Annotated in this window: 433 protein-coding genes, 8 tRNA genes, 3 pseudogenes and 1 riboswitch (2 of these 445 running past the window's edge); of the genes and pseudogenes, 262 read left to right on the top strand and 182 right to left on the bottom strand. The window is 60.6% G+C overall.

Annotation, left to right across the window (positions count from 1 at the left end):
* The 6 genes from ACQUSW_RS08340 to ACQUSW_RS08315 form a co-directional block, all read right to left on the bottom strand.
* Window positions 1-83: the beginning of a peptidylprolyl isomerase gene (locus ACQUSW_RS08340; RefSeq protein WP_428931824.1), read on the bottom strand. 670 nt of this gene lie to the left of the window's left edge; only the first 83 of its 753 coding nucleotides appear in the window; its start codon is at window positions 81-83; its stop codon lies off the left edge, out of view.
* On the bottom strand, window positions 80-3,928 hold the full coding sequence (locus tag ACQUSW_RS08335) for a right-handed parallel beta-helix repeat-containing protein (protein ID WP_428931823.1): 3,849 nt from the start codon (window positions 3,926-3,928) through the stop codon (window positions 80-82). The genes ACQUSW_RS08340 and ACQUSW_RS08335 overlap by 4 nt, the downstream gene beginning before the upstream one ends.
* Complete coding sequence (locus ACQUSW_RS08330) at window positions 3,915-5,156, bottom strand: family 20 glycosylhydrolase (protein ID WP_428931822.1); 1,242 nt, start codon at window positions 5,154-5,156, stop codon at window positions 3,915-3,917. Before ACQUSW_RS08330 ends, ACQUSW_RS08335 begins: the two co-directional genes overlap by 14 nt.
* Window positions 5,156-6,076, bottom strand: coding sequence for a carbohydrate ABC transporter permease (locus ACQUSW_RS08325; RefSeq protein WP_428931821.1), 921 nt, complete (start codon window positions 6,074-6,076; stop codon window positions 5,156-5,158). The genes ACQUSW_RS08330 and ACQUSW_RS08325 overlap by 1 nt, the downstream gene beginning before the upstream one ends.
* A complete protein-coding gene (locus ACQUSW_RS08320; RefSeq protein WP_428931820.1) occupies window positions 6,076-6,990 on the bottom strand; it encodes a carbohydrate ABC transporter permease in 915 nt (304 codons plus the stop codon). The genes ACQUSW_RS08325 and ACQUSW_RS08320 overlap by 1 nt, the downstream gene beginning before the upstream one ends.
* Window positions 6,991-7,073: 83 nt before the next feature.
* Complete coding sequence (locus ACQUSW_RS08315) at window positions 7,074-8,357, bottom strand: extracellular solute-binding protein (protein WP_428931819.1); 1,284 nt, start codon at window positions 8,355-8,357, stop codon at window positions 7,074-7,076.
* A 213-nt stretch (window positions 8,358-8,570) separates the two neighbouring features.
* On the opposite strand from ACQUSW_RS08315, the gene ACQUSW_RS08310 reads away from it, so the two are divergent.
* The gene (locus ACQUSW_RS08310; protein ID WP_428931818.1) at window positions 8,571-9,725 is read left to right on the top strand and encodes an ROK family transcriptional regulator; all 1,155 of its coding nucleotides are present in this window, start codon (window positions 8,571-8,573) and stop codon (window positions 9,723-9,725) included.
* Between the two features lie 527 nt (window positions 9,726-10,252).
* On the opposite strand, the gene ACQUSW_RS08305 is transcribed toward ACQUSW_RS08310, so the two are convergent.
* The 5 genes from ACQUSW_RS08305 to ACQUSW_RS08285 all read right to left on the bottom strand — a co-directional run bounded on the left by ACQUSW_RS08305 (window position 10,253) and on the right by ACQUSW_RS08285 (window position 19,409).
* Window positions 10,253-10,981 (bottom strand): VIT1/CCC1 transporter family protein, encoded by a 729-nt coding sequence (locus ACQUSW_RS08305; protein WP_054682433.1) that lies wholly within the window; start codon window positions 10,979-10,981, stop codon window positions 10,253-10,255.
* Window positions 10,982-10,986: 5 nt separating this feature from the next.
* Window positions 10,987-12,945 carry a heavy metal translocating P-type ATPase gene (locus ACQUSW_RS08300; protein WP_428931817.1) on the bottom strand — a complete coding sequence of 653 codons (1,959 nt, stop codon included), beginning with the start codon at window positions 12,943-12,945 and terminating at the stop codon, window positions 10,987-10,989.
* A gap of 72 nt (window positions 12,946-13,017) precedes the next feature.
* Window positions 13,018-14,232 (bottom strand): chromate efflux transporter, encoded by a 1,215-nt coding sequence (gene chrA / locus ACQUSW_RS08295; protein WP_428931816.1) that lies wholly within the window; start codon window positions 14,230-14,232, stop codon window positions 13,018-13,020.
* Between the two features lie 192 nt (window positions 14,233-14,424).
* Window positions 14,425-17,889 carry a MobF family relaxase gene (gene mobF, locus ACQUSW_RS08290; RefSeq protein ID WP_428931891.1) on the bottom strand — a complete coding sequence of 1,155 codons (3,465 nt, stop codon included), beginning with the start codon at window positions 17,887-17,889 and terminating at the stop codon, window positions 14,425-14,427.
* 140 nt (window positions 17,890-18,029) lie between these two features.
* Window positions 18,030-19,409 (bottom strand): aminotransferase-like domain-containing protein, encoded by a 1,380-nt coding sequence (locus ACQUSW_RS08285; protein WP_428931815.1) that lies wholly within the window; start codon window positions 19,407-19,409, stop codon window positions 18,030-18,032.
* A 99-nt stretch (window positions 19,410-19,508) separates the two neighbouring features.
* On the opposite strand from ACQUSW_RS08285, the gene ACQUSW_RS08280 reads away from it, so the two are divergent.
* From ACQUSW_RS08280 to ACQUSW_RS08270, 3 genes are all read left to right on the top strand, one after another.
* Window positions 19,509-20,735 carry a benzoate/H(+) symporter BenE family transporter gene (locus tag ACQUSW_RS08280; protein WP_428931814.1) on the top strand — a complete coding sequence of 409 codons (1,227 nt, stop codon included), beginning with the start codon at window positions 19,509-19,511 and terminating at the stop codon, window positions 20,733-20,735.
* Window positions 20,736-20,835: 100 nt separating this feature from the next.
* A complete protein-coding gene (locus ACQUSW_RS08275) occupies window positions 20,836-21,300 on the top strand; it encodes a GNAT family N-acetyltransferase (RefSeq protein WP_428931813.1) in 465 nt (154 codons plus the stop codon).
* A gap of 164 nt (window positions 21,301-21,464) precedes the next feature.
* Window positions 21,465-22,355, top strand: coding sequence for a helix-turn-helix transcriptional regulator (locus ACQUSW_RS08270; protein ID WP_428931812.1), 891 nt, complete (start codon window positions 21,465-21,467; stop codon window positions 22,353-22,355).
* A gap of 39 nt (window positions 22,356-22,394) precedes the next feature.
* Here the strand turns inward: ACQUSW_RS08270 and ACQUSW_RS08265 are convergent, their stop codons facing one another.
* Window positions 22,395-23,090, bottom strand: a complete 696-nt coding sequence (locus ACQUSW_RS08265) for a hypothetical protein (protein WP_428931811.1) — start codon at window positions 23,088-23,090, stop codon at window positions 22,395-22,397.
* A gap of 421 nt (window positions 23,091-23,511) precedes the next feature.
* On the opposite strand from ACQUSW_RS08265, the pseudogene ACQUSW_RS08260 reads away from it, so the two are divergent.
* Window positions 23,512-24,564 (top strand): annotated as a pseudogene (locus ACQUSW_RS08260) (recombinase family protein); the annotation flags it as partial.
* Window positions 24,565-25,168: 604 nt separating this feature from the next.
* Here the strand turns inward: ACQUSW_RS08260 and ACQUSW_RS08255 are convergent.
* From ACQUSW_RS08255 to dnaA, 12 genes are all read right to left on the bottom strand, one after another.
* Window positions 25,169-25,241, bottom strand: a tRNA-Ala gene (locus ACQUSW_RS08255).
* Between the two features lie 42 nt (window positions 25,242-25,283).
* Window positions 25,284-25,357: transfer RNA gene (locus ACQUSW_RS08250), tRNA-Ile, on the bottom strand.
* A gap of 104 nt (window positions 25,358-25,461) precedes the next feature.
* Window positions 25,462-26,322 (bottom strand): DUF4097 family beta strand repeat-containing protein, encoded by an 861-nt coding sequence (locus tag ACQUSW_RS08245; protein ID WP_428931810.1) that lies wholly within the window; start codon window positions 26,320-26,322, stop codon window positions 25,462-25,464.
* Window positions 26,319-27,008: a response regulator transcription factor gene (locus ACQUSW_RS08240; protein ID WP_428931809.1), complete on the bottom strand. Its 690-nt coding sequence runs from the start codon at window positions 27,006-27,008 to the stop codon at window positions 26,319-26,321. Before ACQUSW_RS08240 ends, ACQUSW_RS08245 begins: the two co-directional genes overlap by 4 nt.
* Window positions 26,996-28,279, bottom strand: coding sequence for a sensor histidine kinase (locus ACQUSW_RS08235; protein WP_428931808.1), 1,284 nt, complete (start codon window positions 28,277-28,279; stop codon window positions 26,996-26,998). Before ACQUSW_RS08235 ends, ACQUSW_RS08240 begins: the two co-directional genes overlap by 13 nt.
* A 166-nt stretch (window positions 28,280-28,445) precedes the next feature.
* The gene (locus ACQUSW_RS08230) at window positions 28,446-28,850 is read right to left on the bottom strand and encodes a DUF3566 domain-containing protein (protein ID WP_428931807.1); all 405 of its coding nucleotides are present in this window, start codon (window positions 28,848-28,850) and stop codon (window positions 28,446-28,448) included.
* On the bottom strand, window positions 28,847-31,375 hold the full coding sequence (gene gyrA / locus ACQUSW_RS08225; RefSeq protein ID WP_428931806.1) for a DNA gyrase subunit A: 2,529 nt from the start codon (window positions 31,373-31,375) through the stop codon (window positions 28,847-28,849). Before gyrA ends, ACQUSW_RS08230 begins: the two co-directional genes overlap by 4 nt.
* A gap of 48 nt (window positions 31,376-31,423) precedes the next feature.
* The gene (gyrB, locus tag ACQUSW_RS08220) at window positions 31,424-33,475 is read right to left on the bottom strand and encodes a DNA topoisomerase (ATP-hydrolyzing) subunit B (RefSeq protein ID WP_428931805.1); all 2,052 of its coding nucleotides are present in this window, start codon (window positions 33,473-33,475) and stop codon (window positions 31,424-31,426) included.
* A 118-nt stretch (window positions 33,476-33,593) separates the two neighbouring features.
* Window positions 33,594-34,076, bottom strand: a complete 483-nt coding sequence (locus ACQUSW_RS08215; protein WP_428931804.1) for a DciA family protein — start codon at window positions 34,074-34,076, stop codon at window positions 33,594-33,596.
* On the bottom strand, window positions 34,069-35,226 hold the full coding sequence (gene recF / locus ACQUSW_RS08210) for a DNA replication/repair protein RecF (RefSeq protein ID WP_428931803.1): 1,158 nt from the start codon (window positions 35,224-35,226) through the stop codon (window positions 34,069-34,071). The genes ACQUSW_RS08215 and recF overlap by 8 nt, the downstream gene beginning before the upstream one ends.
* Before the next feature lie 56 nt (window positions 35,227-35,282).
* A complete protein-coding gene (gene dnaN, locus ACQUSW_RS08205) occupies window positions 35,283-36,422 on the bottom strand; it encodes a DNA polymerase III subunit beta (RefSeq protein ID WP_428931802.1) in 1,140 nt (379 codons plus the stop codon).
* A gap of 466 nt (window positions 36,423-36,888) precedes the next feature.
* Complete coding sequence (dnaA, locus tag ACQUSW_RS08200; protein WP_428931801.1) at window positions 36,889-38,286, bottom strand: chromosomal replication initiator protein DnaA; 1,398 nt, start codon at window positions 38,284-38,286, stop codon at window positions 36,889-36,891.
* A gap of 305 nt (window positions 38,287-38,591) precedes the next feature.
* On the opposite strand from dnaA, the gene rpmH reads away from it, so the two are divergent.
* The 8 genes from rpmH (at window position 38,592) to ACQUSW_RS08160 (ending at window position 43,759) form a co-directional block, all read left to right on the top strand.
* A complete protein-coding gene (gene rpmH, locus ACQUSW_RS08195) occupies window positions 38,592-38,729 on the top strand; it encodes a 50S ribosomal protein L34 (protein WP_428931800.1) in 138 nt (45 codons plus the stop codon).
* Between the two features lie 5 nt (window positions 38,730-38,734).
* The gene (rnpA, locus tag ACQUSW_RS08190; RefSeq protein WP_428931799.1) at window positions 38,735-39,070 is read left to right on the top strand and encodes a ribonuclease P protein component; all 336 of its coding nucleotides are present in this window, start codon (window positions 38,735-38,737) and stop codon (window positions 39,068-39,070) included.
* Window positions 39,067-39,417 carry a membrane protein insertion efficiency factor YidD gene (gene yidD, locus ACQUSW_RS08185; RefSeq protein ID WP_428931798.1) on the top strand — a complete coding sequence of 117 codons (351 nt, stop codon included), beginning with the start codon at window positions 39,067-39,069 and terminating at the stop codon, window positions 39,415-39,417. The genes rnpA and yidD overlap by 4 nt, the downstream gene beginning before the upstream one ends.
* 3 nt (window positions 39,418-39,420) lie before the next feature.
* Entirely contained in the window at window positions 39,421-40,491 is a 1,071-nt protein-coding gene (yidC, locus tag ACQUSW_RS08180) for a membrane protein insertase YidC (RefSeq protein ID WP_428931797.1), read from the top strand.
* Entirely contained in the window at window positions 40,488-40,976 is a 489-nt protein-coding gene (locus ACQUSW_RS08175; RefSeq protein ID WP_428931796.1) for a Jag family protein, read from the top strand. The genes yidC and ACQUSW_RS08175 overlap by 4 nt, the downstream gene beginning before the upstream one ends.
* Window positions 40,977-40,991: 15 nt before the next feature.
* Window positions 40,992-41,624 (top strand): 16S rRNA (guanine(527)-N(7))-methyltransferase RsmG, encoded by a 633-nt coding sequence (gene rsmG, locus ACQUSW_RS08170; RefSeq protein ID WP_428931795.1) that lies wholly within the window; start codon window positions 40,992-40,994, stop codon window positions 41,622-41,624.
* A 216-nt stretch (window positions 41,625-41,840) separates the two neighbouring features.
* Entirely contained in the window at window positions 41,841-42,782 is a 942-nt protein-coding gene (locus ACQUSW_RS08165; RefSeq protein ID WP_428931794.1) for a ParA family protein, read from the top strand.
* Complete coding sequence (locus ACQUSW_RS08160; RefSeq protein ID WP_428931793.1) at window positions 42,782-43,759, top strand: ParB/RepB/Spo0J family partition protein; 978 nt, start codon at window positions 42,782-42,784, stop codon at window positions 43,757-43,759. The genes ACQUSW_RS08165 and ACQUSW_RS08160 overlap by 1 nt, the downstream gene beginning before the upstream one ends.
* A gap of 60 nt (window positions 43,760-43,819) precedes the next feature.
* On the opposite strand, the gene ACQUSW_RS08155 is transcribed toward ACQUSW_RS08160, so the two are convergent.
* The 6 genes from ACQUSW_RS08155 to ACQUSW_RS08130 form a co-directional block, all read right to left on the bottom strand.
* On the bottom strand, window positions 43,820-44,152 hold the full coding sequence (locus ACQUSW_RS08155) for a tryptophan synthase subunit alpha (protein ID WP_428931792.1): 333 nt from the start codon (window positions 44,150-44,152) through the stop codon (window positions 43,820-43,822).
* Between the two features lie 1,626 nt (window positions 44,153-45,778).
* Window positions 45,779-46,102: a thioredoxin gene (gene trxA, locus ACQUSW_RS08150; RefSeq protein WP_428931791.1), complete on the bottom strand. Its 324-nt coding sequence runs from the start codon at window positions 46,100-46,102 to the stop codon at window positions 45,779-45,781.
* Between the two features lie 84 nt (window positions 46,103-46,186).
* Window positions 46,187-47,140: a thioredoxin-disulfide reductase gene (gene trxB / locus ACQUSW_RS08145; RefSeq protein WP_428931790.1), complete on the bottom strand. Its 954-nt coding sequence runs from the start codon at window positions 47,138-47,140 to the stop codon at window positions 46,187-46,189.
* 91 nt (window positions 47,141-47,231) lie between these two features.
* Window positions 47,232-47,891: a YigZ family protein gene (locus ACQUSW_RS08140; protein ID WP_428931789.1), complete on the bottom strand. Its 660-nt coding sequence runs from the start codon at window positions 47,889-47,891 to the stop codon at window positions 47,232-47,234.
* Between the two features lie 41 nt (window positions 47,892-47,932).
* Window positions 47,933-49,549 carry a murein biosynthesis integral membrane protein MurJ gene (gene murJ / locus ACQUSW_RS08135; RefSeq protein ID WP_428931788.1) on the bottom strand — a complete coding sequence of 539 codons (1,617 nt, stop codon included), beginning with the start codon at window positions 49,547-49,549 and terminating at the stop codon, window positions 47,933-47,935.
* Window positions 49,546-51,699: a DUF6049 family protein gene (locus ACQUSW_RS08130; protein ID WP_428931787.1), complete on the bottom strand. Its 2,154-nt coding sequence runs from the start codon at window positions 51,697-51,699 to the stop codon at window positions 49,546-49,548. Before ACQUSW_RS08130 ends, murJ begins: the two co-directional genes overlap by 4 nt.
* A 100-nt stretch (window positions 51,700-51,799) precedes the next feature.
* Between ACQUSW_RS08130 and ACQUSW_RS08125 the strand changes: the two genes are divergently transcribed.
* The gene (locus tag ACQUSW_RS08125; protein WP_428931786.1) at window positions 51,800-53,329 is read left to right on the top strand and encodes a DUF7059 domain-containing protein; all 1,530 of its coding nucleotides are present in this window, start codon (window positions 51,800-51,802) and stop codon (window positions 53,327-53,329) included.
* A 28-nt stretch (window positions 53,330-53,357) separates the two neighbouring features.
* Window positions 53,358-54,413: an LLM class flavin-dependent oxidoreductase gene (locus ACQUSW_RS08120; RefSeq protein ID WP_428931785.1), complete on the top strand. Its 1,056-nt coding sequence runs from the start codon at window positions 53,358-53,360 to the stop codon at window positions 54,411-54,413.
* A 528-nt stretch (window positions 54,414-54,941) separates the two neighbouring features.
* Here ACQUSW_RS08120 and ACQUSW_RS08115 read toward each other — a convergent pair.
* Window positions 54,942-55,925, bottom strand: a complete 984-nt coding sequence (locus ACQUSW_RS08115) for an ROK family protein (RefSeq protein ID WP_428931784.1) — start codon at window positions 55,923-55,925, stop codon at window positions 54,942-54,944.
* 182 nt (window positions 55,926-56,107) lie between these two features.
* Between ACQUSW_RS08115 and ACQUSW_RS08110 the strand changes: the two genes are divergently transcribed.
* On the top strand, window positions 56,108-56,704 hold the full coding sequence (locus ACQUSW_RS08110; RefSeq protein WP_428931783.1) for a PadR family transcriptional regulator: 597 nt from the start codon (window positions 56,108-56,110) through the stop codon (window positions 56,702-56,704).
* 39 nt (window positions 56,705-56,743) lie between these two features.
* Window positions 56,744-58,210, top strand: coding sequence for a sulfatase family protein (locus tag ACQUSW_RS08105; protein WP_428931782.1), 1,467 nt, complete (start codon window positions 56,744-56,746; stop codon window positions 58,208-58,210).
* Here ACQUSW_RS08105 and ACQUSW_RS08100 read toward each other — a convergent pair.
* Window positions 58,205-58,699 (bottom strand): ASCH domain-containing protein, encoded by a 495-nt coding sequence (locus ACQUSW_RS08100; protein ID WP_428931781.1) that lies wholly within the window; start codon window positions 58,697-58,699, stop codon window positions 58,205-58,207. The genes ACQUSW_RS08105 and ACQUSW_RS08100 overlap by 6 nt on opposite strands.
* A 62-nt stretch (window positions 58,700-58,761) precedes the next feature.
* Here ACQUSW_RS08100 and ACQUSW_RS08095 point away from each other — a divergent pair, with 62 nt between their 5' ends.
* Window positions 58,762-60,222 (top strand): CCA tRNA nucleotidyltransferase, encoded by a 1,461-nt coding sequence (locus tag ACQUSW_RS08095; RefSeq protein ID WP_428931780.1) that lies wholly within the window; start codon window positions 58,762-58,764, stop codon window positions 60,220-60,222.
* Window positions 60,223-60,316: 94 nt separating this feature from the next.
* Window positions 60,317-61,027 carry a GntR family transcriptional regulator gene (locus tag ACQUSW_RS08090; protein WP_428931779.1) on the top strand — a complete coding sequence of 237 codons (711 nt, stop codon included), beginning with the start codon at window positions 60,317-60,319 and terminating at the stop codon, window positions 61,025-61,027.
* Here ACQUSW_RS08090 and ACQUSW_RS08085 read toward each other — a convergent pair.
* Complete coding sequence (locus tag ACQUSW_RS08085; protein ID WP_428931890.1) at window positions 61,024-61,929, bottom strand: LysR substrate-binding domain-containing protein; 906 nt, start codon at window positions 61,927-61,929, stop codon at window positions 61,024-61,026. The genes ACQUSW_RS08090 and ACQUSW_RS08085 overlap by 4 nt on opposite strands.
* 143 nt (window positions 61,930-62,072) lie before the next feature.
* Between ACQUSW_RS08085 and ACQUSW_RS08080 the strand changes: the two genes are divergently transcribed.
* On the top strand, window positions 62,073-62,606 hold the full coding sequence (locus ACQUSW_RS08080; RefSeq protein WP_428931778.1) for a hypothetical protein: 534 nt from the start codon (window positions 62,073-62,075) through the stop codon (window positions 62,604-62,606).
* 36 nt (window positions 62,607-62,642) lie between these two features.
* On the opposite strand, the gene ACQUSW_RS08075 is transcribed toward ACQUSW_RS08080, so the two are convergent.
* Window positions 62,643-63,206: a TlpA family protein disulfide reductase gene (locus ACQUSW_RS08075; protein ID WP_428931777.1), complete on the bottom strand. Its 564-nt coding sequence runs from the start codon at window positions 63,204-63,206 to the stop codon at window positions 62,643-62,645.
* Window positions 63,207-63,935: 729 nt separating this feature from the next.
* Complete coding sequence (locus ACQUSW_RS08070; protein ID WP_428931776.1) at window positions 63,936-66,377, bottom strand: immune inhibitor A domain-containing protein; 2,442 nt, start codon at window positions 66,375-66,377, stop codon at window positions 63,936-63,938.
* A gap of 565 nt (window positions 66,378-66,942) precedes the next feature.
* Here ACQUSW_RS08070 and ACQUSW_RS08065 point away from each other — a divergent pair.
* The 4 genes from ACQUSW_RS08065 (at window position 66,943) to ACQUSW_RS08050 (ending at window position 72,470) form a co-directional block, all read left to right on the top strand.
* Entirely contained in the window at window positions 66,943-68,583 is a 1,641-nt protein-coding gene (locus ACQUSW_RS08065; RefSeq protein WP_428931775.1) for an ABC transporter substrate-binding protein, read from the top strand.
* An 80-nt stretch (window positions 68,584-68,663) separates the two neighbouring features.
* Window positions 68,664-69,737: an ABC transporter permease gene (locus ACQUSW_RS08060; protein ID WP_428931774.1), complete on the top strand. Its 1,074-nt coding sequence runs from the start codon at window positions 68,664-68,666 to the stop codon at window positions 69,735-69,737.
* A 49-nt stretch (window positions 69,738-69,786) separates the two neighbouring features.
* Window positions 69,787-70,734: an ABC transporter permease gene (locus ACQUSW_RS08055; protein ID WP_428931889.1), complete on the top strand. Its 948-nt coding sequence runs from the start codon at window positions 69,787-69,789 to the stop codon at window positions 70,732-70,734.
* Window positions 70,731-72,470 carry a dipeptide ABC transporter ATP-binding protein gene (locus ACQUSW_RS08050; RefSeq protein ID WP_428931773.1) on the top strand — a complete coding sequence of 580 codons (1,740 nt, stop codon included), beginning with the start codon at window positions 70,731-70,733 and terminating at the stop codon, window positions 72,468-72,470. The genes ACQUSW_RS08055 and ACQUSW_RS08050 overlap by 4 nt, the downstream gene beginning before the upstream one ends.
* A gap of 28 nt (window positions 72,471-72,498) precedes the next feature.
* Here ACQUSW_RS08050 and ACQUSW_RS08045 read toward each other — a convergent pair whose 3' ends face one another.
* Genes ACQUSW_RS08045 through ACQUSW_RS08035 form a run of 3 tightly spaced genes read right to left on the bottom strand, consistent with a single transcriptional unit; the run spans window position 72,499 to window position 75,017 of the window.
* Window positions 72,499-73,611 carry a hypothetical protein gene (locus tag ACQUSW_RS08045; RefSeq protein WP_428931772.1) on the bottom strand — a complete coding sequence of 371 codons (1,113 nt, stop codon included), beginning with the start codon at window positions 73,609-73,611 and terminating at the stop codon, window positions 72,499-72,501.
* A gap of 55 nt (window positions 73,612-73,666) precedes the next feature.
* Window positions 73,667-74,866, bottom strand: coding sequence for a hypothetical protein (locus ACQUSW_RS08040; protein WP_428931771.1), 1,200 nt, complete (start codon window positions 74,864-74,866; stop codon window positions 73,667-73,669).
* Window positions 74,838-75,017, bottom strand: a complete 180-nt coding sequence (locus ACQUSW_RS08035; protein ID WP_428931770.1) for a hypothetical protein — start codon at window positions 75,015-75,017, stop codon at window positions 74,838-74,840. Before ACQUSW_RS08035 ends, ACQUSW_RS08040 begins: the two co-directional genes overlap by 29 nt.
* Before the next feature lie 95 nt (window positions 75,018-75,112).
* Between ACQUSW_RS08035 and rpsF the strand changes: the two genes are divergently transcribed.
* From rpsF to fgd, 8 genes are all read left to right on the top strand, one after another.
* Window positions 75,113-75,484: a 30S ribosomal protein S6 gene (gene rpsF, locus ACQUSW_RS08030; protein ID WP_428931769.1), complete on the top strand. Its 372-nt coding sequence runs from the start codon at window positions 75,113-75,115 to the stop codon at window positions 75,482-75,484.
* A 4-nt stretch (window positions 75,485-75,488) separates the two neighbouring features.
* Window positions 75,489-75,986, top strand: a complete 498-nt coding sequence (locus ACQUSW_RS08025) for a single-stranded DNA-binding protein (protein ID WP_428931768.1) — start codon at window positions 75,489-75,491, stop codon at window positions 75,984-75,986.
* A gap of 45 nt (window positions 75,987-76,031) precedes the next feature.
* Window positions 76,032-76,286, top strand: a complete 255-nt coding sequence (gene rpsR / locus ACQUSW_RS08020) for a 30S ribosomal protein S18 (RefSeq protein WP_428931767.1) — start codon at window positions 76,032-76,034, stop codon at window positions 76,284-76,286.
* Between the two features lie 9 nt (window positions 76,287-76,295).
* On the top strand, window positions 76,296-76,748 hold the full coding sequence (gene rplI, locus ACQUSW_RS08015) for a 50S ribosomal protein L9 (RefSeq protein WP_428931766.1): 453 nt from the start codon (window positions 76,296-76,298) through the stop codon (window positions 76,746-76,748).
* 121 nt (window positions 76,749-76,869) lie between these two features.
* Window positions 76,870-77,598 (top strand): GntR family transcriptional regulator, encoded by a 729-nt coding sequence (locus ACQUSW_RS08010; RefSeq protein WP_428931765.1) that lies wholly within the window; start codon window positions 76,870-76,872, stop codon window positions 77,596-77,598.
* Between the two features lie 280 nt (window positions 77,599-77,878).
* Window positions 77,879-78,871, top strand: a complete 993-nt coding sequence (locus tag ACQUSW_RS08005; RefSeq protein ID WP_428931764.1) for a TIGR03557 family F420-dependent LLM class oxidoreductase — start codon at window positions 77,879-77,881, stop codon at window positions 78,869-78,871.
* Window positions 78,868-79,719 carry a coenzyme F420-0:L-glutamate ligase gene (gene cofE / locus ACQUSW_RS08000; protein WP_428931763.1) on the top strand — a complete coding sequence of 284 codons (852 nt, stop codon included), beginning with the start codon at window positions 78,868-78,870 and terminating at the stop codon, window positions 79,717-79,719. The genes ACQUSW_RS08005 and cofE overlap by 4 nt, the downstream gene beginning before the upstream one ends.
* Before the next feature lie 2 nt (window positions 79,720-79,721).
* Window positions 79,722-80,735, top strand: a complete 1,014-nt coding sequence (fgd, locus tag ACQUSW_RS07995; protein ID WP_428931762.1) for a glucose-6-phosphate dehydrogenase (coenzyme-F420) — start codon at window positions 79,722-79,724, stop codon at window positions 80,733-80,735.
* 121 nt (window positions 80,736-80,856) lie between these two features.
* On the opposite strand, the gene ACQUSW_RS07990 is transcribed toward fgd, so the two are convergent.
* Genes ACQUSW_RS07990 through ACQUSW_RS07980 form a run of 3 tightly spaced genes read right to left on the bottom strand, consistent with a single transcriptional unit; the run spans window position 80,857 to window position 83,752 of the window.
* Entirely contained in the window at window positions 80,857-81,648 is a 792-nt protein-coding gene (locus tag ACQUSW_RS07990) for an ABC transporter ATP-binding protein (RefSeq protein WP_428931761.1), read from the bottom strand.
* Window positions 81,645-82,727 carry an iron chelate uptake ABC transporter family permease subunit gene (locus ACQUSW_RS07985; protein WP_428931760.1) on the bottom strand — a complete coding sequence of 361 codons (1,083 nt, stop codon included), beginning with the start codon at window positions 82,725-82,727 and terminating at the stop codon, window positions 81,645-81,647. Before ACQUSW_RS07985 ends, ACQUSW_RS07990 begins: the two co-directional genes overlap by 4 nt.
* On the bottom strand, window positions 82,724-83,752 hold the full coding sequence (locus ACQUSW_RS07980) for a putative F420-0 ABC transporter substrate-binding protein (protein WP_428931759.1): 1,029 nt from the start codon (window positions 83,750-83,752) through the stop codon (window positions 82,724-82,726). The genes ACQUSW_RS07985 and ACQUSW_RS07980 overlap by 4 nt, the downstream gene beginning before the upstream one ends.
* A 219-nt stretch (window positions 83,753-83,971) precedes the next feature.
* On the opposite strand from ACQUSW_RS07980, the gene ACQUSW_RS07975 reads away from it, so the two are divergent.
* From ACQUSW_RS07975 to dnaB, 20 genes are all read left to right on the top strand, one after another.
* A complete protein-coding gene (locus tag ACQUSW_RS07975; protein WP_428931758.1) occupies window positions 83,972-84,922 on the top strand; it encodes an alpha/beta hydrolase in 951 nt (316 codons plus the stop codon).
* A gap of 2 nt (window positions 84,923-84,924) precedes the next feature.
* On the top strand, window positions 84,925-86,328 hold the full coding sequence (locus tag ACQUSW_RS07970; RefSeq protein ID WP_428931888.1) for a dihydroorotase: 1,404 nt from the start codon (window positions 84,925-84,927) through the stop codon (window positions 86,326-86,328).
* A 3-nt stretch (window positions 86,329-86,331) separates the two neighbouring features.
* Window positions 86,332-87,306, top strand: coding sequence for an LLM class flavin-dependent oxidoreductase (locus ACQUSW_RS07965; protein WP_428931757.1), 975 nt, complete (start codon window positions 86,332-86,334; stop codon window positions 87,304-87,306).
* Between the two features lie 80 nt (window positions 87,307-87,386).
* Window positions 87,387-88,871 (top strand): aldehyde dehydrogenase family protein, encoded by a 1,485-nt coding sequence (locus tag ACQUSW_RS07960; RefSeq protein ID WP_428931756.1) that lies wholly within the window; start codon window positions 87,387-87,389, stop codon window positions 88,869-88,871.
* Window positions 88,868-90,574: a thiamine pyrophosphate-binding protein gene (locus tag ACQUSW_RS07955; RefSeq protein WP_428931755.1), complete on the top strand. Its 1,707-nt coding sequence runs from the start codon at window positions 88,868-88,870 to the stop codon at window positions 90,572-90,574. The genes ACQUSW_RS07960 and ACQUSW_RS07955 overlap by 4 nt, the downstream gene beginning before the upstream one ends.
* A 6-nt stretch (window positions 90,575-90,580) precedes the next feature.
* Complete coding sequence (locus ACQUSW_RS07950) at window positions 90,581-91,474, top strand: alpha/beta fold hydrolase (RefSeq protein ID WP_428931754.1); 894 nt, start codon at window positions 90,581-90,583, stop codon at window positions 91,472-91,474.
* Window positions 91,475-91,597: 123 nt separating this feature from the next.
* The gene (locus tag ACQUSW_RS07945; protein WP_428931753.1) at window positions 91,598-92,410 is read left to right on the top strand and encodes an ABC transporter ATP-binding protein; all 813 of its coding nucleotides are present in this window, start codon (window positions 91,598-91,600) and stop codon (window positions 92,408-92,410) included.
* A gap of 48 nt (window positions 92,411-92,458) precedes the next feature.
* A complete protein-coding gene (locus tag ACQUSW_RS07940; RefSeq protein ID WP_428931752.1) occupies window positions 92,459-93,478 on the top strand; it encodes an ABC transporter substrate-binding protein in 1,020 nt (339 codons plus the stop codon).
* 2 nt (window positions 93,479-93,480) lie between these two features.
* The gene (locus ACQUSW_RS07935) at window positions 93,481-94,365 is read left to right on the top strand and encodes an ABC transporter permease (RefSeq protein WP_428931751.1); all 885 of its coding nucleotides are present in this window, start codon (window positions 93,481-93,483) and stop codon (window positions 94,363-94,365) included.
* Window positions 94,352-95,104 (top strand): ABC transporter permease, encoded by a 753-nt coding sequence (locus tag ACQUSW_RS07930; protein ID WP_428931750.1) that lies wholly within the window; start codon window positions 94,352-94,354, stop codon window positions 95,102-95,104. Before ACQUSW_RS07935 ends, ACQUSW_RS07930 begins: the two co-directional genes overlap by 14 nt.
* Window positions 95,105-95,272: 168 nt before the next feature.
* A complete protein-coding gene (locus tag ACQUSW_RS07925) occupies window positions 95,273-96,106 on the top strand; it encodes an ABC transporter ATP-binding protein (protein ID WP_428931749.1) in 834 nt (277 codons plus the stop codon).
* The gene (locus tag ACQUSW_RS07920; protein WP_428931748.1) at window positions 96,103-96,933 is read left to right on the top strand and encodes an ABC transporter permease; all 831 of its coding nucleotides are present in this window, start codon (window positions 96,103-96,105) and stop codon (window positions 96,931-96,933) included. Before ACQUSW_RS07925 ends, ACQUSW_RS07920 begins: the two co-directional genes overlap by 4 nt.
* Window positions 96,930-97,763, top strand: a complete 834-nt coding sequence (locus ACQUSW_RS07915; protein WP_428931747.1) for an ABC transporter permease — start codon at window positions 96,930-96,932, stop codon at window positions 97,761-97,763. Before ACQUSW_RS07920 ends, ACQUSW_RS07915 begins: the two co-directional genes overlap by 4 nt.
* Window positions 97,764-97,810: 47 nt before the next feature.
* Window positions 97,811-98,833 carry an ABC transporter substrate-binding protein gene (locus ACQUSW_RS07910; RefSeq protein ID WP_428931746.1) on the top strand — a complete coding sequence of 341 codons (1,023 nt, stop codon included), beginning with the start codon at window positions 97,811-97,813 and terminating at the stop codon, window positions 98,831-98,833.
* Window positions 98,834-98,886: 53 nt separating this feature from the next.
* Window positions 98,887-99,894 carry an alcohol dehydrogenase catalytic domain-containing protein gene (locus ACQUSW_RS07905; RefSeq protein ID WP_428931745.1) on the top strand — a complete coding sequence of 336 codons (1,008 nt, stop codon included), beginning with the start codon at window positions 98,887-98,889 and terminating at the stop codon, window positions 99,892-99,894.
* Window positions 99,881-101,083 (top strand): CaiB/BaiF CoA transferase family protein, encoded by a 1,203-nt coding sequence (locus ACQUSW_RS07900; RefSeq protein WP_428931744.1) that lies wholly within the window; start codon window positions 99,881-99,883, stop codon window positions 101,081-101,083. Before ACQUSW_RS07905 ends, ACQUSW_RS07900 begins: the two co-directional genes overlap by 14 nt.
* The gene (locus ACQUSW_RS07895) at window positions 101,080-101,943 is read left to right on the top strand and encodes an amidohydrolase family protein (RefSeq protein ID WP_428931743.1); all 864 of its coding nucleotides are present in this window, start codon (window positions 101,080-101,082) and stop codon (window positions 101,941-101,943) included. Before ACQUSW_RS07900 ends, ACQUSW_RS07895 begins: the two co-directional genes overlap by 4 nt.
* A 20-nt stretch (window positions 101,944-101,963) precedes the next feature.
* Complete coding sequence (locus tag ACQUSW_RS07890) at window positions 101,964-102,806, top strand: DODA-type extradiol aromatic ring-opening family dioxygenase (RefSeq protein WP_428931742.1); 843 nt, start codon at window positions 101,964-101,966, stop codon at window positions 102,804-102,806.
* Window positions 102,803-103,150 (top strand): hypothetical protein, encoded by a 348-nt coding sequence (locus ACQUSW_RS07885; protein ID WP_428931741.1) that lies wholly within the window; start codon window positions 102,803-102,805, stop codon window positions 103,148-103,150. The genes ACQUSW_RS07890 and ACQUSW_RS07885 overlap by 4 nt, the downstream gene beginning before the upstream one ends.
* Before the next feature lie 584 nt (window positions 103,151-103,734).
* Window positions 103,735-105,111 carry a replicative DNA helicase gene (gene dnaB / locus ACQUSW_RS07880; RefSeq protein ID WP_428931740.1) on the top strand — a complete coding sequence of 459 codons (1,377 nt, stop codon included), beginning with the start codon at window positions 103,735-103,737 and terminating at the stop codon, window positions 105,109-105,111.
* 37 nt (window positions 105,112-105,148) lie between these two features.
* On the opposite strand, the gene manD is transcribed toward dnaB, so the two are convergent.
* The 4 genes from manD to ACQUSW_RS07860 are packed head-to-tail and all read right to left on the bottom strand — an operon-like array spanning window position 105,149 to window position 111,461.
* Window positions 105,149-106,387: a D-mannonate dehydratase ManD gene (manD, locus tag ACQUSW_RS07875; RefSeq protein ID WP_428931739.1), complete on the bottom strand. Its 1,239-nt coding sequence runs from the start codon at window positions 106,385-106,387 to the stop codon at window positions 105,149-105,151.
* A 39-nt stretch (window positions 106,388-106,426) separates the two neighbouring features.
* Entirely contained in the window at window positions 106,427-107,827 is a 1,401-nt protein-coding gene (locus ACQUSW_RS07870; RefSeq protein WP_428931738.1) for a mannitol dehydrogenase family protein, read from the bottom strand.
* Window positions 107,824-109,221 (bottom strand): glucuronate isomerase, encoded by a 1,398-nt coding sequence (gene uxaC, locus ACQUSW_RS07865; RefSeq protein WP_428931737.1) that lies wholly within the window; start codon window positions 109,219-109,221, stop codon window positions 107,824-107,826. The genes ACQUSW_RS07870 and uxaC overlap by 4 nt, the downstream gene beginning before the upstream one ends.
* Window positions 109,218-111,461 (bottom strand): glycoside hydrolase family 2 protein, encoded by a 2,244-nt coding sequence (locus ACQUSW_RS07860; RefSeq protein ID WP_428931736.1) that lies wholly within the window; start codon window positions 111,459-111,461, stop codon window positions 109,218-109,220. Before ACQUSW_RS07860 ends, uxaC begins: the two co-directional genes overlap by 4 nt.
* Window positions 111,462-111,606: 145 nt before the next feature.
* Here ACQUSW_RS07860 and ACQUSW_RS07855 point away from each other — a divergent pair, with 145 nt between their 5' ends.
* The gene (locus ACQUSW_RS07855) at window positions 111,607-112,815 is read left to right on the top strand and encodes a helix-turn-helix domain-containing protein (RefSeq protein WP_428931735.1); all 1,209 of its coding nucleotides are present in this window, start codon (window positions 111,607-111,609) and stop codon (window positions 112,813-112,815) included.
* A 66-nt stretch (window positions 112,816-112,881) separates the two neighbouring features.
* Here the strand turns inward: ACQUSW_RS07855 and ACQUSW_RS07850 are convergent, their stop codons facing one another.
* The 7 genes from ACQUSW_RS07850 to ACQUSW_RS07820 all read right to left on the bottom strand — a co-directional run bounded on the left by ACQUSW_RS07850 (window position 112,882) and on the right by ACQUSW_RS07820 (window position 122,340).
* Window positions 112,882-114,375: an MFS transporter gene (locus tag ACQUSW_RS07850; protein WP_428931734.1), complete on the bottom strand. Its 1,494-nt coding sequence runs from the start codon at window positions 114,373-114,375 to the stop codon at window positions 112,882-112,884.
* Between the two features lie 184 nt (window positions 114,376-114,559).
* A complete protein-coding gene (locus tag ACQUSW_RS07845) occupies window positions 114,560-115,426 on the bottom strand; it encodes a sugar phosphate isomerase/epimerase family protein (RefSeq protein ID WP_428931733.1) in 867 nt (288 codons plus the stop codon).
* A gap of 5 nt (window positions 115,427-115,431) precedes the next feature.
* Complete coding sequence (locus tag ACQUSW_RS07840) at window positions 115,432-116,265, bottom strand: SDR family NAD(P)-dependent oxidoreductase (RefSeq protein ID WP_428931732.1); 834 nt, start codon at window positions 116,263-116,265, stop codon at window positions 115,432-115,434.
* A 46-nt stretch (window positions 116,266-116,311) separates the two neighbouring features.
* The gene (locus tag ACQUSW_RS07835) at window positions 116,312-117,109 is read right to left on the bottom strand and encodes an SDR family NAD(P)-dependent oxidoreductase (protein ID WP_428931731.1); all 798 of its coding nucleotides are present in this window, start codon (window positions 117,107-117,109) and stop codon (window positions 116,312-116,314) included.
* A 5-nt stretch (window positions 117,110-117,114) separates the two neighbouring features.
* The gene (locus ACQUSW_RS07830; RefSeq protein ID WP_428931730.1) at window positions 117,115-118,338 is read right to left on the bottom strand and encodes a glycoside hydrolase family 1 protein; all 1,224 of its coding nucleotides are present in this window, start codon (window positions 118,336-118,338) and stop codon (window positions 117,115-117,117) included.
* A gap of 28 nt (window positions 118,339-118,366) precedes the next feature.
* On the bottom strand, window positions 118,367-121,027 hold the full coding sequence (locus ACQUSW_RS07825) for an alpha-L-rhamnosidase (protein WP_428931729.1): 2,661 nt from the start codon (window positions 121,025-121,027) through the stop codon (window positions 118,367-118,369).
* Between the two features lie 17 nt (window positions 121,028-121,044).
* Complete coding sequence (locus ACQUSW_RS07820; RefSeq protein WP_428931728.1) at window positions 121,045-122,340, bottom strand: MFS transporter; 1,296 nt, start codon at window positions 122,338-122,340, stop codon at window positions 121,045-121,047.
* 170 nt (window positions 122,341-122,510) lie between these two features.
* Between ACQUSW_RS07820 and ACQUSW_RS07815 the strand changes: the two genes are divergently transcribed.
* Window positions 122,511-123,161, top strand: a complete 651-nt coding sequence (locus ACQUSW_RS07815; protein WP_428931727.1) for a TetR/AcrR family transcriptional regulator — start codon at window positions 122,511-122,513, stop codon at window positions 123,159-123,161.
* Complete coding sequence (locus ACQUSW_RS07810; protein ID WP_428931726.1) at window positions 123,158-123,820, top strand: alpha-ketoglutarate-dependent dioxygenase AlkB; 663 nt, start codon at window positions 123,158-123,160, stop codon at window positions 123,818-123,820. Before ACQUSW_RS07815 ends, ACQUSW_RS07810 begins: the two co-directional genes overlap by 4 nt.
* A gap of 61 nt (window positions 123,821-123,881) precedes the next feature.
* On the opposite strand, the gene ACQUSW_RS07805 is transcribed toward ACQUSW_RS07810, so the two are convergent.
* From ACQUSW_RS07805 to ACQUSW_RS07790, 4 genes are all read right to left on the bottom strand, one after another.
* Window positions 123,882-124,265, bottom strand: coding sequence for a cupredoxin domain-containing protein (locus ACQUSW_RS07805; RefSeq protein WP_428931725.1), 384 nt, complete (start codon window positions 124,263-124,265; stop codon window positions 123,882-123,884).
* A 2-nt stretch (window positions 124,266-124,267) separates the two neighbouring features.
* Window positions 124,268-124,927, bottom strand: a complete 660-nt coding sequence (locus ACQUSW_RS07800) for a histidine phosphatase family protein (protein WP_428931724.1) — start codon at window positions 124,925-124,927, stop codon at window positions 124,268-124,270.
* A gap of 216 nt (window positions 124,928-125,143) precedes the next feature.
* On the bottom strand, window positions 125,144-125,350 hold the full coding sequence (locus ACQUSW_RS07795; RefSeq protein WP_428931723.1) for a DUF6440 family protein: 207 nt from the start codon (window positions 125,348-125,350) through the stop codon (window positions 125,144-125,146).
* 171 nt (window positions 125,351-125,521) lie between these two features.
* Complete coding sequence (locus ACQUSW_RS07790) at window positions 125,522-126,277, bottom strand: FadR/GntR family transcriptional regulator (RefSeq protein WP_428931722.1); 756 nt, start codon at window positions 126,275-126,277, stop codon at window positions 125,522-125,524.
* A 147-nt stretch (window positions 126,278-126,424) separates the two neighbouring features.
* Here ACQUSW_RS07790 and ACQUSW_RS07785 point away from each other — a divergent pair, with 147 nt between their 5' ends.
* The 8 genes from ACQUSW_RS07785 to ACQUSW_RS07750 are packed head-to-tail and all read left to right on the top strand — an operon-like array spanning window position 126,425 to window position 135,185.
* Window positions 126,425-127,525 (top strand): substrate-binding domain-containing protein, encoded by a 1,101-nt coding sequence (locus ACQUSW_RS07785; protein ID WP_428931721.1) that lies wholly within the window; start codon window positions 126,425-126,427, stop codon window positions 127,523-127,525.
* A 28-nt stretch (window positions 127,526-127,553) separates the two neighbouring features.
* Window positions 127,554-129,011, top strand: coding sequence for a sugar ABC transporter ATP-binding protein (locus ACQUSW_RS07780; RefSeq protein ID WP_428931720.1), 1,458 nt, complete (start codon window positions 127,554-127,556; stop codon window positions 129,009-129,011).
* Window positions 129,008-129,988 (top strand): ABC transporter permease, encoded by a 981-nt coding sequence (locus ACQUSW_RS07775; protein ID WP_428931719.1) that lies wholly within the window; start codon window positions 129,008-129,010, stop codon window positions 129,986-129,988. Before ACQUSW_RS07780 ends, ACQUSW_RS07775 begins: the two co-directional genes overlap by 4 nt.
* Window positions 129,985-131,013, top strand: a complete 1,029-nt coding sequence (locus ACQUSW_RS07770; protein ID WP_428931718.1) for an ABC transporter permease — start codon at window positions 129,985-129,987, stop codon at window positions 131,011-131,013. The genes ACQUSW_RS07775 and ACQUSW_RS07770 overlap by 4 nt, the downstream gene beginning before the upstream one ends.
* The gene (locus ACQUSW_RS07765; RefSeq protein WP_428931717.1) at window positions 131,010-131,804 is read left to right on the top strand and encodes a sugar phosphate isomerase/epimerase family protein; all 795 of its coding nucleotides are present in this window, start codon (window positions 131,010-131,012) and stop codon (window positions 131,802-131,804) included. The genes ACQUSW_RS07770 and ACQUSW_RS07765 overlap by 4 nt, the downstream gene beginning before the upstream one ends.
* Window positions 131,801-132,655 (top strand): phosphogluconate dehydrogenase C-terminal domain-containing protein, encoded by an 855-nt coding sequence (locus ACQUSW_RS07760; protein WP_428931716.1) that lies wholly within the window; start codon window positions 131,801-131,803, stop codon window positions 132,653-132,655. Before ACQUSW_RS07765 ends, ACQUSW_RS07760 begins: the two co-directional genes overlap by 4 nt.
* A 2-nt stretch (window positions 132,656-132,657) precedes the next feature.
* Complete coding sequence (locus ACQUSW_RS07755) at window positions 132,658-133,413, top strand: SDR family NAD(P)-dependent oxidoreductase (protein ID WP_428931715.1); 756 nt, start codon at window positions 132,658-132,660, stop codon at window positions 133,411-133,413.
* 32 nt (window positions 133,414-133,445) lie between these two features.
* Window positions 133,446-135,185, top strand: coding sequence for a D-apionate lactonase family protein (locus tag ACQUSW_RS07750; protein WP_428931714.1), 1,740 nt, complete (start codon window positions 133,446-133,448; stop codon window positions 135,183-135,185).
* A gap of 5 nt (window positions 135,186-135,190) precedes the next feature.
* Here ACQUSW_RS07750 and ACQUSW_RS07745 read toward each other — a convergent pair whose 3' ends face one another.
* From ACQUSW_RS07745 to ACQUSW_RS07730, 4 genes are read right to left on the bottom strand one after another with little or no spacing between them, the layout of a single operon-like run.
* Window positions 135,191-136,111 carry a DUF7916 family protein gene (locus ACQUSW_RS07745; protein WP_428931713.1) on the bottom strand — a complete coding sequence of 307 codons (921 nt, stop codon included), beginning with the start codon at window positions 136,109-136,111 and terminating at the stop codon, window positions 135,191-135,193.
* Complete coding sequence (locus tag ACQUSW_RS07740) at window positions 136,108-137,016, bottom strand: metallophosphoesterase family protein (protein WP_428931712.1); 909 nt, start codon at window positions 137,014-137,016, stop codon at window positions 136,108-136,110. Before ACQUSW_RS07740 ends, ACQUSW_RS07745 begins: the two co-directional genes overlap by 4 nt.
* Window positions 137,017-137,053: 37 nt before the next feature.
* Complete coding sequence (locus ACQUSW_RS07735) at window positions 137,054-138,319, bottom strand: extracellular solute-binding protein (RefSeq protein WP_428931711.1); 1,266 nt, start codon at window positions 138,317-138,319, stop codon at window positions 137,054-137,056.
* 24 nt (window positions 138,320-138,343) lie between these two features.
* Window positions 138,344-140,197, bottom strand: a complete 1,854-nt coding sequence (locus ACQUSW_RS07730; RefSeq protein ID WP_428931710.1) for an ABC transporter permease — start codon at window positions 140,195-140,197, stop codon at window positions 138,344-138,346.
* Between the two features lie 114 nt (window positions 140,198-140,311).
* On the opposite strand from ACQUSW_RS07730, the gene ACQUSW_RS07725 reads away from it, so the two are divergent.
* On the top strand, window positions 140,312-141,088 hold the full coding sequence (locus ACQUSW_RS07725; protein WP_428931709.1) for a GntR family transcriptional regulator: 777 nt from the start codon (window positions 140,312-140,314) through the stop codon (window positions 141,086-141,088).
* Window positions 141,089-141,162: 74 nt separating this feature from the next.
* On the opposite strand, the gene ACQUSW_RS07720 is transcribed toward ACQUSW_RS07725, so the two are convergent.
* Together ACQUSW_RS07720 and ACQUSW_RS07715 are read right to left on the bottom strand one after the other, a co-directional pair.
* Window positions 141,163-141,867, bottom strand: coding sequence for a hypothetical protein (locus ACQUSW_RS07720; protein WP_428931708.1), 705 nt, complete (start codon window positions 141,865-141,867; stop codon window positions 141,163-141,165).
* 317 nt (window positions 141,868-142,184) lie between these two features.
* Window positions 142,185-143,825 (bottom strand): hypothetical protein, encoded by a 1,641-nt coding sequence (locus ACQUSW_RS07715; protein ID WP_428931707.1) that lies wholly within the window; start codon window positions 143,823-143,825, stop codon window positions 142,185-142,187.
* 92 nt (window positions 143,826-143,917) lie between these two features.
* Here ACQUSW_RS07715 and ACQUSW_RS07710 point away from each other — a divergent pair, with 92 nt between their 5' ends.
* The gene (locus ACQUSW_RS07710) at window positions 143,918-144,625 is read left to right on the top strand and encodes an MgtC/SapB family protein (RefSeq protein WP_428931706.1); all 708 of its coding nucleotides are present in this window, start codon (window positions 143,918-143,920) and stop codon (window positions 144,623-144,625) included.
* Between the two features lie 11 nt (window positions 144,626-144,636).
* On the opposite strand, the gene ACQUSW_RS07705 is transcribed toward ACQUSW_RS07710, so the two are convergent.
* Both ACQUSW_RS07705 and ACQUSW_RS07700 read right to left on the bottom strand, forming a co-directional pair.
* Window positions 144,637-145,659 carry a LacI family DNA-binding transcriptional regulator gene (locus ACQUSW_RS07705; protein ID WP_428931705.1) on the bottom strand — a complete coding sequence of 341 codons (1,023 nt, stop codon included), beginning with the start codon at window positions 145,657-145,659 and terminating at the stop codon, window positions 144,637-144,639.
* Window positions 145,660-145,729: 70 nt separating this feature from the next.
* Window positions 145,730-148,588 (bottom strand): family 78 glycoside hydrolase catalytic domain, encoded by a 2,859-nt coding sequence (locus ACQUSW_RS07700; RefSeq protein WP_428931704.1) that lies wholly within the window; start codon window positions 148,586-148,588, stop codon window positions 145,730-145,732.
* A 193-nt stretch (window positions 148,589-148,781) separates the two neighbouring features.
* Between ACQUSW_RS07700 and ACQUSW_RS07695 the strand changes: the two genes are divergently transcribed.
* A complete protein-coding gene (locus ACQUSW_RS07695) occupies window positions 148,782-149,651 on the top strand; it encodes a sugar phosphate isomerase/epimerase family protein (RefSeq protein ID WP_428931703.1) in 870 nt (289 codons plus the stop codon).
* Here ACQUSW_RS07695 and ACQUSW_RS07690 read toward each other — a convergent pair.
* The 7 genes from ACQUSW_RS07690 to ACQUSW_RS07660 all read right to left on the bottom strand — a co-directional run bounded on the left by ACQUSW_RS07690 (window position 149,648) and on the right by ACQUSW_RS07660 (window position 160,491).
* Entirely contained in the window at window positions 149,648-152,479 is a 2,832-nt protein-coding gene (locus tag ACQUSW_RS07690) for an FAD-binding and (Fe-S)-binding domain-containing protein (RefSeq protein WP_428931702.1), read from the bottom strand. The genes ACQUSW_RS07695 and ACQUSW_RS07690 overlap by 4 nt on opposite strands.
* Window positions 152,476-153,627, bottom strand: coding sequence for a GDSL-type esterase/lipase family protein (locus ACQUSW_RS07685; protein WP_428931701.1), 1,152 nt, complete (start codon window positions 153,625-153,627; stop codon window positions 152,476-152,478). Before ACQUSW_RS07685 ends, ACQUSW_RS07690 begins: the two co-directional genes overlap by 4 nt.
* Entirely contained in the window at window positions 153,624-155,123 is a 1,500-nt protein-coding gene (locus ACQUSW_RS07680) for an alpha-L-fucosidase (protein WP_428931700.1), read from the bottom strand. The genes ACQUSW_RS07685 and ACQUSW_RS07680 overlap by 4 nt, the downstream gene beginning before the upstream one ends.
* On the bottom strand, window positions 155,116-157,269 hold the full coding sequence (locus ACQUSW_RS07675; protein WP_428931699.1) for a beta-galactosidase: 2,154 nt from the start codon (window positions 157,267-157,269) through the stop codon (window positions 155,116-155,118). Before ACQUSW_RS07675 ends, ACQUSW_RS07680 begins: the two co-directional genes overlap by 8 nt.
* A 2-nt stretch (window positions 157,270-157,271) precedes the next feature.
* Window positions 157,272-158,189, bottom strand: a complete 918-nt coding sequence (locus ACQUSW_RS07670; protein WP_428931698.1) for a carbohydrate ABC transporter permease — start codon at window positions 158,187-158,189, stop codon at window positions 157,272-157,274.
* 3 nt (window positions 158,190-158,192) lie between these two features.
* Window positions 158,193-159,074, bottom strand: coding sequence for a carbohydrate ABC transporter permease (locus ACQUSW_RS07665; protein ID WP_428931697.1), 882 nt, complete (start codon window positions 159,072-159,074; stop codon window positions 158,193-158,195).
* 91 nt (window positions 159,075-159,165) lie between these two features.
* On the bottom strand, window positions 159,166-160,491 hold the full coding sequence (locus ACQUSW_RS07660; RefSeq protein WP_428931696.1) for an ABC transporter substrate-binding protein: 1,326 nt from the start codon (window positions 160,489-160,491) through the stop codon (window positions 159,166-159,168).
* A 209-nt stretch (window positions 160,492-160,700) separates the two neighbouring features.
* Here ACQUSW_RS07660 and ACQUSW_RS07655 point away from each other — a divergent pair, with 209 nt between their 5' ends.
* Entirely contained in the window at window positions 160,701-161,726 is a 1,026-nt protein-coding gene (locus ACQUSW_RS07655; protein ID WP_428931695.1) for a LacI family DNA-binding transcriptional regulator, read from the top strand.
* A 76-nt stretch (window positions 161,727-161,802) separates the two neighbouring features.
* Window positions 161,803-162,777: a sugar-binding transcriptional regulator gene (locus ACQUSW_RS07650; protein ID WP_428931694.1), complete on the top strand. Its 975-nt coding sequence runs from the start codon at window positions 161,803-161,805 to the stop codon at window positions 162,775-162,777.
* 30 nt (window positions 162,778-162,807) lie between these two features.
* Here the strand turns inward: ACQUSW_RS07650 and ACQUSW_RS07645 are convergent, their stop codons facing one another.
* Window positions 162,808-163,476, bottom strand: a complete 669-nt coding sequence (locus tag ACQUSW_RS07645) for an aspartate/glutamate racemase family protein (protein ID WP_428931693.1) — start codon at window positions 163,474-163,476, stop codon at window positions 162,808-162,810.
* Window positions 163,477-163,651: 175 nt separating this feature from the next.
* Between ACQUSW_RS07645 and ACQUSW_RS07640 the strand changes: the two genes are divergently transcribed.
* Genes ACQUSW_RS07640 through ACQUSW_RS07630 form a run of 3 tightly spaced genes read left to right on the top strand, consistent with a single transcriptional unit; the run spans window position 163,652 to window position 168,160 of the window.
* Window positions 163,652-165,640 (top strand): glycoside hydrolase family 127 protein, encoded by a 1,989-nt coding sequence (locus tag ACQUSW_RS07640; RefSeq protein WP_428931692.1) that lies wholly within the window; start codon window positions 163,652-163,654, stop codon window positions 165,638-165,640.
* Window positions 165,640-166,896, top strand: a complete 1,257-nt coding sequence (locus tag ACQUSW_RS07635) for a RuBisCO large subunit C-terminal-like domain-containing protein (RefSeq protein WP_428931691.1) — start codon at window positions 165,640-165,642, stop codon at window positions 166,894-166,896. Before ACQUSW_RS07640 ends, ACQUSW_RS07635 begins: the two co-directional genes overlap by 1 nt.
* Window positions 166,889-168,160 carry a four-carbon acid sugar kinase family protein gene (locus ACQUSW_RS07630; RefSeq protein WP_428931690.1) on the top strand — a complete coding sequence of 424 codons (1,272 nt, stop codon included), beginning with the start codon at window positions 166,889-166,891 and terminating at the stop codon, window positions 168,158-168,160. Before ACQUSW_RS07635 ends, ACQUSW_RS07630 begins: the two co-directional genes overlap by 8 nt.
* A gap of 77 nt (window positions 168,161-168,237) precedes the next feature.
* On the opposite strand, the gene ACQUSW_RS07625 is transcribed toward ACQUSW_RS07630, so the two are convergent.
* Window positions 168,238-171,303, bottom strand: a complete 3,066-nt coding sequence (locus tag ACQUSW_RS07625) for a glycoside hydrolase family 2 TIM barrel-domain containing protein (protein ID WP_428931689.1) — start codon at window positions 171,301-171,303, stop codon at window positions 168,238-168,240.
* Window positions 171,300-172,280, bottom strand: a complete 981-nt coding sequence (locus tag ACQUSW_RS07620) for an aldo/keto reductase (protein ID WP_428931688.1) — start codon at window positions 172,278-172,280, stop codon at window positions 171,300-171,302. The genes ACQUSW_RS07625 and ACQUSW_RS07620 overlap by 4 nt, the downstream gene beginning before the upstream one ends.
* 183 nt (window positions 172,281-172,463) lie before the next feature.
* Here ACQUSW_RS07620 and rhaI point away from each other — a divergent pair, with 183 nt between their 5' ends.
* Window positions 172,464-173,630 (top strand): L-rhamnose isomerase, encoded by a 1,167-nt coding sequence (gene rhaI, locus ACQUSW_RS07615; RefSeq protein WP_428931687.1) that lies wholly within the window; start codon window positions 172,464-172,466, stop codon window positions 173,628-173,630.
* Between the two features lie 481 nt (window positions 173,631-174,111).
* Here the strand turns inward: rhaI and ACQUSW_RS07610 are convergent, their stop codons facing one another.
* The 8 genes from ACQUSW_RS07610 to ACQUSW_RS07575 all read right to left on the bottom strand — a co-directional run bounded on the left by ACQUSW_RS07610 (window position 174,112) and on the right by ACQUSW_RS07575 (window position 182,365).
* Complete coding sequence (locus ACQUSW_RS07610) at window positions 174,112-174,879, bottom strand: class II aldolase/adducin family protein (protein ID WP_428931686.1); 768 nt, start codon at window positions 174,877-174,879, stop codon at window positions 174,112-174,114.
* On the bottom strand, window positions 174,876-176,297 hold the full coding sequence (locus ACQUSW_RS07605; protein ID WP_428931685.1) for a rhamnulokinase: 1,422 nt from the start codon (window positions 176,295-176,297) through the stop codon (window positions 174,876-174,878). Before ACQUSW_RS07605 ends, ACQUSW_RS07610 begins: the two co-directional genes overlap by 4 nt.
* Before the next feature lie 21 nt (window positions 176,298-176,318).
* Complete coding sequence (locus ACQUSW_RS07600; RefSeq protein ID WP_428931684.1) at window positions 176,319-177,068, bottom strand: glutamine amidotransferase; 750 nt, start codon at window positions 177,066-177,068, stop codon at window positions 176,319-176,321.
* Between the two features lie 28 nt (window positions 177,069-177,096).
* Window positions 177,097-177,660: an RpiB/LacA/LacB family sugar-phosphate isomerase gene (locus ACQUSW_RS07595; protein WP_428931683.1), complete on the bottom strand. Its 564-nt coding sequence runs from the start codon at window positions 177,658-177,660 to the stop codon at window positions 177,097-177,099.
* On the bottom strand, window positions 177,660-178,691 hold the full coding sequence (locus ACQUSW_RS07590) for an ABC transporter permease (RefSeq protein WP_428931682.1): 1,032 nt from the start codon (window positions 178,689-178,691) through the stop codon (window positions 177,660-177,662). Before ACQUSW_RS07590 ends, ACQUSW_RS07595 begins: the two co-directional genes overlap by 1 nt.
* Window positions 178,692-178,704: 13 nt before the next feature.
* Complete coding sequence (locus tag ACQUSW_RS07585) at window positions 178,705-179,715, bottom strand: ABC transporter permease (protein ID WP_428931681.1); 1,011 nt, start codon at window positions 179,713-179,715, stop codon at window positions 178,705-178,707.
* A 1-nt stretch (window position 179,716) separates the two neighbouring features.
* A complete protein-coding gene (locus tag ACQUSW_RS07580) occupies window positions 179,717-181,231 on the bottom strand; it encodes a sugar ABC transporter ATP-binding protein (protein WP_428931680.1) in 1,515 nt (504 codons plus the stop codon).
* 81 nt (window positions 181,232-181,312) lie between these two features.
* Window positions 181,313-182,365, bottom strand: a complete 1,053-nt coding sequence (locus ACQUSW_RS07575) for an autoinducer 2 ABC transporter substrate-binding protein (protein WP_428931679.1) — start codon at window positions 182,363-182,365, stop codon at window positions 181,313-181,315.
* Between the two features lie 184 nt (window positions 182,366-182,549).
* Here ACQUSW_RS07575 and ACQUSW_RS07570 point away from each other — a divergent pair, with 184 nt between their 5' ends.
* The 9 genes from ACQUSW_RS07570 to ACQUSW_RS07530 all read left to right on the top strand — a co-directional run bounded on the left by ACQUSW_RS07570 (window position 182,550) and on the right by ACQUSW_RS07530 (window position 191,785).
* The gene (locus ACQUSW_RS07570) at window positions 182,550-183,608 is read left to right on the top strand and encodes a LacI family DNA-binding transcriptional regulator (RefSeq protein ID WP_428931678.1); all 1,059 of its coding nucleotides are present in this window, start codon (window positions 182,550-182,552) and stop codon (window positions 183,606-183,608) included.
* A gap of 353 nt (window positions 183,609-183,961) precedes the next feature.
* The gene (locus ACQUSW_RS07565; protein ID WP_428931677.1) at window positions 183,962-184,726 is read left to right on the top strand and encodes a DeoR/GlpR family DNA-binding transcription regulator; all 765 of its coding nucleotides are present in this window, start codon (window positions 183,962-183,964) and stop codon (window positions 184,724-184,726) included.
* Window positions 184,727-184,816: 90 nt separating this feature from the next.
* Window positions 184,817-186,907: a bifunctional aldolase/short-chain dehydrogenase gene (locus ACQUSW_RS07560; RefSeq protein WP_428931676.1), complete on the top strand. Its 2,091-nt coding sequence runs from the start codon at window positions 184,817-184,819 to the stop codon at window positions 186,905-186,907.
* 41 nt (window positions 186,908-186,948) lie between these two features.
* Window positions 186,949-188,385, top strand: coding sequence for a rhamnulokinase (locus tag ACQUSW_RS07555; RefSeq protein WP_428931675.1), 1,437 nt, complete (start codon window positions 186,949-186,951; stop codon window positions 188,383-188,385).
* A 166-nt stretch (window positions 188,386-188,551) separates the two neighbouring features.
* Window positions 188,552-190,036: an MATE family efflux transporter gene (locus ACQUSW_RS07550; protein WP_428931674.1), complete on the top strand. Its 1,485-nt coding sequence runs from the start codon at window positions 188,552-188,554 to the stop codon at window positions 190,034-190,036.
* Between the two features lie 54 nt (window positions 190,037-190,090).
* Window positions 190,091-190,342 carry a toxin HicA gene (locus ACQUSW_RS07545; protein ID WP_428931673.1) on the top strand — a complete coding sequence of 84 codons (252 nt, stop codon included), beginning with the start codon at window positions 190,091-190,093 and terminating at the stop codon, window positions 190,340-190,342.
* Window positions 190,339-190,668 (top strand): type II toxin-antitoxin system HicB family antitoxin, encoded by a 330-nt coding sequence (locus ACQUSW_RS07540; protein ID WP_428931672.1) that lies wholly within the window; start codon window positions 190,339-190,341, stop codon window positions 190,666-190,668. Before ACQUSW_RS07545 ends, ACQUSW_RS07540 begins: the two co-directional genes overlap by 4 nt.
* A gap of 56 nt (window positions 190,669-190,724) precedes the next feature.
* The gene (locus tag ACQUSW_RS07535) at window positions 190,725-191,426 is read left to right on the top strand and encodes an acyl-CoA synthetase (RefSeq protein WP_428931671.1); all 702 of its coding nucleotides are present in this window, start codon (window positions 190,725-190,727) and stop codon (window positions 191,424-191,426) included.
* Entirely contained in the window at window positions 191,423-191,785 is a 363-nt protein-coding gene (locus ACQUSW_RS07530) for a hypothetical protein (RefSeq protein WP_428931670.1), read from the top strand. Before ACQUSW_RS07535 ends, ACQUSW_RS07530 begins: the two co-directional genes overlap by 4 nt.
* 75 nt (window positions 191,786-191,860) lie before the next feature.
* On the opposite strand, the gene purB is transcribed toward ACQUSW_RS07530, so the two are convergent.
* On the bottom strand, window positions 191,861-193,246 hold the full coding sequence (gene purB / locus ACQUSW_RS07525) for an adenylosuccinate lyase (protein WP_428931887.1): 1,386 nt from the start codon (window positions 193,244-193,246) through the stop codon (window positions 191,861-191,863).
* A 28-nt stretch (window positions 193,247-193,274) separates the two neighbouring features.
* Window positions 193,275-193,778, bottom strand: coding sequence for a low molecular weight protein-tyrosine-phosphatase (locus ACQUSW_RS07520; RefSeq protein ID WP_428931886.1), 504 nt, complete (start codon window positions 193,776-193,778; stop codon window positions 193,275-193,277).
* 123 nt (window positions 193,779-193,901) lie between these two features.
* Here ACQUSW_RS07520 and ACQUSW_RS07515 point away from each other — a divergent pair, with 123 nt between their 5' ends.
* The gene (locus tag ACQUSW_RS07515; protein WP_428931669.1) at window positions 193,902-194,165 is read left to right on the top strand and encodes a hypothetical protein; all 264 of its coding nucleotides are present in this window, start codon (window positions 193,902-193,904) and stop codon (window positions 194,163-194,165) included.
* Complete coding sequence (locus tag ACQUSW_RS07510) at window positions 194,162-195,448, top strand: hypothetical protein (protein ID WP_428931668.1); 1,287 nt, start codon at window positions 194,162-194,164, stop codon at window positions 195,446-195,448. The genes ACQUSW_RS07515 and ACQUSW_RS07510 overlap by 4 nt, the downstream gene beginning before the upstream one ends.
* Window positions 195,449-195,462: 14 nt before the next feature.
* Here the strand turns inward: ACQUSW_RS07510 and ACQUSW_RS07505 are convergent, their stop codons facing one another.
* Window positions 195,463-195,867: a phage holin family protein gene (locus ACQUSW_RS07505; protein ID WP_428931667.1), complete on the bottom strand. Its 405-nt coding sequence runs from the start codon at window positions 195,865-195,867 to the stop codon at window positions 195,463-195,465.
* A 73-nt stretch (window positions 195,868-195,940) separates the two neighbouring features.
* On the opposite strand from ACQUSW_RS07505, the gene ACQUSW_RS07500 reads away from it, so the two are divergent.
* The 15 genes from ACQUSW_RS07500 (at window position 195,941) to ACQUSW_RS07430 (ending at window position 209,974) form a co-directional block, all read left to right on the top strand.
* Window positions 195,941-197,011 (top strand): histidinol-phosphate transaminase, encoded by a 1,071-nt coding sequence (locus ACQUSW_RS07500; RefSeq protein ID WP_428931666.1) that lies wholly within the window; start codon window positions 195,941-195,943, stop codon window positions 197,009-197,011.
* A 43-nt stretch (window positions 197,012-197,054) separates the two neighbouring features.
* Window positions 197,055-198,182 (top strand): pyruvate dehydrogenase (acetyl-transferring) E1 component subunit alpha, encoded by a 1,128-nt coding sequence (pdhA, locus tag ACQUSW_RS07495; protein ID WP_428931665.1) that lies wholly within the window; start codon window positions 197,055-197,057, stop codon window positions 198,180-198,182.
* Window positions 198,179-199,159 carry an alpha-ketoacid dehydrogenase subunit beta gene (locus ACQUSW_RS07490; RefSeq protein ID WP_428931664.1) on the top strand — a complete coding sequence of 327 codons (981 nt, stop codon included), beginning with the start codon at window positions 198,179-198,181 and terminating at the stop codon, window positions 199,157-199,159. Before pdhA ends, ACQUSW_RS07490 begins: the two co-directional genes overlap by 4 nt.
* Before the next feature lie 31 nt (window positions 199,160-199,190).
* On the top strand, window positions 199,191-200,546 hold the full coding sequence (locus tag ACQUSW_RS07485) for a dihydrolipoamide acetyltransferase family protein (protein ID WP_428931663.1): 1,356 nt from the start codon (window positions 199,191-199,193) through the stop codon (window positions 200,544-200,546).
* Between the two features lie 58 nt (window positions 200,547-200,604).
* Entirely contained in the window at window positions 200,605-201,498 is an 894-nt protein-coding gene (locus ACQUSW_RS07480) for a metal ABC transporter solute-binding protein, Zn/Mn family (RefSeq protein WP_428931662.1), read from the top strand.
* Window positions 201,495-202,346: a metal ABC transporter ATP-binding protein gene (locus ACQUSW_RS07475; protein ID WP_428931661.1), complete on the top strand. Its 852-nt coding sequence runs from the start codon at window positions 201,495-201,497 to the stop codon at window positions 202,344-202,346. The genes ACQUSW_RS07480 and ACQUSW_RS07475 overlap by 4 nt, the downstream gene beginning before the upstream one ends.
* Complete coding sequence (locus ACQUSW_RS07470; RefSeq protein WP_428931660.1) at window positions 202,343-203,248, top strand: metal ABC transporter permease; 906 nt, start codon at window positions 202,343-202,345, stop codon at window positions 203,246-203,248. Before ACQUSW_RS07475 ends, ACQUSW_RS07470 begins: the two co-directional genes overlap by 4 nt.
* A gap of 9 nt (window positions 203,249-203,257) precedes the next feature.
* Window positions 203,258-203,665, top strand: coding sequence for a Fur family transcriptional regulator (locus ACQUSW_RS07465; protein ID WP_428931659.1), 408 nt, complete (start codon window positions 203,258-203,260; stop codon window positions 203,663-203,665).
* 24 nt (window positions 203,666-203,689) lie between these two features.
* The gene (locus ACQUSW_RS07460; protein ID WP_428931658.1) at window positions 203,690-205,375 is read left to right on the top strand and encodes a hypothetical protein; all 1,686 of its coding nucleotides are present in this window, start codon (window positions 203,690-203,692) and stop codon (window positions 205,373-205,375) included.
* Window positions 205,372-206,076 (top strand): DNA-3-methyladenine glycosylase, encoded by a 705-nt coding sequence (locus ACQUSW_RS07455; protein ID WP_428931657.1) that lies wholly within the window; start codon window positions 205,372-205,374, stop codon window positions 206,074-206,076. Before ACQUSW_RS07460 ends, ACQUSW_RS07455 begins: the two co-directional genes overlap by 4 nt.
* 386 nt (window positions 206,077-206,462) lie before the next feature.
* Window positions 206,463-206,699, top strand: a complete 237-nt coding sequence (gene rpmB, locus ACQUSW_RS07450) for a 50S ribosomal protein L28 (RefSeq protein WP_428931656.1) — start codon at window positions 206,463-206,465, stop codon at window positions 206,697-206,699.
* Entirely contained in the window at window positions 206,699-206,869 is a 171-nt protein-coding gene (gene rpmG / locus ACQUSW_RS07445) for a 50S ribosomal protein L33 (RefSeq protein ID WP_428931655.1), read from the top strand. Before rpmB ends, rpmG begins: the two co-directional genes overlap by 1 nt.
* 2 nt (window positions 206,870-206,871) lie before the next feature.
* Window positions 206,872-207,177: a 30S ribosomal protein S14 gene (gene rpsN / locus ACQUSW_RS07440; protein ID WP_428931654.1), complete on the top strand. Its 306-nt coding sequence runs from the start codon at window positions 206,872-206,874 to the stop codon at window positions 207,175-207,177.
* Between the two features lie 328 nt (window positions 207,178-207,505).
* Window positions 207,506-207,793: an HU family DNA-binding protein gene (locus ACQUSW_RS07435; protein ID WP_428931653.1), complete on the top strand. Its 288-nt coding sequence runs from the start codon at window positions 207,506-207,508 to the stop codon at window positions 207,791-207,793.
* A 117-nt stretch (window positions 207,794-207,910) separates the two neighbouring features.
* Complete coding sequence (locus tag ACQUSW_RS07430) at window positions 207,911-209,974, top strand: bifunctional copper resistance protein CopD/cytochrome c oxidase assembly protein (protein WP_428931652.1); 2,064 nt, start codon at window positions 207,911-207,913, stop codon at window positions 209,972-209,974.
* 62 nt (window positions 209,975-210,036) lie between these two features.
* On the opposite strand, the gene ACQUSW_RS07425 is transcribed toward ACQUSW_RS07430, so the two are convergent.
* Window positions 210,037-211,107: a hypothetical protein gene (locus tag ACQUSW_RS07425; RefSeq protein WP_428931651.1), complete on the bottom strand. Its 1,071-nt coding sequence runs from the start codon at window positions 211,105-211,107 to the stop codon at window positions 210,037-210,039.
* A 106-nt stretch (window positions 211,108-211,213) separates the two neighbouring features.
* On the opposite strand from ACQUSW_RS07425, the gene ACQUSW_RS07420 reads away from it, so the two are divergent.
* Window positions 211,214-212,608 carry an ATP-dependent DNA helicase gene (locus ACQUSW_RS07420; protein WP_428931650.1) on the top strand — a complete coding sequence of 465 codons (1,395 nt, stop codon included), beginning with the start codon at window positions 211,214-211,216 and terminating at the stop codon, window positions 212,606-212,608.
* Here ACQUSW_RS07420 and ACQUSW_RS07415 read toward each other — a convergent pair.
* Both ACQUSW_RS07415 and ACQUSW_RS07410 read right to left on the bottom strand, forming a co-directional pair.
* Window positions 212,588-213,235, bottom strand: a complete 648-nt coding sequence (locus ACQUSW_RS07415; protein ID WP_428931649.1) for a biliverdin-producing heme oxygenase — start codon at window positions 213,233-213,235, stop codon at window positions 212,588-212,590. The genes ACQUSW_RS07420 and ACQUSW_RS07415 overlap by 21 nt on opposite strands.
* A 66-nt stretch (window positions 213,236-213,301) precedes the next feature.
* The gene (locus tag ACQUSW_RS07410) at window positions 213,302-213,607 is read right to left on the bottom strand and encodes a DUF2470 domain-containing protein (protein ID WP_428931648.1); all 306 of its coding nucleotides are present in this window, start codon (window positions 213,605-213,607) and stop codon (window positions 213,302-213,304) included.
* Window positions 213,608-213,728: 121 nt separating this feature from the next.
* On the opposite strand from ACQUSW_RS07410, the gene ACQUSW_RS07405 reads away from it, so the two are divergent.
* Together ACQUSW_RS07405 and ACQUSW_RS07400 are read left to right on the top strand one after the other, a co-directional pair.
* Window positions 213,729-215,063 carry a serine hydrolase domain-containing protein gene (locus ACQUSW_RS07405; RefSeq protein ID WP_428931647.1) on the top strand — a complete coding sequence of 445 codons (1,335 nt, stop codon included), beginning with the start codon at window positions 213,729-213,731 and terminating at the stop codon, window positions 215,061-215,063.
* Between the two features lie 32 nt (window positions 215,064-215,095).
* Window positions 215,096-215,995, top strand: coding sequence for a bile acid:sodium symporter family protein (locus ACQUSW_RS07400; protein WP_428931646.1), 900 nt, complete (start codon window positions 215,096-215,098; stop codon window positions 215,993-215,995).
* Here ACQUSW_RS07400 and ACQUSW_RS07395 read toward each other — a convergent pair.
* The 9 genes and pseudogenes from ACQUSW_RS07395 to ACQUSW_RS07355 all read right to left on the bottom strand — a co-directional run.
* A complete protein-coding gene (locus ACQUSW_RS07395) occupies window positions 215,992-216,774 on the bottom strand; it encodes a hypothetical protein (RefSeq protein WP_428931645.1) in 783 nt (260 codons plus the stop codon). The genes ACQUSW_RS07400 and ACQUSW_RS07395 overlap by 4 nt on opposite strands.
* Window positions 216,775-216,957: 183 nt before the next feature.
* Window positions 216,958-217,575, bottom strand: coding sequence for a hypothetical protein (locus ACQUSW_RS07390; RefSeq protein ID WP_428931644.1), 618 nt, complete (start codon window positions 217,573-217,575; stop codon window positions 216,958-216,960).
* Complete coding sequence (locus tag ACQUSW_RS07385; RefSeq protein WP_428931643.1) at window positions 217,572-219,056, bottom strand: GMC oxidoreductase; 1,485 nt, start codon at window positions 219,054-219,056, stop codon at window positions 217,572-217,574. The genes ACQUSW_RS07390 and ACQUSW_RS07385 overlap by 4 nt, the downstream gene beginning before the upstream one ends.
* A gap of 82 nt (window positions 219,057-219,138) precedes the next feature.
* The gene (locus ACQUSW_RS07380) at window positions 219,139-219,642 is read right to left on the bottom strand and encodes a hypothetical protein (protein WP_428931642.1); all 504 of its coding nucleotides are present in this window, start codon (window positions 219,640-219,642) and stop codon (window positions 219,139-219,141) included.
* A gap of 476 nt (window positions 219,643-220,118) precedes the next feature.
* Window positions 220,119-220,510 (bottom strand): annotated as a pseudogene (locus ACQUSW_RS07375) (transposase); the annotation flags it as partial.
* Window positions 220,511-220,595: 85 nt separating this feature from the next.
* Window positions 220,596-220,781: a hypothetical protein gene (locus ACQUSW_RS07370; protein ID WP_428931641.1), complete on the bottom strand. Its 186-nt coding sequence runs from the start codon at window positions 220,779-220,781 to the stop codon at window positions 220,596-220,598.
* Between the two features lie 23 nt (window positions 220,782-220,804).
* Window positions 220,805-221,599 carry a GAF domain-containing protein gene (locus ACQUSW_RS07365; RefSeq protein ID WP_428931640.1) on the bottom strand — a complete coding sequence of 265 codons (795 nt, stop codon included), beginning with the start codon at window positions 221,597-221,599 and terminating at the stop codon, window positions 220,805-220,807.
* 9 nt (window positions 221,600-221,608) lie between these two features.
* Complete coding sequence (locus ACQUSW_RS07360) at window positions 221,609-221,779, bottom strand: helix-turn-helix domain-containing protein (protein ID WP_428931885.1); 171 nt, start codon at window positions 221,777-221,779, stop codon at window positions 221,609-221,611.
* A pseudogene (locus tag ACQUSW_RS07355) lies at window positions 221,765-222,112 on the bottom strand (recombinase family protein); the annotation flags it as partial. The pseudogene ACQUSW_RS07355 and the gene ACQUSW_RS07360, both read right to left, overlap by 15 nt.
* Before the next feature lie 272 nt (window positions 222,113-222,384).
* Here ACQUSW_RS07355 and ACQUSW_RS07350 point away from each other — a divergent pair.
* Entirely contained in the window at window positions 222,385-222,654 is a 270-nt protein-coding gene (locus tag ACQUSW_RS07350; RefSeq protein ID WP_428931639.1) for a hypothetical protein, read from the top strand.
* 136 nt (window positions 222,655-222,790) lie between these two features.
* On the opposite strand, the gene ACQUSW_RS07345 is transcribed toward ACQUSW_RS07350, so the two are convergent.
* Window positions 222,791-222,861 (bottom strand) — tRNA-Gly (locus ACQUSW_RS07345).
* 58 nt (window positions 222,862-222,919) lie between these two features.
* On the opposite strand from ACQUSW_RS07345, the gene dcd reads away from it, so the two are divergent.
* Window positions 222,920-223,525, top strand: coding sequence for a dCTP deaminase (dcd, locus tag ACQUSW_RS07340; protein WP_428931638.1), 606 nt, complete (start codon window positions 222,920-222,922; stop codon window positions 223,523-223,525).
* Between the two features lie 87 nt (window positions 223,526-223,612).
* Here the strand turns inward: dcd and ACQUSW_RS07335 are convergent, their stop codons facing one another.
* The 6 genes from ACQUSW_RS07335 to ACQUSW_RS07310 all read right to left on the bottom strand — a co-directional run bounded on the left by ACQUSW_RS07335 (window position 223,613) and on the right by ACQUSW_RS07310 (window position 230,608).
* Entirely contained in the window at window positions 223,613-225,040 is a 1,428-nt protein-coding gene (locus ACQUSW_RS07335) for an MFS transporter (RefSeq protein ID WP_428931884.1), read from the bottom strand.
* A 206-nt stretch (window positions 225,041-225,246) separates the two neighbouring features.
* A complete protein-coding gene (locus ACQUSW_RS07330; protein WP_428931637.1) occupies window positions 225,247-227,463 on the bottom strand; it encodes a vWA domain-containing protein in 2,217 nt (738 codons plus the stop codon).
* A gap of 94 nt (window positions 227,464-227,557) precedes the next feature.
* A complete protein-coding gene (locus ACQUSW_RS07325; protein WP_428931636.1) occupies window positions 227,558-228,100 on the bottom strand; it encodes a hypothetical protein in 543 nt (180 codons plus the stop codon).
* A 151-nt stretch (window positions 228,101-228,251) separates the two neighbouring features.
* A complete protein-coding gene (locus ACQUSW_RS07320; protein WP_428931635.1) occupies window positions 228,252-229,208 on the bottom strand; it encodes an NAD(P)/FAD-dependent oxidoreductase in 957 nt (318 codons plus the stop codon).
* 65 nt (window positions 229,209-229,273) lie between these two features.
* Complete coding sequence (locus ACQUSW_RS07315) at window positions 229,274-229,966, bottom strand: hypothetical protein (protein WP_428931634.1); 693 nt, start codon at window positions 229,964-229,966, stop codon at window positions 229,274-229,276.
* Between the two features lie 84 nt (window positions 229,967-230,050).
* On the bottom strand, window positions 230,051-230,608 hold the full coding sequence (locus ACQUSW_RS07310; protein WP_428931633.1) for a hypothetical protein: 558 nt from the start codon (window positions 230,606-230,608) through the stop codon (window positions 230,051-230,053).
* Between the two features lie 84 nt (window positions 230,609-230,692).
* Here ACQUSW_RS07310 and ACQUSW_RS07305 point away from each other — a divergent pair, with 84 nt between their 5' ends.
* From ACQUSW_RS07305 to ACQUSW_RS07290, 4 genes are all read left to right on the top strand, one after another.
* Window positions 230,693-231,259: a MarR family winged helix-turn-helix transcriptional regulator gene (locus tag ACQUSW_RS07305; protein ID WP_428931632.1), complete on the top strand. Its 567-nt coding sequence runs from the start codon at window positions 230,693-230,695 to the stop codon at window positions 231,257-231,259.
* A gap of 113 nt (window positions 231,260-231,372) precedes the next feature.
* A complete protein-coding gene (locus ACQUSW_RS07300) occupies window positions 231,373-231,834 on the top strand; it encodes a DUF3817 domain-containing protein (protein ID WP_428931883.1) in 462 nt (153 codons plus the stop codon).
* A gap of 152 nt (window positions 231,835-231,986) precedes the next feature.
* Window positions 231,987-232,973 (top strand): Gfo/Idh/MocA family protein, encoded by a 987-nt coding sequence (locus ACQUSW_RS07295; protein WP_428931631.1) that lies wholly within the window; start codon window positions 231,987-231,989, stop codon window positions 232,971-232,973.
* Window positions 232,970-234,013, top strand: coding sequence for a Gfo/Idh/MocA family protein (locus ACQUSW_RS07290; RefSeq protein WP_428931630.1), 1,044 nt, complete (start codon window positions 232,970-232,972; stop codon window positions 234,011-234,013). Before ACQUSW_RS07295 ends, ACQUSW_RS07290 begins: the two co-directional genes overlap by 4 nt.
* Here the strand turns inward: ACQUSW_RS07290 and ACQUSW_RS07285 are convergent.
* The 7 genes from ACQUSW_RS07285 to ACQUSW_RS07255 form a co-directional block, all read right to left on the bottom strand.
* Window positions 233,985-234,659: an alpha/beta fold hydrolase gene (locus ACQUSW_RS07285; RefSeq protein WP_428931629.1), complete on the bottom strand. Its 675-nt coding sequence runs from the start codon at window positions 234,657-234,659 to the stop codon at window positions 233,985-233,987. The two genes, ACQUSW_RS07290 and ACQUSW_RS07285, sit on opposite strands and share 29 nt — an antisense overlap.
* A gap of 85 nt (window positions 234,660-234,744) precedes the next feature.
* Complete coding sequence (locus tag ACQUSW_RS07280) at window positions 234,745-237,330, bottom strand: alpha-mannosidase (RefSeq protein WP_428931628.1); 2,586 nt, start codon at window positions 237,328-237,330, stop codon at window positions 234,745-234,747.
* Window positions 237,327-237,905, bottom strand: coding sequence for a D-sedoheptulose-7-phosphate isomerase (locus ACQUSW_RS07275; protein WP_428931627.1), 579 nt, complete (start codon window positions 237,903-237,905; stop codon window positions 237,327-237,329). The genes ACQUSW_RS07280 and ACQUSW_RS07275 overlap by 4 nt, the downstream gene beginning before the upstream one ends.
* Window positions 237,898-238,863, bottom strand: coding sequence for an ROK family protein (locus tag ACQUSW_RS07270; RefSeq protein ID WP_428931626.1), 966 nt, complete (start codon window positions 238,861-238,863; stop codon window positions 237,898-237,900). The genes ACQUSW_RS07275 and ACQUSW_RS07270 overlap by 8 nt, the downstream gene beginning before the upstream one ends.
* Window positions 238,864-238,966: 103 nt before the next feature.
* Window positions 238,967-240,001 (bottom strand): LacI family DNA-binding transcriptional regulator, encoded by a 1,035-nt coding sequence (locus tag ACQUSW_RS07265; protein ID WP_428931625.1) that lies wholly within the window; start codon window positions 239,999-240,001, stop codon window positions 238,967-238,969.
* Entirely contained in the window at window positions 239,998-241,842 is a 1,845-nt protein-coding gene (locus tag ACQUSW_RS07260; protein ID WP_428931624.1) for an MBL fold metallo-hydrolase, read from the bottom strand. Before ACQUSW_RS07260 ends, ACQUSW_RS07265 begins: the two co-directional genes overlap by 4 nt.
* Window positions 241,839-243,623 (bottom strand): hypothetical protein, encoded by a 1,785-nt coding sequence (locus tag ACQUSW_RS07255; RefSeq protein ID WP_428931623.1) that lies wholly within the window; start codon window positions 243,621-243,623, stop codon window positions 241,839-241,841. Before ACQUSW_RS07255 ends, ACQUSW_RS07260 begins: the two co-directional genes overlap by 4 nt.
* A 30-nt stretch (window positions 243,624-243,653) precedes the next feature.
* On the opposite strand from ACQUSW_RS07255, the gene ACQUSW_RS07250 reads away from it, so the two are divergent.
* A complete protein-coding gene (locus tag ACQUSW_RS07250; protein WP_428931622.1) occupies window positions 243,654-245,273 on the top strand; it encodes a beta-N-acetylglucosaminidase domain-containing protein in 1,620 nt (539 codons plus the stop codon).
* Here ACQUSW_RS07250 and ACQUSW_RS07245 read toward each other — a convergent pair.
* The 3 genes from ACQUSW_RS07245 to ACQUSW_RS07235 are packed head-to-tail and all read right to left on the bottom strand — an operon-like array spanning window position 245,226 to window position 248,198.
* Window positions 245,226-245,891, bottom strand: coding sequence for a hypothetical protein (locus ACQUSW_RS07245; protein WP_428931621.1), 666 nt, complete (start codon window positions 245,889-245,891; stop codon window positions 245,226-245,228). The two genes, ACQUSW_RS07250 and ACQUSW_RS07245, sit on opposite strands and share 48 nt — an antisense overlap.
* Window positions 245,891-246,754 (bottom strand): hypothetical protein, encoded by an 864-nt coding sequence (locus tag ACQUSW_RS07240; protein ID WP_428931620.1) that lies wholly within the window; start codon window positions 246,752-246,754, stop codon window positions 245,891-245,893. Before ACQUSW_RS07240 ends, ACQUSW_RS07245 begins: the two co-directional genes overlap by 1 nt.
* Window positions 246,741-248,198: an FGGY family carbohydrate kinase gene (locus tag ACQUSW_RS07235; RefSeq protein WP_428931619.1), complete on the bottom strand. Its 1,458-nt coding sequence runs from the start codon at window positions 248,196-248,198 to the stop codon at window positions 246,741-246,743. Before ACQUSW_RS07235 ends, ACQUSW_RS07240 begins: the two co-directional genes overlap by 14 nt.
* Window positions 248,199-248,270: 72 nt before the next feature.
* On the opposite strand from ACQUSW_RS07235, the gene ACQUSW_RS07230 reads away from it, so the two are divergent.
* The 3 genes from ACQUSW_RS07230 to ACQUSW_RS07220 are packed head-to-tail and all read left to right on the top strand — an operon-like array spanning window position 248,271 to window position 250,905.
* Window positions 248,271-249,029 (top strand): DeoR/GlpR family DNA-binding transcription regulator, encoded by a 759-nt coding sequence (locus ACQUSW_RS07230; RefSeq protein WP_428931618.1) that lies wholly within the window; start codon window positions 248,271-248,273, stop codon window positions 249,027-249,029.
* Entirely contained in the window at window positions 249,026-250,312 is a 1,287-nt protein-coding gene (gene otnK / locus ACQUSW_RS07225; protein ID WP_428931617.1) for a 3-oxo-tetronate kinase, read from the top strand. The genes ACQUSW_RS07230 and otnK overlap by 4 nt, the downstream gene beginning before the upstream one ends.
* Window positions 250,309-250,905, top strand: a complete 597-nt coding sequence (locus ACQUSW_RS07220; RefSeq protein WP_428931616.1) for a class II aldolase/adducin family protein — start codon at window positions 250,309-250,311, stop codon at window positions 250,903-250,905. The genes otnK and ACQUSW_RS07220 overlap by 4 nt, the downstream gene beginning before the upstream one ends.
* A gap of 22 nt (window positions 250,906-250,927) precedes the next feature.
* Here ACQUSW_RS07220 and ACQUSW_RS07215 read toward each other — a convergent pair whose 3' ends face one another.
* Window positions 250,928-252,475: an FAD-dependent oxidoreductase gene (locus ACQUSW_RS07215; protein WP_428931615.1), complete on the bottom strand. Its 1,548-nt coding sequence runs from the start codon at window positions 252,473-252,475 to the stop codon at window positions 250,928-250,930.
* A 227-nt stretch (window positions 252,476-252,702) separates the two neighbouring features.
* Between ACQUSW_RS07215 and ACQUSW_RS07210 the strand changes: the two genes are divergently transcribed.
* The 8 genes from ACQUSW_RS07210 to ACQUSW_RS07175 all read left to right on the top strand — a co-directional run bounded on the left by ACQUSW_RS07210 (window position 252,703) and on the right by ACQUSW_RS07175 (window position 262,856).
* Window positions 252,703-253,689: a carbohydrate ABC transporter permease gene (locus ACQUSW_RS07210; protein WP_428931614.1), complete on the top strand. Its 987-nt coding sequence runs from the start codon at window positions 252,703-252,705 to the stop codon at window positions 253,687-253,689.
* Window positions 253,689-254,642, top strand: a complete 954-nt coding sequence (locus tag ACQUSW_RS07205) for a carbohydrate ABC transporter permease (RefSeq protein ID WP_428931613.1) — start codon at window positions 253,689-253,691, stop codon at window positions 254,640-254,642. Before ACQUSW_RS07210 ends, ACQUSW_RS07205 begins: the two co-directional genes overlap by 1 nt.
* A gap of 182 nt (window positions 254,643-254,824) precedes the next feature.
* Window positions 254,825-256,192, top strand: coding sequence for an extracellular solute-binding protein (locus ACQUSW_RS07200; RefSeq protein ID WP_428931612.1), 1,368 nt, complete (start codon window positions 254,825-254,827; stop codon window positions 256,190-256,192).
* An 87-nt stretch (window positions 256,193-256,279) separates the two neighbouring features.
* On the top strand, window positions 256,280-258,745 hold the full coding sequence (locus ACQUSW_RS07195) for a glycoside hydrolase family 38 N-terminal domain-containing protein (RefSeq protein ID WP_428931611.1): 2,466 nt from the start codon (window positions 256,280-256,282) through the stop codon (window positions 258,743-258,745).
* Between the two features lie 116 nt (window positions 258,746-258,861).
* Window positions 258,862-260,724: a molecular chaperone DnaK gene (gene dnaK, locus ACQUSW_RS07190; RefSeq protein ID WP_428931610.1), complete on the top strand. Its 1,863-nt coding sequence runs from the start codon at window positions 258,862-258,864 to the stop codon at window positions 260,722-260,724.
* Between the two features lie 2 nt (window positions 260,725-260,726).
* A complete protein-coding gene (locus ACQUSW_RS07185; protein WP_428931609.1) occupies window positions 260,727-261,362 on the top strand; it encodes a nucleotide exchange factor GrpE in 636 nt (211 codons plus the stop codon).
* A 14-nt stretch (window positions 261,363-261,376) separates the two neighbouring features.
* Window positions 261,377-262,366 carry a DnaJ C-terminal domain-containing protein gene (locus ACQUSW_RS07180; RefSeq protein ID WP_428931608.1) on the top strand — a complete coding sequence of 330 codons (990 nt, stop codon included), beginning with the start codon at window positions 261,377-261,379 and terminating at the stop codon, window positions 262,364-262,366.
* A gap of 49 nt (window positions 262,367-262,415) precedes the next feature.
* Entirely contained in the window at window positions 262,416-262,856 is a 441-nt protein-coding gene (locus tag ACQUSW_RS07175) for a heat shock protein transcriptional repressor HspR (RefSeq protein ID WP_428931882.1), read from the top strand.
* 6 nt (window positions 262,857-262,862) lie between these two features.
* Here ACQUSW_RS07175 and mgtE read toward each other — a convergent pair whose 3' ends face one another.
* Entirely contained in the window at window positions 262,863-264,212 is a 1,350-nt protein-coding gene (gene mgtE, locus ACQUSW_RS07170) for a magnesium transporter (protein ID WP_428931607.1), read from the bottom strand.
* A gap of 521 nt (window positions 264,213-264,733) precedes the next feature.
* On the opposite strand from mgtE, the gene ACQUSW_RS07165 reads away from it, so the two are divergent.
* The 3 genes from ACQUSW_RS07165 (at window position 264,734) to ACQUSW_RS07155 (ending at window position 270,060) form a co-directional block, all read left to right on the top strand.
* Window positions 264,734-267,229, top strand: coding sequence for a GH116 family glycosyl-hydrolase (locus tag ACQUSW_RS07165; protein WP_428931606.1), 2,496 nt, complete (start codon window positions 264,734-264,736; stop codon window positions 267,227-267,229).
* A gap of 102 nt (window positions 267,230-267,331) precedes the next feature.
* A complete protein-coding gene (locus tag ACQUSW_RS07160; RefSeq protein ID WP_428931605.1) occupies window positions 267,332-268,312 on the top strand; it encodes a LacI family DNA-binding transcriptional regulator in 981 nt (326 codons plus the stop codon).
* Window positions 268,313-268,428: 116 nt separating this feature from the next.
* Window positions 268,429-270,060: a fucose isomerase gene (locus ACQUSW_RS07155; protein WP_428931604.1), complete on the top strand. Its 1,632-nt coding sequence runs from the start codon at window positions 268,429-268,431 to the stop codon at window positions 270,058-270,060.
* On the opposite strand, the gene ACQUSW_RS07150 is transcribed toward ACQUSW_RS07155, so the two are convergent.
* The gene (locus tag ACQUSW_RS07150; protein WP_428931603.1) at window positions 270,057-270,647 is read right to left on the bottom strand and encodes a hypothetical protein; all 591 of its coding nucleotides are present in this window, start codon (window positions 270,645-270,647) and stop codon (window positions 270,057-270,059) included. The genes ACQUSW_RS07155 and ACQUSW_RS07150 overlap by 4 nt on opposite strands.
* Before the next feature lie 131 nt (window positions 270,648-270,778).
* Between ACQUSW_RS07150 and ACQUSW_RS07145 the strand changes: the two genes are divergently transcribed.
* On the top strand, window positions 270,779-271,987 hold the full coding sequence (locus ACQUSW_RS07145; RefSeq protein ID WP_428931602.1) for a glycosyltransferase: 1,209 nt from the start codon (window positions 270,779-270,781) through the stop codon (window positions 271,985-271,987).
* A gap of 2 nt (window positions 271,988-271,989) precedes the next feature.
* Entirely contained in the window at window positions 271,990-273,189 is a 1,200-nt protein-coding gene (locus tag ACQUSW_RS07140) for a glycosyltransferase family 4 protein (RefSeq protein ID WP_428931601.1), read from the top strand.
* Between the two features lie 56 nt (window positions 273,190-273,245).
* Here the strand turns inward: ACQUSW_RS07140 and ACQUSW_RS07135 are convergent, their stop codons facing one another.
* Window positions 273,246-273,953, bottom strand: a complete 708-nt coding sequence (locus ACQUSW_RS07135; protein ID WP_428931600.1) for an NRDE family protein — start codon at window positions 273,951-273,953, stop codon at window positions 273,246-273,248.
* 72 nt (window positions 273,954-274,025) lie between these two features.
* On the opposite strand from ACQUSW_RS07135, the gene coaBC reads away from it, so the two are divergent.
* Entirely contained in the window at window positions 274,026-275,363 is a 1,338-nt protein-coding gene (gene coaBC, locus ACQUSW_RS07130; RefSeq protein WP_428931599.1) for a bifunctional phosphopantothenoylcysteine decarboxylase/phosphopantothenate--cysteine ligase CoaBC, read from the top strand.
* 8 nt (window positions 275,364-275,371) lie between these two features.
* On the opposite strand, the gene ACQUSW_RS07125 is transcribed toward coaBC, so the two are convergent.
* A complete protein-coding gene (locus ACQUSW_RS07125; protein ID WP_428931598.1) occupies window positions 275,372-275,800 on the bottom strand; it encodes a hypothetical protein in 429 nt (142 codons plus the stop codon).
* A gap of 118 nt (window positions 275,801-275,918) precedes the next feature.
* Between ACQUSW_RS07125 and ACQUSW_RS07120 the strand changes: the two genes are divergently transcribed.
* Both ACQUSW_RS07120 and ACQUSW_RS07115 read left to right on the top strand, forming a co-directional pair.
* On the top strand, window positions 275,919-278,102 hold the full coding sequence (locus ACQUSW_RS07120; protein ID WP_428931597.1) for an ATP-dependent Clp protease ATP-binding subunit: 2,184 nt from the start codon (window positions 275,919-275,921) through the stop codon (window positions 278,100-278,102).
* Window positions 278,103-278,177: 75 nt separating this feature from the next.
* Entirely contained in the window at window positions 278,178-279,965 is a 1,788-nt protein-coding gene (locus ACQUSW_RS07115; protein ID WP_428931596.1) for a glycoside hydrolase family 15 protein, read from the top strand.
* A 3-nt stretch (window positions 279,966-279,968) separates the two neighbouring features.
* On the opposite strand, the gene ACQUSW_RS07110 is transcribed toward ACQUSW_RS07115, so the two are convergent.
* The 8 genes from ACQUSW_RS07110 to ACQUSW_RS07075 form a co-directional block, all read right to left on the bottom strand.
* A complete protein-coding gene (locus ACQUSW_RS07110; protein WP_428931595.1) occupies window positions 279,969-280,556 on the bottom strand; it encodes a nitroreductase family protein in 588 nt (195 codons plus the stop codon).
* A gap of 145 nt (window positions 280,557-280,701) precedes the next feature.
* Window positions 280,702-281,796, bottom strand: coding sequence for an ABC transporter permease (locus ACQUSW_RS07105; protein WP_428931594.1), 1,095 nt, complete (start codon window positions 281,794-281,796; stop codon window positions 280,702-280,704).
* Window positions 281,793-282,686, bottom strand: a complete 894-nt coding sequence (locus tag ACQUSW_RS07100; protein WP_428931593.1) for an ABC transporter ATP-binding protein — start codon at window positions 282,684-282,686, stop codon at window positions 281,793-281,795. Before ACQUSW_RS07100 ends, ACQUSW_RS07105 begins: the two co-directional genes overlap by 4 nt.
* A 77-nt stretch (window positions 282,687-282,763) precedes the next feature.
* Window positions 282,764-283,483 carry a response regulator gene (locus tag ACQUSW_RS07095; RefSeq protein ID WP_428931592.1) on the bottom strand — a complete coding sequence of 240 codons (720 nt, stop codon included), beginning with the start codon at window positions 283,481-283,483 and terminating at the stop codon, window positions 282,764-282,766.
* Complete coding sequence (locus ACQUSW_RS07090; protein ID WP_428931591.1) at window positions 283,480-284,742, bottom strand: sensor histidine kinase; 1,263 nt, start codon at window positions 284,740-284,742, stop codon at window positions 283,480-283,482. Before ACQUSW_RS07090 ends, ACQUSW_RS07095 begins: the two co-directional genes overlap by 4 nt.
* A 79-nt stretch (window positions 284,743-284,821) precedes the next feature.
* Window positions 284,822-285,655 (bottom strand): Cof-type HAD-IIB family hydrolase, encoded by an 834-nt coding sequence (locus ACQUSW_RS07085; protein ID WP_428931590.1) that lies wholly within the window; start codon window positions 285,653-285,655, stop codon window positions 284,822-284,824.
* Between the two features lie 13 nt (window positions 285,656-285,668).
* Window positions 285,669-286,529 (bottom strand): exodeoxyribonuclease III, encoded by an 861-nt coding sequence (locus ACQUSW_RS07080; RefSeq protein WP_428931589.1) that lies wholly within the window; start codon window positions 286,527-286,529, stop codon window positions 285,669-285,671.
* A 20-nt stretch (window positions 286,530-286,549) separates the two neighbouring features.
* Window positions 286,550-287,086 carry a YbhB/YbcL family Raf kinase inhibitor-like protein gene (locus ACQUSW_RS07075; RefSeq protein WP_428931588.1) on the bottom strand — a complete coding sequence of 179 codons (537 nt, stop codon included), beginning with the start codon at window positions 287,084-287,086 and terminating at the stop codon, window positions 286,550-286,552.
* Window positions 287,087-287,252: 166 nt separating this feature from the next.
* Here ACQUSW_RS07075 and ACQUSW_RS07070 point away from each other — a divergent pair, with 166 nt between their 5' ends.
* The 7 genes from ACQUSW_RS07070 (at window position 287,253) to ACQUSW_RS07040 (ending at window position 293,913) form a co-directional block, all read left to right on the top strand.
* Complete coding sequence (locus tag ACQUSW_RS07070; protein ID WP_428931587.1) at window positions 287,253-287,855, top strand: hypothetical protein; 603 nt, start codon at window positions 287,253-287,255, stop codon at window positions 287,853-287,855.
* A gap of 70 nt (window positions 287,856-287,925) precedes the next feature.
* Window positions 287,926-288,501: an orotate phosphoribosyltransferase gene (pyrE, locus tag ACQUSW_RS07065; RefSeq protein WP_428931586.1), complete on the top strand. Its 576-nt coding sequence runs from the start codon at window positions 287,926-287,928 to the stop codon at window positions 288,499-288,501.
* A gap of 95 nt (window positions 288,502-288,596) precedes the next feature.
* Window positions 288,597-289,628 (top strand): LacI family DNA-binding transcriptional regulator, encoded by a 1,032-nt coding sequence (locus ACQUSW_RS07060; RefSeq protein WP_428931585.1) that lies wholly within the window; start codon window positions 288,597-288,599, stop codon window positions 289,626-289,628.
* A gap of 176 nt (window positions 289,629-289,804) precedes the next feature.
* Window positions 289,805-291,097 carry an ABC transporter substrate-binding protein gene (locus tag ACQUSW_RS07055; RefSeq protein ID WP_428931584.1) on the top strand — a complete coding sequence of 431 codons (1,293 nt, stop codon included), beginning with the start codon at window positions 289,805-289,807 and terminating at the stop codon, window positions 291,095-291,097.
* A gap of 61 nt (window positions 291,098-291,158) precedes the next feature.
* Window positions 291,159-292,049 carry a carbohydrate ABC transporter permease gene (locus ACQUSW_RS07050; RefSeq protein ID WP_428931583.1) on the top strand — a complete coding sequence of 297 codons (891 nt, stop codon included), beginning with the start codon at window positions 291,159-291,161 and terminating at the stop codon, window positions 292,047-292,049.
* Entirely contained in the window at window positions 292,046-292,960 is a 915-nt protein-coding gene (locus tag ACQUSW_RS07045) for a carbohydrate ABC transporter permease (RefSeq protein ID WP_428931582.1), read from the top strand. The genes ACQUSW_RS07050 and ACQUSW_RS07045 overlap by 4 nt, the downstream gene beginning before the upstream one ends.
* The gene (locus ACQUSW_RS07040; RefSeq protein ID WP_428931581.1) at window positions 292,957-293,913 is read left to right on the top strand and encodes an ROK family protein; all 957 of its coding nucleotides are present in this window, start codon (window positions 292,957-292,959) and stop codon (window positions 293,911-293,913) included. The genes ACQUSW_RS07045 and ACQUSW_RS07040 overlap by 4 nt, the downstream gene beginning before the upstream one ends.
* Before the next feature lie 28 nt (window positions 293,914-293,941).
* On the opposite strand, the gene ACQUSW_RS07035 is transcribed toward ACQUSW_RS07040, so the two are convergent.
* From ACQUSW_RS07035 to ACQUSW_RS07020, 4 genes are all read right to left on the bottom strand, one after another.
* Window positions 293,942-294,964: an NAD(P)-dependent alcohol dehydrogenase gene (locus tag ACQUSW_RS07035; RefSeq protein ID WP_428931580.1), complete on the bottom strand. Its 1,023-nt coding sequence runs from the start codon at window positions 294,962-294,964 to the stop codon at window positions 293,942-293,944.
* A 36-nt stretch (window positions 294,965-295,000) separates the two neighbouring features.
* Window positions 295,001-296,008 (bottom strand): sugar phosphate isomerase/epimerase family protein, encoded by a 1,008-nt coding sequence (locus tag ACQUSW_RS07030; protein ID WP_428931579.1) that lies wholly within the window; start codon window positions 296,006-296,008, stop codon window positions 295,001-295,003.
* 8 nt (window positions 296,009-296,016) lie between these two features.
* The gene (locus ACQUSW_RS07025; protein WP_428931881.1) at window positions 296,017-297,162 is read right to left on the bottom strand and encodes a Gfo/Idh/MocA family protein; all 1,146 of its coding nucleotides are present in this window, start codon (window positions 297,160-297,162) and stop codon (window positions 296,017-296,019) included.
* 135 nt (window positions 297,163-297,297) lie between these two features.
* Complete coding sequence (locus tag ACQUSW_RS07020) at window positions 297,298-298,326, bottom strand: LacI family DNA-binding transcriptional regulator (protein WP_428931578.1); 1,029 nt, start codon at window positions 298,324-298,326, stop codon at window positions 297,298-297,300.
* Window positions 298,327-298,510: 184 nt separating this feature from the next.
* Between ACQUSW_RS07020 and ACQUSW_RS07015 the strand changes: the two genes are divergently transcribed.
* The 5 genes from ACQUSW_RS07015 to ACQUSW_RS06995 are packed head-to-tail and all read left to right on the top strand — an operon-like array spanning window position 298,511 to window position 303,516.
* The gene (locus ACQUSW_RS07015; RefSeq protein ID WP_428931577.1) at window positions 298,511-299,842 is read left to right on the top strand and encodes an ABC transporter substrate-binding protein; all 1,332 of its coding nucleotides are present in this window, start codon (window positions 298,511-298,513) and stop codon (window positions 299,840-299,842) included.
* Window positions 299,843-299,844: 2 nt separating this feature from the next.
* Window positions 299,845-300,765, top strand: a complete 921-nt coding sequence (locus ACQUSW_RS07010; protein WP_428931576.1) for a carbohydrate ABC transporter permease — start codon at window positions 299,845-299,847, stop codon at window positions 300,763-300,765.
* Between the two features lie 2 nt (window positions 300,766-300,767).
* Complete coding sequence (locus ACQUSW_RS07005; RefSeq protein ID WP_428931575.1) at window positions 300,768-301,667, top strand: carbohydrate ABC transporter permease; 900 nt, start codon at window positions 300,768-300,770, stop codon at window positions 301,665-301,667.
* A gap of 50 nt (window positions 301,668-301,717) precedes the next feature.
* Window positions 301,718-302,425, top strand: coding sequence for a ThuA domain-containing protein (locus ACQUSW_RS07000; RefSeq protein WP_428931574.1), 708 nt, complete (start codon window positions 301,718-301,720; stop codon window positions 302,423-302,425).
* Complete coding sequence (locus ACQUSW_RS06995; RefSeq protein WP_428931573.1) at window positions 302,410-303,516, top strand: Gfo/Idh/MocA family protein; 1,107 nt, start codon at window positions 302,410-302,412, stop codon at window positions 303,514-303,516. Before ACQUSW_RS07000 ends, ACQUSW_RS06995 begins: the two co-directional genes overlap by 16 nt.
* Before the next feature lie 24 nt (window positions 303,517-303,540).
* Here ACQUSW_RS06995 and ACQUSW_RS06990 read toward each other — a convergent pair whose 3' ends face one another.
* The 5 genes from ACQUSW_RS06990 to ACQUSW_RS06970 all read right to left on the bottom strand — a co-directional run bounded on the left by ACQUSW_RS06990 (window position 303,541) and on the right by ACQUSW_RS06970 (window position 307,303).
* Window positions 303,541-303,687, bottom strand: coding sequence for a hypothetical protein (locus ACQUSW_RS06990; RefSeq protein ID WP_428931572.1), 147 nt, complete (start codon window positions 303,685-303,687; stop codon window positions 303,541-303,543).
* On the bottom strand, window positions 303,680-304,492 hold the full coding sequence (locus ACQUSW_RS06985; RefSeq protein WP_428931571.1) for an HAD-IIA family hydrolase: 813 nt from the start codon (window positions 304,490-304,492) through the stop codon (window positions 303,680-303,682). The genes ACQUSW_RS06990 and ACQUSW_RS06985 overlap by 8 nt, the downstream gene beginning before the upstream one ends.
* A 79-nt stretch (window positions 304,493-304,571) precedes the next feature.
* Window positions 304,572-305,204: a metal-dependent transcriptional regulator gene (locus tag ACQUSW_RS06980; protein WP_428931570.1), complete on the bottom strand. Its 633-nt coding sequence runs from the start codon at window positions 305,202-305,204 to the stop codon at window positions 304,572-304,574.
* 19 nt (window positions 305,205-305,223) lie between these two features.
* Window positions 305,224-305,520 (bottom strand): hypothetical protein, encoded by a 297-nt coding sequence (locus ACQUSW_RS06975; protein WP_428931569.1) that lies wholly within the window; start codon window positions 305,518-305,520, stop codon window positions 305,224-305,226.
* Between the two features lie 361 nt (window positions 305,521-305,881).
* Window positions 305,882-307,303, bottom strand: a complete 1,422-nt coding sequence (locus ACQUSW_RS06970; RefSeq protein ID WP_428931568.1) for a glycoside hydrolase family 5 protein — start codon at window positions 307,301-307,303, stop codon at window positions 305,882-305,884.
* A 60-nt stretch (window positions 307,304-307,363) separates the two neighbouring features.
* On the opposite strand from ACQUSW_RS06970, the gene ACQUSW_RS06965 reads away from it, so the two are divergent.
* On the top strand, window positions 307,364-307,903 hold the full coding sequence (locus tag ACQUSW_RS06965; protein ID WP_428931567.1) for a hypothetical protein: 540 nt from the start codon (window positions 307,364-307,366) through the stop codon (window positions 307,901-307,903).
* Between the two features lie 37 nt (window positions 307,904-307,940).
* Here the strand turns inward: ACQUSW_RS06965 and ACQUSW_RS06960 are convergent, their stop codons facing one another.
* Window positions 307,941-309,272 (bottom strand): Nramp family divalent metal transporter, encoded by a 1,332-nt coding sequence (locus tag ACQUSW_RS06960; protein WP_428931566.1) that lies wholly within the window; start codon window positions 309,270-309,272, stop codon window positions 307,941-307,943.
* Window positions 309,273-309,351: 79 nt separating this feature from the next.
* On the opposite strand from ACQUSW_RS06960, the gene ACQUSW_RS06955 reads away from it, so the two are divergent.
* Window positions 309,352-310,002, top strand: coding sequence for a TrmH family RNA methyltransferase (locus ACQUSW_RS06955; protein WP_428931565.1), 651 nt, complete (start codon window positions 309,352-309,354; stop codon window positions 310,000-310,002).
* Here the strand turns inward: ACQUSW_RS06955 and ACQUSW_RS06950 are convergent.
* Window positions 309,999-310,925: a hypothetical protein gene (locus ACQUSW_RS06950; protein ID WP_428931564.1), complete on the bottom strand. Its 927-nt coding sequence runs from the start codon at window positions 310,923-310,925 to the stop codon at window positions 309,999-310,001. The genes ACQUSW_RS06955 and ACQUSW_RS06950 overlap by 4 nt on opposite strands.
* Window positions 310,912-312,237, bottom strand: a complete 1,326-nt coding sequence (locus tag ACQUSW_RS06945; protein ID WP_428931563.1) for an MATE family efflux transporter — start codon at window positions 312,235-312,237, stop codon at window positions 310,912-310,914. The genes ACQUSW_RS06950 and ACQUSW_RS06945 overlap by 14 nt, the downstream gene beginning before the upstream one ends.
* Window positions 312,238-312,311: 74 nt before the next feature.
* Between ACQUSW_RS06945 and ACQUSW_RS06940 the strand changes: the two genes are divergently transcribed.
* The 6 genes from ACQUSW_RS06940 (at window position 312,312) to ACQUSW_RS06915 (ending at window position 319,743) form a co-directional block, all read left to right on the top strand.
* Window positions 312,312-314,291 carry a M13 family metallopeptidase gene (locus tag ACQUSW_RS06940; RefSeq protein WP_428931562.1) on the top strand — a complete coding sequence of 660 codons (1,980 nt, stop codon included), beginning with the start codon at window positions 312,312-312,314 and terminating at the stop codon, window positions 314,289-314,291.
* 142 nt (window positions 314,292-314,433) lie between these two features.
* A complete protein-coding gene (locus ACQUSW_RS06935) occupies window positions 314,434-315,360 on the top strand; it encodes a serine hydrolase (protein WP_428931561.1) in 927 nt (308 codons plus the stop codon).
* A 45-nt stretch (window positions 315,361-315,405) separates the two neighbouring features.
* Window positions 315,406-316,740 (top strand): alpha-hydroxy-acid oxidizing protein, encoded by a 1,335-nt coding sequence (locus ACQUSW_RS06930; protein ID WP_428931560.1) that lies wholly within the window; start codon window positions 315,406-315,408, stop codon window positions 316,738-316,740.
* A complete protein-coding gene (locus ACQUSW_RS06925; protein WP_428931559.1) occupies window positions 316,737-317,438 on the top strand; it encodes a hypothetical protein in 702 nt (233 codons plus the stop codon). The genes ACQUSW_RS06930 and ACQUSW_RS06925 overlap by 4 nt, the downstream gene beginning before the upstream one ends.
* Window positions 317,439-317,533: 95 nt before the next feature.
* Window positions 317,534-318,919: a glycine--tRNA ligase gene (locus tag ACQUSW_RS06920; protein ID WP_428931558.1), complete on the top strand. Its 1,386-nt coding sequence runs from the start codon at window positions 317,534-317,536 to the stop codon at window positions 318,917-318,919.
* A gap of 146 nt (window positions 318,920-319,065) precedes the next feature.
* Window positions 319,066-319,743 carry a hypothetical protein gene (locus ACQUSW_RS06915; protein WP_428931557.1) on the top strand — a complete coding sequence of 226 codons (678 nt, stop codon included), beginning with the start codon at window positions 319,066-319,068 and terminating at the stop codon, window positions 319,741-319,743.
* Here ACQUSW_RS06915 and ACQUSW_RS06910 read toward each other — a convergent pair.
* Window positions 319,690-320,964, bottom strand: coding sequence for a glutamyl-tRNA reductase (locus tag ACQUSW_RS06910; RefSeq protein ID WP_428931556.1), 1,275 nt, complete (start codon window positions 320,962-320,964; stop codon window positions 319,690-319,692). The two genes, ACQUSW_RS06915 and ACQUSW_RS06910, sit on opposite strands and share 54 nt — an antisense overlap.
* A 100-nt stretch (window positions 320,965-321,064) precedes the next feature.
* On the opposite strand from ACQUSW_RS06910, the gene hemE reads away from it, so the two are divergent.
* The 11 genes from hemE (at window position 321,065) to ACQUSW_RS06855 (ending at window position 330,276) form a co-directional block, all read left to right on the top strand.
* Window positions 321,065-322,090, top strand: coding sequence for a uroporphyrinogen decarboxylase (gene hemE / locus ACQUSW_RS06905; protein ID WP_428931555.1), 1,026 nt, complete (start codon window positions 321,065-321,067; stop codon window positions 322,088-322,090).
* Window positions 322,087-323,610, top strand: a complete 1,524-nt coding sequence (locus ACQUSW_RS06900; protein ID WP_428931554.1) for a protoporphyrinogen/coproporphyrinogen oxidase — start codon at window positions 322,087-322,089, stop codon at window positions 323,608-323,610. Before hemE ends, ACQUSW_RS06900 begins: the two co-directional genes overlap by 4 nt.
* Before the next feature lie 115 nt (window positions 323,611-323,725).
* Window positions 323,726-324,082, top strand: a complete 357-nt coding sequence (locus tag ACQUSW_RS06895; RefSeq protein ID WP_428931553.1) for a hypothetical protein — start codon at window positions 323,726-323,728, stop codon at window positions 324,080-324,082.
* Complete coding sequence (locus tag ACQUSW_RS06890) at window positions 324,082-324,489, top strand: phage holin family protein (RefSeq protein WP_428931552.1); 408 nt, start codon at window positions 324,082-324,084, stop codon at window positions 324,487-324,489. The genes ACQUSW_RS06895 and ACQUSW_RS06890 overlap by 1 nt, the downstream gene beginning before the upstream one ends.
* A complete protein-coding gene (locus tag ACQUSW_RS06885; protein ID WP_428931551.1) occupies window positions 324,476-324,754 on the top strand; it encodes a hypothetical protein in 279 nt (92 codons plus the stop codon). The genes ACQUSW_RS06890 and ACQUSW_RS06885 overlap by 14 nt, the downstream gene beginning before the upstream one ends.
* Before the next feature lie 86 nt (window positions 324,755-324,840).
* Complete coding sequence (hemQ, locus tag ACQUSW_RS06880; protein ID WP_428931550.1) at window positions 324,841-325,521, top strand: hydrogen peroxide-dependent heme synthase; 681 nt, start codon at window positions 324,841-324,843, stop codon at window positions 325,519-325,521.
* A gap of 13 nt (window positions 325,522-325,534) precedes the next feature.
* Window positions 325,535-326,551 carry a hydroxymethylbilane synthase gene (hemC, locus tag ACQUSW_RS06875; protein ID WP_428931549.1) on the top strand — a complete coding sequence of 339 codons (1,017 nt, stop codon included), beginning with the start codon at window positions 325,535-325,537 and terminating at the stop codon, window positions 326,549-326,551.
* Window positions 326,548-327,345, top strand: coding sequence for a uroporphyrinogen-III synthase (locus tag ACQUSW_RS06870; RefSeq protein ID WP_428931548.1), 798 nt, complete (start codon window positions 326,548-326,550; stop codon window positions 327,343-327,345). The genes hemC and ACQUSW_RS06870 overlap by 4 nt, the downstream gene beginning before the upstream one ends.
* Before the next feature lie 32 nt (window positions 327,346-327,377).
* The gene (gene hemB, locus ACQUSW_RS06865) at window positions 327,378-328,337 is read left to right on the top strand and encodes a porphobilinogen synthase (protein ID WP_428931880.1); all 960 of its coding nucleotides are present in this window, start codon (window positions 327,378-327,380) and stop codon (window positions 328,335-328,337) included.
* 33 nt (window positions 328,338-328,370) lie between these two features.
* Window positions 328,371-329,699: a glutamate-1-semialdehyde 2,1-aminomutase gene (hemL, locus tag ACQUSW_RS06860; protein WP_428931547.1), complete on the top strand. Its 1,329-nt coding sequence runs from the start codon at window positions 328,371-328,373 to the stop codon at window positions 329,697-329,699.
* Between the two features lie 109 nt (window positions 329,700-329,808).
* The gene (locus ACQUSW_RS06855) at window positions 329,809-330,276 is read left to right on the top strand and encodes a hypothetical protein (protein WP_428931546.1); all 468 of its coding nucleotides are present in this window, start codon (window positions 329,809-329,811) and stop codon (window positions 330,274-330,276) included.
* Window positions 330,277-330,312: 36 nt separating this feature from the next.
* Here the strand turns inward: ACQUSW_RS06855 and ACQUSW_RS06850 are convergent, their stop codons facing one another.
* The gene (locus tag ACQUSW_RS06850; RefSeq protein ID WP_428931545.1) at window positions 330,313-332,532 is read right to left on the bottom strand and encodes an ABC transporter ATP-binding protein; all 2,220 of its coding nucleotides are present in this window, start codon (window positions 332,530-332,532) and stop codon (window positions 330,313-330,315) included.
* Window positions 332,533-332,693: 161 nt separating this feature from the next.
* Here ACQUSW_RS06850 and ACQUSW_RS06845 point away from each other — a divergent pair, with 161 nt between their 5' ends.
* The 3 genes from ACQUSW_RS06845 to ACQUSW_RS06835 are packed head-to-tail and all read left to right on the top strand — an operon-like array spanning window position 332,694 to window position 337,616.
* Window positions 332,694-333,773 carry an enoyl-CoA hydratase/isomerase family protein gene (locus tag ACQUSW_RS06845; RefSeq protein WP_428931544.1) on the top strand — a complete coding sequence of 360 codons (1,080 nt, stop codon included), beginning with the start codon at window positions 332,694-332,696 and terminating at the stop codon, window positions 333,771-333,773.
* A 28-nt stretch (window positions 333,774-333,801) separates the two neighbouring features.
* On the top strand, window positions 333,802-335,529 hold the full coding sequence (locus ACQUSW_RS06840) for an ABC transporter ATP-binding protein (protein ID WP_428931543.1): 1,728 nt from the start codon (window positions 333,802-333,804) through the stop codon (window positions 335,527-335,529).
* Complete coding sequence (locus tag ACQUSW_RS06835) at window positions 335,526-337,616, top strand: ABC transporter ATP-binding protein (RefSeq protein ID WP_428931542.1); 2,091 nt, start codon at window positions 335,526-335,528, stop codon at window positions 337,614-337,616. Before ACQUSW_RS06840 ends, ACQUSW_RS06835 begins: the two co-directional genes overlap by 4 nt.
* Window positions 337,617-337,650: 34 nt before the next feature.
* On the opposite strand, the gene ACQUSW_RS06830 is transcribed toward ACQUSW_RS06835, so the two are convergent.
* On the bottom strand, window positions 337,651-339,339 hold the full coding sequence (locus tag ACQUSW_RS06830) for a D-alanyl-D-alanine carboxypeptidase family protein (RefSeq protein ID WP_428931541.1): 1,689 nt from the start codon (window positions 339,337-339,339) through the stop codon (window positions 337,651-337,653).
* Window positions 339,340-339,427: 88 nt separating this feature from the next.
* Window positions 339,428-339,537, top strand: a riboswitch (TPP riboswitch).
* Between ACQUSW_RS06830 and ACQUSW_RS06825 the strand changes: the two genes are divergently transcribed.
* The 3 genes from ACQUSW_RS06825 to ACQUSW_RS06815 all read left to right on the top strand — a co-directional run bounded on the left by ACQUSW_RS06825 (window position 339,530) and on the right by ACQUSW_RS06815 (window position 342,434).
* The gene (locus tag ACQUSW_RS06825; RefSeq protein ID WP_428931540.1) at window positions 339,530-340,174 is read left to right on the top strand and encodes an ECF transporter S component; all 645 of its coding nucleotides are present in this window, start codon (window positions 339,530-339,532) and stop codon (window positions 340,172-340,174) included. It overlaps the preceding riboswitch by 8 nt.
* On the top strand, window positions 340,171-341,631 hold the full coding sequence (locus ACQUSW_RS06820; RefSeq protein WP_428931539.1) for an ABC transporter ATP-binding protein: 1,461 nt from the start codon (window positions 340,171-340,173) through the stop codon (window positions 341,629-341,631). The genes ACQUSW_RS06825 and ACQUSW_RS06820 overlap by 4 nt, the downstream gene beginning before the upstream one ends.
* Entirely contained in the window at window positions 341,628-342,434 is an 807-nt protein-coding gene (locus ACQUSW_RS06815) for an energy-coupling factor transporter transmembrane component T family protein (RefSeq protein WP_428931538.1), read from the top strand. The genes ACQUSW_RS06820 and ACQUSW_RS06815 overlap by 4 nt, the downstream gene beginning before the upstream one ends.
* Before the next feature lie 12 nt (window positions 342,435-342,446).
* On the opposite strand, the gene ACQUSW_RS06810 is transcribed toward ACQUSW_RS06815, so the two are convergent.
* On the bottom strand, window positions 342,447-342,806 hold the full coding sequence (locus ACQUSW_RS06810; protein WP_428931537.1) for a DUF488 domain-containing protein: 360 nt from the start codon (window positions 342,804-342,806) through the stop codon (window positions 342,447-342,449).
* A 116-nt stretch (window positions 342,807-342,922) separates the two neighbouring features.
* Between ACQUSW_RS06810 and ACQUSW_RS06805 the strand changes: the two genes are divergently transcribed.
* Window positions 342,923-343,684 carry an SDR family NAD(P)-dependent oxidoreductase gene (locus ACQUSW_RS06805; RefSeq protein WP_428931536.1) on the top strand — a complete coding sequence of 254 codons (762 nt, stop codon included), beginning with the start codon at window positions 342,923-342,925 and terminating at the stop codon, window positions 343,682-343,684.
* Between the two features lie 45 nt (window positions 343,685-343,729).
* On the top strand, window positions 343,730-344,575 hold the full coding sequence (locus ACQUSW_RS06800; protein WP_428931535.1) for an SDR family oxidoreductase: 846 nt from the start codon (window positions 343,730-343,732) through the stop codon (window positions 344,573-344,575).
* Between the two features lie 12 nt (window positions 344,576-344,587).
* On the opposite strand, the gene ACQUSW_RS06795 is transcribed toward ACQUSW_RS06800, so the two are convergent.
* Together ACQUSW_RS06795 and ACQUSW_RS06790 are read right to left on the bottom strand one after the other, a co-directional pair.
* Window positions 344,588-345,328 (bottom strand): sulfite exporter TauE/SafE family protein, encoded by a 741-nt coding sequence (locus ACQUSW_RS06795; RefSeq protein WP_428931534.1) that lies wholly within the window; start codon window positions 345,326-345,328, stop codon window positions 344,588-344,590.
* Window positions 345,328-345,966 carry a bifunctional 4-hydroxy-2-oxoglutarate aldolase/2-dehydro-3-deoxy-phosphogluconate aldolase gene (locus ACQUSW_RS06790; protein ID WP_428931533.1) on the bottom strand — a complete coding sequence of 213 codons (639 nt, stop codon included), beginning with the start codon at window positions 345,964-345,966 and terminating at the stop codon, window positions 345,328-345,330. The genes ACQUSW_RS06795 and ACQUSW_RS06790 overlap by 1 nt, the downstream gene beginning before the upstream one ends.
* A gap of 114 nt (window positions 345,967-346,080) precedes the next feature.
* Between ACQUSW_RS06790 and rlmN the strand changes: the two genes are divergently transcribed.
* A complete protein-coding gene (rlmN, locus tag ACQUSW_RS06785; RefSeq protein WP_428931532.1) occupies window positions 346,081-347,328 on the top strand; it encodes a dual-specificity RNA methyltransferase RlmN in 1,248 nt (415 codons plus the stop codon).
* 13 nt (window positions 347,329-347,341) lie between these two features.
* Here rlmN and ACQUSW_RS06780 read toward each other — a convergent pair whose 3' ends face one another.
* Genes ACQUSW_RS06780 through ACQUSW_RS06770 form a run of 3 tightly spaced genes read right to left on the bottom strand, consistent with a single transcriptional unit; the run spans window position 347,342 to window position 349,822 of the window.
* A complete protein-coding gene (locus ACQUSW_RS06780) occupies window positions 347,342-348,391 on the bottom strand; it encodes a PLP-dependent cysteine synthase family protein (protein ID WP_428931531.1) in 1,050 nt (349 codons plus the stop codon).
* Between the two features lie 36 nt (window positions 348,392-348,427).
* The gene (locus ACQUSW_RS06775; protein ID WP_428931530.1) at window positions 348,428-349,195 is read right to left on the bottom strand and encodes a hypothetical protein; all 768 of its coding nucleotides are present in this window, start codon (window positions 349,193-349,195) and stop codon (window positions 348,428-348,430) included.
* A gap of 15 nt (window positions 349,196-349,210) precedes the next feature.
* On the bottom strand, window positions 349,211-349,822 hold the full coding sequence (locus tag ACQUSW_RS06770) for a TetR/AcrR family transcriptional regulator (protein WP_428931529.1): 612 nt from the start codon (window positions 349,820-349,822) through the stop codon (window positions 349,211-349,213).
* Between the two features lie 96 nt (window positions 349,823-349,918).
* Here ACQUSW_RS06770 and ACQUSW_RS06765 point away from each other — a divergent pair, with 96 nt between their 5' ends.
* Complete coding sequence (locus tag ACQUSW_RS06765; protein WP_428931528.1) at window positions 349,919-350,398, top strand: hypothetical protein; 480 nt, start codon at window positions 349,919-349,921, stop codon at window positions 350,396-350,398.
* 34 nt (window positions 350,399-350,432) lie between these two features.
* On the opposite strand, the gene ACQUSW_RS06760 is transcribed toward ACQUSW_RS06765, so the two are convergent.
* From ACQUSW_RS06760 to ACQUSW_RS06750, 3 genes are read right to left on the bottom strand one after another with little or no spacing between them, the layout of a single operon-like run.
* Window positions 350,433-351,266 carry a GntR family transcriptional regulator gene (locus tag ACQUSW_RS06760; protein WP_428931527.1) on the bottom strand — a complete coding sequence of 278 codons (834 nt, stop codon included), beginning with the start codon at window positions 351,264-351,266 and terminating at the stop codon, window positions 350,433-350,435.
* Between the two features lie 7 nt (window positions 351,267-351,273).
* A complete protein-coding gene (rbsD, locus tag ACQUSW_RS06755) occupies window positions 351,274-351,678 on the bottom strand; it encodes a D-ribose pyranase (protein ID WP_428931526.1) in 405 nt (134 codons plus the stop codon).
* 14 nt (window positions 351,679-351,692) lie between these two features.
* Window positions 351,693-352,652, bottom strand: coding sequence for a ribokinase (locus ACQUSW_RS06750; protein WP_428931525.1), 960 nt, complete (start codon window positions 352,650-352,652; stop codon window positions 351,693-351,695).
* Window positions 352,653-352,744: 92 nt separating this feature from the next.
* Here ACQUSW_RS06750 and ACQUSW_RS06745 point away from each other — a divergent pair, with 92 nt between their 5' ends.
* On the top strand, window positions 352,745-353,440 hold the full coding sequence (locus tag ACQUSW_RS06745) for a transaldolase family protein (protein WP_428931524.1): 696 nt from the start codon (window positions 352,745-352,747) through the stop codon (window positions 353,438-353,440).
* Here ACQUSW_RS06745 and ACQUSW_RS06740 read toward each other — a convergent pair.
* On the bottom strand, window positions 353,400-354,107 hold the full coding sequence (locus tag ACQUSW_RS06740; protein WP_428931523.1) for a FadR/GntR family transcriptional regulator: 708 nt from the start codon (window positions 354,105-354,107) through the stop codon (window positions 353,400-353,402). The genes ACQUSW_RS06745 and ACQUSW_RS06740 overlap by 41 nt on opposite strands.
* Before the next feature lie 68 nt (window positions 354,108-354,175).
* Between ACQUSW_RS06740 and ACQUSW_RS06735 the strand changes: the two genes are divergently transcribed.
* Window positions 354,176-355,060 (top strand): amidohydrolase family protein, encoded by an 885-nt coding sequence (locus tag ACQUSW_RS06735; protein WP_428931522.1) that lies wholly within the window; start codon window positions 354,176-354,178, stop codon window positions 355,058-355,060.
* A 35-nt stretch (window positions 355,061-355,095) separates the two neighbouring features.
* Here the strand turns inward: ACQUSW_RS06735 and ACQUSW_RS06730 are convergent, their stop codons facing one another.
* Window positions 355,096-355,863, bottom strand: a complete 768-nt coding sequence (locus tag ACQUSW_RS06730; RefSeq protein WP_428931521.1) for an SDR family NAD(P)-dependent oxidoreductase — start codon at window positions 355,861-355,863, stop codon at window positions 355,096-355,098.
* Window positions 355,845-356,705 (bottom strand): fumarylacetoacetate hydrolase family protein, encoded by an 861-nt coding sequence (locus ACQUSW_RS06725; RefSeq protein WP_428931520.1) that lies wholly within the window; start codon window positions 356,703-356,705, stop codon window positions 355,845-355,847. The genes ACQUSW_RS06730 and ACQUSW_RS06725 overlap by 19 nt, the downstream gene beginning before the upstream one ends.
* 121 nt (window positions 356,706-356,826) lie before the next feature.
* Here ACQUSW_RS06725 and ACQUSW_RS06720 point away from each other — a divergent pair, with 121 nt between their 5' ends.
* From ACQUSW_RS06720 to ACQUSW_RS06695, 6 genes are all read left to right on the top strand, one after another.
* A complete protein-coding gene (locus ACQUSW_RS06720) occupies window positions 356,827-358,122 on the top strand; it encodes an enolase C-terminal domain-like protein (protein ID WP_428931519.1) in 1,296 nt (431 codons plus the stop codon).
* On the top strand, window positions 358,109-359,110 hold the full coding sequence (locus tag ACQUSW_RS06715) for an aldo/keto reductase (RefSeq protein WP_428931518.1): 1,002 nt from the start codon (window positions 358,109-358,111) through the stop codon (window positions 359,108-359,110). Before ACQUSW_RS06720 ends, ACQUSW_RS06715 begins: the two co-directional genes overlap by 14 nt.
* Complete coding sequence (locus tag ACQUSW_RS06710) at window positions 359,103-359,522, top strand: RbsD/FucU domain-containing protein (RefSeq protein ID WP_428931517.1); 420 nt, start codon at window positions 359,103-359,105, stop codon at window positions 359,520-359,522. Before ACQUSW_RS06715 ends, ACQUSW_RS06710 begins: the two co-directional genes overlap by 8 nt.
* 176 nt (window positions 359,523-359,698) lie before the next feature.
* On the top strand, window positions 359,699-361,201 hold the full coding sequence (locus ACQUSW_RS06705; protein WP_428931516.1) for a sugar ABC transporter ATP-binding protein: 1,503 nt from the start codon (window positions 359,699-359,701) through the stop codon (window positions 361,199-361,201).
* The gene (locus ACQUSW_RS06700; RefSeq protein ID WP_428931515.1) at window positions 361,201-362,232 is read left to right on the top strand and encodes an ABC transporter permease; all 1,032 of its coding nucleotides are present in this window, start codon (window positions 361,201-361,203) and stop codon (window positions 362,230-362,232) included. The genes ACQUSW_RS06705 and ACQUSW_RS06700 overlap by 1 nt, the downstream gene beginning before the upstream one ends.
* Before the next feature lie 136 nt (window positions 362,233-362,368).
* Window positions 362,369-363,370, top strand: coding sequence for an ABC transporter substrate-binding protein (locus ACQUSW_RS06695; protein WP_428931514.1), 1,002 nt, complete (start codon window positions 362,369-362,371; stop codon window positions 363,368-363,370).
* A 90-nt stretch (window positions 363,371-363,460) separates the two neighbouring features.
* On the opposite strand, the gene ACQUSW_RS06690 is transcribed toward ACQUSW_RS06695, so the two are convergent.
* Genes ACQUSW_RS06690 through xylB form a run of 3 tightly spaced genes read right to left on the bottom strand, consistent with a single transcriptional unit; the run spans window position 363,461 to window position 366,902 of the window.
* Window positions 363,461-364,438: a phosphotriesterase family protein gene (locus ACQUSW_RS06690; protein ID WP_428931513.1), complete on the bottom strand. Its 978-nt coding sequence runs from the start codon at window positions 364,436-364,438 to the stop codon at window positions 363,461-363,463.
* Window positions 364,435-365,400, bottom strand: a complete 966-nt coding sequence (locus ACQUSW_RS06685; protein ID WP_428931512.1) for a shikimate dehydrogenase family protein — start codon at window positions 365,398-365,400, stop codon at window positions 364,435-364,437. Before ACQUSW_RS06685 ends, ACQUSW_RS06690 begins: the two co-directional genes overlap by 4 nt.
* On the bottom strand, window positions 365,397-366,902 hold the full coding sequence (gene xylB, locus ACQUSW_RS06680; RefSeq protein WP_428931511.1) for a xylulokinase: 1,506 nt from the start codon (window positions 366,900-366,902) through the stop codon (window positions 365,397-365,399). The genes ACQUSW_RS06685 and xylB overlap by 4 nt, the downstream gene beginning before the upstream one ends.
* Before the next feature lie 84 nt (window positions 366,903-366,986).
* Here xylB and ACQUSW_RS06675 point away from each other — a divergent pair, with 84 nt between their 5' ends.
* From ACQUSW_RS06675 to prpB, 4 genes are all read left to right on the top strand, one after another.
* Window positions 366,987-367,589, top strand: coding sequence for a glucose-6-phosphate isomerase family protein (locus ACQUSW_RS06675; RefSeq protein ID WP_428931510.1), 603 nt, complete (start codon window positions 366,987-366,989; stop codon window positions 367,587-367,589).
* 71 nt (window positions 367,590-367,660) lie between these two features.
* Window positions 367,661-368,311, top strand: coding sequence for a GntR family transcriptional regulator (locus ACQUSW_RS06670; protein ID WP_428931509.1), 651 nt, complete (start codon window positions 367,661-367,663; stop codon window positions 368,309-368,311).
* Window positions 368,308-369,834: an MmgE/PrpD family protein gene (locus ACQUSW_RS06665; RefSeq protein ID WP_428931508.1), complete on the top strand. Its 1,527-nt coding sequence runs from the start codon at window positions 368,308-368,310 to the stop codon at window positions 369,832-369,834. The genes ACQUSW_RS06670 and ACQUSW_RS06665 overlap by 4 nt, the downstream gene beginning before the upstream one ends.
* Before the next feature lie 36 nt (window positions 369,835-369,870).
* Complete coding sequence (gene prpB / locus ACQUSW_RS06660; RefSeq protein ID WP_428931507.1) at window positions 369,871-370,773, top strand: methylisocitrate lyase; 903 nt, start codon at window positions 369,871-369,873, stop codon at window positions 370,771-370,773.
* A 6-nt stretch (window positions 370,774-370,779) separates the two neighbouring features.
* On the opposite strand, the gene ACQUSW_RS06655 is transcribed toward prpB, so the two are convergent.
* Genes ACQUSW_RS06655 through ACQUSW_RS06635 form a run of 5 tightly spaced genes read right to left on the bottom strand, consistent with a single transcriptional unit; the run spans window position 370,780 to window position 376,877 of the window.
* Complete coding sequence (locus ACQUSW_RS06655; protein WP_428931879.1) at window positions 370,780-371,619, bottom strand: HpcH/HpaI aldolase/citrate lyase family protein; 840 nt, start codon at window positions 371,617-371,619, stop codon at window positions 370,780-370,782.
* Window positions 371,620-371,621: 2 nt separating this feature from the next.
* Window positions 371,622-372,122: a MaoC family dehydratase gene (locus ACQUSW_RS06650; protein ID WP_428931506.1), complete on the bottom strand. Its 501-nt coding sequence runs from the start codon at window positions 372,120-372,122 to the stop codon at window positions 371,622-371,624.
* Window positions 372,119-373,279: an acyl-CoA dehydrogenase family protein gene (locus ACQUSW_RS06645; RefSeq protein ID WP_428931505.1), complete on the bottom strand. Its 1,161-nt coding sequence runs from the start codon at window positions 373,277-373,279 to the stop codon at window positions 372,119-372,121. The genes ACQUSW_RS06650 and ACQUSW_RS06645 overlap by 4 nt, the downstream gene beginning before the upstream one ends.
* 2 nt (window positions 373,280-373,281) lie before the next feature.
* Entirely contained in the window at window positions 373,282-375,264 is a 1,983-nt protein-coding gene (locus ACQUSW_RS06640; protein ID WP_428931504.1) for an acetyl/propionyl/methylcrotonyl-CoA carboxylase subunit alpha, read from the bottom strand.
* A gap of 5 nt (window positions 375,265-375,269) precedes the next feature.
* On the bottom strand, window positions 375,270-376,877 hold the full coding sequence (locus tag ACQUSW_RS06635; protein WP_428931503.1) for a carboxyl transferase domain-containing protein: 1,608 nt from the start codon (window positions 376,875-376,877) through the stop codon (window positions 375,270-375,272).
* A gap of 89 nt (window positions 376,878-376,966) precedes the next feature.
* Here ACQUSW_RS06635 and ACQUSW_RS06630 point away from each other — a divergent pair, with 89 nt between their 5' ends.
* The 8 genes from ACQUSW_RS06630 (at window position 376,967) to ACQUSW_RS06595 (ending at window position 387,264) form a co-directional block, all read left to right on the top strand.
* Entirely contained in the window at window positions 376,967-377,587 is a 621-nt protein-coding gene (locus tag ACQUSW_RS06630) for a TetR/AcrR family transcriptional regulator (RefSeq protein ID WP_428931502.1), read from the top strand.
* 123 nt (window positions 377,588-377,710) lie between these two features.
* Entirely contained in the window at window positions 377,711-378,844 is a 1,134-nt protein-coding gene (locus ACQUSW_RS06625; RefSeq protein WP_428931501.1) for a bifunctional 2-methylcitrate synthase/citrate synthase, read from the top strand.
* Between the two features lie 156 nt (window positions 378,845-379,000).
* Window positions 379,001-380,884, top strand: coding sequence for a hypothetical protein (locus ACQUSW_RS06620; protein WP_428931500.1), 1,884 nt, complete (start codon window positions 379,001-379,003; stop codon window positions 380,882-380,884).
* 148 nt (window positions 380,885-381,032) lie between these two features.
* A complete protein-coding gene (locus ACQUSW_RS06615) occupies window positions 381,033-382,055 on the top strand; it encodes a LacI family DNA-binding transcriptional regulator (RefSeq protein WP_428931499.1) in 1,023 nt (340 codons plus the stop codon).
* 379 nt (window positions 382,056-382,434) lie between these two features.
* Window positions 382,435-383,157: an L-ribulose-5-phosphate 4-epimerase gene (locus tag ACQUSW_RS06610; RefSeq protein WP_428931498.1), complete on the top strand. Its 723-nt coding sequence runs from the start codon at window positions 382,435-382,437 to the stop codon at window positions 383,155-383,157.
* A complete protein-coding gene (locus ACQUSW_RS06605; RefSeq protein WP_428931497.1) occupies window positions 383,154-384,761 on the top strand; it encodes a xylulokinase in 1,608 nt (535 codons plus the stop codon). Before ACQUSW_RS06610 ends, ACQUSW_RS06605 begins: the two co-directional genes overlap by 4 nt.
* Before the next feature lie 38 nt (window positions 384,762-384,799).
* A complete protein-coding gene (araA, locus tag ACQUSW_RS06600) occupies window positions 384,800-386,323 on the top strand; it encodes an L-arabinose isomerase (protein ID WP_428931496.1) in 1,524 nt (507 codons plus the stop codon).
* Between the two features lie 2 nt (window positions 386,324-386,325).
* A complete protein-coding gene (locus ACQUSW_RS06595) occupies window positions 386,326-387,264 on the top strand; it encodes an aldose 1-epimerase family protein (RefSeq protein ID WP_428931495.1) in 939 nt (312 codons plus the stop codon).
* A 16-nt stretch (window positions 387,265-387,280) separates the two neighbouring features.
* On the opposite strand, the gene ACQUSW_RS06590 is transcribed toward ACQUSW_RS06595, so the two are convergent.
* The 5 genes from ACQUSW_RS06590 to ACQUSW_RS06570 all read right to left on the bottom strand — a co-directional run bounded on the left by ACQUSW_RS06590 (window position 387,281) and on the right by ACQUSW_RS06570 (window position 391,131).
* Entirely contained in the window at window positions 387,281-387,847 is a 567-nt protein-coding gene (locus ACQUSW_RS06590; protein WP_428931494.1) for a DapH/DapD/GlmU-related protein, read from the bottom strand.
* Between the two features lie 26 nt (window positions 387,848-387,873).
* Window positions 387,874-389,370 carry a deoxyguanosinetriphosphate triphosphohydrolase family protein gene (locus tag ACQUSW_RS06585; protein WP_428931493.1) on the bottom strand — a complete coding sequence of 499 codons (1,497 nt, stop codon included), beginning with the start codon at window positions 389,368-389,370 and terminating at the stop codon, window positions 387,874-387,876.
* Window positions 389,371-389,493: 123 nt separating this feature from the next.
* On the bottom strand, window positions 389,494-390,330 hold the full coding sequence (locus tag ACQUSW_RS06580) for a hypothetical protein (protein WP_428931492.1): 837 nt from the start codon (window positions 390,328-390,330) through the stop codon (window positions 389,494-389,496).
* Window positions 390,324-390,872, bottom strand: coding sequence for a hypothetical protein (locus tag ACQUSW_RS06575; RefSeq protein ID WP_428931491.1), 549 nt, complete (start codon window positions 390,870-390,872; stop codon window positions 390,324-390,326). The genes ACQUSW_RS06580 and ACQUSW_RS06575 overlap by 7 nt, the downstream gene beginning before the upstream one ends.
* A gap of 22 nt (window positions 390,873-390,894) precedes the next feature.
* Window positions 390,895-391,131 (bottom strand): hypothetical protein, encoded by a 237-nt coding sequence (locus ACQUSW_RS06570; RefSeq protein WP_428931490.1) that lies wholly within the window; start codon window positions 391,129-391,131, stop codon window positions 390,895-390,897.
* Between the two features lie 273 nt (window positions 391,132-391,404).
* Here ACQUSW_RS06570 and ACQUSW_RS06565 point away from each other — a divergent pair, with 273 nt between their 5' ends.
* Entirely contained in the window at window positions 391,405-392,604 is a 1,200-nt protein-coding gene (locus ACQUSW_RS06565) for a site-specific integrase (RefSeq protein ID WP_428931489.1), read from the top strand.
* A gap of 55 nt (window positions 392,605-392,659) precedes the next feature.
* Here the strand turns inward: ACQUSW_RS06565 and ACQUSW_RS06560 are convergent, their stop codons facing one another.
* Genes ACQUSW_RS06560 through ACQUSW_RS06550 form a run of 3 tightly spaced genes read right to left on the bottom strand, consistent with a single transcriptional unit; the run spans window position 392,660 to window position 394,100 of the window.
* Window positions 392,660-393,238, bottom strand: coding sequence for a hypothetical protein (locus tag ACQUSW_RS06560; RefSeq protein WP_428931488.1), 579 nt, complete (start codon window positions 393,236-393,238; stop codon window positions 392,660-392,662).
* Window positions 393,239-393,246: 8 nt separating this feature from the next.
* Window positions 393,247-393,645, bottom strand: a complete 399-nt coding sequence (locus tag ACQUSW_RS06555; protein WP_428931487.1) for a hypothetical protein — start codon at window positions 393,643-393,645, stop codon at window positions 393,247-393,249.
* Window positions 393,642-394,100: a helix-turn-helix domain-containing protein gene (locus ACQUSW_RS06550; protein ID WP_428931486.1), complete on the bottom strand. Its 459-nt coding sequence runs from the start codon at window positions 394,098-394,100 to the stop codon at window positions 393,642-393,644. Before ACQUSW_RS06550 ends, ACQUSW_RS06555 begins: the two co-directional genes overlap by 4 nt.
* A 140-nt stretch (window positions 394,101-394,240) precedes the next feature.
* Here ACQUSW_RS06550 and ACQUSW_RS06545 point away from each other — a divergent pair, with 140 nt between their 5' ends.
* From ACQUSW_RS06545 to ACQUSW_RS06415, 27 genes are all read left to right on the top strand, one after another.
* The gene (locus ACQUSW_RS06545; protein WP_428931485.1) at window positions 394,241-394,477 is read left to right on the top strand and encodes a helix-turn-helix domain-containing protein; all 237 of its coding nucleotides are present in this window, start codon (window positions 394,241-394,243) and stop codon (window positions 394,475-394,477) included.
* 39 nt (window positions 394,478-394,516) lie between these two features.
* Window positions 394,517-394,753, top strand: a complete 237-nt coding sequence (locus tag ACQUSW_RS06540) for a helix-turn-helix transcriptional regulator (RefSeq protein ID WP_428931484.1) — start codon at window positions 394,517-394,519, stop codon at window positions 394,751-394,753.
* 683 nt (window positions 394,754-395,436) lie between these two features.
* On the top strand, window positions 395,437-395,781 hold the full coding sequence (locus ACQUSW_RS06535) for a hypothetical protein (RefSeq protein ID WP_428931483.1): 345 nt from the start codon (window positions 395,437-395,439) through the stop codon (window positions 395,779-395,781).
* The gene (locus tag ACQUSW_RS06530; RefSeq protein WP_428931482.1) at window positions 395,782-396,144 is read left to right on the top strand and encodes a hypothetical protein; all 363 of its coding nucleotides are present in this window, start codon (window positions 395,782-395,784) and stop codon (window positions 396,142-396,144) included. It begins immediately after the preceding gene.
* Window positions 396,137-396,355: a hypothetical protein gene (locus tag ACQUSW_RS06525; RefSeq protein WP_428931481.1), complete on the top strand. Its 219-nt coding sequence runs from the start codon at window positions 396,137-396,139 to the stop codon at window positions 396,353-396,355. The genes ACQUSW_RS06530 and ACQUSW_RS06525 overlap by 8 nt, the downstream gene beginning before the upstream one ends.
* 120 nt (window positions 396,356-396,475) lie before the next feature.
* Window positions 396,476-397,309 (top strand): PD-(D/E)XK nuclease-like domain-containing protein, encoded by an 834-nt coding sequence (locus ACQUSW_RS06520; protein WP_428931480.1) that lies wholly within the window; start codon window positions 396,476-396,478, stop codon window positions 397,307-397,309.
* Window positions 397,306-397,695, top strand: coding sequence for a hypothetical protein (locus tag ACQUSW_RS06515; RefSeq protein WP_428931479.1), 390 nt, complete (start codon window positions 397,306-397,308; stop codon window positions 397,693-397,695). The genes ACQUSW_RS06520 and ACQUSW_RS06515 overlap by 4 nt, the downstream gene beginning before the upstream one ends.
* A 126-nt stretch (window positions 397,696-397,821) precedes the next feature.
* Window positions 397,822-398,208, top strand: a complete 387-nt coding sequence (locus tag ACQUSW_RS06510) for a hypothetical protein (protein WP_428931478.1) — start codon at window positions 397,822-397,824, stop codon at window positions 398,206-398,208.
* A 696-nt stretch (window positions 398,209-398,904) separates the two neighbouring features.
* Window positions 398,905-399,654 (top strand): hypothetical protein, encoded by a 750-nt coding sequence (locus tag ACQUSW_RS06505; RefSeq protein ID WP_428931477.1) that lies wholly within the window; start codon window positions 398,905-398,907, stop codon window positions 399,652-399,654.
* A gap of 635 nt (window positions 399,655-400,289) precedes the next feature.
* Complete coding sequence (locus tag ACQUSW_RS06500) at window positions 400,290-400,886, top strand: hypothetical protein (protein WP_428931476.1); 597 nt, start codon at window positions 400,290-400,292, stop codon at window positions 400,884-400,886.
* Window positions 400,864-403,473 (top strand): DNA methyltransferase, encoded by a 2,610-nt coding sequence (locus ACQUSW_RS06495; protein WP_428931475.1) that lies wholly within the window; start codon window positions 400,864-400,866, stop codon window positions 403,471-403,473. Before ACQUSW_RS06500 ends, ACQUSW_RS06495 begins: the two co-directional genes overlap by 23 nt.
* The gene (locus ACQUSW_RS06490) at window positions 403,470-404,009 is read left to right on the top strand and encodes a crossover junction endodeoxyribonuclease RuvC (RefSeq protein ID WP_428931474.1); all 540 of its coding nucleotides are present in this window, start codon (window positions 403,470-403,472) and stop codon (window positions 404,007-404,009) included. Before ACQUSW_RS06495 ends, ACQUSW_RS06490 begins: the two co-directional genes overlap by 4 nt.
* Before the next feature lie 2 nt (window positions 404,010-404,011).
* Window positions 404,012-404,158 carry a hypothetical protein gene (locus ACQUSW_RS06485; RefSeq protein WP_428931473.1) on the top strand — a complete coding sequence of 49 codons (147 nt, stop codon included), beginning with the start codon at window positions 404,012-404,014 and terminating at the stop codon, window positions 404,156-404,158.
* A complete protein-coding gene (locus ACQUSW_RS06480) occupies window positions 404,158-404,646 on the top strand; it encodes a single-stranded DNA-binding protein (RefSeq protein WP_428931472.1) in 489 nt (162 codons plus the stop codon). Before ACQUSW_RS06485 ends, ACQUSW_RS06480 begins: the two co-directional genes overlap by 1 nt.
* Window positions 404,647-404,993: 347 nt before the next feature.
* On the top strand, window positions 404,994-405,533 hold the full coding sequence (locus ACQUSW_RS06475; protein WP_428931471.1) for a hypothetical protein: 540 nt from the start codon (window positions 404,994-404,996) through the stop codon (window positions 405,531-405,533).
* On the top strand, window positions 405,499-406,776 hold the full coding sequence (locus tag ACQUSW_RS06470; protein ID WP_428931470.1) for a DNA cytosine methyltransferase: 1,278 nt from the start codon (window positions 405,499-405,501) through the stop codon (window positions 406,774-406,776). Before ACQUSW_RS06475 ends, ACQUSW_RS06470 begins: the two co-directional genes overlap by 35 nt.
* Before the next feature lie 71 nt (window positions 406,777-406,847).
* Window positions 406,848-408,056 (top strand): AAA family ATPase, encoded by a 1,209-nt coding sequence (locus tag ACQUSW_RS06465; protein ID WP_428931469.1) that lies wholly within the window; start codon window positions 406,848-406,850, stop codon window positions 408,054-408,056.
* A 107-nt stretch (window positions 408,057-408,163) separates the two neighbouring features.
* Complete coding sequence (locus tag ACQUSW_RS06460; protein WP_428931468.1) at window positions 408,164-408,631, top strand: hypothetical protein; 468 nt, start codon at window positions 408,164-408,166, stop codon at window positions 408,629-408,631.
* Window positions 408,632-408,817: 186 nt separating this feature from the next.
* Window positions 408,818-409,126, top strand: a complete 309-nt coding sequence (locus ACQUSW_RS06455) for a hypothetical protein (protein WP_428931467.1) — start codon at window positions 408,818-408,820, stop codon at window positions 409,124-409,126.
* Window positions 409,123-409,575, top strand: a complete 453-nt coding sequence (locus ACQUSW_RS06450; protein WP_428931466.1) for a hypothetical protein — start codon at window positions 409,123-409,125, stop codon at window positions 409,573-409,575. Before ACQUSW_RS06455 ends, ACQUSW_RS06450 begins: the two co-directional genes overlap by 4 nt.
* On the top strand, window positions 409,572-409,874 hold the full coding sequence (locus tag ACQUSW_RS06445; RefSeq protein WP_428931465.1) for a hypothetical protein: 303 nt from the start codon (window positions 409,572-409,574) through the stop codon (window positions 409,872-409,874). The genes ACQUSW_RS06450 and ACQUSW_RS06445 overlap by 4 nt, the downstream gene beginning before the upstream one ends.
* Before the next feature lie 376 nt (window positions 409,875-410,250).
* Complete coding sequence (locus ACQUSW_RS06440) at window positions 410,251-410,517, top strand: hypothetical protein (protein WP_428931464.1); 267 nt, start codon at window positions 410,251-410,253, stop codon at window positions 410,515-410,517.
* Window positions 410,514-411,107 carry a hypothetical protein gene (locus ACQUSW_RS06435; RefSeq protein ID WP_428931463.1) on the top strand — a complete coding sequence of 198 codons (594 nt, stop codon included), beginning with the start codon at window positions 410,514-410,516 and terminating at the stop codon, window positions 411,105-411,107. Before ACQUSW_RS06440 ends, ACQUSW_RS06435 begins: the two co-directional genes overlap by 4 nt.
* 337 nt (window positions 411,108-411,444) lie before the next feature.
* Complete coding sequence (locus ACQUSW_RS06430; protein ID WP_428931462.1) at window positions 411,445-411,840, top strand: beta-sandwich lipoprotein; 396 nt, start codon at window positions 411,445-411,447, stop codon at window positions 411,838-411,840.
* 1 nt (window position 411,841) lies between these two features.
* A complete protein-coding gene (locus ACQUSW_RS06425) occupies window positions 411,842-412,081 on the top strand; it encodes a hypothetical protein (RefSeq protein ID WP_428931461.1) in 240 nt (79 codons plus the stop codon).
* A gap of 230 nt (window positions 412,082-412,311) precedes the next feature.
* Window positions 412,312-412,620 (top strand): hypothetical protein, encoded by a 309-nt coding sequence (locus tag ACQUSW_RS06420; protein ID WP_428931460.1) that lies wholly within the window; start codon window positions 412,312-412,314, stop codon window positions 412,618-412,620.
* The gene (locus tag ACQUSW_RS06415) at window positions 412,617-412,889 is read left to right on the top strand and encodes a hypothetical protein (protein WP_428931459.1); all 273 of its coding nucleotides are present in this window, start codon (window positions 412,617-412,619) and stop codon (window positions 412,887-412,889) included. Before ACQUSW_RS06420 ends, ACQUSW_RS06415 begins: the two co-directional genes overlap by 4 nt.
* A 166-nt stretch (window positions 412,890-413,055) precedes the next feature.
* On the opposite strand, the gene ACQUSW_RS06410 is transcribed toward ACQUSW_RS06415, so the two are convergent.
* Complete coding sequence (locus ACQUSW_RS06410; RefSeq protein ID WP_428931458.1) at window positions 413,056-413,190, bottom strand: hypothetical protein; 135 nt, start codon at window positions 413,188-413,190, stop codon at window positions 413,056-413,058.
* Window positions 413,191-413,219: 29 nt separating this feature from the next.
* Between ACQUSW_RS06410 and ACQUSW_RS06405 the strand changes: the two genes are divergently transcribed.
* The 4 genes from ACQUSW_RS06405 to ACQUSW_RS06390 all read left to right on the top strand — a co-directional run bounded on the left by ACQUSW_RS06405 (window position 413,220) and on the right by ACQUSW_RS06390 (window position 414,529).
* Window positions 413,220-413,450 carry a hypothetical protein gene (locus tag ACQUSW_RS06405; RefSeq protein ID WP_428931457.1) on the top strand — a complete coding sequence of 77 codons (231 nt, stop codon included), beginning with the start codon at window positions 413,220-413,222 and terminating at the stop codon, window positions 413,448-413,450.
* Window positions 413,451-413,694: 244 nt separating this feature from the next.
* Complete coding sequence (locus tag ACQUSW_RS06400) at window positions 413,695-413,919, top strand: DUF3039 domain-containing protein (RefSeq protein ID WP_428931456.1); 225 nt, start codon at window positions 413,695-413,697, stop codon at window positions 413,917-413,919.
* Window positions 413,920-414,285: 366 nt separating this feature from the next.
* A tRNA-OTHER gene (locus tag ACQUSW_RS06395) sits at window positions 414,286-414,371 on the top strand.
* Between the two features lie 17 nt (window positions 414,372-414,388).
* Window positions 414,389-414,529 (top strand): hypothetical protein, encoded by a 141-nt coding sequence (locus tag ACQUSW_RS06390; protein WP_428931455.1) that lies wholly within the window; start codon window positions 414,389-414,391, stop codon window positions 414,527-414,529.
* 304 nt (window positions 414,530-414,833) lie between these two features.
* Here ACQUSW_RS06390 and ACQUSW_RS06385 read toward each other — a convergent pair whose 3' ends face one another.
* The 4 genes from ACQUSW_RS06385 to ACQUSW_RS06370 form a co-directional block, all read right to left on the bottom strand.
* The gene (locus ACQUSW_RS06385) at window positions 414,834-415,091 is read right to left on the bottom strand and encodes a helix-turn-helix transcriptional regulator (protein ID WP_428931454.1); all 258 of its coding nucleotides are present in this window, start codon (window positions 415,089-415,091) and stop codon (window positions 414,834-414,836) included.
* Between the two features lie 180 nt (window positions 415,092-415,271).
* Window positions 415,272-415,925 (bottom strand): hypothetical protein, encoded by a 654-nt coding sequence (locus tag ACQUSW_RS06380; RefSeq protein ID WP_428931453.1) that lies wholly within the window; start codon window positions 415,923-415,925, stop codon window positions 415,272-415,274.
* Between the two features lie 106 nt (window positions 415,926-416,031).
* Entirely contained in the window at window positions 416,032-416,631 is a 600-nt protein-coding gene (locus ACQUSW_RS06375; protein WP_428931452.1) for a hypothetical protein, read from the bottom strand.
* A gap of 382 nt (window positions 416,632-417,013) precedes the next feature.
* Window positions 417,014-417,589, bottom strand: a complete 576-nt coding sequence (locus ACQUSW_RS06370; protein WP_428931451.1) for a hypothetical protein — start codon at window positions 417,587-417,589, stop codon at window positions 417,014-417,016.
* 402 nt (window positions 417,590-417,991) lie between these two features.
* Here ACQUSW_RS06370 and ACQUSW_RS06365 point away from each other — a divergent pair.
* The 24 genes from ACQUSW_RS06365 to ACQUSW_RS06250 all read left to right on the top strand — a co-directional run bounded on the left by ACQUSW_RS06365 (window position 417,992) and on the right by ACQUSW_RS06250 (window position 440,647).
* A tRNA-Gly gene (locus ACQUSW_RS06365) sits at window positions 417,992-418,064 on the top strand.
* 64 nt (window positions 418,065-418,128) lie between these two features.
* A complete protein-coding gene (locus tag ACQUSW_RS06360; RefSeq protein ID WP_428931450.1) occupies window positions 418,129-418,596 on the top strand; it encodes a phage terminase small subunit in 468 nt (155 codons plus the stop codon).
* A 3-nt stretch (window positions 418,597-418,599) separates the two neighbouring features.
* Window positions 418,600-420,354: a terminase large subunit domain-containing protein gene (locus tag ACQUSW_RS06355; protein ID WP_428931449.1), complete on the top strand. Its 1,755-nt coding sequence runs from the start codon at window positions 418,600-418,602 to the stop codon at window positions 420,352-420,354.
* 24 nt (window positions 420,355-420,378) lie between these two features.
* Complete coding sequence (locus ACQUSW_RS06350; RefSeq protein ID WP_428931448.1) at window positions 420,379-421,785, top strand: hypothetical protein; 1,407 nt, start codon at window positions 420,379-420,381, stop codon at window positions 421,783-421,785.
* 52 nt (window positions 421,786-421,837) lie between these two features.
* The gene (locus tag ACQUSW_RS06345; protein ID WP_428931447.1) at window positions 421,838-422,863 is read left to right on the top strand and encodes a VG15 protein; all 1,026 of its coding nucleotides are present in this window, start codon (window positions 421,838-421,840) and stop codon (window positions 422,861-422,863) included.
* Window positions 422,864-422,938: 75 nt separating this feature from the next.
* Window positions 422,939-423,649, top strand: coding sequence for a hypothetical protein (locus tag ACQUSW_RS06340; protein ID WP_428931446.1), 711 nt, complete (start codon window positions 422,939-422,941; stop codon window positions 423,647-423,649).
* Between the two features lie 12 nt (window positions 423,650-423,661).
* Window positions 423,662-424,066, top strand: a complete 405-nt coding sequence (locus tag ACQUSW_RS06335; RefSeq protein WP_428931445.1) for a hypothetical protein — start codon at window positions 423,662-423,664, stop codon at window positions 424,064-424,066.
* Between the two features lie 2 nt (window positions 424,067-424,068).
* Window positions 424,069-425,067, top strand: coding sequence for a major capsid protein (locus ACQUSW_RS06330; protein ID WP_428931444.1), 999 nt, complete (start codon window positions 424,069-424,071; stop codon window positions 425,065-425,067).
* A 66-nt stretch (window positions 425,068-425,133) separates the two neighbouring features.
* Window positions 425,134-425,607, top strand: a complete 474-nt coding sequence (locus ACQUSW_RS06325) for an SAP domain-containing protein (RefSeq protein WP_428931443.1) — start codon at window positions 425,134-425,136, stop codon at window positions 425,605-425,607.
* A 4-nt stretch (window positions 425,608-425,611) separates the two neighbouring features.
* On the top strand, window positions 425,612-426,016 hold the full coding sequence (locus ACQUSW_RS06320) for a hypothetical protein (protein WP_428931442.1): 405 nt from the start codon (window positions 425,612-425,614) through the stop codon (window positions 426,014-426,016).
* Window positions 426,016-426,366 (top strand): hypothetical protein, encoded by a 351-nt coding sequence (locus ACQUSW_RS06315; RefSeq protein WP_428931441.1) that lies wholly within the window; start codon window positions 426,016-426,018, stop codon window positions 426,364-426,366. The genes ACQUSW_RS06320 and ACQUSW_RS06315 overlap by 1 nt, the downstream gene beginning before the upstream one ends.
* A 4-nt stretch (window positions 426,367-426,370) precedes the next feature.
* Window positions 426,371-426,715, top strand: coding sequence for a DUF5403 family protein (locus ACQUSW_RS06310; protein ID WP_428931440.1), 345 nt, complete (start codon window positions 426,371-426,373; stop codon window positions 426,713-426,715).
* On the top strand, window positions 426,712-427,119 hold the full coding sequence (locus tag ACQUSW_RS06305) for a hypothetical protein (RefSeq protein WP_428931439.1): 408 nt from the start codon (window positions 426,712-426,714) through the stop codon (window positions 427,117-427,119). Before ACQUSW_RS06310 ends, ACQUSW_RS06305 begins: the two co-directional genes overlap by 4 nt.
* 48 nt (window positions 427,120-427,167) lie before the next feature.
* Complete coding sequence (locus ACQUSW_RS06300) at window positions 427,168-427,755, top strand: phage tail tube protein (RefSeq protein WP_428931438.1); 588 nt, start codon at window positions 427,168-427,170, stop codon at window positions 427,753-427,755.
* A gap of 97 nt (window positions 427,756-427,852) precedes the next feature.
* Entirely contained in the window at window positions 427,853-428,347 is a 495-nt protein-coding gene (locus ACQUSW_RS06295; RefSeq protein WP_428931437.1) for a hypothetical protein, read from the top strand.
* 71 nt (window positions 428,348-428,418) lie between these two features.
* Window positions 428,419-428,739 carry a hypothetical protein gene (locus ACQUSW_RS06290; protein WP_428931436.1) on the top strand — a complete coding sequence of 107 codons (321 nt, stop codon included), beginning with the start codon at window positions 428,419-428,421 and terminating at the stop codon, window positions 428,737-428,739.
* Entirely contained in the window at window positions 428,739-431,945 is a 3,207-nt protein-coding gene (locus ACQUSW_RS06285) for a phage tail family protein (protein ID WP_428931435.1), read from the top strand. Before ACQUSW_RS06290 ends, ACQUSW_RS06285 begins: the two co-directional genes overlap by 1 nt.
* On the top strand, window positions 431,945-433,888 hold the full coding sequence (locus ACQUSW_RS06280) for a hypothetical protein (protein WP_428931434.1): 1,944 nt from the start codon (window positions 431,945-431,947) through the stop codon (window positions 433,886-433,888). Before ACQUSW_RS06285 ends, ACQUSW_RS06280 begins: the two co-directional genes overlap by 1 nt.
* A 45-nt stretch (window positions 433,889-433,933) precedes the next feature.
* Entirely contained in the window at window positions 433,934-436,546 is a 2,613-nt protein-coding gene (locus ACQUSW_RS06275) for a phage tail protein (protein ID WP_428931433.1), read from the top strand.
* A gap of 68 nt (window positions 436,547-436,614) precedes the next feature.
* Window positions 436,615-438,522, top strand: a complete 1,908-nt coding sequence (locus ACQUSW_RS06270; protein WP_428931432.1) for a DUF859 family phage minor structural protein — start codon at window positions 436,615-436,617, stop codon at window positions 438,520-438,522.
* Window positions 438,513-439,301, top strand: coding sequence for a peptidoglycan recognition protein family protein (locus tag ACQUSW_RS06265; RefSeq protein ID WP_428931431.1), 789 nt, complete (start codon window positions 438,513-438,515; stop codon window positions 439,299-439,301). The genes ACQUSW_RS06270 and ACQUSW_RS06265 overlap by 10 nt, the downstream gene beginning before the upstream one ends.
* Before the next feature lie 5 nt (window positions 439,302-439,306).
* Window positions 439,307-439,738 carry a hypothetical protein gene (locus ACQUSW_RS06260; protein ID WP_428931430.1) on the top strand — a complete coding sequence of 144 codons (432 nt, stop codon included), beginning with the start codon at window positions 439,307-439,309 and terminating at the stop codon, window positions 439,736-439,738.
* A 280-nt stretch (window positions 439,739-440,018) separates the two neighbouring features.
* Window positions 440,019-440,333, top strand: a complete 315-nt coding sequence (locus ACQUSW_RS06255) for a hypothetical protein (protein WP_428931429.1) — start codon at window positions 440,019-440,021, stop codon at window positions 440,331-440,333.
* 11 nt (window positions 440,334-440,344) lie between these two features.
* On the top strand, window positions 440,345-440,647 hold the full coding sequence (locus tag ACQUSW_RS06250) for a hypothetical protein (RefSeq protein WP_428931428.1): 303 nt from the start codon (window positions 440,345-440,347) through the stop codon (window positions 440,645-440,647).
* Window positions 440,648-440,837: 190 nt separating this feature from the next.
* Here ACQUSW_RS06250 and ACQUSW_RS06245 read toward each other — a convergent pair.
* The 3 genes from ACQUSW_RS06245 to ACQUSW_RS06235 all read right to left on the bottom strand — a co-directional run bounded on the left by ACQUSW_RS06245 (window position 440,838) and on the right by ACQUSW_RS06235 (window position 441,162).
* A tRNA-Phe gene (locus tag ACQUSW_RS06245) sits at window positions 440,838-440,910 on the bottom strand.
* An 80-nt stretch (window positions 440,911-440,990) separates the two neighbouring features.
* Window positions 440,991-441,064 (bottom strand) — tRNA-Asp (locus tag ACQUSW_RS06240).
* Window positions 441,065-441,089: 25 nt separating this feature from the next.
* Window positions 441,090-441,162: transfer RNA gene (locus ACQUSW_RS06235), tRNA-Glu, on the bottom strand.
* Between the two features lie 205 nt (window positions 441,163-441,367).
* Here ACQUSW_RS06235 and ACQUSW_RS06230 point away from each other — a divergent pair.
* Window positions 441,368-442,747: a peptidoglycan DD-metalloendopeptidase family protein gene (locus ACQUSW_RS06230; protein WP_428931427.1), complete on the top strand. Its 1,380-nt coding sequence runs from the start codon at window positions 441,368-441,370 to the stop codon at window positions 442,745-442,747.
* 66 nt (window positions 442,748-442,813) lie between these two features.
* Here the strand turns inward: ACQUSW_RS06230 and ACQUSW_RS06225 are convergent, their stop codons facing one another.
* Window positions 442,814-443,302 carry an inorganic diphosphatase gene (locus tag ACQUSW_RS06225; RefSeq protein WP_428931426.1) on the bottom strand — a complete coding sequence of 163 codons (489 nt, stop codon included), beginning with the start codon at window positions 443,300-443,302 and terminating at the stop codon, window positions 442,814-442,816.
* A 30-nt stretch (window positions 443,303-443,332) separates the two neighbouring features.
* Between ACQUSW_RS06225 and ACQUSW_RS06220 the strand changes: the two genes are divergently transcribed.
* Both ACQUSW_RS06220 and tilS read left to right on the top strand, forming a co-directional pair.
* The gene (locus ACQUSW_RS06220) at window positions 443,333-443,467 is read left to right on the top strand and encodes a hypothetical protein (RefSeq protein WP_428931425.1); all 135 of its coding nucleotides are present in this window, start codon (window positions 443,333-443,335) and stop codon (window positions 443,465-443,467) included.
* The gene (tilS, locus tag ACQUSW_RS06215; protein WP_428931424.1) at window positions 443,460-444,461 is read left to right on the top strand and encodes a tRNA lysidine(34) synthetase TilS; all 1,002 of its coding nucleotides are present in this window, start codon (window positions 443,460-443,462) and stop codon (window positions 444,459-444,461) included. Before ACQUSW_RS06220 ends, tilS begins: the two co-directional genes overlap by 8 nt.
* A gap of 20 nt (window positions 444,462-444,481) precedes the next feature.
* Here tilS and ACQUSW_RS06210 read toward each other — a convergent pair whose 3' ends face one another.
* The gene (locus ACQUSW_RS06210; RefSeq protein ID WP_428931423.1) at window positions 444,482-445,075 is read right to left on the bottom strand and encodes a DUF937 domain-containing protein; all 594 of its coding nucleotides are present in this window, start codon (window positions 445,073-445,075) and stop codon (window positions 444,482-444,484) included.
* A gap of 102 nt (window positions 445,076-445,177) precedes the next feature.
* Here ACQUSW_RS06210 and hpt point away from each other — a divergent pair, with 102 nt between their 5' ends.
* The 11 genes from hpt (at window position 445,178) to lysS (ending at window position 455,444) form a co-directional block, all read left to right on the top strand.
* Window positions 445,178-445,729, top strand: coding sequence for a hypoxanthine phosphoribosyltransferase (hpt, locus tag ACQUSW_RS06205; RefSeq protein ID WP_428931422.1), 552 nt, complete (start codon window positions 445,178-445,180; stop codon window positions 445,727-445,729).
* Between the two features lie 93 nt (window positions 445,730-445,822).
* The gene (ftsH, locus tag ACQUSW_RS06200; protein WP_428931421.1) at window positions 445,823-447,835 is read left to right on the top strand and encodes an ATP-dependent zinc metalloprotease FtsH; all 2,013 of its coding nucleotides are present in this window, start codon (window positions 445,823-445,825) and stop codon (window positions 447,833-447,835) included.
* Between the two features lie 4 nt (window positions 447,836-447,839).
* Window positions 447,840-448,460 (top strand): GTP cyclohydrolase I, encoded by a 621-nt coding sequence (gene folE / locus ACQUSW_RS06195; RefSeq protein ID WP_428931420.1) that lies wholly within the window; start codon window positions 447,840-447,842, stop codon window positions 448,458-448,460.
* Window positions 448,457-449,251: a dihydropteroate synthase gene (gene folP / locus ACQUSW_RS06190; RefSeq protein ID WP_428931419.1), complete on the top strand. Its 795-nt coding sequence runs from the start codon at window positions 448,457-448,459 to the stop codon at window positions 449,249-449,251. Before folE ends, folP begins: the two co-directional genes overlap by 4 nt.
* A gap of 4 nt (window positions 449,252-449,255) precedes the next feature.
* Window positions 449,256-449,630, top strand: coding sequence for a dihydroneopterin aldolase (gene folB / locus ACQUSW_RS06185; RefSeq protein ID WP_428931418.1), 375 nt, complete (start codon window positions 449,256-449,258; stop codon window positions 449,628-449,630).
* Entirely contained in the window at window positions 449,627-450,184 is a 558-nt protein-coding gene (gene folK, locus ACQUSW_RS06180; RefSeq protein WP_428931417.1) for a 2-amino-4-hydroxy-6-hydroxymethyldihydropteridine diphosphokinase, read from the top strand. The genes folB and folK overlap by 4 nt, the downstream gene beginning before the upstream one ends.
* Window positions 450,181-450,693, top strand: a complete 513-nt coding sequence (locus tag ACQUSW_RS06175; protein WP_428931416.1) for a DUF3180 domain-containing protein — start codon at window positions 450,181-450,183, stop codon at window positions 450,691-450,693. The genes folK and ACQUSW_RS06175 overlap by 4 nt, the downstream gene beginning before the upstream one ends.
* Entirely contained in the window at window positions 450,690-451,340 is a 651-nt protein-coding gene (locus ACQUSW_RS06170) for a PH domain-containing protein (protein WP_428931415.1), read from the top strand. Before ACQUSW_RS06175 ends, ACQUSW_RS06170 begins: the two co-directional genes overlap by 4 nt.
* Window positions 451,337-453,139: a PH domain-containing protein gene (locus ACQUSW_RS06165; RefSeq protein ID WP_428931414.1), complete on the top strand. Its 1,803-nt coding sequence runs from the start codon at window positions 451,337-451,339 to the stop codon at window positions 453,137-453,139. The genes ACQUSW_RS06170 and ACQUSW_RS06165 overlap by 4 nt, the downstream gene beginning before the upstream one ends.
* Before the next feature lie 14 nt (window positions 453,140-453,153).
* The gene (locus ACQUSW_RS06160; protein WP_428931878.1) at window positions 453,154-453,849 is read left to right on the top strand and encodes a DUF2520 domain-containing protein; all 696 of its coding nucleotides are present in this window, start codon (window positions 453,154-453,156) and stop codon (window positions 453,847-453,849) included.
* Window positions 453,850-453,917: 68 nt separating this feature from the next.
* On the top strand, window positions 453,918-455,444 hold the full coding sequence (gene lysS / locus ACQUSW_RS06155) for a lysine--tRNA ligase (RefSeq protein ID WP_428931413.1): 1,527 nt from the start codon (window positions 453,918-453,920) through the stop codon (window positions 455,442-455,444).
* Here lysS and ACQUSW_RS06150 read toward each other — a convergent pair.
* Complete coding sequence (locus ACQUSW_RS06150) at window positions 455,395-456,648, bottom strand: DUF4192 family protein (RefSeq protein ID WP_428931412.1); 1,254 nt, start codon at window positions 456,646-456,648, stop codon at window positions 455,395-455,397. The genes lysS and ACQUSW_RS06150 overlap by 50 nt on opposite strands.
* Window positions 456,649-456,792: 144 nt before the next feature.
* Between ACQUSW_RS06150 and ACQUSW_RS06145 the strand changes: the two genes are divergently transcribed.
* The 3 genes from ACQUSW_RS06145 to ACQUSW_RS06135 all read left to right on the top strand — a co-directional run bounded on the left by ACQUSW_RS06145 (window position 456,793) and on the right by ACQUSW_RS06135 (window position 459,315).
* Window positions 456,793-456,969 carry a hypothetical protein gene (locus ACQUSW_RS06145; protein ID WP_428931411.1) on the top strand — a complete coding sequence of 59 codons (177 nt, stop codon included), beginning with the start codon at window positions 456,793-456,795 and terminating at the stop codon, window positions 456,967-456,969.
* 92 nt (window positions 456,970-457,061) lie between these two features.
* Window positions 457,062-458,522 (top strand): cardiolipin synthase, encoded by a 1,461-nt coding sequence (gene cls / locus ACQUSW_RS06140; RefSeq protein WP_428931410.1) that lies wholly within the window; start codon window positions 457,062-457,064, stop codon window positions 458,520-458,522.
* An 85-nt stretch (window positions 458,523-458,607) separates the two neighbouring features.
* Window positions 458,608-459,315, top strand: a complete 708-nt coding sequence (locus ACQUSW_RS06135) for a hypothetical protein (protein ID WP_428931409.1) — start codon at window positions 458,608-458,610, stop codon at window positions 459,313-459,315.
* Here ACQUSW_RS06135 and ACQUSW_RS06130 read toward each other — a convergent pair.
* Entirely contained in the window at window positions 459,312-460,313 is a 1,002-nt protein-coding gene (locus ACQUSW_RS06130; protein WP_428931408.1) for a diacylglycerol/lipid kinase family protein, read from the bottom strand. The two genes, ACQUSW_RS06135 and ACQUSW_RS06130, sit on opposite strands and share 4 nt — an antisense overlap.
* Before the next feature lie 85 nt (window positions 460,314-460,398).
* Here ACQUSW_RS06130 and serS point away from each other — a divergent pair, with 85 nt between their 5' ends.
* Window positions 460,399-461,373, top strand: the 5' portion of a protein-coding gene (gene serS / locus ACQUSW_RS06125) for a serine--tRNA ligase (protein WP_428931407.1). 333 nt of this gene lie beyond the right edge of the window; the window shows 975 of its 1,308 coding nt (coding positions 1-975); its start codon is at window positions 460,399-460,401; the stop codon falls past the right edge of the window.

The raw sequence follows: 461,373 nt of genomic DNA, 5'->3' as shown, positions 1-461,373 counted from the left end.
ACGATACTCACCGTGAGCACGGCCGTGATCCCGGCACGGCAAAGCATGCGCGGGATCACGGCCGTGCGTGAAGAGCGTGTCACACAGCGCTCCGCGTGCGACGACGCAACCACCAACCGGCGCCAATAAGCAGCAGAGCCAGGCCTGCCAGTGTCGTCGGCCACGTCGAGCCCGTCATCGGCAGTTCACCGTCGGGGGCATCCCCCGCGTCTGAGCCGTCGTCATTACCGTCCGGCGAAGGCGCCGGAGTGGGCGCAACAGTCGGTTCGTCGGTGGGCTCGGGCGAGGGCTTCGGCTCATCGGTTGGCGTCGGCGTCGGTTCATCGGTCGGCTCCGGCTCGGGCGAGGGCTCCGGCTCCGGCTCGGCCTCCGTGTATTGCACAGCGCCGATGGTGAGGCCCTCGTCGGTATCGGTGATTCCGACAAGCGCGGCGGTGTCTTCTGCGGCATCCGGCGACCCCGGTAGAGGGTTGCCCAAGAAGTCGAGGTTGTAGAGCACACCATCGACAGCGGGCAGGTAACCACCAGCGGCGAAGTCGATACTTTCTCCTTCGAGCGCCAAAGCATGTATCTCGGTCGGAGTCATGTGACGACGATCGGTGAGCGTGCCGCCAAAGTGCTCGACTACCTCAGCCACGCTGACACCCACATTGCGCAGAATAGATTCTTCTTCGGGAATGTATCCGTCAAAGGCGTTGCCAGCGTGGATCCCTGCCAGCGGTTGCGTAGCTTCAGCGTTATCGGGTGCCGTGCCCAGGCCAGGCAAAACAGTATCGCCGGTGATAGCTTGCTCTTCTTCGTCTGGCACGGCAATGCCACCGGTATAGGCGTTGTTAAACAGCTTCGCCTTCGTCTTCATCGTGTCGGCCTCGCCCACGTAGAACCGTTGTCCTTCGGGGTAGTTGAACACGTTGTTGAAGATGAAAATCTCGCGGTTTCCCGTGCCAGCGGCAGAGTTGGCCAGGTCGAGCACACCACCGCGCGGTCCTTGCAACAGCATGTCCGACGAAATGGTGTTGTTGTAGATCATCGTTCCTGCCGCGGTTCCGCGAGCAAACTCGAAGGTCTTGTCGGCATCATTTTGACTGATGTTGTACCGAATCGTTGGTGCAGTGTGCGGGAAACCGTTCATGATCAACATGAACCCGCCCTCGTTGTTATGCGAGTAGTTGTACTGCATGACGCTGTATGCCGAAACGTGATCGGTGTCGAGCCCTTGACCGTCTTGTACGCCATGGGTGTGTGACACCTCGTTGTACTGAATAACGGTGTTGGTTGCTTGGAACGGCCAGATTCCGGCGTTGTACCCCGTGTTCTGGTAGCGCGAGTGCCGCGCCAGGTTGTATTCGATCAGTGCGCCGTCGGTGTCGCGCACGGTAATGGCGTCGCCACCCATGTAACGGAACTGGTTGTCGCGCACCACAACATTCGTTGAGGGGTACCAGTGCAAGGGCTGCCCAGGATTGTTCTGCAGCGACTGGTTAGCCCAGGCAGAGCTGACGAGCTTGATACCCGAACGGTCAACTCGCTCGAGAACATTGCCCTCGATCACGACGTCGTCGTACTTGGTCGGTACGCCACGGATCTCGCCCTCGACGACGCTCCCCTGCACATCAAAGAAGATTCCACCGTTCCACTTGACCGCGAGGTTGCCGTTCACGTCGTGAATGTAAAGGTCGCTAATCCGGATGCCGCGCACGACGCCAAAATCACGTGCCGAAACGTTCACCGCACGCAGGTCTTTCTCTCGGTTAGAGCTGGCGTTTAGTTCAAACGAGTCGTTGAACGACGGGTGCAGGTTGGTGATTTCCAGATCCGAAATCGTAATGTGTTCTTGGTTGAACAAACTGATGACGTTGTCGACCTCGCCTGCGCCGTTCAGCTGCGGGCGTGCTCCCTCACCATATGCCGCAACCGTAATGGGCGCTCCGGTTGATCCCGAACCCTGGAAGCGCAATGCGGCTGCTGCACCTTCAAACACGCTGCCGCGCTTGAGCAGAATCTTGTCTCCCGGTTCGAATGTGCGATCAAGATTGGTCAGCGTAGCCCACGCCTGATCACGGCTCGTACCGCTATTGGCGTCGTCACCATCGTTCGAGTCGATGTAGTAGCTCGTGGCCGATGTGGGAGTTGCGACAAAGTTGGCGACGAGGGTTATGGGCCCGTCGATTGATTCCGGCACCGTGAACGCCGGGCCATCGATGCGAGTGCCCTCAAAATACATGCCGTCAAATTCGTAACCACCCTTGGGGTACGTGGTCCAGCCCAGCTGCTCCCCCGCCGCAACGCGGTGCTGAGCCAACACCACGGCACCGCTTGCACGCTCTTCGTCTGCCTCGCCATCGGCAGTGATTGTCACGTTGGCGTCGAAGTACTCGGGAATGCGAGTAACAATCACGTTATCGAAGGCGACCGGAGCACCCGGCGTCATGTTGATGAGGCCGAGTCCTGCTGTGAGACCCGACCAGTTCGCGGTATCACGATCACCATCATCACGATTGTCATACGACAGCACCGGCACACCATCGGACGATACCGAAACGGTGTCGTCCGAGACATCGATGACGATGTTTCGTGATGTCTGGTTGAAGGTGTAGAGGGCGCTAGCGAGTTCGACATTGCTGCCGTTGGAGTCCATACGACGCAGGAGTGCCTTCGACCCATTCAGCGCGAGCACGTAACGGTCGTCGAAGCTGTCCCCACGAAAAGCAATCTGCGCGGTTCCGGCAGTAGCGTTGACCTTATATGCGTCGAACGCAATGCGATAGTTCGTCGCCTCGTTCCACGTGGTGCTATCGACGAAAGCGTGCGCGGCACCAGCATCCGGAGCAATGTGCAGAGCACCGTCAACCACGGCAAACACATTCTCGTTCGAGAACGTATACAGACCATGGCTGTTGAGTTCGTCACGGAAGTAGTCGGCGAACACCACATTCGGGTCTTCAGGTTCGTCGATGAACTTCGCGATGATGACGACACTGCCTGTCTTGTCATTAAAGGCAAACTGGTCGTCGGTAATGGTCAGAAGGCCATCGGTACTCGTGCCGGTGTCTTTGCGTAGCGACTCGTAACCGTCAAACACAAAGCCCGGCTCGACGCTGTAGCTGAGAGTAACGACATCGCCCTCGTTGCCCGAGGTGCGGTTGGCGCGAAGCGTGCCACCGGCCGTGGCCGGGTCGGTGTCGAGCACACCGTTGGTCATGGTCTCGACATCGACGGTGTATTCGCCGACAACCTCTTCTTCTGTGGTCGTCACCGTCACGCGGTCGACGCTAAAGTCTTGCGCGGGGAATTGCCCGGCAAACACCAGGCGACCCTGCCGTGCCGCAGCGGTTCCGGCATCGGCCACATCCAGGTGCTGCTGCCCGTTAACCGCCACGGTTACCCGATCACCGTCGACATTAATGGCAACCTCATGTGCCTCTCCCCCGGTATTCACCGGAAGATCCACACCGGATGCTGTCTCTAGCGTGGTCGTTGTGCCATTGACTACGCGCTCAAGCTTGAGAAGCTTGTGCGGGCCGTCCCACGTCACCTGGTGGCGGTCAGCGGCAGAAGCATTCGAAAAGAAGCCGATCTTTACCGCCGCGTTGGTGTTACCGGCGTTAATAAACAGGTCACTGGTGAGCGTAAAGTTCTGCGCGAGTACGTCTTCCGCCGAGACGATGCGGTTTTCGGGCCCGCCACCGGTGATCGTTGCCATGCCACCCGAGAAACTGATGGTCGTAGCGTCGTTCGCTTTTGTGGCTGCCCACCCCGAACCGTCGTTCGACGAGAAGTCATCATCGAACACAATGCGCGGAGCTTGCTGTGCGGCATCCGGGGTTTGCGCTGCCGCGGCGCTGGCAGGAGAAAAGACCACCGCTGCGACCACCATGGCCCATGCAGCTACTCCCGCCCACACGGTCTTTGATTTACGTTGTTGCATTCACCGTCACCACCGTTGCTGAGGTGCGGAGGTCAAGGACCCCCGCAGATTGAAGCGCAGCGTATTCCTGCGCGATACGGACGGCTGCTTCAGCAGCATCCGGAGAGGGGTTCCACATACGCTCGGCCACAGCCAACAGGCGTGGGAAGAGCATGGCAAGCAGATCGTTACCGTCGAGCACAAACTCCGACCACACGCAGGCTTGCAGGCCAACGCACCGCTCGTGGTTTGACTCCGGCCACGTAGCCGTGAGAATGTCGTTCACCGAAATAGCGGGCAACATACCTTTTTGCGGATGCTGCGCATGAGGGTCAACGCGGTTGAGGTAGAGGTAGCGGGCATCGGCAAAAACAAACTGCTGGTTCGCGTTCTTTATGCGCTCCATGCCGCGGTCTTCATCCCAGGCGATGACAAGCGCTTCATCATCATTCCAGAGCTGGCATGCGTCGTCCCACACGGCGACCTGCCTGCCGTGTGCGCGCAGTACGTCGGCCGCCTGCTGCATAAACCAGCCCTGCAGTTGGTCGGGGCGTTCCACGCCGCGCAGCGTCATCCACGCATCGATGTCAGGATCCGACGCCCACTGCTGGTGAGCACACTCGTCACCACCGATGTGAACGTATGGCGCGGGAAACAGTTCGATAACCCGCCGCATGACAGCAACGATAAAGTTTTGCGCTTCATCTGTTGGCCACAACAGGTCGTTGCGAGCAGGCCACCACATGTGCTCGCGCATCGATCCCTCCGGCAGCGGGAGCCCGGTAGGCCGACCCAACTCGGGGTAGGCCATAATGGCCGCCATCATGTGCCCGGGAAGATCAACCTCGGGCACAATCATCACGCCATGTCGCTGAGCATGGGCAACGACCTCAGCAATATCTGCGTCGGTATAAAAGCCGTTATGCCACTTGTCGTCTTGCTCTTGTGATGCCCGTGCCCGCGTATCGCCGCGCAACGCATGGTAATCATCGAACGTATCGCGTGGCAAGAAGGCTGCCTCTGCGGTGAGGTTGGGGTATTCCGGCACATGAAAGCGCCATCCCTGATCATCGGTGAGATGCCACTGTAAACGGTTGAATCCGTAGCGGCTAGCCAGTTCAATCACTCTCTTGATCGTCGCTACCGAGTGCCGAGTGCGCGCCGAGTCGATCATGAGCCCGCGCCATAAGAAGCGCGATTGCCGACCACGAGTAGGGCCCACGGCAACCGCGGGAAGAACATTGGCCATCAGCCCTTCACTGCTCCCGCCACCATGCCCTTAGAAATCTTGTTCTGTACGAGCACGAAGATGATGATGACGGGGATGGCGATAAGGGTGGCACCGGCCATAACAGCACCCCAGTCGGTGGCCTTCAAGCCCTGCTGGAACGACTGCAACCAAATCGGCAGCGTCACCGCGGAATCTTTCGACAGCACGATCAAAGCGAGAGTGTATTCGTTCCACGCAAAGAGAAAGCCAAACACTGAAGTCGAGATAATGCCCGGAACCAGTAGCGGCAGGGTAACGCGGCAAAAAGCGCCCACTCGCGAGCATCCGTCAACCATGGCGGCTTCTTCTAGTTCGACAGGAACGCCGTCGACAAAGCCGCGCATCATCCAGGCGATAAACGGCACAATCGTACCGATGTAGAGCACCGACAACCCGATGACAGAGTTGAGCAAACCCCAGCCATCCAGCATCCGGTATTGCGAGATAAACAGTGCCTCGGCCGGAATCATCTGCACCACCAGGATGGCGATGATCATCATGGTGCGACCGCGAAAACGGAACCGCGACAGCGCAAACGAGGCCAGCAGTGCGCCACCGGATGCAAAAATTACCGTGAGTGCACCCGCGGTGAGCGATGCACCCAGAGCGGGCCAAAAGTTTTTGTTGGTAAACGCGGTAATGAAGTTATTCCACGTGAAGTCTTGGGGGAGCAGGTGTGGTGGCCATGCCATGAGCTCGGATTCCGATTGAAAGGCCGAGTTGATCATCCAGTACACGGGGATGAGCCACACCAGCGCCAACAGCACACCAAAAAAGTTCGAGCCGGGGTTAGCAAAAAATGCTTTGCGGCGGGCGGCGCGGGCCGCAGCGGCAGCGCTCTGTTCCGAGACCACGCTGGGCGAGCTGGTAACAGACGAGCTGGTGGTTGCGGTAGCCATCAGTCGATTCCTCCCTGGCGGTAAAGCATTTGCAGGTATTTGCCGGTGAGAACCAGGGTCAGAATGAGGATGACCATGGCCAGCGCAGACGCCACGCCGTAGTCACCCTTGGCGATTCCAGTTTCGTACACGTAGGTGCCCAGCAGGTTTGTTTCACTGGCGATCCCGCCGGCCTGTTGCAGCACGTAAATCTGGGTGAAGACGCGCAGGTCCCAAATCACCTGCAGCACACCGATGAGCGAGATCACGGGGCCGATCATGGGCAACATGATGCGGCGGATCTGCTGAAAGTTAGAAGCCCCGTCGATCTCGGCAGCTTCGAGAACATCGCCGGGTACCTGCGCGAGGGCTGCATAGATGGTGATGGCCACGAGGGGGAGTGAGGCCCAAATAATGACGCCGGATGCTACGAGATAGAACGTCCAAAAGTTCTCACCCAACCAGTGGAAGTTTTTGAATCCGTCGAGCCCGATCGAAGTGAGCACGTAGTTGAGCAGGCCCGAGCGGGGGTCTACCAGCCACTGCCACACGGTGAGCGAGGCCAGGGCCGGCATGGCCCATACGACGATGAGCGTTGTGGTGAGGATTCCTCGTACGAGAGCGTTCAGCCGCAGCATGAGCACGGCAAAACCGACGCCGAAAACCATGGTGATGCCTGCGGTCCACGCGCAGAACAACACCGACTTAATGAATACGCTCCAGAAGTAGGGGTCGGTGACGATCGACTGATAGTTCGACAGCCCGGCCCATTCGGCTGGTTGGCCGAATTGTTGAGCCAGACCGAAGTGCTGGAACGACATGATCAACTGGCGCACAAGGGGGTAACCGAGTGCGACCAAGACCATGATGCTCGCGGGTGCCAGCAGCATCCACGGTGCAAGTTTGCGCCGCTTGTTGCTGACCGTTTTGCTCATCGGTCGGTTCCACTGTGAACGCCGCGGGGGCGCCACGGTGGGCCGGGCTGTCGTATGTGTCATTGCTGTGTTCGTGCCTTAGTTCACTTGTTCAGTGCTGCGTCAAGCTGCTCGTCGAAGTCTTTCGCGAGTGCCTTGACGTCTTCGCCCTTGGCTACGCGCGTAAAGAACTCGTTGAGCTGTGTAGCACCGAACGAAACACCCCACTCGGGGCTGTTGGGCGTGAGCTTGGAGTTGGTGATGACGTCTCCGGCAATTTCGCCGAAGGGCCCGGTTACTGCGTCGCTGTACGCGGTGTTGCCCGAAACCCAACCCTCTTCTGCCAGGCGCGTTTGGAAGCCTTCGCCGAAGATCACTTCGAGCGCCTTTTTCGCCAGTTCGGGGTTCTGCGAGTTAGCGGCCAGACCGATGTTTGATCCACCCGCGAACGTTGCACCGGGAACACCAGGAGTGCTGGAGGGCAGCGCGATAACGCCGACCTTGTCGGCATCCCACAGTTCCTGATCGATCTTGGTGCCGATGTTGCCGGTACCGATCAGCACGCCGGTCATGCCCTCGTTGAAGTAACGTTCGAACGACTTCTGGCCCGCTTGCGAGTCAAGGGCAAAGGTGGTGCCGTCGTTAAATGTCTTCTGCAGTGTTTCGAGTGCAGCGATCGACTCCGGCGATGAGGCCTGGCCAACCCAGGTGTCGCCGTCTTTCTTGGCATACTCAAAACCGTGGGCGAACAAGTACGAGCCGACTCCGTGGGTGTCGACGGCAGCGAGGTACATACCGGCGAAGTCTTCTACGCCTTCGGGGTTCGATTTTTGAAGCTCAGCAACGGCCGAGTCGAACTCTTCGATGGTTTGCGGCACTTCGATGCCTGCTGCCTCGAACAGGTCGGTGCGGTAGAACACTCCGCGAGCACCCGCATAGAAGGGGTAGGCGTAGATCTTGCCGTCGACTGTCGAAGCATCGACGAACGACGGAATGAGCGTGTCGCCGCCGAGGGTTTCTTTCATGTCGGTCACGTCAGCGAATGCGCCCACCGTGGTGAAGGTGGTGGTCTGCGTGTTTCCGATTTCGACGAGGTCGGGGCTTTCGTTCTTCGATGCGAGCGATGTTTGCAGCTTCGAAACGATGCCGTCCCACTGCTGAACTTCGATCTTGAGTTCGCTGCCGGGGTTTTGTTCGGCGAATTCGTCGATCAGGTAGTTTTGCGAGTCTTCAGAGAGCGACCCCTCCATGACCCACAGTCGTACTGTTCCGGATGCTGCGTCGTCGCCGCCGCCCGTGCTGGTGCCGGGTTCGGTCGAGCTGCACCCTGCCAGGGCCAGGGCCGTGATACCGACCGTGGCGCCCATAAGGACTTTACGAAACTTCATGATCCCTCCGATGGAATCGCGCCCCATGAGCTCACTGCCGTACGGAGCGGTATGCAGGTTCTCGGCGTTGAGGTGTTGTGAGCCGTTCTACAGAATGCCTAAAGAATGCGATAGTGTCAAGTGAGTAAACAGAATCCTTCTTCACGTGAAACTTCATCGGGCGAGATTCGCTCAAAAAGTTCATTTGCTGAATACCCGGAATTGAGTGACGACGTGAGCACGCTTACCCCCAACGCCCAGCGACTGCTGCGCGAGCTCATTGTGCATGGGCCGGGGTATCGGGCTGATTTAGCGCGTTCCCTCGATGTTTCGCGCGCAACCGTGACGAATCTCGTCAACCGTCTTAGTGCTGACGGTTGGGTAGAAGAGGTCGACGCTGAACCAGGTGTGCTCAAGAACCTGCTGGGTACAACACCACAGTTGGGCGTCCTTGCCTCACTCATGTTTCTGGTCGATACCTGTTCGGTGACGATTGCAACTCTCGACGGCCGGGTGTTAAAAGAATTGACAGTCTCGGGTCAGGTCGCCACGGTTGCTGCGGAGCGTATTGCGGCCGGTGCCGACCTGGTTGAGCGGCTGGTCGGCGAGGTGGGGTTGCATCCGGATGCTGTGCTCGCGCTGCACCTTGCTGTCGATACACAGATGGATTCCCGTTCGGGTGATGTGTATGCGCAACGGGCTTCCAGTCGCTGGTACGGGGTGAACCCCAAGGCGTATTTGTCGGAGCGTTTTGGTGTTCCGGTGTACACCCAAAACACAGCTCGACTCGAGGGTCTAGCTGAGTATTTGTGGGGTCGCGGGCACGGACACGACAACGTTTTGTATGTCGATGTGAGTTACGGCGTGACATCGGGTCATGTTCTCGACGGCATTTTGCAGTCGGGAGCTCGGGGTGGTTCGGGCGAGCTCGGCCATACCGTGTACGACTGGAATGGTCCTTTGTGCACGTGCGGTAACGCCGGTTGCCTGATGCAATATGTGTCGATTCCGGCGATGTTGCGTGACGATGCCACGGCGGCCGGTGCACCGAGCTCGTGGCAAGAGTTTTGTGATCGAGTGCGATCAGCCGAGGCATCTGCCGTGGGCATTGTGGATCGTGCGGCCGAGGTTTTGGGTCGGATGCTGGTGAATACGTGTCATGTCATTGATCCGGCGCTCGTGGTGTTGAGCGGTGAGGTGCCGCGCGCGTTGCCGGGTTTTGTTGATGCGGTCGCGGTAACGGTGCGTGATCGGGCCTTGCCGCTGGTCGGTAGGCACGTGCAGATCGTGGCTGCGGAGCTCGATGACATGTATGCCTCGACCGCGCGCGCCGGTATTGAGTCTTTGCGTGCTGTGGACGACGTTGTCGCAGCTGCTACCGCGTTGTGACGCGTGAGACCGCGAGGTCAATGTATTCGATGCTGCGCCGACGAGCGTAATGTGCCGACATTCTTATTGTGGACGCAATTGGGCGCTGTGGGAACAGGCGACCACGGATTCAGAAGCTCGTCTCCGCGTGGAATCAAGGGATTCGCGAGGATGCCGACGACGCGGGTGAGGTTGATGATGAGCGGATCGCGGCGTCAGTGGAACCAAGTAAACGACCTCGAACACGGCTCACGGACAACGAAGTGGACGGTATGCGAACAGCGCGCGACCTTGGCGTAAGCGTGAAGGCCATCGCGAAGCAGTTCGGGATTCACCGGGGCACGGTGTGGGCGAAGACTCGATAGCGGCGTGGGAGTTGAACTGATCCGTTCCCCCTCGCACACGAAATCGTGAATCGGCGTTCTGCCGCATGATTCCGCGGTTTCTGCGAGGCCCACCTGTGGATAACTGCACCGCGATTCACAACCTAGCAGCGTCGGTAGCACATGAGTTAGCACATGAAAGCGGGCCGGATCACGAGAAGCGGCCTATCCGATGGCCACGCCAAAGAGTGCCCCAATGGCGTATGTGGCGATCATGGTCGCTGAGCCCATGACCACGTTCCGGAGAATTGCGCGACCGCGCGGCGCGCCACCGAGCGCAGCGCTGATCCAACCGGTGAGGAAGAGGCCGATCACAACTGCGATGGCTGCGATCCAAACTCGGTGTCCGCCGACGGGGAGCAAGATCATGATGAGTGGGATCAGCGCTCCAACGGCGAACGCAATGAACGATGACACGGCGGCTGCCCACGGGCTTGTGAACTCTTCATGGTCGATTCCGAGTTCGACCTCTGCGTGAGCGGCGAGAGCGTCCGTCTCGGTAAGCTGCACCGCGACCTGATGTGCGAGGTCATCTGAGAGGCCCCGCTGTCGATAGAGCTCGGTGAGTTCTTCAAGCTCCTCCTCGGGCATGGTTTCGAGCTCCCACCGTTCTTTTGCGATGAGCGCTTTCTCTGTGTCGCGTTGGGTGCTCACCGAAACATACTCTCCGCCAGCCATTGAGAACGCCCCGGCAACTACGGCGGCGATACCGGCCGTCGCGATTGCCAGTACGTTGTTTGGTGTAGCGGCAGCGACACCGACGACGACACCCGCGGTAGAGACGATGCCGTCGTTTGCGCCGAGCACCCCTGCACGTAGCCAGTTCAAACGTTGGCCCACGTTCTGCAGGTGGGCTTCGCCGGGATGCGGCGTGGTGCTTGAGTCGGATGCCATATTGTTCATTTCCTGTCTTGGGTCGTGCTGAAGTGAAGTTGTTCCGTCGATGCGACTGGTGATGATCGTGTGATTCGCTCAGATCGTGGGCCGACTGCACGGAGTGCGCCGAGGATGGCCACCAGGTCAACGACTTCTTGCAGCCACGCGCCGAGGAGTGCTGGGAGGAACCCGAAGGCGGCGATGAGCATGAGGCCGACGCTGATGATGATGCCGAGCCAGATGCTTTGCAGTGCGATCCGCACGGTGTCCTTGCCGATGCTCACCGCGCGCGGCAGGGCCGAGAGCGTGTCGTAGCGGTTCACGATGTCCGCAGACTCCGATGCTGCGGTTGCACCGCGCGCCCCCATTGCGAAGCCAATATCCGCAGCAGCGAGCACCGGGGCATCGTTGAGGCCGTCACCGACCATGATGAGCGGGCGGGGCTGCACGCTACTGACAATGCGAACTTTGTCGCCGGGGCGGCACTCCGCGTGCACCTCGCTGATTCCAAGGCGCCGCGCGATGGGTTCGGCGGTGGCTGCAACGTCTCCGGTGACCATGAGCGTACGCTCGATACCGAGTGCGCTCAGCTGACGGAGAGCCTGGGCTGCTTCTTCGCGCACTTGGTCGCGCATGACGATGGCTCCGGCGAAACGGCCATCGACTGAGACGTAGATTGCGAGTTCCCCTGGAGCAAGGTCTGCCAGCACGAGGTCCGGCGCGGAGTGGCGCACCCAGGAGGGCTTGCCGACACGAACCGTCACTGCCTCAGGTGCGTCAGGAGTGCGGAACACAGCCGCGACTCCGTTTGTCGCGATCTCCTCGGCATGTTCGGCTTCGACGAGCGACAAGCCGTGCTGTTTCGCGGCCTGCATGACGGAGTCCGCAAGCACGTGAGAGGAGTACACCTCCGCTGAGGCTGCGAAACGCAGCAGCTCGTCTTCGCTGGCGCGGTCGGCGGGCAGAAGGCGTTCGAGCACTGGCTTGCCGGTAGTGATGGTGCCGGTCTTATCGAATGCCGCCGAGCGGGCTCGTGAAAGCTGTTCGAGGGTGCCGCCGCCCTTGACGATCAGCCCGAACCTCGCGGCACGGCTCATGCCACCGAGAAACGCGACCGGCGCGGCGATCAGCAGCGGGCATGGGGTCGCCACCACCAGCACCTCGGCAAACCGGACAGCCTCTCCACTGACCGCCCACGCGATCCCGGCGATCACGAGCGCGAGCACTGTGAACGGCACCGCGTACCGATCTGCGAGCCGCACGACTTTGGCTTTGCTCCCCGCGGCTTGTTCGACGAGCCGAACAATCTGCTGATACTCGCTCTCGGCGGCCGGAGCCGCAGCCCGCATGGTGACTGCGGCCTGTCCATTCACCGCACCGCTCGACACTTTCTCTCCCGCGTCACGCTCAACGGGCAGACTTTCACCGGTCAATGACGACTCATCGAACACGGCGTGCTCGGAGACGAGGATCGAGTCCACAGGCACGAGTGCACCCGGCCGCACCAACAACAGATCACCCACCTCGACTTCTTCGACCGGTATGTCCTCGGTCGTGACCTCGGCAGTATGCCCGTGCATGTCCGCGCCGGGTGCGCTTGGGGCGAGGATGCGCGTGGCCTGCTGGGGTGCCTTACGCAGCAGCGCGGTCAGTTCCCGCTTCGAACGGTTCTCAGCGTAATCTTCGAGGGCCGCCCCGCCGGTGAGCATCAGCACCACCACGAGCGCCGCCCACGGCTCCCCAACGAGCACTGCAGCGGTGATTGCCGTCACCGCAAGAATGTCGAGCCCGGCGTGCCCTCGGATGAGCTGCCGGATCATCCCGACCGCCTCCCACCCGGCAATCACGAGCGCATACGCACCCACAATCCAGCTGGCCGACTCAATGGCCGGAGTCGCTAAAAGAACCAACCCGATCATAGCCACCAACAGTGTTGCGATCACGAGTGGATATGCCCTGACCAGAGATGAAAAACGGCTCATGCTTCAATCCTCCCAGGCGGGCACGCTTCTCGCATTGCAGGCCAGCCTCGCCTGAGTATCCGCGTAGCGCGTTCAGAGCAGCAATGCCCCGGCTCCTGCGGCCCCGAGCACTACCGCCCATGCCGGTGTTTTCCAGGACGTGAGTGCGACAAACGCGAGTGCCGCGACGACGAGTGATGCGGCGTTCGTGACACCCGCGGTGAATACGGGGTCGTACAGCGCGGCGGCGAGCAGCCCGACGACTCCGGAGTTCACGCCCGTCAGCACACGCTGCACTCTCGGCGCACCACGCAACCGCTCCCAGAAGGGCAGCACCCCCATCACGAGCAGCGCAGACGGCAGAAAGATCGCGAGCAGCGCAATGGATGCGCCGAGCAGCCCACTCGGGCCGCCCGTGGTGACCGCTCCGAGAAACGCGGCGAAGGTGAACAGCGGCCCTGGCACCGCCTGCGCGGCACCATACCCCGCGAGGAACGCACCCGGCTCCACCAGTCCAGTCTGCACTGTCTCAGCCTGCAAAAGCGGGAGCACGACATGCCCGCCGCCGAACACGAACGACCCCGCACGATAGAAGGTGTCAATCAGGCCTACCGTGGCGTTGCCGGTGAACACAGCAAAAATCGGCAACCCTGCGAGCAGCATGACGAACACAGCCAGGCTCAACCATCCGACTGCGGGCCGCAGGCGCACCCGGAAACGCGGTTCATCGTTCTCGGTCGTGCTCGGGGATCGACAGACGAAGAACCCCGCGATCCCGGCCAAGGCCATCGCGCCGAACATCGTCAGCGGGCCGGGTACGAGCAGCACGACAGTGAGCACCCCGACAGCAATCGTCGCTCGTCGCGCATCAGGCGTGAGTGACTTTGCCATCCCGAGCACAGCATGACCCACGACCGCGACCGCCGCAGCCTTCAGGCCCAGCACCCATCCAGCCTGCGATACGTCGCCAAGGGTCGATACGCCGAGCGCGAACCCGAACAGCAATACCGCAGATGGCAGTGTGAACCCGAGCCATGCCGCGACAAGACCGAGTATTCCAGCTCTCTGCAAACCGATCGCCATGCCGACCTGGCTTGATGCCGGGCCGGGAAGAAACTGGCACAATGCGACAAGATCCGCATACGCGCGATCACCCAGCCATCTGCGTCGCTCGACGAACTCTGCTCGAAAATATCCAAGATGAGCGACCGGGCCACCGAACGACGTGCACCCTAACCTCAAGAACACCAGAAGGACCAGCAATGGCGCGCCAAAGTCGGTTCGACGGCCACTTTCTGCGGATAACATTTCTTACTCAGAATGGGGCACCATCCGGGACTGGCGCTACTCGCCGCGCTGCATTCACGCAGTGTTCACTCGCGGCTCAGAAGCCGTCACCGACTTACGCGAACCTTCCGTGTCGCACAGTGCGATTCTAAGATCGCTCTGCTGACTTCTGAATGGACGCAGGCTACCCGCGATAGTGGCGGCTCCTTCGGCTTACCGGCCCAGAGTTGGCCCGTCGTGGCTCGGACTGGTTCGGCTCTGACGGGAAGCGCCGAGCTGACGTGCACGCTCGGCAAGCATGCGGGCGGTCTCACGCTTGGTTTCCTCGGATGCGCGAGTCTGCTTGATCCGCTCGACCGCCTCGGCGGGAGTGAGCTCGCGCAGCACCTCGGCCTCGGCGCAGGCGTGCCGTGCAGTGCGGGTCGCATCCTCGACCTGTCTGGCAGGTCGGGCGTTGACGTAGACACCGGGATTCTTCCTCACCGCGTCTTCCCCAAAGATGCGTGCATAGACGGCGATACTGGGCCAGGGGTTCGGCTCCAGCGCGGCATGCAACGCGTGCGCAGCCGTAGCCCGCTGCTGCTCGGCTTCGATCACGCGCGGGTCGGCCTCGATCCGGGGCCGGGTGACGCGCTCGACCCATGCAGCTTGGTTCTCGTTCCATCGGGGCGGTTCGCCCCAAGCCTTCGTGAGCTTCCGCTTCGCGCTGCGGGCTGTGCCTTGAGCGGTGTCGTGTTCGGCGATCGCGCGGCGCTTCTTGAACATCCCCGCAGCGCGCACCTTGTCGAGTGCCTTCTTCTCGGCGGTATCGGCGGCCTGCCAATCGGTGAGCGCTTCCGCAGCTTGTGCGGTCAGCGGTTCAGCAACCTCAGAGCGTACGAGTTCGACGTGTCGCTTCGCTTCGTCGTTCGTCTGGGCTGCCTGGTCGTGTTCGGTGCGCTGCCGCACGTACAAGTCGTCCAGGGCGTCGGATGCTTGCTGCCAGCGTGCCGCTCGCGTCTCGGCCTGCTCGGCGCGCCGGATGAGCGCCGCTATCTCAGTGGTGACGAGTTTCGCTGGGCCGTCGTCGACGAGACCTCGCACGGCTTCTGCTGCTTGCTGTGTGGCGTCGGTGAGTCCTCGGTCTGCGCGGTCGCGTTCGAGAGCGTCGATGAGCTGCTCCCGCGCCTCAGCCGTGCTGTCGGCGATGATGTGCAACTGGTTTCCGCCGGTGCCTCTGGTCATGCCGACATAGACCGCAGCTCCGCTCATGGCATCGGTGAGGATCGTGTGCGACTTCGGCACGGTGATGCCCTGCACCCCGTAGGCGGTCGAGGCATAGGCAAGGTGCGCGTGCTCGGCAACGTAGGCGGCGGGCAGCCGCACGGTGCGCTCGCGCTTCCGGTCGCCGCCCACCTCGATCGCCCACAGCACCCCGTCGTCGGCGACGTGCTGCACGACCCACAGTTGACGGTTCGCCACCCCCAGGCCGGTGTCGTTCTTCCGTGTCTGGATCACATCGCCCCGCCCGATGGGGAGGCCATCGCTGCCGATCGCGGTCGCCTGATCGTCAACGGCCCCGGCGCGTAGACGCTCGTCACGGATGCGCACGTTCAGCCGCGCAGCCTCGTCGTTCGTGGCGACCGTGACCGCCGCCCCGTCGCTCCGCTGCTGCGCGATGTACTCGTGCAAGTGCTCGGTGTCGGCGTGCAGGCGGATCAGCCCGAGCACGTTGAGTTGGTCGAAGATCGCGCCAGGGTCGTCACGGTCACGCAACCGCACCGACAGGTGCGCGTAGGCGGCATCGGTGAAGCGATGCACCTCGTTCATGTCTATGGTGCGACCCCGAATCTGCGCGGCCATATCGAGCACGCCCCCGCGACCGACTGCGGGGAGCTGCGCCCGGTCACCGACGAGCGCGAGGATCGCGCCCGCTTCGGCGGCAACGGTGAACAACGCCAGGGCGCTTTCCTGGTCGAGCATCCCCGCCTCATCCACCACAATCCGCTCACCTTCGCGGAGCCGTGCCGTCTCGGGTGGGCCGATGTAGGTACGGCCCGTCTCGGGGTCGAGGTCGCCGGGTGCGAGGCGCGTCCATACCCCGTCGGTGTTCCACCTGTAGCCGTGGGCGTGGATGAGCGCGGCCACCGAGTCCGCCGGGATGCCGAGGGTCTGGTGTGCGACGTCGGCGGCCTTCTTCGTCGGCGCAACCACCCGTACCGAACGTCCTTCCCGCTCGGCGGCGGTGATGGCGGTGGCGAGCATGGTCGTCTTCCCGCTACCGGCTGCCCCTTCCACGATCACCAGCGGATCAGTCGAGGCAAGGGCTACGGCCGCTGCGGTCTGCCCGGCGTCGAGGCCGGCGGCCTGCGCCAACTGGCGCACGTCCGGCACTGCCGGCTCGATCTTGGGTATGCGGGCGGCGAGGAGGTCGCGCAGTTCCGTTTCAGCCTGCATGACGCGCACGCTCGTCAAATGCGCCACATGCTCCAGCCGGGGCGCATCCGGTGGGAGGATCGAGAAGCAGTCCTCCAACGCCAACCGCGATGCGGCCGTGATGAAGTCGCGTATCTCGGTAGGGGTAGCACGGACGCCGTATTCGGTCATGATTCGGGTTGCGTGCTCGGTCACCGTGTGAGCCGTCCATGCGGAACTGGATGCGGCGCAACGGTCGAGCGTGCGAGATGCAACGTCCTGCACGCTCAGGTCATCCAATCGCACCGATGCGCGCGGTGCTGGCCGTTGCAGCGTTGCGGGGTCGTATCCGGCCTCGCGCAGTTCCCTCACCCATCCGGTTTCCTCGGTCAGGGTGGTGGGCTTCTTCGCGGGGCGTTCATGCGCCCACGCCTCCGCTCGGAGACGGGTGGCGACGACCGGCCCCATGCTCTCGCCTGGGTGCGCGTGATCCCATTCGGCTTCGAGGCGTTCGAGGTTCGTGCCTACTTGCTTGCCGCGCTTGCTCATCAGCGCGTTGAACGGCTGCAACTCGGTGACCTCGCCGGTGGCGGGGTCGAGAGTCAGGCCGTGCCGCTCCAACGTATCCGCGAGGCCGGGGCTGGCAGCGATCACGGCCGTGCCGAGAGCGCGGATCGTGCCCTGCTGCTTGAACAGTGCGGCGGTGAACAGGCCACGCCATTTCCCTGCCGCGAACACGCGTGAGCCGATCTGCATGTGAATGTGCCGGTGCGGATCACCCGCCCGACTCGTCCGGTGAGTGATCCCGACGACATGCATCTGCTCGACAGGTACGACCTCCTGCGCCCCCAATGACCCCACACGAGTCACCGAGTGCTGGGCGAGCCACCGCCGAATCTCCGCCAGGGCATCTTGCTGGGCGGCATCGAGCGCATCAGAGACCTCCGGGTGCAGCGCAGCGGCGATCGACAGCGACTTGGGCGTGTTGATGACCATTTCCATGAACCGGGGCGAGCCCTGCCGATCAGACCCCGCCCGGCGTGGCTTGCCCATCGACTCGCCCGTGAGCGGGTTCGTCCAGTCCACCCACCCTGCATACGCTTCGGGGTCAAGGGCAAGCTCAGCGGTCACCGCGCCCGATCCGTCGAGCGCCACGAACTGCGCGACGGTCGCTTCCGCGCCCAGGTAGTAGTCGTCAGCGCGGGAGCGATCGGCCTCGACATAGCGCAGTGCATCGGCCCCGGTGCCCCGGAACAGGATCACGCCGCCATGCATCTCGACCACCTTCAATCCGCCGCTTCGCTCAACTAGCGTATCAGCAACTACGGCACTTAGGATACGTTCATTCTGGTTTGAATGGTCAAGAGGGTGACGGGAGAACTCAGGATGCGCTCAGGCGATGGGAGTGATTCTGAAGCGAGGCGTTAGGTGATGATGGGGGCGAGTTTTCGGATGCCCTGGGCGATCTGGGCGGGGGTGGCTGCGCCGTAGGAGAAGCGCAGGAAGGGGGCGGGGGGTTCGTTGACGAAGAAGTGTCGCCCGTCTCCGACGAGCACCCCGGCAGCATAGGCGTCGCTGCTGATCTGGTGGGTGTCTGCTCCGTGAGGCAGTTTCGCCCAGAGGTGGATGCCCCCACCCGGGACGCCTTGAATGCGGACGCCGGGCAGGGTCTGCCTGATGGCTGCGGTGAGGGTGTCGCGGCGTTCGGCGAGTTCGATGCGGAGGCGTTTGAGGTGTCGCGCCCACACGTTCGAGGTGAGCAGGGTTAGGGCGATTTCTTGGACCATCGGTGCGACGCAGAGGTCGTCGCCGGTGCGGGAGGCGCGGAGCCGGTCACCGGCGGGGCCGCGTGCGATCACTGCCCCGATCCGGAGTCCGGGCGAGGCGGGTTTGGAGAGCGTGGTGATGGTGACGACGTGCCCGTTCGGGTCTTCGGTGATCAGCGGCGGCGGGGTGCGCCCGTCGATGCCGAGGTGTCTGGCCCAGTCGTCTTCGATGATGAACGCGCCGTGTTGGGCGGCGAGGTCGAGCACCTGCGTACGTCGTTCTCGACTGAGCACGGTGCCGGTCGGGTTGGCGTAGCTGGGTTGGAGGTAGATCACCCGCGCGCGGGTACGTTCCAGCTCATCGGCCAGCCGTTCGACGATGATCCCGTCTTTGTCGGCGGGCACGGACGCGATGGTCAGGCCCGCGCTTTGGGCGGCGAGGATCGCGCCGGGGTAGCTGGGGCTTTCGGTGATTACGGTCGCCCCCGGTTCGGCGAGGGTGCGCATGGTGAAGACCAGGCCCTGTTGCCCGCCGGAGACCACGAGCACGTCACCGGGATCGGCCCGGTATTCGGTCGCGAACACCCGGCGAAGCTCGGGGGAACCTGCCGGTGGGGTCATCATCCACGACCGGTTGCTTTTCGCGGCTCGGGAGCCGATGCGATGCATCTCGTCATTGGGCAGCAGCTCGGGGGCGAGGTATCCCCAGGACAGCGGAATGTGCTCGGGGGTGCCGTACCCACCCAGGCGCGACGCCCGCTCAGTGTCCACGCGGGCGGGGCCGAGCGCCTGCGACTGCCACGCGAAATCCGGTTCCGAGAGTTGCTCCCGCTCGGCGATGAATGTACCCCGGCCAGGTTCGGCCCGCACCAGGCCTAGGGCGGTGAGTTCTGACAGTGCGGCAGAGACGGTGGCGGCACTCGCTTGGAACTCTTTTGACAGTTCCCGCACTCCCGGCAGCTTCTCCCCGGCGGGCGCAGCTCTCACTCGCTCGCGCAGGCGTGCCGCAATCACTGACGCTCTGTTATCATTGGACATGAACCCAGTAGATAACGTTACTCATGATTTGGCAAGTCCGTTACCCCGGCATTCGCCGGGTCTCGCTGGCAGATTTGCTCAGGCTCTGGCGGTGCGGGCATGAGTCGGGTTACCGCTGTGCTGCGGGATGTGTCGGTCACCGCGATCGTCGCGGGGTTCCTCTCGGCGCTGATCAACTTCGCAGGGCCGTTCCTGATCGTTCTCGAAGCTACCCGAGCTGCTGGCCTCGATGAAGCGCAGACTGCCTCCTGGGTGTGGGCGCTGTCCATCGGCAATGGGGTGTGCAGCATCGTGCTGAGCCTGTTCACTCGTATCCCGGTCATCGTGGCCTGGTCGACGCCGGGAGCCGCCCTGCTGATCGCTTCCCTGGGTGGCTTCTCGTTCGCGGAGGCGGTCGGGGCGTTCCTTGTCGCATCGGTCGCCGCGGCCGTCGCAGGCTACACCGGCTGGTTCGGGTGGCTGCTCTCCAAAGTCCCCGGCCCCATGCTCCAGGCGCTGCTCGCGGGCATCCTGCTGCCCTTCGTCGTCACCGCAGCGGGAGCGTTCGCCAGCGCCCCGGTGATCGCCGGATGCATCGTGGTCACCTTCTTCCTCGGCAAACGCTTCTTCGACCGCTTCGCGGTCCTCGCCGCACTCGCCGCGGGCCTCATCGCGACCTGGGCTACGGGATCGTTCCAGGAGGTCGCGCCCTCGCTCACGCTGGGTGGCCCGGTGTTCACGATGCCCGTGTTCACGCCCGCCGCGCTCATCAGCGTCGCCCTGCCCTTGTTTATCGTCACGATGGCATCGCAGAACGCGCCCGGCCTGGCACTCCTGCACTCGCAGGGCTACCAGCCCAATGACCGGCTCTTGGTCGGCACCATCTCGACCGTCTCGGCGATGCTGGCCCCCTTCGGCGCGCACGGCATCAATCTGGGCGCGATTACCGCCGCAGTCGCCATCGGCCCGGAGTGCCACCCCGACCGCACCAAGCGGTACATCTCTGGTCTCTCGGGTGGCCTCGCCTATCTGCTGGTCGGTTCCTTCGGCGGCGTACTCGTTGCCGGGTTCCAAGCGATCCCCACAGAGACCGTTTCCGTCGTCGCTGCCGTCGCGCTCCTGGGCGCGGCGCTCACGGCGCTCACCGGCGCGATGAGCGGCAACACCCGCACCGGCCTCGCCGCGATCACCACCCTCGCCGTCACCATGTCAGGCGTCGTCATCCTCAGCGTCGGCTCCGCATTCTGGGGACTGATCGCGGGGGCCGCAGTCTACCTCGTGCTCACCCCGGCACGGGAAGCGTCTGGCCGCGCCAAGACGAGGCAGGAGGCCGACGTGACCGCGTGACACCGCTCCTGCCGCTCCCACTGAGGGGCGGCGTAACCCGCAAGTTCGCCCCGCAGCGCATCAATGCGTTGCTTTCATTTCAAGACGCAAGGACACATCAATGACTACCAAGATCGCCCCGACCATCCGCTTCCTGGCCCCTACCGACGAAAACGAGTGGCGCGCCCTCTTCCGCGCCTACCGGGAGTTCTACAAGCTCGAAGAATCCGAGGAAGTCGTCTCGCGCGCCTGGGGCTGGTTCATGGATCCCACCCACGAGTGCAAGGCCCTCGTCGCTGAGGCAGACGGCGAGATTCTGGGCTTCGCCCACCACCGCCGGTTCTCCTCGCCCTACACCGGCACCTCGCACATCTTCCTCGACGACCTGTTCACGACACCCGCAGCTCGCGGGCGCGGCGTCGGACGTTCACTCATCGGACGCTTGACCGACATGGCCGCAGCCGAGGGCCGCGCCGGGGTGCAGTGGATGACCGCAGAGGACAACCACCAGGCACAGGCGCTCTACAACACCCTCGCCACTCGAACCGCTTGGGTGACCTACGACGCCGAGCCGACCCCACGATGATGCCGCTCTATTTGCCAGTAGTTCCTCTCTGCCGACAAGTAGCGGCTTACGGCTCCGCAATTCGCTGATGCTGAACGTGCGAGAGAACAATGGTATCCAGCGCCGTTCGGACATTCACAAGCGGTCATAGTGAACCACGGGTTCCTTTCGACTGCGTGAGACTCGTGTTCGTCCGTGACGGCACGCTGATCCTTGACACCGGCCGCGCCAGACCCGCGTTCGCTACCCCCGGCGACACGGTGCTGGTCGCGGCCGGTGCGCCATTCGGATACCGCGCAGAGGCTGCGGTCATGACCACCACGCTCCTGATCGACACGGACTATCTCATCGAGCACTTGTTCTGGCGTTACCTCGACCTGATCCCCGACCGTGACGCCGCCCGAGAACTCGCCGTCAAGCTCTACCCCGACCCCATACAGCTTGTCCGTCTCGGAGAACAAGGTATCGAACGGCTCGCGCCGACCCTCGATGAACTCGGCACCCTGACAGAAACACACCAAGATGCAGCGGTCTACTTCCGCACCCATGCGCTGCTCCTGACGACGCTCGAGGTGATCGTCCCGCACCTTCGACACGCTCCAATCGAGATGCCCCTGCTGACAGCACGCGAACGCGCTACCCACGTCGCCTCTCCGCGATGGCGAGCATTCCGGCCCGTCCGCCAAGAGGCCGCGCAAGTAGCGGAACTCCTGCACCACAGACTTGCGGAACGATGGCGGGTCAAAGACCTCGCTGCGCATGCCTGCTTGTCATCCAGCCAGCTAAGACGAGTGTTCAAGGACTCCTTCGGAGTGTCACCGATGACGTACCTCTCGATCCTGCGTGCGCAGGAGATGGCACGTCTTATCCGCGAGACGAACGAGCCCATCGCCACCATCTCCACGCGCGTCGGCTGGGCACCCCAAGACGGGCAAGCATCAACGATCTTCCGCCGATACATGGGCACAAGCCCAAGCAACTACCGACGTCACGGCCCACCGAGCACATCCCCAGAGGGGCCAGGCATCGGAACCATACCGGCCAGAACTCATAACGCTGATTCTCGCAGCGGATGAGTCATCGCGAAGCGCAGTCTCCATGATGCAGATTCACCCTCAGCCCGCGCGCCCACGCCTGCCGGGCGGCAGCAGACCCTTGGAGCGGGCGCGGGCGACCCACCCCTGCGCGGTCGAGAGCGGCACCCGGCTGATCTCAGCCATGCGCGCAGTCGGGTTGGGTTCCCCGTCGTCGACGAGGAGGGTGTGTTGCAGGGCGACGACTTCGTAGAAGTCCGGGGTGCGCTTCGGGTTCCCCAACGGTTTCATGACCTCGGTTGAGCGGAGTATGCGGCCGGAGGGCATCGTGAGTGTGCCACCCTCGAACCGGGTCGTACCGGTGACGGCGAACTGGCGGCGGTTGATCGCCGCCTCGATCCGCGACGTGGGCAGGTTCCGGAGCATCGGGCTTGCCACCGGATCACCGGCCTGTTCGGGCAGGTACACGATCCCGGTGATCCGCACCTCACCCATCGGCTCCTGGAGCAGGACGTACTGGCGCTGCAACCGCAGCAGCACGCGCGTGGAGGACTGGACGTGCTGGATGAGGAACCAGCGCCCATCACGACCATCGTTATACCCGGTCAGGTCCCCATCCGGCCCCGGCGTCGGGTAGACCCGCCTGTCGTACCTGAGCGCCGCGTCGATGGCCACCGATTCGGCAGCAGAGGCGATCACGGGCGGATCGGGCATCACCCAGCCCGCTGGCAGGTCTTCGGGGACCAGCAGCGGAACATCCTCCACGTCTTGACTCATGCCTCCAGGGTAGTGGAACCTCTGATTCATCTCAAATAATGGCCATTACGCCAAGAGTGTGTTACCTTGATATGGCGTACCTGCTATCGCATGAGATTGAGGTGAGTGTTCTGACCCCAACCCCGACCCGTGAGCGCCGTTCCCGCGCGGCGCGGGGCTGGGGTGCGCACTCGTCGGGGTCGGGGTCGGGGAGTGATCCGAGGCAGCTCCGCCTCCGCACGATCCGCCGCTCGGAACCGGACGTGGGGAAGCTGGTCGAGTGGGTGCTGAACATCACCCAGGCCCGCTACGACGCCTACCGCAACGGACAGCCCGACCCCTACGGCCTCCCGGCTCCTCAGAATCTGAGCCTGATGTCAGATGCGCGGGGCAGAGTAGAGGAAGAACGAGAACCCGAACTGCGCCAACGAAGGAGCACCGCATGACCCCGAACATCGTTCCTACGCTCACGCCGCTTGGTGCCGTCGTCCTCGGAGTGGGTGACCGGCCGGTGCTGCTGGCTGTGTCCTACCTGCGCGTCTCGACCCGTGAGCAGGCCGAGCGCGGCGGCACCGAGGAAGGGTTCTCCATCCCCGCCCAACGCGAGGCTAATCACCGCAAGGCCGACGAACTCAGTGCGCGGATCGTCCGCGAGTTCGTGGACGCGGGCGAGTCTGCACGCTCCGCCGACCGCGACGGGTTGCAGGAGATGCTCGCATTCATCGCCGCGACACGGGTGCAGTTCTGCATCGTGCACAAGCTCGACCGCCTCGCCCGCAACCGCGCCGACGACGTCGCCATCCACCAAGCACTCATCGCTGCTGGTGTCACGCTCATATCCGCGACGGAGTCGATCGATCAGACGCCGTCGGGGATGCTCGTGCACGGCATCATGTCCTCCATCGCCGAGTTCTATAGCCGTAACCTCGCCACCGAAGTCACCAAGGGATTGACGCAGAAGGTCGCCCAGGGCGGCACGCCCATGCGCGCACCCATCGGCTACCTCAACGTGCGCCGCATCGACGACAACGGCCGCGAGATACGCACCGTCGAGGTCGATCCCGAACGCGCCCCGCTTATCACCTGGGCATTCGAGCACTACGCGACCGGGGAAACCTCCGTCACCGGTCTCCTGCGGGAGCTGACAGCACGGGGGCTGCTGACGGTGCCGACACCGAAGCGCCCCTCGAAGCCGCTCGGGAAGAACACGCTCTACAAGCTGCTGACGAACCCGTACTACGCGGGCGTGATCCGCTACAAGGGCGCACTGCACCCCGGCGCGCACGACCCGATCGTGGAACCGGAACTGTTCGACAAAGTGCAATCGCTACTCCGGGCGCGGACGGCGAAGATGACCCGGCACGTTCAGCACGCCCACCACCTCAAAGGACTGTTGCACTGCGGCACCTGCGGGTCCCGCATGCTGCTCGACTTCGCCACCAATCCACGCGGCACCACCTACGCCTACTTCATCTGCTCCGGCCGCGCCGCCAAGAAGACCACTTGCACCAGACGCGCTGTCCCCGTCGCAGTCGCCGAACGCCTCGTGGCGGACTCGTACGCCTCGATCACGATCGGCGACGCCACCTATCAACGGCTCGCGGCTGACGTGGATGCGGCGTTCGATAAGCGCAACGCGGGCCAGGATCAGGAAGTTGCTGACTTGACCGCGAACCGGGCACGCCTGGAGGCAGAGTCCGACAAACTCCTCGCCGCGCATTTCGCCGACGCCATCGACCTCGACACCCTCAAGCGGCATCAAGACCGCATCCGCACCGGCCTCGCCGACATCAACCGTCGCCTCGCCGAGCACAGCGAACATCACACCGGCGGGCGCGCGTTCCTCCACGACAGCCTGCGGCTCCTCACCGACGCGCACCGCGCCTACGCCCACTCTGGCGACGCCGGCCGGCGGCTCGCGAATCAGGCGTTCTACACACGCTTGGACATCACCGACGACGAACAACTCCGGCCACACCTCGCGGAGCCGTTCGCGACGATCTTCCGCGAAGCCCACGACACCGGCGACGAAGGCAAGGAAGCCAAACGGGAACACGCCACCTCTACCGATGTCGCGTGTTCCCGTAAGACACTTTGGGTGGAGCCTAGGAGATTCGAACTCCTGACATCTTGCTTGCAAAGCAAGCGCTCTACCAACTGAGCTAAGGCCCCGTACGTATTTATTGTACGTGTTTTTTGTTATTCAATTTTTCGTGGGGCTACCTGGACTTGAACCAGGGACCTCTTCATTATCAGTGAAGCGCTCTAACCGCCTGAGCTATAGCCCCGCAACCGAGACGACTTTACCGGATTTTTGGTAAATCTTCGAATCGACCTGATGCGGGGGAGTGCCGGGTGTGTCGCATCCGGTGCTCCCCCGCTATCTCTGCAGTTATCGCGCCTCATTCAATGTGAGGGTTCCCACCGCAACATCACCCTCGATGACGTTGTTCGACCGCGGTGAAGTCGTCAGTCGATTACGCACGCCACCCACCGCGTTATCAACGTCTACGCGGTATGCGGCACGGGGGAGTGTGAGGTCGAGTGTTCCCGCTGCCACGTCAACAGAAACGCGACGAGGAGCCTTTCCGGTCAATTCTGCTGTCATGCGCCCGGCCGACATTTCGAAGTCTGCGTCACGCACACCCCGCGCTCTCACGTCGGCGCTTCCTGCCGCAAGAGTGAGTGTTAGTTCACGAGCTTCGGCATCAACAGTCAAACGTCCGGCACCCATTTCTATGTCGAGGGAACGGTATTCGCCATTCACTCGCACGTCGCCGCCGGCGAGGTCGAGCGAGGCATCGAGGCCCCGCCGCTCCAGACTCTTCGGCAATGTGATGATGGCGGTTCCAGCGGTTGCTCGGTGGAGTCCCGGAAACGAAAATCCGTTATCGTCGCCCCACGTCCATCCAAAAAATGTCGATGTCGAGGCGACAACAAGCGTGCCTGCTTCTTCTCGCATGGTCCAGTTCGTCAATCCTGGGCCCTTCACATCGAGGGTTGCCTGCTCAACATCCGCGAACTCAATGGTCACCGTTGCGTAGCTGGCATCAACAACGAGGTCGGTAACCGTATCGGTATCGATCTGCGTCGACGATGAAACGACAGATGGTGAAAGGTTCACTGACGCGGCGAAGGCCGAGCCGCCCATCACCATAATCAGCATCGCGGCACCCACCGCAGCGAGCGTTGCCGTGATCCACGCGCGTCCGGCCCGAGCCGGCGCTTGGTGGGTTGAGGGATTCTCGTTCACTTTTGTCCTCCTGAGGGATACGGTGCGAACCCACTCCCGTTGGTGTTCTCTATGTGCGCGATCGCGGCGAGCACTCGTCGATTGCCGTGCTCATCGGCGTCGAGCCCAAGTTTCATAAAAATTGCGGTGATGTGCTTTTCTACACTTGCCGCCGACAAAAACAGTGCATCAGCAATCGACTGGTTGGAACGGCCTTCTGCCAGCAGCGCCAACACGGTTCGCTCGCGCTCTGTCAGGCTCTGCATGCGCTGGTCCTGGCGGCGGCGCCCCAACAGCTGCGACACCACTTCGGGGTCGAGCACGGTCGCGCCGTCGGCGATGCGTTCCACTGTGTCGACGAACTCTGCCACATCCGCAACCCGGTCTTTCAGCAGGTATCCCAAAGAATCGGGCTGCGTTGCAATAAGGTCGCTTGCATAGCGTTCTTCGACATACTGCGAGAGCACGAGCAGAGGTAGTCGAGGGTGACTCTCCCGCAGCTGCAAAGCGGCCCGTATTCCTTCATCAACATATGTTGGTGGCAGTCGCACATCTAATATGCAAAGTTCCGGATGCCGCTGCTCTACGCTCTCCACGAGCTCCGAGGCATCCGGCAAAGCCGCTACCACTTCGTGCCCTGCATCGGTCAACAAACGCACGAGTCCTTCGCGCAAGAGAACCGAGTCTTCACAAATCAGAATGCGCACGGCACCGTCACCTCCAAGCTTGTTGGGCCACCCACGGGGCTATCTAGCCGAGCGGTGCCTCCGGCAGCCGTAACCCGGTTGATGATCCCATCGAGCCCACCTCCTGGCTGCACGTGCGCACCACCTACTCCGTCGTCTTCTATGCGAGCCCACAGTGTTCCATCGGGTCGTTCACGCACCGATACCCGGCTCAGTGCTGCGCGCGAGTGCTTGGCGGCATTCGTCAGTGACTCAGCAATCGCAAAGTACACGGCGGCTTCCGCATCGCGCCGTTGCTGTGTGACAGCGCCTTCTCCGCGCGGTTGCATTCGTACATCCAGACTCACCGGCACAGGAGAGCGGCCCGCCAGAGCGGACAGTGCTGCGTCGAGACCGCGATCATCGAGCACTGACGCATGTATGCCGCGCGCGAGCTGGCGTAGTTCGGTGATGGCCGACTTGGTCGACGTATGTGCCTCGTTCAACAGTTCTTTTACAGCAGCCAGATCACTATCAACCTTTTGCTGAGCCATACCCAGCGTCATCGCAATTGACACGAGACGCGGCTGCACGCCATCATGCAGATCGCGCTCAATCCTCGTACGCTCGACATTTGCCGCGCGCACGGCACCTTCCCTCTGCGTCGACGTTGCCTGTACCTGTGCTTGCAGCTCAGCCACGCGGTCGGGGCGAGCAATAATTGCGCGACTAATTGTGCGGTGCAGAAAGACTGCCAGGATGATGAGCCCGACGGCTGCGGCGATACCGAGAAGCGCGGCGACAAATATCCATCGCGATGGAACGTGCGCGCCCCACCGAGTTATAACGCTATCGGAATGAACGAATCGTGCCGCGCCTGTGACCAGCCACCAGCCGATTTCCCGCAGGGCGACCACAACAAAACCACCCAGCACAGTCGCGACAGTAAAGTTAGCGACAGCACGCCACATTCTTCCGTCGATCGCCTGTCGTCCTAGCATCCGTACATAGGCACCAACGCCGCTACCGGATGCCTGACGCCGTTCGAGCGTCGGCACGCCCAGGCCATACAGCGCATCGATCCGCGCAAACTCGAACCATGCTATTCCGTAGAGCGCATATATAACACCGACGAAGACAAAGACTCCGAGTCCCAGAACAAAGAGAAAACCGATTCCCACACCGATCGCCGCGATGATGAGACCAATAACGACAGCGCCGACAGTTCCCAGGGCAGCGAGGTGTAGAAACGTCAACCAAAACCTGAGGGGAGGAGCAGGCGCGTCGTACGCTTGCGGATGCTGTGTGACCATACTTCTAAGCTACGGGCCGGGGATGGTTGGCAACACCGTGTCCACCCGAGACCTTCTTTCTGGAAACCCATAATCGGCGTGCGCGTACACGCTGACCACTGCGCGTGCGCAGTAAAAAGCAGAGCGGGCGGATGCTGGTATGCATCCGCCCGCTCCACTATGTGACTTAGTTCGATGTAAAACCGATGAGGAGACCGCCGGTGATCTTCACTGCGAGGTTATAGAGTCCCGCGATGACAGCGCCCAAGACGGTGAAAACGATGAGGTTGAGAATCGACACAACGGCACCGAACGCCATCACCTGCGACAGGCCGAAGATTTTCTCAAGTGACACCTGGTTATCGGTAACACTCATGACGAACTCGTCGCCCTTGGTGAGAAGGCCTGTGGCTTGGATGACCATGTAGATCAGGAAGAAGCTCACCATGGTGACGATTGCCAGTGATACTGCGCCTAGAAAGGAGAGCTTCACTGCCGACCAGAAGTCAACATAGACCAGGCGCAGACGTACCTGTTTTCCACCCGAACGGTGGGTCGACTTTTTAGCGAGCTTGTCAGCTACCGTGCTCATTCGCTTGTGCTTTCGTTGGGGGTTTCGGGGTCAGACTCATCGAGTTCTTTTTCGAGTCCGTGTTCGCCGTTTCGGGCGATAGCCAAGATCCGGTCTTTTTCATCCGGTCGAGCAAATACAACGCCCATTGTGTCGCGTCCCTTTGCTGGTACCTCAGCCACGGCAGAGCGTAACACCTTGCCGCTGGCAAGAACCACTAAGACTTCGTCTTCTTCGCCGACAATAAGGCCACCGGCCAGACCGCCACGATCATCGTTCAACTTGGCAACCTTGATGCCCAGCCCGCCGCGACCCTGAACGCGATATTCCGCTACGTGCGTGCGCTTAGCGAAGCCGCCTTCGGTCACGACAAACACATAGCCATCTTCTGTGACAACAGAGGCAGACAGCAGGTTGTCATCCCCTCGGAAGCTCATGCCCTTGACTCCCTCGGTCGCGCGTCCCATCGGTCGAAGCGCTTCATCCGTGGCATTAAAACGCAGTGACATTCCGTTGTGGCTGATGAGAATGATGTCATCATCGGCGTCAACGATCATTGCGCTGACCACCTCATCATCTTCGCGCAATCGGATCGCGATGACGCCGCCCTGGCGGTTGGTGTCATAGTCGACAAGTCGCGATTTCTTAACGAGCCCGCCACGAGTAGCCAGCACCAGATAGTCAGCACTTTCGTAGTCGCGGAGTGCCAAGATCTGTGCGATCTTTTCATCGGGCTGCAACGCCAAGAGGTTGGCAACGTGCAAACCCTTCGCGTCACGGCCGGCCTCGGGAACCTCATAGGTCTTCGTACGGTAGACGCGACCCTTGTCGGTAAAGAACAACAACCAGTGGTGCGTGGTGGTAACAAAGAAGTGCTCAACGATGTCATCCGCGCGCAGCTGAGCGCCCTTCACACCCTTGCCACCGCGATGCTGTGAGCGATAGTTGTCGCTGCGCGTTCTTTTTACATATCCTTCGCGCGTAACAGTAACGACCATCTCTTCCTGAGGGATGAGATCTTCCATCGACATGTCGCCGTCAAAGCCCGGAAGAATATGCGTGCGTCGCTCATCGCCAAAACGGTCGAGAATGCCCTGCAGCTCATCGTGCACAATCCCGCGCTGACGCTCGTCGCGAGCGAGAATGTCTTTAAAGTCAGCAATGCGTGCTTCGAGTTCGGTCGCCTGATCGATGATCTTTTGGCGTTCGAGAGCAGCCAGGCGGCGCAACTGCATCTGCAGAATTGCATCGGCCTGGTCGTTGTCGATGTCAAGCAGTTGCTTGAGGCCTTCGCGTGCTTCGTCGACCGTGGGGGAGCGGCGGATAAGAGCAATAACCTCATCCAGTGCGTCAAGCGCCTTCAAATAGGCACGCAAAATGTGCATGCGTGCTTCAGCTTCGCGCAAACGATACGTTGTGCGTCGAACAATCACTTCAATCTGGTGCTGCAACCAGTGAGTGATGAACCCGTCGATAGCGAGCGTGCGCGGCACCCCGTCAACGATGGCGAGCATGTTCGCGCCAAAGTTCTCTTGCAACGACGTGTGCTTGTACAGGTTGTTGAGTACAACCTTCGCGACGGCGTCTCGCTTCAGAACAACAACCAGACGCAGACCCGTGCGATCACTAGTTTCGTCTCGAATATCGGCAATGCCTGTGATGCGGCCTTCGCGAGCCAGGTCACCAATTTTAACCGCGAGATTATCGGGGTTCACCTGATAGGGCAGCTCGGTGATTACGAGGCACGTGCGGCCCTGAATCTCTTCGATCTCGACAACAGCGCGCATCGTGATCGAACCACGACCCGTGCGATACGCCTCATGAATACCCTTAACGCCAAGAATTTGCCCGCCCGTGGGGAAGTCGGGGCCGGGGATGCGGGCGATCAGACCCTCAAGTAGTTCTTCTCGCGTAGCATCCGGATGATCCAGCGCCCACAGGGCTGCCTCAGAAACCTCACGCAGGTTGTGAGGCGGAATGTTGGTTGCCATACCCACGGCAATACCAACGGAACCATTAACCAAAAGGTTAGGGAAGCGCGCAGGAAGAACCGTGGGCTCTTGCGTTTGACCGTCGTAGTTGTCTTGAAAATCGACGGTCTCTTCTTCAATATCTCGCACCATTTCCAGCGCGAGCGGAGCCATCTTGGTCTCGGTATATCGAGGGGCAGCAGCACCCATATTGCCGGGAGAACCAAAGTTGCCCTGACCCAGTGCCAGCGGATACCGCAGCGACCAGGGCTGCACAAGACGAACAAGTGCGTCGTAAATAGGTGCATCACCGTGCGGGTGATACTGACCCATGACCTCACCGACGACACGCGCGCACTTAGAGAACGACTTGTCGGGGCGGAAACCGCCGTCGTACATCCCGTAAATAACGCGTCGGTGCACGGGCTTCAGACCATCGCGTACATCCGGAAGAGCACGCCCGACAATAACCGCCATGGCGTAGTCGAGATAGCTACGCTGCATCTCTGATTGCAGATCAACCTGGTCGATCTTGCCGTGATCGTGAATAGGTTCAGGACGTTCTTCGTCAGTCATTGATTAATCTCTTCTGTCTCTGTTGCTTCCGACACCGAGGGAAAACCCTTAGATATCAAGGAAACGAACGTCTTTTGCATTGCGTTGGATGAAGCTACGTCGAGACTCGACGTCTTCTCCCATCAACACACTAAAAATCTCGTCGGCGGCAACGGCGTCGTCGATCGTGACCTGCTTAAGAGTGCGGGTTTCAACGTTCATCGTTGTTTCCCACAACTCCTTCGGGTTCATCTCACCGAGACCCTTGTATCGCTGTATTCCTGCATCTTTAGGAATCCGCTTACCGTTGGCAAGGCCGTATTCCAACAGCGCGTCGCGCTCCTCGTCACTAAACACATATTCGTGGGGAGAATTGGACCATTTCAGGCGATACAGCGGCGGCATTGCCAGATACACAAAGCCTGCCTCAACAAGACCTCTCATGTAGCGGAAAAGAAGGGTCAGAAGCAGTGTCGTAATGTGTTGACCATCAACATCGGCATCCGCCATCAAAACAATCTTGTGGTAGCGGGCTTTTTCGATGTCAAACTCTTCGCCAATTCCGGTGCCGAATGCCTGAATCATCGCCTGAACTTCTTTGTTGCCCAGTGCCCTGTCGAGGCGAGCACGCTCGACATTCAAGATCTTTCCGCGAAGAGCAAGAATGGCCTGCGTAAAGGGATCACGACCCTGCACGGCAGAACCACCTGCCGAGTCTCCCTCCACAAGAAAGATTTCGCTGATCGATGGGTCTTTGCTCGTGCAATCTTTCAGCTTGTCGGGCATCGCAGCCGACTCAAACACGCTCTTACGTCGAGCGGTTTCTCGTGCCTTACGAGCGGCCAATCGTGCCATCGCAGCATCAATTGCTTTACGGATGACGTTCTTGGCCTGGGCAGGATTGCGTTCAAACCAGTCACCCAACTGGTCGCCAACAACCTTTTGCACAAAAGCTTTTGCCTCAGTGTTACCCAGCTTGGTCTTTGTCTGACCCTCGAACTGTGGTTCACCCAGTTTGATGGAAACGACTGCCGTGAGACCTTCGCGCACGTCATCGCCCGAAAGGTTCTCGTCTTTTTCTTTCAGCAGATTGTTGGCACGTGCATAGCGGTTTACGAGCGTAGTGAGGGCTGCGCGGAAACCTTCTTCGTGTGTTCCACCCTCATGAGTGTTAATTGTGTTGGCATAGGTAAAGACGTTTTCGGTGTAACCGGTCGTCCATTGCATAGCCACTTCGAGCGAAATTTTACGATCAGTGTCTTCTGCTTCAAAAGAGATGACGTCATCGTTGACCGACTCAGCCCGCTTAACGCGGTTAAGGTACTCGACATAGTCAACAAGACCGCGCTCATAAAGGAACACGTCACTGGGCTGCTTGGTAACAACCGTTCCCTCAACTTCATGGTCGTATGCCGAATCTGGCCGCAGATCATGAAGTTCAATACGAAGGCCCTTGTTGAGGAAGGCCATCTGCTGAAAGCGTGTGCGCAGCGTTTCGTAATCAAAGTCAACGCCGTCGGTAAAGATTTCTGGATCTGGCCAGAAAGTAATCGTTGTGCCGGTCTCTTCTGTTGCAGCGCCCTTTTCCAACTTTTGTTGGGGGTGGCCACCCTCGGCAAAGCGATGATTCCAGTAGTAGCCCTGACGCTTAATTTCTACATCAAATCGCGTCGATAACGCATTAACAACAGACGATCCGACGCCGTGAAGGCCACCCGATACGGCGTAGCCGCCGCCGCCGAACTTTCCGCCGGCGTGCAAAATCGTGAGCACCACTTCAACCGTCGACTTCGAAGGGTCGGAGGAGTGCGGATCAACGGGAATACCGCGCCCGTTATCCACCACACGGATTCCGCCATCTTCAAGGATCGTCACCGCGATCGTGTCGCAGTAGCCGGCGAGGGCCTCGTCAACCGAGTTATCAACGATCTCGTACACCAAGTGGTGCAGACCACGAGGGCCTGTGGAACCGATGTACATTCCCGGTCTCTTACGAACCGCCTCGAGACCCTCAAGGATCTGAATGTCTTCGGCACCATAGTGCGACTGTGTTTGGGGTGAGTCAGAACCCCCGGCGGACTGGGTTGTCTTGTTCTCGTCAGAGGGGTTCTCTTGCGTCATCTGAAAGTGAGCTCCACATCAAAATCTGGGTACTCCATGATACCGCGAATATGTCGAGCTTGTCGGCTAAACGCCGTTCTACGCGCCTGAAACGGTCTCCGATGGGATGGGATGTGGGTTAGCCATAGGTATCGCGCGGGCCACGCCCTGGAACCGCTCTAGGGCCCCATTTCCATGAGGGAACGTCCGGTCCAATAAATCGAAGCTCGTCAACACCGGCATCCGGATACTGCTGTTGAATCTGGGTGAGCAGCACGGAACGCATGTATTGCAGCTGCTTCGCCCAGGCCGTGGAGTCACATCGCACCGTGAGTGTTCCGGCCTCTAAAGACACCGGTTCTGAGTGTTTTGCTGTCTCTTCGCCCGCCACAGCAGACCACTGGCGAACCAGGTCTTCACGACTCAGTGTAATTTCCCACCCAGAATCTTTCGCCAGGCGGTGAAGAACCGAACCCAAAACACCCGGGTCTCGACCCGGCGTAAAAGGCTGATTCTCGTCGTCAACAATCCGCTTCTTGCGCTTCCAATGGCGCGAACTGGGTTGCAAGCCGCGCAAACGCAAGTAGGTCGCGACAGTTTCTGGCACGCTGTCGTTACTCATGATCACGCTCATCGATCACAGTCCCAGCATGGATATGTACAACATGCGAATGCAAGACATCAGGAATATCTGCCTCTACCGCAGCGGTCACCAACACCTGTTCGTAACCAGCAGTGATGTCTGCAAGGCGTCGCCGGCGTTGGGCGTCAAGCTCGGCAAAAACGTCGTCCAAAATCAATACGGGGTCTCCTGCAGGAGACTCCGTTCGAAGAAGCTCAGCCGATGCCAGCCGTAGCGCCAAGGCCATCGACCAGGATTCACCGTGCGAAGCATAGCCCTTCACCGGAAGCTCACGAAGATACAGCACAAGATCGTCACGATGTGGCCCAACCATTGTGACACCGCGCTCAATTTCGACCGAGCGTTTTTCGGCCAACGCTCGACGAAAAAGTTCGGTTGTGCCGTCGTCGCCAATCACTGCGTCTGTGCCGACTCCGTCTTCCGGGTCACCGCCGCGAATCGATTGAGCCCAGTGCAGACGCGGGCCGTGATCATCACCAACAATCGACTCATATGCCTGCGCAAGCGGAACTTGTAGGTCGTCGGCCAGTCGCGCACGAACATCAATAATCTCGGAGCCTAAGGAGACGAGCTTTTCGTCCCACACGTCAAGGGTTGTCAGTGCGTCGGCACGTATTCCGCGAGCTCTCGCCGATTTCAACAGTGCGTTACGCTGACGAAGCACGCGCTCATAGTCGGCAATAACACCGGCCAGACGCGGCGATCGCTGCACAAGAAGCTGATCAGCAAACCGGCGCCGCGCCGAAGGATCGCCCCGAACAATCTGCAGATCTTCTGGGGCAAAGAGAACCACGTGCGCATAGCGTGGCAATTCAGCTGGCCGAACGGGGGTGCCGTTGATTCGTGCCTTATTCGTGCCCTGCCGGTTAATTTGCACTTCTACCAGTACACGACGCTCCCCGTGCGCGAGCCGAGCCCGCACAAAAGCCGCTTCACAACCATCACGGACCAGTGGCGCATCGGTCGCGACGCGATGAGATCCGAGTGTGGCGAGAAACACAATCGCCTCGGCAAGGTTTGTTTTTCCCTGGCCGTTACTGCCCACCAGCACATTAGGGCCCCGGTGCAGAGCGAGCTCGGCCGACGCATAATTGCGGAAATCGGCCAGGCTTATATGCTCCACAATCACGTCTGTGAGCCTACCTTCGAGCTACGACATAGGCGCTGAGTGCGCAGCATTCGGAATCAGCGAAGCAACAGGTTGGGTTGCAGCAGGTACTTAAACGAATCGTTGCCGGCATCGTCGACCGATGTTTGCGCGGTAATGAGTACCGGGCTCAGCTTGTTGGCGTTATCGCTCGACGTAAACGTCACACGCACAAATTCGCTCTTCACTGCGCTCAGCGCTTCGCTGAGGTACTGCGGGTTGAGCCCCAAAACAACCTCGTCGCCCTGCACATGGGCCTCAACCGATTCGGATGCCCGGGCTTGTTCACTGCCGGATGCGTCCATGGTGACATCGCCATCCGAGAAAGTGAAGCGCAGCGGCGCCGAACGGTCGAGCACGAGCGCCACACGGCGCACGGCTTCAATAAAGTCACCCGTATTGACGACTGCGTAATGGTCAACCTGCTCAGGAAAAAGCCGGCGAACAGGCGGAAAGTTTCCTTTAATCAACAAAGAAGTGACTGTTTTGTTGCCGGCGGTAAACGCGATGATCTCGCGGTCACCTGCGCCCGAAAACGAAATTTCGATGTTGCCAGCGCTACCAAACGTCTTGCCGACCTCTTGCAGGGTACGAGCAGGTACCAGTGCGGCCTGCTCATGTGCATCGCCATCCCAGGCAACATCACGCAGCGAAACCCGGTAGCGGTCGGTAGCGACAAGGCTCAAAGAGTTTTCTCGTACCTCCAGTTGCACACCGGTCAGCACCGGGGTGACGTCGTCACGAGACGCAGCAAAGGCAACCTGCGCAATAGCTGTACTAAATTCTTCGGCCGGAACAACACCGGATGCTCCGGTTACTTCGGGGAGTGTTGGGTATTCCTCTACCGGCATAGACGCGAGAGTGAACTGCGCTGAACCACAACGCACAACAATGCCACCGTCGTCATCGTGAGTTACTTCGATGGGCGCGTGGGGGAGTCGGTTTGCGATGTCTGAGAGCAGTCGTCCGTGCACAAGGATCGTGCCAGGTTCATCTACCGTGGCCTCGATCGTCGTGCGAGCCGAGGCTTCGTAGTCAAATGCCGAAAGAGTGAGACCAGCATCCGAAGCTTCGATCAAAACACCGGCAAGAATCGGCTGCGGGTTTCTCTGGGGAAGAAGCTTGACCACAAAAGATACGGCTTCGCTGAACACGTCGCGATTGACCTGAAACCTCACGGGTACTCCTCTTGCCGCCGAAAGTGCCAACCCTTCGCCGTTTCTGAAGGGTCGTGGGATCCCATGCTAACGCGTGACTGGCGTTATGCCAGTCGGGTGCGGTGATTTTTTGTGTCATCCCGGATGCTGCGTGCTGTTGTCCACAGTCAAGGTCATCGGAAGCCCTTAACTTTGTAATTCTCTTAACAGTGTTAACACCTGTGGAAACTGTGGATAACCCTGGGGATTGCTTGCGGCTGTTGGGAACTACACGGTTGTGACATGTGGAAATCCTGCGGAATCATTGGGGACAGAGACGAAACTACATGTTTGTAGTTTGGCGAGTTATCCACAGACATGGTCTGGTTGCATGAAGTTCTCCCCTTAACTCGTGCTCGCTATCCACAGGTTATCCACAAGCAATAACAAGAAAAAATCTCTCCCCACAGTGTGCGGGAAGAGACATTTTTCTGCGTGTCGGATGCTGCTAGCGACCACCACGGCCGAGCTGCGTGGTGATTTCTGTGACCTGGTTGTAGATCGAACGACGTTCTTTCATAAGGTCGCTGATCTTCTTGTACGCGTACATGACAGTCGTGTGGTCACGGTTACCAAAGAGCTGGCCGATCTTCGGCAGTGACAAGCTTGTGCGCTCACGGCAGAGATACATCGCAATCTGGCGGGCTGTTGCTATCTGCTGCGACCGACTTGATCCGTAGAGGTCATCGACGGTGAGCTTAAAGTACGCAGCCGTGGCCGTGATGATGTCGGTGGGAGACACAATGTTGTCTTCGGCCTGGTCAACAATGTCACGCAAAACCGTCTGAGCCAGGCTCATGTCAAGCGTTGACCGATTGAGGCTGGCAAATGCCGATACCCGGATGAGTGCCCCTTCGAGTTCACGGATGTTCGAAGAAACAACCGTGGCGATGTACTCGAGTACTTCGTCGGGAATGTGCAGCGTCTCGCTTTGAGCCTTCTTCCGCAAGATGGCGATGCGAGTTTCTAGATCAGGTGCCTGCACATCCGTGATGAGACCCCACTCAAAGCGGCTGCGCATGCGGTCTTCAAACCCGGTCAGAAACTTCGGCGCAACATCACTGGTGATAACGACCTGCTTGTTGTGGTCGTGCAGCGTATTAAACGTGTGGAAGAACGCCTCTTGAGTTTCTGCTCGACCCTGTAAGAACTGAATATCGTCGATCAGAAGAATGTCGACGTCACGGTACCGTGCCTGGAACGCATTGCCGCGGTTGTTTGCGATGGAGTTGATGAAGTCATTCGTGAACTCTTCGCTGGAGACATAGCGCACGCGCACACCGGTATAGAGCGACTGCGCGTAGTCACCAATCGCGTGTAACAGGTGAGTTTTGCCGAGACCGGAGTCACCATAGATGAAAAGAGGGTTGTATGCCTTCGCCGGTGCTTCGGCCACCGCTACAGCAGCAGCATGAGCGAAACGGTTGGACTGGCCGATCACAAAATTGTCGAAAGTGTATTTGGGGTTGAGTCGCGAATCGTGGCGAACAGGAGACGCGGTCTCGAAGGGCGACTCGGGTCGGTTCTCCACAGGAGCCGTGAAATCAGGCAGAGTCATTGGCTCTTCTGCCTGTTCAGCAAGCTCATGGTTCACCACAACTCGGTATGACGTGACTTCGTCGCCAATAGCGGCAAGGGCTTCCATGATGGGCATCCGAAGTCGCTTGTTGATCTGAGCGGCCGTCAGATCATTCGGTACATCAAGATACAGAGTCGAACTCATGACGCCGGCCGGTACCGCGAGACTCAAGAACCCGTGAAGTGGTGGGGTGACTCGCTCATCCTCCTGAAGGGTCTCCAAGAGCTTGCTCCAGATAGGAACTTCAGGGGATGGCGGTGTCGTCATGGTGCTCCGGATGCTCGGAACGGTGAAGAATCAGAGTGCTTCACCTGTGGATAACTGCTCGTGCCACGCTAGCCAGGTACACGCAGGAGAGCAACCTCTCCCCGTCATGACGCGGAAGCATAGCTATGCGTGTCGCAGTGATGACAGCTGTGAAACCTGTGGATAATAGTGCCACGGACCGGGTCGAGTTTGCCATGTGCGTCGGGAAGACGTACCCTAAATCGGTTGACTTATGCCTTTATGGCACCTGATCCCGTTTGTCTCCGGTCGCAGCTATCTCGGAGACAGCAACTCCGGAGATACCTATGAGCAAGCGCACTTTCCAACCTAATAACCGTCGTCGCGCCAAGAAGCACGGCTTCCGCGCTCGTATGCGCACGCGCGCAGGTCGCAGCATTCTGGCGACTCGTCGCGCGAAGGGCCGCTCGCGCCTTTCGGCCTAAGCGTCGTGCTTGCCCGACCGCTTCGTTTAACCCAGGGGAGCGACTATCGACTAGTTGTTCGCCGCGGTAAGCGGAGCGGCGGCGCTTTTGTTGTGACGTCGGTGATGGCCAGCGGTAGCGTCCGCGCACCTAGGTTTGGATTTATCGTGAGTAAACAGGTCGGTACGGCGGTTGTCCGCAATACCGTCCGTCGCCGACTGAAAGCGATCTGTTTCGATATATCTGACACAGTCCCTGCGGGAACCGACGTTGTTATACGCGCTCTTCCTCGGGCAGCCGAGGCATCGTTCGCGGAGCTACGCCACGAGGTTAATCGAGGCATTACGCGAGGTTTGTCATGAGTGTTTTACCGTCGTATGCGGTGGGTGAAGCTCGTGTGCACGCCCGTGATTTAGCGCGTGGCATCTCGTTGCTCCCTCGTAACGGCGTTATTGGTTTTCTTACGCTTTACCGTTGGGCGATCTCACCGCTGTACGGTGACGTATGTCGGTATTTTCCGTCATGCTCGGCCTACGCTGTAACCGCCGTGCAACAGCACGGCGCCATAAAGGGGACTGCCTTGACTGTGTGGAGAGTTCTGCGGTGCAATCCGTGGAGCAAGGGTGGTGTCGATGATGTCACCATGCGCGCAGACTTTCGTTATTCCCTCACGCCCCGAGGGTTCGTCGTCCCCTCTCGAAAGGATTGATCGGTGGGTCTCGACCTCCTTCTAGCGAATTCTGCCGCCCCGGATGACTCGGGCGGCTTCTTCGGCATCATTATGTGGCCGTTCAAGTTCGTCATCGAGGTGATCCTTGTTTCCTGGCACTGGTTGTTGACAACCATTGGTTTGCCGGATGCTGCAGGACTCACCTGGGTACTTTCTATTGTCGGTCTCGTGATCGTCGTGCGAGCAGCGGTGTTCCCGCTGTTTGTTAAACAGATCAAGAGCCAGCGAAAGATGATGGAAATTGCTCCTGAACTGCGAAAAGTTCAGGAGAAGTACAAGGGCAAGCGTGACCAGCTCTCGCGTGAGGCAATGAGTCGCGAGACGATGAGCCTGTACAAGAAGCACGGCACAACACCGCTTTCGAGCTGTCTACCGCTTCTCGTTCAGATGCCGTTCTTGCTGGGTATGTTCTATACGCTCAGCGATATCCGCAAACATGCGCAGTCGGGTCGCGGTGGCGTGGGGATGCTCAGTGCCGAGCTGACTCAGCAGTTCTATGAAGCGAAGCTTTTCGGTATTGCTCCGCTGCACACGAGTTTGATTGACGCGGTAAAGACGAAGCCTGACGGCTGGCACATCACGGTGACTATTCTCGTGATTCTCGTGATCCTGATGATCTCGTCGCAGTTCATTACGCAGCTGCAGATTATTTCGAAGAACCTCGCGCCGGAAGCAAAGGTCGGCCAGGCCTATCAGATGCAGAAGATCATGCTGTATGTTCTTCCGCTCGGCTTTATCTTCTCCGGTGTTTTCTTCCCGCTGGGTGTTGTTATTTACTGGTTCATCAGCAACTTGTGGACCATGGCGCAGCAGTTCCTTGTGCTTCGCGAGATGCCCACACCGGGATCGGATGCTGCGAAGGCGCGAGAAGAGCGCCTTGCTCGTAAGGGCAAAGCCATTAACGCAGAGGGCAAGGTTGTGCCTATAGCGGTGTACGAAGAAGAACAGCGCCGGATGCTAGAAGAGGCCGAACGTGCACGTGCTTCCACGCCTAAACGTCAACAGCCCATGGGTAAAAAGCGTGCGAAGAAGAAGGGTGACACCACGTCATGACGAACGACACTGTGATCGAGGAGCCCACGCAGGAGCTTCTTGAGCGTGAGGGTGATATTGCCGCTGATTACATCGAGGGTCTGCTGGATATTGCTGACCTCGATGGCGATCTGACTCTCGACGTCAAACATGGGCGCGCATATGTGTCGGTAGAAGACGAGTCAGACTCTCTTCGTGTCTTATCTGCTCCCGAGACGGTTCAGGCGCTTCAAGAACTGACACGTATCGCGGTACAGAACCAGACGGGCCAGTTCTCGCGACTCATTCTCGATGTGGCAGGTTCGCGCGACACTCGTCGTCGTCAGCTTGAAAAGCTGGTAGACCACGCAGTAGAAAAACTGGACGATGGGGCATCGCAGGCTTCACTGCCCGCAATGTCGAGCTATGAACGCAAGCTTGTACATGACATTGTGGCCGAAAAAGGTCTTGTCTCTGAGTCGTATGGTGATGGCGTTGAGCGCCACACTGTCATTCGTCGCCGCTGATGTTTCACGTGAAACATGTCTGAGATTCACGAAGTAGAAGAAGAACCCGCCGCGGCTCAAACGCTGTTCGGTGAACGCATCGACCAGGCGCGGGCATTTACCGCGGCCCTGGCCGACCAGGGTGAGGAACGAGGGCTCATTGGTCCTCTCGAGATGCCACGTCTGTGGACACGGCACATTCTCAACAGCGCAATTGCGGCACCGCTGTTTCACGGCCGCTCGGCTGATGTTGGTTCAGGCGCGGGGTTGCCGGGGTTGGTGCTCGCTATCGCGCGCCCCGACGTAGAGTGGACCCTTATCGAGCCGATGGAACGTCGTATTACTTGGCTGAACGAGCAGGTCAATGAGTTAGCGCTGACGAACGTTACCGTGCTTCGTTCGCGAGCAGAAGACGTTCGACCTCTGGCTGAGTTCGATGTTGTAACTGCGCGTGCAGTCAGTGCCCTGCGAACGCTGATACCGGTAGTCTCGCCGTTGGTGCGCGACGGTGGCGAACTTGCGCTACTCAAGGGCATGAACGCTGCCAATGAAATAGACGCCGCTCAGAAACAGATCAAGAAGTTCAAACTGAGCAGTGTTCGTGTTGAGGTTCTCGGAGAAGAGACGCTTTCAGAAACGACGCGTGTCGTGCGTGCAACGGTTCGCTAGTTTTCCTGCTGCTCGTGAGCTCACGGTGCTCTGCTCATGAAGTCCTGGTAGTCGGATTACTCAACAGTTTGATCGCTGTGACTCCCTCCGTGGTGATCACGCGGCCATGAGTCGGGAAATTCAAGAATGTTTCACGTGAAACTTTCTGTGAGTAGCTCTGTGAGATGTCAGATCATCCGATTAGAGTGGGATGGGATTCATGGTGGGAAGGAGTGAGTGTTTCACGTGAAACAAACGCAGGGGACTGCAGCCTCGCCGAGTTTTGATGACACGCCTCTGGCCCATGAGTTGGCGGACCTCAGTGCTCGCCGCCGCGCGCTTGATACTGCTCGTGTGTCTTTTTCAGGACCAACGAGGGTCTTTACAATTTCTAACCAAAAAGGCGGGGTCGGCAAAACAACTACCACCGTGAACATTGCTTCGGCGATGGCACATCTGGGTGCTCGCGTTCTCGTGATTGATCTGGATCCGCAGGGCAACGCGTCGACGGCTCTAGGAGTGCCTCACTCCGCTGATGTGGCGAGTGTCTATGACGTCTTGATCAACGAGGAATCACTGGAGTCGGTGATTCAGGTAAGCCCAGAGTCGCCTCAGCTGCTCTGTGCACCGAGCACCATTCACTTGGCCGGAGCCGAGATTGAATTAGTGTCACAGGTTGCTCGGGAACATCGACTCCGCACTGCTCTTGATATTTACCTGAACGACAACGACGTAGATATTGTCATTATTGACTGCCCACCGTCGCTGGGCCTTCTCACAATTAACGCGTTGACGGCGGCAACCGAGGTCTTCATTCCTATCCAGTGCGAGTACTACGCGCTGGAGGGGCTAAGCCAACTCCTGGGTAGCATCCGGCTCATTCAAAAGCACCTCAACCCACAACTTCACCTCTCTACAATTCTGCTGACAATGTTCGACGGACGAACCCGGTTGGCACAGCAAGTTGCCGACGAAGTTCGCAGTCACTTTCCGGATGCTGTGCTAGACACCGTGATCCCACGTTCTGTGCGTGTTTCTGAAGCACCGAGCTTTGGGCAAACGGTGATCTCTTACGACGGGCAGTCGGCTGGTGCAGTGGCTTATCGCGAAGCTGCGGTAGAGATTGCGCAGCGAGCTATGGCGGGCGACGACTCTTCAGAACAGAAAGTGAGCAACTAATGGCTAAACGTACGGGGTTGGGTCGGGGGATAGGTGCTCTCATTCCTACATCAGATGGGCAGCCTGCGGCGGCTCGACCGGTTGACGTGTTTTTTCCCGGTGCAAAGATTGGTGAAGCATCGGCCAGTGAGGCAGAGGCGACGTCGGCAGCCTCAGAAGATCTCGTTTCTGTTCCTGGGGCACGGCTGATTGAGGTTGATCCGCAGCAGGTAGTGCCTAACCCACGTCAGCCACGAACGCACTTTGATGAAGACGACCTTGCAGAACTCGTGCACAGCGTGCGTGAGTTTGGTGTTTTGCAGCCGATTGTGGTTCGTCGAAACGCCGACGGCAACTATGAGTTGATCATGGGAGAGCGTCGCACTCGCGCGGCGCGTGAGGCTGGTCTTTCGACGATGCCTGCCATTCTGCGCGAAACAGCGGACGAAGATCTGCTTCGAGATGCGCTTCTGGAAAACCTCCACCGGTCCGAGCTCAATCCGCTCGAAGAAGCATCGGCGTACCAGCAGCTTTTGGATGATTTCGGCATCACTCAAGAACAGTTGGCTACACGCATTGGTCGGTCCCGTCCACAGATCAGCAACACTATTCGGTTGCTGAAGCTCCCGGTGCCCGTGCAGCAAAAGGTTGCTGCGGGTGTGCTTTCAGCAGGCCACGCACGCGCCATTCTTTCGCTCGACACTGCTGATGCCATGGAGCAGCTGTCGAACAAGATTGTCAACGAGGAGCTGTCGGTGCGGGCTGCTGAAGAAGCGGCCAAGAGCGGAGTCGATTCCGCATCAAAGAGTGTGAAGCCACAGGCCGGCGCGCGACGCGCGTACCTCGACGATGTCGCAGCAAAGCTGGGCGATCGACTGAATACCCGCGTGCGTATTTCGTTAGGTGCTCGTAAGGGGCAGATCAGTATCGACTTCGCGTCTATTCAAGACCTCAACCGCATCCTGGATGATATCGGCGCGGAAGGCTTTGGCGGTTAGCTTTCATCTGCGCCAGTAAGGGTCGGGATGTTTCACGTGAAACATCCCGACCCTTAATCGTTATTCCTCACGCGATGTCAGCGACCACGAACGATAGGCCTCGTCGGAGCCGAGCAAGCGCCACACGGCGGGAGTCAGCTCAGGGTAACTCAGTGCAATTCCACGAAGGAGGGTGAACTCTGCATCCCTCGTCGATAATGTTTGCGGATACTCTGCGAGGTGATCGGCACGGAGAAGGAGTACAACCAGTTCATCGATACTCGGTAAGTCATCCATGAACTCCCACGGGTCTTCTCCGCCACGAAGACGTTCGAGAATAAGTACGTCACGCTCGTCTTCGGCTTCGGCGCGCAGGACTTCTAAGCTTGCTCGGGGGTGATGTTCTTCGCGCACTTATCTAGCCTATGTGCTGTGGAGATCAGAGGCGTCGCGGTGATAATCAGAAGTAGACCGTCGCTAGTTGCGGCGCGCAAGACTGTGCAGAAATTTTAGACTGTGCAGAAGTTGTGGAGTTGTGTACAAGTGCTGGGGCAGCGGGTGCCCGAAATCGCATCGGATCCCTTGCGTGGAGCGGAAGTTGGATCAATTTAGAAGACGAGTGGCCTGTGGATAACTCTGTGAATAACATCCGTGTAATGAGCTGCTGGGCGATCGTCTTGCGACGGTGATCCGTTCCTTTGCGTGCTGGTGCCACTGTGGATGATGGGTATGGATTCAGCAAAGTACCGTCCGTTCGCAGCGTTGTTCGAGGCAAATTCGAGAGTGTTGAGCTGACTATAAGATGAGGCGCCCGCTCGCCGGATCGAATGCTGTGGGCACCCACGAGATGCGGAGATCGACGTTTACAGTGGTCGCGGGAGTTTCACGTGAAACATTCTGCGAACGATGCAGTGCATCGAACGCCACGAAGCGGTGACTGTGGCCGCGACTCTTGCACCGGGATTTAGCCACGTGGTTGCGCCTTGCCCCGGCTGTCACCGAGTAGCTGAGTGTCACTGAGAGTAAATGGTTTTGTGCTGGACCTCGTGATTCGGTAGTGCGCATCGACCGAGACCACACACGGTGGAGTGGTGGTTAACAGGCGGCTGATCGCTGCAAACGAATTTCTCTCGATCGGCCGTGGCTATTCGCTTTCGGAGAGGAGTTTGCCACCGCTCATGCTCGATGCACGTCGTCGCTGAGGGGCGCCGCGCGAAGATCGCTGCTGTGAACCAGGCCAGGAGTGATCGTGAACAGTGATGAAAAAATCACCGTGAGATGCTGGACAGAGCAGCGAACGACCGTTGCTAACCAAGTCGCCGCTAGTGCAGGCGTCGGAGCACAGCACGATGTTTCACGTGAAACACGAGGAGATTGCCTGCGCGGTGTGGCGGGCGCGACATGAACGATTCGGTCGAGAGGCGACGCTGCCCCTTTCGGAGTATCGCCACTAGATGAGCAGGGGCATCCTGTCTAATCGCGTGCCGGTATCGGTCCGGAATCTGGTGCTGCTGGCTTTGATGTTGCGGTCGTTAGGCATCGACCGCGATCCGATCAGACAAAGAAGTGTTCCGTATGCAGGATGGGTGCTCGTGACGCTCGATACTGGTGCGAAATACCTACTCGCGTGAGACGAGAACCCGTCATGCTCGTTACCAATACCCAGGAGGCGCCTATGGAAAAACAAGAACCTGAATCATACGAGGAAGCGCTGCATCGCAGAGGCGACCCTGGATCGTAGGCGCTGCGTGCTGCCCTGCACCGTGGTGCGAGCTAACGCGATTCATTACGAGCCTGTGCGATCCTCTACGACCCACCGTGATCCTCTACGACCCACCGTGATCCTCTACGACCCACCGTGATCCTCTACCCGGCGCTGCAATTCAGTGAAGAGAAGTCCCGATCTTGGGTGTGGGGGAGTGGAGGGAGAGCAGTGCGCTCGCGCAACCCGAGAGAAGGGCACAGTACGACCCCCAATGTTTCACGTGAAACACACAGGCCCGCCTCTCGGTGAGAAGCGGGCCTGTGCGAAAGGAAAGCCTATTTCAGGTATGCAGCCAGATCGCTTTCGAGCGCCGCCTTACCCTTAGCGCCAATGATCGTCTGCTTCACTTCGCCGCCTTCAAACACCTTCATGGCAGGAATCGAGGTGATCTGGTACTTCATAGCGAGGTCAGGGTTTTCGTCAACGTTCAGCTTGAGTACGGTGATCTTGTCTCCGTGCTCGGTCTGAATTTCGTCGAGGATGGGCGCCACCTGTCGGCACGGGCCACACCAGGCAGCCCAGAAGTCGACAAGCACGGGGCCGGATGCTTGAAGAACATCGGCATCCCATGTGGCCTGAGTTGTTGCTTGAGCAGTCATAAATTCTCCTTGAAAAGCTACTGGGGAGGGGAGTGGCGTTCTTAGTTTTCAACGCCCCATACGATGATTGTGTTCCCGGGTGAATTAATCGGCGGCGGTGGCCAGTGCTGGCGCGTCGGCCGCGGCAGCTAAGAAATGCTCGGCATCGAGGGCCGCGGCTGTTCCGGAACCTGCCGCGGTTACTGCTTGACGATAGTGCGGATCGATCACATCACCAGCGGCGAAAACACCTTCAATAGAGGTGCGCGATGAACGGCCATCAACCCAAATGGTGCCTTCATCGGTCAGATCAAGCTGGCCGTGAACGAGGTGCGTGCGTGGGTCGTTACCGATAGCGATAAACACGCCCTCGACGCTCAGGTCACGCTCTGAACCATCGACGGTGTCGAGCAAACGCACGCCGGAAACCTCTGCATCGCCAAGAATCTCGGTGACCTCGGCGTTCCAAATGAACTCGATCTTGTCGTTAGCAAAAGCTCGATCTTGCATGATCTTTGAAGCGCGAAGCGAATCGCGGCGGTGAATAACGTAGACCTTGTCAGCAAAGCGAGTAAGGAAGGTGGCTTCTTCCATGGCCGAGTCGCCCCCGCCCACAACGGCGATCGCTCGCTCACGGAAGAAGAATCCGTCGCAGGTGGCACACCACGAAACACCGTGCCCTGTCAGCTTTTCTTCGCCGGGCACGTCGAGCTTGCGATAGGCAGAGCCGGTGGCATAAATGAGTGCCTGGGCTTCGAGCACCGTGCCGTCACTCAGGGTGGCACGCTTGACTGGTCCCGAAAGCTCAAGCTCGGTGACGTCGTCGTAGATGACGGTGGTGCCGAACCTTTCGGCCTGTTCCTGCATTTTGGTCATGAGGTCGGGTCCTTGAATACCCTCGGGGAACCCGGGGAAGTTTTCGACATCCGTGGTATTCATGAGCTCACCGCCCACCTGTACCGAACTGGCAACTAGCTGCGGCTCCAGGCCTGCCCGTGCTGCATAGATGGCAGCAGTAAAGCCTGCCGGGCCAGAACCAATGATGATGAGCTGGTGCATCTCTCTCCTCGCGTTCGCGTGCTTCAACACATGGTAGTCGCGTGATATTCCAGAAGCCTGCACATGTTTCACGTGAAACATGTGCCGCGGGTTACAGAGCAGCGGGAATATCGATGATTCGCTCATCGCCGCTGAGTGCCATAAGGCTCCCAGCCGAGGCCGCGGCAATGAGGTCATGAAAACCGGATGCTTGTGACGGCGGAATCCACACGGAGAGCACGGCCTGTGCACCATATTCCGTATCGCTCAGCGACGCCTCATGAGACTCGACCCAGTCGCGGACAAGGTTCTCGATACGACCGGCGTCGGCATGGGGGACAGCGACCGTAAATTGGCGCAGCATCCGGCGCTCAACAAACGATGCTGTGTCGAGGGCCTCGGAAACAGCAGAAGAATAGGCGCGTACCAGGCCACCCGCACCCAGTTTTACACCACCGTAGTAGCGGGTGACGACGGCCACGATGTCGGTGAGTGTGCGTCGGCGAAGAACCTCAAGCATGGGGATCCCTGCGGTACCCGAGGGCTCGCCGTCGTCAGACGAACGTGCCTGGTCGGCAAGCAGCCCAGTCACCATCGCTGAACAGTTGTGTGTGGCATCCCACGCCTTTTTCTTGATGGCGGCGATGATCGACTCTGCCTCGTCGATTGACGTGACGGGCGAAAGATGAGTGATAAACCGAGACTTTTTAATCACCATCTCGTATTCGAGCGCCCGAGCGATGGTGGCAGGATATTCGCGGTCGGTGGTCACCCTTCGAGGCTACCCAACCGTCAGGCGAGCGACCGAACCGGTCAGCGTCGTGTGGGCAGCAGTCTCTTGACGAGACCGCTGGCAACAGAAAGTTCGGGTGCACGCAGCACCGCCAACACCGCCACATACACCGCGACTGCCACAAGACCAATGGTTGCGGCACCCACGGCACCCATCAACTGGCTTGACGCAGTCCAGCCCGAGACACCACCCATGAGCAAGAACACGGTCCATCCGGCAAGAGCGGCGGGCGCGGCGGCAACAGCAAATCGGCCGAGTGCCTTCATCCACGTGACCGTGCCGATCGTGCCGAGGCGGCGGTGCAGCAGCCACGTGGCGACAATCGTTTGTAGCGTTCCGGCGATCGATTGACCCAGCGCAATGCCCGCCGCCAAGAACTGCAGTGGTAAAACTTCGGCCTTTACGAGGGCGCCTGCACCCAGCGCGGTGGCAGCGATCACAACGCACTGAAAAAGTGTGAACCAGAACGGCGTGCGGGTGTCGCCATAGGCATAAAATGTGCGCTGCACAATAAACAGCACGGCCAACGAGACCAGACCTGCCAGATAACACAGCAGTACGACAGCCGCCTCGACCGCGTCGCCGGATGACCGGGTGAATACGCGTGACGCCGGCACACACGCTGCCACAACAGCAGCCAGCGCACCCATAAGAAAAAAGCCGAGAGTCCGGATGCTGCGGCTAATATCGCGGCGCACGTCTTCGTGGCGTCCGGCCACAGCATGCTCACTCAGCTGCGTAAAGTACGGGGTGCCAATCGAGTGCACGATCACCGAATAGGGGAGCATGAACACGAGCCACGCATTCATCATCACGGCGACAGAAGAACCAGCATCCGAAGCCCAGTAGGCAATCCGGGTCTGCACAAAACCTGCGATCACACTCACCAGGGCCATAAGAAAGGTCCAGCCGGCGAGGCGGCCAATTTCGCCGAGACCGACGCCGCGCCAGTGGAAATCGGGGCGTAACCGGATGCCGGTGTGCTTCCAGAAGAAGAGAAGTATGGCGGCCTGCACAGCGATTCCGGCTGTTGCGGTGCCGCCGAGAGCGGCGATCATGCCGGGCGTCCACTGGTCGACCTCGCTGAGGTCGGTGCCAAAAACCACGATGATCGCAAGAAAACCGATAATCGAAATGATGTTGTTGGCGATGGGGGCCCACGTGAACGGGCCGAATATGCGCCGCGCGTTGAGTGTTTCACCGACGAGTGCGTACACGCCGTAGAAGAAAATTTGTGGCAGACACCAGTACGCAAAAGCGGTGGCTAAAGCCTGTTGAGCTGCGGTGCCATCGGCGGCGAGCGAAACAAGCCACGGTGCGGCGAGTGTGGCAATACCTGTTGTGATGAGCAACAGAACGGTGCCGAGTGTAAAAAGCTTAGAAATAAACGCGTTGCCGCCGTCGCGTGCGGTGGCGGCTTTCACGATTTGCGGAACAATAACCGCGGTGAGAACACCCACCGAGATGAGCTGAAACACATCGTTGGGCAGCTGATTGGCCACGGCAAAAGCATCCGCAGAGCTTGAAGCAACCGCGCCAACAACGGCGACTAAGACGATACTGCGCAGCACCCCGGTGATGCGCGAGATCATTGTTCCTGCGGCAAGGAGCGCACTCGCGCGTCCGAGACTGCTCATGAGACTCCTGGTGAGGCCGACGACCCATCCGGGTCGGTGTTCTGCGTGCGGCGGCGGCGAATAGTCCGCCAAATTCCGGCGGCAATGAGCAGAGTTGCGGCACCCGCGAGCACCACGAGACCAATGGTCTCCCACTCTGCCCGCACGGTAAGGTGCGCGATCTGTGTCGACCCAATGGCAACGCCAGTCGTACTCGCCAGTGTCATGACGAGGTCTACCTCGCCACTGGCAATTCGTGCTTCAACAGGCACCTTTGCGCGTTCGGTGGTGTTGCCTTCGGCATGAATCTTTGTTGTGCGCTGCACATCGAGGCGGGGGTCTTGCGGCTGCGCCGTCAAGATGACCGTGATGGGGTAGGGCAGATCGTTACGCACCCATACGGGAACATCAACGGCGGCGCTGATCAAAATCGGGTTCGACGGTTGGATACCGACAGCGTCGAGGATGTCGGTCGTGTGTTGGCGATGTTGAGCGAGGGCTTCAGAGAACGGTGTTGTGACAATTCGAGGGCCCACGGTGAGGAGACGAAGAATCGCAATTCTTTCGCGGTCGTTCAGCTGGGCAGGGTTATCGAGAATGCTGGAGAAGAGGCGCAGCTTCTGTTCATCGGCGAGCAGGCTGTTTACCGCTTCGGCGCGTTCTGTGTCGTCGTTGTCGCGTACGCTCACCGACACCGGTTGCGCATCGACCAGTTGTTGCAGGCTCTGCGCTGCGCCACCACCTAGCGCCACGATGGCGGTGCGAAGGGCGTCTTCGGTGCGTGACTCGTTACGGTCTAACCCCACCAGAGTTGTTTGTTGCGGATTGGAGAACGACAGCAGAGCGGTGGCTTCGGTCAGGTGCGCACCTCGCTGCACGGCATCCGGCTCTTGTGCTGCCATGCTCACGGCGGCAGAGACTTCGCTGTCGGTAACCAAAAGCGCACTGTTCTGTACGCGTGCACGCGGGCCCGGCGGAGGAACCTGGGTGGCAAGCGCGCTGGAGGGCACGATCGTTACCGGGGTGGTTGCTCCCGCAGCTGGCGGCAGAGCACCCTCTGTGGCGGGCTCGTCGGCCTCGGCCATGAAGGTATTCATTTTTTGCACCGTGTTGGCAGACAGGGCTCCGCGTGGCCATACGACGGCGCCGCGGGCCTGAGGTACAGCGAGAAGATCGTCGAGCGCGGGCTCGTCGTTGACAGAATCTGAGTCGTCGGAGTCGGGGGTCGCTAGCGCATCTGTTTCTGTGGGCAGAGTGCCACGAAAAGCATCGAGTGACTGTATGGACAGGGGCTTATCGAGGCCTGCCGCAGCCTGGGCGGCAGTGTCGGCGTCGGCAAACTGCAGTGCGAATCGCTCATTCGGTAATGCTTCGAGCCGGGCTAGCCACTCCTGAGAACTGGCTGGCGCGTTGTCGCCATGCAGGCGAATAGCGGCGACGATGGCCGGGTCGATAGCCAATACAGCACGGGTGCCGTCAACAGCGTTCAGTTGTTGGGTGAGGGCCCCGTCGGCCGAGGTGAGATCGGTGAGCTCATTCACGCTCAAAATGTAGTCATCGGGTGTTGCTGTGATGGGTACGAGAGTAGTGACGGGTGAGAGGTCACCGGCCTGCACGATAACAACGCTGCGAGCCATAGTGAGCGTCGATGCAGAGTCGTCATCGGCGGTGACCATGAGGGTCGCCTGGATGGGGTAGACACCGGGCTTGAGCGCGTCGAGGTCGGGCGAGGGCACGACCGTCGTGGCGTATCCCTGGGTGTCGGGGTCGATCGCGGGGGTTGCCGTGGTGCCGAGCAGAGTGAAGTTGCCAGGAGACGCGTCGCCATGCAGCCAGGTGAGCACCTCTTCGCGGTCGTTAAGGGCTGTGTGTGAAATTTCTAGCGTCACACGACTGGCAGAAAGCGCTACCGTGCCCGGATTAGTGATTGCGACAGTGGCAGAAAATGGTGAACCGCTGCGGTAACGCCCCTGCGCTTCGGGAATCAGCGTGATCGCCGGTTCGGGCTCGACTGTGGCGGTGGGCGACGGTGTTGGTTCGTCAGCCATCGCGGGCAGGGCACCACCGGCAGCTGCGCCAACACCCAAGAGTAGGGACAGCGCCACGGCGGAAGCGCGCACAAAGCGGCGGATCCGTTTGCCTCGAGGGCGCAGAGAAAGAGGGGCTGTCATTGTTTTTGTGTGCTCGTTGCCGACCGTTTCGGTGAGAAGAGTCTGCTCTGTGATTCTAGGCGGCGTGGCCTCGTGTTGCCTGCAGATTCACCTGTCGGTAATGCCGCGTAAAGTTACGCGCGTGAGCATTCATCTCAACCCACGCCCGGATGCCGCTGTATGCGCGGCGTTAGCTGCCGACTTTGACGCCGCCAATTTTCGTTCTGAGCCGCTGCGTACAGCGTGGGGTGCAGAGGCCGATGATGCTTTGGTCCGCGGCATCCGGAGCCCTATTGTTCGTGCTCTGCAGGGACGAACAGATGCACTTGCCACGCTGGCCCGTTTGTTTGTTGTGGGTATGCCTCAGCCGCGCGACGATGTTGCGGCGGCGCTGCCGCGCACGACACTAGAGGGTTTGCGCGCCGTGGGGCTTGCTGCCGAGGACGACGATGTCGTTGTGCCGGCTGCGCTTGTTCGCCCGCAGTCTTTTCTGGACGGCGACGGTGTGGGGGAGTGGTGGATCGCGAGCGATCTCGATGAGGTTGCCCTCGGCGGCGCGATCGCCGCGGATCATGTGCTGGGTGTGGGTGGCGCCTCGACGACTCTTGCCGAGGTTGTTGTGCCAACGCCGGTCGCTCGTGCACTTGATGTGGGCACCGGATGCGGTATTCAGGCACTTTTACTTTCACGTCGCGCCGAGTACGTGGTGGCCACTGATGTCTCGCAGCGCGCGCTGGCCTATGCCGAGATCAATGCGCTGCTGGCCGGCATCCGGAATATTGAATTTCGACACGGCAGCATGTTTGAACCCGTGGCAGGCGAGAGCTTTGACCTGGTTGTTTCGAATCCGCCGTTTGTGATCACGCCGCGGAATGATGCGGTACCGACGTATGAATATCGTGACGGTGGTTTGGCCGGCGACAGGCTGATTGAACAGCTCGTGCACGAAGCGCCTCAGTTTTTGACGCCCGGTGGTGTGGCGCAGTTCTTGGGTAACTGGGAGTCGAACACCGAGCATGACGGCATTGATCGTCTGCGTTCATGGGTGCCAGACGGCACGGATGCGTGGGTCGTGGAACGCGAACAGTTAACGCCCCTTGCGTACGCTGAAATGTGGGTTCGTGACGGCGGAATCACCACTCTCGACACCCGGTTTGAGCAGCTTCTGCACGCGTGGCTCGACGACTTTGCTGCCCGCAATGTGTCGTCGATTGGCTTTGGTTATGTGCTGCTGCGACGACCGGATGCTGGTGATCGTGCGCCTCTAGCCCGCTATGAACGAGTGGAGCAGCCGTTAGCCAACCCCGGCAGAGCGCTCGAAAACGGTTTGATTGCGTGGGATGCCTTAGCCGACGGCCTACCCGAAAGGCTTGTGGTCGCTGCCGATGTGACCGAGGCTCGCCACCATATGCCTGGCCATGATGCGCCGCGCGTGATTGAACTGCGGCAGGGCGGCGGTTTTTGTCGCACAGTGCAGGTTGACCCGGCTCTCGCCGGCATCGTGGGTGCGTGCGACGGCGAATTAACGGTGAGTCAGATTGTGGCGGCGGTTGCGCAACTGTTAGAGGTTGATGCGCACGAACTGTGGGACGAGGTTGAACCACAGCTGCGGGAGCTTTTTGTGAACGGTTTTGTGGTCACTGCGGAATAGCCGCGTGTTGTGAACGGTTGGGGTGGGCATGAAGGCTTTCGGATTTCTCTCGTTCGGTCACTACGCTGATGTGCCCGGTTCGGCGACGCGCACGGCGGGCGACATGCTGCGGCAAACGATCGAGTTGGCCGAGGGTGCAGATGAGCTCGGTGTGAACGGCGCCTATGTGCGAGTGCATCACTGGGCGCGACAGGCGGCTTCACCCATGCCTTTATTGACGGCCATGGCGGCTCGTACGAAGCATATTGAGGTTGGTACGGGCGTTATTGACATGCGTTACGAGAATCCGCTGTATTTTGCTGAAGAAGCAGCGGCGCTCGATCTGATCGCTGATGGCCGTATTGCGCTGGGTGTGAGTCGTGGTTCGCCCGAGACAGCACTGCGCGGTTATGAAGCATTCGGGTATTCGGATGCTGAAGATACCGAGCGTGGCGGTGTTATGGCGCGCGAGAAATTCGCCGAATTTTTGCGGGCCATTGATGGTGAACGGATCGCGCCGGGTGACCCGCGTGCTGTAGGCGAGGGCCGCTATTTGGCGATCGAGCCACAGTCGCCGGGGCTGCGTGATCGTATCTGGTGGGGTTCGGGTTCTCGTGCCTCAGCGGTCGAGACAGGCACGTTGGGTTTGAACATGATGAGTTCAACACTGGTGACCGAGGCAACAGGGCAGCCGTTTCACGTGTTGCAGCGCGAGCAGATCGATTCATTCCGCGAGGCTTATCGCGAGGCCGGGCACACGCGAGTGCCTCGTGTTTCTGTGAGCCGAAGTGTTTTTCCGCTCGTATCAGACCAGGATCGTGCCTATTTTGGTTTGCGTTCTGAACAGAGCCACGACCAGATCGGCATAATTGATGGCCTTCGGTCGACATTTGGGCGCACTTATGCGGCAGAACCGGATGCTCTAATCGATGAGCTTCGCCGCGATGAAGCCGTGATGGCGGCTGACACTTTGATGCTCACAATCCCTAACCAGTTGGGGCCAGAATACAACCTGCAGGTGCTCGAGTCGTTCGCGAAGCATGTTGCCCCTGCCCTCGGTTGGAAGCCGAACACCGAGGGTCCGGTCGAGGGCTACGCCGTGTGACCTGTTCGTGAATCGGGTCTTGTCGAGTGCGGAGGGCAGTGAAGTTCTTGGGCAAGTTCAGAGCCTGCTCACTGCGAATCGCTTTCATGCTCGCGGCATCGTGCAGTTTCAGGCCTGGGCACATTCGGGTCAGCGCGACGCCACACCCGTCGCATCAGAGACGAGGAGTAGCATCGGCGCCGAGTACTGCAACTAACGGCTGATATCGAGGCGTTGCACTCCCTGTTCAGCCGCGTGCCCTACGCCGGGCAGACGATGCGCGTTGACTTGCTTGGGCCACCGCGATGAATCACGTGCTGCTTCATCGACGTGCGACACAGCGGACACTGAGGGTCAGCCGGTGGCACATAGGGGGTTTCATTCGGATCGCCCAACTGAGGAGGACCCTCAAACTGGGAGAAAAACCGGTTCCATGCAGCCCAAAAACCTGGCTGACCATCCCAAGGTGTTGCGTGCCACAGGCGACGCTTCTTCTCTCGCTTGCCCACACTCCCATGGTAGGCGAGCTATATGTGAGACAGCGTGACGCTAGGCGCTAGCGGAGCGACCCTGGGTCGCAGCATCCGGCGTGGTGAATGTGGTTGGTATGGCGTCCCAGCCAAGTAAACCTGCACCAAGAATGCCGCCGTCGGCCTGCAGGGCCGAACCGATCACTTGTGGTGCGGAACGCCACGTAAGCTTTTCTTGAATTGCCGTGTGGACGGCAGAGTAGAGCGAGTCGCCCGCGAGGGAGAGTCCGCCAGCCAAAACAAACAGTGTTGAATCAAGCACCAGCGTCAGTGAGGTGAGTGTGTAGCCGAGGGCGTCGATTGCGTCGTCCCAAATGGCGCGGGCGTCGGCATCAATTGCGTAGCGTTCGCCGATCTCTTTGGCGGTGCGCGCCTGCCCGGTACGTGCCGTGTATCGGCGCGCTATACCGGCCGCCGACGAATAGATCTCGAGGCAGCCATACTGTCCACACACGCACAGGTCGTTATTCGGAAAAACGGGCATGTGGCCGATCTCGCCCGAGGCACTCGTGCCGCCGCGCAGCGCCCGGCCGTCCGTAAAAATCGCGCCCGCAATACCCGTGCCCAAGGCGACGAGCACAAAATCGCGGGCACCGCGCGCGGCACCCAAACGGTATTCGGCTAAACCAGCCGCCCGCACATCGTGACCGATCGTCACCGGAAGCGAAAGGTGCTCTGACACATGCTGACGCAGCGGCATATCGCGCCAACCCAGGTTCGTTGAGTACTCCACAACGCCCCGCTCTTCATCGATAACACCGGGCGAAACTACGCCCGCTGCAACGACAGAAAGGCCATGGCCGCGCGCACTATCGGTTAATTGCGACAGCACGCCTCGCACCGTCGAGATGACGTCATCGCTGGGTGTAGGTGCGCTGCAGTGATGAAGAAGGGTGCCGGATGCTGTCATGAGCGCACCCTTGATCGATGTGCCTCCGATGTCGAGGGCCACGACAACGTCGTGCTCTGCCGATGCAGAAGAAGACAACGAAAGCTCACGCATGACGACTCCAGAGGAGGGGGGAACGACAAAGAACCGACGGTAGAAGGCTCGGTGTTAATGCTAAGTGGTAATAGTAATATTTGGCAACCTCCTTAACTATTACCGTGCTCTTGCGGTTAAAGAAGATACTGCTATTGCTCAACGGGTATAGTGCTGTCTGTCTCGAAAACAGAAAGTGCCGCATGAAACCCGACTATCCGCTCCTGGGCGTTTTGGCCCGTGCACCCCAAAGCGGTTACAGCCTGGCTAAGTGGCTGGAATCCGATGGGCAGTTTCTGGGCCGCAAACCCAGCATGACCCCCATTTATCGGGCGCTGGCTAACTTTGCCGACCGCGGATGGGTCGAGGCCACAACGGTCGCGCGTGAGTCGGCCCCGGATGCCAAAATTTATCGACTTACCGCAGCCGGCCGGCATGCTCTCATCGAGTGGGCAGAGAGTCCGTACGAACCGGCACCGCGCCCCATGTCGCCCGACTTCATGGTGCGGCTCAACTTCGCAGGCCAATTGGGCGCACCGTATGCGCTCCGCATTGTTGAAACCGAACTCGACTATCGCGTGCGTCAGCGCGCTGCCGAAGGGGGCCCGCATCAGCCGGCCGCGTTAGAACCGATACCTGAGATTGATTCTGAGTGGCTCGAACACCTCAGTCTTATCACCCACAGTCGTGGTTGGCAGTCAACCTCGCTGTATATCGGATGGCTGGAAACCCTGCGCGCCGAACTGCAAACGATCGTGGCGCGTGAAGCCCGCGCTCGTGCTGCAGCAGCATCCGAATAACCCCTCGTCAGGAAGAAACGAACCGCAACCGTGAGAGCTATGAACCGCCCCAATATTGTTTTTATTCTTGTTGACGACCACGCGCCCCACGCGATCTCGGCGTACGGCAGCGTGGTGAACTCCACGCCGAACATCGACCGCCTTGCTCATGAGGGCGCTCGCCTTGACGCCATGTTTTGCACCAACTCGATTTGCACGCCGTCGCGGGCATCGATTCTCACCGGCACCTATAGCCACGTCAATGGTGTTCCGAGCATCTTTTCCGAGATGGACTACCGTGTGCCCACGTTCGTCGATGTGTTGCATGAGCAGGGGTACGCTACGGCGCTGTTTGGCAAGTGGCACCTGGGCGAATCACAATCGGCCCAGCCCCGCAACTTCGATGAATGGCTCGTTTTTCCTGGCCAGGGTGATTACAACGACCCCCTCATGATCGGGCCCAACGGCGAACAGCGCATGGCCGGATACGCCACCGATATCGTCACGGATCTCGCGTTGGACTGGTTGGAGCGCCGCAATAACGAGCAACCCTTTGCCCTCTTTGTGCACCACAAAGCACCGCATAGCCCCTGGGTTCCCGACCCGAAGCATTCACACCTTTACCCGGTGGGCAGCATTCCCGAACCCGAAACCCTGCACGACGACCATGCTTCGCTGGGCACATGGGTGTCACGCACCACCATGTCGATTGCCGACGACCTCACCAAGGACTACATCCCCGACGAGGTTCCGCAGGAACTCCTCGGTGACGACAAACGCCGTGAACGAGCCAGCTGGAAGTACCAGCGCTACATGCGCAACTATCTCCAGTGCATCCAGTCGATCGACGACAACGTCAAACGCGTTCTCGACGGGCTCGACGACGCAGGTATTGCCGAAGACACCATCGTCGTGTACTGCTCCGATCAGGGTTTTTTCTTGGGTGATCACGGCTGGTTCGACAAGCGGCTCATGTTTGAACAGTCACTGCAAATGCCGACACTGTTCCGGTATCCGCGCAGCATCCGGCCCGGTACTGCGGTAGAAAACATCGTGACCAATATCGACTTTGCCGACACACTGCTCGAACTGTGCGGTATCGACGTCGAGACGGCACTGCCGTCTTCTCAAGGCACAAGTTTTGCCCCGCTCCTACGCGGAGAAGAAGTGCACGAGTGGGCGACATCGATGTATTACCGATACTGGGAACACGACGACCCCAACCATCACGTGTCGGCCCACTATGGTGTGCGCACGCTCACCCACAAGCTCATTTGCTATTACAACGATGGCCTCGGCGTGCCCGGTGCATCATCGACGCACTACCCCATGGAATGGGAACTATTCGACCTCGAAAAAGACCCGGCCGAACTGCACAACGTTATTGACGACCCGGCCTACACGCAGATTCTTGCTGACCTGCGCGGCGAGCTTGCGCGGCTGCAAAAACACTATGGCGATGAACCCTACAACGGTCCAGGAACACCGCACCCGGAGTGGGCAGAAGGGTTCCAGCAGTTCTCATAGCGTCATAGCGGCGGCCCGCGGCGGGGCATCCGTGGGAAACAGTAGACGGAATGTTTCGCACACCACCGGCATATCGGGTGCGAACCCCCGCGGGCTCACGGCGTGAGTACGCCAAAACTGTTCGTGCACACGCCGCCAGTGCGCCAGCGAACGGTCGCCCTCGCCCTCGGCAAAAGCGTGCTCGGCTGTGACCTCAACAAACGGCACGACCGTGACAGCCGTGGTCTCAATAACGCCACGTGGTTGGCCCGAACCATCGAGAATAACGCTGAGGTCGCCGGGGCGAGGGAGTGGCTCGCTCTCGGCCTCGTAGTCCCACAGTGACGACGCGGTGGCGACCTTGATTCCCTGCATCACCAGGTCGAGCAGTTCATCGGCATGTTCGGGGGTGGCACCGAATGCCCATGCCTCGGGAGCCTTGCTCGGCAGGCTCGGAAGATGCTGTCGGCACTGGTTCCAGAATGCTTCTACTGTCGCGGAATCGCTCATGACAACCACGCTAATGCCACCGGGTGTCATGGGTGGCGTACCGGCCCGGTAATCTGGAATCCATGCTCAATATGGCCGAAGGTTTGGCTCGTCTCGGCGCACTGGCCGATAACCCGGTCGTCGCTACCCTGGCGCGTGCTTTCGCCGACGCAGGCTACGAACTGGCCGTTGTGGGCGGCCCCGTACGCGACGCACTGCTGGGCCGCGACACGCACGATCTTGACTTCACCACCAACGCCCGACCCGACGACATTCTGCGCATCGTTACCCCCGTGTCAACAGCACAGTGGGACATCGGTCGAGAGTTTGGCACGATCGGCGCACGAATCGCTGGTGAACAGGTCGAAATCACCACCTACCGGTCCGACGCCTATGACGGCGCCACGCGCAAACCCAGTGTGCAATTCGGTGACAGCATTAACGGCGACCTCAGCCGCCGCGATTTTACTGTCAACGCCATGGCCCTCATGGTTCCCAGCGTCAAACTGGTCGACCCGACCGGTGGCGTCGAAGACCTCATCGCCGGCATATTGCGTACCCCCTCTAACCCAGCACAGAGCTTCGGCGATGATCCACTCCGGATGCTGCGGGCAGCACGCTTCGCCGCCCAGCTGGGCTTCACTGTCGACGAGCCCACACGCCAGGCAGTTGCCGACCTTAAAGCCACGCTGTCGATCGTGAGCCCCGAACGGGTGCAGGGCGAGCTGGTGCGGCTTATGCAAACCGATGACCCTGTGCGCGGCATCCGGTTGCTTGTTGAAACCGAACTGATCGAACAGTTTTTGCCCGAGGTGTCGGCCCTGCGACTTGAAGTCGACGAGCACCACCATCACAAAGACGTGTATGAACACACGCTCACGGCGCTTGAACAGGCCATGCAGCTCGAGAAGCAGCGGCACCCCGGTGAGCCCGGTGATGCTGTTTTGCGTTTGGCTGTGCTGCTGCACGACATTGGTAAACCCCGCACCCGCAAACTCGAAGAAGGTGGGGGAGTGAGCTTTCACCACCACGATGTTGTGGGAGCACGTATGGCCCGCAAGCGCCTACAAGCGTTGCGGTTCGATAAAGAGACAATCGACGCGGTGTCGCAGCTTGTTGAGCAGCACCTGCGGTTTTTTGGCTACGCGGAGGGCGCGTGGTCAGACTCGGCGGTACGCAGGTATGTACGCGACGCGGGAGGCCAACTGGAGCGCCTGCATATTCTTACGCGCGCCGACGTAACAACGCGCAATAAACGCAAAGCGGCCCGGCTGGCACGAGCATATGACGACATTGAGTCACGCATTGCTGTGCTGCGCGAGCAGGAAGAACTCGACGCGATACGCCCCGATCTCGACGGCAACCAGATTCAAAAAATCTTGAATATCCCGCCCGGCCGGGATGTAGGAGCCGCATACAAATTCTTGCTCGACATCCGGCTCGATGAAGGAGTACTGGGCGAAGAAGAAGCCGAGCGTAGATTGCGGGAGTGGTGGCAGCAGCGTCATGATGACGCATCGGCTACCGAATCCACAGGCAATTAGCGCACAATATTCCTCGGTACCGGTAGTGCTCTCGGCCCCACAGCGGCCTTTCATGGTAGACGTTATGGGGGGCACTGCGGCCTGAGGGAGGAACATGAGTGAGTCCGCTGCCGCGCGCATTGAGCGCGAGGCTACGGGTGTCAACTTACGAGAAGAGGTGGAGTCTCTCGTAGGTGCTGCCATTGTGTCTGGCGAACTTGCACCCGGAACACTCGTTTCTGTGCCGTCGTTGGCCGCGCAATATTCGGTGTCGGCCACGCCAGTGCGCGAAGCTATGGTGAACCTTCAAAAGCGTGGCTTTGTTGAACCCGTAAGAAACCGCGGGTTTCGAGTCACCGCGGTGAGCGATCGCGATATATATGAGGTCACTGTGCTGCGGGCCTGGCTTGAAGTGCCGGCGATGCGTGAGGTTGCGCACATTTTTCCGCACGACCGGATTCGTGAGTTTCGTCAGATGGCCGACGACATCGTGATGGCGGTCGACGAGGGCGACCTCACCGGCTACCTGCAGGCTGATGCAGACTTTCACTCACATATTCTCACTATTCTTGACAACCAGCGTCTGATCGAGACCGTGACAAACCTGCGTCAGGAAACACGGATGACGGGTCTTGCTGCGCTATTGGGAACACCGCAGTTGCGCCGAACAGCATCGGAACACCACCTTATTCTTGACCTCTTGCTCGATGGCGATGCCGATGGCGTGGCCGAACTTGTGCACAGCCACATTGTGGGGCACCTGCACGATCTGTACCCCGAGACCCCCGCTGTCACGCCGGGAACATCACTCACACTCGACGACTAGAAGCCTTCGGCCAAAATTTCGGCGTACGACGACGACAGTGCCGCCCGCACAGCAGTGATCGATGGAGCATCGGTCACTGACAGTCGCGTTGACGAAAACACTTCGCGCCGCGCCGGATGCGGCAGCGGAACCACGCGCACGTTTGCTGGTGTTCCCACTAAGAACAGCTGCGGCAATATGCCCACCGCTTCACCCGCTTCTATGAGTCGCAACTGCGTCAATAGATCGGCCGTTTCAAACCGCACATCCGGTTCGAAGCCTGCCTCGCGTGCCTTCTGAGCGACCCAGATGCGGGAGGCTGTTGTGCGCGGCTCGGCAACCCAGGGTGCCTCGGCCAGATCGGCCAGCATCCGGGTGGCAAATGGGCCCTGGGTGGGTGTGACGAGCATGAGCGGGTCGTTACCGAGCACCTGGTGATCAAGGCCGATGCGGTGGGGCCGGCGGACTCCCGGATACTGTTCGGCAACAACAAGGTCGAAGTCGCGGGTCGTTGTTTCGAAAAGACCCTCGTCGGGTTCTTGCTCAACCATTTCGAGGCGCAGTGCCGGATGCTGCGAACGGAGCCTTCGAATAGCGCGGGGCATGACCGTGTGGGCGATCGACTGAAATACGGCTATGCGCACGGTGCCAGCGATCTCGGCAGAGAACGCTGACAGTTCTGCCTCTGTTCGCTCGAGGCTGTCGAGCAGTTCCCCCGCCCTTGTCGCCAAAAGCTCACCGGCTGCCGTCAACTGAACCCTTCGGCCGGATCGGCGAAGCAGACGCACACCGGCCTCTCTTTCGAGGATCGCCATTTGCTGCGAAATCAGCGACGGCGAATAGGAGAGAGCGCGAGCCACCTCGGCAAGGGTGCCGCGGAGTTGGAATTCTCGCAGGAGGCGAAGCCGGCGCATTTCGAGCATGACACCAATAGTGAACCAGAACTGCACTGAATACAACACAAACTCGTACTTATCATGAAGTGTTGCTGCCGCCATACTGTTTGCATGGCCTCTCAATGACGCGTTGCTGCGGTAACTGCGTCTATCTACCCGAAGGAGAGCAGATGTCAGTGACCAGCCCCCTCACCGAAATCCGCGAAAAAACTGTTGACCTTTTGACCGCTGCCCGTGCGCAGCTCGATAGCGCAACTCATCATCGCCTTGAGCAGGCGTCGCGCCATGACATCAAAGCACTGCAGTCGGCAGACCGATCACCCAGCGTCACCGAGAGCCTGTACATCAAAGCAACCGATGGTTCCCATCTTGGCGATGTACTGCGCGTTGTTTTGGCAGCGCTGGCGGCAGGGCGCAATGTTGATCTCAGCATGGGTCGCCCCCTCAGCCCCGGCCTGCACCGCAGCCTCGAACGTGCGGGAGCACGTGTGCGCGTAGAAACTGTTGACCGCTGGACCGAACGTATAGAACACCAGGCAGAGCGCGTACGCATTGTCGGCCCTGTTATTTCGCGACGCAGTGTGGCGCGAAGGGTCAGTGAACGCGGGCTGTTCGCAGTTGTCGATATTACCGAGGTCGACTACAACGGCACGCGAGAGGTCGATACTCTGCGCGTCAATCGCGCCCACTGGCTCGCGGCATAGCCAGCGTCTCACCGCTGGGGTGTGCGCGCTACAGCATTAATGTTCGATGAGGGCGTCGATGCTGCTTTGCAGGGCGTCGGTTGAAGCGCCTCCCGGCCACATGCGCACAATGCCGCCCGAGGTGTCGATGAGCGCTGTAACGGGTGCTTCTGTTACTGCATAGCGCCCCCACAGCGAACCGTCGCGGTCAACCATCGCGGGCCCTGAAACCTTATTCTTCTTCAGGTAATCGGTGATGGTTGCTGCCTCGTCATCGGCAAAAACGCGCAGCATGGTCACGGCATCATCGTTGGCATCCGCGACATCGCGTAGACCCTGCTCGCGATCGGCGCACTGTGTGCACCAGGTGGCCGTAAATTCAACAACAAGGGGTCGCTCGGTCCACAGGTCTTGCCAGGCAACCGTTGTGCCGTCTGTTAGCGAACCGCTTACCGCAGGGGCAGGCACGGTGTCTTCGGCTGTAACGAAATTCACGCCATCGGGCACCGGTCCCGGAAGTGCGTCGGCACCGCCGAGCTGTGCTGTGGAGCATCCGGTAAGAAAAATGCACGCTGTCAGGGCTAACGCCGCGCCACCGCGCAGCCAGGGCCGAGGGGTCATTGGTCACCTTCACTGTTGATCAGGCTGGAGGGGTCACCCAACCGCGGATATTCGACAGCGCCGACACCATTGTCGTCGCGCTGAAAAACGTAGTCGCCGATCGATTTGTCGTCGACCAGGAAAGAATACGTGACGCCGTCTTCGAGGGCTGAGGCGTTAAAGGTGAATGAGCACAGCGTAGGCACACGAGGCGCGTCGCCGTAATCTTTGCTATCTGTGCGCACGGGGGTGCCTGGCGGAAGCTTCTCGCTGAGCACAACCTCGCCCGAGTCATCGAGCGCCTGCACAGTCGCACCAGCATGCATAAAAAGCAGGGTGCCGGCACCCGAGCAGTCGGTGTCGAGAGAGCGCAGTGCTCCGTCGCGCGCAACGAGAAGGCCATCCGGATGCTGTTCGCCAGTCGTTGCCGAACATCCGGCCAGCGTGGCCGCAGCCACGGTGACAGCCGCGATCGTGAGGGCGACTCGGGAGCGCCGTGCGCGAGAACAGAGCAAAGTAAATGAATTNCCAGTCGTTGCCGAACATCCGGCCAGCGTGGCCGCAGCCACGGTGACAGCCGCGATCGTGAGGGCGACTCGGGAGCGCCGTGCGCGAGAACAGAGCAAAGTAAATGAATTCATGACTGTAGAAATCGTAAGACGGTAGGAGAGTGACGGCAGGAGAGCGGCGCCTCGACTAGCGAGACGCCGCTCCCATCCTTACGGATTTACCAGAGAAATCAGCGAGTGATTACTCCTGTGTCATCCGACGGCGGCGCACCAGCACGAGCGTGGTGCCCGCGACCAGAGCAACACCCGCGGCGCCCAGCAGCCAGAGGCTACCGGCGGCGTCGAAACCAGTTACTGCCAGGTCGTCGCCGTTGCCGTTGTCGTCACCGTTACCGGAGCCGTTGTCGTCACCGTCGCTGCCACCGTTACCGTTGCCGTTACCGTTGTCATCGCCGTTGCCGTTGTCATCGCCGTTGCCGTTGTCATCGCCGTTGCCGTTGTCGTCACCGTTGCCGTTGTCGTCACCGTTGCCGTTGTCGTCACCGTTGCCGTTGTCGTCACCGGGCTCTTCGGCAGCAGCCAGGTCGTAGCTGACCGTCTGCGTGGCCGAAGGGTCGTTCTCACTGGTCACAGTGATGGTCACCGTGACGTCAGCAGGAACAGCCGGAACCGACTGGGCCGAGAAGCCCTCAGCAGCTGCATCGTTGTGGAAGGCGTAGACGGGAACAGAGATCTGCTCGCCCGTGCCGGCCGTAACGATTTCGCTCGGGGTCTGTACCGACCAGTTACCGTCGCCACCAACAACGCTGGTGGTTACACGGTAGATGTCGCTGTTTGCGATCGGGTTGTTCACTGCCGAACCCGTGTTGGTCACGGGAACATCCAGTGCAACCAGGCCGTCGGCGACAACGCCGTCTTGCATGGTCTCACCGATCTCAACGCCACGAACCTGCGGGCCGGCGTTGTTCAGCGAACGAACCGCCACGTCGTACTGCAGGATGCCGCGTTCGTCGTACTCGCGGTCAGCGATGTAGAAGTGCAGGCCGTTCGACTCGTCGACGTACTCGTATTCCGAACCGGAGTTAATACCGGCGTGGAACAGAGCGTCGTTGAGCTGGCGCTGGTCACCACGCGTGATCGGCACCGGAACACCGTCTGCACGGATGTAGTCGAGGGTGTCGATGTCTTGCGGGTTAGCGTCAATCGTCCAGATGAAGGGGTTGCGGTCAGCGTTCTTCGTCTTCGCGATCATGACACCAGCGTCGGGCTGGAATGAGTCGGTGCCCATGCGGTCGATCACTTCGAGCGTGTAGTTGTCGAAGCCACCGCCGTCACAGTCCCACTGTGCACGACGGGTGCACTCGCCGGTCGACAGGTCGCCGCCGTCGAGCTGCAGGTTGATACCGAGAAGAACGCCATCTTCCTGCAGAGCACGCGACTGCAGCGGAACAGCAATCGAGCCGGCTGCATCGAGTTCACTACGCGTCATGTTGACAACGCTTGACTCATCAATCATGTCGAGCTTCAGGCGGTTGCGCAGAGCCAGACCAGCAGGCTGGGCTGCACCGTTGACTGCCGGTACGTTCCAGCGCGTGTGCGTACCACCGGGGCCGTTGAACGAACCACGGGCAAGCACATCGAAGGGACCGGAGGTGTCGCGCAGAGGGCCGCCGTCGTCAGCGTCGGTACCGTACGGGTTGCCGTAGTTGTCGGCAATCTCGAGGATGTGAGCGAACTCGTGGGCAAATACACCCATACCGCTCGACTCCGCCTGAGTGGAGTTACCGGCACGGATCACGTTGCCGTCGGCATCCTTGCGAGGGAAGTTGGCGTTGGGCCAGTGGTTGATAGCTGCTGCCCAGCTGGTCCACGGAACGTAGCGCGTCTTGGCCCAGTTGGCCATTTCGTTGCCGTTCTGGTCGTAGGCCTTGCCGTCTTCGTCACGGGGAGGACCAAAGTCGTCGGTGACGTCTTCAGGCGAAGCGAAGAGCATCTGACCGAACTCTTCCCACGTACCCGACTCGTCGTGACCAGCGGTCATCCAGAACACCTGGTCGAACTGCGTCAGCGGGTCTTCTACGCCCATGTCTTCAGCCCAGAGAGCTGTCGCATCGCGGCGGATGTCCTTGTTACAGGTGAGACCCTGCGGGCAAAGTGTGGCATTCGAGCCACCGGTCTTGTTGAACGAGTCGTTCAGACCGTATTCCTCGATGTTCCCGGGCATCTTGAAAGGACCAAAGGCCTCCATCTGCACGCTCAAGCGACCACCGGTCTGCTCCATCCAGTATTCATTGATGGTGCGGCCGTTGTTGAGCTCGTTGGGGGTGTTGAGGAGGTTCAGATAGAAGTCCGGAACATCCTCACGCGGAATGGAGTTGGCCAGTCCGCTGGGGTTGCCGAATACGTGCGAACCTTCTTCCTGAGAAACAAGGAAGGGCTGGTTCTCGAAGTCGAGGAGCACGATTGCGCCGTGGAACTCGCGCTTCGAGCCCACGGTGTTTTCGGCCCAGTTGGTACCGGGGATGTCAACGTAGTCATCCCAGGTCATGTCGTCCATGTTGACCCAGTTCTGCGGGTCAATGGGGTCGAGGACGGATGGGTCGACGGCAGGGCCGTCTTCAGCGACAGCCGTCGTGGTGCCCGTCAGCACCATTCCCGCGATGGCCCCTGTGGCCAATGCCACGGCCGCAGCTTTGCGGCTCCGGTGCCAGCGGGAGCTATGCCCTGGTGAGAGTGCCAAGGTGTCTCCTTCTCTGTTCTTATGCTGTGTGCCGAAATAATCGGCCGGGTGGTGGGCTTCTGCGCGCGGTGTGCAACAGATTCCCTCCAGTAGCATGGCACTGAATCGGTAAAAGCGAAACGTTAATCTGAGAACTCGCTGAAAACGATCCGATACCAGACCGATAGATTTGGCACTAAATGCCAGGTCAGCAGCGAGAACCGATCAACTTTTCGCCGGTAATCAATTTTTCTGCCTGGCGATCAGTGGAATATTACTTTAGAGTTGCGATGACCGACCTCCCCCGTCGGTTACTGTTCAACTGCTTCCCTGGGTGCAAGTCCACGGAATCAGGCCACGTAATGGGGACCGTGAAGAGATACGCACAGCGACGCGCGTATCTCAGTCTCGTCACGATGCGGCGGGTGGACTTGGGGGTACCGCCTAATGCGACGAAGATAGCGCCCAGGGCCGTGCACACCCGGCACGGCCGTCGCACCCAGTCACGCATACACAGGGGTTGTAAGACATGTCACAGCATAAAACGCGGGGCCGCCTCGGCCTTGCTATCGGCGCGCTCACCGCGACCACACTCGTCCTCGCTGGTTGTGCAACCAGCACGGGCGACACCGGTAAGACCGATGACGGCGCACCCGCCGAGGGCGGCGAACTGATTGTCGGCACCACCGACAAGATCACTTCGCTCGACCCGGCCGGTTCGTACGACAACGGTTCGTTCCTGGTGATGAACCAGATTTATCCGTTCCTTATGAACAGCAAGTACGGCACGGCTGAGGTCGAGCCCGACATTGCTGAGTCGGCAGAGTTCACAGCACCGACCGAATTTACTGTCAAGCTGAAGCCTGGCCTGAAGTTCGCTAATGGCAACGACCTGACCTCCAGCGACGTCAAGTTCTCGTTCGACCGCGTAGTTGCGATCAACGATGCCAACGGCCCGGCTTCACTGCTGGGTAACCTCGACAAGGTCGAGGCCGTCGACGACACCACCGTTGTATTCCACCTTGTCAACGGCAACGACCAGATCTGGCCTCAGATTCTCTCGAGCCCGGCGGCGCCCATCGTTGACGAAGAGGTCTTCTCGGCCGACTCCCTCACGAGCGACGACGAGATTGTCTCGGGTGAAGCATTCGCTGGTCAGTACACCATCAGCGCGTACAACATCAACGAGCTCATCTCGTACAAGCCCAACCCTGAATACGCCGGTATTCTTGGGGCTCCTGAAAACGATGGCATTACCGCTAAGTACTACGCCGATGCTTCAAACCTGAAGCTCGCGATTGGTAACGGCGACATCGACGTAGCGTTCCGTAGCCTCTCGGCTACCGACGTTGAAGACCTCTCAACCAACGACAAGGTCAAGGTTGTTGATGGCCCGGGTGGAGAGATCCGCTACATCGTCTTCAACTTCAACACCATGCCCTACGGTGCAACCACCGCAGAGGCAGACGCCGACAAGGCCAAGGCCGTTCGCCAGGCAGCTGCCTCGCTGATCGACCGCGAAGCTGTCGCGAAAGACGTCTACAAAGACACCTTTAGCCCCCTCTACTCGTTTGTAGCCGAGGGTATGCCCGGTGCGATCACGCCGCTGAAAGACCTCTACGGCGACGGCAACGGCGGACCTTCGGTAGAGAAGGCACAGGAAATTCTTGACGCCGCCGGTGTCGAGACCCCTGTACAGCTGAACCTGCAGTACAACGGTGACCACTATGGTCCTTCCTCGGGTGACGAGTACGCCGCATACAAGGCACAGCTCGAAGAGGGTGGCCTGTTCACGGTTGACCTGCAGCAGACCGAGTGGGTGCAGTACTCGAAGGACCGCACGGCCGACGTATACCCTGCCCACCAGCTGGGTTGGTTCCCCGACTACTCTGACTCGGACAACTACCTGTCGCCCTTCTTCCTGAAGGACAACTTCCTTGTCAACCACTACGACAACCCGCAGGTCAACGACCTGATTGTTCAGTCGCAGACCGAGGGTGACCACGACAAGCGTATGGAAATGCTCGAGCAGATCCAGAACCTTGTTGCTGAAGACCTCTCGACCCTGCCCATCCTGCAGGGTAAGCAGGTTGCAGTAGCAGGCGCAGACGTTGAGGGCGTTACCCTCGACGCTTCGTTCAAGTTCCGCTACGGCCCGCTGAAGAAGTAACAGCGATAGCGCGGGGGCGCCGCCTGCTCATGCAGCGCGGCGCCCCTCTCCGCCTGTAATCCCCCAAGTAAGGTTTTTCCATGGCCGTCGATGCCCTCGCGCAAGAAGTCGAGTCGCGCAGTTCCTCCAAAGGCGGAGGACTGTGGCGCTACATTGTTGTGCGACTTCTTCTGATTATTCCCACGGTTCTCATCCTGGTCACCATGGTGTTCTTCCTCATGCGTTTGACCGGAGACCCCATTACTGCTGCGTTGGGTGGGCGTCTTCCCCCCGAACAACTCGCGCAGCGTGTGCACGAAGCCGGCTTTGATCGCCCGCTGATTGTGCAGTACATGGAGTACCTGCTCGGAATTCTTCAGGGCGACTTCGGCACTACTATCACCGATAACCGTCCCGTGGTGAGCATTCTCGCTCGCTATGGTTCGGCAACACTGGAGCTTGCACTCTTTGCGCTCGTTGTTGCCTTCATCGTGAGCATTCCCCTCGGCCTTCTGGCCGCGTACCGCCGCGACCGCTGGCAAGATGCATCGCTGCGCATCATGGCGATTCTCGCCTACGCAACACCGATCTTCTTCGTCGGCCTGCTGCTCAAACTTGTTTTCTCGGTCTGGCTCAAATGGTTCCCGGTATCGGGGCGCGGTAACACCCGCACCGAACTGCTCATGGCCGGAATCGACACCCCCACAGGCCTCTATCTGCTCGATGCCATCCGGCTCGGCAACAGCGCCGCCATCATCGACGTTTTGCAGCACGCGGCACTTCCTGCCGTCGCGCTAGGAATGCTCACCGCGGGGGTGTTCTTGCGTCTCGTGCGCACCAACGTTATTGGCACGCTCGGGCAGCAATACGTGACATCCGGGCGATCCCGCGGTGTCAGGGAATACCGTCTTGTTACCAAGCACGCCTTCCGCCCCGCGCTTATTCCGATCATTACCGTGATGGGAATGCAGATGGCACTGCTGCTTGCAGGAGCCGTGCTGACCGAGACAACCTTCGAATGGAAGGGTCTGGGCTTTATGCTCGCCGAATACTTGAAGGCGCGAGACTTTGTCGCCGTTCAGGGAATCGTTGTCATGATCGCCGTTATCGTGGCCGTCACCAACTTTCTCGTCGACATAATTGCCGCGATGATCGACCCGAGAGTGAGGTACTAACATGCCCGTTACCGAACCTCTCAAGGGGCTTCCTCCCACCACCGAGGCCATGGCTGTGCAGACGCCGCAGAAAAAGCGGTGGACCGAACGCCTGCCCGTCATCTCGCATCTGCGCCAGAGCGTTGGACTGCAGCGGGGCATGCTGATCACCGGTCTGGTGATCACCATCTTCTTTATCATCATCGCCATATTTGCGCCCGTCATTGCCCCGTACTCGTGGGCACAGCAGGCAGCTGACGGCATGTCTTTTGGCACTCAGCAGCCGCCGAACGCACGCAACCTGTTGGGCACCACGGTGTCGGGCTTTGATGTGCTTTCGCGCGTTATCTGGGGCGCACAGACCGCACTGCTGGTAATCATGGCCGCTATCGCCTGCTCGATATTCCTCGGCATCGCGTTGGGCCTGGTGTCGGGCTACTTCGGTGGCTGGGTTGATCGTCTGCTCGTTGTCGTCGCCGACGCTATTTATGCCTTCCCCGCACTGCTGCTCGCCATCGTTATGTCGATCGTGATCAGTCGCGGTCAATCAACACTTGCCGGTGGAATCATGGCCACAGCCATCTCGATCACGGTGGTGTTTATTCCGCAGTACTTCCGCGTCATCCGATCAGAAGTGGTGCGTGTGCGTGCCGAACCTTTCGTCGACTCGGCAAAAGTAATTGGCGTACCCACCGGTCGCATCCTTCTTCGCCACGTGCTGCGTAACTCAACACGATCACTGCCCGTGGTCATCACGCTGAACGCCTCGGAGGCACTCCTCACCCTTGCAGGCTTGGGCTTCTTGGGCTTTGGTATTGAAGCAACGGCCGCCGCCGAATGGGGTTACGACCTCAACCGATCAGTAGCCGATGTCACCAGTGGCATCTGGTGGACAAGCGTGTTCCCCGGCGTCGCCATCGTGCTCGTCGTTCTCGGCGTCACACTCGTCGGTGAAAGCCTCAACGACCTTGCTGACCCTCGACTTCGCACGCGCCGTCGTGCCGGAGGTGCAAAATGACCGCGATTGCCGACATCCGTGACCTCAAAGTCACGTTTGCCACAGACGACGGAGCCGTAGAAGCCGTCAAAGGCATCTCTATCAGCGCGAACGCCGGCGAAGTACTCGCGATTGTGGGTGAGTCGGGTTCGGGTAAAACCGTAACGGCGAACTCACTTCTCGGACTACTGCCCGAAACAGCAACAGCATCCGGTGCAGTTATTGTTCGGTCCTCTGCCGGAGACGAAACCGACGTCGTACATGCCTCAGCAGCGCAACTACGGTCAATGCGCGGACGCGATGCTGCCATGGTCTTCCAAGAACCATCAACAGCTCTCAACCCCGTCTATACCGTGGGCTGGCAAATCATTGAGGGTTTGCGGGCTCACGGACACATCGCGAAAAAAGAAGCCCGCCAACAGGCGATCGAGATTCTTCACCGCGTGGGTATTCCCGACCCCGAAACACGCATCGACGACTACCCGCACCAGTTCTCGGGCGGGCAAAAGCAGCGCATCGTCATTGCCATGGCGCTCGTGCTTAACGCCGGCCTCATCATCGCCGACGAGCCCACAACCGCGCTCGACGTTACAGTCCAGGCCGAAATTCTCGAACTGCTGCGCGCATGCCGTGACGAGTTCGGCGCGACCATCGTGCTCATCACTCACAACATGGGCGTCGTTGCCGACCTGGCCGACCGAGTCGTTGTAATGTACCGCGGCGACATTGTCGAAGAAGCACCCGTACGAGAACTCTTTGCCAACCCGCGCGAGCAGTACACGCGCGAGCTGCTTGGTGCCGTACCGCACGTTGGTCAGGGCAAGTCACGCACTGCTGCTGAAGTGATCGAACCCGGAAGCAGCGCCGACGAAGGGCACTCTGCCGGAGCAGACACCGAGGCACCCGAGGGCAGTTTGATCGTTGCCCGCAAGGCGCAGATCGGCTATCCAGGGCGCTTCGGACGCGGTGCCGTGGTCGCCGTAAAAGGTGTGGACTTTCATGTCGCCCCACGCGAAGTCGTTGGCCTCGTGGGCGAATCGGGATCGGGTAAAACCACGATCGGCCGCGCCGTTGTAGGCCTCACCTCGGTGCTGGGTGGCTCGATGAAGGTGCTCGGCCAGGAGATGTTGGCCGGCCGTGGCGGCAAAGCACCCGGCTCGCGGGTGCTCACCCCCCTACGCCCACAAATCGGGTTCGTCTTTCAAGACCCTGCCACAAGCTTCAACCCCCTGCTCACGATCGCCGAGTGCATCGCCGAGCCGCTGATTGTGCACGGGAGAGCCTCGGGTATGTCGTCGGCCCGCACAAAGGTCAACGAATTGCTCGATGCTGTGCGTCTGCCGTCGAACTTTGGCGATCGCTACCCGCACGAACTCTCGGGCGGACAGCGCCAGCGGGCATCGCTCGCACGTGCTCTCGCGCTCGACCCGAAGCTGCTGATCGCCGACGAGCCAACCAGCGCCCTCGACGTATCGGTGCAGGCAAAAGTGCTCGAGCTCTTCGTGCAGCTGCAGGCCGACCTCGGCTTTGCTTCACTATTTATCAGCCACGACCTTGCCGTTATCGACGCCGTGTCTGATCGCATCATTGTGCTGCAAAAGGGTGAGATTCGTGAGCAGGGAACAACAGCCCAGGTGCTCAACGCCCCGCGCAACACCTACACGCAAGAACTACTGGCTGCGCTGCCCGTACCTGATCCGATAGAACAGGCCGAGCGACGCGCACGCTGGCAAGCCGTGCGCAAGGCTGCTCAGTAGCATCCGGATGCCGCTATCCAGCGTTGTGCTAGCGCGTTAAGAACTGAAACACGGCATACGCCACAAGCATCACGACAACGGGCGTAATCCATGTGCGGCTGCGCTGCAGGCGCCGCCCCTCTTTTGCGACACCGGGAGGCGGTGCCTGCAGCGTTGGTGCGGCGAATGCCTGTGGCTGAGCGTGCGCGGTATCGGCGGGGCTTGCAGAAACCATAGAAGGGCCCTGTGCGGTTAGCCGCTCGTCACGCCAGCGTTCCCACTGCGCAAACTTTTCTGTCAGAGCGTCGACCGTGCCCAAGAGCCACTCCCAGTGGCCGGGGTCGGTCGTGACGATCTTGCGCGACGAGTAAAGAAACAACCAGTCGTCAATAATCTCGGCATCAAGCTGCGACGCGTGATCAATGAAACGAGCCATGATGTCGGGCGTGAAAAGATACAGGGCGTCACGCTCGTAACCTTCAGGACAGTACAGCTGAAAGTACTTATTAAAATCGCCCTCGAGCGACAGCCGCTGCCCGCGAGCAAATCGTGCCGGCAAATTACTGCCGAAAAGGCTGTTGTTGCCCACAGCGTCAAGAACAATATTCGGCAGCGGGGTGTTGAGCTTGATCGCAACGTATCCCCAATGGTGGGTTGTTTCGTTCTTGCCCGAACCCGTTGAGTACGTATAGTTCGCGATCTCTACCGGGCGCACCCGGCGACCCTGAAGAACATCGCTGCTGCCGCGAGAGTGCCCAATGTGAAAAATCATTCCCGGAAAGTCGCGGCTCCCCAGGCTCGGCTTGTAGTGCAGATTGTTCGCCTCTGCGAAATGATGCAGCCGGTATGCCGAATTGGAGCGGCCGAGACGCCCCACGGTGAACAGCACGAAAACGACCGCCATCACGACCAGCGCCATGATGAGCGGTATGGAAGGCCGGCTGATCACCCGAGTGCCGAGCATGATGAACTGCGACAGCACCATAAACCCGATAAACGCGTACACGAGATAGAACAGGACGCTCTTGATCGAGAACTTTCGCGGATAGGTGTCTTTGTGCCACTGCCGCACGGCGGAACGGCTCACCTCCGCGGTGAGCGGATGCGTATTAATGGGCGGGGGCTGACTCGACGACGGTGAAAACGACGACGGTGAAGACACACTATTCCTTAGATCGAACGAGGAGTGAAAAGAAAAATTTGGCAGTCACGCTCGACTACCTCAGCCCCATCATGATGCTGATAAACATCCCCGCCATCGGTAGTAAGAAGAAGGCGGCCGCGATACCGAGGATGATGAGCACTGTCTTCCACCGAACGCCCTGACGCAGACGCCGGCCGGGCTGTGCAACACCGGGTGGCGGAGGAGTCAGCACGCCCGGCGCGGGAGGAGGCGTCACAGGCCCGGCGACACCAACAGCCGCAGGTGGTGGGGGAGCAGCAGCACCCACAGGTGCCGCTGCGAAATGCCACTCCTGCTGCAGGCGGTCGTCACGCCACCGCGACCACTGGTAAATCTTTTCAAGTAAAGAAGCCACAGCAGTAAACAACTGGTGCCACACATAGGGGTCGAGCGTGACCGCCGTACCGTTGCGGTAAAGAAACAGCCAGTCGTCAACGATCTCGACATCGAGCGTCGCGACGTTATCCATCAGTCTCACGAGAATATCGGGAGTAAAAAGGTAGAGAGCATCGCGCTCATAGCCTTCCGGGCAGTAGAGGCGAAAGTAGTTATCGAAATCACCTTCCAGGCTCAAGTGCTGATCGCCCGGAAAGTGCACCGGCAGATTCGAGCCAAAAAAATGGTTATTGCTTGCCGCGTCAAGAACAATATGCGGAAGTGGCACATCAAGCTTGACCGCCACATAACCCCAGCGGTGGGTGGTGGAGTTCTTTCCACCGCCCGTTGTGTACTGGTAATTCGCGAACTCCACAAAACGCGGCTGCAACCCGCGCACAATTGCGTCCGACCGGCGCGCATAACCCTGAGAAAAAATCATGCCGGGCAACGGAACATCGTGGAGCGAGTTGATGTACGTCATGTTGTTGTCTTGCGCGAAACGAAAAAACCGGTAGTGGTCTCTGCGGCTCTTGCGCACCATGGCAATAACCAGCCAAATAACGCCGCCGACGATGACCCCAACCAGCAAGAAAGGCAACAGCGCAGCCAAGAGGCGCGCAGCGGAGCCAGATCGCGACGCGGTAGACACCGAAAAAAAGACCGCGGCCAACCCAAAAATGAACACCGGGGCACCAATAACCGCAGCGATAATAATGCCAATGACTGCCGAACGCTGCGGGAGACTGAGAGAAAGACTCGATGCACGAACGTGCTCACGGAACGCCTTGAGTTCGGCGGGCGTGGGGTTAGCAGTGAGAGCTTGAGGATTAAACAGCGGCTGCGGCGTGGGGTTCACGAGCCCTCCTGACGTAGTCGGCACTGCTGGGCATGACTGTTCCACCGTAACCGAGACGCTTGTATCGCACGCTCAGACGGGCGCGGGTGTGAATGAAAATGTGGGTATTGCGTAGTGCCAGCATCCGGTAGACTGTTGTGGTTGTCTGCACTGCACCTCGTCGAGGTCCATGGCTGACACGTGCAACACACCCTCCTGCATTCGAGAGAGTCTCGGGTGCCGTTCTAGTCCGAAGGAGGTGGGTAAGTGACGCACCAGTACGAGCTCATGGTCATTCTGACCCCCGAGCTTGATGAGCGCCAGGTTGCCCCCAATCTCGACAAGTTCTTGAAGGTCATCACTAACGATGGTGGCTCGATTGACAAGGTCGACATCTGGGGTAAACGCCGTTTCGCCTACGAAATCAACAAGAAGAACGAGGGCATCTACGCCGTCGTCAACTTCACCGCAACGAGCCAGACCGCGCACGAACTCGACCGCCAGCTCAAGCTGAGCGAACTCGTTTTCCGCACCAAGGTGCTGCGTGCCGAAGAAGCAATCGCACAGGTTGCTGCCGAAGCACAGCGCGCCGAGGCAAAGGCCGCCCGCAAGAGCCAGGCCCAGGCCGCGAAGGCGTAGCGACATGGCCGGCGAAACCGTCATCACCGTGGTGGGCAACCTCACCGCCGACCCCGAACTGCGTTACACGCAGAACGGCCTGCCGGTGGCGAATTTCACCATCGCATCGACACCGCGCAACTTCGATCGTGCATCGGGTGAATGGAAAGACGGCGAAGCGCTGTTTTTGCGTGCATCTGTGTGGCGCGAGTTTGCCGAGCACGTTGCCGGATCACTGACCAAGGGCATGCGCGTCATTGCGCAAGGCCGTCTGCGTCAGCGTTCCTACGAGACACGCGAGGGCGAGAAGCGCACGTCGATCGAATTGGAGATCGACGAGATCGGCCCTTCGTTGCGCTACGCAACCGCACAGGTCACGCGTGCACAGTCGGGTGGCCCTGGTGGAGCGCCGCGTCAGCAACAGCAGCAGGTTTCGCAAGAGCCGTGGTCAACGCCCGGCTCGCAGACCGGTGCTGATGCGTGGAGCAATCCAGGCAGCTTCGGCGACGACACGCCCTTTTAATAGATTCCGGATGCTTCGCAGCATCCGCATTTCGAAGGAATTTTCATGGCTGGAAAGTCGAGCGGCGACCGCCGCAAGCCGCGGAAGGGCGCGAAGACCGCTGCCCCCGCAAAATCGATCCGGGTTGGCGTTATTGACTACAAAGACGTCGCAACCCTCCGCAAGTTCATCTCGGAGCGCGGCAAGATCCGCGCCCGTCGCATCACCGGAGTTTCGGTGCAGGAACAGCGTCTGATCGCCAAGGCGATTAAGAACGCGCGCGAAATGGCGCTCCTGCCCTATGCCGGCGCAGGCCGCTAAGGAGCACTCATGTCGAAGCTGATTCTCACAAACGAGGTCGTCGGCCTGGGTGGCGCCGGTGACGTGGTTGAGGTAAAAGACGGGTACGCCCGCAACTACCTCATCCCTCAGGGCTATGCCGTTGCATGGACCCGTGGTGGTGCAAAGCAGGTTGAGCAGATTCGCGCAGCCCGCGAAGCACGCGCCATTCACGACCGTGACGAGGCCGTTGCACTGAAAGACTCGCTCGAAGCGACCAAGGTGCGTCTGACCGGTAAGGCCGGCCAGGGTGGCCGTCTGTTCGGTTCGGTCAAACCCGCCGACGTTGCCGAGGCTGTTGCCGCGGCTGGTCTTGGTTCGATCGACAAGCGCAAGGTGCACATCACCAGCCCCATCAAGGCAACAGGTGAGCACGAGGCGACCGTGCGTCTTCACGAAGACGTTGTTGCTGTTATCACCCTTCAGGTGGTTGCGGCCAAGTAATTCTGCTGTTGAGAGAATGCCCTCGGTTTTGCGAAACCGAGGGCATTCTTTTGTGACAGGTTTTGTCAGTTATGCACACACAGTCCGTGAAATTGGATCCAATGGGATACTCTCGAACATTATGAAGGAAGCAACGTCAACCGGCGCCGATCGGCGCAGCGGGGAACGTACGGGGGGGCTTGACCAGTTCGCCGAGCGGCATCGAGGAGGATACCGCTCTGTCGGCGACATGGCCTATGAAGTGTTGCGTGATGCAATTCTTGAAGGCGCACTGCCACCCGGTACAAAACTTCGCCAAGAAACGCTCGCCGAATCGATTGGCATTTCGCGCCTACCGATTCGATCGGCGCTCATTCAACTCGAATCCGACGGGCTCGTCGAGTTCCACGCACGACGCGGTGCCGTTGTGCGGGCACTATCGATTGACGAGGCTAACGAGGTGTATCTCCTGCGCATACTGCTTGAACGCGAAGCACTGCGCCTCTCGATGCAAGAAATGACCGACGAGAAGCTCGCTAGCCTACGTGAGCTTGCACGGCACGCCGACGCCACCGAAGAGGGCAGCGACTTCGTCGAAGCACGTACCAATTTCTATGCGGCCCTCTATGGAGCCTCCGAGCGCCCGGTTATGTGGGAGATGCTTGAGCAATTGCGTCTGAAGCTCGGCCGGTATGTGCTGGGCTGGCGCATGGTGCACAGCAATGGCCACCATCACACACACGAACAGCTGGTCGACGTTATCGCCAAGGGCGACGCTGATCATGCGGCGTCCGTGCTCGAACACCACCTGGAGCACGTGCGCGAAGGAGTGCTCGACCTGTTGCGGGCAGAGCTCGACAACGCGAGCTAGGGAGTCGGTCCCGGTCGAGGGTTTGTGTCCGGGTGATGTGCCTGAGGGGTGCCGGATGCTGCTGCCAGGCGTCCTGCCGTGAATCACGGTGCTGCTGGGTTTGCCGAAAACTGCATAATTGCCGGGCGCCGGACGATATGCGCGCAATCATGCGCGATTCGGCAATCTTCCTGTTTTCGGCAACGAACCGCGCCCGTAAACCCACCCCGCTTGCATTTTGGATCCAGAATCCAGAATAATGGAGTGGAGGAGATACGCTGAGCGCCAGAGGGGGTATGCCATGCAGATCGGCTACGCAGCCATGCTAGAGCAGTTTGACCCGCAAACGGCGATCGCGGCCGCCGCGGCGGCAGAAAGGCACGGCTTTCGCGGCGTTATGGCCAGCGATCATTTTCAGCCGTGGCTTTCGCGTCACCGGGCCTCGTCACATGTGTGGACGGTGCTCGGCGCGTTGGGTGCTCACACCAATTACGATCTCGGCCCCGGTGTCACGACGCCGTCTTTTCGCATGCATCCGGCAGTTGTTGCTCAGGCCGCCGCCACGCTTGCCGCGCTGTATCCCGAGCGCGCATGGCTGGGTGTCGGTTCGGGCGAGGCTATTAACGAGCACATCACGGGGCAGTACTGGCCCGAGCCTCCTGAACGCATCGACCGCATGTTCGAAGCGATCGATATTGTGCGCAAACTTTTTAACGCTTCACTGGCCGGTCGCGACGTGCGGCACCGCGGTGAACACTTTCGCATGGAGAGCACGCGCCTGTGGACCATGCCGCCCACGGCGCCGCCCATCTATGTCGCGACGGCGGGTCCTGTTACCGCACGCCGTGCCGGTCGGGTTGCCGACGGACTCATCACCACGGGTGGCACGAGCGAACGCCTCGCGCCGCTCATTGAACGATTCTTCGAGGGTGCTCGCGACTCAGGGCGCGATGGCAGCCGGATGCCGCGCATCGTGCAACTGCAGCTGGCATGGGCACCAACAGAAGAACAGGCTATGGCAGCGGCCATGAACGAGTGGCCCCTGGCCGGGCTGCGGGCACGGCGCGGCGACGTACGTTCACCGTTTGATATGGACCAGCTTGTGCGCACCGTGACGCCGGAACACGTGGCATCCGGCATGGTTGTTTCGGCCGACCCTGACCGACACAGGGCCGAGATTCAGCGTTATGTCGACCTCGGATTTGACCGTATCTATCTGCACAATGTTGCAGCCGACCAGCAGGAGTGGCTTGAGGTTTTTGGCCGCGACGTTCTTCCGAAGGTGGTGGCATGAGCGGCCTCAGTATTTTTGCACTCAGCGGTATTGGCGAGGTGCGTCCGGGTGATGACATCGCCGAGCTAATTTTGTCGACAGGTGTGGCCCTGCATGACGGCGACATTCTTGTTGTGACTTCAAAAATTGTGTCGAAGGCCGAAAACAGGTACGTCAAAGCCGACGACCGCGAAGATGCCATCACGGCAGAAACCGTGCGCCTCGTGGCTTCTCGCACCCGCAACGGGCACACCATGCGTATTGTCGAAAACCGTCTGGGTATGGTGGCGGCTGCGGCCGGGGTCGACGCGAGCAATACGCCCGAAGGGTGGATACTTTTGCTGCCCGTCGACCCGGATGCTTCGGCCCGGGCGATCGCGGCACGCCTGCGCGAAGCAACGGGCTGCGCGGTGGGCGTTATTCTCAGCGACACTCTGGGCAGGCCGTGGCGTACAGGCCAAACCGACGTGGCCATTGGTGCCGGGGGAGTGCGGGTGATTGACGACCTGCGGGGCACGGTGGATCACGACGGTAAGCCGCTTTTTGTGACGCTGCCGTGTGTGGGCGATGAGCTTGCGGGGGCTGCCGACCTGGTGAAGGGCAAGGCTAGCGGAATGCCGGTGGCGGTTGTTCGCGGCCGCGGCGATCTTGTGGGGTCGCTTGACCTTGCCGGTGCGGCGAGCATTGTTCGCGGCACCGAAGACGACATGTTCCGCATGGGCGCCGATGAGGCGCACGCGGAAGGGTATCGCGCAGGATATGAAGCTGCGCAACAGAATCGTGTCGCGGGCGATGCAGGTGTGCCCGCAGCCGATATCGACCACAGCGGTGCCGACGGAGGCTCCGCAAGAAACGAAAGTGAGACGTGACGATGGCATTGAAGCTTGGTTACAAGGCCAGCGCAGAACAGTTTGATCCGCGTGAACTGGTAGAGATTTCGGTTGCTGCCGAGCAGCACGGCATGGAGTCGGTGTTTGTGAGCGACCACTTTCAGCCGTGGCGTCACAAGGGCGGCCATGCGCCGTTCTCGCTGACGTGGATGGCTGCCGTCGGTGAGCGCACATCGAACATCACTATTGGCACCTCGGTGATGACGCCGACTTTCCGTTACAACCCGGCTGTTATTGCGCAGGCGTTTGCCAGCATGGGTTGCCTGTACCCGGGGCGCATTATTCTCGGGATCGGTACGGGCGAGGCGCTCAACGAAATCGCAACCGGATACCAGGGTGCGGGAGAGCAGACCTGGCCCGAGTTTAAAGAGCGTTACGCTCGCCTGCGCGAGTCGGTGCGTCTGATGCGCGAACTGTGGAATGGTGATCGCGTAAACTTCGATGGCGACTACTATTCGACCCACGATGCATCGATTTACGATCGCCCCGAGGGTGGCATTCCGATCTATGTTGCTGCCGGTGGTCCTCTGGTTGCTCGCTATGCGGGTCGCGCTGGTGATGGTTTCATTTGCACCTCGGGCAAGGGCCAGGAGCTGTACGTTGACAAGCTCATCCCTGCTGTGAAAGAGGGTTTGCAGCAGTCGGAGCGCGAGTTTGACACCTACGACCGCATGATCGAAATCAAGCTCTCGTATGAAGAGACTCATGAGGCTGCACTAGAAAACACCCGCTTCTGGTCGCCGCTGTCGCTGACAAAAGAGCAGAAGGTCGAAATTACCGACCCGGTCGAAATGGAAGCCGCGGCCGACGCGCTGCCGCTCGAAACAATCGCTAAGCGCTGGATTGTTGGTAACGACCCCGACGCGGTCGCTGCCGAGATTCAGCAGTACATCGACTGGGGCTTCAACCACCTCGTGTTCCATGCTCCGGGACACGACCAGCGCCGCTTCCTCGAACTGTTCGAGCGCGACATCGCCCCCCGCCTGCGCAAGTAGTAACGGCAGGGCAGCGAAACGCTGGCGCACAGGGCTCCGGATGCTACAGCCGCATCCGGAGCCCTTCTTCTTTGTGGATACTGAAACAGTTGTGCCAGGTGCGAAGCGGTTGTGCCGGATGCTACAGGCTGTCGGGCACTCGTACCGGTGCGCCGAACACAATAACCGGTCGCCCGTTGTGCTCAATGATGTCGGCTTCGACGCCCCAGATGGCGCGGAGGCATTCGGCGGTGAGCACGTTGCGCGGGTGGCCGGCTGTGCGCACAACGCCGTCGGAGAGCACGACGACGTGATCGGCGAACTGGGTTGCATGGTTGAGGTCGTGGAGCGCGGCGATAACGGTCATGCCGTCGGTGGCGAGGTCGCGCAGCAGGGCGAGGGACGACAGTTGGGCGTGGACGTCGAGGTGGTTGGTGGGCTCGTCGCACAGCAAAAGTTGTGGCTGTTGAGCGAGAGCGCGGGCGAGGTTGACGCGCTGTCGTTCGCCGCCGGAGAGCGTTGCCGCATTGCGATCGGCGAGTTCTGTGGCCTGTGCGCGGTCGAGAGCGTCGTCGACAATCGTGTCGTCGGCGACCGATGTGGGCGCTAGTAGGCCCTGATGCGGCATGCGGCCGAGCTCGACAAGTTCTCGCACGCGCAGGCCGTCGGTTTCGTTCCACTCCTGTTCGATAAAGGCGAGGCGGCGTGCTCGTTCGCGTCGCGAGAGGCGGTGCAGGTTATCGTCTGCGAAGCGGATATCGCCCTGCTGGGGTGTGAGTATTCCCGCGATGAGGCGCAGGAGCGTGCTTTTTCCGGCACCGTTCGGCCCGAGAATGGCGGTGACTGCTCCGGCCGGTGCCGTGATGTCGACGCCGTCGGCGATCAAGCGACCGCCCAGGGTGAAGTGCACGCGCTGCGCATGGAGACCACTCACCGCCGCCTCCTGTGCAGGCGTGAAAGCAGAATCACAAATACGGGCCCGCCAATGAGCGCGGTCACTATTCCGACGGGCAGTTCGCGCGGGTCGAATACGGTGCGGGCGATGGTGTCGGCCCACAGTAAGAACAGTGCCCCGACGAGGAAAGAGGTGGGCAATAGTGCACGGTGGCGAACCCCCACGACAGCGCGCGTTGCGTGCGGCAAGATGAGTCCGACAAAACCGATGGACCCGCTCACTGCCACGAGAGCGCCGGTGAGCAGTGCGCAGCAGGCAAAGAGCCCAAATCGCACTTTTTCGACCGATACTCCCAGGGCCGATGCGGCCGAGTCACCCAGGGCTAGGCCATCGAGAATCCGGGCTGAACCCAGCAGCGGAACCGCGCACACGGCCGCTGCGATAGCGACGAGCGCCACGTCAGACCACTGGGCGCCCGAAATAGACCCGAGTAGCCAGCTAAGAATTTCGCGGTAGCTGTCGTTCGTGGCACTCCAGAAAATAACGAGGCTCGTCAGTGCCGACAGTATGGCCGAGACAGCAAGGCCCGCCAAAATTATTGAGGTGGCCGACCGTGAGCCGCCGGCCCGCCCGATCGTGAGGGTAAGAAGTAGCGCCAGCATGGCACCGAGAAAAGCTGCGGCTGGAAGAGCAAACGAGACACTGAGCACAAGCACAACAACAGCGCCCGTCGATGCACCCGACGACAAACCCAGCAGATAGGGGTCGGCGAGGGGGTTGCGGGTGAGTGCCTGCATGACGGCACCGCACAGGGCAAGTCCGCCACCGACCACCGCTGCTGTCAACACTCGCGGCAAGCGCAGCTGCCACACAATCGCGTCTTGGGTGGCGGGTAGTACCGGATGCTGCCCGGTCAGGTGCGCCCACAGGGTTGCCGCCACGTCGCCCGGCGCGATGGGGGCGGGGCCGATACCCACGGCGACGAGAATCGATACCGATAGCAGTGCGGTCAGCGTCACACTCACAACAAGCGTGCGGGTGACGCTGCGCCGAGGGGCCGTGCGTACGGCCTCCCCGACAACAGCGACGGCGTTACTGCGAATGCGTGCGGTGGTCATAGTGTCTGCAACTGCTCGATCAGCTGGGCGACGCTACCAACGTTGCGCACCCCTGCTTCGGCCTCGGCGAACTCCAGTGTCACGAAGCGTTTGTTGATGACGGCATCCATGGTCGACGTGACCGGATTGGTGGTGAGCAGCTCGATCTTGTCGTCGATGGTGTTGCCGGGAGAGTTGATAAGCACGATCACATCGGGGTTGAGGTCGGCAACCTTCTCCCACGAGGCCGAGATCCAGGTGTTCTCTTCGTTGGCGAAGACGTTGGTGAGCCCTGCGGCTTCCATCAGCATGGCCGGTGCACCGATACCGGCTCCCACATAGGGTTCGTCGCGACCGGATGAATACCAGAGGGCGGTGTGGCCCGCAGCATCTGGAACCAAAGCCTCAAGCTGTGCACGCTGTTCGTCAACGAGCTGCTCGGCGGCGTCTTCAACACCAAAAATACGGCCCGCCTCAATGAAGTCATCAAATACGGTGTCAAAAGTGAGCGGATGCGGCATATATTCGGGGGCCTTGCACGCTGACGGTGCCACATAGGTGGTGATGCCGAGTGTGTGCAGGGTGTCGCGCTCGCCGACTCCGTCGACCGAGAAGTTTGACTCCCAGCCGCCGAAAATGAAGTCGGGGTCTACCGTGAGCACGGCTTCTTGCGAGGGCAGCTTGGGCGAGATTTCGGGGATTTTTTCGCCCGCTGCCGCCAGGTTGTCAGGAAGCGGCCCGTCGCCATAAGAGCTACCGACGATGCGGTCGGCGAGCCCGAGGGCAAGAGCAAGCTCCAGCGTCGTCGATTTTACGGTGACAATGCGCTCGGGTGGGGTGTCGACCGTGATTTCGGTGCCGCAGTTGTCGACGGTCACGGGCGAGAATGCGGCTGATTCGCTGGCAGATTCGGCGCCGGATGCTTCGGGCTCGGCTGACTCGGTAGGGGTTTGGGCCTGTGCGGTGCATCCGGCAAGAAGAAGTGCGCACAGCGCAGTGGCTGAGGCAAGCGTGGCGATGCGGGGCAGGCGGGCAGGACTGGTCATGGTTCCTCCGTAAGGAGTAGGGATGGTGGTTGCGAAATGACGCAGTCCAACTCCGGACTACCGTGACCGGCCAATCGGGCCGACGATGTTGGTCATCCTATGCTCGATGACCCACACAACACAATACTGGATTTTGGATCCAGGATACGACATGATGGAGAGTAGCCGCGGTGACGCGGGACGTCGAGCGCGACGAAGCGCCCCATCCGAGAGGACGACATGCAGACCACACCCGTCGAGTTTTTTAGCGAAGGGCAGCGAATCGCCGCGCTCTGGCGCACACCCGAAACACCCGGGCCCTACCGTGCACTCGTGCAAGGCCCCGGCTGGCTGGGGCTGAAAGACGCCAAACTCTATGTGCGATACCACGAGGCCCTTGTTAACGCCGGATTCGCTGTTTTGGTGATCGACTACCGCGGCTTCGGTGACTCCGAGGGTGACCGCGGTTACCTGTCACCCGCATGGCAGCTCGAAGACCTTAAAAACGCCGTCACCTACCTCACGACCCGTGACGACGTGATCGCCGACGCCATCGGCGTCTTCGGAACAGGCGGCACAGGAGGCGGAAACGCCGTGCTTCTGGCCGAAGCCGACCCGCGTATTAAAGCGGCAGTAAGCCAGGTGCCGGTTGCCGACGGCGAAGACTGGCTGCACCGGATGCGCTCGGAATACGAGTGGCTCGACTACCTGAAGGCCATCGACGAAGACCGCAAAGAGCGCGTCGTTACCGGCAAGGGGCGCATTGTGCACCCGCGCGAAGAAATCATGATCCCCACGGCCGAACGCCGCGCAACCAAGGTTAAGGCCGATGTTGACGACCGCATTCCCACCGCCGTGCCCCTCGCATGCGCGGAGGGAATCATCGCCTATCGCCCAATCGATGCAGCGTCACGCCTCACCACACCCCTCCTTGTGATCGGTGTGGAGGGCGACGCCACAACACCCACCGACCACGCCGAAGCACTTTATGAGGCTGCGCAAGGCCCCAAGCACCTCATCATGCAGCGGCACACCACCCATTACGCCGCCTACGACGCGTACTGGGAGCAAACCACACCCATGATCGTTGACTGGTTCGACCGTTACGTGCGGCCGGCTCACCTCGTTCATCGGGACACCCCTTCGCCCGCCATTGGCGAGGCCATCACCGCACAGGAGGTTCAGTCTTGAGCATGCAATTGAAAATCACCGGTGGCACCGTAGTCACCCCGTCGGGTCCGGTCGAAGCTGATCTGCTCGTCAATGACGGCAAGATCGCCGGTCTTGTCGCCCCCGGCACCCCCATGGAGGCCGACCGCACCGTTGACGCCACCGGAAAGCTTGTTTTGCCCGGCATGGTCGACGTGCACGTGCACACGCGTGAGCCCGGCTACGAGCACAAAGACGACGTCCTCACGACCGGCCAGCAGGCTGCTGCCGGCGGTGTGACAACCATCTTTGGCATGCCCAACCTTGAGCCGCCCACGACCGATGTTGCCACTCTGACCGACGTGTTCCAGCGTTATGAAGAAACATCGATGGTCGACTGGAACCACAACCCTGCCCCCACCAAGCTCGACGACATCGCCGGTATGAGCGAGATGGGCATCTGTGCCTACAAGATCTACATGGTGGTTGATACGGGGCGCACCTACCCGCACCCCGCCGGCACGGGAATCCACGATCACGGTCACCTGCTCGAGATGATGGACCACATCGCCAAAACGGGTAAACGGTTCATCATTCACCCGCACGACCAGGCACTCATGGACTACATCGAGGGCCAGTACCTTGCCCGCGGTGAGAACACACCACAGGGTTATGCCTCGGCATACGCGGCACGCGAGGGTGTTATTTGGGACACCGCGATTGATGTTGTGCTGCGCTTGGCAGAGGCATCCGGATGCCCCGTGCACATCGCTCACATTCAAACGCGTCGTTCGATTGAAGCCGTGCGCCGGGCAAAAGAAGCCGGCGTCGATGTGACGTGTGAGGTCAACCACTGGGCGCCGTTCCTGTCGACCTGGAACGATGTCGAAACCCTGGGCCCTTACGCCCTGAGCTACTGGGTTCCCGACGACAACCGTGCCGCCGTATGGGAGGGCATGCGCGACGGAACCATCGATGTTGCTTCGTCAGACCACGCACCGCACACGCGGGAAGAAAAAGAAATCGGCTGGACCGAAATGTGGAGTGCCCACACGGGTACCCCCGGTATTCAGTACTACTACGAGCTCATGCTCGACGCCGTCAACAAGGGTCAGCTGACCCTGGAGCGCGCCATCGACATGGTTGCTCACGTACCCGCCGACAAGTTCGGTCTGGCAGGCCTGAAGGGTTCGATCACGATCGGAGCCGACGCCGACATCGTGATTGCCGACATGAATCACGAGTGGACCATCACGAACGACGGCGTGCTGTCGAAGACCGGATGGACGCCCTATGACGGACGCACCATTACCGCACACATTGATCGCACAATCGTACGCGGTGTTGACGTATATGCCGACGGAGAAGTTGTTGGCGACCCCAAGCACGGAAAACTCGCCGCTCCGGCGCAGGACAGGGCAGCGCTGGCTGCCAAGGAAGGGAAGTAACTCATGAAATTCGGATTGCTGCTGCCCCACTTCGGTGAACAAGCCAGCCGTGAAAAGCTGCTGGAGGGTTCGAAGCTTGCAGAAAGCTATGGCTTTGACTCGGTATGGGTGCGCGACCACCTGGTTTTTGAACCGCACGGTGAAATGGAAAAACCCAACCGCACCTTCTATGACGCACTGACCACGCTGACGGCGATTGGTGCAGTGACCGAGAAGATTGAGCTCGGCACGGGTTCACTCATTCCATTCCGCCACCCGCTGGTAACGGCCCTCATGGCCGGCACCATGACGCAGCTGCTCGGCCCGCGCCTTATCCTCGGATTTGGTGCCGGAACCTTCGACCACGAGTTTGAAGCGATCGGTTGGGGCGACCTCGACCGAGTCGAAATGGTGCGCTCGAACGCAGAGATTCTGCGCCGCGTGTTCACAGAAAACGACGTCACCTATGACGACGGTATTTTCAGCTTCGAAGATGTCACAATCGAACCGAAGCCCATCGGTGGCGAGATTCCGTTCTGGTACTGCGGTGCTACGCCGCGCTCGGCACGCCTGGCCGCAGAGTTTTGCGATGGCTGGATGCCTGGCCGTACCGGGCTTGCAACGATGGAGAAGCGCATCAAGACGATGCGCGACATCACCGACGAAAACGGACGCCCGATGCCGACGGTCGCCGTTATTCCGCCGACCTCGATTGAAGAGACCCGCGAAGAAGCACTCAAGCACGTTAACGTGCCGGGTCTTCTCACCTGGGCTAACAAGGCCAAGTTTGCCGTCAAGCCGCCGTCGGGCAAGTTCGAGACAGTCGAAGACCTTGAGGGTCAGTTGATCGTGGGTAACCCCGATCAGGCTGTCGAAGAACTGAAGAAGTTCGAGGCACTGGGCGTAGAACACCTCGTGTTCGACTTCCGTTTCAAGTTCGACCGGTTCTTTGAGCAGATCGAACTTCTCGGTAAAGAAGTCTTGCCGAAGATGAAGTAATAACACGGTGGCGGGTCAGTGGTGTGGCTGACCCGCCACTTTTGTTTCCCCTGAAGGCCCCACGAAAGACGGAGACGAAGATGTCATTGGCAGAGCACCCCGCAACACCCGAAGAAGTGATTTCGGCGATCAACAATTACCACTGGCAACAGCTGCACGGCAGTGAGCTGCGTGAAGGGCGGGGAGAAGCCGCACCGATCATTAATCCCAGTACAAAAGACGTGCTTACGACCATTGCGTGGGCTACCCGCGACGACGTCACGGCGGTGGTCAATGAGGCTTCGGATGCTGCGGCAGCATGGGCCGCTCGTGGCCCTTACGCTCGCGCTGCCATTGTGCGTGAATTGGCCGACGCACTCGAGAAGCGTGCCGAGGATTTCGCTTGGCTTGACACGATCGACGCAGGTCTGCCCCTGTGGATGATGCGCATCGACATTGTCACTGGCATTGCCCGTATGCGGATGTTTGCCGATATGGCGCACGCCCTCACCGGCCAATCACTGCCTGGTAGTCCGCAGGGACTCCACGTAACGACACCCGAGCCCTTCGGTGTCGTTGCCCGTATCATTCCGTTTAATCACCCCTTCATGTTCGCTGCCTCTAAGATTGCAGCGCCTCTGGTTGCCGGTAACACGGTTGTGCTTAAGCCGAGCGAACTGACACCGCTTTCTGCCCTCCTGCTGGGAGAGGTAGCAGCAGAAGTACTGCCTTCGGGGGTGCTTTCGGTGGTTCATGGTGGCCCCGACGTGGGCGACCAGCTCGTGCGCGATAAGCGGGTGCATCGCATTGCCTTTACCGGGAGCCACGGCGTCGGCCGTAGCATTCAACAGGCGGGCGCCGAAGTGGGAGTCAAGAGTGTTTCGCTCGAACTCGGCGGAAAAAATGCCCTGATTGCCTATGACGATGCCGACATCGATGGACTGATTGCGTCGGCCGTCAAGGGAATGAACTTTGCCTTTGCTGGTCAATCCTGCGGCTCGACCTCGCGTCTGCTCGTGCAGCGGTCGATTTTCACCGAGGTGCGAGACCGCGTTGCTGAGGCAGTTGCGCGGGTGCGGCAGGGTCTGCCCTGGGAAGAGGGCGTGCAGATTGGCCCGATGATTTCCCAGCGTCAGCAAGAACGAGCCCTCGGTTTTATTGAGCGGGCGCGGGAGGCCGGCGCTGAGCTGCTCGTGGGGGGTTCGCATCCGACAGAGCTCTCTTCGGGATGGTATGTCGAGCCGACAGTACTGACCGGGATGACGCCGGATGCTGAGATCGCACAAGAAGAAGTGTTTGGCCCCGTGCTGAGCATCATGCCCTTTGACAGTGAAGAAGAAGCGATTACCATCGCGAACTCTGTCGACTATGGCCTCACGGGTAGCGTTTGGACGCAAGACATTGACCGTGCTTTTCGTACCGCCCGTGCGCTCGAGGCCGGTTATGTCTGGATCAACGACACCTCGACGCATTTTCCTGGAGTGCCTTTCGGCGGCGTGAAACTTTCGGGAATCGGGCGAGAGGAATCGCTCGAAGAGCTCCTGAGCTACACACAGACGCGCGCGATTAATGTGGTGCTGCGATGAATGCAGAACGTTACGGTTCAGACGCCATTGTCGATCTGCTCGACGATCTTGGAATCGACCTGATTCCCTTTGCCCCGGGAGCCACCTTCCGCGGCATTCATGACTCTCTTATTCATCGTCGCCCTCACGCGCCCGAAATCATTGAGTGTCTTCACGAAGAGATTTCTGTCGCGGTCGCCCACGGGTATGCGAAGGCCACGGGTAAAGCTGCCGCCGTTGCCATCCACGACATCGTGGGGCTCCAGCATGCGTCGATGGCCATCTATAACGCGTGGTGCGATCGGGTGCCCCTGCTTCTTCTCGGTGGCTCTGGCCCCGCCGATGCGGCAAAGCGTCGACCGTGGATTGACTGGATTCATACGGCAAACATTCAGGCCACCCAGGTGCGTGACTACACGAAATGGGATGACCAACCTGGCTCTCTTTCGGCTGCCGAAGAGTCGATCACTCGCGGAGTTCGGCTTGCTCAATCGGCGCCGCAGGGCCCGGTATACATCACGATCGACACAGAGATTCAAGAAGACGGCGTCGACACTTCTCGCCCCGCGTTCGATCCCTCGCTGTATTCTCAGGCGGCAGCCGTTGCGGCACCGGCCGATGCGATCACCGAGATGGTCGACCGAATGCTGGCTGCTGAGCGCCCGGTGATCGCCGTCGAATCTGTCGGCCGAAACCAGCAGGCTGTTGATGACCTCGTGGCGATCGCCGAACACCTGCGCATTCCGGTCATCGAAGTGCAGCGCGACTACAACCGCACCGAGCTGTGTTTTCCCACTCAGCACGAGCTCAACCTAACCGGTGTTCCCCTGCCCGAACAGCCCGACCTCGTGGTGGCGCTCGAAGTTCGTGACGTCGCGGTCATCCCAGGGGCCAACCGTGCATCCGTGGTGCAGGTAACGACAGCAGCGTTCGGGGTCAAGGCGTGGGCCGCTGACCTACAGCGGATTCAACCGACCGAGGTGCTCGTACACGCAGAAGTGTCGAGCGCTCTCGCGCAGCTGCGCCGCGAGATCATCACTCGGCAGCCATCGCAACGTGAGCCTTCGTCCTGGAGCCGTGCTCTCACGGATCTCGTGCAGTCTCATCGAGCGGAGTGGAGAGCGACAGCGCAGCGTGCATCCGCCGTGATCACCCCGGCGTTTCTCGCCGACCGGCTCGATCACGCCACGCGTGATCATGACCGCGTTTTAGCGAATGGATCACTGCACAACTGGGTGCACCGACTCTGGCACATCGATCGGAGCGACCGCTATCTCGGATCCTCCGGAGGCGCAGGACTCGGTTATGGTCTCGGTGCGTCTGTTGGCGTGGGGCTTGCGCACCGCGGAACGGGCCGGCTCGTGATCGATATCCAGTCTGATGGCGATGCCCTTATGTCGCCACAGGCGCTGTGGACCGCTGCCAAGCATCGAGTGCCACTGCTCGTTGTCATGGAGAACAACCGCCAGTGGGGTAACTCTTATGTGCACGCGCAGAAGATCGCCGAAGCGCGATCGCGAAGCGTGGAAAACATTGGTATCGGTACCGTCATTGACGACCCCCCTGTTGACTTTGCTGCGTTGGCGCGGTCGTTCGGTATTGCTACGACCTTCACCGTCTCAAACCCCGACGACCTCGATGCTGTGTTGACCGATGCTGTGGCTGCCACGCTTCGAGGAGAAACCGTTCTTGTTGATGTACTAACCGGCGAAGCGGGGGAGTGAGTGGCTATGGAACAGTCTCTTGTGATGCGTGATGTTCGCGGTGTGCGCACCGCTGTGTATGACACCGGGCCGCGTAGTTCTCGCAGCAGCAATGCGACGCTCGTTATGGTGCATGGCGGCGATGTGCGCTCGCTCTCCGATGCAGCAGACTGGTCTACAATCTGGCACCCAGACACGATCGGTGCTCGTCTCATCGCGTACGACAAGCCGGGCCAGGGGCGCAGCTATCAGCCTGGAATGAGCGGAAGCGCCGTGAGCCTATCGGCCTTGACCGCTCATCTCGAAGAGTTGGTGGCCGGGGTGGGGCATCCGGTGACTCTTATGGGTCATTCGCGCGGTGCTTTACCTGTCGCTGACGTTGCGCTGCGTTCACCACACCTGGTGAATGGGGTCGTGCTGGTGTCGAGCAATACTCTCGCGCCGCCTTCGCCGCTCACCCCGACCGATTTCTATCTACGCGCATATGCAGACCCTCCGCACGCTCTGACCGAGGAGTATGTGCGCCGCGAGCTCGTCATGAATTCTTATGACGCTTCGCACGTCGATAACGACATTCTGCGGGCGCGTCACGATGCCGCAATGGAAAGCGGGTGGTGGAACGATCGCGAACACCGGATGCTGCTGTACCCCAGCGTTGCTGATTCTCTGCAGCGTGGTCGTGAGCTTGTGCTGGAGAAACTCGTGTCGCAGGGGCTCAAGGTTCCTGTGCTGACGTTCTGGGGGCGCAATGATGTCTCGGCGCCACACCAGTTGGGTGAGAGCCTGATGACTCTTCTCACCGGCTCATCGAAAGACGTGACCGCGGTGCAGGTCAATCGCTCGGGGCACTACGTTTACCGTGAGCATCCGGAAGTATTTATGGCCCACACAGCTGCGTTTTTGGCTGGACTACGGCACTGAAGAAAACCCTTGACACTCACACAACCGTGTGAAAGTGTATCCAATATACAAAATCCAAAATCCCGTCGGTAGTCAATGGTGACGCCACGCATTGATTTCCCGGCCCAATCGAAGGAATTCCCGATGGAAAACGTTCGCCGCCGTGAGACACCCGTGCCTAGCGGAGGCGCGGGGATCAACCTCGACGACATTCGCTACACCTTTCCCGGCCAAGAAGATCCCGTCATTGACGGCCTAACACTGCAGATCGAGCCCGGCGAGTTTATCGCTGTGATCGGTCCTTCCGGATGCGGAAAGACAACCCTACTCCGATTGATCCACGGTCTGCTGCCGCCCGACGCCGGCATCGTCTCGATGGATGGGTCGCAAATTACTCGTCCCTCGCGTCGTCGCGGATTCGTCTTTCAAAGCGACTGTCTGCTGCCATGGCGACGCATCATCGACAACGTCGCATTCCCCTTGCAGTTGGCCAAGGAACCCAAAGACGCCGCGCGTGCCCGGGCGCAAGAAATGCTCGACCGCATCGGCCTGGGGCACACCGCAAACAAGTTTCCCTCGCAGCTTTCTGGCGGCATGCGCCAGCGAGTGAACATTGCCCGCGCACTCGCAGTCAGCCCCGATGTTCTTCTCATGGACGAACCCTTTGCAGCCCTCGACGCTCAAACACGCGAGGTGCTGCAAACAGAACTACTGCGAATATGGGCGCAAGAAAAAAAGACGGTCGTTTTTGTTACGCATCAGCTTGATGAAGCCGTCTATCTCGCTGACCGCGTTGTCGTGCTGTTGCCGCACCCAGGTCGCGTCGGCGAAGTGGTACCTATCAACCTGCCACGACCGCGCGAACTCGACATTAAGCGCACGGCTGAGTTCACCGAAATTGTTGAACACCTATGGGGTCTCATCAAGACCGATGTTCTTGCTGAGGCCGTCGTTTAGTCGTCCCCCACCCAGCGCTCTCAGGGCCACCACAAAGGAGTGAATGAAGTGAAGACCACCAAGAGGTTTCGCACCGCGGGTATATCCGTGCTTGCGGCCGCCGCTCTGCTATTGACAGGGTGCGGTGCCTCCGACACGCCAGGTACTACTGCTCCGGAAGGAGATGACTCTGGTCTTGAGCAGACATCGTTGACCTTCTCGTACTCTGCCTCAGTTCAGCAGTTAGAGAAGGTGCCGATTCACATGGCACTCGACAATCTTGCTGATGTTGGCATTACTTCGATGGAGGAAACCTTCCATCAGGGCGGCGAAGACTCTGTGCAGGCAGTAGCCCGCGGTGAATCAGACTTCGGTGTTGCGAACGCCCCGACGGTGTTTGCAGCTATTAAGAAGGGGGCACCGATTCAGGCTATTGCCACGGCATATATGCCCGCCTACCTTGTTGTTGCGCCGAGCGAAGTAGAAGACGTCTGTGGCCTTGACGGCAAACGTGTCGGTATCCACGCGCAGATTTCGGCTACCACTCTGTACACCAATATGGCACTGCAGCAATGCCCGACCGCGGATCCCGAAATCATGATTGTGCCCGGGTCAGCCGCGCGCGTGCAGGCAATGATGGCCGGACAACTTGATGCTTCTGCTGTTCAGTTCTCGGACTGGTTGGCAATGCAAGAACAAGCGCCGGGCAAGTTCAATGTCATTTTTGATGTCGCTCAGGCTGATCTGGGAATCATCGATTCAGTGATCTTCACCAGCACAGCCACCATGGAGCAGAAGCCGAATTTTGTTCGCGCTTTTATCGGCACTCTGCAAGACACTTACGCATCGGTTTATGACAACGAGTCGGAACTCGCCAAGGTAATCGAAGAGATCGTTCCTGACACAACAGCCGAGGCGGCTGCTGAACTGGCAAAGGTGTCTTTAGAAGACAAACTCTGGCCGGCAGATGGAGCCTTCGATAAGACCACTCTTGAAACGACACTGAAGGCGCTTGAAGATTCTGGGTTGCTCACTGACGAGACCCTCCCCACAATCGATGAGTGCTGCACTTCGGAGTTCTTGAAGTAACCGTGAATAGTCTCGATTTGCAGTCCGCACCGACGCGCGCCACGGGAATTTCTCGTGGCGCGCGCCGCAAACCCCTGAAGCTCCGACGAGCCACAGCTATCGGTGCCCCACGACCGGCCCACCAACCCACGGTGTGGGCCATCCGCATCGGTCATTTGATCATGCTGGTCGGGGCGTGGCAGTGGTACGGCACGGTATCGGGAGGAATTTTTGTTCCTTCTGTGACAGATACCTTTGCGGAGTTTCCCAAACTTATCGCAACCGGCCAACTGACTGATGCACTTATTCAGAGCAACATTGCGCTACTGATTGGATATCCACTCTCGGTGATTTTTGGCCTCGCTTTGGGGTTCATTATCGGCCGTAACCGCGTTGCTGACCGTGCGCTGTCGTACTGGCTCGATATCGCAATGGTGATCCCCATGGTCGCGGTCATCCCCGTGGTCATTGTGGCGCTTGGCCTGTCACTGAGCGCTCGCGTTGCCGTTGTGGTGCTGTTTACCCTCCCGGTGATTGCACTCAACGCACGTGCTGCGGTGCGGGTCATTCAACCCGACCTCGTTGAGATGGCGGCATCATTCGGCGCGAGCCGACGTCAAACCTGGATGGAAGTGATTCTGCCCTCGGCGATACCCGTCATCTTTACCGGTCTCAGCATCGGTATTGGCCGCGCAATTTCGGGCATGATCATTGTCGAACTGGTGTTGATACCGGCCGGGCTCGGTGGCCTGCTACTCGACTTCAAATCCACGTTCTCAGCCGCCGCGCTCTATGCCGTCACGCTGGTTGTTGCTGCCGAGGGAATCATTCTGACAAGCCTTGGCCGCATGGTGGAGAAGCGCATTCAGCGCCGGATGCAGGGAGGAGTGACCAATGAAGCAAGCTAGTCGTCTCATCGCTCAGCGCGCAGATGTGGCCAGCGCCCTCGTCGTACTCATCGCGTGGATCGTTATCTCAGAGGTATGGCAGCCTATGTGGCTGCCCCGGCTCACCGACATCGGTGGTGAACTGTGGAAGCTGATCACCAGCGGCTCTTTGAGCTTCTTGTCGACCACTGGGTTCACGCTAGTTATGGGCCTCCTCGTCACCTTCGTTATCGGCGGCATAATTGCAGCGCTGATGGCCTCGAGCGCAACCATCGAAGAGGGCTTGCTCCCCTTTGTGAACGGGTTTCTATCAACACCGCACATTGCGTTGATTCCGATGTTCACGTTTATCTGGGGCAACAGCGAGCTAACCCGCATTGTCACAACGGTGTCGTTTGCCATCTCGCCAGTGATCTTGACATGGTCGGCCGCTCTGAAAGAGACCCATCCGCACCTAATGGAAATGGCGTCGTCGTTTGGAGCCAACTCTGTAGGCCGTACGCGCTTTGTGCGACTGCCCGGTGCGGTATCGCCACTCATTGCCGGTGTACGCATCGGTGTCATGCAGGGCATCAAGGGCGTCGTCAGCGCCGAAGTCATCATCGGTGTGGTGGGCATCGGCAAGCTGATTACGACCGCCTCGCACACCTTCAACATGCCGCTGCTGTTCGCTGTGGTGATCTTGATCATTGTGATTTCGGTTGTTGTGTATGCCATCTTGACTCGTATTGAGTCGGCGGTTACGCGGTGGAACGCGTAGAGGGCATGGCCTAATAGCAAACCCGGGTGCATGGACGTGGCATCCGGGTTTGTTGTTTCTATTCCTAAATTGGCTTCTGGATCCTGTATCCGAAAGCTGCTAAGGTAGCGATACCGCAACCCAATAACCCCATACCCGATCAACGAAGACCGTGGAAAGAGCGTATCGATGGCCGTTGCCTCTGTTCATAATGAGCTCCGCTCAGAACAACCCATGATCGAAGTATCAAACCTTACAGTGCGATACAACATCTCCCGCACAGGTCAGACCCTGACCGCGGTAGAAGACGTCAACCTCACTGTTAATGCAGGCGAGTTCGTCACCGTACTTGGGCCTTCCGGATGCGGCAAGACAACCGTGATGAACGTTATCGCAGGTCTTGTCGAACCCACCGAGGGCACCGTGCTCGTGGGCGGTGAACCCGTGAAAGGGCCGAGCCCTGACCGTGCAGTTGTCTTTCAAGACTATGCGCTGCTGCCGTGGCGCACCGTCGCCGACAACGTGCGTTTCGGCGTTGAAATGCAAAAGCAGTATCGCGGCATCGACATGACGGAGAAGATCAACGATGCCATCGAAATGGTTGGCTTGAAGGGCTTCGAAAAGTCATACCCCCGCGAGCTGTCCGGTGGCATGCAGCAGCGAGTAGGGCTCGCGCGCGCCCTCGTTGGCGACCCCCGGGTGCTGCTCATGGACGAACCGCTCGGCGCAGTCGACGCACTCACGCGAGAAGTGATGCGGGCTGAGCTAGAAAAGATTATCCAGGGCACGGGCAAGACCGTCATCTTCATCACCCACTCGATCGAAGAAGCCATTCTGCTGGGCGACCGCGTTGTCGTCTTTAAGAGCCACCCGGGATCCGTGCTCGAAATTCATGAGACAAACATGGAGCGCCCACGCAGCGAACGCGGCGCACAGGGCGACCCCCGTTACCTCGAATTACGTGACCACTTGTGGACTGCCCTGGAGCGCGAAGCAACCGCGGCAGTACGGGAGCGAGCATGAGCAGCGCGACCGTTACTATCGCGACACGAAAGGCGGCGCCGCGAAAAAAGCCGTGGGCATTCCTACGGCGGCGCAGCATGTGGTTCGCACTCATCGACCTTGCAGTGATCGTTGCGATCTGGCACTTGGTGGTCGTGACGTTCGAGATGGTCAACCGGGTCTTTCTCCCCGCTCCGCTCGACGTTCTGCTGGGTTTTGGTCAACTCGCTGACGCCGGCCTGCTGTGGTCAAACATGGGCTTCAGCGCGATCACCTGGCTCATTGGCTTTGCGCTCGGCGCATTCGCTGGAATCGCCATTGGTCTCATCGTCGGCAGCATTCACGTGGCCTACAAACTTGTCATGCCCATCATGTGGGCGGCATGGGCGACACCACTTGTTGCAATCCAGCCGATTATTGGCGTGTGGTTCGGATTCGGAATGACACCCAACGTCGTACTCGTCTTCCTATCAACCGCGATTCCGATCTCACTCAACACCGTTGCCGGTGTGAGCGGAGTCAGCCCGTCGATCTTGCGCGCAGCCGAAGTGTACGGTGCCACCCCACTGCAGAGCTATCTCAAAGTGCGACTGCCGTGGACATTCCCCTACATTGTCGGAGGCATCCGGCTTGCTATTCCTACCAGCCTCATTGGCCTACTGATCGGTGAAATGGTGTCGAGCCCCATGGGCATGGGATCGCTGATTGTCACCTCGCTTGCGCGGTTCCGCACCAACCAGGCGTTCTCAGCAATCATCTTCTTCATCGTCGTTTCGGTCGTGCTGGTGTCGCTCAGCGACTACCTCGAACGCAAAGTCGGCGCATGGCGAGAGGCAGGAACACGATGACCGCCAGCAACCCCGTTATCACTGCAGCATCCGGCAACCACCGCCTGCGTGGCCTGTGGGAGGCAGGGCGATGGAATCTTGCCATCGCTGTAGAAATTATTGTCATTCTTCTGGTGTGGCAGTATCTGCAGACCGTTGTTGAACTGTGGAACCCGGTTTTCTTTCCGCCACCCAGCGAAATCTGGACAGCCATGGTCGGCATGTCAGAATCGGGTGTTCTCTGGGGCAGCTTTCTCTATAGTTCCGGCAACGCTGTCATCGGCTTCCTGATCGCCGCGGTCGTCGGCGTGTTTACAGGGCTGCTGCTGGGCTCATCGAAGCTGTTTTACGACATTGCCGGTGGCCCGTTCTGGACGCTATACGCCACCCCTCGTATTGCCTTTCAGCCACTCCTGGTGCTCTGGATGGGCTTTGGTAACGGGCCGAAAATTCTCATCATCTTTCTCATGGCCTACTTTCCGATCGCCATCAGCACCATGGACGGCATCCGGGGTGTCGACCCCTCCGTAGTCAAAGCTGCACGGGTTTACGGTGCCTCACGCGCCGAGATCTTCTTCAAAGTTCAGCTGTGGGCAGCACTGCCACTCATCCTGACGGGACTCCGCATGGGTGTCGCACGCGCCATGATCGGAATCGTCGTCGGTGAGTTCATCGGCGGATCAGAAGGACTCGGCCACCTCATTCGAAAGAAAGCCGGAGAACTACAGCTCGACGCCGCCATCGGCATCACGATACTGCTCGTGATTATCGCCATCGTCGGAATGGGCATCCTCAACCTCGTCAAGAAAATCGTCGCGCCCTGGTATATCGAGGGCGTGGTCAAGAGGTGACCCTCACCAAGAAGCACACAGAAAAGCACACGAAGGAAGAAGGAATCATGCGCAAGAGCATCATTGTTGCTGCTCTCGTCGGCGCGCTCGCACTGAGCGGCTGCAGCAGCACGACCAGCCCGGGCACAGATGACGCGCCCGACCCCTCAGGGATGACTGCCGAAACACCCATCGGCGAGCCCGAAAAGACAGAGCTCACCATCGCACTGTCGGCCCCTAACCTCGACAGCCAAGCACCCGTCTGGATCGCAATCGACCAGGGCTACTACGAAGAAGAAGGTCTCACGATCAACATCATCGACGCCGACAATATTCGAGAGGGCCTCATCGGTGGCTCGCTCGACGTTGCCGTCGAAGACTCGATGGGTATCGTTGACGCAGCGGTAGCAGGAACCGGTTTGAAAATCGTGGCCGGATACCGCGCCCGCCAGCCGTACATCATCGCGGCGGCCGCCGATGTGACCAAACCCGAAGACCTCTCGGGCAAGCAGATCATTTTGGGCGACGCACCCGGTGTGCCCATTAACGATGTGCGGATGAATCTCATGGCCGATGAAGGCTTTGATATTCGCGGTGTTGACTGGAAAGACGTTTACCCTCCCGGTTTCTCGAACGCATGGGTAGAAAACTTCCTCGCCGGTCAGGTTCTGCTGACACCCGTGTTCCCGCGTCACATCCCACTCATCGAAGACGCCGGCGCGCACTTTGTTATCAACACGATGATGGAGTGGCCCAACGACGTGCTGGCAGCCTCCGACTCGTGGGTAGAAAAGAACCCAAACACCCTGGCACGGTTTATTCGCGCCACTACCAAGGGCATGGCGTTCTACAAAGACCTGTCAAACCAGGAATACGTACAGTCGATGATGGAGGCCAATGACTTCGTGGTCACCGACACCGAGCGGATGCCAGAAATCTACGCTTACGGGCCCGAACTGTACAACGAAAATATGCTCATGAACGAAGACCACTACAAAGACGCAATGGAAGCGTTTGGTATGGATATTCCAGAGTGGAGTGTGTACACCAACACCGTTCACCTTGAACGGGCAATGGCCTCACTCGAATAACAAACCCGGTGGGGTGGCAGCGCTGCCACCTCACCCCAAGAAAGCAGGACCAAATGCGCGCGGCAGTGTTGCACGGGCATGATCTCAGGCAACTGAGCATCGATGAGGTGCCCGAACCCGAACCCGGCCCCGGAGAAGTAGCTATTGCTGTTGAAGCAGTAGGTGTGAACCAGCTTGACCTCAACGTCATAGCCGGGGTGGGCCCCGGAGCACGTGCAGCACTGCCACGCATACTGGGCATCGACCCGGCGGGAACCATCACCGCCGTCGGTGAAGGAGTGGATGCCACGCGCCGAGGGGAGCGCGTGGTGGTAAAACCCAATATTCCGTGCGGGCACTGCCGCTTTTGCCTCAACGACCTGCAAGAAGACTGCAGCGACCAGAAGGTTGTTGGGGTGCACCGCGATGGTGGTGCCGCAGAAATTGTGGTGGTGCCCGCCGCCAGTGCTTTTGCCACGCATGATCTGCCTGCAGCGCAAGCCGTATCGGTTGTGCACAGTGCCGCCATTGTGCTGAACGCCGCGGAAGCCGCCGGGCTCACCGGCAATGATCGTGTGCTCGTGATGGGTGCGGGTGGCACCCTCGGGCGAGCCGCAACAGTTATCGCACTACATAGGGGAGCACAGGTTGTTGCCGCTTCACGGCGCCCCGTCATTCCCGTCGGCGATGAGCAGATTATTACCGCGCCCGACACCGCTGCACTCGAAGCAGAACTGTCGCGCCTCGGCGAAGACTTCGACGTACTGCTCGACGTAACGGGCAACGCGCCAACTCTTGGTGTCGGTATCGCAGCCCTCGGCTGGGGTGGGCGAGCAGCGTTCTGTTCGGCCTCGGTCAACCCCGAACTGCGCATCGACACCCGCGACTTCTACCTGCGCCGCAAGAGCCTACGTGGCGTGGCCAGCGCCGGCTACCGCCATGTGCGCGAAGCACTGGCTCTTGCCTCTGCCGGTGTCATTCCCGACCTGGTCGGACCCCGTTACCCCCTCGACGACATCGTGAACGCCTTCGCCGCATTCCCGATGAAAAAGGGCGGAAAGGTGGTCGTTGACATTGTCTGATGAGAAAGAGAGCATCGTGACCGAACAGCAAGCAACGGGGCCGCTCAGCGGCATCCGGATCATTGAACTCGGACAGTACATTTCTGGCCCCTACGCGGCCAAACTGCTTGCTGACCTGGGCGCCGACGTTATTAAAGTTGAGTCTCCCGACGGCGATCCGATGCGGCGTTGGGAAGGCCGAGCGCGTATGAGCCCGCAGTTTGCCGCATACAACCGGGGCAAACAGTCGGTAACGCTCGACCTCAAAAACGAACACGACCGCGAACAGCTCCTGCGCCTGGTCGACACGGCCGACGTGGTGATCGACAACTTTCGCCCCGGCGTTATGCAGAGGCTAGGAATAGGGCCGGATGCCTTACAGCAGCGTAACCCTCAGGTTATTTCATGTTCGATTACCGGTTTCGGCCCGACCGGCCCGTACTCGAAGCGCCCTGCATATGACACCGTCATCTCGGCCGTCGGAGGAATGTACAGCCAGGTAGTGCCCGCCTCAACCGTGCGCCCCATGGGCCCAGCGTTCTCTGACCTGCTGTCGGGAATGTCGGCAACACAGGCCATTTTGGCGGCACTGCATGCGCGTCACGCACGCGGCCGCGGTGAACACATCGAAGTGTCGATGGTGGGTGCGCTCGTCGACTTCTTGACCGAGTCGGCATCGACTTTCCTTGAGACTGGGCAGGTGTCGGGTCCTGACTCGCGCCCCCGCCGCGCACAGGCCTACGCGTGCACTGGCTCCGACGGAAAAGCGTTTGTGATTCACATGTCGGTGCCCGAAAAGTTTTGGACAGGGCTGCTCGACGTGCTCGAACGCCCCGACCTGGCCGACGACCCACGCTTTGCCACCCGCGAAGGTCGTGTCAACAACTATGACGAACTCGACGTAGTGCTCAAAGAAATCACCGCGCAGCAGCCCCGCGACCACTGGCTGCAGCGGCTGGCCGACCACGATATTCCGCACGGCCCACTCAATACCGTGGCCGACCTTTTCGACGACCCGCAGATCGAAAGCATGCAGCTGGTCGAAAACATTAGCGGCCCCGACGGCGATGTGCCTGTGCCGGTGCCCAGCACGCGATTTCACAGCAGCGGCCGACCCACGCTGAAATATGCACCCGATCTCGGCGAACACACCGACGCGCTCACCGCTGCCGCCACACCCGCCGTGCAGAACGAAGGAGAAGCACGATGACCAGCATCGACGACCTCGTAGCCATCGACGTCCACACTCACCCGCAGACAGAAGAGTTCATTGCGGCCATGGGCAAGCGTCACAAGCAGATGGCCCAGCACTTCGGTCGTGAACGGCCGATCGTGTCATTCGCCGAACAGGCAGACCAGTATCGCGACCGCAAAATGATGGCCGTGATCGTCAACTCCGACTCCGAGACAACATCCGGTATTAAAGGAGCGCCCAACGACCTGCTCGGTAAAGCGCAGGCGGAGCATCCGGATGTCTTTCTTGCTTTCGCGGGAATTGACCCGTGGAAGGGCGAAGCAGCTGTCGCCGAAATTCGCCGGATGCATGACGAATACGGCATCAAAGGCATCGGTGAACTCAACCCCGCCCGCCAAAAGTTTTTGCCCAACGACCGACACTTTTACCCCATCTGGGAAACCTGCGCCGAACTAGGGCTCGTGGTGATGTTCCACAGCGGATTCCCCGGCGCTGGAGCAGGCACCCCCGGTGGTGGCGGCTACCGACTCGAAAATGCCAAACCGATTCCCTATATCGACGACATGGCCGCCGATTTTCCTGAACTCAACATTATTAGCGCCCACCCAGCCTGGCCCTGGCACCTCGACAACCTTGCAATGGTGTGGCACAAATCCAACGTCTTTCTCGACCTCTCCGGCTGGGCACCCAAATACCTACCGCCCGAGGTCGTGCACTATGCCAACTCGGTCATCACCGACCGGGTACTGTTCGGCTCCGACTGGCCAGTGATGACGGTTGACCGCTGGATGAAAGAGTTTGACGAACTCGGGTTCAAAGAGGAATCCCGCCGCAAAATTCTCCTCGACAACGCCCGCAGGCTCTTTAACCTGTGATGCTGAAAGGAACATAAATCATGGCTGATCTTGTCATGGCGGCGGCCACCCCGCACAACCCACTTCTGTGGCGCAACATGCGTGAACCCATGCCCGACGACCTTGTTCGCGTCGACGCCAACTTCACGCTCATTCGTGACACGGTTCGAGAGCTCGGCGTCGATGTGCTGATTGTTCTTGGCACCGACCACGTGCGACAGTTTTATTACGACAACGCACCAGCGTTCATTATCGGCAAAGCCGACAGCTACCACGGCACGTTCGAAAACGAAGTGCGCACTTTTGGTATGGAGTACGCCGAACTCACGGGGCATCCGGAACTTGCAGCACACATTGCCGGTCGCGAAATTCTGCCCGACGAAATTGACTTCGCCGTTTCGCACGAATGGCGCCTCGACCACAGTTTTGTGCTGCCACTGCAATATGTGCGACCCGAGCTCGACCTGCCGATCGTGCCCATTCACGCCAACTCGATTCTGCCGCCGTTACCCTCGGCCAAGCGTTTCGCCGACCTCGGTTATTACCTGCGCAAAGCCGTCGAAACATGGGATTCGGATGCACGAGTAGGCCTGCTGACCTCGGGCCACATGGCCACCGACGTGGGAGGGCCCCGCACTTTTGCTGGCTCACCCGACCCGCAGTTCGACGCCGATGCTGTCGGCTGGATGCGCGACGGAGACCTCGACGCCGCGATTGCCGGATGCAGCTTTGACCGCGTCATGGCCGCCGGAAACGTCACCTACCAGTACGTCAACATCGTGTCGGCGCTCGCTGCGATGCAGGGCCGTCCTGCCGACCTTGCCGAGGCGACCGAATCGCGGTTTGCTTCGAGCCCGTTCTTCTTGTGGAGGAATGACCAATGAGCATTTATATGATCAACAAGTTCATGCGCCACGTTGAGATGAGCAACGCGCTGGTCAACGCCTATGTTGCCGACCCACCCGGCTTTGTTGAGGAGTGGCTACGCGGTGGCAGCGGACCGGATGCTGTGACGGATGACCGTGTGCTCACACCCGACGAGCGCACAGCCTTTGCCGAGCGCGACTACGGTGCCCTGTATGCACTCGGGGCGCACCCGTATTTGCTGTGGCACTTTACCGAGGCCATCTATGAGCACGAATACCGCGAAGGTTTCGGCTGGCGCGAGTTAGTCGAGCAGTATCGCGAACGAATTACACCGATTGGCGAGGTCAACACTATTCCGTGATCGCGGGATCGGTGATCAAGCTCGATGGCGTACTTGTTCGGTGTCTCGGGGGATGCATCGGATGAGGGTTCCATCGAAAGGACGCCCCGGGTCGTTATGACCCGGGGCTTTCCGATTGTGTGGGCACTGTGTGTTGTTTACTGCGACACGCGCGGGCTTTATGTGCTGCCATCGGTGCTTAGCCGCAGAACTTCAGGCGTGTCGGGCTTCGAGCAAAAAAAGGCTTGACTTTCCCCAGAGTTGTGCACATGCATCCGGATGCTTCACAACCTTCAAGATGCACTTTAAGTAGGTTTCTCTCCACAGGGTGGGGAAAACATAAACCCCAGGTCGCAAGCATAAATTAGAGGTGCACAAATACCTATCCACGGAGTTATCCCCAGGTGTTGTGCACAGACTCTCCCGAGTTGTTCGCAGTTTGTCCACAGAGTTATCCACAGGGCGTTTTGCGTGGATGCAGGTCGGCTCTTACCGTGAAGGAGCAGCGCAATGTCGGGGGTTCATGGTGTGCTGATGCTCGGGCATGTTTATGCCCGGCTTTGACGAATCACGGTTGACGAAAACCGGGTTCGGGAGGGAGGAACGTGTCGATCGCAGATATTTCAGAAGAACGGCTCGGATCGAGTCGGGGTCCTGAGCGCACGCCTCCGCACGATGTCATCGCTGAGCAGAGCACGCTCGGCGGAATGCTGCTTTCTTCTGATGCTGTCGCCGAAGTGATCGAGACGCTGCGCGGAAACGACTTTTATATCCCCAAGCATGAACTGATCTTTGACGCCGTACTCACGCTGTATTCGCACGGTGAACCGACCGATGTCGTTGCTGTTACCGATGAGCTCATCAAGACAGGTAATTTGCAGCGTGCTGGCGGTGCCGACTACTTACACTCGCTCACATCTATTGTTCCCACGGCCGCGAACGCTGGCTATTACGCCTCGATCGTTGCGGAGCGCGCCGTGCTGCGCAAGCTCGTCGACGCCGGAACCCGCATCGTACAAATGGGATACGACGGCCAGGGCGACGCCCTCGATCTGGTCAACACTGCCCAGGCCGAAATCTATGGCGTTACGGGCGGGCAAGAAACAGAAGACTATGTGCCGTTGACCGTTGCCGTCACAGCAGCTGTTGAAGAAATTGAAGCCGCAACGGGCCGCGACGGAGTCATGACCGGGGTGCCTACCGGATTTCGCGAGTTTGATGAGCTGACCAACGGCCTGCACGGCGGTCAAATGATTGTCGTGGCGGCGCGACCCGCTATGGGTAAGTCGACACTCGCGCTCGACTTTGCACGCTCGGCGGCCATCGACAACAACCTGCCCACCATCTTTTTCTCACTCGAAATGGGTAAAAGCGAGATCGCCATGCGGCTGTTGAGCGCCGAGGGTGCTGTTCCTCTGCAGAACATGCGAAAAGGCACGCTTGACCAGCGCGACTGGACAACCGTGGCCGCAACCCGCGGGCGCATTAACGACGCGCCCCTCTATATCGATGACAGCCCCAATATGACCCTGGTTGAAATCCGTGCGAAATGCCGACGCCTCAAGCAGCGCATCGGTTTGAAGATGGTGATCATCGACTACCTGCAGCTGATGACGAGCGGTAAACGCGTGGAATCACGACAGCAAGAGGTGTCGGAGTTCTCGCGTGCACTGAAACTTCTCGCTAAAGAACTGCAGGTGCCGGTGATTGCGCTGTCGCAGTTGAACCGTGGCCCCGAGCAGCGTAACGACAAAAAACCACAGGTGAGCGACCTGCGCGAATCGGGTTCGATCGAGCAAGACGCCGACATGGTTGTGCTGCTGCACCGCGACTCGGTCTACGACCGCGACGTACGCCCCGGCGAAGCCGACCTTATCGTCGCCAAGCACCGAAACGGCCCCACCGCCACCATCCAAGTAGCCTTCCAAGGCCACTTCTCGAGGTTTGCCGATATGGCGCCCTCGGGCGGCGACTTTGAATAGAGCAGGGTTCGTTCGAAATATTTGCTGAACTTCTCGCTCACCAGTCGTGAACGGTGCCGTCGAGTAGTCGGTTATAAGGCAAATATGCCTGCTCGTAGGGGTACTTGCCTGCTTCGTCCACGTTCAGTTCAACTCCCAGGCCAGGTTTGTCGCCCGGGTGCAGGTAGCCGTCGATCCACGTGAACGACTGCTCGAATACCTGATCGGTCTTCTGCCCATGCTTCATATATTCTTGGATGCCGAAATTATGGATGCTAAGACCTAAATGCATCGCGGCAGCCATACCGACAGGTGAGATATCGGTGGGGCCGTGCATGCCCGATTTGATCTGGTACATCGCCGCGTAGTCGAGCGTCTTCTTCAGTGGTGTGATGCCGCCCATATGAGTAACTGCGCCGCGCACATAGTCGATCAGTTGGTCGCGGATTATGTCCTTGAAGTCCCACACTGTGTTGAAGATCTCGCCAATGGCGAGAGGGGTCGTGGTGTGCTGTCGTACGAGCCGCAGAGCCTCTTGGTTTTCAGCAGGGGTGCAGTCTTCCAGCCAGAACAGGTCGTACGGCTCGAGGTCTTTGCCTAGCCGCGCCGCCTGAATCGGCGTCATCCGGTGGTGACCGTCATGCAGCAGAGGAATGTCGGGCCCGAACTCGTTGCGAACAGCCTCGAAAACTCCGGGTAAATGGTTCAGGTATGCCCGCGTGTCCCAGTCTTCCTCTACTGGCTTCGCGCCACGCCGCGCAGGCTCGTGATCGTACCGCACGGTAGCATCGCCGACATCGGCGCTCTGCGCCGCGATTCCGTAAATTGCCTTCAGTGTTGGCACGCCCGTCTGCACTCGGATTGCCTTGTAGCCCTGCTCCTGGTGCGCGCGAATCGAGTCGAATAGCTCTGGTAGTTCCTTGCCAGACGCGTGACCATAAGCCATGAGACCCTTACGCGACGCACCGCCGAGGAGCTGGTACACCGGCATCCCCGCTGCCTTACCCTTGATATCCCACAGCGCCATGTCCACCGCAGCAGAAGCAGCCATCGTCACCGGACCGCGGCGCCAGTACGCGGACCGATACAGAAATTGCCATGTATCTTCGATTTTGCTTGCATCGCTGCCGATCAGAAGAGGCACGACGTGTTCGGTCAGATACGCGACGACGGCAAGTTCGCGGCCGTTAAGCGTTGCGTCGCCGAGACCCGTGTGTCCCTCGTCAGTCGTTAGCTTCAACGTAACGAAGTTGCGATCGGGGCTGGTCACGATGACCTCAGCCTTTTCGATGATCATGAATCCTCCTTGGAACGGTGGGATGACGGGACGCCCTGCTCAGTCGTCGACAGAATAGGGTTTCTGGATAGTGGATACATCGCACAAGAACCGCCGAACGTCGCCTACGAAGCCAGGATGCGCCGCAAGTGTCGGTGAGACAAGTGTGATGAGCGATGAGACAGGGTCACCGGATGCCTCGGCGACAGCGACTGCGTCGGCTCGTGCGTCCTCAACACGATGGCCTTCTCGCAGCCAGGCGACCCATATCGCGAGAGCGCGCGCGCTCGCCGAGGCGTCCCGGCCTGCCGCAAGCGAGCGCTCGGCGACAGCCGCGAACCGGAACTGCACCTTCGTTGTCGCCTCGGCCGCGATCTGGGCGAGCCTGTGGACTATGCGCGGATTGGCGAAGCGTTCGATGAGCTGACGTCGATACTGCACGTGCTCTGTACCGTGGGGGAGGCATAAGACGGCTTCGGTCCAGAAGGCCTCGACGAGGGCGCGGCACTCTGAGTCGGTGATTGCTTCGGCGACCGTGCTGAGCCCGCGCTGCATACCCGCGAACGTGAGAAGGCTATGAGCACCATTGAGCAGCCACAACTTACGGTTCTCCCATGGCTCAATGTCGTCAACGAATCGGGCCCCGGCGCTCTCCCAGCCAGGCCTTCCCGCAGGGAAATCGCCCGCGAGTACCCAATCCGAGAAGGGCTCGGTGATCACCGTCAGCTCGTCGAGCCAGCCGGCACTTGACACAATGTCCGGAGTTTCGTCGGTGTGAGGAGTGATGCGGTCGACTGATGTGCTCACGAACGACACGTTTGCAGTAATCCATGCGGCGAGATCGGGGTCGACCTGCTCGGCGAATTCAACGACTCCTCGCGCGACGAATGCACCATTGCTCGGGATGTTGTCGCAGGGAACCACGGCGATCGGCCCGCCACCGGCGTTACATCGCGCACGAAGGGCGCTGGTCAATCGCCCGAGCACTGTCAATGATGCTGATGCACCGGCACGTAGCGCATCGAGGTCAGCCCGCACATCAACGTTGTCGAGGTCGGGTAATCCGGCCGTGTTGAGCCGGTAGCCGCTCTCGGTCACCGTGAGGGTAACGACGGCAACCTGAGGGTCGCGCGCGAAGGTCTCAAGACGCTCGATATTCTGCCCCGCGACAGCTTCTGTGACGCTCCCGACCACCTCGAGCCGATCGTTTTCCGGACCACGTTCAACCAGTGTAAAAAGTCCGTCCTGATGATTGAGGGCTTCGGCGCTGGCAACGCTACGACCCGTGAACGCTGCGATGCCCCATTCGGCTGCATCATGAGCGTGGGCGGTGTACCAGGCCTGGTGAGCGCGAAAAAAGTGCCCAAGTCCCAAATGGATTATTCGCACAGGAGCCGGGTGGGGAACGGTGCCGGCGACACGTCGGGCGAACTCAGTACGGCTGAGACGAGCAGGAATCATAGTTTGAAGACCTCTCGCGGGATTGTGTCGACGAGGTCGCGGGCGATCCGTCGCGCGGTTGGCAGACTGACCCGTTCTTCGGCAACGAGCCGGGCGAGGAACACGGCATCCGACCGACGCGCCGCATCGTGCCGCGCGGGAATCGAAAGAAAAGCGCGAGTGTCATCAATGAAGCCGCTCGACCGGTAGAAACCGGCGGTCTCGGTGACGGCAGATCGCCAGCGCTGGATTGCATCCGGAGCATCGAGAAACCACCATGGCGCGCCGATGAATACGCTCGGGTAGAAGCCAGCAAGCGGGGCTATCTCACGCGAGTACACTGTCTCATCCACCGCAAACAGAACCAGGTGGAACGAAGGGGATGTGCCGAAAGCGTTCAACAGCGCGTGAAGGTTTCGAGTGTATTCGGTGCGCACCGGAATGTCATGTCCCGTGTCTGGTCCGAACCGCTCGAATGTCGGCCGATGGTGGTTGCGGTAAACACCAGGATGCACCGTCATGACCAGTCCATCTGAAACACTCATGCGAGCCATCTGGAACAGCATGTGGCCGCGGAAGAGTCGAGTAGCAGAGGAGTCTGCAGTCCCTGCCATTGCCGCACGAAACAGCTGCTCAGCCGTGGCCCGATCTAGTTCTGCTGTAAACGGCTCGACGACGCCGTGATCGGTCGAAACTGCGCCGTGATCGATGAAGTACTCCCGCCGCTCCTGTAACGCTTCGAGGTATCCGTCGAACGTCGTCGGCTTGCTCGTAGTTGAGAGCAGGCGTCCGACCCGGTCGGAGAAGCCAGGTGCCTCCGGGTCGAGGTACGCGTCGGGCCGAAAGGTGGGAAGCACTCGTCCACGAAACGCCGGATCGGCGGCGAGGCGTGCATGCGGTGCCAGATCATCTAAGGGGTCGTCTGTTGTGGCGAGCACATCGATACGGAACCTGTCAAAGAGAGCTCGGGGCCGAAAGTCTGGCTTGCCCAAGGCCGACGCTATGCGGTCGTAGATGCGGTCGGCTGTCTCAGCCGAGAGCTCTTCGTCGACATCGAAGAGCGATGAGAGCTCGTGGCTGAGCCAATAACCGCTTGCGGTACCGGCGAAGCGATGCCAATTAACCGCGAGAATACGCCACGCCTCACGTGGGTCAACGACGCAATCGGCGTCGAGGCCGAGGTCGCTAAGCGAGACTCCACTTGCGTGAAGGAGACGTGTCACGTAGTGGTCGTGCGTGAGAAACAACTCTGCGGGATCGTGAAATGGGATGTTGTCCGCAAGCAGTCGCGGATCGACATGCCCGTGCGGCGAGATGATGGGGGCATCGGCAACTTCAGCATGTAGTTCGGCCGCGAGCTCGCGCACCCGTTCATTCGGCGGAAAGAGCTGGTTACCCACGGGTGAAATTGTCATTTTGAGATCAGATTAAGCCGTGCGTTTAGGGTCGCGATCTGCTCCATGGGAATTTCACCGGCCTGCGTGAGGAGTTGTTTGACGCTCATGCGATCCACGATCGCCTGCATTGCGGGCGGAATCTCGACGCCGCGACCGACCTCACCGCGGCTTGTCGCGACCGCCTCGAGCACCGACATGATTACACGTGCCCCCTCGTCCGACTGCTTGATGTCGGCAAGGGAATCGTGGATTGAGAAGAAACCTTCCGGCGTAGGCAGTGGCGCGGCATCGAACCAGTTCGCGATTGTCGAGGTGGGCATGATGGAAGTTTCGGGTGCCTCGTCTACTTTGATCAGAGCGATGGTGTCGCTCGTCTGGCCGGCTCGCGCCGTGATCTCGTGCTCACCCGTCAGCGGCACTTCGAACCGGAACGCTCGGGCACCCGACACCGTGTCGACCTCTGTGCCATCGACAAACAGTGTGACCTCGGCCTGGTTGGAATACACGACCACTTCGGTGACGTCTTCCGCTCGCTCCCGGCGTCGCCGGCCGGCCACATGCACAAAAGGCTCGGTCGCCCAGGCTGCCTTGTAGACGTAGAACGCGTCTTTTTTCAGCGAGCGGTCGAACGAAACAAGACCCTTTTGGTTTCGTCCGGCTACGCCGCCCTCGTCGCGTCCCGCTGATCCAAAGTCGGCGAGGTTCCACACATGCGTAGCCCAGAGCCATGGTCGCTCGTCAATCATGGTGACCATGTGCTCGTGGTAGAGCGCTTGATAACTCTCGGTGTAGTCGCCCTTGGCAGGATCAGCGGACTGATACTGCGGATTGGCATCAGCGCCATACTCCGAGAGGCCGATCACGACCTCAGGATAGGCCGCATGGAAGTCATCGAGCCAGGTGTCATTGTCGGGAGTTTCGCCCACATACCAACCGAAGTAGAGGTTGTACGACATGACGTCAGGCAGAGTAACGAGCGGGTGGTCGGTCTCGAGAAGAAACAGGTTCGCCATGGCGGTCAAACGCGTCGGGTCGAGACGGTGAGCGAGATCATTAAGGTCGCGGTGAGCAGCCACTACATCGTCACCGGCCCCGGCCAGAGTGATCTCGTTAGAGAGGCCCCAGCAGACGATGCTTGCGTGGTGGCGGTTTTGAATGATCAACTCGGTGAGCTGATTGCGGGCGTTGTCGACGGCACCGGGAAGGAACACGGTGATCTGAGGAATCTCAGCCCAGACGACGAGTCCGACTTCATCGCACAGGTCATAGAACCGCTGGTCGTGCTGGTAATGCGCGAGGCGCACTGTTGTGGCTCCGATCTCGCGAATGAGTGCGAGATCGATCTGCCTGATCTCCTCGTTGATCGCGTTGCCGACGCCCTCGAAGTCTTGGTGACGCGAGACTCCACGTAGCGGATACTCTTCGCCGTTGAGCAGGAAGCCACGCTGTGGATCGACCGCGAATTCGCGGCATCCGAACCGCAGCTCGACCGTGTCGACCACGTTCTCGCCGTCGAGCAGCTCGGCGCGGGCTGTATAAAGGTGTGGGTCGCGTAGACCATGCCAGCGGCGCACCTGTGCGATCGTCACCGTGGCGGCGGCATCACCCGCACGGACGGGCACTATGGTTGAGCCTTCACCGTCAACGGTGAACCGCACAAACGCCGTCTCTGCCATCGCACCCACAACGTTCGCGGTCAGCGAGACCTCAGCGCGGTCAGCAATGAGTGTCGGATTCACGGTGAGTCCGGGGCCACCGTAATTGTCGAGGGCGAAGTGGGTAGAGGCGACGCTTATTTGCCGCACTTCACGGTAGATGCCACCGTAGAACGTAAAATCGGCCTGCTGCGGGTAGACGGTCTGGTTTGCCGAATTGTCAACCACGACTACGAGAGTGCCTGCGCCTTCGACCAGGTGCGTGGTGAGATTGACGCGGAACGTGGAGTACCCGCCGTCATGGCGTGCAATCAGTTGCCCATTGATGAAAACCTCGGCTGACGAGTTCACGCCAGCAAATTCAACCCAAGTCTCTGCGGCACCCTCCTCAGCGATCACTCGCCGGGCATAGGTAGAGCGGCCGCGGCGGTAGTCACTACCGGCTTGCCCGTCGACAGCATTCCATGTGTGTGGCAACGTCACGGTTGACCCGGCGGTGCGCACCTCATCCCAGCTCGCGTGGGGTAATGCCAGAGGGGCGTATACCCAGTCGTCGAGGAGGGGCGTGACCCGGCGGGGGGAAGAGTCGGGAGGTTGTGTCATTGTGTGGTCTCCTTCGGCGCACAGCGCACCGGCATGGATGCCGGGCTTATTCCAGATTAGAGTCACCACGACACCGGTGATAGAACTAGTAAAGCGAGAGCAGTAATTATTGCGCATGAACATCTCGCGAACGGAGACGTCGACTATGGCTACGACGAGTCGCCCCAACGGGCTTGAGATGGTTATTGAGGTGCTCGGGCAGGTGCTGAGCTCACCCGTCACGGTTACGTCCAACATCTCCGGGGCGCTCACCGACTTTCAAGCCGCACACTGTCTCGACCCGCAGATACAACCCGCCTTCACTGCAGCTGCTCTGCGCATGTTTGTCCATGCGATGCCCGAAAAGATCATCCATGAAATTGAAGAACCCCTCGGAATGGCGGTGGCTCTTGCTCGCTGGGACGATCGGATGCTTCTTATCGGACCGTATACCCACGAGCAGATGTATCCGGGAACTGCCGAGGAGGTAATGAGTCGACTTTCGATTCCGACCGCTTACCTGTCGCTTTATAAGCTGTACCGCACCCGATACGCGATCGTTGACGCCGAATACGTGCACCGTAGTGCCGCTGCATTGCTGAGTGCGGCCGGTAGTGAAGACGCTGTCGGTGCGCTTCAGCGGGTGAAGGCGGATGGTGGAACGATTACGCCGGGCTCGGGCGATGCGCTGCAGTCAGCGTCATTCGCGGTTATCGAGGAACGCTATCGCTACGAACAGGACTTCATGGACGCCGTCGCCGACGGTGCCACCGATCGGGCGCTCACTGCGCTCCAGAGTCTCTCGGGGGTGCCGCGGGTTAGCGGCTACCTTAACACGCCGTTCCTCGGGGCGACGATCCTCCGAATCATGGCGCGGGTGGCGGCGCAGCGAGGAGGTTTGCCGCCGGTGACGATCGATGCGATCTCGCAGGAATACACTCAACGCCTGCATCGGGTGGGGCACACAACCGACTCTCGTCGCACCCTCGGCTTCATCGCGCAGATGGTTACGGACTTTTGCGAGGCCGTCAGCCGCCATCGCCAGCGCGGCTATCCTCCGCTAGTGCGGCGTGTGGCCGACGAGATTGATCTGCATCTGAGTAACCATCCGTCAACCGCCGAGCTCGCCGACCGCCTGGGGGTGTCGACGTCTACACTTGCACGACGCTTCAAAGAGGCAACCGGCACCACGGTCGCCGGATACGTCGCTCAGCGGCGCACCGAGCGCGCAACCCAGCTGCTGGCTACGACTACGCAGAGCGTACGCGACATTGCGTCGTTCGTCGGTTACGACGACGCCAACTATTTTGTGAAGGTTTTCCGCGCAGAGTATGGCATGACACCGACTGCCTACCGCGATCTGCACGCACGATGATCAGGGCCGCGAAGCCTGGCGTGCTCACGCCTACCCCCGCGGCCCTGACCTGCAGACCGATCGTTGTTAGACCACCTGCGCCGGATCATCCGCCTCCAGTTCAGCCTTACGGCTTGCCACACGCTTTTGCACCTCGATCATCTCGACGCGGTTCAGCTTGTAGCCGTGCATGGCGATCAGTGTGCAGACCCAGCCTAGGATTGGCAGACCGAAGAAGAGCAGCATCGTCATCAGGAGAATGGCGGTGTTCGGGTTGTCTGTCGGCTGGGGCATGACAGCAGAGAAACCGATCAGCGCGACGGCCCCCAGAGCAAGGGTGGAACCCAGCGAAGAAATGATCTGGTCGACGAAGTTGTAGGTTGCTGTGACAGTCGCGGGAAGAAACTTACCCGATCGGTCGAGCTCGTAATCAATGACGTCGGCACGCATCGCACCCGCCGCAACTGTGACGACCATCGAAGCGCCGTTGAGGAGCAGATATACGACGAAGAACACGATCGTGAGAGGCAGGCTACCCAGTACTGACCTCATATCTACGACTAAACAGAACGCGGCAAGAGCGATGGCGAGGATAATGCAGATCCATGTCCACGTCACGGTCGCGGCCTTCGACCCGTGCTTGCCCGTGTATCGCGCACCGAAGATTGCAAACACGATGCCGGGAAGGATGGCGACCATGCTGAGTACTGTTCCCAACTGCATATTGCCGAGCAAGATGCCCCACATCAGAGTTCCGATCACGGCTTGCGACTTCACCACCTGCGCGAGCTTGTCCGAGGCGCCGCTGATGAGATACCGCAGGAACTCACCGTTATGGACGAGTACATTCCACATGTCGCGGACGGAGACCTCGGCATCGGCCTTCGTCGCCGAGAGGTGCACGAAACTCTCTGGCTTATCGACGCGCGCAACGCCGATGCAGGCGAGGATTTGGAAGATGAAGGAGCATGCCACGTATGTGATGGCGGTCTCGCTGAGCATCGCGACCGTGAACTCATTGCCGTGACGTGGGAGAAAGACGACGGTCGAGATGATGGTGAAGATCGACGGGATCAGATAGGCATAGACCGTTGCCCATACCTGGACGGTCGGCCGCTGGCGGGGGTCATTCGTAAGCACTGGTGCCGACATCTGGCCCGCGATGTCATTCAGCGAGGAGCCAATGATGTACACGAGGTACATGGCGATGAAGAACACGACACCGAGGCCAGTGCTTGACCCCCAAACGAACAACATGAGGATAGCCAGTGACCGGATTGCCCAGCCGGTGAGCATAAAGAATCGCAGTTTGCCGAACCGGAAACGTACCTTTTCAATGACGACACCAATGATCGGGTCGATCAGGCCGTCGAATACGCGCGTCACTGTCAGGATGACACCGGCCACGGCCACAGCGATGCCGTAGCCTGCGTTCTGCAGGTAACTCATCAGGCCGACGAGTACATAGAAGATCATTGCCGAGCCGTTGTTCAGCTGAGAGAAGGCGATCTCCCACGTGCGGGCACGACGATAAGCGACGCCGTCGACATCACTCGCTGAAAGTTTCGGGTTACGCGCCATCGCGTTTCACACTCCTTTGGGGATACTCTCATGACCAAAAAACGGGAGGCGATCCACGTTGCACGTCAGAGATAACCGCAACTCTAAGCCGAAGCAGCGAGTGTGGCATAGAAGCAAATAGTCGCAAATAGTAAAGATTTGGCATGTATGTCGCGCTGCTCGACAGATGACAGCGGCAGAGAAGTTAGGGCAGCATCCGGCGCAATACTTCGGCACTTACCTCGGCGCTGCGTAGCGGTGAGCCGTCGATCCAGTTCTTGTGCGTTTCGAGCACGACAGCATCGACACCCAGAGAGGCGGCGCGCGCGATTATTGCGTCGACAGCCAGATTGCCAGTGCCTAACTCGACACTATCGACCTTGATGATCGGCGTCATGGTCGGGCCGTTGACACGCGAGCCGCGATCGGTGATGTGGAGCAACTGAACGCGCTCGCCGAGTGAGTCGAGCAAGCGCAGCGGATCAGCACCCGCTGTGGCCGCCCAGAAGCAGTCGAGCTCGAATCCGACCACATCGGGTTCCGTCTGATCGGCAATTGTGTCAAGTGCGGTGCATGCCGAGCCCAAGCGCCGGAACTCGGCGGTGTGATTATGGTAAAGCAGGCGGATGCCTTCGTCGGCGAGAGTCCGGCCAGCAGCATTCAGTCGCTGAGCTAGCTGCATGACAGCGCTCGGGTCGCCGTAGTCGAACCGATACATGCCGGTTACTACGACCGTGTTGGTGTCGAGGTTGGCTGTCCGCGCGACCACCGCTGCCATATCTGATTCGATGCTGCCGAGATCTTCGTGCAGCGCGACGACCGATAACCCCGAGTCTGCGACCAGCCGGGGCCAGTCCAGCCGCCCACCGGATCCGACTGGCATGCCGACCACTTTCGTGAGTGCGCGCACAAAGAACGGGGTTGGCCGGGTCATGAAACCGTTGAGCTCGATCCCCTCAAACCCAGCAGCAACCAGGCGCGCAAGCGTGTCACGTGCCTGGTTGTGGGTGGAAGTGACCGTTCCGATTTGGATCTGCTGAATCGCGCGTAGTGGACGCGGAGTGCCATGCATGCGAGTCAGAGCGTCTCGCCAGCGTCGGCCATGAGCGTGGTGCCCGTCATGATCATAGAGAGGTCGCTGGCCGCGAAAAGTACGACTCGGGCGATATCGTCGGGGGTTCCGATGCGCCCGATCATGCTCGTGTTCATGACGTCGAGCGAAGGTAATTCGACGCCGGCCTCAGCGGCCGCGTCAGCGCCTGCCTTTGCCGCGGCGAGGTTGCCCTCGGTCGGCACGAAGCTGGGCGCTACGCCCAACACGCGGATGCCAAGCGGCGCTAAGTCGACAGCAAGAGACTTCGTCATACCGAGCGCAGCGTGCTTCGAGCCGACGTAGGCAGCCATGCCGGGGAATGCCACGTGTACTCCCGCGGTAGAAATGATGTTTATGATGACCCCGCCCGAACCGTTCGCCGACATACGACGGGCGGCCTCTCGAGCTCCGAGGAAGACTCCGCGTGCATTGACGGCAAACGTGGCATCCCACATCTCGTCGGGCATTATCGTCGCAGGAGCGTTGGGGAAGATCCCCGCGTTGTTTACCCAGACGTCGATGCCTCCGAAGTGGGAGACGGCCAAGTCGGCCGCGTTGATGACGGATGCTGAGTCGGTGACGTCGGTGCGCGCGCCTATGACGCGCACACCGTGACGCTGAGCGATTTCTAAGGCCGTCGCTTCGACGGCGTCTTCGTTGAGATCAATGAGTAGCAGGTCTGCGCCGGCTTCAGCCATGCGCGATGCAATCGCTTTACCCAGGCCCTGCGCCGCCCCGGTGACAACGGCGCGCCGCCCCGCGAGCGACAGCAGATCAGATAGCGAGTGGTCTGAGACATCGGGAAAGGGGAATGACATGAGTAGGTCCTATTCGATCGGGCAGAGGGGTGAAGCAGGGTTACGCTCACCCGAGCAACGAGCTCATCTGCTTCGCGATGAGCATGGTCGCGCGCTTGGGTCTGAGCCGAGACAGGCGATCCATCAACGCAGCATCGCCGCCGATAGTCGCCCGGTACTTGCCCTTGATCACCGCGTCAATGATTACGGAGGCAGCTTTGGCAGGAGACGTGGTTTTATAGGCCGGCGCATTCTTCGACCCGCTCGACAGGGCAACACCAGAGTTTGTGGCGATGTCTGTACCGATCGCCCCAGGGAAGATCACCGAAACCGCAACCGGTGTGCCGAGTAGTTCGGCGTACAGTGCCTCACTCAGTACTTTTACTGCGGCCTTCGAGGCTCCATAAACCGCCTGCCCGGGCACGGGCGCGTAGGCACCCATGCTTGCAACATTTACCAGCGCCGCGGCGGGACGAGTTTTTAGTACTGGCAGGAATGTCTTGACCATGTTCATGGTGCCCCAGAAGTTGACGTTCATCACCTTCTCTATCTCTGAGTACGGCAGATCGTCGACCTTCACAAACTTCTGGATAACACCCGCGACGTTGATGAGAGCATCGGCCGGGCCGTGGGCTGTGGCGACAGCATCGGGGAGTGTCTCGACTGCGTCACGGTCTGTGATGTTCACGAGGTGAGTCGAGAACCGGTCACTCGCGGCTGCGAGCACAGATGTCTTTTCGAGCCCTTCGGCATTGAGGTCGACGCCAGCAACAGACGCCCCGGCGGCGAGGAGTTGCAGCGTTACCTCTCTACCGATGCCGTTGCCCGCGCCGGTGACAACAAACGTTTGTCCTGAAATCTTCACGGGACTTAGCTTTCCTTTACCAACCCGTTGCGGCGAGCGACCTCACCCAGCCATTCGAGGCTTGGCTTCGGGGTGCGTACGAACGTCTCACGATCGACGGCGATGAGACCGAACGTGGGCTCCCAGTGGCCCCACTCGAAGTTGTCGAGGAGCGACCAGTGCAAGTACCCACGAACATCGATGCCGTCGGCAATTGTGCCAAGCAAGCCTTCGAGTGCTGCTGAGGTGTAGCGGATGCGCTGCGTGTCGTCGGCGGTCGCGATGCCATTTTCAGTAATAAGGATGGGAGTGTGCTCGCTGACCTCCCACGCGTGACGCACGGCCATCGCGAGTGAGTCAGGTCGAAATGACGTACCGACGAGAGTGGTGTCGGGGCCTGCCGGGTGCGGCACGAGTCCGTTTGCGTCAACTTCTTGCGAACTGTATGCCTGCACGCCGACGAAGTCGTCGCCGCGGCTGCCCTCCCAATAGACGTCTTCTTTGCCGTAACGAATTTCGAGCAGCTTCTCTTCGCCTCCCGGAGCTGCGGTCAGAGCACCTGCGGCGATAGTCCAGCCGACCTTCGCATTCGTGCGCGCGCGCACAATCTCGCGTGCTGCGTGGTGAATGCGCGTGAACATGCGGCCAATTTCAGGGTCAGCGTAGGTAAGAAACTCGCTGTGGGTCTGCTTCTTCTCGCCGTCGGCCTCGACCGTGGGACTCGTCCACTCACCGTTCGAGGCAGAGAGGTGGCGCATCGCGGTCATGATCGCGGCCTGCATATTGGGCTCGTTCATGGTCGCGACCCACTCGACGCCGTCGAGGATCGTGCATGCCTGCTCAACGAATGCGCAGAACAAGTCCTGCGCTTCGGGGCTGTCCCACCCGCCGAGGGCGGCAAACCACTGTGGGGTAGTGAAGTGCTGCAGAGTGACCACGGGTGTTATTCCCCGCTCGAAGCAAAACTCGATCATGCGGCGGTAGTGGGCGAGTTCGGCCTTGGAGAAGTAACCGCGCACCGGCTCAATTCGTGACCATTCCAGGCTAAATCGGTATGAGGTGAGACCCGCATCAGCGAGTAGCTGGATGTCTTCGCGGTAGCGGTGATAGCTGTCGACGGCGTCGCCGGACAATTCCATTCCGGGCATAATCTGCTCGCGCGCCCACCAGTCACTGTTGACGTTGCCGCCTTCAATTTGGTGGCCGGCAGTGGCTGCTCCCCAGATGAAGCCTTCGGGAAATGTAGTCATGTTGTTCTCTCTTTCGCGTTGATGCGCGTCACCGGGTGGTGACGGCGGTGTGGATGGATGCTGGTAGTTCGGCGCTCTTGTTGAACCTGCCTGGTCCGGTCAGGTACGTGTCACCGCCGGGAAAAACAATGCGCGCAGTTGTACCTGAGGGGATGTCAGCGACGATACGGATGCTGGTGCCTTCGACGCGCCACTCGACCTCGATCTCCCCCTGAGGGCCGTGATGTTTACCTCGGGCCCATGTCATGCCGGGTGCAGGCAGCGGGGCGACCACGACCTTTTCCCACGCGATCGAGTCGGTTTCCTGCCGGAGTCCGAGCGTATGGGTATGCAGGAAACGGATGACGGCACCTTTGCTGTAATGGTTCAGCGAAGCATGGGCATCGCCGTTCTCATCGATTCCCTCCCAGTCTTCCCAGATTGTCGTTGCACCACGGTCGACCATGTACATCCATGACGGGGCGGTGCGCTGGGCGAGTAAGGCATACGCGACATCGGCGTGGCCCGTGTCTGCTAGCACCGGAAGCAGATCACCCGTCGCAAGAAAACCGGTAGAAAGATGCATCTTTCGGTCTCGGATCAGCTCAATGAGGCGGTCCGCTGCGGCAGTGCGAAGTTCGGCAGGAACGAGTTCGAACGACAGTGCACGTACGTAGGCGGCTTGGGTGTCGGTCACTGTGGTGCCGTCATTGTTCAGGTATGCCTGGCGCCATGCATCGGCGACTTTTTGGGCAGTTTCGGTATAGCGCGCAGCATCCGGTTCTCGTCCGATGATTTCAGCGATCCGCGCGAGCGTCGCCGTCGAGCGGTAAAGGTAGGCCGTGCCGACTTCACCTTTATCGGCCATGAACCAGACCATGGGGTTGTGCTTGATGGGATCGATGCGGTTGCCGTCGGAATCCCTCTCGAGTGGTTCGGTCCATTCACCCCAGTGAAACGTGCCGTCCCACAGATACTGTTCGAACGGTTCGGGTTCGGGTGAAGCCTGAACACGCGCATGGTGTCGAGTTGTGCGAGCCTTCTCGAGGGCCCACTCCACCCAGCGCACCATGGCGTCATAGTTTTCCTCAAGCACTAAGCGGTCGCCATACGACACATACATTTCCCACGGCACGGCAACGATCGCATCGCCCCAGCCCGCAGAACCGGTCATCATGGCGAACTGATCGTCGAGATTGTGTTTGATTCGGCGCCCATCGGGCGAAAAATTCGCAACACGGCCGTCGTCGAGTTGGTCATCGCGCACCGACTGCAGCCATTTACGGCTAAATCCAAGCACGTCGTAGAGGCGCGTCGCTGTCGGTGCAAACACCTGGTAGTCCCCGGTCCATGCGAGGCGTTCGCGCGTTGGACAGTCGGTGGGAACGTCAACGGCATTGCCACGAAAGCTCCAGTCAGCGATCTCGTGTAGGCGGTTGACTTGCTCGTCGCTGCTCTCGAATGAGCCGGTCCGTTTCAGGTCGCTATGCACGATCTGCATGGTTACGGATGCTGCGTCTACGGTCGCGCCGGTGCGTGTGATGCGGGCGTATCGAAAACCGTGCACCGTGTGGCGAGGCTCGAATACCTCGTCCGAGGCACCAGCCACGACTTCGTCGCGCTGGACAAACTCTTTACGACCCTCAGGGCGCTCAGAGTCGAGATGGCTCGTTGATAGGTTGCCGGATGCATCCACGAACTCGCCGTACTCGATTACCGTACGCGTACCCGGGGCACCCAGATCGGTGAGGCGCACCCATCCCGAAGCATTCTGGCCGAAGTCGACAACGGTGACGCCCTCGGCGACTCTATTGACGGTGACAGGGGAGCGTGATTCGAGAACGCGCACGGGCGGAGCCGGTGACCAGGAGATCGCGGGTGCGTTAGTGATCATGCCGGTGTGTGCCGCGATTGGGTCGGCGAGGACTGCAGAGAAGTCAATTGTTTGGCCCGCCATGAGGTCGGCGCGGGTCGTTGTCGATGGCGCACTCATCCAACTGTCGTCCGTGACGATTACCTGTGTGGTGCCGTTGGCGAGCCGTACGTGCAGTTCTGCACGTACGCCCAGTGTGGTTCCCCACCCTGCCGGTAACCGGAAGGCACCGACTTGGCCGCGGTACCAGCCATCTGACAATTCGAATTCAAGTCGGTTCGTTCCGGTTTCGAGGAGTGCGGTGACGTCGTGCGCCTGGGCATAGAGCGTCCGGTCGTAGGAGGTTGATCCGGGCGCGAGCTCGTCACTGCCCACACGTGATCCGTTCACCGCCACTGTGTAGATGCCGAGCGCCGTCGCATATAGTCGCGCCGAAATGATTCCCTCCGGAAGGTCGAATGCTCGCGTCAGCAGGTGAGCGGGACGCTCACCGTATCCGGGATCAACTGTTTCAACAGGAGAGATCCATTCCGCTGTCCAATCGGCATCGAGCAGGCCTGCCTCAAACACGGCTGGCTGTGACCATGAAGCATTTGCTTCTGCCTGCCGCACACGCCAGGTCACACTGCTGCAGCTTTGCAGTGGGTCAAATGGCCACGGTACGAAACGGTGTCCGGTGACTTCTTTCGTCATAGGTCGCGCGCCGTTGATCGATACCTCGATCACGTGGCGGTCGGAGCCGTTGCTCGTGAACGACAGGCGGGGGTGCGCGCCGGTGACAGGAAAATCGTCTCCGCCACTGTCTACGGATAGGCCGCGAGGGTTCTGGTGCGACATGGTGAGCGTGCCTTTCTTCAACGAACTGACTTGACTTTTAGCAGGATGATGAGCCCGCCAATAAGGGCGAAGAGTGCACCCGTAAGGTAGAGCAGCGTGTAGTTCTTTACGTCGCCGACGGCACCGATCGTGATCACGACACCGGCGATGATCGGAGCAATAGCGCTCGGGATTTTCTGCGCGAACTGGATCACGGCCATGTATCGACCTGCCTGGCTGCGCTCGGGGATGATCGCGTAGATGATCGCCTGGTCGACGGTCGAGAAAGCTGCGATGGCCAACTGCATCAGGAGAGCACCAAAAATGATCTGCGGAAGCGACCATGCGGTCGCCTGACAGGCAGAGCCAACGACGAATAGCAGTGCGGCGATCATGATGAACAGCCGACGACGCTGGAGCTTGTCGGAGAGAAAACCACCGACGAGCGCACCCGTAGCGGCAGCAAGCACGCCAATTATGCCGACGGTGGCAATGATGCCCGCGACCTCGCGCACCGGAAGATCGAGGCGCTGCGCATAGAAGAAGGTGCCAAAAGTTGTGTTGAAGTACAGACCAACAAAAAATAAGAAGCGGCCGCTCCAGTGCCAAGCAAAGTCGGGATACTTACGCATATTGAAGCCGTAGCTGGTGATGATGGTCTTGACGGTCACGTGACCGGCGTCATCACGATTGTTCGAGCTTCCCTCGGGCTTGATGATCGCGAATAGTATGAGCAATACCGCCCCGATACCGCCAGGGATGACGAAGATGAGCAGGGTGCTGGAAGACACCATATAGGCGACTCCGATGCCGAGCACGGGGGCGATTTGCGTCATTAGCCCTGTGAGTGCGGAAACTTTTCCGCGCTGGCTCTCAGGAACCCTGTCTGCCTGCAGTGTCTGGAGTGCAGCCCCTGTAATAGACCAACCGGTCATTCCGAATGCCCAACCGGAGCCGACAACCAGAAGATTTGGTGCCACGCTGATCGTGATGAGGCCAGCGAGGCCGACCACCGTACCTAGATAAAGGAAGGGTATTCGTCGTCCGAGTCGAGAACGTGTGCGGTCGCTCCAGATTCCGATAAGAGGACTCACGCCGAGATAAACGAGCTGCGCCGATCCGGTGACATAGCCCAATACTTCTTCGTTGCCGGGCGCAAGTTCGGTGATGCGTACTGCGATGCCGTATGACAGTGGGACCATCATGGCCATGGATGCGCCAAAGCTGGCAAGCATGAGCCAGAAAATGTAGCTTCGGCTCATCGGCTGTGGGTGCGCAGGTTCGAAGCCAGTGGAGGCTGCTGCCCCGTGGTCTTCCGTGAGATTGTTGGTCACCGTGATCCCTTTATCCCGTGATCCGATTTCGCTGCTGCGCTTTTTTGGGGGGCGAACGCACCCCCCAAATGTAACCGCGTTGGTTATCTTTCAGGAATAGTAACCAGGTTGGTTACTATTAGCAAGCGTCACAATTGGATGCACGGCTGGGAAGGGGGGAGACTAGCGGCATGGACGCCTCGACGACAGAGCCTGCAAGTGCATCACCTCGCAAGCGAGGACCCTATGCGACGACTCCTGCTCGACGAGCGCAAATTGTGCGTGCCGCTCTCGCGAGTTTTGCTGAACACGGCTACGAACGGGCGTCGCTGCGTGATATCGCTGCCCGTGCTGACGTCACGCATGCCGCGCTGCTGCGCCACTTCGCCGATAAAGACGAACTGCTCGTCGCGGCACTGGCTCAACGCGATGCCGATGACGAAGAATTCGCACGCCACATCATGGAGTCTCGTGTTTCTGCCGAGCGAGTATTGTCAGCAGTCTTGAGGAATGAGTTTGCGCGGCCGGAACAGGGGCGCAATTGGTTGGCAATCACCGTAGCGGCGACCAATCCTGAGCACCCGGCGCACGACTTCTTTGTTAAACGACGGGAGCGGATGCGGTCACACCTGTCGAGTCGTCGCTTCGGCACTGATGAAGATGGCGAGGAAGTCAGTGCCGACGACAAAGTCACAATGTTGATGGCCATGATCGACGGCCTTCGTATTCAGGCGCTGATGGACCCTCATCATGACGTTCTGCCCCTACTCGAGGTCTTTATGAGGGTCATCGCAACTCCGAGTGCTGGTCACGATCCTCAGGCAGGAAACACCCCGTCATGATGATGAACGAACTTTCATTTGACCGTGTGCGAGCCGAGATACAGCCCGGTGCACTGCACATTCCTGATTGGCTGGACAGCGGAGCCCAAAAGAAGCTCTTAAACATGTGTCGCCAGTGGGCCGCGCCACCAGCTGGTTTACGTGACGTTCGTACACCGGGCGGAGGGAAGATGAGTGCACGCCAGGTCTGCCTGGGGTGGCACTGGGCCCCGTATCGGTACGCCAAGAACGTTTTTGACGGTGATGGCGCGCCAGTAAAACCGTTCCCCAGTTTTCTTAATGAGTGTGCTCGGCGAGCGGTCGCTGACGCGTACGGCCCTGACTACGAACTGTCGGGAGACTATGACGTCGCCGTCATCAATTTCTATGATGCGAACGCCCACATGGGGATGCACCGAGACCAGGAGGAGCTAGCCAGAGACCCCGTCGTGTCACTCACGCTCGGCGACGCCTGTCGGTTTCGATTCGGGAATAGTGAGTCGCGCAATAAGCCATATGACGACGTGCGGCTGGAAAGCGGCGACCTCTTCGTTTTCGGTAAAGAAGCCCGAATGTCGTACCACGGCGTGCCTAAAGTTTTTGCGGGTACAGGGCCAGCAGGCCTCGGGCTCAATGGCCGTGTGAACATCACTATGCGAGTCAGTGGGCTGCAGCCCTAACACTGGCGAGAGATCAGTGCCCAAAAACTGGGTTTCACCAAGCAGGTCAGATGTACGGGCCTTACTCGGTCGCGCGAACTGCGAACACCATGCCCATAGCGCGGTGATTGCTCACCGAGCACCAGCCGTCGAGATCGGCTGAGATAACGCCAACCTCGATCACCTGCGATTGTCCTGGGCCCAAGTGTGCCGACCCGGTGTTGTTCGCGAACACAAGATCATGCACAACGTCACCCGTGTTATCGAGTGTGACGACAAGCTCATTACCGACCGGAACATCAACCGCATCTGGAATAAACCGCATTCCCTCCACTGTCACAGTGACCTCTGTCGTCTGGCCCGTGGCAGGAACCTTGGGTGTTGAGGAGCATCCGGCAAGCACCAAAACTCCGGCACCCACGGCAAAACCACTGGACTTAAGAAAATCACGGCGCGAGAAAAGCATAATTATGACTCCGAGGGTTGCAGGGGCAGGGTTGGCCCATGATTCCAGGCCAAAATAGCGGGCTGTTCGCGGGCAAAACCCAGCACCGAAACCGAGCCCGCATCGAGCGAAATAGATGCAGCAAATCGTGGTGCCTGACGCAAAAAGACAGCCGTGAGAATACGTAAATAATGACCATGCGCGACCAGCGCAACATCGCCAACCGCTATCGCAGGCAACACCCGTGTGAGCACACGAGACGCACGAGCAGCGACCTCTTCTACCGTCTCGCCCGGAGTTTTACCGCGAATAACACCGTGCTCAAATGCTGTCCACCGGTAACCGAGTTCCGCACGAATATCGGTCGTCGTACGGCCCTCATAACCGCCATAATCCCACTCCACCAGCAAAGAATCGGTGTCGGCATCAAGACCAGCGAGCTCGGCCGTGCGTCGCGCACGCTGCAGAGGGGAACTCAATACAAGCCTAAAGTCGTACCCTCGAACCAGCTCACCGGCAGCACGCGCCAACTCTTCACCCCGCGCAGTCAGCGGAATATCGGTTAAACCCGTATGGCGCCCGGCACGCGACCACTCGGTTTCGCCATGACGCAGCAGCACAAGCTTGCCCGACGGGCAGTCTGGCGCAGGCCGATCAGGCAGTGGATCATGTGCGACGGTCACGGCATTACCGTACCCCTTCGCGCTGTTTGCCGGGTTGATCCGGTTGCCGAGAACAGCAAGATCGCCGAGGGGCGCAAGATTTACACGAAATCATGCTGTACCCGGCAATTTTGCTGTTTTCGGCAACGCCTGACGTGCAATCCCGGATCACGGCGCGTATATGGCCAAAATTAGGCGTACACGCGCCAGAAAGTCGGGCCGCCCACTCCGTTTCCGTTAGCTGGCCGGATTTTGGCTGTCGAGCCACTGAACATAGTGCTCATCGACGATCGGTTTACCGTCGCGGTCGACGAGCACAGTGATCCCGCCACCGAATCCCTCAGAAACAGAAACATAGAGCACACCCGTCATGTTGTCGCGCAACACTCTCGGGCCGCTGAACACGCTGTCGCGGTGAATAACCTCAAAGCGCTTACCGGTCATGATTCCACCTGAACCTTCCCCGTCGACGAATCGACATTCAGTCGGGTTTTTCGATGAACGCGCTACCGTAGCACAGCTGCCGCATAACGATTGGGGAGTGTCGCATTGTGCGTGCCGCGTCTGGGGCTGTGGGTGGCATCCGGTTGGGTACCCCACTGTTTCGCTGGCCGACTATTCTCCGGATGCTGGTGTGCCGGCCGGTTCGGTGAGAATTCGTGCGGTTGCCGTGGCCATGTGGATAGCCATGGCCGACGCGGCACGGTCTCCGTCGCCTGCGCGGATGGCTTCGAGCACGGCCTCGTGTTCGATGAGGGCACTTTCGGCATGGTCGCGGTCGTGCACGGCACGGTCAGCGTAAACCCGCAGTAGTGATCGGATCACATGCAGCTGGTCGGTGAGTGTCGCATTACGGGCAGCTTCAGAGAGTGTGTGGTGAAAATCGAGGTCGGCGCGGGCAAAAGCAGCAAAGTTGTCGAGGGCGTCGCGCATGCGGTCGACCGTGTTTTGTAGACGGGTGAGAGTTGCTTCGTCGCTGCGGGATGCTGCCAGGCGTGCAACAAAGATCTCTAGACCTTCACGCATTTCAAGAAGTTCGGTGGTTTCGCGCCCACCAATTAACAGCCCCCAACGGAGCGTTTGTGGCAGCAGTTCACTAGCCGAACCGCGCAGATAGGTGCCCGACCCGGGCCGCACATCGACGATGCCTAAAATTTCGAGCGCGGCTAATGCTTCGCGCACGGCCGAGCGGCCAACGGCAAGTGTCGAAGCCAGTTGGCGCTCCGGAGGCAGACGAGTGCCGGGAGCGATCGAGCCACCCGTAAAAAGGTCGAGCATACGCCGCGCCACCTCAGACACCGGAGTGCCGGAGGGTAGGGATTCGAGCGCTGCCGTGATCGTATCGACAGGCTTCGCAGGAAAAGCGGGCATGCGAACAACCTACCGCGAATATTTCAAAGCCATTGCACAATTGGTCAACCGGTTGATAGGCTGTTGCGAGTTTCCGATGCGGTACTTGCGCGTACCCGATTGCGCTAGACCCAACTGTGAGTCGTACTTTTCAAAGGAGATAAGAGAATGTCCCGCACGATTCGAACGCTGCTGGCAACAGTGGCCGCCACGGCGATGGCGGCTTCGCTGGTTGCCTGCACCGCAGCAGACGACAACGATACGAACGGTGGTAATGCTGCTTCGGCGGACGCCCCCTCAGTCGTTCTCAGCAATGCATACATTGGCAACTCATGGCGCCAGTCGATGGTCAACACATTTGAAACGTCGGCTAAGCAAGCTCAAGAAGACGGCTTGATTTCGAGCTTTAAGGTGTCCAACGCACCCGGCGAAAACTCCGCAACCGACCAGATCGCGCAGATCAAGAGCATCTTGCTGGAGAGTCCCGACATTCTGCTGATCAACCCAGCCTCACCGACGGCACTGAGCCCCGTCATCGCACAAGCCTGTGCGCAGGACATCACCGTTGTTGTGTTCGACTCCGGTGTTGAAAGCGACTGTGCCTATGTTGTGACGAACTCATTCCCTGAGTGGGCGAAGGTTGCCACCGAGAACGTGGTGGACGCCATGGGCGGCGAGGGAAATCTCCTTATCTCGCGCGGTGTCGTTGGTTCCGATCCTGAGGCGCAGTTCTTTGCTGCGCAAGAAGACGTTTTGGCTGACTTTCCCGACATCAATGTCGTGGGCGAGGTCAAGGGCTTCTGCTCGAGTGCTGAAGCTCAGAAGGCTGTCGTTGGTGTGCTTTCTAGCCTGCCCGAAATTGACGGCGTTGCCGGTTGCGGTGACGGCTTCGGTATTGCTCAGGCATTCCAGTCGGCCGGGCGTGACATTCCTGCCGTTGCATTCGAGCCCAGCGGACGAGCACTGCGTTTCTGGGCAGAAAATGATGTCGCTGCTGGTTCGATTGCCATTATGTCTGACCCGGGTCAGTCGGTTGCCGCACTCTTCGTGGCTCTCGCTATCCGTGATGGCGTTGACGTACCCCAAACAACCGTCTTCCCCTCGGTCTTGATCCTCGAAGAAGACCGCGACACCTGGATCGACGCCGTTGGTGACGACGAAATTGCTTCATGGCCGTGGACAAAAGACCTGGTCGACACCTACATTCAGGCCAACATCGACGACACCGTCGAAGACGCGCCGCTGCCCCCCGTTCCCACCAAGGGCTAAGTAGACGATCAAGTCATAGGAGAAGTCGATGGCGGAACAACAGGTTTTGCAGCAGCATCCGGTGCTGAGTGCACAGGATGCCGTGAAAACCTACGGTCCGACTCGTGCGCTCACGGGGGTCACACTCAGTGTGGCCCCCGGTGAAGTGCGTGGAATCGTAGGACACAACGGTGCTGGCAAGAGCACACTCATGCGGATGCTTGCCGGAATCGAATCAGTTGACTCTGGCGTGGTCACAATCGACGGCCGTACCGCCCCCGGCAGAGCAGGGTTTCCCGAGGTGCGAATGGCGTTTCAAGAAACGTCGCTGGCGGGTGAACTGACCGTCGCACACAACGCCTACCTGTCGTCGCGCAAGCTTTTCTCAGGCCTACGCTGGCGCGCTCAAGCACGTGCCGCGATCAAACAGCGGTTGCAAGAGATCTTTCCCGGAAACACTATTAGCCCCGACGACTATGTCGATGACCTCACCCTGGCAGGGCGTCAAATGGTCGAAATTGCTCGCGCAACGCTGTGGGATGACACGCGCGTGCTTATCCTCGACGAGCCGACAGAATCATTAACGACGGATGCCACCGAGAGTTTCTACTCGTACGTAGCCGAGTGCGCAGCATCCGGAATTGCCGTGATCTTAATCTCACACAGGCTTGGCGAAGTGATCGCCGCCAGTGACGCAGTCACCGTACTCAAAGATGGTGCCGATGTGGGCACCTATCCAGCCGCAGAGCTCACCGAAGACGACCTCTTTGCCGCTATGGGAGGCGAAGAAGTAACGGCCGCCGAGAAAAAAGCGCGTGCACGCCAAGAAGTCGGCGAAATTACATTGCGAGTGCCCGCCGAAACCATGGACGGCTCGAGTTCCGAAATTGTGGTCCGCCGCGGTGAAGTCATCGGCCTCGCTGGAATCGCAGGACAAGGCCAAGAAGACATTCTCGAAAAGATATGGCGTCACACGAGCGGACTGACTGTTCATGGCCGCTGTTCGTATGTTCCTGGTGATCGCCAAAGGTTCGGAATCTTTCCGTTATGGACAGTCGGAGAGAACCTCGCAATCTCATCCATCGGAAAACATGCGAAGTGGGGAATCCGTCGCCGCCGTAGCGAAAACCGCGAAATTGACAGGTGGGTCAACGCACTGAAAATTCGCGGTGGCGCGCACTCGATGATGACCGCACTATCGGGAGGAAACCAGCAGAAAGCCATAGTCGCTCGCGCATTTGCCTCTGATGCCACCACGATTCTGCTCGATGACCCCTTTCGGGGAGTGGACGTTCACACCAAGGGCGAGCTGTATGAATTGCTTCGTGATGAAGCTGAAGCGGGGCGTTCCATTGTCTGGTACTCCAGCGAAAACGCGGAAATGCAACACTGCGACCGCGTATACGTACTACGTGCCGGACGCATCGCAGGAGAACTCGCTGGCGAACAGATTGAAGACTCCGCGATCATCGCACTGTCATTCGCAGAAACCAAGGTGACATCATGAGCGAGACTGTTTCTGTACGGGCACGCACAGGGCCAAGCCGTCGGCTGCCGCGCGGTTTCCTCGCGCGCATCGCCCCCTCCGGCATCACCTTCATTGCCATGGCGATCATCCTGATCGTCTGTATGAGCATCCAGCCCGCCATGATGTCGACGGTGGGCCTCACCCTTGTTTTTGCATCGATCGTGCCCATCGTTTTCGCTGCTCTCGCCCAGATGGTTGTTATGAGTGTCGGAGACATCGACCTCGGGATCGGCGCATACATCGGACTGGTCACAGGCGTATCGGCAACGATACTGCGCGACTCCCCGCTGCTCGGCTTCGTCACGCTCGTGGGGCTTGTGCTCGCCTATGCCGCAGTTGGAGCACTCGTGCAACTGCGCAAAGTGCCGTCGCTGATCGCGACACTGGGTGCGTCTTTCGTGTGGTTCGGAGTTGGTCTGAGCTTTCTTCCCACTCCCGGTGGCCGTTCGCCCGACTGGCTGTTCAGCTACGCCGCGTGGATGCCGCCCCTCGTTCCCGCGCCCCTCTTGGTGATCACTATCGCGACGGTTGCCATGTGGCTTATCATGCAGCGAACCCCGAGCGGTGCTCGCATCCGAGCGTTGGGCAGCAACCCCGTTGTTCTCACACGTTCGGGACAATCACCGCTGCAAGCACGCATGCTCGCATACGCGATCGCCGGGATTCTAGGCATTCTCGGTGGGCTTGCTCTCAGCGCCGAAATTGGCGGCGGTGACGTTGCATCTTCCGACGGGTACACGCTGGTAAGCGTTGCAGCAGTCATCCTAGGCGGCGGAACCTTCTTCGGCGGTCGAGCAACAGCATGGGGTGCCGCGTTCGGTGCCATTACTCTAGGCCTGCTCACGGTGTTGCTGACGTTCCTGAGCCTGCCATCATCCGTTCAGCCGGCTATTCAAGGTGCGATTGTATTCGTCGCACTAGCAGGCCGACTCATCGTAGAGAAGGTGATGAAATGATCAACCGGCGTAGAATCACCGCCCCACCATGGATCTACTCCATGGCCTTTGCAGCGGCCGTGCTGATCTTGATCGTCGTTGCGACAGGCCGAGGGGGTACGGCAACGTTCCTCTCAGCCCTCACATTGGTTCCTTATCTTGTGCTCGTAGGCACAGGGCAAATGCTCGTCATGACGTCAGGGCCCGGCAACATCGATGTTTCTGTAGCATCTGTGATCTCGCTCGCTGGATACGTCTCGATCGCCGTATCATCATCGACCGGATCAGCCTGGTTAGGAATCCTCGCAGCAATCGGCGTTGGCCTCGCCACCGCGTTCGTCAGTGTCATTGCTATCACTGTTGCATCGATTCCCCCGATCGTTGCCACACTGGCATCCGGTCTTATAGTGAGCTCGTTCACACTCACCATGGCGAACGGATTCTCAGGCACCGCGGCCCCTGGGCTACGTGCCTTCGTGAATGCGTCGCTCTTCCGTGTGCCGTGGTTGGCAATCTTGACTGCCCTGTTCACCGTCGGCATCGCACTGATGCTGATCTATACCGTGTATGGTCGCAGACTACTTGCGGTTGGCCAAGCGTATGGAGCCGCTGACTACGCGCGCATTCGCCCGGCCCGCATCATGGCGAGCACATACTTTATTTCGGGAGCGCTCGCAGGGCTCACGGGCGCACTGTTGGCAGCGTTCATTGCTCCAACACCCGATTTGGGTGGTGCATACCTGCTGGACTCCATCGCCGTCGTCGTAATCGGAGGAACGCTCATCTCGGGTGGTCGTGCGGTTCCGCTTGGCGTGTGGGGCGGCGCGATGTTCTTTATCTTGCTCGATGCTCTGCTCAACCTTGTCGGATGGAGCCTAGCCGGACAAAACATCCTGAAAGGACTGCTTGTTCTCGCCGTTCTCTTCCTCGCCGGTGGCCGCCCGAAACTGAACCGTAAACAGCGAGCGACCGGTGCCGTTCCAGCAGATGCTGACCCGGAAGACGCCGAAAAGCCGACCGTCACCACCCCAGGAGCCACCGCATGATTGGTCTCGGTACCTATGCGTTTTTTTGGCAGCATTCAGAGCGTGCGCCAGAGCCATTAACGCTGGTGGGGGCTTTCGAGCAGACTCGCGCGCTCGACGTCGAACTGTTTCAGATCTGCGACTATGCACCTCTCGATACGATGAGCGAGAGTGCACTGCGTGACGCAGCGCGAGCCGCTCGCGAACTTGGCATCACGGTCGAACTCGGCACGAAGGGAATCGTTCCCGAACATTTGTCGCGTTATCTGAAGATGGCAGAGATTTTTGATGCGCGACTCCTGCGCAGCATGATTTATGGGCCCGATAGTCGGCCCACGCTTGCCGAGGCAGAAACGTGGCTGCGTCACAGCGTGCGTGACTACGAGGCATGCGGGGTCACCCTTGCGCTGGAAACCTATGAACAGGTGGGCACGGCCGAACTCGTGGGCCTAGTTGATCGTCTTGACAGCCCTAACGTTGGCATTTGTCTTGACCCGGCCAACGTTGTTGCGCGGCTCGAGAACCCGCGCGAATGTGTTGAGCAGACAGCGGCAGTTACTCGCAACGTGCACGTGAAAGATTTTGCGTTCGCTCGGCAAGACGGCTGGGTGGGTTTTACCTATTCGGGTGCCGAAATGGGTCATGGCATGCACGATTACCGTCACCTACTCGACACCGTGAGGCCACGAGAACGCAACATCAACGAGATCGTCGAGCACTGGTTGCCGTGGCAAAACGACGCGACAACGACCATCAACACCGAGCGGGCCTGGACCCGCGCAACACTGGAATATCTGAGGAGCACACTGTGAGCACTTCGCACAAAATCGCGGTTATCGGCGCGGGCGGCAAAATGGGCATGCGCGTATCGAACAACCTTGTTAAGACTGACCACACTGTGTGGTACGTCGAAAAGTCGCCAGCTGGTCAGCAGCGTACGATCGATGCCGGCCGTGAACTCACTGAGGCGAGCGAAGCAGTGGCCGACGCCGACATCGTTGTGATGGCCGTACCCGACCTGGCTCTTGCTTCTGTATCGGCCGAGCTTGTTCCGCAACTGAAATCGGGCGCGATCGTACTGACGCTTGACCCTGCGGCCGCCTACGCTGGGTTGCTCACCACGCGTGACGACGTCATTCAGGCAGTGGCGCACCCCTGCCATCCGTCGATTTTTCTTGAGCGCACCACAAAAGAAGAATGGGCCGACACTTTCGGTGGCATTGCTGCTCCGCAAGATGCTGTCGCAGCGGTCGAAAGTGATGACCCGCAAAAACAGCAGGTGGTCGAAGACACCGTGCGTGCCATTTATGCGCCCGTGATCGATGTGCACTGGGTGACCATTAAACAGCTTGCACAGTTGGAGCCCACCCTGGTTGAGACTGTTGCGTGCATGATTGGTGCGCTGCTGAATGAAGCTCTCGAAGAAACCGTTAACACGATGGGTGTTCCCGAAGCCGCTGCCCGCAGCATTCTGTACGGACACGTGCAGGTGGCGCTTGCCAATGGTTTGCGTGGCGACAACCCGTTCTCTGACGCCTGCCTGATCGCTATGGATTATGGCCGCGAGTCGATCATCAAGGATGACTGGAAGAAGATCTTCCGCGATGATGAACTCGACAAGAACCTTGCCCGGATGCTGCACCTCGACAAGATCGAACGGTAATTATGTCTCGACTCACAGGGCGAACAGCTCTCATCACAGGATCAGGTGCCGGTATTGGCCGTGCCGTGGCTGAACGTTTTGCGCGCGAGGGCGCTCGCGTTGTGATCGCTGATCGCGATGCGGATGCCGCTGCAGCCACGGCATCCGACATTGGTGAAGCAGCGTTGCCGGTCACGATCGATATCTCTGATGAGGCGTCGGTAGAGGCGGGGTTTGCTGCGGCGGTTGACGCGGGCTGGGCACCCAATGTGGTGGTCGCTAATGCTGGCGTGCAACTTTTTGGGCACGACGCGAAAGCCGCCGATCTTGACCTTGATGTGTGGCGTCGCACGATCGACATCAACCTCACCGGCACGTTCCTCACCGTGAAACATGCTCTACGTAGCATGCTTGCTGCCGGGGGAGGGTCGATCATTCTCACCGGTAGCCCCACGGGGCTGAATGGCGAGGGGCAAGACTTCACCGCATATTCGGCATCGAAGGCCGGTATTCACGGGCTTACCCGCACCGTCGCCGCCGCATATGCCCGCGAAGGCATAAGGGTCAACACGGTTGTTCCAGCCTATACCGAAACCGGTCTCGTCACGACTATTTCAGACGACCCTGAGGCTCGCGCGGCCATCGTGGGCCGTATCCCTGTGGGTCGGGCCGGAACACCGGCCGATGTTGAGGGGATCATGGTGTTCTTGGCCAGCGACGACGCAGAGTTTGCCACCGGCGCGCTCTTCGCTGTTGACGGCGGCATGACAACCCTCTAATTTCTCAACGATCGAAACAGAAAATTCACGAGATGAGCAGCAGTAGCCATTGGTGGCGCCACGACAGTCGTCGTTGGCGTAGCGGCCCGTGGACTCTTGAGCTTCGCGATGACGAGCTCGCTGAAATCTCTGTAAACAACCGGATGCTGGTGCGCAGCGTGCGCGCTGTTGTGCGAGACAACGGCTGGAACACGGTTCCCGTTCGTGTGCTGGCCGTTGACGACGGTGCTGATGCACTGCGTTTAGAACTCGAGCATGATGGTCTGGGCGCCAGCATCCGGTCATATTTGCGTGTGGAGCGTGAGCCCGACGCCCTGGTGGTGACGTGGGAGGCCACGAATGGCGCCAATTTCGATACGTGCCGCACGGGGCTTGTTGTGCTGCATCCGCCGACAGATGCCGGTAAACCTGTGCGCGTGGAGCACAGTGATGGCGCGATAACCCACGGGTCGTTGCCCATCGATATCAGCCCACATCAGCCAATTTTTGATATTCGTGAGCTGCGGATTGGTGACGACACCGCGCACACCACGATTCGTTTTGCTGGCGATATTTTTGAGATGGAAGACCAGCGCAACTGGACCGACGCCTCGCTAAAAACATATAGTCGTCCGTTGGCCCTGCCTTTTCCCTATCCGCTTGGTGCAGGGGAGCGAGTTATGCAGTCGCTGCGTATTAGTGGCAGCGACGGTGCCCCGCATGCGCTTTCGATCGCCGATGCCGACGGGGCCGAGTCAATTACGGTGGAAGATTCCGGATGCCTGCCGACCCTAGGCGTTGAGGCGGCGACAGCGCCCGACCCTATACCCGTGACCAGTATTGGCAGCTTTCGTACCGTCGAACTGAACCTGGCAACGGCGTCGTGGCGTGCAGCGTTAGAGCGTGCCGCACGCGACCGACTGCCCCTTGATGTTCGCATTGTGAGCGATGGCAGCACCGCCCATCTACGCAGTGCCGCTGCAGCGCTCGCGGCACACAACGTTGTGCGCGTTATGGTGTGCGAAACCGAATGGCATATAAGCGATGCGCCTCTCGTAGCCGAGCTACGTGCAGCGCTGCATGAAGCGGGCAGTACGGCGGCTGTGTGGGGCGGCACTCGGTCGCACTTTACTGAGCTGAACCGCGAGTTTGCGCGCGTGCCTGCCGATGTCGACGGAATCATGTGCACCGTCACGCCCCTTTTTCACAGTGTCGACACCGAACAGCTCGTGGAATCAGTGGCCATGCAGCGTCTTATCGCCCGGCAGATTGTGCGTATGGCGGCCGGTAAACCTGTGCATATTGGCCCGGTAGCGCTGCGCCCGCGATTTAACAATGTCGCCACGCGTCCCCAACCGTTACCCACCCGAAGCGACCTTTCGCAGGGATATGGTGCCGAGTTCACCGGCAGCGTCGATCACCGCCAGAGTGCGCAAGAACTTGCCGCATGGACCCTCGCGTCGATCACGGCCCTGTCGGTCGCCGGCATCGACTCCCTGGCCTACTTCGAAACCTGGGGACCCCGCGGCCTCATCGACGACACCAACCAGCTAACTCCGGCTGGCGACATGCTGCAACAACTGAGCGCCCACAGCGGTGAACCGACTGCTTCCGGATGCAGCACTGACGGCCTCGTGTGGGCGCTCGCCGTCTCACCCGACAGCGCCCCCGCCATCACTTACGTCGCAAACCTCGACCGTCACGAACGCACCGTTACCGTGCGGAATGACGGTACAGACTCAGCGGCCGTGACGGTGCCCGCCGGTGGATGGGTGCGAGTGGGCAGAGAGTAATTCCATCATCGGTTAAGTGACCGAGCCATACGGGTATAGGTGTGACGCCTTCCACGTACAGCAATCGAGTACGCGAGGATGTTTTCGGGAATAGCGGTTCCTGCATACCCGGCGTCCCCAAGGTGATGAACATCGGCGCCCGCCATTTTTGCCGATAGTGCGAGTTGACGCATCGTCTGTTCGTCGGCGCCCTCCTGTGATGTCCCGATCGTTGTCATGGCAAGCATGCCGAGCTTGTGGGCGCGAGTGACAAGTGTATTGGCGAGCTCGAGAGATACGCCCGGGACTGTTCCTGGGGCGGGGATGAGGAGCATGTCGGCTCCGGCGCTGGCGAATGCATCGACATCGTCGATCTCAACAATCCCGTGAGCCGCGTTGAATACTCCAGCCGCGTGCATGCGCCCGGCAGCCAGGACGACGGTGTCACCGAGCTGCTGCCGGATAGACCGCAATGCGTCAGCGATTGTTGCGTTCGACACACCGGCGCCGGGGTTTCCCGTCAGCACAATCAAGTCGACTCCGAGATCAGCGGCAAGCTGTGCTGTTTCTCGTGTGGCTCTGCGTCCCTCCGGAACAAAGTACGAGCCACCATCGGGGGAGTGATATTCGTCGACCGGCTCAAGGTTTATACCTACAGGCCGACCGGTAAGACGTTTGATCTCCCGAATCATCTCGGACGGTGGAGTGTCGGCTGGGAGGCCATCAATGAACGGGGTGTGCACGTCAAAAAGGTTGACGAGGATGATGTCCGCACTCATCGCGGCCACGAGTTCCGCGTTGCTGACAGAGACAAGAACCGGTTGCGTGGTGGCGGCCACTTCGCACAGTACGGTGCGGCCTTCACTAGCCCGAATCGCGTGGATCAGCTGTTGTTTGCTGATTTCGGCGGTGTCAGAAGCTGAGTGATCGAGGAGGCGGAGAGTCATGGATATTCCTTTGTCTTAATTGGGGAAACGGGCGGCATCCACCTGCCGCGGCGTTCCCATTCCGTGCCGCTGGAGAAGAGCGGGTTGCTGCGAGCTTCTTCCAGCCCGTTCTCCCAGAACGTCTGAGGCCCTTCGGTGTCGATGGTCGAGTACTCCCAAGTCATTCCGTCCCACGCATACAGACGCAGTGCCGCCGCACCTGGGCCGAGGCCACCTGCGCTGAACTGCATGCATGAATCACCGATAGGGGCTGTCGAAGTGACATGTACATGTCCACACAAATAAGCAATGACGTTTGGACTGCTGCGCAACAGCGCTGCCAGTTCGCCAGCAGATCGGTCGACATAACCCTGTGCCCCAAACGGTTCAGTGCTGGTGAGAGGTCGAGTTCGCACAACGGGATAATGGCCTACCACAACCACCGGACCGGAGCAGTTTTCAATTGCAGACCTGAGAGCATCGAGTGCACCATCGGGGTCGTCTTCGCGTAGGACGACACCAAGCACCGTGAGGTTTTCTGTAGCGGCGCTCGGAACAAGTTTTGTACCGAGCGCCGCTGCGTAGCCGGTTTCTGCAAACGGAATGTCTTCGTAACGCTCCATCAACGGAAACTGAGCACCTCGCGTGACATTTGCACCGAGATCGTGGTTACCGGGAACTGCGAGCCACGGTACTCCCAGTGCATCGAGCCACTGTGCTGCGAGAGCAAAGTGTTCCGGAGTGCTTGAGCCACGGTTGGTGAGGTCTCCACTGGCAATAACGACGTCAGCGCGGAGCTCACCAACGAGGCTCCGAATTCTGTGCAGGCGAGCATACAATCCGTCGTACTGTTCGTGCCCATCGGGCTCGAGATGGAGGTCGGATACATGCACGATGCGCGTCGCGCGCCGGGTTCCCGGTGCCATATAACGTCTGCTTTCGCGAATAAGAGTGAGACGAGAACTAGCCTGCAGTTGCCGCGTCTTGAATACCCGTAAGAATTTGCGCCACATCCGCGCCGCTGTCTACGGTCAGGCCGATGTCTGACTTGATGCGCCCGTTGGCTGCGGCCCAACCAGGGTGGTTCGGGTAGAACCGGGCCGTGTTGAGCAGATCAAGATCGGCCTGGGTGAGTCCAAGCTCCTCGTCATTCACCGAGACGTCCAGTGCTGACTGGGTGAGAGCGAACAGACCTTCTGTCTTCGCGATCTGAGCGTAGCGCTCGGGCTCGTAGAAGCGCTTCAGAATCTCCTGCACCAGTTGCTGGTTACCCGGCTTTTTGAACGCCATCAGGTTGTCTTGAATGCCTAGAATCGTGGGCTCGGCACCATTGTTCGTGGGGTGCGTGGTCGCCGCGATGCTCAAGCCAGCCTCTTTCACTGGATCCATGAACCCTGGAACGTCTCCGAGTGGTGCGTATGTCATGGCTGCCTTGCCCTGAGCAAACAGCGGCCACGTTCCATCCCCGGTGTTGGACTGTCCTGCATTGGGTTGTGTGCAACCCTCAGCTGCGAGGTTCTGAAGAAACTGGAATGTTTCGACGTTCGTTTCGCTGTTGATCGTCCATTCTCCGTCTTCAAAAAATTCGCCACCGCCAGCGAATACCCATGCTGCAGCGTTACCTGTACCACCAGTAGCGCCCAGTGAAAGCGCGTAGGTGACGATGTCTCCGGGTAGCTTATTGATGGCATTGCAGGCATCGCGTAGTTCATCGAAGGTTGTGGGCACGTCGATGCCAGCCTCAGCCAGAATCTCTTCGTTGTAATACATGGTGTTGGCGCTGGAGACAAACGGTAAGCCGTATAGCCTTCCGTCCATTTCGCCGTTGGCTCGGAATGCGGGAAGGAGGTCGTCGATGATCTCTGGCGTCAGCACTTCGTCGCCCGTGTAAAGAAGGTCGGCTGCCGCGTAGTCCTGAAAATTCGTGAGGTTGAGGATGTCTGGGTATTGCTTAGTTTGAATGAGTGTGTTGACGGTTGGTTGCAGGTTTCCCCAGTCAAGAACCTGTAGGTCGACCTTCACGTCCGGATAGTCCTGGTTAAAGTCAGCGATGATTTCTTTCCAGTACCCCTCGGTTCCGGGAGAATACTGCGCAACGACGATCGACAGTTCGTCTGCTTGCTCATCGGTCGCGTTGGAGTCTGTGTTGGACGCAGGCCCGTTGGAGCAGCTTGCTAAGAGGAGTGCTGCGGCGGCCGCCGCACCGACTCCGAGAATTCGCTTGTTCATGGTGTTTCTTTCTGTGTGGTGGATTTACTTAAGAGAGCCGGCGGTGAGACCGCCGACTAGGCGACGTTGGATCAGAGCAAAGAGGATGACCGCGGGAATGATCGCCATGAGCGAGGCCGCGAACAGATACTGATAGTTGGTCTCGAACACTCCGACGAATCGTTGGATACCGACAGTGAGCACAACACGGCCTTCTCCGGGCTGGTTGAAGATGGTCAGTGCGATCATGAACTCGTTCCATACACCGATGAAGCTGAAGATCGCAACGGTGACGAGACCTCCGCTGATGAGCGGGAGCAAGATACGCACCAGTGTTCCGAACCTGCCGAGGCCATCAAGGGTTGCGGCTTCGTCAAGTTCGAGAGGAATCGCAGAGAGGTTGGCAAACAGAATCCAAACCGCGAAAGCGAGATTGAACGCTGTGTTGACGACGATGATGAACCAGTACTCGCCAATGGCGTTGAGTAGCAGTGCCTCTTGATACAGACCGATGATGAGCGCGATGCCGGGGAACATTTGCGTGACAAGAATGAGCCCGAGGAATGCGGTGCGACCGCGGAAACGGAGACGTGAGGCGGCATAGGCCGCTGGCACAGCGACAAGCAGTACGAGCGCGGTCGAAGCGAGAGCCACGGTGAGGCTTACACGAAAGTAATCGGCCAAGGGGATCTGCGTGAATACCTCGACGTAGTTTGACCACATCCACCTATCGGGAAGATAGGTGGCCGGCATCGACCACAGTTCATTCGTGGTTTTCAGCGATGACAGGAACATCACCAGATAGGGAGCGAGGAAGAAGACCCCGATAATGACGGACACCGTATTCGCTACTGGTTTCGATATGGCATGGATGAGCCGCGTTAGTGATCTGCCGAGCGGAGCAAATATGCGTGTGACTTTTACGCCCAGGGAAATAAGAGCGTCATCCACTGTTTCCGCCATGGCGCGTGCTCGCAACGCTAAGCGCGAGGTTCGATCCTTATCGGTCTCGATCGGTGAGGCCCAGCGCATGTAGATGAGAATGAGCGCGACGAGAAAAATGACGTTGAGTACACCGAGCGCGGCCGCCTCACCCGTGTCGAGTTGCGTGACGAACGCGATTTTGTACATCCAAGTGATGGTGGTGTCGGCCACGTTGCCTGCCCCAGCACCAGTGATGACCCAGATGACGGTGAACGCATTGAAGACGTGCAGCAGGTTGAGCACCATCGCCACAAAAATTGTTGGGCGAATCGACGGAATTGTTATGCGCCGCCAGATTGACCACGCACTTGCGCCATCGACGCGAGCGGCTTCCACTAATTCAGCAGGAACGGTTTTTAGCCCGCCGAGAATCACGAACGTGGTGAACGGAATGGACGTGATGATCCCGACCACCATGACCGAGGCGAACGCAGTTGTGGGGTCTTTGTACCAGTCTGGGTAGCCCGATATGAGGCCGAGATCGTTGAGAACCCGGTTCAGTACACCGGAGCGGCCTTCAAGAATGAAACGCCAGACAAGGCTTGTCATGACCAGCGCTGCTGCCCATGGAACGATGAGCGAAAAGCGTAAGAACTGTCGCCCCCAACCGGTTCCATTCAACAGCGATGCCAGCGCCAGTGAGACAACCATGGTGCCGACAACAACTACTACAAGCCACAGCGCTGTGTTGAGCATGATGTGCCCAAACATGGCTTCGTTGAAAAGGCGTAGATAGTTGGACCACCCCGCAAAGCCAGCGATTTGCCCGATCCTGTTCACCTTGACGAAGGAAAGGTAGACAGAGTACGCGGCAGGAAACGCAACGATAGCCATGATCAGCAGGACCGTGGGGGTAATCCACGGTATTGAGGCCACTGCCGCACGGATTCTCTGTAGCTTTGGTTTGCTGATCACATGCTCATACTGGTGTAGTCCGGTTATAAATGTCAAGGGTTTTGGGTACGTGATAGCGTCCATTGCGTGCACTGTCGGTAAACGTTTGCCGTGGAAGAGAGACCGGGAGGGTGAATGGCTCGCAGTCCAAACCGCCCTGCCTACACGGAAATGCTCGCTCCGCTGTCTGCCGCGCGACCAAAGGGAATCCAGGTCTACGAGCGATTGACTGCGCTCATCTCTGATATGAGCGCCGGATCATTACTTCCATCGGAGCGGGTGTTGGCCGAGCAATTTGGCGTGTCGCGAGTGACGGTGCGCAATCAGGTTGATCAGCTGGTCCGTGAAGGCTTAGTGACACGAGTTCTTGGGAGCGGAACATACACTTCGCAACCTCGCCTGCCGATCGCATCCGTGCTGCCGTCGTTTTCACGCGAGATTTTGGCATTGGGTATGAGCCCGGGTGCCCGCATCATTAGCGCAAAGAGAAAGGGCGCCAATTCGATAGTCGCCGACTCGCTGGGCGTCGGTCTCGATGCTTCTGTGCTCGAGGTCGTTCGGGTGCGAACCGCTGATGGTGCCCCGATTTCTTTAGAGCACACGTACTTTTCGTTAGAACGGTATCCAGGCTTGGAGACGGCGCCGCTCGAAGAAGTGTCCGTCCGCGAATATCTGCAAGAGAAGTATGGTTCCGGCGGAGTGCGAGCCGATCGGCGATTCACGATAGTTACGGTGGATACAGAAGAGGCTAAAACTCTCGAGATTGAGCCGGGAGCACCCGTGTTTAAGGCTGAGGTTACTGTGTTTGATGCGGACGACGAGGTTGTTGAAGTTGGCGCTGCGTTGCTTCGTGCCGATCGCTATGAGATTCGGATGCAAGTTGGTACGACGCGAGGACGACGGGTTCCTTGAAAGCACGGTGAAATCAACGAACATCGGTGATGAGGCCAAGTGCATTCTCATATTTTATGCGGGGTGACTCATATTCAGTACGGATCGACTAAAAGTAGCAACGGATGGTTTGTGATGTTTCCCGACCATGCTTGGCCATGCATGATCGGTGAGTATGCAGATGTGCGGGAGGGTTCAATGAATTGCCATCGCACTGGCTGAGATGTCTCGATCTCCAGTTTTTTATATCGTACGTCTTGACCGTAGGGCCACCAGCTCGCAATGATTGTTCGTCCCTCCGGAGTGACCCAGGCGCGAGTGAAAAGCCCAGCGGGTGAGTTTGTGTAGAACTCGGGGGCACGGCTCGGCGCAGTCGGGATCGAGCGCGCTAACGAATTTAACCGTTTAATGGCGAAAAACCCTGCCGACGGTGTAAGAGCATTACGTTTACGTTCTATTAATCCATAATCACCCAATACAGGCCAAAATGGTGAACTTGCAGCGTTACTCTCTTGACGCACGTTCAGGTCAGTTAGCCAGCAGCGAAGAACCTTATCGGATCCGACTGCGAACGATCGTGCAGTATTGCTCGTGGTGATCGGCAGCGAATCTAGCTGGTAGTGAAAGATTTTTCCGTGAGAATGTTCCGGAAAAACACTATTGCTTTCTACTTCAAGCTCAAATATTACATCGCGATACTTCGCCGCCGTACGGATTCGCCGCCGTACGTGTGCCTCGGTATCGCCGGGTACCGAGACTATTCCAATAACTCCAATACCTAATTTACCCCACATTTTCATAGCAAATTCCTGTTGGGTGCTACCTGGGACCATCACGTCACGTACAAGTTGGGTCCCTAAACTCTTGAGAAGCCCGCCTAGTTCTTCTAGTTCATTGTAAGAATAAGTGTGGAGCGCTGACCGGATGTCAAGCGGTCGTCCGCCTATGAGATTGGAAACGGGACTCAGTTGAATGTTTGGGTACCTGCGTATCGACTCCGATCCAGGAGACCGCAAAAATAGCGATGCGCCTGCACCTCCTGCAATACCATGTAATAGTGCGCGTCGCGTGAATTGCATGTGTTTGCTTCCCTGTTTGTGTTGCCGGAGCTAGTTAATTAATCTACGGGAGCACTCGCTCCATCAATCTTGTAATATGAACCTACTCGGATGCCTGTTCGTATTTGGATCGATCGCGTTTTTGCGATTCTGACCGTTGCATCGGATGCGCCATTACTTGATGTCCCTTGAATCAGGATATTTTCCACAACAGTAAAGGATGAAGGTACTGTGCCCACCTCATACACGGTGTCCGTCGAGGTGATGCCTGTATTAGACCATCCGCCGCGGAAATAGAGAACGCCGTTCTTGCGGCGAATTTTTGGGTGTTCTTCGGCTGAAATAGCGGAAAAACCAGTAGCAATTTCAAGGTTGACCCATCCTGTATCAGTTGAAATGCTGTTCCAAGGGCCGCTAGGTCCACTCGACGTTAATCGTAAGCGGCGATCGTCATTAGGGCCGCTGATGCGAACATCGAACGCAAAGTTTCCCAAGTTGAAAATTTCGACAAAGCTGTTGGTTGGGAATGGATTGCCAGCAAGGTCCTTAAGGTTTGTTATCGCGGTATAAAATGCCAGGCGGTGCTGACCGATGCTTCGCATCGTCGACAGCGCTTCTTCCAGGGTTGTCAGCGGTTCCCATGTCACTTGGTTACGTAGTGAGAGATCGTCACTGAGCGGCTGCATACCCGCCCCGATAAATTGCGTTGTTGGTACTGGATATCCGCGTGCAGTCTCGGTCACCTCGAATGCGCCGGGGGTGTCGTCACTGACGAACTCTTGTTGGATAACAAAACCGCCACCTGTTGATCCAGGATCGGCGGCTCGATTAATAACGTTTATGGTATAGAAGTTGCCAAACGCCCAATCGACTCCTTCGCACTCAATAAAACTCGGGTTTAGGCCTAGGTCTGCGTATGTCTTTAGCATTTCGCTCGCAGGAACAAGGCTTTCTGCCATTAGTTCACCGCCGGTGTTGAATACACGAATACCCTGCATGTGAAACAAAGTTTCGAGTTCGGGGCTCATTTTGTCGGGATGATATGCGCCTCCCATGCCTATTGCATAGCAATTAGGCCCTTCTGCGAACCCCTGACTTTTTGGTATCCAACTTTGCATGTACAGGTTTTGAGCTGCGCCAACATTTCCTCCATAGCGCATGGAGGGGATCTCCATAATGCCGATCTCGTTGAAGTCGTTATCTCGTCGGATAAATCGCCCTCGGTTTTGAAAACTCATGTCGCCGTAATTTGAGACTCGCGTGCCCATGGTCCACACGTCGTTGCGCCAGTCGAAGTCGTAATGCATTGGGAAGTTGTAAGTGTCGCTGGGTGCAACGCTGGACATATTTGGAGGAAGCGTTGTGATGTCTACGCGAGCGAGTACGTCGAGCGCTAGGCGAAGATACAGCCATTTTTTTGCTCCGATCTGTCGTATCACTGCCGCTTGCGACAGTGCACTCTTGCCAGCGACGTGAAAACATCGCAGATAAGCACCCGTATCCCAGTCGTACACCGATACAACCCCAGGGTCCGACACAGTCAGGATGTGGCCAGCATCTTCGTCGATGCAGAATGCCTGAGGAAACAGTTCTCCGAAGGCCGCGTCGGCTGCAGCCCAATCATCGTGTCGATAGACGAGATTATGGATGACTTTTTTGCGGTGTGCATTGCTGAGTAAGACGTTCGAAACGGTTGACATGACAGTCGCTCCTCAACCTGGCGCAGAAATAGTGGTCTATGCCACTATTGATCATGAGGTCGCTTTACGCAAGACCCTAAGGAGGTGGCAGTGTGGGCATCGAGTGGATACCGCTGGGGCTGCGGATGCAGGCAGTGCTGATGGCGTTGGCGTTTGTGCTTTCGCTTGTGATCGGCGTGGAACGGCAGTGGCAGCGTAAACATGCAGGCATTCGCACGCATGTGCTTGTCGGGGTCGGGTCGGCACTTTTCACGCTGGTATCGGCCCACGGGTTTCCATATGCTGAAATTGACTCGGCGGCAGTGGACCCTTCCCGCATTGCTGCTCAAGTCGTTTCAGGAATTGGGTTCCTCGGCGCTGGAGTAATCTTCGTACGTCAAGACATTGTGAGCGGTCTGACCACTGCTGCATCGATCTGGATGGCGGCCGCGGTGGGCATGGCGTGCGGTGCTGGAATGCCGACGCTTGCCGGGCTTGGGGTGGTGATTTACATGGTCACTACAACCGTGGTTCCATTCCTGCGACGTCGAATGCGAGTTAAGCGTTTGGAGGACGTGCGTGTTACGTACAAGAGTGGCACTGAAGTCTTGCATAGAGTGCTAGCGCTCGCCGCTGAACTGAATCTGCAAACGACCTTAAAATATGCACGCATTTTTGATGATTCTCATAAACGTGCCCGCTACGAGGCAGTATTTATGTTCACAAAAGATCGCAAGCAGATGGCTCGGCTTGTTATGGAGTTGTCATCGGTGCCAGGAATCTTATCCGTGACGACGCTCAGTGACGACGACCAAGGCTAAACGCCCGTCAATTACTGTGCGCCCCGGTCGCCCACCGTCGACGCCCGAACGATCAGTTCGGGGCGGAACCGCACCTGGTGGGGGCCGGGGCCGGTGTCGCCATCGACGATGCGCAGCAGCAGATCGACGGCGGTGCGGCCGATTTCTGCGGCGGGCTGGCGGATCGAGCTGAGTGGTACGACGGTGGCGGCGGCGAAGTCGATGTCGTCGTAGCCGATGAGTGCGATGTCTTCGGGCACGCGAATGTTGTTAAACAGGCTGAAGGCTTGCAGCACACCCACGGCGAGGAGGTCGTTGGCGGCGAATACCGCGTCGGGGCGGTCGGCGGCAGCGCGCGCAACTATATGTTCGCCCGCTTCGCGGCCTGCCATGACGGTCAGTGCCGGGGTGGTGATGATTTCAAGGGTCGCGTCGGCGATTTCGTCGACGGCCCGCTGTGCTCCGGCAAGGCGATTACGCACCTGGGCGATCGTGTTCGGTCCGCCCACAAACGCCAGCTTGCGTCGGCCGGTTTCGAGCAGGTGCGACGCAGCCAGGTAGCCGCCTTCGATGTCGTCGACGGCGACCGAGGCGAAGCCGCTGTCGGCAGCCTCGTGGTCGACCAGCACGACGGCGGTGCCGGTGGCACGGAGTCGTTCGAGGGGTTCAAGGTTGTCGGAGGCGGGGGTGATGAGCACGCCATTGACGCGCTGTTCTAAGAACAGTTCGACATAGTTCGCTTCGCGAGCACCGCTTTCGTCGCTGTTGCCGATCAACACGACGAGGTTGTCGTGTTCTGCACGGTCTTCGGCTCCGCGCGCAACCTCGGTAAAGAACGGGTTGCCGGCGTCGAGCACGATCAGGCCGATGCTGCGGCTGCGGCCAGCACGCAGCTGTCGGGCGGCATCGTTGCGCACAAAGCCGAGCGACGTGATCGCCGACTGCACACGTTTTATTGTTGCGGGTGCGACGCGTTCGGGCCGGTTGAGCACATTAGATACTGTTCCTACCGATACGCCGGCGGCGACGGCTACGTCGCGAATGCTTGCTGCCATGGGCGTTCCTCCCGTCGCCTACTGTCGGTGAGTGTACGGCATGAGCAGTGCGATGTGCCGCCTCGGGTTGTCATAGTGCGGAATGTTCCGGATGCTGCCCACCAACCCCGCAACTGGTCGCTGCGGCATTTTCGGGGTTTGCTACGGCCGGGGCGGTCAGCACGATACGGTGCCGACCCGAGCCCAGTTGCGCGGGTGCTTCGGTTATGGGCGTGGCGTCGGAGGCGGGCGTGGCGTCGCGCCGCGGGGCCGCTGGCTCGGCAGCATCCGGTGTCGCTGTGTGAACGCTCACGCGCGATGCCGCCGTGTCTGGCAGGTCAAGCGTGGCGGTGATTCCGACCGGAACATCGAGGTCAATGGTCAGCAGTGCGGCCGGGTGTGTGGCAGATTCCGGATGCAACTGCCAGTTGATCGCCAGCCGGCCGTAGGCCGTGTCGATGTGGGCAGCCGCATGGTCGAGGCCGTGTGCGGGCCGTGGTGCCACCCGGGTTTCACGGTAGCCGGGCTGTGCCGGGCTGAGCCCTGCGACCGTGCGATATACCCAGTCGATAACCGCACCGTAGGCGTAGTGGTTAAACGAGAGCATGTTGCCCTCTTCCGAGTCGGGTGCTCCGGCGTCCATGCCGCCGGAGTGGATGCTGCCGTCGGGCAGGATGGCATCCCATCGTTCCCACACGGTGGTGGCCCCACGGTCAACCTGGTACAGCCAGCTGGGTGCTTCGCGGCGCAGCAGCATCCGGTATGCCTCGTCGAGATAGCCGTTGTTCGACAGGGCGAACAGCACGAGGGGAGTGCCGAGAAATCCGGTGGCAATACGGCCATTTTCGGCGCGAACATTGTCGGCGAGGGCTGCGGCTACCGTGGCGCGCTCGTGCTCGGGCGCTATCTCAAATTCGAGGGCGAGTGCGGCACCCGTTTGCGTGCGTAGCGCTTCGTCACGCCACTGGTCCCATACAGCGGCGGCAATGCGGCGGGCTTCGGATGCCGCTTGCTCAGCGCGTGTGGTGTTGCCGGTCACGGTTTCGGCGCGCGCCAAGAGCCGCAGTGACTGCACATAAAAGGCATTGGCTACGAAGTCGCTCGACACCTTCGCCTGCCAGGGGCGTTCGCCGGGGGCGTCGGGGTCGAGCCAGTCGCCGTATTGAAACGGTTCGGTGGGCAGCAGTGTGTTGGTGCCGGCGCGGCGCTGTAGGTGTGTGACCCAGCGGCGCATACTGCGCAACTGCTGGTAGAGAACTTCGTCGCTGCCGGTGGATTCGTACACGGCCCAGGGCACGATGGTTGCGGCGTCGGCCCAACCGGCCCGCCCCATGTTATCGACGGGAACGCCGCCCATGTGCATGTCGTTAAAGCGAATAATGTCGGGCACGACCGAGGGCACGCCGCCCTCGTCGGTCTGATCCACCTCGAGGTCGCGCAGCCAGCTGCGCCAGAATCCTTCGGCGTGCATCAGGGTGTTGGCGGTGGGCGCAAACGCCTGCGCGTCGCCCGTCCATCCGAGGCGTTCGTCGCGCTGCGGGCAGTCGGTGGGCACCGATACAAAGTTGTCGCGCTGCGACCAGAACACGTTGGAGTGAAACTTGTCGAGCGCGGCGCTGGCGCTCGAGAATGACGACCGGGTGGGCAGGTCGCTCGAGATCGCGACGGCAGTGGCGCTGAGTACTTCGACAGGGCCGGTGACTTCGGCGTGCTGAAAACCATGAAAGGTAAAGCGCGGTTCGAGGGTGTGTTCGCCGTCGCTATCGAGAATATAGGTGTCGGTGGCAGCCGCGGTACGCAGCGCTGCCGTGTGCAGGTCGCCGGAGGGTTCGAGTACTTCGGCGTGCCGCACAACAATACGGTCGCCGGCAGTGCCCCGCACGCGCAACCGCACCCAGCCGGTGATGTTCTGTGCCGCATCAAATTGCACGCGCGCCACAGCGTTGGCGGTGTCGGTCGCGGTGGTGTCGGCGCGGGTCTGCGTCATGGGTAGTTCGGCGACGACACGAATAGGGGGCGCCGAGCGTGGTTCGAGCAGCGACGATACTGTGCTGTCGGGCTGGCCGGGGTCAATAACATGCACCGGATGCCACCCAGAGTCGTCAAACTCGGGCGTGTGCAGACCTACGAGGCGGCGGCGATAGTCGATGGTGGTGCCGTCGTAAATACTGGCGGCCTGTACTTCTCCGAAGCTGCCGCGCCACGACGAGTCGGTGGCGAGCACCGTGCCGTCTTCGGTGTCGATTTGGGCGAGTGCGCCCGACTGGTCGCCATAAATGCCGGTGCGAAACGCAAACCCCATGCGGCCGCGGTACCAGCCGTCGGCAACTTCGAGCACAATAACGTTTTCACCTTCTTGCAGCAGGTGCGTCACGTCGATGGTGTCGACAAGAATGCGGCCCTGATATGAGGTCCAGCCGGGAGTGAGCAGGGCATCGGTGGCGGGTGTGCCGTTGATCCAGGCGTCGACGAGGCCGAGCGCCGTCAGGCGTAGGCGTGCGTGCTGCGGCATCCGGGGCATGGTCCAGGTGGTGCGAAGAACAGCCGTGGGTCCCTCAACTTCGCTGGGGATGCCGATAAATGTGGCGCTGAGTGTTGTGGGTGCGGTTTCGATCGTGAGCGGGGTGCTCCACGGGCTCCAGCCGTCGGACGACGCGGCGCGAACGGCGAAGGTGTGCGTGCTGTCGGGTGCGAGGTCGCCCACGGGAACAGCCACTTGGTCGGCCGAGGCGATAGGGGCTTCCGGATGCAGCTGCTCGGCGCTTGTGTGACGGCCCTCGGCGCGGGCAATCTGGTACGCAACCTGCTGCGTGCCGGGCTGGTCGCTGACCAGCTGCCAGGTGAGGCGCAGGTCGCGGTGGGGAACACCGAGCAGCGCGTGAGCGTGTTGCGAGTGCAGTGCGGTGACGCGCAGGGCGGTGTCGTGGAGGGTGACGTCGGGCGTAAGCATGGCGTGATCCTTCTGGCGCGCGTCGGTGTCGCACCACCACTAGTTTGAATCGATTCATTATTGATTGTCAAAACCATTAGATACAAGCAGATACAACCGCGCTACCATCGAAGACACAGCACACAGCACAGCAGACAATCCAGCGAGTAATACGGCGTCTGCGCGCAGGCGAATAACTCAGCGAGGAGTAATCATGCAGATCGGTGTACACGGGCTCGTTTTTACCGGCCAATTCGACGAGCAGGGGCTCGTTACCGCAGCATCCGGAGCGCAGCAGGCCGGATTCGACCTGCTCGAACTGCCCCTCATGAACCCGTACACCTTCGACGGGCCCCTCGTACAGCGCATAGCCGACGACCACAACCTGGCCGTGACCGCCTCGCTCGGGCTCGATGCCGACCACGACCTCACCAGCGACGATCCTGCCACTCGCCAGCGCGGCCGCGACCTGCTGCACCGCGCCGTCGACGTCGTTGCAGAAGCAGGCGGCGCGCACCTGTGCGGGGTGCTCTACTCGGCCATGCGCAAATACATGCACCCCGCAACACCACAGGGCCTCGAATATTCGGCCACCATCATCAGCGAACTGGGGGAGTACGCGCGCACAAGCGGTGTGCAGGTGTCGCTCGAAGTCGTCAACCGGTACGAAACCAACGTTTTCAATACCGGCCGCGGGGCCCTTCAGTTCTTACAGAGCGTGACGAGCAACAACGTTGCCGTACACCTCGACACGTACCACATGAACATCGAAGAATCCGGGCTCTACCAGCCCGTGATCGACACCGCTACACAACTGCGCTACGTGCACATCGGCGAAAGCCACCGCGGCTATCTGGGCACAGGCACCGTCGACTTCGGCAGCTTCTTTCGCGCGCTCGCCGCCATCAACTACAGCGGCCCCGTCGTATTCGAATCATTCTCGAGTGCCGTCGTCAGCGAAGCACTCTCGAACACCCTCGGCATTTGGCGCAACCTCTGGAACGACTCCGCCGACCTCGCCGCACACGCCAACCGTTTCATTCGCGACCACATTCGCGCGGTCGACACGATCGCTATGCACTAGTGCTCGCGGGGCGCCGAACCGGCCGTCGCCCTGTCGAGCACCTGTAGTACGTGTTCGTATTCGTAGCCGGTGGCGCGGGTCATGCCTAGTTCGCAGGTGCGGTTGCATGAGGCATGTACGGCCGAGGCTGCGGCGCGTACGTCGGCGGCTTCGCCTTCGGTGGCTGATGCGGTGAGTTCCGGATGCAGCATGCCGCGGTCGCCCGCAAATGCACAGCACCCCCAGTTTTCGGGCACAACTACGGTGTCGGCGGCGGCCGCAGCCACATTCTGCAGCGCATCGTTGATGCCGAGTTGGGTGGATGAGCAGGTGGGGTGCAGGGTGAGCGACGACACCTTGTTGCCTTCGGGGAGTAGTGGCAGCACGGTGGTGGCCACGAATTCGACCGCATCGATCACCCGGATGCCGCGTTCTCGGGCGGGTTCGAGCAGTACGAGCAGCCCCTCGGTGCACGATGACGCATCGCACACGACGGGCAGTCGGCCGTTGTCGGTGGCGGTGATGAGGGCTTCGGTGACGCGCTGCTGCATGAGCGCATAGCCGTCGGTGAGACCTTTTGACTTCCACGGGGTGCCGCAGCACAGCGACGCGATGGTGTCGGGGGTTGTGAGGGCGATGCCTGCCCGTTCGCACAGGCGCACGAACGATTCGGCAACGCCGTCGTCGCCGACGGGGCCAAACATGGTGGTTGTGCACGACGAGAAATAGACGGCGGCAGCATCCGGCTGGTTGATAACGCGGCGTTTGCTGCCCCCGGCGGGCAGGTCGTCGGCGTATTGCGGCACCGTGTCGGCACCGAGCACGGCGCGGCCCACGGTGGTTGCGGCGCGGGTGAGTGGGGTGGGCAGTGCTTTTGCTGCCGATAGTGCCGTGCCGCCCAGGCTCGTGACGCCCGACCAGTGGCGGGCGGCGGTCTTCCAGCCGGCCTGCGCCAGGCCGTTCTGGTTTTCGGCGCGGAGTCGCCGCACCAGGTCGCCGGTGTTGATCAGTACCGGGCATGCTGTTTGGCACATGCCGTCGACGGCGCAGGTTTGCACGCCGTCGTAGTCATATTCTTTTTGCAGTGTGCGGGCGAGTTCGGTGTCGCCACGGTCGGTGGCGGCCTGCATTTCACGGCGCAACACAATGCGCTCGCGGGGTGTGAGTGTGATGTTGCGTGAGGGGCACACGGGTTCGCAGTACCCGCATTCCACGCAGCGGTCGACCTCTTCTTCTACCGTGGGGGCCGATTTGAGGTTGTGTACGTGCGCGGCCGGGTCGTGAGTGAGCAGCACGCCGGGGTTCAGTTGCAGCTGCGGGTCGATGAGTTTTTTGATCTGCCACATCACGTCGTACAGTTCGTCGCCCACCTGCCGGTTCACGTACGGCGCCATAATGCGGCCTGTGCCGTGTTCGGCTTTGAGTGTTCCGCCCTGCCCCAGTACCAGGTTCACCATGTCTTCGGTAAATGCTTCGTAGCGGGCGAGGTTGGCGGGGTCGTCGAATCGTTCGTTAATCAGAAAGTGAATGTTGCCATCTTTGGCGTGCCCAAAAATGACCGAACCTTCGTAGTCGTGTCGGGCAAACAGTTCGATCAGCTGCGAGCAGGTGTATCCGAGGCGTTCAACAGGCACCGCGATGTCTTCCAACAGTGCGGTTGTTCCCGAAGGGCGAGCGCCCGCAACCGCCGTATACAGGCCCTTGCGAATGTGCCACAGTTGCGCACGCGTGGCCGGGTCGTCGGTGAGTGTTGTGGGGGTCACGAGCGGCAGGGCAGCAAAGACACCGGATGCCTGTTCCCGGCGCCGCTGCAAATCAGCAGCGTTGTGCTCATGAAACTCCACCAGAAGGGCGGCATGGTCGGCCACGTGCAGAGAAGTCAGCTCGGCCGTGGCATCCGGGTCTTGTTGCGCAACGCGCAGCGAGGCGGCATCGAGCAGTTCGATCGTGGCGAAACCGGCTTCGACAAGTGCCGGAAGTGCTGCGGTGGCTTCGGCGAGAGAAGCAAAGATCAGCAGACCCGTAGCGAGGTCGGTCGGCACGGGAAGGGTGCGAAAAGTTGCCTCGGCAACAAAAGCGAGCGTGCCCTCAGAACCAATCACCAGCTGCTGCAAAATGCGCACGGGTTCGTCGAAATCGACGAGTGAGTTCAGGCCATAACCCATCGTGTTTTTGATGGCATAAAGTTGGGCAATTCTTTGCATCGAGTCGGGGTTGGCGCGCACGCGGTCACGCAACTCGATAAGCCCGGCATGAAGAGCAGGCTCACGCTCGGCCAACTGTTTGTCGGCGTCGGCAGCACCCGTGTCGATCACCGTGCCCGAAGGCAGCACGAGCACAGCCGATTCGAGCGTGCGATACGTGTTCGCGTGCGTGCCACACGACATGCCCGAAGAGTTATTGGCAATAACCCCACCGATCGTGCACGCGATTTCGGATGCCGGGTCGGGGCCGAGTTTTCTTTTGTATCGAGCCAGCCGCGTATTGACCGCTCGCACTGTGGCCCCCGGCTGCACCCGCACCGAAGCGGCATCGTCGAGCACCGTGATGCCACGAAAATGTTTACGAGTATCAATGAGCACGCCATCAGAACCAGCCTGCCCCGAAAGGCTCGTGCCGCCCGAACGAAAAGTGACCGGCACGCTGTGCTCCCGTGCGGCAGCCATCACCGCCGCCACCTCATCGGCGCTGCTCGCTGTTGCCACGGCGTGCGGGCGCAGCAGATAGTGCGAGGCATCGTGCGCGGCCGCCAAACGATCCGTTGCTCGCGTGCCCACCTCGGCACACACCGCCTCTAACGCCAAAACAAGAGCCGGGTCTACGGGCGTAAGCGTGGCGGTGGCGGTCACAGTAGTCCTTTCTTGGGCAGCAGCCGGTCGGCACAGTCACGCAGCTGCGGCACCGCCCTGCGGGCGATGAGGGCAAGGCCTGCGGCATCCGGATGCAAACCATCATGCAGGTAGTCGGATTCTTGCAGGTTCAACAGGCTGAGCCCGTCAATGAGCGCGAGAGCCGGGTCGTTGCGTGCCTCAACAGCGTGCGCTATGAGCTCGCGTGTGTCGGTGAGAGTAAGCGAATCGCGGACAGGCGCCGCGACAAACCTGCCCGAACCGTCACCCACGGTGGGGCCGGGAGTGTTCTCGTGCAGCGGGCACGCCACAGCCGTCATCATGACGACGGGAGTGCGCGGATGAGCCTGGCGAATCGTGTCGAGAAAACCGTGCAGCGCGGGAACAAAACTGCGCTGCGTGAAGGCATCCGATCCCACAATATTGATACCGACCTTGAGGCTAATGATGTCGGCGGGGGTTGCAGCAATCCGCTGGGCAACCCACGGATCAAGCATCGCATTGCCAGAAAACCCGAGGTCCGTAAGCTCCCACCCCAGTTCGCGCGCCGCCAACTGCGGCCACGTCGTGGTCGGAAAACGCGCTTCGTGGCCGTGGCTAATCGAACTGCCATGGTGCACCCAGCGCAGCCGCGCACCGTCTGCCGACTCTGCCGGCTCCGCCGTTACGGGCGCCGAGGCGGCCAGGGTGTGCAGCACAGTTTGCGCGCGATGCGGCAGCCAAATGTCGACAGCGCGTTGGCGGTCGGTGGGCGGCAGCACAATATCGAGCGTGCTCGCATTCCCCGCAATAAACGACACGTCGCCGGTCGCGGTGCCAACGATTTTGTGGCCTTCGTCGATCTCCGCGGTCCACCGGGTGACTCCATCAACATCGGCCGCGAGCGACACCGGCAGCATGGCACGATCGGGCCCCGCATTGCGGGTAAAAGTAGCTGCAAGCTGCAGCTGGGTCGCCGCAGTGCGTAGCGCCAGGCGAACACCGGCCGTCTGGCCATATACCCACGCCAGCGCGGGGCTCGGCAGCAGCGGTTCGAGCGCTGCGGGCATGCGCAGCGGCGCACGACCGTCGCCGTTCTGCACGACCTCTGCTGCTCCGCGCACACTCGCGTGCAGAACAGCAGAGGGCACCGGATGCAGCGCCGTCACAGCCGAACTTTCAGCACACCCACGTGCGGCGTCGGCGACGACGTGGGCACGGTCACGTGAAGGCCCTCGTGGTCGCGGCGCCAGGGCACCGAGCCGTGGCCGAGCAGTTCGACACTGTGCACGTTCTCGGCAGCACCGGCGGCGAGTGATGTCACCTGCAGTACGCCGTTGTCAGGCCAGGCCAACGCCGACACATACAGGGCGTCGTCGCTGGTGGTAAAACGCAGGTCGGCCGGGGTGTAGTCGAGTTCGCGGTCGTTATAGCCGGGCTCAGTGTTGTCGATGCGCACGGGCCCTTCGCCATAGATACGCCATGGTGACGTGCCGTGGATAGCTTCGCTGGCCGAGGCCATCCATGCGGTGAGGTCGTCGAGCAGGCGCTCGCTGCGCTCATCGAGGGTGCCATCGGCCCGCTGCGGAATGTTGAGCAGCAGTGCACCGTTTTTGCTCACGACGTCGACGAGTGTGCGCAAAATATGGCGACTGGTTTTGCGCTGGTGAAACATTTCGTCGTCGCTGAGGTTGTCAAACCATTCGCCGTCGCTGGTATCGAATTGCCAGACGTGTGGTTCGAGGCGGTCAAGCTGGTGCCTCTCGGAGTCGAGCAGCACGGCCCCGCGCTCGGCATCGTGCGGGTTTTTGATGCTCACAATGCCGTGCGCGTGCGGCAGATCCCACGTTTTTGCCTGGTTGTAATACCAGGCAAGGTATTCGAGGCCTGCCGTATCGGGGCCACCGATTTCTACCTGGCTGCCCTCATCAAAGGGCATGCGTAGGTCGTCAAAGTACACGATGTCGGGGCGGTATTCGGCGGTTGCTTCACGCATCATCGCCCAGTGCTGTTCGCGGACGGCAGCGGGCGCTGGCCCGCCATCGCGCGGCGGCAAATACAGGTCTTGAGGGTTCAGTCCCTCCCACCAGAGCCCTGCACCATCGGCAGCAGTGAGTCGGCCATCATGCCGTTTGCCGTCCGGGCCGACACCGTGGGCGGTGGCGAACCAGCGCCACGTCCAGTTGTTATGAAAACTGAGCCCAAACGGCAAACCGGCCCGGCGTGCTGCCCGTTCCCACGCGCCCACAATGTCTTGCTGCGGGCCCATGCGCACAGCATTCCACGGGTGCACGGCCGAGTCCCACAGTGCAAAGTTGTCAGCGTGCACAGCCATCGACATAAAGTAGCGGGCCCCAGCCCGGTAGAAACGGTCGATTAAAGCATCCGGATCAAAATGCTCGGCACGCCACAGCGGTAGCAAATCTTTGTAGCCAAATGTGTGCGGGTCGCCAAAGTGTTCGCGATGGTGGGCGCTCTGGCGCGTGGCGCGTTTGCGTTCCCACTCCTCGCTCACCTCTTGCATGCCGTACAGGTGGCGTCCGTACCAGTCGCCCGACTGCGCGACCGACTGCGGGCCCCAGTGGGCCCACACACCAAAGCGGGCTTCACGCAGCCATTCGGGCAGGCCATGCGCTGCCAATGACTGCCAGGTGGGTTCATACATTGCTGTCACGCTCCATCAGCACGCGAACATCCCACGCCTGCAGTTCGAGGGTGTCACCCGCGTCTCTTTCTTCACCGTCAATAGCGTCAACAACAGCGCGCTCCAGCGGCACAGAGACGGTGTTCCACGACCAGTTGTGCACAAACCATACGCGGCGGCCATCGGCGTTCACCGCCGAGTGGGTGGTCAGGTGAGTAGTGGCATCCGGATGCTGCGCAACAACCCGCCGCGGCTGCACCCCGGCCTCGTCCATCGCGGCCGCCACGGCATCGCGAAACAGTGTGCGCGAAGCAAAACCGGGCAGTAGCCAGGCCGTACCGGCACCGTACTGGTGGCGGGTGAGCGCTGGCCATTCGGCAAAAAATGGGTGCGTGAAGCGGGCGAGCACCTGCGCGCCCTGCGGGCGAACAAGATCAACGCGGCGTTCAACGAAGTGTGCCGCAGTGGTGTCTGCCGTGGGTGCCGTGGGTACCGTGCTCACCGCGTCGCTTGCCACGTCGCTCACCACCTCGAGGGGCGTGCTGAGTGTCGACGATTCTTCGAACTCCACACCGGCCGCCTGCGCGAGCGGGCCCAGCGGCCCCTCTGTGCGGCCTCGGGCAAGTTCATCGTGCTGGGCGGTAGCCACTGTCATCAGCACTGTGCCACCGGCCTGCACATAGTCCGCGAGTACCTCGAGCGCAGCATCCGGAACCCCCGTCAGTGCGGGAACAAGCAGAACAGGCCAGCGCCGCAGTAGCTCGTCGGCGTCGTTCAGGTTGTGGGCAGAAACAAAGTCCACCTGGGCACCGGCGTCGAGCGCTGCCCGGTAGGTGGCGTCAACAATGCGCTCATACGACTGCCGGTCGGGGTCGTCGCCCCGGGCAAACGGCGGTTGAAACGCGTGAACCCAACGGCTTTCATACGACCACACAATGCCCACATCGGCATCCGGAACAAGCTCCGCAATTGTGTTACCGGCAGCAGCAAGATCACGACCGATGCGCGAAACCTCGGCATAGATGCGCCCCGGTTTATCGGAGTGCGGCAAAATACCGCCCCACGCAACTTCGGCTCCCGAGTGCAGTGTTTGCCACTGCCAGTACGACACCATGCGGGCACCGCGGGCAATAAACGCCCATGCTGCCTGGCGCAGTTGGCCGGGGTACGGCGGAAGCTCCATGTGCGAGCCGCCGATCGGCCCGCCCCCGGTTTCGGTTACAAGAAAAGGGCCCTCGTGGGTGGCACGCATGCGGTCGGCCAGCTGCCACATCCCGCTCAGTGTTGTGGCATACCAGTGCAGTGCTTCACCGGGCTGCTGCGTCGGTGAAAGGTGATCTTGCGGCAGATAGTAGGCATTGCCCGACGGGATATCGAGGTGTTTGCCCAGCGTGTGGTCGTCTTGTGCGGGCCGGTTGTAGGCGATGCACGTGGTGACGAAGCGGTCGGCGGGCAGAATTTGGCGGGCAATCTCTGCCTGCCAGCCGATGAACTCGGCGGTCAGATCAGCCTGAAACTCGCGCCACGCGAGGTCATATGCGGGGGTGGTGTTGCCGCCCGGTGTCCACAGTTGCGACCAGTCGGTAATGCGGTGCGACCAGTACGACAGGCCCCATTCGCGATTGAGTGTTTCGGTGTCTCCGTAGCGGTCGCGCAAGCGACGACGAAACTCGTCGACAATGGTGGGGTTGTGCATCAGCAGCAGGCCGGGCTCGTTATCGACCTGTACGCCAATGACTGCCGGATGCTGCCCCAGCCGCGTCAGCATCTCGCGAATAACCGGTTCGGCGTGCGTGCGAAACACGGGCGACGTAAAGTCGACCTCTTGCCGAGCTCCCCATGGGATTGCTGTGCCGTCGGCGCGGTGGGCGGCAAGTTCCGGATGCTTCACCTGCAGCCACGGCGGAATGGCATAGGTCGGCGTTCCCACGATGACGCGCAGACCATGCCGGTACGCGGCATCGAGTAGCTCTGCCAGCGGTTCGAACCGGAATTCTCCCTCACGTGGTTCCCAATCCGACCACTGTGATTCGGCCACGCGGATCACACCGATGCCGGCCTCGCGCATGAGCGAGAGCTCGCGGTCGACGTTGGCGTTCGTGCGGTATTCGGGATAGTAAGCGGTGCCGAGAAGAACAGCCGGCTGTGCCGACTCCGCGGTAGACATGGTTACCCTTTCAGTGCTCCCGAGGCAAGGCCCTGCATGATCTGTCGGTTGAGCACAAGGAACAGAATCAGCAGCGTAAACACGTTGATCGAGATTCCGGCAAAGAGCGGGCCGTAGTCGACGACACCGTACTCACCACTAAAGTTCAAAAGTCCGGCCTGAATGGTGCGCAGCTTTGAGTTGGTGGAGAACGTCAGCGAAACGAGGAGGTCGTTCCAGATAGCAAGGAACTGTACGAGACCGATCGTGAACAGCGCGTTTTTTACCAGCGGAATGCCGATCGTAAAGAACGAGCGCACCATGCCGGCGCCGTCGATCGTGGCCGCTTCAAAGACTTCGCGCGGAACGGCCCTAAAGTAGGCGGCCATCATGAAGACAGTGAGCGGCAGACCGAGCCCCACATAGGTGAGGATCATCGGCCAGTAGGTGTCTGTCAGGTTCAAACGGAAATAGGCGATGAACAGGGGAATCAAGATCATCTGCCCGGGAATCATGATTCCCGAAACAAACATGAGCAGCGCCAGGCTGCGGCCCTTCCACACCATAACTTCGAGGGCGAAGGCGGCACCGACACCCAAGAGAAGAACCATGATGAGAGAGGGCACGGTCACGATAACGCTGTTGAGCAGGTTGGCGCCGATCTGACCCTCGGTCCACGCTCGCGTGTAGTTATCGAAGGTCCACTGCTGGGGCAGTGCCCACGATTCACCCTGCGTAAACTCAGCGGTTGTTTTGAACGAGCTCATGAAGAGCCAAAACATGGGGTAGATCTCGATCACGAGCAGCAGCGTGATCGCCAGCGCTACCCAGGTGCGACGAAAGACGCGGCGGCTTCGGCTAGAGAACCGGATGCCGCGTTCGGGCGCGGGTGCCGATAGCAGTGTGGCGGTGTTGTCAACGTCGGGAGCAATGATCGTCATCGGTCAGGCCTTCGTGATGTCCTTGCGGGAGAACTTGAAAACAACGATCGTCATCAAGAAGCAGATGATCGTGAGCGTGAGAGCGAGCGTTGATCCGTACCCGTAGTCGAGATAGGTGAATGTTGTCTTGTACATGTACAGCGTCAACGGCGATGTCTCCCATCCGGGACCACCGTTGGTGAGCGCAAGTACAGAGTCGAACACTTTCAGCGTTGCGTTGAGGCTAAAGATGACCGACGACAGCAGCACCGGCAGCGATAGCGGCAGAACAATGTGCCGCACCATCCGGAATCCTGTTGCGCCGTCGAGGCGTGCTGATTCGAGAAGCTCTTCGGGTACGTCGAGCAGACCGGCGTACAGCAGCACGGCATAGAAACCGATTGAGCGCCACAGGTCCATGATGATGATCACGGCGAAGGCCGTGTCGGGTTGGGCAAACCAGTCGACGGCGTTGATGCCAAAGGTGCTGAGAATCTCGTTGATAGGACCGTTGTTGGGTGCCACCTCAAAGAAGCGGCGGAACAGAAGGCCGACGGCCACGGTCGGCAGAACAACGGGGAAGAAAACGAGCGTGCGCACGATGGTCGACATGCGGCGCAGCACAAAAACGTAGAAGAGTGCCAGCAGGTAGCCGACGGCCACCTGCAGCACGGTGGCGACGATGGCGTATTTAAACGTGAACCACAGAACGGTGGGAACGTTGGGGTCTTTGATGAGGGTGACGAAGTTGTCGAGCCCCACGAAGGAGAACCCGCGCAGGTCGCCCTGCGCGAAGCTGAGGCCAAAAGACCAGAGCACCGGGATGATTTTGATGAGGGTGTAAAAAATAAGGGCGGGCCCCAACAGGATGAGGATCGCCTTTTTGTCCCCGAGTACATTCTTCACGTGCGGCTCCAGCGCTGCGACAGTCGGTGTAGAGAGAAAAGTGATGGGGGCCGGCCCGGTAACAGACCGGCCCCGTGAGTGCGGTTACTGCTTACTTCGAAGCCTCAAGGCCCGCCTGCAAACGCTTGGCGTAGTCGTCGGGGCTCATGTTTCCGGTCAGCAGAGGGCCAGCGTTCGTAGCAGCTTCACCGGCAGCCTTCTCGGGCAGGAATGCTTCCAGCCACGTGATGGTCTCGGTGGTTTCTGCCATGATGTCTTGAATCTCGCTGGTGAGAGCGGGAACATCATCCACGGGCTGGTTGAGCGTGAAGCCCGAGATGACACCCTGGTTGGCCAGCGCGCTGGAACCAAAGTTCTCGGTGATGCAGGTCAACCATGCATCCATGCCGGCGTTGTCGAGCTTGGCCGAGAACGACGTTGCAGCACCAGCGTTGGCCGGGTACTGGTCGATCGATCCCTCACCACCGGCAACCTCGGGCAGCGGCATAAAGCCGAAGGCGTCTGCACCGCTGGGGTTGGCGGCGTCGTCGTAGATTTCTGCGAGGAACCAGGTGCCGTTGTACATCATGGCGGCCTTGCCGGTGAAGAATTCATTCACTGCAGTCGCCATGTCCATGGTGCTCACACCGGGGCCAAAGAAGCCACCGAAGTCTTGGATTGCCTCGAAAGTCTTGAGGTACTCAGGGTCGGTGAACTTCGCGTCGCCGTCGAGAACCTTGTCGATCGCGTCGGGGCCAAGGTCGCGGAACATGTAGCCGCTGATCCAGCGGGTAATCATCCAGTCCTGGTCACCGGGCAGAGCGAACGGGGTGACGCTTGCCTTTTCGAGCTTCTCGGCAGCGGCCATCAGGTCGTCCCAGGTTTCGGGAACGCTGATGCCGTTGTCGTCAAAAATCTGCTTGTTGTAGAAGATGCCTTCGAGGTTGTACTGGTAGGGCATCGATACGAAACGGTCGCCGTAAACGTTCTTCACGGCCGAGATGGCACCCGGAAGAATGTTGTCGATGACCCCGAGCTCGGTCAGCTTGTCTTCGAGGTTGATGACGGTGTCGTCGTCGCCAAGAACACCGCCGGGGCGAAGCGGAGCGGTGGGTGCGGTAAACATGTTCGGCAGCGAATCTTGGCTGGCGAGCAGGGTTACGCGCTGGCTGACATCGGCCTGGGGGAGTGTCTCGACCTCGAACGGCATAGCGTCGTTCTCGGCCTGGCAGGCGCCTTCACCCAGGGTTGTGATTTCGTCGCGGACGATGGAGTTTTCTACAGCCGCGAGATATTTAAACTCACCAAAGCTGTCGCCGGATGAGTTGTTGTTGCTGCTGCCGTTATCAGCGGAGCCGCAGGCTGTAAGAGCAAGCGTCAGCACGCCAACTCCGGCCAGCCCCGTCATGAATCGGGCTGTGGTTCGGGACAGGGACACATTTCCTCCTCGAAAGGTGCGAAAGGACGTGATTGACACGTTTCAAGATGTGACGCTATGCGATCAAACCGCATGATGTCAAGCCGTGGTGAAAAAATGTATGGTGATAGTGGCAGAATGATTGAAACGTTCCGAAAATTGTTGAACGTGAGATTTTTCGCCGTCCATCTACGGTGTAAACGACTGCGCACAGGAGCGCTGGAGGAATAATGGCTCGGATTGGGATCCGTGATGTGGCTGCCCATGCCGGAGTCGCTGTGGGCACCGTCTCGCACTTCCTCAATCACCCCGACAGGGTCTCGCCCGAAAAGGCCGAACGCATCCAGGCCGCCATCCTCACGCTCGGATATGTACCCAGTCAGGCGGGTCGTCAACTGCGCACCGGGGTGAGCAACGTGCTGGGCTATCTGGTGCCCGATGTCAGCAACCCTCACTTTGCAGAAATCGCCGAGGGTGTCGAGCAGCGGGCCGCCGAACTGGGTTTTACCGTGTTCTTGGCCAACTCGCACCGCGACCCCACTCGAGAAGACGCATATTTGCGAACCTTCGAGCAGTACCGCGTGCGGGGGCTCATCGTTGCTTCCTACTCGCCGATAGAAGAACGCCTGGCTGTTTTGCGTAACCGTGGCACGCCATCGATTCTGGTGGGGCAAACCGCACGCACACCCGCGCAGGCGTCGGTATCGGTCGACGACGTTGACGGTGGACGACAGGCGGCCGAACATCTGTTGTCGCTAGGGGTGCGCCGCTTGGCATTTGTGGGTGGCCCACTCACGGTGCCCCAGGTGGCCGATCGACTTGCCGGGGCCAGTATGGCAGTGCGCCGCAACGGCCAGGCAGCGCTCGAAGTGATCGGCGTCGACGACCGCACACTGGCAGGCGGCCGCGCCATTGGCGAAGCCATCTTCGCACGCCCGCCCGAGCAGCGACCCGAGGGTATCTTCGCCGTCAACGACCTCGTGGCGCTCGGTATTTTGCAGGTGCTCAGCGCTCGCGGTGTGAGCGTTCCGCAAGAGGTCGCCATCGTCGGCTACGACGACACCGAGTTCGCCCAGGCGTCACTGGTGCCCCTCACCAGCATCCACGGTAGCCAGCAGGGGCTCGGACGCATCGTGGTCGACCGCCTCATGGACGTCATAGAAGAACGCGCCGTCGGCAGCCTGCACCACGTCACGCCTCCCCAGCTGATGCCCCGCGAGAGCACGACCGGTTTTCATAACGCCCTCGCGCAGTGACTAGGAGAATCGACCTCGAATAAATATGCTGTAAGGGCGGGTGTTGGGCCCTGCATCGCATAGCGGAGGAAGACTCATGACGCGACCTCAGTCGCGGCCATTGGATGGCCAGCTGCGACTCATAACGCGAGTAGCGCGGATGTACCACGAGAAGGGCTACCGGCAGGCAGAGATCGCCGAGAGTCTTCACATCTCGCAGGCGAAGGTTTCGCGGCTGCTCAAGCGTGCCATTGAGGTGGGGATTGTTCGCACGACCGTGATGGTCGCTCCCGGGCTGTGCGCCGAGCTCGAAGACGAGCTGGAGCAAAAGTTTGGCATTACCGAGGCTGTTGTGGTCGAGATCGACGAGGCCGCCGATGAGCGCGACACGATCGCGGCGGTTGGCGCTGCCGCGGCAGCCCACCTACGGGCGACGCTCAGCGGCGATGACCGGGTGGGTATTTCCACGTGGAGCCAGACTCTTATGGCCATGGTTGACCGGATGCAACCCTTAAGCACGCGCGGTGCCCTCTCGGTTGCGCAGCTTTTGGGTGGTATTGGTGTTGCCGAGGTGCAGAGCCACTCGCACCGCCTGCTGGGCGATATGGCGCGAGTGCTCGGTGCCGACGCCGTCTATGTTCAGGCCCCCGGGGTGGTGGCGGGCCGAGAAATACGCGACAGTCTGCTCGCCGATCAGGGCATGCGCGACGTCGTGCGTGCCTGGAAAGAGCTCACCCTCGCCGTGGTGGGAATCGGCAGCATCGACCCCACCGATGTGCTCGCCGAAAGCGGTAATGCGTTCACCGATGAAGAACTACAATTTCTGCGGGCCGAGCATGCCGTCGGTGATATTTGCCACCGCACATTCCGCCTCGACGGCAGCGCCGTTACCGGACACATGGACGACCGCATCATCGCCATCGAAAGCGCCGACTTTCTTCGCGTCCCGAGGCGCATCGGTGTTGCCGGCGGCCCGCGCAAAATCGACGCGATTCGTGGAGCGCTCGCGGGGGAGTGGGTAACGACGCTGGTCACCGACGACATTACTGCGCGAGCCCTTCTCGCGCAGTAATGCTGCTATCGGTGTGAGCGCTCGCCGTGGTTATGCCGGGAGTGCGTTGACCGCTTCGCGCAGCCGCGCAATGCCGGGCGCGATGCTTGTGAGCACGGGAACCGTTACGTGCGCGGCCTCGGCAGCAGACGCCATCGAGGCCTGAGCCAGAACAATCACATCGGCCTGCTCTGCCGCCCTCTCGATAGCCTCGGCAACGAGACGGTCGTGCGTGGTGCGGTCGCCGCCGGCAACAGCAGCAAAAGCGCCGTCAATGACCTCAGAAATAAACTCTGGCTCACGCCCCGCCACCTGTGCACGCTCCTTGAGCAAGTTTGTTGTGGGGTGCAGTGTGGTGGGGAGGGTGGCCAGCACCGCGATGCGGTTGCCGGTGGCCACGGCGTTGTCGGCTACGGCTTCATCGATCCGCAAAACAGGGATGCCTACTTCGGTTGCCGCGGGTTCAGCCAGATACGAGATAGAGGAGCACGTGAGCATCACAAGATCGGCTCCGCCACGCTTCGCTGCGCGCACCAGGTCGGTAACGCGCTCGGGTACGGAGTCGGCGCGGGCGGGGTCGCTGAGGTCGGCGACGATTTTATCGTCGAGATAGTTCACCACTGTGGCATCCGGAATAAGAGAGGCGGTCAGTTCTGCAACCGGAGGAATAACGACGGCGCCGGTGTGAAGAAAAGCAATGCGGGGTGAGTGCGTAGCCATGAGAGCCCTCTCGCTATGGTCGACTAGAAACACGGTGGTGTGTCATGAGAGTACTCGGGAAAAATCCGAGCTGCAATATTATTCAGGGCTGCGAGAAGTTGCAACGGTGGTATTCTGACCGAGAACCATTGCACGACAGGTTCGCCATTTTGTTCGCCCCCGCAAGGAGGAATCAGTGACTGCGCCTCTCGCTGCGCGCCCGCATGCCCCGCTTCGTCCACTCACCGCATCTCACGCCCAGTGGGCACGTGGTTTTTGGGGAGACGTGCATGAGCGCACTCGCTCAGTAACCGTTCCCAGCATCTGGAACGACCTCAGTAACCCCGAGGTCAGCCCCGGTCTGCGCAACTTTCTCATCGCCGCAGGCAAAGAACAGGGCGAACACATTGGCCCACCCTTTATGGACGGCGACCTCTATAAGTGGCTCGAAGCTGCTATTTCGCAGCTCGAAACCGACCCCGAGCCATGGCTGGCCGAAACAATCGCCGAGATGGTGGCGCTCATTGCCTCGGTGCAGCGCGACGACGGCTATGTGCACACGCCCACCCTCATCGCTGCACGCAATGGTGTCGGTGCAGTAGAGCTGGCTGATCGCTTTCACTTTGAAACGTATAACCTGGGTCACCTCATTACCGCGGGCGTGCGCCACTACGAGGTCACCGGCGAAACAACGCTGCTCGACGTAGCCAAAAAAGCTGCCGCCTACCTCGAAGGCCTCGCCAACAACGAGCCCCTCGAACTCGCCCGAAGCGCCATCTGCCCCTCGCACTACATGGCCGTCATCGACCTCTACCGTGTGACCGACGACAAACGCTACCTTGAACTGGCGAATGCATTCGTGCGCGTGCGCGATGACTTTCACGGCGGCGACGACAACCAAGACCGCCTGCCCGTGCGCGAACAAAAAGTCGTTGCCGGGCATGCTGTGCGTGCCAACTACCTCTACGCCGGTCTCGCCGACCTCGTCGCCGAAACCGGTGACGACGAACTCACCCGCGTGCTCAACGGGCTGTGGAACGACGTCGTCGACAACAAGCTCTACATCACCGGCGGTTGCGGTGCGCTCTACGACGGCGCATCGCCCGATGGCAACCCCTGGCAAGAAGACATCAGCCGCGTACACCAGGCCTACGGCCGCGCCTACCAGCTGCCCAACACCACCGCCCACAACGAGTCGTGCGCCAACATTGGCATGATTCTGTGGAGCGAACGGATGCTGGCGCTCAGCGGTGAAGCTCGGTACGCCGATGTCATCGAACAAATCGCCTACAACAGCCTGCTGGCAAGCATCGGCCTGGGCGGACACGAATACTTTTACACCAACGCACTGCGCCAGGTGCGCGACCTGCCTTTCCCGTTGCGCCGCCCCGGCGACACCGGCCAGCAGGTTGTTCCAGCCCCGCCGCCCTCCGACGAGCGGGTTCGTGAGTCATACCTGCCGTGCTACTGCTGCCCGCCCAATATCGCCCGCACCCTGGCACGCTTCCACGAGCGCGCTGCCAGCGCCTCGAGCGAGGGGCTGTTTATTCACCAGTACGGCGGTAGCGATGTGCGCTGGGCCGACGGCGAACGATCCATCGCTCTCAGCGAAGACAGCAACTATCCCTGGAACGAGCGCATCACCTTTACGGTGACCGCAGCCACCGGCGGCGGCCTGCCCGTGCACCTGCGTATTCCCGGCTGGGTGCGTGGTGCACAGCTGAGCGTCAACGGCGAGGCCGTCGACGTTACCGACCCCTCCAGCTACACGCGCATTGACCGCGAATGGAACGACGGCGACACCATCGAACTGGTGCTCCCCATGCCCGTGCGCGTACTGCGTGCACACCGTCTGGCAGAAGAAGTCACCAACCAGGTTGCTGTGCAGCGCGGCCCGATCGTCTACACGCTCGAAACACACGACCTTCCCGAAGGCGTGCGTCTTGAGCAGGTAGCGCTGCGCCGCGGCACCACACTCACCCCCGAAACCGCAACGATCGCGGGGCACGAGATTGTGGCGCTGGCAGGCGAATTCGCTGTGCTGCCGGCATCCGGTTCTGAAGAGCTCTACGAAGACCTCACCAGCGAACCCGTGCAGACAGTCAGCGCCCGACTCGTGCCCTATTACACGTGGGCCAACCGTGGGCCGGGCGAAATGAGTGTATGGCTGCCGGTGGTGTGGTGATGACTCAACAGTTTGTTATTGCCACCTACGTCATTGAGACATCGCAGCCACTGCAGCACACGGCAGAGGTACTGGCGGGAGAACAATCCACCGGCACCTTTGTGCGCGTGGCTCGTGAGTCCGACGACCTGCGGGCGCGGTTTGCCGCGCAGGTGGACAGCATAGAAGAGATTCCTCTGACGGGAGCATCGCCCCTGCCCGGCGCGATCGGCGACCCCGCCCAGCGGCGCCGCGCACTCATTAAGGTGCGTTTTCCGCTCGACAACTTTGGGCCCTCACTGCCCAACCTGTTGGCGGCCGTTGCCGGTAACCTCTACGAGATTAAAGAGCTTGCCGCCATCAAACTCGTCGACCTCGACCTGCCGCAGGCCTTCGCCGACCGCTACCCGGGCCCGAAGTTTGGGCTCGCTGGCACCCGCCAGCTCATGGGGCGCGACAGCGGTGTGCTCATCGGCACGATCGTCAAACCGAGCATCGGACTCAGCCCCGAAGAACTCGCCGAAGTCGTCGACGAACTGGCCACCGCCGGAGTCGACTTCATTAAAGACGACGAACTGCAGGGCAACGGCCCGCATGCGCCCCTCGAGGCCCGCGTGCGTGCCGTTATGCCCGTGCTCGAAAAACATGCTGACCGCACCGGCAAAAAGCCGATGTTTGCGTTCAACATCACCGACGACATCGATCGCCTGCGCGCCAACCACGACCTCGTGGTCGAGGCGGGCGGCACGGGTGTGATGGCCTGCGTCAATCTCATTGGGCTCTCGGGACTTGCCTATCTCAACGCCCACACGCAGGTGCCCATTCACACGCACCGCACCATGCTCGGTGCCACCATTCGCTCCGACCAGATCGGAATGGGGTACCGTGCCTGGCAGAAGCTCGCGCGACTGTCAGGGGCCGACCACTTGCACACCAACGGCATTAGCAACAAGTTCTACGAGAGCGATGACGAAGTGCTCGCCTCGATCGCCGACGTGCGAGAACCCCTGCTGGGCCTTACCCCCACCATCCCCGTGCTTTCATCGGGGCAGTGGGCCGGTCTTGCCCACGCCACCTACCGTGCCGTTGGGTCGAGCGATCTGTTAGTGCTCGCGGGCGGCGGTATTCACGGGCATCCGGATGGCCCCGCCGCAGGCGTTGCCAGCATGCGTGACGCGTGGGCTTCGGCCGAGCGTGGTGAAGATGCAGCCACAGCACTAGCCGCTTCTTCTGCATTGCAGCGCGCGACCGAACAGTTCGGGCCCGTTCGTGACTAGAAAGCGGGTGGGCTTTTACGGCGACGACTTCACCGGCAGCGTCGACGTACTGTTGCAGTTTGCCCGCCACGGTTGGAGCGGCACGCTCTTTGTTGGGCTGCCCGACCCTGAAGTGCTGAGCACTGCCGCGCGTGATCACGACGTTATTGGTATCGCCGGTATTGCTCGGTCACTGCCGCGTGCGGCCATCGCTGCCGAGGTTGCCCCGGTGCTGCGCGAACTGCACCGCATCGGCTGCGACATCGTGCAATATAAAGCCTGCTCGACGGCCGACTCATCACCCACCGTGGGCAGCATTGGGCGGGTGATCGAGGTCGCTCGTGACGAATTTGGCCCGGCCCCGATTCCGGTGGTGTTCGCGCAACCCGACTTTGGCCGATACACCGTATTCGGGCACCATTTTGCGGCAGAAAATGGCACGGTCTATCGCCTCGACCGGCAACCGACCATGTCGCAGCATCCGTCAACACCCATGCGTGAGTCCGATTTGCGCGTGCACCTGGGTGAACAAACTCCGCTACCCATCGGTGGCATCACGGCGGTGGAATATGCCACGCACTATTCCACGGGCGCAGCGCTTGCCGCGCGGCTGCAGAGTGCACCGGATGCCGCGATGGTGCTCGACGTTCTCGACGACACCCACCTCACACTCATCGGCGAAGCCGTCACGCAGGCCAGCGAACCGGTTTTCGCGATCGGGTCGGGAGGCCTCAGCTGGGGCATCGCGTCGACCGACTCCCGCGACAGCGCCCATACGCTGCCCCACGCCACACCCCAGCGCGGGCCCGTATTAGCGGTGTCGGGCAGCCGGTCACCGCAAACACAGCGACAGATCGCCCGGGCGGTAGCATCCGGTTGGGCACTGCTTGAGCTGCCTGCGACACCGGATGCCTGTGTCCCAGCGATCACGCAGGCAGAGCGCCTGCTCGCAGAAGGCACGAGCGTGGTTTTCTCTTCGCACGATCTCGACCTGGGTAGCGGCGAGGCAGCGCTGGACGCTATTACCGAGACGGCCGCCGAGATTATTCGCGGTGCCGGTGGTGGCGCCGGGCGCATTATTGTGTGCGGCGGAGATACCTCGAGCCGTATTGTGTCGCGGCTAGGAATCCGTTCGCTGGCTATCGCGGCGCGCCCCGAAGGCAATATTGTGCTGCTGCGCGCCCACGCTCCCGGCAGCGACATCGACGGCGCCGAACTGCTGCTCAAGGGCGGACAGGTCGGCGCTGATGGGTTGTTTGAACAGATTCGAACGCTCGACGCATAGCGCGAGCCAGCAGTACGACTGCATAGTTCAGGGCGCCGACGAAAGCACGTCGGCGCCCTGAACTGATGGTGGCGGGGTTACTGCTGCGAGTCGAGCAGCGAGAGCCGCACCGTCCACGAGGTGTGTTCGCGCGGAATCCGGTACTGCTCGGGCATGGGTGGCCCCACCGATGCCGAGCCGAGGCCCATCTGGCGGTAATCAATGTTCAGCCACACGCTGCCGCTGTCACGCAGTTCGTGATGGTGGGTGGCGCGCTCCAGGTCGTGCGAGGTCCACCGACGCACGGTGAAGTCGAACGGCGTCACGCCCTCTACCCGCAGGCCGGTGCCCGACGTGGTGCGCAGTTCGAGCCAGCGGGTGTCGACATGGTTGCCGTTTTCTTGCGGCACTTCGTAGCGCACCTGCAGGTCGTCGATCGTGCTGTTCCACAAGCCCAGGCGTGCGCCCTCCCACGAGTCAACGTAGGTTTCTTCGGGCCCGCGACCCCACCAGCGCACAGTGTCGAACTCGGCCGGAAGCGCAAACAGCGTGCCGATGCGTGGCAGCCACACGTCGTGGTTTTGATACGGCGTATCGTGCCACGGCCCCGTAAAATCAACCTCGGTTGTTAGCTCAACACTGTCGCCCAGGTCGCGCCAGCGCATGCACCACTCGGCCGCGTGCGAACGCGTGGCCGCAGCCATCCGGCCCCGCACCACCACGGTGTCATCCACCACAGTCACGTCATCGACGCGGTCAAGAAGCCGGTTCTGCCCCACCGCATGCCACATGGCCGCAACATTGTTGAGAGTGCCCTGCCCGCGGTCGTTCTCGGTCGGCGCCCGGTGCAGGTCGAGCCGGGGGCTCTGCCCGTTTCCTTCCGCGGCAAGATTCCAGCCGCCCAGCGTATGAAGGCGGCCGGTCTGGGAGTCGATACGTGCCACACCCACCGCGAGCGTCTGGCCCACAGCATCCGGGGCAGGGGTACTCGCTGTGGGGCGCGCAGGCTCGCTCGGTGCGAGGTTGTCGTGCTGACCCCACGCCAGCACATGCCCGGCCGGTGCCCACAGCTCATCGGCTGCCAGCACCGCCTCGACCGTTGTCACACCGGCAGCACCCACAACCTCGGCAGGGAGCGCAACCGTGGCTGATTCACCCGCGGCAAGCACACCCATATCGAGGTCAAAAGTAGTGGTTGTGGCATCCGGATGCTGGTGCACCACGCGCCACTGAATGTCGTCACTTGCCCGACTGTGCCGGTCATTGAGCACCGTCACATCGTTGGCCGTCACCGTCACAATAAACGGTGCATAGGCGTGCGTGAGCTGGCCAATAGCGGGCGACGGAGTGCGGTCAGAAAACATGAGACCGTGCAGCGTGTAACGACCACCATTGGGCTCGTAGTCGACGTCTTGCCCGTGCATAAAATACGGCGTGCCATCGGGGGTTTGTGCCGCGAAACCGTGGTCCATCCACTCCCAAATAAAGCCACCACAAATGCGGTCGTACCGGCGCATAATTCGCCAATAGTCAGCCAGCGAACCGGGCCCATTGCCCATCGCATGCGCATATTCCACGAGCAAGAATGGCAGGCCACGGCGCCGCTCATCGTCGGCGTCGCTAATGGGGTGCGCATCGCCCGCTTCGTTTTCGGCGGTGTCGTTGCCCGTGCTGTCGCTGTCTTCGTCGTCACTGTCGTCGTCGGCAAAAACCATGCCGTGCATGCTCAGCCGGCCACCGCGAGGTTCTTCGCGTCGCCCAATCTGCTCAAGAAGCTCAAGCGAGGGGTACATGACCGAATAAAAATCCGAGTCACGGTAGCGCGGGTCGCGTTCGTACAGCACCGGGCGCGACGGGTCGCGTTCGCGCAGCCACTCGCGCATCTCGCGAAACGCGTCGCCCGTCATGCTCTCGTTGGCCGTTGACCAAATAACAATGCTCGGGTGATTCTTGTCGCGCTCTACCGTGCGGTACAGGCGGTCCATGATCGCGTCGCGCCACTCGGGCAGTGCCGGAGGGTTGTTCTCCCAGCCCTCATAAATAAAACCGTGTGTTTCGAGGTCGCTTTCTAGCACCACCCACAGCCCGTATTCATCGCACAGACGCAAAAATTCCGGATGCGGCGGATAGTGGCTCGTGCGCACGGCATCAACGTTGGCGCGTTTCATCTGCACGATGTCGTCAATCATTGCCTGGCGATCCAGCGCGCGGCCGTGGCGGGCATCGTGCTCATGACGGTTGACGCCGCGGAAGGTAACCGGAGCCCCGTTAATAAGAAGCACGCCGTCAGTAATTTCTACGCGGCGGAAACCAATGGCTAACTCAATTTCTTCACCCGTTGAGCGCAGTGTTCCGCGGTACAAGCGTGGCGATTCGGCGCTCCACGGTTCGACGGGCACGCGCACTTCTTCGCCCGTTGCCATCGTGATGCCCAGTTCAGGAATCTCGACCGTCGCATTCGTGGTCGCATCAACACGCAGTGTGCCCATGCCGGATGCCGCGTCATAGTCGGCGTGCACAAAGTGATCATCGATCGCGCCCGCGGGCCGTTCAATGATCTCGACATCACGAAAAATGCCCGGCAGCCACCACATGTCTTGGTCTTCGAGGTAGGTGCCCGAAGAGAAGCGGTGCACCCGCACAGCCAGAGTGTTGCTGCCTGCGCGGAGCGGCGCGTCGAACTCGAAGGGCAGGCGCGAACCATTCGACCAGCCCAGTTCAGTGCCGTTCAGCCACACTTTGGCGCACGAGTCAACGCCCTGAAAACGCAGCACGGCGTTGTCGAAGTCGGCCGGTACATCGAAGGTGAGCCGGTAGTCGCCCGTAGGGTTCTCGGTAAGAACACGCGGCGGATCAATCGGCATCGGGTAGGCAGTGTTCGTATAGATCGGGCCCTCTGCCGTACCCAGCATCGACCGCGCGGGTCCGCCAGCCAGCGGCGTGAATTCTTCGAGCACCCAGTGGCTGGGCACCGGCATGGCGTCCCACGCGCTGTCGTCAAAATCGTCGCTGATGAACGCGGTTCCGGTGCCCGCCGCGGTGGGGGAGAGCCGAAAACGCCACGTGCCATTAAGGCTTAGCGTGCGAGCATTCGTCACCGCATCGGCGCGTGCTGTGCGTCGCCCCGCGCCGGGTGCATAGCTCTCCCAATAATTGACGGTCACAGGTACTCCTCGGGGTCATCGGCGATCGGTGTGGGCGCAGGCCCCAGCTGGGCGATTGCCGTATATACAGCATCCGGAATCTCGGTCGTAGCCAGCGCTACCAACTGTTCAAGCCGTGCCACAGAATTAACCCCCACCACACTGCTGGCAATATGGGGTGCGCGCATCGACTCATGAAGAGCCACAGCAGCAAGCGGCACACTGTGGGCGGCGCAAATGTTTTCTACCTGCACAACCCATTCCCGCAGCTCATCGGTGGCGGGAGTGTAGGCATAAGAACGCCCGTGCACACTGCCCTTGGCCAGCAGATCGCCCCCAAAGGGCGCAGCGTTAAAGGTGATCATTCCGCGCTCGTGCGCATTGGCGAGCAGGTTGGCTGCCGAATGGTCGACGAGCGTATACCGGTTGTGGGTGAGCACCATGTCGAAAACACCCGTGTTCACATAGCGTTCCACCACCGGGGTGCGCCCGGCAGCGATGCCAATCGTGTCAACGACGCCCTCGTCGCGCAGGGCAACAAGCGCGTCAATAGCGCCACCGGTGCCGGATGCTTCAGCAAAGGTGATGCTGTAGGGATCATGCAGGTGCAGATGACGCACCCGGTCGATGCCGAGTCGTTCGAGACTCTCGTCGAGCGACTCGCGCACGCGGTCGCCATCGAAACGGCCGGTGCCGGGTTCGCAGTCGACCTTGGTGATGAGCCGGTCGATAGCGCGCTGTTTTTCTTCACCGGTGAGTTCGCGCAGCGCAGCGCCCAACGCCTGCTCTGAGCGGCCCTGAGCATAGGCGTTCGAGGTATCGACGTAGCCGGGCGCTCGCAGCAGAGCGAGGGCCGTGTCGATGGCTTTTCGTTCTTCGGGGCTGCCGGGCTGGGTGTTGTAACCGAGTGGTGAGGTGCCGTAGGTAATCGCGCCGAGATACGGAAAGCGGGGGTGCGGAAAGCGGGACAGGGGTGATGCAGAATGGGTACTTTGCATAAACATTCTCCAATGAATCTGATTGCAAGCCTACCGAGGGTGGCCGGCAAACCCAAGCGGACATATTGACGAGACTCTTTCGCTCCCCTATCGTATGAAACGATTCAGTTTTGTTGTAGGCGTCGCCCCAGCGCCCTTCCCGTTAAGGCCGCAGCGACCTTCTCTATAAGAAAGAAGTGCACCGTGAGCACACTCTCTTCCGCCCATCTTTCCGAGCTTGAGAAGCAAGCTATTGAGCTACCCAGCTGGGCTTTTGGTAACTCGGGCACCCGCTTTCGCGTCTTTGGCACCTCAGGCACCCCCCGCGACCCCTTCGAGAAGATTTCGGATGCCGCCCAGGTGCACAAGCACACGGGTCTTGCGCCCGCTGTCGCCCTCCACATCCCGTGGGACAAAGTCGACGACTACGAGGCCCTGCGCCGCCACGCCGCCGACAACGGTGTGAGCCTCGGAACCGTCAACTCCAACACGTTCCAAGACGAAGACTACAAATTCGGTGCCCTTACCCACCACGATGATCGCATCCGCCAGAAGGCCATCGACCACCACTTCGACTGCATCGACGTCATGCACGCCACCGGCTCACGCGACCTCAAAATTTGGCTCGCCGAAGGCTCCAACTACCCCGGCCAAAACGACATGCGTGCCCGCCAAGATCGCCTCAACGACTCGCTGCAAAAAATCTACGCCCGACTCGGCGAAGAACAGCGCATCGTACTCGAATACAAATTCTTCGAACCGTCGTTCTACCACACCGATGTTCCCGACTGGGGAACCTCCTATGTGCAGGTAGCGTCGCTTGGCGACCGTGCCCACGTGTGCCTCGACACGGGCCACCACGCACCCGGCACCAACATCGAGTTCATTGTGATGCAGCTGCTGCGCCTCGGCCGCCTCGGCGCATTCGACTTCAACTCCCGCTTCTACGCCGACGACGACCTCATCGTTGGCGCGGCCGACCCGTTCCAACTGTTCCGTATTCTCTACGAAGTGATTCGCGGTGGCGGCTTCAACAATCCCGAAGTCACGTTCATGCTCGACCAGTGCCACAACATCGAAGCCAAAATCCCCGGCCAGATTCGCTCGGTGCTCAACGTGCAAGAGATGACCGCACGGGCACTCCTCGTCGACTCTGCAGCGCTCGATGCCGCCCAGCAAGCCCACGACGTCCTCGCCGCCAACGCCGTCTTCATGGACGCCTTCTACACCGACGTGCGCCCGCAGCTGGCCGCATGGCGCGAAGAACGCGGCCTTAACGCCGACCCGATGGCTGCCTACGCGGCATCCGGCTACCAGCAAAAAATCGAAGCCGACCGCGTCGGTGGCGTGCAGGCAGGCTGGGGCGCGTAACCCCCTCGCGCGCTTCTCGCGCGCTCCTTTTCGCATCCCTTTCGCGCGTTTCTTCCGCACCCCTCTTCCGCGACCGGTCACAACATGCCGTCACGTCTTAACGTTGGGCGGCGTGTCGTGCCCGGTGGCGGTGTGCGGCGCTGTGCTCCCTTTCGCGACCGGGCGCGACATGCCGTGACCCCTCACCACCGAGCGGCGTGTCGTGACCGGTGGCGAAAAGGGGCTGGGTCGGCACTGCGGCGTTGATGAAGACAAGGCGTTCGCGCCTGTTTCGGGGTTGGCCCGGTGCTCCGTTTCGCCCCCCTCTTCCGCGACCGGGCACAACATGCCGTGACGCCTGAGCGCCGGGCGGCGTGTTGCGCCCGGTGGCGGCGTGCGGCGCTGTGTTCTCTTCCACGACCGGTCGCAACATGCCGTGACGCCTCATCGCCGAGCGGCGTGTCGTGCCCGGTCGCGAAAGAAGAGAGCGCGAACTCAGTGACTATGCGCCCTCGGTACCCGCCAAATGAGCCCGGCGATCGCGAAAGTCGGGCCGGTTAAAGTACTCTGCGGTTGTTTCGCTGCTCAGGGTCGCTACGCCACCCGCAATACGTGCCCCCAGCCGCACGCGAGCGCTTTTGACGGCCATGAGCGAGATCGCTTCGGCTCCTGCGACGGTGTCAGAGATGGCGATAATTCCATGGTTGCCGAGCAGAATGAGCGATGGAATGTCGTTGTGTTCGGCCACGTAGCCTTCCATAGCGCTGAGTACGAGTCGGCCCAGTTCGATTCCTGGTTCTGCGTAGGGCACGTACAGGCTTCGCCCAAGGATCATGAACTCTTCGGAATATACAGGTTCGGCAAACGCGGTGGCTGCTTCTGTGCTGGCTACGAGAGAAACAACATCGGTCGGATGCGTGTGTGCCACGAACCGGCGAACCCCGAACGCCCGCGTGGCAACGTGCACGAGCGACTCAATCGAGGCGCGTGTGCCCGTGGGGGTGCTGAGCGCAGCTGTGAGGTCGTCTTGGGTGGCATCCGGATTTCTTACAATCGCAAGCAGTTCACGAAAGCTGACGGCAACAAAATCGTCGATGGTTGCGGTTTCCATTGACGAGCCGGATGCTTTGATGATGATCGTGTCGTCGTCGATAAGCTCGCTCGTGTTGCCCTCGGCGAGAATGACGAGGTCGCGCTCGGGCAGTCCGAGTCGGCGGGTGAGTCCGAGCAGGTCGTCAGTGACGAGTTCGCGACGCAGTTGAGCGGTCATAACGGTGTGGACCTTTCGTTGTAAACGGAAACGTTGTGGGTGCGGCGCACGAGTTCTCGGAGTTCGCCGAGGTCGCCGTCGATAAATCCCATAGTGCGGGCTTGCACAAGCATGCTTCCTAGTGCCGTGGCTTCGGCGGGGCCTGCAGCAACTTCGACTCCCGAGATTGAAGCGAGTAGCCGGCACAGCAGCTGGTTCTGTGAACCGCCACCAACGATAATGATGCGGCGCAGGGTGGTGCCCGATAGCTGTGCGGCGTCATGGGCGACGCGAGAAAAGGTGTGCGCGAGCGACTCGATAATGCAGCGTGCCATGGCTGGCAGTGATTGTGGTGCGGGCATGCTGCGCGCTTCACACCACTGTGTGATGCGGGTGGCCATGTCTCCGGGCGGTGAGAAGAGCGGGTCATCGACGTCGATGATGGGCAGGGGGGAGGTGATCGCTGTTGCTTGTGTGAGCAGCTCGGTGAGGTCGACACTGCCATGGTCGCGTTCATGGTGGCGTACCAGTTCGCTGAGCATCCAGAGGCCCATCGTGTTGCGCATGAATAGGGTTCGGTCGTCGACACCGCATTCGTTGGTGAATCCGGCTGCGCGGGCGTCTTCTGTGAGTACGGGCGAGTGGCGTTCCATGCCGACGAGGCCCCAAGTTCCGCACGAAATATAGGCATCACCGTCGTCGGCGAGCGGCACGGCAACCACAGCTGAGGCAGTGTCGTGGGCGCCGGTGGCAATAACGTTGATTGCCTGGTTGGCCCCGATTCTGTGTGCGACCTGCTGTGTTATTTCGCCGACGATGGTTCCTGCAGACACCAAAGGCGGCAGTTGGTCACGTCGTACTCCCGCGGCCTGCAGCAGGGCATCATTCCAGTCGTGGCTGGTGGCGTCGAGCAGGCTGGTGGTTGATGCCATCGTTTTTTCAGCGATGCGAACGCCGCTCAGCCAGTAGGTGAAGAGGTCGGGTAGCAGCAGAATATTGTCGGCCAAGCTCACAAGGTCAGAGTCGCTGGCGAGCTGGTAAATCGTGTTGATCGGCAGATCTTGGATGCCGGTGATGGAATAGATTTCGGATGCCGCTACCCGGCCTTGTACTCGAGCGACATGGGAGGCTGTACGGGCATCGCGGTAGTGCACGGGCAGGGAGAGCAGTCGCCCGTGGCGGAAGAGCCCGTAATCGACCCCCCAGGTGTCGACGGCGAGTGAGGCGATGTCGGGAAACGTGCGCAGTGCCGTAGCGACCCCGTCGAGAATGCCGTCCCACAGTTGGGGTGCATTCCAGTGCAGAAGGTTGCCGATCTGCACGGGTCGATTGGTGAATCGTGCGCAGACGCGACTGTCAATGCTGGTGCTGGTAATGCGGCCAGCCACGACGCGTCCGCTCGATGCCCCAAGGTCTAGCGCTGCCACGCTGCCCGACATGCCTACTCCTTGTTGTGTTTGTTATGCCGTCTCGGTTGCCAGCCAGCTGACGAGGTTGTGCCACATGGGGGCAAAGCCTTCCCATTCGAGGAACTCGTGAGGAAGCCAGTGCGGGCCCATATCGGTCATAAACGCCGCGGCCTTGCCCTTACCTGCTGTGTCGATGACGATGAGTGGATGGTCGCCCACCTCTGCGACGGTGGTCGCGGTTTCGTGAGCAGTCACACGGTGGTAGCCAAGAATCGCCGGCCACTCTTCGGGCAGGTTTGCCGTCACCTCGTGGACATGTGTGCGGCGCGGCCGTGCCCCCTGAGGCGTTTCTTCTCGGTCGTCGCCGATCTCCATAATGACCGGCAAAACGTCGGCCAGCGCGGTGTTGCGGTAGTTGGCTTTTGCCTCGATTCCTTGAAAGCTGAGGTACCCACCCACCATGAGCAGTGCTCCACCGTCTCGCACCCAGTCGGCAAGAACATCCAGACGGTTGGGCATTGTTTTACCGTGGCTGAAGACACGGTCGGGCAGCAGCAGAGTGTTGGCTCCGATATCGCTCAGAACGACGACATCGTAGGCGTCGAGTTCTTCGCGAGTGGACGGAAATTGCTCGGCGGCAACGTGGTTGGGCTGGAATGTGACCGTGTGCCCGGAGCCTTCCAATGCCCGAATGAAATCGGCGGCACCTTCGCCATACGACGAGGTCGTGAAGGTGTCGAAGCCTTTGACATGGATGGTGGTGGTCGACCATGACTCACCCGCGAGTAGTACGCGAGCCATTTGTACTCCTTGATTAGTAAGCAGTTGGTTAAAACGCCAGGCCGGCGGGTTCTGGACCGAGTTCAACGCTGCGCGGACTCACGACTTGGAAACCATTGTTGCGATAGGCCTCGTAGTCAAAGTTTTCGCACTCGTCGTACCCGATCTGGTGATACTCCTTAAATCCCTCCCAGTCTTCGTATCCGTCACCGAACGAGTTTTCGAGAAAGGCCGTGGCCATCGCTTTCGCCAGGCGCGGGCCCGTATAAAACGCTCCCATCGCGAGCAGGTTGCAGTTGTTTGCCGTTGTGGCGCGCAGTGCGGCCTGCAGTGTTTCTGCTACGGCGGCGTGGACGTGAGGCACTTTGCTGGCAGCCACGTGAATACCCATACCCGAGCCACAAAACGCGAGAGCTTTTTCGTATTCACCCTCGGCGATCTGAGCACCCAGCGTGAATCCCGCGCGGTGATACATCGGAGCATCCGGTTTGGAGGGGGTGACATCGTGCACGTTCCAACCGCGTTCAATCAGGTACTTTTTGACGGCTTCTTTGAGGGGGAATCCTGCAAAGTCGGCCCCCACCACGACGTGTTTGTCTTTGGCTAAGCGCATTACTGTTTTCCTTTCCATCGGAGTAGTCGGGTGAGGTTTCCGCGGCGATCCCACTGATTCACCACGATCACGAGCAGCAGCACACCACCCCAGATGAGCGGCCGGTAGAAGTTGCTGATCTGCGGGAACGTATTGAGCAGCGACGAGAGCACCTGCAAAACAACCACCGCGAGGATGACACCCGAGAGCCGACCCGAGCCGCCATTCGGGTTGATGCCTCCGAGCACCACAATGAGGATGGCCAGCAGCGTGTAGGTAGAGCCATAGTCAGCCTTGGCCGAGTTGTAGTTGGCCAGCATGACCAGCCCAGCGGTGGCAGCAAATAGACCTGAGATGGTGTACGTGCGAATAATGAGGCTCGTGGTTTTGAGTCCGCTGAATTGCGCGGCAGTCTCGTTAGAGCCGAGCATGTACAGTTTTGTACCGAACGCGGTTTTGTACATCAGGATGCCGATGACTATGGCGCCGAGTACGAAAAACACCAGCGGCATAGGTATGACGCCGAAGACGCGGCTGGCCATGACTTCGGCATACTGTGGTGGCAGGCCACTGGTGGGTTTACCACCACTCATGATGATGGCAATACCGGTGAACAGCTCAAAGGTTCCCAGCGTCACCAATATCGCGGGTATGCGAACTTTGGCGACAAGAAAACCGTTAAATGCTCCGGCGAGTGCACCTACGACCAGCGAGCATGCGATAGCAGCGATGAGCGCCAAATATCCCGCGTTGGGATCAGAGCCTGCCGGAGCTATCGCCAGCATGAGTGAGGCACTGCCGATGGCTGTCATATTGGCGATGCCGACCACCGAGAGATCGATGCCGCCGATCACCATGGTCACCATCACTCCGAGCGCGAGTAGTCCGAACTCAGGGAACTGAATTGACATCGACTGCCACGTGGCCAGGCCAAAGAAGTTCTTGGGTTTGATGACCGCGAAGAACACCAGAAGCAGCAGCAGGATCGCAGCAAGGCGACGCACGTGCTGGTCACGCAGAATTTTCCGAGAAACGGGAGTTGTTGTGAACACTTCTTTACCTTTCTCAGACCAGCGCACCGGCTCGACGGCGGGCTCGACTCAACTGCACGGCAGAGATTCCGGTACCGATGATGATGAGTGCGCCCAGGGCAAAGCTCTGCCAGAACGTGGGTACACCGACGAGAATCATGCTGTTTTGCACGATGACAATCAGCAGTGTGCCGAGCATTGCCCCCGTCAAGGTCCCGGTGCCACCAGTGATGGCTGTGCCGCCCAGCACGACCGCTGCAATCACCATAAGTTCGAGCCCGAGCAGGTTGGTCGGGTGCATTTGCTCCATCATGCTCGTGCGCACAAGGCCAGCGATAGCGGCGATAATGCCGACGCTCACGTACAGCCAGAACTTGATCTTTCGCACGTTGAATCCGGCGCGCTCCGCTGCGCTCTCATCACCACCGATGGCATAGATGCCGCGCCCAAAGGCGGTGTAGCGAAGAACAAAGAACGCGACCGCCACGACGGCGACGAGCAGCAGAAACGCTACGGGCATATTCGAGGTCAGCCCCGATTTGGGGTTGGTGGCAACAAAGAGCGTGCTGCGGCCGAAATCGCTCATGCCCTGCGGGATGTTGGGAATCTGAACCGACCCGAGAACACCCTGCATGAAACCAGAAAAGACGTTGGCGGTACCCAGCGTGATGATCAGCACCGGGACAGCGAACCGCGCAATGAAGATGCCGTTAAAAGCGCCGAGTATGGCGCCGAATGCAATGGCAATAAGGAACGGCAGCCATACGCCGCCGGCCCATCCGGCGTCGACCAGGATGCGGGTTGTCGCGTAGACCGCGAGTGACGCGAGCGCCGGGAACGAGACATCAATTCCGCCCGATACAAGGGCCATAAATGCTCCCACGGCAAAGATGCCGGGAACAACCATGGCGTTAGCAATATCGACGAGGTTGTTGGGAGTAAAAAACTGCCCGCTGCGGAACTGAATGATAAGACTGAGTGCGATGATGACCAGGAAGAGGTAGAACTCGTTCGCCCGCACCAGCCGGTGAAGATAGGCACGCATATCAGCTGTCCTTCTCTGTGTCTGTGATGTCTTCTGACATCAGTGCGGCAAGATCTGCTTCGGCTGTTTCTGAAGGGTCAATGTGGGCAACGATTTGTCCGGCGTTCATGACCAGAATGCGGTTGCAGTTCTGCAGCACCTCGGGAATGTCATCGGAAATTACGATGACTGCGAGTCCTTCGCTAGCAAGTTCACGCAGAACCCGGTGAATATCGTGCTTCGAGCCAATATCGACACCCACGGTTGGCCCATTAAGAATGAGCACGCGAGGCTGTGTTGCTAGCCACTTCGCGAGAACAATGCGCTGCTGGTTTCCACCCGAAAGTGTGTTGGCCGCGTTTTCGGGATCGGGTGTGGCGATGCGCAGTTCTTTCACCCAGCGCGCTGCCTCTTTGTCGGCGGCCTTCTGGTCAAACAGCCCCATACGTGAGACGAAGCGGTCGATTTCAGAAATGATGATGTTGGAGCCGATCGACCGCTCGAGAAATAAACCCTCGGTCAGTCGGTCTTCGGGAACATAGCCAATGCGGTGGGCGATCGCGCTGCGAATGCCGTCGAAAGTTACGGGTTTGCCGTCGATGCGAATGGTTCCGGCCGATGTAGGCAGCGCCCCGAAGAGGGCGAGGGCAAGCTCGGTTCTTCCCGAGCCTAAGAGCCCGGTAATGCCAAGAATCTCACCCGGATACAGCGACAGACTGATGTCGTCAAATGCGTCAGTGCGGCTGAGACCTTCGACCTGCAGCACGGGCTCGGTTGCCGTCACCGTTGGAGCAAGCGTGGTGTCTTCAAACTCGCGCCCCGTCATGTGAAACGAGAAAGTGCGGTGGTCGAGCTCTTCGGGCAGGCACGTGATGACGTGCTTACCGTTACGAATAATGGTGAAGCGCTCGCTGATTTCAAAGACCTCTTCGAGCTTGTGACTAACGAACAGCGTTGCAATACCGCGCGATTTGAGGTCGAGAATAATGCGAAAAAGCCGAGCAACCTCGCGGCGGGTCAGTGCCGTTGTTGGTTCGTCCATGATGATGAGCCTGGCGTCGCTCATGAGCGCCCGAGCGATAGCAACCAGCTGTTTTTGTGCAACCGACAGCGTCTCGACTTTGGTGTCGAGGTCGATGTCGACACCGATTTTCTTGAGTGCCTCAGCCGCAGTTGTGCGCATGCGCCTCCAGCTAATCAGCGAACGGCTCTCGGACAACTCCGAAGTGAGGGCGAGGTTTTCCATCACCGAGAGGTTCGGAAAGACAGAAAAGTCTTGGTAGATAACCTGCACGCCGTGTGCAATAGCTTCGCGTGGCGTGAGATGAGAAAACTCTGTGCCGCCCAGCGTTACAGTGCCCGAGTCGGGAGGGTGCACACCCGAGATCACTTTGATCAGCGTTGATTTACCGCTCCCGTTTTCTCCGGCAAGACAGTGGATCTCGCCGGGAGCGATTTCTAGCGAGATGTCGTGCAGTGCTTGAACGCCCGCGAAAGCTTTGCTGACACCCCGTACCGCGATGACATTTTCGGTCATCGACGTTCCTTTCGTCGTGGTGAAGAAGACAGGCCGGATGCCGAGGCCAAGCGTGGGGTCTCGGCATCCGGCGTTTTCAGGTTAGAAACCGAAGTCGTTCACGTTGTCTTTGTTGATCACTACCCAGCCGGAGCCTTCAAGGATCTTGTCGCTACCTTCGGCGAACTGCATGTCTTCGTAACCGGCGACACCGAGGTCGATGCCGTTCTCGACGGTTTCGCCGTCAAGAATCTTGGTGGCCAGTGACGCCAGCGCGTATCCGGCGTCGGCTGGGTCCCACAGGGTCAGGCTCTTCACAAGGCCCTTTTCGAGAATCGATTTATTGGCGGCGGGCATGCCCGTGCCGCTGGCAAACACTTTGCCAGCCAAACCAAGCTCTTCAATCGCACGAGCAACACCGGGCGCGTCAAACGATGAAGTGCCAACGATGCCCGTGATTTCGGGATACTTCTTCAACAGCTCTTTTGCGGCCTGGTAGGCGACTTCACCATCGTCTTGTGACTCAACGCGCGGTTCGGCCTCGAGTAGCGTCATGTTCGGGTACGCCTCTTTTGCTCGCTCGACGGCACCGTCGGCCCATTCGTTGTGCGAGGCATTGGTGACGTGACCGACCATGGTCGTGTAAACGCCCTCTTCCCCCATGGCCTCAGCGAGGTTGTCCATGATGAATGCGCCATAGTCGCTGTTGTTGAAGGCTTCGATGTCGTACATCGTGTTCTCTTGGCTGGCACCCTCGTGGGTGACCACGACGATGCCGGCGTCGAGAGCCTGCTTGAGAACGGTCTCAAGAGCGCCCGGGTCGACCGGAACAACACCGATGGCGTCGACGCCCTGAGCGATGAGGTCTTGAATAACCTGCGCCTGCATGGTGGCGTCGGTCTCGGCGGGGCCCTTCTGATAAACGTTCAGGCCGGTGTCGGCAGCGTACTGTTTAACGCCCTCTTCCATACGGACGAACCAGGGGTTCGTGGCGTCTTTAGGAACGATGGCGATTGTGTAGTCGCCACTCGCTTCGCCAGTGTTGCTGCTGCCCTCGTTGGTGTTTGCTTGGCCACCCGGCGTGCAGGCTGTGAGGCCGAGGCTCAGCACAGCGGCAAGCCCGACGGCCACGGTTGTCCAGCGTCGTTGCTTCATGGTGTCTCCTTGGTGCGACTGTGAATAGACGCGGCATCAAGAAGCCAGGGACCGCCGCGTCATTGCGTGATATAACGGTTTTGAAGCGCTTCAAAGTCTGAAGCGCTTCAAAACTACCGCGAACGAGCAACATCCGCAACCATGGAGAGCGCACCTGCATCCCTGGGTGCAGAAAGCAGGCGTTATGACACAGGCGCACCCGCGCGGCGTCGCGGCCCGGGCGACGTCGGGGCCCGTCCGCCTCAAAGATGTTGCCGATCTGGCTGGAGTCGCAACCGGCACCGTTTCGAACACCATCAACCATCCCGAGCGAGTGCACCCTCGCACGCGAGTGCTGGTCGAAGACGCCATTCGCCAACTCGGTTTCGTGCCCAACCAGCAGGCGCGAGTGCTGACCGGTGCTTCATCCAGCGTCATTGGTCTCGTTGTGCTCGACGTCGAGAGCCCGTTCTACATGGAAGCCGCGCACGCAATCGAACGCGTCGTCCGCGAGTCGGGGCATGTCGTTATGCTCTGCAACTCAGAAAGCGACCTTGAACGAGAACAGGCACTGCTGACAATGCTTGCCGCGCAACGCGTACGCGGGGTGTTGCTGGCACCCGCCACACCCGACGACCACGCCGAACGATACGCGAACCTGCCTAATAATTTGCCCGTCGTACTCCTGGATTTCGAAGGCGGTGAGGGCCACTGTTCGGTCGCCGTCGACAACGTGGCTGGTGGGCGCATGGCCATCGAGCACTTGCTCAGCCTGGGGCACAAAAAACTTGCCTTCTTGTCGGGTCCGTCAGAACTGCGCCAGTTCACACAGCGTGTGCGCGGGGCACGCGAGGCACTGCGCGACGCAGGTTTAGACCCCCACGAACACCTCATCGAGATCAGCGTTTCCGGGTTAGGCATTCGCGACGGCCAGCAGGCCGTCGACCTTCTTTTGCAGGGTGAGGTACCCGACGCCATTTTTTGCGGTAATGACATGCTCGCGTTCGGCGCATACCGCGGACTCGTCGATGCCGGGCTTCGCGTGCCCGAAGACGTAGCCCTGGTCGGCTACGACGACATCGACTTCGCCAAAGACTGGGTCGTGCCCCTCACCACCATTCGGCAGCCGACCGATGCGCTCAGCGAAACCGCAGCAACACTGCTCATGGAACACTCGGCACCCGGTATCGAACACGAGCACAGACAGGTGATCTTGCCGCCCGAATTGGTGGTACGGCGTTCGACCGACTACCGGCGCACATAGGTCCCTTTTCGCGCGCGTTGAGGTTTGCGTGCGTGTGCTCCTTTTCGCACGCTCCTTTTCGCGCGCTCCTTTCGCTTCCCCTCTTCCGGGCTCCTCTTCCCCGTCCTCTTCCGCGACCGGGCACAACATGCCGTGACGCCTTAGCGCCGAGCGGCGTGTCGTGCCCGGTCGCGAGAAAACCCGCGAGAAAACCCGCGAGAAATCCCGCGAGAAAACCCGCGAGAAAACCCGCGAGAAAACCCGCGAGAAAACCCCAGAAGCACCAGCAAGAGAGTCCACGTGAGAACCGCGCCCCTAGGAAGAACCCTGCACGGTATCCTGTGCAAAGTCACACGAATGAACAACGGGGGCGCATGATGGCGACGGCCGGGTCACTGCGGGGCGAAGAGCGCAGGGCGCAAATTCTTGCCGTATTGCGGCGGGATGGTAGTGCTCAGATTGATGAGCTTGCCGGGCAGCTGCAGGTGTCGGAGATGACTATTCGGCGTGATCTTGACGACCTCGATAATGAGGGTCTCGTGCGCCGGGTGCGTGGTGGGGCGGTGGCCGCGGAGGGGCCGCGTCCGTTTGGTGAGCGTCGGGCTGTGCGCAGTCGTGCCAAGCAGGCGATCGCAGCGAAGGCGATGGCTTTGTTGCCGTCGCGGGGTGCTATTGCTATTGACGCGTCGAGCACTGTTGCGGCTATTGCTCAGAGTTTGCCTGCGCGTGAGCCGCTTACGGTTGCCACGAATTCGTGGGAAAACTTTAGTGTAGCCCGGGCGGTGCCGGGTATTTCTGCCGTTGTGGTGGGTGGTGAGATGGAAGAGGCGACGGGCAGTCTTGTGGGCAAGATTGCGTGCGATGGCGCTGAGTCGATGAACTATCAGCGGTTCTTTTTTTCGGCCAGTGCGGTGGATGCCGCGCACGGTACTTCTGAGGTGTCTTTTGCCGAGAGCCAGGTAAAGAAGGCTTTTGCGCGGCGGTCGCAACAGTTGGTGTTGTGTGTTGATTCGTCGAAGCTGGGTGAGGTGGCGCTGTCGGCAACTTTTGCGCTTGCCGATATTGATGTGGTGATTACCGAGTTGTCTCCGGATGACGCCCGTCTGGCGCCGTTTCGAGAGTTGACCGAGATCATTTAGGCGTCCCCCGCCAGTCCGGCCCACAAAACGCTTGCATTTGTTGTTAGTTCTTGAAACTATTAACACGATCAAACATCTTCGGGGGCTTTCATGACCAACCAGAACGACACCGCTGCTGAGCTCGACGGCACGAACGGCACGAACGGCACTAACGACACCGTTGCCGAGCTCATCGCTCGCTCAAACCGGCTCGGCGCTGACCCGCGCAACACGAACTATGCGGGCGGCAATACGTCGGCCAAGGGTACCGAGACCGATCCGGTCACGGGTGAGCCGGTAGAGCTCATGTGGGTGAAGGGTTCGGGTGGAGACCTGGGCACGTTGAAGCCGGAGGGGCTTGCCGTGCTGCGGCTTGACCGCATGCGTTCGCTGGTGAACGTGTATCCGGGCATCGACCGCGAAGACGAGATGGTGGCTGCTTTCGACTACTGCCTGCACGGTAAGGGTGGCGCGGCGCCGTCGATCGACACGGCTATGCACGGCCTTGTTGATGCGCCGCACGTCGATCACTTGCATCCGGATTCTGGTATCGCCATCGCAACCGCCGTTGATGGCGAAGAGCTGACGAAGAAGATTTTTGGCGACCGGGTTGTGTGGGTGCCGTGGCGTCGTCCGGGTTTTCAGCTGGGGCTCGATATTGCCGAAATCAAAGAGCAAAACCCGCAGGCTATCGGCACGATTCTGGGCGGTCACGGCATTACTGCCTGGGGCGAGACGAGCGACGAGGCCGAGCAGAATTCGCTGTGGATTATCGAAACCGCTGCCGCGTATATCGCTGAGCACGGTCGCCCCGAGCCTTTTGGTGCTGTGCGTGCGGGTTATGAAGCGCTTCCGGATGCTGCGCGGCGCGACCGTGCCGCTGCGCTCGCACCCACGATTCGTGGCCTAGCTTCGACCGACCGTGTGATGGTCGGCCACTTTACGGATAGCGACACCGTGCTCGACTTTTTGGCGTCAGAGAAAGCACCCCAGCTGGCCGAACTGGGTACGAGCTGCCCGGACCACTTCTTGCGCACCAAGGTCAAGCCGATGATTCTTGACCTGCCTGCTACGGCCACGGTCGAGGAGCAGATCGCCCGCCTGCGCGAACTGCACGAGCAGTACCGTGCCGACTACCGCGCCTACTATGAGGCGCATGCTACCGACGACAGCCCAGCTATGCGCGGTGCCGACCCGCTGATTGTGCTGGTTCCAGGTGTGGGCATGTTTAGTTTTGGGGCGAACAAGCAGACGGCGCGCGTGGCTGGTGAGTTCTATGTGAACGCCATCAATGTGATGCGTGGCGCTGAAGCGCTGTCGACCTATCAGCCGATTTCTGACGCCGAGAAGTTCCGTATCGAATACTGGGCGCTCGAAGAAGCCAAGCTGCAGCGCATGCCGGCCCCGAAATCGCATCAGGGTCGTGTGGCGTTTGTGACGGGTGCGGCATCCGGTATTGGTAAAGCAATTGCTACGCGCCTTGCCCGCGAGGGTGCCTGTGTGGTGATCGCCGATCTCGACCTCGAGAAGGCGCAGGCTGCTGCGGCAGAGCTGGGCTCGGCCGATGTCGCCGTGGGTGTTGCCGCCGATGTGTCGAATGCCGAGGCCGTGCAGGCGGCAATCAACGAGGCAGTGCTGGCTTTTGGTGGCGTCGACCTGGTGATCAACAATGCTGGGCTGTCGCTATCGAAGCCGCTGCTAGAGACCACCGAGAAAGACTGGGATCTGCAGCATGATGTGATGGCGAAGGGCTCGTTCCTTGTTTCGCGCACGGCCGCGAAGGTGCTGATCGATCAGAACCTGGGCGGCGACATTATCTATATTTCGTCGAAGAACAGCGTTTTTGCTGGCCCCAACAATATTGCGTATTCGGCCACGAAGGCTGATCAGGCCCACCAGGTGCGTCTGCTCGCCGTCGAGCTCGGCGAATATGGGGTGCGTGTTAACGGCATTAACCCGGATGGTGTTGTGCGCGGTTCGGGCATTTTTGCTTCGGGTTGGGGCGCCAATCGCGCTGCCACCTATGGGGTGAAAGAAGAAGATCTGGGCCAGTTCTACGCCAACCGCACCATTTTGAAGCGCGAGGTTGTTCCCGAAAACGTCGCCGATGCGGTCTATGTGCTCACCGGCCCCGAGCTCTCGCGCACGACAGGCCTGCACGTGCCGGTCGACTCGGGCGTGGCGGCCGCTTTCCTGCGATGAGCGGGATGAGCGCGGTGAGCGCGATGAGTGAGATGAGTGGGATGAGTGCTCCGGCTGTGCGCGCGTTCGCTGCGGTAGACCTGGGTGCGACGAGTGGGCGCGTGGTGATTGGGCGCGTGGGTGGCAGCGCAGCATCCGGTGCGGCTTTGTCGCTGGAGCTGGTGCGGCGTTTTGCTAACGGCCCGGTGGAGACTCCCGAGGGTTTGCGGTGGGACTTTGCCGGCCTGTACCGCAATATTGTTGAGGGTCTCGCCGAGGCTGTGCAGCGCGAACCGGGCATTGAGAGCGTCGGGATTGATTCGTGGGCGGTCGATTACGGACTGATCCGCGACGGTGCACTGCTCAACCAACCGTTTCACTACCGTGATGACCGCTGCCAGGCCGGTGTAGAAAAAGTGCATGCGACCGTGCCTTTTGCCGAACTGTATGAGCGCAATGGTCTGCAGTTTCTACCGTTCAACACGCTGTATCAGTGGAGTGTTGATGCCGGGGTGCAGCAGGCCGATGCGGCGCTGCTGATTCCCGATCTGGTGGCCTATTTGCTCACCGGTGTTGCGCGGGCAGAGCGCACGAATGCGTCATCGACCGGGCTCGTGCGGGTGGGCGATCGCGCGTGGGACACCGAATTGGCTGATCGGCTGGGTATTCCTACGCGCATGCTGCCGCCGCTCATCGATGCCGGCACAACCATCGGCACGATCACGGGTGCTGCGCTCGAGCAGATCGGTGTGCCGCTGCCGGTAGTCGCGGTCGGGTCGCACGACACTGCCTCGGCCGTGGTGGGCACGCCGCTTTCAACCCCGGATGCCGCATATATTTCGTGCGGCACGTGGGGTCTTGTCGGTCTCGAAATCACTGATCCGGTGGTGACGGATGCCGCACGAGAAGCCAACTTTACGCACGAGTTGGGGGTGGATGATCGCATCCGGTTCTTGCACAATGTGACGGGGCTGTGGTTGTTGACGCAGACTCTTCAGGCCTGGGAGGCCGACGACGGTGCGCCGATCGACCTCCCGGCGCTGCTGCGAGATGCCGCGGCGGTCGTCGCCGAGGTGCCGCTGTTTAACGCCAACGATGCAGCCCTTTCTGCGCCCGGCGATATGCCTGCGCGCATCGCTGCGGTGGTGCGGGCTGCTGGGGCCGAGCCGCCGCAGAGTCGTGCCGGGTTTGTGCGCATGATTGTCGAGAGCATCGCCGATGCTTTTGCTGCGGCAGTGCAGCAGGCAGCGCAGTTGACAGGGCGGCCTGTCGACGTCATTCATGTTGTGGGTGGCGGCTCGCTCAACGCTGTGCTGTGCCAAGCCACGGCCAGCCGTGCGCAGCTACCGGTGGTGGCAGGACCCGTGGAGGCGACGGCGCTCGGCAACATTATGGTGCAGGCGCGGGCTGCCGGATGCCTCGGCCCTCACGCCACGCTCGAAGAGGTTCGCGCGCTCATTAGCAGCACACACGAAACGGTGCGGTACCTGCCGGAGTAACAGGGCGGCCCGTCGCCTTACAATCTGCTGAAAAATCGTTCCCCGAGTACCGCTTGATCGAATCGTTTCGATACGATGGTGATGTTGCGACTGCGCTGTGCGTGGTCGCCTTCGTGTTTCCTGCCATTCTTTCTGGCGTTTCACCCTCGTTTTTTCAAGAGCATTCATGGCCACTACTTTGACCACGGGCCGTCCGTGGCGCGTTATTCTTGCGTTCGCTGTTCCGCTGCTGATCGGCAATATTGTGCAGCAGCTGTACCAGTTTGCCGACACGATCGTTGTCGGCCGCCAATTGGGTGTTACGTCGCTGGCGGCTGTCGGCGCGACGGGTAGTTTGCTGTTTTTGCTGCTCGGGTTCGCGTGGGGGTTGACGAGCGGTTTCGCTATTCCCACGGCGCAGGCTTTTGGGGCGCGTGATGCCGAGGCGGTGCGCCGATCGGTGGCATCCGGTGTCATTCTGACGGGTGCCTGCACGGTCATTCTTACTGTCGGTGCGCCTCTTATTGCGGGGCCGGGTCTTGAGCTGATGCAGACGCCGCCCGAGCTGCTGCCCGAAGCAACAATTTTTACCCAGATCAGCTTTTTGGGTGCGGGCGCCACAATGTTCTTCAACTATTTGGCCGCGATTATTCGTGCCATTGGTGATTCACGCACGCCGCTGGTGTTCTTGACGATCGCGTGTCTGCTCAACGTCGCTCTCGTCGTCATTATGGTGGGGCCGCTGGGGTGGGGTGTAGCCGGGGCTGCTCTTGCGACCGTTATTTCGCAAGCGCTGTCGGTGCTCATGTGTCTGGAATATGTGCGACGCCGGATGCCGGAGCTCCACGTGCGTCGTGCCGACTGGCGTGTTTCTCGCAACGACCTCGCCGACCACCTGCGGCTCGGCCTGCCGATGGGTTTTCAGGCCTCGATTATTGCTATCGGCACTCTCACGGTGCAGGTGGCGCTCAACCGACTTGGTTCCGACGCCGTCGCCGCTTATACAACTGCTTCGCGTGTTGATGCGCTTGCAGTGGCTCTGCTGCAGTCGCTCGGGCTTGCCGTGTCGATGTATGTGGCGCAAAACCTGGGTGGGCGTCGGCCCGACCGTATTCGGCGTGGTGTAGTGCAGGCCGTGTGGATGGCGATTGTCACCTCGCTCGTACTCGGTGCGCTGCTCATCGCATTTGGCACTCACATGGTGCGTGTCTTTATTGGCGAGGGTTCCGACGAAGTTGTTGACCTCGCGCACCTCATGCTCATTATCAACGGCGCCACCTATTCGGCACTCGGTGTTCTTTTTGTGCTGCGTGGTGCGCTGCAAGGGTTGGGCGAAGTGCTCGTGCCCACCGTGACCGGTGTTATCGAACTGGTCGCCCGCGTTGTCGCCGCGATCGTGCTCGGCTCGGTCATCGGATTCTTTGGTGTTGCGCTCAGTAACCCCCTCGCCTGGGTGGGCGCGATTGTGCTGCTCGTTCCGGCGTACCTCGCAGCGCATCGCCGGTTGGCGCGCATGCCCGTGCAACCCGATTTCGTCACAGAAACAACACCCATCCCCGTTATTGGCCCCACTGACGGCTCGATGGTGGTTGATGCCGTCATCACTCAGTCAATCCCCGTGGTTGTGCAGGTGCCACCTAAGGCGCGACGCCGCCTGCTGTCACGGCGGTAACCGGATGCCGCACGGCCAGCACCTGTGCGGTATCAATATTGATACTATGTGTGTGTGGCGCGGGTGGAAAAAATTCTTGAACAGATGCGTGATTCGCCAAGTAGTGTGCGCTTCTTGGACCTCGCTAAGGTTTGCGAACATTATTTTGGAGAACCGCGTCAGCAGGGTACTTCTCACAGGGTTTACCGGATGCCTTGGCGGGGCGACCCTCGCGTAAATATTCAAGACAGTCACGGTAAGGCCAAGCCTTATCAGGTTCGGCAGGTGCTGGCCGCGATTAAGAAGCTGGAGGGAGAAAGCTCATGACGAACGCAGAACATTACACATATCGGGTGCGATGGTCGGCCGAAGACGCCTCGTATATTGGCACCGTCGCGGAGATGCCGTCGTTGTCGTGGGTCGGTGAGACCCAGTCTGACGCTTTCGACGGCATTCGCTCGCTCGTTGCTGACGTGCTTGAAGACATGCTGGCTCATGGTGAGGAACCGCCGGAGGCGATCGCGGATCGATCCTATTCAGGAAAGTTCATGGTGCGGGTGACACCCGAAGTGCATCGGCAACTTGCTATCGATGCGGCTGAGCAGCAGGTCTCGCTTAATCGTCTCGCAGCAAGCCGCCTCGTCGGCACGTAAACGAGTGCTCACCCGATCCCGGGTACTGCATAGCTGCGCCCGCGTAGACTAGAAGCATGTCTGCCACCGCTCGTGCCTTTGATGTGCGTCACGTGCAACTTGGTCGCGCACTGATCGCGGCGGTTGCTGCGGTAATGATCGCTTTTTCGGCCGACCATTCAGCCGCGGTAGGGCTGTCAGTGTTTGGTGGTTTTGCTACCGCAACAGCGCTGGTGTGTGGTTTGGGCGCGTGGCTGGTGCGCTCGCAGCGGTCTCTGCTCGTTGCGCTGGCGGTGGTCGCTCTTCTGGCGAGCATTATGACCAGCGTGCAGGCGCTGCACTCCACCACCTATTTCTTTATTCTTGTGATGTCGTGGGCGGCGGTCGCGGGAGCCATTGAGTTGATCGTGAGCATCCGCGCCCGACGTACCGATACCGCGGCACGCGATGGGCTGCTGGTGGGCGCGTTGACGCTACTGCTGGTTGTTGCCCTGCTGCTGGTGCCCATGCAGTATTCGTGGGATTACACGATCGACGAGGCCGGAACGTTCACATTGACCGGCATCACTTTGGCGGTAGGAATTTTTGGTGCCTACGCCGCCATTGTTGCTGTGCTGTTAGCTATTGCAGGTTTCTCGCCGCGGCGAGAGATGCGCACTGAAGCGCCGGGGCCCGTCGAGGGCCTGACCACTACCGTCGATGCCGCTGAGGGCACCGACGAGGTTTCTTCAACTTCCGGCGTGCGCGCCGGGTCGCCTAACAACGGAGGCACAGCGTGACTCAATCCACCACCCGCCGCGATCTGCTGCGACCCCTGCACCTGCTCGGTCTTGCACTGGCAGCAGGCGTATTCGCTCTTGTGGTTACCCTCGTCACCACGGGTGCGTTCACGAGCCGCGTCAATCTTGCGATTGCCAGCGGCGCCTACCAGGGGATGCATCCGGTCACCCTCGCATTTGTGATCGGCGGTATCTCGTTTATCGTCACCCTGCTGGGCCTTGCTCTCATGATGCTGGCCATCGATCCTGCCGACGTCACCCGCGAAGTCGACAAGCCGGTGCTGTACGACGAAGGCTATTCGCCGGATGTCGCGTCCAGCGACGATGCGCAGGCCAACGGCGGCAAAACAACCAAGTAGCTGTACAAACAAACCGGGCGCTCCCCGTCGTGAGGGGAGCGCCCGGTTTTGTGTTGGCGGTGTGAGCGTAGGCAGTTATCCGCGAGCGAGCTGCTCGGCCAGGCCCGTATAGGTTTGTGGCGTGAGCGCTAGAAGGCGCTGCTTCGCTTCGTCACCGATATCGAGTCCGTTCACAAACTCGGCAAGTTCGGGGCCAGCCACACGGTGTCCGCGGGTGAGTTCTTTCAACAGCGCGTAGGGGTCGCTGATCGACGAGTTTCCGGCCACAACTTCGGCGCGAATAACGGTCTGAATCGCCTCGGCCAAGACCTCCCAGTTGCGGTCAAGGTCGGCCAGCAGCACGTCGCGTGCCAGCGCGACTTCTCCCAGGCCACGACGCAGATTATCGAGTGCCAGCAGTGAGTGGCCGAGGGCTACACCAATGTTGCGCTGCGTGGTCGAATCGGTCAGGTCACGTTGGAGGCGCGAGGTGACCAGCGTTGTCGACAGTGAGCCGAGCAGTGCCGCTGAAAGTTCGAGGTTTGCTTCGGCGTTCTCGAAACGAATCGGGTTGATCTTGTGCGGCATAGTCGACGAACCTGTTGCACCGGCCACAGGAATCTGCGTGAAATAGCCGAGCGAAATGTATGTCCACATGTCGGTGGCCAGGTTGTGCAGAATGCCCCCGGCATGACGAATGCGGTCGTACAGATCGACCTGCCAGTCGTGTGACTCAATCTGGGTCGTCAGCGGGTTGAAATCAATGCCGAGCGACTCGATAAACTCGCGTGAAATTGTTGGCCAATCGGCATCCGGGGCTGCAGCAAGGTGCGCCGACCATGTGCCGGTCGCGCCCGAGAATTTTGCCAGATATTCGGATGCATCAATACCGCGCAACACACGCTCTAAACGCCACGCGAATACGGCCAGCTCTTTGCCCATCGTCGACGGGGTGGCCGGCTGACCGTGCGTGTGCGAAAGCATGGGTGCGTCGGCGTGCTCCTGCGCCAGTTCGCTCAGCTTCTCGATCACCTGAACCAGCGCCGGGCGCCATACGGCGGTGACAGCACGCTGCACCGTGAGTGCATAGGCGGTGGAGTTGATGTCTTCGCTCGTGCATGCAAAGTGGGTGAGCTCGGCGATCGAATCGAGTCCCAGTGCGGTGAGGCGGTCGCGCACCAGGTATTCCACGGCTTTAACATCGTGGCGGGTGACAGCCTCTTTTTCGGCCAGCCAGTCGATTTCTTCTTGCCCAAAGTCGCGGTAGAGGCCACGCAGACGCTCTTTATCGTTGTCGGCAAGGGGCGACGTGCCCAGCAGTGAGCGGTCGGTGAGGGCAATGAGCCACTCGACCTCCACCTCAACGCGGGCGCGGTTTAAACCAGACTCCGACAGGTAGTCGGCCAACGGCGCAGTGGCCGTGCGGTAGCGACCATCGAGGGGGCTCAGCGGTTGAGGGGGAAGAGAAGTCGGGGTAGTCAGGGGAGTCCTCCTGATTAGGGCACCGCTGTTACAGAGATGCTGGCCGAATAGCGGGTTCGAGCTGGCGGAAAAGCCGCCGACTCGCACTCTCGATCATACCGAGCACCTCGTCGAACGTACGGTCGTCGGCATAGTAAGGATCCGGTACGTCAAGGGTGGTGGCGTGGGGTTCAAAATCCATGAGCAGCACGATTTTTCCGTCGTCGGCATCGTGCTGGGCCCACTGACGCAGAATTCTTTCGTGCGAGCGGTCGAGGGCAACAATAAGGTCGTAGTCGGCAAAGGCGGCCTGAGTAAATTGCCGTGCCCGGTGGTGGGTGCCGTCATAACCACGACGAGCCAGCGCTTGTACCGTGCGGTGATCGGCACGCTCGCCAACATGCCAGTCGCCGGTGCCGGCGCTGGTTGACACGATACTGCTCGACAAACCGTGTTCTTCGGCTAGTGCGCGAAACACCACCTCAGCCATAGGGGAGCGGCAGATGTTCCCGGTGCAAACGAAGATGACACGGAAAGGATCCGTAGCGGGCATGTCTTCTATTGTGCCGGTTTCCGCAAAAAATGGGATTCCTCCCCACAGGCCGACGACACAGGTTTCTCCACGGTCACCGCATCCGGTGGCGTAGTCGTGCCGCATGCTCGCCACAGTAGATCCATGACTTACAGCTACGACCATGTTTCTCGGGGACAGGGCGACCCCGATGCCTTCGCTTCTGCCCGCGGCATGCTGTACCGCACCGCCGACGACGTCGACAGTTCTGTGCGTGTTCTGCGCACTATTTCTCAGGCTTCGGCGTGGAGATCACGCGGCGTCGAGGCGTTGCATCTGCTGATCGAACAGTTCGCTCAGCAGCTTGCGACGCAGGCTCAGGTGTTGCGGTATCAGGCTTCGCTGTTGCCGTGGGAGGTGCAGCAATGAGTGATGAACTGCAGATTCATCGCGGGAGTGCGATCGCGGTTAATTCCGACGAGGTGCGCGCGGTGGCCACATCTTTGGGTGCGCAGGCTTCACGCTTGAGCGGTATTGCGAGTGACGTTCGACGCATCCCCGGTCTTATCGATCATGGTGGCGGCGAATCCGCGGGGGTGAGTGACGCGGCCTGGCAACTCGAAGCGATAGCCGACCACGCTCAGGAAGCCACGGCGCAGGCTGTCACGATGGCCGATGCGTATGAGATCGCCGAGCTACGCGCCACCATTAGTCGACTGCCCGAGGGGGACGAAACCAATCGTTTGCAAGAGCAACTCGATGCGCTTGTGGTGAGTAACCCGGATGCCGCGCTTTTTGCCGACCGGGCCAAGGGCATCGACGACATTGGTGGCCTGCGTTTTTCGCCGAGCCTTCTCGCATTCGGGCTGCTACCCGCAGTTCTGGCGGGTCCGGCGCTGAAGTGGGGGATGGCTTTTGTGCGTGATAAAAATCGTGGCCGCGTCGAAGACGGAGATTATTTGAAGGCGCATCCCTCCACTGTCACGGTCGATAAACGAGGGGTCCGCTCGGTGAATGCCCCCACGACGGTCTCAGAGGCTTTCCAGCGGATACAGCACAATAACGACGGCCAGATCAGCATCGATGTCATCGATCTACCCGGGGGTGAGCGCGAATACTTTGTTTATATCGACGGCACCAGCAGCCTCGGCATCGGCGGCAACGAGCCGTGGGACATGGTCTCTAACGTGCAGCTCTACGTGTCTCAAGAAGAGTCGGATTCGTATCATGCCGTGTTGCAGGCCCTTGACGAGGTAGGGGCTGAGCCCGGTGACACCCTCAACCTGGTGTCGTACTCGCAGGGGGCGGCAGTCGCCGCGTCTATCGAGGCATCCGGTGACTATAACGTGGCAGCAAACTTTATGGCCGGAAGCCCGATCGCACCCCCTGCCAGCGACGCACTGCATGTTTCTCTCGCGCACACGAATGACGTAATAGCGCAACTGTCGACCGCGGATGGTGACGGCACGGGGTCCGACGACAGCCTGGTGATCTCTCGCACGATAGAGCCCAACCTTGTCGAAAGGCTACCTGCGACGCCTTTCGGGCCATGGACGACTTTCGGCCCGCACATGCTCGACAAGTATGTCGACACCGCACACATGGCAGAAGACAGTGGCGATCCGCGCATGGCCGCAGTCGCCGCCTATCTGCAGAAATATGCCGACGCGGGCACCGTGCACAACTACACGTTTAACGCCACTCGGCAGTAGTCGGATCGGAGCACTCAGCGACGACGTTTGCGTTTGCGTTGCGGGCGCAGAATGCCCATAAAGATTCCGTTGATGATCGTGATGAGAAGCGCTGCAAGCACACCCCACCAGAAACTGCCGACGCCCAGACCCCAGCCGAAGTTGCTGGTGATGACCGAGGTGAGCCACAGCAAAAACCCATTCACGACGAGAGAGATGAGCCCGAGCGTCAGAATGTAAAGCGGGAACGCCACAATCTTGATGATCGTTCCGATCACGGCGTTGACCACGGCAAAAATCGCGGCCACAGCCAGCAGCGTCAGTATGAACTGGCCGGTTTCACCGGGCTCGAAAGGCGTGATCGTCACCTGCAGCGCAGGAATAAGGGTCACGACCCAGAAAGCAAAAGCGTTAACAACAACACGAATGACAAAGCGCATGGTCTGCTCAGTCTCTCACGGTGTGAGCTAGCGATATGTGATGCACAACAACAGAACGCTTTAGACTCAGGGCGTGAGCACACAGCCGTCTCTTCCCTATATTCGCCCTGAGATTGCGGCGCTGCCGCCGTACCGTCAGGGAAAGCCCGCCGGAGCCGACGCGTTCAAGCTGTCGAGCAACGAAAATCCTTTTCCCCCGCTACCGTCGGTGCAGAAGGCTGTGAACGAGGCCATGCCGGTAAATCGATACCCGGATGCCACGGCCGTGGCCCTGCGCACCCGCCTGGCCGAGCGCTATCAAACGACCCCCGATGGCGTGCATGTCGCCGCCGGTAGCGTCTCGATTCTTTACCAGCTGGTGCAGGCGGTCGCGACCGCGGGCGATGAGATTGTTTATGCGTGGCGGTCTTTTGAGGCATATCCAGGACTCGTACTCGTAGCGGGGGCGAGTGGCGTGCAGGTGCCGCTCGATGCTGAAGCGCGCCATGATCTTGCGGCGATGGCCGATGCGGTTACCGAGAAAACGCGCGCCATTATTGTGTGCAGCCCCAATAACCCGACGGGGCCGATCGTGACAAGCGCTGCGTTTGCTGAGTTTATTGCGCGGGTGCCGAGCAGCGTGCTCGTCATTCTCGATGAGGCGTATGCCGAGTTTGTGACCGACCCCGAAGCGGTGGATGGACTGGGGGAGCGGCTGTTTGAGCGGCATCCGAATGTTGTTGTGCTGCGAACTTTTTCTAAAGCGTATGGTCTTGCGGGTCTACGGGTGGGTTATGCCGTGGGGCATCCGCGGGTGCTCGATGCGGCCCGTAGCACCGGAATACCGCTGTCGGTCACGAGCGCGGCAGAAAAAGCGGCCCTGGCAAGCCTCGACGCCGAAGATGAGCTGCGTGAGCGCGTGGCAACCCTGGTGCAGCGGCGCACTGCGCTCGTAAGAGGGCTGCGCGAACAGGGTTGGCGGGTGCCCGATGCGCAGGGAAACTTTGTGTGGCTGCCCACGGGCGAGCGCACGGCCGAGGTGGCAGAAGCCTTCGAAAACGCCGACATTATTGTGCGGCCTTTTGTGGGCGACGGCATCCGTATATCCGTGGGAGAGCATGAGTCGGTAGACATGGTCCTATCGATTGCTGCATCCGTTGTGTGAACCCTCCACTTTCTCTGGGGCTCGGCTCGGTTACGTTAGAACAGTGACTTCTCCCGAGCCGCCCATCATTCGCGTACTCGACGATCACGGACGCTTCGCGCCGAACCCCGAGAGCGAGCCCTACCTCGAACTCATTGATGCGCTGAGCGACGCTGATCTTCACCAGCTGTATAGCGACATGGTCGTTATTCGTGCCATCGATACCCAGGCCACGAACCTGCAGCGTCAAGGGCAGCTTGCGCTGTGGCCGCCGAGTCGCGGGCAAGAGGCCGCCCAGGTGGGTTCGGCACGGGCAACACGGCCGCAAGACACGATTTTTCCTTCGTATCGCGAACACGCTGTCACCCGCATCCGGGGCGTCGACACTCTCGACATTATTAAGCTCATGCGCGGGGTATCGCACGGCGGGTGGGACCCTACCGATCCGCGCAACGGCAACACGCGGCTGTATACGCTCGTGCTCGGTTCACAAACGCTGCACGCGGCCGGATACGGCATGGGTATGGTGTTCGACGGCCGATGCGGTTCGGGTAACCCCGAGCGTGACGAAGCCGTTGTCACCTACTACGGTGATGGTGCCTCGAGCCAGGGCGATGTTCACGAAGCGATGGTGTTCGCTGCCAGTTATCAGGCGCCCGTCGTGTTCTTTTTGCAGAACAACCACTGGGCCATCTCGGTACCGGTCGAAAGGCAGTCGCGCACGCCACTGGTGCAGCGCAGTGCCGGATACGGGATTCCCAGCGTGCGGGTCGACGGCAATGATGTGCTGGCCAGCTATGCGGTCAGCCGCCGCGCACTCGACGAAGCCCGCGCCGGAAAAGGCCCCCGCGCCATCGAGGCCATGACCTATCGCATGGGCGCGCACACCACCAGCGACGACCCGACCAAATATCGTGGCAGCGACGAAGAAGAGCGCTGGGCCCAGCGCGACCCGATCAACCGGATGCGGGCATACCTGCTCTCGCGCGGTGCCAGCGATGCCTTCTTCACCGGCGTAGAAGAAGAAGCGGCCGCTGCGGCCGACGACCTGCGCCAACGAACCACGACGCTGGAGTCGCCCACACAAGACTCGATGTTTGCGCACGTGTATAGCGAGCAGCATCCGGTGATGGCGCAGCAGGCACAGTGGCTGCGCGACTATGAGCAGTCGTTCCACGAGGAGGGCGCATGACCATTCAGGCAATGCCATTTGCTAAAGCGCTCAACGCGGGTCTGCGCAAAGCAATGGAAAATGACTCGCGCGTGCTGCTCATGGGTGAAGACATCGGCCCGCTCGGTGGCGTGTTTCGTGTGACCGAACACCTGCAGCGCGACTTTGGTGAACAGCGGGTGCTCGACACGCCCCTGGCCGAATCGGGCATCGTGGGTTCGGCGATCGGTTTGGCGATGGCGGGTTTTCGGCCCGTGTGCGAGATTCAGTTCGACGGTTTTGTTTTTCCCGCGTTTGACCAGATCACCACGCAGCTGGCCAAGATTACGAACCGGCACGAGGGCGCCGTATCGATGCCCATTGTGATTCGTATTCCCTACGGCGGACACATTGGTGCGGTCGAACACCACCAGGAAAGCCCCGAAGCCTATTTCACGCATACGCCGGGACTGCGCGTTATCTCGCCGTCGACCCCCAACGATGCCTACTGGATGATTCAAGAAGCGATCGCATCGCCCGACCCGATCATTTTTATGGAGCCCAAGAGCCGCTACTGGCATAAGGGCGAAGTGGAGCTTGATTCTTCGGCCGTGCCTCTTCATTCCTCGCGCATCGTGCGCCGAGGAACAGATGTGACGCTCGTGGGGCACGGTGCCATGGTCACAACACTGCTGCAGGCGGCAGCGCTCGCCGAAGCCGAGGGCACGAGTTGTGAGGTGGTCGATGTGCGGTCGCTGTCGCCGATTGACTACGGTCCGATTCTTGATTCGGTGCGTTCGACCGGACGCATGGTTTATGCGCAAGAAGCGCCCGGGTTTACCAGCCTGGGTAGTGAAGTTGCTGCTACCGTCATGGAGCAGGCGTTCTATGCCCTCGAAGCTCCCGTGCTTCGTGTTTCTGGCTTTGACACCCCCTTCCCTCCGGCAAAACTGGAGGGTGCTTATCTGCCTGATGCTGATCGCATTCTTGAGGCGGTTGACCGTTCGCTGGCCTATTAATGCTGGCTTTCCACTGTAAACAGGACGCATCATGAGCACTCAGATTTTTACCCTGCCCGACGTGGGCGAGGGCTTGACCGAGGCCGAAATCGTCACGTGGAAGGTGGCGCCCGGCGACCAGGTTGCCGTCAACGACGTTATTTGTGAGATCGAGACGGCCAAGTCGCTGGTCGAGTTGCCGTCGCCCCATGCGGGGGCGGTGGGCGAACTGCTGGTGGCCGAGGGTGTGACGGTCGACGTCGGTACACCGATTATTTCTTTTGTTGGCGACGAAACGGCTGCGAAGCCTGTAGCGCCGGCCGGTTCACCGTCGACCGATTCAACCCCGGATGCCGCTGATGGCGGCGGTGCCGTGCTCGTCGGTTATGGCAGCGGCGGCGGTGCGACGTCGCGCCGCCGTAAGCCCGCGGCCGGTAGTGCTGTTCGTTCTTCGGTGGGGGTTATCGCGAAGCCGCCGATTCGTAAGCTCGCAAAAGACCTGGGTGTTGTGTTGTCGGATGTCACGGCAACAGGTGCGCACGGTGAAGTGACCCGTGACGACGTTGTGAAGCATGCCGAGCAGGCGAGTGTTTTTCGCAATATTGAGACGCCCGAGTGGGGTTCTGTGCGGGAAGAGACGGTTCCGGCTCCCGCACCTGCGCCGGTTGGTGTGGCGCGGGGTCTTACTCCTGCTGCGGGCTCGGATGCCCGTTCCGAGTCGATTCCTGTGAAGGGTGTTCGCAAGGTGACGGCGGCGGGCATGGTGCGAAGTGCTTACTCTGCACCGCACGTGACCGTGTGGAAAGAGGTTGATGCCACGCGCACCATGGAGCTGGTGAAACGGTTGAAGGCTTCGCCCGACTACGCCGATGTACGTGTGTCGCCGCTGCTCATCATGGCCCGTGCCGTGATTTGGGCGGTGCGCCGCACCCCCATGGTGAACGCAGCGTGGATCGACACCGACGATGGCGCAGAAATTTCTGTGCGGCACTATGTGAACCTCGGCATTGCTGCTGCTACTCCGCGCGGACTGCTCGTGCCGAATATTAAAGACGCGCAAGAGTTGAACATGCGCGAACTCGCTCGCGCGCTCAACCGATTGACGACAACTGCACGCGAAGGCAAAACGAGTCCCGCCGATCAGCAGGGTGGCACCATCACTATCACCAATATTGGTGTTTTTGGTATGGATGCCGGTACCCCGATCATCAATCCCGGCGAGGCCGGAATCGTGGCCATGGGCACGATTAGCCAAAAACCGTGGGTGGTCGATGGTGAAGTTCGCCCCCGCTGGGTCACCACCGTCGCGGGCTCTTTTGACCACCGTGTGATCGACGGCGACGGCATGAGTCGGTTTATTGCCGACGTGGCTGCCGTGCTCGAGGAGCCTGCGCTTCTGGTCGACTAGTACGAGTGGCATCCGGATGCTTGTTGATAACGATTCTCATATCCAGTAACGTGAGGGTGTGAAAAGACTCCCCGCACTCGCAACCGCCGCCCTCATGCTGGTGGTCGCGCTTACCGGTTGCAGCGTGGCCGAATCGCCCACCGACGACCGCGTGCAGGTGGTTGCCTCTACCGTCACCTATGGCGACATCGCCTCGACCCTCGGGGGAGCGCGCGTCAACGTGGTGTCGATCGTCACATCGACGGCGCAAGACCCCCACATGTATGAGGCCACCGCGCGCGACCGGCTGGCGGTCTCTCAGGCCGACCTCATTCTCGCCAACGGCGGCGGGTACGACGCGTTCATGGCGAGTCTTATCGACGACACACAAACGCCGGTGCTGGCCGCGGCCGATATGGTGATCACCGACGGCAGCGGCAGCGACGACGACCTGAACGAGCACGTCTGGTACGACCTTGAAACGATCGAAGAGTTTGCCGCAGCGATTGCAGAACAGCTCAGTACCGTCGATCCCGAAGGCGCCGAAAAATACGCCACCAACCTTGCGGAGTTCACGGACGACATCGACACAGTGCGTAGCCGCATCGACCAGTTAGCCGCCACCGTTTCTGGTGCACACGTGTTTCTGACCGAGCCGCTGGGCGGCTACCTCGCCGACAGCCTCGGGCTCAACGACGTAGCGCCGCAGGGTTTTGCGGCAGCGGTTGAAGCCGGAAATGACGTCGCGCCGGCACTGATGAAAACGGCACTCGACACCATTGCTCACGGAGACGTGCAGGCCGTGCTGAGCAACATCCAAACCCGCGGCCCCGAAACCGTGCGAATGGAACAGGCCGCCACAAGCGCGAGCGTGCCTGTCGTGCAACTGAGCGAGTTGCCACCCGAAGACACCGACTACATCGCCTGGATGACCATGGTTGTCGACGAGCTTGAAGCCGCGTTACAACAATGAAACCATCACCTCTGCTGCGCGTAGAAAACGCTGCCGTCCGTCGCCCCGCCGACCACGGTGGTGCCGTACGCACCCTGTGGTACAATCTCGACCTCGCTGTGCACCCCGGCGAACTCATCGCCATACTGGGGCCCAGCGGCGGAGGAAAAACCACGCTCTTGCGCAGTATTCTCGGGCTGCAAAAACTTAGTGCGGGGAGCATCCGGTTCGCCTCTGATCACCACCGCCCACACGACCGTGACGCCATCGGATACGTGCCCCAGCAGCGCACGTTCTCGGCCGACACGGCGCTACGAGCCCGCGACGTCGTTGCGCTGGGTTTGCACGGCACTCGCTACGGCCTGCCCGTGCCGCGCCGCGGCGACCATGCGCGCGTTGACGCCACGCTACGCGAAGTGGGCGCATTCGATTACGGCCACCGGCGCGTAGGAGCGCTCTCGGGTGGCGAAGTGCAGCGGCTGCGCGTAGGGCAAGCGGTTATTCACCGGCCTTCACTGCTTCTGGCCGACGAACCCCTCACCAATCTCGACCCGGCACACCAGCGCGGCATCGTCGACATCATCGACCGGCAGCGGCGCGACCACGACACCGCGGTGCTCGTCGTCACCCACGACATCAACCCGCTCCTCGGCCGCGTTGACCGCATCCTTTACCTGGCTGGTGGGCGCTTTCGGTTCGGCACACCCGACGACGTCTTGCGCAGCAGCATCTTGAGCGACCTGTACAGATCGCCCGTCGACGTCATTCGCGCCCATGGCCGCATCATCGTCGCGGGCACGAACGAAGCCACCGCGCACCACGACGAAGTACAGCATCCGGATGCCACACACCACGGAGACCGCTCATGACCCCGCCGCTGCTGTCGTGGGCCGATATTTTCTCCTTCACCGACTACGGTGCCCTCGTAGCCCTGCTTGCTAATTCGATCATTGCGGGTGCGGTTCTCGGTATTGTTGGCGGCCTTATAGGCGTTTTTGTTATGCAGCGCGACCTGGCTTTTGCTGTGCACGGGGTGAGTGAGCTGTCGTTTGCAGGAGCCGCGGCAGCACTGCTATTTGGCGGCAGCATTGTGGTCGGCTCGGTGGCCGGGGCCCTCGTGGCAGCGCTCATTATTGGGCTGCTCGGTGCGCAGGCGCGTGACCGCAACTCGATCGTCGGTGTGCTGATGCCGTTCGGTCTGGGTCTTGGTATCTTGTTTCTGTCGCTACACAAGGGTCGAAGCGCCAACAAATTTAGCCTTCTGACCGGGCAGATTGTTTCGGTGTCGAGCCCCGACCTCGGCTGGCTACTGGGTATTAGTGGCGTGGTCTTTATCGCGCTTCTTGTGCTGTGGAACCCGCTACGTTTCGACTCCCTCGACCCGGCAACCGCCCAGGCACGCGGGCTCCCCACCCGCACACTCAACCTGGTATTCATGGTGCTACTGGGGCTCATCATTGCCGTGAGCGTGCACATTATTGGCGCGCTGCTTGTTATGGCACTGCTCGTAACCCCGGCAGCAGCGGCCATGCGCATCAGTGCCGGGCCCCTGGCCGTACCCCTGTGGTCGGCCCTGTTTGGTTTCGTCTCCGCCGTCGGCGGCATCATGCTCGCGCTCGCCGGAACCCTACCCGTCAGCCCCTACATCACCACCATCTCGTTCGCCATCTACCTGGGCTGCTGGGCCATACAGCGCATCCGCAACCGCACAGTGCGCGGTGGAGTGCACAGCACAGTGCGCACCAGGACGCCTAGCACCCACACGGCCTAGACTCACAATATGGCTCAACGCAATACCTGGCAGCGCGAACGCGTGCGCGACGCGCTCGCCGACGAACCCGGTTTTGTTAGCGCGCAAGCTCTTTACGCCACCTTACGAGCTGCGAATACCGGAATCGGGTTGGCGACGGTGTACCGAGCGCTGGCGGGGCTGGCAGCATCCGGGGAGGCCGATTCGCTGCAGAGCCCTGAAGGCGAGGCACTGTATCGGGCCTGCTCTTCGGGTCACCATCACCATCTCATCTGCCGTAACTGTGGTCTCGCCGTAGAGATCGCGGCGTCAGAGGTAGAGCAGTGGGCCCGCAAAACTGCGGCATCGCATGGGTTTCATGAGGCCGAGCACGTCGTCGACATTTTTGGACTGTGCGAGAATTGCGCACGAGAAAAAGCACAGCAGTCTGCGCAATGACGCACGTGTTTGTCAAGGGGACGAATGAGTACTGAACACCCGGATGCTGCGGGCAACGACGCCTCGCAGCGCCCCCGCACGCGCGCAGAAGCACGGGCGCTACGACAGGCCGCTGAAGCCGCTCAGGCTGCCGAAGCCGTGCATGAGGCGCGTGCCGCGCAGGCTTCGGAGCACACGCCCCCAGTGCCGCAGCCGAGTGCCGAAACGGCAGCGCCGGAGCAGTCGAAAAAGTATTGGATTGACCCCGAAGACTCCGATTGGCAGCCTTCGGATGGTGCTGGCTGGCTGCCCGCTGACGACAGCGCACGAGCCCCCATTGCCCCGGCGCGCACAGAAGACTCCGCCGAGCATGCTCCCTCACAGCGCACGTTTGTGATCTCCCTCATTATCGGACTCGCGATTACCGTGGCCGGTGTAGTTATTGCTCTTGTGCTCGACGGACCAACAATTACCGGGGTCGATTTCGACGGCCAAATTGTTGATGGCCCGCAGCCCACCCTCACCCTCACACTGAGTCGTGAGGTGGCAGAAATCACTCCTGAACAGGTGGAGCTTGACCCGGATGCCACGGCCACAGTGACAACCGAGGGTAAAACCGTCACGCTCACCTTCGATGCCCCGCTGCGCGACGACACCGAATATCTGGTGAGCATTAACGGTGTGACGGCCCGCGACGGTGAGCGCGAAAGTACCGTCGTTACGACGATTCAGACTCCGGCGGCTTCGCTGTATCTCTTACAGCGCAGAGACGACGGTGATGACGCTATTTTCCGTACCGATCTGAGCGGCGAGAAAGCGGTATCGGTTTTCGAAGCCGAGAACATTGATGACTACCGCGCGACCTCAGAGAACCTTGTGGTCGTGACGGCGCAGGACGGCGTATCGCAGGTGACCGTTGTTGATCGCTACGACGAGTCGCGCACGGAGCTCGTCCTTCCTGGTGAAGGATATGTTGCCGGTTTGCAGGTGACCGACGACGGGTCACATATCGGCTATACGTTTACCGAACGTGATCTCTCCGCCGAGGGCGGGCTCGCCAGTGTGCTTGTGACCCAGCCCATCGACGGCGGCGCGGCATCAACGGTCGTGCAGATTGACGACGTGCCCGTGAGTGTGGGCGAATGGCGGTTCATTCCCCATAGCACCAACGCCGTGCTGCTCACTTTTGACGGCGAACTTTATGGCGCCGACGCCACGGCAAGCAAACAACCGTGGGCGCTCGGCCAGGCGAGAACACTGCTGGGTGTGTCGAGGGCTAACAACACCGCCATCATCGATTACGACGGTCTGCTCATGCAGTTGAATCCCGAAACAGGCGCACTTGTGCCACTACCCGTCGCCGAGCCTGACTATGGTGCACCCGTGAGCATCACGTCGTTCCCGGGCGGCACACTGCGGCACGTTTTTGCGCGCAGTGACGAGGGTGTGCCTACAGGGCAGGGCATCATTCGCGTTGCTGACGACGGCGCGGCCGAACCTCTTGTCTCTGTGAGCGGCACCGACTCGATCGTGCAAAGTTGCGCCGCCCCCAACGGGCGATATACGGCCGTGACGGTCGCGCCCGACCTGCCAAATAACCCTTACGACCGACGACTCCTTCCCCTGCCGCAAACTCTGCACACGCACATCGTCGACACCACCAATGGTGACGAACGGGTGGTGCTCGAAGGCTTCGACGCCTCATGGTGCACAACCGGACCACGGCGATGACGACGCCATATGTTCCGGATGCCGCTCGCACGGGGCATCCGGCTGCCCGCAGCGATCTTCACGGCCTACCGGTTGATATTGCCCCGCAACTGCTCGGCGGATATCTGGTAACAACGGTTGACGGCCACACGGTCGCCATACGCATCACCGAGGTTGAGGCGTATCACGGTAAAGGAACCGGGCCCGTACCCGACCCGGGCTCGCACGCCCGGATGGGCCGTACCACGCGCAACTCCACCATGTGGGAAGAAGCCGGACACCTGTATGTGTACCTGAGCCACGGAATCCACTCGTGCATCAACGTCGTATGCGGGCCGAACGGAGAAGCCGGAGGAGTGCTTGTGCGAGCCGGTGAAGTCGTGCACGGCATTGATAGTGCGCACGAACGCTCGGGGCGTCGCGGGCGCGACCTTGCCCGAGGCCCCGGCCGGCTGGGCCAAATATTGGGCCTGAAGCATGCCCTGCACGACGGAATCGACGCGATCGACAGCGTGCCGCAATCAGGGGCCGTGGCCACGCTGCTCTTGCCATCGACTGTCGGTGCATATGAGCAGGGCCCGCGCGTAGGAGTCGCCGGTATTGCGGGCACGGATGCCTTTCCCTGGCGCTTCTGGATTCCTGGCGACCGCACAGTCTCGCCGTTCCGGTGGGGGCGTGGGGCCGCGGAGGCCGCTGCCGCGCGCACGGCCGAGCAGGAGTAGTTTGCCTCGGGTGTGGCATCCGGAGTGGTGAGTGTCGCCCGGTGTGCAGCATCCGGCGTGGGGCTGGATTTTATGGTGGCGCGGGCTGTGCGGGGTTGCCGAGAACAGGAAGATTGCTGGGCGACGCATGTTTTGCGCGGAATTGTGCGCCATTCGGCAATTTTCCTGTTTTCAGCAACAGATGTTGCGGCACGGACCCCCGGATGCAGCAGCACAGCGTTCGTGGTAAGGTAGACCGTTGATCTGTGCGCTCTCCTGTGCACAGTTCGTCTCTCACCGTGCGTCTTCATTCCAACTCTGTTGCGGGTGTCGGGCGTATAGGGGAGGGGCAGACAAGGGATCTTGGGTGAAACCAACCGGTTTCACGGTAATGAAGGAGTCATCACATGGCAGCAGTGTGCCAGGTGACCGGTGCTGTTCCCGGCTTCGGTCACAACATTTCGCACTCGCACCGCCGGACGAAGCGTCGCTTCGACCCGAACGTGCAGAAGAAGACCTATTTTGTGCCGACGCTCGGCCGCAAGGTTACCCTCAATGTCTCGACACGGGGCATGAAGGTAATCGATGCGCGGGGCATCGACAGTGTTGTTAAAGACCTCCTTGCGAAGGGTGTGAAGCTCTGATGGCGAAGAAGGCTCAGGACGTACGTCCGATCATCAAGCTGCGTTCCACAGCTGGCACGGGATACACCTACGTGACCCGCAAGAACCGCCGCAACACCCCCGACCGTCTCGTGCTCAAAAAGTACGACCCGGTCGTTCGTAAGCACGTCGATTTCCGCGAGGAGCGTTAATTATGGCGAAAAAGAGCAAGATCGCTCGTAACGAGCAGCGCAAAGAAATTGTTGCGCGCTACGCAGAGCGTCGCGCCGAGCTGAAAAAGGCGCTTGTTAGCCCCCACTCGACCGATGAAGAGCGCGAAGCCGCTCGCCTCGGCCTGCAGAAGCTTCCTCGTGACGCTTCGCCGGTGCGTGTACGTTCGCGTGACGCCATCGACGGCCGCCCCCGCGGAATGCTGAGCAAGTTCGGCATCTCGCGTGTGCGCTTCCGTGAGATGGCACACCGTGGCGAACTGCCCGGTGTCACCAAGTCGAGCTGGTAAGCAGCGAGCTTCATAAAAGCGCGGGGCGGGGTTCTTCACGAATCCCGCCCCGCGCTTTTGTTCACCCCGGATGCCGCGCACCAGACGCCGCAGCGCCACAGCAGACGCGTCGCTCACGCGTGCAGAAATAGTCGAAAAACGGCTCGCAACACTCGAAAACCCACCAAAACGCCCAGATTTTGCGAATTGATCTGAGAAAACCCGCGAAATGATGCGGAAAACTAAGGTTCGGTTGGTACATTCGAGTCGGTCATTCGACCAACGGGGGGCATCCGCTCTTCGAAACATCTCACACGACGCGGCGGGACCCCCGTCGCTGGAGGATGAAATGGCTGAGAAGTCCATCACCAAGACCGAGCTCGTTGCGAGCATCGCCAGCGCCACCGGTCAGAGCCAGGCCACCGTGTCGGGCGTGCTCGACGCTCTGTTCGCGACGGTATCTGACGCTGTCGCAAAGGGCAGCAAGGTTTCGATCCCTGGCTGGATTGCTTTTGAGCAGGTTGACACCGCTGCCCGCACGGGCCGCAACCCGCAGACCGGTGCCGAGATTCAGATCCCGGCCGGTAAGCGCGTGAAGGTTACCGCCGGCTCGAAGCTGAAGGCTGCCGTCAAGTAAGCGTCACACAACGACGACTGCTACAGAAGACCACCCTTGCCGCATGGCAGGGTGGTCTTCTGTTTTTCTGAGAACACAACGGTTCTGACCCATAGCTGAGAGTCCTAGGCTGGTAGGGTGACCCCCCGTTCATCTGCCGTGTCGTACCGTGTGGCTGGCGTTGTCATTTTGTTGGTGGCTGGCCTTGTGGCAACCGTTGTTGCCCTGTGGTTGGGCGGCGGTGCTGCCCCTCTTGCGCTGGGCGATGCAGGCCCGATCGTGCGCTGGGGGCTGCCGGCCGTCAAGATGGTGATGAATATCGCGGCGGCTGTCATGTTCGGCTCGCTTGTTTTGGCGCTTTTTTCTTTGCGTAGCGGTGAGCGAGCTTTTGATGTCGCGCTCGATACGGCCTCGGTGGGGGCGGCCGTATTTACCGTGACGGGGGCGGCGTCGGGCTTTTTTACGTTTATGGCGGCGTTTAACGCCAAGCTCAGCGCGGGTCCCGAATTCGGGTCGCAGCTGGGGCGCTTTTTGGTTGAACTACCACTCGGCAGAGCCTGGCTGATCTCGGTGGTCTTGGGCGCGATCGTCACGATTATGGCTTTTGCGTGGCGGTCGTGGACGCCAACCCTGTTCACGGCAATTGTGGCCGGTGCATCTTTCCTGCCGCTGGCCGAGCAGGGGCACTCGGGTGACCTTGAAGGCCACGCGCTCGCGGTTGATTCTTTGCTGTTGCACACCGTTGGTGCGGCGGTCTGGGTGGGCGGCCTGGTGCTGGTTGTGGTGCTGCGGGGGGTTCTGAAACCCGCCGGGGCTGCGGCATCCGGTAACCCGAAGCGTCTGCATGGGCGCGCTAAGAGTCCGGATGCCGCAACTTCGCTGGGTGTCGTGGTCGAGCGTTATTCGTCACTGGCGCTCGTGGCTTTTATTGTTGTTGCTGTTTCGGGTGTGGCGCGGTCGCTGGTGGGGATGACCCGGTGGGAAGAACTGTTTGCGCCCTATGGCCTGATTGTTATCGCTAAGGCGGTGCTGCTGGGGCTGCTGGGGCTTTTTGGTGCCTGGTACCGGATGCGGCTGATTCCGTGGATCGATAAGGGCCGCGGCGGTTCGTTCTGGACGCTGATTCTTGCCGAACTAGTGCTGATGGGTTTCGCTTCGGGCGCTGCAGCGGCGCTCGCGCGAACGCCTCCGCCCTCGGGTTTGCAGCCCGCAGTCGACCGCACGCCGGCAGAACTGCTTGCTCGGCGTCCGCTGCCGCCAGAGTTTACGATCGACCGGTGGTTCACCGAGTGGTATCCGGGACTCATTTGGATGCTGGCCACCGCGTTTGGCATCGTCTTCTACCTGTTGGCTGTTCGCCGTCTGCACCAGCGTGGTGACTCGTGGCCGATTCACCGCACGATCGTGTGGATTGTTGGACTGCTGTCGTTCGCCTGGGTGACGAATGGGCCGCTGAACGCCTACGAAGCTTTCCTGTTTAGCACCCACATGCTGGCGCACATGATGCTGCAGATGGTGATTCCGATTCTGCTGGTGCTCGGTGCCCCCGTGACGCTTGCTCTGCGCGCGCTCGATAAACGCGACGATGGTACGCGGGGTGCGCGCGAGTGGATTCTCTGGGGCATCCACTCGCGGTATTCGAAGATCATTACGCACCCCTTTGTCGCTGCTGCGGTGTTTATTGTGTCGCTGTGGGTGTTCTACTTCACCGACGTCATTCGCTGGGCAATGCGCGACCACTACGGCCACCAGTGGATGGTCGTGCACTTCTTGATCGCCGGGTACCTGTTTGCGTTGACGCTGATCGGTGTCGACCCCATTCCGTACCGCCTGCCGTATCCGGGCCGACTGCTGACGCTGATCGGCATTATGGCCATGCACGCGTTCTTTGGCATCGCGATCATGATGCAGTCCGGTCTGATGGTCGCCGAATGGTACGGCTCGATGGGGCGCACGTGGGGGCCGACGCCGCTGGAAGACCAATATATAGGCGGAGGCATAGCGTGGTCGGTGGGTGAGATTCCCACCCTGATCTTGGCGGTGACCGCCGCTATCCAGTGGAGTCGAAGTGATGCGCGCGCCGAGAAGCGGCGTGATCGCTTTGCCGACCGCACGGGTGACCAAGAACTTGCTGCCTATAACGAACAGTTGGCGGCGTTGGCGGAGAAAGATCGGCGTCTGGCCGAGACAGGCCGCGAATAAGCGGCAGGCAATGCGCAGCGGACGAAACCGCTACGGGCCTGCCTCGCTACACGTTTGTCTTGCTACGTATCTGCCGTGGGTGCACCGCCCACGATGATCGATACCGAGCCGTCGGGGAGAACATGGATTTCTCCGGTCACGGTAAAGGGCACGTCTTGTTCGAGCTGCTCGATTGTGCCGTCGTAGATGAGCTGCACCTCCACCGAGAGGTGAGCCAGGGCTGGGGTCGGTGCAATCTTCCATTCCGCGCCATCGGGTTCAACGGTCACCTGCGGCATGGTGGGGATCGACCACGTTGGTTCGTCTGTGATGTAGTTCTGCACGAGCATGCCGAAGGGGCAGTCGGTGGGTTGCAACACTTTTTGTGTCGCGCACGCGGTGAGAAACGCTTCAACCTGCTCTTGCACAACGCCCGTAAACTTTGTGGTCGCTGTGGTCTGCACATCGACGGGCACGGTTGTGAGGGGTGCATCGGCCAGCACGCTCACGCCGGGCGTGGTGGCAATCGCGGTGTCGACGCTGACGGTGTAGAGGCCAGGCGAGAATACGAGCAGGGGCACGGGTTCTTCGCGAGCCGAGTCGATTCCGAGGGCGGCTACCTGACGACGGTCGAGCGAGAAACCGTTGACCGCAAACTGGTCGGAGCCGAGCACCGTCAGTTCGATCACCGAGAGGGGGCTCTGTGCGAAGCGCCAGCCGGGTGCGATGCCAATCCAGCCGTCGCGCTTCACTTGAAAGGTGGTGCTGCCCGAGTGAATGCCCGCCACATAGTCGACGGTCACGAAGGTGACGTCGCCGTCGTTGCGTTCGTTGACGACAGCAACGTCGCTGATCGGAGACAGCGCTGCGCTGCGCAGGAGTGCGTCGGATGCCGTCGCATCGATGCCGGCTTTTTCTCGCTGTTCGGCGCTCAGGTCAACACCCGGCACGAGCAGTGCTTCTGCCGTGCGCCCTTCGGCGAGAAGAGACAGATATTCTTCGACAAAGGCCGAAGGGCTGTAGAAATGTTTATAGAGTGAGGCGCTACCGGCAACTGTTGCCGCCAGTAAGAGGATGCCGATGGTGATCAGTATGCCGAGGTCAGACACGAGTGTGCCGCGACCGCGGGCACGCTGATGAGTCGACAACTGCATGGCGCAAGTCTATTCAGGTGCCGTTGTGCTGTTGCCGAATGCGCGTAGCATTGTTCGCGCTGCCTCGGTATATGTGACTGTGTAGGGGTGTGAGAAACCGAAGATTATGGGTGTGTCCGTTTTGTCTACGGAACAGCAAGAGCTGTTCGACCTCATCGAGAATACCGATGAGCACGTGTTTATTACGGGGCGGGCGGGCACCGGTAAATCAACGCTTCTGCAGTATTTCTCTGCAAACACACGCAAACAGATCGCTATCTGTGCGCCGACGGGTGTGGCTGCTCTGCATGTTGAGGGTCAGACGATTCATTCTCTTTTCCGTCTCCCCATCGGGCTCATTGCCGATTCGCGTATTGACCAGAGCGAGCCGGTACGAAAAGTATTAAAAGCTATTGACACGCTGGTGATCGATGAGGTGTCCATGGTCAACGCCGACCTCATGGACGCCATTGATCGCTCTCTGCGGCAGGCGCGTGGCCGCAGCCTGCACCCCTTTGGTGGTGTGCAGGTTGTGATGTTTGGTGACCCATATCAGCTCGCGCCCGTTCCACCGCGCGGCGACGAACTGCGCTATATCAACGACCACTACCGATCGCTATGGTTTTTCGATGCAAAGGTGTGGGCGGGCCCCTGGGTAGAGGCTCCGGATGCTGCATCCGAGGGTCTTCTCGATATTGGTAGCCACGGTGCTGCTTTACATGTGCGCGAACTGGTCACCATTCATCGTCAGGCTGATGATGCGTTTAAGAGCATGCTTAACGCCGTGCGTTTCGGACGAGTGACGGCCGACATTGCAAACGTGTTGAATACGGCGGGAGCCCGCACACCGCCCGAACCCGAGCCGGAAGAGACCCCGATTATCACCCTGGCTACGCGCAACGATCGAGTAAATAGTATTAATGCTCGTCACTTAGCTGCCCTATCGGGTCGAGAGCAGACCGCAGTCGCCGAAATCAATGGTGATTTTGGGCGTGGTGATGCTTACCCGGCCGATGCCGAACTGAAGCTCAAAGTGGGTGCGCAGGTGATGTTTCTGCGCAATGACGGTGTGGCGCCAGGAGAACTACCGCGCTGGGTAAACGGCACGATCGGGACGGTTACGCGCATTGTGGGCGGCACCGTCAAGGTCGATATTGACGGCGACGAGGTTGAGGTCGAGCCGGTTGTGTGGGAGCGCTTTCGCTACGCCTATAACCCCGGTACGAAAACGTTATCGCGTGAGGTGGTGGCAGAGTTTACGCAGTTTCCGCTGCGGCTGGCGTGGGCCGTGACCATTCACAAGTCGCAGGGCAAAACGTACGACCGCGCAGTTATCGACTTGGGTTCGGGTGCTTTCGCTCCCGGGCAAACCTATGTGGCGCTGTCGCGATTGACGTCACTCGACGGGCTCTACCTTTCGCGCCCGCTGCGGCCCAGCGATATTCGAGTCGATCCCGATGTGCGTCGGTTTATGAAAGCCGCTTATGAGGCCCGGTTGGCGTCAAGCAACCTGCCGAACTGAGTCGAGTGCTTCAAACAGTTCGGTGTTGAACCGGTAGGCCAAGAGAACCTCGTCAATAATGCGGTCGCGTTCTTTTTCGTCCCATGGGGCAGCGTCAAGCTGGTCGCGGTACACGTTCTTAAACTCATTCGGGTCGGCGATTGCGTCGAACAGGTAGAAGCCGACACCGTTGGTCTCGAACCCAAACTGACGTGCCATAACACGGCCGATAAAGATGCCGCCCGAGAGGTCGCCGAGGTAGCGCGTGTAGTGGTGGGCAACAAAGCCACCGGCCCAGGTGGAGCCGACTTGGCGGATGCGCTCAACGTAGCGTTCGGTGGTGGGCAGCGCCGTGATTCGTTCGCGCCAGTCGTCGCCGATCAGAAACTCAAGGTCGGTTTCGAGGGCGGGCAGACGCGTGAGCTTGTCGGTAATGAACACCGAAGCAACCGGGTCGTTACGCATGAGTTCGGCGGCGTGCTCGAGAGCTTCGTAAATAAAGTAGTGCTGCGCAACGAGCGAAACGTAATCTTCGCGAGTTGCTTCTCCGCGAAGCAGATCGGCCATAAAGCCCGAGTGCTCGCTGCGCGAATGTGAACCCGACGAACGTTCGCGAAGGGCAGCGGAGAAAGAAAGAAGCTCTGTCATGAGATTCATTGTAAGGGTAGGCTAAACTTCGCCGCCACTCCGGATGCCGCACCCGGGCGCTTCTTCTTAGTGTGAACGGGGTTTCACGCCGAGCTTTTCACACGCCATCGTGTAGATCACAACCACCTGGCGTCGCACTTCGGCACGCTCGCTGATAGGTGCATCCGGCCAGCCCACTGCCAGCAGCTCGGGTTCAGCGTTGCCGCGCTGTACCTGCCAGCGGGCTGCGTTCTCGTCAAAGTCGACAAAGGTGCTGCCCGTAATGTCGTCGCCGCCGAAAGCGCGGGCAATGAGCAGGTTGTCGTCTGCGTGGTCGTCGTTCATGTGGTGCCGCACAGCAGCAACAACGTCGTCAGAAAAAGGGTTCGCCATGCGCCCACTCTACGACCGATACCCCTTTGTGATCGTACTCACAGCAAGCTGACATGCGGGGGATGGAGGGCTGACCCAGACAACACTCATAGACTCTAGAAGGAGGATTCAGGGGGGTCCGATGGGTTTTTGGTCGCAGATGCGTCGCACCGGGGTAATGGTAGCGACCGTGGCACTGGCGATGACCGTGGGCGGATGCGCGGCATCACCATCGGTTGACTACACGCCCATTCCTCAAGCAGAGGGTGATTTACCCGCGGCCCTGCAGGAACAGCTTGAATCAGCAGTGACCACCGCCATGGCAGCATCCGGTGCTTCCGGTGCCATTGTGGGCGTGTGGGCACCCTGGAGTGGGTCATGGGTTGCTGGCCTTGGTACACAGGGCGTCGACAGCGACGAACCTGTCACGCCAGAGCAGACGTTTCGCGTGGGGACCGTGACGCGCCTGATGACGTGCGATCTGCTGTATTCGATGGCCGACCGCGGCGTGGTAAAACTGAGCGACTCGGTCACCACCTACGTTTCGGGCGTGGCTGATATGTCGACGGTGACGCTGCTCGACCTGTGTAATGGCACCGCGGGCGTCACTTCATCGGCGCCGACTCTGCGCAATAACTGGCTGATCAACCCCACCCGAGAATGGGGGGCGCGAGAACTTGCAAGCTATGGTCTGCAAAAGAAAACAGGGGCACGAGGTGCCTATGCCGACTCCGACGCCGGTTATCACCTGCTGGGCGCGGCCCTCGAGCGCGCCGGTGATGACACAGCTAGTCGCTTGCTGAAAAAATATGTTTTTGATCCGCTGCGACTAAAAGAGACGAGCCTTCCTGGGCCGAGAGCCGCCGAGCCATCAGAGACCGATGCGCTGCGTGGCTACTACCTGCAGCCTTCAGAAGACGACCCATCGAAGCTCGACTGCGCAGCGCCCGTCGATATTACGGTCAGCTCATCAAGCATCGGTTTCACCGATTCGGGCGCTGTTTCTACCATCACCGACCTCGGTCGCTACATGCAGGCCGAAGCAGCTCAGGCCCTGCGCACACAAGAGAAACCACCGCGCTTCGGTGCGCCGCTACCCGCATATAACGGGGCCCCCTCGTGGTATCAGGCCACGGGCGGTGCCTATGTGGTCGGCTCGATGATCGGGCAGCACGGCTGGGCTCCCGGCTATATCACCGCAGCCTATGCCGACCCGGAAACAGGGTTTACCGTGGCCGTGGTGCTCAACAGCTCTTCGGCGGGCGCCAACACGATTGCTGCGCTGGCATGGCAGCTTGCAGCGCTGGCGTCGAAAGCGCCGGCAGTAGAGGGCTTTACGGCGCCAGAATTTGGGCTGCCCTTCACGGCCGAAACCTATGGCGAACAGATCGTCAATTCGGCGCTGTGTGAGATTCCGCCCGCTGACGCCGAGAGCGCCGATGACGGTGACGCCGAGGGAGAAACTTCGGCCCCCTAGTATTTCGCGCACGGTTCGGCCACTATGAGGCCATGGGATCAGCGTTGACCACCATAGGGCTGCCGGTCGCCCTGGGGATTATTATGTTCGGCCTCGGCCTGAGTTTGACGGTCGGTGACTTTGCCCGAGTGGCAAAGCAACCGCGTGCCGTCATCATTGCACTGCTGTGCCAACTCGTACTGTTACCGGTCGTATGTTTTGGCCTCGTGCTGGCGTTTCGCCTACCACCCGTTCTTGCCGTGGGCATGATGATGCTCGCCGCTTCTCCCGGCGGCACCACCGCCAATCTCTATAGCCACCTGTTTCGCGGCGATATTGCGCTCAATATTTCGTTGACGGCCGTGAACTCGGTGATCGCGGTTGTGACGCTGCCGGTGATCACCAACTTTGCTATCGCGTGGTTTCGGCCGTTCGACGACCAGTTGGGCATGCAGTGGTCAAAAGTTCTCGAGGTGTTCGCTATCGTGCTGCTGCCCGTGGCCCTGGGAATGCTCGTGCGGCGCTGGAAACCCCGCTTCGCCGAGGGTATGGACAAACCCGTGCGTGTAGCATCCGTCATCATTTTGGCGGTTGTGATCGCCGGGGCCGTCGCCTCTAACTGGCAACTGTTGGTCGACAACGTCGCGGCACTCGCGCTGATCACGGTGCTGTTTTGTCTCATTAGCCTCGCGGTGGGTTATGTGGTGCCCCGGATGCTGCATGTTGCCCGGCCCCAGGCTGTTGCATGCTCGTTCGAAATCGGCATCCACAACGCCACGCTGGCGATCGTTATCGCCCAGACCGTGTTCGGTTCGATGGAGTTGAGTCTTCCGGCTGCCGTGTACGGCGTACTCATGTTCTTTATCGCGTTCGCGTTCGGATTTCTTATTCGCGGTCGTGCAGCCAGCAGCGATGACACACAAGAAGAACAGGCAGAGGCCGTGGTGAGCTAGCCAGCCAGCATGAGCGTGATGCGATACACGCCCATAATCACCACGCTCGAAGCAAACGGAAAAAAGAACAGCACGATGCGCGACCGCAGCAAGCGAGGAAACCGCGGTGGCAGAGTCTTCGACAGCACGCCCGCAACGAAATACGAAAGCCCGCACACCAGACCCACAAGCGTGCCGAGCCCCAGGCCCCACACGAGCCAGTCGTACAGCGAAAGTTCGTGCGAAACCGGCATGAAGGCGCGAATTGCCACACCCACAAAAGCACCGGTGGCAGCACCAAAAGTAACGCCGCGACCGCCCATATCGAGCGCTGTCGCCGCCACGGGCGCCCATAACGAACGCATACGCAGCCAGTCACGCCACCGACGCATGAGCGGGTACGGGTTGCGGGTTACCGCCCGCAGCGTTGGGATATCGCCGCTGTGCCGCACCCCCACCACAACGGGGTCAGCCATTCTGCTGACCCGCCGCCGCTGCCACGCATCAAACAGCACAACCCGGCGTGAGTCCGTAGGGTCGACCCATCGCAGCACTCGGGTCACGACACGCGCATCACTCTCATAAGCAGTGTGCTCATACGCCTTGATGCGCCGCTGCACAGTGTGCGCCCAACTGGCATCATCATGCGCACCCGTAAACAAGGACCGCAACGATACTCGCGTAGAGGCGCCGAAAAATTCGCGCATGACCGCGCCAGGGGCAAGCAGCTCGGGCTGCAGCATCCGGATGCTTGTCAGGGTGGCGACATCAATGCGGCGCTCGATGTCTGACCTCGTCAAAAACAACATGGTGGCGCTAGCGCTAACCGTCAAGCATGTGAGTAACGAAAAACCCGCCGCTACTGTGAGCAGTTCGAGCCAAAAGGGAGTAGAAATCGTGGCTCCTCACGCATGCCGGCGGATGCTGGTTTTCCGTCGATTCTATGCTGCGCAGCGCTCGCCGTTGGTGCGAGGCTTCACGACCTAGGCGCTGAATCCGGGTACGAGCCCGAGCTGTGCCGACTCTGACGCGAGTGCGACCCCGTCGGCAAATGTGACCGCATCGACCAAGACTGTGAAGTCGGGGCTCGCGAACACGCGCGGCACGAAGTACTCCAGCGGTACCGTCACGGTCTCGCCGGGGGCGACGGTGCGATTCACCTGCAGATCATAGCGACGAGGCGCCGTTGTGGCAGGAATCGTGGGTGTGGAGTCGAGCAGCCGCACGTCGGTATTGAGGCTCCGCGCCTGGAGGCGGTAAGCGAGCGTGCTGATGGTGTCTTGCGCTTGCATTTGAATCTGCAGGCGTCCGCGCGCACCCGCAATAGGAGTGCCGGTGGGGTTGGTGATTATGAGGGCGGCAGGAAGCCACGCGGGCCACGACCTGCTGGTTGAACCCTGCCGATAAACACGAACCGACCCGCCCGGTGTGTCGAGGGTTTCGGCGACCTGTACGACCAGGCCACCGGCATCCGGTTGTAGGGGAGCACTCGCGGCCGCTGCAGGAATCGCGACGGCCGTAGCAACGACGGGAGTCGACCATACCGAGGCCTGCAGCAGGCGGCGCCGGCTGACGGTGAGGGCTTGTTTGGTGTCGGTCATGAGAATCGTCCTGCCGCGATGAGTTTGTCCATGATGCGTTCCGCGAGTGCGGTGATAGTCACGAACGGGTTGACGCCGATTTTTGCCGGAATCAGTGAACCGTCGATCACGAACAGACCGGGCGCTCCGTGGAGTTCACCGTTCATGTCGGTTGTTTGTCCGAGCACGGCGCCACCGAGCGGGTGATACGTGAAGTGGTCGGAGTAGGCTTTTCCGCCGTCGAGCATGGTGGTCAGCGTTGAGCCGCCGTTGACCTGGTTGAGGCGATCAATCACGGCCCGGGCTGCTGTGATGCTCGGCGCATGCATGTCGGGCGTCCACGACAGCGCGAGGGTGCCACTGGCGTCGATGCTGTATTGGGCCTGGTTGGGGTTGTTGGTGATCGCCAGGTATCCGAGAGCGCGCGTTTCGATGCCGACGGGCAGGGGCGCTATCTCGGCAAAGACGCTCGCATCGGTGTCGTCCCAGGCGTCGAGTGCTCGCACGGGAATGGTGGACTGGTGCGCACCGACGGCGCCGGGCACCTGACGCATGACCATGGTGTTGCCGTTGGGTCCCCAGCCGTGGCCGAGGCTGTCGTCGAGCCCGGTGAGGTCGCCTTCTGCCTGCGCGCGAAGTAGCAGGCGGGCGGTGCCGACGCTTCCGGCGGCCAGAATGACACGATCATACGTGCGTTCCGATTCGGCTACGACCGTGCCGTCGTCGACGATTTCGCGCAGCGAGAGCGTGTAGGTTCCGGATGCTGCTCGCCGCAGCCTCGTCACCTCGGTCATTGTTGATACACGTACACGCCCGGTCGCAAGCGCCGCTTGCAGATAGGTGCGGGTGAGGCTGTTTTTGCCATGGTTGTTGCCGTAGATGACTTCGCCACCCGTGGCAGAGCGTGATACCCGACCGAAAGACTCCATGCGCAGATAGTTGGGGTCGTACACGTTGGGTACGTCGACGGTGTCATAGCCTGCTGCACTGTTATGTTCGGTGGCTGCGCGCGCAAAGCTGTAGTACGGCGAATAGTGCACGATGTCGCGCGAGATGCTGCGTACGCGCAGGCGCTCTTGGGCGCGAGGAAAGTATGTGCCATACATTTCGTCAACGTCGACGTCGGGCAACACCTGGTGAAAGAAGCTGCGGGGCGGAACAACCGCCATGCCGCCGTTGACGAGTGAACCACCGCCGAGCCCGCGCCCGGCATAGACCTGCATGTGCGCGAACTTCTCGACTGCGAGCACGCCCGCCCGCGACGGGATTGTCCGGTTAACAACGTCGAGCCCAAAGAAATAGCGGTACGGCAAGATGGTGCGATTTTCGAACCAGAATGAACGCCCGTCGGGCGACAGCATAGACGGAAAGACTTTGCCGGGTGCTGCCGTGGCATCCCAGTCTTTACCCATCTCGATGAGGTCGACGGTTATGCCCTGTGAGGCAAGGCGATAAGCAGCGACGGCCCCGCCGTAACCAGAGCCGATGATGGCGATAGACACGTGTCTCTTTTCGGTAGCGCACACCACTCGGGCGTGAGCAAGAAGTGCTCACGCCCGAGTGGTGACTGTCTATAGGGTCGCGTTACTGCCAGGTGCGGGTGGCCAGCACGGTGGTGCCGTCGCTCACGGTGACCGTAACGGGACGAACTGCTGCGACGTAACCGGTGAAGTTCATGTTGACAAATGCTTTTTCGCCAGTGCTGATGTCACCGGTGACCGACAGGGTTTTTGTCGTGCCGTTTGTGGAGCCCGTGCCGTTAGTGGGTACGTGAATGTAGTTGGAGTCGGAGTTGCGCTGCACTTGGAACATGCGTCCGCCGGTGGTGACCGGGCTAATGACAACGGTCAGCACGGTGCCGGCGGGAACAGCGGTGAGAGCCTCAAAGCGAATGTCGCCGGTGAATGCTCCGGCCGACCATGTCACCTGACGAATCTGCACGTCGAATCGGGGTGCGGGGGTGGTGGGGTCAGATGCAGAAGCAAGGGGTGCGGTAGCTGCAACGGCGATGACCGGCACCGACCAGGCTGCGCTTTTGAGCATGGTGCGGCGGTTGACGGTGATCGAGGTGGGGAGGTTTTCAGTCATGAATGGTTTCTTGATTGGGGCAACGAACGCCCGCAGCAAGGCTGCTGGTTCATCGAGGGGAGGGGTGTGGTGTGGGCAACTACCGTTCGGGCGCGAAGGCTCATTTCCGATTGCCTCGAACATCATGCCACATGTTGTCGCAAAAACAACCATGCGGTGTCGCCTTTTGGGCCATGTCACACGGTGATTGTTCGTAACGCGCAAATTTTTGGCGCAAATGTACACTCACCCTGCTCGAACGGCGTCTACGGGGTGCAAGAAAGGTCACTTCCGCTAGGCGAGACCCGTGAGGCTTGGGCTATTGCCGCTCCTGCGGTGGGATCCATCTCGTAGACGGCAACGCGATCCCGCGCTCGTCCAGGTGTTCGACCAGTCGAAGGGCAATCCGCCGAAATCGAGATCACCGCACTACCGGTGACCGTTCCGGCACCAGAGATCATTTCTGAGAAGCGAGACCCGGATCATCAGGCCCTGCGCTCGACCCCGAGCCGCCGGCCAGCGACCACATCGTCCTTGTTCTGGTTAACGAATCGAACTACATCTTGTGTTGCCAGTCGAGCTCCGCCCCGAAGAAAGGCGCTGCCCGCTTCAGGATCTCATTCGCGCGCTTCAGCTCACGCACCTCTTGCTCAAGTTGCCGCATACGTGTTTGCTCGTCGGTGGCGACCCCTGCTTTCACTCCGTGATCGATATCGGCTTGGCATACCCAGGCGCGCACTGACTCGACGCCGTAGCCGAGCTGTTCCGCGACCCGGCTGGTCGTTCCTTAGCTTGTACCAAGCTCGGCACGCAATTTGCGCACCATCCGGACCGCGGCAGCTTTATCTTCAGTGGAATAGCGGTGTCCCTTGTTCTCGTGTTGGGTCATGACTCCATTCTCCATCCGCAACTCTGGAGCCTCCAACGAGCCAGAGTGCAGGCAGTGTCATACGGTCACCGCCGACAAGTTGAGATCAGTTCGGGTTTGGCTGGAAGCCGATCTTACGGACGGCAGTCCTCAGCCGTCCGCCAGACTCCGCGCGGCGAACTTCTTCGCTGTGGATGGTGCGGAACTGCCGCTCGATGTCGGCAGTGCGGGCGCGATCCGCGTCGGTGTAGTGTCCAGCCATACCCGTACGTGAGTGGTTGTGGTTGGTCATTTCACTACCTCCTTTTCGATCCATCATGCCTTGTCTTGACCGGGTATGGCTACATTTCGGTCGCTTTTCACAGCAAGAAGTGCGGACACCAGCACAGCAATGTTCTCCAGGAACGCGACGTGGACATCGGTCAGGTGGTTCTTCCGAGCGCTGTTCACGGAGATCATCCCTACTGGCTCGCTGTTGACCAGGATGGGCACGGAGATGAACGCTCGATACTTGCGTTTCGTGTTCTCCAGGCACAGCTTCTCCTGGTTCTCTGGCGACTGTACGTCGTCGCAGATGGTCACCTGTTTTGCGAGCACACGATCTACGACAGCAGACTCTTCCCTCGAACGCGCGTCTCTCTTCTGAGTCTTCTTGAATCGGTCGCGTGCTGTTCCTGCCGCGCGGTTCGCTCGGTAGAGGGTTGTTCCGTCAAGCAGGTATACGTTGGCGTCCGGGGTGTCGCCGTCCTCCGACTTTACGAACTGGGCGCATCGCGCCGTGATGTCGGTAAGTCCCTCTGAGACGTTCGTCTCGTCGAGAGCGGGAGCGATGCTGATGAACCTCTCAGCGGCGGGGATAAGTGTCAAGCGCAGACCTGTGAGCAGTTGCGCCTGTGTCGTCTTCCTGCGCTTTTCGTAACTCCGCACACCGACGATCACACCGACCACGGAGAATGCGCTGGCTAAGACCGTGAGGATGATAGCCAGCGCGGGACTGAACGTCACGAGACGTGTGTTGAAAACGGAGATCAGCGCAAGCCCGACCGTGCCGATGACAGCCAGAATGTGCCACCCTGCACGGTCTACGAGACCTCCGAGCTTCGAGAACATGCTCCGACTTTATCGAGAACCCGCGAGAACCCGCGCGATGGTGCTCTTCCCAACGCCAAGCGCGCGTGCGATCTGCGCGTAGGAAGGTCCGTCCCCGTAGAGCCGAACGGCGTCAACCTGGTCGGGCGATGGCGCCGGAGGTCGCTCGAGTCGGGTGCCTCGCTCCCGCGTAGCCCGCACGCCTGCGGTGACCCTCTCTCGGATGACCTCGACATCCGTCTGGGCGACAGCCGCCAAAATGGTGAGCACCAGGCGACCCACCGTACCCGCCGTCGAGATGCCGTCCGAGATGGTGCGGACGGTAACCCCGCGTTCATCCAGGGTCTCCACCATCCGCAGGAGCGCGGCGGCGTCGCGTTCGACGCGGTCGAGACGCCAAGCAACGATCTCGTCGCCCTCGCGCGCGTGCTCCAGCAGAGCAAAGAGCCCTTCACGGGTGATGGGGGCGGTGGTGCCGGAAACGCCCTCGTCAGGGAAGACCTTGGTGACCCCGGCGCGTTCGACAGCGTCCTGTTGGAGCGCGAGCGTCTAATCCTTCGTGCTCACTCTCACGTAACCCAGCAGCATGTGTCCATCCCTCCCGAAATGGTGCCGAAACGTGAAGCATTCCCGAACGGGAATACGGAACGATCAGCCAACTCCAAAGGACCGGCGGACAACCAAACCCTCAGCAGACCCCGTGCGGAACAGTTCGCCGCAGAACTCGAGAGCGGACTCACCGTCCGCTGGGACGCAAATGAACGATGCGTCGGGGTGACAACATTCTCGCGTGCGTTCGACCGCTCGTGACCCCGCGCATCATCCATGTTGCCGAGCGCATGGCTGAGCGTTCAGCGAGTGTCCTGCGGGCGATCCTGCTCCACGAAGCAACGCACAGTGCCGACGCTCTGCGTGGCATCGACATCCCCGCCGAGTATGGCGAGCTCGACTCGGGCGTCCCGGCAGGCGAAGCGTTCAGCGATTGCGTGTCGTCAGTGTTCGAGCCTGACGCGCTCGGCGATGTTGGTTACCTGCCGGACGGGTGTCCGACTGATCTTCAAGATCATGAGCTCTAACTGCTGTGTATCTGACGGCCTCTCAAAGCAAGCAGAAAGCAAGCAGAACCCTCGATTTCGACCCTCAGAGCGCTTGTGAGGGTATTCCCCGGAAAGTGCGAAAATCCCCGGAATGACCAGGGATTTTCGCAATGAGAGGGGCTGACGGGAATCGAACCCGCGCTGTCTGCTTGGGAAGCAGAAGTTCTACCATTGAACTACAGCCCCGAACCGAAAGGTGCTCGGTAAGCATAACAAATGCGTGGGTGCCCGTTAGGCTAAAACCGTGCTGCTTTCTGATCGTGACATGCGCCGTGAACTGGCTGAGGGCCGGATTGGTCTTGAACCGTTTTCTGAAGAGATGGTTCAGCCGTCAAGTATTGATGTGCGACTTGACCGGTATTTTCGGTTGTTTGACAACCACAAGTACCCGTTCATCGACCCCTCGCAAGACCAGCCTGAGCTGACGCGGCTGATCGAGGTTGATCCGAACGAGCCTTTTGTGTTGCATCCGGGAGAATTTGTGCTTGCCGCCACCTTCGAGAAGGTCACGCTGCCCGACAATATTGCAGCCCGGCTCGAGGGTAAGTCGTCGCTGGGGCGGCTCGGCCTCATTACGCACTCCACCGCAGGTTTTATCGACCCCGGGTTCACCGGCCATGTCACGCTCGAACTCGCCAACGTCGCAACCCTGCCGATCAAGCTATGGCCGGGCATGAAAATAGGGCAGCTGTGTTTCTTTCAGCTCACCTCACCCACCGAACACCCCTACGGCTCAGGTCCGTACGCTAACCGTTACCAGGGTCAGCGGGGGCCAACGGCGTCGCGTTCGCACAGCAACTTTCACCGCACCGACGTGGGTGTTACCGACGAAGGTTCGCACGGTAACTAGCGTTCTCAGACACGCGCAAAAAAGCAAAAAACGTCAAGCACCGGATGCCGCACCCGACCGGTGTGCAGCATCCGGAACTCTCTCGTGTTAACGGCGCTCGGGTCGCACGTGCGGGGGCAGTTTGACCAGCAGTAGCAGGCCGAGCCCGATTGCAAGGATGATGGCGATGCCGAGAATGCCCCAGTAGGTGGCGCCGAACCAGGCGATGAATGCCGTCCACAGTGCCGGAGCCATGAAGCTGGCGACACGGCCCGTTGTTGCGTAGAGGCCGAAAATTTCGCCCTGCAAACCAGTGGGGGTTACGCGCGCCAGAAGTGAACGCGATGCGGCCTGCGCGGGCCCGACACAGCCCGACAGGATGAGTCCACAAATCCAGAACGGCAGTTTGCCCTGGTCGTGCAGCATAAACACGACCAGTGCCATGACCACCAGAATGCTCAGTGTCGTGACGATCACGGCCCGCGCACCAAAGCGGTCGTCAAAGCGGCCCGCAAAAATGGTTGATACTCCGGCCACAATATTGGCGGCGATACCAAAAATCATCACCTCGTTGCTGGTGAAGTGGAACACGGCCGCCGCCAAAATACCGCCGAACGCGAAGACCCCGGCAAGGCCATCGCGGTAGACGGCGCTGGAGATGAGAAACCAGAAGGTGGGGCGGTGGGTGCGGTGAAGACGCACGATGTCGCGCACGAGCTCGACATAGCTGGCAAAGAAGCCGACGCGGGGTGCACCAATGGCGGCGGGAGGCTCGGGCACGTTGAGAAATAACGGAATGGCAAACACAACGGTCCACGCGGCGCAACCGACAGCGATCAGTCGGTAGGCCATGCCGTTCGAGGTGTCCATACCAAACCACTCGAAAGTGGTGAGCACCACGATAATGGCCAGCGCAATAATGCCGCCAATGTAGCCCAGGCCCCAGCCGAGACCACTGACGCGACCAATAGTGCGCGGTGTCGACACACTGACGAGAAGAGCGTTGTAGTTGACGCCGGCGATCTCAGAAATCACGGCACCCACTGAGATTACGATCGCGCCGTACCAGAAGAACTGCGGGTCGGCCTGCACAAAGAACAGCGCAAACTGTGCCAGGGCGAGCAGGGCTGTCGTGACGAGCAGCCACTTCTTTTTAGCACCGGCGCGGTCAGCCGACTGGCCGAGAACGGGTGCGAGCAGCAGGATAAAAATGCCCGCGAGCATCGACACAAAACCGTAGCCGCTGGTGAGGTCGGCAATCGCCCGCTCATAGACGGGGTCGTCGGCCGGTAGCGCGGCAATCTGCGGGTCAAGAAAGCTGTCACTCGTGAGATACAGCGACACAAAAACAAAGGTGAGCAGCACCGAGTTAAACGGCTGCGTCGCCCAATCCCACATCGCCCATGACGCGACTTTTTTACGGGGAATAGGGGTTTCGTCACCACTTTCGGCAAACGTGGTGCCGAAGAGCCCTAGCGCATCGGTGTCGGTAGTGGCGGGTGGGGTCGGAGTTTTGTGGGGGCGAGGGGCATTCATATCGGTCACGCTAATGTTCTCCCGTGAACAGCCGGTGTCGTGGGCCGCGACTTCGTGTGGGCGGCAGAGTTCCGCGCCCTCGCGGTGTATGCCAGCGTAGCGCTCGGCAGGCGCGAGTGCTGGCAGCCCCGGATGCCGCAGCCCAAACGGCCGGTGGGCCGCATGGCGTATCACCGTGCGGCCCACCGGCCGTGTCATTCGTGCTCTTAGAAGCTGGTCACCAGGTCGCCCAGTACTTGTCGTAGCTTGAGCGGGTCGGTGGCGTCGTAATAGTGGGCACCGGTCGACGACGCGATGGCCTGCAGCGCGGCAACGTCTGCTTCGTCACTGTAACCGAGAGTGAACACCAGTACCGGGGTTTCGGTGTGCAGCTTTTGTAGCGTTGCGTTCATCTGCTTCTCGGTGGTGGTGGGAGTGTTCGTGTCGTCTTCGCCGTCACTGAGCAGCACGATGGCGTTGATGCGGTCGGACGACCAGATCTTCGCCTGTTCTTTCGTGTAGCGGTCGATCGCCTCATACAGGGGTGTGTCACCCATCGACTCGATCGAGTTGAGTGCCGAGAGCAGGTCGGCGCGGTTGACTCCAATATCGGCGACGGGTGTGAGCGTACCGGGAACAAATTTTCCATCAGCCGACTGCGCAAATGCCGCCAAACCTACCTGGTCGCCGGGCGTGAAGTGGTCGAGTGCCTCTTTCACGGCCTTCTTCGCCAGGGTCAGGCGCGTGTCGGTGTCAGAGATCTCAATATCCATTGATCCCGAAACGTCGAGCAAGAAGAGCACATTGGCGCGCTTGCGAACATCGGGGAACGACGATTGCACGGCGGTGACAAGACGGTTACGAGGCATGGCCAGAACGTCGGTGGCCTGCGCCTGCAAGCGACCGACCTGGGTCACTTCGGCGTCAAGCATCCGGTTGAGGTCGCGGTAACCCGACTCGCGAACCGCGGTTTGGCCTTCGATGGTGCTGGTAAAACGCACGAAGTCTTCTGCGGCGGCCGCTGTTTTGTCGTTGACCCAGGCGCCCGATAGCACCATGGCCGGATTATCGGCCGTGTAGTAGCCGTCGGCGGGGTACACAGGAACAAGCGGATCTTTGGGAGGTTCGCCCACAACGCGTGTCTCGCCGTCGGGGCTGACGATACCGCGGTTGTAGTCCCACACCGACTTTTCGTCGACGATCATGGCTGACAAGAAGTCTGCTGATGATCCGGATGCTTCGGCTGCGCGCGCTCGCCGCAAGAAGTGCTGCGGGGTGACCATGTAGTGGCTGGTCGAGAGTTCGTATTCGCGAACAATACTGCGCACTTTCGGGTCGTCGATCTTTGCTTCCGAGAGGTCACCGACGGTGCCGGATGCTGCGCCATAGGCCGTCAGCATGGCTGCACCACCGCTCGTGGCCACAGTGGGGCTGGTCTTGCCCAGCTTGAACGAGCCCCATTCGGGGTGGCCGAGGTTGCTCCACACGTCGGGGTCGCCCGCGGTTTCGAAGATTTCTTGCCACGTGGGTGTTGTGGTGTCCCACCCGATGGTGGTTACGAGGGACTCAGGCATGCCGAGCACGATGTCGGAGTAGGCCACCTGTGCACCCGCATTGCGGAGGTTGCCGGGGTGGCTGGCGCGCGAAATATCGGCCCACAGGCTCGAGTCAGGAAGCCAGATGCTGGGCTTATTGGCTTCTTTAGTGTTGGGGAAGCCCGCGGCGACCTCTTCGGCAGCAACGCCCGACTTCTCTTCTTTTGTGACAACCGTCACGCACGAGCCGCCAATATTGCGCGGTGCACTGCTGTATGCCTTTGCCAGATTCTGCACCATTTCGGCGTTCTCAAGCGACGACAAGACGGTAACGACTGTGCACGGTTCGGCACCGGCCGCGGCGGCGGGGGTGTCAGGAAGGAACTCGACGGGACCCTCTTCGGCGAGACGTTTCATAATGTCGAGCCCGGAACCCTGATCGGCCGTGGTCTCGGGCGGAGGATTGAGGTTTGACAGCACGAGCGTCGAGACGGTGATGAGTGAGGCCGCCAGCAGCGCGATGGCAGCAATCGCGCCGCCCAGCAGTAGCGGCCGCCGTTTCTTCTTCTCTTTCTGCGTCGCGGCAGCACCGGTCACGGGCGGAACAGCGCCCGAGGCAGGTGAGGCGGCGGCAGGCGTGGCAACCGGTGCGGTGGCCTGGGGGGCAGCATCCGGTGGCGTGGCGGCTGGAGCGCTGGCACTGGAGGCTGCTGCTGCGGCCGCGGCACGTGCCTGCGCCCGCGTCTGTGCGGCGGGGTGTGCTTGACGTTGCGAAGCAGGTAGGCCACGTGTTGTTGCGGGTGGCTCTGCGGACGGCGGCGATGGTGCGGCAGCGGAAGCGTCGGCTGCATGCTGTGCGTCGAGGTCGATGTGTGTGGATCGGCGCGCGCCGATCGGGCGGTCGGACATGAACGTACCTTTGGGGGGATTCGGGCGACGGAACGATCAGGGCGTCGTTGTCATGTGTTCACAGTCGATTGTAAAGGGTCTTGGCAAAATATGCTCACGAAGTTGTGTTAAGCATGCCGATAACCACCGCCGTCCACCACGCGCCCTGCGAAATAAGTGCGCTGGTAACGCACCAGAACCGCAGTCGCCACGGCACGCGGCGGAAGCGGATTGTGCCGGGAAGGCGGTGCAGTTGCGCGGTCATGCGGGTCATTGCTACGCCGTTGAGCGCAGCGATGAGAACGGCAAGCATTTTGATGACGGTGAGGGGGCTGGCAAAGTTCGCTTGCAGGAATGCGCCCGTTGCCATGAGTCCACTGATTCCCAGCCAGGCCAGCGGTGTTGCGATGCGCTCGATAAACCAGATATCGGCGACTTCTGCGCGCCCGATCGTCCACAGTAGAGCTACCGATTCGAGTAAGACGGCCGCGCCCAGGCCGGCTACGAGGGCGGCAAGATGACCGAACAGTGCGGGGTAGCGAACCCAGTCGTCGAGGCGCAGCACGCTGCCCAGCCATATCGAAAGAAACATGCCGATAAGTACGGCGCTGTAGCCGAGAATTCGCCGATGGCGGGCGCGACGGAGTGTGAGCTGCATGGCTGGGTCACCGTTGACTTCCTGCGTGTGCGGTGCGGGGGTACACCGACCGAAGACACACTAATCAACATGCAGACAAATAGATGTGGGCATGTGGATAACTTTCCCCCTGCGCCGGGTGCGACGAGGGATTACTGAGCGCGACGGAGTGCTAGTGCGCGGTGGTGATGCCTACGCTGTCATGCACCATAATGGCGGCGGCGCGTGCTCCGGCGCCCGCGGCAACAATGAGCTGTTGTGGGCCGGGTGAGGCCACGTCTCCTGCGGCATAGAGGCCGTGTTCACTGGTGCGCCCCGAACTGTCGACAGCGAGGTTGCCGTCGGAGTCTCGCTGCGGCGTGATGCCGTCGAGGAATGAGAGGTTGACTGACCACTCGGGCCGCACGAATCCTCCGTCGAGCTCAATGGGTGTGCCATCGGTGAGCACAGCCTGTTCGAGCTGTCCGCGTTCGCCGCGCAGCTCTGCGATGGGTGTGCGAATGACGGTGACGCCGCGCGAAGCGAGTTCCCTTTCGTCATCGGCCGAGATCACGGGTGCCCCGTGGGTGAAAACAGTGAGGTCGGGGGTGAAGCGGGCGATGAGGCGGGCACGGTCGGCAAGGTCGGCCGATTCGCCGATAAGGCACAGGCGCCGCTGGCGTAGTTCCCAGCCGTCGCAGGCGGCGCAGCTGAACATGGTCATGCCATAAAAGCCCGTGAGACCTGTGACATCCGGAAGCGTCTCGCGCAAGCCCGTAGCCAGCAAAACGCGGTGGGCGCGCACAGTTTCTGTTGCCTTTTTCTTGCCGATATGGGCCAGGAATTCCGGATGCTGCGCCCCGGCCACCTGCGCAGGGGCAACCACCCGCTCGAGGCTGTGCACGCGCTGTCGGGTGAGCACCGTGACGTTGGTGTATTTTTCGAGTTCGGCGCGGCCGAGTCGACGAAGCTCATGCGGTGGTATGCCGTCGCGCGTTAAGAACCCGTGGGAGTTCATTGTGGCTGCGTTGCGCGGCCGGTCGGCGTCGACTACGAGCACTCGCATGAGTGATCGTGCGAGATTGAGTGCTGCGGAGAGTCCGGCCGGACCGCCACCGATTATGAGCGCATCGTAGGTGGTGGAGCTCATGCTTCAATCCTGCCACCACCTGGCTATGGGAGCACCGAGTGCGGGCTACTCGATCGCGGTGCTGGCTACCAGACCACGATGGGGTTTTTGCTGAAGACCTCTTCGGCGACGTCGACGGCACTGCTGGTGGCACAGTTGATGTCGATGTAGAGCGCGGAGTTAGGGGTGGCGAATGCGCGGGCGGCAATCAGCCAGTTGCCGGTGTCGGTCTCGCCGTAGATGTTGAGGTGGTCGACTCCGGGAGAATCCGGGATCTGGTACGAGAACTTTCCGACTTCGGTGTAGTCGACAACTTCGGCGGCAGTGGCGTCGAGTATGAGCGCGAGCACTTCGGCAGTGGCGTCACGGTCGTCCTGTGTGCCGACGTCGCCGAGCATCCCCTGCCAAAAGCCCGCTGTGCAGTCGCCGTTGACCTGTTTGTATTCCCAGCCGCCATCGCCATCGTCGGGCTTGGAGACCTCCCAGTCGGAGTCCATCATGAACCCGTCTCCCCATTCGACGAAGTCTGTGGAGTCGAGATCGGCGCCCTCGGCGAAGCTGAGTGTGCCGCCATCGGAGGTATCAAGCGCGTCGGAGTCGTCGTCGAGGTCATCGGAGTCATCGAAGGGGTCTTCGGTCGACGGGTGGCTGGTAGGAAGCTCTGTTGGCTCAGAGGGGATCATCAGAGAGAGGCATCCGCTCAGTGGCAGTGCAATGGCTGCAATGGCCACTGCGACACCCCAGCGGCGCACGTCTGTGAGCGGATGTGTTGTTTTCATGCATCGAGCCTAATCGAGGGCGCGGCCGGTAGGTAGCTGTGAGCACCTACCGGCCGCGCCGGGAATGGTTTTTTCGGATGCATGTTACTGGTCGGCTACTGTTTGGTCGGCTACCGTGCGGCAGCGGCGACGCGCGTGGCCGTAGCCGTGGCCGTGGAGGCGCTGACCGCCGTGGCCGCGGTGACGACCGTTGTGGCCACGCCCGAAGCGGCGAGCTTTGCCGTAGCCGCGGGGGAGAGGCGATTCGCCATCCCAGCCGAGAGTGCGCGCAAAGGTTTCTAGTGTGCGCAGGGTGGTGTCGAGGTCGGCGCTGGAAACGCTGGCGGCGAGCTCATCGCGCAGTGCCGCGTGGGCTGCCGTGACGCGTTCGACCGTTGCCGTGCCTGTCTCGGTCAGCTGCCATCCGCTGATGGTGGGGCTGGCCCATCCGCGTTCCACGAGCGTGCCGATGTGGCGACCGCGCAGGCGGTGGGTAGAGAAGTCGGCTGTGTGCAGCATCCGGAGCATTCGCCAGTCGCGGCGACTGATGCCTTCGGCCTCGAGCACTCGGTCGTGGGCGCGGCGTAGCAGCGTGTGAACGCCGCCGAGCCACTGGCCCAGGCTGTGGTCGATTGTGGTGTTTGTTGTGTCGTTGGTGTTCATGTTTTACCTTACTTGTTATGTGACATGTGTATGTATGATGACATGCACTTGAACTACATGTCAAATCGCATGTATTGTGGCGGTATGGTTTTTGATCGTGACGACGTGGCTACGGACGTCGTGCAAGCCCTCGCTCTGCTGCGCCAGCGTCAGCGTCGACCGGGCGAACCCCGGGGGCGCGGTGATAGCGGGCACGGTGACAGGGCGCACGGAGATCACGGGCACCGCGGTCACGCGCATGGTGGAGGCCACGAACGAAATCGACGACGAGCAGGCATGGCCGCCATGGCCCGCGGACGCATGCTCGAAGTGCTCGCCACCTCTGGGCAGCCCATGGCAGTGAGTGCCATCGGTGAAGCAATCGGAGTCGACCAGCCGCGAGCCTCACGCCTCGTACAGCAGGGAGTCGAAGAAGGGTTTGTTGAGCGGCAGGCCGACACGGAAGACGCGCGCCGCACGCTCATCGCCCTCACTGATGCAGGGCGCGAAACGGCACACCGGATGCACCGCGCCCGGCATGAAGCTATGCAGCAGGCGCTCGCCGGCTTCAGCGCCGAAGAGGCCGAGCAGTTGGCGCGACTGCTCACACGCCTGGCGGAAGCGTGGCCGCAGGTGCCCGCGGCATCCGGAGACCACGGCGATCACGCATAGTTCATACTTTTAGCTGATTCGCGCGCATAGATGCTCCCGATACGGTGGCTAAAGAATGAGCGCCGCTGTGCACGCATTCCCTCGTCTTTATGAATCTTGATGACAGGAGCATGATGTTCCGTACGCCCGCCCGCCTCTTTCGCGTCTTGGCGGTGGCCGAAGCGATCACCTGGACGCTGCTGATCAGCGCCCTCATTGCCCGCGCTCTCGGCGCCACCCCGCTCACCGTAACGATCGCCGGAGGCATTCACGGGTTCGTCTTCTTGTCTTATGGGGCCACCGCCATTTTGGTGGCGCTCAACCAGCGCTGGGCTGTAGGGGTGGGTGTTGTGACGGTCGTGAGTGCGATCGTTCCGTACGCCACCATCCCGGTTGAAATTTGGCTCGCCCGCAGCAATCGCCTCGAAGGTGCATGGCGACTCGAGCAGACCGACGACCCGCGCGACGCGTTCTGGATCGACCGGCTCATGCGCTGGTTCTTGCAGCGGGCATGGGTGCTCGCACTGCTGATCGCCGTTGCCATTATCGGGCTGTATGTGGCGCTGCTGATTATGGGGCCCCCTGGCGGGCGCTGAGTCCACGGCGGCGCTTGCTGAGCCGGAGGGGGCTGTGCTGTGGCTGCGGCAATCCGTTGCCGCGCCCATCGATGTGGTAACGATGCCATAGCAGGTGGTATCGTTGCCACACGCAAAGAAGCGAACCGACACAGCAACGATGAGGAGTGCCTGTGCACCAGGGGACAATCGGCGTGGGGATCGCCGGATTTTGGCATGTTCACGCACACGATTACGCAAGGGATGCCACGCAGCATCCGGCGACCCAGGTTGTCGCCCTGTGGGATCCCGAGGAGCAGAACCGTGAAGACGCACACCGCAAACTCAGTGTGCCAGCGTATGACGACCTCGACGCGTTTCTTGCGCGCCCAGAGGTACAGGGCATTACCGTGACAACGGCGACCAATGAGCACACCGAGGTTATTTCGCGCGCACTGAAAGCCGGAGTACACGTCTTTACCGAAAAGCTACTGGCGCCCACGGTCGACGAGTGCGAGGCGCTCATCGCGCTCGCGCGAGAAAACAACGTGGCGCTGGCGGTGTCGTTGCCACGACTGAGCGAACCGGTCGTGCGAACCACCCGCAGCCTTATTGATCGCGGTGCACTCGGCGACGTGACTTACGCGCGCGTGCGCCTGGCCCACGATGGCTGGATCGCCAACTGGCTACCCGATCGTTTTGCCGACCCGGTAGCTGCGATTGGTGGAGCTTTCGCCGACCTCGGTTGCCACCCCGCTTACGTGATACAGCATGTGTTGGGGCCGCAACCCGCCTCTGTTTCCGCAGAGTATGGCCGCATGACGGGGCGCGAAGTCGAAGACAATGCCGTCGTTACGGCGCGCTACGACAGCGGGGCAATAGGGGTCGCCGAGGCAAGCTTTGTCACGACACCGGGCGCCTTTGCCCTCGAAGTGCGGGGAACAACGGCATCGCTTCTTTATGGCTATGGACGCGATGAACTCATCGCCAAGGGCGGAGAGTTTGGCGACGAGTGGGTGTCGCTTGAGCTCGAACGGCCAGCCCCCTCACCCTTTGACAACTGGGTGTCGGCTATCTATGGCGATGCTGACACGACAGCAAACCTGACCGCAGCCACCAACCTCACACGTTTTATTGTCGCCGCCAATACCGCGGCAGAACAGAAGGGCACAGCACGATGAATGCACCATCAAGCCCCGTGCGAATCGGCCTCATCGGTGCCGGAGGAATCGCCGGAGCACACGTGGCGGGTTACCGACACAACCCCGAACTCGTTACATTCGCTGCAATCGCCGATCCTGTGCGAGAGAACGCCGAGCGCCGTCGCGGCGACGACGCCAACGTGCAGATATATGCCAACTATCACGACATGATCGCCGCGGGCGGGCTCGATGCCGTCGATATTTGCCTGCCGCATCACCTGCATGCCGAAGCCATCATCGCGGCGGCCGAAGCGGGCCTGCATGTGCTGTGCGAGAAACCGCTGTGCCTCACCCTCGAAGAAGCCGCTGCCATCACGGCCGTCGTCGAGCGTACCGGAGTCACCGTTATGTGCGCGCATAATCAGCTTTTTCAGCCCGCCGTCGCGGCAGCCCGGGGCATTATCGACAGTGGCGTGCTTGGCCGTATCTATGAGGTTCGCACAACCGACAGTTTCTACAACGACTTCACACCCGAAAGCATGGGCTGGCGCGCTGCTGCCGTAACGGCGGGTGGCGGTGAACTGATCGATACTGGCTACCACCCGCTGTACCTGCTGCAGTATTTGGCGGGAGGTACGCCCGTAGAGGTTGCGGCGATGCTGTCGCGGCATCGATTGCAGTTTATGGAGGGCGAAGACTCCGCACAGGTTCTCGTGCGCTACGACAACGGCGTGGTGGGGCATGTCACAACCAGTTGGGCATACGAACCGGCCGTAGGCACAGAAAAATTCTCGCTTGTCGGGCAATTTGGTTCACTCAGCTCCGACGGAAAAGAGCTCGTCTTCCGTATTCGTGGCAGCGAACCCGTCGTGCACTCGTTCGACGAGGTGCACGAGTTTGCCGCCGAGATCGAACACTTTGCCACCAGCATCCGAAACCGCTCGCGGCCCATCCAAACGCACGAAGAGGGCATTGATGTGCTCGGAGTGATTCTTGCCGCCTATCGCTCAGCAACCGATGGCCGCATTGTTCCGGTGGGCGAGAATGCCCCTATGGCACTAGCCGACTCAGCGAATTAACCCCTGCCGCATCGATAAGCAACTGGGCGACGGCGTCGGACTGCTCCATATGCGGCCAGCGTCCGCCGGTGAGAGAAACCACCGTGACATCGGTCATGCGAGCCAGCTCACCGGCGGGTTCTTCGCCCAGCGCAATCCAGCGCCGTACGTCGTCTGCGTCGATCTGCGTAGAAACAAGTGTTACCGGAACCGTAAAGCGTCGAGGGTCGGTGAGGCGCTGCACCGAGTCGAGGCACCGTACCGCCGGTTCTAGCCGGTCGTGAGCATGAGTAAAACCGGTAAGAACCGATGTGCCGTGCGCGCTGGGAAAACCATTGATGTACACGGCGTGCATCACACGCTCGGGGCGGCGATTGACGGCGGCGTGAACAATGCCGCAGGCTTCGGCATGCCCCACGAGCATGACGCGCCCAGCGTACCGGTCAATCGCAGAAACAACCTCGGCAACATGGTCGGCGAGCATGAGTCCCGAGCGTGGCGCCATGCGCGATGTCAACCCCTGCAGGGTTACCGGATGCGGCACAAGCCCCGCGGCAGCCAGCTGAGCGTCTACTGCATCCCACGTCGAGCCGTCGAGCCACAGTCCCGGCACAAGAATGACATGCACCTCGGATGCTTCACTTCGTGGTGCCCTGTCGTCTCGCATAACCTCTATCGTTGCTGCGAGGCAGCAGGGCGACCAGACCCTTGACTTCTGGGCCGCTGGGTGCTGCTATGCCTGTGCGGTGTAGCTATGCAGGCTCGTCGCCCAGCGGCCACTCGAGGAGGTCGACCTCAACTATCGGCAGTTCGGGGTCGACGGGAACGCGGAAGGTGCGCAACTGGTGTGGTGCGAACGGTTCTTCGATCACGCGGCCGATAACAGAGAGGTCAATGCGCGAGACGGTCTCTTTACCCTCGGTTTCGATCGCTCGCACAATAAAATCGGCCGCAGCCTGGGTGGGAGTATCTTCACTGCCCTTCACCGCTGTGACCAAGACCGAACCGCCGCCGTCGTCAGCAAAACTCGCGCGGGCAGCGAGGTCGCCGTCGTGAAATGACTCCTGCTGTGCGCGCACAGGTGCTTCTAGCGCGGCAGCGCGGCGGGTCGGCTGCGCGGTACGCCAGTCACCATCGTGGGCGATGAGCTCGAGACTGAACCGTTGAATAGCCTGATCTTGGAATGAATACACGCCATCGGGGTCGAGCAGCCGTGGGTCGTGCCACGAGTAAACGGGGCTACGCACCGCAGTTATGCCGATGCTCGGCACTCCGCTGTCACCGGCCGGAGATGCATCCCAACCGTGTTTCGACGTGCAGATAACCGTGAGCCCTGCCGCCTCGCCGCCTACTGTTCCCGTGAGGTCAACCCACGACTGTGCGGGCTCTTCCGCACCGTCGACGGGGCGCTCGATCGTGCCGTAGGGAATCTCATACGTCGCCTGCGGGTTTGATACGGCAACCGGAAAACGCAGCTTCATCAGGTGCGCCTTCTCACGCCAGTCGAGTGTCACGTTCACACGCACAACCGCCGAGTCGTGAGAAAGCAGATACTCCTCAATAAGAGAACTGCTACCCCATGATCGTTCGACACGCACGCGAGAACGCAGAGGACCACTCTCGCGCACAACAATGCGGTCGAGCCGCATGCTCTCGCCCGGCCACGCATAAGAAACGACACGGTGTCCCCACGTGTCGGTCGGGTCTTCGCACACGACCGTACGCGGCTGGTCAGCCGTTCCCGCCAGCACATCGACACCCGTGGCGCGGTGGAGCAGCGAAACCAGGTTGCCTGTTTGTGGGTCGAGTCGCAGCTCGACATGATCGTTTTCGATGACGGTTCCGTCGTCGGAGACCATCAGTGATGTGGTTTCCGGATGCACCGGGCCAGGCATGATGCGGTACAGGGCGTAGCCCAGAGCCGGCACATCGGCGCGGAAGGTGACGGCGCCCCGGCTCATATCGCCCGTGGTTGCGGTCGACTGTGTTGCCTGCGAGGTAACAGGTTCGCCGCGGTTATCAACCACGTGGACGCCGTGGGGCTGCGCGCCATACTGCATGTCGACATCGACCGACACAGCCCACGGATGCGGGTTAAACACCACGACCGGCTGGCTCGAGGTGTCGGTGGGAATGGCGATGCGGCGCGCAATCCGGTTGTGCGCTCGCGTGATGATGCGCTTGGAGATCGCAATGGCCTCACCCAGCTGATCACGGGCGTCGTCGTACGACTGTTCAATCGCCGAACCCGGCAGGGTGTCGTGGAACTGGTTGAACAGCACTTGTTTCCAGGCCCGCTCCAGGTCACCACGCGGATACTCGTTCGCACCCAACCCCACCTCGATCGCTGCCCAGCGCTCGGCTGCGAGTACAGCATGCTGAGCACGGCGCTGCCAGGCCTTAATGCCGGAGTGGGCCGAGTAGCATCCGGGAGCATGATGTTGAAGGTCGTCGCGGCGCACGGGAAGCGAGCCGAGAAAAGCTTCGCCGCGGTTGAGCATTTCGTCGAAGTATGCGCGGGGTGACGACATAATCATCCTTCCGAAAGTGCCCATTCGGTCGTAGCGATGGATCGACTCGATATTCGCCTTGGTGGGCCCACCGCCGTGGTTGCCGACGCCATAAAACACCATCATTTCGCCGAGCGAGCGGTCGAGCTGGCCCAGTGCCTTCTCGGTCTGGCCCGAGACGTCGCCGGGCGGGCTGCAATATTCAAAGGGAATACGAAAAGCCAGCACACGCGAGCCATCGGCCGACTCCCAGTGAAAGAGCGTTTCGTCGAGATCACCCTCGTGTGGCCCGGGGCGCAAGAAGCAGTATGAATCCATGCGCTGCCCGCGCAGCACCATCGGCAGGCTCGCTGCGTGCCCGAAGGGGTCGACGTTCATGCCGCTCGTAGCAATCATCCCGAAGCGATTATGCAAGTAGCGCTGACCGTAGAGGCCCTGGCGGGCAAAAGATTCTCCCATCGGCATATTGCAGTCCGGCTCTACCCACCAGCCGCCGACGTTCACCCAGCGGCCCTCCGCCACGCGCTGAGTAATGCGAGCAAAAAGCTCCGGATCCTGCTCTTCTACCCACTCGAGCAGCACAATCTGATCGCACGTAAAAATGAAGTCGGGATACTCGTCCATCCGGTCCAGTGCGCTGGCGAAAGTGGCGCGTGCCTCTTGATAGCCCTCTTGCCACGGCCACAGCCACACCGGGTCGAGGTGTGCGTTGCCAATCATGTGCAGAGTTCGATCGGGCGTAGCAGTGGGCCGCGGTGCCGGTTGCATATCGCGTGGCTGCATGCCCGAGGGGGCATTGGCGATGGGTGCTCGACTGTGCTTTGTCATGCCAGCACCTCTCCCGCAGCCCACGCATCAACAATTTCTGACAACGCATGCAGCAGAAACGTATGCAGCTCTTGAATACGTGGTGTTTCTGTACTGTGCACGAGAAACACGCGATCAGCGTGTTCGCGGGCAGGCCCGCCATCGCCCGCCGCAAACAACACTGTCGTTGCCCCGTTTTCGCGTGCCGTGGCCAGACCGGTGACGACGTTGGCGGAGCGTCCCGACGTGGTAAATGCAGCCACGATATCGCCGGGCCGTGCGAGCGCCTGCACCTGGCGCGCAAAAACATCGTCGAAAGAGTAGTCATTGGCTATGCAGGTGGCAACCGTTGCGTCGGCCGTGAGTGTCACGGCGGGAAGGGGACGGCGTTCGCGGCGATAGCGGCCGATGAGCTCGCCCGTGAAGTGCTGGGCATCGGCAGCACTGCCACCATTACCGAAGGTGTAGAGGGTTGCACCTCTCTCAAAAGCGGCGACGAGCATTGTTCCCACCTCCCTCACGTCGTCCAAAAGCTGTGCGGCATCCGCGGCAGTGCGAATGTGTGCATCGAGCTGGGCGTCAAGCCAGTCAGACACGGGTGGCCTCCATGAGGTCGAGGGCGAGGGCTCCGGCACCGACCACGCAGACTTCGTCGCCCAGTGCAGCGAGAACGACATCGACGTGGGCCGCGGCCGGCGGCATGGCAGTTGTGCGCACGATGTGGCGCACAGGGTCGAGAAGTTGTGCGCCCGAGCGAGTAACCCCGCCTCCGAGCACAACGATGTTGGGTTCAAAAATGTTGACCAGGTCGGTGATGGCCTGACCAAGGAGCGCGGTGGTTTCGTCCCAGATATCACGAGCAAGGGTGTCGCCGGATGCTGCAGCGGCAGCCACATCCTGTGCCCGAACCGGCGTGCTCTCGCGCAGGATCGAGGGCACTTCGCTGGAGCTCAAGGCCTCGCGTGCACGACGGGCGATGTTTGTGCCCGACACATAGGCTTCGAGGCAGCCGCGCCGACCACACTCGCACGGGCGGCCTCCGCGCTGCACAGTTACGTGCCCGAATTCGCCGCCATTACCGGCAGCACCGCGGTGAAGCCTTCCGTCAACGACAGAGCCGCCGCCGACTCCGGTTGAGATCGTGAGGTAGAGAGCCGTGTCGTGTCCGCGTGCTGCGCCAAAACGGTGCTCACCGCGTACGGCTGCGGTTGCGTCGTTTTCGACAACCGCGGGCACCCCGAATTCACTTTGAGTGAGGTCAACGATAGGAATGTTGATCCAACCCGGAAGATGCAGTGGATGCGTGAGTATCCCGGCCGTGGAATCGAGAGGGCCGCCGCAGCTGATGCCTACAGCGCCCGGGTTCCCCACCCCGGCTGCTGCGATGCTCCGTTGACCCATCTCGAAAAGGTGAGCAATGACCTGCTCTGGTCCGCGCTGTTTGTGCGTGGGCTCAGAGAGAAAACCGTGGCTGTTTCCGTCGGGCGTCACCATCGCGACCGCCAGTTTTGTGCCGCCGATGTCGAGCGCCAGCACGGGTTGCTGCATTGCCATTCATTCCTCCGGCCCGCGCGCTTCGATGCGCGCAATATGACATCGTTCCCACATAATAGCAACTACTGGATACATCACAAGATACGTACCGGTTACCTCGGTGCTAAGTCGCTACAGGCGGCGGCGCGATCGAACCGCGATCAACGAAGCGCGTAGGCATCACGAGGGTGCGGACCGGAGCATCCGGAGTCTCGATGCGCTCCATGAGCGCACGCATCGCCATAGCGCCTAAAACACCTGCCTGCTGGGCCCGCGTAGAAACACCGGGGCGTACCATGCTCATCCATGGTGCATCATCGAAGCCCACGACACTGACGTCTTCGGGTATACGCAACCCCAGCTCAATGCATGCGCGCCAGGTGCCCTCGGTCAGTACGTTGTTGGCCGCAAAAACGGCCGTGGGCCGGTTGGGCATCGACAGCAGACGTCGAGCAGCGGCCGAGGCTTCGGCGGCATCCCAGCCGGCCTTGACAATGAGTGAGTCATCGGAGCGAACCTTCATCGCCGCGAGGGCATCGAGGTATCCGCGCTGGCGTTCCATACCCGTCGTCCACTCGGTCTCGTCGATCACCAGGGCGATACGGCGGTGCCCGGCCGAGAGCAGCCGCTGGGTCGTGTCGCGGGCAGCCGCACGGTTATCAACGACAACAGCGTCGGTGCCCTCGAGGTCAAAACGGCGATCGACCTCAATCAGGGGCACGCCGGTGCGGGTAAGAAACTGATTGAGATCGGCCGAGACCGGTGTGGCAATAACACCCGAAACACGCGAGGCGACCAGGGTCTCTGCGGCCTCGAGCTCGTCGGAGCTTTCTCCGCGCAAATCGACGAGCACGAGTGTGCGTCCGTGTGCGCGTGCCTCCTCACCAATGCCTGAGGCCAGTTCGGCATAGAAGACATTTCGCAGATCAGACACCAGCACACCAACAGAGCGACTCGTGCGCTGCTTGAGGCTGCGAGCCATGGCATCAACGACGTAGCCCAGATCTTTTGCCGCGGCACGCACGCGCTCACGCACTTCGGGCGCGGCATAACCGTTGCCTGAGAGCGCGCGTGAAGCAGTGGAGCGCGATACGCCGGCGGCCTCAGCCACCTCGCGGATGGTTGGTCGTGTCACTGTCGGGCGCTGCTCACCACTCACCTGTGTGCCTCCGTGACCGTGAGAAGTGCCTCGGCATGTTGGCCGAGACGCAGATCACCGATAGTGACGTCGATGGCAATTCTTTGACGCTCCCCAGCAGACGTTGGAATGACCGATAGATGCACGCGGGCCCCCTCACGCGAATCGAGATCGAGGTCGATCGAGGCCTCGTATGTGCGCCAGCCTAGCGGCAAAATCGGCGTAATTCTTACCGGGGCCGGGTGGGGAAGCGGGTTAAACACGTCAATGTCATACGTCTTTTCACTGCCGACCGTGGTTCGTGCGCGGTACGGAAAAATGCGCGCGGCCTGGCCGTCGGGGCCAATGCCCACGGCCTCGAGGGGGAGTAGCTGTTCATGCAGGGCGTCAACCTCTTCGGCAGCCTGCTCAAGATAGCGGAGATATTCGTCGTCGACCCAGCGGGGTTCCCAGTGTCCGCTGGCGAGTAATCCCGGTGCAATCTGCCGATACAGCGCAGCGCTTTTGCGATAGTCGCCCAGCTGAAAAAGGTTGCGGTACTGGTAATTCATAATGTCTCGCCGACCGTCGCGGCCGCCCAAGCCCTCTTGTTGATCGCCGGTAAAGACCACGCGAGTGTCGTCGACTTCGACCGAGTAAGCCACGGCGTACAGCGTGTGGCCGGGTTGAGCGTGTGCAGTCAGTGTGTATTCGTTCCACGTAAACGGCTCGTCAAGCGCTATGACTCTGTCGGCATGGATCGGGTCGTACCACTGGCAGGGCAAGTCTTCGCGCCATGGGTCGGCCATGACGGGGGCAACGTTCTCGGGAATCCACAGCTGTGTTCCCTCAACGTCACGCAGTAGAGGCATGCCTGCTATATGGTCGTCGTGATAGTGCGTGGGTAGTGCCACGGTGATAGCGGTGACGCCGTAGTGATGGCGAAGCGCGGGCAGTGAAGCAAGCCACGGGCGCCGTGCTGCTCGCTCTTGGCCGGGAGGAAGACCCGTCGTCATGTCGTACCCGTAGTCGATATCGAGGGCTTCTCCGCTGTCTGACAGCAGTACATAGGAGCACGAGATCGATGTGCGGTTGAGTAGCAGGTGGGGCGTGAGGGCCACGAAGGGGTCGTCCAGTCGCGCCTGGAGATCCCACGGGTATGAGCGGCGCGAATTGACGTAGTGCTGCATGCGCTCTGCCAACAGTTCGAGTGCATGAGCAGCATCCGGCATAAAATCACCGTGTGACGGCGCCACATGCGTCACGCCCTCGCGTGCCAGAATGCGGGCGCTCAGCACCGTCATCGCAGGGCCCTCATTTTGCGTATACGACCACTGGGTGGCCGCCAGCGACCACACCTTGCCGGGCGCATAAATGAGGTCTCCGCAGAAACCAATCGACTGGCCCGCGCGCTCCATGATGTAGGTGACCGAGCCGATCGTGTGCCCGGGGGTGGGCAGTACCCGTAGTTCGACGCCCGCCGCGCGCACCGTCCGATACTCGGGCACGGTCGAATCAACAGCAACTGAAGCGAGCAACGAGAAGCGGTCTTGGCGCAGTGTGTAGTCGTTGTCGAGCTGTCGACCGTGCCACATCTGTTCGACGCTGTCGAACAGATCTCGTTCGACGGGCGGCACGTGAATGCGGGCACCGTGCTGCGCAGCAAGCGGTAGGCCCTGCGCCTGGTCGCGATGATGATGAGTCATAAAAACGTCGCTGATACGCCGAATACCCAGTTCATCCAGATGTTCGAGTGCAGCACCGGCACCAAAGTCGATGGCTATTGCGTCGCGTTCACCTTCTGGCAGTGAATCATCGACGATGAGATACACATTGCAGGTGTCGGCAATGCGCCACACACCGCTCGCGACCTCGGTGATCATCGCTTTTTCTTCTTACTGCGGTACTCACTCCACGTGCGGGCAATAACCGCTAAGTGTTCTGCCTCTATGGGGTCGTTGGGCTTCATCTGTTCGATGTAATACAGCGCAGGCACACCGAGACCAACTTGCGCCTGAGCGTACTCGAGCCATTCATCCCGGTTCGGCATGGGCCACTGATCAGTGTCAACCGGATGCTCCGGCAAAACCGATGCCACAATTTCGTAGCGCGCTCGCAGCTGGGCCGCTACCGAGACGGGGCTTCCCGTTGTGTCGTGTTCGAGCACATCGTTCGTGCGGATCATGTCGCTGATGTCAGAAAACGATGGGTGCACTGTGTGGGTGATCACGAGCGCATCGCTTTTGACCGATGTGGCTGAGGTGTGCAGCTGGGCAACGAGCTGGTGCAACGCGGCAATGCCCCACACCCCGTCGCTGTCGGGGGCGGAGTGCAGCATGGTGCCGCTGGGGGTGCGCTGCGTGAAGTCGACTTTGAATCCGTCGGCATTCAGGCCTGCGGGCGAGAGCAGGTACTGCACGATGGCGTGTAGTCGCTGCCGATACGCGGCACTGCCCGGGTCAACGGATACTGGCCTGCCCGCGGCATCCGTCACACACTCTTCTGCGGGAAGCCCCGCAGGGTCCCATGCCTTCCACCACAGCAGCACTTTTCTGCCTTCGTTGTGCCGCTGCTGAATCCAGCCTTTGAGGTCGGGCCACGCGTCGGTGTCGGGCAGCGCCGTACCGTAGTGTTCTTGCCATCGGTCATCGATGACGAAGGTGCCAGGGTCGAGCGAGGCACTGCGCAGGCGGGCGAGAAACTCGTCGTAAATTTCTTGTCGGCACAGGTCGGGGGCAGGAGCGCCCCCGCGGGCAACCTGAGCGCCCCAGCCGCAAAAGATCGGCTCGAGCCACCAGGGCTGAATCTCTTTTGTTTGTTGTGGTGCGCACTCTGTGTCGATGAGGTCGGTGCGGTATTTTTCGAGTGCCGTGGCCGGAGAATCGACGGCGCGAATAACCAGCGTGGGCGAACGCCAGTGCCCGTCAACGTGCGTGTGGCCCTCATAGGCGAGGCGAATGAGTCCGCCATCATCGACGGGGTCGAAGCGCATGGTGGTGAAGCGCAGATCGGCGACCGGTGCACGCAGCCAGGTGGCCAGCCACGGCCCTTCGCCGGGTGTAAACGCGTCAACGACGGGCGAGCGGCCAAAGGCGAATGCCAGGGGAGGCGGTGAGAATATTCCGTTGAGACGGCCAGGGTCAGCATCGCCCACCACTCCGAGCGATGCTGCCGACCAGACGGGTCGCACGAATGCGACGGGTTCGGTGGGGCTGGGCACGTAGAGAGAGTGCGCGTCGAAGCCCGAGCGGAAGGTGCCGGCTGCGCCCGTGGGAAGAACGCCGTCGCCGCCCAGAAGTGTTGTATCGGTCAGGTGGCCGTGGCCGTGCACCTCGGCGGTAATCTCGATTGTCTCGTTTGTGCAGCGTAGTTCGAGCACACGCTTGTTCCATGCGGTGGAGTCGGTGCGCACGGTGACGACGAGTGCACCGTTGTGCTCGATAACTTCGGGTTCGAGCAGGTGCATAGCTTCGTCGCGAGCGGTGCGCGTGTGCACGCTCGACAGTGCACACAGGCGCATCCAGCGCTGCCCGGCGGCGTCGCTGAGCTCAAAGTAGGGGGAGCGCACTAAGCCGTCTGGCCCGGTTTTCCAGGTCAGTGTGTAGCTCGCGGCTTCAATGGTGCGGCTGTCGGGATGATCATTCAGCAAAGGCCCGGTGCTCATGCCATCAAGTCTATGTGATAACGTTCCCATGTGTTCAATGACGACGCCAATTTTGCCATGCTTATTCCTCGTCCGAGCGACATCCGGTGGGGCTCTGGACGCTTCTTTTTCGACGACGTTCTTGTGCGTATGAACGAGCGCACCAACCCGGCTGTGCCCTACGAGGGTTACGTTCTCACCGTCAACGCCGAGACAGCTGAGCTTCAGGCGCGCGATGCACGAGGGTTTCTTAACGGATACACGACCCTGAGGCAAGTGGCCGATAGCAACGCCGGATTCGTGCCCGAGATGACGATCACCGACGCCCCCACCCTGGCCCGGCGCGGCATTATCGAGGGCTTCTATGGCGAACCATGGACGCATGATGAACGCCGCGCAGCACTGCAATTGGCTGGCCGACTCAAGCTCAACTCCTATGTTTATGCACCCAAAGACGACCCGTATCACCGCGATCAATGGCGTGAACCATACCCGCCCGAGGCCCTCGCCCGACTCGTTGACCTTGCACAGGAGGGCCTGCGCCATGGAGTCGATGTGGTGGTGGCTCTTCACCCCGCCTGCTCAATGGTGTTCTCGGACGAACACGAGCACGAACTGCTCGCCGCGAAAGCACGCCAGCTGCTTGATGCCGGTATTCCAGATGTCGCGCTGCTGTTCGACGACGTACCCCCACGCACCGTGCACGCCCGCGATAAAGAAGCATTTGGTGAGGGCGGAGGGCCTTTGGGTACCGCCCACGCTATGACCGTACGCCGCTTTGCTGCAGCGCTCGAAGGGCGCCGGGCATCCGACGATCTTTTTGTTGTGGCAATGGATTACGCCGGCACCCACACCAACGACTACCGCGCTGCGTTCGTGGCGGGGTTGCCCGACGAAGCGCGAGTGTGGTGGACAGGCAGTGACATTGTTGTCGGCGAGATCACGCGCGAAGATATTGACGCGGCCGCCGAGGTATTTGGCGACCGTCTGCTGCTGTGGGATAACTTTCCTGTCAACGACTTTGATCGAGGCAGGGCATTCCTCGGACCCCTCATCGGAAGAACCCGTGAAGTGCACGGCTCGGCGCTGCGCGGAGCATGGACGAACCCGATGGTCGAATACTCACCCGGCGGTTTTGGCATCGCGTCTTTTGCCGACTGGGCGTGGAACAGTCGCGACTACGTGCCCGCGAGATCGGCGCGTGCGGCTCGCGTACTCATCGCCGGAGCGCAAGCATCCGAATTGGAACCCCTGCTGGCGACGCTGTCGTCGTGGCCGCCATCGGCCTCCATGGAGACCGACCTTGCAACGCTTGCCCGCCGTACGAAAGACGGCTCAGTCCCTGCGCGCGAACGACTCCGGGCTCGACTGCGCGAGTGGGTTGCTCTAGAAAACGTGAGCGTCGACGAAGAACCAGCGCGGTCACTGCAGCCATGGCTGCACGCTGCCGTCGACATGGCGAAGGCAGGCCTGGCGGCGCTCGACCTGGACGAAGGAACAGCCACGGCGGTCGAAGTTGCTGCCGCGCTTGAGCGTGCAGAAGCTCACAGCGCCAAAGTCGGCGTCGATGTCATACCAGAATTCGTGCGGGCAACCGCCGACAGCCTGCTGGGTGAGGGCGTCTTAGCGGGGAAGGCCGGCGAGAAAGGCGCGGGCACCCGAAGTAGGTGACGACACAATGCGCGCATCGGTGCCGATGGCGCCCGCGCCGACGGCGTCGGCCATCGATGCCTGAGCTAGTACGATCACCTCCGCATGCGGGGCGGCCGCAACGGCCTGCCGAATAAGCTCGTCGTGCCGTTCGTTATCGCCCTCGGCGCGGGCGGCCGCTGCGCCATCAACAACCGTGGCCGTCACCGTGACGTTTTCTCCCGCGGCATCGGCGCACGCCTCGACCAGTCGCGTCGTGGGGCCGAGCGTAGCGGTCAGGGTGGCCAACACGACAATGCTGCCATTGCCTGCGCGGGCACGAGAAACCGCTTCAGCTGCCATGGCCGCGTCGACGCGGGTGACGGCAACATGGCCGCTGCGCGCAGCTTCAACCGCTGCTTCGCCGATCGACGAGCACGTGACCAGCACGTAGTCGGCACCAGAATCATGAAAAGCGTGCAGATGACGCCGGAGATCATCGCGCACATCGTCGGTGATACCGTGCGCGATCGCACGCGCAAGCAGTGACGCGTCGGCCACGTGAATGATCTCAAGCTTGTGTGGGCCGTCGAGCAGCATCCGGTCAAAAGCAGGAGCCAGGGCTGGTACCGTGTGCAGCACGCCAACTCGCAGAGCCATTAGTGCTCCCGCCACGAGAATGCGTGCTGATCGACGACACTGGCGAGTTCGCCTAGGCGAGGGACGGAATGTTCGCGCAGCGCAGTCGGTACATCGGGTACCCCCACGACGTCGCTCCATAGCGCGCGGCCCGCCAAGAAACCACTGGCACCGGCCTGACAGGCGGCGCGCACGGCGGGAGCAAATCTCTCACGCTCCACACCCTGCGACAGTACGACCCACGGCACCGCCATGCATTCGTTGAGCGCGGCGCTGGCATCGCGCTGCTCGTCTTCTGTGCCGCGCCCGCCCAGCGGAACCTGGGCCTTATAGAGGTCGGGCTGGAGCGCCGATAGCTCTTGCGCTGCCTCACGAATCGCGGTATCCGTGTCGAAATCAGACTCACCGGATGCTGCGCGAACAACCGGTTCGAGCACCGAAAGGAGACCCCGGTCGCGCGCCGCGGTAATGAAGCGTTTCGAGAGGCGAATCCGGGCTTCGCGGCGCCCGTCGCGCCGCCAGATTACGAGCAGTTTGAGGGCGACGACCTGCTCAGGAATATTGTCGAGCGCCGCTTCATCGAGCTCGGTGTCTTCTACCGGGCCGCCGTCGTGCTGTTCGAGAGCATCGACGGCAAGAATAAGGCCCGTCGATGCCGGAACAGCGGAGCGTACGTGATCGAAACCATAAACGCGGTCGGCCAAGAATGCCGAGGCGTGGGGTGCCAGTGCGTCGGCCACAGCCGCTTTGAAGTCGATTAGAACGCGATCATCGGGGCGGCCACGTCCGGCCAGATCAAACATGTGGCGCAGGCTTTCACGCTGGTCCATTGCAACCATCGCAAAACCGCCGCCTGGGCGCGCGAGTGCATCAAGGGTGGTCATTGTTCTCCTCGAGGGGTGAATCCTTTGGTGTGTGTTTTTGTGGTTCGGTTGCCAGCAGTGCCCGAAATCGTTGGTAAGCATCGTCAAGCCCCGGAGCTTGAGAGGGCCGGATGTCGGTTGTTGGCAGGTGCGCGGTGTGCGGCGCAAGTCCAGACCGAACGGCCGCGAGCAGTGCCGCGCCGGCGGCAACGGGTTCGTGCACATCGGTGCTGATCGTGGGAATCCCGCTGCATGCGAGCAGTGGGCCCCAGGCCGGAATGCGCTGGAGCAGTGAGCCCAGCACCATCAGGCGGTTGGAGAGCGAACCCGCAAGATCATCGGCATAGTCGCGCATCCATCGCGACTGCAGGATGATCGCCTGCAGCACGGCGCGAGAGCGCTCGTCGGCGTCGACATCATCGTGCCCGGGAGCAATGCTGGTGATAACGGTCGCGTTCGGGTTGGGTTGCGGGCACTGCCGACCGGCAGGATAGGGGAGCACCGTCAGTGGGCTCGTGGTCCATTTCGTAGGAATCGCTGCCTGTAGGCGCGCAAGAGTGTCGTCAGCCGGATGCCGCTGGCTCCACCACGTGAGCATCGCCCCGCACGACCGGCTACCGCCCATGATCGTTGCCGCCGTGTCGTCGACCGTGCGTGAGACTGCGAAGCCTGCGCTCACGGCTCCGACGCGATCACAACTCTTCGTGATGCGAATAACGGCTTCGGCTGTGCCGAGAGATACGGCCGAATGGCCCTCGTCGCGCGCGCCCAGAGCCCACGCTCCCACAGCATGATCGTGCCCGCCGATATACACCGGAATACCGGGCGGCAGACCAAGGGCATTGGCGTGCGTGAAACCAGCGGGTTCTGTGGGCGCAACGATGTCGGGCAGCATCCGGGCCGATAATGAGAGGTCGTCGAGCAACTGCGTATTCCACTGCCGCGAGTCGCCCTGCATGAGCATGGTGCGGGCGGCAAGGGTGTGATCAGAGGCAAAAACGCCGGTGAGTGCGTGCGTTGCGATGTCGGCGACGCCCATCCAGCGCTGCATCCGGCGCAGTACTGTCGGGTGCTCTGCCTGCAGTTCAATAAGCGCCACAGCCGCGGGTTTTGTCGTCGCGGGAACGCCGGTGAATTCAGCGAGATCGGGGCGTGCGGCAAGCAACGTCTGCAGGTGTCGGGGGTGCACGTGGCGGTCCCACCGCAGCAGTTCGGTCAGGCCTGTGCCGTCTGCGGCAATTGCCGCGCCACTCTCGGCCATCGATGCAATGCCGACGGCGGCGATGGGGCTGTCTGCGCTGCGAAGGCATGCCGTGATCAGTGCGGCAATGGCCGCACGCAGCGCTTCTACCGTGTGTGGCGTTGGAGCGCTGTGTGCTGCTTTTATGTGCACAGCCGTGCTCACCTCGACGAGGACCACCTTTGTCGAGGTGCTGCCAATATCGAGGCCGAGCACCAGTGCCATGCGTCTAGTTTGTTACTTTATGAACAACTAATGCAAGTATGTGCAAAAATTAACGGACAGAAGGAGGTATGCATGCGCTATACCGACGCCCCGGAACGCCGTGCCGAACTGCAGCAGAGAATCACCGATCGCGGCTATGTCTCTTCGGCCGAGGCGGCCCAGCTGCTCGGTGTTTCGGAGATGACCGTGCGTCGCGACCTGCGCCTGCTCGAAGAACAGGGGCTGGTTCGCCGAGTAGCAGGTGGTGCGACCGTCACGGGCGGAGTGCCTTTCGACAGCCGCAGCACCGCCCAGTCAACACAGAAACAAAAAATCGCGCGGGAGGCCGTTCGCGAACTCATCAGCGCGCGTGTTATCGCGCTCGATGCTGGCACCACCGTGGCAGCCGTCTTACCACTGCTCCCGAATGCAACGGTGGTGAGCCATTCCCTCCCGGTCATCGAAAAACTCGCCGCCGACCCCTCCGCCGACCTCATTGCCGCCGGCGGCCACTATCAACACGACACGCGCAGCTTTGCCGGACCCTTCACAGAAGAAATGCTGCGAACCGTACGCTGCGACACCGTGCTTCTTTCGGCGACCGCCGTGACCGCTGACGCGCTGTGGGGAACCAACGCTCTCGACGCCGCTATCAAACGCGTTCTTATTGCGCAGTCGCAGCGGGTGGTGCTGCTGGCCGACGCCTCTAAATTCGGCGATGAGGCACCGGCAGCACCCGTACGCATAACGGGGCTCGGCGCTATCGACGTCGTGGTAACGGACGCGCTCATTGACCCCGCGCACATGCAAGCCTTTGAGAAGGTCGGCGCCGCTATAAGGATCGCACCATGAGTTTCGCGCTGGGGGTCATCGCCGACGACTTTACGGGAGCCTGCGATGTTGCCGCGGGCGTGCACTCCCTTGGCTTCTCCGTTGACATTGCCGTGGGAGTACCCGCTGCGATCGCTCCACGCGCGATCGATGGTTTCGGTTCGACCGACTGCGTCGTGGTCGCGTTGAAGACGCGCACCGCTGCGCCGCACGAGGCCGTTGCCGACAGTGTTGCGGCCGCACAAGCATTGCAGAGGTGGGGCGCCACCCGCATCTACCAAAAATACTGCTCCACCTTTGATTCGACAGCCGAGGGCAATATCGGTCCGGTCGCCGACGCCCTGCTCGATCACATCGGCCCCGATGCCGTATCGGTCGGTACACCGGCGACCCCCGCGGTCGGGCGCACGGTCTATCGCGGGCACCTTTTTGTGGATGACAGCCTCTTGTCGCAGTCATCCCTCGCGCACCATCCGCTCACGCCCATGACTGACTCTCGAATTGTTCGACTGCTTGCGCCGCAGACGCGGCATCCGGTGGCACTCATTTCGTTGGAGACGGTGCGCGAAGGTGCTGAAGCAATTAATGCCAGCATCCGGATGCTGCGCACCCGCGGGGTTCGCCACATTCTGTTCGATGCCATTGATGACTCCGACCTACGGGCAGTCGCCGACGCCGTTGCAGCTGAGCAGAACGTGCTCACGGCGGGTGCCGCGGGGCTCGCGGTTGCGCTGGCAGGCAGGCGTGAGCCGGATTCGTCCAGACCCGACCATGCGCCTGTTGCGGGGCCAGGCCTCATCGTTTCTGGCAGCGGTTCGCAGCGAACCCGCGCACAGGTGGCGCACTACCGCGGACCGGTCATCCGGCTAAATGCCGGGTCACTGATGACTCACGATCGCGAAGCAGTCGTGGCTGATGCGATGCAGCAGGCTGCAGCGGCGTGGAGCACGGGTGCTGTTCCGCTCGTCTCGGCCACCGCCGACCCCGAACAGGTCGAGCAAGTGCAGCAGCGGTGGGGGCGCGCGGCCTCGGCCAAGGCAGTGGAGGCGACCCTCGCGCACATTGCCGTGAGCGCGGTCGAGCAGCATGGCGTGCGGCGCATACTCGTCGCGGGCGGCGAGACCTCAGGCGCCGTCACCGCAGCACTCGGCATAACGACCCTGCGGGTGCGCACGGTGCTCGACGCCGGCCTTGCGTGGACGACCGGAACCGACACCGCAGACCGTGTGCTCGACCTCTGCTTGAAGTCAGGAAATTTCGGCGCAACCGACCTCTTTACCTCCGCCTGGAAGGAGCCGCTATGAGCGCCGAACAACTGGTCACCGCCTGCCGAGAGCTTGTGAGCGCAGGGCTATCACCGGGCAGTTCCGGTAATGCCAGCATCCGGGCAGGCAACACAGTGTTTATTACTCCCGGCGGGTTGTCACTCGCTCGAATAACCGCCGCCGATATCTCGATCATGACCATCGACGGCGAACACCGCGCGGGGCCGCGCCCGACGAAAGAGTGGGCCATGCACACGGCCGCGTATGCGTCACGCCCGGATGACACCGCCATCGTGCACGTGCATGCACCGGCGTCGACCGCTGTCGCCTGCCTTCGCCACCGACCCGGTGATGACCCACTACCGGCGTATACGCCGTACCGAATCCGCATGATTGGACGAGTGGAAATCGTTCCGTACGCGCCACCCGGTTCGCAAAAACTCGCGCTCGCCGTCGGTGTGGCAACCAAGAACAGCGCTTGCCTTCTGCTGGCCAATCACGGCAGCCTCGTGTGCGCGAGCAGCATGACAGCCGCCGTCGATCTCGCGCAAGAGATGGAAGCAGCAGCAGCGCTCACTCTGGCATTGCACGGCCGTGACGCCGCCGTGCTCGACAGCGACACGGCATGGTAAAACTCAGACAATGCGGGGTCGGTCAGCGTATATCGGGCACCGTAAGCACGGCCGCATTATCGCGCAGACGCTGCTGCAGCGCCGATGTCTCGACGTCGTGCACCGCGACTCCGTGGCGTGCTGCCATCGCCGCTGCGGTTCCTGCCGCCTGACCAAGCATCTGGTACTGGGGTTCCATACGCACAGAAGAAAACGCGATATGAGACGCTGAAATACAGACGGCCACCAGCAGGTTCGTGCACTCCTCGCGCCGGGGGATGAGTGCCGAATAGCCGATGCCGTACACGGGAACCCGCACCGAAAGGTAACCCTCCGTGACAACCATGGCAATCGGGTCCGGATGCTCATAAGCCCACCGCCACGCCCGCTGCACCTCGCGCACATCAAGGTGGTACGAGCCGAGCGCGACGACATCGTTCGGGGTGCGGCCAGCGATGAGATCGTGTTCTGTGAGAATCACATCGGAAACCATGCGGCGGGCTTCACGCACATACAGCTGGTGCGGAAGGTGGCCGGTGTCGGTGAACTCATCGGACGGGAGACCCCACGACTGCATTTCGTTCCGGATCGAGGCCGGGACAGCAGAATCGTGGCTGAGAAACCACAGCAGATCTTCGGCGTGGTGCAGGTGATGCGAGCGAATGTGTTCGCGCTGTGCGGTATCGGCCTCGGGATAGAGCCAGGCGCTGCCGTCGAGCACGCTGAGGGAAAAGGGGCCGAGAGAGTTTCCATCGGCCTTTCCACCCGGTAGATTCTGCTCGAGTCCGACGTAGAATCCTGCGGGTTGTATGTTTCCACTGCGTTCTGCGGCATGAAAGATGCGCCGACCGAGTTCCCAGTGATCCTCGTCGTATTCGGGTCGGCGACGAAACGGAATGCGGTTGCTTGCGCGTGAAAGGCACACCCGATAGCCGTACGACATCACTCCGCCGTCGCCAGAGCCAACCTCGGCTAGCGGCTCGGCCTTGATCTGGGGCAGCAGCGCACCAGCGGTCACCCCCGAGGGGTCGTCGCGGAACGGCGAGATCCACGGCGGAGTTGTGTGGCGGCCGGGCATGAGCTCCTGCCTGCCGGCGAATCGCTCGCCGTACAGCGACCGATCTTCGCGGCCGACCGCAAAAGAAACGCCTGCCTGGGCGAGTACGTCTCCTTCGTAACTCGCGTCGACAAAAACATCAGCGATAACCCTCGTGCCGTCCGTGAGTTCGAGGGCTTCGACCGCGCTGTTGCTCTTCTCAACACGTGCCAGCTGTGCGCCGAACACGACCTCGACACCGGCCTCGTCGAGCCATCGGAGAAAAATATGTTCGGCCACGTGCGGCTCGGGTCCGGCGAAATGGCCGAGGCCGACGCCATAGTGCTCGGCCACCGCCGCGCGAAACTCTGCGGCCATGCCACCCAGCGCGCGTACGTCGCCGACGTCGGTGTAGCCGAGCCCGCCACTGGTCATGCCTCCTACATGGGCGCCGGGTTCGAGAAGAACGGTGGTGGCCCCGGCTCGTGCTGACGACACCGCCGCACAAACGCCCGCCGAGGTCGCGGCATAAACGGCAACGTCACACGGTGTCATGATGACCTCGCGGGGCGCTAAGCACAGAAGCGCTGCTCATGGCAACCCCCGTGCTTCGAGGAAACACACGGCTTAGCCTCAGCCCATGACCACAGGAGAAAGACGGTTGCGTCCAGCGGAGAACCCGTCGTATAGTCTTACGCATGTGGTAACGATGCCACATTTCGACGGGAAACGCGTGACGACACAGAGGTCGCCCGAGTCCCCCGTACAAGAAAGGGGTCGCGATGACGCTGACTACCCGATCGAAACCGGCGACGGAGACCGAGACGCTGCTGCGGCCGCCCCGGCGTGGGCGACTCGGACGCAAGCCCCGTGATCGGTACGACAAGCGCGAGGCAATAGCGGGCTATCTATTCATTTCGCCGTGGATCATCGGTTTTATGATTTTCACTGCCGGTGCCATGGTCTACAGCCTCTATATCTCTTTTAGTAACTACAACCTGGCTACCAACACCGCGCGCCCGGTCGGCCTCGCCAACTATGCCAATCTTTTTGATGATCCCCGCGTAGGAAAATCGCTGGCCAACACACTGTTTTACGTGGTGATGGCTGTTCCTCTTGAGATCATCGTTGCCCTCGTGTTGGCGATGCTGCTGGCGCGCGTAGGGCGAGGAGCAGGGTTTTTTCGCACGGTTTACTATCTGCCCAAGATGACGCCGGCGGTCGCAACCGCATCGGTCTTCTTCTTGCTGCTCAACGGCAATACCGGCGCCGTCAACCAGTTCCTTCGTATCTTCGGCATACGCGGCCCGCAGTGGCTTGTTGACCCGGCCTGGGTGAAACCGAGCATTGTGATCATGACGTTGTGGGCGGTTGCCGGCACCATGGTGATTTTTTTGGCAGCGCTCAAGAATGTGCCCACTGAGCTGTATGAAGTGGCATCGATCGATGGTGCAGGGCCGGTGCGTAAGTTCTTCGCGATCACCCTGCCGATGATCTCGGGCGCCATGTTCTTTAACGTCATCGTGCTGTCGATCGCTGCGTTCCAAATTTTTGACCAGGCCTTTGTGCTCTTTTGGCGTGATCAGAGTAACGCCTCACCCGAGGCCTCGCTCTTCTATGCCATCTATCTCTTCCAACAGGCGTTCCGCCAGTTCAACTTCGGTTTTGCTGCCGCGATGGCCTGGTTGCTTTTCGTCATCATCATGATCATCACGGTCATTCAGGTGAAGTTCGGTAACCGATTCGTTTACTACGAAGGAGACCGTTGATGTCTACTCCCATGCAGCAGGTGCCACCGCAGACCCGCCCCGGCACCGATCCCGCCACCGTCGTGGTTACAGTGCCGCAGCGTTCGCGGTGGCGACGCAGCCTCAGCCAACCCAAAACTCTGGTGGGTCGGGTTGTGCTCGCCGCGATTCTGGTCGTTGTCAGCCTCGCGTTTCTGTATCCCTTCGCGTGGCTGCTAGCGGCAAGCCTGAAGCCACGCGGAGAAGTCTTTGACAACAAGCTCATTCCCAAAACGTTCATGCCCGAGAACTATCTTGAGGTGTGGAATCAGTTGCCGCTGCTGAGTTGGATGTGGAATAGCATTGCCATCGCGCTGCTGGCGGCAACGGCAGTCGCCATCTCGAGTTCTGTCGTCGCTTTTGGGTTTGCGTACTTTAAGTTCCCTGGCCGCGGACTGCTTTTTGGTCTGGTATTGGCGACCATGATGTTGCCGGGCGCCGTCACCATGATTCCGATCTATCTCATCTGGAAGCAGACGGGTCTACTTGGAACGTGGGTGCCACTGTGGGGTATGAACCTGTTTGGTTCGGCGTTTTATATATTCCTGCAGCGACAATTCTTCCTCGGGTTACCGCGGGAGCTGTTTGAAGCCGCGCGGCTCGATGGTGCCAGCTACTGGGGTATGTTCTGGCGCATCGCGATGCCACTATCTATTCCCTCGTTCGTCATTGTCTTCCTCTTCGAATTCCAGGCGAGCTGGAACAACCTGCAGGCGGCACTGATCTATTTGAATGCCGGTTCCGTTGATGAGTTCACGGCTCCGCTGGGAATCGCGTATGCCATGACAAAGTACAGTCCCACGGCGGGTGGTCATGGTGATTATCAATACGTCATGGTGGCGTCACTGATCGTGACTCTGCCGATGCTTCTCATGTTCGCGTTTGGCCAGCGCTACTTCATTGAGGGTGTGGCTACGCAGGGGCGAAAGGGATAGCTCCCACCAGAACTATGAGATCGATCCCTTAACAGAAAAGTTACAAACAAGTAAATTAGCGGCCTCAGCCCTTGCCTCCGCGGGAGTGCTCCTCTAAATTATGTGGGAAGGTTCCCACATCGGAGCCGCAACGGAGTTTGTTCGGCGGAGGCAATGAGGCCGCCCAATCGAAAGGTAGACACATGCGCAAGCGCATTTTAGGGATCGCCGCGCTCACAGCGGCGTCCGCCGTCGTGCTGAGCGGCTGCGGAGGTGGCGGAACCGGAGCAGACGTCGCCGACGACGTCGATTTTGGCGCCGAGCCCACCGGGGTATTAAACGCCTGGGGTTTCGAGAACGCCGACGACGTCGGTCAGTCTCGTCTCGACTTTGCCGAAGAGCAGTTGAGTGATCTTGATATCCAACTCGATGCAACGGCATTCGACTCGCAGAAGTTCACCGCCCGTCTCGCCAGCGGCGATGTTCCGGACGTCGTGCAGATGGACCGCCGCTATGTCACCACATATGCCGCGCAAGATCTGATCATGCCGCTCGACCAGTGCTTTGATGCCCAGGGTGTTTCACCGCGTGATCACTGGTATCCGTCGGTCATTGATGATGTGACCTATGAAGACGCAATCTGGGCGGTGCCGCAGTTCTATCAGCCGCCAGCAATCCTGCTCAATATGAAAGTGCTGAAAGAAGCCGGTGTGAGTGCCGACGACATCGACACATCAAAGCCCGATGTGCTTCTTGATGCCATTGGCAAGATGTACCAGGAGTCGGGCGGAGTGCCGACGCGCCTCGGTTTCGACCCGATGGCCACAGGACAAAGCGGTCTGTGGATTCTCGCGATGGGTGGCCAGCTCAACGACGACAAGGGTGCACCGACACTCGATGACCCGAGCAACGTCGCCGGTATTGAAATGCTCAAGAAGATCACCGACGCTCAGGGCGGCTACGCCGCGGTCAAGAGCATGACGGATGCCTTCGATACCTTCGGTGACGACAACCAGTACGTTGCTGGCCAGGTGGGTGCGCAGGTGAACGCACAGTGGTACCCCAACGTGCTTTCGCCGTACGTAGACGAGTTGGAATTGGCTGCCGTGCCATTCCGTAACTCCGATGGCGACGCTGTTTCTGTAGCATCCGGTACAGCGTTTGTTGTTCCGGTTTCGTCGAAGAACCCCGCCGCGGCGTGTGCCTGGATGATCAACCTGACCTCCGACGACGCGTGGATGGCTTCGGGTCAGGCCCGAGCAGAAACGCGCGAAGCAGACGGAGGCATTAACACCGGTCTGTTCACCGGATCACCGTCTGCCGATCAGGCGATTCGTGACAAATGGGTTATCGAGAGCGGCAACGTCGGTTTTGATCAGGTGATCGACACCTACTACGACGTGCTCGACTACGGACAGTCGTTTGGCTCTTCACCGGCGGGTCAAGAGATTCAAAACGAACTCAACAACGCAGTAACCGCTGCTCTCCTGGGCGATAAGACGCCTGAAGCAGCGCTGGCCGATGCGCAGCAGACGGCCATGCGCGCCTACGAAAACGCTGTAGGCCAGTAGTTCACAACCGCATTCCGCACAGGGCGGGTCGACAAATATCGGCCCGCCCTTTGCTCTGCACGGTCATCCGTCAGGAGGTTCCTCGCTATGCCTATTCGACAGATTCTTCTGCTTCCGCACACGCACCATGATGTCGGGTACACCAATAGCCCGCGCATCATCGACAACATGCATGCGCGAACAGTTGGTCGCGTGCTCGATCTTGCCGATGAATTTCCGGATGCCGGTGCCGAAACTTTCCGCTGGACATTTGAGGTCGCTCGCCCCGTACTGAAATACCTGCAGCGTGCTACTCCCGGTGACGTAGAACGGCTCGTCAACCATGTGCGTCGGGGGAGTATTGCCGTCACTGCCGGGTATCTGAATATGACGCAGCTCAATGACATCGCCGAATACGAAGCCGCATATGAGGCCCTCTCTGCCGTGCGTCAACAGGGCATTGCTGTGCGCACACAGCAGCACGGTGACGTCAATGGTCTGTCGTGGGGTGTGACCGACCTGATGCTCAATAGCGGAGTCGATCGGTTACTCATGGCACTCAACCCCGATCACGGCCGCCCTCCTTTGCGCCAGCCCAGTGGCTTCTGGTGGGAAACACCTTCGGGGCGTCGCGTATTCGTATGGCTGTCGACCCACTACGGATTCGGCGAAGAGTGGGGCATTGTCGACGGTGATGCCAACGCCGCCGAGCGCCACATTAGCGATTTCATTACCGAGCTCAATGGCCGCAACGACTATCCGTGGGAGACGGCGATCGTGCACGCCGGCAACGACAACCGCTGGCCGACAGCGCGCTTTCTTGAAGTGGTGCGGGTGTGGAACGAGCGGCATCCGGAACTACCCATGCGTACCGCCACGGTCGATGAAGCGCTGGACGAGATTCAGGCCGAGCGGCACGAGCTTCCGGTGTTGCGAGGTGAGTGGGCCGACTGGTGGGCGCACGGTCATGGGTCGACCGCGCGAGAGGTTGCGGTGTATCGCGAAGCACGCACGTTCGCCCACGCGGCACGGGCGACGCTGTCGCTCGCGCGACTCGCCGCGAGCACGGCGCAACCGGCATTTGATGTGCTGGGGTATCGCCGAGGGCCTGTGCGGCACCGTACCGACCACGAGGTTGCCGAAACTATGGCGCATATCGACGAGCAGTTGCTTCTTTATGGAGAGCACACGTGGGGCAGTTGGGAAACCTATTCGCAGCCGCACTCGACGTTCAACCACTCGCATCACAACGCCACATCGGCGTTTGCTTATGCCGCCTATGACCATGCGCGCGATCTCGCAATTGAGGGCTGGTTTCGCTACGTCCACTCCCATTCGCCCGTCGACCCAACCATGGGCGCAGAAATCGGCGGCGATATCGTCGTCATTAATCCCACCGCAACTGCTCGGCGCGAACTCCTTGACGTCGAGGTAGCGGGCAAGCGGCGCGCCCGCGTTCTTGCTGATGTTGGCGCTTTCTCTGTCGCTGCTCTTCCGTCACCGCCTATCGCGGAGGCGCAGGAGGTGCGCGGCGCAGTGGATGCCGGAAGATACCGAGTGCTCGTTGATCCCGCTACCGGTGGAGTGCGGTCGATTATCGACACCGTGAGCGGTCGAGAAATTATTGACCAGAGCAGTAGCGCCGGGCTGGGTGCGGTCGTTGATGAGCGGGTGCAGCGCGGCTCGCAGCATCCGATGATCACCACATCGCCCAAGCTTTTTCATCCCGACCACCCCGGCCCCGAGTTTGACTACGAAACAGCGCGGGGAACAGGGCCCGTGACACGGCGCTACGCAGCCGGTGTTACCGAGATTGAATGGACAACGACGGCGAAAGACTTTCCGGCCATCACATCGACGCTACTCATCGCGGATGACTCCGAAGACATTGAGCTGCTCGTCGCGATCGACAAGCCCGTGCGCAGGGCACCGGAGAGCGTTTTTGTTGCCTTTCCTTTTGCTGTTGCACAACCAACGTTTGTGCTCGAAACAGCGGGTGCCGTGTTTCATGCCGACACCGAACAGCTGCCCGACACGAGCAAAGACTGGTATTCCATTCAGCACGCGATCGGTGTCGCGGCCGACGGTGATGCAGGAATACTGTGGGGCTCATTCGACGCGCCACTCGTGCAGGTCGGCGGCTTTTACACCGGTATGTGGGCGCGCGAGCACGTGCGCACGGCCGGTCATATCAACAGTTGGCTGGCAAACAATCTGCACTTTACAAACTTTCAGGCTAAGCAAGAGATCACGCGAACGTTTCGCTATCGCTTCCGGCCCGCCACGACGGTAACGGCTACCGACGTTCTTCGCTGGGCCAGTAGCATCCGGATGCCGCTGCAGGCCCGTCACATGGCTCATCAGCCTGCGCGCTTGCCCGAGCCGCCACTGACGGTGACTCCTGCCGATAGCGTGGTTGCCGAACTGAGTCCGATAGCCGAGGGTGTGCGGGTTCGGCTGCGGAACGTGACCGAGCGCACCGTGCATGCCGAGGTGCGCCACGCCAGCGGTGAAGTGGTAACGGCGGTGGTTCCGGCCCGCCAATCCGCCGATGTGAATCTAAAGTTGAGCTAGCTCGTATCAACTTTCTTGACAGCCTCAGAAGTTCGGCGTACCCTTGAGTCATCGCGGCTCAGGTTTGGGTCGCTCCGCAGACTTCTATCATCAGGCTTCAACAGAAGGAGAATCACATGGCACGTGCAGTAGGTATTGACCTCGGAACCACCAACTCCGTCGTCAGCGTTCTCGAGGGTGGCGAACCCAAAGTTATCGCCAACGCCGAGGGCTTCCGCACAACCCCGTCTATCGTCGCATTCACCAAAGACGGCGAAGTGCTCGTCGGTGAATCGGCCAAGCGTCAGGCTGTCGCCAACGTTGACCGCACCATCTCTTCCGTCAAGCGTCACATGGGTACTGACTGGAACACCGAAATCGACGGCAAGAAGTGGACCCCGCAAGAGATCTCTGCACGTATTCTGCAGAAGCTCAAGCGCGACGCCGAGTCATACCTCGGTGACACCGTCACCGACGCCGTGATCACTGTCCCGGCGTACTTCAACGACGCCGAGCGTCAGGCAACAAAAGAGGCCGGCGAAATTGCCGGGCTCAACGTTCTGCGCATTATTAACGAGCCCACTGCCGCAGCACTGGCATACGGCCTGGACAAGGGTAAAGAAGACGAGCTCATCCTCGTCTTCGACCTCGGTGGCGGCACCTTCGACGTCTCGCTGCTCGAGGTGGGTAAAGACGACGACTTCTCAACCATTCAGGTTCGCGCAACCGCCGGCGACAACCGACTCGGTGGCGACGACTGGGACGACCGCGTTGTTGAATACCTCAGCAAGCAGTTCAAAGACACCACGGGTGTCGACGTCTCCGGCGACAAGATCGCCCTGCAGCGTCTGAAAGAAGCAGCCGAGCAGGCCAAGAAAGAGCTCTCGAGCTCCACGAGCACATCGATCAACCTGCCCTACCTGTCGCTGACCGAATCGGGCCCCGTCTCGCTGAGCGAAACGCTCACGCGCGCCAAGTTCGAAGACCTCACAAAAGACCTCATCGCACGCACCAAGAAGCCGTTCGAAGACGTCATCCGCGAGGCCGGCGTGAAGGTCTCTGAGATCGCTCACGTTGTGCTGGTCGGTGGCTCCACCCGGATGCCTGCGGTTGCTGAGCTTGTGAAGGGCGAGACCGGTCGCGATGCCAACAAGGGCGTCAACCCCGACGAGGTCGTTGCCGTCGGTGCAGCCCTGCAGGCCGGCGTGCTGAAGGGTGAGCGTAAAGACGTTCTGCTCATCGACGTCACCCCGCTGAGCCTTGGTATTGAAACCAAGGGCGGCATTATGACCAAGCTCATCGAGCGCAACACCGCTATCCCCACCAAGCGCAGCGAAACCTTCACCACCGCCGACGACAACCAGCCGTCGGTGGCGATCCAGGTGTTCCAGGGTGAGCGTGAGTTCACCCGCGACAACAAGCCGCTGGGCACCTTCGAACTGACCGGCATTGCTCCTGCTCCCCGCGGCCTGCCGCAGATCGAAGTCACCTTCGATATCGACGCGAACGGTATCGTTCACGTCTCGGCGAAAGACAAGGGCACCGGTAAGGAACAGTCGATGACCATCACCGGCGGCTCTTCACTGGCGAAGGAAGACATCGAGCGCATGGTGCGCGAAGCAGAAGAGCACGCCGAAGAAGACAAGAAGCGTCGCGAAGCTGCCGACACCCGCAACCAGGCAGAGACCCTGGCCTACTCGATTGAAAAACTCATCAACGAAAACGATGAGAAGCTGCCCGACGACGTGAAAGACAGTGTCAAGGCAGACGTCGATGCACTGAAGACCGCGCTCGCCGGAGACGACGACGATGCAGTCAAGACTGCATTCGACAAGCTCAACGAGAGCCAGGCCAAACTGGGTGAGGCTATCTACGCTTCAGCACAGTCGGAGGCAGCAGAGAACGCTGAATCGGCAAGCACTGATGAGGGCACAGAGGCAGCATCTGATGAAGATGTTGTTGACGCCGAGGTTGTTGAAGACGAAGACGAAAGCAAGTAACCATGGGTGACAAAAACTTCGACGAACCGCTGGGCGACGACCAGCAACCGGACGTCGGAGCGTCAGGCGAAGGGTCGGAGGCGCAAGCCCCCGGCCCCGCGCCCGACCCGGCATCTGGTGCGGCTGACGCCGAGGCAGGCAACGACGAACTGACAGTAGAAGACATTCTTGCCGCAGCCGAAAAGGGTGAAGCAGAGGGCGATGACGCAGCGCTTGTCGATGCCGAGAACGCACTTCTGTACGACCTGAAGCGCCTGCAGGCCGAATATGCCAACTATCGTCGACGCACAGAAGAGCAGCGTGGGATCGAAATTGAACGAGCCAAGGGTGAAGCAGCCAAAGGACTGCTGCCGGTGCTCGACGACCTCGCCCGCGCCGATCAGCACGGCGATCTGGTCGAGGGATCAGCCTTTGCTGTTATCGCCGAGAAGGTGCGCAACCTGGTCGAAAAGCTCGGAGTTGTTGCCTATGGCGCAGCGGGCGAAGACTTTGACCCGCAACACCATGAAGCAATCTTTCAGCAGCCCACACCGGGCGCCGAAAAAGCAACCATCATTGAGGTTGTTGAAGTTGGCTACCGTCTGGGGACGGTGGAACTGCGGCCTGCGAAGGTTGTCGTTGCCGTTCCCGCCGACTAGCGGGGAGGTGGTGCATGGCCAGCCAAGATTGGTTCGATAAAGACTTCTATCAGATGCTCGGGGTGTCAAAAGACGTCACCGATGCCGACCTGAAGAAGACCTATCGCAAACTTGCCCGCAAGTATCATCCCGATTCCAACCCCGGAGACACGAAGGCGGAAGCGAAGTTCAAAGAAATTAGCGAAGCATATTCGGTGCTGTCCGATAAAGATCAGCGCGCCGAATATGACCAGATCCGTGCCATGGGTTCGGGTGCTCGCTTCACCGCGGGTGACAGCGCTGGTGGCGGTGGCTTCGAAGATGTCTTCAGCATGTTTAACCGGGGGCGCGGAGGTGGCACGACAGCCGACTTCGACGACATCTTTGCCATGTTCAACCAGGGCGGCGGCTCGTCGTTCGGGTCGGGCCGGTTTGGGCAACCAACCGGCGGCTTTCGTGGCTTCGGTGGCCCTCAAAAGGGCGCCGACGTCACGGCTCGCACGACCCTCGACTTCGTTACCGCTGTTCGCGGCGACACCGTCACCCTGCAGGGCGAAGACGGTAAACCGATCAAGATCAAAATTCCTGCGGGAGTGGCCGACGGGCAAAAGATCCGTCTTCCTGGCCGCGGGCGTCCCTCGCCCGACGGCGGAGAAAACGGTGACATCGTCGTGTCAGTAACAGTTCGCCCGCACCCGGTCTTCACTCGTGAGGGGCTGAATCTGCGCGTTCTCGTACCGGTGACGTTTACGGAAGCGGTACTGGGCGCAACAATCGAAGTCCCCACGCTGGGTGGTGGCCCGGTCAAACTGAAAGTTGCTCCTGGCACACCGTCGGGGCGCGTATTGCGTGTGAAGGGGCGCGGGGTGTCGACCAAAAAGGGCAAGGGCGATCTGCTGGCTCAGTTAGAGGTCGCTGTTCCTGCACACCTTGACCCTGCGGCGCGAGAGGCGTTGGAAAAGTTCCAAGAACTGGAGCCTAAAGAGAACCCGCGCGACGAACTGCTCAACAAGGCCAACGCGTAGAGCGGCCGTATCGCACGAGACAATGGCTATGACGAAGGGGTAGAAAGTGATGAATAATCCAGATCCGGATGCCCCGGTATTTGCCATCGCCATTGCTGCAGAGCTCACCGGTATGCACCCGCAAACACTGCGCCAGTATGACCGGATCGGCCTGGTGGTTCCGGGACGCACCCGGGGTGGTTCGAGGCGCTACTCGGTGCGTAACGTTGAACAGTTGCGTGAGGTCGCACAGATGTCGGCCGAAGGCATGAGCCTTCCGGCCATCGCCCGCCTATTAGAACTCGAGAATGAGGTGCGGCGGCTGCGTCGACACGTGAGCGAGCTCGAGGGTGAACTGCGTGCCGAGAGGTCGAACCGCCCTGGTGTGCGTGTGTTTGCCGCCGGTGCAACCGGCCAGGTTATTCCCGTCGGCCACGGCCGCCGGATTCGTCGCTCGACCGACATTGTGCTGTGGCGGCCCCGCATCATTTCGGATGATGCGGGGCAGTAGCCACGTCTAGATTCCCAGCACAGTCTTTGCAATAAAGAAGTAGATGATGAGTCCTGTTGCATCGACGAACGTAGAGATGAACGGGTTCGAGAACACTGCGGGGTCGACCCGGATGGCGCGCGCGGCCAGCGGCATGATGCCACCGATGGTGGCAGCCACCGTACATACGGCGACGAGCGTGAGCCCGATAACCGCACCGATGTCCCAGCCGTAGATGAGCCCGGCTATGCCGAAGCCGACGACTCCGAGCGATAAGCCCAGCAGGAATCCCACGCGTAATTCGCGCGAGAGTACGAGAAGCACATCACGGGGTCGTACTTCGTCGAGGGCGAGTGCCCGCGTCACAGTTGTTGCCGCCTGGTTTCCTGTGTTGCCACCGGTTCCGATCAGTAGCGGCACGAAGAGTGCAAGGGCAGTGAGTTCGGTCAGGGTTGCTTCGAAGTGTGCGAGCACCTGCACGGTGAGTGTTGCACCGATCGCAAGCACGTACAGCCATACGACCCGTGAGCGCATGAGTCGGTTGACGGGCGTTGACAGGTAGGGGCGCGACAGCGGCTCAACACCACCCTGACGGGCGACGTCTTCTGTCACTTCTTGTTTCAGAATCTTTGCCGCGTCGTCGAGCGTGAGGATTCCTACGAGCCTTTGCTCGCTGTCGACGATGGGTAACACCAGCACGCCAAGGTCAGTACATACGCGGGCGGCCGACTCGGCGTCAGTATTGGCGGTGACGGCGCGCACGTCTTTCATGATGTCGCCGATAACCGCGTCATCGTCGTTGGCCATGAGGTCGCGCAGGCTGACTATGCCGACGACTTTTCTTCCGTGGTCGGTCACCGGAAGTGTGTAGATCGTTTCGGCGTCGTCGAGTCGTGTGCGTACGCGCTGCATGGTCTGGCCGACAGTGAGCGTGGGGTGCGTGGAAACGAACTCGGGGCTCATACGGCGACCCACGGAGTCTTGCGGGTAGCCGAGTACGGCAGCCGTCATTTCGCGTTCGCGTACCGGCAGCCCTCGCAGCAGGCGTGGTGCGACCGATGCGGGCAGTTCATCGAGCAACCACACGCGGTCATCGGGGTCGAGGTCGGCGAATACTGCCGCGACCTCGGTGTCTTGCAGCACGTGAACCAGGTCACCCTGCACAGCGGGGGCGAGTGCTTCAAACACCGCCAGCGCGCGGTCTTTTGTCAGTAGACGAAAAAGAACAGCGCCCTGGCGGGGGTTGAGGCGTTCAAGGGCCGATACAACTTCATGGGGGTCGAGTGTGCCGAGCGTGCGTGAAGCTTCTACCAGGTCGTTACGGGAGAGGCTCTGGGCAAGATCAGCGACGACATCAGTGAGCTCTTGAGTGGTCATAAAAGCGCTCCTTCCTCGGCGCGGAGGCCGATACCGGAACGCCGAAGCGTTACCGGAGGAATGGGAATGCGGACGGGCGAAGGCGCCGGAACCGAAATTGCGCCACCAGATATTCACGAGTGTTCACGCACAAAGCGTGAACAGTGATGATCAGGCGATCAGACGAAGCTCGTCAAGGCGGAGGCAAAGGCGGTGTCCGGCTCGGGACTGCGACTGTCACCGTTCATTCGTGCACCACCTCGCAATCTGGGGTTCTGGCCACGAGAAAGTGGCAAAAGAAGGTGCTTCTCGCGATAAGAAGCACATCGTCAAGCCTAGTAGTCAGAGCGCGGGCGTGGCAACACGAGGTGTGTTATGTGGAGATTAATCGTGCATCTTGTGCCTGAAATCGATTTCGCATACGGTGGCACATGCTGATCATCGATGATCGCATTATGACCGGTACCCGATGGCGCGCCGGCCGCGTAACGCCTGCTCGTTACCGCGTGCGGTGAAGGCTGTGCTGGAGAAAGTAGAGATAAGTGACCGACATTTTGCAGCAGTCATTGGCTCACACCGATGTGCCCGCCCTTGCTATGCCGGTGGGAGGCATCGGTACGGGAGGCTTTGCTATTAACGCCGACGCATCTCTTCGGCAGTGGCAACTTCATAGTGTTCCCAATCACCGAGGCGCCCTTCCTGGCACTGGCTTCTGGTTGCGCCTGACGCAAATTGAGCCACCGCTGGATGTCGTATCGATGGTACAAGCGCACCCAGTCGATGACCCGAAGGCACCGCTGACAACCGACGCCCATGTGCCTTCATGGATGACCGACGCCGGTAACCATGTGAGCTTCTTTGAATCTGCTCAGTTCAGTGGAACCTATCCGATTGCAGAGGTTTCTCTGAGCGATAGTCGGCACCCGCTGCAGATAACGATGCGCGCACTGAATCCGATGGTTCCCGGTGACGTCGACGTTAGTGGTGTGCCGACGGGAATGTTTGAATTTACGCTGCACAACACCAGCGACATCGCTGTGCACGGAACACTGGCAGGCTCACTGCTGAATGCCGTCGGATGGGACGGCATAACGCCTATCTCATCGTCGACTCCCGGACTGGGCGGAAACGTCAACCGCCTGCGGCGAGCGCATGGCTGGTCGCAGGTTGTTATGGACAACCCCACACTCGATGAGAGTCATCCACTTGCGGGGCAAATGGTGATCAGCGCCGATGACCCCCGCGCGGCCGTTCTTACCCGGTGCAGTGGTATTGAACACCTCACCGCTTTTTTGGAATCCCGGGCCCTCAACAACGGAGTGCCGCGTTTAGATATTGCCCCGACGGTAGGTGACCCTCAGCTGAACGCGCCCTCGTCGGGCCAGGGCCCGAGCCCCCAGGGCCAATCGTGGCTTGGGGTTGTGGGTGTGCCTTTCTGGATTGAACCCGGTGAGAGCAGAAGCATCCGGTTCTCTTTTGCCTGGCACTTTCCTAACCGGATGGTCGATATTGAGCAGTTTGGCGGCTCACGCCCCGAATGGGGGTCGACGAAGTTCTATCTCGGTAATGCCTACGCGCTGCGCTTTGCCGATGCCGTAGCGGTGAGCGACGCTGTGGCAGCACAGTGGAGCGACCTTGTTCGCCGCACCTCGCGGTGGACGACCAACCTGGTGTCGTCGAGTTTGAGCCCCGACGAAACCGATCGATTGGCAGCGCAGGCAGCGTACGTGCGAAGCCCAACCTGTTTTATCGGCGCCGATGGTCGCTTCTACGGCTACGAGGGGTCGCTGGGGGCATCAACAACCATGTGGTCGGGTCAGTTCGGTGGCTCGTGCCCCATGAACTGCACGCACGTGTGGCAGTACGAAGCAGCGCTTGCGGGGCTGTGGCCACAGCTAGAAAGAAATATGCGCGACACCGAACTGGAGGTCATGCAGAATCCGGATGGCTCTATTCCGCACCGCCTGCGGGTTCCTGCCTACCTTCCGCAAATGGGATATGGCATCGGCGGGCCGGAAGAACCCGCACTGGATGGCATGCTCGCGACGATCGTGAAGAGTCTGCGCGATGTGCAACGCGGCGCAGGCTTGCCCTGGCTTGAGCAACACTGGCCTGCTCTGCTGAAGCTGTACCACCACATTGCGCAACGGTGGGACGCCGATGGCGACGGCGTTCTGCGGGGCATTCAGCCCAGCACACACGATATTGACCTTGCCGGAGTGAACTCTTTTATGGGGTCGTTGTGGCTGGCGGCACTGCGGGCGCTAGAAGAAATGGCCCGCCTCGTGGGCGACGCCGATACCGCTGATGAAGCGCGCGATCGTTTCTTGCGTGGTTCTGTTGCGTATGACGAGTTGCTCTTTGATGGCACGCACTATGTGCAAAAACTCGACGAGGGTGACCCGACCGATTACCAGTGGATGACCGGGGTGCTCAGCGACCAGGTGATTGGGCAATGGTGGGCCCATCAGTTGGGTCTTGGTTACATCCTGCCGAAGGAGCATGTGCGCAGCGCACTTCGTCACGTTGTGGCGATGAACCTGCGCCATGGCTTCGATACGTTTGAACACCCGTACCGTGTGTACGCCGATGCCGCTGATGACAGTGGCCTGCTGATGTGTTCGTGGCCCGAGGGTGGCCGCCCTGCGGTGCCTACGCGTTACGCAGACGAAGTATGGACCGGCATTGAATGGCAGGTCGCTGCGCACTGCCTGTTTGAAGGCCTCATCGATGAAGGCGAAGCCATTCTGCATGCGATGTGGAAGCGGCACGATGGGCGTCGTCGTAACCCGTACAACGAGATCGAATGCGGTGACCATTATGCCCGGGCCATGGCGGGATGGACCACGCTGCAGGCGCTGTCGGGGGTGCGGGTCGATCACGCGGCTGGCGTCATCGTGGTCGACAAGCCAGGGCGCTGGCCTTGGGTGGGTGCGCGTGGTTACGGCTGGGTCGACGTCAGTGACGACGGTATCCGGATGCACGCTGTGGAAGGCGTTGCCGACCTTGCGCCCGTGCGAATGACGGCCCGTGAGTAAAGTGGTGCGATAAAGCGCTGAACGACGCGCCGCCGTTGATCGGATCACTGCGGAATGGAACCGATTTCGTCGCGGTAGAGTTTGCGAAAGGAAGGGAGACCCGTGGCGACGATTTATGACGTTGCGGCGTTAGCCGGTGTTTCGCCAGCGACGGTTTCGCGTGTTTTCAATGGGGCAGGGGTCTCGCCAGAAAAGGCTACGGCCGTGCGACAAGCGGCAGCGCAGCTGGCGTTTACTCCTAACCGCACCGCGCGCTCGCTGCGCCGCCAGAGTTCGGAGGTCATCGGACTGATCATCCCGGATATCGAGAACCCGTACTTTACCGAGATGGCTCGTGGCGTAGAAGACGTGGCCAGTGAAGCCGGGTATTCGGTTGTGTTGTGTAACTCCGACGCGCAGGTTGAGAAAGAGGCGACCTACCTGCGCATCGCCGTGGCAGAACACATGTCGGGTGTGATCTTGGCCGCAGCATCAGACAAAACGCAGTTGGATGACATTCTGGCAACCGGTCGCCCGGTCGTGGCGGTCGACCGTACAACGGGATACGACATCGATGGTGTCGTTATGGCTAACCGCGATGCGGGGCGTATGGCCACGGCGCACTTGCTAAAGAACTACCAGCGCGTGGCCTACATCGGTGGCCCGGAACATATTGAGACCTCGACCGACCGTGCCGAGGGCTGGCGGTTGGCGCATCGTCAGGCTGGGATTGCCGAACCCGATGACCTGCTGCGTTTTTCTTCTTTTCGCGTCGACGGTGGCCGGGCGGTGATGGAAGATTTGCTTGCACTGGCCGAACCGCCCGATGCCGTTGTTGCCGGTAACAACCTCATTGGCGTGGGAGCCATTCAGGTTCTCACCGAGCACGACCTCACCCCACCCAAGATTGGTGTATCTGTTGTGGGTGGCTTGCCCTTCACCACTCTTTCACCCAGTGCCGTGACGGTGGTGCGGTTGCCTGCTCGGCATATGGGGGTTACCGCTGCACGCATGCTGCTGGAGCGCATTCGCGGCGATGACCAGCCTGCGCGAACGGTTGTGCTTCGCAACGAGGTGCAGGCAGCCTCGCCGGTTGTGGGTTAGAGCGGGTTGCGGTTTGCCGACGATCTGTGTGCACACGCTTGCCTTATGAAATCGATTTCGTCTAATCTGGCATAACGCACTCTGGCATTACGCGATGACGCTTTCGGAGGAACCCCATGTCGTACACACTGCCCACACCCGCTGCACGGCCGAGCAGCGCACCTCAGACGGCCTATCTCATCGCTTCAGGCGACCTGCGTGAGTCGGCAAACGTTGCCGGATGGCCCACACAGGTCGAGCTTGAGCAGGGTGTTACCGGTGTGCTCAACGATCTGGGGTGGCAGGTTATTCGCGCCAATGAGGTCGATCCGGCCACGGGGCACGGCTTTATTTCGAGTCAGCGCATGGGGCTTGAGGTGTTTAAGAACATTCCCACTGATGCGCCGCTGATTGTGGCCGAAGCTGTGTGGCAGTACTCCCACCACGTCTTGGCTGGTTTGCGCACGCATGAGGGGCCTATCCTTACCGTCGCGAACTTTGCCGGCGATTGGCCGGGCTTGGTCGGCCTCCTGGGCCTCAACGCGGGCCTGACGAAGATGAACAAGCCGTACTCGACGATTTGGTCGGTCGACTTTACCGACGACTGGTTTATTCGCGGCATCCGGGAGTGGACCGAGACGGGCACGATCACGCACGATGCCTCGCATGTTCGCCCACTGCCCGAGTTGCCCGACAGCCCCGAAAAGCAGTTGGGTGAGGCGCTGGCGGCAGAGCTTGTGGCTGATAAAGCCATCGTGGGTGTCTTTGACGAGGGCTGCATGGGCATGTACAACGCCATCTTCGATGACGAACTGCTCAACCCCACCGGTATTTATAAAGAGCGGTTGTCGCAGTCGGCCCTGTACGCCGAAATGCTGCAGGTTCCGGATGCCGAAGCCGATGCCGCGTACGAATGGTTGACCGATCGCGGAATGACGTTCCGCTACGGCGACGATGCCGCCACAGAACTCACGCGCGACCAGGTGCAGTGGCAGCTAAAAATGTATATCGCAGCAATGCGTATTGCCGATGACTTTGGGCTCGATGCTGTGGGTATTCAATACCAGCAGGGGTTGAAAGACCTGGTCCCGGCATCGGACCTCGCCGAAGGAATTTTGAACTCGACCGAGCGCCCGCCCGTCTTTTCGCGCGATGGGAGCCGTGAGCTCTATGCGGGCCGCGCGCTACCGCACTTTAACGAGGCCGATGAGGGTGTTGCTGTCGACGCGCTGGTGACTGACCGGGTGTGGCGGGCGATGGGCCTTGTGCCCGACAACACCCTGCACGACGTGCGCTGGGGCGAACAGTTTGGTGACGATTTTGTGTGGGTGTACGAGATTTCGGGTTCGGTGCCCGCCTCGCACCTGGGCGGTTGGCAGAATGCCGAAGGATGGCGTCAGGGACACGTGTTCTTCCCTGCCGGTGGCGCCACCATTAACGGGGTATCGCGCCCGGGCGAAATCGTTTTGAGTCGTGTCTATATTGCCGAGGGCATTGTGCAGGCCGACATTTTTCGGGCGTCGGTTGTCGAGCTGCCCGAAGAAGAAACCCTGCGCCGTAAAAACGCCACAAACCCTGAATGGCCCATTGCGCACGTCGTGTTGCACGGTATTACCCGCGATCAGTTCATGGCCCGTCATAAGGCCAACCATGCACAGCTGGTTTATGCTCCGGATGCCGAGACGGCAGACAAAGCACTGATTGCTAAGGCGGCGATGTTCGCGGGCATGGGAATCACGGTGCACGTGGCCGGCGACGTGAACGTTTAGGCCGGGTCGATCCGCAGCACGCCGGGAGTTTCTCCCACAGTCGTGTCGTCGACACGGCGGAGGGTGCGGGCCAGGTCGTCGAGGTGCGGAACAATCGTGCCGAAACGTTCCCGATCGGGGCAGATGGCCTGCAGGGTGACAAGGTGCGTACCGGTGTCCCACGTGTACATCACAAAGGGTGGCGTGTGCGGCTCGGGCGGCAGCGGCATGACGAGCCGCTCACCGGTGCCCAAATAGGGGTTACGAAACTCTTCTGTGTCGTCGTACTCCATGGGCATCGTGGCACGCGCAGCCCGCACCTGTGGCGTGAGCTGCTGGGCGCTGGCCATAGCGACCACCAGTTCGGGTTCTTCTTTCCATGTCCACACCAGCACGCGCCCGTCGGCTTTACGCATCAGCAGCGGTGCCGCCTGGCTGAGCGCCCACGCTGCCGCACGCGAGCCCTGCCGTGGTTCGGCGCCGACGGCAGTGTTGGCTTGGCCCAGCAGCATCCGGATGGCTGCTTTGCGGTGCCGGCGCCCTTTCCAGCCCAATGATTCTGTAACAGGAATCCACTGGTGCGGGTTGGCGTCGGCAGTTAATCGCATGGTTACACCGTAGGTGAGACAGGCGGCGTGAAGCCGAGAATTTATGCAGATCGCTCGGGTAAAGTGTGTTCGGCCCCAACAGGCCCATGACTGTCGGCGACCCTATCCGGGTCAAGAATAGAGCAGGCTCCGTGACTTCATCTGACGAAGTATCTCCGCGTTCCGAGAGTGCACGTCCGCTAACAATTCTTATCGGATGCGACACTTTTGCGCCCGATATTAATGGTGCGGCGCGGTTTGCCGAACGCCTTGCGGCAGGACTTGTGCAGCGCGGTCACCGGGTGCATGTTGTTGCGCCCAACCAGGCATGGCGGCGGGCCAAAGCGCACACCGAAGTGATTGAGGGCGAGCCGATGACCCTGCACCGGCTACCATCGCTGCGGTGGTTGCCGCATGATTGGCTGCGTTTTGTGTTGCCGTGGCGGTCGAAATATTATGCCCGGCGCGTCCTTAAAGAGGTTCAGCCTGATGTGGTGCACATTCAGTCGCACATTGTTATTGGGCGCGGGCTTTCGCGTATCGCGCACGAGCGCGGCATTCCCGTTATTGCTACCAACCATGTGATGGCAGAGAACATTCTCGACCACACTCTGCTGCCCGATCGGGTGAACGCATGGATGACGGGTGCTGCGTGGGCGGATGCTCTGCGTACATTCCGGCTCACGCGGGCCGTGACAACACCCACCCGTCGTGCCGCTGATTTTCTTGAAAAGACGCTCGGTATTACCGGTGTTGTTCCTATCAGCTGCGGTATTGATCGCAGCAACTATCGCCCGGTTATTGGTGCCCGCGAACACAACCGCATGATTTTTGTGGGTCGGTTGACCGCCGAGAAGCAGATTGAAGTGGCGTTGCAGGCGCTCGCGCAACTTGACCCCGAACTCATGGTGAGTTTTGACATTGTGGGTGGGGGAGACCAGCGCCGCAATCTCGAACTGCTCACCCAGCAGCTGGGGTTGAGTGATCGCGTCACTTTTCACGGCCGCATCTCGGATGAACAGTTGCGTGCCCTGTATTCGCGGGCCTCGGTTTTTGTGATCGCTTCGATCGCCGAACTGCAGTCGATTGCCACCATGGAAGCTATGGCGTCGGCGTTGCCGATTGTTGCCGCCGATGCGGTGGCGCTGCCGCACCTTGTTGCCGACGGTGAGAACGGCTACCTCTTCCCTCCCGGTGATGCCGTGGCGCTCGCCGACCGTATTACGCGCGTGCTTACCGCCACCCCCGACGACTATGAGCGCATGCAGCAGGCGTCGCTCGACGGTGTTGCTGTGCACGACATCGATCGCACGCTGCGCACTTTCGAGGCGCTGTACCGCGACGAACCGCTACCGGAGTAGCCATGCACATCGTCTTCTTTGGCGACCAGCACCCTGATTCGCTCGGCGGCGCGCAGGTGTCGATGCGGCTGCAAAAGAAGTATCTCGAACGCGCCGGGCATACTGTAACAATCGTTGCGCCCCGCATGCATTCTTCCCGGATGCTGCCCGCCGATGCCGCTGTGCCTGCCAGCGACGTTGTCGCCCTGCCATCGGTGGCAATCACCCGCGACCGCGAGTATTCATTCACCTGGCCCGGGCGGCGCACCGACGTATTTATCGACATGGAGTTCGCGCGCCGTAAACCCGTCGATGTGGTGCACGTACAGGCCGACTTTTGGGGTGCGCTCGCCGGTTACCGTTTTGCGCACCGCCACGGCCTGCCGGTTGTGCACACGATGCATAACCGTGTTGATGTGGGGCTTGCCGCTGTCACACGACTGCACAGGCCTGCATTGGCGGTGCTCAACGCGTGGCGACGGTGGGCGCTGCGCGAACGAGGTCGGCAACCCACGGGAACGGATGGTTGGGCGTACCTACGAGGGCTCGCAGCGGGGGCGATGGCGGTGACAGCACCATCGGGTCACTTTGCTCGCCGCCTCGAACGCCACTCCGTGTACGAGAGTGTTGATGTGGTGTGGAACGGTATTGACGATGAGCTGGTGGATTCACTACTCGAAAACCGTCCCGCGCGCGACCCCGCGCAGCGACCGAGGCTGCTGTGGATTGGCCGGATGAGCCCAGAAAAACGACTGCTGCCCTTCCTGGAAGCCGTGGTCGAGGCGGGTATCGACGCTGACATCGATGTGGTAGGTAGCGGCGGCCAGATGCAGGCGGCGCAGCGTATTGCGCAGCGGGCTCAAGGCAGCAGCATCCGGTTTCTTGGCCCCGAACCGTATCGTGCAGTTCTGCAGCGTATTCAACGGGCCGATGCCGTTGTGCAAACCTCGGTCGGCTTCGAGACCCAGGGAATGACGCCGTTTGAAGCAGCTGCCCTGGGTACCCCCAGCATCGTTTGCGATCCCGATATTGCGGCCGAACTAGGTGGTGGGCTGTGGCAGGTGCCGGATGCCACACAACTCGCCGCCACCCTGCGTCGGGCAGTCAACGACATTGCCGCTGCCGTGGCACCATCACCGCTCGCAGCCGTGGGCGAGAACTTTCGCCAGTCATCGCGCACAGCGGCCATGCTCGCCGTTTATGAGCGTGTGCTGGGGCGCTAGAGCTGCACGCCGTCGGGTCGGAACGCCACGGACTGCTGCCGACACGTCGTTCGCGGCTAACCCCAATGGCCGGGGCGGGGGAGAATCTGTTCGCGCACCGAGACACCGTTGGCGGTGATTTCGGCGAAGACGTACACGAGGCTCTGCGTGGGGTAGCCGTGGGGGCGGTTGTCGCGAATGATCGCACGGTCGTCGGTGGGCGGCACCTCTGTCGACTCTTGCAGCGTGTGCTCCCATGCCACATGCCAGTCGTTACTCCACATGTCGCCAAGCCGATCTTTATCGGCACGGAAACGGTGCAGCCAAGCAGTGATGCGGGGCGTGCGGGCGTCGTCAAGGTCGTCGTGGGCAAGCATGTGCACACCCTCAGGAATCACCGTTTCGACAAGGTCGCCGCCATCCCAGGTGAGAATACGCGCAGCATCCGGTGTTGCTTCGAGCAAATGAAAACCATGCATATGCAGCGGCGGCTGCGGTGAACGGCCCCAGACCGATTCGAGAGCGAGGCTGCCGCGCGACTGCAACGGCACCGTATCGGTGGTCGAGATCGTCGTGGCCCGGTTGACCACCACCGCTACACGCGGGTCGACCATATTCGCAGCCATCCACGCGCCGCCTGCTTCGCGGTCGCGCACACCCCACACATCGGCAAAGGTTTCTGGCCACCATTCTCCCCACGAATCCCAGGGGCGGTGAGGGTCTTCATCACGCACGGCAAGAAGCCGAATCGCGTCAGCCGCAACATCTACGACCACAGTGCACATGCCCTCCAGCCTAAAGCCACAAATGCGACATAGACAGTGCGCCACAGCGGCACGTGAGGCAGAATCGAAGACGTGAACATTGTGGTCGGTGTGACCGGCGGTATTGCCGCATACAAAACAGTCACCATCGTGCGCCTCCTCACCAAGGCCGGACACGATGTAACAGTCGTGCCCACCGACGACGCACTACGTTTTGTGGGGCTTCCTACATGGGAGGCGATTAGCCGCAACGCCGTCACAACGAGCGTTCACGACGACGTTGCCCGCGTGCGCCATGTTGCGCTCGGGCAAAACGCCGACCTCATCATCGTTGCCCCCGCGACCGCGAACACCATCGCCGCCATGGCGGCCGGGTTAGCGAGCGATCTTTTAGGAACAACGCTGCTGGCCACGGAAGCCCCCGTGGTGATTGCCCCGGCCATGCACGCCGAAATGTGGCGGCATCCGGCAACCCAGGCAAACATTGCCACGCTGCGCAGCCGAGGTGTTCATATTGTTGGCCCCGATGATGGCGAGCTTGCTGGCGGCGACAGTGGCCCGGGTCGCATGAGCGAACCCGAACACATTGTTGAGCAGGCTCTGGCCGTGCGTGCAGAGCCCGACCTGCAGGGTCTACGCGTTGCCGTCTCGGCCGGCGGCACCCGCGAACCCATCGACCCGGTGCGTTATTTAGGTAATCGCTCCAGCGGTAAACAGGGAACAGCGCTCGCTGTGGCAGCGGCAGAACGCGGAGCCGACGTGGTGCTGGTTGCAGCAAACATCGACGCCGCCACCCTGCACGATGCCACGGCACACCCCAAGATTCGAATAGTGACGAGCGGAACAGCAGCCGAACTAGGCGAAGCCATGGGTGCAGCTGCCGCCGATGCCCACGTCGTCATCATGGCCGCAGCAGTGGCCGATTACCGACCTGCCGAAGTCTCAACGCGCAAAATTACAAAAGAGGGTGGTGAGACCCCCGTTATTACCCTCGTGCAAAACCCCGACATTGTGGCGGGGCTTGCCGAGCGACGCAGCGAAGGCACAGCGCCCCGGGGGCAAACGATTGTAGCTTTCGCCGCCGAAACACCCCAGACGCCCGAAGAAATGATTGAGCGCGCACGCCGCAAACGCGAACGCAAAAACGTTGATCTGCTCGTGGTCAACGAGGTCGGGTGGAGCAAAGGTTTCGAAACCACCGACAACGCCGCGCACATTATTGGTGACGCAGGCGCAGTGGTCGGCACGGTCGACGGTACCAAGCGCGAGGTGGCCGACGCGGTGTGGAACGCTGTTGTGCGGTATCGCCGCGGCCAGCAGGCGGGCAGCCACGACCAGCATCCGGATGCCGCAGATACCACGGCAACGACGCGCCAGCCCGGTGGCTCAGGAGCCCCGCGCCAACTGCGACGCCACCGCTGGCGCGGCTGACGTCGGCGTCAGTAGATCAGGGCATACACGAATGCCGTGAGCGCTGCCGTCATGGTGCCCACGAGCATCAGCATGGCGATACCGATGGCAATGCCGCTGAGTACAGGTTGTGCGCGCTTGATCGCGCCAATAATGCCAAAAACCAGTGCGACTGCGCCGATAATGCCACGGAGAAGCTGACTCAACGTGGTAAAAATTCCGATCTGTGCTGGGGTGAGGTCGGAATACAAGAACGGCACGGCGAGGTTGAGCAGCATGCTGATGAGTAGTCCAGCCAGGGCAATAAGAAATGCCGTGCGACCCAGCGATGAAGGCTTCTTTGGTGGTGCCGGATGCGTGCCCCATGACGCTGCGCCCTGTGCTGGTGGCGGCTGTGTGCTGGCTGCTGGTGGGGGTGGGGTTTGCCATGCGGGAGCGGGCTGCTGCGACTCAGTCATAGTGCAGTCAGTGTAATTGACTCCCGTGTCACATCACCGCCACCCCGCCTCGTGCTAAACTTGAGTCAACAAAGCTCAACTTTGAAAATTCATGGCAAGGAGTCGTACAGGAGGAAGAATGACAACCCCGGCACAAGAAGAACAGCAGAGCGCCCTCGAACAGTTCGGCATTAACCTCACCGATCGCGCCCGCCAAGGCAAGCTCGACCCGGTGATCGGCCGCGACAGCGAGATTCGGCGCGTCAGCCAGGTGCTGACACGCCGCACCAAAAATAACCCCGTGCTCATCGGTGAGCCCGGCGTCGGTAAAACCGCGGTCGTCGAAGGCCTTGCGCAGCGCATTGTGGCCGGAGATGTCGCAGAATCACTGAAAGACAAAGAACTCATTGCACTCGATATCTCTGCCCTTGTTGCAGGTGCCATGTATCGCGGGCAGTTCGAAGAGCGTCTCAAGAGCGTGCTCAAAGAGATCACCGAGGCCGAGGGCAGCGTCATTACCTTTATTGATGAGCTGCACGTGCTGATGGGCGCGGGTGGCGGCGAAGGGTCAGTTGCTGCGTCGAACATGCTCAAACCCATGCTGGCTCGTGGCGAGCTGCGCCTGATCGGTGCGACAACGCTCAACGAGTACCGCGAGTTCATTGAAAAAGACGCGGCGCTCGAACGCCGGTTCCAGCAGGTGTATGTGGGTGAGCCGAGTGTCGAAGACACCATCGCTATTCTTCGCGGATTGAAAGAGCGATACGAAGCACACCACAAAGTGGCGATTTCGGATGGCGCGCTGGTTGCTGCCGCAGCGCTGTCGAACCGGTATATTCCCAGCCGCCAGCTGCCCGATAAAGCGATCGACCTGATCGATGAGGCAGCATCGCGACTGCGCATGGAGATCGATTCGGCACCGGTCGAGATTGATGAACTGCGCCGCCGAGTAGACCGGCTCAAGCTCGAAGAGCTCGCGCTGAAAAAAGAGAAAGACGACGCATCGCGCGAGCGGCTCGCGGCGCTGCGCGAAGATCTGGCCGAACAAGAGCGCCAACTGGGCGAACTGCAAGAGCGGTGGGAACGCGAGCGCAGCTCACTCAACCGTGTGGGTGATCTCAAAACCCGGCTCGATTCGGCACGTATTGACGCCGACCGGGCGCAGCGTGAAGGCGATCTCGAAAGAGCTTCGCGCTTGCTGTATGCCGAGATTCCGGCGCTGCAGCGTGAGCTTGCCGACGCCGAGCGTAACGAGGCCGAGACGGCGCAGGGCGCTGAACGCATGGTCAATGAGCAGGTGACCGATGAAGACATTGCTGGGGTGATTGCCGCCTGGACGGGTATTCCCGTCGGGCGACTCCTACAGGGCGAGAGTGAACGCCTGCTGCACTTGGAGCAGGCGCTCGGTAAACGCCTTATCGGCCAGAAAGATGCCGTGCGTGCAGTGTCGGATGCGGTGCGGCGCTCGCGGGCAGGCATCAGTGACCCGGGCCGCCCCACGGGGTCGTTCCTGTTTATTGGGCCGACGGGTGTCGGTAAAACCGAGCTTGCTAAAGCACTCGCCGACTTCTTGTTCGACGACGAGCACGCCATGGTGCGCATCGATATGTCGGAGTATGGCGAGAAGCATTCGGTTTCGCGCCTGGTGGGGGCTCCTCCGGGGTACATCGGTTATGAGCAGGGTGGTCAACTGACCGAGGCCGTGCGACGTCGCCCTTACAGCGTCGTGCTTCTCGACGAGGTAGAAAAAGCGCACCCCGAAGTATTTGATGTGCTGTTGCAGGTGATGGACGACGGCCGTTTGACCGATGGTCAGGGACGCACGGTTGATTTCTCGAACGTCATCCTCATTCTCACGAGCAACATCGGCTCACCGTTGCTGATTGACCCGACGCTGTCGCACGAGCAGAAGAATGATCAGGTGATGACGCTGGTGCGGCAGGCGTTTAAGCCCGAGTTCATTAACCGTCTCGACGACATTGTTATGTTTACTCCGCTGAGCGAAGACGAACTGGCACAGATTGTTGAGCTGTCGATTGATCACCTGCAAGAGCGTTTGAGTGAGCGTCGTCTGTCGCTGGCTGTGACTCCGGATGCCCGTGCTTGGCTGGCCCAGCGCGGCTATGCCCCGGTGTTCGGTGCACGTCCACTGCGCCGTCTTATTCAGACTGAGGTGCAGAACCGTTTGGCGACGGCTCTGCTGTCGGGCGGCGTGCATGACGGAGACCTTGTGCGCGTTGACCTGGCTGCCGATGGCTCGGCGCTGGTTGTGACGAGCGAGGGACCTGAACTCGCCGTGGTGGAGGGGATTATCGAAGACTAAGCAGTCAGAGCCCCATTCGCAGCAACGCCCGGTCGATCAGGCCGGGCGTTGCTGTTGCAGTGGCAGACTCGTTACATGGGGGCACTGATTGAAGACTATGCACTGCTCAGCAACTGCCGCACAGCCGCGCTCGTTTCTCGCGAGGGATCGATCGACTGGTTATGTCTGCCGCGACTCGATGGCGCATCGATTTTTGCTGCACTGCTGGGCACGGCTGAACACGGGTGCTGGCAACTGAGGCCTACCGCACCGGATGCCGCTGCCGAGCGTTTCTACGACGACAGCACGTTTGTTCTCGTCACCCGATGGACGACCAGCGACGGTGTTGTCGAGGTGCGCGAATGGCTCGATATTGCTGACGATGTGATGACGCCGCACACCCATCTTCTGCGTCGCATTGTGGGTGTGTCGGGCCGCGTGCCGATGCAGCACTCGCTGCGCTTACGTTTTGACTACGCTCGCGCTCTGCCTTGGGTACGGCAGGCTGGCACGGCAGAGGCGTCGATGCTGCATGCGATTGCGGGGCCGGATGCCGTTGTGCTGCGCGGTGACCATATGCAGGCGCATGGGCACGAGCACCGCAGTGAGTTCACGGTTGCAGCCGGTGAGCAGCGCGACCTGGTGCTCAGCGGTTTTCCTTCCCATATGGATGCCCCCGATGCCATTGATGGAGACACTTCTCTGCAGCGCACCCAGCGATGGTGGCAGAGCTGGGCGGCACCCATTACCGACAGCGGCGAGTATTCGGACCTGGTTCGGCGCTCGCTGCTGATTTTGCGTGCGCTCACTAACCGTGACACGGGAGGCATCGCTGCTGCGTCGACCACGTCTCTCCCGGAAGAGATCGGTGGTGTGCGCAACTGGGACTACCGCTATGTGTGGTTGCGCGATGCCGCTCTCACACTGGAGGCACTCTTGCAGCACGGCTATCTTGACTCGGCTGAGCACTGGCGAAACTGGCTGGTGCGTGCCGTTGCCGGAGACCCGGCTGATGTTCAGATTATGTATGGGCTTGCCGGCGAGCGCGATCTGGTCGAACGCGCGATTGATGCGCTTCCCGGCTACGAGAAATCTACCCCGGTGCGGATAGGTAATGGTGCAGCCGGGCAGTATCAGGCCGATGTGATTGGCGAGGTGCTGGTGACGCTTGCTGCTGCGCGGCGTGGGGGACTGCAAGAAACCGAGCGGGCCTGGGCCGTTCAGAGAGCGCTGCTGCACAGGGCCGAAGAGCAGATCGATGAGCCCGATCATGGGCTGTGGGAGATCCGTGGGGTGCCGCGCATGTTCACGCATTCGCGGGCAATGATGTGGGCTGCTTTTGACCGCGGTATCGAAGCGGTTCGTGAGCACGGCATGAAAGGCCCGGTTGACCGGTGGGAAGAATTGCGCGAGCGGCTGCGCGATGAGATCGACACGGCGTGCGCGCTGCGCGGGTATTTTTCGCAGCATCCGGATACTGATGAAGTCGACGCTGCGTTACTGACACTGCCCCAGGTAGGGTACTGCGCGCCGGACGACCCTCGCATGGTGGCGACGGTGGCAAAGATAGAAGAAACCCTGATGCATAACGGATTCTTGCTGCGTTATCGCACCTCGAGCGGGGTGGATGGTCTGGTGGGTTCAGAGAGCCCGTTCTTGGCGTGCTCGTTTTGGCTTGTGGAGCAGTACGCCGAAATGGGGGAGGCCAAAAAAGCACGTGAACTTATGCGGCGGCTGTGTTCACTCGCGAACGATGTGGGCATGCTCTCCGAAGAATATGACCCGGTTGCCCAGCGCCACCTGGGCAATACTCCACAGGCGTTCTCGCACCTGGGGCTCGTGAGGGCAGCCGATGCCATCGCCCACACTGCCCACCGGCGGTAACCGTTAGTGGTTGACGATCACGGTTTCGTTGATGGGGCGGCGCGAGCGCGGGGCGATTTCGCGAGCCTGCAGAACCTCGGGCAGTGTTGACGCATCGCCGAGTTCGCCCAGTGCCACGACAGTCATGGGAGTAAAGCGCTCGTCGAGCCCGACGATCGACGTCATGGTCTCGGGGTCAAAGCCGCTCATCTGGTGAACCACCAGGCCGTCGTGATGAGCCTGCACCGAGAGGTGGGCAACAGCCTGACCCAGGTCGTAGACCGCGTGTGTGTAGGGGTTGCCGTCTTCTTTTGTGGTTTCTGCGACAGCAACAATAAGCACGGCGGCGCGGTCCGCCCACAGCTGGTTAGCGCCCAGCAGCGAAGCATGAATCTGGTCGTGCAGTGCGCTTCCGCGGCGGGCAACAACAAAGCGCCACGGCTGTGAGTTGGCAGCCGAGGGAGCCCAACGGGCGGCCTCCAGCGCATTCGACAGTTTCTGCTCGTCGATCACTGCTGTGTCGTCAAAGGCGCGGGGGCTCCAGCGGCGGGCAAGAACGTCGAGAACCGGGTGCTCAACGGGCGAAGTGGTGGCCAGGGCAGGTGCAGACATGCGTGTTTTCCTTCGGGGGTGTGGTGAAACTATTGACCGACCCCGTCGTCTGCCGCACTCATTCTAAACCTATGCGCACGCATAGACGCTGTGGGTTCCGGATGCCGCTGCCCATCAGCATCCGGAACCTACAGCATGAACGCGGTTAGCCGCGCAACGCCTCGATCAATCGCACCCGCGCACCCATACGCAGCAGCGAGTTCTCGTAGATTTTGGCTCCCACCGCGATGGCAGCCAGACACGACACCATAAGGATCACGAGTGACAGCAGGGGCTCCCACCACAGTGCCTCGCCCACAAACAGACGCATCGGCATGCCAACGGGTGCTGAGAATGGTACATACGACAGGATCGTGAGCACCGTGGGGTTGTCATTAAAGAAAATCACCAAGAAGTACGGTGCCATCACGAGCATCATGAGCGGCATGGTTGTCGACCCGATGTCTTCCATGCGCGACACCATCGCGGCCGCGGCCGCATACAGCGCAGCCAACAGTACAAAACCAAAGAGGAAGAACACGGCAAACCACGCAATAGCGCCACCCAAGCCCTGCAGCGTGAGCGTTTGGCCCGTCACCGTCAATCCGACAACCGCGATTGCGGCCAGCGCCAGAATCTGACTCATGGCCAAGATCGTGTTGCCCAAGACTTTTCCGGCCAGCAACTGGCGTGGCGAAATCGCTGACAGCAGTAGTTCAACCACCCGCGTCTGTTTCTCTTCGACAACGCTCTGCGCCATCGTTGCGCCGAAGGTTGACGCGGCCATGAGAAACACCAGACCAAAACCGAGCGCCACAAACATGCGCAGCATCGGGTCAGTGGTTTGCGTCTGCAAGAGTTCGACCGGCGGTAGCTGCGCCAACTGCAACAGCAGCGTGGTCGATGCGCTATCAAAAGCAATCACGGTGTAGGGAAACACGGCGTCGCCGCCGGTGACGAGCGCGGCATCAACATCGCCCTCGCGCACGAGCTCTTCGGCCGCAGGGCGATCAGCCACCTCCACCGACGACACTCCGGGCATATCGGCGATCACACTGGCCGTTTCGGGCGTGACCGCCACCGAACGCTCATCGGCGGAGGGCCCCGCAAAACCACCGATCAAAACACCGGCCAGAGCAATCAGCAGCAAGATGCTCGTGCTAATAACAAACGCTTTACTGCGAAGCTTCGATGCCACTTCGCGTTCGGCCACGAGCCATACGGCACCGGCAGCGCTCACCGTGGGGTGGGAAGTAGTCACTGGATGACCTCCTTAAAAATTTGGGCGAGAGTCGGATGCAGAGGCGCAAATCGCTCAACGCCACCCTCCACGACCGCTGTGCGCAACACCTGCTGTGCATCGTCATGTGCGGCCTCAAAAACCGCACGGTCGCCCTCAAAACTATGAACAGTGACACCGGATGCCTCACGCAGCCAGCCCACATCGGCGGTGCCAACAATCTCGTACTGGTTACCAGCGTGCGCCCGCCGCAGCTCGTCGCGAGAACCGGCCGCGCGCACCGAACCGTCGGCAAGAATAACGAGGTCGTCGCACAGCCTTTCGACCACATCGAGCTGGTGCGACGAGAAGAGAATCGACGCACCTGCCGCCGCACGCCGCTGCAAAACCTCGGCCACGACATCGACGGCCAGCGGGTCAAGTCCCGAAAACGGTTCGTCAAGAATAAGTACCTGCGGATCGTGCACGAGAGCTGCGGCAACCTGTGCCCGCTGCTGGTTGCCCAGCGACAACGACTCAATCGTGTCGTCCAGGCGTTCGCCGAGTCCGAGTTCTTCGAGCAGCGAGCGGGCACGATCCATGGCCCCGGATTTATCAAAGCCGTGCAGCCGCGCAAGATATGCCACCTGCTCTTGCACCTTCATTTTGGGGTAGAGGCCACGCTCTTCTGGCATGTATCCGAAGGTGCGGCGGTGCTGCGCCGTCACCGGAACATCGCCCAGAGTCACGGTGCCGCCATCCGACGCAAGCACCCCGAGAATAATGCGCATCGTGGTTGTCTTACCCGCACCGTTACCACCCACAAAACCGGTGAGGCGGCCGGGGGCAACAGCGAAAGACAGACCGTGGAGCACCTGGCGATCGCCGTAGCTTTTCGTCAGGCCGTTCAGTGTCAGCGTTGGTGTGGTCATGTTTCTAGCGTAAAAACATGGGCCCGCCCACACATCCCCCGCGCGGCTGACTCTGCACGGCGGATGCCGCACAGGCCCTAGTCGGTGCGGGGCAGGCCGTGGCGGTGGGCTACCACGATGGCTTGCATCCGGTCGCGGGCCCCAAGCTTTTGCAGAATGCGCGAGACATGGGTTTTTACGGTTGCTTCACCAATAAAAAGCTCGGCCGCGATTTCGGCATTCGTCCAGGCCTCCGCCATGAGGCGAAGGACGTCGTTCTCGCGGTTCGTGAGCGGTTCGAGGGGCACCGACGTGGGACTGTCGGCCGCAGGTTTGTGTACAGGCTGGTGCGCACGGCTCACCGGAATAGTGCCGGATGCTACTGCCCGGGGTTGCTGCGCAAACCGTTCGAGCACTCGCCGGGTTACCTCGGGGGCCAGCATGCCCGAGCCATCGGCGAGAAGCCGCACGGCCGAGATGAGTTGTTCTGGACCCGCGTTCTTGAGCAGAAAACCGCTGGCCCCGGCATCGAGCGCAGCGAATAGGTAGTCGTCGCTGTCGAACGTGGTTACGATCGCGATCGATGCCTGTATGGCGGGGTTGGCAACCAGCATCCGGGTAGCTTCAATGCCGTCCATGTCGGGCATTTGCACATCCATCGTGATCACATCGGGCTGCGCGGTCGCCGCCAGCGCCACGGCTTCGCGGCCGTTCGCTGCCTCGCCCACCACAGCAATATCGGGCTGGGTTTCTAAAATCGCCCGAAACCCCGCCCGCAGCATGGCATGGTCGTCGACCAGCATGACCCGAATGGTCATGATGCCACCGCCTCGCCCCGCGGCACACGCGCCCGCACCACGAGCCCACCCTCACGGCGTGGCACAATGTCGAGCTCACCACCCGAAGCAAGAGCCCGCTCACGCATACCCAAAAGGCCCAGGCCTGCTCGCGGAGCCACCACCGAACGCCCCGTGTTGATGACATCAAGCTCAACGGTGTTGTTGCCGTAGCGCAGTCGAACATCGGCGGTCACGTGGGCTCCTCCGTGTCTGCGGGCATTGGTGAGGGCCTCCTGTGCGATGCGGTACAGATTAACCTCCGCGAGCGGCGCGAGAGCAAAAGCGTCACCAATCACACGAAACGACGTGGGGATACCTGCGTGCTGCGACTGCTCAACAAGCTGTTCAATATCGGCCAGCGACACATCGGCAACAGTATCGTCACTGGGCTCGCCGGGTTGGCGCAGTGACTCTAAGAGCTGACGAAAATCGGTGATCGCGTCGCGCGCCGAAGCCTCCACCCGTTCGAGCAGGGCACTGGCCTGGCGCGGATCGTTGTCGAGTAGCATCCGGGCAGCCCCCGCCTGCACACCCAACACCGAAACATGGTGAGCAACAACATCGTGCAGCTCACGGGCAATACGCACTCGGTCGAGCGCAACCGCCTGGGCCGCAGTGAGTTCGCGTTCGCGGGCCAACTCGGCCGTGCGATTCTGCAGCATCTGCTGGCTGCGGGCCGCCGACCACGAGCGTTCACCAAAATAGTATGCGCCGCCAAAGTAGAGCATGTTGAGCAAAAGTTGCAGCAGCATAAAAGCAATAAACGGAGACAACGCCCCGGCAAAGATGTCTTCCTGTTCGGCGGTTGTCATCGCATCGCGGTACATCGCTGCGACCAGCCACACAAACATGCCGACAATAATGGCGGCGCGCACCAGCATGGCACGGCGCCGATCATTCACCCAGGCACCCACCGTATAGATGCTGATAAACATTGCAATATTGCCCACATACAGCTCGGGCACTCGCAGCGAGACCGCCAAAAAATATGCCGCCGACACAACAACCGCCACCGTGTTGGGCCAGCGTCGACGCACCATAATGGCCACACCAATCACGGGGGCCAGCACCAGCACACTCGCCAGCGGAGCCTGCTCGTCGCCATAGATTCCCGATGTCGACGACAGCACGCCGCTCAGCAGCGTACCGACAAGGATCGCCGCGCCCAGCAAAACATCGTTACGGCGATCATCGGCATCCGGATGCCGCTCAAAATCGGCCGCTGCAGACACACTCATACGTGTTACGCTAGACCGCCGCGGGCACAACGGCATCCCCCTGTCGGGGGACTCTGCGCACTATCGACAAATTCTGGCACTATCGCGCGTCGAGCAGCGCTTCAATAATTCGAGCAACGCCGTCGTCGTCATTCGACATCGCCACCTGGTCGGCGGCCGATAGTGCTTCGGGCACAGCATTGGCCATGGCGATGCCGTGCCCGGCCCAGCGCAACATCTCTCTGTCGTTGGCGGCGTCACCGAACGCAACAACTTCGTGTTGTGCAACGCCCAGGTGGGTGCAGAGGCGGGCGAGCCCGCTGGCTTTGGTGACCCCCGCTGCCATGATCTCCACGAATGGTGCTCCCGACAGGGTTGCTTCGAAGCCATCGAGCGGCATGCTCCGCACAGTCTCGTAGAGCTCGGCCGGAGATATTTCCGGATGCCGCACGACAAGCTTCAGGCTCGGTTCGCTCACGACGTCGTCGAGCTGCACACCACTCATGGTGGCGGGGTCACGCTTGTGGTCGAAGTGGTGGGCGAGGGCAGCGTAGCCTTCCTGCGCAATAAATACTTCACCGGCATCACGCACACTGGCAAAGCGCAGGCCGTCCACCCGCTGGGTGAGTTCTGTGGCTAGCCGGGCTTGCACGCCGGTGGGTATTTCTTCGGCAAACAGCACCTGTGAGGTTGTCAGGTGAATACCAAAGGCACCGTTGCCACACAGCGCCCACTGGGTAAAGTCGGCGTCGGCCGCCACGGCACGAAGGCCAATCGGCTGCCGCGCGGTTACCGGCACCACCAAAATTCCTGCTGCACGCGCGGCATCCAAAGCCTGGCGGGTGCGGGGGCTCACCTGCGTGCCGCTCGTGAGCAGTGTGCCATCGAGGTCGGTAGCAATAAGGCGCACCGACGACGCCATGTTTTTGTGCACGAATTGCTGTTCTCTAGGCGAAAATCATGGGCAGGTCGTCGTCATCATCGCCGCCCAGGTCGATATCGACGACGACGGGTACGTGGTCGCTCGGCTGGTCGCCCTTGCGTTCGTCGCGAGCAATCGACGCACCGGTGACGGCGGCGGCAAAGGGTTCTGAACCCAAAATGAAGTCGATCCGGATGCCCTCATCGCGCACAAACTTTAACCGCTGGTAGTCCCAATAGGTGTATCCGGTAGGAATCAGTGGCCGAACAACATCGCGCACTCCTGCGCTTTCGAGGGCAAAAAATGCGTCACGTTCACGAGGAGAAACGTGAGTCGAGCGTCCCTCAACGATGTCGGGGTCGCCGTTGTCGTCGTCGAAGGGAATGATGTTGAAATCGCCCATGAGCGCGAGAGGCCGTTCGGGTACGGCAGCGATCTCGGCGGAGGTCGCTGTGCGTAACGCATCAAGCCACTGCAGCTTATATTCATAGTGCGGGTCGGTCAGTGAGCGGCCGTTGGGCACGTACAGGCTCCACACTCGCACGCCATCGATGACGGCACCCAGTGCGCGGGCTTCGTGTGGAGCATCCGGACCAAAATGGGCGGTACCGGCGCGATGGTTTTTGTCAAAACCGGGCATGCCCGCAAACGCCGTCTCGACCTCGGTGATATCGGAACGGCTTGCAATAGCAACACCGTTCCACTGGTTGAGCCCGTGGGCTTCTACCTGATACCCGGCCGCCTCAAATTCGGCGTACGGAAACTGTTCGGGTTTGCATTTGATCTCTTGCATAGCAAGAACATCAATGTCTTCACGAACAGCAAAGTCGACAATTCGCCCGACGCGGGCGCGCACAGAGTTAACGTTCCAGGTGGCCAGACGCATGCATCCAGCCTACGTGGCAATTAGCGTTCGGTCGGATCCGCTGTTCCCATCAGCACGCCGCGAGCGAGCGAGTGAAAGTGTCGATGGAAACCCAGAATCGCGGGCGTCGCATCGTCGCCCACATCAAGTTCGGCAACATCGAGGGCGTCGACCACAAAGAAATAGCGGTGCACGCCCGTGCCCTCGGGTGGCGCTGCGCCATCAAAACGGCGATTACCGGCCTCGTTGCGCAGCACACGGGCCCCACCCGGCAGGCTCTCGATAGTGCCGTCGCCTGCGTCTAGAGAGCGCAGGTCGGCGGGCAGATTAAACACGGCCCAGTGCCAGTAACCCGAACCGGTCGGGGCGTCGGGGTCAAAGCACGACAGCGCAAAACTGCGGGTGCCCTCGGGAGGGGTGTTCCATTCCAGAGCCGGATGCCGGTCGGCACCGCCGCGGTCACTCGACCACGCGGTCACGGGTAGGGCAGCATCGCCAGAAAAATCGGGACTCGTCAGAGTGAGGGGCGGAAAATCGCGCAGAGTAGCGAGCTCTTTATACGGGTCGAACGAGAACATGGTTCCTCCTGAAGAAGGCGGATGATCACTGGCCACGATAAGCCGATGGCAGCGAAGAAGCTAGCACCTTGCACAATCACTGTTTAAGAAACGTTTAGAACATCAGCCCTACTCTGAGCAGGACGACGACAACTGCGCACGAACGCGCTCGCCGACGGGAGTAACCGTGATTCGACGATGGGGTGTGGCCGGCGCGTTGGGCCTGGTAACTGTGCTCGCACTGGTGGGGTGCGCGGCATCCGGCGAATTACCGACGACACCCGTGGGTGACCCTTCCCCGACATCGACCAGCGGAACAGCTGTTACAGAAGCCGACGAGACGGATACTGAAGACGTAGCCGGCGAGCCTGCCGCTGAGGCGGCCGCGTGCCTCCAAGGAACCTGGCTGGCCGACAACGCATATTTTTTAGCGCAGATGCGTGAACTGGGTGACGAGCCGCAGAGCGTGAATGGTCGAGTGACCGTGACCTTTGGCGACGCAGGCGAGCTGACCACCGTCTATGACGGATGGCGAATCGTGGCGATCGTCGACGGCTCCGAGACCGTTATCGAGCGTGACGGCACCGACCGCGGAACATACAGTCACGATGACACCCGCATCAGCATGCAAGAAACCAGCATGGGATCAGTTTTGACACTGACAGCGCAGGGCATGCAAATGCCATTCGACGTCGACCCGATCAACTTTGTTGATGCCGAATACACGTGCGACGCCACCACCGCGACGATCGCGACCCCCGAAGGTCCCGCGATCCTCACCCGCGACTAACGCTCCTGCCGTCACTCCTACACCAACACCAGACCGAACAAAGCACAGTCACTCATCTAAACTGTGCTGTGTGACGATTCTTAGCACGCCAGCACTCGAAGCCGACCGTCAGCGTTTGATCGAACTGATCAAAGACGAAGCAGTTTTTCACGGCGATTTCACGCTCGCCAGTGGCCGAAAAGCGAGCTACTACGTCGATATGCGACGCCTCACACTCGACCACCGCGCCGCACCCGCCATTGGCCGCATCATGCAAGACCTCATTCGCGACTGCGATGTTGTCGCCGTCGGTGGGCTCACCCTCGGAGCCGACCCCATAGCCAACGCCGTCATGCACGCCTCGGCAGGATCAGAACATCCCCTCGATGCTTTCGTTGTACGTAAAGAACCCAAAGACCACGGGCGCGGCCGCCAAGTAGAGGGTGCCGACGTTGCTGGGCGACGCGTCGTCGTCGTCGAAGACACCTCAACAACAGGCCAATCGGCACTCAAAGCCGTCGCCGCACTGCGCAAAGAAGGTGCCGAAGTTGTTGCTGTCGCCGTTATCGTCGACCGCAAAACAGGCGCGCAAGCCGCAGTTGAGGCTGAAGGGCTGCAGTGGCTCGCGGCCATCGACCTCGACGACCTAGGGCTCGCCGCGCAATAACTGCCCTCGTGGGAGTGCCCGAAGCAGTCGACAGCGTTAGACTTGGCAACGTTTTCATGTGACGATGAGCGCGAAGAAGCAAAACGGGGCTGGGCATGACGAAGCGTAAACCTGCAGCGATGCGGCCAACGATGAAAGACGTGGCCGCGCACGCGGGTGTCGGGTTGTCGACCGTGTCACGCGTGGTCTCGGGTAAAGGTGGCGTGAGCAGGGCAAAGACGCGCGCGATTGAGGCTGCTATTGCCGAACTGGGGTTTAGCCGAAACGACTTTGCTCACACCCTGCGAACGGGATCAGCGCGCACGATCGGCGTTGTTGTTACGCGTATTTCCGACCCGTTCTACTCAACGCTTGTCGGTGCGATTGAGCGCCGTGCGCAAGAACGTGACCTGCTGGTTCTTGTTGCCTCGTCGGGCGACGACCCGGAAGAGAGCGTGCGAGTGCTCAAGCGGGTTTTGCAGAGGCGGCTTGATGGGCTGATTGTTGTGGCCAACGAAGACGCCGATGTCTCTTTTCTTGAGGCTGAGAGACACGCAGGAACCCCCATCGTTTTTGTCGACCGGCCCCCGCAGGGCATGGCTGCCGACGTCGTTCTCGTAGACAACGAGCGGGGCGCGGCCGATGCCGTGGCGCACCTGGTGGCCGCCGGACATCGTCGCATCGCCTGTATTGCCCACGTCATGGGCGAATTTACTTCGCAGCGGCGGCAAGCAGGCTTTGAACAGGGGCTACGGCAGCAGGGTCTTGACGTGCCCGCCGAACTGATCGTCGCGGTCGAAGACGAGGTTGACGTGTGTGTGGAAGCCCTGCGCGAGCTGTTTCTGCTCGAGAGTCCACCCACAGCGTTGTTTACCACCAACAGTCGCACGACAAAGGCCGTGCTAAAAGCGCTCCGGCTGCTCGACGAGCATCCGGCAATTATCGGCTTCGACGACTTCGACTTCGCCGAACTCATGACCCCACCCATCACCACCGTCGCGCAAGATCCGTGGTCGATAGGCGAAGCGGCAGCCGACCTGCTCTTTGACCGCATTCACGGGTTAACGGGGCCCGATCGGCGAGTTGTGCTGGGCACCCGCATGATCGAGCGTGGCTCAGGAGAACAACCACCTTCATCGGATGTTTGACGGGCATAATATTTTCCGGACTGGATAGCAGTGCGGAAAAGCCGCGAAACGGCCGGGGTTACAGTGACCGTTATCGTGTTGTGATCCGATGTATCTTGAATTTGGCAACGTTTTCAGATTTTATAGGCTGATACCCGCGGAGCATCGCGGGAGCAGACATTCCAACGGAGGATCACATGCGTAAGTCCCTTGCAGTTGTCGCAGGGCTCGCCACCACCGGTCTCTTGCTGACCGGCTGCGGCAGCTCGGGCGGTGACAACGGCTCAACCGATACCGACAGCGGCGCCAGCGGCGACAAGGTCGAGGTCTTCACCTGGTGGGCCTCGGGCTCAGAAAAGGTCGGCCTCGATGCGCTCGTCTCGGTGTTTGACGAGCAGCATCCCGACATTGAATTTATTAACGCAGCCGTTGCTGGTGGCGCGGGTTCCAACGCAAAAGCTGCCCTCGCATCGCGCCTCGAAGCCAACGACCCACCAGACTCGTTCCAGGCACACGCCGGTGCAGAGCTGACCGACTACATTGAGGCCGGTCAGCTGCAAGACCTCAGCGGGTTCTTTAACGACGAAGGGCTCACCGAAGTGTTCCCTGAGTCGCTGATCGAACGCCTCACCGTTGACGGCAAGATCTACTCGGTGCCCAGCAACATTCACCGCGCCAACGTGACGTGGGTCAACACCGATGTGCTCGAAAGCGCCGGTATCGACGCTACCAAGGCACCCGCCAGCGTCGACGCCTGGATCGCCGACCTGAAGAAGCTGAAAGACGCAGGCGTAGAAAGCCCGCTCGCACTGGGTACCGAATGGACCCAGATGCAGCTGTTCGAAACACTGCTCATCGCAGAACTCGGAGCCGAGGGCTACTCGGGTCTGTGGGACGGCAGCACTGGCTGGGATGACGCGGGTGTCACCACCGCCATCGACCAGTATGGCCAGCTGCTCGAATACGTCAACAGCGACTTCGCAGGCCTCGACTGGGATGCCGCCACACAGGTGCTCATTGACGGCGCTGCCGGCTACAACGTGATGGGCGACTGGGCTGAAGCAGCATTCGTACAGGCTGGATGGACCTACGGCCAGGAATACACCACGTGGCCATCGGTGGGCACCGAGGGAATCTTCGACTTCCTCGCCGACTCCTTCACTCTGCCCGTGGGCGCCCCGCACGAAGACGGCGCCAACGCATGGCTGAAGACCGTCAGCTCGGCCGACGGCCAGAAGGCATTCAACCAGGCGAAGGGCTCGATCCCCGCTCGTACCGATGCCGACCCGGCCGACTACGGCGACTACCAGAAGACCGCGCTGCAGTCGTGGGCAGAAGACACCATCGTCAGCTCGCTGGCACACGGTGCCGCAGCCAAGATCTCGTGGTCGACCGACATCTCTTCGGCAATCGGCAAGTTCGGCAGCGATAAGAACGCTGACGCATTGCAGAGCGCGCTCGTCGACGCAGCCACCAAGGCTCTCGGCTAAGCACCCCTTGTGGGGCGTCGGTGCATAACCGGCGCCCCACGCACTGTCGAAAGGACTCGCGATGCACAAGGGCATCCGCAACTGGGGGCCACCGCTCCTGCTGATATCGCCGACCATCGTGCTGCTCGGCATTTTTGTGTACGGACTCATCGGCACCAATATTCAGGTCGCCATGACCGACCGGCACTCCCTCAAACCGGCAGAAAACTTTGTCGGCCTGAAAAACTTCATCGACCTGCTCACCGAAGACCGCTTCTTGCACTCGCTGGTCAACCTCGCTGTCTTTACCGTGGTGTTCATGGTCGGCACGATGCTCTTCGGATTCTTGTGGGCCTGGATTCTTGACAAAGGCGTCAATGCCGAAGGCGTGTTTCGTAGCATCTATCTGTTTCCGATGGCGGTGTCCTTTGTGGCATCCGGTGTCGTCTGGCGCTGGTTGCTGAACTCGGCCACGGGCGACAGGGCATCGGGACTCAACCGGATGCTAGAAACCATCGGTCTCGGCTTTTTACAAAACTCGTGGTGGAACACGCCCATCTGGGGAATGGCAGCAATTGCCATGCCCGCCGTCTGGCAGCTTTCCGGCTACGTCATGGCCCTGTTCCTTTCGGGCTTTCGCGGAATACCCGAAGAACTGCGCGAAGCAGGCCGCATGGACGGCGCATCCGAGTGGCAACTGTACCGCCACGTGATCTTTCCGCAGCTCAGCCCCGTCGCACTCTCGGCCCTGGTGATCGTGGCGCATATGTCGCTGAAAGTCTTCGACCTGATCATGTCGATTACGGGTTCTATTTTTCAGACCGAGGTGCCCCACACATATATGTGGATCACGCTGACTTCGAACGACTATGCCAAGTCGGCAGCAATCGCGACCGTGCTACTTCTGCTGGTGTGCGTTTTTGTTATTCCCTACCTCGTGCACACCGCACGTGCTGAAAGGAAAGCACGATGAGCGCCACCATCGTCGAGACCGTACCCCAGGCCCGCACTGCGCCGACACCGCAGCGTCAGCGCAAACGCATGGGGCGCACGGCCAAATATGCACTGCTCATCCTGTTCGTCATCGTTGTGCTCATGCCCGTGTATGTGCTGGTGGTCACCAGCTTGAAGCCTCCATCGGACGTCAACCCCGCAACCTCGTGGGGACTGCCGGTGCGTTGGCCGTGGGAGGCAGCAGTCGAAGGCGGACCGACCGGTTTCGATAACTGGAAAACCGCCTGGGAGGCGCTTGCAGCACCGCTCGGGCGCACATTCTTGTTGGCTATTCCAGCATCGCTCATCTCGGCCATGCTCGGCTCCATGAACGGGTTCGTGCTGTCGCGCTGGCGTTTTCCGCACGCCGACCTGGTGTTTACGTTCATTCTGTTTGGAATGTTCATTCCCTACCAGGCGATTATGACGCCCCTCGTGCAGATGAAAACATCACTCGGCATGCCCAGCAACATCAGCACACTGCTGGTCGTTCACATCATTTACGGGCTGCCCATTTGCACGCTCATCTTCCGTAACTACTACATGGGGGTTCCGGTCGAGCTCATGGAGGCATCGCGCGTCGATGGCTCAGGGATGCTGGGCAGCTACTGGCGCATCATTTTGCCGCTGTCGCTGCCGGGCTTCGTCGTAACGATCATCTGGCAGTTCACCTCGGCGTGGAATGACTACCTCTTTGCGCTGTTCCTCACCAATGTGCAGGGCGGGCCCGTCTCGCTGGCGCTGGTGAACCTGTCGCAGGGGGCACAGCTAGCCAACTACGGCGCTGCGATGGCGGGGGCGCTCATCGCTTCGCTGCCGACGCTGGTTGTTTACATTCTGCTGGGCAAGTACTTCATTGGCGGGCTGATGAGCGGTTCGGTCAAGTCGTGACCCGCCTGGCTCTGGCCGTTGATGTCGGCGGATCCAAACTCGAGACGGCGCTGGTAGCTGCAACCGGCGCCGTCATCGATAACAGCAGGCACCGGCGTACCACCGGGCCCCACACAACAGCCAGCACCATCACGACAGCCCTCCGCGAAGCCATCGCCGCCACCCTCGCACACCCCTTCTTGCACCCGGATGCTCCGCAGCCAGCAGCGCTCGTGGGGGCAGGCGTGGGTAGCGCTGGGCCGGTCGACCGCAACGCGGGCGTGGTGCATCCGGTGAATATGCCGGGCTTGCACGGATTTGCGTTGGGTGACGCCGTGGCAGAAGCCGTGGCGCGGACCCGGCAGACCAGCGCGGCTGCGGAGCAGCACCACGATGTTCGTGTGCAGCTGGGTCATGATGGCGGCTGTTTGGCGCTCGCTGAAGCCTGGCTGGGCGCAACGGCCGGCAGCGCGGCATCGCTGTCGATCGTGGTGTCGACCGGCATTGGCGGCGGGTTTGTGGTGGATGGCCGATACGTTGCGGGCGCGACTGGTAACGCCGGGCATCTGGGGCAGATGCGTCGCGGTGGCGGTATTACGCTCGAAGAAATTGCTTCGGGCCCCGCCTCGGTAGCGTGGGCACAAAGTCAGGGATGGGCGGGCGTCACGGGCGAAGAACTGGGCCGCGATGCGGCATCCGGTAACCCTGTGGCGCGCAGCGCCATCGAACGTTCAGCACAGGCCGTCGGTGAAGCACTGGCTGATGCCGCTACCCTCATTGATCTCGACACCGTGGCGATTGGCGGCGGCTTTTCGCACGTCTCGACCGACTATATTGACCTCGTGCAGCGCGCGCTGCGCACGCATGCCGTGCACCAGTATTCGCAGCGCACCCGGGTGGTTCGTTCAGCGCTCGGCCATGACGGACCACTGGTGGGGGCGGCTGCGCTCGTGGTGGGGCCGGGCGCTGTTTAAGGTTCGTGCTGCTTAGGCTTCGTGCTGCTTATGGCTCGACGAGCGCTTTAATCTGCCCTGGTTGTGCGCCGGCCAGCAGTGCTTCTTCGGCCTGTGCAAGGGGGAAGCGCGAGGTGATGAGGCCGTCAAGGTCAATCGCTTGTGCGGAGGCGAGTTCAACGGCGGTTGGCCACGTATTGCGATAACGGAAGGTGCCGGTGACAGAAATTTCGCGGCCCTGAATGAGTGAGAGCGGCAGCGGCACCGTATCGGCGCCCATACCCACCAGCACGGCCGTGCCGCGTGGCCCCAAGCATGCAATACCGGTGGTAATGGCGGGGGTGGCACCCGTCGCATCGATGAACGCGTGGTAGCGGTCGTGGGCGGTATTGACCTCGTTCGCGAGCATGGCGCGGTGGGCACCATACTGTTCGGCTGTAGACAGGCGTTCTTCTCGCACATCAAAAACGTGCACGCGCGTGGCACCGCGCAGGCGAGCCACTGCGGCGGTGAGCAGACCGATCGGGCCCGCCCCGGCAATGAGCACATGAGAGCCCAGTCCGATGTGGGCGCTCTGAGTGGCAGCGATTGCCACGCTGAGGGGTTCGAGCATGGCAGCAGCGGTCAATGACACCGTGTCGGGAACGGCGTAGGTGAATGCTGCCGGATGCGTCACATATTCGGCAAATGTGCCATCGACCGGTGGCGTGGCAAAGAACTGTACAGACGGGTCGAGGTTGTAGTTTCCGGTGAGGGTCTCGTGCGAGAACGCCGTGGGGATTCCGGGTTCCATGCTCACGCGTTCGCCGATGCGTGCGGGGTCGACTCCGTCGCCAACGGCCACGATTTCTCCGGATGCTTCGTGACCCAGTATGAGCGGTTGGTCGACGGTGAAGTCGCCGATGCGGCCGTCGGTGTAATAGTGCGTGTCAGAACCACACACCCCCACCGCCCGCACACGGACGAGAACTTCTCGCGGTGCGGGGGTGGGAACTGCCCGCTCTTCGTTGCGCAGGTCGCGGGCCTTGTGCAGCACGCTCACCTGCATGGTGGAGGGCAGGTGTGTGGTCATGACGAGCGGGTTCTTTCTGACGGAATGCGGGTGGGTTTAGCGCGACGACGAGAACGCGGCGTCGAAGGCTTCGGCCGAGGGCTGGTACGACGCAAGGCGGCGCACGAACGAGAGTGCTTCGGGTGCACCCATGAGGCGGTCCATTCCGGCGTCTTCCCATTCCACCGAGAGCGGGCCGTCGTAACCGATGGCGTTGAGCATGCGGAATGCGTTCTCCCAGGGCACGTCGCCGTGGCCGGTCGAGATAAAGTCCCAGCCGCGGCGGGGGTCGGCCCATGCCAGGTGCGAAGAGAGGCGTCCGTTGCGACCGTTGTCGAGGCGACGCTTGGTGTCTTTGCAGTGCACGTGGTAAATGCGGTCTTTGAAGTCCCACAGAAAACCGACCGGGTCGATATCTTGCCACACCATGTGTGAAGGGTCCCAGTTGATACCGAAAGACTCGCGGTACCCGATGGCTTCGAGCGTGCGCTGCGTTGTCCAGTAGTCGTAGGCGATCTCTGAGGGGTGCACCTCGAGTGCGAAACGCACGCCGACCTCTTCGAACACGTCGAGGATGGGGTGGAATCGCTCCGCGAAGTCGTCGTAGCCGGCGTCGATGAACTCCTGTGTTGCGGGTGGGAACATGGCGACGGCTTTCCAGATCGACGATCCGCTAAACCCCGTCACCGTTTTTACGCCTAGCGCCGCGGCAAAGCGGGCGGTCATCTTCAGTTCTTCTGCCGCCCGCTGGCGAACACCCTCGGGGTCGCCGTCGCCCCACACGCGGTCGTTAAGAATGTCGCGGTGGCGCTGGTCGATAGGGTCGTCGCAGACGGCCTGACCGGCGAGGTGGTTCGAGATAGCCCACACGTTGAGCCCGTTGCGCTGCAGAATGTCGCGGCGCGACTGCACATAGGCTTCGTCGTTCCACCGCGAGACGTCAATATGGTCGCCCCAGCAGGCGATTTCGAGACCGTCGTAACCCCATTCGCCAGCGAGCCTGGCTACCTCTTCGAAGGGCAGGTCGGCCCACTGGCCGGTAAACAGTGTGATTGGGCGGGTCATGATGGTGCCTACTTTCCTGTTGTGGTCCAGGCGCTGTTGTCGTGCGAGCTGCGTTCAATGGCGTCGAGTACGCGCTGCACGTGCAGCCCTTCAGTGAACGAGGGGCGCGGCTGGGTGCCTTCGTCAATAGCGGTCATAAAGTCGACAACCTGGTGCGAGAACCCGTGCTCGTAGCCGAGCATGTGGCCGGTTGGCCACCAGGCCGAGATGTATGGGTGGTCGTGTTCGGTGACGAGAATGCGGCGGAACCCGAGTTCGAGGTCGGGCGCGGTCGCGTCGTAGAACTCGATTTCGTTCATGCGCTCCATGTCGAACGAGATGGCGCCGAGCGAGCCCGAGATTTCGAAGCGGAAAGCATTCTTGCGTCCGGTGCGGAAACGGGTTGCTTCAAAAGAGCCGAGGGCACCGTTGTCGAAGCGTCCATGAAAGAGTGCGACGTCGTCGACCGTGACATCGCCGCGTTCGGTCGACGCTGTGCCCGAGAGTCCAACGCCTTCGCCCAGCAGTGGGCGTTCTTTTACGAGGGTTTCGAGAACTCCCGAGACGCTGGTGAGCTGTGCGCCGGTAACGTACTCGACCATGTCGATGGCGTGCGCGCCGATGTCGCCCAGTGAGCCAGACCCGGCGCGGTCTTTTTGCAGCCGCCACGTGAGTGGGGCTTCTGCGTCGGTGAGCCAGTCTTGTAAATACTCTGCCCGCACCTGACGAATTTCACCCAGACGGCCCTGTTCAACCAGTGCGCGGGCAAAGACAGCGGCGGGTACGCGGCGGTAGGTGAAGCCGACCATCGACCGCACGCCTTTTTTGCTTGCTTCTTCGGCGGCGGCAGCCATTTCTTCTGCTTCTTCGACCGTGTTGGCGAGCGGCTTTTCGCACATGACATGTTTGCCGGCGCGGAGTGCGGCAATTGCGATTTCGGCGTGGGTGTCACCGGGAGTGACGATGTCGACAATGTCGATGTCGTCGCGTTCGACGGCTTCGCGCCAGTCGGTGGCGGTTTCGTTCCAGCCCCATTTTTCTGCTGAGGCAGCGGTTGTATCGGGATTGCGGCCCACAACAAGATGCATGCTGGGTTGCAGCGGCAGGTCGAAGAAGCGCGGGGCGACGCGCCATCCCTGTGAGTGCGCGGCACCCATGAATCCGTGTCCGATCATGGCGACGCGAAGCGGTTCGGTCATGGCTGTCTCCTCTGACTGCTGTGTCTGCCGGGTGGGGCTACCGCGGCAAAAGTTGTGTACGACAACATATAGGGTTGCCGTAGCGATGTCCAGACCCCGGATGCTTCACAATTATCCCCCGTGCGGTGGCGCAGTCGACCCGCGAACCACCAGCTCCGTCGCTAATTCCACCCGCGGCGCCTCCGTTGTGCTGCCATTGGCGAGCGCCAGGAGCGTACGCAGCGCCGTGCGGCCAATGTCGGTGAGTGGTTGTGACACCGAAGTCAACCGAGGCAGTGTCTGTTCCACAATGGGGAGGCCATCAAAACCCACCACACTCAGATCGCGGGGAACATCAAGACCGCGTTCTCGTGCAACCTCCAGCACTCCAAGAGCCAGTGAGTCGCTCGCAGCAAAAATCGCTGTCGGCGGCTGAGGGAGAGCGAGCAGCTGGCGAGCACAGGCAACCCCGGCTGTACGGTGAAACCGCTCACCATGCCGCACATAGTCGGGCTGCATCCGAATATCATGCGCCATCAGTGAAGCAAGATAACCATGCATGCGCGCCTGATTGCACTCGGCGCTCGCCGGACCGCCAAGAAACGCTATGCGCTCATGACCGAGTTCAATGAGGTGATCGATGGCCGCTTTACCTCCGGCCCAGTTGGTCGAGCCCACGCTGGGCAGCTCGGCATCCGGAGTATTGATCGGGTCGATAACAACCATCGGTATGCCGCGGGCAACAAAAGCGGCATGCTGCTCGACGGTCATGTGCGAGGTTACTGCGATGAGCCCCGTACGACCGGACTCCACCATGCGGCGCGCCCACTCATCGGCATCGTGCAGATGCATGAGATCCGACTGCACACTAGAAATTGCCACATCAACATTGCTGTTGCGAGCGTGCTCAAGAATTCCGTGCAGCACCATTGTGGCGTAGGTGTCGCGCAGGTCGCCGATCACCAAATCAACGAGTGCCGGCCCGCTGCTGCGCAGTCGACGTTCGGTGGGTGACTGATAGCCGGTGGCATCGATGATTTCGAGTACGCGGCGACGAGTCGATTCGGCAACCCCCGTGCGACCGTGAATCACCTTTGACACGGTCGGTACTGAGACGCCTGCGGTGCGGGCAATGCTCGCAAGATTGGGCCGAGAGGGCATGGGCAGGAATCCTTCGAAAGAAAACTTTCTCTTATTCTTATCACGTCTGTACAGGGGAGTGAAGGCGAAAAGGGCTATTGACACCGGTCTGTTCTCTGGCTACTGTCAGCTTCACGAAAGATTTTCTAGAAAATTATCTGAACTTCTTTCTTTTCCGCATCCTTTGTTTCAACGGAGAACTGAGATGGCACACAGCACAACCCGCACCATTCGCCGCACCGCGCTGGCCGCGGCGATCACCATTCCGGCCGTCGTGATGACACTCGTCGGCTGTGGAACCTCGGGGCCCACGGCCCCCGGTGCCGACAGCGCAACCATGTGGGCGCTGTCGGGGCAGCCCAAAGAGGGCATTCGACAGGGCACCGTCGACGACTTCAACGAAAACCATCCCGACGGGACACTGAGCGTCACGTTCTTTCAAAACGACGCCTACAAGACCAAAATTCGCACCGCCATCGGCGCAGGCCAGGCGCCCACACTCATCTACGGGTGGGGTGGCGGCACACTGAAATCGTATGTAGAGGCAGGACAGGTCGAAGACCTCACCGACTTCTTTGCCGACAACCCCGAGCTCAAAGACAAACTGTTCGACAGCCCCTTTGGCGCTGCAACTATCGACGACCGCATCTATGCGATGCCCGTGCAAGACGTGCAGCCCATCGTGCTCTTCTACAACAAAGAAATCTTCGATGAAGCAGGCGTGACCCCGCCCGAAACCTGGGACGACCTGCTCGACCTCGTCGACACCTTTAATGCCGCCGGTATCGCCCCGATTTCCCTGGGCGGACAATCGCGCTGGACCTCGATGATGTGGCTGGAATACCTGTTTGACCGTGTGGGCGGGCCCGAAGTGTTCGACGCCATCTTCGCCGGTGAAGCCGATGCCTGGTCGAACCCCGACGCCCTCAAAGCCCTGGAGATGGCGCAAGAACTGGTCGCCGCCGACGGTTTTGTGAAGGGCTTCGCCTCGATCACCGCCGACTCCAACGCCGACCAGGCGCTGCTCTACACCGGCAAAGCCGCCATGATGCTGCACGGTGGCTGGACGTATGGGCCCATGAAAAACGACGGCGCAGGGTTTGTGCAAGACGGCAAACTCGGCTGGGCCGAGTTCCCGGTAATTGACGGTGGCAAGGGCGACCCAGCCAACGTCGTCGGTAACCCGTCGAACTTCTTCTCCATCTCGTCTGCGGCCACCGATGAACAAAAAGAGATCGCCAAGAACTACCTGAAAGACGGTCTGTTCACCGACTACGAAATTGACGCCCTGATTGACGGCGGTGGCGTGCCAGTCGTCAACGGCATAGAAGACCGCCTGGCTGCCACCGACGATGGCGACTACCTCACCTTCGTCTACAACCTTGCCGGTAACGCGCCCAACTTTCAGCAGTCGTGGGATCAGGCCCTGAACCCCACAGCAGCAGAAGCCCTGCTCAACAACATCGACCAGCTGTTCTCGCGCTCGATTACGCCGCAACAGTTCGCCGACAATATGAACAAGACCATCGGTCAGTAGCCATGACTGTTCCTGCAGCGCTCACCCGCTCGCAAACCCGCCGCCGCGCCACCGCGGCGGCGGGAGGGCTGAGCTGGTTAGCCGTTCCCGCATTCGTCTACTTCATCGCCTTCGCCGTCGTGCCCCTCGTCGGGGTGCTCGTGCTCAGCTTCACCCGCTGGGACGGCATCGGCGCCATCACCCTGGCCGGTAGCAGCAACTGGGCCTCTGTGCTGGCCGACCCAGGGATGTGGCACGCGTTTAAACTCTCCATCATCGTGCTGGTGGTCTCGTGGCTCGTGCAAACGCCCATCAGCCTCCTGCTGGGTACCTTCACCGCTGGTACACAAAAATACCGTGCGCTACTTGCTGTGCTCTATTTTTTGCCGCTCCTGCTCTCGTCAGCAGCCATCGCTGTGGCGTACAAAGCGCTGCTCGACCCCAACTTCGGGCTCGCGGCAGGCCTGGGCCTGCCCTTTCTGGCGCAGGACTGGCTGGGTGACCCGACCCTCGCGATGGGTGTGGTGATCTTCGTTATTGCCTGGCAGTTCGTGCCGTTCCACACCCTCATCTATCAGGGCGGTGTGCGGCAGATTCCACGGTCGATGTACGAGGCAGCGCAACTGGATGGCGCGGGCCGTATCGCACAGTTCTTTCACATCACGGTGCCGCAACTGAAATACACCATCATCACCTCGTCAACACTCATGACGGTCGGTTCACTCACCTACTTCGACCTCATTTTCGTGTTGACGGCAGGAGGCCCCGGCAATGCCACGCGTATTCTGCCGCTCGACATGTACCTGGTGGGTTTCAAAGCTAACCAGATGGGCCCCGCCAGCGTGATCGCAGTCATCCTGGTTTTCCTCGGTCTCGGCCTTGCTCTTTTCCTCCAGCGTCTGGGCGGAACCGACCGTGCCGCCAGCCAGTTGGACGGAGCATAGACATGACCACCACACGCACTCTGGTTGTGCCCGATGAACGCCAGCGTCACCGCCTTCGGGGTGGTGCCCCCGGCCGAGGGCCAGCATCCGGTCGTCGTAACCTTCTGGGTGGTTTTGCGGGCTGGATCTGGCTCGGTGTCATTATCATCCCGATTTACTACATCGTTGTTACGAGTCTCAAACGGCAGGCCGACTACTTTGGCCAAAACCCGTTAGCGCTGCCCGCCAACCCGACGCTCGAAAACTATGTCGCCGTTATTGAAGCCGATTTTGTTCGCTACTTCTTTAACAGCGCGATTGTGACGCTCGGGGCAGTTATTCCTACGCTCGCGCTGTCGTTCATGGCCGCCTACGCAATCATTCGTGGCAAAGGGCGCTTCTTAAAGATTGCGAATACTGCGTTTTTGATGGGTCTTGCTATTCCCCTGCAGGCAACGATCATTCCCATCTATCTCATGATTATTCGTCTGCAGCTCTACGACAGCCTGACCGCCATTATCTTGCCGTCGATCGCTTTCGCCATCCCGCTGAGCGTTCTGTTGCTGGCCAACTTTATTCGCGACGTGCCCGGAGAGCTCTTCGAGTCGATGCGGCTCGACGGGTGCAGCGAATGGCAAACCCTGTGGCGGCTGGCGCTGCCGCTCACCAAACCCGCCATTATCACCGTCGCCATTTACAACGGCCTCAACGTGTGGAATGGTTTCCTCCTGCCACTGGTGCTCACCCAAAGCCCCGACCTACGGGTGCTGCCGCTGGCCCTGTGGTCATTCCAAGGAGAATTTAGCGTCAACATTCCTGCCGTACTTGCCTGCGTTGTGCTCACCACTCTGCCGCTCGTTGTGCTGTATGTCTTCGGACGCCGCCAGCTTGTGAGCGGGCTTACCGCAGGGTTCAGCAAGTAGCAGGCCGCCGACAGCGCCGTCACCGATCAAGAAAAGAGAGAAACACAGTCATGACTGATTCTGCAGCAACCCGTTCCGCCCTCGTCGTGCGCGGCGGATGGGAGGGCCATGCGCCCGTGGAGGCCACCAACCTGTTCATTCCATTTCTTGAACAGCAGAGGTTCACCGTGCGCATAGAAAATAGTCCTGCCGTCTATGCCGATGCAGAAACAATGGCTGGTATTGACTTGATCGTGCAGTGCAACACCATGAACACGATTGAGAAAGAAGAGTTTGAGGGCTTGCGGGCGGCCATCGAGGCAGGAACAGGCATGGCCGGATGGCACGGTGGAATCGCCGATTCGTACCGCAATAACTCCGACTATCTGCACCTGATCGGGGGCCAGTTCGCTACCCATCCGGGCAAGCATCCGGATGAGCGCTGTGGCGGCCCCGAAGACAACTACCTGCCGCACACGGTCGAACTGACCGACCTGGGGCGTGATCACGAGATCATGGCGGGGATCGACGACTTTGAACTCACGACCGAACAGTACTGGGTGCTGCACGATGACCTCATCGATGTGCTCGCAACCACCACACACCCGACCCAGCCGTATCATCCGTGGCACCGGCCCGTAACGTCGCCTGCCGTATGGACGCGACTGTGGGGCAAGGGCCGCATTTTTGTTGCCACGCCCGGCCACTCGGTCGACGTGCTGCAAGACCGCAATGTTGCCACCATCATTGAAAGGGGCATGCTGTGGGCAAGCCGGTAAAACCGCTCGCGGTCGGTATTATCGGCTGCGGAAAAATCGTTGATGCCTACCTGTCAACGTTTGCCCGGCTCGACACGGTCACGCTCGTTGCGGTTGCCGACCTTATCCATGAGCGGGCCGTTGAGGTGGCTGCACGCTCTGCCGGAACACAGGCATTGACGATCGACGAGCTGTTGGCGCACCCCAACATTCAACTGGTCATCAACCTCACTATTCCTGCCGCGCACGCCGACGTAGCCGAGAAAATCTTTGCTGCAGGCAAAGAAGCGTATGGTGAAAAGCCGCTGGCTGCGACGGTTCCGGATGCCGCGCACATGCTCTCACTCGCCGAAAAAACGGGGCTCTGGCTGGGCTGCGCGCCCGACACCGTGCTCGGAACAGGCGTACAAACCGCACGCCAAACTATCGACGACGGCCGTATCGGGCAGCCGATCGCCGCCACCGCCACCATGGTGACCCCCGGCCACGAACGCTGGCACCCCAACCCCGACTTCTACTATCAGCCCGGCGGTGGCCCCCTGCTTGACATGGGCCCCTACTATGTGTCGGCGCTCGTGCACCTGCTCGGCCCCATCACGTCGGTGATCGGTGCTTCTAACCGGATGCGTCACGAACGCACAATAGGTTCGGGTCCCCGCGCCGGGCAGACCGTGCCCGTCGATATCGACACCCACGTGACCGGTGTGCTGCGCCACGCCTCGGGCGCACTATCGACCCTGGTCATGTCGTTCGACGCGGTCGACACCCGATCGGCCAATATCGAAGTACACGGCGCGCAGGGCACACTCGTCGTTCCCGACCCCAACCATTTCGACGGCGACGTGCAGCTACGCACCCTCGACAGCACCGAATGGACAACGCTCGAACCCTCGGCCGGCTACCAGGACGCGGGGCGAGGCGTCGGCGTGCACGACCGCGCAATCACGGGCGACCCGGCCGCAGCTCGGGCATCCGGAACACTCGCTTTCCATGTGCTCGAAGTCATGCAGGCCATGCTCGACTCCGCCTCCACCGGAACCGCCATCACCGTCACCAGCACGTGCGAACGGCCCGCCATCGTTCCGCTCGCACCCATGGGCGCCGCGCACTAACCGACGCTAGCGGGGGTCCAGACGCTAGCGGGGGTCGTCGTCCCAGGGGCCTTCCCACCAGCCACGGCGACCCCTGCCGCGTCGGGAGCGCACAAAATTGACGACATAAACAACCAGTAGCGTCGCGAGAATACTGATCATCACGACAAAAAAGATGTCGCGTTCAGTCATCGGCGGTGACCCGTGCGTCTGGCTGGGGTGTTGCATCCGGCAGTAGATCGGCAACAGAGTCGACCACTTCGTCGGGGCGAAACGGATACCGTTCAATCTCGGCACGATCAGCAATACCCGTCATCACAAGAATGGTGTGCAAGCCCGCTTCCATACCCGCCACAATGTCGGTGTCCATGCGGTCACCAATCATGCCTGTCTTCTTGGAGTGGGCGCCGATCTTGTTCAACGCCGACCGAAACATCATCGGATTCGGTTTACCCACCACATACGGTTCTTTGCCCGTCGCCTTCGTGATCAGCGCAGCAATCGCGCCCGTTGCCGGTAAAGGGCCATCAGCACTGGGCCCCGTAGCATCCGGGTTCGTCACAATAAAACGCGCACCACCATTGATCAGCCGGATGGCGCGGGTAATAGCGTCGAAAGAATAATTGCGGGTTTCGCCCACCACAACAAAATCAGGATCCGTGTCGGTCATAATAAACCCGGCATCGTGCAGGGCCGTCAAAATTCCGGCCTCACCGATCACAAAAGCCGAACCACCCGGCTGCTGCCGCAAAAACTCGGCCGTCGCTAAAGCCGACGTCCAAATGCGTTCCTCGGGCACATGAAGACCACTGGCACGCAACCGGGCCGACAAATCACGCGCCGTAAAAATCGAATTATTGGTGAGCACCAGATACGGCACACTTTCGCGCTCCCACGACGCCAAAAGCTCAGAAGCCCCCGGAATAGCCGTGTTCTCATGCACGAGAACACCGTCCATATCGGTCAACCAGCATTCAATCTCGGTGCGCGTACCCATACCCACGAGCTTAGAGGCTGCTGGTAAACAGCACATGACCAACGCCGAAGCAGCAATCGGCGTGACCCGTGCGGAGAATTTATGCGCGCAACCACACCGCCGTCGCCGCACCCTCGGGCAGCGACACCGCCACGCCATCAAGCAGCCAACCATCAGCCGTCACAGCAATCGTGTGCCCGACCATGACCCCCGCACCCTCCAACGCCCGCAACAGGTCGGCATCGCGGTCATCCACCCGCAACACAACACCCGAATGGCCGACGGCCGCGTCAGCTAAAAGCACAAAAGGTTCGCGATCGACCCGGCCCGCAGCATCCGGAATCGCATCACCGTGCGGATCAAACCGAGGCCGCCCCAAACGCTCATCAATACCCTCCAGCAGGCGGTCACTAATAGTGTGCTCGAGCACCTCGGCCTCATCGTGCACTTCGTCCCACGAGTAGCCAAACTCTTGCACCAGCCACGTCTCAATAAGACGATGCCTGCGCACCATCGCCAACGCCCGCGCCCGACCCTCATCGGTCAACCGCACAGCCCCGTATGGCACATGCGAAACAAGTCCCGCCGCCGCGAGCTTCTTCACCATCTCGGTCACACTCGACGGTGCAATATTCAGCTTCGCCGCCAACTGCGACGGCGTAATAGGAGCATCTTGCCACTCGGTGTGCGAATACACCGTTTTGAGATAGTCATCCGCTGCAGGAGAAGCCACGCCTCAACCCTATCCGGCGCTACGACGCGGCAGCCAGAATGCCAAACGCCACCTGCCCAGCAAAAAACACCACAATAAAACCGAGAATGGCGGCACCCAGCGACATCCGGCCATCAAAACCCTCAACATGCTTCATGCCCACCGAGCGGGCACGAAAAGACAGCACGAGCGTCACAACACCCAGCCCCAGTTGCACCCACGGACCACCCGCAGGCAACAGCGACGGAAACGCAACAAGAACCCCACCGGCCACACCCGTCGCCAAAGAAATCCACGAGCACAAGCGCACCACAAGGCGGGCATGATCATCGGTCATGCAAAAAGCCTACCCGCGGTGCCGGATGCTGGAGCCCAGCCGCCATCCCTCGCGGTGAGTGGCCTGCGTGCCGTGCATGTACGGGGTTGTGGTGGTGCTCGTTGACTTGTAGACCGAGAACAGGGCTTCCGCGGGTACCCCTTGGCCGAAAACAGGGTGCTTGTTGACCGAGAACGGGGCTTCCGCGGGCACCCCTTGACCGAAAACAGGAAAATTGCCGAATGACGCAAGAAATCCCAGAAATCGTCCTCCATTCGGCGATTTTCCTGTTTTCGGTCAAGGGAGGGGGCAGGCCAGGGCCAAGAGGCGACGGGTGAGTGCCAAAAGGGGCGGGGCCGATGAGGGCCAGGCCCGTACTACCTCACTGCCGCACAGTGACGACGGTGGCGCCGTCGTCGGGTTGGATACCGAGGGTGCCGGTGGTGGGTTCCCAGGTGATGACGGTGCCTCCTTCGACGACGGGATAGGTGCTGGGGCGTGCGGGAAGGTGTATTTCGATGGGTATGTCGCCGCCGCCGGTGGTGCCGTCGAGTTCGAGGGTGAGGGCTGCTCCGTCGGTGTGCCACGAGATGAGGCCCCAGGCTGCACGCGGGTAGGGGCGGTCGAGCCACGATACGAGGTTGCGGGCGGTGCCGTCGGTTTCGTACGGACCCCACGAACCGGAGTCGCGTGACCAGTAGGCGACACCGAAACCGTGGGTGTCGGCCATGCGGTACACGCGGTCGACGTATTCGTCGGCACCGTTGCGGGTGGTGTCGAGGCCGAATTCGCCGAGAATAACCGGAACGGGGCCGTCGCCTTTTCCGAGCATGTCGGCGGTGCGCAACACGTTTTTTGTCCAGACGTCGATCGTGCCGCGCACGAGCTGTTTCGATGAGCCCTCATAGCCGTCACCCAAGTCCATCGGCAGGGGGTAGAGGTGGGGGCAGAAGGCTACGCGTTCTTCGCCTTCTCGGGCATCGTCGATCGTGCCGATCGAGCTGGGTAGACCCCAGTTGAACCCGAAGGCTTGGGGTTCGAGACACAGCCAAGTGTCACTGTCGACCTCGCGGATGGCATTGGCGGTGCGCTGGTACAGGTCGGTGAGCGGCCCCGATTCAAAGGCGACTCCCTGCAGTGTGCCGCCGTAGGGCTCGTTCATGAGGTCGTAGGCGACAACAGTGTCGTTGTCGGCGAATCGTTCGGCAACTGCTTGCCAGGCTCCGGCATAGTGGTCTACGAGTTCGGGATGTTTTCCGGTCGTGCCCCAAAAATGGTCGAAGGCGCGAATGACTCCCGGTTCGAGGTAAACCAGTTCCCACATTTCTTGGTCTTCGACGGGCAGGCCATCCATATATGTAGCCCATTCGGGGGCACCGTTGCCGCGCTGTTTGTCGGGGGTGATTCCCCATCCCCACAGGTCTTGATGCATGTCGAGCATCACGTGATAACCGAGGTCGGCGTACCAGCCGACGCGTTCTTCGACGGCGTCAAGGTACGTTTCGTCGATTTCTCCGGGCTGGGGTTCGACGGCGCGCCACGAGATAAGAAAACGCACAAAGTTGGTGTTCATGTCGAGGCGTTCTTGCGTGAGGTCTTCTTCGGTGAAGAGGGGGAGCCCATCGGGGGTGCTTTTTGCACTGCTGGCGGTAGAGAATCCGTGTTGTACGAGGCTTCGTCCGTCGGCGTCGCGAAAGAATTCGGTGGTGGCCTCGGGTGTGGACCGCAGTGTGGCGGCGAGGCCTCCTGCGACTACGACAGCGGTCACGATGGCAACGATGACTGTGCGTCCCCCAACGCGCATGTGCTTCCTCCTTGCGGCTTCTTTGCCGGGCGGCTCCCTCCCGGATGCTAGCATCACGCCATGGCATCGGAGCCCATTTCTTCTTCTCCACGAATCCTCGACCGGGTCGGGTGGCTGATCTTTTTACCGCTCGTGGCCGTATCGCTCGTGGCGGGTTGGCAGGCGGTGACACAGTTTGTTGTGACGCGGGTGCCACTGTTGCTGTTTCCTGCCGCGGCCGGGCTTCCCGATCTTGTTCCACCGCTTCGGTTATGGCCCGTGGGGCGTATGACCGTGGCTGTGTGGGGGATCGACGTGGTGGGTGCGGTGGTCATGCTGGTGGCGGCCGTGGTGTGGTTGCGAGCGGCTGCTGTGCGGCATCCGGATGCCTCTCGGTTGCGTGCTTTCGGGCGGGCCGTGGCCGTGTGCACGCTGGTGGTCGTGATCGGTAACGTGGTGCGGCTGGTGCCGATGACGTTCATTATGCATTCGGATGCTGCCACGTTTGGCGGTCAGTTTGCTGCCACGGTGGTTGTTTCGGCCGTGTGGGGCGCGCTGATTGGTGTCGTGGTGGGTGTGCTCGCGGCGGTCGGCGCGAAAAAGCGCGCAGCCGCGCGGTAGAAAACAGCGCTAAACCCCCAGCGCTAAATACCCAGCGCTAAACGCCCAGTGCGGTGAGCACGATCAGCGCAATGTTGAGGGCGATAAGCAGCACTGCGCATAGGGCTCCGACGGCTGTTGTTATGGCCCGGTTGGTGAAGGCCCCGAGCGTGCGCCGCTGAGCGGTAACAACCAGCAGCGGCACCAGTGCGAAGGGGATACCGAATGACAGCGCCACCTGGCTCAGAATGAGCGCGAGAGTGGGGTCGATGCCGGCAGCCAGTATGGCGAGCGCCGGTATGAGGGTGATGAGGCGGCGCGTGAGGAGGGGTACGCGAATGTGTAGCAGGCCGTGCATAATGTCGGCTCCGGCATAGGCTCCGACCGCGGTCGACGCGAGCCCCGAAGCCAGCAGTGCAACGGCAAACATCACGGCAATAATGGGGCCGAGGTGGTCGGCAAGAGCGTGATACGCGCCATCGAGCGTGTCGGTTCCGTCGACTCCGGCGAGGTTCGCGGCAGCTAATAGCAGCATGGCTAGGTTGACCGATCCGGCAACGACCATGGCAATCGTGACGTCCCAGCGGGTAGCGCGCAGAAGCGTGCGAATGCGCTGGGCGGGTGCGGTGACAGGGCTGGGCGCAGCGGTAGTGGCTGGGGTGGTGGCATCCGGATGCTGGCGCTCCATGGCCGTGGGCGCGTGAAAACGGTCGCGGGTGAGCGCCGAGTGGGCGTAGATCGCGTGGGGCATGATGGTGGCCCCCAGAATGGACGCTGCTAAGAGCACCGAGCCGGAGTCGGTGAAACGGGGCAGCATTCCTGTTGCGATACCGGCGGGGTCGGGCGGGGCGATGAAGAGACCTGCGACGAAACCGGCCGTGATGATGATCATGAGCGCGACGATGGTGTGTTCGAAGGGGCGTGCACCGCGGCGGTTGTGTACGGCGAGGATGCCGATCGAGACGGCGCCGGTGATAACGCCTCCGAGCAGCAGGGGGAGGCCGAACAGCAGGTGGAGGGCGACGGCGCCGCCGATAATTTCGGCGAGGTCGGTGGCGATGGCTACGAGTTCTGCCTGCAGCCAGTACAGGCGGCGGGCCCAGCGGTGGCCGATGCGTTCGCCGAGAATTTCGGGCAGGCTGCGCCCCGTAACAACACCGAGCTTGGCCGAGAGGTATTGCACGAGCCAGGCCATGGTGTTGGCGGCGACGATAACCCACACGAGGAGATAGCCGTAGAGCGCACCGGCCGACATATTGGCGGCGACGTTGCCCGGGTCGAGATAGGCCACACCGGCGACGAGCGCGGGGCCGAGAAGAGCGACACCGCTGAATCGTGCAGAGCGCGGCGCGGGCAAGGATTTTTTAGGTGCGCCGAAAAACTCTGACATGGCGCTAATGTAGCAAAATTTAGGTGAGCCGAAAACTAGGTTGGCGGTGCGGCGTGCGCAGCCTCGCTACGCTGAAGAGGTGCACGATGACTCGCTTCCCACACCCACACCCACCCACGAACACACCACGCACGGTGTGGGCCCGTGGCCGGGCGGGCGTGAACAGTGGCCGACGGGGGAGCAGTACGACACCGAGCTGCTGGAGCACGGCGACACCCGCAATGTGATCGACCGCTACCGGTACTGGACGATGGAAGCCATCGTGGCCGACCTCGACACTCAGCGGCACGAGTTTCACGTGGCGATCGAAAACTGGCAGCACGACCTCAACATTGGTTCGATTGTGCGCAGCGCCAACGCTTTTCTTGCCGACACTGTGCACATTGTGGGTCGGCGGAGATGGAACAAGCGCGGCGCGATGGTCACCGACCGCTACCAGCACGTTATGCACCACCCCGACGTCGCAGCTTTTGCTGCGTGGGCGGCCGAACACGATCTGCCGATCATCGCGGTCGACAACGTCGATGGCTCGGTACCCGTGGATAGAGCTGATCTGCCGCAGCGTTGCGTGCTGCTGTTCGGTCAGGAAGGACCAGGGCTGTCGCCCGAAGCTTTACAGGCGGCATCCGGATGCATCGAAATAACCCAGTACGGCTCGACGCGCTCGATCAATGCCAGCGCCGCCGCGGCCGTCATCATGTATGAGTGGTGCCGGCGCTACGCGCGTTAGGCATTGGCATCGAGGCTTATGTGGAGCGTCGTTTTTTGGCCTCCGCGCACACGCAGAGACCGCACAAACAGCAGGGGAGTGGCGGCTTCTTTGCGTAGCTCGGCGTTGAGAGAGAACCGGGTGCCGCGCAGTTCGCGCAGGCGGGGGCGGGCAAAGAGAAGGGCGATGACAACGAGCGGGTTGATGCTGCGCAGACTGATCGATGCCAGCAGCACATCGCCTCGGTCGTTGCCGCGCACGCGTACGCGTGCGGTCAGGCTGGCGCCGAGAAGTTTCCAGCGCGCCGCCATCCGAATCTGAGCGTAAAACGTGCCTGGCAATGCCCCGCGTGTTGTCACCGACAGGGTGCGCAGCATGATGCGTTCTTTGCGCAGCAGAGGGCGCATCACACGCGCGATGAGTCGCCCGATATCGGCGGTCTCTATCGATGCGGCAAGGGTGGCGCGTGTGGCAAGCGGCACAGCAGAGTCATCGCCCGCAATGTCGTAGCGGCTCCATTCTTCGTCGGCATGCTGGGGTGCAGCGTAGGTGATCCACTCGATCGGCAGGTCGTGCACCGCGGCATCGCAGGTAACAGCTATGTCTTCTATGCGCACAGGCCGGGCGTGAAGCCGCAGCGAGCGGATCATCGACGGCCGACGAGTGACCACTGCGGGCTGTGAATTACTGGTATCTGTGGCATCCGGATGCTTGTTCCCTGGCCGGTTCTTACTCTCATTCACGCGCAGATTTACCTGCGACGCATCAATGATCACCTCGGCTACCTCGGTGTCGTCATTGAGCGTGACGGTGGTGCGCAGTTGTTCCCAGCCGGTGACCGACACGGCACTGTTGCTGGGCACGCCCGACGTGCTGTGATGCAGGTACTGCTGAAGCCAGCGGGTGACGTGGGAGTCATCGCCCGGCCATTCAGAGAGCGCCAATATACATCCACCGATCGTTGCGAATCCGCCACATGAGTGTGCCCAGACGTGCGCCCATGTAGATGCCAAAGAACGCCACAGAAAGCCAGATGAGGCCCGCCATGCCGCTCACACCGGTGGCAGAGATGATGAACAGCGCAGGCAAAAATGGCACCAGGTTGAGACCGCCGGCAATCGCCAAATAGCGGGCATCATTCGCGCCCATCAGTACACCGTCGAGCACGAATACGGCCCCGGCCACCGGCTGCGCCAGCGCCAGCACTAAGAATGCGGGCTGCACGAGGGCTGCCACGTTAGCGTCGCCGGTAAATACAATGCCCAGCACTCCCGATAGCAGCGCAATGACGGCTCCCACGGCCACACCAAACCAGGCGCCCCACGCGAGGGTACGCTGCAGCACGGCACGCACCTGCTCGCGGTCATCGGCACCGAGAGCCTTACCGATGAGCGCCTGCGCGGCAATCGCGAGGGCATCAAGAGCAAACGCTGCGGCCGAGAAAATTGTGAACGCAATCTGCCAACCGGCCAGTTCGCGCGTGCCCATGCCGGTGGCAACGCCCACGGTGGTCAGCAGCGCAACCCGCAAGCTCACGGTGCGCAGCAGCAGCCACCCGCCCGACTGTGCTGTGCCCTTCAGGCTTTCGCGTTCGGCCCGAATCGACGCTTGGTGGCGGCGAGCAAGCCGCTGAATAACAAGCACATAGGCGGCCACCATCCCCCACTGCGCCACGATCGTTCCGATCGCCGACCCGGCAATACCCCAACCGAAGCCATAGATAAACAGCCAGCTGAGCCCCGCATTGGCCCCGAACCCGATTCCGGCCACCCACAGCGGTGTGACGGTGTCTTGTATGCCGCGCAGCAGACCCGTCGCGGCAAACACAATAAGCATGGCGGGCAGACCCCACATCGAGATCTGCAAATAAATAAGTGCCTGCTCGCTGACGGCGTTTCCGGCACCAAACAGGGTGACAACAGTCGGCGACACCAAAACTCCCACTGTCGCCAACACCGCGCCCAGGCCGAGCGCGAGCCACAGCCCGTTGATGCCCGCCGTCACGGCTCCCGCAGCATCACCGGCGCCAAATCGGCGAGCCACCGCGGGCGTTGTGGAATACGCCAAAAAAACCATGAGGCCCACAATGGTTTGCAGCACGGCCGCCGCAATACCCAAACCGGCCAGCGGCACGGCACCCAGGTGGCCCACCAGTGCCGAATCGATGATGAGAAAAACGGGTTCGGCAATGAGCGCCCCGAGGGCAGGAACCGCTAAGCGAAGAATCTCACGGTTTAACAGCGCAGGTGAAGCCACGAGATGAGCCTAAGTGCATCAGCGTCCGCACATCGAACATGGATCCCGCAAGCCGACGCGTTTAGGGTGGTTGCATGACCGATGAGCTTGCTTCGGGCCTCGCGCTCGACGAATTCCACTCCACCATTCGTCCACAAGACGACCTGTATCGCTACGTCAACGGTGCGTGGCTGGAGAGAACAGAAATTCCCGACGACAAAGCACGGTGGGGGTCATTCCATCAGCTAGCAGAACAGGCCGAACACGATGTGCACGTGATCGTCGAAGAAGCACAGAACGCGCAGGCGGGCACGGATGCCCGCCGTGTGGGCGACCTCTACACGAGCTTTATGGATGTTGCGGGTATCGCGGTGCGCGGCCTCGATCCGCTACGCGAACCATTTGCGCGCATCGACGCCATCACGTCGATCCCTGAGTTTCTTGCCGTGGCGGGGGTCACCGACCGCGAAGGTATTGGCGCTCTGCTCGGCCTCTATGTTGCGCCCGACCCCGGCAACCCCGAACGCTACGTGCCATTCGTCACGCAGGCGGGGCTGTCGCTGCCCGACGAGAGCTATTACCGGCTCGAAAACTTTGAGAAAACGCGCGAGGCATTCCGCAGCCACCTCGAACGCCTGCTGGGCCTCGCCGCAGTCCCCAATGCCGCCGACACGACCGAGCGTGTTATCGCACTCGAACACGCCATTGCTGCGCACCACTGGGACAACGTTGCCAACCGCGACGCCGTAAAAACCTACAACTTGCTCACCTGGCAAGAGCTACAAGACCTCGCCGGGGTCGACCTCACGCCGTGGCGTGACGGTGCTGCCCCAGGGAAGGCCGATGCCTTCGCCGAAATTGTTGTCTCGCAGCCGAGCTTTATCGAGGGGCTGGGTGCACTACTCACCGACGACCGCCTCGACGACTGGAAAGCGTGGCTGCGTGCGCAGACCGTGCACGGGCTCGCTGCCTACCTGACCGATGACATCGTGCTGGAAAACTTCTCGTTCTACGGCACCGAACTCACCGGGGTACCCACCCTGCGTGAACGGTGGAAACGCGGTGTCTCACTGGTTGAGGGTGCGCTCGGCGATGCCGTGGGGCAGATCTATGTGGAACGCCACTTTCCGCCGGCGGCTAAAGCAGCCATGGACGAACTCGTCGCCAACCTTATCGAGGCGTATCGGCGCAGCATCACTGACCTCGAGTGGATGACCCCCGAAACCCGTGAGCGAGCACTCGAAAAACTGGCGACCTTCCGGCCTAAGATCGGGCATCCGGATGTCTGGCGCGACTACAGCAGCATTGACATTCAGGCCGACGACCTCGTCGGCAATGTGCGCCGGGCCAACATTTTTGAACACGACCGTCAGATCAACAAGATCGGTGGCCCTATTGACCGCGAAGAGTGGCTCATGCCGCCCCAGATGGTCAACGCCTACTATCACCCGCTGCTCAACGAGATTGTTTTTCCGGCAGCGATCTTGCAGTACCCGTTCTTTGACCCCAACCGTGACGCCGCGGCGAATTATGGGGGCATTGGTGCGGTGATCGGCCACGAGATCGGACACGGTTTTGACGACCAGGGCAGCCGTTACGACGGCGCCGGAAAGCTTAACGACTGGTGGACCGAAACCGACCGCGAATCGTTCGAGCAGCGCACGGCGGCACTCATTGACCAGTACAACGCTCTTGTTCCCCAGGGTCTCAGCGAAGAACATCATGTGAACGGTGCGCTGACCATTGGCGAAAACATTGGCGACCTGGGCGGCCTGGGCATTGCATTGAAGGCCTATGCTCTTTCGCTCGAAGACGCCGACGGTACGCAGCGCGACGCCCCCGTTATCGATGGTTATACGGGTGTGCAGCGCCTCTTGCTGTCGTGGGCGCAGGTGTGGCAGCAGAAAGCACGCGACGCAGAAACCATCCGCCTGCTCACGATCGACCCGCACTCACCCAACGAGTTCCGTTGCAACCAGATTGTGCGCAACATTGACGCCTTCCACGAAGCGTTCGACACCACGCCCGATGACGAACTGTGGATGGCACCCGAAGAACGGGTGACTATCTGGTGATAATCAGGGCAGGGTTCGCACAGGCATTCGACGGTATTCGGATGCTGCGAACCCTGCCCGATCATTCCTCCACACCCCCTGCTCGCCAGCCGCGGCAGAGGGGTAGGATGATCGCAATCCCCCACCTTCTCTCGGAAGGACTATGCGAGTGGGCCCCCTCCCCGAACCCTCGCTCCCACCGTTGAGCCAACGTCGTTCTCGCCGACGCCCCAAGCGATTGCCGAAGCGTGCGGCGATCGACCGACGCTCGTTCGATTCAGCGGAGCGCACGTTACGCCAGCTTGCGGCATCCGGCGCCCAAGTGTCGGTGCACATCATCGACCTCGACTCCGGAGTCGATGTCTTTACCGGCGACGACCACGTGAGCCTCCCCGTCGCAGGAATCGGCGTCGTGCCACTGCTCATCGAAGTGGCCGCCATGATCGACCAGGGCACCCTCGACCCGCTCGAGATTGTTGAGCGCGCCGAACTCGATCCCGTCACAACCTCGGGCCTGTGGCGGCACCTGCATGCGCCCGCACTTCCTATCGCCGACCTCGCCGTGTTAGCGGCAGCGGCAGGCGACCCGCTGGCCGTCAATGCGCTGCTCGACCGCGTGGGCCACGAACGCGTACGCAACCGTCTCGCCTCGCTGGGCCTGCGGCGCACTGCACTCCTTGATCGCGTACGCGACCACCGCGGACCCGACGACGCCCCCAACCTGGCCGTCGGCTCAACGCGCGAAATCGCCAGTCTTTTTGCCGCCATCGTCAACTCCACCGCAGTCAACCCTGCCGTGAGCGCCCAGGTGGCCGAATGGCTGAGTCTCAACCACGACCTGAGTCTGGTCGCATCCGCCCTTGGGCTCGACCCCTTCGCACACGAAAACGACTCGCACGGGCTGCTCTTCATCAACAAAACAGGGCGCGACCGCGGCATCCGGTCAGAAGCCGGGGTGCTTGCCGGCCCGCGCGCCGGAATCGCTTACGCGCTGAGCATCTGCTTCGACGACCTCTCGATTCAGCACCGGCTGCGCGCCCACGAAGCCTGCCGCGTGCTGGGCACCGACCTCATGGAATACGTGTACTAGCGCCGCCGTGCGGCATCCGGGCGCAGGCTTCGCTAGGGTGTGCTCATGGCTACGAGCAGCGTTGCTCCGCACGATCCAGCTGCATCCCGGGGCATTTCACGACAAACACAGTCCGATATTTACCGCGCCGGAATCAGCGGCCAATTACCGTCGGTGCCCACCGACCCCGACCGGCTCGCCGAAGCGGCACGCAAGACCCTCAACCCGCAGGCATACGCCTATATCGCCGGTAGCGCCGGCGGACAGCACACTGCCGCAGCCAACCGTGCCGCTTTTGACCGCTGGCAAGTGTGGCCGCGACCCCTGCGCGATGTTGCCGAACGCGACCTCTCGACCACATTTCTGGGCACGACTCGCCCCCACCCGTTACTGCTGGCGCCCCTGGGCGTTATGGAAATGGCACACCCCGAAGCCGACCTCGCCGTCGCCCGTGCCGCCGCCAGCATGGGCGCCAGCTACACGATCAGCAACCAGGCTTCGGCGCCGCTAGAAAAAATTGCGCAGGCAGCCCCGGATGCACCACGAATGTTTCAGCTGTACTGGTCGGCGTCCGACGAACTGAATGCATCGCTGCTGGCCCGCGCCGAGGCATCCGGGTGCGAAGCCATTGTCGTCACCGTCGATACGCACCTGCTGGGCTGGCGCACACGCGACCTCGACCTGGCCTACCTACCGTTTACGCGCGGCATGGGCATTGCCCAATACACCTCTGACCCCGTGTTCCAACAGCTCGTGCGCGACCGTGTCCGGGTGGCATCCGAAGCCCCCGCGGCCGCAGAAAAAGTGCGCATAACCCCGCAAACTATCGCGGCAGGCGTATCGATAGCCCGCCACGGTGCCGCCGTTACCGGGTCACGCAACCTGCGTGAAAACCTGCGCTCGCCGCTTCCGCGCACCGCGGTCGAAACATTCCTTGACGTGTTCTCGACACCATCGCTCACGTGGAATGATTTGGCCCGAGCGCGGCGATGGACCACACTGCCGATCATCGTCAAAGGCATTGTGCACCCGGATGACGCACAGCAGGCGATCGACTCGGGGGTTGACGGCATTTGGGTGTCGAACCACGGTGGTCGCCAAGTGGATCGCTCGGTGCCCACGCTTGACGTGCTGCCGAGCATTGTCGAGACCGTAAATAAACGGGTACCGGTCGTGTTCGACTCTGGTATTCGTGGCGGAGCCGACGTCGCCATAGCCCTTGCGCTGGGCGCCGATATGGTGGCGCTCGGCAGGCCCTACGCCTATGGGCTTGCGCTCGACGGCGAAGAAGGGGTGCGCTCAGTAATTCGCCATACTCTGGCCGAGCTCGACATTACGCTCGGCCTGGCCGGGCTCACGGCGATCGATCAACTTGATCATGGCGCACTACGACAACAATGACTGACTTCACTGGCGCATACCCCGTGCAGCACTCAAGAAAAAATCATGGAGAAGCATGGCGGCGCATGCGTCACTTTGTCGCTGTCGCAAGTGCTTTTGTGATTATCGGCGTTATTTTATGGATCGACATCGCCACGGGAATCTGGCAAGAACTCGCCGTTGTGAGTGGCCTTGCGGGCGGGCTCGTGAGCTTCTTGCTTACCGTGACTGTGCTCGACCGCATTCTGCAGAGGCAGACCGAGCGGCGGTGGGCACCGCTGAACCGCATCGCGCTCAGCGACTTTTTGCACACGCTGGCCGATGACGAGAGTGAAATTACTCCCGGCCCGCCCGCAGCCCGCACACTGCCCGCCGTGCAATCGGCGGTAGGGACTAGCGAGCTTGCCGAAGAAATGCGGCGGCTACGCCAAACTGTTGTTGATGAACGCGATCGGCTTGCCCGTGTGCTGAGCTCCTGGGCAGGTTTTCTTGCCTCCAGCGGCGATTACGAGGCGATACTGACGCACACGGCCGATATCGCCTGGTCGCTGGATCGTGTGCGCGATGCGACGCTGCGCGTTGACGCTGCAGGTGCTTCGCACGATGAAGTCCAGCATGCACTCGATGACCTCAGTGACCGCATTGAGCAGTGCAATCGTTCGTTTGCCGCGGTGATACCCGAACTACGCGCGCGGCTGGTGGCCGACTCCCCACGCTAGCGTGCAGGTCGTGCACCGACAGGCACGCGTAGGATAGATACGACGAGCCGGGTGCTTGTCGTTCCCTTCTTTCGCATGCGACCATTGGAGCCACCGTGGCCGAACAGTCTCGCCTTGATAAGGTCATCGCCCTTGCCCGCCACCGCGGATTCGTTTTTCAGGCGGGTGAAATCTACGGCGGTTCGCGCTCTGCGTGGGACTACGGTCCGCTCGGTACCGAGCTGAAAGAAAACATTCGTCGCCAGTGGTGGCAAACGTTTGTGCGCGGGCGCGGTGACATGGTCGGGCTCGACTCGTCGATTATTTTGCCGAAGCGTGTGTGGGAGGCATCCGGTCACGTAGCAACATTTACCGACCCGCTCGTGGAATGCCTCAGCTGCCACAAGCGTTTTCGTGCCGACAACCTGGTCGAAGATTTCGAAGCCCGTAAGGGCCGCGCAGCAGAGGGCGGACTCGCCGAAGTACCGTGCCCGCACTGTGGCACGAAGGGGCAGTACACCGAACCGAAGGCTTTCTCGGGCCTCATTAAGACGTACCTGGGTGTGGTTGACGACGAGAGCGGCCTGCACTACATGCGCCCCGAAACCGCGCAGGGTATTTTCGTGAACTTTGCCAATGTGCTCACCGCCAGCCGCAAGAAGCCGCCGTTCGGTATCGGCCAGATCGGTAAGGCTTTTCGTAACGAGATCACGCCGGGCAACTTTATCTTTCGCACTCGCGAATTCGAGCAGATGGAGATCGAATACTTCACGCCGCCCGAAGAAGCCCAGCAGTGGTTCGATCACTGGGTGCAAGAGTGCTGGAACTGGTTTGTTGACCTGGGTATTAACCCCGACAACATGCGTCAGTTTGATGTTCCCGACGACGAGCGCGCGCACTATTCGGCGGCAACGATCGACTTTGAATATCGGTTTGAGTTCCCCGGCAAAGAGTGGGGCGAGTTGATGGGCGTGGCTAACCGCACCGACTACGATCTGTCGAGCCATACGAAAGAGTCGGGCCAAAACCTGAGCTATTTCGATCAGGCTTCGGGTGAGCGCTACACGCCCTATGTTGTTGAGCCGTCGTTTGGTTTGACCCGCGCGATGATGGCGTTCTTGGTCGACGCCTATGTGGAAGAAGAAGTGCCCAACGCTAAGGGTGGTACCGATACCCGCACGGTGCTCAAACTTGACCCTCGCTTGTCGCCCGTGAAGGTTGCTGTGTTGCCACTATCGCGTAATGAGAAGCTGTCGCCGCTCGCGCGCGAGGTTGCCGACACACTGCGGGGCCAGTGGACCGTTGATTTCGACGACTCGGGTGCCATTGGGCGCCGTTACCGCCGCCAAGACGAGATCGGCACGCCCTACTGTGTGACGGTCGACTTCGACTCACTCGATGACCGTGCCGTCACGGTGCGTGACCGCGACACGATGGCGCAGGAGCGCATCGCTCTCGACGACCTGCACGATTACCTCGCTAATCGTCTGAAGGGCGCCTAACAGTTTCTCTTCACGCCCCCGCGCTGTGCCGTTCGTGCAGCGCGGCGGCGTGAACGTTTCCTCCCCGATCAAGGGGTGTGCCGGATGCCGCTGCAAGCCTGTGCACTCGACTCTGCGGGTAGCAGCGCATTACTACGTTTACGGTCATGAATGACGTAATCGATGGTGTAATCACGGCCGCTACTGATCGCGCCCGTTCGCTGCGCAATGCCGGAGTGCTGCTGGTCGTGGCAGGCCTGGTAAAGCTCCTAGAGATGCTGTGGGGTGTTCCCGTTGGCACGACGGCTCTGCTGCTACTGAGTGCCTTTTTGGTACTGGCCGTGGGGGTGCGCGGCCCCGATAGTGCGCTTTTTTCGCAGCGGGCACCTGCGCAGCGGATGCTCTCCGTGAGCCTGGGCGTTGTCGGTTTGGTGATCCTCGACATGGCGGGCGAGTTTTTGCGGCTAGCCGGAATCGTTGCTACGGGAAGCACGGCTTTGCCGTGGCTTGCGCTTCTGATTGTGATGCCTTTTCTAGGGTGGCGCGCAGCGCGCGCTCTTGTGCAGCATCGCGTACTGCCGGGTGTGTGGGCGCCGATTGCTGGAATTTTCTTCGTGATGATTCCCTTGGCCTGGGTGCTGCATAACGGAGTCACCAGTGTTCTCATGACAACACCGGTTCTTGTGATGGGTATGATCGCCGCACCGCCGTGGCTGATGGGCGTGTTCATTGTGATCGCGGCTATTGCCGTTGCCGCGCCGGTCATGCTGGGGGTTATTGTGCTTGCGGCGTCACGCGCTGCGCTGCGCAGTGGCCGTGTCGAGGTGTTCGCTCACGCCCAATAGTGTGTGTACGGCCTCAGCGAACTGTGCAGCCTGGCCTCGCGCTGCTAGCTCATGCGCCCTCGTCGTCGGGGTGTGTAACAGCACTCCGACGAGGTGGCGCAAGGCCTGTTCAATAGAGCCGTCGTCGTCGCGGGCGCGAGCCCGTGCGATCTCGGCTTCGAGGAGAGAGAACACGTGAGAGCGCAGAGCAACAATGGCGGGGGCTACGGCTCGACGCGCACGATCGTGCCGAAAATCGGCGGCAGCTTCGCGCACCACCGAGCGGGCAGCTTCGGCGGCCTGCAGTTCTTCGAGCGGGGCATGCAGACGAATCGTTTCGAGGTCGAGCAGGGCTACACCTTCGTTCTGTGTCACCGCCGGGTCAACGTTGCGGGGCATACCCAGATCGATCACGAGACGAGAAGGGCGTGTACCGGCGTGCGGCGCATCGTGCACGTGCTCGCCAGTCACGACATAGCCTTCCGCATTCGTGCACGTGACCAGCAGCGTGGCCTGGCGTGCGGTCGTGACAAAGGCGTCTTCGGTGATAGCAGTCAGGTTGTGTTTTTCGGCAAACTGCTGCGCACGACCCGAGGGCGAATATACGCTGATCGTTTCAGCACCGCGCTCACGTAGGGCAGCAAGGGTGACCGCTGCATACGCGCCTGTTCCTACCAGAACCACCTGCTCGGCCGACCAGTCGCTGATGCGACTATCAGCCAGGTCGAGGGCAAGGCGCACCAGTGACCGACCCGCCCGGCTCAACGCCGTGACGTTTTTTACACGGCGCTGAGCCCGGCTTGCCTGTTGAAACAGGTGCTCGAGCGCAGATGATGTTGTTGCGTTATCGCGGGCGTCGCTGAGTGCTCGTCGCACTTGGCCGGCAATTTCTTCTTCACCAGAAACGACCGACTTTAAACCGGATGCCACGGCAAAAAGGTGCTCGGCAACATCGCTGCCGCGGTGTACCTCGTACAGGCCTTCGACTGCGTGACGGGCAAGACCGGTGTGATCGGTGACCGCACGCATAACTGCTTCTACGCCAATGACGTCACCTGCCGTGGCAGGTTCGTCGACGTCGAGGTACACCTCAAAGCGGTTACACGTTGCCACCACCACAGCGCCCTGGATGCACGGCGCCGACGCAGTCAGTTGCCGAGCCACATCATGGGGCGCGCGGCTGAGTTGTTCCAAAATTTCGAAGGGGGCGGTCTGATGACTCGCCGAGACACAGAGCAGCACGCTGCGAGCATAACGACGCTAATCTTTGCCTCTGCTGGAAGCCGGCGTTGCACGAACGGCTTTGCGCCGACCCATAGAATCGCGGTGCGAAGATGAGCCCATGGCTGCCCTTCTTCGCGCTCTCGCTGGTGATCGTCCCGAAAAAACTCCTGTCTGGTTTATGCGACAGGCGGGCCGGTCGTTGCCCGAATACCGCGAGTTGCGGGTGGGTACCCGGATGCTTGACGCCTGTCTGACGCCCGATATGGCGGCCGAGATCACGCTGCAGCCCGTGCGTCGACACGGGGTTGATGCCGCCATCTTTTTTAGCGACATCGTGGTGCCGCTGCGTCTGGCCGGGGTGGATGTTGAGATTGTTCCAGGAAAGGGCCCGGTCTTTGCCAACCCGATTCGCACCGCCGCCGACGTGCGTAAGCTGTGCGAGATTGATCCGCACGACCTTGACACTGAGCCGATTAAGCAGGCAGTGACCGCGGTCGTCAACGAACTGGGCGACACGCCACTTATTGGCTTTGCTGGCGCACCGTTTACGGTGGCCGCCTACATGATCGAAGGCGGCCCGTCGAAAGACCACCTGCGTGCCCGCGCGATGATGCTCACCGAACCCACACTGTGGCACCAGTTGGCTGCATGGCTGGCTGAGGTTGCTCGAGTGTTTGTCAGCGCGCAGCGCGACGCCGGGGCTCGTGCGATTCAACTTTTTGACTCGTGGGCAGGGTCATTGAGTGTGAACAATTATCGTGAGCATGTGGCGCCGCACTCGCGCGCCGCGCTCCACGATCTTGGTGTTGGCACTATTCATTTTGGGGTGGGAACGGGCGGATTTTTGCCCGATATGACCCTGGGGAACACGGTGGATGCTGTCGGTGTCGACTGGCGCACACCCCTCAGCGAAGCCGCGGCTGTTCTCGGTCCGAACGTTACGGTGCAGGGAAACATCGACCCGGCACTGCTTGCCGCGCCATGGCCCGTGCTCGAACAGCACGTGCACGACGTGCTGCAGCAGGGCCGTAACGCCCGCGCACACATCGTGAACCTCGGTCATGGGGTGCCGCCAGAAACAAACCCCGACCAGCTGACGCGTATTGTCGAAACCGTGCATGCTTTTCACGGAGAAAACATATGACCGACCTGCCCAGCCCTCACGAACTCGCTGAACGCGCCGCCCAGAAACGGGTGGCAGTGATCGGTGGCGGTATCGCCGGGCTGATTGCGGCCCGCGAGTGTGCTGCCGTGGGTATGAGAGTGACGCTGTGGGAGGCATCCGGGACAGTCGGCGGAGCCATACGACAGGGCGAAGCCGCCGGAATAACGTTTGACGCCGGGGCCGAATCTTTTGCTGTGCGCGGCGGTCATGTAGAAAAACTTGTCAACGAGCTGCGTCTGAACGACCGGATCGTTGAACCCAGCAGCGAAGGCGCGTGGGTGACTGGATGGGACGGCCCGGCGGCAGCACCGCTACCCCGCAACGGCATTCTCGGTATTCCCGATAACCCGTTCCACGAATCGGTGCGCCGCGTGATCGGTTGGCCCGGTGCCTGGCGCGCCTACCTCGACCGGCTGCGGCCACCGCTCACCGTCGGACACCAGCACAGCCTCGGCCATCTTGTGCGCTCGCGGATGGGTCAGCGTGTGCTCGACCGGCTAGTCTCGCCCGTCGTTGTGGGCGTGTATTCATCAACTGCCGATGAAGTCGACATCGACGTCGCTATTCCAGGGCTCAACGGTGCGCTCACCCAGGTCGGCTCGCTGGCCGGGGCCATTGCATCGCTGCGCAACAATCGACCACCACAAGCAGCGGGCCAAGCTGTAAAAGGCTTGCGTGGTGGAATGGCCGTGCTCGTTGATGCGCTGCACGAGAATCTGCGCATGCTGGGCGTCACCATCGTTACCGAGGCGCCGATCGAAAGCATCGAGAGCGTACAGAACAGCACGCCACAGTGGCGGGTACACGATGCAGTAAACGCCGCAGTGCACGACGCAACGCCCAGCGGTGTCGACGGCGAAGCAGCGCAGCATCCGGATGCTACGGAAGACGACGCGCTCTACGATGCCGTGATCATCGCCACCGACGAAACCACAGCGCGACACGTGCTCGCCGACGCCGTGCCCGCACTCGCCGATATCGAACCTGCCCCCCAGCCGGTGATTGAAGTGATCACGCTTGTGCTCGACAGTGAGCGCCTTGATGCTGCACCACGCGGCACCGGAGTGCTGACGGTACCCGGAAGCCACCGGGCAAAAGCGCTCACACACGCCACAGCGAAGTGGCCGTGGCTGGCCGAACAAACACAGGGCAAACACATTGTGCGGGTCTCCTTTGGTTCTCACAGTGAAATGCCCGCGACAGCCGAACTCAACGACGACGATGCTGCCGAGCTAGCGCTCAGCGAAGCCTCGGCGTTACTGGGTGTGCCGCTGTCACGGAGTCAGCTGCAGGGAATGTTTCGTGCCCCGTTCTCGCAGGCACAACCGGGCACCGTTATCGGAGCCACGCAGCGACGGCAGCAGATTCGAGACACAATTGCAGCCGTGCCCGGGCTCGGGGCCGCCGGAGCGTGGCTTGCTGGCACCGGACTCGCACAGGTGATTCCCGACGCACAGCACGAAGCCGAACGTGTTCGGCACGATCTGCTGTGGTCATAACTGCACGAAAATTGTGCACGAGTGACGAGAAAGCCGATGCAGTAGATGCCGAAAATGGCATATGGGGTTACCCTGGATACTTACCGCAGGCTCGAAACGATGTGAGGAGACCCGCATGAAGGGCAAGATCGGACTCGTCATCGGCCTCGGCGTAGGGTATGTATTGGGTGCCCGCGCAGGACGCCGCCGCTATGAACAAATCAAAGAACAGTGGCTCAAGGTGTGGCACCTCGACGCTGTTCAACAGCAGGTGACGAAGGCACAGGACTTTGCTCGTGCGCAGGCTGCCGCTGTACCGCAGGCACTGTGGAAGGGCACCGTCAACGTTGTCAAGGCCGCCACGGCCGACGGCACACCGGGCGAGCGCGTCGATGCCGCCCTGGAAGAAACAAAGGATGCTGCCGACACCGTGAAAAAGGCAGCAGATGAGACAGCCAAGGCGAGCGAGAAGAAGGCCCGCAAGGACAAATAATGGCACGCGACTTTCGTGACCGTGCCGACGACAGCTTTCTGACGCTCGTCGGCGACCTGCCCGAGCTGATCGGCAATCTTGTTAAGGCTGAGATTGACGCGGCGAAACGCTGGGTAACTCGAACCGCAAAAGACTCAGGGATCGGCGCCGTCTGGTTTGTTGTCGCCCTCTTCTTCTTGTTCTGGGCCGTACCGGTTCTGCTCGTATTTGCTATTGCCGGGCTCTCTTCGTGGTGGCCCGTGTGGCTCTCGGCGATCGTCGTGTTCGGAGGGCTGCTGCTTGCCGTGGCGGTCTTTGTGCTACTCGGTCTCTTGCGGTTCCGCAAGGTTTTGCGCCGCGAAAACCCGGCGCAGGCGGTCGGCACCGATTTTCGATTGATGAAGGACACCGGCGATGACCACTCCTGACCCTCATTCGCTCCCTCGTACCGTTGTTCCTGGCGGGATTATTGACCCCGTGCAGTCTGCACGGGCCGAACTCAAAGCGGCGCTGGCAGCCATCGAGCAGAAGGCCAATGTCGCCCGCCGCACAGAAGAAGCCGTCACGCGCGCGAACGTCAAGGTGCGTGCGTTTGCGCAGCGCAAACCCGTCACCCTTGCCGTCGCTGCCGTGGGCGTCGCTGCCGCTGTCGGCACGACCGTGTGGGGCATTGCTCGCCTGATCGCTCGCTGATCATATGAGCCGGCTGAGCGCAGCCGCATAATCACGCGGGTATTCGACGTTCGCGCACCCCGAAAGAACGGGGCACTATGAGAAACATGGCCGATGTTTCTTCTGCAGAATCCCCCGCTGGTTTCACGCTCTGGGCTGTGTGGTGCCGTGATGCGCAGCATCCGGTAACAGACAGCGAATCAGAAACTCTCGCTACTGCTGTTGCTGAGGTCGAAGAACGCGGTGTCACCATTCGCGGCTTTTACGACGTCTCGGCACTGAAGGCTGATGCCGACCTGATGGTGTGGTTGCACGGCGAAACAGCCGAACTGCTGCAATGGGCGCTGCGGCGGCTGCGCCGCAGCGGACTGCTGAGCACTCTCGTACCCGTCTGGAACGTTATGGGTGTGCACCGCGACGCCGAGTTCAACCGTGCCCACGTACCCGGGTTCTTGCGCGGCATCGCACCCAAGCAGTGGCTGTGCCTGTACCCGTTCGTGCGCACCCCCGAATGGTATTTGGCGCCCGAAGAAGAGCGTAAGCACATGCTGGCCGATCACGGTCGTAAGGGTGCTGCCCACCGCGGTGTTACAGCTAACACTGTTGCTGCATTTGCCCTCGGTGACTATGAGTGGCTGCTACCCCTGGAAGCCGATGACCCGACCGAACTGGTCGACCTTATGCGCGACCTGCGCTACACCGAAGCACGCCGGTACGTTAAAGAAGAGATCCCGTTCTACACGGGTCGGCGCGTGAGCGTGGCCGAAATCGCCGACGTCGTTCAGTGAGAGCGGTTTCGTCATGTCTCAACCTCTTCGTTTAGGCACGCGCCGCAGCGCTCTGGCTACCGCTCAGTCGGCCCAGGTGGCGGCAGCGCTCGAAAAAGTAAGCGGTCGCAGGGTAGAGCTTGTGCCGATTGTTTCGGAGGGCGACACCAACCGGGCTTCTCTGGCAGAAATTGGGGGAGTGGGAATTTTTGCGACGGCCCTGCGTGAGGCCCTGCGCCGCGGTGAGTGTGACTTTCTGGTGCACTCGCTCAAAGACCTTCCCACCGTGATTCCCGAAGACCTCTGTTTAGCTGCCACGCCCGAACGCGAGCGGGCAAACGATGTGGTGATCACTCGCGATGGCACAGCCCTGCATGAGATGGCGCAGGGTAGCCGCGTGGGCACGGGGTCACCGCGCCGCATTGCACAACTGCGAGGGTTGGCTCCGAAAACAAGCGCGGTAGATATTCGCGGCAATGTCGACTCGCGCCTTGACCGAGTGCGCACAGGAGACCTTGACGCAGTGATTCTGGCGGCGGCAGGCCTGGCACGCTTGAGCACTCGCACGGATGCGCCGCATCCGATTGCTGGTTTGCATCGTGTTGATCTTGGCCTCGCTGAGTGGCCGACCGCACCGGGCCAGGGTGCTTTGGGCGTAGAAACGCTGGCCGACGCCCCGGAAGACCTCATGGTGCATCTGCGGCAACTCGACCACGAGGCAACCCGCATTGCGATTACGGCAGAGCGAGCTGTGCTGGCGGGGCTGGACGTGGGATGCCAGTCGCCTATGGCCGCCCATGCCAGCGTGACAAACAACATTTTGCGTGTGAGAGCTGTCGTTTATGCCCCCGCCGATGGGTGGCGGATTGGACTCGACGTTACTGAAACCCTGAACGGAGGGTATATTCAAGGGAACGGCAGTGGCAACGGAGCAGATACTGTCGATGGAGCACACCCGATTGTTGCTGCAGAGCAGGTCGGGTTCGATATTGCCCGTCGGCTGCTCGAACGTGGGGCGGCCGACCTTCTCCCACGAGAGCGTTCCCAATGACCAACACCGAACAGAAAAAAGATAAGCCCCTCGAGGGCTGGCGTGTGCTGGTGCCGCGAGGCGGCCCCTGGGGCGACGGCGTCGCCGCAAGTCTGCGATCGCAGGGGGCGGTTCCGGTTGTGGCGCCGCTGATTAATTTCGCGCCGACAACTGATCAAGAGACCCTCGACACCGCACTGGGCGAACTCTCGGCCGGAGCATTTGACTGGCTAACGGTGACCAGCGCGACAACCGTTGACGTGCTTTTTGCGCATCGCACTGTGATTCCACCGAACACACGCATTGCTGCCGTGGGTGAGACAACCGCGGCAGCACTGCAGGCCGTCGGCTACGAGGTCACACTCGTCCCCGACCGCGATAACTCAGCCGCCGGTATGGCCGACCAGATGATCGCGCTCGAACCGGAACCTCGCCGCATTCTTACTCTGCGCAGTGAAATCGCAAAACCTGTACTGACCGAGCGGCTGATCGCTGCCGGGCACGACGTCAAGAGCGTTGTTGCCTACCGCACCGTGGGTGTTCCGGTCACCGAGCGCATCATGCGCGACGTAACCAACGGCAGAATCAACGCCATTTTGGTCACCAGCGGTTCTGTGGCCGAGCAGGTACGCGAGCAGTTTCCTGAGATCCCCGGCACCACGCTACTGGCCGCTATCGGCCCGCGTACGGCAACCGACGCCCGGCGCGCAGGTCTGCCCATCTCTGTCGTTGCCGACCGCCAGACTGTCGATGCCCTGATCGACGCCGTCTCGCAGTTCACTCTTCCGCACGCGGCCGACGAGTTCGCCCCGTGATCGACAACACACCTGTAGTACCCAGCATCCGGATGCGGCGCCTGCGCCAATCGGCAGCGTTGCGCACCCTCACTCGCGAGACAGAACTGGCCGCGCGCCACCTGGTGCAACCGTTGTTCGTGCGCGAAGACCTTGCCGAACCGCGTGCTGTGGCCTCGATGCCCGGCGTGTGGCAGCACACGATCGATAGTTTGCGTCGAGAAGCTGCCGCAGCGGCCGAAGCAGGCGTCGGTGGCGTGATGCTGTTTGGGATTCCGGCGCAGCGCGACGCGCGTGGTTCTGCCGGGGACGACCCGGAAGGCATTCTCAACGTGGCAACACGCGCGGTCGTTGCCGAGGTGGGCGATGCGATCACGGTGCAAACCGACCTATGTTTGGATGAGTTCACCGACCATGGCCACTGCGGGGTCATCGTCGACGACGGCGGCGTGGTCACGGTCGACAATGACGCAACGCTCGAACGGTACACGGCGATTGCGTGTGCTCAAGCAGAGTCGGGAGCACATCTCTTGGGTCTTTCCGGCATGATGGACGGCCAAACGGCAGCCGTGCGGCAGGCGCTGGATGCAGCCGGGCACACCGACACGGTGCTCATGGCCTATTCAGCCAAGTACGCCAGCGCTTTTTATGGACCATTTCGTGACGCTGTCGATTCGCAGCTCGACGGCGACCGCCGCAGTTACCAGATCGACCCGGCGAACCGGCGCGAGGGGGTTCGCGAGGCGGTGCTTGATGAAGCAGAGGGCGCCGATATCGTCATGGTGAAGCCCGCACTGGGTTTTCTTGACGTGGTTCGTGATGTGCGCGACGCCGTGCGTGTTCCTGTCTGGGCCTATCAGGTCTCGGGAGAGTACGCCATGCTCGAAGCAGCAGCGGCGAACGGCTGGCTCGAGCGACGCAGCGCGATCATCGAATCTCTCACCTCTATTCGGCGGGCGGGTGCCGACACGGTACTGAGCTACTGGGCAACAGAAGCTGCCGACTGGTTATAGCCGGGTCGACGACCCCGAGTGAAAGGGCCTCTCATGACCGACCGTAACGATGATCTTTTTGCCGCTGCTCGCACGGTGATTCCCGGAGGGGTTAACTCTCCGGTTCGCGCCTATGGTTCGGTGGGCGGCACGCCACGGTTTTTGCAGAGCGCGCACGGCGCCACAGTGACGGATGCTGCAGGAAGAACCTATGTTGACCTTGTGGCATCGTGGGGTCCTGCTCTTCTCGGCCATGCACACCCCGAGGTGGTTGCTGCCGTGCAGAAGGCCGCAGAGCGTGGGCTATCTTTTGGGGCTCCCACCGAGGGCGAGGCCGAACTGGCGGCGCTGATTGCGCAGCGGGTGCAGGCGGGCGGCTATGCTCCCGTCGACCGTGTGCGGCTGGTGAGTACGGGCACCGAAGCCACCATGACTGCGATTCGCCTTGCTCGTGGTGCAACAGGGCGCGACCTGTTGGTGAAGTTTGCGGGGCATTACCACGGCCACTCCGATGGTCTGCTGGCAGAGGCGGGTTCGGGCGTGGCAACCCTTGCGCTGCCCGGGTCGGCCGGAGTACCCGCGGCCATCGCCGCGCAAACACTGGTTATTCCCTATAACGACCCGCACGCTCTTGGCACCGTGTTTGCTGAGCACGGTGAACGTATCGCGGCCATTATCGTCGAGGCCTCGCCCGCGAACATGGGGGTTGTGCCGCCGCTGCCCGGGTTCCACCGGCTGATTGCCGACACCGCACACGCCTATGGTTCGCTCATGATTCTCGACGAAGTCTTGACCGGCTTCCGTGTTCATCGTGCCGGATACTGGGGCCTGCAGATCGACGAGGGCGAGACGTTTGTGCCCGACATTATGACGTTTGGCAAGGTGGTCGGGGGCGGTATGCCGCTTGCTGCGCTCGGCGGGCGTGCAGACCTCATGGATCAGTTGGCGCCCGTGGGGCCTGTGTATCAGGCCGGCACACTGTCGGGGAACCCGCTCTCAGTCGCGGCGGGCCTGGCGACACTGCGGTTGGCCACCGACGACGTCTATGCGGCGATTAATCGTGCGGCCGATACGGTGGCAACGGCCCTCGGTCGGGCTCTGAGCAATGCCGGGGTCGTGCATGCGGTGCCGCGAGCAGGAAACCTCTTCGGTGTCGCTTTCAGCGCCGAGCAGCCTCGCAACTATGAGCAGGCACAGGCGCAGGAGTCGTGGCGGTACGCGCCCTTCTTCCACAGCATGCTCGAGCAGGGCGTGGCACTGCCGCCGAGCGTCTTTGAGGCGTGGTTCTTGACCGCGGCGCACAGCGACGAGGCCGTGGATGCGATTGTGTCGGCGCTGCCACGCGCGGCGGAGGCTGCGGCATCGGCAACTGTGAGCAAATGAGGCGATGGGCCTTGGTGCGCTGTGACTGTGGCAGGTTGCTAGCAGGATCGTTGTCTTCCTGTGAGCTTCAACAGGCCCAAGTGTCGGTGAGGACTGGCAGACTGGTGGCATGGTAACTCTGCTGCTTGACACATCGCAGCTCGAAGTTGTTCTTTCTCCTCTCGAGCAAGCGGCGGCGTTTTACCGTGACAATTTGCGTGTTGATCGCGACCACATCACCAAGGTTCAGCTGACAGAAGAGCCATGGACGTGGTTGCGCGGTGTCGCTTCGCCAGGAACCCACATCAAGGGACTCTTCGCGGCAGGTACGTGGGAGACCGCCACCAGTCGTGACTTCGTTTTGGTGCGCCGCCGTCGCCCGGCCGTGGTGATCGATCTTGAAGGCAGCGACTACGCCCGTTTGCTGTTGGGCACGCGGCACGGCCTAGCTTTAGCGCAGGCTCTGCGCCTCGATGTCTCGGCAGAACCCACGGATGTCACTGAGATCGCTGCAACGGGTGCGATACCTGTTACCCCGGATGCCGGTGGTCCGTCGCGAAACCGGGGTAAGGCGAAGCCCACACTGAAGCCCGCCTAAACTCCGTTCCTGTCTGAGCAGCGACTCGCTTCTGTCTTACGAGTGATCGTTGTGCGAGTGGTCGTCGTCCGGGCTGTCGTTTACCGATGTCGAGAACGGCGAGTCATTGCCGTGGGCTACTGCACGTCCGAACGGTGATTCGTCGTCAGTCTCTTCTGAGAAGTAGGCGCGGGCCGCAGCAGAAATAGACGCACTGACGGCTGCAGCTCGAGCCGCCTGAGGGTCGTCAGTAACGGTGGGAACCTCACGCGTGGTGGGTTCGTCGTACACGGTGGGCTCGTCGTGTGCAGGGGGCTCGTCATCGGAAGCCGGCTCGTCATCGACCTCCTGTGTGACCTCGGGTACTCCCGTGATCAGCACATCGAAGGGCTGAGTGGGTACCCCTGCCGACTGCTCGACGGCCGTGGTGTTAAACAGCTGTGCTGAGAGCCCGGAGTCATCAGTATTTGCCGGGCGTGCAGCATCGGCTGCTGGGCCGAAGGCTGAACCACTCGTACTGACGGCAGGAAAGAGCCCGGCGCTCACGGGTGGTTCGGTCGCCGTGTCTTCGGGGCTGTCGTCTTCATCACCTTCGCCGTCTTCGAAGCTGCCGTCTTCGAAGCTGGGAGCTTCGGCGGCAACATACTCGGCTGGCGGCTCCGGATGCTGCTCATAGGCCGGCTCCGGTTCCTGTTCGACAACGGGCGCGGGTTCCTGTTCGACAACGGGATCAACCGCACGCTCAGGTGCTGAGGGGACATGGTCGATGACGCTGACGGGCGCGGTGTTGTGTGAGACCGGTGCCCAGGGGGCGGCCGGTGTGTCGTCGGTGACGTCGTCGTCGTCAATGACTTCTGCACCGGTGGCCTGCGCCATATCGGCCAGAAAGACTTCGGTGGTTTCGGGCGACGCGATTGTGGCCGGGGTTGCTGGCGACGATTCGGGCGCGAAGCTGTCGTTGTCAGTTTCGGCGTCGGTTGGTGCCTGCTCGACCGGTGCTGTCGGGTGAAACAGGCTTTCATGGGCCGGGACCTGTTCCGTCACGGGAGTGTCGAGCAGATCATCATCATGGTCGTCTGCCGGAGCACTCTGGTGTTCGGGCAGCACCGACGGAACATTCCCGAATGTTGCTGCTGCTGTACCGGCGGCGCTCGGTGCGAGTGCGGCGGCACCAGCGCTGGCGGCGGCTGCGGTCACCGCTGTGGCATCGGCATCTACTTCTGTGTCTGCAGCATCCGGTGCCTCTGCTTCGTGTGGCTCAGACCCGTACTCTTCGGGCTGTGGGGCGATAGCGGCGCTGTCGATGTCGTCTACGGCATCATCGCTGTCGTCAGCAGACTCACCCGGCGCAGCGGCTGGCTCGGCACTCGGCGTAACCGTGTCAAAACCGGTGCGGATGCGTTCGAAATAGATGTCTTCAAGGCTCGGCGAACGGCGCTGCAAACTCGTGAGCGCAATGCCCGCTTCGGCAGCCGCGGCACCCACCGTTGTTGGGTCGCTGCCGCGCACCGTGAGTCCCGAGCGAAGAAGGTCGTAGTCGAGTTCGGCAGCGGCAAGGGCACGTGCCAGGCCAGCGCGGTCATCAGAATCAACGACAACAGGACCACCGGTGGGGTCGGCAAGTTCATCGATGCTGCCGTCAAAGAGCAGCCGTCCGTGCGAGAGCACAAGAACGTGGTCAGCGATGCGTTCAATCTCGCTAATCACATGTGAGCTCACCAGCACCGTGCGCCCCTCATCGGCAAGACGGCGCAGCAGTAGCCGCATCCAGCGGATGCCTTCCGGGTCGAGCCCATTGGCGGGCTCATCAAAAACAAGTGCGCCCGGGTCGCCCAGCAGTGCCGTCGCAACGCTCAGGCGCTGACGCATACCCAGCGAATAGGTACCGATTTTTGCGTCGGCGTCGTGTTCAAGACCAACGAGTGCCAGCACCTCATCAATACGGCTGAGGGGAATACCGTTGGCGCGCGCGGTGACCGTCAGCTGTCGCAGTGCCGTGCGGCGCGGACGATAGCCGGTGTCTTCCATAACAAACCCGACCGTACGCAGCGGCTGGCGAATCTGCGAAAATTCTTGACCACCAATAGTGGCCGTTCCCGCCGTCGCGCGCACCTGACCCAGCAGGATGCACAAAGACGTCGTTTTGCCTGCCCCATTAGGGCCGAGGAAACCCGTAACGGTTCCTGGTTCGATACGTGCTGAGAGGTCGTCGACCGCCGTGACGTCGCCAAATCGCTTCGTCACATGGGAGAACTCAATTAGCTGACCTTCGGGCATGCCCGTTCCTCCTCGTCGCCGGTTCTCTCTATCTTGTCGGAAACACCTGCATATCGGCTGTTCTTCGTGTGGGAGTCGCCGTATTCGTTGCCGACCAGGCTCTGGGTATCCGTGGTAGGTATTCGATCATGGATCCAGGTTTTGGCGGTAGCCTGACATTCGTGACCATCGACGTTCCCACCTCATCTGAACTTCTGCTCGCTCATCGAGAGAACTCCCTCGGGTGCATTACCCTCAACCGCCCGCGGGCGCTCAATGCGCTCAATCTCGAAATGATTGAGGCTTTTGCCGAGGTCCTTGAGCAGTGGCGCACCGACACTGATGTGCACATGGTGCTGCTGGAGGGCGCGGGAGAGCGAGGACTCTGCGCAGGGGGTGACATCCGGGTGCTGCATGAAAACATCACCTCGGGTGATGTCTCTTTGGCGCAAGAATTTTTTCGCACCGAGTACGCGCTGAACGCTGCCATCGCAGAGTTTCCCAAGCCGTTCGTGGCACTGCTTGACGGCATCACGATGGGTGGCGGTATCGGTGTGGGCGGCCATGCCGCTATTCGTGTGGTCACCGAGCGCTCGCAGTTGGCAATGCCCGAGACCCGCATCGGCTTTACCCCCGATGTTGGCGGTACCTGGCTGCTTGCGCATGCGCCAGGGCGAGTGGGCGAGTATTTGGCGTTGACGAGTGCATCAATGTCGGCAGCCGATGCTATCTATGCGGGCTTTGCCGACTACTTTGTTCCCTCGGATCGCCTGGATGGCCTGCGTGAAGCACTCGCCTACCGTGCTGATCCCGCAGGGCCCAGCGAACTGGTACTGCGGTTTGATGAGACCCCGGATGCTGCGCCCCTGGCCGAAGAACAGCAGTGGATTGACGAAGTGTTCTCGGCCGACACCGTCGCAGAAATTCGCGATCGACTGCGGGACATCGACCGTGACGCCGCACGGGCGGCCCTGACCGCTATAGAAGAGGTATCACCGACATCGTTGGTCGTGGCCCTCGATGCGGTTCGTGAGGCACGGGCCATGCCCGACCTGCGGGCGGCGCTTGCGGGCGAGTATCGCCGCGTGCTGTGGTTTGCCGAGCAGCATCCGGATCTCGTGGAGGGAATTCGCGCGCAGGTTATCGATAAAGATCGCGCACCCCGCTGGCAACCTGCAACAATTGATGACCTCACGAATGACGCCGGGGCAGCGGCGCGTGATTTTCGTCCCGCAGTAGGACTGTGGGATAGCAACGACTAACCGCCGACTGACCGCGAAGGGCACACCAGTGCTAGGAAAACTTCTTCTCCGATATCTGGTCCGTTATAAGTGGCTGCTGCTGGGTGTGCTGGTGTTTCAGTTCACGGCAGCGATGGCAGCCCTATATTTGCCCACCCTCAACGCCGAAATCATTAATGAGGGCGTAGCGAAGGCCGACACCGCCTATATCTGGAAGCACGGCGCGTTTATGCTCGCGGTGTCGTTCGGCCAGATTCTTGCTTCGATCATTGCCACCCTGTGTGCGGCACGAGCAGCGATGGCGCTCGGGCGCGATGTGCGGGCCGATGTCTTTTCACGCGTGAGCAGTTTTTCGGAGCGCGAGGTTTCGCAGTTTGGTGCGGGCTCGCTCATTACTCGCAACACGAACGATGCGCAGCAGGTGCAGATGCTGGCCATGATGGGCGCAACAATGTTTGTGACAGCGCCGCTGCTGGCCATCGGCGGCATCATTATGGCGGTGCGGCAAGACGTAGGGCTCAGCTGGCTGATCGCTATTTCTGTGCCTGTGCTGTTGGTCTTGGCCATTATTGTGATCAGCCAGATGGTGCCGCTGTTCCGCCGCAACCAGAACATGCTCGACACCATCAACCGCATTATGCGTGAGCAGTTGACAGGCGTGCGCGTCGTGCGCGCCTTTGTTCGCGAGCGGGTAGAAGAAGAACGATTCCGTTCGGCGAACACCGATCTTATGATCGTGGGCCGCAACATCGGATCACTGTTTGTGCTGCTGTTTCCGCTGTTCATGCTTGTTCTTAACGTGACCGTTGTGGGCGTCATCTGGTTTGGTGGCGTGGAGGTCGATGCCGGAAACGTTGAGATCGGTACCCTCTTTGCCTTTATGCAGTACGTGGGGCAGATCATGATGGGCGTGATCATGTCGAGCTTTATGGCCATGATGATTCCGCGCGCCGCGGTCTCTGCCGAACGTATTGGCGAGGTGCTCGAGGCCGAAACTTCGATGGAACGCCCCGAACATGGCATCACTGCTTTTACGGCGCCGGGACAGGTTGTTTTTGACGACGTGGAGTTCACTTATCCCGGAGCCGAAGCACCGGTTCTTACCGGTATAAGCTTTGCTGTGCAACCGGGACAGACCGTCGCGATCGTGGGTTCAACAGGCTCGGGTAAAACAACACTGATCTCGCTCATTCCCCGCCTTTTCGATGTCACTGCAGGTGCTGTGCGAGTGGGCGGCGTCGATGTGCGCGAAGCCGATGTCGACCATCTGTGGCAGAGCATCGGGCTTGTGCCGCAGCGCCCGTTCTTGTTTACAGGAACGGTGGCGTCGAATCTGCGCTACGGCCGTGAAGAGGCATCCGACGACGAACTGTGGAAGGCGCTAGAGATTGCTCAGGGCCGCGACTTTGTCGAAGCGATGCCGGAAGGCCTCCACTCGCGCATCGCTCAGGGCGGCACGAATGTTTCTGGTGGGCAGCGACAGCGTCTCGCCATTGCGCGGGCGATTGTGCACCAGCCCGACATCTTGCTCTTTGACGACTCATTCTCGGCACTCGACCTGACGACCGATGCACGGTTGCGGCAGGCGCTCTGGCGTGAACTGCCGAACGTGACCAAGGTGGTTGTCGCGCAGCGTATTTCGACAATTACCGACGCCGACCAGATCGTTGTTCTCGACGGCGGCACCATGGTGGGCGCGGGAACACACAGCGAACTGCTGGCCACCAATGAGACCTATCAAGAGATCGTCGAATCGCAGCTGGGGGTAGACGCATGAGCGACAGCCGCGAAAACGCGACCGTAGAAATCGACGACGAGCGCGAAAAAGAACTCGCCGAGCAGGCACGCCAAGACGGTGGCGGCTGGGACGGACCAGCCGCCGGAAAAGCCGACCACTTTTGGCCGAGCTTTACCCGCATGATTGGGCTGCTCAAACCCTCGGCAATCTGGCTCGCCCTGGTTTCGCTGTGTGGAGCGATCGGTGTTGTACTCGCTGTTATCGCACCGAAGGTGCTGGGTGAGGCCACCAACGCTGTGTACGAGGGCTTTATTTCGCGTGCGCTGGGTAGCGATATGGCGGGATTCCCCGGTTTTCCTGCCGGAACCTCACGCGAAGAGGTCGTTGACGCTCTGCGGCAGGCAGGGCAAGACACCTTTGCCGACATGGTCGGCGCCATGGACAACTTCTCTGTCGGCGCTGGTGTCGACTTTGACCGCCTGCGCTCCATCATTGTTGGCGTTCTGGCCATCTATGTCGGTTCTGCACTGCTGTCGTGGCTGCAGGGCTACGTGATCAACGTCATTATGGTGCGCACCATGTGGCGCCTGCGTGAAGACGTCGAAGCGAAGATCAACCGTTTGCCGCTGGCCTACTTCGACCGTGTGCAGCGCGGTGAGCTTATCTCGCGCGTGACTAACGACATCGACAACATCACCCAGACCATGCAGCAGTCGCTCTCGGGCGCACTCACCTCGATTCTTACCGTGGTCGGTGTGCTGGTGATGATGTTCTCGATTTCGTGGCAGCTGGCACTCGTAGCGCTCATTGCGCTGCCGCTTATGGGCGTCATTTTCGGAATCATCGGCCCGCGCTCGCAAAAGGCTTTCGGTGTGCAGTGGCGCAAGGTGGGCCGCTTGAACGCCCGCGTCGAAGAAGCATTCTCGGGGCACGCACTCGTGAAGGTTTTTGGCCGCGAGCAAGATGCGCTTGACCGCTTTCAAGAAGAAAACGAAGAACTCTTTGAAGCCAGCTTTAAAGCACAGTTCCTCTCGGGCATCATCATGCCGGCCATGACGTTTGTCGGCAGCCTCACGTATGTGGGCATTGCTGTGCTGGGCGGGCTCATGGTTGCCAGCGGCAACCTGCGCCTGGGCGATGTGCAGGCGTTTATCCAGTATTCGCAGCAATTCACGCAACCGTTGAGCGAACTGGGTGGCATGGCCGCCGTTGTGCAGTCGGGGACGGCCTCGGCCGAGCGGGTGTTCGACTTCCTCGACGCCGAAGAGCAAGATCCGGATGCCGATGACGCACCGACCGTGGATGAGGGCCAGGGCGTGATCGAATTCGATGGCGTGAGTTTCTCATATAGCGACGACCAGCCACTGATCAGCGACCTGTCGTTCCGGGTGGAACCCGGGCAAACAGTGGCGATTGTCGGGCCGACCGGGGCGGGGAAAACAACGCTGGTCAACCTGATCATGCGTTTTTATGAGCTTGACGGTGGCCGTATCTTGCTCGACGGGCAGAACATTGCCGAGATGACCCGCGAAGACCTGCGCTCACGCACAGGCATGGTGTTGCAAGACCCGTGGCTTTTTGCCGGAACGATTCTGGAGAATATTCGCTACGGCAAGTCGACCGCCAGCGATGCTGAGGTGTATGCGGCCGCAGAAGCGACGTATGTCGACCGTTTTGTGCATGCGCTGCCCGAGGGCTATGACACGGTTCTCGAAGAAGACGCATCGAATGTTTCGGCCGGTGAGCGCCAGCTGATCACGATCGCGCGGGCGTTTGTCTCTGAGCCGTCGATTCTCATTCTTGATGAGGCGACCTCGGCCGTCGATACGCGTACCGAACTCTTGCTACAGAACGCCATGGCCGCGCTGCGCGAGGGTCGCACATCGTTCGTGATCGCCCACCGGTTGTCAACGATTCGTGACGCCGACCTCATTCTGGTGATGGAGCACGGCGATATTGTAGAAAAGGGCAACCACGAAGAACTGATTGCTGCGCGCGGAGCCTATTGGCGGCTGTATCAGTCACAGTTTGAAGAGGCTGCCACCGATATCGATGCCGAAGAGGCGATGACAGGGTCGCTGCCCGTGGTTACTGCCGACGAGGCAGCACCAGGGTCACCTGCGTAATCCCCTGCGCAACGGCCCTGCTTAGTTCACGCCTCTAGCCGGTGAGACCGAGGAGTTCGAGCGGGTGTGTGAGGCGCCACCACAGGCTGGGGTCGGGTACATCGTTTGTGAGCACCACATCGACCGTGGCCGTGTTGATGGGGCCGGTCACGCTCAGAGTGCCGACGCTGCTGCCACGCTGACGGTCGTTGCCGACAGTCAATTCGGTGTCGACCGTGGGCGTTGCGGCGTTCCACAGTACGACCTGTGCAGCGTCGCGCGTAACGATGTCGGCAGAGGATCCCCAGGGTGTTTCGATGCTGCCAACGGGTGTTTCGGCGGCAATCGTGGGCGCTTCAGCCTGCGCGTGTAGCTGGGCTTCTGCCTGCCGGTACAGGTCGCGGGTGACGTCGACTCGGGCGTCACTGTCTTCTTGACCAAGAACAGAAATGAAGATGCGCACGGTGGCATCGCCAATCGTGACTTCCTTGGCGGAGAGCAGGTTGTAGTGGTCGTCGTTGGTGCCGGTTTTTACGCCCAGCATCCCGGGGTCACTGAGCAGTCGGTTGGTGTTCTTGACCTCGCCGGCCCCCGGAATCTCGGTCTCTTGTGTCGCAACGATGGGGCCCAGCACGGGGTGTTCTACGGCGAGTTCTGCCAGTTGCAGTAGCGATCGCGGCGTTGCCGTATTGCCCCAGCCGATCCCCGAGGGGTTTTCCAGCTCGACGCCGCTAATGCCCTGTTCGGCCAGCCACTCCTCGCCGGCGACAACAAAGTCGTCGTCGCTGCCCCAAATTTCTTGCGAGAGCCTATCGGCATAGTTATTGGCAGAGCCGAGCATGATGCCTTCAATGAGCTGATATTCGCTCAGGCTGCCGTCGACGGGAACATCTAACGCCGACTGGTCACTCCACAGGTACTGCCAAAAGTCGTAGCTGTCTTCTTCGGTGAAAAAGAACTCGGGGCCGGTCTCGCCCTCTTCTAGCGGAAGCGCATCGAGGGCGGCGAGCACCGTGACGACCTTGGTGATGCTGGCCATGGGTGTGGGTTCTTCTGACGACGCGACAGCGTTGATGTTTTCTACCCCCACCGCTGCGCTGCCACGCTCGGGCCACGTAAACGAGGCCGCTGGAGCAGGGGCCGCGGTAACGCTGAGCGACGTCACTGTGGGGGCAACAGCATCGAGTGGCCATAGCGCCGCGGCAGCACCATAGGCTGCTGCCGAAACCACCGTGATGAGGGGCGGCAAAAAAACGCTCGGGCGTTTCCACTGTGACCGCTCAGGAAAGTCGGCGAGTAGGTCGGCAGACGCCCGATGTCCGGGGGGAAGAGGGCCTAAAGATGCTCCTGCGCCCGGTAACCCGGTGACTGTTGATTCGTCGACCCACGACAATGCCATACCGGATGCTACCGCGTTGGCCTGGGGCTCTGACAGCTCAGGCTTGTGCGCCACTTCTTCTACCGGATCAGCAGGTTCTTCACTACTGAGCACGCCGAAAGTGGCCGTGAGCACGCCGGGTTCGGGGGCGTCGCCCTGCGTTATGGGCGGCGTGGGGGCTGCGGCATCCGGAAACAGTGTGTCGTTGTGGAAGGGCGAGGTAAAAAGCGCAGGAGGTTGCTCAAATAACCCCTCGGGCGGTGGATCGTTGGGTGTCTGTGACGCAGCTGCTTCGCGGGCAGCGCGCGACTCCCGACGTGTCCTGTGCCGTGGGGGAGGAGCGGCAGCGGTGTCGTCGACGGTCATCGCTTTCTACGGTACCTAACTCCACCTGAGTGCGGGAGTCGAATAAATACATACCGGATGCCACCCGAGATAAAGCGGGCTATGCTGGCAGCACAACCACGGGAGTCCGGTATTTCGGGCTGAGAGGAAGCGACCCGCGCTTCGACCGTCGAACCTGATCTGGATCATGCCAGCGCAGGGAGGAGAGTATATGAGTACGTCTACGTCACCCATCCGTACCGTGCAGGAGCACGGTGATTCTGCGAAACAATCGCGCTCGCTGCGGTGGCGCGTTGTTGACATCGTTGTAGCCAGCGTTATCGCCGTGGCCTGCGCCGCCGTGTTTCTCGTGTGGAACGTGGGCTACGAGGTGCCCAGCGCGTTCTTGAAGCCGCTTGTGCCCGGATTGCAGGGTCTGTTGGCGGGGCCGTGGCTCTTTGCCGGTGTGCTGGGCGCGATCATTATTCGTAAACCGGGCGCAGCCCTGTATACCGAATTGGTAGCGGCCACTATCTCTGCCCTGGTGGGTAACTCGTGGGGTCCGCTCACCATCGCCTCAGGAATCGTGCAGGGGCTGGGTGCTGAGCTGATCTTCCTCGCGTTTCTCTATGGCGTGTGGCGTTTGCCGGTTGTTTTGCTTGCCGGGGCCGGAACAGGCCTGGCGTGCGGCATTAACGACCGCATTCTCTGGTATCCGGGCGCCGACACACTGTTTACTACCGTCTATATTTCGTCAACAACCATCTCGGGCATTGTGATCGCAGGTCTCGGGTCGTGGCTGATTGCGCGTGCTCTGGCAGCCACCGGCGCTCTCAACCGATTCGCTGCCGGCCGCGAAACAACCGCCCGGGTATGACCGCATCGGGTTCTCCCGCACGTCTGGAGGCCCACGGTTGGGGGTGGCGCTATGCCACTCGCCGGGCGTGGGCCCTGCGTGATGTGAGCGTTCGCATCGAACCGGGCGAGCGCGTGCTGCTGCTCGGTGCATCGGGATCGGGTAAGTCGACGCTTCTGCAGGGTTTCGGCGGTGTTCTCGGCGGCGCCGATGAGGGTGAGGAGCAGGGCGCTGTGCTGGTTGATGGCGCCGCGGCCAGCAGCATCCGGGGTCGTGTGGGGATGGTTTTGCAAGATCCCGATACCCAGACGATTCTGGCGCGCGTGGGTGATGACGTTGCCTTCGGCTGCGAAAACTTAGGTGTTGCGCGTGACGACATTTGGTCGCGCGTGCACGAGGCTTTGCACCGGGTGGGGCTGGATGTTGCTCTTGACCGGTCGACGTCAGCGCTATCGGGTGGACAAAAGCAGCGACTGGCTCTTGCCGGTGTGCTGGCGATGCAGCCCGGCGCTATTTTGCTCGACGAGCCGACCGCCAACCTCGACCCAGAGGGCGTTACGGAGGTGCGTGATGCTGTCGCGGCGGCGCTGGAGGCGACCGGCGCAACCCTCGTGGTAATTGAGCACCGCATCGAGGCGTGGCTGCCCGTGGTCGACCGCGTGATTGTGCTGGGCCGCGACGGCGACAGCACCGTGGTAATTGCCGATGGCAGTCCACGTGAGGTGCTCGAAGAGCGCGGTGCAGAGCTGGCCGTGGCGGGCGTGTGGGTTCCGGGGCATCCGCCCGCCTGGCCCGCAGCACCCCAGAAGCCTGCGGGCGAAGTGCTCATAGAGACGCACGAGCTGACCGTGTCTCGGCAGCGCGGCGTGCCTGTTGCTGGTCCGTTCACGCAGCAGGTGCGTGCGGGTGAGGCCGTTGCCATCGTGGGGCCCAATGGTGCGGGTAAATCGACGCTCGGTCTCACCATGGCCGGCCTTATTTCTGGCGAGAACGGTAGCGTGCAGGCTTCGGTGGCACTTCGAGGTAGCGAAAGCAGCAACCCTTTTCGATGGTCGTCGCGTGCACTCCTCACCCGCATCGGAACAGTGCTGCAGAGCCCCGAACACCAGTTGCTGGCGAAAACGGTGCGCGAAGAACTCGCGATCGGTCCGCGCGCACTGGGGCTGACCGACCAAGAAATCACTGACCGCACCGACGAACTACTCGAACGCCTACGGCTAGCCCGGCTTGCCGAAGCAAACCCCTACACACTCTCGGGTGGCGAGAAGCGACGCCTCACCGTCGCCGCCATGCTGGCGACCAGACCCCGGATGCTGGTGCTTGACGAACCCACCTTCGGCCAAGACTCCCGCACGTGGGCCGAACTCGTGGCGCTCATCGCCAGTATTCGCGACCAGGGGGCGGGTGTTGTTGCAATCACGCATGACCGCGATGTTGTGCGTGCCCTGCAGGCGCGAGCGATCGAGGTGGCAGCATGAGCATTATGACAGCGCCCGAGCGCCGCATCCAGCGCCGCGGACCGATCGCTGGCCGCAGTGCGCTCGCAAAATTGGCTGCAGCCCTGCTCGTGAGTGTGCCGCTCGTCGTGAGCATCGACGTACTCTCGGCCACCGTTGCACTGGCACTTGAGATACCGATCCTTGTGCTCTCGGGCCTGACGCTCCGGGAATTCTGGTTACGCACGGCAGTGCTGTGGTTTGCTGCCCCCACCGGTGCATTAACCATTGCGCTCTACGGTGAAACCAGCGGCACCGTGCATTTTCAGTGGCTGTTTATGCAGGTCAGCGATGGTTCGCTGGCGCTCGCAGCAGCTACGGGCGTGCGTATTCTTGCTATCGGCTTGCCCGCCATCTGTCTCTTCGCCACCGTTGACCCGACCGACCTGGCCGACGACCTCGCGCAGCGTGCCCGACTACCCGCCCGTTTTGTGCTCGGTGCGCTGGCGGGAATGCGCATGCTGGGGTTGCTTGTTGACGACTGGCGTGCGCTGGGCCTTGCGCGCCGCGCGCGCGGAGTAACCGATCAGGGTCGCATCCGGAGAGCCTTGGGCATGGTTTTTGCCCTGTTTGTTCTCGCGATCCGCCGTGGCTCATCGCTGGCAACAGCGATGGAAGCACGCGGCTTTGGCGGCACCGCGGCACGCACGTGGGCGCGGCCCTCGGTATGGACACGCGCAGACACGGTGCTTGTGGCAATCGCCGTACTCATCCCGACAATCGCCCTTACAGCGGCCGTCGTATTTGGCACCTGGAACTTTATTATCGGGCCCTCCGGGCGCTGACCCTCTGGCCGATTAGCCCAGTAGCTTGCGCAGTTCTTGTTCGAGGACGACCACGTTATTGTGTGCGGTGTCGTGTGCCGAGAACACGAGAGTGACGGTTTTCTTGTCGCGCAGGGTGTCGACTAGTTCGTGCAGCGCAGACGACGAATCGCCGTGCAGTTCTGCGCGATATTTTTTCTGAAACTCGGGCCAAAAATCGCTGTCGGCGTGCAGCTTCTTGCGAAGCTCGTCACTGGGGGCAACCTCTTTCGCCCACAGGTCGATGCGCGCATCTTCTTTGGATATTCCGCGCGGCCACAGTCGGTCAACAAGCACACGGAATCCATCAGAAGCAGCGGCGTCGTCGTAGGCACGTTTGCTATTGAGATCCATAACCCCAGCAAACACCCGCGCAGCACCTGTGTCTAGAGCGAGCAGCGGGATGGGAGAAACAGAAGCGCGTATGCTGGATCGCAGTTGCCACTTTGCTCTGTTCGAAGGAGAACCGGATGCAGATTGCAGAAACAAGCGCACTCATTACCGGAGGCGCCAGCGGCCTGGGCCTTGCAACGGCCCGTCGCCTCGCGACCGCCGGAGCCCACCCCGTCATCGTTGATTTAGCGTCGTCGCAGGGAGCCAAAGTTGCGTCAGAACTCGGCGGCACGTTCGTTGCCACCGATGTCACCAACGACGACGACGTGCGCAACGCCGTACAGTTGGCGACGGCTGCGGCACCGCTGCGCATCGTGGTCAACTGTGCGGGTATTGCGCCGCCTGCCAAAGTGCTCGACCGCGAAGGTAACCCGGCGTCGTCGGCCGACTTCGCAAAAATCGTGCAGGTGAACCTGGTGGGCACGTTCGCTGTTATTGCGCAGGCGGCGGCGGCCATGGCTCAGCAGCATCCGGATGCAGCAGGTGAGCGCGGTGTGATTGTTAATACGGCGAGCGTCGCCGCCTTCGACGGACAAATCGGTCAGCCCGCCTATTCGGCGTCGAAGGGTGGCGTGCACGCCATGACGCTGCCGATTGCGCGTGAACTGGCACGCCACCACATTCGGGTGTGCACGATTGCGCCCGGCATTATGGAAACACCCATGCTCGCGGGGCTGCCGCAGGCCGCCCAAGATTCGCTCGGCCAGCAGGTGCCGTACCCGCAACGACTCGGCAAGCCAGAGGAGTATGCGGCGCTCGTGCAGCATATTGTCGAAAACGATTATCTCAATGGCGAGACCATTAGGCTCGACGGCGCTATTCGAATGGCGCCCAAATAAGCAGGCTGTGGCGACGCCCGTGCGCGCCCCGATACGAGGAGCACCATGACTGATACGACCAAGCCTCTGCAGGGCACAACCATTCTCATGTCGGGCGGCAGCCGGGGGATCGGTCTGGCCATTGCGTTGCGCGCCGCGGCCGATGGGGCCAATATTGCGCTGCTGGCAAAGACTGACACGCCGCATCCGAAGCTTGAAGGCACGATTCATACGGCTGCCGAGCAGATTCAGCAGGCCGGCGGGCAGGCGCTTCCGATTGTGGGTGATGTGCGCGACGACGACATGGTTACCGAGGCCGTGATGACCACGGCGGGCGAGTTCGGCGGCGTCGACGTGATCATTAACAATGCCAGTGTCATCGATCTTTCGCCGTCGATGGACCTCGCGGTAAAAAAGTACGACCTCATGCAAGACGTCAACGTGCGTGGAACATTTATGCTGTCGCGCGCGGCTATACCGATGCTGCGAGAGTCGGCGAATCCGCACATTGTGTCGCTCTCACCGCCCCTCAACCTGTCACCCAAATGGCTGGGCGCTCACACGGGATACACGCTGGCCAAATACGGCATGACAATGGTGACGCTGGGGCTTGCCGCCGAGTTCGCCGACGACGGTATTGCCGCCAACACGCTGTGGCCGCGTACCACCATCGCGACAGCCGCCGTGCAAAACCTATTGGGTGGCGACCGTGTGATGGCCGCCAGCAGAACGCCCGAAATTTATGCGGATGCCGCCTATGAGGTGATCACGCAACCATCGCGGAAGCGCACGGGCGAAACCCTCATCGTTGAAGATGTACTCGAGCAGGCCGGTGTCACCGATTTCTCGCGATACGCCGCCGTGCCGGGTACGCCCGACGACAAACTGTTCCCCGATATTTTTCTTGACTAGGCAGGTGTCGCGCTAGATCAACAGATACAGCGACCCGACGACCGTCAGCACAATAACGATGCGGTCAAACAGCTGCTGGTTGATGCGCGACGCCACCGCGAGCCCGATGAGTGCGCCGATCACGACGCCGGGTGCGAGCACGGCGTCCATGATGAGCACTGAGGGAGTAAACAGGCCAATCCCGGCAAGAAACGGAACCTTCATCAGGTTCACGATCGCAAAAAACCAGGCTGCGGTGCCAAGAAAGACTTTGATGGGTGCGCGGGTGGCCAAAAAATACATCGACATCACGGGGCCACCCGCATTAGCGACCATGGTGGTAAACCCACCAAGACTGCCGTAACCGGCCGCCGTCAGCCATCCGGTGCGAACAGTATTTTCTGACACCGGATGCCGCCGACGCCACAGCGTGAGCGCAATCATTGCCAGCAGAATAACGGCAATACCGCGGCGCACAACGGTGTCGTTACCCAGTGCAAGAAAAGCGAAACCCGCTAGTAGCCCCGCGACGACCGCGGGTGCGAGGCGAACGAGTGTGGGCCAGTGGGCATGCCTGCGGTAGGCGATGAGAGCAAAAACATCGCCGACAATGAGCAGCAACAGCATAGCTGCGGTCGAGGTGCGCGCCGGCAACACAGTGGCCAACAGAGCAATCGACAGGATGCTGGCGCCAGGCAGCGCGGTTTTTGAGACTCCGATAATGACCGCACCGATGGCTAGAAGCCCCCAAGCCACCAGCGACAGCTCGGGCATTAGGAACGAACCGCAGCCAAAGCCTGGGCGAAGTGGTGGGCGCGCTGTTCGAGCTCCGACCAGTCGGCACGGGCAATGGCCGTGGAGTTGGCCAGGTCTCCGCCGGCACCAACAGCCACGGCACCCGCCGCGAACCAGTCGGCCAGGTTGGTGGGCTTAACGCCACCGGTGGGCATAAGAGGGGCATCCGGGAAGGGGCCGCGCAGCGCACCCAGGTAGGCCGGGCCACCCAGCGACGCAGGAAAAATCTTGACAACATCAACACCGAGCTGCAGGGCGGCCATCACTTCGGTGGGCGTGAGTGCGCCGCTCATGACGACCTTGCCGGTGTCAACCATCGTTTGGGTGAGCGCGGGCAGCGTGCCGGGACTCACAAGAAACTCGGCCCCAGCCTCGGCCGAGGCCTCGGCCTGCTCAGGGGTGGTGATAGTGCCCGCACCGACAACAATGCTGTCGCCGTGGCGCTGGAGGAGTTCACGAATAACAGCAGGGGCATCCGGAGTAGAAAAAGTGACTTCGATTCCTGTGACCCCGCCGCGGATAATCGCCTCGGCCGAATCGATAGCCGCTTCGGGGGAGGGAGCGCGAAGAACAGCGAGTACTCCTGCAGCGCGAGTGCGAGCAAGGCGATCAGTCATGGGGGATCCTTTCGGCGAGAACGGGGCGTGCTTGCCATCTTCGCAGGTTGTTTGTCACCGTGCGCATGACTATTCTGCCGCACCCTTTCAGCAGCGCTCGCGTACCCTGTAATCATGGCTGCCTCGAACAATCCGCCCGCTCAGCGTGCACAAACCACCGCGCAGGTGCGTCCGCGCACCGAGGGTTGGACGCAGAAGAAAGATGCCGAGGGGCGTCCGCTGCTGCAGTTTGCCAGCCCGCGTCGCGGTAAACCGCCCGTGCACCTGGCCGATCTCACCCCGCAGGAGCGTATCGAAAAGGTTAAAGAGCTCGGTCTTCCCGGGTTTCGGGCCAAACAGTTGTCGACGCACTATTTTCGGCACTACACCAGCGACCCGGCAGAGATGACTGACCTGCCGGCGGCGCAGCGAGAAGAACTGGTGACAGGGCTCATGCCGCCGCTCATGACCGAGGTGCGCAGGCTGCAGACCGACCGCGGCGACACGATTAAGTTTTTGTGGCGGCTGCACGATGGTGCTCTGGTTGAGTCGGTGCTGATGCGTTACCCCGGCCGCATCACCCTGTGTGTGTCGAGCCAAGCCGGATGCGGCATGAACTGTCCGTTCTGTGCCACCGGCCAGGCGGGGCTGACGCGCAATATGTCGACGGCCGAGATCGTCGAGCAGATCGTGCGTGCTAACCGTGCGATTGCGCAGGGCGAGCTGGGTGGCAAGCGGCGCGATGACAACAGCATGGAACGCGTGTCAAACATTGTTTTTATGGGCATGGGAGAACCCCTGGCCAATTACAAGCGCGTCATGGACGCGGTGCGCGTGATGGTTGCCGAGCAGCCGCACGGGCTGGGTATGAGTGCGCGTGGTATTACGGTGTCGACCGTGGGGCTGGTGCCAGCTATTCGCAAGCTCTCGGACGAAAACATTCCCGTGACTTTTGCTCTGTCTCTGCATGCGCCCGATGATGAGCTTCGTGACGAGCTTATTCCTGTCAACTCGCGATGGAAGGTCGATGAAGCACTCGATGCGGCACGCGAATATTTTGAGAAGACCGGACGCCGGGTCTCTATTGAATACGCCCTCATCAAAGACATGAACGACCACCCGTGGCGTGCCGATCTGCTGGCCAAGAAGCTGAATGAGCGTGGCCGCGGCTGGGTGCATGTGAACCCGATTCCGCTCAACCCCACGCCGGGCTCGGTGTGGACGTCGTCAGAACCTGCCGTGCAAGACGAGTTTGTGCGCCGATTGAACGATGCGGGTGTGCCCACAACACTGCGTGATACGCGCGGTAAAGAGATCGACGGCGCATGCGGGCAGCTTGTTGCCACGACAGAAGACGAGCAGGCAGCAGCCAAACTCGCCTGAGTACTCACTGTCGTTACCAGGTGCCGGTGCTCAAAAACGTTTCCATGCGGTTGCGGTGGTCGTCCAGGCTCCAGCCCTGGTTGGCCACCCAATCGTCGTTGTAATACGTGTCGGTGTAGCGTGTGCCGCTGTCACAAATGAGGGTGACGACGCTGCCGGTTTCTCCCGCAGCCAGCATGCGGGCAATCAGTGAGAAAGCACCGTACAGGTTGGTGCCGGTCGAGCCGCCTGCCCAGTGCAGGGTGTGGTCGCGCAGCAGTCGAATGGCGGCGATCGATGCGGCATCCGGCACCTGAATCATTTCGTCAATAACGCCCGGTACAAACGACGGTTCCATGCGCGGGCGGCCAATGCCTTCAATGCGCGAGGGCACACCGGATGCCGCAGTGTTGCCTTTCCACGCGTCGTAAAACGCCGAGCCCTCGGGGTCAACGACAGCAATTTTGGTTTCGTGGCGGCAATACCGCACATAGCGGCCAAACGTTGCGCTCGTTCCTCCCGTGCCCGCACCCACCACAATCCATTGGGGTACCGGATGCCGCTCGAGAGCTAACTGGCTGAACACGCTCTCGGCAATGTTGTTGTTGCCACGCCAGTCGGTAGCACGCTCGGCATACGTGAACTGGTCGAGATAGTGGCCGTCACAGCCTGAGGCGAGACGACGGGCCTCGGGCGAGATGTCTTCGGCGCGGTCAACAAAATGGCAGCGGCCGCCATAAAACTCGATAAGGTCAATTTTTTCTTGACTGGTCGAATGCGGCACGACCGTAATGAACTGCAGGCCCAGCATGCGCGCAAAATAGGCCTCCGATACCGCGGTAGAGCCACTCGACGACTCGACCAGGGTGGTGCCCTCACGGATGAGTCCGTTCACCAGCCCATACAGAATGAGCGACCGGGCCAGCCGATGCTTGAGTGAACCGGTGGGGTGCACCGATTCATCTTTAAGGTAAAGATCGATATTCCACTGCGCGGGCAGGGGAAAGACATGCAGGTGCGTGTCGGCGGAGCGGTTGGCATCGGCCTCTAGCATCCGGATCGCAGAACTTACCCAGGCGCTCATGTACTGAGCGTACCTGCCAGCGCCAGCGGTGACACGCTACCCGTCGGTGTAACCGCCCTCTCCTGTTGTTCCGTCGTACCGGAACACGCGGTCTTCGCTGAACGTGATGGTGATGTCGTCGCCCAGCGGTGTCTCCGACAAAAACAGCTCTTCCAGTTCTTGCGTGCGCTCGTAGTAGCGATTGGCGGTGGCGTCATCAACGCCCCACAACGTGGCAGCCTTCATATCGGTGAGAAAGAAAATGAAGGCCTGGTAGGCAGTGGTGTTGAACTCATTGCGAGGAATCTGCTGCCACAGCGAACCATTCGCATACGACGCCTTATATTCCTCGATCGTGCCCTCGAGGTAGTCCTGAATATTGTCGGCGTTCGGCACCGATTCTTGAGGTTCTTCGGCCTCGTCGGATTCTTCAGCGGCGGCCGGTGGTGGCGTCGATGGTGCACTCGGCGAACTCGTGGGTGCTGCATCAGGCGGAGTTTCGATGCCTGCGGGTGTGAGAAACGTGATGCCCAAGAAGATGAGCCCGCCCAGTAGAAGAAGCACGAGCATTCCGACGGGAAGACCAATCGTGACCCAGGCGCGTGAACGCTCGGCAGGGTTCGGCTGTTCAGGGCGCGAATAGGGGGCAAAGGGGTTTTCCGGATGCGGTGGCGGCGCACCGTACTGCTGGGGCGCACCGTACTGCTGGGGTGCACCGTACTGCTGGGGTGCCGCGGGCTGCTGCGGAGGAGGCCCGCCCGCAGGCGTGTTCGGGGTGGAGCTGTGGGGTGGGGGTGGCGGAGGGGGAAACGCAGAGTTCGACATGATGGTTTTTCTGAATCAGAGAAGAGGCTTGTCGTGGCTGCTGGCGTATAAGACGCCGCGGATGGTGAAGCGGAGCCCCTCGCGTGCGGTTTCAATGGTGACTCGTTCGGGGTCGGCCAGCATGTGCAGGGTGACGCCGTCGAGATAGGCCAGCAGTGTGGTGGTGGCGGGTTCGATGGTAGCCGGTGAAACTGAACCCTCGGTGGCCAGCGTGTGCAGCCATCGCCGGACGGCCTGGGCCCCGATCTTCTGCGCGTGCACAATGAGGCGCTGATGGGCAGGGGCAGCCTGTGGTCCGAGCGCCGACGAGTATCCGGCAAACCACATGCTGGCAAAGCCCGGCGGAAGCTCGTCAAAGGGCAGAAACTGGTAGAGGCATTCATACAGCCGGTCAGCCGGATCCACGGTGGCGTCGTGAATGCGGCGGTCGGTGAATGAGGCCGTCATCATGGCCTCTGCCAGTGCTTCATGAAGCTCGGCCTGCGTGGCAAAGTAGTGGCGCAGCGTGCTGGGCGCAATACCTGCCGCGGCTGCTACGGCGCGAACACTCACGTGATCGAGGCCCTGGTCGGCGGCAATGGTGCGTGCTGCATCGAGAATTTGCTCTCTGCGGTTCGTGACTGCCATGCATCTATAGTACAGTGTGTTAGCACAGCGTACTAGTACGGTGTGCTAAAGCATCGACTGGCTGCGAAAGATACCGGCCCAACAAGGAGACACCGAATGATTCAGGCGCTACAAGACTTCGCCGCTTCTTTTCCCGCATGGTCGCAGTGGCTGGTCGTGGCACTGCTCGCCGCCATCCCCTTTGTAGAGTCGTACTTCGGTTCGGCGATCGGTGTGGCAATCGGGCTGCCGCCGGTTATTGCCGTCGTAATGGCCGTCATCGGCAACACTGTCTCGATGCTCGTCTTTGTTTATGCCGGAGCCAGCATCCGGGAACGCAGAAAGCGCAAGCGCCCCGAAGAACAAACTTCGGCCAAGAGTGAACGACTGCGGCGCATGTTCGATCGCTTCGGTGTTCCCGGTGTCTCGCTGCTGGGGCAAACCGTGCTTCCCAGCCAAATCACCTCGGGCGCGATGGTCGGCTTTGGTGCGTCGCGCAACCGGGTCATCATCTGGCAGATTGTGTCGATCATTATGTGGGGTGCAATTTTTGCCGCACTCGTGACCCTCGGCCTCGACCTGGCGAAACTGCGCTAAAGACCGCGCAGCCTCGTCATCCGGTTCAGCCTCGTCACACCGATAGCGTGCTTGCTCGCGAGGCCTCACCCGTGCGATCAATACGCAACAGCGTGGCGTGCGACTGCTCGCGGTGCAGATGAAACTCAAAACGCGAGCGGTCACCGCGATGGTGGGCAACAAAATATTCGATGGGCCGACCGGATGCCTCGCGACTTATGCTGCGCAGACGCAGTAGCGCTGCCCCCGTCGAAACACCGAGGTGACGCGCCTGCTCGTGTGAGGCCACCGTGGCCTCGGCCGAGCGCACACCATGGGTCACAACAAAACCGTGGGATGCCAGCATCCGGTACAGCGAAGCCGTGCGCAGATTGGCGCCGAGGGTAATTTCTCCCACATCCATCGGCATCCACGTGGTCGATAGCGACCACGGTTCGCCGTCAACGTGCCGCAGACGCTGCAACACAACAACGGGGCTGCCGGGATCGACTTCGAGGGCGGCAGCAACCGCTTCGTCGGCAGCGACCCTTTCGTGGCGAAGCACATCACTCAGCACGGTGCCGCCACGGGCAGCAACCTCGTCGTACAGGCCGATGAGCGTGTGCGCGAGCGATTCGCTCGTGCGAGGGCGCGCCACAAAAGTGCCTTTACCCTTAACCCGTTCAATAATGCCCTCGTGTTCTAACTGGGCAAGAGCCTGGCGCACCACGGTGCGCGAAATGCCATATTTTTCGCACAGTCGATGCTCGCCCGGAAGCGGGTCGCCCGGTCGCAGAGCATCGTGATCAATGCTGGCAATAATGATGCGCCGCAGCTGGTCGTACATGGGCGCAGCAGACAGCCGATCAATGCGGTCGGACGCAACAGGCGGGCGGGATGAAGCAGGCACCGACATGTCAGTACGCAACCCCCGCGTGCAGAATGACATTGGCATACGGCGTAAATTCGCCCGAGCGTACAAATGCGCGCGCAGCGTGCGTGTTCTTCTTAAACTCTTCGTGCGGCACCATCGTGATCTCTACCCCGAGCGCAGAAAAACGCTGCTGCAAGTGTTCGAGCATCTCAGGGCTCTGCTCGGCGATTTCCGCTGACACCGTGACGCCCTCGACAATGAGCTCGGCAAGAACGGTGTCGAGCACATCAAGAAATTCGGGGGCTCCCGGTCGATACGCCAGGTCGATGCGCTCGCTGCCGGGCGGAATCGGAAGACCAGCATCCGTAACAACGAGAAGGTCGGTGTGGCCGGTCTCGCTGATCACCCGCGATAGCGCCGGGTTGATTGTTGTTGCCGTTTTACGCATGGCGTTTCTCCTTGCTACTGACTGTGATCTCGGCTGTTTTTTGTCAGCAGTGCATCAACTTCATGCCGTGCCGGAAGGCTCGGCGAGGCGCCCTGCCGTGTAACCGTCACGGCCCCGGCCGCCGAGGCCAGGCGCGTGGCCGAGGCCAGGTCCATGCCCTCAGCCAGCGCTGCGCCCAAGTATCCGGCATAGGCATCGCCGGCGGCGGTGGTGTCGACGGCGGTGACCGGAATCGGGTCAATAAATATTGTGCGGTCGGGCATAACAACACACGAGCCCTGTTCAGCAAGCGTGATGACCGCGGCGCCGACACCCTGCTGCAAAAACCAGTGTCCGGCTCTTTCTGCCGAGGCAGCATCGGTCACTTCGACGCCACTCAGAATAGTGGCCTCGGTTTCGTTGGGGGTGACGATATCGATCGTGGGCCACACGGCAGGGTCAAGCGGTGCTGCCGGTGCGGGGTCAAGCAGCACGGTCATGCCGTGCTCCCGGCCGCGAGCGGCAATATGCGCGGTCAGTGCCGAGGGGGTTTCGAGCTGGGTGAGCAAAACCGAGCATGTGGCGGCGAGATCGTCAAGAGCCCTATCGATCTGTTCTGTGCTGAGTGAAGCGTTTGCCAGCGGCACCATAACGATGTCGTTCTGCGCTGAAGAGTCCACGCGAATGTGGGCGATGCCGGTGGGGCCGGGGACCGTCCGCAGGTGGTCGGTGTTGACTCCGGCGTCGCGCAAACCGTTCACGACGAGGTCGTGAAAAAGGTCGTCGCCTACGCAGCCGACAAAGTTGGTACGGGTGCCCGAGAGCCCGGCAGCAACGGCCTGGTTGGCACCCTTGCCGCCCAGTAAGAGGGTGAACTGATCGCCCAGAATAGTTTCGCCGCGGGCGGGCAGGCGCTGAGAAAACGTCGTGACATCGGCGGTGACGCTGCCGACAACCACCACTCCATTGCGGCCAGAAGATGCTGTGTACGACATGGGCTCCCGTTCTTCGTTGACTTCGGCTCTCACCTGTCATTACATTAGCCGAGTCCCCACCTGTAACGACAGGTTGTCCGACGAGGAGAACCATGCTGCACTCAGCTGCCACCGACCGCACGCCCCGTCTGTATGTCGACAGCGCCGAAACGACCGCTGTGAGCACACTGCTGCGCAGTGGAATTGCGTGGGGCGTCACCACGAACCCCACCATCCTTGACCGTGCGCAACGCCGCGAAACTGAGATCCCCGCGCTGTACGAGCAGTGGGTTGCCGAGGGCGCGCACGAAGTGTTTTTTCAGACCTGGGGTGAGAACCGCGACGACTTTGTGCGCCACGCGCACCGGATGCTGCAATTCGGCGACCGCGTCGTCATCAAGGTGCCCGCAACCGTTGAAGGCTTCGCTGCAGCGTCCACTCTCGTACGAGAAGGAGCGCCCGTGCTGCTCACGGCCGTCTACACCGTGGGGCAAGCGCTGGCAGCGGCATCCGTGGGTGCGCGATACATTGCCCCCTACCTGGGTCGACTGCGCGATGCACAGCTACCCGGCGACGAACTCATCGCCCACATGCAGCAGGTATGCGAAGGCAGCGCGACCGATGTGTTAGCGGCGAGCCTGCGCAGCGCCGAAGACATCGTGAACCTGCGGTTGGCAGGCATCCGGTACTTCACCGCGGCACCCGCCGTGCTCGACGAACTTGTGCACCACCCCATCACCGAGTCGTCGGCAGAACAGTTCGAACAGGCTATGACGCAGGTTCGGTCTCGTCGTCTGACGCAGTCGTAGCCGCCTGACGCAGCCACCGCTCCACACCCGCCACGTGCGAGGTAGCCAGCGCCATGGCAAGCACCGAGTCTCCCTCGGCAATGGCCTCGGCGATCGCTCGGTGCTCCGACAGCGTGTGCTCAACAGCCCCCTGCTGCGTGAGACCACGCCACACGCGTGCACGAACAGTCTGGCTGCTGAGGCTATCGACCAGGCTCGCCAAATAACCATTACCCGCCAGCCGCACAATTTCACGGTGAAACCGCAGGTCATGCTCAACGAGGGCATCGATAGAACCCTCGGGATCGACGCTGTCGATCTCTTGCCGCAGGATGGCCACATCGCTGTCTGTGGCGTGGGCCGCGGCAAGCCCCGTCGCCTGCGATTCGAGCATGCGGCGCACAGCAAATAGCTCGAGCATCGACACGTCGTCGTGCATATCGACAACAAACGTGATGGCCTCAAGCAGCAGCTCGGGTTCGAGGCTCGTCACGTAAGTGCCATCGCCACGGCGCACATCGAGCACACGAATAACTTCGAGCGCCTTCACCGCCTCACGCATCGAGTTACGCGAGAGCCCCAGCCGTTCAGAGAGCTCTTTTTCAGGCGGAAGCCGGTCGCCGGGGCGAAGCTCGCCCGACACAATCATCGCCTTAATTTTTTCAATTGCCTTATCGGTGACCGCCATAGCCCCAGTCTAGTGAGTCATCGGATGTCTGCTGGCGTTGCCTGGCAAGTGTGAGTAAAGATGTCAGCATGGCGATCATCGACTCCCACCTGCACCTGTGGAACCCCGACACGCTCTCCTACCCCTGGCTCACGGGCGCACTGCGGCGCCGATACGCACAGCAAGAAATCGCGCAAGCAAAGGTAAATCGGCAGGCCGTGAACGCCATTTTTGTGCAGGCCGAATGCGAACCACACCAGTACATTGACGAGGTTCGCTGGGTTGAATCGGTGGCCCACGAAGTAGGCGTCATAGGAATCGTCGCCGGCGCGCACCTGCATCGCGGCGAAGAAACATCGGCGCATTTAGCGGCGCTCGCCACCTACGACAGCGTGGTGGGCGTACGGCATCTGCTGCAATCAGAGCCCGACACGCTCGTCACCACGGCCGCGTTTCTCGACGGCGCACGCCAGGTTGCCGAACGAGGCTGGACCTTTGACGCCTGCGTGCGCCACGAGCAGCTCGCCGCCGTTGTGCAACTGGCCCAGCAGGTGCCCGAACTGCCCATTGTGCTCGACCACGTGGGCAAACCCGCCGTGGGTACGGCGCTGGCACCGCGGCATCCGGATGCCACTTGGCTACGCCAACTCAACGACTTAGCAAGCCTGCCGCGCACCGCCGTGAAACTCTCGGGGCTCCCCGCCGAAGCCGCAGGCGACTGGAACAGTCGACAGCTCGAACCTTTTCTTGATGCCGCTACCGACGCCTTTGGGGTCGACCGTGTGCTGTGGGGTAGCGACTGGCCGGTGTCGGCCGTGCGCGCCGGACACCACGAAACAGATACCCGTTACGAGGCTGATGCCCGCGCACGCTGGGCAGACGCGGTAGCAACGTGGGCCGATGCCCGCGGCTACGACGTGGCAGCAGTGATGGGTGGCAATGCGGCGCGCTTTTACAGTATCCAGGGCGTATAGGCCGGATATCGGCGCTATTTTGACCGCAGCGTTAGTTACTCTGACCGCAGGCGCAGCTGTGCCATACCGCCATCGACCTCAATAAACGTGCCGGTGGTCGAACCCGAACGCGGGCTCACCAGGTACAGCACGGCATCGGCCACCTCATCGGCGGCGACAAGCCGACCATGGGGCTGCCGGGCCTCCAACGCTGCCCGTTCTGCCGCCGGGTTATCAGCCTGATCGAGCAGTCGCCCCACCCACGGGGTGTCGGCAGTGCCGGGGTTGACCGCATTGACGCGGATGCCCTCACGCAGATGGTCAGCGGCCATCGCACGCGTGAGCGACAGCACGGCACCCTTCGACGCCGTATACAGCGCGCGCTGGGGTAGGCCGGTGGTTGAGGCGATCGAGGCGGTGTTGCATATGGCAGCCGAGGGTGATTGGCGCAGCCAGGGGAGGGCCGCTGCCGTCACGCGCGCGATGCCGGTGACGTTGATCGAGAGAACGCGCGCCCACTCGTCGTCGTCGTTTGCGGCAATATCGCCAATAGCGCCAATACCGGCATTGTTGATCACAATGTCGATGCGCCCCAGCTGTTCTGCCGCGGCGGCAACAGCCGTGGTGACGCTGTCGCGGTCAGAGACATCGGCAGTAAACGACGCCCATGCAGTGTTACTCGTGCTGGTGTCACGGTCGAGCACGGCAATGCGTGCTCCCGCCTCGTACAGACGGTGGGCGATTGCCGCTCCGATTCCGGATGCCCCGCCCGTGACCAGTGCCACCAGGCCCTCGAGGTCTTTGCTCACTGTGCTGCCTCCCATGCCACAAAGTCTTGTCGCTGCGAGCCGAGGCCTTCGATGTCGAGTTCGACAACATCGCCCGCTACAAGGTAGGGAAACTTGCCACCAAAAGCCACGCCCTGCGGTGTGCCTGTGAGAATAAGGTCGCCGGGTTCGAGGGTCACGTACTGCGACAGGTGGTGCACAATGTCGTTGACCGAAAAGATCATGTCGTTCGTGTTGGAGTCTTGCCGCGGCTCGCCGTTCACAAAGCTGCGAAGACGCAGATTCGTGACATCAACTTCGTCGGGGGTGACCAGCCAGGGGCCCGTGGGGTTAAACCCGAAAGCAATTTTGCCCTTTGACCACTGGCCGCCCGAGACCTCCATCTGAAAAGCGCGCTCGGAGACATCGTTGGCCACGGTGTAGCCCGCAATGTAGTTGGCGGCTTCTTCGGGGGAATCGAGGTAGGCGGCTCGCTTGCCGATCACGATTCCGAGTTCGACCTCCCAGTCGGTCTTTACGCTGCCGCGAGGAATGGTTACGGCGTCATTGGGGCCGACAACCGTATTGGGGGTCTTCAAGAACATGATGGGCACGGTGGGCGGTTCAGCACCGGACTCCCGAGCATGCGCGGCATAGTTCTGGCCGATGCAGATGACAGCCGAGGGGCGGGCGATGGGTGCGCCGATGCGCTGGTCTGCGGCATCCGGAAGCGGTGTCAGTGTGCCCGAGTCGAGGGCTGCGCGCGTGCGCTCGACCGGGTTATCGCTCAAAAAATCACCGTGAACATCGGAGGTTATAGGGCGCAGGTCGTAGGTGGTTTCGCCCTCAATGACCACGGGAATTTCATGACCTGGTTGTCCTAAGCGTGCGAACTTCATGGTTCTCCTGCTCTTCGTTGAAAACGGCCCTGAAAAAGGATCTGACATTGACAGTATAGACATCGGATGTTTACACTCCAAGCATTCCCTCCACATCAGGGCGTGCAGAAAAGAGGAACCCGTGAGTCGCATCGTTGCGCTAGATACTGCCGATATCCGCTTTCCCACGTCGCTAAGCCTGGACGGCTCCGACGCCATGAACCCCGATCCCGACTACTCGGCGGCCTACCTGATCGTGCGCACCGATGCAGCCGACGGCCACGACGGTCACTCCTTTGTCTTCACCATCGGACGCGGTAACGATGTGCAGGTCGCCGCTATCGAAGCACTGCGCGAACACCTTATCGGCCGCGAAACCGAACCCATTCTCGATCGCATGGGCGACTTTTACCGAGAAATTATTGGCGACTCCCAACTGCGCTGGCTCGGCCCCGAAAAGGGCGTCATGCACATGGCCATCGGCGCTGTCACAAACGCCCTGTGGGACATCAAAGCCAAACGCGCAGGGTTACCCCTGTGGCAGCTGCTCGCACGCATGAGCAGCGAAGAAATCGTTGACCTGGTTGATTTTCGCTACCTCGGCAATGCACTCAGCCGCGAAGAAGCACTCGGCATTCTGCGGGCTGCCGAGCCCGGCCGCGCCGACCGGGAACAGCAGCTACTAGACACCGGCTATCCCGGTTACACAACAAGCCCCGGCTGGCTGGGATATAGCGATGAAAAACTTGCGCGCCTCGCCCGCGAAGCGATGGCAGACGGATTCACACAGATCAAACTCAAGGTGGGCGCCGACCTCGACGACGACATTCGCCGGTTCCGTAAGGCACGCGAGGTGTGCGGGCCCGATTTTCCTATCGCGATCGATGCTAACCAGCGCTGGGAAGTGGACGAGGCCATCACCTGGGTCAACGCGCTCGCCGAGTTTTCACCTGCGTGGGTAGAAGAACCCACCAGCCCCGACGACATACTGGGCCACGCAGAAATCGCGCGCGGCATCGCGCCGATTCGCGTAGCAACAGGCGAACACGCACATAACCGCATCATGTTTAAGCAGCTGTTGCAGGCCCAGGCCATCGAAGTGATGCAAATTGATGCCGTGCGCGTTGCCGGCGTCAACGAGAACATCGCCAATCTCTTACTCGCCGCCAAATTCAATATTCCCGTGTGCCCACACGCCGGAGGAGTAGGCCTGTGCGAAGCCGTGCAGCATCTATCGATGTTCGACTTTGTTGCGGTCACCGGCACCCGCGAAGGTCGACTGATTGAATTCGTCGACCACCTGCACGAGCACTTTGTTACCCCCACCATCATTCGCGATGGCTCGTACCAGGCACCTACCGCTCCCGGAGCGGGCATGGAAATGAAGGCCGAGAGTATCGAGCGCTACACGTGGAAGGGGCAGCATGTCATCGACTGATCGTCCCGCGGCACCGACCATGCCTACGCTCGGTTATGGCGCAGCCAATGTGGGCAACCTCTTTCGTGAGCTCAGCGACGAGCAGGCGTGGGACATATTGGAAACCGCGTGGCAGAGCGGCATCCGGTATTTTGACACCGCACCGCACTACGGTCTGGGGCTGTCGGAGCGCAGACTCGGCGCGTTTTTACAGACAAAACCGCGCGACGAGTTCATCGTCTCAACCAAGGTCGGTCGACTGCTGCGACCCAATCCACATGACGACGGCGGGCTCGACACCGACAACGATTTTGTTGTGCGCACTGAACTGCGCCGCGAGTGGGACTTTACCGAGCAGGGAATTCGCACGAGCATCGCCGAATCGTGCGAGCAGCTGGGGCTTGACTACGTTGATATCGCCTACCTGCACGACCCCGAACGGCACAGTCTTGAACAGGCGCTGGCAGAAGCGCTACCGGCGCTGCAGACGCTGCGAGCAGAAAACACCGTGGCGCAGATTGGTGTGGGCTCGATGGTGTCGGAGGCCCTTGCCGCCTCGGTGCGCCGCGCCGATCTCGACATCATCATGGTCGCGGGCCGCTACACCCTGCTCGAACAGCCCGCTGCGGCAGAAGTACTGCCCGCCTGCGACGAGACCGGCACGGGAATAGTTGCTGCGTCGGTGTTCAACTCGGGCCTTCTCGCTCGCGAAGCTCCGAACCGCGAAGACCGCTACGAATATGGGCGTGTGCCCGAGCCGCTGTGGAATCGCCTGCTGCGCATTACCGATATTTGCGCGCGCTACAGTGTTCCGCTGCCGGCCGCGGCAATGCAGTTTCCGCTCTTGGCACCGGCCGTGCGCAGTGTTGTGGTCGGGGGGAGTCGGCCCGAGCATCTGCGGTCTAACGCCGATTATGCTGCGCTCGTGATTCCCGATGACCTGTGGCGCGAGTTAGAGAGCGAAGAACTCATTCCTCACCGAGAAGCAAAGGAACACCCGGATGCTTGAAGGCATACACCCGCTATTGTCGGGCGAATTACTGCTGCACCTTGACCGCATGGGGCACTCCGATGCCGTTGTTGTGGCCGACGCACATTTTCCGGCCTGGCGACTGGGGGCACGAGTGGTTGAGCTGCCAGGAACAAGTGTTCCTCACGTCGTTGCTGCCCTGCGCACGGTGCTTCCGCTCGATGATGCGCCGGCGCTTGACCTCATGCAGTCATCCGATGGCAGTGTGCTTGATGTGCAACACGAGATTATGGCGGCGGCTGCGACAACGCAGCAGACGACCCGGTTTATTGAGCGTTTTGAGTACTACGATGTCGCGGCCGATGCGTATCTAATGGTGCGTACGGGTGAGACCCGTAAGTACGCGAATGCGCTGATTCGTAAGGGGGTTGTGGGTTATCCCTCGCAGTAAAACCTGCGGATGGCTGAGGGAACGATTACGAAGCTGTTACAGCCCTTCCCTTGCCGACACGCATTAGATACATTCAGATACAACTTGCGTCGAACTGGATATTCACGACAGAATTGATCCGATGTTTCTGTCGCATGGAGAGAAACACGACCAACCTTCAAAGGAGCAGGCACAGCATGAGCGAACCCGTCCTCAGAGTGGAAGGCATTAGCAAGGGATTCCCTGGCGTCCAGGCCCTGAGCGATGTGCACCTCGAGGTCAATGCCGGTGAAGTGCTGGTGTTGGTCGGCGAAAATGGTGCCGGCAAGTCGACCCTGATGAAGATTCTCTCGGGCATCTACCAGCGCGATGAGGGCCGCATTATCTTCAACGGCGAAGAGGTCGAGCTCACCAGTCCTCTGCAGGCGCAGGAACTGGGCATCACGATCATCCACCAGGAGATGAACCTCATGCCCGACCTCACGGTCGCGCAGAACATCTACATTGGGCGTGAACCCACCGCGGGCCCGTTTTTGGCAGAACAAAAACTGAACCGTAAGACAGCGCAGCTGCTTCGCGACCTCAACATTAAACTCGACCCGCGCCAGCATGTCGGTGAACTGACCGTGGCTAAGCAGCAGATGGTCGAGATCGCCAAGGCGCTGTCGTTTAACGCCAAAGTGCTCATCATGGATGAGCCGACATCGGCGCTCACCGACAGCGAGGTAGAAACCCTCTTTGTACTCATCGATGAGCTGCGTGCCAAGGGCACGGCCATCATCTATATTTCGCACCGTATGGACGAACTGCGTCGCCTGGCCGACCGCGTGACGGTGCTGCGCGATGGCGCATACATCGGATCACTGGAAAAGGCTGAGATTAATGTTCCCACGATCATCGAAATGATGGTGGGCCGCGCGATCGACGAGGGGCGCCGACCCACGGCCCGCGAGCACGCCGATGACCCCATCGTGCTCGATGTGCAGGGGCTTTCGACCAAGGCGCTGCTGAAAGATGTGTCTTTTCAGTTGCGCCGGGGTGAGATTCTTGGTTTTGCCGGGCTCATGGGTGCGGGCCGCACCGAGACAGCACGGGCCATTATTGGCGCCGACCGGCGAGATGCCGGCTCGATCACCATTGCCGGCAAAGATGCCCGCATCCGGCAACCCGCCGACGCCGTCGCCAACGGTCTCGGGTACCTTTCGGAAGACCGCAAGGTTCTCGGGCTCATGCTCGAGCAAGACGTCACGTTTAACACGGTGCTCGCCTCGCTCGGCAACTATGCCGGTGCTCTGGGATGGATGGGAGACCGCAAAGCCCGTAACCGCACAAAAGACTATGTGCAGCAGCTGCGGGTGAAAACCCCGTCGGTCAACCAGATGGTCAAGCTGCTCTCGGGTGGCAACCAGCAAAAAGTTGTGATCGCCCGTTGGCTCATGCGCGACTGCGACATTCTTATTTTTGATGAACCAACGCGCGGTATCGACGTCGGTGCAAAAGAAGAAATTTACCGGCTTATGCAGCAGCTCGCCGACGACGGCAAATCGATCATCGTGATTTCGTCAGAACTCCCCGAGATCTTGCGCGTCGCCAACCGCATCGCGGTTTTTGCCAACGGCACCATCACCGGAACACTCCGTAACGAAGAAGCCACACAGGAGAAGATCATGCAGCTAGCAGCACACGGGGAGGAAGACTGATGAGTACCCCACAGCAGTCAGGATCCACCACGACCATTGTTCAGACGGCGGTGGCAGAAGACACCGACAAGACCGACTTTGTTGCCGTCATCAAACGGCAGCTGCAGCAGTCGCTGGCCTTTGGCACGCTGTTGGTGCTCGTGCTGTTCTTCTCGATCGCGAGCCCCAATTTCTTTACCTGGAGCAATATTTCGGGCGTGCTGTTGTCGACGGCTGTGATCGGCATCCTCGCGCTCGGTACCACCTTCGTCATCATTACTGCCGGTATTGACCTGTCCATTGGTACCGGAATGGCACTGTGCGCCGTGATGACGGGCGTGTTTATTACCAACCTCGGGATGCCGGTGATCGTGGGTGTGCTCGGTGGGATTGGCACCGGTGTCGTGATGGGGCTCGTCAACGGTATTAACGTGACCTATCTGCGGCTACCTCCGTTTATTGCCACACTCGCGATGATGATGATCGCCGGGGGACTCGCCCTCGTGATCTCTGGCGTCAAGCCGATTTACTTTTCTTCGTCGGCTCCCGACTTTAAAAAGATTGCTCTCGGCACCCTCATCCCTGGGCTGCCGAATGCCGTGCTGATTACTGCGGTGCTGGCACTCGTCGCGTTTCTCACGCTCAACAAGACACTGCTGGGCCGCTACACCTTCGCGATCGGATCGAACGAAGAAGCCACGCGCTTGTCGGGTGTGAACACTCGCCGGTGGACAATTTTTGTCTATATGTTTGCGGGTGCTTTCACCGGTATCGCCGGCGTGATTATTGCTGCACGGCTCGATTCCGCCCAGCCCCAGATTGGTATGGGTTATGAGCTGCAGGCGATTGCCGCCGTCATTATTGGTGGCACCTCGCTGATGGGTGGCCGCGGTTCGATTCTGGGCACCGTGATCGGTGCGCTCATCATGAGCGTGCTTGTCAACGGCCTGCGCATCATGTCGATCCAGTCGGAGTGGCAGAACGTGGTCGTTGGCGTTGTGATTCTGATCGCCGTGTTCTTCGACTCGCTGCGCAACCGCACACGAACATGACAGACCTCGGTCAGGACACCCGAGTGCCCGCCCTGACCGATCGACCCCGAAGTCGACAATGCGAAAGCCTCGCACGGGCACAGCACACAAGTCCATCCGCCGGGTATCCGGTGATCACAGAAACAATGGAGTCTCCATGAAATTCGGAAAGAAGACAGCCTTCGCGGCCGTGGTCGCCGCGGCGGCAATCGCGCTGGCCGGCTGCAGCAGTAACGGTAATGGCGGCACAGCAGACTCGGGCGACACTGATGCTCCCAGTGGCGATGAAATGTACATCGCCATGGTCTCGAAAGGCTTCCAGCACCAGTTCTGGCAGGCCGTGAAGACAGGTGCTGAAGAGAAGGCGAAAGAGCTGGGCGTCACCATCACTTTTGATGGTCCCGCGGCCGAGACCGAGGTCGACCAGCAGCTGCAGATGCTGCAGACGGCACTGGATAAGAACCCGGATGCTATTGCGTATGCCGCACTTGATCCCGAGGCGTGTGTTCCGCTGTTGAACCAGGCGAAAGAAAAAGACATCCCCGTGGTGTACTTCGATGCACCGTGTAACGGTGATGTCGGCTTGAGCCTTTCGGCAACCGACAGCAAGGTTGCCGGTGCGCTTGCCGCCGAGCACATGGCAGAGCTGATCGGTGGCGAGGGCGAAGTGGGTATTGTTGGCCACTCGCAGATCAACTCGACCGGTGTTGAGCGCCGCGACGGTTTCGTCGAAAAGATTGAGGCTGACTACCCCGACATCACGATCGTCGACATTCAGTACGGTGACGGTGACCACCTGAAGTCGGCGGATATCGCTAAGGCCATGATTGCTGCCCACCCCAACCTGAAGGGTATTTATGGCACGAACGAGGGATCAGCTATCGGTGTTGTTAACGCCGCTAACGAGCTGGGCCTTGAGCAGGGCAAGCTGATCATTGTCGGTTTTGACTCCGGCGCTGCTCAGATCAACGCTATTAAAGACGGTGTGATGGCGGGCGCTATTACGCAAGACCCGATCGGCATTGGTAAGCAGGTTGTTCAGGCCGCTTACGACGCCGCTAACGGCAAGTCGGTCGAAGAGTTCTACGACACAGGCTCGTACTGGTACGACGCCAACAACATCGACGACCCGAAGATTGCTGCCGTACTCTACGAGTAATTCAGCACACATAGTGGTGGGGCTCCTCGTCTGAGGGGCCCCACCATTGTTTTCTGTGCACTGCTGTGCGCGCGCAGTCTATTCCGGATGCTACGCAGTGACCGTGCCCAGTGTTAGCAGCCGGGCCGGGTTGTCGTGCAGCATCCGGTGGGTGGCGTCGGTGCCGACGGCCTGCGTGAGCCGGGGCACATAGCGCTGCATAAGGTACGAGAGTCCGGGCATTCCGCCGTAGGCGATGTAGCGGGTGCGGCGCGCGACGTCACCGCCGAGCACAATGTTGTCGCCGTAGCCTGCGGTCACCACGGCTTCTGTGAGCGATACGAGTTCGGCGTCGGTGCGGGTGCGGGGCCGGGCACAGCCGTCGTAGCCGAGGTAGGCTCCGCGGGCAGCGAGTTCGCTGTGCAGCACAGGGTCGGGATTGCGGTCGGCGTGCGCGAGCACGACGCGCGAAGAAGCAACTCCGGCGCCGGCCAGCAGGTCGAGTACTTCGTGTGCTGCGGTGCAAAATTCAAGGTGCACCATGATGGGCGCACCGGTAGCCCGGTGGGCTTCGGCGAGGGCGAGAAGAGTGCGCTGTTCGCGGATGCTGATGCGCCAGTAACCGATGCCCGCTTTGAGCATGCCTGCCCGTGCCGACTGCGCGGTGGGCTGCGCGGTGAACTGCGCTGTGGCCTGTGTCGGGTCGCCTTCGTTGGTCAGCATGCCCTTGGCTACTTCGCTCGTAAACAGTTGTGCCAGGCGCTGTTCACTCCATTCATGCAGGGGATGACCGCTGCCATAGTGTTCGTCGCGGTGCAGGCCCGTCGTGGCAACAATGTGCATGCCGGTCGCCTCGCTGATGCGGGCGACGGCCTGGGGATTGCGCCCCATACCGAGCGGAGTTGCGTCGACCATGGTGGTACAGCCGCTGGCATGCAGCAGCTGCGCTTCGTGATGCGAGAGCGTTTCGTTGTCGAGGTCGTCGCCGGGCAAGAGTGGGCTTTTGTGAAATAGGTGCTCGTGATAGTTGGTGGCCCCGAGTTCGTGGCTCTCGAGGTCGCCGCACACGGTGCGTACGTGTCCGCTCATGACCGCACGGTTTCGGCGGCTGCCGCTAACTGTTCGACGAGTTGCGGTGTGAGGGTGAGGTCAAAGACGTCGGCGATTACCTGCGTCCAGCCGTGAATAAAGTAGCGCCAGCCGTCGACCACGACCAGATTTTGTTCTTGACGCTGGGCGAGTGCCCGGTGATACATTTCGAGGCTGCCGCGGTAGTTAAACTCCCACACGATCGTGTCGCGGGCGAACACGACGTCGTCGCGCAGGGGCGAGCCGGGGGCATCTTTGCCGAGCCCGGTGGCGTTCACGATGAGTGAACCGGCAGGCAGCGGGGCGATCAGGTCGGTAGCGGCATCCGGTGTGGGGGTGACAACACCGCGAATAAACCCGGCGGGTGTGCTGCGCGCGTCGTGTACGGCGCGCAGGTGGTCAAGCGGGGTCTGGTCGAGCGCCGTGACGGTAACCAGGGCGGGCGCATCGGTGCGGTCGGCCAGTGCCCACGACAGCGCCGTGGCAGCGCCACCTGCACCCAGAATGAGCACTTCTGCTTTCGGATGCTGCGCAAACCAGTCGTCCTCAAGAAAATCGTTGAGCGCCAGAGCCGCGGTCAGCGGGTCTTTCGCCCGGCCGATGAGCTGTGAGCCCCGTGCCGTGATCGACGAGATTTCGCCGCACGACTGCGCGAAGTCATCGAGTTCGTCAAACAGATCGTGCGCGGCGCCATAAAGCCGCATTTTGTGGGTCGTGACGAGCGCGCCACGATGCTGCGGGTCGTCACGAATCTGCTCGACAAGCCTGCGGTAGTCGCCGGGCGATGCATCGAGCGGCAGGTCGTGCCCGACCAATTGCCGGGTAGGCAGGCCCAGAATCTCGGCCCACAGCGGAAACACCGACATAATCGACGAACTGCCCGTGCTCACTCCGACAAAACCCATGTAACCGGAATCCTGCGCGGCCGAGGAACCGCCGAAGGGTGATGTGGATGTGGTCATGACCGTTCTTCTTTCTTGACTTCTGCTGCCGCATACCAGGGAGCAAGGAGGGCAACAGCGGTGGTGAAACGCTCATGGCGCTCGCGGTGGCGGCTGTGTGCTGCGGCATCCGGGGTGAACTCGGCGGTCACTTCGCTCAACGCCCGCGCATCAGCGAACTCTGCGAGTCCGAGCCCAACGGCGGCGGTCACGGCGGCGCCCAGACTATTGGCTTCTTCCGCCACAGTGCGGCGGCGCACGGGTACACCCCATACATCGGCGAGCACCTGTAGCCACACGTTGCTTTGGGCGCCGCCGCCGACCGCGTCGATGCTCGAGATTGTTGCTCCTGCCTGACGAAAAGCGTCGATGCAGGTGAGTAGGTTGTAGGCGACGCCTTCGAGCACGGCTCGGGTGAGGTGCGCGCGAGTGTGATGGCGTTCAATGCCGAGAAAACCGCCGCGTGCATGAGGGTCCCACTGGGGAGAGCGTTCGCCTAAAAGGTGGGGCAAGAAGAACAGCCCGCCCGTGTCGATTTCGCGCGCTTCATCGGTGAGGGCCGCGGTTTCCGGATGCTGCGGGTCGGCGCTGAGCGCTTCGGCAATCCACTGCACCGAACCGCCCCCGGCCTGCATGGTCGCCGTGGGCACAAACAGCCCGGGCACCACGTTGTTGAAGGTGAACGTGCGCATGAGTGGGTCGTGCAGGGGAGCGGTCGATGCAAACGAGATCCATGATGAGGTTCCTAAAGACACATAGGCGCCGTGGCTGGGGTCGGTGATGCCCGAACCGACTGCTGCCAGCGGGCCATCGCCACCACCCATTACGACGGGTGTGCCGACAGGTAATCCCAGTTGTGTGGCGGCGTTGGCCGTGACGGTGCCGACGATCGTGGTCGACTCAACAATTTCGGCAAACAGCTCGTGGTTAAGGTCCGCTGCCGCGAGCACTTCGTGCGACCAGTCGCCCGTTGACTGGTCGTACGCGTTCATGCCTGAGGCGTCGGAGCGGTCGGTGGCCAGCCGCCCCGTAAGACGCTGCACGATAAAGTCTTTCGCCACGCATACGCGCCGCACTCGCGCCCATGTATCGGGTTCGTTATCGCGCACCCACATGATTTTCTCGATCGAATACGTGGGGTTGAGCCGGTGGCCAAGAATGCGGTATGCGTGCTCGGCACCGATGGCTGCTTCGAGCTGACGCTGCTGTGCACCCGACCGGGTATCGGCCCAGATGATGGCCGGCCGCACGGGTTCGCCTGCGCTGTCGAGCAACACGGCACCCATCATCTGGCCGCTGACGACAAGGCCCGTGATCGCACGGGGCGGGGTTTGTGCGTGAGCAAGTAGCCGTTGCGTTGCCGAGACGACGGCGTTCCACCAGTCGTGCGGGTTTTGTTCGGCAATGCCTCCGGCCGCGAAATGGGCGGGGTAGGGCACGATGACGGATGCAACAATACGGCCGTCGTCGTGGTGCAGCGACGCCTTGTTGCCGGTGGTGCCAAGGTCGTGAGCAATGATCACAGCAGACCCCTGTCAGGTGTTCGGAGTTTCGTATTCGAACGTTTGGGAGGATACTTGTAATTACAAGTTATCAGGAGGGCGATCGTGAGCACACCCCTGTCGGTAGACATTCCCACCGCTATGACCATTTCTGCTCAGGGTGGGATAGACGGACACAGCCGTCGATACGAGAAAGTGCTGGGCGATATGTCTGGCGTGTACCGCGATGAAGCGGCCTGGCAGGCAGCCGTCACCGAGCGCGGTGACAGCGAGCTCGTGTACTGGGTTGACGACCAGCGCTACCAAGAAGGGCCCGGAGCGCTCATCGTGGGTACCAGCACCCTGTTGCCCGGCTGCTACGGCGACGAGTTCGCCCTCACGCGTGGCCACCTGCACGCCATCGCCGACCGCGCCGAGCTCTATCACTGCCTGAGCGGTCACGGAGTCATGCTGCTCGAAACCGTCGACGGACAAAGCGCAGCCATCGAGCTCACGCCAGGTAAAGCCGTCAACGTGCCTGGGCACTGGATACACCGCAGCGTCAACGTCGGCGACGAGCCCTTCGTCACCCTCTTCTGCTATGCCGCCGACGCCGGTCAAAACTACGACATCATCGCCAACGCCGGCGGCATGAAAAACCTCGTCGTTGTCGACGGCGACGGATGGGCACTCACTCCCAACCCCGACCACACCGGATATAGCGCATAGTTTGTATACGATAAGCGCGCGGATCGCGCGAATATCTCGCGCAATTGTGAGTTTGTGTATACAATAGCCCTGTGAGGGCAAGCGAACGGGCATATACGGCGCTGCTCGACGATATACAGTCGGGCAGGCTACCTGCCGGTGCCGTGGTGGCCGAAGTGGAACAGGCCACGCGCTTGGGTGTGAGTCGCACCCCGCTGCGCGAAGCATTACGGCGACTGGCCGCCGAAGGGCTCGTCGTACAGCAGTCTCCGCGGGTGACCGTCGTGGCCGATCTTGATGCCGACGACGTACGCGCGCTGTTTGAAATACGCCGCGCGCTCGAAGAAACTTCGGCACGTCTCGCCGCCCAACGCGGCGACAGGGCAGTATTTGCCACGCTCGCCGAAGAGTTCGCCGCCGTCGACCTCGGCAACCCCGCCGGTACCGATGCCTATTACACACTCATCGCCCGCTGCGACACCGCGATCGACACGGCAGTAAGAAACGACTACATCAGTTCGGCACTGCGCACCGTGCGCACCCACCTCGTGCGGGTACGGCAAATGGCGCGCGACAAACCCGAGCGCCTCGCAGCATCCGTGCAAGAACACCTGCTGATTACCAAGGCGCTCGCGGCAGGCGACGCCGATCTTGCCGCCCACGCCACGCATGTGCACCTGCACAATGCGCTTGCCAGCATTCTTTTCACCCTCGAAGGTTCAACTACGGGAGGAACCCCATGACCATCAACCATCACGTTCGTGTGTATCGCAGTGAAGAAAACCTGCCCCGCGAAGAACAGTTGGCCTGGCGCATTGCCGAAGTTGCCACCGACCCGGTCGAGGTCGACGCCGATGTGATCGACATGATCATCAACCGCGTTATCGACAACGCTGCTGTTGCTGCAGCCTCGCTCACCCGCCGCCCCGTGAGTGCGGCACGCCAGCAGGCGCTTGACCACCCCGCATCAGTGAACGGCAAGGGCGCCACCGTATTCGGTTGCGCGCTCGAACGCACCACGAGCCCCGAATGGGCAGCATGGGCCAACGGCGTTGCCGTACGTGAGCTCGACTACCACGACACCTATCTCGCCGCCGACTACTCGCACCCGGCCGACAACATTCCCGCGATTCTTGCCGTCGCCCAGCACGTGGGCTCTACCGGCAACGACGTTGTGCGCGGCATCGCCACTGGCTACGAGATTCAGGTCGACCTAGTAAAAGCCATCTGCCTGCACAAACACAAGATCGACCACGTTGCCCACCTGGGTCCGTCGGCGGCCGCAGGTATCGGAACACTCCTCGGCCTCGACACTGCCACCATCTACCAGGCGGTGGGCCAGGCGCTGCACACCACAACCGCCACACGCCAGAGCCGCAAGGGAGAAATCTCTACCTGGAAGGCGCACGCTCCTGCTTTCGCCGGGAAGATGGCCGTTGAAGCGGTTGACCGGGCGATGCGCGGCGAAACCTCACCGAGCCCGATCTATGAGGGCGAAGACGGCGTGATCGCCTGGATGCTCGACGGCCCCGATGCCTCGTACGACGTGCCGCTACCGGCATCCGGCGAACCCAAACGCGCCATTCTCGAGACGTATACAAAAGAGCACTCTGCCGAATACCAGGCGCAGGCACTCATCGACCTCGCACGCCACCTGCACGAGAAAAACCCCGAACTGGGTAACCCCGACAACGTTGAATCAATCGTTATCCACACCAGCCACCACACGCACTATGTGATCGGTTCGGGAGCCAACGACCCGCAAAAATACGATCCCACGGCTTCGCGAGAAACCCTCGACCACTCCATTCCATACATTTTTGCTGTTGCACTGCAAGATGGCAGCTGGCACCACGTTGACTCGTACACGCCCGAGCGCGCGTCACGCCCCGACACGGTGGCACTGTGGCAGAGCATCACAACAGCAGAAGACGAAGAATGGACTCGCCGCTACCACACGCCCGACCCCAACGAGAAGGCATTTGGTGGCCGCGTCGTGATCACACTGCGTGACGGCACAACCATCGAAGATGAGATTGCTGTCGCCGACGCCCACCCGCTGGGTGCCGGATCATTCGGCCGCGAACAGTACGTCAATAAATTCCGGATGCTGGCCGAACCCGTGCTGACACCCGAAGAGATCGAACGGTTCCTCGACCTCGCACAGCGCCTGCCCGAACTCTCGGCACAAGAAGTGGCACAGCTATCGATCGTCGCAAAACCCGGCGTACTGGCTCAGGCACCAGCACCGCGCGGACTGTTCTAAGCACCCACCGCTTGCAACCAGCGAAAGAAGACACCCATGCTGTATTCAACGACAACAGCGGCGCAGAAAAGACAGCAGCTGCGTGAACGGCTTGCATCCGGTGAACTGGTGCGCATGCCGGGCGCATTCAACCCGCTCTCGGCGCGGCTCATCGCACGCAAAGGTTTCGAAGGCGTCTATATTTCGGGCGCTGTAATCTCGGCCGACCTGGGACTGCCCGATATTGGGCTGACAACACTCACCGAAGTGGCGCAGCGCGCCGGACAGATCGCTCGCATGACCGAACTGCCCGCGCTGGTCGACGCCGACACCGGTTTTGGTGAACCGATGAACGTCGCCCGCACCCTGCAAACACTCGAAGATGCAGGCCTTGCTGGAATGCACATCGAAGACCAGGTGAACCCGAAACGGTGCGGACACCTCGACGGCAAAGCGGTGGTCGACACCGACACGGCAGTCAAGAGAATCCGTGCCGCCGCCGATGCGCGCCGCGATGAGAACTTTCTCATCATGGCACGCACCGACATCCGTGCAGTCGACGGCCTCGACGCCGCCATCGACCGAGCGCGCGCCCTGGTCGATGCGGGCGCCGACGCCGTGTTTCCCGAAGCGATGCGCGACCTGAGCGAATTTGAAGCCATGGCTTCAGCGCTCGACGCGCCCGTGCTGGCGAACATGACCGAGTTCGGCAAGAGCGAGCTTTTCTCTGCTGACCAGTTACGCAGCGCCGGGGTGCGCATGGTCATCTGGCCCGTGTCGCTGCTGCGCATGGCCATGGGGGCCGCCGAACGCGCCCTCGACACGCTCACCACCGACGGCCACCTCACGAGCCAACTCGACGCCATGCAACACCGTGCCGACCTCTACGATCTGGTCGACTACGAGCAGTACGGCCATTTCGATCAGAACGTTTATACGTTCACGGTCACGAAGTCGTAGGGGCGGTTAGCTGCCAGCATCCGGGTGCTTCGTGCCTGCGCGGTGAAGAATCGAGCGGGCATGAAGCAGCACGGGTTCGTCGACCATGTGGCCGTCAAAAGAGAACACGCCGCGTTCTCCCACGGCAGCGGCCAGTACGCGGGTAGCCCAGTCGAGCTGGTCGTTCGTGGGCCGGTAGGCGGCACGGATTGTTTCTACCTGCGAGGGGTGAATGCATGCGGTGGCCGAGAACCCGCTGGCAATGGCGTCTTCTGCCTCTGCGCGCAAACCATCTCGGTCGGCAATGTCGACGTGCACGGCATCAATAGCTGCTTTGCCGTAGGCCCCCGCAGCTGTGAGCACCCGCGAACGGGCACTGCGGGCAATGTCTCGATATGAGCCATCGGCGGTGCGGCTCGATGTGCCGCCGAGGCTTGCTACGAGGTCTTCGGCACCCCACATGAGCGCAACAACACGGTCGAGCGCTGCGATGCGTTCGGCCTCAACAACACCGCGCGCTGTTTCGCACAGGGCAATAACGTTGTACCCGGCGGGGAGCTCTGCTAAAGATTCCGGATGCTGCGCCTTGGCCACCATGATTGTACGAAACGGTGTTCGTGTCAGTGCCCGAAGGTCGTGTTCGTGCTCGGCCGAGTCGACGGGGTTAATCCGCACCACGACACGTGCTGGATCCAGCTCGGAGGTGTTGCTGGCGTCGGTGAGAAACTCGCGTGCCTGCGGTTTGGAGTCGGCAGACACGGCGTCTTCAAGGTCAAGAATCACGCCGTCGGCCCGCTCTGCGGCCTTGCGGTACCGTTCGGGTCGGTCGGCCGGGCAGAACAGCAGTGCGGGTCCGGCAGCAAACATGGTCACGATGATTCCTCCGGAGTCATTTTCATCAGCGCCGTGCGCGTAGCTTCGGCAACAATGGTGCCGTGCTGGTTGCGGGCCACGTGGGCGAGCACAACAATGCCCTGCCCGGGGCGTGAGCGCGACGCGCGCTTGGAAACCACTGTACTTTCTACCCGCAGCGTATCGCCGGCAAAAACGGGGTGCGGAAACGAGATATCCGACAGTCCGAGCTGGGCGATGAGAGTGCCCTGTGTGAGGTGGCCCACCGAGAGCCCCACCATGGTCGACAGTGTCCACATCGAGTTCACCAGGGGGCGGCCAAACTCGGTGTCGGCGGCTGCAACGGCGTCGACATGCAATGCCTGCGGGTTCATCGTGAGCGCACTGAACAGCGTGTTGTCGGCGTCTGATACCGTGCGGCCGGGGGTATGCACATAGCGTGCGCCCTCGCGCAATTCGTCGTAGTACAGGCCACGCTGCACCACGGTTTCGGTGGGTTCGGGTGTTTCTTCGGTCATGCCGACTGCTCCATTAAACCCAGGCTGCGTGCAATCACAAGCAGTTGCACCTCGGTGGTGCCCTCGCCAATCTCGAGAATCTTCGAGTCGCGATAGTGGCGGGCCACGGGGTACTCGTTCATAAAACCGTTGCCACCAAAAATCTGGGTGGCGTCGCGGGCGTTATCCATGGCTGCCTCACCCGCAACCAGTTTGGCAATCGCCGCCTCGGTCTTAAACGGTTTGCCGGCGTCGCGCAGACGAGCCGCATGCTGCCAGGCCAGACGAGCCGTGTGCACTCGGGCCTGCATGCGTGCCAGGGTGAACTGCGCGTTTTGCCGTGTGGCCAGCGCCGAACCAAACACGATGCGAGTGCGCGAGTAGTCGACCGCGGCTTCCAAGCATCCTTCGGCAGCGCCCGTGGCGAGGGCAGCGATAGCGATGCGGCCCTCATCAAGAATGTGCAAGAAGCCGGCAAAGCCGCGCCCGCGCTCACCGAGCAGGTTGTCCTGTGGCACGCGAGCGTCAGCAAAAGATAGCGGGTGCGTGTCGGAGGCATGCCAGCCGACCTTGTCGTAGGCCGGCTCGACCGTGAACCCGGGGGTGCCGTGGGGCACGATAATTGTCGAGATCTCTTTACGGCCGTTGTTTTCGCCCGTGACGGCCGTGACCGTGACGAAACGGCTGATGGGTGTGCCCGAGTTGGTAATGAACTGCTTTGCGCCGTTGATCACCCATTCGTCGCCGTCGAGGCGCGCGGTTGTTCGGGTAGCACCGGCGTCAGACCCGGCATCCGGTTCGGTTAACCCAAAACCGGCCAGCGCCTCACCCGCCAAAAGCTCACCCAAATACTGTTCTTTTTGGGCATCGGTACCAAACAAGTAGATGGGCATAGCGCCCAGGCTCACCCCGGCTTCGAGGGTGATCGCAATCGACTGGTCGGCGCGCGCAAGCTGTTCGATCGCTAAACCGAGCGCAAAATAGTCGCCGCCCTGCCCGCCGACCTCTTCGGGAAAAGGCAAACCAAACAGGCCCATCTGGCCCATGCCGGCAACAACATCCATCGACAGGGTCTTGGTGCGGTCGGCCTCATAGGCCTGGGGTGCAACAACCTCATCGGCAAAGTCGCGCACCATATCGCGCAGCTGCTGCTCTTCTTCTGTCATTTCGATTGTCATGATTACTCTCCCGGGGTAGGGGTTGGTGCTGTGGACAGCGTTGCGGCGGCGTCGGTTGAGCTTGTGGCAACAACCTGCGCCAGCACCTGGTCTTTGCGTACCTGATCACCCACCGCGGCCAGCACACGCACCGTGCCGTCCATGGGCGCTGTGAGCGGGTGTTCCATTTTCATTGCTTCGATCGTGACAAGGCGTGCCCCCGCAGCAACCTCGTCGCCGTCGTTCACATGCACGGCCACGACAGCACCCGGCATGGGCGCTGCCACATCGGGGTTGCCGCCACCCGCCTCATACTGCTTCTCGGCGCGGCGCATGCGAGCCGCCCGCTCGCGCGACACCGACTGCAACCGTGTGGTGACACCCGCGTCATGCACCCACACGACATCGCCGTCGAGCACCGTCACAACGCCGGGATCCGGCGCGACCGCGGGTATCTGCACGGCGGGCAGTAGCGCGCCGTCGGATCCCACAAATTCGACCACACCGCGCTGCGGCTCACGCGCAGAACGCCAGCCCGAACCCGAACGCCACAGGGGTGACGCATGCGACATAGCGCGGCCGCTCTGCGCCTGCGCCTGGCGGTGCTCGGCCACACACAGCGCGGCTGCCGACAGTGCAGCAGTAGTCGCGGGTGGGTCGGAGAAGGGTGGCATCCGGTCAATAAACCCGGTGTCGATGGTGCCAGCGCGCACATCGGGATCGGTGAGTAGCGTGCGCAAGAAGTCAATATTGGTTTCTACGCCCGCAAGAACCGTGTGGGCGAGGGCACGGTCGGCGGCGGCGAGGGCTTCTTCGCGCGTGGCGGCGTGCGTAATGACCTTGGCGATCATCGGGTCGTAGTGCGAAGAAACCACACTGCCTGTTTCGACGGCGCTATCGGTGCGCGCCCCCGGCGCGGCCTGCCACAGTGCCACCCGGCCTGTGGCCGGAAGAAAGCCGCGTGCCGGGGTCTCGGCATACACCCGCGCCTCGACCGCGTGACCGGTCAAAGAAATATCGTGCTGCGCGAGCGCGAGGGGCTTCCCCGCAGCTACCAGCAGTTGTTGCTGCACCAGGTCGACTCCCGTCACCATTTCGGTGACCGGATGCTCCACCTGCAGCCGCGTATTCATTTCAATAAAGAAGAACTCATCGGGCTGGTCGGCCGACACCAAAAATTCCACGGTGCCCGCGCCCGCATAGTCGACGCTGGCCGCCGCCGCACACGCCGCAGCCCCCAGGCGTTTGCGCGTCGGTTCGTCAATGATGGCCGAGGGTGATTCTTCGATCACCTTCTGGTGTCGCCGCTGCAGTGTGCACTCGCGTTCGCCCAGGTAAATAATCGAACCGAAGTTGTCGCCCAGCACCTGCACTTCAATGTGGCGCGGGCGAGTAATCAGCCGCTCTAGTAGCAGAGTTTCGTCACCAAAAGATGCCCGCGCTACACGCCGAGCCGTCGCCAGCGCTTCGGCCAGCTCGCCCCGGTTATGCACCTCGTGCATGCCTTTGCCGCCACCACCGGCCGAGGGCTTAATAAGCAGCGGGTATCCGGCGGCATCGGCGGCGGCAGCAATGTCGTCGTCGCTCATACCCGCGGCACTAAATCCCGGAACCGTCGGCACACCATGCCCGGCCACATGCTCTTTCGAGCGAATCTTGTCGCCCATCACGTCGAGCGCATGCACGCTCGGGCCAATAAAAACGATGCCCGCGTCGGCACAGGCCCGCGCAAAATCGGCGTTCTCCGACAAAAATCCATACCCCGGATGCACCGCTTCCGCGCCACTGTCGACGGCCGCAGCGATCACTCGCTCGATGTTCATATACGACTCCGCTGCCGGGGCGGGGCCCACGCGAACGGCGTGGTCGGCCTCGCGAACATGCGGGGCAGTGGCATCCGGGTCGCTATAAATAGCAACCGAGGTGATGCCCTGCTCACGCAGCGTGCGAATAACGCGGCGCGCGATTTCGCCGCGGTTGGCAACAAGAACGGTTGAAAAAGGCATGGTGGTCACATTCTGAAAATGCCGAAGCGGGGTTCGGGCAGGGGAGCGCGCGCAACAACATCGAGGGCGAGGCCGAGCATGGTGCGGGTGTCTCGGGGGTCAATAATGCCGTCGTCCCATAGGCGTGCGGTGGCGTAGTAGGGGCTGCCCTGTTCTTCGTATTTTTTGCGGATGGGCTGCTGAAACGCGGCTTCGTCGTCGGCCGACCATTCCACGCCCTGCGCCTCGTACTGGTCGCGTTTGACGGTGCTCAACACCGAAGCGGCCTGGGTGCCGCCCATCACCGAGATGCGGCTGGCGGGCCACGTCCACATAAAGCGTGGTGAGTAGGCACGGCCGCACATGGCGTAGTTTCCGGCACCAAAAGAGCCACCAATGACCACGGTCAGTTTGGGTACGCGTGTGGTGGCAACGGCCGTGACCATTTTTGCGCCGTCGCGGGCGATGCCTCCGGCTTCGGCGTCTTTACCCACCATGAAGCCAGAAATGTTCTGCAAAAATAACAGCGGCACCCCGCGCTGATCGCACAGTTCAATAAAGTGCGCACCCTTTTGCGCCGATTCACTAAACAGCACGCCGTTATTGGCCACAATGCCCACCGGATGCCCGTGAATACGCGCAAACCCGGTAATCAGGGTGTCGCCGTATTCGCGTTTAAACTCATGCAGTTCGCTGCCGTCAACGAGCCGGGCGATCACCTCGCGGGCTTCGTAGGGCTGGTTCACATCGACGGGCACAACACCCAGCAGCTCATCGGGGTCGGCCTCGGGGGCCACCGATGCTGTGATCTCCCACGCGGGAGCCTGCGGAGCCGGAAGGGTTGCCACAATATCGCGCGCGATGTCGAGAGCGTGCTCGTCGTCGTCGGCCAGGTGGTCGGCCACTCCCGAGCGACGAGCGTGCAGTTCACCGCCGCCCAGTTCTTCGGCCGTGACGACCTCGCCAATCGCGGCCTTCACCAGGGGAGGGCCACCCAAAAAGATTGTTCCTTGGCCGCGCACAATAATTGTTTCGTCGCTCATGGCGGGTACATAGGCGCCTCCGGCCGTGCACGAGCCGAGCACGGCAGCGATCTGCGCGATACCCTCGGCCGACATGCGTGCCTGGTTAAAAAAGATGCGGCCAAAGTGCTCGCGGTCAGGAAAAACCTCGTCTTGCAGGGGCAGAAAAGCCCCACCCGAGTCGACCAGATAGATGCAGGGCAGGCGATTCTCGAGTGCGATCTCCTGTGCCCGCAGGTGCTTTTTGACGGTGAGTGGAAAATATGTGCCGCCCTTCACCGTGGCATCGTTGGCGATCACCATCACGTGGCGGCCGTGCACCACGCCAATTCCGGCAATGACTCCCGCGCCGGGTGCCTGCCCGTCGTACATGTCGTCGGCGGCGAGGGGCGAGACCTCAAGAAAAGGACTCCCCTCATCCAGCAGCCTGTCGACCCGGTCGCGCGGTAACAGCTTGCCGCGATCGCGATGCTTCTGCCGTGAGCGTTCAGGACCGCCGAGTGCCGCCTGCGCCATGCGCTCGCGCAAGGCTTCGGCCAGCGCACGCTGGGCGTCTGCCTGCTGCACAAATTGTTCGTCGCCGGAGTGAATCGCGGTGGTGAGTACGGCCATCGGTGGCTTCCCTCTCCGTTGCGCAACACTGCGCAAAACGGTTAGTGTTCATTAACTGAATGAGTCCAGGCTAACCAGAGGAGCACGTAATGGCAAGCACCATATTTCGTGCCTCAGCGGCCGCGGGCACCCCGAGGGCACAGTCCAAAGCGCTCCGACGCCTCGCCATACTGCAATCGGCCACCCACCTGTTTGCCCAGCACGGCTATACCCGCGTCAGCCTCGAAGACATCGGTGCCGCCGTGGGTGTGAGCGGCCCCGCCGTGTACCGCCACTTCGCCACCAAACAGGCACTACTGGGGAGCATTCTTCTCCACGCCAGCACCCACCTGCTGCACGGCGGAGAAAACGTTATCGCCACCACACCCCGCCCCGAAGAACAGCTGCGCGCCCTCATCGACTTTCACGTCGACTTCGCCGTCACCGACCCCGACGTCATCCGCGTGCACGACCGTGAACTGAGCAACCTCACCGCCGACGACCACCGCACCGTACGGCATCTGCAACGCGCCTACGTTGAACACTGGGTCGACGTGCTGTGTCTGTTGCATCCGGAACCCTCCCGCACTGAACAGCGCATGCGCGCCCACGCCACCTTTGGGCTCATCAACTCCACCCCGCACAGCCTGCAAGCACTCGCCGAAAAACCCAGCGACATGCTCACCCGCACCACGCTGGCACGCATGGCACTGGCAGCCGTACGCGGGTGACTGTACGCGGTTGACGAAAAAATTCGCGTGTTGCCGCCACGTATGACATGCTCCTGACAAGACCCGTCTACGGAACACCCACCGTGACGAGTCGGCATCCGAAATGCGAGCGAAGGAGCAGGCATGTCCGATTCCGACATCAAAAAAGGCCTCGCCGGAGTCACCGTCGACGAGACGGCAATCTCCAAGGTCAACCCCGAAACCAATAGCCTGCTGTACCGCGGCTACCCGGTTCAAGAACTCGCGGCAACCCAGCCCTTCGAGGCCGTCGCGTACCTGCTGTGGCACGGTGAACTGCCGGATGCTACGCAGCTAGCCGAATTTCGTTCCGTCGAACGTGCCCACCGCGCACTGCCTCGCGAGGTGCGTGCCGGCATCGACCTCTTGCCGCTCTCGGCACACCCCATGGACGAAATTCGCACGGCCGCGAGCATTATTGGTGCCACCGACACGGCCGGGGCGGCCTCGGTGCTCGACGCCAGTGGCACGCCAGAAGAAAACTTGGATCGCAGCATCCGGCTCTTTGCTGCCCTACCTGCCGTGGTTGCTTACGGCCAGCGCCGTCGTCGTCAGCAAGAACTCATCGAACCCCGAGATGACCTCGACTACTCGGCCAACTTTTTATGGATGACCTTTGGCGAAATGCCCGACCCGGTTGTGGTTGACGCCTTCAACCGGTCGATGATTCTGTACGCCGAGCATTCGTTTAACGCCTCAACCTTCACCGCCCGCGTCATTGCCTCAACGCTCAGCGACCTCTACTCGGCTGTCGTCGGCGCCATCGGTGCCCTCAAAGGACCCCTGCACGGTGGCGCAAACGAGGCCGTACTGCACGTATTCAACGAGATCGGCGACCCCGACAACGTCACCGACTGGCTTAACAAAGCGCTCGCCGAAAAACGCAAGATCATGGGCTTCGGCCACCGTGTCTATAAGAGCGGCGACTCGCGCGTACCCACCATGAAAGAGGCGCTCGACTCGCTCGTCGAACACTTTGACCGCCCCGAAGTGGCCACACTCTACGATGCGCTCGAAAACGAATTTGTGTCGCGCAAGGGCATCTACCCCAACCTCGACTACCCCTCCGGCCCCGCGTACGACCTCATCGGATTCGACACGCTCACCTTCACGCCCCTGTTTGTAGCCGCGCGAGTCACCGGCTGGACCGCACACATCATGGAACAGATGTCGTCCAACGCGCTGATTCGGCCACTTTCGGCCTATATCGGCACCGAAGAGCGACACGTGCAGCTCTAATTCGAGCTGGGTAACGGGCGGGCCAGTAGCATCCGGATGCCGCTGCCCGACCCGGATGCCGGTGCCCGGCCGCCGTCATTGCTGTCGCCGCTCCTGCCGCTGTCCCTGCCGCGCAAGTCCCTAGCGTTGTCAGCCTTACTTGATAACCTGTGCACCGTGACTGACCGGAACTCTGAACAACCAGCGACCCCTGAGCCTACGGGCAATGGCGCGGAAACAACGTCTTCTTCCTTAACAGGTGCCACGGGGGGCCACCTAGAGGGCACGAATTTCTCGAGCGAAAACTCGGGCAACAGCGGTGCGTCAACCGCCGAAACTCCGGCCGACAATGGCGGGGGCGCTGATGCGTCTGGTGCTGGTGCTGGTGTGGATGCTGATGCTTCTGCTGCTGCGGATGCTGGCGCTGGCGCGGCTCCCGGTGCTGACGAGCCAGGGCAGCCGGATGCCCCGTCGGCAGCGTCCGAGGCTGACGCCGAGCCGTACGACCACAATGCCGTCGCTGCATTCGAGCAGCCCGCATCCCCTGCCTATGGCCAGCCCGACGCCCACACGCCACACGAGTCTGCTGCGCCCTCATACCCGGGCGCAGCAACACCCGCCTACCCCGGTGCCGGTGCGCCATCGTACCCCGGTGCTGCGGCGGGTGCTGGCGTTGATGCTGGTGCCGGTGCATTCGAGCAGCCGGCTGGTGAGCAGTCAGCGCAGTCTGGTGCATACCCCGGTGCTGCCGGTGCTGGCGGTGCTGCTGCGGCCGCTGCTGGTGGTGCTGCGGGCGCTGCGGGCGCTGCCGGATGGAGTGCGCCGGGTCAACCAGCACAGCCTGGCCAGACTGGACAGCCGGGGCAGTACGGCCACGCCGAGCAGGCAGGTCAGCATGCCCAGGCAGGCCAGTATGGTCAGCCAGGCCAGCCAGGCCAGCCCGGCCAGTATGGTCAGGCGGGCCAGTACGGTCAGGCAGGTCAGCCCGGCCAGCCAGGCCAGGGGCACTACGGCTACCCGGTGAACCCGGCCGCGCCGGGTGCAGCATCCGGTGGCAAAAAATCTGGCGGACCGGGCAAGCTGATTATGATCATTACGATCATCGTTGTCGGCGTCTTGCTGCTCGGCGCGATCATTGCCGGCGCATTTATGGTGTTCCGCAACATTGCCGGTGGCGGTGGCTCCGCCGGGTCAGTCGGCTCTGCCGACGAAGCCGTCGAAGACTTCCTCACCGCCATCGCTGAGGGCGATGCCGACAGGGCATCCGGCTACCTCAGCTCGAGCGGTGAAACCTACCTGATGACCGACGAAATTCTTGCGGCATCCAACGAACGCGCACCGATCACCGACATCGAAGTGGGCGAGCCTTCAGGGTCGGGCTACAGCCAAACCGTCAATGCCACATTCATGGTTGGCGACACCGAAGTGAAGCGCAAATTCGAAGCCTACGAAATCGGTGGCGACTGGTCGATCCGTAACGGGGCGATCCGTATGTATGTGAACGACCTCACCGACCTCGGCTTCAACGTCAACGGTACCGAGATCGAATCCAGCGTGGTCACGCTACTGCCCGGTAGCTACCAGTTCACACTCGACAACGAATACTTCGAATTCAGCGGCGGCGACGAGTTCGTCATCGCCCGTGACGTCGACGCCGACAAGGTCTCGAAGGCACTCGACGCGGTCCTCACCGAAGACGCCCTCGGCACCTACCGCACACTCGTTGCCGACTCCCTCAACGAGTGCTTGGAAATGACAAGCCTGTCAACACCGTGCGGAATGGATGTCTCCGACGTTGACCTCAACGACTACACCGTCATCGAAGACTCGGTCACGCGCAAGCTCGACGCAGAAAGCCGCAAAAAGCTCGAGAAGCTCACGGGAGAATCGTCGTACTCAACGCCCACCCTCGTCAGCACCTACGAGTACTTCCGTGTTGACATCACCGTCAAGGGCAAGAAGGGCTCCGAAACGGCAGAGTTCAATGTATACGGCGGTAGCCGTATCGGAAAACCGGTCGTCGACTTCTCACAAGAGCCGCTCACCGTCGAATGGGAATAAACACCAGCCGACGCCACAGCGCGTAAAGCAATAACACAGTGAACAGGGCCGATACGGCAGCATAAATAGCGCCGTATCGGCCCTGACTTGTACACAACCGCACCATGCCGCGCCCCAAAAACTTTCACCGCAACGTACACTCATGGCGATGAACGAGGCAGAAACCACCCCGGCACGTGCTCGCCGCGCAGGAGTACGCGACGTCGCAGCCCTCGCCGGTGTTTCACGCCAAACCGTCTCACGCGTGCTCAACCAGCACCCCGATGTCGCCGAAGCAACAAAACAACGCGTACTCCACGCCGTCGACCAACTCAGCTACCGCATGAACAATGCCGCCCGCGCACTCGGCACCCGCCGATCGCACATGATCGGCATCCTCGCACCCAACGCACTCCACTACGGTCCCTCACGCAGCATCGAAACAGTTGAATCGGCGGCGCGCGCTGCCGGATACTGGGTAACCGCCGCCTTCGCCAACGTGAACGACAAACAGGCCGTCCAGTCCGCCGTCGATCACCTGCTGTCGCAGTCCGTTGACGGACTCGTCGTGGTCGCCCCACACGCAACCACACTCGACGCCGTCGAAAAGCTGCACGTTGAAATCCCCGTCGCCGTACTGCATGCTGCAGGGCGAGAGGCATCCGGGCTCTCGATCGACCAGGTCGCCGGCGCACGCCTAGCCACCGCTAACCTGCTCGAAGCAGGCCACCTCTCCCTCGCCCACATCGCAGGGCCCACCGACTGGCTCGAAGCCGAAGCACGCGCCGCGGGCTTCACCGAAGAAATACGCCGCCACCCGGCAGCCACCTGCACCATCATCGCCGGAGACTGGACCGCACACGCCGGATACCAAGCCGCCGCCGCCGTCATAGCATCCGGAGCCACCGGCGTCTTCGCTGCCAACGACCAAGTAGCACTCGGCCTCATCCGTGGCCTGCGTGAAAAAGGCGTCACCGTGCCCCACGACATCAGCGTCGTCGGCTTCGACGACGTGCCCGACGCCGCCTACTACTGGCCGCCCCTCACCACCGTGCGCCAAGACTTCGACGAACTGGCTCGCCGAGCCGTCGCCCGGCTGGTGACGCGCGGGGCCGACAGTGGCTCTGCGTTTGGGATGCTGCATCCGGAACTCATCGTTCGCGACTCTGTTGCCGCGCCCTCCGTCACATAGGTGAGGTGGTGCGGCCTGCTCCGACCGACCTTGCCGTGCCTGCCTTGCCGGGATGCGCCCCGTGCGTTGCCGGGATGTGCCGTGTCTGGCGCTGCTCCGGCCTAACCGGTCCTGTCCTGTCCTGTTTGCCTTGCCCCGCCCGACGCATTGCCGAGAACAGGAAGACTGCCGGACGGCGCATGTTTTGGCTACAATCGTGCGTCTTTCGGCAATCTTCCTGTTCTGGGTCAACGGCGAGGGATTGACCGCGTAAGTTCCGGATGCGACAATCATTGTGACCGGTCACAGTAGGCTGACGTGCGGCAAGCCTCGGCACAGCAGGGCGAGGTGCTGCAAGATCACGGCGCAGCCAGCCACTGGCCACAGCGAGGGGCATCAAATGAGCATGAACGACAACAGCGGCGACGCAACCACGCTCGCCGAACGCATTGATCAGGCGCGACGCGAGGTCACCGGGCTGCATGCCGAACTGGTGCGCAATGGCCTGGTGGTGTGGACCGGCGGCAATGTGTCTGGCCGGGTTGCGGGCACGGATATGTTCGTCATTAAGCCTTCGGGCGTCAGCTACGACGACCTCGCGCCCGAAAATATGGTGCTGTGCCATCGGGACGGAACCGTGGTGGCGGACTCGCAGGGCAGCGAACGCGCACCATCCAGCGACACGGCGGCGCACGCATACGTGTACCAAAACATGCCAGAGGTCGGGGGAGTGGTGCACACTCACTCCACGTTCGCGGTGGCGTGGGCAGCGCGTGGCGAAGAAATTCCGTGCATCATTACCGCCATGGCCGATGAGTTCGGCGGACCCATCCCGGTTGGGCCATTTGCCATCATCGGCGACGACTCGATCGGTCGCGGCATTGTTGAAACACTGCGGGGCCACCGTTCGCGAGCAGTGCTCATGAAAGGCCATGGCCCGTTCACCGTCGGCGTTACCCCGCGCGACGCCGTGAAGGCCGCCGTCATGGTCGAAGATGTTGCCCGAACAGCGCACTTTGCCCTGCAGGCCGGCTCGATTGAGCCCCTCGCCCCCGAAGCGATTGATCAACTCTACGATCGATACCAAAACATTTACGGCCAAAGCGGAGATGATCGACGATGACACACTCGCAGTCCACAACCACCGAGACCGCCAACCTGCTGCGGGCAGGAAAAGCAGTACTTGGCATTGAGCTGGGCTCAACTCGCATCAAGGCATGTCTTATTGATCCGCAACACCGGGTCGTGGCCACGGGAAGCCACGCGTGGGAGAACAGCTTCGATAACCGCTTATGGACGTACCCGATCGAGGCCGTATGGGAAGGCTTGCAGGCGGCGTATGCGGCACTCGTCGCCGAAAGCGAGCAGCGATATGGCGTGCGTCCGCACGCGTATGCAGCGGCAGGAATATCGGGCATGATGCACGGTTACCTGCCCTTCGATGCATCGGGTAACCTTCTTGCCCCTTTCCGCACGTGGCGCAACACCAACACTGTGCAGGCCGCGGCCGAGTTGAGCGAACTGCTCGAGATCAATATTCCCTTGCGCTGGTCGATCGCACACCTGCATCAGGCAATGATCGACAACGAGCCGCACGCGGGTGACGTGCAGTTCTTCACAACGCTCGCCGGATACGTACATGAAAAACTCACGGGCCGTCGCGTCTTGGGTGTTGGCGATGCATCGGGAATGTTCCCCACCGATTCGGCCACGTGCGACTGGGATGCTGAACGGCTCGGTAAGTATCAGGCCCATGCCGAGCAGCTTTTGGGGGAGCGCAGCATCCGGAATATGTTGCCTGAGGTGCTGAGCGCCGGCGACGATGCCGGAGTGCTCACGGCCGAGGGCGCTGCGTTGCTCGACCCCACGGGCGCACTGCAGGCGGGAGTGCCGATGTGTGCTCCGGAAGGAGATGCCGGAACGGGAATGGTGGCAACGCACGCTGTCGCCCCGCGCACCGGTAACGTCAGCGCGGGCACGAGCATTTTTGCGATGGTGGTTCTTGAACGGCCCCTGCGCCACGCACACCCCGAACTCGACCTCGTCACGACCCCTGCCGGCGATGCGGTTGCCATGGTGCACTGCAACAATGGTGCGAGCGAACTGGCGGCCTGGGTGGGCATGTTTGCGCAGTTTGCCGAGGCAGCAGGCTGGCAGATATCGGACGACGACGTTTACGAAACCCTGTTCACGCAGGCTTTACAGGCAGAGCCGGATGCCGGTGGCCTTGTGGCCTATAACTATCTGGCCGGCGAACCCATCACGGGGCTCGAAGAAGGACGGCCGCTGTTTGTGCGCACTCCCGATAGCCGCTTTACGCTCGCGAATGCGATGCGCGCCCAGCTCTACGGCGTTTTTGGCACGCTGAGCCTCGGCATGCAGGTGCTGGAATCGGAAGGGGTTGAACTTGACCGCATGTATGCGCACGGCGGAATGTTTAAAACTGCCGGTGTCGCACAACGCCTTCTTGCTGCCGCGCTGCGGGCTCCTGTTGCGGTCGGCGAGACGGCTTCGGAAGGCGGGGCGTGGGGTATTGCCGTGCTTGCTGCCTACCTCGGCAGCGCCGACACCATAACCCTCAGCGAGTACCTCGACACCCGAGTATTTGCCGACACCCACGACGCAGTGGCAGAACCGGATGCTGCCGACGTCGCCGGCTACCTCGAGTATCTGGACCGCTACCGCGCCGGGCTTGCCATAGAGGCCGCCGCCGTTGACGCGCTATAGGGCGCTGCATAAGCGCGCTACAAACAGGAGCACGATTGATGACCCGCACGCCGCTCGCTACCACTTTCGACAACTACGAAGTGTGGTTTCTTACCGGAAGCCAGCATCTTTATGGCCCAGAGACTCTCGCGCAGGTGGCCGAGCAGTCGCAGCACATCGCACACCAGTTCGATGAGGCCAGCGATGTTCCGGTGCGCATCACGTGGAAACCCGTGCTCACCGACACCGACGCTATTCGCCGCATCATGCTCGAAGCCAATGCTGATGACCGTGTGATCGGTGTGATCACGTGGATGCACACGTTCAGCCCCGCCAAAATGTGGATCACGGGACTCGACCAGCTGCGCAAACCTCTGGCACACTTGCACACGCAGGCCAATGTTGAGCTGCCGTGGAGCACCATCGATTTTGACTTTATGAACCTCAACCAGGCCGCGCACGGCGACCGCGAGTTTGGGTACATTCAGTCACGCCTCGGCGTGCCCCGTAAAACCATCGTGGGCCACTACAGCGACGCCCGCACGCGCGAAGAACTCGCCAGCTGGCAGCGGGCCGCAGCGGGGCTTGCCGCTTCACGCAGCCTGAAGCTCGCACGCTTTGGCGACAACATGCGTTACGTCGCCGTGACTGAGGGCGATAAAACCGAGGCAGAACTGCGGCTGGGCGTGCAGGTTAACACGTGGGGTGTAAATGAGCTTGCGGATGCTGTGCATGCAGCATCCGGCAATGAAATCGATGCCCTCATCGATGAATACGAAGAGCTCTACGATGTCGCTGCCGAGCTTCGTCGTGGCGGTGACCGCCACCAGTCGCTGCGTGACGGGGCGGCGATCGAAGTGGGTCTGCGCACGTTTCTTGAAGAGGGTGGCTTTGGCGCGTTCACCACCTCTTTTGAAGATCTTGGTTCGCTACCCCAACTGCCGGGCCTTGCCGTGCAGCGGCTCATGGCTGAGGGATACGGCTTCGGCGCAGAGGGCGACTGGAAAACTGCCGTGCTCGTGCGCATCGCCAATGTGATGGGTGCGGGCCTGCCGGGCGGTGCGAGCCTCATGGAGGACTACACCTACAACCTCACTCCCGGTGAAGAGCTCATTCTGGGTGCCCACATGCTCGAGGTGTCTCCGTCACTGGCGTCAACCAAGCCGACTCTCGAAGTGCACCCTCTGGGTATTGGCGGTAAAGACGACCCCGTGCGGCTTGTTTTCACTGCCGACCCGGGGCCTGCCGTGGTGGTGGCGATGAGCGACATGCGCGACCGGTTCCGCCTTACTGCGAATGTTGTCGAAAGTGTTGTGCCCCCGCACGACCTGCCCCACTTGCCGGTAGGACGGGCCGTGTGGAAGCCCGCGCCCGACTTTCGGACCAGTGCGACGGCCTGGCTGATAGCCGGCGCCGCCCACCACACGGTAATGTCGAACGCTATAGGTATTGATGTGTTTCGTGATTTTGCTGACATGTCGGGCCTGGAACTGCTGGTTATCGACGACACCACCACGGTCGACGATTTTCAGCGGGAGGTGCGTTGGAACCAGGCGTACTACCGGTTGGCACGGGGGTTGTAAATATGAGAGTTCAGGAACGTTCGGGGCGGCAGCTTCAGATTCGCGCGAATGGTTATGAGGCAACGATCGCAACAGTTGGCGCTACGCTGCGCCAGTTGCAACACAACGAACGAGACCTGATCGTACCTTTCGATGCCGATGAGCTGCGCCCGCACAGCCGCGGCGCCACGCTCGCACCCTGGCCCAACCGTATTGCTAACGGCGCCTACACGTTTAATGGCTCGGAATATCAGCTGCCGCTGAGTGAGCCTGCGCGCAATAATGCGATTCACGGACTGGTGTCGTGGGTCGATTTTCAGGAACGCGTGGTTGTGGCCGACCGCATCGTGCTCACCACGATCATTGCGCCCATGCCGGGCTACCCGTTCCGGGTTGAGGTCGAAGTGGAATACACCATCGACGCTTCGGGGCTCACTCAAACGGTCACCGGCCGCAACCTCGGCGCTGATCCGGCACCATGGGGCACCGCGCCGCACCCATATTTGAAGGCGGGCACGGCAACCCCGGCACCGGGGGCGGGAGCGGTAGATGAGTGGATACTGCGGCTACCGGCATCCGAAGTTCTTACCGTCGATGAACGGCTGCTGCCTGTGGCGGTAGAAAGCATCGATGCCCACCCCGCGTGGGACTTCCGCGAACCACGAAAAATCGGTACCACCTTCTTGGACTATGCGTTCACCGGTCTCACGCGTGACAGCGACCTCGCGACGGTCGAAGTGCGCACTACCGATGGCTCAGGCGTAGGAATCGCTTTTGACGAGGGCCTGCCGTGGGTGCAAATTCACACCGCCGACAATCCCAACAAACCTGCTTCGCATCGCGCCGGTCTGGCTGTAGAACCCATGACCTGTCCACCGGATGCTTTTAACTCGGGCACCGACCTAATTATTATCGAGCCGGGCGAAGAACACGCTGCTTCGTGGCGCATCTTTACGCTGTAGCCGAGGTGGGCGCGCGTTAGTCGAGATCGCGGAGAACGCGGGCCGGTACCCCGCCGACTACGGTGCGCGGCGCCACGTCGCGGGTGACGACAGCCCCCGCTGCAACAACGGCGCCATCACCGATGGTCACTCCCGCGAGTACGGTTGCGTTCGCGCCGATCCACACGCCGTTGCCGATGATGATGGGCCGTGGAATAGTCGTTGCACGGTGCTGAGGGTCAAGATCGTGGTTGAGCGATGCGAGTACGACATTATGGCCAATGAGTGCGTCGTCACCGACACGGATACCGCCCTGATCTTGAAACCGGCAACCACTGTTGATGAATACGCGTTCGCCGAAGACAGTGTTCTTACCGCAATCGGTGGTGAACGGAGGGAAGAGACGGAATGAGTCGGGTACCCGCCGGTCGGTGATGCGAGACATGATCTCGACGCGCTCTTCCGGCGTCGTGTATCGACTATTGAGTTCCATGCACAGGCGAATGGCTTCGTCGGCGAGTTCATTCATCTTGTGTGCCAGATCTGTGCCCGGCCCGGCTGCTTCGCCAGCATTCATCCGCGAAAGAAAGTCGTCCGTTTCCATGGCAAATAAGCCCTCTCTTGTTTCGTCTAGAGCCCTTGCCCGGCATCCCACAGGCGTTCGGTGTGGCCCGAGAGTAGGGCGTCGACCGAGAGCGCCTGTGCGTCGGTGAGCGATGCGACGTAGTCGATGATGCCGCGGCCGCGGGCGAGCCGCTGTAGGTCGGCGCTGCTTTTTCCTTCGACGAGTTCGGGGGAGTCAGCAGCGAGGCGACGGTAGTCGTCGGCGGCGAGGTCGAGCAGGTCGATGAGTCGGCGGGGTGCGCGGCGCGCATCGTAAGGGTCGTCCAGCCACGCGGTGATGCCGTCGACGAGACGCTCGAGCACACTGGCTTGACCGCGCTGATAGACAGCAAGGTCGGGGCGTTCGAGAATAAACCGCTGGTGCAAAAATTTCAGCACCGCAACCTCATGCCACGTCTGTTTGTTGAGGCTCACGTGGCCTGAGCGGTCGTCCGGATGCCGGTGTACTTCGATCGATGATTGCAGACGCGCGATCCAGTCGGTCGTGAACCGGGCCAGGCCCCGTTCGCTTGCGAGCGAACCGTCGAAAGGTTCGGCGATAAGGCCGTCGACCACTTCGCTGGCCACTTTTGTTACGGCATCGCTAAAAGCATCCGGGTCGGCAATCCACGAGTCTTTGCGGTGAAGGTGACGCCACAGTAGTTCGAGCGAGTGGCCGGGGGCTCGGGTGTTGACGGCGAGAGTTTCTTCATCGGCCGTGCGCAGGCGAGCCAGGTTGCGCTGCCACGAATGGAACTCGTTTGCGAGCGTCGTGGCGTTGAGAAGCCCAGCGCGATAAAAGTCGTCGAGGTCGTGCAAGGAGTAGGCGATGTCGTCAGAGACATCCATGATGGAACACTCAACAGTCTGCTGGCCTGGTTCGATGAGCGGGTATGCGGTGAGTGCTTGCCGGGCGTCTTGCTCGTCAATCGCATAAAAGTTGTATTTGGTGGCCCCACCGCGACGCTGCCCGCCAAGGCCGCGCCGCCACGGATATTTCAATACTGCCGTGCGCACAGCAGCCGTGAGGTTGAGCCCTACACCAGGGCGATCGTGCTCATCGAGGCGCGTAAGAATCCGGTACGTCTGGGCGTTGCCCTCAAACCCTTCACGCAAACCAAAACGGTCGCGCGCGAGCCTGTCGAGAGTCTGCTCACCCAGGTGACCGAACGGCGGATGCCCCAAATCGTGCGCTGCCGCGGCCGCTTGAACCACTACCGGATGCGCGCCGCCCAGCTCGGCAACCGTGCGACTGGCTTCATCGGTGCGCGTATAAAGATGAGTGGCTATAGCTCGAGCAACCGCGGCCACTTTAATCGAATGAGTGAGCCGGTTGTGCACGGCAAGACCGGCGCCCGCCTGCGAGATTACTTGCGTCACGGCCGAGAGTCGCGAATAGAACGGTGAGAACCTTATGCGCTCAATATCGACTCGAAAATGCGGATGCCCCTCGGCCTGCTGAAACTCGTTAAGCGTTTCGGGCAGGCGGCGTTCTTGACGAGGATCCAGCGACGAAGTGGGCATGAACCCAGTGTGGCACGGGTGCGCGTGTGGGCAGGGCTGCCCCGTACGCCTTTTTCGCGACCGGACGCAACATGCCGTTATGGGGCGAGCGTAGCGGCGTGTTTCGTCCGGCGGCGCTGGTTATTAGCATCCGGGGGCTGATGGATTGACGGTACACGGAGCATCAACGAGAACAGTGCGCGTGGAGTACACCGTGACGGTCTGCGTGACCGTGGGGCCGTTGAGCGTGCCGGGGATGGCGTACCAGCCACCGCCGAAGTCGAGATCGGCAACGTACGTGGCCGTATACGATGCTGTTTTTGTGCCGCGCTGAGCATAGATGTGGCTCGTCGCGGTGGGCGTGAAAGTGAGGAGGTCGCTTTCTGCCCACGTGAACGCGGTTTCGGTTGTGGTGATCGAGTTACCGTCGCCAAAATCGTAGTGGTGCTCGACCGGCGTGAACCGCACACGTATCGGGTAATCGAACAGAGTGCCCTCGGCAATGTGCGTTTGCGCGTCGCCCACAAAATTGGCGGGGCGCCCCGTAATAGCAATATTGAGCGGCTCAACGATCAGCGTCGTATCGGTGGGAACAAAACGGGCGAGATCGCTGATCGTCACCGGCGGAATAGCGTTTTCACCCTCATCATCGGGGTCTGTCGGACCAATCGGCACAAAACACAGCCGTGCGTCATCAAAATATTCTAGACACCGGTCGAAGTCAGACTCCTGCGGGCCATCACTATCGCCCGGCCCGTCACCCCAGTCAGCGTTATCCCCTCCATCCGGGCCCGGACCACTGTTGTCCCCTCCCGGTGTTCCCGGAAAATCCCACTCATCGCCGACGTTCACGCCGCCGTCATCGTCGGGCTCGGCCCATGGGCAACGATCCAGATTGCCCCAATAACCGCAGTCTGATGAAGCACTAGGTGTTTTGTCCAACCCCGTCGTCAGTAATAGCGCAACAAGTACTTCTAGCATTCTTTGGTCCGTACTGCCTCAGCTGCGGCGATTATGAACATGTCGCCGTCTTGCTTGAAGGTTATTCGTCGGGCAGACAGGTCGGGTCGGTCATCGGGAGTCAGTTTTTTTCCGTCGCTATCGACGATGTGCGCATTACTGATGTCTTCGCAGATGAGTGCAATCACCGTTGTGTTGTCAATAGTTTCGTATGGCCGAAACCATAAAAGTTCTGTGCTGCCCACTATGGACTGGCCGTCGAGGATGCCGTTGACAACACTTTTGCGTTCACCAGCAAAATATGATTTTGTCGAGAACCGCGCCAAACGGTCTATGTCGCTAATATCTGTGTAGTCCAGCGTTTCAATCTCGGCCAAGTACTCCCGGAACGTTTCTTCGGCCAGCGCGAATGCTTCTTCTTCTGTGAATGTTGGGTCAGGGGTTGGTGTGGGCGTTGGCGTGGTCGTGGGTGACGAGCATCCGGCAATTGTGGTGGCGAGCACGAGAGCAACGGTGGCGGCGCAGATTCGGGGGAGAAGGTTCACGTCGATGACTGTAGCCACATCAAGATTTTGGGGAGCGGTCTTATCCACAGGCCGTGCGCACTGCCACGTGTGTGGAGCCGCGGGCGTTGGGCGTGCTGCTTTCGCCGCCGGTCACAACATGCCGTATTGCAGCATCCGGATGCGGCGTGTCTTGCCCGGTCGCGCAGGGCAGCGGCAGGCACTCCTTTGCCACAGGGCACAACACGCCGTTATGTCCGCACGAGTAACGGCGTGTTGCGTCCGGTCGCGGAAAAGGCGTGAGCACGGGGACGGTCATGAAGCCAGGCATCCCCGGTAACGCACCAGGGCAAAGCAAAACCCCCGCGATGTAGAAGCTACGCGAGGGTTTCTGGGACCGTTGTAACGACGGTCCTTGTGGCTCCGACCGGCATCGATCCGGTGACCTTTCGATTTTCAGTGTAAAATATTGATACGGAAATACGCGATAAACCGCGTAAACATACGGATTCTCCCCGTATGGCTCCGTACGGTTCCGTACTGCTATGGGTGTACTTGGGTGTACCGGGCGTGACGGAGAAAGGTTACTGACATGGCAACGAAACAACGTCGAGGACATGGCGAAGGTGCACTGTTCCAACGGAACCCGCCGCACGGCCTATGGGTAGCGCGGATCGAACTACCTGCCGGATCGTCCACCAAACGGCGACGCAAAGAAGTCACGGCCAAAACTAAAGACTTGCTCCAAGCGAAGCTTCGCGAGTTCCGCCGACAGTTCGCTATCCACGGCGACCTGCCAGACGCAGGTAAACCACTCGAAGCGTGGATCGAATACTGGCTATCCGAGATAGCACCCGACCGGGTACGTCCGACCACTCTTCGAGGGTACAAGTCGACAATGGCGCACGTCGTCGCCGCGATCGGCAACGTACGCATGGACAAACTCAAACCGGCGCACATCCGGCGACTACACGACGCGATGGACGAAGCCGGCCTCACGTCAACCTATGCGAACTCCGCGCACCGGATACTGTCACGCTGCCTCAAAGATGCGCGCGCTGAGGGCATCCTCGAATGGAACCCCTGCGAGGTCGTAGACGCGCCACGAAAAGAAGTCCCGCAGCTGCACGCGCTCGACGTTGACCAGGCCGTGAAAGTTATCGAGTCAGCGATACCCGAGCTTGACGGCCGCACCGAGGTTTACAGTCCATACCCGGCGATGTGGGCAGTCGCACTACTCACCGGCATGAGGCGCGGCGAGCTAATCGGCATGGAACTCGATCAACTGTCGCCGGACGCCTACGACCTACGCTGGCAGATACAGCGCATCGCGAGCATCGATAACGCCCCGAAAGACTACGAATACCGTGAGCTCTACGGGAGCCTCTACCTGGTGCCGGTGAAAACACAGTCCGGTAAACGTGTCATCCCGATAGTCGAGCCGTTAGCGACGATTCTTCGCTTGCACCTGCAGCGCGCACCAAAGAACAAGTACGGCCTAATCTTCACCACGCCCGAAGGTCTACCGTTCGACCCCGACACTGTTACTGCTGCGTGGGAAACCGCATCGAAACAGTACACCGACGATCGCGTACGCCTGCACGACCTGCGTCACACAACCGTCGACCTGCTGCTCGAAGCGGGCGTGCCCGAAGATGTTGTGGTCGAGATAGTCGGACACGCCGACCGGATGACAACACGAGGATACAAGTCACGCCACAAGCTCATACGCCGCCAAGAGGCCATGAAGATGTTCACCGAACACCTTGGCATCACCGGCCTAGGAACATAAACGTCAAATCGCCCGACACTTTCACGGTGTCGGGCGATTTTTTTGTTTCAACGTGTCAATAAGTTAGCGCGGGAAGAATCTCGGCATCATGCACGAGCACGAGCGGCACCGTGTTCGATCCGCCGATGCGAGTGTCATAGGTGAATGTCATCATCACCGTGACCCACAGCTTCACATGGTCTTTCTCCATGAGTTCATCGAAGATCGGGCAGTCGTACTCCCAGTCTCCTGACACGGCCGCTGCCGAATGCGTGTAGTCGAACGATGTATCTTTCATCGACCCTTCAAGATCAACGAGCATCATGCACTTGCCCGACGAAGCATCCAACTGGAAGATGCGACCGTAAACGATCAGTTCTGTGCCGACGTGTGCTGTTGCATCACGAGCGATCAAGGAGAACTCTCGATCGCTCACTTCGGTGAAGCCGCTGAGGTCGACAGTCTCGACATCGGCGGGCTCCGGTAATGGTTCAGTGGGCAGATCGTCTGCTAACGGTTCCGCAGTCTCTTCGACAGTCTCCGACGCGGCGACCGGCGCGCTGCGAGGCTCCGAGGGGATCATCGCGGCGATACAGCCCGTCAACGGCAGACATGCGGCCACCACCACGGCCGTTAACCAAATACGTTTCACCATTACTCCGATCACGCAGCTAACCGAATCTCACCACGCAGTAAACCTTGGCGGTAAACATCAATCACGCGCTTCGTGGTGCCGAGCTCGTGAGCAATATAGCCGGAATCAAGACTCAACCGCTCAGCGCGCGCATATGCGACCGGATCAACAATCAGTCGAGCCGCTTCACGCCATGCCCGCCACTCGGTAGCCGGATGACATGACCGATCGCGATACAGCGCATGCGCGTATTCGTGATGCAGAGTCTCTTGTTCAAGAACATGCGTTAGCCCCATCCGCACAAGAATGCGCCGCTCGTCATCGAGGTACGCACCCAGCCGGTACGAGGGGAGGTCGTTGGTGTATTCCAACGTGACCCCCAGATCATCGATCCAATCAACGACGCTCTTGTCGCGGAATGGGTTCATTCATTCTCCTGCTCTTGTCTCGCCTGCCAATCATGATCGTCATAGGCAGCTAGTGCCACATCATCCTGTAGACCAGGGACATTGAGAGCCGTCAGCCTCGACGCTTGTGCGAGCCTGCTACCGAGCATCAACACGACATCGGTTTGCGCTGTCGCCCGAGCATGCTGCGGAAGATTCTGGAAGATCGGCGCAGTAGACGCGATAAACGCGCGAGTGTCCTCGTCGTACCGGTCGAGGTCGGAAACTTGTGGAACACCGAGCACTTCGAGCACTTTACGAAGGTTGCCGGCATGCGCCGCGCGAACACCACGTTCGAGAGTTCCGTACGTCTTTAGGGAGATTCCAGCGGCCTCAGCGACCTCGCTTTGAGTGAGTCCACGCGCGGTTCTTATTTCTCTGACCGTTTCCCCAAGAGCGGCCCTTTCTTCGGCATTTAGGGCATCAACATCAACCATGCCGCGAAGCAGTTCTTGCCCATTCCCTCTGGTAGTCATAGGGACAGTAAAGCATAAGTTACCCATTTAGCCAACCATGTGGGTAACTTCACTCGAAAGCTACTTGCATTGCTCTGGGTAACTCTGTACTGTTCTTACCTATGAGGACGGCAGCAGCGAAGGCGGCAGGCGAAAGCATCCGCGCACTTCGAGAACTAGCAGGGCTCACAGTCACCCAGACAGCCCAACTGACCGGTCGCTCACCCTCGTACCTGTCACGAGTCGAAAACGGTAAAGCCGCGCACGTGACGGACAAGTACATCGCGAACACAGTCGGAGCACTGAGCCAATACATCGCGAACCCGGTGGGCGCTGAAAAAAGTAATCCCGCCGCGTAGCCGCGCGACGGGATTAGAACACGAAAGAGAACACCCTTCATGTTGAAGAACATCGTATCCAAGTCTCCGGCGAACGTGCCGGTGACAACCGACGTGCGGTTGTCGCTCACCCTCGATGAAGCGCAGAAAGCTACCGGCGTATCGCGCTCGATCATCGAACAAGCTATCCGAAACAACGACTTGATAGCACGGTATCCGTCGTCACGGCCCGTCATCCGCGTCGCTGATCTCGACGAATGGCTGAAGTCTCGACCGACAGAACGGCCAGTGAAATGAACAGTGTCCCAATCTTCGTCATCCCCGCAGCCACGTTGCTGATTATCGCGCTCGCGAACTGGTGGGAATCGACCCGCCCCGACACCGACTCTCGTTCGGAGTAGCACTCCGAACCGCCAGTGGGAGCTCTTACCGGCCCCACCGGTACTTAGTGCACCCAAAAACAGGTCGCACAAGCACATCGAGAACTCCACACAGAGACACGCTGATACGTCATTCCGTTGTTACGGCCCGGTATGTCCCGGCACCGGACGACAGCAAGCCACTTATGGGGATGACAAGCACGCACGCTACGGGCCGTTGAGTGGACGGAGAAGCCGGGGTGCAGGGAAAGGGCGAGTGACCGCTATCGGATGTGGTCGAAAGGGAAGCACCAACAAGGGTGCACAACTTTTTTTACTCCAACACGTAAGCGGTTGGAGTGTGCGGGCGACTGGCAGGAAACCGGTCGCCCGCACTTCTCATATTCAAAACCAGAAAGGAGCCACGTGAGCTCATATTGGAGGAAGCCTGACAAACGGTTAGATAAAGAGTTCCGCGCACTAGGTGCGAGGCGAACCGAACGTCACTCGAGCAGGAACAGCGGTAAGAGCAGGTCTGCTCACTACCAGTTCCCGGACGGTGCCGTTATATCGGTGCCGGGGAACATTCGGCCTGGCGCAGCCCACTTGCTGTTAGAGAAAGTGCGCACCCAATACGGCTACGACAAGTCCGATCCGCTATCCGGTGCCGTGAAAGTGTCTGGCGTGCCGAAGATCGACCTCGAACGTGTCGAAGTGACGGCACACGCGCGTGAACGGTTGAAGCTCATGCGTGCACAGGCAGCTGTCACCTTCGACGAGATTCTGTTGACGCTGAAAGCGCCGTTACGTGTCCGTTTTGTGCCCGATCACGGCACATGGCTGTGGATAGGTGAGCGTATAGCGATCGCCGGTAGCCACACAGACGGCAGCACATCGATCGTCACGATCTTGTGGACGACGAAAGAACTATGGGACGCGAACCCGCGACCATCCCAGGAGGGATAAGTGAAACATTTAGCTCACGCTACCGACCCGGCGACTAGCCATGATGCGGTTGTGGCATTGAATCAAGACAATTCGGCAGCACTCAAAGACGCGCTGCTTCACCTATTGGCAGAGAAGCCGATGACAGCCGACGAGCTCACAACCGCGTACACAAACCGTGCCGAGTTCAAACGTTGGCCGATCTTCACCGATTGGCACAACATCAAACGTCGACTGTCTGAGTTGCATACGCACCACAAAGTTATTCGACCATCCGGCCACACGCGGCCGTCACGCATGGGCCGAAAGTCCATCGTGTGGGAACTATCGCTCGCGCTCGACGAAGCGCGAATCATCGTAGGAAGTGGGAAAACCGTTGAGTGACAAGGATCAGACACGACCGCTCGTCATGCTGTTGGTATGGCTGACGGTCATCGCGTTCATCGTATTCATCTATCTGACCGCCGCAGTGTTCATCACGCAGGGCATCAACGAGATTGCCGGTAACGGTGTGACGTTGAGCCCGATCGTGAAGTTCATTTACGCCTACATCGTGATCATTCAAGCACCGTTCATGCTGGCTCGCAGACGATGAGAGTCATACGCAGGCGGAAACCAACCGCGTTCATTACAGCCACGGCCACACTCGCCGTGGCTTTTTTAGTTCAACTATCAATGCTCACGTGGTGGGCATTTATCTGGTGAAAGGCCACTAATGAGCATCGTCCTTGACATGCCCGAAACCGAGTACCACGCGCACCCGGCGCTCTCGTCAACGGGCGCCCGTCAACTACTCGTAGCCCCGGCAAAGTTCGCATACGAACAAGCACACACACGCCCGTCACGGCCCGAGTTCGACCTAGGAACAGCCGTTCACACGAAAGTTCTAGGCACAGGCTGGAACGTTGTTGTCATCCCCGAGGAACTGTTAGGCGCTAACGGTTCCGTGTCCACGAAAGCCGCGAAAGAGTTTGTTGCTAACGCGCGGCTCGATGGTCTTGTGCCGGTGAAAGCCAGCGTCGCCGAGACTGTCAACGCCATGTCAGAGTCTGTACTCGCGCATAAGGATGCGCGCGTGATTCTCGAACAAGCCGGCAACGCGGAAGTGTCCGTGTTCGGCGAGTGCCCTACAACAGGCGTTGAGATTCGTGCACGGTTCGACTTCCTCAGCCAGACAGAGAAGGTCGTCGGTGCCGACTTGAAAACGACAGCCGGTGAAGCGTCACCTGAAGCTTTCGCCCGGTCGGTCGGATCATTCGGCTACCACATCCAAGAAGCTCACTACCGTGACGCGGCACTGTTCGCCGATCACCCGGTGGAAGCTTTCGTGTTCATCGTCGTCGAGAAGGAGCCGCCGTACCTCACGGCTGTTCACGTGCTCGACCAGGACTACCAAGACATCGGACGGGAACGTGCGCTCGAAGCGCGCCGCCGATTCCGCACAGCACTCGATACCGACGAATGGCCCGGCTATCCCGACGGCATCCAGATCGTGCGCCCACCGAACTACATCATCTACGACCACATCGATCGAGGTAACGCAGCATGAGCAACGAAGAATGTTTGACCTCGGACGAAGCTGACATGATTGCTCAGATTCTGCCGGATATTCCGAAAGACGATCGCGCGTCGAGGCTTGCCCGACGTACACGTGAGCCTGCCGACGATGACGTTACGAGCGTCAGTGACCGGCTGAAAGCGTTCTACCGGAAGTGCCCAAACGGGCGCGTTCACACCGACGTGACGGACATGGGCGACGGCGCATGGCTGGCACGCGCATACGTGTTCGATGGCGAGATCGAAATGCCACGCGCGTCAGCATCAGCCACACGTTCACGGCACGATACGGATGAAGTGTCAGCCGAATACCCGTTGGAAACGGCCGAGACAGCCGCCATATCGCGCGCACTGCGGAACTTCGGAGTGAAGCCATGAAACGCAAAGCGCGCGTCTATAAGCGTCCAGTGTTCTACAACGGTCGCGTCGTGACGGTCTGGTTCACATCGGACGGGCAACGTCAGCGCATGTATCGGACACGGCGCGGCGCGATTCGGAGCTTGCGTGACTAGCAAGTTCACACCAAGGACACGGTGGATCATCATCAACCGTGACAGTGACGCGAACGGCACCCCTATCTGCCAATGGTGTGGGGGTGCCGTTCGCATCGACTGGGGTGAATATTCGATCCAGCATCGACGTGCGCGGGGCATGGGAGGTTCCCGGTTGAAAGACACCGGCCAACCTCAAAACGGTGTGCTCGTGCACGGATCAGCCACCACCGGATGCCACAGCGAGATCGAAAGAAACCCCACGAAAGCGGCCGAGCGCGGGTTCCGCGTCGCGCAGTACAAGAACCCGGCCGCTATCCCGATCGTCACATGGGACGGCCGTCAACTCACGCTCACCGTAGGTGGTGAAGCGATACCAGCAGAAAGGAGGGACGGATAATGCGCGAAATATGGAGGCCGACAGAAGGCCGTGCGATCTTCAATGTCAGTTGGATAAAAGAAGGTTGCGTGCTCGCGATCGACCGGGCAGGAATGCGTCACAAGCCGTGGCGCGTACACGAAATAACCGGCTGGAAAGACGACCGGCTACGGATGATTCTGCGGCCAGACGGTGAACTGTATGACTACTCGAAGTACAACCGGCACGTTTCGATGGTTCAGTATCCAGCATCGGTGTATCTGCTCCCAGAGCATTACGGCACCTGCCACAAGTGCGGCGAAATCTCGCCGTGCTCGGAACAGTGGGCGGCGCAGGCTGCGGAAGAGATCGCTCGACGTGCGGAAAGGTACGAGAGCGAGGGTGTCTGCCCACAGTGCATGGAGCCCGTCACCGTACGACAAAAGTCGTACCGGTTCGAGCACAACTTGTATGTGCCCGTCGGCCCGCCTGTGACATTCCACGCACGCAGACGATGCTTCGCGGCAGCTGTCCACTACGACTACGCGGTAGCGAAAGCGTTAGGTGTTCAGCCGACACTCTCATGCGAGGGACTGCTCACGCGACACTTCGACTTTCACCGAGAATGCTCGAACGACAGGTGTCCGGGGTTCCACGTCGTGCATCCGAACTTCAACCGTTGCGCGCCCAACGAGGACTGCCAACGTGTCGAGTGCGAGTATCTGTCGAGGCGGTTGCATGAAAGATAAACGCCTCTATATGACGTTTCCGAACGACGTACATCGGCATCCGAAGATAAAGCGGTTGCCGCCAGAAGTCCGGTGGACGTTCATAGAAATGAACGGTGAAGCACGTATCGCTGATAACGATGGACGGTTCGCGGCCGAGGACGCAGAGTTCTTGTGGAGCCAAGATCATCTCGAAGCTCTCATGCGCTCACATCCGACGCGACCGCTAGTTGTGCGTGACGGTACGGACTATGTGATTCGCGAGTATGCGAAGCATCAACAGACACGTGCAGAGCGGGAACGGTTAGCGGAAGTCTCTCGCGCTAATGGCGCGAAGGGCGGTCGCCCGAGAAAGAAACCCGACGAAACCCAACAGAAACCCAGTGGGTTATTGAATAAACCCAGAGGGAACCTGGAAGAACCCAACTCAAAGCACAGTCAGAGTCAGAGTCAGAGGACTAATACTTACGTTAACGAGAGTCAGTCACTAGATACACGTGCGCGCGAAGCGACGGACGAGTTATCTCCAACACAAAACCGCATGGCAAGCAGCTACGGCATCGACGTGGAACGCGTGCAAGCGAAACTCAGTGACCAACTCGGTATGAACCTCACCAAGCTCGGTGCTCTCACGATCGCGTTATGGATCATCGGTAAACGCGACGAACCACCACGTGCGCCAACCGCGTACGTGATCGGGTCGATCACAAGATCGCCCGCCGAAATTGAGAAACACATTCACGACAACGGCTTGTCGTAGCCCCGCACATGCGGGGCTTTTTTGTTGAAAGGAGTTGATACGAGTGTCGACACAGACTGTTCAGATCGATTCGAGGCTCTGGTTTCGCATCGCTAAGCATGCTGAACGTTCAAAGATCAGCGTCAGCGAGGCGTGCACGGTCGTTCTAGGCGTGCACTTTCCGAAAGATGAAGCGACTCTCGATGACCGGATCGTCGCAGCAGTGGTAGGTGGCGCGCCCGCACCAGTCGCCGCGCACAGGCTCGGTTGCACTGTCGAGCGCGTGCGTAAGACGTGCAGGGAGCGAAACATCACGTTGCCGAAGTTTGTTCGCGGCAACTGGGATAGCGAACTCGCCGGAGGTGCGAAGTGAGTTTCTGGGCAGCGGTTTATTCCATCGTCGGCATCGGATTCGCGCTAGTGGCCATATCGTTCGCCGTCACCGTCACCATTTTCATGTTCATGCGCCAACACGACAACTAAGGAGCGTTGTAGTGAGTTCTTCAATTTTGTTCGACCCAACCTTCCCTCACGGCAAGCCGGCGGGATTCTCACGCGGATGCCACTCGTCACGCTGCCCGGCGGAACTCTCATGTGCAGACGTGCACCGACGGTACGTCGGAGACTGGCGGTTCCGTAAACGGTTCGATGCTGGCATGACGCTCGCAGACATCCTCGGAATGGAGGCGCAGGAAGCCGCCGTCGCCCGCGAGGTCACCAAAAAGGCCCGGAAGGCAGTAACGACACGTCGGCGGTATTCAAGCGCGACAGGCGACAGCAGGACGGTCGAGTTCCAAGATCAGATTCGCGAGCTTCACAGACAAGGTCTCACCGACAAAGAGATCGCCGCCAGACTCAACACCTCGTTCACGCGAGTATCGCAGTCACGCCGCCGCATGGAGATACCGCCGAACGTCGCAGAAACAAAAGCTGACCGGATTATCGAGCTCGTCAAAAACGGGCACACGGATGCAGACGCAGCAGCTGCGACCGGCGCGAGCATCGTCTACGTCAAATCGGTTCGACTCAAAGCCGGTATCCACGTCACACGTAAACCGACACTTGACGACATGTTGCCGGAGCTTATCGCTGCGGGCATGGACGCACAGCAGATAGCCGACAAGGTAGGCCGACATCGGCACTACGTGGCGGCACGCATGCGCGCACTCAAAAACACCAACCACACCCTCGCCTCGGCGGGGGTTATTTCGTTAGAGAAGGAAGCTTCACATGAGCGCTATTTTGTCGCCTGAGTTTTTCGTCCACCCGACCGACACCTATGAGCAGTTCATTCGAGAGAAAGTCGCTTTCGATAAGACGTTCGGATTCACGATCGAGGATGCCGACCTCGCGCCGATCTTCCAACCGGAACACCCCGACTTCAAACCGCATCAGCGGGACATTGTGAAATGGGCCGTGCAGGGCGGTAGGCGGGCGATCTTCGCGAAGTTCGGGCTCGGTAAGAGTGTCATGCAGATGGAGGCTCTGCGGCAGATTCTCACGCATCCTTCGTCGCCGGTTGTTAACGGCCGGGCGTTGATTATCGCGCCGCTGGGTGTGCGGGGCGAGTTCATCCGTGACGGTAAGAACCTGCTCGGCATCGAGGTGCGGTTCATTCGCCGTACGGAGCAGATCGACCCGGAATGGTCGGGAATCTATGTCACGAATTATGAGTCGGTGCGTGACGGCAGGCTCGCTGTCGACGGGTTCGATGCTGTCTCGCTTGATGAAGCGTCTGTGCTGCGGTCGTTCGGGTCGAAAACGTATCAAGCGTTTTTGAGTCTGTTCGACACGGTGCCGTACCGGTTTGTGGCGACAGCGACACCGGCGCCGAACAGGCATAAAGAACTCATTCACTATGCGGGCTACCTCGGCATCATGGACACCGGCCAGGCGTTGACACGGTTCTTCCAACGAGACTCTACGAAAGCGAACAACCTGCGGTTGTATCCGCATAAGGAGCGCGAGTTCTGGCTGTGGTTGAACACGTGGGCATGTTTCGTGCAGTCACCGGCTGACCTTGGCCATTCGGATGAAGGTTATGCGCTGCCGGGACTGTCGATCACGTGGGATGTTGTCGAGGTCGAGGTTCAGTCTGACCAGGTTGACCATGACGGGCAGGGCGTGCTTGTTCGTGCGGGCGCGAAGTCACTGGTGGAGACGGCGCGTGAGAAACGCGAAACCGTGTCGGCACGTATCGGCCGGGCGCTCACGCTCGTTCGCGAACACGTCAAGACACACGGTACGGGTGAACAGATCATCCTCTGGTGTGACTTGAACAGCGAACAAGACTTGCTCGAAAAGCTGCTCACTGCAGAAGGGTTATCGTTCTCGTCCGTTCACGGCGGGCTCGATGACGACGAAGCAGAACGTCGACTTGATGCTTGGCGTGACCGGGAAACGTTCGCGTTGATCGGTAAGCCGGTACAGCTGGGGCAGGGCATGAACTTGCAGCAGTCGAATACGGCGGTTTTCGTCGGTGTGGCGCACAAGTTCAACGACACCATCCAAGCCGTGCACCGTATCCAACGGTTCGGGCAGACACGTGACTGTCACATCACTCTGATCTACGCGGAAACGGAATCAGAAGTGCGTGACAGTCTGCTCGAAAAGTGGGAAGAACACGACCGGCTCACCGACACAATGAGTGACGTTATCCGCGAGTTCGGACTCAACCCTGCCGCGATTAGTCAAGCGCTCACACGGTCGATGGGAGTCGAGCGGGTCGAAGAGTCCGGCACAGGGTGGACGGTCGCGCTAAACGATTGCGTGCTCGAAACCCGCGACCACATGGACAGCAACAGTGTCGATCTTGTCGTCACGAGCATCCCATTCTCGAACCATTACGAATACACGCCGTCATACAACGACTTCGGCCACACGGACGACAACACACATTTTTGGCGACAGATGGACTATCTGACACCGGAACTGTTACGTGTGTTGAAACCTGGCCGGATCTACGCATGCCACGTGAAAGACCGTATCCAGTTCGGGAACGTCACCGGCGCCGGTATCCCCACCGTGTCACCGTTCCATGCCGAAGCGCTCGCACACGGCCTAAAGCATGGTTTCGACTACATGGGCATGATTACCGTCACCACCGACGTGGTGCGAGAGAACAACCAAACGTATCGACTCGGATACACCGAGATGCGGAAAGACGGCACCAAAATGGGTGTCGGCTCACCGGAATACATTCTGTTGTTCCACAAACCACAGTCGGACAGGTCGAAAGGGTATGCCGACGAACGGGTAACGAAAACCGTTGCCGACTATTCGCTGGCACGCTGGCAGATCGACGCAGCAGCCGATTGGCGATCATCCGGTAACCGTCTGCTCACACCCGAAGAGATGGTGGCGATCGAACCGAAACACCGGTCGCGACTATTCAAGGCACAGACGCGCGCGAACGTGTACGACTATGCCGCGCACGTCAAGACCGGTGAAGCGCTCGAAGCTCGTAAAGCCCTCCCGTCAACGTTCAAGAGCCTCGACCCCGGGTCATGGCGACCGGACGTGTGGGACGACGTGAACCGGATGCTCACCCTCAACGGTGAACAGTCACGCCGCGCACTGGAGTTCCACGTGTGCCCGTTGCAGTTCGACATTGTGGACAGGCTGATCGAACGGTACTCGAACAAGGGCGACCTCGTTTATGACCCGTTCGGTGGCCTCGGAACCGTGCCGTTACGTGCACGGAAACTTGGCCGTGACGGGCGAGCATCCGAGTTGAATCCGACATCGTTCCGTGACGCTGTGATGTATCAGCAGGAACTCGACCGGTCACAGGCCACACCGTCACTGTTCGACCTTCTCGAACTTGAAGGTGCGGCGTGATCCTCGGTATCGACTATTCGTTGACATCGACCGGCCTTGCCGTGCTGTGCGATGACGGCTCGACCGACACGTGCATCATTCGTTCACCGAAAGATGACGGATCGATCGAGTCGATCGTGCACAGGATCGAACAGATCGCGGATGAAGTCGAAGCGTGGGCCGACCTCGCAGCGGACGACATCGTGGTTCTTGAAGGCTTCGTGAACCACGCGCGGTCGCCACACCGAGGGAAGATCGCCGCTGGCTGGTGGGCCGTCGCCAGACGTGTGTCGATGCTCACCGAATCCCCGGTGATCGTCGTGCCACCCAAGACGCGCGCGAAGTATGCGACCGGTAACGGCGCGGCAGGGAAGCAGGCTGTGGTCGAACAGGTCACGGCACGTTATCCACAGTTCCGCATTGACGGGAGCGATGACATTGCGGATGCGGTCGCCCTTGTCGCTATCGGAGCACGAATGCTCGGGAGACCGATCGACCCCGAGCTACCCGAAACAAACAGATCAGCACTCAACACAATCATGGAGAAAGGCAGTTAGGAATGGACGATTTAGAGGTGCGCCGGGAGGCGTTGGTGCATGCGGTGAAGATCGCTTCCGAACAGCAGGTCGGCGCGTATGAAGCCGAAGTAGTCGTGAATATCGCGAAAACGTTTGAGGACTATCTTCTCGGGAAAGAGGGCAAATAATGGCTGGCGAAACACAAATTGTGGTGGTTGGAAACCTGACCGCTGACCCGGAACTGAGATACACGCAGAGCGGACTGCCGGTAGCGAACTTCACTGTAGCTTCCACGCCACGATCATTCGATCGTGCATCCGGGGAGTGGAAGGACGGCGACGCACTGTTCTTGCGGTGCAGCTTGTGGCGGGAAGCGGCCGAGAATGTTGCGGGTTCGCTCACGAAGGGCATGCGCGTGATCGTGCAGGGCAGGCTCACGCAGCGGTCATATGAGACTCGCGAGGGCGAGAAGCGCACGTCTATCGAGTTGCAGGTTGACGAAATTGGCCCGTCGTTGCGTTACGCGACAGCAACGGTGACACGAGCGACACGTCAAGCCGGTGGACATTCCGCGCCCGTCAACAGTTCGCCCGCTACCTCGTGGGCGACACAAGAGCCCGCGACAGGTTGGGCACCGGAAGGTGGTGTCGGCTTTGGCGACGATACGCCGTTCTAGGCGGCTGCGAGAAACCGAAGAGATGTGGGCCGATGGTGAGGCCAGGCGGCAAGCATCACAGCACCGTTGCGGCCATTGCACCGGCCCGTACGGCCGGTCGAAGATTCCGTGCAAGAACGATCCGGGAGGAAAATTCTATGAGTGAGCCGTGCATCACGGCCACGGCGCACATGAGGGCGGTTCCGGAAAGGGATCGCCCTCACCCGTGCCGCCGTCACGGTATCCACTTCGCGACGTGCGCCGATACGGCGACATGCCGTGGGTGTGCGCCGAGAGAAACCAGCAACGGTTACTTATGCCACTCGTGTTACGGACAGCTTCGGAATCTGCTCGACCGTGCCGGATGGATGGTCGCTCACCTACGTTCCATTGAGGGCAACGGACAGCCACTCGAACGAGTATCAATATCCGTTGAGGGAACCATTCTTATCCCAGATTCGTGGCTCGCCGCCGACGACATTCTCGATGGACTCGGCGCGCCGCCGATACCGGCTCGAGCATCACTTGATGAAGCGATCGGGGTAGCGCACGACAGTATCCAGACGTGGGCGGCGACCGGCGATCAGCGTATTTCAACGATCGACGGTGCGTTGCAGGCGGTCGTGTTCACGAAGCGGATGAAGCGGGCGCTTGCACGGTGGAAAGGTGCCGAAGCCGAACTGCGCCACATTCCGCATATGCGATGCCCGAACTGTCTACAGCCACATTTATGGCGTCGAGCTCCACTGTTCTTCAAGGACAGCATCGACGTTGTTTGTGGCACGCCAGAGTGCGGATATTTCCGTGACTGGTTCGACTGGCAGGCACAATACGCGCCAGTTTTTGAACAACTTGAGAAAGACATGAAACGACGTGAGAAAGAGTCTCGACGTAAGAAGCTCGAATGAGCTAACAGTCGGTAGTTTGTTCAGCGGATACGGTGGCCTTGACTTAGCGGTTGAGGCCTTTTTTGGTGCCCGCACGATATGGCATTGCGAGTTCGAGCCTGCACCGTCGAGGGTGCTCGCGGAACGGTGGCCGGGAGTTCCGAACCTTGGTGACGTGACACAGATCGACTGGTCACAAGTGGAACGGCCAGACATTATCGCGGGCGGTTCGCCATGTCAGGACTTGTCGGCAGCCGGCCGACGTGCCGGCATGAGCGAAGGTACTCGGTCGAACTTGTGGGTGGCGATGCGTGAAGCGATCGCTGTCCTACGGCCACAGTTTGTTGTCTGGGAAAATGTGAGGGGAGCCTACAGTGCGACAGCAGTCAGCGACGCCGATAGCGAGATGGAACAGTCAGAGGGACTGTTGGGAGACAACACAGGCAGACCTTCTCTCAGGGCGCTTGGGCGTGTTCTCGGAGACCTTTCCGATCTCGGGTTCGATGCAGAATGGCGTGGTGTTCGAGCATCAGATGTCGGCGCGCCACATGGACGGTTTAGAGTCTTTGTTCTCGCAACACGACAGGAAACTGTTGCCGACACCGATTCAGAGCGACGGTACGGGGGGGCGAAGGACATTGAGAAATCGAAGTTCGCGCCACAACTGAGAGACATAGCGAAACTGTTGCCAACACCACGCGCTACGGATCACAACGACTCGTTGACAGCACCTAGTGCACGTCGGCACGTCGAGGCTGGTAACGGCACCCTCACGGAAACGATCGGATACGCGCTACTGCCAACACCAGACGCTTCGCTCGGTACGCGGGGCGGCGCTCAGAACCCCGATAAACGGCGCGCCGGTGGACATTCCGTGTCGGTCGCTGATGTCGTCACTCACCTACTGCCGACACCGAAAGCGGGCGATGCTGATTTTGGGATGCCGCGTACGAGCGGGCGCCCGCCAGAGAAATCTACTCACCTAGTCACGCGACTCGTGTACACGAAACCGGCTACCGACTGGGGTGAGTATGAGCCTGCGATTCGACAGTGGGAACAGCTGCTCGGTCGCGAAGCGCCGGAGCCCGTCGAGATCGGCCCGCAGGGCGGTAAACGCGTAACAGCACAGTTCGTCGAATGGATGATGGGCCTAGACGAAGGATGGGTCACGAGCATCGACGTTTCGTGGCGCGCACAGCTACGGATGCTCGGTAACGGCGTAGTCAGCCAGCAAGCGCTACAAGCGTTGAAACTCATGCGCTAATCAACACCATCCATTGACGCTCTCACCACAAACGGTGGGAGCTTTTTTACACCAAAAAACAGGAGAAACTAATGCGAATTGTCAGCCTCGTCGCCGAGAACTACAAGCGACTACGTGCCGTAGAAATCACACCAGAAGGCGACCTTGTTGTTGTCGGTGGCCGTAACGCACAAGGTAAATCGAGCGTGCTCGACGCTATCTGGGCGGCACTCGGTGGCCGTGAAGGGAACAAGACAGCGAAACCCATCCGAGAGGGTGAAGAGTCCGCACGAGTGACGGTTGACCTCGGCGACATCATCGTTACACGTACGTGGCGCGGCGAATACTCGACAGTGAAAGTGGAGTCAGCAGACGGTGCAGTGTTCAAGTCGCCACAAGCGTTGCTTGATGGGCTTGTCGGACGGTTGTCGTTCGACCCGCTCGCGTTCACACGACTGAAAGAGAAAGAGCAACGTGAAGCGCTGCTCAACCTCGTGGAACTTGACCTGAACATCGACGAGCTCGACGCGAAACGTGCCCGCTTGTACGACGATCGCACCGAAGTTGGCCGGCAAGAGAAAGCGATCGGTGAAGTGCCGATCGTGGCCGATCTTCCAACTGTCGAGCAGTCGGCTAGTGAACTGATCCGTGCGATTCAAGATCGGCAGGCGCACAACCGTGCGGTTGATGCGGCAGAAGCAGAGCTTGACCGCAGCGAAGCGGCCGTGGAGTCGCTCACCGAACAGATCGCCGCGCTACAGGTGAAGCTCGAAGAAGCGCGCGTGGACGTGGAAGCGGCAGCCGACCATGTACAAACACTCGGTAACCGTGAAACGACCGCCGATCTTGAACAGCGACTCGCGAGCGTGGAAGAAACTAACGCCGCTATCCGCGCCAACAACCATGCACGCGAACAGCACGCGCAGAAGAACAAGCTGAGTGAGCAGTACGACGACTTGACGTCACGTATTCGCGACTTGGATAAGAAGAAAGCGGCCGCGCTCAGCAAAGCACAGTTCCCGGTCGACGGTCTCGGATTCGATGACACCGGTGTGACGTTCAACGGAGTGCCGTTCAGCCAAGCGTCAAGCGCGGAACAGATTCGCGTATCGCTAGCTATGGCGATCGCCGCTAACCCGCGCCTACGTGTCGTCCGAATCATGGACGGTTCACTGCTCGACGGCGACAACCTCAAACTCATTACTCAGATCGCCGCCGACAACGACATGCAGGTGTGGATCGAACGAGTCGGTTCCGATCGTGTCGGCGTGATTATCGAAGACGGTCAAGTGGCCGCGTAACCCATATAGAAGATTCAGCCCCTCACTGAGGGGCTTTTTTAGTTACAGGGAGAAATGAAGTGTTTACAGCAAGCAACGGCGTGCACCTTAGCACTAAAGGAGTGCCGGTGGATCAGCTTGGGCGGCGGGCGAAAGTAGATACGTCCACCGCGCATGAGGCGCGTATCGAGTTCTATCAGCATCTGCGTGATGAAGAACTAGGCCGGTGGCGTGAGAAGCCGGACGATGATTTTGTGGCTATTCCCCTGAGCGAACACGAGGTGATCGTGCTCAACGAGAGAACCGGGGGAAGCATCACATGGGTTCGTGGCGCGGCTGAACAGAGCACATCTTTTGGTGCGGCCACGGCGCGCGCTTATTTCGAGGCGCACCCTGCCCGTAAACCGTGGCATGACGCTGTTGACGGCGAGTTGTGGCTTATCCGGTTCAGCGACTACCCCAATACAGATGTTTCGGCTCTCGCGAAGAATGGCACGTTCGTTTATAACGACCATTGCTGTGATGGGTGGGCTGATTTCGATGACGACACGATTATTGCGGGTCGTCGTATCTGGCCGGAGAAGTCCGATGCATGACCCTAAGTGTGAGTTTTGTCGTGGCTATGGTCGGTCGCTTGTCGCGGTTGACCCTGAGCCGTTGTGGGAGCCGTGTTATTGCGAAGAAACAGAGGAAGACGACGATGTGTGACTGTAGCCCGATGTTGCGAGCGGGGTGCCCTTGCCCTGTGTGCTGTGCTCAGTGCGCAGCCGAACAAGCTGAGGATGACGACAGTGAATCTTGAAGCGTTAGAGAAGCTTCCACGGTTGCCGCTCGGAAAGATTCACGACATGGAAGGCGCGAAAGTGGCGCTGTTCGTCGGCAACAACACGGCGCATGTTGGCCGGTTGAAGATGGTCGCCGCACACACTCGCGGGAATCGGACTCTCGCAGTAACCAAGGTGCGGGTGGTGCGCCGTAACGGGCGTGCCACCCGGCATGCACAGACCGTGATTTGGCAGTTCTATCACGGTGAGAAAGAACGCGGTTTCGCGGTTTTGGAAGTCGCAGATCGAAAGGACGGTGCGCGGTGATTAGTGAAGAGATGGTTGACCTGGCGGCGAGAGCGGTTCTGAAAGCGCGTGGGCATGGACGGTTTCTTACGTCGCCTGGTTTGTATCGCTTGCCTATTTGGTTGCGGGCTAAACGTGACGCGCGTGCGGCACTTGAAGCGGTACCCATCGTGTCGCCTAGCCGTGACGATATTGCGGATGTTCTCGATAGGGCGGGCGCGCAGGTTGGTGGGTGTGGGCATGAGCCGGGTGAGGGCCGGGATTGTGCGCACTGTTGGCCGCTGCTGCTGCGTTATGCGGACGCGATCCTTGCCGCCCCTGGGGTGCAGCCGGCTCATGCCGCGTTGATCGCGGAAGCCGAAGCACGCTTCACGGATTCGCGGCTTGGTAAGTCGTGGGCGCGTGAGACGGATAAAGACCTGGCGATCATGCGGAGGCTGATCGACGCGCTGGAAGGAAAGAACAAGTGAGCCGGTCACCGGAACAAGTTGTTTCAGAAGCTTTAGAAAGCAAGACCGTTTACGTCTGGAAAGAAGACCACCTTGCCGTGACAGCAGTTGTCCACGCGTTGCGTGAGGCAGGGCTTCTCGTTGAGGGCGGTTCTTGGGAGTACGGAACTTCTATCCCGGAAGCGATTCAAGAGGATGCGCACAAAGAGCCGAGTGAAGAGTGGGCGCGGACGCATGTGAAGCGCTGTAACGCCGGGTGTGTTCTCGTGCGTCGTCTAGTCGGGCCGTGGGAACGGGTCGAGGAAGGAAAGAACAAGTGAGTATGCCGGTAGACAGGTGCTTGCAGTGCGGGCAGACGCGGGCAGAAGTGAAAGCTAACGGCACGTACTGTGCGACGGCGACCGGCTACGAGGCCGTAGAGACCCTGGACGAATGGGAGCGGCACCATTGGCGGGACTGGTCAGACGCTGAACTAGAACGGCACGGTATCGACCCCAGCCTATGGAACCGACACAGGCGCACAGGCATCTACGACCTGGAATGGCCAGCACGAGAGTCCTACTGCATGCGTGAAGGGCACACAGAACCAAGCCCGGAATGGGTTGGTGAGGACGTATGCCCCGTCTGTTACCTGAATCTCGGGGCGCAGCGTGAGTTCGGGCAGGAAGTTGTTATGAGGGCGGAAGGAAAGAACGAATGAGCAGGTTCGAGGGGCCACGCGGGCTGATCGGTTACGCACGGATCGAGACAGCGCAACAGGAGGTTGTTGAAGTGCAGCAGTCGTCGTCGGTCATGTCGTACACGATCAACGGTGCCGTGGAGGGGCCGTTCGTGTGGCTGCGAGTGAATCGCAGTGAGGATCATGGGTCGTTCGCGCATTTGTCGGTTGAGGATGCGCGTGAGATTCGTGACGCGCTCACGGCATGGCTGAACGATGTCGGGATGGAAGGAAAGAACAAGTGAGCGCAGAGTTGCAACCGCACCACTATCCGAAGGTTTACCGGCAGCTACTCGGTTATGTGGAGAAGCACGAGATGCAGATTCTTCACGACGACGGCTTATATCGACACATCCGGTTCAAGAGTCCCGGCACGAGCATCGGATATTTCGACATCATCACGTGGCCGGGGTCGTTGGCTATCACCGGTGACATTGGCGAGGGGCATATCTTTACTCGCGAGCGGGACATGATCGCGTGGTTCTATAACCCTATAGGCGGGTACATCAACCCTGGCTATTGGGCGGAGAAACTGTCTCGTGGTGCCCGTGATGCAGTGGAGTTCAGCAGTGACAAGTTCGCGGCATGGGTGCGCGACATCGCCGGATCACGTCATGACGTGGACGAGATGGTTGAAGAGGCTGAGCATTTTCTTACGAGTGAAGAGGCTGTAGACGTTCTCGATCACCGCGACATTTATTGGGACTTCGAGGATGTCGAGTCGTGGAGAGATTACCGGCACCACTTCTTGCTGGCTTGCCACGCGATCTTGTGGGGCGTGCAGGAATACGTCAAGAACACCACCGACACCACTACCGAGGGGAGCGAACAGTGAGTGCGCTTAGGAGAGCTAGAGAAGCATCACTAAGAGAGTTCCCGGGCGATATTAACGGTGAGACGCGGTACGGGTTCATCGTCGGATGGATGAGGCGTGCGGCAGAAGCCAAAGAAAGTAGCGGCAAGGCAACATCGAAGTCCACGGTCGGACTTTACGGCGGGCCATTTCACGGAAGCAAGGTTGCGCTCACCAGCGAACCGGAACGTCTGGAAATAGGTGGGTACATATATAAGCGGGTGGACGACATTGACGGCGAAAGCTTAGGTGCATACTTCGCCGTCGCGCGGCAACAGGGTCAACCATGCAAGCGAAGGAGAAGAAAATAATGAAGCGCATGAAGATTGCCGCCGTGGCAGGTATTGCGATTGCGGGGCTACTGCTCGCAGGATGCACGCAAGCAGAGACAGCGAAACACAACCTATCTAAGTCGGCGGATCAGTTCGAAGTTGACCGCCGGATCGTGTTCTACAACGGAATCACGGACGAATACATTCTCACGGTAGAAGGTAAGTGTTCGTTCGAGGATCAGTCGTACAAGCTTGACGTGATCTGCAAGACGGGTGAGAACCAGTTCAAGAAACACCACCTCGGACTGTCGGACAACGTGTCCTATTTTGTTGAGCAGCTTGAGCCGGTGACTGCGAGCGCATATCACTACCGTGTGATTTTCCGGCCTGAAGTTATCGTGCCCGACATTGAGGCTGATACGTCAGGGGGCGACGGTGAGTGACGTGAGGATCGAACCGTTTGAAGTAGTGCAAGACGTTGAACGGTGGTGCGAAAGCGAACTTGAAAACATCCGCAAGTACACCAACCGTGAACCGATGGACGAAACAACGATCTACGGCATCCACGAGCTTGCGGCGAAAGCGTATGCGCGTGGCTACGCGGATGGACGCACAGCCGAAGCGGCGAGAAGTGACGGGGCGCGCCGAAGGATGAGGCAAGACCAGGAGAAGAGTAGTGAGTGACTACACGCCGACAACAGAGGAAGTGCGGCTGGAATATATGGCTGTTCGGTGGGGCCAAAACGGCACTGTGAGTTTTGAGTCTCGTGCCGAGTTTGACCGGTGGCTCACTGAGCGAGACCGGCAGGTGGCAGAGAAAGCGTGGGACGAGGGGTTCGCCCACTCGGTCAGAACGAACTTTCACAGCAGAATGCCCCGATTGGAAGATAACCCGCACAGGAAGGAGAAAGACAATGAGTGAACGCATCGACCATGTAGCAGAAGCTCGAAGGCTGCAGGGTGGCGCGCGGGAGATTATTCTCGCGGCCAACAAATCACCGGGCACGCTTGCGCCGCACATGGCGGCAGTAATCATGCTCGATGACGCACGCCTGGAAGCTCAACTCGCGCTCGTTGAACAGCAACGGATCGCGAACCTTATCCGCGCGTATAACGCTCTCTACAACAGTGGCGATCGCGAAGGTGCAGTCGAGCTTTGGAACGGCGACATTCGAGATGCCATACGCGCCACGCTAAACGACGACGGGGGAGAAGAACAGTGACTATCAAGACAACTAACGAGACTCTGCCCGTTGTCAGAAGAGTTGACACCGAGTTCTTGTCATCTAACTTCGGGCACAGAAGATACAGGGCCACAACGTGCGCACGTGACGACCAATACGAACATTCCACGGTCATAGAAAGGAGCGATATCTACTACTCGGACGGCGCGGAATACGAAATGAAAGTGCCGCTCGTTGACCTGCGCAAGTTCGCTGCCATGCTCACCATGCACGCCGACGAGCTCGGACTACCAGCCGACGAAACGTGACCGGCAACACATGCGGCGCACGGTTTCGGGACATGTTCCAGTGCGTCAAACCCGCCGGCCACGTGTTCGAGAAACACGAAGCGCCATTCGGTGACGGATGGTTCCGATGGGGCGAACCGATACCGCCGAAAGGATACGAACCATGAACCGCGAGCGGCGAGAAGAGTTAGCGAACGGTGGACTTATTGCCCGCGAGGGCGACAAAGTGACGCTCGGTAACGGCGGGCAATGGTGGCTCAACGGCGAAGCTTGGGCACGCGCCGAAGCCGACGCGACCATTAGCGTCGACTGCCGCAACCATATTCACAACCAATCTTGGAAGGAAAGATCATGGCCACCCCGCCACTCCCGGCAACATACAAGCTGACACCACACGCGGAACCCTCGATCGTGTTCTCTGACGAGTATGAACACTGGACAGTATCCGACTTGATCGAATACTTGCAGGAATACGAGTCCGACGCGCGCGTATGGGTGCGCGAGGAAACCCTCGATGACGGCACAGCGATCATCCGGCCGATCGAGCTCATAGCGGGCACACGCGCCGAGGTCGTGTTGTGAACGTCGACCGCGAGTTCTCACGCATCCGAGAACGTGTCAGCAGAAGAACCGATAAAGCTGCGGCCCGAGCGGTACGCCGAATCGAAGCGGGCACGCCTGCCGAGATGCGCGACGGAATCCGCAAACCCCCAGTTGTCGAAGCTATGGAAGCGTTAGCGCCAGCGTTCAACAAACTAGCGGCCGTGCTTCGCTCGATGGGGAGCACGCTACAGGCGCCGCTCGAACCGTTAGGAGGAACACGACGATGACCGACGTGCTCGAACGAACAGACACGAAACAGATCAGCAACGACGGCGACCACGACCGATTCGCCCACTACTTCAAGAAGCGTGACCTTGATGCCGCGCTGCTCGAAGGGAAACCCGCAACAGCGCTCTGTGGAAAAGTGGAACCGAAACCATTCCGTGGAATCGACGGCCGCACAGTCTGCCCGACATGCAAAGAAATCTATGAAGGGATACCAGAGTGAGGCAGGCAGACTACGTGCGCACCGACGAGCTCGCCGAAGCTGCCGTGTCGATCGCATGGCTACCGCAACTATTCAACGTGTCAGAATCGACCATCCGACGATGGTTGCGGGCAGACAACATCGAAACATTCCCACACCCGACCGCATCATCCCGGCCGGGTATCCCAGATACTGCAATACGCTGGGGCGACCTGCCAATAAACCAGCACAAGACACGTTGGCGACGAGCGAAAAAATGACCGCCAGCACTGCTAGCATGTAATAAGTTGAGGAAACTCACGCCCACCCGCCACGAGCGGGTTTTTTTATGCCCGATACTCATAACTTCACACGCCTGAGCCGCGTAATGGCGAGGCAGGCACACACAGGCTTGTAGCTCAATCGGCAGAGCAGGGAGTTCAGGATCGTCTAGTTCCGTAGCCCGCGTGCGAGTTCGACTCTCGCCAAGCCACGACAGACGGGAGACACGATGACTCTCGAACACGTCGGTGACGGCTGGTACGCGCTACCCGAAACAGCCGCGCAAATTCACCGGCCAACATGCGACTACTGCGGTGCCGTATACGAATCGTATGAAGCATCCCGCCACTGCTGCCAGGACGACGAATGAGCGCCTGGCGAGGATCAACCCGCAAAGCGACGTTGCCAGCGAATTGGCCGACGATACGCGCCGGAGTGTTGAAGCGTGACGGGCACCGCTGCCAGCATGTTCGATACGACACCGGCCAACTGTGCCGTGCCTACGCAAACCAAGTCGACCACAAGGGCGACCGCGACGACCACAGCCCGCAAAACCTGCAATCTTTATGCGAGTACCACCACCAGATCAAATCAAGCTCGCAGGGCGGCACTGCGCGTGCCCGAGCACGCAAAAAACAGCGGCGACACCCTGGCATATTGCCGTAACCCTGCAACTAGCGTTGCAAATCAGTGCGCGCACCACGGCCAGGTCGAGACTTCCACCATTCGCGGATCGATTCTTCCGACCATCCACCATTAGGCCCAATACGAACATCAGGCGCAGGCAGCCGACCATCCGACGCATAGTTACGTATCGTGCTTGCCGCAATACGCACACCGAACTCGCGGCTGACAAACGCTGCAATTTCAGCAGGGCCCATGTATTCGACGGTCATAGCGCAATCATCCCACGTCACGGTAGACTTACTCACGGCACCTTCCCTTTCATGTTGGTTCCATAGCCCCGGCTCGCTTTCAGCCCGCATCGCGGGATGGGCCGGGGCGCTCTCATGTTCACAGTTCTTGCAACTCGTTCATGTCAAACATGCAATTTACCTCCGTCGTACCGTGCAATATAGGGTGAGCATCCGACGGACGCTCACCCTTGCAACTTATTTGCCGGCAGACATCCGCTCACGCGCGAGCTTCGCTGCAATAGCGTTCTCGGTCACGTAGCTATCAAATGCGGAATCGGGCACTTTAGCCCAGTCGATCTGCTCGTAAACAGTTAGCCCGCACAGGCTTGCAACATATTCCTCGAACACGTAACGCTCACGTTCGGATTCAATCAGCAGCGCAACGCCGGCGCGAGCTTTCAATTCGCTGACGCTCCACATGTAAGCAGTTCGCCCATGCCGGTCGTCGCTGTCCGCTAATTCTTCACACATGCACAACAGCACACGATCGGGCATGGTCGCATACGTCGGAAGTACACGCGGTTCGATGTTTCGCCGGTAGTAGGCTGCAATATCTTCGGCCGATCGGTGTGGCGTAACCGACATGTGGACGGGGCCGCAATATCCGTTCATGAGCTTCACCTGCCGGTATCCGAACTTTCGCGGCAGGTTCGCGTCAACGATCGCCGATAGGTGCACCACGTCACCGGCGAGCAGTTCGCGCACAGTACGCGGTGACGTTCGCCCCGTGATTGTGGAAAGCGGCACGAGGTCGCCTACCGCAAGTTTCGGTGCGTCATGGACGCTGCCGAACTCTGCAAGATCTTCAACGCGCACAGTGTGCGCAATAGGTGCAATTACGTTAGTCATGGTGGTTCCCTTTCACGAACCCGGCGCTTTCATCGCCGGATAATCTGCAACTTATTTGCGTGCGCGCCCCGGTCATGAGCCGGGCGCCGGCCGCTGCCGGTACGCGCTAGAACGGTTCGACGTTCCACACATCAGACGCTGCAACTTCAACAGCCGACGCGGGCGACGTCTCCCACGTGTCGAACGGTGCAACATCATCAACACGAGCAGACGCAACTATGTTGTGCACGTGTTGCCGCGAAAGTCCGATAGCACGCGCAACCGCAGCTTTACTCGCGCCCTTGCTGACAGCGTCGAGGATCATAGCGTCACGTTCGAGAGTCATCCGGCGCAATTCTTCAAGCTCGAGCAGTGCATACTCTGCCGACTCGCGCCACTCTGCCGCGTCACGCTCGCGCTTGTCACGCGCCCGCCACTGCGAGAGTGTCAGACGTTCGGTGCCGCGATGCTCTTCAACCCATTCGCGGAATTCTGCCGTGACGTGTTTGCGGATGACGTGCCAAGGGCCCGTGTATGCCGCTTGCTCGCCCGACAGTCCGCGCTGCGCACACTTGTGCAAGTGCCGGTCAGCGGCCGGCGTACGCGCGAACAGATACGTTTCGCCGCCGGTCGTCGCGTAGAACCGTTGCAAGTCTGTTTCGACGTATTCGGCCCATGACCAGAAAGCGGCGTCGGTAACGCCCATCGATACGCCGCGCATGCTCATGACTGTCCCTCGATCCGGTAAGCGCGGCCGCTAAGCCACACGACCGGGCGCCCGTCGACTTCGCCGCTCGCGTAACCCGGCGCATGCTCATACGCAACCGCGTTAGCGTGCCCGTCAAGCGCTCGGCAACGGCGCATGTGGCCGGTTAGTACCGGCTCGCCCTCGACTGTCTCCGTGAGCAGCAGCCCGTCAACCGTCGCCGCGTGACTCTCGAACCCGTCGAGCCATTCGAATGTAAGCGCGCGCCCGCCATGACCTAAGCCATGAGCGCAGCAGTCGAACTCTCCCATGTCATTCCCTTTCGCTAGCCGGCGCTTTCATAGCCGGTAGTGCTGCGCCCGGTCGCGAACCGTCGACGCCCAAGCGTTGCGCAGCGTAAAAATTAAACGGTGTGGCTTGACAGCTGATCGCCGGTCGCGCTCCACAACGTAATGTCGAGCCCTTTACATTCGGCCATGCGCCCGTAGTCGTACACGTAAGACTCGAAAGCGCGTTTAGCGTCGATCTCATCCGCGAACCATTCGAGCGATTCATAATCGTCGCTGCCGATAACCGTGACTAGATAGCATTCGTCAACATAGTTACCGGACTCTGATTCATAATCGGCGCGCGCGCCCCGATAGTCGATAGGCGCATGCTCGCGAGCTACACGAGAGTAAAGCGCGTGCGAATCGAGCACACTAATCGGCGGGTGGAGCTCGTCTAAATAAGCATCAAAACTGATGGTTACATCCTCCTCACTAACGGGCATGCCTGTAGTCGCGTCGTAGTATCCGCTCGCGTCACTATCTACCGCCGAAGCGATACGAAGCGCGAGACGTGCCGTTACCGGCGTGTGGTCGAACACGCTGACGTCTTTGTCATCCGCCCATAAGGCGACAGGAACATTGAGAGTAGCTGCCACCACATAGGTAGGTACGTCGAATTCGTAGGCAAGTTCTTCGAGTGTGAGAGACATAGATTCTTTCCCTTATACGTAGCGCGTTACCGCGCTTGTGTTTCATGTTGTGCGTTGGGCTTTCAGTTCCAACACTCACAACAATACACACACACGTCACACATGTCAAGTATGTGCCCAACCGCCGGCACACCAACCGACACACACCGACAGTCAACACAAGCGACATACCACCACGCACACACACAAGACACACACACAAGTCAAACCACAAGACACCCCACCACCGTCAAAAAACTAGACACAATAGGGCACCCACCCCCCACCCCCACCCAGCCCCCGCCCGCAAGCGTTCTGCCTTTCGCGGTGCGCGCAGGTCTGGGGGGTTTTTGCCGGGGCCCCTGGCGCGCCGCGTGGCGCGCGGTTTTGCTTCATTTCTTCGCTGACTCAGCGATTCTGTTCGCGATCGTCGCCCAACTGGTTGGGCACCTGCCTTCCAAGCAGGCGTGTGCGGGTTCGAGTCCCGCCGGTCGCTCTGTTAGTTACCGTCCAGTCGCCCGTTCGGGTGCTGGCTTCCGTTTCGGGAGAAGGGAAACGTTATGGCTGGTGTTGGCCCGGCGCCGAAGGAGAATCGTTCGCGTAAGCGGGATACTCCGACGCGCGAGATTATCAAGTCGGATGGGAAGCTCGGCGGGTTCCCTTTACCTGATGACGTGCTGCCGGTCGATCCTGAGACGGGTGACCGTGAAGAGTGGCATCCGGCGACTGTGCGGTTCTGGGAGAACTGGCGCGCTTCGCCGCAGGCATCGAAGATGGTGACTGCCCCGGACTGGGATTACATGCTCGACACGGCGTTGATGCACCACATTGCGTGGTCGTCGGGTGGTCGTAACAGTGAGCGGTTCGCAGAGATTCGGTTGCGGGTGGCGACGTTTGGTGCGACACCGGCTGACCGGTTGCGGTTGCGGCTCGAAGTCGAAGTTCCCGAAGAGTATCCGGTTGGTGCGTCTGATCGGTCGAACGTTACGAGCATTGAAGATCGACGTAGACGAATAGCTGGGGAGTGAGTAATGCCCCGGCGTTTGATTCGTACTCCGGGGCATGATCGTAATAGGTCACTGGGTTGGCTGGCTACGTGGTGGATTGAGTCTTTCGTTGTCCACGGCCGTGGTGGCGCGCAGGGGAAGCCTGTTCGTTATGGCGACGAATATACGGGTTTTGTTGTCGACTGCTATACGCATGATGCGGCAGGTCGTCGCCTGTATAACTCGGCGTTCTTTTCGCGCCCGAAGGGTACGGATAAGTCTGGTGTTGCTGGCGCGTTGGCGCTGTTCGAGGCGTTTGGGCCGGCGCGGTTCGCTGGCTGGGCTGAGGGTGGCGAAACGTACGAGTTTCTGGGGCAGGTGTACGAGTATCAGCCGGGTGAGCCTATGGGGAAACCGGTTCGTGCGCCGGTCGTCAAGATCATGGCGACAGAAGAAGGCCAGACGGGCAACGTCTTCGACAACATTTACTACAACCTGACCGACGAGAGCGCTCCGCTGTTCCAGCTGAAAGCTGCATACGGTGTTGACGCTGGCAAGACGCGCGTGTTGATTCCGCATAACGGTGGTTCGATCACGCCCTCGACGGCTGGTGCGGCCTCGAAAGACGGCGGACTTGAAACATTCGCTGTGTTCGACGAGACACACCTGTACGACACGCCAACGTTGCGGTCGATGTACGACACGGTTGTGCGTAACTTGTCGAAGCGTCGACGTGAGGGCACATGGTTCATTGAAACGACAACCATGTATGAGCCCGGCGCTGAGTCGGTCGCTGAGGATACGTACTTTCTTGCTGACAAGATCAGTGAGAAGAAAGCACGTCGGCCTCGGTTGTTGTTCGACCATCGGTGGGCTGACGTTGAATCGCTCGAACGTATCCGTATCCCTGACGATACGGTGCGTGCCGGTAGGCGACTCGAGACCGAAGAAGAGTACATTGCTCGGCTGTCGGAGGCGTTTCGTGAAGCGTACGGTGACGCGATCGAGTTCAACGACATCGACGGGCTGCTTGACGACCTGTTTGATCCGCGTCGATCTGAAGAGGACACTCGCCGCTACTTTTTCAACGCGGTTGTTGCCGGTAAACATTCGTGGCTGAAGTTGCACGAGTGGAGCCGTATCGGCTGGCAGTCGATTGCGCGTGCTGCGCGTGAGAAGGGCGAGAAAGTGCGACCTCGTCCACCTCGAAAGGGTGACGAGATTGCGCTCGGGTTCGACGGCGGGTTGACATCGGATGCGACGGTACTCATTGCTTGCCGGATTAGTGACGGTTACGTGTTCCCGATCGGCGTGTGGGAAGCTCCCGACTCGAACGAAGCGAAGAACTGGCAGGTCGACCATCAAGAGGTTGATGCTGTCGTTCGCGAAACGTTCAAGAAATACAAGGTCGTCGCGTTTCTCGCTGACCCGCCGCATTGGCGTGACTATGTGGAGGCGTGGGAGAACGATCTCGGGCCCGATCTTGTTGTGCGGGCATCCGAGACTAAGCCGATCACGTTCGAGACTGCACGGCACACGGAAATGGCGAAGGTTGTCGAGCGTACAGAGACCGCGATCAAGACGAAAGAGCTCTGTCATGGCGATAACCCGACGTTGACGCGGCATGTGCTGAATGCGTGCCGTTGGAAGCGCGCAGCGGGTGACGTTATCGGTAAAGACCGTAAAGGTTCGCTGAAGAAGATGGACGCCGCCGTAGGTATGTGCCTGGCGGTTGAGGGCCGTGCTCGCTATCGCAAGATGCCACGTCGTAAGAGCGGCGTGGTGAGGCGAGTTCGTTAGCTATTAGAAGGTGAGGGCAGATACGTGCTCACAGACACACATGTGCCTGATTCTGATGACTGGTGGCTGATACGGCTTGCCAACAAGCTCGGGGAGGGGCTGCCGCGCATGGAAATGTTGCGGCAACGTCGAGACGGGGAGGCGCTACTGCCGGTCGATACGTGGGACAAGGGCACGTCGGAGAACTACATGCGTTTCGTGAGGCGTTCACGGCTGCATGTGGCGGAGACGTTGCGTGACTCGCGTACCGACCGGCAGAAGGTGGTGGCGTTTCACACGAATGTTGAAGGTGGCGAGGACGGCGATCTTGCCGCGCAGACGATCTGGGATCGTTCGCGAATGGACGTTCAGTCGGTCAACCTTTTCAACGATATTGGCGACTTTGGCCGCGCATACATTACGACGACACCACACAACGGTAAAGCGATGTGGGAAGTTCGGAACGAGTGGAACACGATCAGCGAACAGCACGATCGGTTCCCTTGGCTGACTCGCGCGGCAATCACCGTCGGATATAACGCTGTGCTCGGCACCGAAGAGATCACGCTGTTCCGGGCAGGGTACTTTCGAGTCGCTTACCGCGAAACCCGTATCCCGACATTGCCGCAAGACGGTTCACAGTGGCTTGTGTCAAATGATTGGACGTGGGCGACCGCGCCGATTCGTACCGGGTCGGTTGATGATCCGCTTGTGACGCAGTTCTCAACGACGGACGGGTACGGGATCTATGAGAAGCACCTGGATACCCTCGACCGGATCAACGAGATAACGCTCAACGGGTTGACGTTGATTGTCATGCAAGCATTCCGACAGCGCGCGGTGAGCACAGACGATCTGCCGGACTACTACCCAGAAGGCCACCCGCAGGCCGGTCAACTGATCGACTATGACGAGGTGTTCCGTACCGGGCCCGCAGCGCTTTGGACGTTGCCGGTGAACGCGAAGATGTGGGAGTCCACACCAGCTGACCCTCGACCGATCTATGAGGCTCGACGTGACGAGCTCAAACACTTGTGCACGATCACGCGAACGCCCATGAGTCTGTTTGATTCGTCTAACGCGAACCAGTCGGCGTTGGGTTCACAAATCTCGCATCAGCCTCTAATCAAGGCCGTAGAGAAGATGAATCGCATGGCTGGCCCCGGTTTCGCGCAGAGCATGTCGCAGTCGTTCAAGATCGAGGGTGACACTGAGCGCGCCGATTACGCATCGCTTCGTACCGAGTTCGGGAAGGTCAACCCGTCCACTATGGCGGAGAAGGCCGAAGCTGCACCGAAGTTCAAGGCCGGTAACGCGCCACAGTCATACATCGACGCGGAAGTGTTCGAGATGACCCCGGCGCAACGTCGCCGCGCGAACATCGAGCGAGTCGAAGAGTCGTTCAACCGCGCGTTGGCCGAAGATTCGAGCGTGAACGATGCTGACCGATGAACAACGGCAACAGCTGCTAGTCGAAGCGTACGCGCGTGAGCATGCCCGGATAGTGACATCACTCATTCGGGCATTGCTCTCGATCTGGTTCGGGTTCGACTGGCTGTGGCGCCCGACGATGAAGAACGCGGCCGCAGCAGAGTCGGCGGTGCAAGTCGATATTGCTATGGCCCGCGCCCGTCGCCTCGCTCGAGTGTTCCAGTTGCGTCAACTGGCGCTACTGGATGCTGAACCCGATTCGTTGCCGGATATTGTCAACGCCTACGAACGGTCGGGTACGCCGATCGTTGAAGTGTACAAACGGCCGGCGTGGCAGGTCGAGCGCGAGTTGCGTAAAGCGATCGAGAAATCGGTTGACAACGAGATACAGAACCTCGCCGAACTGCCGACACAGTTGCCGACCGATCTGCAGAAGAAGCTCGAACAGCGACTTTCGACGATCGCGCACGACGACCTCGCCGCAGCGGCACGTGCCGAAGCGAAACAGGTGCTCAAAGCATCCGCGAAAGTCATCGGGTATCGGCGCGTGATTCACCCAGAGTTCTCAGTCACAGGCACATGTGGCCTATGTGTAGTGGCGTCGTCACGGCTCTACTACAAAGACGAGCTCATGCCGTTGCACGGCAACTGTAAATGCACGATCTCTCCCGTAACAGCGAAGCAAGACCTCGGGTTGAAGCTGAACGAGGAAGACCTAAAACGCATATATGACGCGGCAGGGTCGACCTACGCGGAGGATCTAAAGCGCATCAAGGTTGCTGTGAACACTCATGGTGAACTCGGGCCGATTCTGACACGCGACGGGCAACACTTCCGTTCTGTCGGAGATGTCAACCGCGACTCGAAGCGCCGAAAGTTCGCCGGTCACAAAGAGATGACCAAAGCAGACGATCAGCGCATGTGGGATGCGATGCGTGCCACATCAGAACGAGAACTAGCACGACTGTTGAAAGAACTCGCAGCCGGTAACAAGTTCTTGACCCAGACGATCGGCCAACACGATCTACGCATCGACGTAGAGTCGGCGATCGCAAGTCACAGGCGCATCATCGCGCGTGCTATCGCGCGTGGCGCATAACAGTTCTCCCGCACACGCGGGGAGGGCATCGATCCGGTGCCCTAATCACCCTTCCGATTCGGAGGATTCATTCTCATGTTCAAATTCAAGTCGAACTGCTTGCACTACCCGATGTTGCGTTTCATTGAAACGCCAGCAGACAGCGGCGGCGGTGACGGTGGCGGCAACGAAGATCTGGGGTTCCCGAAAGATACGCCCACATCGGAGATGACCGACGAGCAGAAAGCGGCCTACTGGCACAACCAGTCGAAGGTTCAGCAGAAAGCTCGCGAAGCCGCCGAACGGCAAGTAAGCGCATACCAGAAGTTCGGTTCGGTTGAGGACTTGCAGAGCGCCGCAGATGCTGCGGAACAGGCACGCCTCGCCGCGCTCGACGACAACGAACGTGCGCTCGAAACGGCACGTCAAGAAGCCCGCGCCGAAGCAGAACGTGAAGCTAACAGCCGACACTTGGCGGCAGCCGTTAGCGGGATGCTCATTGCGCGCACCATCAGTGAGGGTGAAACCTTCGAGGACGCTCAGGCGCGCATCGCCGGGGCGATTCAATTCGCTGACCTATCGAAATTCGTTGGCGACAACGGCGAACTGGACGCCGAAAAAATCCAGACGTTCGCGCAGTCCATCGGTTCGGCGGGCAGCAACAACAGTCCACAAAACCCGAATGCGGCCTGGGGACAGGTCTACAACCAGATTCACGACGGGCGTATCCAGCCCCAGCAAGGCGCAACCGGTTCGGTCGCCTCGTACGAACAGGCCGCATACGAAAAGAAGAAAAAGACAGCCTAGGAGGGCGAAATCATGTCTGACTTCCAAATCAGCACGAACGCTACCGGCGTCGCACAGGACACTCGTTGGCGCTGGTCTGCGCATGGCGAGGACTCGGCGCGACCTGGACAGCTTGACATCAGCACGCTCGATGCTCAGCACATTGTCAACGGACGTGCACCGTCCGGCCTTGCGCTCGGACAGATCACGGCAAGCAAGCTTTACGGCCCGTACGACGCATCTGCATCCGACGGCCGCGAAGTGCTCGCCGGCTATCTCAACGACAACATTGGCCCCGAAATTGTGGTCGGTGGTAAGCCGACGATCGCTGTGCTCAAACACGGCATCATCAAGGCGTCGCTCCTGCCCATCGCTAGCCAGCGTGCCGCCGTCATCACGGCCGACACGACCGGCTCGTTCACCTACGTGGAGGACTAATCATGGCGTTCACAAAGAACCACCGAAACTGTGCACAACTCACCGGCCACGCGCGCGCTGAGTTCCGGCTGCACGTTGAAAACTATGCGACAGCGAACCTGTTGCCGATCAAGCCGTCGGCATCGCTGTACTACTCGATCCCAGTCGGCCAGGGCGTGCTCCCCGCCGCTGCGTCGTTCCGTAGCTGGAACACCGAGTCTGAGGTCGGCGACCTGCCTGCCGGTGAAGAGCGAGGCGGCAAACTGCCACCTATCTCGATCCGCACGCCGGTTGACGAGTATCAGGAACTCGTCATGTACAACGCTGACGACGACATTATTGGCGAAGCGTTCGAGGAACGCGCCGCCCGTAACGCGCAGGCGATCGGTTCGCGGTTCGTGCTGGCGCAGGTCGAGGCTCTCGTGTTTGGCCGCGTGACTCTGCAAGAGCGTCAGATGAACCTCGTGGTCGACTTCGGGCGTAAGCCTGCACAGACGGCGACGGCGGGCACGCTGTGGAACGTGGCAAACGCTGACCCCATCGCTGACCTCGAAGGTCTCCGTCAGGTCATGGGCAAGGGAGTCACCTCGACTTTCCTGCCACGCTCGGTTATGTCGCTGCTCCAAACCAACACTGAGATCATCAAGCTCGTTACGGGTCGGGGCACCGATCTGCCGTCTCGTGTCAGCGAGCAGGATGTTCGCTCGGTGCTTGCCGACTGGGGCTTCGGCTACGTCGAAATCAACGAGCAGACGATCGTCAACCGTGCGGGCGCTGAGGTGCCGCTGTTCCCGGCTGACCGCGTGGTGCTCGTTTCTGGCTCGCAGGTCGGCGACACTCTGCTTGGTGTTACCGCTGAGTCGATTCAGCCCGAAAACGGTATCAGCCGTAAGGAAGCTCCCGGACTGTTCTCGGGCGCAACGCACTCGCATGACCCCGAGGGGTACAACGTGCTTGTCTCGGCGCTCGGCATTCCGGTGCTGACCGCCGCCGACAACACGGCCTCGCTGAAGGTCAAGTAACAAACCCATTGTGAGGGCCGGTTCATTCCGAATCGGCCCTCACGTGTTCCAAGAATTGAGGTCTGCATGTCTAGCAAAGTATTGACCGGTCACGTGTCACGAGTAGTCAACGGTGAGCTCGAAGCGTATGGCCCTGGCGATCCGGTGCCCGACTGGGTAACCAACCAGGCCATCATCAGCACGCACACTGTCGAAGCTTCAACGGTCGTTGCCGACGATACGCCCACTGGTGCAGGGATCGACAGCCCGGCAGGTAGCTCCGGGCAGCCGCCGAACGACGAAGGCGACGGGCTCGAAAATCTCAACAGTAAGAGCTTGAAAGAACTCGCGAAAGAGCTCGAAATCGCAACGAGTGGCCGTAAAGACGAACTCATTGAGCGCATCCGCGCCAAGCGTGCCGAACAGTCGAACGAGGGCGATCCTGCCAGCGGCGACGAAGCGGAGCGTGAACAGTTTGCCGCGAAGCTCACCGAACTCGGTTACGAGGACATCGACGGACTCGACATCGAGGACATGAAAGCGATCATCAACGAGAGGTGACATCGTGGCGAAACTTCCTGACGTTCCGACGGACGCGATCCCTAAGTATTCGACTGCCGACACGTCGGATTACAGCGACGAATATCTAGAGGGCAAGCTCGGGGAGGTAGTCGATCAGATTGCTTCTCGTTGGGGAAGTATCGTCGCAGCGCGACTCGCAAGCGGGCAACTATCTGAACGGCTCTACCAGGCCGTAGTTGTTCGCGTGGCCTCACGCGAATTTCGCAACACCGACGGGTATCAGCGAGAGAACGAAGGCCAATACGGGTACGAGGTTAGCGCCCTCGTCGCATCCGGGTATCTGTGGTTCACCGACATTGATGAGAAGGACTTGACCGGCGCGGTCGCCCCTAAAAAGGGTGGCCGCGTTGGCACCATCACGATGTCTCGACAACCAGGGTGGCCGTGATGTCTCTCCTTGACCGTAAAGCGCCACACACAGTCCAGGTGCTCGCACGTAAACGCTCACGAAACGACAGTGGCTTATCTGTCATGGAATATGACGGTGAGCCGGTGTCAGTTCGTTGCATGGTTGAGCCGGTTCGTGACTGGTCACAGGCCGAAGAGAACGTCTCTATCGGCTTGCAGGTGATCGACCTGCTTGTGATCCGGGCACGTCATTGGCCCGGCGACATCGACTCCCATGTTGTCTGGGAAGGTTCGCTCTACGAAACCGTAGGCGCACCGCAACATCACTCTGTCAGCAAGCGCACTCGTCATTGGCGAGTGACTATCAAATGGATACGCAAAGTGGGGTGACGGCATGGCTGACCTATACATCAGCAAGAAAGCTGCTTTAGAAGCCGCGATCATCGCTGGTAATCGGCCCGAGATGGACGAAGCCGCAGCCGCCACCTTGCGGACAGCCAAGACGATCGCGATACGCAATCGACTAACAGGCGACTATCTGAGGAGCCTCGGCACCGCGAAAGTACGCGGCGAATCCGGCACAGGAACACTCGTCAACGACCGTGTGATCTACACGACCGACGAGGGTGCGCTGTCCATCGAATACGGGCACATGGTGCGGTATAAGAATCAGCGACGCGTCCGATGGGTGCCAGGGCAACACATTCTGCAGCGCACTATGAAGTCGGTCGCGCTATGAAACTGCTCAACACCGACTTGCTGTTCCAGACGCTTCTTCGAGAAGCGTTCCCGCCCGAAGTTGCCGTGGTCGGCGACCTCGACCCCGGTTCATACGCCGATCTCCCACTATTCACGCACTACTCGACGGCAACACAAGAGGGCAACGGTAACGGGCTCTGGTCGGTCATGCTCACCGTCACCCTCATTTGCGAGACGCAAGACGCTTTCGGGCTCGCTTCCGAGCTATACAGCATCGTCTGGTCATGGAACATGCCTCGTGCAGGCGTGGTGCCAGGCGTTGGTGCGATCGAAACCGTCCAAGATTCCCTGGCGCCCGCCCGGCGTGGGGGAGAAGCACAGATGGAAGCGAAACAAATCGTCCAATACGACGGTTCGTGGAATTTCCGTGTTCGTAACGACTAATCCTTCTGCGCCCTAACGGGTGGGTCTGCAAACCACCAGGAGGTAACCGTGTCTGTTGACGCAACCAAGCTGATTATTCCGGGACACGGAACAGTGTTCCACGCGCCGCCCAACACTAAGCCGCCGGCGACACCGCTCGATGCATTCGACCTGCTCGATGACGGGCCGACACCGTGGCTGAACCTCGGGCACACATCGAAAACGAACACCATCGCGTTCACCAAGGAAGGTGGAGAGAAAGAAACTCTCGACACGTTCCTTGCTGACGGTGTTCGCACGTCGATCGGTTCGACCACGTGGGGAGTGGACATCGCATCGCTACAGATCGATGCCGACAACCTCGACCTCGCGTTCAACGGTGACTTCGACACGGAGACAGGCGGATATACGGTAGCAACCCCTGCGCCCGTCGGTCGTGCACTGTTCTTGTTCTTCCAAGACAACACCGGCGAGCTCGGATTCTGGCTGCCAAACACCGAGCTTGCACTCGGCGAAGCGCCGTCCGTCGACACCGCGAACTTCTTCGAGTTGCCGCTGTCCGCGAGCATCCTCTCCGCGCCGTCGAGCGTCATCCCGGCCGTTAACGGCCGTCCTGGACTGTTCCAGATTTTCAAGACCGGGCTTACCGCACCGTAAGCCGACTTGACCCGTCCCCGTGGGTGCAGACACGCAGACCCGCCCACGGGGACGAACCATCCCTTTAGGTCTGCCATAACCGTGAAAGAGGTCTGCGATGACTACTGGAACCAACCGCACGGCTGCTAAGAAACCTGCCGCTGCTAAGAAACCTGCCGTCGCTAAGAAGCCTGCCGCGAAGAAACCGGCACCGAAGCCTAGCGAGATCGTTGACGCGGAACTCGAACGCGATGACGTCGTGCAGGAACTTCTGGCAGACATGCCGGAACTGCGGCCCCCGCACCGATTCCGCCTCGCTCACCGAAACGCATTTCAGAACCTTGTTCTCGAAGCGATGAAGGCCGGTGTGTTCGGTAGCGACGACGACGGCCGCGAGGGAATGCTCAGCTACAACCTGGATGACCCAGCAGACATCGAGCGGTTCCAGAAGCTGAACGATTTTGTCGCATCAATTGACATATGGGCTGAGTCAATTGCTGTGAACCCCGAAGAGTATGCGCTGTGGGCTGAGGGCAAACAGCAAGAAACGTTCATGGCACTCTTCACCACCTACCAGGAGGCCTTGGGGGAATCCGGGAACTCCGCGAACTGATCGACGAGCTCGACGTTCACGGAGACCTTCGCGCTGACCTTGCCGCGTTCTACCACATCGACATTGATGACGTGTGGCGCGGCAAGGTCGGCACAAAGCACGTTATCTATCTGTCCGAACACTTGTGCAGAAACCCGTACTCGCGCGTATTCGCGTTGCGCGGCGGTTCACCGCAACTCATGGGCTGGGATCAGCACACCGTCATTGCGGCACGCACACACAACTTGATCGCAAGTCTCGTGTCGTCGCTCAGTGGCAAACATGACCCGGAGTTGTTTATCGACTATCCGGGCGGCGAGAAGAAAGAACAGACGGTCGAGGTCATTGCGCCCGCGACTATCGCTGAGTTCAGCGTTTCAGGGTTCAACAACTTGATATATGGGGGTGCGTAGTGGCACTAAACGCCGGACGCAGTATCGGGCGGTTGAACATCCGAGTTATCCCGGATGCGCGCAAGTTCCGAGAGCGACTAAAAGCACAAATCCTCAAAGAGACACGTGGCTTGAACGCGACGGTGACGATCGACAAAGCGAACGTCGACCGACACAAGGTGCGTGAAGATATTCGCCGCCAAATGGCGCTCATGAAGGACATCGCGTTCGACGCGAAAGCTCATGTCGTCGTGGACAAGGTGAAGCTGCGCAAGTCTCAGCTGCGGAAAGCGATTCAAGAAGAGTTCGACAAGTTCGATGACATTCGTGTTCGCATCCACGCTGAGGTTGCGAACAAGCAGATGTTCGAGCGCGAAGTGAAGCACATGGTGAACAAGGCTTCGCGCAACGAGGTCAAGCTCGACGTGAACGCGATCACGGCGGGCGCAACAGCGCACATCAAGTATGTGGCGCGGCCGCGTATCGTCACGCTCCTTGTCCGGGTGTCGAAGAAGTCTGTCGCTTCGGCGTTGACTGCCCTCGCAGCACTGTCGGGTGCCCGGCTGTCGTGGAAGTGGATTGATTCGCTGCTCGACAAGATGAAAGAGCTCGACCGGAACTTGCCGCGTATCACGGCATGGACGAGCGGTATCACGGCGCTGGTTGCTGCTGTAGCGGCGGCAACCAGTGGCGTGGTCGGTGTCGGACAAGGGTTGTTCTCGATCCTGCCCGCGTTTCTCGTACTACCGGGGTTGATCCTCAACGCTGGCGCATCGATCACGTCGCTCATCGTCGCTTTGCGTAATGCGGGCGATGAACTGTCGCCGTTGAAAGACGACATGTCGGAACTGTCCGACATCATCAACGTCGGCTTCTGGGATCGGGCACGTCAGCCGATCATCGACCTTGTTCAGAACCTCATGCCTCAGCTGCGCCGTGCGTTCAAAGATGTTTCCGAGGGTATCGGAGACTTCACAGCCGGCATGGCGGCGGCGTTTGGCGATGAACTTTCAGGCGGTCGGTTGGAGTCGATCTTCAAGGGCATTGCCGACGGTTGGCGTGTGCTCGCATCCGGTGCGCCCGCGTTCGCCGGCGCGATGGTGTCGCTGTCGCAGATCGCCGCCACCTATACGCCGCGCCTAGCGCGCTGGTTTGTGCGGCAAGCAGACACGTTCGACAAGTGGCTTGAAGCGATCGCCACAGACGGCAGGCTCGGGCAGTGGATGGAAGATGCCATCGACTCGATGTACGACGTTTGGGATGCCGTGCGCGGTATCTCTGGCGTGTTCGAGGGGCTGTGGTCGGCGGCGGAAGCTGCGGGCTCGGGTGGACTCAAAGGTTTCGCCCAGTTGATGCTCACGTGGGAGCGGACTGTCAAGAGTGCCGACTTCCAGCGTGGGCTTGAAGCGGTATTCCGTGGCTCCGGTGTCGCCATGACTGCGTTCGGTGACGCTATCCGTGGGATCGGTCGACTCGTATCTGATCTTGATCGACAGTTCGAGCGGTTTATCGGCTCAGCGGGTGGATTCCTCGGTGGACTGATCGAAGGTATCGCGGATGCGATGAACCAACCTGCGTTCGGTGCTGGGTTGATGGACTTCGCCGACGGGTTCGATCGTGCAGTGGAGCGTATCCTTCCTCACTTGCCGAAGATAGCCGAAACTTTCGGTGGATTCCTCGGTCTATTGGGCGAAATGATAGCCACGCTTCTACCGACGGCGACGGCCGTACTCGAAGCTCTCATGCCCACCGTAGACTCGCTCATTTCGAGCATCCGCGACAGCGGCATTCTCGAAACCTTGGGTGATGCGCTCGTTGAAATATCGCAAGCTCTAGCGCCGGTGGTGAAAGACCTCGCGGATGCTCTCGGCCCGGTCGTTATCGGAATTATTCGCGATCTCGTGAACATTCTTGTTGATCTGACTCCCGTTATCGTCACGCTTTCAGAAGTGCTCGTGCAGTTCGTGGAAGCCGTTGGTAAATGGGTTGAGGGTAATAACGATTTCTTCGACGGCATCCGCCAAGCTATGGGCATCGATGTCGACTCCGAAGGTGCCATGAAAGAGTTGAACAAACTTGGCAACTTCCGAGGAAAAGACGACGGTAAATGGTGGACGATCGAGCCGCGCATCGACTTCAACCGGCTGTGGAACGATAACCGGCACTCAGCGGAAGAAAACGCGCGCAGGATTGCTGTCGCATTCATGGACGAGTACCAGAATGTGGTGTCCACTCAGGGTAAAGAAGCGGCTGACGAGCTAGTTCAGTCGTTCAAGAACATCGAGGGTCTGCCACCAGAGGTTGAAGCGAAGATCAACGAGTCGCTGCGTCGTGGATTCGCGATGAAGGACTTGAACGTCATCGACCAGAAAGCAGTAGACATTGCCGTGAAGGCCGTGGCCGATGCCTTCAAGGAAGGCGGGCAAGATAGCGCACGCGACGTATGGAACTCGTGGGTCATGGGCATCGGTAGCGCCCGTAATCCTATGAGTCCCGAACTTCGCGAATGGGTAGCACAGGGGCTTAGCGATCTCGGGGTTGAGCTTGAAACCAGCGCATCGGGCGCAGGTGGCGGTATGGCCGCTGGCTTAACTCGCGGGATGCTACTCGGCTATCCGAGTATCCAGAGCTCCGTGAACGGCGTGAAGGGTGTCGCCGAATTGGGGTTGAACGGTTCGCAAGGATGGTTGGTACCTCGGGGCCATGCGCTCATGGACGGTGTACGTACCGGTGCGGAACGTCGACGTAGTTCTGTCGGCAGCGTGTTTAGTGGCGTGCGTAGCATCGTGCAAGCACCGTTGTCGGGCGCCGGGTCGTGGCTCGTGTCATCCGGTGAAGCGATCGTGTCAGGTCTGATTAGTGGCTTGAACTCGATGCTCGGCAGTCTCCAAGAGGCCGCTGCAGGTGTCATGTCCACGGTTCGTGATTTCTTCCCGAACTCGCCTGCGAAGGTCGGGCCGTTCTCTGGCGATGGGTGGCGGGCAGTGTTGCGCTCTGGCGCGGCGGTTGCTCGTCAATTCACTACCGGGATGGGAGAAGAAATGGCGCGCTCTACGGGCGATGCTATGTCGGCGTTGCAGTTCCGGCCGAACCTTAGCGGTGCCGCGAATGGCCGTTCGCCGCTGTCTGGTGGCGGCGGCGTGAACTTGACGATCAATAACCCGGTAGCTCGGGATATTCAACGTGATGCGTGGGATGCCGCGCAGATAGCGGGGGTTTTGGTCTGATGTATCGCGTCAATGGTGTGCCGTTGGATAACCCGGCCCTGGGATGGATTCTCAGGGCCGGGACTATCCCGTATTCGGCGTTGGAACCGGCGCTCGATGTCGTGAAAGTTAACGGCCGTGATGGTCACACGTGGCTACCGACCTCGCTGGATGCGCCGTTCATGTCGTTCAAGATCAACACGCCGCCGTCTGGTTGGGAAGCGCTACTCACGCTTTTCAACCAGCCGGAACTTGTGGTCACGCGGGACGACATGCCGGATCGAGAGATCGTTTGCCGGCTAGCTTCGTCGGCACCGAACCGGGTGTATGCACGTAACGAGTGGATCGATGTCACGTTTGTGCTCGAAATGCCTGGTGTGTTTTGGCGTTCTACCGCCATTGACACGTTCTCTACTTCTGTAACAGCTAACACGACCTTGGAGTTGTGGGGAGCGGGGGGTGTGGGCGGGACGGTTGTTGCGTCGAACGTGTTCACTAACCCACGGTTTGTGGGAAACGGGCAGCGGGTAGAAATACGCCGTAACCTGTGGACTGATCCTCTATTTGGGACTACAGAACCGGGTGGCCCTACAGGCGGTGCGGGTGCGACACCTGCGCCGTGGACGATCTATCAGCGGTGCGAGATTACGAAGCCTGCCAATGGGGTCATCCATGTGACTCGTGTTCAAACAGGCGGTAATGCTGGCCCGGGAACAGTAGTAATTCCCGCATCGGCGGGAATGGTCGTAACCATATCGGCGAAGGTAGAGAACACGAACGCTTGGGGCCGCGTGCGTGCTATCGGCTTCGACTCGTCTAGCAACTCCGATGTAGGTTCGCAGGTACTGGGAGCTAACGCTACGTCTGGACAGTGGTCAGAAGTCACCATCACGATTCCGGCTGGTGCTGATCGGTTGAACTTTCAGTTGCAGGTGGCAGGTAACGTTGGCGATAACGCGACGTTTTCTGAATTGCAGATTGAGCTTGGAAGCACTCGCGGATCATTCTTCGCGCCAGGGATTCAGTCACCTGATGTTGACATGCAGGCCGCGTTTGTGGGAGAGGTCGGTAAGTCGGAATCGGTTCTGACGGGTGAGGCTGTAGCGGGTGTTACGGGGTGGCAGGCTCACGCGATCCGATCCGCGAAGTTCGGTGGTTCGTTGCGGTTGATTCCAACAAACGCAACATCAGCAGCTATCGGGCTTATTACTGTCCCCTCGTCGGCACGGTTCGCGGGCACAGCAGCCGTTACATTGCATCTCGAACAACCGTTGACGAACATTGTTAGTCAGAGCGCTACACGCCGCATCAGAATCAACACGCCGCCTGTTCAGGGCGGGCTTTCGGATGCGGCACCGAATGAGGCCGGGTCGTGGCCGTTGCGGACGTTCTGGAACCAAATGCCAGGCTCGAACTACCAGATGCAGTTGTATGCGGGTAACGGCCTTGGCGGCGGCGACACGTACTGGACGATGGGCGGCATATTCCCCGGCGTCTACCAAGGCGACGTTTTCACGGGCGCTACACCTTCGACGCGGCTTCAAGTGTATGCGTGGGCGAGCACACCGGATGGTTCAGCATCAACCAAGACCGTGTACACGTCATGGGATGGTGGCCTATCCGCGCCGGTGAATGATGCGGTACTACGTTTGCGTGGCCCTGCTGAGTCTTGTCTCGTGACAGACAGTAGCGGCGCGTGGGTATCGCTCCCACCTGTCCCAGCAAACCAATACGTCAGGTTTGACGCGAAAACGGGTCGGGCATGGCAAACCACGTCGGACACGTGGACGGGTGGCACGGAAGTATCCGGGCTGGTCGATTTCGGCGGGCCTCGTGGATGGTTCGAGATCACGCCGGTGCTCACTTCGCCGGATGATCGGCGCGGGAAACTCACGGTCGCCGGTACCGGCGTATCGGGTGCTACGCGGCTTGAAGTGCGTGGCCGTGCCGCATATCTGCAATAACCAATATGGGGGGGTCTGCAAGTGTTTGATGTACGGATCAGGCTCATGTCTGACGACGGGCTCACGCCGCAAAGGGTGTTGCAGACTCAACATTTCGAGGTCACCCAAGTTGATACGGCTACAGCGACACTCTCTGTCACTATTGCGGAGAGTGTCGCTGACCGGATCGACGCACCGTTTGTGGTGCGAGTGGAGTATGCGACCGGGTTCGGGTATGTGTCGCCACGTAACGGCCTGTTCATGCTTGATGAGTATGACGGGGATGACGCGGACGCGACGGGAACGGTCAAGTTCACGGGTGTCGATTTCGTGTCCTGGAAACTCGCCCGCACCTACCACCACTGGAAAGCGGGAGCGAAAGACGGCGCCCGCGTCTGGTCACAAGGTGGACAGCCGGTATCGGCTGGTTTTCTCATGGCGGGGCTTCTCACCGAATCGAAAGCACGCGGCTGGGGTTCGGAAATCACACACGATTTCACGGGCACCACCGACAGTCTCGGCCAGACGTGGGAAGCGTCCGACAAGATCCTTGAAGCATGGCCGCTACTGAAACCACTGTCGAACATTTTGAGTCAACTCACCGAACAGGGACTCTGTGATTGGTGGACTGAGGGCACACAGCTGCGGTTGGCGCGTGCCGGGTCTGGTGATCTGCGAGAGAACATTGTGCTCGGTGGGCCGCAATACAACCGGCGGCCTGTGCGCGGGTCGTTCTCGAACGTGTTCACGAACCTGACGGTCGTGCCGGAAAAGTCGTCCTACTGGCTGTATCTACAGAACGAGGGTGCTTCGACCCGGTTTGGTCGGCTCGAATCGACGATGACCCAATCGGGTATCGCCTCCCATATGACGGCCACTCGGTTGGCTCAGCCGACGCTCACGCGAGGCCGTGCCATGCAACACGAACTCTCGTTCGACTGGGTGCCTGACGTTGCCGGATATGTGCCGTGGACGCATTTTCAGGTGGGCGACACGGTGTATACGAAGTCGCGTACCGGCAAAACGTTGCAACGCGTGATCGGTATTCAGGTATCCCGGTCAGGTAATGAGGCCGTAAAAGTGCGGGTCGTCACCGGCGACAAGCTGGTATCTCTCGCGGCACGGCAAGCGAAACGGCTCGGTGCGGGCAGTATCGGTGACATTGTGGGCGGCACCGGAGATAACCTGCCACCGTCGCCGGGGTATACGTTCGCGGAACCGGTAGCACCAACAGGCCTGCATGTGGCATCGAATGTGGGTGAGTGGCGGGCCGACGGGTCAGCGAAAGCCACGGTCACTATCGGGTGGGATGCTGTCTCACAATCGGTGGACGGTTCTGATGTTGACGTGGAAGCGTACGAGGTTGCGTCACGGCTCGACCACACCGACCCGGTGATCTTCGCCACCACGAACAGCCTCACCGTCACGGTCGATGATTGGGAACCGGGTGTGACTCGGCTCGTGAAAGTACGGGCCCGCGCGTCTGGGGATCGAGTATCTGACTGGACTATCGAGGTGCCGGTCACACCACAAATGCCGTCGAGTATTATCCCGAAAGCGCCGGAAGGGCTCACGGAACTGTATAACGTGGCCGGGTTTCTGCCTGGCGGCAGGCCGGTCGCCTATTATGCGATTCAATGGACGCCGGTAACGCAGTCAACTGACGGCGACCCGGTGGTTGTTACCGAATATGAGGTTTTCGACGGGTTCGCAACACATCGGACAGCCGGTAATGCGCATTCCGGGGAACTCGTGCCAGGCGAAACGGTTGCTTTACAGGTGCGGGCGATCAGTAACCGGGGCGTCTATTCCGATTTCAGTGACCTGATCATGGTCACGGGTGCCACACCGGATGGGCTCACCGATAAACCGTCCACGCCGATACTGTCCACTGACCTCGGGCTCGTGAATGCTCGATGGGACGGGCTTATCGGGGGTGCTGTTCCACCGGACGGGTTCGGGTACGTCTATATGGACGTGGCCCCGTCTGAGGACGGCCCGTGGCAACCTTTCGGCACACCGTTGACGGGCGCGGGCGGCGCGAACGTGCGGCCTACCGTCGTCGGCAAGAGTGTCGGTGACGACCTGTATATACGGTTCCGCATGTCGGATACTCTCGGCAGGCCCGGGCCCGTATCTGACACCGCGTCGATCCTCGTTGAAGGTATTGACGGGCCGGATATTAAAGCGAACGCGGTAGACGCGAACCACGTCAGGGCCGGGTCAATTTCGGTGAACCATGTCGAGCCGTCATTCGGTGACGAACTCGACATCACAGCGAACAGCTCGATCAACTTCATTGTCGGCAGGCAGGACGATCAAGAACAGCAGCTTGTTGATCTTGACGGTGCAGTGCATGACGCGGCAGACGCGGCAGGGCAAGCACAATCGTCGGCTGATGGTGCGCAAGCATCCGCTGACGATACAGCAGCGCGGCTCGATACGCACCAAACCTATTACCGGTTCGGTGCAGACGGGCTCAGTATTGGCGACCCGAACGGGGATGCTGAACTCAGGTTGAAGCCGGCTCGTATCGAGATGGTGCAGAACGGTGTCGTCGGCTCCTATTGGGAGGGCGGCGTTTTCGTCGCCGACGAAACACGGCTCAAAAGGTCGTTGATCGGTAATCATCGGTTCGAGGAATACGGGCCGGGACGCACGATCGTCAGGCCAATCTAACAACACACACAGGAAGGGCGAGGGACACGTTCTCTCGCCCTTTCTGCATGTCTAAAGGGGGTTGCGTTATGGCCGAAGTATCGATGAACGGCGGCAACTCGGACTACAAACTTATTCTCACCACGTCGGCGCGGCCCGTCTCGGGCGGGGTTGAGGTTACGGCTGTTTTGAAGTGGCGACGTACCGGGTCTACTGGCTATACGTCTCACAGCGGTGGCGCGTCGTATTCGATCACTATCGGTACCGGCAGCGGCAACCGTATCGACGGCGGGTACAACTTTAACGCTGGCGCGGGTGGCGCTATCGCCGCGCAAACGATCCGTTCATGGTCGCGTGTCATCACGGCAGGCTCATCGGTCAACGTCACCGGCACGTTCAACAGCGACACGAGCGCGGCAGGCTCCGGGTCAATCTCGGTGAGCCAGAGTATCGCTTTCGCGTCACGACCAACCTTTGTTGGCGGCGCGTCGTTTGATGCGGGCGCGGCGGTCACGATCAACACGAACCGTCAATCGACCGCGTACCTGCATGACATTACGTTCCGTGTGGGCGATGCGACCGGCTGGATCGGACAAAATGTTGCCGGGTCGATCGCATGGACACCAGACCTCGAACTGCTCGAACAATTCCCCAACAGTGGTTCGCTCGGTGGCTATATCCGTGTCATCACCAAACAAGGCTCAACGACGGTTGGTGAAACCTACACAAACTTCACACTCCGCGCACCAGCGTCGAGTGGCCCGACAGTCACAGCAGTCACCGCATACGACACCAACCAGACCGTCCGAACAGCTATCGGCGCGTTCGTGCAAGGACTGTCACGCATACAGCTGACGGTTGATGCTGCGGGTAAATATGGCGCGTCGGTGAAATCTTCCAGTCTCATTATTGGTGACAGGACGATTCAGGGCGGCGAAACCTACACTCCATCGCAGGCCGGGAATATCAGTGTTGTTGGGCGTGCGACAGACTCACGCGGTAAGACCGGTGAAACAACCGGGCAACTGACGGTGCTCGCCTACCAGCCACCCAGCGTCACACGGTTCACGGTAACTCGTGTGAACAGTACCGGCACGCCAGACGACGAGGGCGCATACCTGCGGGTCGATGTGAAAGCGGCCGCAACATCACTCGTAAACAACGGTGAGAAGAACAGTGTCACCGTACAGGTGGACACGAAAGAGCACGGACAAGTGCTGTGGACTCCACGGCAAACGTTCGGTAGCGGCCTCACCGTCGATGCTCAACACACAGTGACCGGTGGCGGGATTTTCATATCCACCAAATCGTGGGACGTGCGAATCCGGGTATCGGACAAGCTCACCACGGCAGTGCATGAAACGACCGTCGCAACCGCGACCGTCACCCTCGACCTGAACGGCCCATACGTTGGTGTCGGCAAGATCCACGAAGACGGCGCGCTCGACGTGGGCCCGGGTGGAATCCGTGACGACGGCTACTGGGTGCTCAACACGTCGAAGCTCGCCACGACCGCTGATCTGGCGTCGGGGGTGCCAGGGAAACTCGTTACCGCTGATCTTGCGCAAACCCTCCCTGACCCGCTGGAAAGCTTCGCCAACAACACGTCAAATATCACAATCGACCAGAACACATGGGGAAACATCGCAGGCGGTACAGGTCTGACATTTGGGACTCTGCCTCGACCGCTCACGGTTCGGATCAACTTCTCGGCGGTAGCCAGCAGCACCGTGTCGTCGGTGTATTCGATGATCGGCGCTGCGTGTACGGGCGGGCTCACGTTAGCGCCGGAAGAATCACAAAACGACGGCGAGAAGTTCCACCAGACGCCGTTTACGGCAACACCGGAACACAACACGATCAGCAGTTGGAAGACGGTCACGATCCCTGCCGGCCCTGCGACAACCATCTGGCTACAGGTGCGCCGCAATGGTGAGACCGGCACCCAGCGCGCTAACTATGGCCGCATCGAAATCACACCCTTGCGGTGGGCATAAACCAGGAGGTTCTTATGGCCGAATATAAGGCAGCAGCACGCGCCGGACTCTCCCCCAACAGGGACAGGCGGCAAGGGAAAATACGGCTGCTTATCGTGCACCACTATGGGTCTACCCAGTCGCCCGAGGCCGCGTGGAAGCGGTTCAACAGTCCTAACGACAGGTCAGTGTCGCCGAACTATCAGATAAACGCTGACGGCTCCGCTTACGAGGTCGTACCTCCCCGCCATTATCGGGCGTGGACGACGGGCGTGATCGATCACCAGGCGGTGACGTGTGAGACACAGAACACGTCTGGCGAACCGAACTGGGGTATCTCTCGCGCGTCGCTGGAAGCTATCGCGCAACTGTTCGCGTGGGTGCACCAAGAGTTCGGTGTGCCGTTGCAACGCGGACGGGTGAACTCCGACAACACGGTAGCCGTGCCCGGCATCGTCGGCCACAACGAGACACCTGCCGGGAAAGAAACCAGCACGATCTGCCCGGGCCCGTCGATGGACATTCCGTGGATCATCGCCCGGGCGAAGCAAATCGTCAACCCTAAACCAACTATCGATTTAGAAGATGAGGACACCATGACTCGCACATTCATTCAAACAAGCGTGCAGGGCTCGAAGTATGAGCTTCTCCGTGACGGCTCGAAGCGGCTCATTTCGCGGGAAGAGTGGAACGCGATCCGCGCACTTGAAACGGAAGCGAAAGCGCGCGGCCAAGAGTTCCAGGTGATCGTTGCCACGGTCAAGTCTGCCGATCTGAACAAGATCCCTACACGTAAGTAACCATCATGCGTTGGCTACAGCGCGTATGGGAATCAATCACCGAACCGCGCCACATGAAAGTCGCCTATCTAGCGATCTACCTGCTCACCATCATGATCGGCTACGTCACCCTCACCTACCCGCCCCAGTCGATTGCTGGGGAGATAGGGCCGGTGCTGACGGTCATATGGTCGGTGCTATTCATCGTCGGTGGGGCCGCCGGCACCATCACTGTCCTACCCGGATGGTGGTGGGCCGAACGGCTCCTCGCGATAGCACCTATCGGGATGGGTCTCGCGATCTATCTGCTCGTCGCGATCATCCTCCACGCACAAAACATGGATACGGGATCGTCCCGGCTGACACAAGTCGGAATCATCGTGCTCGCGGCATCTCCGTTCATTATTCGGATGCTGATTATCCGCGACTATTCCTACGAACCTAGACGACGGGGGTAACCATGTCGGAGTGGGCTGCCCCCATATCCCTACTGCTCAGCGCGGGCGGTGGCGCGATCCTCCTAGAACTCACCCGCCGTGCCCTGGACGCTTTCTCCAGTCGAGGGAAACTACGCCGCGACGAGGTGGATCGAGCATGGCGGCGTGCTGACCGTGAAGCCTCGAAACGGCGCCGGATCGAAGAACACGCCTCACTGCTACGTCGACTGCTGTTGAACGCGCCCTGCATCGACTCGACCTCCATCCCACCTTGGCCTAATCAAGAAAACGAGGACACACGATGACCGACCTATCCGGGCTGACCGCAGCTGAACTCCAACAGCTGATAGCTGACGCACAACAGGCGTTCTATGCCCTCGAACGTGCCCAGCAGCAAGAAGAACAAGACCGACTCGACCGCATCCGTGACGGTATCGCGGCACTTGATAACGTGCTCGGCCCGGTCGGTGCGGAGCCGGGTATTGATTCGATCCGTGCCGTACTCGGACACGATGACCAGACACTCGCCGAAAACTCGGGCCTCGCACTACGCCTCGCATTCCAGGCGCTAGAAATCGTTACCGCAGCGACGGCCGACATCGCACGTTCACAGTAAGGAAAAGACTCATGGATATTACTCTTCCCGCTATCCCCGCCGGGGTGCTCGTGCTACTCGGCCTCGTCGCACCATATGCGCAGGCGCTCTTGCAGCATCCGGACTGGACACCGACTGCGAAGAAGATCGCTTCGGTGGCACTCGCGTTCGTGCTTACCGGTGTGGTGCTCGTGTTCTATTACGTGTATACGGGTGACACGGTTCCGGCGTGGCCAACGCTCGTGCTGCTCGCTTGGGCGGTGGCGCAAGCGTCGTATGCGATGGTCACGAAACCGTCAGCGTCGAAGCTCGAATCGCGTACGTCACGACAGTAAACCAATAAGAATGGCCCCTCGCTCTCCACTCTCGGAGGGTGAGGGGCCGGTTTTTCATGTTTATGGGTGGAGCTTCGCGACCTGGGTGGACTGTTGGGTGCACTAATGGGTGCACTGTGGCTAAACTGGCCCCAGAATGGTCGCCGGGGAAAAGAACAACTCCCCAGTGTTTGTCTGGGGAGTTGAGGTGTGGCTCCGACCGGCATCGATCCGGTGACCTTTCGATTTTCAGTCGAACGCTCTACCAACTGAGCTACAGAGCCGCACGGATCGTGATGCATGCACCGGATAATCCGTGTCCTAGACGAAGGGCCCTCTCTGAGAAAGGGCCCGTCGCTCGGAGCGACCCTGACGGGACTTGAACCCGCGACCTCCGCCGTGACAGGGCGGCACGCTAACCAACTGCGCTACAGGGCCAGAGATATTAAGTTGTAGTTTTGCGTGACCCCAACGGGATTCGAACCCGTGCTACCGCCGTGAAAGGGCGGCGTCCTAGGCCGCTAAACGATGGGGCCGTGAGGGAAATGTTCCCTGCCGACGACTAAGCATAAGCGATGTTGCTGAGAAAAATCCAATCAGTGCCGATCGGCTTCGTTTCCCGGGCGTGTTCCAGCGCAGGTTTGGGGTTTTCGCGCGCAGGATGGAGAAGAGTGTGCCGGTTGTGACCGATCACATTCGAAGAATATTGTTACTGTGGCAAGGCCTGAAGGAAGGGATCGTGTGAACGAGCACAACCGTATCGACAGCCACGATTGTGGTTGCGGGCCGACCCCATCAGAACAGCGTGCCTTGTGGGGGCGCACGTTTTCTCGTCGGGGGCTGTTTGGCTTGGGGGCCGGGCTCGCTGCCGTTGGGACGTTTGGTGTCGGCTCACAGATCAGTGCAGCGCACGCTGCCGACTATCCCAGTTGGGATGACGTAGAAGCAGCAAAAGCCAGTGAGGCTGCCAAAGCGCGTGAGATTACCCGTATTGAGGGTTTAATCTCGGGACTGCAACAGCAGGTGGCGCAGACCCAGGCGGCCGCCAAAAAGGCTGGTGAAGAGTTTTATGCAGCCCAACAGGCCTATTTTGATCAGGCGCAGCGGGCAACAGAGCTGCAATCGCAGGCCGATAAACAGCAGGCCGCCGCGATAGACGCTGCGCAGAAGGCGGGGCAGATAGCAACGCAGTTATACCGCAGTGGCGGCGATAGTGCCTCGCTGGAACTCTTTTTTGCAGGGTCGGCTGCCAGCGCCGATAACCTGCTGCAAAAGCTCGGCCAGATGGACAAACTGCTCGAGCGCAACCAGAACGTTTATGACGACGCTGTTGCTGCCCGCAACTCGGCACAAAACTTGAGCGATCAGGCATCGACGGCCCGCGATGAGCGGGATCGGCTGCAGAAGATCGCCGAAGACAAGCTGGAGAAAGCCCAGGCGGCCGCCGCTGCAGCAGAAGCTGCTCTCGCCGCCCAGCAAGACAACCTGGCAACGCTGCAGGCTCAGCTTGAAGCTCTAAAAGATGAGACGGCAAAAACTGTTGCCGACTACGAAAAGGGTGAAGAAGAGCGTCGCCGCCGCGAAGAAGAAGAACGTCGTCGCGAAGAAGAAGAACGCGAAAATGACAACAATAACGGCGGCGGTGGCGGCGGTGGCGGCGGCGGAGGGGGAGGCGGCGGCGGAGGCGGCCAAGGTCCCGGCAATGGCTGGGTTCGTCCGCACGGTGGCTTCCAGTCGTCCGGTTATGGTCCGCGTGTTCCCGATTGCGACGCCTGGGGCTGCTCGTCAAGCTTTCACTACGGAGTCGACCTTGCGAACGGCTGCTGGGCACCCATCTATGCAGCCCATGACGGATGGGTTGATGCCGCGTTTTACAACGGCGGCTACGGTAACTACATCCGGATACAGCACGGCAATGGCATTGCCACCGGTTATGCCCACATTGTCGATGGCGGCTACAACGTCAGTTATGGCCAGCAGGTGCGTGCCGGGCAGGTTATTGCGTACGCCGGTAACACGGGTGGTTCTTTTGGATGCCACCTGCACTTTGAGGTGTACGAGGGCGGCGGCGCTATTAACCCGATCGCCTTCATGGAGGCCCGCGGCGTCAACATGTCATAAGCACGACAACGCTGAAGGCCCACGAACACACATCTGTTCGTGGGCCTTCAGCGTTAATAACTCGCATTAGCTCTGCTGAGCGAAACGCTCGATCGCTTCGTCAAGGATGCGCTGTGCCTCTGCTGCATCGCCCCACTGGTCAACCTTGACCCACTTGTTGGGCTCGAGGTCTTTGTAGTGCTCAAAGAAGTGAGCAATCTCGTTCTTGGTGTGCTCGGGCACGTCGTCAATGTCTTGCACGTGCTCCCAGCGGGGATCGTCGGCCAGCACAGCCACGAGCTTGTCGTCGCCACCGGCTTCATCGTTCATCTTCAGAACAGCGACGGGGCGCACGGATGCAACGATGCCGGGATAGATGGGGTGGTCGAGCAGCAGGAGCACATCGAGCGGGTCGCCATCTTCGCCGAGAGTGTTGTCAAAAAAGCCGTAGTCGGCAGGGTAGCCGAACGTTGTGTAGAGCACGCGGTCGAGGTGAACACGACCGGTTTTGTCGTCGACCTCGTACTTGACTCGGCTGCCGCGCGGGATCTCGATGGTGGCGTCGTGTGCGCCCATGAGCGTTCTCCTTGAGATGAGATTGATGCAATGCCGCGCACCAGCCTACTCGGCGTGTCGCTCGCGCGCGATATTGCTGACGCACCACGTCATAGCAACACGGGCCACAGCAGCACGACTCGCGGCACCACCGCACGCAGCGCGTTACCGTGGGTGCATGCCTGAAGGTCGTCTGCATCCGGCGGTTGCCGAAGTGCGTGTGGCGGTTCGTCGCCAGCTTGCGCAGCTACCCACCCCGATAACCGCTGTTACGGTTGCGCTGTCGGGCGGGGCCGATTCACTCGCCGTGCTGGCGGCGACTGTTTTTGAGGCCCGTCGCCTGGACTGCGCAGTGCATGCGGTGACGGTGGATCACCAGTTGCAGGCGGGTTCGGCCGAGATCGCTCAGCGCGCAGCAGAGCAGGCTACACATCTCGGGGCGCAGGCGAGTGTTGTTGCGGTGACCGTCGATGAACAAAAAGAAGGGCCGGAAGCTGCTGCGCGCACGGCTCGTTACGACGCTTTACGGGCAGCAGCGCACAGTAATGGTTCGGATGCTGTGGTGCTGGGGCACACGCTCGATGATCAGGCCGAGACGGTGCTTTTAGGTCTTGCGCGGGGTTCGGGTTCGGGCAGTTTGCAGGGGATGGCTGCGGCGCGCTGTGACGACGAAGGGCTCTGGTGGTTGCGGCCCATGTTGGGTGTACGTCGGGCGACGACACAGGCTGTCTGTGTGGCATCCGGTATCGACTATTGGAACGACCCGCACAACAGTGATGACCGATACACGAGAGTGCGGGTGCGCCGCACAGTGTTGCCGATGCTCGAAGACGAACTGGGCCCAGGAATCGCCGAGGCCCTTGCCCGCACAGCTGAGCAGTTGCGCGAAGATTCTGATGCCTTCGATGCGATGATTCGAGAGACCATCGAAGACATTGTTGAACCGGCCGAGGCGGGCATCGCAGTGAGTGTGGCAGCGCTGGCTGCCAACCCGGCAGCACTGCGCAACCGTATTATTCGGTTTGTTGTAGCCAGCGAATTTGGGGCGATGCTCACGCGTCAGCAGACGCTCGAAGTCGCCCGGCTGGTGACTGACTGGAGGGGTCAGGGACCCATTGATCTGCCCGCGTGCCAGGCGCTACGCAGTGGTGGACGCATTATGTTTCGCGCCCACCACTAACGAACGCAGCCCGAACAGTACTACTTGTTGCCGCCGAGGATTCCGCCCAGCAGGCCACCAATGTCGAGGCCGCCGCCACCGCCCTGGGTCGCATTGTTGTTCTGCCCGCCACCGAGCAGACCACCCAGGCCGCCGAGAACGCCACCCAGGCCACCGCCCGAATTGTTCTGGCCACCACCGATGAGGCCACCGATCAGGTCGCCAATACCGCCGCCCTGGCTCTGCTGCGAGCCTTTTTGGTTGGCAAGGATTCCCATAATGATGGGGGCGAGCATGGGCAGAAGTTTGCCGAAGTCGATACCTGCGGCCTTGGGCTCTTCGCTGAGCGCCTTAGTGATCTTCTTTTTGTTGTCACCAAAAACGTGGGAGACGATTTTTTCGCCATCGTTCTCGTCGATGTCGTTCACCGAGGTGGCACCCTTGAAACCGGCGTGCTTGCCGAGCGCTTTTTCAATAGCGGCCGAACCCGACTCCGACTGAGCGTTGCGGGCAAGCCCACCGAGGAGTGTTGCCCCGCCCTCGGCCACGGCCTGACGCGCAACATCTTCTGAGACATTGAACTTTTTAGCAATGTCGCCAACAGGCACAAGTTTGAGGATTTCGTCGATGTCCATGAAGGTTTCCTTCCTGTGGGCGAAATGCCCTCTTCTGGGGAATAGTACCGAGGACTACCGACGGCGGTCACAAAAACTGTTGCTGTCGCCTAAAATCGAGGCATGCGCGCCTCCGAGATCCAGAACGACCTCACCGAGATTCTCGTTACCGAAGAAGAAATCAAAGCCAAACTGGCTGAGCTTGCTGCACGAGTGGCAGAAGACTACGCCGGTAAAGACCTGCTCCTGGTGGGCGTTCTCAAGGGCGCTGTCATGGTGATGGCCGATTTCGCGCGTGCTTTACCGTTTCATGCGCCCATGGACTGGATGGCGGTGTCGAGCTACGGCGCCAGCACAAAATCAAGTGGTGTTGTGCAGATTCGTAAAGACCTTGACACTGATTTGCACGGAAAACACGTGCTCATCGTCGAAGACATTATTGATTCCGGGCTCACGCTGAGTTGGCTGCTCGAAAACTTTGCTTCTCGCGGTGCCGAGTCTCTCGAGGTGCTTGCGCTGCTGCGCAAACCGGATGCTGCGAAAGTGCACGTTGACTGTAAATACGTGGGTTTTGACATCCCTTCCGAGTTTGTTGTCGGTTACGGTCTCGACTACGCCGAGCGCTACCGCAATCTTCGCGATGTGGCAGTTTTGGCGCCGCACGTGTATCAGTAACGTTCCCACTCCTCCCATAAGCACAGACTCACGGATACGCCGTGGGCGAATCCCAGCGGCTGCCGAGGTGCGCCGCGATAACCTCGGAGCATCATGGATGTGAAGAAGATCTTCAAGAACCCGCTGATCTACGTCGTACTTATCGGCGTTTTACTGTTCGGCGGCTTCATGCTGATCTCCAGCCTCGGGTCGGCCAAACAGGTGACGACCCAGGAGGGCCTGGAGCTCCTTAAGGGCGGCACCGTCACGAAAGTGGTGACGACCGACGGCGACCAGCGTGTTGATATGACGCTGTCGAAGCCTCACGAGGGCGCCGAGACTGTGCAGTTCTACTATGTGTCTGCTCGAGCCGACGATGTCGTCTCGGCGATCACCGCGGCCGCGCCCGAAGACGGCTTTGACGACTCGGTGCCGCGCCCCAGCTGGTTCGACGGCATTTTGTCGCTTCTTCTGCCCCTTGCCCTTCTCGCGCTGCTGTTCTGGTGGCTGTTGTCGTCGGCGCAGGGAGGCGGTAGCAAGGTCATGCAGTTTGGCAAGTCACGCGCCAAGCTCGTGAGCAAAGAAACCCCCACGGTCACCTTTGCCGATGTAGCCGGTGCTGATGAAGCAATTGAAGAGCTTCACGAGATTAAAGAGTTCTTGCAAGACCCCGCAAAGTTTCAGGCTATTGGCGCGCGCATCCCCAAGGGTGTTCTGCTGTACGGCCCTCCGGGAACCGGTAAGACACTGCTGGCGCGTGCCGTGGCAGGAGAAGCCGGTGCGCCGTTCTACTCGATTTCGGGCTCTGACTTTGTCGAGATGTTCGTGGGTGTGGGTGCATCGCGAGTGCGCGATCTGTTTACCCAGGCGAAAGAGAACGCGCCCGCCATCATCTTTATTGACGAGATTGACGCGGTGGGTCGTCACCGTGGCGCCGGAATGGGTGGCGGAAACGACGAGCGAGAACAAACCCTCAACCAGATGCTGGTAGAGATGGACGGCTTCGATCCGAACGCCAACGTCATTGTGATCGCCGCGACCAACCGTCCCGACATTCTCGACCCTGCACTGCTGCGTCCGGGCCGTTTTGATCGTCAGATCGGTGTTGATGCTCCCGACCTTAAGGGACGCCAGCGCATTCTCGATGTGCACGCCAAGGGCAAGCCGCTTGCTAACGGAGTCGACCTCGAAGTTGTCGCACGCAAGACACCCGGGTTCACCGGTGCCGACCTTGCCAACGTGCTGAACGAAGCAGCACTGCTGACGGCACGCTCGAACGCGCAATTGATCGACAACCGCGCCCTCGACGAAGCCATCGACCGTGTTATTGCGGGTCCGCAACGCCGCACGCGCGTCATGAAAGACCGCGAAAAGCTCATTACCGCCTACCACGAGGGCGGCCACGCCCTGGCCGCGGCGGCCATGAACTATTCCGACCCCGTGACAAAAATCACGATCTTGCCGCGCGGAAAAGCCCTCGGCTACACGATGGTCATGCCGTTGGACGACAAGTATTCGGTCACGCGCAACGAGCTGCAAGACCAACTGACCTACGCGATGGGTGGTCGTGTGGCTGAAGAAATCGTGTTCCACGACCCGACAACAGGCGCCTCTAACGACATTGAGAAGGCCACCAACATTGCTCGCAAGATGGTGACCGAATACGGTATGACCACCGAAGTGGGGCCCGTCAAACTGGGCTCTGGTTCGAGCGAAATGTTTGTGGCACGCGACATGAACCGGGGTCGCGAGTACTCAGAGTCGATTGCCGAGAGCGTCGACCGCGAAGTGCGTGCTCTTATCGAGCAGGCCCACGACGAGGCCTATCAGGTACTCAGCGACAACCGCGATATTCTCGACCGGCTCGCCCGCGAACTGCTCGAAAAAGAGACGCTCGACCACAACCAGATCGCAGAAATCTTCCGCGATGTTCGCAAACTGCCCGAACGCCCGCAGTGGCTCTCCAGCGAAGAGCGCCCCGTATCGCTCGTGCCGCCCATCGAGGTTCCAGCTGCACCGACCGAAGAAGTAGGCCGTGTAGCCAACAACAGCGCCTCATCATCGGCCCCGGCGCCATCATCAAACAGTGGTTCGGCCTCGGGCAACCCACGACCCGCTACAGCATGACGACATGGCCGTTGACGTCGAACGCATACAGCAACTAACCCGCGAGCTACTCCAAGCGATCGGCGAAGACCCCGAGCGCCCCGGCCTACGCCAAACACCCGCGCGGGTGGCCCAGCTGTGGTCTGAACTATTCTCCGGCATCGGAGAAGATGCGACGGCACCGCTGGCCCGCACCATCAGCGTCGCGCGGGGGCCCGCACCCGACACACTGCCCTCGGGTGCAGTGCTCATGCGTGGCATCCGGTTTCGCTCTGTGTGCGAACACCATCTGCTGCCGTTCACCGGGCTCGCACACATCGCCTACCTGCCCGGCGAACAGGTTGTCGGCCTGGGGTCGCTCAGCAAAGTCGTTGAAACACTCGCCGCGCGTCCCCAAGTACAAGAGCGGCTGAGCGAGCAAATTGCCGACGCAATTTCTGGCAGCCTCGATGCCCGTGGAGTGCTCGTAGTGCTCGACGCCGTGCACGGCTGCGTCACGATGCGCGGCTCACACCACACAGAGTCGTCAACCCTCACCATCGCCGCCCGCGGAGACTACCGCGAAGCCGCCGCGCGCGCCGAACTCATCACGCTCATAACCGCCGGTTCCCCGAACGCTGCAGGCTCAGCGGGTGCTGCGTCGTGACCGTCATCTGGGGCGTCGTCAACACCACGCCCGACTCCTTCAGCGACGGCGGTAAATTTCTCGACCCGGATGCCGCGCTGCAACACGCACAGGAACTCTGCCGAGACGGTGCCGCCGTGATCGATGTTGGCGGAGAATCAACCCGGCCGGGAGCCCGCCGAGTCCCCGCGCCCGAAGAACAACAGCGCGTCATACCGGTGATTACCGCGCTCGCGGCAGAGGGAATCCCGGTGAGTGTCGACACGCTCAATGCGTCGACCGCGCAGGCAGCAGTGGTAGCGGGAGCACGCATTGTGAACGACGTTTCGGGGGGACTGGCCGACCCCGACATGCTGGCGGTAGTTGCGGCATCCGGTGCAGATATTGTGCTCGGACACTGGCGCGGACCCTCGAACGACATGTATGCGCAGGCACACTACGAACGTATTGCGCGCGATGTTGCCCAAGAACTGCGGCAGAGAATTTCGGCCGCGGCCGCAGCCGGTATTGCACCGGCCCGCATCATTGTCGACCCGGGTATTGGTTTTGCTAAAACTCCGGAACAGAACTGGGAGCTGCTGCGCGGGCTCGGAGAAATTATGGCGCTCGGACCCCGCGTTATGCTCGGCACCTCGCGGAAGCGACTGTTTGAACCGATCGTGGGCACCGGCGCATCGCAGGAGCGTAAAGATGCCGCCACCGCGATCACGAGTGCTTTGGCCGCACGCGCTGGTGTGTGGGCTGTGCGCGTGCACGATGTGCGCGCCACGCGCGATGCGCTATCGATTGTGGCGGCGTGGGACGGAAGATAGAGACATGAGCGCACACGACCAGATCACTCTGACGGGGCTGCGCGTACGTGGCCACCACGGAGTATTCGACTTTGAACGCGAGCAGGGGCAAGACTTTGTCGTTGATGTGACGCTGCACGTTGACGCCCGTATTGCGGCACACAGCGACAACTTGGCCGACACGGTCGACTACGGGCAGTTGGCTGAAAGCATCGCCGCGATTATTGAGGGCGAACCGGTTGACCTTATCGAAACACTGGCCGAGAGAATTGCGATGGCGGCTCTCGCGCCATTTGGCGTACACGCCGTGGACGTCACCGTACATAAGCCGCAGGCGCCCATTGCTCGCACGTTTCACGATGTCTCGGTCACCATTCATCGGCAGCGGGAGAACGCATGACCGGTTCGATTCACCCGCTACCGCCCGTGCCGCGCGGAAAGACTCTGCCGCCGCTTGACCCACGACCACACCGGCAACCAGTCACGGCTGTTGTTGCGCTCGGCTCTAACCAGGGTGCGCGGCGCGACACGGTGCACGAGGCTGTCGAAGCTATTCGACGCTTGCCGCTGGTTGACGGTGTGCGTGTGTCTGAACTGATCGAGACCGTGGCGGTGCGACCGGATGGACCCGACCCTGAAGCCCCGCGATACGTCAACGCTGTAGCGCTTGTGACGACACGGCTGGCTGCTTCCGTGTTGCTGGGCATGCTGCACGCGATTGAAGACAAATATGGTCGCGTACGCACCGAGAAATGGGGTGACCGCACTCTCGATCTTGACCTGATCACGTTTGGCGATGAACGCAGCGATCATGAGCATTTGATGGTGCCGCACCCGCGTGCCGCAGAGCGCCTGTTTGTGCTCGAACCATGGTTGAGCCTTGACCCGGATGCGGCGATTCCCGGTATCGGCCGGGTAGACGACCTGGTCGCTCGCCTGAAGGGCAGCGTATGAAACGCACGTCGGTTATCGCGCTGGTGGTGGCGGGCGTCGTCGGCCTGGCTGCGGGTTTTCTGGTCGATCAGTTGCTGACAGCGTCGGGTCGGGCTACGTTTTCTCCCTCGGGTGGGCTTCCTATTCTGCTGTTATTGCTGGCTGCAGCACTGTTGGCACTGGCGTGGCCGGTGCGCCGTAGTGTGCGTTCACCGGGGCAGCGTCGCGTTGACCCGTTTCGGGCGCTGCGCACAGCGATGCTGGCACGGGCATCGAGTCTCGTGGGTGCGGGACTTGTCGGGTTTGCCGGCGGTCTGATTGCTTTTCTGTATACTCGTCCGATTGACCCGCCGCTGAGCATGCTGATGCCCGCTGTGGGCGTAGCGGGCAGTGCCGCTGTTCTTATTGTTGCGGCGCTGATCGCCGAAGCATTTTGTATTTTGCCGCCCGATGATGGTTCGTCGGAGGGGCGGGGTTCGGGTGATGACGGTTTGCCGTCATCGGCCGCTCACGATGGAGGTCAGGTATGACGAATGTTCCAGGATTTCACCAGGGCGAGGTTCCGCCGAGTGAGCCTGCTCCCGCAGCGGCACCCCATGTGAGCGGTGCGGCCAGTGCGGCAGCGGCCGACGGCACTGCCAACGGTGACGCGGTTCTCGACGACGGCACCTACACGCAGCTGCGCGAGCCTCGCTCTGCCGGGGCGCTGCGTATAGACGGTGAGTGGCACCAGATCTCACCGCGCTATGCTGTGTCGCAAATCGTGCAGAACCTTGTTTTTGTTGCGGTGCTGATCATTGCCGCTCTTGTGCTGTCGCTGGGTTTTGAGCAGTGGTGGGCATGGATTCCGGCCGGGGCGCTCACGCTGATCACTCTGGTGACGATTGTGATTGTTCCGAGGCAGGCTCGCGCGATCGGCTACATGCTGAGGTCGGATGACATCGTGTTTCGACGCGGCATTTTGTGGCAGCGCATGATTGCGGTGCCCTACGGGCGTATGCAACTGGTTGATATTACGCGTGGCCCGGTTGACCGCATGTTTCGTATCTCGACGCTCAAGATGGTGACCGCGGCGGCAACCACGGGGGTTGAGATTCCGGGTCTGACCGAAGAGGCGTCGGAGGCGTTGCGTGACACTCTGATTGATGTTGCCGAGACGAGGCGGACAGGACTGTGAGTTTTGAACCGCAGGTGCCGGGTGATGCACCGCAGCCGACGCACGAAGCGGGCCCGGCTGTTTCTGATTTTGCCGATGGCGGCTGGCACTGGATGCATCCGCTGACGCCACTCATGCGTGGCGGGCTGGCGTTCATCGTTATTGTGGGTGTGCTCGTGGGCAACCTGCGGGAACGCCTTATTCAGTGGGTGGTAACGCTTTTTGTTCCGGATGCTGGTCGATACAGCGACTACGGTGGTGATCCGGTCGACTGGGTGCTGGCCAATAACGCACTGATTTTTGTGTTGCTGGCTGTGATCGCCGTGCTCGTGCTTGTGCTGGCGGGCTTCTGGCTGGCGTGGCGTTTTCACGAGTTTCGTATTACCGGTGAGCACGTCGAAGTGCGTAAGGGAATTTTGTTTCGTTCGCATCGACGAGCACCCCTTGACCGTGTCCAGGGTGTAAACCTGACGCGGCCTTTCCCTGCGCGGCTGATTGGGATGGCCAAGCTCGAGGTTGTCGGCGCTGGTACTGACGCCAACGTTGATCTGGAGTATTTGGCGACCACGCGCGCCGAGAGCGTACGGGTCGATATTTTGCGGCTGGCGTCGGGCGCGCGCCGTCCTGACGGTAGTGCCGGGGGAGCGATGCCGATGGCACCGCGGCCGGGGCTTGCCGACTCTGTCAGCGCCGGCGTGACGGGTATTTTTTCTGGCGTTGATCTTGACGACGTTGATCCGGCCAGCATTCTTCGTATTCCCACGGGCCGTCTGGTGGGCTCGCAGGTGATTAAGGGCGTCGTGTGGCTGGCGTTTTTCGCCCTGCTTTTTCTCATCACCATGGCGGTGGCGATTCCCAGCATTCTTGCTTCAGAAGGCCCCGGTGCGACGGTTGCTGTCGTCGGCGTGGCTCTCGGTGTGGGGCTACCGCTGCTTATTGGTGCCTTGGCAACCATTTGGGCCCCGATTGCTCGTTCCCTGCGGTATTCGATTGCACCGACCGCCGATGGGGTTCGCACAACGTTCGGTTTGGCTACGACGGTGACCGAAACAATCCCGCCGGGCAGAATTTTTGCCGTCGAGCTTTCGCAGCCTCTGCTGTGGCGGCCCTTTGGCTGGTGGACGATCAAGATCAACCGCATGTCGGGCAAGAGCCTTGCCCAGCAGCAGTCGAATACGGCACAGCAGTTTAATACGGTGCTGCCGGTGGGTAAGCGCGAAGACGTCGAGTGGGTTTTGCGGCTGATTTTGCCGGATGCCCCACCCGAGGTGCTCTCTTTGGTGTGGGAGCACGGTGTGCTCGGCCCGGTAGATCACGACGACCCGTATACGACTATGGCACCGCGAGCACGGTGGCGCCGCCCGCTGTCGTGGAAACGTCACGGGATTGCGTTGACTCCGTACGCCATGCTGGTGCGCCGGGGGCGCATCTGGCGCACACTGGGTATTTTCCCGCTGGTTCGTCAGCAGGGGTTTGCTACCCGCCAGGGGCCGCTGGGCAGGGCTCAGCGGGTGGCTTCGTTGTCGCCACTGAGCATCACCGGGCCTGTGTACGGGCACGTCGTAGGAATCGACCGTGACGCAGCCCTGGCTCTCGGTGAGCAGGTTGCTGTTGCCGCGGCCCAGGCCGTTGCGGCTGATAAGGGCCACCGCTGGGCGGAGCACGAGGGATACACAATCGTGCAACAGGCGCCGGATGCAGCATCCGGAGCTCCAACGATTGCGCCGCCGCCTCCGCCGCCCGGCTATGTTGCTCCGGCACCGCCCCCGCCACCATCACCAGCATCACCGCCAGCGCCGGGGAGAGACGCATACGAATGACACCGGCGACTGGCATGGATCGTGACGGACGACTAGCAGTCGGCATAGTGGGAGCTGGGCGCGTGGGCCCCGTCGTGGCGGCGGCTCTTGTAGGAGCCGGGCACCGACTGGTCGGCATCACGGCGGGTTCTGATCCCGACCGCGTGCAGGCGATGGTGCCCGGTGTGCCGGTGCTCGACACGGCAGAACTTGTGCAGCGGAGTCAGTTGGTGGTGCTGGCGGTGCCTACCGACCAGCTTGCGGCGCTGGTTGCAGGACTCGCGGAGGCTGAGGTGTGGCAGATGGGACAGCTCGTCATGCACACCGACCCGAACTTCGGTACGGATGTGCTGTGCCCGGCCGCGCAGAGGGGAGCCATTGGTTTGGCGGTGCATCCGGCAATTTCGTTTACCGGCACAACCTTAGATTTACGACAGTTGCAGGCGGCTTATGCTGCAGTAACGGCACCGCCCATGGTTTTGCCGATCGCGCAGGCGCTGGCTGTTGAGCTGGGCTGTGAGCCGGTGGTTATTGCCGAAGAGCAGCGGGCAGCCTATGCCGAGGCGATCGAGACGGCGTCGGCGTTTACCCGCTCGATTATCGGGCAGGCTACGGGGCTGCTGCGCACGATTGGCGTTGACAACCCCGGCGGATATTTGTCGGCGCTAGTGTCGTCGACCTTTGAGCGTGCCCTGCGCGAGGTTGATGATGGCCCAGCGCGGGGACTATAAAGACGGCGGCACAGGATCGCCCGAAATCGCCCGGTAGACTGGGCTGCGACTTTTCTGAGGAGCCATGCATGACTGACGCGTCCGCCGCGCCCGAGACCACTGTTTCGTCGACGGAAGAAGACACTTTTGAACAGCGGGCGGTGCGCCTGGCTAAACGGGAACGGCTGATTTCGGAGCGTTCGGATGCTGCGGGCGGGGCTTTCCCCGTCACCGTGCCGGTGACACACACTATTGCGCAGGTGCGCGAGGCGTATCCCGAGCTTGAAGCCGACACCCAGACGGGCCAGATCGTGGGGGTCGCCGGTCGCGTGGTGTTTAGCCGTAATACGGGCAAACTGTGTTTCGCGGCGTTGCAGTCGGGTGATGGCGCCCGTATTCAGGTGATGGTGTCGCTGGCGAGCGTGGGAGAAGAGTCACTGGCTCGCTGGAAAGAACTTGTTGACCTTGGCGATCACGTATTCGTGCAGGGCGAGGTTATTTCGAGCCGCCGCGGTGAGCTTTCAGTCATGGCGCAGGAGTGGACGATCGCGTCGAAAGCGATCTTGCCGCTCCCCAATGTGTACGGCGAACTGAATGAAGAGGGCCGCGTTCGCAGCCGTTTTCTTGACCTTATTGTGCGTGAGCAGGCGCGTACAACGGTGCGTGCCCGCGCGGCCGTGAACGCGAGCCTGCGCAGCACATTTGTGAAGCACGGTTTTCTTGAGGTCGAAACGCCCATGCTGCAGGTGCAGCACGGTGGCGCTTCGGCACGACCCTTTATTACCCACTCGAATGCTTTTGATACGGAGCTGTACCTGCGTATTGCGCCGGAACTGTATTTGAAGCGTGCCGTGGTGGGCGGTATTGAGCGCGTCTTTGAGATCAATCGCAACTTTCGTAACGAGGGGGCCGACTCTACCCACAGCCCGGAGTTTGCGATGCTCGAGGCGTACCAGGCGTACACCGACTACAACGGGATTGCCGATCTTACGCAAGAGCTCGTGCAGAACGCGGCGGTTGCTGTTGCCGGTTCGACAACGGTGACCTGGGCCGACGGTACCGAGTACGACCTGGGCGGCGAATGGGCCCGCATTTCGATGTATGAGTCGCTGTCAGAGGCCTGCGGGCGCACAATCACCCCGCATGATCCCGTTGACGACCTGATCGCATTTGCCCACGAGCACGGTGTTGAGGTTCCCGACCACGCCACGCACGGCAAGCTGGTCGAAGAGCTGTGGGAACACTTTGTGAAGGTCAACCTCACACGCCCCACCTTCGTGATGGACTTTCCGGTCGATACTTCTCCGCTCGTGCGCGAGCATCGTTCGATCGCTGGCGTGGTCGAAAAATGGGATCTCTACATTCGTGGATTTGAGCTGGCCACCGGATACTCCGAGCTGGTCGACCCTGTTATTCAACGCGAACGTTTTGTTGAACAGGCCAAGCTCGCTGCCCGCGGTGATGTAGAAGCGATGTCGGTCGATGAAGAATTCTTGCGTGCTCTCGAGCACGGTATGCCCCCAACAGGTGGAATGGGCATGGGCATCGACCGCCTGCTGATGGCGATTACTGGTCTGGGAATCCGAGAGACGATTCTGTTTCCGCTGGTGAAATAGCGGCGGCTCCACGCGGTGCAGTGAACGCCCAGTCGGGCAGGAGCGACGCCGAAATCATGGTGCGGATGAGCCCTGCCAAGGAGTGATCAGGGTCGATTGCGTGCGCCTGCGCAACATAGTGTTCGGCGTGGGTCGCGCGGCCGATAGCCCACGAAATCCATGCTGCCCCTGTGAGCAGCCCCGCTGTTTTTGCGCGCGGTGCGAGGGCCGCGGCTGCGCGCAAGGCCGACAATGCCAGCAGCATCCGGTCACGGTCGGGCGCTTTACCCTGCCCGCTCAGAACACCACCGATATGTTCGGGTACCGCCACGGTCGTCTCGGCAAAACGCAGCTGGGCAGCCAGCGCCTGATCGCCGTGGTCACGGTCGCGAGCCCACTGCACAAGAGCGACGTCGCGCACGAGCGGGCGCGAAAAGCACCACGAGAGGGCTGCCGCCTCATAGGCCGTCATACCCGCGGGTGAGTCAAGAATCTCTTCTAAGAACTGCGGGGCGTCGTCAAGGCGCTGATACATCGCCAGTGCGCGCGGATCGATGCGTTCGCCGCTGGCCTCTGCCGTCTTGTTGAGCGTATCGAGCAGCTCATGCGGTGTGCAGCAGGCGTCGCTGTGTTCGCACGCAACGTGATTTTCTTGCAGAAGGCGCAGGGCTTGAAACACTTTGTCGAGCTCGTTGCAGGCATACAGTGCCTCTTCGCGCTGCTGCGCAGTGGGGGTGGGAAGTGCCAGCCCGCTGTGCTGGTCGCCCGAGACATCGCCGACCCCGGGTACCTTCGGTGTCTCGGGAATCTGAACGAGAGAGAGCGGCTCATGCTTTTCTTCGGCATGGTCGAGCCAGCCGTCGCAGCCCACAATGATGGTTTCAATAACGTGCAGATCGCAGGCTTCGGCGCGCAGGCCAATCGCGTCGATGATGCCACCAAGAGCACGGGGATGCATCGATGAGTGCACAGAGTGGTCGGTGTAAACAACAATGGCGACGCCGTCGACCGTGGGTAGCCGGCAGGTGATGCCGATGGCGGTGGCAGCGAACTCGGCGTAGTCACCGCTGTCGTCATAGGTCGGTAGGTCGAGCCGAAGCGCGCCCTGGCTGCGGCCCCGATCAAAAGGAATGAGCACGACACTGTTGCTCGGTGTGTACCCGGCAAGAGCGGGAATCGCGGCGAGAAGTTGAGGGGCACCAGATGCACGAAGAATGGTTGTCATGCCGACAGCTTTTCGTGCAGCCACGCCATGAAACCGCTTGTGCCCAGGGTTTGCCGCCTCCGGCGATGGCACACGGCGTGGGGAGGAAACGGGTAGGGCACGCGTGTGCAGCTATCTATGATGCATGCAGCGTACGATAGAGGCATGGATTCGTACTGGCTGGCCGTCGTGTGGTCGCTCTTGCCGACCCTTGTGGTGGCGGCCGTGTTCTACTTCATTCTGCGAGGCATCATCCGCTTCGACCGCACCGAGCGCAAGGTGCACGCAAAGATTGAGGCAGAAGAGCGCGCTGCTCGCGGGTTGCCGCCCCGCACGCCCTAACCACCAATCGCGCGGTCGGCGGTTATCGTTAGGGCAGTCCGGAATGCACACCAGCATCCGGTTCACAACCGCTGAGCGGATCGAGGGGTGCGATGTTCTTGGAGGGTTGGCCGTGGTGGCTTGCGGCGATCGTCCTTATCGCCGACATATCGATTCGTGTTGCGGCGATTATTATTATTCCGCGCAACCGACGCCCTACAGCGGCAATGGCGTGGCTGCTGGCCATCTATTTCATTCCCTTTATTGGGGTGTTTCTGTTTCTGCTGATCGGAAACCCGCGGCTGCCCCGCGCGCGCCGCGACAAGCAGAGCAGAATCAACGCCTATATCGAAGAAGCCACGCAAAATCTGTGGTTCGGTAATACGCGGCCGGATGCTCCGGAATGGTTTAGCCTGCTCGTCGAAATGAACAGACGCCTGGGCGCTATGCCGCTGTCGGGCCAGAACAGCGTGCACCTTATTTCGGAATATCAGCAGTCACTCGATGCCATGGCCGAGGCTATTCGCGAAGCACAAGACTATGTGCACGTCGAGTTTTATATTCTGCAGTCCGACGGCGCGACCGATAACTTTTTTCAAGCGCTCGAAGAGGTCGCTGCTCGCGGTGTGCCGGTGCGAGTACTGCTTGACCACTGGGCAAACCGGTGGAAACCGAACTATAAGGCCACGCTGGCGCGCCTCGAAGCCATGGGGGCTTCGTGGCGAGAGATGCTGCCGGTGCGTCCGCTGCACGGTCACATGCAGCGCCCCGATCTGCGTAATCACCGCAAGCTCCTGGTGATCGACGGAAAACTAGCGTTTCTCGGCTCGCAAAACGTGACCGACCCCAGCTATAACCTGCCCAAGAACATTCGTCGCGGACTGCACTGGATCGACCTCATGGTGCGGTTGGAAGGCCCCGTCGTAGCGAGCGTGAACGCCGTATTTTTGTCGGACTGGTACAGCGAAACCGATGAGGTGCTCGACACGGGCGACTTTATGCAGGCCGAGGCCACCGACGACGACCTCGACTGCCAGATCGTGCCCTCGGGTCCTGGTTTTGCCACCGAGAACAACCTGCGACTGTTTTTGGGGCTGCTCTATGCAGCCAAACGCAAGATCATGATTATCAGCCCCTATTTTGTGCCCGATGAGGCACTGCTGCTCGCCGTCACGACAGCGTGCAATCGCGGGGTCGACGTCGAACTGTTTGTTTCTGAAGAGGGTGACCAGGCTGTCGTGTATCACGCCCAGCGCAGCTACTACGAGGCACTGCTCAAAGCCGGGGTTCGTATTTGGATGTACCGCCGCCCATATATTTTGCACACCAAGAGCCTCACGATTGACGACGACGTTGCCGTGATCGGATCGAGCAACATGGACATGCGCTCGTTTGGTCTCAACCTTGAAATCTCGATGCTGGTGCGCGGAGAAGACTTCGTACGCGAAGTGCGAGCGGTCGAAGACGAATATCGAGCGCTCAGCCGCGAACTCACCCTCACGGAATGGATGCAGCAGCCGCTGCGGTCGACGGTGCTCGACAACCTGGCACGACTGACATCGGCGCTGCAGTGAGGCATCCGGATGCCGATATCCAAAGGTTATGCAAAAGGGCGAAAAACACACGAGAGACTCAGTCTGGCTCGTTAGCGTAAACAGCATGAAACTTCGCCACCGCTTTGCTGCCCTCTCTGTTCTTGCCGGTGCCGCTCTCGTGATCGCCGGGTGTGCATCAGGGCCGCAGGCCGGCGACCAGCCAGCGCCCACAGAAGACCCGCAGCAGCCCGCAGAAACCGGGCAGATCGAAGCCACCTGGCTCGACACCGGCCGCTTTATTGGTGTGGTGACCTGGGGCTCTTCTGGCTGTGTTCCGCTCGAGGGTGAGACCATCGCCGACGGCCAGAACATCACAACGACCCTGAGCCTTGACGACGAAGACGCGGCGTGCACGGCCGACTTTGCACCGCGCGCAACGCTCATTGGGGTTCCTGAAGGCGTCGACGCCACGCAAGATGCCACGCTCACGGTCGAACTGCCCGAGGGCGAAACTGCCGAGGTAACCATCGCAGGTAACGACACCTTGACCGGAGAACTGCCCGACCAGTTTGTACCATCGGCAGGCTGGGCAGGAGACCAGATTGTGCTGCTCAGCTGGGGATCATCATCGTGCCCGCCCCTCGTTGACGCCATCGACGAAGACGCCAACTCGGCCCGCGTGACATTCGTGACAGAAGACCGCCCCTGCACCATGGATCTGGCTCCGCGACTCACCATCATCACGCCCACCCAGGCTGCCGACCACAGCGGATACCAGCTGACACTCACCGGTGCCGACTTTAGCGACGACACCCTCGACGTTATTGGCTAATCACCCACCGGGGTCGTCGCGCCCTCGGGCACCACGATCAGCAGCGCGCCCTCGGCGATGCGGCAACGAATACGCATCGCCGTACCGAACTCATCACCATCAAGTTCAATCGGGGTAGGCGCTGCCGCTGCTGCCTCAGCCGACCGGCCACGCAAAAACCGCACCGACTGATCGCGGCGGGCAAACTCCAGCATCCGGCGCCCCGTACGTGTGCGGCGCAGAACCGAATTCTGCCACCACACCGTGCGCCACACCGCTAGCCACCCGAGCGGGCCCCGTGGCTGAATGAGTGCAATATCGAGTTCGCCGTCGGTGATCGAAGCATCCGGAAGCAACTCAATACCGGCAGGCAGAGAACCACAGTTGGCAAACAGCATGCTGTGCACCTTGGTGGAGTGCAGGCGATGCTCTTCGACCTGATACACGATACGAAACGGCTTCGCGGCGGGAAGCGACCGCGCTGCACCATCGATATAGGCCACCCAGCCGACTGACTTTTTAAGGTCGGCCCGGGTGTTCGCGATCATATAGGCGTCAAGCCCCATACCCGCTAACACAACAAAAGCATGCTCGCTCGACGAACCGTCCTCCTGCGTGAGCTCGGCCCAACCGAGGTCAATCGCCGCAGTACGGCCCTCGAATGCGGCCCGGATAATGCGCTCGGGGTCATCAAGAGGCAGGTGCAGGTTGCGCGCAAACAGGTTTCCGGTGCCGCTGGGAACAATAGCCAGAGCCACGCCCGTGTCGCCCATCACCTCGGCAACCGCGCGCACCGTACCATCGCCACCAGCCACCACAACAGCACCCACCCCGGATGCCAGTGCTTCGCGAGTGCGCCCCTGCCCGGCGTCGTCGGTGCTCGTCTCAAGAAACAGCGGCTCATCCCACCCGTACTCATGCGACAGCGCCGTAACAGCGTGGCAAAGGCGAGGGCCATCAGCCTTCACCGGGTTATAGATGAGTGCCGCGCGGCGAGGAGAAGAGGCGGCATCGGTCATGCTCGTAGCCTAAGCCGGAAAACACGCGCCGGGTAGCAGGCTGATACCCGAGGCGTTACCCAGTTGCCCTGCATAGACTGGACGAGTGATCGACCTGACTCTTTTGCGCGACAATGCCGACCTCGTACGACACTCACAGGCCCTGCGCGGCAACCCGCCCGAGACCGTCGACGCAGCTATCGCTGCCGACCGCGCTCGCCGCGAAGCGCAGTCGCGCTACGAGTCGCTGCGGGCCGAGCAGAACGCGAAGAGCAAACTGGTTGCGCGAGCGCCTAAAGAAGAAAAAGCTGCGCTCGTTGCCGAGGCGAAAACTCTCGCCGATCAGGTAAAGAATGCGCAGCACGCGGCGACCGAAGCGAGCGAGGCCGCGGATGCTGCGCTGTCACGCATCGAAAACATTGTTCTTGATGGCGTACCTGGCGGCGGCGAAGACGACTTTATTGAACTTCGCCGCGTCGGTACGATCCCGCAGTTCGATTTTGAGCCTCGCGATCACCTCGAACTGGGTGAGCTGCTCGGTGCGATCGATATGGACCGTGGCGCCAAAGTCTCTGGCGCACGCTTTTACTTTCTCAAGGGTATTGGGGCGCGGCTAGAAATTGCGCTCATGAACATGGCCCTCGATGTTGCGCTGCGTAACGGCTTTACCCCCATGATTACGCCGACGCTCGTGCGCCCCGACATCATGAAGGGCACGGGCTTTTTGGGTGAGCACGCCGACGAAATTTATCACCTCAGCGATGACGACCTGTACCTGGTCGGCACGAGCGAGGTGGCGCTGGCCGGGTATCACCACGACGAAATTATTGACCTTTCGCAGGGTGCTCTGCGCTATGCCGGGTGGTCGACCTGTTACCGCCGCGAGGCAGGTTCGCACGGTAAAGATACCCGCGGCATTATTCGCGTGCACCAGTTCAACAAACTCGAAATGTTTGTGTACACCACACTCGACGACGCCGAAGCAGAACACGAGCGGCTGCTGGCACTGCAAGAAGAGATGCTGACGTCGCTCGGCCTCTCCTACCGTGTGATCGACACGGCCGCGGGCGACCTGGGTACG

Origin of the sequence: Microbacterium luticellae (genome assembly GCF_050408645.1) — a bacterium.
Classification (GTDB): Bacteria; Actinomycetota; Actinomycetes; order Actinomycetales; family Microbacteriaceae; genus Microbacterium.
The sequence above is the reverse complement of the archived record's forward strand: the minus strand, read 5'-3'. Positions and strand labels throughout refer to the sequence as shown.

Coding starts and splice junctions, on each gene's coding strand:
- ACQUSW_RS08335 (WP_428931823.1), bottom strand. CDS start 3,928: ATGCAACAACGTAAATCAAAGACCGTGTGGGCGGGAGTAGCTGCATGG.
- ACQUSW_RS08330 (WP_428931822.1), bottom strand. CDS start 5,156: ATGGCCAATGTTCTTCCCGCGGTTGCCGTGGGCCCTACTCGTGGTCGG.
- ACQUSW_RS08325 (WP_428931821.1), bottom strand. CDS start 6,076: ATGGCTACCGCAACCACCAGCTCGTCTGTTACCAGCTCGCCCAGCGTG.
- ACQUSW_RS08320 (WP_428931820.1), bottom strand. CDS start 6,990: ATGAGCAAAACGGTCAGCAACAAGCGGCGCAAACTTGCACCGTGGATG.
- ACQUSW_RS08315 (WP_428931819.1), bottom strand. CDS start 8,357: ATGAAGTTTCGTAAAGTCCTTATGGGCGCCACGGTCGGTATCACGGCC.
- ACQUSW_RS08305 (WP_054682433.1), bottom strand. CDS start 10,981: ATGGCATCCGACTCAAGCACCACGCCGCATCCCGGCGAAGCCCACCTG.
- ACQUSW_RS08300 (WP_428931817.1), bottom strand. CDS start 12,945: ATGAGCCGTTTTTCATCTCTGGTCAGGGCATATCCACTCGTGATCGCA.
- chrA (WP_428931816.1), bottom strand. CDS start 14,232: ATGTTATCCGCAGAAAGTGGCCGTCGAACCGACTTTGGCGCGCCATTG.
- ACQUSW_RS08285 (WP_428931815.1), bottom strand. CDS start 19,409: ATGTCCAATGATAACAGAGCGTCAGTGATTGCGGCACGCCTGCGCGAG.
- ACQUSW_RS08280 (WP_428931814.1), top strand. CDS start 19,509: ATGAGTCGGGTTACCGCTGTGCTGCGGGATGTGTCGGTCACCGCGATC.
- ACQUSW_RS08275 (WP_428931813.1), top strand. CDS start 20,836: ATGACTACCAAGATCGCCCCGACCATCCGCTTCCTGGCCCCTACCGAC.
- ACQUSW_RS08265 (WP_428931811.1), bottom strand. CDS start 23,090: ATGAGTCAAGACGTGGAGGATGTTCCGCTGCTGGTCCCCGAAGACCTG.
- ACQUSW_RS08235 (WP_428931808.1), bottom strand. CDS start 28,279: ATGGTCACACAGCATCCGCAAGCGTACGACGCGCCTGCTCCTCCCCTC.
- ACQUSW_RS08230 (WP_428931807.1), bottom strand. CDS start 28,850: ATGAGCACGGTAGCTGACAAGCTCGCTAAAAAGTCGACCCACCGTTCG.
- gyrA (WP_428931806.1), bottom strand. CDS start 31,375: ATGACTGACGAAGAACGTCCTGAACCTATTCACGATCACGGCAAGATC.
- gyrB (WP_428931805.1), bottom strand. CDS start 33,475: ATGACGCAAGAGAACCCCTCTGACGAGAACAAGACAACCCAGTCCGCC.
- ACQUSW_RS08215 (WP_428931804.1), bottom strand. CDS start 34,076: ATGAGTAACGACAGCGTGCCAGAAACTGTCGCGACCTACTTGCGTTTG.
- dnaA (WP_428931801.1), bottom strand. CDS start 38,286: ATGACGACACCGCCATCCCCTGAAGTTCCTATCTGGAGCAAGCTCTTG.
- rpmH (WP_428931800.1), top strand. CDS start 38,592: ATGAGCAAGCGCACTTTCCAACCTAATAACCGTCGTCGCGCCAAGAAG.
- yidD (WP_428931798.1), top strand. CDS start 39,067: ATGAGTGTTTTACCGTCGTATGCGGTGGGTGAAGCTCGTGTGCACGCC.
- ACQUSW_RS08175 (WP_428931796.1), top strand. CDS start 40,488: ATGACGAACGACACTGTGATCGAGGAGCCCACGCAGGAGCTTCTTGAG.
- rsmG (WP_428931795.1), top strand. CDS start 40,992: ATGTCTGAGATTCACGAAGTAGAAGAAGAACCCGCCGCGGCTCAAACG.
- ACQUSW_RS08160 (WP_428931793.1), top strand. CDS start 42,782: ATGGCTAAACGTACGGGGTTGGGTCGGGGGATAGGTGCTCTCATTCCT.
- trxA (WP_428931791.1), bottom strand. CDS start 46,102: ATGACTGCTCAAGCAACAACTCAGGCCACATGGGATGCCGATGTTCTT.
- trxB (WP_428931790.1), bottom strand. CDS start 47,140: ATGCACCAGCTCATCATCATTGGTTCTGGCCCGGCAGGCTTTACTGCT.
- murJ (WP_428931788.1), bottom strand. CDS start 49,549: ATGAGCAGTCTCGGACGCGCGAGTGCGCTCCTTGCCGCAGGAACAATG.
- ACQUSW_RS08130 (WP_428931787.1), bottom strand. CDS start 51,699: ATGACAGCCCCTCTTTCTCTGCGCCCTCGAGGCAAACGGATCCGCCGC.
- ACQUSW_RS08125 (WP_428931786.1), top strand. CDS start 51,800: ATGCCGCGTAAAGTTACGCGCGTGAGCATTCATCTCAACCCACGCCCG.
- ACQUSW_RS08120 (WP_428931785.1), top strand. CDS start 53,358: ATGAAGGCTTTCGGATTTCTCTCGTTCGGTCACTACGCTGATGTGCCC.
- ACQUSW_RS08115 (WP_428931784.1), bottom strand. CDS start 55,925: ATGCGTGAGCTTTCGTTGTCTTCTTCTGCATCGGCAGAGCACGACGTT.
- ACQUSW_RS08110 (WP_428931783.1), top strand. CDS start 56,108: ATGAAACCCGACTATCCGCTCCTGGGCGTTTTGGCCCGTGCACCCCAA.
- ACQUSW_RS08105 (WP_428931782.1), top strand. CDS start 56,744: ATGAACCGCCCCAATATTGTTTTTATTCTTGTTGACGACCACGCGCCC.
- ACQUSW_RS08100 (WP_428931781.1), bottom strand. CDS start 58,699: ATGAGCGATTCCGCGACAGTAGAAGCATTCTGGAACCAGTGCCGACAG.
- ACQUSW_RS08095 (WP_428931780.1), top strand. CDS start 58,762: ATGCTCAATATGGCCGAAGGTTTGGCTCGTCTCGGCGCACTGGCCGAT.
- ACQUSW_RS08090 (WP_428931779.1), top strand. CDS start 60,317: ATGAGTGAGTCCGCTGCCGCGCGCATTGAGCGCGAGGCTACGGGTGTC.
- ACQUSW_RS08085 (WP_428931890.1), bottom strand. CDS start 61,929: ATGCTCGAAATGCGCCGGCTTCGCCTCCTGCGAGAATTCCAACTCCGC.
- ACQUSW_RS08080 (WP_428931778.1), top strand. CDS start 62,073: ATGTCAGTGACCAGCCCCCTCACCGAAATCCGCGAAAAAACTGTTGAC.
- ACQUSW_RS08075 (WP_428931777.1), bottom strand. CDS start 63,206: ATGACCCCTCGGCCCTGGCTGCGCGGTGGCGCGGCGTTAGCCCTGACA.
- ACQUSW_RS08065 (WP_428931775.1), top strand. CDS start 66,943: ATGTCACAGCATAAAACGCGGGGCCGCCTCGGCCTTGCTATCGGCGCG.
- ACQUSW_RS08060 (WP_428931774.1), top strand. CDS start 68,664: ATGGCCGTCGATGCCCTCGCGCAAGAAGTCGAGTCGCGCAGTTCCTCC.
- ACQUSW_RS08055 (WP_428931889.1), top strand. CDS start 69,787: ATGGCTGTGCAGACGCCGCAGAAAAAGCGGTGGACCGAACGCCTGCCC.
- ACQUSW_RS08050 (WP_428931773.1), top strand. CDS start 70,731: ATGACCGCGATTGCCGACATCCGTGACCTCAAAGTCACGTTTGCCACA.
- ACQUSW_RS08025 (WP_428931768.1), top strand. CDS start 75,489: ATGGCCGGCGAAACCGTCATCACCGTGGTGGGCAACCTCACCGCCGAC.
- rpsR (WP_428931767.1), top strand. CDS start 76,032: ATGGCTGGAAAGTCGAGCGGCGACCGCCGCAAGCCGCGGAAGGGCGCG.
- rplI (WP_428931766.1), top strand. CDS start 76,296: ATGTCGAAGCTGATTCTCACAAACGAGGTCGTCGGCCTGGGTGGCGCC.
- ACQUSW_RS08010 (WP_428931765.1), top strand. CDS start 76,870: ATGAAGGAAGCAACGTCAACCGGCGCCGATCGGCGCAGCGGGGAACGT.
- ACQUSW_RS08005 (WP_428931764.1), top strand. CDS start 77,879: ATGCAGATCGGCTACGCAGCCATGCTAGAGCAGTTTGACCCGCAAACG.
- cofE (WP_428931763.1), top strand. CDS start 78,868: ATGAGCGGCCTCAGTATTTTTGCACTCAGCGGTATTGGCGAGGTGCGT.
- fgd (WP_428931762.1), top strand. CDS start 79,722: ATGGCATTGAAGCTTGGTTACAAGGCCAGCGCAGAACAGTTTGATCCG.
- ACQUSW_RS07985 (WP_428931760.1), bottom strand. CDS start 82,727: ATGACCACCGCACGCATTCGCAGTAACGCCGTCGCTGTTGTCGGGGAG.
- ACQUSW_RS07980 (WP_428931759.1), bottom strand. CDS start 83,752: ATGACCAGTCCTGCCCGCCTGCCCCGCATCGCCACGCTTGCCTCAGCC.
- ACQUSW_RS07975 (WP_428931758.1), top strand. CDS start 83,972: ATGCAGACCACACCCGTCGAGTTTTTTAGCGAAGGGCAGCGAATCGCC.
- ACQUSW_RS07970 (WP_428931888.1), top strand. CDS start 84,925: ATGCAATTGAAAATCACCGGTGGCACCGTAGTCACCCCGTCGGGTCCG.
- ACQUSW_RS07965 (WP_428931757.1), top strand. CDS start 86,332: ATGAAATTCGGATTGCTGCTGCCCCACTTCGGTGAACAAGCCAGCCGT.
- ACQUSW_RS07960 (WP_428931756.1), top strand. CDS start 87,387: ATGTCATTGGCAGAGCACCCCGCAACACCCGAAGAAGTGATTTCGGCG.
- ACQUSW_RS07955 (WP_428931755.1), top strand. CDS start 88,868: ATGAATGCAGAACGTTACGGTTCAGACGCCATTGTCGATCTGCTCGAC.
- ACQUSW_RS07950 (WP_428931754.1), top strand. CDS start 90,581: ATGGAACAGTCTCTTGTGATGCGTGATGTTCGCGGTGTGCGCACCGCT.
- ACQUSW_RS07945 (WP_428931753.1), top strand. CDS start 91,598: ATGGAAAACGTTCGCCGCCGTGAGACACCCGTGCCTAGCGGAGGCGCG.
- ACQUSW_RS07930 (WP_428931750.1), top strand. CDS start 94,352: ATGAAGCAAGCTAGTCGTCTCATCGCTCAGCGCGCAGATGTGGCCAGC.
- ACQUSW_RS07925 (WP_428931749.1), top strand. CDS start 95,273: ATGGCCGTTGCCTCTGTTCATAATGAGCTCCGCTCAGAACAACCCATG.
- ACQUSW_RS07920 (WP_428931748.1), top strand. CDS start 96,103: ATGAGCAGCGCGACCGTTACTATCGCGACACGAAAGGCGGCGCCGCGA.
- ACQUSW_RS07915 (WP_428931747.1), top strand. CDS start 96,930: ATGACCGCCAGCAACCCCGTTATCACTGCAGCATCCGGCAACCACCGC.
- ACQUSW_RS07910 (WP_428931746.1), top strand. CDS start 97,811: ATGCGCAAGAGCATCATTGTTGCTGCTCTCGTCGGCGCGCTCGCACTG.
- ACQUSW_RS07905 (WP_428931745.1), top strand. CDS start 98,887: ATGCGCGCGGCAGTGTTGCACGGGCATGATCTCAGGCAACTGAGCATC.
- ACQUSW_RS07895 (WP_428931743.1), top strand. CDS start 101,080: ATGACCAGCATCGACGACCTCGTAGCCATCGACGTCCACACTCACCCG.
- ACQUSW_RS07890 (WP_428931742.1), top strand. CDS start 101,964: ATGGCTGATCTTGTCATGGCGGCGGCCACCCCGCACAACCCACTTCTG.
- ACQUSW_RS07885 (WP_428931741.1), top strand. CDS start 102,803: ATGAGCATTTATATGATCAACAAGTTCATGCGCCACGTTGAGATGAGC.
- manD (WP_428931739.1), bottom strand. CDS start 106,387: ATGATCATCGAAAAGGCTGAGGTCATCGTGACCAGCCCCGATCGCAAC.
- ACQUSW_RS07870 (WP_428931738.1), bottom strand. CDS start 107,827: ATGATTCCTGCTCGTCTCAGCCGTACTGAGTTCGCCCGACGTGTCGCC.
- uxaC (WP_428931737.1), bottom strand. CDS start 109,221: ATGACAATTTCACCCGTGGGTAACCAGCTCTTTCCGCCGAATGAACGG.
- ACQUSW_RS07860 (WP_428931736.1), bottom strand. CDS start 111,461: ATGACACAACCTCCCGACTCTTCCCCCCGCCGGGTCACGCCCCTCCTC.
- ACQUSW_RS07855 (WP_428931735.1), top strand. CDS start 111,607: ATGGCTACGACGAGTCGCCCCAACGGGCTTGAGATGGTTATTGAGGTG.
- ACQUSW_RS07850 (WP_428931734.1), bottom strand. CDS start 114,375: ATGGCGCGTAACCCGAAACTTTCAGCGAGTGATGTCGACGGCGTCGCT.
- ACQUSW_RS07845 (WP_428931733.1), bottom strand. CDS start 115,426: ATGCATGGCACTCCGCGTCCACTACGCGCGATTCAGCAGATCCAAATC.
- ACQUSW_RS07840 (WP_428931732.1), bottom strand. CDS start 116,265: ATGTCATTCCCCTTTCCCGATGTCTCAGACCACTCGCTATCTGATCTG.
- ACQUSW_RS07830 (WP_428931730.1), bottom strand. CDS start 118,338: ATGACTACATTTCCCGAAGGCTTCATCTGGGGAGCAGCCACTGCCGGC.
- ACQUSW_RS07825 (WP_428931729.1), bottom strand. CDS start 121,027: ATGTCGCACCAGAACCCTCGCGGCCTATCCGTAGACAGTGGCGGAGAC.
- ACQUSW_RS07815 (WP_428931727.1), top strand. CDS start 122,511: ATGGACGCCTCGACGACAGAGCCTGCAAGTGCATCACCTCGCAAGCGA.
- ACQUSW_RS07810 (WP_428931726.1), top strand. CDS start 123,158: ATGATGATGAACGAACTTTCATTTGACCGTGTGCGAGCCGAGATACAG.
- ACQUSW_RS07805 (WP_428931725.1), bottom strand. CDS start 124,265: ATGCTTTTCTCGCGCCGTGATTTTCTTAAGTCCAGTGGTTTTGCCGTG.
- ACQUSW_RS07795 (WP_428931723.1), bottom strand. CDS start 125,350: ATGACCGGTAAGCGCTTTGAGGTTATTCACCGCGACAGCGTGTTCAGC.
- ACQUSW_RS07790 (WP_428931722.1), bottom strand. CDS start 126,277: ATGCCCGCTTTTCCTGCGAAGCCTGTCGATACGATCACGGCAGCGCTC.
- ACQUSW_RS07785 (WP_428931721.1), top strand. CDS start 126,425: ATGTCCCGCACGATTCGAACGCTGCTGGCAACAGTGGCCGCCACGGCG.
- ACQUSW_RS07780 (WP_428931720.1), top strand. CDS start 127,554: ATGGCGGAACAACAGGTTTTGCAGCAGCATCCGGTGCTGAGTGCACAG.
- ACQUSW_RS07775 (WP_428931719.1), top strand. CDS start 129,008: ATGAGCGAGACTGTTTCTGTACGGGCACGCACAGGGCCAAGCCGTCGG.
- ACQUSW_RS07770 (WP_428931718.1), top strand. CDS start 129,985: ATGATCAACCGGCGTAGAATCACCGCCCCACCATGGATCTACTCCATG.
- ACQUSW_RS07765 (WP_428931717.1), top strand. CDS start 131,010: ATGATTGGTCTCGGTACCTATGCGTTTTTTTGGCAGCATTCAGAGCGT.
- ACQUSW_RS07755 (WP_428931715.1), top strand. CDS start 132,658: ATGTCTCGACTCACAGGGCGAACAGCTCTCATCACAGGATCAGGTGCC.
- ACQUSW_RS07750 (WP_428931714.1), top strand. CDS start 133,446: ATGAGCAGCAGTAGCCATTGGTGGCGCCACGACAGTCGTCGTTGGCGT.
- ACQUSW_RS07745 (WP_428931713.1), bottom strand. CDS start 136,111: ATGACTCTCCGCCTCCTCGATCACTCAGCTTCTGACACCGCCGAAATC.
- ACQUSW_RS07740 (WP_428931712.1), bottom strand. CDS start 137,016: ATGGCACCGGGAACCCGGCGCGCGACGCGCATCGTGCATGTATCCGAC.
- ACQUSW_RS07735 (WP_428931711.1), bottom strand. CDS start 138,319: ATGAACAAGCGAATTCTCGGAGTCGGTGCGGCGGCCGCCGCAGCACTC.
- ACQUSW_RS07725 (WP_428931709.1), top strand. CDS start 140,312: ATGGCTCGCAGTCCAAACCGCCCTGCCTACACGGAAATGCTCGCTCCG.
- ACQUSW_RS07720 (WP_428931708.1), bottom strand. CDS start 141,867: ATGAAAATGTGGGGTAAATTAGGTATTGGAGTTATTGGAATAGTCTCG.
- ACQUSW_RS07715 (WP_428931707.1), bottom strand. CDS start 143,825: ATGTCAACCGTTTCGAACGTCTTACTCAGCAATGCACACCGCAAAAAA.
- ACQUSW_RS07705 (WP_428931705.1), bottom strand. CDS start 145,659: ATGGCAGCAAGCATTCGCGACGTAGCCGTCGCCGCCGGCGTATCGGTA.
- ACQUSW_RS07700 (WP_428931704.1), bottom strand. CDS start 148,588: ATGCTTACGCCCGACGTCACCCTCCACGACACCGCCCTGCGCGTCACC.
- ACQUSW_RS07695 (WP_428931703.1), top strand. CDS start 148,782: ATGCAGATCGGTGTACACGGGCTCGTTTTTACCGGCCAATTCGACGAG.
- ACQUSW_RS07680 (WP_428931700.1), bottom strand. CDS start 155,123: ATGTATGAACCCACCTGGCAGTCATTGGCAGCGCATGGCCTGCCCGAA.
- ACQUSW_RS07675 (WP_428931699.1), bottom strand. CDS start 157,269: ATGTCTACCGCGGAGTCGGCACAGCCGGCTGTTCTTCTCGGCACCGCT.
- ACQUSW_RS07670 (WP_428931698.1), bottom strand. CDS start 158,189: ATGACGATCATTGCTCCCGACGTTGACAACACCGCCACACTGCTATCG.
- ACQUSW_RS07655 (WP_428931695.1), top strand. CDS start 160,701: ATGGCTCGGATTGGGATCCGTGATGTGGCTGCCCATGCCGGAGTCGCT.
- ACQUSW_RS07650 (WP_428931694.1), top strand. CDS start 161,803: ATGACGCGACCTCAGTCGCGGCCATTGGATGGCCAGCTGCGACTCATA.
- ACQUSW_RS07645 (WP_428931693.1), bottom strand. CDS start 163,476: ATGGCTACGCACTCACCCCGCATTGCTTTTCTTCACACCGGCGCCGTC.
- ACQUSW_RS07635 (WP_428931691.1), top strand. CDS start 165,640: ATGACTCAACAGTTTGTTATTGCCACCTACGTCATTGAGACATCGCAG.
- ACQUSW_RS07620 (WP_428931688.1), bottom strand. CDS start 172,280: ATGCAAAGTACCCATTCTGCATCACCCCTGTCCCGCTTTCCGCACCCC.
- ACQUSW_RS07610 (WP_428931686.1), bottom strand. CDS start 174,879: ATGACCGCTCAACTGCGTCGCGAACTCGTCACTGACGACCTGCTCGGA.
- ACQUSW_RS07605 (WP_428931685.1), bottom strand. CDS start 176,297: ATGTCGGGCAGCGTGGCAGCGCTAGACCTTGGGGCATCGAGCGGACGC.
- ACQUSW_RS07600 (WP_428931684.1), bottom strand. CDS start 177,068: ATGGCTCGCGTACTACTCGCGGGTGAGTCATGGTCGACCACCACCATC.
- ACQUSW_RS07595 (WP_428931683.1), bottom strand. CDS start 177,660: ATGCGCTTAGCCAAAGACAAACACGTCGTGGTGGGGGCCGACTTTGCA.
- ACQUSW_RS07585 (WP_428931681.1), bottom strand. CDS start 179,715: ATGCGTGCCTATCTTCACCGGCTGGTGCGGGCGAACGAGTTCTACCTC.
- ACQUSW_RS07580 (WP_428931680.1), bottom strand. CDS start 181,231: ATGACCGAAAATGTCATCGCGGTACGGGGTGTCAGCAAAGCTTTCGCG.
- ACQUSW_RS07575 (WP_428931679.1), bottom strand. CDS start 182,365: ATGAAGCAACGACGCTGGACAACCGTGGCCGTCGGGCTTGCCGCTGTG.
- ACQUSW_RS07570 (WP_428931678.1), top strand. CDS start 182,550: ATGACACAGGCGCACCCGCGCGGCGTCGCGGCCCGGGCGACGTCGGGG.
- ACQUSW_RS07565 (WP_428931677.1), top strand. CDS start 183,962: ATGATGGCGACGGCCGGGTCACTGCGGGGCGAAGAGCGCAGGGCGCAA.
- ACQUSW_RS07560 (WP_428931676.1), top strand. CDS start 184,817: ATGACCAACCAGAACGACACCGCTGCTGAGCTCGACGGCACGAACGGC.
- ACQUSW_RS07555 (WP_428931675.1), top strand. CDS start 186,949: ATGAGTGCTCCGGCTGTGCGCGCGTTCGCTGCGGTAGACCTGGGTGCG.
- ACQUSW_RS07550 (WP_428931674.1), top strand. CDS start 188,552: ATGGCCACTACTTTGACCACGGGCCGTCCGTGGCGCGTTATTCTTGCG.
- ACQUSW_RS07540 (WP_428931672.1), top strand. CDS start 190,339: ATGACGAACGCAGAACATTACACATATCGGGTGCGATGGTCGGCCGAA.
- ACQUSW_RS07535 (WP_428931671.1), top strand. CDS start 190,725: ATGTCTGCCACCGCTCGTGCCTTTGATGTGCGTCACGTGCAACTTGGT.
- ACQUSW_RS07520 (WP_428931886.1), bottom strand. CDS start 193,778: ATGCCCGCTACGGATCCTTTCCGTGTCATCTTCGTTTGCACCGGGAAC.
- ACQUSW_RS07515 (WP_428931669.1), top strand. CDS start 193,902: ATGACTTACAGCTACGACCATGTTTCTCGGGGACAGGGCGACCCCGAT.
- ACQUSW_RS07510 (WP_428931668.1), top strand. CDS start 194,162: ATGAGTGATGAACTGCAGATTCATCGCGGGAGTGCGATCGCGGTTAAT.
- ACQUSW_RS07505 (WP_428931667.1), bottom strand. CDS start 195,867: ATGCGCTTTGTCATTCGTGTTGTTGTTAACGCTTTTGCTTTCTGGGTC.
- ACQUSW_RS07490 (WP_428931664.1), top strand. CDS start 198,179: ATGACCATTCAGGCAATGCCATTTGCTAAAGCGCTCAACGCGGGTCTG.
- ACQUSW_RS07485 (WP_428931663.1), top strand. CDS start 199,191: ATGAGCACTCAGATTTTTACCCTGCCCGACGTGGGCGAGGGCTTGACC.
- ACQUSW_RS07475 (WP_428931661.1), top strand. CDS start 201,495: ATGAAACCATCACCTCTGCTGCGCGTAGAAAACGCTGCCGTCCGTCGC.
- ACQUSW_RS07470 (WP_428931660.1), top strand. CDS start 202,343: ATGACCCCGCCGCTGCTGTCGTGGGCCGATATTTTCTCCTTCACCGAC.
- ACQUSW_RS07465 (WP_428931659.1), top strand. CDS start 203,258: ATGGCTCAACGCAATACCTGGCAGCGCGAACGCGTGCGCGACGCGCTC.
- ACQUSW_RS07460 (WP_428931658.1), top strand. CDS start 203,690: ATGAGTACTGAACACCCGGATGCTGCGGGCAACGACGCCTCGCAGCGC.
- ACQUSW_RS07455 (WP_428931657.1), top strand. CDS start 205,372: ATGACGACGCCATATGTTCCGGATGCCGCTCGCACGGGGCATCCGGCT.
- rpmB (WP_428931656.1), top strand. CDS start 206,463: ATGGCAGCAGTGTGCCAGGTGACCGGTGCTGTTCCCGGCTTCGGTCAC.
- rpmG (WP_428931655.1), top strand. CDS start 206,699: ATGGCGAAGAAGGCTCAGGACGTACGTCCGATCATCAAGCTGCGTTCC.
- rpsN (WP_428931654.1), top strand. CDS start 206,872: ATGGCGAAAAAGAGCAAGATCGCTCGTAACGAGCAGCGCAAAGAAATT.
- ACQUSW_RS07435 (WP_428931653.1), top strand. CDS start 207,506: ATGGCTGAGAAGTCCATCACCAAGACCGAGCTCGTTGCGAGCATCGCC.
- ACQUSW_RS07425 (WP_428931651.1), bottom strand. CDS start 211,107: ATGCAGTTGTCGACTCATCAGCGTGCCCGCGGTCGCGGCACACTCGTG.
- ACQUSW_RS07420 (WP_428931650.1), top strand. CDS start 211,214: ATGGGTGTGTCCGTTTTGTCTACGGAACAGCAAGAGCTGTTCGACCTC.
- ACQUSW_RS07415 (WP_428931649.1), bottom strand. CDS start 213,235: ATGACAGAGCTTCTTTCTTTCTCCGCTGCCCTTCGCGAACGTTCGTCG.
- ACQUSW_RS07410 (WP_428931648.1), bottom strand. CDS start 213,607: ATGGCGAACCCTTTTTCTGACGACGTTGTTGCTGCTGTGCGGCACCAC.
- ACQUSW_RS07405 (WP_428931647.1), top strand. CDS start 213,729: ATGGGTTTTTGGTCGCAGATGCGTCGCACCGGGGTAATGGTAGCGACC.
- ACQUSW_RS07400 (WP_428931646.1), top strand. CDS start 215,096: ATGGGATCAGCGTTGACCACCATAGGGCTGCCGGTCGCCCTGGGGATT.
- ACQUSW_RS07390 (WP_428931644.1), bottom strand. CDS start 217,575: ATGACCGACACCAAACAAGCCCTCACCGTCAGCCGGCGCCGCCTGCTG.
- ACQUSW_RS07380 (WP_428931642.1), bottom strand. CDS start 219,642: ATGACTGAAAACCTCCCCACCTCGATCACCGTCAACCGCCGCACCATG.
- ACQUSW_RS07370 (WP_428931641.1), bottom strand. CDS start 220,781: ATGACCAACCACAACCACTCACGTACGGGTATGGCTGGACACTACACC.
- ACQUSW_RS07365 (WP_428931640.1), bottom strand. CDS start 221,599: ATGTTCTCGAAGCTCGGAGGTCTCGTAGACCGTGCAGGGTGGCACATT.
- ACQUSW_RS07335 (WP_428931884.1), bottom strand. CDS start 225,040: ATGAATGCCCCTCGCCCCCACAAAACTCCGACCCCACCCGCCACTACC.
- ACQUSW_RS07330 (WP_428931637.1), bottom strand. CDS start 227,463: ATGTCCGACCGCCCGATCGGCGCGCGCCGATCCACACACATCGACCTC.
- ACQUSW_RS07325 (WP_428931636.1), bottom strand. CDS start 228,100: ATGCAGCTCACACTCCGTCGCGCCCGCCATCGGCGAATTCTCGGCTAC.
- ACQUSW_RS07320 (WP_428931635.1), bottom strand. CDS start 229,208: ATGAGCTCCACCACCTACGATGCGCTCATAATCGGTGGCGGTCCGGCC.
- ACQUSW_RS07315 (WP_428931634.1), bottom strand. CDS start 229,966: ATGAAAACAACACATCCGCTCACAGACGTGCGCCGCTGGGGTGTCGCA.
- ACQUSW_RS07310 (WP_428931633.1), bottom strand. CDS start 230,608: ATGAACACCAACGACACAACAAACACCACAATCGACCACAGCCTGGGC.
- ACQUSW_RS07305 (WP_428931632.1), top strand. CDS start 230,693: ATGGTTTTTGATCGTGACGACGTGGCTACGGACGTCGTGCAAGCCCTC.
- ACQUSW_RS07300 (WP_428931883.1), top strand. CDS start 231,373: ATGTTCCGTACGCCCGCCCGCCTCTTTCGCGTCTTGGCGGTGGCCGAA.
- ACQUSW_RS07290 (WP_428931630.1), top strand. CDS start 232,970: ATGAATGCACCATCAAGCCCCGTGCGAATCGGCCTCATCGGTGCCGGA.
- ACQUSW_RS07285 (WP_428931629.1), bottom strand. CDS start 234,659: ATGCGAGACGACAGGGCACCACGAAGTGAAGCATCCGAGGTGCATGTC.
- ACQUSW_RS07280 (WP_428931628.1), bottom strand. CDS start 237,330: ATGACAAAGCACAGTCGAGCACCCATCGCCAATGCCCCCTCGGGCATG.
- ACQUSW_RS07270 (WP_428931626.1), bottom strand. CDS start 238,863: ATGGCAATGCAGCAACCCGTGCTGGCGCTCGACATCGGCGGCACAAAA.
- ACQUSW_RS07260 (WP_428931624.1), bottom strand. CDS start 241,842: ATGATCACCGAGGTCGCGAGCGGTGTGTGGCGCATTGCCGACACCTGC.
- ACQUSW_RS07255 (WP_428931623.1), bottom strand. CDS start 243,623: ATGAGCACCGGGCCTTTGCTGAATGATCATCCCGACAGCCGCACCATT.
- ACQUSW_RS07245 (WP_428931621.1), bottom strand. CDS start 245,891: ATGGCTCTGCGAGTTGGCGTGCTGCACACGGTACCAGCCCTGGCTCCT.
- ACQUSW_RS07240 (WP_428931620.1), bottom strand. CDS start 246,754: ATGACCACCCTTGATGCACTCGCGCGCCCAGGCGGCGGTTTTGCGATG.
- ACQUSW_RS07235 (WP_428931619.1), bottom strand. CDS start 248,198: ATGGCACTGGTGCTCGGCCTCGATATTGGCAGCACCTCGACAAAGGTG.
- ACQUSW_RS07230 (WP_428931618.1), top strand. CDS start 248,271: ATGCGCTATACCGACGCCCCGGAACGCCGTGCCGAACTGCAGCAGAGA.
- otnK (WP_428931617.1), top strand. CDS start 249,026: ATGAGTTTCGCGCTGGGGGTCATCGCCGACGACTTTACGGGAGCCTGC.
- ACQUSW_RS07220 (WP_428931616.1), top strand. CDS start 250,309: ATGAGCGCCGAACAACTGGTCACCGCCTGCCGAGAGCTTGTGAGCGCA.
- ACQUSW_RS07215 (WP_428931615.1), bottom strand. CDS start 252,475: ATGACACCGTGTGACGTTGCCGTTTATGCCGCGACCTCGGCGGGCGTT.
- ACQUSW_RS07210 (WP_428931614.1), top strand. CDS start 252,703: ATGACGCTGACTACCCGATCGAAACCGGCGACGGAGACCGAGACGCTG.
- ACQUSW_RS07205 (WP_428931613.1), top strand. CDS start 253,689: ATGTCTACTCCCATGCAGCAGGTGCCACCGCAGACCCGCCCCGGCACC.
- ACQUSW_RS07200 (WP_428931612.1), top strand. CDS start 254,825: ATGCGCAAGCGCATTTTAGGGATCGCCGCGCTCACAGCGGCGTCCGCC.
- ACQUSW_RS07195 (WP_428931611.1), top strand. CDS start 256,280: ATGCCTATTCGACAGATTCTTCTGCTTCCGCACACGCACCATGATGTC.
- dnaK (WP_428931610.1), top strand. CDS start 258,862: ATGGCACGTGCAGTAGGTATTGACCTCGGAACCACCAACTCCGTCGTC.
- ACQUSW_RS07185 (WP_428931609.1), top strand. CDS start 260,727: ATGGGTGACAAAAACTTCGACGAACCGCTGGGCGACGACCAGCAACCG.
- ACQUSW_RS07180 (WP_428931608.1), top strand. CDS start 261,377: ATGGCCAGCCAAGATTGGTTCGATAAAGACTTCTATCAGATGCTCGGG.
- ACQUSW_RS07175 (WP_428931882.1), top strand. CDS start 262,416: ATGAATAATCCAGATCCGGATGCCCCGGTATTTGCCATCGCCATTGCT.
- mgtE (WP_428931607.1), bottom strand. CDS start 264,212: ATGACCACTCAAGAGCTCACTGATGTCGTCGCTGATCTTGCCCAGAGC.
- ACQUSW_RS07155 (WP_428931604.1), top strand. CDS start 268,429: ATGTCGTACACACTGCCCACACCCGCTGCACGGCCGAGCAGCGCACCT.
- ACQUSW_RS07150 (WP_428931603.1), bottom strand. CDS start 270,647: ATGCGATTAACTGCCGACGCCAACCCGCACCAGTGGATTCCTGTTACA.
- ACQUSW_RS07140 (WP_428931601.1), top strand. CDS start 271,990: ATGCACATCGTCTTCTTTGGCGACCAGCACCCTGATTCGCTCGGCGGC.
- ACQUSW_RS07135 (WP_428931600.1), bottom strand. CDS start 273,953: ATGTGCACTGTGGTCGTAGATGTTGCGGCTGACGCGATTCGGCTTCTT.
- ACQUSW_RS07125 (WP_428931598.1), bottom strand. CDS start 275,800: ATGACTGAGTCGCAGCAGCCCGCTCCCGCATGGCAAACCCCACCCCCA.
- ACQUSW_RS07120 (WP_428931597.1), top strand. CDS start 275,919: ATGACAACCCCGGCACAAGAAGAACAGCAGAGCGCCCTCGAACAGTTC.
- ACQUSW_RS07115 (WP_428931596.1), top strand. CDS start 278,178: ATGGGGGCACTGATTGAAGACTATGCACTGCTCAGCAACTGCCGCACA.
- ACQUSW_RS07110 (WP_428931595.1), bottom strand. CDS start 280,556: ATGTCTGCACCTGCCCTGGCCACCACTTCGCCCGTTGAGCACCCGGTT.
- ACQUSW_RS07100 (WP_428931593.1), bottom strand. CDS start 282,686: ATGACCACACCAACGCTGACACTGAACGGCCTGACGAAAAGCTACGGC.
- ACQUSW_RS07095 (WP_428931592.1), bottom strand. CDS start 283,483: ATGACCATTCGGGTCATGCTGGTCGACGACCATGCCATGCTGCGGGCG.
- ACQUSW_RS07090 (WP_428931591.1), bottom strand. CDS start 284,742: ATGAGTGTGTCTGCAGCGGCCGATTTTGAGCGGCATCCGGATGCCGAT.
- ACQUSW_RS07080 (WP_428931589.1), bottom strand. CDS start 286,529: ATGCGTCTGGCCACCTGGAACGTTAACTCTGTGCGCGCCCGCGTCGGG.
- ACQUSW_RS07075 (WP_428931588.1), bottom strand. CDS start 287,086: ATGTTCTCGTTCGACCCGTATAAAGAGCTCGCTACTCTGCGCGATTTT.
- ACQUSW_RS07060 (WP_428931585.1), top strand. CDS start 288,597: ATGACGAAGCGTAAACCTGCAGCGATGCGGCCAACGATGAAAGACGTG.
- ACQUSW_RS07055 (WP_428931584.1), top strand. CDS start 289,805: ATGCGTAAGTCCCTTGCAGTTGTCGCAGGGCTCGCCACCACCGGTCTC.
- ACQUSW_RS07050 (WP_428931583.1), top strand. CDS start 291,159: ATGCACAAGGGCATCCGCAACTGGGGGCCACCGCTCCTGCTGATATCG.
- ACQUSW_RS07045 (WP_428931582.1), top strand. CDS start 292,046: ATGAGCGCCACCATCGTCGAGACCGTACCCCAGGCCCGCACTGCGCCG.
- ACQUSW_RS07035 (WP_428931580.1), bottom strand. CDS start 294,964: ATGACCACACACCTGCCCTCCACCATGCAGGTGAGCGTGCTGCACAAG.
- ACQUSW_RS07030 (WP_428931579.1), bottom strand. CDS start 296,008: ATGACCCGCCCAATCACACTGTTTACCGGCCAGTGGGCCGACCTGCCC.
- ACQUSW_RS07025 (WP_428931881.1), bottom strand. CDS start 297,162: ATGATCGGACACGGATTCATGGGTGCCGCGCACTCACAGGGATGGCGC.
- ACQUSW_RS07020 (WP_428931578.1), bottom strand. CDS start 298,326: ATGCCCTCTCGGCCCAATCTTGCGAGCATTGCCCGCACCGCAGGCGTC.
- ACQUSW_RS07015 (WP_428931577.1), top strand. CDS start 298,511: ATGGCACACAGCACAACCCGCACCATTCGCCGCACCGCGCTGGCCGCG.
- ACQUSW_RS07010 (WP_428931576.1), top strand. CDS start 299,845: ATGACTGTTCCTGCAGCGCTCACCCGCTCGCAAACCCGCCGCCGCGCC.
- ACQUSW_RS07005 (WP_428931575.1), top strand. CDS start 300,768: ATGACCACCACACGCACTCTGGTTGTGCCCGATGAACGCCAGCGTCAC.
- ACQUSW_RS07000 (WP_428931574.1), top strand. CDS start 301,718: ATGACTGATTCTGCAGCAACCCGTTCCGCCCTCGTCGTGCGCGGCGGA.
- ACQUSW_RS06990 (WP_428931572.1), bottom strand. CDS start 303,687: ATGACTGAACGCGACATCTTTTTTGTCGTGATGATCAGTATTCTCGCG.
- ACQUSW_RS06985 (WP_428931571.1), bottom strand. CDS start 304,492: ATGGGTACGCGCACCGAGATTGAATGCTGGTTGACCGATATGGACGGT.
- ACQUSW_RS06975 (WP_428931569.1), bottom strand. CDS start 305,520: ATGACCGATGATCATGCCCGCCTTGTGGTGCGCTTGTGCTCGTGGATT.
- ACQUSW_RS06970 (WP_428931568.1), bottom strand. CDS start 307,303: ATGCGCGTTGGGGGACGCACAGTCATCGTTGCCATCGTGACCGCTGTC.
- ACQUSW_RS06965 (WP_428931567.1), top strand. CDS start 307,364: ATGGCATCGGAGCCCATTTCTTCTTCTCCACGAATCCTCGACCGGGTC.
- ACQUSW_RS06960 (WP_428931566.1), bottom strand. CDS start 309,272: ATGTCAGAGTTTTTCGGCGCACCTAAAAAATCCTTGCCCGCGCCGCGC.
- ACQUSW_RS06940 (WP_428931562.1), top strand. CDS start 312,312: ATGACCGATGAGCTTGCTTCGGGCCTCGCGCTCGACGAATTCCACTCC.
- ACQUSW_RS06935 (WP_428931561.1), top strand. CDS start 314,434: ATGCGAGTGGGCCCCCTCCCCGAACCCTCGCTCCCACCGTTGAGCCAA.
- ACQUSW_RS06930 (WP_428931560.1), top strand. CDS start 315,406: ATGGCTACGAGCAGCGTTGCTCCGCACGATCCAGCTGCATCCCGGGGC.
- ACQUSW_RS06925 (WP_428931559.1), top strand. CDS start 316,737: ATGACTGACTTCACTGGCGCATACCCCGTGCAGCACTCAAGAAAAAAT.
- ACQUSW_RS06915 (WP_428931557.1), top strand. CDS start 319,066: ATGAATGACGTAATCGATGGTGTAATCACGGCCGCTACTGATCGCGCC.
- hemE (WP_428931555.1), top strand. CDS start 321,065: ATGGCTGCCCTTCTTCGCGCTCTCGCTGGTGATCGTCCCGAAAAAACT.
- ACQUSW_RS06900 (WP_428931554.1), top strand. CDS start 322,087: ATGACCGACCTGCCCAGCCCTCACGAACTCGCTGAACGCGCCGCCCAG.
- ACQUSW_RS06895 (WP_428931553.1), top strand. CDS start 323,726: ATGAAGGGCAAGATCGGACTCGTCATCGGCCTCGGCGTAGGGTATGTA.
- ACQUSW_RS06890 (WP_428931552.1), top strand. CDS start 324,082: ATGGCACGCGACTTTCGTGACCGTGCCGACGACAGCTTTCTGACGCTC.
- ACQUSW_RS06885 (WP_428931551.1), top strand. CDS start 324,476: ATGACCACTCCTGACCCTCATTCGCTCCCTCGTACCGTTGTTCCTGGC.
- hemQ (WP_428931550.1), top strand. CDS start 324,841: ATGGCCGATGTTTCTTCTGCAGAATCCCCCGCTGGTTTCACGCTCTGG.
- hemC (WP_428931549.1), top strand. CDS start 325,535: ATGTCTCAACCTCTTCGTTTAGGCACGCGCCGCAGCGCTCTGGCTACC.
- ACQUSW_RS06870 (WP_428931548.1), top strand. CDS start 326,548: ATGACCAACACCGAACAGAAAAAAGATAAGCCCCTCGAGGGCTGGCGT.
- hemB (WP_428931880.1), top strand. CDS start 327,378: ATGCGGCGCCTGCGCCAATCGGCAGCGTTGCGCACCCTCACTCGCGAG.
- hemL (WP_428931547.1), top strand. CDS start 328,371: ATGACCGACCGTAACGATGATCTTTTTGCCGCTGCTCGCACGGTGATT.
- ACQUSW_RS06855 (WP_428931546.1), top strand. CDS start 329,809: ATGGTAACTCTGCTGCTTGACACATCGCAGCTCGAAGTTGTTCTTTCT.
- ACQUSW_RS06850 (WP_428931545.1), bottom strand. CDS start 332,532: ATGCCCGAAGGTCAGCTAATTGAGTTCTCCCATGTGACGAAGCGATTT.
- ACQUSW_RS06835 (WP_428931542.1), top strand. CDS start 335,526: ATGAGCGACAGCCGCGAAAACGCGACCGTAGAAATCGACGACGAGCGC.
- ACQUSW_RS06830 (WP_428931541.1), bottom strand. CDS start 339,339: ATGACCGTCGACGACACCGCTGCCGCTCCTCCCCCACGGCACAGGACA.
- ACQUSW_RS06825 (WP_428931540.1), top strand. CDS start 339,530: ATGAGTACGTCTACGTCACCCATCCGTACCGTGCAGGAGCACGGTGAT.
- ACQUSW_RS06820 (WP_428931539.1), top strand. CDS start 340,171: ATGACCGCATCGGGTTCTCCCGCACGTCTGGAGGCCCACGGTTGGGGG.
- ACQUSW_RS06815 (WP_428931538.1), top strand. CDS start 341,628: ATGAGCATTATGACAGCGCCCGAGCGCCGCATCCAGCGCCGCGGACCG.
- ACQUSW_RS06810 (WP_428931537.1), bottom strand. CDS start 342,806: ATGGATCTCAATAGCAAACGTGCCTACGACGACGCCGCTGCTTCTGAT.
- ACQUSW_RS06805 (WP_428931536.1), top strand. CDS start 342,923: ATGCAGATTGCAGAAACAAGCGCACTCATTACCGGAGGCGCCAGCGGC.
- ACQUSW_RS06800 (WP_428931535.1), top strand. CDS start 343,730: ATGACTGATACGACCAAGCCTCTGCAGGGCACAACCATTCTCATGTCG.
- ACQUSW_RS06795 (WP_428931534.1), bottom strand. CDS start 345,328: ATGCCCGAGCTGTCGCTGGTGGCTTGGGGGCTTCTAGCCATCGGTGCG.
- ACQUSW_RS06790 (WP_428931533.1), bottom strand. CDS start 345,966: ATGACTGATCGCCTTGCTCGCACTCGCGCTGCAGGAGTACTCGCTGTT.
- rlmN (WP_428931532.1), top strand. CDS start 346,081: ATGGCTGCCTCGAACAATCCGCCCGCTCAGCGTGCACAAACCACCGCG.
- ACQUSW_RS06780 (WP_428931531.1), bottom strand. CDS start 348,391: ATGAGCGCCTGGGTAAGTTCTGCGATCCGGATGCTAGAGGCCGATGCC.
- ACQUSW_RS06775 (WP_428931530.1), bottom strand. CDS start 349,195: ATGTCGAACTCTGCGTTTCCCCCTCCGCCACCCCCACCCCACAGCTCC.
- ACQUSW_RS06770 (WP_428931529.1), bottom strand. CDS start 349,822: ATGGCAGTCACGAACCGCAGAGAGCAAATTCTCGATGCAGCACGCACC.
- ACQUSW_RS06765 (WP_428931528.1), top strand. CDS start 349,919: ATGATTCAGGCGCTACAAGACTTCGCCGCTTCTTTTCCCGCATGGTCG.
- rbsD (WP_428931526.1), bottom strand. CDS start 351,678: ATGCGTAAAACGGCAACAACAATCAACCCGGCGCTATCGCGGGTGATC.
- ACQUSW_RS06750 (WP_428931525.1), bottom strand. CDS start 352,652: ATGTCGTACACAGCATCTTCTGGCCGCAATGGAGTGGTGGTTGTCGGC.
- ACQUSW_RS06745 (WP_428931524.1), top strand. CDS start 352,745: ATGCTGCACTCAGCTGCCACCGACCGCACGCCCCGTCTGTATGTCGAC.
- ACQUSW_RS06740 (WP_428931523.1), bottom strand. CDS start 354,107: ATGGCGGTCACCGATAAGGCAATTGAAAAAATTAAGGCGATGATTGTG.
- ACQUSW_RS06735 (WP_428931522.1), top strand. CDS start 354,176: ATGGCGATCATCGACTCCCACCTGCACCTGTGGAACCCCGACACGCTC.
- ACQUSW_RS06730 (WP_428931521.1), bottom strand. CDS start 355,863: ATGGGAGGCAGCACAGTGAGCAAAGACCTCGAGGGCCTGGTGGCACTG.
- ACQUSW_RS06725 (WP_428931520.1), bottom strand. CDS start 356,705: ATGAAGTTCGCACGCTTAGGACAACCAGGTCATGAAATTCCCGTGGTC.
- ACQUSW_RS06715 (WP_428931518.1), top strand. CDS start 358,109: ATGTCATCGACTGATCGTCCCGCGGCACCGACCATGCCTACGCTCGGT.
- ACQUSW_RS06710 (WP_428931517.1), top strand. CDS start 359,103: ATGCTTGAAGGCATACACCCGCTATTGTCGGGCGAATTACTGCTGCAC.
- ACQUSW_RS06705 (WP_428931516.1), top strand. CDS start 359,699: ATGAGCGAACCCGTCCTCAGAGTGGAAGGCATTAGCAAGGGATTCCCT.
- ACQUSW_RS06700 (WP_428931515.1), top strand. CDS start 361,201: ATGAGTACCCCACAGCAGTCAGGATCCACCACGACCATTGTTCAGACG.
- ACQUSW_RS06695 (WP_428931514.1), top strand. CDS start 362,369: ATGAAATTCGGAAAGAAGACAGCCTTCGCGGCCGTGGTCGCCGCGGCG.
- ACQUSW_RS06690 (WP_428931513.1), bottom strand. CDS start 364,438: ATGAGCGGACACGTACGCACCGTGTGCGGCGACCTCGAGAGCCACGAA.
- ACQUSW_RS06685 (WP_428931512.1), bottom strand. CDS start 365,400: ATGACCACATCCACATCACCCTTCGGCGGTTCCTCGGCCGCGCAGGAT.
- ACQUSW_RS06665 (WP_428931508.1), top strand. CDS start 368,308: ATGACCATCAACCATCACGTTCGTGTGTATCGCAGTGAAGAAAACCTG.
- prpB (WP_428931507.1), top strand. CDS start 369,871: ATGCTGTATTCAACGACAACAGCGGCGCAGAAAAGACAGCAGCTGCGT.
- ACQUSW_RS06655 (WP_428931879.1), bottom strand. CDS start 371,619: ATGTTTGCTGCCGGACCCGCACTGCTGTTCTGCCCGGCCGACCGACCC.
- ACQUSW_RS06650 (WP_428931506.1), bottom strand. CDS start 372,122: ATGACCGAAGAAACACCCGAACCCACCGAAACCGTGGTGCAGCGTGGC.
- ACQUSW_RS06645 (WP_428931505.1), bottom strand. CDS start 373,279: ATGACAATCGAAATGACAGAAGAAGAGCAGCAGCTGCGCGATATGGTG.
- ACQUSW_RS06640 (WP_428931504.1), bottom strand. CDS start 375,264: ATGCCTTTTTCAACCGTTCTTGTTGCCAACCGCGGCGAAATCGCGCGC.
- ACQUSW_RS06635 (WP_428931503.1), bottom strand. CDS start 376,877: ATGGCCGTACTCACCACCGCGATTCACTCCGGCGACGAACAATTTGTG.
- ACQUSW_RS06630 (WP_428931502.1), top strand. CDS start 376,967: ATGGCAAGCACCATATTTCGTGCCTCAGCGGCCGCGGGCACCCCGAGG.
- ACQUSW_RS06625 (WP_428931501.1), top strand. CDS start 377,711: ATGTCCGATTCCGACATCAAAAAAGGCCTCGCCGGAGTCACCGTCGAC.
- ACQUSW_RS06615 (WP_428931499.1), top strand. CDS start 381,033: ATGAACGAGGCAGAAACCACCCCGGCACGTGCTCGCCGCGCAGGAGTA.
- ACQUSW_RS06610 (WP_428931498.1), top strand. CDS start 382,435: ATGAGCATGAACGACAACAGCGGCGACGCAACCACGCTCGCCGAACGC.
- ACQUSW_RS06605 (WP_428931497.1), top strand. CDS start 383,154: ATGACACACTCGCAGTCCACAACCACCGAGACCGCCAACCTGCTGCGG.
- araA (WP_428931496.1), top strand. CDS start 384,800: ATGACCCGCACGCCGCTCGCTACCACTTTCGACAACTACGAAGTGTGG.
- ACQUSW_RS06595 (WP_428931495.1), top strand. CDS start 386,326: ATGAGAGTTCAGGAACGTTCGGGGCGGCAGCTTCAGATTCGCGCGAAT.
- ACQUSW_RS06590 (WP_428931494.1), bottom strand. CDS start 387,847: ATGGAAACGGACGACTTTCTTTCGCGGATGAATGCTGGCGAAGCAGCC.
- ACQUSW_RS06585 (WP_428931493.1), bottom strand. CDS start 389,370: ATGCCCACTTCGTCGCTGGATCCTCGTCAAGAACGCCGCCTGCCCGAA.
- ACQUSW_RS06580 (WP_428931492.1), bottom strand. CDS start 390,330: ATGCTAGAAGTACTTGTTGCGCTATTACTGACGACGGGGTTGGACAAA.
- ACQUSW_RS06570 (WP_428931490.1), bottom strand. CDS start 391,131: ATGACCGTCCCCGTGCTCACGCCTTTTCCGCGACCGGACGCAACACGC.
- ACQUSW_RS06565 (WP_428931489.1), top strand. CDS start 391,405: ATGGCAACGAAACAACGTCGAGGACATGGCGAAGGTGCACTGTTCCAA.
- ACQUSW_RS06560 (WP_428931488.1), bottom strand. CDS start 393,238: ATGGTGAAACGTATTTGGTTAACGGCCGTGGTGGTGGCCGCATGTCTG.
- ACQUSW_RS06555 (WP_428931487.1), bottom strand. CDS start 393,645: ATGAACCCATTCCGCGACAAGAGCGTCGTTGATTGGATCGATGATCTG.
- ACQUSW_RS06550 (WP_428931486.1), bottom strand. CDS start 394,100: ATGGTTGATGTTGATGCCCTAAATGCCGAAGAAAGGGCCGCTCTTGGG.
- ACQUSW_RS06545 (WP_428931485.1), top strand. CDS start 394,241: ATGAGGACGGCAGCAGCGAAGGCGGCAGGCGAAAGCATCCGCGCACTT.
- ACQUSW_RS06540 (WP_428931484.1), top strand. CDS start 394,517: ATGTTGAAGAACATCGTATCCAAGTCTCCGGCGAACGTGCCGGTGACA.
- ACQUSW_RS06520 (WP_428931480.1), top strand. CDS start 396,476: ATGAGCATCGTCCTTGACATGCCCGAAACCGAGTACCACGCGCACCCG.
- ACQUSW_RS06515 (WP_428931479.1), top strand. CDS start 397,306: ATGAGCAACGAAGAATGTTTGACCTCGGACGAAGCTGACATGATTGCT.
- ACQUSW_RS06505 (WP_428931477.1), top strand. CDS start 398,905: ATGAAAGATAAACGCCTCTATATGACGTTTCCGAACGACGTACATCGG.
- ACQUSW_RS06500 (WP_428931476.1), top strand. CDS start 400,290: ATGACGCTCGCAGACATCCTCGGAATGGAGGCGCAGGAAGCCGCCGTC.
- ACQUSW_RS06495 (WP_428931475.1), top strand. CDS start 400,864: ATGAGCGCTATTTTGTCGCCTGAGTTTTTCGTCCACCCGACCGACACC.
- ACQUSW_RS06485 (WP_428931473.1), top strand. CDS start 404,012: ATGGACGATTTAGAGGTGCGCCGGGAGGCGTTGGTGCATGCGGTGAAG.
- ACQUSW_RS06480 (WP_428931472.1), top strand. CDS start 404,158: ATGGCTGGCGAAACACAAATTGTGGTGGTTGGAAACCTGACCGCTGAC.
- ACQUSW_RS06475 (WP_428931471.1), top strand. CDS start 404,994: ATGGTCGCTCACCTACGTTCCATTGAGGGCAACGGACAGCCACTCGAA.
- ACQUSW_RS06465 (WP_428931469.1), top strand. CDS start 406,848: ATGCGAATTGTCAGCCTCGTCGCCGAGAACTACAAGCGACTACGTGCC.
- ACQUSW_RS06455 (WP_428931467.1), top strand. CDS start 408,818: ATGACGACAGTGAATCTTGAAGCGTTAGAGAAGCTTCCACGGTTGCCG.
- ACQUSW_RS06440 (WP_428931464.1), top strand. CDS start 410,251: ATGAGCAGGTTCGAGGGGCCACGCGGGCTGATCGGTTACGCACGGATC.
- ACQUSW_RS06430 (WP_428931462.1), top strand. CDS start 411,445: ATGAAGATTGCCGCCGTGGCAGGTATTGCGATTGCGGGGCTACTGCTC.
- ACQUSW_RS06420 (WP_428931460.1), top strand. CDS start 412,312: ATGAGTGAACGCATCGACCATGTAGCAGAAGCTCGAAGGCTGCAGGGT.
- ACQUSW_RS06410 (WP_428931458.1), bottom strand. CDS start 413,190: ATGGTTGCGGCAGTCGACGCTAATGGTCGCGTCGGCTTCGGCGCGTGC.
- ACQUSW_RS06405 (WP_428931457.1), top strand. CDS start 413,220: ATGGCCACCCCGCCACTCCCGGCAACATACAAGCTGACACCACACGCG.
- ACQUSW_RS06400 (WP_428931456.1), top strand. CDS start 413,695: ATGACCGACGTGCTCGAACGAACAGACACGAAACAGATCAGCAACGAC.
- ACQUSW_RS06390 (WP_428931455.1), top strand. CDS start 414,389: ATGACTCTCGAACACGTCGGTGACGGCTGGTACGCGCTACCCGAAACA.
- ACQUSW_RS06380 (WP_428931453.1), bottom strand. CDS start 415,925: ATGACTAACGTAATTGCACCTATTGCGCACACTGTGCGCGTTGAAGAT.
- ACQUSW_RS06375 (WP_428931452.1), bottom strand. CDS start 416,631: ATGAGCATGCGCGGCGTATCGATGGGCGTTACCGACGCCGCTTTCTGG.
- ACQUSW_RS06370 (WP_428931451.1), bottom strand. CDS start 417,589: ATGTCTCTCACACTCGAAGAACTTGCCTACGAATTCGACGTACCTACC.
- ACQUSW_RS06360 (WP_428931450.1), top strand. CDS start 418,129: ATGGCTGGTGTTGGCCCGGCGCCGAAGGAGAATCGTTCGCGTAAGCGG.
- ACQUSW_RS06355 (WP_428931449.1), top strand. CDS start 418,600: ATGCCCCGGCGTTTGATTCGTACTCCGGGGCATGATCGTAATAGGTCA.
- ACQUSW_RS06340 (WP_428931446.1), top strand. CDS start 422,939: ATGTTCAAATTCAAGTCGAACTGCTTGCACTACCCGATGTTGCGTTTC.
- ACQUSW_RS06335 (WP_428931445.1), top strand. CDS start 423,662: ATGTCTGACTTCCAAATCAGCACGAACGCTACCGGCGTCGCACAGGAC.
- ACQUSW_RS06330 (WP_428931444.1), top strand. CDS start 424,069: ATGGCGTTCACAAAGAACCACCGAAACTGTGCACAACTCACCGGCCAC.
- ACQUSW_RS06325 (WP_428931443.1), top strand. CDS start 425,134: ATGTCTAGCAAAGTATTGACCGGTCACGTGTCACGAGTAGTCAACGGT.
- ACQUSW_RS06315 (WP_428931441.1), top strand. CDS start 426,016: ATGTCTCTCCTTGACCGTAAAGCGCCACACACAGTCCAGGTGCTCGCA.
- ACQUSW_RS06310 (WP_428931440.1), top strand. CDS start 426,371: ATGGCTGACCTATACATCAGCAAGAAAGCTGCTTTAGAAGCCGCGATC.
- ACQUSW_RS06305 (WP_428931439.1), top strand. CDS start 426,712: ATGAAACTGCTCAACACCGACTTGCTGTTCCAGACGCTTCTTCGAGAA.
- ACQUSW_RS06295 (WP_428931437.1), top strand. CDS start 427,853: ATGACTACTGGAACCAACCGCACGGCTGCTAAGAAACCTGCCGCTGCT.
- ACQUSW_RS06280 (WP_428931434.1), top strand. CDS start 431,945: ATGTATCGCGTCAATGGTGTGCCGTTGGATAACCCGGCCCTGGGATGG.
- ACQUSW_RS06275 (WP_428931433.1), top strand. CDS start 433,934: ATGTCTGACGACGGGCTCACGCCGCAAAGGGTGTTGCAGACTCAACAT.
- ACQUSW_RS06270 (WP_428931432.1), top strand. CDS start 436,615: ATGGCCGAAGTATCGATGAACGGCGGCAACTCGGACTACAAACTTATT.
- ACQUSW_RS06260 (WP_428931430.1), top strand. CDS start 439,307: ATGCGTTGGCTACAGCGCGTATGGGAATCAATCACCGAACCGCGCCAC.
- ACQUSW_RS06255 (WP_428931429.1), top strand. CDS start 440,019: ATGACCGACCTATCCGGGCTGACCGCAGCTGAACTCCAACAGCTGATA.
- ACQUSW_RS06250 (WP_428931428.1), top strand. CDS start 440,345: ATGGATATTACTCTTCCCGCTATCCCCGCCGGGGTGCTCGTGCTACTC.
- ACQUSW_RS06225 (WP_428931426.1), bottom strand. CDS start 443,302: ATGGGCGCACACGACGCCACCATCGAGATCCCGCGCGGCAGCCGAGTC.
- ACQUSW_RS06220 (WP_428931425.1), top strand. CDS start 443,333: ATGCCGCGCACCAGCCTACTCGGCGTGTCGCTCGCGCGCGATATTGCT.
- tilS (WP_428931424.1), top strand. CDS start 443,460: ATGCCTGAAGGTCGTCTGCATCCGGCGGTTGCCGAAGTGCGTGTGGCG.
- ACQUSW_RS06210 (WP_428931423.1), bottom strand. CDS start 445,075: ATGGACATCGACGAAATCCTCAAACTTGTGCCTGTTGGCGACATTGCT.
- hpt (WP_428931422.1), top strand. CDS start 445,178: ATGCGCGCCTCCGAGATCCAGAACGACCTCACCGAGATTCTCGTTACC.
- ftsH (WP_428931421.1), top strand. CDS start 445,823: ATGGATGTGAAGAAGATCTTCAAGAACCCGCTGATCTACGTCGTACTT.
- folE (WP_428931420.1), top strand. CDS start 447,840: ATGGCCGTTGACGTCGAACGCATACAGCAACTAACCCGCGAGCTACTC.
- folB (WP_428931418.1), top strand. CDS start 449,256: ATGAGCGCACACGACCAGATCACTCTGACGGGGCTGCGCGTACGTGGC.
- folK (WP_428931417.1), top strand. CDS start 449,627: ATGACCGGTTCGATTCACCCGCTACCGCCCGTGCCGCGCGGAAAGACT.
- ACQUSW_RS06175 (WP_428931416.1), top strand. CDS start 450,181: ATGAAACGCACGTCGGTTATCGCGCTGGTGGTGGCGGGCGTCGTCGGC.
- ACQUSW_RS06170 (WP_428931415.1), top strand. CDS start 450,690: ATGACGAATGTTCCAGGATTTCACCAGGGCGAGGTTCCGCCGAGTGAG.
- ACQUSW_RS06160 (WP_428931878.1), top strand. CDS start 453,154: ATGGATCGTGACGGACGACTAGCAGTCGGCATAGTGGGAGCTGGGCGC.
- lysS (WP_428931413.1), top strand. CDS start 453,918: ATGACTGACGCGTCCGCCGCGCCCGAGACCACTGTTTCGTCGACGGAA.
- ACQUSW_RS06150 (WP_428931412.1), bottom strand. CDS start 456,648: ATGACAACCATTCTTCGTGCATCTGGTGCCCCTCAACTTCTCGCCGCG.
- ACQUSW_RS06145 (WP_428931411.1), top strand. CDS start 456,793: ATGGATTCGTACTGGCTGGCCGTCGTGTGGTCGCTCTTGCCGACCCTT.
- cls (WP_428931410.1), top strand. CDS start 457,062: ATGTTCTTGGAGGGTTGGCCGTGGTGGCTTGCGGCGATCGTCCTTATC.
- ACQUSW_RS06135 (WP_428931409.1), top strand. CDS start 458,608: ATGAAACTTCGCCACCGCTTTGCTGCCCTCTCTGTTCTTGCCGGTGCC.
- ACQUSW_RS06130 (WP_428931408.1), bottom strand. CDS start 460,313: ATGACCGATGCCGCCTCTTCTCCTCGCCGCGCGGCACTCATCTATAAC.